Below are 461,373 nucleotides of genomic sequence, written 5' to 3' on the forward strand. Positions count from 1 at the left end.
TGGCATATACGTTTCGTATAAATCTTGTTTTGTAGGTACAGCATTAAAAGTATGTCTTACAGATTCTGGCCCAGAATGCACAGCATAATGCTTTGCACAAGCTGCACTTTTTAAATAATTTGGGTCATCACCTTGCAAACCTTTTACAAAAGCAATTCCTATTTTTGAGGTTAAAAACGGGTCTTCTCCATAGGTTTCTTGACCTCTACCCCATCTTGGATCTCTAAAAATATTTATGTTTGGTGTCCAAAAAGTTAAACCTGCATATTTACTGTGATTGCCATATTTTTGAGAAATGCTATATTTTGCTCTTGCTTCTGTAGATATTGCTGTTGCTACTCTTTCTGCTAAATCAGGATCGAAAGTTGCTCCCATACCAATTCCTTGAGGAAAAATTGTTGCTTTTCCATTTCTTGCAACTCCGTGTAAAGCTTCATTCCACCAATTATAATCGGGTACTTTTAGTCTTTCTATGGCTGGTGCACCGTTTTTTAATTGTGCAATTTTTTCATCCAAAGTCATTTGAGAAACTAAAATTTCTACTCTTTTATCTAAAGGCAAATTTTTGTCTTGAAAAGAGAAATCTACTTCTTGTGCAAATGAGCTTAGTGTTAAACCCACTATATATAAAAATGCGATACTTCTTTTTAATATCATACTTAATGTTTATTATTAATTTTCTAAATATTTAACGTAAGTGTAATACACGCCATATTTTTTATCGCCTTCAATAAAATCGTTAACCAAAAAAGTTTTTCCTTTTTCGAGATTTACCGTAAAAAGAACTTCATTTTCGGTTGGATAAATGTCTTTTTCTAAAATTTGATTGGCAATATGTATTCTTACTTTTTTAGGCGAAATTGTTTTGTAATTATATAAATTTTTTGGGTTTTCTTCAGGAATTCCTAAAATTGGTCCTGGGCATTCTTTTGGCCATCTTCTGCAGGAAATTTGATAAACACCCTCTTTTTCTACTTCTAAAGCGTGCGTATTATTTGTGTTTTTTACACCTACAGCAACTTGCTCTGGTTTGTAAATAGGTCTATCATCACCAATTGCGTGTTGTATGGTTAATTTAATTTCTTTTTGATTGGCATTACCAATAATAAAAGATGGAAATTCGTTGTATTCTTTACGTGTTTTTACTTCTTGCAAAAACGCATTATTTGCTGATAATAATTGCGTTACTTTCTCAGGATATTTATCTGCTACATTATTTTTTTGCTTACGATCTTTATCTATTTGGTATAATTCATTACCATTTACCAACCTCCAGTTATCTTTTATTAAACAGGTTTTTTCTACATCTAAAGGTTTTTTCCAATCTTGACGATTATGAACAAAAACAGTTCTTTCTTTTAATTTTGTAGTGGTTTTTTTAATTAAAGGCGATAAATCTAAACCATCTATTTGAGCATTATCTGGAATAGGAATATTACACAAGCTAGCTAAAGTTGGCAGCACATCTATATGCGCAGTAACTTCATTTATATCCCAACCTCCTTTTACATTTCCATCTTTCCATCTAATAAAAAATGGCACACGATGTCCACCTTCTATGTGCTGAGTTTTTCTACCTCTTAAACCCATATTGTAACCCATTTTGCCATCTCTACTTATACCTCCTGTTGCTCCATTATCTGTCATGAAAATGAGAATGGTATTGTCTGCAATATTATTTTGCTTTAAATATTCTTCTAGCTTTCCGAAGTTTTCATCAATATTAGCAATCATACCAAAAAAATTTGCATTTGGGTAAGCTATATTTTCTAAAGCTTTGTAAGGTGCTGCATATTTATCTGCAACATAATGAGGGCTGTGAGGTGCATTTGTAGGCAAATAAATAAAGAAAGGTTCTTCAGAATCTTTAACATTATCTATAAATTTTATTGCTTCTTTAAACCAAATATCTGTACAATAGCCTTTAAATTTTTTAGGTTGGTTGTTTACATAATAAGTATCATCAAAATAATTATTACCCCAATAATCTGACAGCTCACCAACACCACCTGCTAAATGATGAATGGCAACATCGAAACCCATATCTGTTGGTCGTGAAGGATAATTATCGCCCAAATGCCATTTACCAAACAAACCCGTTTTGTAACCATTTTGCTTAAACAAACTTGCAATTGAGATTGCATTTTTAGAAAGCGCATCTCTACCTTTAAACGTTGCCCAAGCTCCGTTGTTTATAGGATACTGACCTGTAATTAAAGCACCTCTTGTTGGTGTACAAACTGGACTTACATGATAGTCTATAAAACGAACAGACTCTTTGTAAAAAGTATCGATATTCGGTGTTTTTAACCACGGATTACCATGACAACCTAAATCTCCTATTCCTTGATCGTCTGTAAGAATTAAAATTACATTTGGTTTCTTTTGATGATTATTTTGTGCATTTAATCTACTAGAAAATAAAACTACAGAAAGAATGATTATAAATTTATTTAAAAACTTCATAGATAATTTTGTTTCTATTTAATAAAAAAGAACATCGAACTTTCGTCTAAACTCTCTTTACTTTTTTTATCCCAACTTGTTGAAAACATTTTAATCTGCACACGATAATTAATTGATTTTGAATAATTTTTGCTTAAATCTATAGCAACTTCCATATTTCCATAACCTGGTAAAACCTCAATAATTTTAGTTACTACTTTTCTGCCCCATTTTATTTTGGTTCTATCTGTAGTTTCATAAACCATAATTTCGATTTTTCTATTTTGATTGGCTTTATAGCTTAAAGGAATTTTTACTGCTTTGTTTTCTGAACCTACTAATTGCGTTTCTAAAGCCGGAAAATAAACACTTTCGTTATAAACTTTTAAGTTCGTTTCATACTCTTGATTTACTTTTTCATCATTCACTTCCACCAATTTATAACCTCTAACCCAATCGTAATACACCGTATTTTTTGTTGAATCTGCTAATTCTTCATCAGTTGGTAATTCTATCCAAGGAAAAGGATAAGTTTCAGAAACCAAACGCATTCTCATGGGTTGATCGAAAGGTTTATCTGCTATTTTATCGTAAAATTTAAGATGTTTTGGTGCTCTATTATCATAATAATAACTCGCAGATTTTTCGTCTTTCCACCAGCCACCATAAGTATGAAAATCTGCTGATGCTAATGCCGTATTTGTAAATTTTACACTAGAAGCAATTAAATTATGTTTAGTTTTTTCGCAATCTGTGTACCAAAAATGCCCATTAGAATTCATACCGTTTGCAAAAAAATTACCTTTAAAATCGCCTGTTCTACCAATACATTCTTGAATATCCCATTCTAAACCATACTTATCACAACCTTCTGAACCTTCGTAACTTTTATCAGTAGAAAACCAAAAAGTAGATGACATTGTAGTTGCAGCAGCTTTCATTCTACACTCATAATAACCTAAAAAAGCAGATGCTTTAGAAACCACTGCACCACCAGCAATATTAAAAACCAGCTCTCGACCATATGCCTTTACAATGGTGTCTTTTTTTAATTTTTCTCCTTTAATTTGTAAAAAACCATCTTTTACAGAAACTTGCGATGGTAAGAAAATACCTGGCTCTCTACCTTTCCATTTTGGGTGATAATCGAACCATTTTGTAGCATCTAATTGTGTACCATTAAATTCATCAGAAAAATCTGGATTCATCACCCATCTTTTACCCATTGGTGGTTCTGGAGGTCCATTTTGAGCATACAATTGAACACTAATTCCTAAACTTAAAATGAGTATTAAAAAAATATTTTTCATTGTATTATACTTAAATGTTTATGGTTTTTTTATTCTTTTTTACAGCCTCTACATCAAAGAAAAATTGTTTGTTTTTTCCTTCTCCAATTTCAATTGTATAAACGCCTAGTTGCATTACTTTTGGTTGATATTCTAAACCTTTTATCCTAAGAGAAGAAACCACTTCTTTTGTATAATTATTTCTAACAGTAACCACTTGATTTGGTTTCGAAAATTTTAAAGTAGGCAAATCAAAACCATCTTTAATTTTAAAATTATCTGTTTGATTAAAGGTGATTGGCCAACCCTCATATTGCTTACTTTTTGGATCTGTAATATCTACATTTCTTGCCCAACATTCGTAAGTAATTTGTCTTTTTGGTTTATTGAATTTTATAATTCCGTAACCAGCAGCTCTACCTTTTAATAAATCTATTTTAGGGCTGTTGTCTGTATGAGTTGGGTTTGCAACTGCGTGTACTGTAATTTTGTTATGAAAAGCGTCATCATACTCACCTGTATATTTTGGCGAATTTGGTTTTCTGTTATTACCAGGTTTATCTGGATTCCACCAACGCATCCAAAAATTAGCAGCTGCAGGTACAGCAAAAGAATAACCTGCATTATTATAATCTTCTACTCCATGATGTACTACCGAACCTAAATGTTGATCGCCAGCAATCATACAAGAAAAACTTTTTCTGATGACAGTTAAGGCTTTATTTCTGCCAGATTGTGGCCATCCATTAGAATCTACACTATACTTTTGTTTTTTATTGATCGTTGGTGAGTGTGTGGCTAAATTGGTGAAAATTGTTTGAGACAAAACCGCTTTCATTTCTGCATCTTTCCAGTTTGTGGTCCAATCTTCTAAAAAATTTAGTTGTCTATTTCCTAAAATTGTGGCTCCTAAAACATCCATTTCTCTAGTATCATTGTAAGATCTATTTTGAAGTATACTTTTAGGTCCTGATTTAAATTTTCTATCCTCTAAAATTGCAAAACTGATGCCTCCCCAAGTTAAATCTGTATAATAAACTCCAATACCTTGTTCTACTGGAGTTGGGTCATATGGGTCTGGCAAATGACTTGTTTGCGCTCTTTCTACCTCTTTAATATACGAAACTGGCATATAATAACCACCTTTATTACCATCTCTAGAATCGGTTTTTCTACCTCCATTTCCCCACAAATTTCCTTGACCAACATCGTGATCATCAGGAATACAAATGGTTGGGGTATTTTTTATAATATCTCCAAAAACCTCACCAAATAATAACCAGTTCCCAAAATGATCACTATGATTATAAACTTGATCTCCTGAGAAAAACAACACATCTGGTTTAATTTTTTTTAGATTATCTACAATGTCTTTCGCTCCAGAACCACCGTGTTTTAAATGTGTAGACCAACAAGAAAAAGCAGCCATAACAACATCTTCTTTGTTCTTTGGATTTTTTCTGATGACACCTTGATAAGATGTATCATTTTTATAAACCACTCTATATTCTTTTTCTTGAGTATCATTCCAGTTTTCTACTCTAAAATGAGCTGTATATCCTGGATATTCTATTTCAGATTCTTGCACTGTATTCCATTTATTCGCTTCTTTAATTTGTAACGTTGCTCTAAAAGGATTGTAACTTTTAACGGGATAAAGTTGAGCAGTTAGCTTTAAGGTATTTTCATGCACTGTATAAAGCGCAAAACAAACACCGTTTTTCTGCTTTAATTTTGTTGTATTTTGGCCATAACTTAAACCCACAAAAAAGGTTAAAATTATAAGTATAATGTTTTTCATAGGTTAAATTTTAATCTATTTCAATTTTATAAACAATTGCAGCATCAGCATATTTTGGAGCTACTTTTGGAGTTCTAACTAACAATCCTTCTACTGTTTTTTTCCATTTTATTTTTTCTTTACTCCCCAGTACTTTAACTGATTTAATTTTTAAATCTTTGGCTTTATCCGCAAAAACAGATAATGTAATTTCTTTTTTAGCACCTGCCCAACCTAATTGAATGGCGTAAACTATATTTCCTTTTTTTGTATATCGAATATCTTGCGCATTTAATTGGTTTAAGCCCGCTTTTATAGAGCCATAAGCATTCCAATCATCATTTGGATTTTTCACCAATTTTGTAGGTCCTTGTCCAAAAGTTAAAAAAGGTCTTGTTTTGTAAATTGCCTCTCCATATACACCCAACCAATTACCAATATTTTTCATTGCCAACAATTGCTCTTCAGGAATTATACCTTCTGCCATTGGTGCAGCAGCTAAAATCATAACTCCATTTTTACTTACAACCTCTGCCAAAATTCTAATTGCTTTATTGGCATCTATAGCAGTTCTTTTATCTTTATTATAGCCCCAAGAACTACCTATTTGAAAATCTGTTACCCAAACAAAAGGGGTAATATCTTCCATAGTTGCTCTTTCTATATTAACAACTGCCAAATCCGTAGGAAAAAAACTGCCTTTAGTATTTACAACAACTTCTTTATTTAAGGCTTTTGCTTTGTTAAAATAATTGGCTAAAAACTGTTTTCTATAATCTTCTTTTATAAATCCTTGTGCAAAATCCATCCAGATGTAATCTGGGCAATACTCATCTATAACTTCATTTAATTTACCCAACCAAAGATCATTTTCTTCTTGATAAGAAATATTACCATATAATAATTTATACTTATCATCTTGAGGGACTTCTACATTTTCATAAACCCAATTATGTCTGCTTAAAGGTCGTAAAAAGCTATTTTCTTTCTTCGGATAAAACACCATATGAAAGCCATGATGAAAAGTGGTCATAAACTTTAAATCTCTTTTTTTAACTTCTTGAGCAATTTGTTTAACAACATCTATTTTAGGCCCCATACTTTTAGAATTCCAAGGATTTACTTTGCTATTCCACAAAGAAAAACCATCATGATGTTCTGCAATTGTGCCTATAAATTTTGCTCCTAAATGTTCAAAAGCATCTACCCATTCTTTTGCATTGAATTGTTGCGCTTTCCAATCTGGAATAAAATCGTGATATTGCTTATCTCTACCATAGGTTTTGGTATGATATTCATAAATTTCTTTTCCCCATTTTTTTCTATCGTGAATGTACATCCAACGTCCATACCATTCATTTCCATTTGCAGGCACATTGTAAACGCCCCAATGAAAATAGACGCCCAATTTAGCATCTGCAAACCATTCTGGAGACGATTTATGTTTTTTTAAACTTTTCCATTCTGGATTAAAATTCTCTTGAGAAAAGAATGTTTGAACACTACAAAAAAGAATAATTAGGATTTTATATTTCATTTTTTTTTAAAAGCATTTTAACTTAATCTTTAAGCCAACTTTCTGTTGAATTATTTAAATAAGAAATAAACCAACCTGAACCCCAAGCAGCACTCCATAACACATTTTTGTTATATGGATCTGGTTTTACATCGACCATTTTATTAGGTTGCCCTAAACCTTTGTTAATTTTTGTCCAAGTTTTAGCACCATCTTGTGTAAGATAAATTCCTGGATTTTTAAATTGATTTAATGCAGCCCCAACTTGACCTGCTACACTTATCACAATTAAATTTTCATCTAAAGGCGATGCTTCTACTTGCCAAACATAAGGTGCCATAAAAATTTTATTCCAAGATTTGCCATTGTCTGTGCTTTTCCAAACTCCACCCTCTTCATAAGTTCCTATTTTTCTGCCTGTAGCTATATAAATGTTTGCACTATTTCTATCAATAAAAACATTGTTAACTGCTTTAATTACATCTGGAATTTTTAACTTCTCCCAAGATTCTCCTTTATTTATTGATTTGTATAAAGCACCATTATTATCATTAGTAGCTGCATAAATGATATTCGAATTTTTAGGATCTAACTTAATTCTCCTAACACTAAATCCATTATGAAATCCTTTATTACTTAATTGCCAAGTATAACCACCATCAAAAGAGCGGTAAAATCCAAGACCACCTTTTGTTAATTTTGCAGTACCATCACCAACTTCTGAAATAGGTTTTCTAATGGTACAGAAATACATATTGTTTGTATAAACAGGATCTATAGTTAAAGAATACTGAGGGACTAAACCTCGATAAGATGGGTTGTCGCCTTCTAAAATAGTAGAAATATTTTCCCAAGTTTTACCTCCATCTTTAGTTCTTCTTAACTTACCTCTATGTTCTTGTCTCCAAGCTAAAGAATAAATAATGTTAGGGTTTTTAGGATGCACTGCCATTGTAGATGTTGAGTGTTGCCCATGCATTTTATCATGATCATGCACTTGGCCATCAATCTGTTGGACTGCAATTGCCTGTTTATTGTGCCAACCCCCTAAATCTGTAGTTTGCCATAAACCATGCTCTCCACTAGCTAATAACCTTCTGCCTTTAATACCTGTTTCATGCAGCATAAACCTACCTGGTAAATCACTTCCTCCTCTACCAATCCATTTTTTACTTCCAGGTGAAGTTTCAAAATCATCTACTTGTTGCCAAGATTTTCCATTATCTGAAGATTTTAAAGTTTGTTGATCTATTCCTATAAATACTTCTCCTTTACTATTGATGGATAACATTCGGTTTCCTGAACGTGCAGGCTGATTATCCATATAAGTTTGCAAATGCGCAAACTCTACATTTGTACCTGTAGGATTGTTTCTGCTTGCCCAATACTCTTTGTCTTTATTACTTTTCCAATACATTCCTTGTCTAGCACAAACTGTCCAAGTTTTACCTCCGTTTTCAGTTTTCCAAACATCACCTGCACCAAAAGTTTTATCATGTTTTTTATTAAAACTTACATAAATTTCATTTTTATTTAACGGATTTATCACCAAACGATTAAAAACAGGTAAAGTTTCTTTTGGTAACTTAGGTAAAGTAGTTTTTACCTGTTTTTTAGACTCACTAAACCAATTTGCTATTGTATTGAAATATCTATCTCTTTCTGATTGAAAGTTAATTTTATTTAAATCGATGTATAAATTCCCGGTAATATTTACCCAAGTTTTTCCATTATCCGAACTTTTAAAAACGCCTCCTTTTGCTTTGGTTGTATTTCCTGTTTTTTCGTAAACCGTTTGTTCAATTAAATACAACTCTAACTTTTTTGTTTTTTTATTGTAAAATGAAGTTAAATCTCTAGGCAAATTATTTGGTAAACCTTTATTTGATGCTTCCCAGTTTTTACCCCCATTTTCACTTACAAACATTCCAAAATTTGTAGCAATAAATATGGTTTCTGAGTTTTTAGGATGATAAATGATTCTACAAACATCTAAATCATCTGAAATATCTGTGGCAATTTTTGTAAATGATTTACCACCATTTGTTGTTTTTAAAATGTAACCATAACTCGCTCTTTTATGAAACTTACCTCGGATGTTTTTTAAACTTCTATGGTTATTTTTTACATTCCAAAAATCGCCTGCGCCTATTAACCACTCATTATCATTTTTAGGGTTAATGGCAATTCTGGTATGTGCATTACTTAAGTGTTTACCTTTTACTCTTGGAATTTTATAAATTTCTTGCCAGTTTTTACCACGATTATAAGACGTATAAACACCTCCAGCTCTTTCTATAGCAACACCAAAATCTGGATTTTGTTTTGAGAAAACAATGTCTAAAACACGCTCCATATCTCTTCCATTACCATCAGAATCTTTAATAGTTTGCCAAGACTTACCTGCATCCCAAGAGCCATAACTTACGTGCATATCTGGCCCCATAAACATTACGTTTGGATCTGTTGGATGTGTCCAAAACTCTTCATTATAACCAGACATTCCTGGTCCAAAATTTTTCCATTCTATAGATGGATTAGAAATTACTTTCTCGTTTTTTAATTTATTAAAGTACTTTTTCTGACTTTTTGTGAGTTGTGCGTTTACACCAAAACTAATTAAAAAGGCAGCGACTATTAAAAGACTCTTATTCATCTTAATATTTTATATTATTTTAGATGTAACTTAAAATCATGAGCTCCTTGGGCAAAATTACTTCTGTATATTTTGGTACCTGTACCCCATTTTCCCCAATTAATTTCTACTCTATTATCACCCAAAACAATATTTAAAAGTTTCTCTTTCATTTGTTTGGCAATCTTCTGATATTCTTTTTGAAATGCTACGTTGTTTACTTCTCTTGGATCTTTATTAAGATCATACAAAGCAGGATCTAAATCTTGCCAAGAAGCAGACAATGCCCACTCCATATTTTCACCTTCTTTTTTATTGGGTCTGGTTTTTAAAGATAGTACATAATCTTTAGTTCTAATATAAGCTCTTGGCCCAGTAACTGCGTGGCTTTCGCCAATAATATAATCTCTTTTGGGTGCTTTTTTGGCAACTGTTTTTGCTAAATCTAAACCATCTAAATAGCTGTATTTATCTGCGTTTAAATCTGCACCAGCTGCACTTAATGCTGTTGGAGCAATATCAACAAACTCTGTAAATCTTTTAACAACTTTACCGGCTGGAAATTTCTTCTTATCCGAAGAAACTACAATCATTGGGTTGTGAGTATCCCATTTCCATGGTGTAAATTTAGAAACACCTCCATGTTCATTTAATTTCCAACCATGATCTCCACAAACGTAAATAATCATCCAAGGTTGGTTATGTTTTTCGCTGTAAGCCACAAAATCTTTTGTTGCTTTGCCCACTAATTGATCTCCATAAGCACAAAAAGCATAATAATCTTGAATCATTTTTTGTTTTTCTTTATCTGTAAAATGATAAGAGGGTTTACTGTTTACCTGTCTTTTCATTTGTTTTGCCATAGAAACAAATTCTTCGTCGCTAAACTCAGGTACATTGTACTTATGTTTCTGAAAACGTGCACGAAAATCGGCTGGTGGTAAAACTGGTGTGTGAGGAAAATCGAAACCAATGTGAGCAAATACTGGTTTTGAAGGATCTACACCTTGAAAATTTAATTTACCAGCACTAAATTGTTTTTTTTCGTTTACTAAATATTCATTTAAAAAATGTGCATAATATCCATCTCTAGTTTTACCAGCTTTTCTAGGGCTAACACCAGAAATTATCATCCCTTTGTACATCGACTTTTTTTGACCTTTTTTATAGTGTCTTATTAAATCGTATTTTTCTGTGGTTTCTTTGGCAACATTTTTATACTTGTCTGTTAACTCATTTAATTGCTTAGAAACGTACTCGAACTTACCTTCTGGAGTTACAAAAAAGCTCATGTCTTTGATAGGTTTATCATATTTAACGCCATCAACTTTGTTCCACCAGCCACCACCAGAATAATCTGTAAAACCTTCTTTACCTAAAGGTCTAAAATTGATATCTGTTTGAAATACTTTGTAATCTTTGGTTTTTCCATTTTCGCTTAATCCTTTTAAACGATATCCTAATTTACCAACATGAAAAGTCTGATATCCTAAATCTACCATTTGTTCTGGCAAAGAAGGTTTCATGTGCTCTGCTTTGTTATTATGATATTCAAATTCATAAACACCAGATCTAAAAGGATAACGACCTTGTAAAATTACTGCTCGAGAAGGAGCACAACCTGCTGCTTGCACATAGGTATTGATAAAAGTTGTGCCTTGTGCTGCTAATTTATCTACTTCTGGAGATTCTATATAACCTAACTCACTCATTTCTCTTCCATCAATTTCTTGATTAAAGGTTTTTACAGAATCGTATCTTTGATCGTCTGTTAAAATGTATAAAATATTCGGTTGTTGTTCTTGTGCATTTACCGTTTTTGATACCGTTAAAAACAGTATCATTAAACCGAAACTCTTTATTAAATTTTTCATTTTATTTTAATATTTGGTAATGTGTAATTGTTATATCTAATTATTTAAACTTTTACATTTTTTATGAGATGTAAAGCCAACTAAATTTTGGTTGGAATCAAAGTAAAAGAATCTATTATAAATTTAAGGGGTCAAATGTTCTGAATAGTAATACATACCATTTTAATGTAAAGATATTTACTGAAAGCATTAGGAAACAGACTTAGTTTTTTCTTAATAAAATAGTAACTAGTCTATGTTAAGTATAGTTTTTACTGACTTTCGTTTAAAAACTAAATACATAGTGCGCTTTTCTTTTGTTGATTTAATTTGAGTTAAAAAAAATAAAAAAGTTTGTTTTTACTAACCTAATTAAATCTAAAAAAGGTATTTTTCTCTATAAGAAAAAACCTCACTCCTCAAAATTTTATCAATTTGAGGAATAAGGTTTTATTTAAATTTTATTAAGATTGCTATTTTAAAAACAACAGTATTCTTATTTTTTTTGTGATAAAGGAGCAACTTTTATTTTCTTTTTAGGTGCATCATGTTCTGTTGCATGTAAATCGAATTTTGGTACAACTTTCATTAACTCATCACGCTCTTTTCTATGCGCTTCAGAAACTGTACTCCAATCTTTAATTTTAGGAAAACTAATTAAATCTGCTGGATATTCGCTAACATCATACCAAATATTATTACCATCTTTCATTACATAATCTCCACGAATTAAGGTTGTTTCTTTGTGATAACCGTAAATCCACTCACGATGTTTCTTTTTATTGGTTGTTATAAACGGAATTAAACTTTCTCCATTAATTTCATATGAATCAGGAATTTTTACATTTCCTAACTCAGCAATTGTTGGCACTAAATCTGCCATATTTGCCAAAACATCTTGTGCTCCTTTTTTGGTTAAGTTCATACCTGGAGCATAAATAATTAAAGGCACATGTGTTCCTTTTTGAGAAACAGGACTCGATTTACCATAACCACTTGTACCATTATCTGCACAAAAAATAAAAATGGTATTGTTTGCAATACCCAATTCTTTAAACTTATTCATATACTGCCAAACTTGATAATCTAAGTAGTTTACGTGATTATGAATACCACTTTCTGTTATAGTTCCGTAAGTATTATATTCTCCATGATCTCCTGTTACTTTAGGAGTTACACGAGTGTATTTTTTACCATCCCAAGAAATTTTTGGAGTTCCAGGCCATTTATTACCCGACAATGGATGTAGAAAATCCCAAGCATCATGACCTAAATGACTTGTATGATACACAAAAAACGGCTTGTCTTCTTTTACTTTTCTTTCTATAAAATCGAAGGTAAAATTAAGTTCAACATCTGGTCCAAAAGTGTGTAAACCAAACTCTTTTTTAGATGCTTTATCATTTGGCCACCATTCTAATTTTTCTTTGGCTTTTGGGTGATTTAATAATTGTACGTGAGGTTTCCAATACCAACCAGATTGTACATAGCTTTTTTTATGGATTTCTTTATTAGTATCTGCATTAAAAATCTTTTTCTTACCATTAATTTTTCTGGATTCTAACCTGAAATCTGTGGTATGAATTGCTTTGTTATAAGAACCTTCTCCAGGTGTAAAACAACCTTCATCAAAAGGAAAACCATCAATATTCATTTGTGTTTTACCTGCCCAATAAGTTGCATAACCACCTGCTTTTGCAATATGTGCAATTGTGTGAGGTGAGCTGTCGTACAAATTCCAACTTCCTTTTTTATTTGGTGCTTTACCTTTGTCTTTATTATGCCACCATTTGTGTAAATGTGCATATCTACCTGTCATCATCATTGCTCTACTTGGCCCACAAACTGTTGCTGCCCAAGCTGTTTTTATATACAAACCTTCTGCTGCTAATCTATCTAAAACAGGTGTTTTTGCTTTATATTTTTCGTTTGATGTTGTTCCTCCTTTTGGTGGACTCCAAGCAGTTGAATTATAAATTGGTAATTCTCTAGCACTAATATCATCAGCATAAAGTAACACTATATTGGGTTGTTTTTGTGCTTTTACAGAGAAATGATTAAAGAAAACTACGGTTAAAAAACTGATGATTATTTTTTTCATTAATATTTATTTTATGATGATTTCATCCAATTCCCAACTACCAGAATTAGTATTCACTGCTGGTTGTAATGCTATTTGCATTAGCCTACTATTGACTTCAGAAAACTCAGAAAGTTTAATCTTATACGTTTTAAAATCATTATCATTTTTAGTAATTGGTACAGTTATCCATTGCTGCTCTAACCAATTTATTGGTCTCGTATTCATACTCCAGAAGTTTTTTGTTTTCTCTTTTCTAGTATAAATTGCAAATTTTAGTTCTTTTGCATCACTATTGTTCTTAATTTTAATTTCTACTTCAGAACATATTTTGGTATCTGTATATAACCAGGGAGCACTTCTAATTATTGCATTTTTTTCTGATAGATTCCCAATTAACTTTCCTTCTTTAAAAGCTAGATTTGTACCACTTATGGCTTGCCAACCCATTGTACTATTTTTAAACTCGAAAGGCCTGCCAGGTTCTGGATACCATTTATCGTTTTTAGGTATTATAATGCTTCCATCATCGTTAAAATTAACTGGTTTTAAACTTGCACCCCTATAAAATGCACTGATATCATGATTTTCTTGCATTACGTATTTTTGACCTTTCCAATCAAAGAAACTGGTATGTCCTCCATTTAAAAAATTACCTTTAAAAGTATAAGGACCATATAAATTTTTAGACATTGCATATCGATTTCCATACACCAAATAATACCAATTTTTACGTTTAAATAAGGTAGATTTATCTGGTACATTTAATTTTTTACCATTTTTATCTAGTACTAAAACTGGTTTAGGTTCTGTGGTTAAAGATTTCATATCTTTAGCTAAGGTTGCCATATAATAAGTACCTGCACCAAAACAGATGGTATACACATTATCTTCTATAAAAATTTCTGGATCGTAAGGATGAACAGGCACAATACCTTTTGGCAATAAAGGTTTACCCAACAAATCTTTATACTCGCCAGTAACGGAATCTGCAACCATAACACCAGTATCTATATTTCTGTTAGAAAAAAACCAATAATATTTACCATCTCTTTCGCAAACATCGCCAGCCCAACAATTAGGTTTATCTCCAATATAAGTTTGCGAAGGATAAATATTTCGATGATGCTCCCAATTTTTTAAGTCTGCTGATGACCAAATTTCCCATCTATCCATAGGAAATGACGAAGTAGGATTCCAAGATTTATCGTGGCCACAAATAATATAAACTCTACCATTTTCTACCCAAGCATGCGGATCTGCCATTCCATGTTCTGGAACAATAACATCAACATTAATTGCTTGATGTTCTATTTCTTTTGATTGTTTATTTCTCGTTTGTTTTTTATCACAAGAAAATAGCAGCAAAGAAAAAACTGCAAAAAAAAGTAATTTAGAAACCTTCATAATTATTTAATCTTTATCAATTAACGGATCTCTTTTTTCATCCATTCTTTTCATTGCATTTACCTCATAAACACGTTTTAATTGCCAAAGAGGACGCTCTAATTCACTTTCCCAATTCCAAAGAACTTTAAAGAGTTCTCTTACTTTTTCTGGATGTTTGTAGGCTAAATTGTTACTTTCTGAAATGTCTTCTTTTATATTATATAATTCAGCAGGTCTATCTGGATAACGTAACATTTTCCAATCTCCTTTTCTAACAACACCTCTGTTTTCCTTTTTCCAGAACAAAACTTCGTGCGGACTTTCTTTTTTTACGCCTGTTAAATAAGGAATTAAATCTACACCATCTAAACCTTTAATTTTTGATGCATCTCCTTGCGCAACATTTACAAAAGTGGGCAACATATCTAACATACTAATTGGTTTATGATAAACCGAATTTGCTTTAATTACATTTGGAAACTTTATAATTGCAGGCACTCTAATTCCGCCTTCTAAATGATTCGATTTACAACCACTTAAAGGATAATTTGAAGTTTTACTACCATCTGGACCACCATTATCATTAGAAAAAACAATCATTGTATTTTCTTCTAATCCTAATTCTTTTAACTTGTCTAAAATTTGTCCACAAGCACGATCTAAAGCAATTGCCATAGCCGCTATTTTTTTTCTTTTTCCTTGTAAATGCTTAACTTTTTCTAAATCTTCTGGAGTTGCGTGTAAAGGTGTGTGCACAGCATTAAAGGAAACATACATAAAAAATGGATTGTTTTTGTTTCTCTCCATAAAATTACAAGCTTCATCTGCAATATGGTCTGTTACGTATTTTTTGGGCTCTTTAAAATAACCAAAACCTTCTTCCCATTTATCTTCTGGCTTGTTCACTGCTTCTTTTTCTGTTAACTCAAAAAAGCTTCTTGCACCACCTCTAAAGCCGTAAAACTCATCAAAACCTCTTTTTAAAGGATGATATTTATCTGCGCCACCTAAATGCCATTTTCCAAAAATTACGGACTTATAACCTAAAGGTTTTAAATGATCTGCGATTGTTTTTTGATCTAATGGAAGCCCCATTTCGTCTCCCAATAATTTAGAAGATTGGCTCATATAACCAGGCACATTATTTTCTTCGATACCAAATCTTTGTTGATATTTACCTGTTAATAATCCTGCTCTAGAAGGCCCACAAACTGCAGCTGTAGTATAGGCTTCTTTAAAAACCATTCCTTCTTTAGCCAGTTGATCTAAATTAGGCGTATCAAAATATTTACTACCTTGAAAACCAAAATCGTTATAGCCTGCATCATCAGCAAAAAGAAAAATAATATTCTTTTTTTGTGCTGATAAACCTTGAATACAAATACCCAAAAAGGCTAAAAAGAATAGTTTTGATAAGTATGATTTGTAAGTAATTTTCATTTTTTAAAGTATTTCATTTTCTGAAAAGAAAATTTGTCTTCCTTTTTCTAAAATTAAATTATCGCCTTTAAATTCTATAATGCCTTTTTGACGAATATCTGTGGAGGAAGCACCAATTTTAAACTCGTATTTACCAGATTCTACAATCCATTGATCTTTTTTATATTGCACCAATTGTTGTGGAGAAACTTTAAAAATTACTTTCTTTTTTTCACCCGCTTTTAAAGGGACTCTTTGAAAACCTTTTAACTGAATGGTTTTCATTGTGGAATTTTCATCAACTGGAGAAACATACAATTGCACAATTTCTGTACCCTCTACTTTACCTGTATTTTCCAAATCGAAAGAAACTGAAAATCTAGCATCTGTTACATTCGTTTCTGATGGCATTTCGAAATCTGAATATTTGTAATTTGTATAAGATAAACCGTAACCAAAAGGGTATAAAGGTTGGTTGGTTTTGTCATATCCGTTTTGATAATTTACCTCTTCTTTCTTTTGTGTATTTGGATAGGTAACACTCAATTTTGCAGATGGATTTACTTTACCTGTTAAAATATCTGCAATAGCATTACCACCTTCTTCACCTGGAAACCAAGCATTTATAATAGCTGCGCATCTGCCTTCAATTTTATCGATAACTTGTTGTCTACCACCAAATAAAACCAAAACTACAGGTTTACCAGTATCTAATAATTTTTCTACAAATGCTTCTTGTTGCCCAGGCAAACCAATTCCATTTCTCCATCTACCTTCACCATTTAAAGAAATATTTTCGCCAACAGCAGCAATAATTACATCGCTTTCACTGGCAATTTTTATAGCATTTTCTAAATTGGGTTGTGGTAAATCTTTAACAATTAGTAGTTTTAATTTTCCTAATCTATTATCACCAAAACCATTTTTATCAATTTTAGCTTCTAAAGCAGCACTCCAATCACAACCTCTTTCGTGTTTAATTTCTACGGATTTATCAACCGCATTTTCTAAACCTTCTTTAAGCGTAACTAACTTTGGGTTTAAAGGATCGTAATCTTTACTTTTCCAAAAAGCTCTCATAGCTTGGTAAGTATAATCACCCAACAAACCTTGTGTTGTAGCTGCATTTGGACCAACTAAAGCTATTTTTTTAACATCTTTTTTTAAAGGTAAAATTCCGTTGTTTTTTAATAAAACAATAGATTGTGAAGCAGCTTCATAAGCTAATTTTCTATTTTCTGGCGGATCAAATTCTAAAACACCATCTTTACCAATCTGCGGATTTTGGTCTAACAATCCTAATTTAGCTTTCATAATTAAAGATCTTTTTACAGAAGTATTAATCTCATTTTCTGTAACTAAACTTTTTTCGATTGCCTTTTTTAATAAAGGATATGTTGTTGGAGAAGACAACTCAATATCTACACCTGCATTTAAAGCCATTGCACCTGCTGTCATTTCATCTGGTGCTTGTTTGTATTTTTTGTACACCATATTTATGGCTCCATAATCGCTTACAACCAAACCATCAAAACCAATTTCTCTTCTTAACATTCTGTCTAACATACTCGGATTTACAGAAATTGGCAAAGATTTATAGGTACCATAAGAAGGCATAACGCTTTTTGCGCCTGCAATTTTTATACAAGCTTCGTGAGGCATTAAATACTCTTCGTACAAAGTTTTAGCATCGTTATTTTTTGTACCATAACCCGCAAAATGTTTTACGGTTGCTGCAACACCAGTTTTAAAATCATCGCCTTGTAAACCGTTTACAAACGCAACTCCCATTCTAGAAGTTAAATAAGCATCTTCTCCATAACTTTCTTGATGACGATTCCAATGTGCAGTTCTACTTAAATCTAACATTGGTGAAAGTGCAAAAGTTGCACCAGCAGCTCTCATATTTTTTCTGGTTGATGTAGTATTGTTTTTTACCAACTCAGGATTCCAAGAACAACTTACACCAATTTGCTGAGGAAACGTTGTTGCGCCTTGAGTTGCAAAACCAGTAATTGCTTCTTCGTGAAAAATTGCAGGAATTTTCAGTCTGGTTTCCGTTATTAAATAATCTTGAACTTCGCGAACTAAATCTCTTAATTCTTCTGGATTTAATGCTTGACCTGATGAAAACTGACAGAAATGACCAATTCCATTTGGGATGTGTTCTCTCATTTTTTCTCGAGATAATTTACCATCTACCATAATATCTCTAATACGAGTACCAGTAATTTGAGCTATTTTTTCATCCAAAGTCATTTTAGCCATTAATTCATTAACCTTAATGTCTATTTCTGGAGTAGAAAATTTTGGTGTTTCTACAATTACATCAACCTTATTTTTAGGCGCATTACAAGCTGATAAACAAATAAATATAACGTAAATAACTTTCTTAAAAATTTTCATTTATCCTATTAATTTTATTCAAAATTTTATCAACTTAAATAATTTGTAAAACCTTATTTTTATTTGATGTTAGAGTAGTCTTTGCCTCTAATTGCTTCGAATTCTGCTAATAACTCTTTTACTTTTTCTGGATTTTTTTCTGCCAAATTATTTGTTTGACCTGCATCATCCTTTAAATTATACAACTGAAATTTATCTAAAATACCAGATTCAACCATAGATTTCCAGCTCATAGGACTTCCTTTATATGGTGGAATTAAAACCCAATCTCCTGTTCTAAAAGCCGTTTTAGAATTGGCTTCTAAAACAATATTATCTCTACCTTTTTTGCTTTTTCCTAAAAATTCTGCCATCATATTTTGGCTATCTTTTTTATCTGCAGTTACATTTACTAAATCTGCTAAAGACGCTAATAAATCTACTTGACAAACCAAAGCATCAGAAACACCTGGCTGAATTGTTCCTTTCCAATACGTCATAAAAGGCACTCTTGTTCCTGCATCAAATAAGCTGTATTTACCACCTCTTAATTTACCTGCTGGCGTGTGTTTTCCTAATTTCTCTATAGCATCATCATAATAACCATCTTGTAAAACTGGGCCATTATCACTAGAAAAAATAATTAAAGTATTTTCTAAAATACCTTCTTCTTCTAGAGTTTTCATAAACTCGCCAATCATATAATCAGCTTCTAAAATAACATCGCCTCTTGGTCCCATTCCAGATTTACCTACAAAACGCGGATGTGGAGTTCTTGGAACGTGTGGTTGTTGTAATGCGTAGTATAAAAAGAAGGGCTTGTCTTTATGGCTTTTTACATAGTTTTTCGCTTTCTTTAAAAAGTGATCTGCCATATCTACATCAGACCATTTTGCAGCCTCACCACCTTTCATATATCCTATTCTAGGAATTCCGTTTACAATACTATTGTTATGACCATGGTGCCATTTCATTGTAGTTAATTCAGGGTTGTCTTTACCTGTTGGCTCTCCTTCAAAATTCTTTTTATAACTCACAGAAATTGGGTCTTTTGGGTCTAAACCATCTACATAACCATTGTCTATATACACAGTTGGCACACGATCTTGAGTGGCTGCTAAAATATAAGCATCATCGAAACCTAACTCATTTGGCCCTGGAGAAATATGTGCATTCCAATTTACATTACCAGCACCTAAACCTAAATGCCATTTCCCCACAATACTAGTTTGATAACCTGCTCTTTTAAACATTTTTGGCACAGTTTCTTGTTCTGTAGATATAATTAAAGGCGCAGAACCAGGTAATATTTTTGCTTTTGCATTTCGCCAAGGATAAACACCTGTTAATAACGCATATCTACTTGGTGTACACGTTGCTGATGTTGCATAACCGTTGGTAAATTTTATACCTTCGTTTGCTAAAAGATCCATATTTGGTGTACTAATTTCTGTTGCACCATATGCACTTAAATCTCCATAACCTAAATCATCTAAATAAATGACCACTACATTTGGCTTTTTATTTACTTCTTTTTTAGCGACTTTCTTTGCTTCTTTACAGGCCGTAAATACTATTGAAATTAGTAAAATATATTTTAGTATGCTTTTCATTATAATGTAATTATAGTTTTAGTTAATGAATTAAAGTTCTTAGTTTTTTAGTTTTAGATTTTTAACAATTCTGATAGCATCTGCTTCTAAATGCCAAGGTCTTTTTTTCCAAAAATTGTACGCTTTTTTATCGAAAGATTCTTCTTCTGTATATTCTCCTGTAAGCGTATTGAACCAAACTTCTTTGGCTTCAGAAAAATCGAATTTCTTTTTTAAGCCTTCTACAACACCAACCCAATTGTTCTCTTTTGGTACAAATAACATGACCACTCCGTCTTTTTCATTGGTTAAATTGTAGCCATTACCATTAAACCACTGAATGGGTTTAAAATTCTGAAAATTATAGTCTGTAAATAGCGTTTTTAGATGTTTAAAATACTCGAACTTTGGTTTTATAAAACCTTCTGGCTGCTCAAAAGGATTATGAATCACAACATTCCAAGAAGTACCTTGCCAATAATATGTTGTATAACCACCTGCAAACAAGCACATATAATTTCTTCTTAAACAAGCTTCTGCATCTGTGTAAGCTCCTGGAAAAACTACATATGGAGATTTTTCATAACCCCCATGTTCTATATTAAAAATTGGTTTTTTAGGAAACTGTTTTCTGGCATCAATCATATTTTTATACAGCATGTGTTGCCAGTTTTGCATCGAAATAAAATCTACTTTATCTGGATTTCTTTTACAAAAACCAAAATCGTGCACTGAAACCAAACGATTATAAGCATCTATTTTTCTAGTTCTTTCTATTCGTTCTGCAATATATTCTTCTGTTGCTCTACCATAAAACAAAGCTTCTTTAGAAACATCCCAAATGATATTTGGAAAAGCTTGATACCTTTTAACCACATAATCGTAATACAAATTGTCTGCATCAGACTGCATATCTGGCCAAGAAACCAACTTATTCCATACATAAATCATTAAATGACTTACTATTTCTTGGTCATGCATTTCTGCAATAACTTTATCAAAATGCTGAAAAAATTCAATATTTAAAGTACTAAAATCTGGCTTTGAATTTGATCCTAAAAACGGAAAAATGTCTTCTCTACCTCCATATTCGTGCTCTGGATGATTGGCTAATTTTTTGTCTTTTTGCCATTTAACATCGTGAGAATAAACATTCATAACAATCTGGTTAAAACCATTTTCTGTCACTTTAGATAATAAATGTTTGGTTTTAGGAATCTCTTTTTGCCCATAATCTAAGGCAAATAACCAATCGCATTCAAAGGCTAAATTAAAATAATGAGAACCATCTTGATAAAAGAAATGTTGAGGATTATCAGCCTTTAAAACAACACCTCCATGTCTGTTTTTCTTCTGATTTTCTGTTACTAAAATCTTACCTTTTTTACCATTTAATTCCTTAATTTTAGATTGTAATACATAGGTTCTTTCTCCTATTGTATTTCCTGAATAACGAAAAATCCATTTTTTATCGCCATTATAAAACACAGGTATTTTCTGTATGCCATCATTACCAGTAACAATTGCAAAAACTTCTTGATTTAAAGGATCATCAACAGATTTTTTAACCTTATAAATAATATCGTTTACTTGCCATTGAGTAGTTTCTATGGTTTTATTTTTCTTCGGATTTTCCCATTTTTTAATTTGAGAAAAACACGTAGTAATACACAATAATAGACTTAAAAAAATGGTTGATTTTATATTCATTTTTAATTTAATTTTTTCTAGTTAATTGAGTATTACTTCTTAAAACATAGCAATTACTTACTCTACAGTTATAGAAATTGAGTCTCCTTTTAAACCTTGACCTGTAAACTTAACTGTTACTTTACCTTTTTCTTTTAAAGATTGTAATAACAATAAAGCTTTACCATTATTGGTAATTACACTTTTTGCACTGTAATCTTGCACGCTAAATTTTGATCCATTGTCTATACCTAATACTCGAATATTACCATCAATAGAAAAAGAGATTTTAGCTTCATTATTACTTGTAATTTTATTACCATCTTTATCTATTAGTTGTGCAATTACGTGTGCAACATCATAACCATCTGCTGTTAATACTGTTTTATCTACAGATAATTTTATGGTAACTGGTTTTGTAGTAGTTTTTAAAATTACTTCTTGTTCTTGACCATCAAAACCACCTTTTGCAGTTAACACACCTTCTTGAAAAGGAACAGCCCAACGTAAAATACGATCAGGACTTTGGCTTAAAGATCTAAAACCTAAAGTTTTTCCGTTTAAAAACAATTCAACTTTGTGCAAGTTTGTTGGTATTTCTACCATAATCATTTCGCCCTTTTTATAGTTCCAGCTTTTTTGAGCTTGGCTGTTATTCCAGTTTAGTTGTTTTTTAGTTAAGTTTACTTGACCGCTTAAAGAGTCTATAATTGAAGTATCTTCTATTTTATAAGTACCAATTGCAAGATTTGGTTTGTTTACCCAAATACTTTTAAAGTGATCGAAACCTGCTTTTTTAAAGCCTGCAAAATCTAGAATATCTCCATCCCAACCTTTTTGTGGCCATTGTTTATTAGCTTCACCTAAATAATCTATACCTGTCCACATATACATACTGTAAATCATAGGGTCTTCGATTATTGAATTCCATTCTTGCCAAGCACCAGCGTTTTCATTCCCAGTAAAATGAAGTTCTGGGTAATATTTTTTACTCCAATTGTATTGATTAATTTGATAACTAAACCCAACAATATCTAAATTTTGAGCATAACCAGAAGCTAAACTTGCTACAGGAATAATTAAGTTTGCAGTTACAGGTCTTGATGTATCTAAATCTTTAACCCAACCTGCTAATCTCTTAGAAGTTTCTGCTAATTTGTATTTTCTATCTGGCAATTCTTGGTAACGTTTTTGCATTTCTTTTGCAGAAATATTCGGAATTCTATTCCAGTAATTAGGTGCTCCTTCATCCCATAAACCACTTACGTGTTTGTAATCTTTGTAAGTCCATTCTATTTCATTACCAATACTCCATTCAAAAATTGACGGGTGATTTCGATCTCTTAAAATAGAGCGTGTTAAATCGCTTTTTCCCCATTTTTGAAAATGCTCTGTATATCCTCTAGAAAAATAATCGTCGTGTTTTTCATTTAAGTTTTCTCTTTTATCCTTCGGATTATCGAATTCATCAAAAATTTCTGCTTGCACTAAAAAGCCCATTTCATCGCATAAATCATAAAATTCTTGCGAAAAAGGATTGTGAGAAGTACGAATTGCATTTACACCAGCATCACGTAAATTTTGTAAACGACGTCTCCAAACTCCTTTAGGAACTGCAGCACCCACTAAACCTCCATCATGATGTATACAAACCCCTTTTACAAAAACTGATTCTCCGTTTAAAAAGAAACCTTGTTCTTTATCGTGTTTAATGCTACGAATTCCGAATGGAGTTGTATAACTATCAACAATTTTTCCTTTTTTGCTGATGGTTGTAATTGCAGTGTACATATTGGGTTTTGCAATATGCCAAATCTTAGGATTTTTAACTTCTAATTTCTGATTGAAAACACCTTCTTTTCTTCCTTTTACTTTTTGATTTTCCGTAATTTCTGCAACAACATTTCCATTATTATCAACTATTTTGGTTTTTAAATCAAAAGAAGCAGCACCTCTATTTTGATTTGCAACCTGAACTTGAATATTTACTGCTGCTTTTTCTGATGTAATTTCTGGAGTAGTTACAAAAGTTCCCCAAATAGGAATGTGTAATTTATCTACAGTGATTAATTTGACGTTTCTGTAAATTCCACTTCCAGAATACCAACGACTATCTACATATCTTGAATGATCTACGTGAACCGTTAATACATTTTTAGAACCATCTGTTTTTAAATGCTTTGTTAAATCGAAATAAGTTGGAGAATATCCATAAGGATTTTCGCCTAACAATTTACCATTTAGCCAAAATGTAGCGTTGTTATACACACCATCAAACAAAACATAAATGCTTTTATTTTTTGTACTTGTAGGAGTAGCAAAATGCTTTTGATACAAACCAACTCCACCAGGTAAATAACCTGTTGCTCCTTCTAGTTTTTCATCAAACTGAGCTTCTATACTCCAATCGTGAGGCAAACGAATATCTCTCCAATTTTCATCATCTAAAGGTAATTTTGATGGCTTTTTTGTATCCTCAACTAAAGAGAATTTCCAGTTAAAATTAAAGTCGGTTTCTCTGTCTTGAGCTACTGAATTAAAAACTCCTAAAAGAAGTATAAAAATGGTTGCTAAAAAACTGAATCTTTTGTTCATTATAAATTGCATTTATTTAAGGTTAAAATTACTGTAAGCAAAAACACTTTGATGTAACATATGTTCTAAATTGTATCAATTAAGATTTATGAACAAGGTTTTCGCAAATACAATTATAAAAAAAAGCGTTGCAACTGAGTGCAACGCTTTCTACTAATATAAGCTTGTTTAGTTAAAATCCAGTTCCAGGATCAGAAGGTGCAGAAGCTGCTTGTGCTTTTTGCGGGTTTAAAATCATATAAGTTCCTAGAGCTGTTAGTGCAGCATACTTTCCGTAATTACCGATTTTTTTAATAGCGTCTTTTCTTGTTATTTCTTCTTGTTTATTTAATTTTTTTTCCATGACTTTGTGTAGTATTTTTTGGTTAACTAATTTCTTATTCTAAAGTTATTTTTTTGTTTAACATTCCGTTTTCTGTTGATAACTGAACTATGTAAATTCCGGTTGCTAAACTTGGTAAATTAACATCACTTACTCCATTAGAAGTAAAAGATGTATTTAAAACTTGTTTACCTAAAATATTGAATAATTTTAAGCTAGATTTTCCTTGAGTTAAACCTGTAATTCTTAAAGTTGAATTGTTTGTTTTATAAATACTAATTGTATCTAACTCTAGATTATCTGTACTTAATACACTAGCTCTTGTATGTAAGTAAAAACGACCAGTATCATTTAAAGCTGCTGTTAAAGTAACTTTATATGTACTATTTGCTTCATCTAACCTTGTAAAGGTATTTGTTTGTCTGTCTTCCAAATAAACATTTATGCCAGAAGGTAAGTTTAATACTGCTGCTGAAAAAGTAATTTCTTTATCTGCTGCTGCATTAATACCAACAGGAACAATCATAGATTCAAAATCTGAATTTGGTAAAGATTGAATTTGATATTTTTTACCAACATTGTTTGATAATAAGCTTGTATACACTGCAAAAGGCTGTGCAACACCACCAAACAATTTAGCATCTTTACTATTATCAAATTCTTTTGTAGCTCCAGTTACATAATTTAATTTTGCATATCTAGTTAAATCTCCATCAGTAATATTTAATTGAATTTCTGTAGTAGCTGTTTTTTGAAAAGTATCTGCAGTTTGTGTACTTAACATAGATGTATTTACTGTAAATGTACTAGCTGCTGCTGAAGCTTCTACAAAAAACCCTTGACCCGGTGCAATTTGAACACTACCAGTTGTTGCATTATAAGTTTTATTAGCAGAATCCCACATCCAAATTGTTGATTCAGTTAATAAATCATTACCTCCTGAATTATTTGCAGTCATTAAATCACTTAAAGAAAGATAAGCTATAAAAGGATTCCCAACTAAATTATAACCATTTGAACCATCTATAGTTAATGCAATATCTGTAATATTAGACGCTCTAAACGAACCCGTAAAAGAAACATCTCCTGTAGACGCTCTTTTCATTGAATATCCTATTCCTTCATTAAAACTATTACCACCTCCAGATTGCATATACGACCAAGTATCATCTGCTTGAACATAGGTAGAAATACCTCTATTATCTCCTGAACCGTAAGCTATATCATTATTAGTAACCCAAGTATCATCATAAGTTTCTCCAGAAACAGGTGAAGACACCAAATACCATCCAGCTGAATTATCAGCTGCAGAATCTCCTGTTAAATCTGGCGTAGATAAAGACCTATTATAAGTTAAAGCACCAGATAAAGAAGTAGCCGTTAAAGATGAACCTGAATTTAATGTTACTGAACCAGAAGCAGTAACAGCACCACTTACAGCTAAAGATGCTTCATCTTGCAAAGTAAGATCTATAGCAGTAACTGAACCAGAAGCTACTGGAAGATTAAACACATCTGGCACAACTGCTTTTAAAGAAGCTGTTGGCACTCCATTTGTCCAGTTTCCTGCAGTATCCCAGTCTGTGCCTGAAGAACCTGTCCATCTTGTAATATCATTAACAATTGAAACAGGCTCAGAAAGATCAGTTGTACCAGCATAATTAGAATTAATTGTACCTGTTGTACCTGCAACTAATTCTCCACCACCAAAATAACCCCATTCAATTTCTTGAGAGCCATCTGCTGTAGTTATAGCATAAGTTTTACCACCAACTTGTACTCCATTAGCATCTCTTAACTGATTATAGAGTGTAGAACCTGGAGTTACATTTGACCAAGTTACTATTGTTTTTACAGACCCTTTACCAACTCCTACACCACTTATTCCTGCTGCAATTTCTGTTGGAAGTGAAGTATATTTAATATTTGGACCTTCTATTACTGTTATTACTTGTTGTTTTTCTATTCTTACACCATCAGAATTTGTAATCCAACATACAATTCTATACTCTTTACCTGGATCTAAATCTGCGGAAGGAACTGTATTAAGCGCTTGTAAATTATTAGAATTAACAGTGCCAGCATGAACACCATTCTGACTTACGTTTCCTGCATTTTTCCATACTATCCCTTCAGGGTTAGTTGTTGTATCATATTCTCTTAATATCATTCCAACATTACCATCAACAGTATAATCTGTTCCTGCTCCATCATCACCAGCATCAAAGCTTACTGTTACAGCAATTGTACCACCAACCTCTACTGTTAAAGGCGCAGAATCAATGGTAATAGATGGCCCTGTTTGACCTTGTAAGGAAACCCCAACCAAGAGTAACCCAAAAAAAAGTAATTTTCTAAACATTTTAATTTTGATTTTAGTTAATTATTAATTGATTTAAAAATTTGTTAACAATAATTTTATATATATCATTATTTTTTAACAATAATTTAGCATCAAAACTAATTAAACAGTAATAGCTCAAGGAAAACATATGTTCTACAACACAAAACATATGTACTAACTTTAAAAATTAAAATAAATATAAGTTACTTATTTACAATCTTTTAACAATTACAGGTGAAAATTTATTTGTTATTGTGGTTAAAATAGAAACTAATAGAGTTAAAATAGGATATATTTTACAAGCTATTTTATTTTAACATTTGTAAGAGAATAATTTAAGAAAATACAATGCCAAAGCAGGCAAATTATAAATAATTTATAATTGCACAGATATATTATTAAATACAAAGAAAATCAAAAAAGAAAAATTTGGTATTTATTTATTGAAAAGGTATTTCAGTTAATTACTAGTATTTCGCAAAATAGTGATAGCACCACCTTCTTGAGTCCAAAGAGTATTAATTTTTTGTTTTCTTTTATCTGAGAAAATACTGGTATTGCTTCCTAATAAAAGGTCTACATCGCCATCATTATCGATATCTTTTGCTTTAATAAGCATAAAGCTATTATTTGTATTTGTTGGAAGTACATGAGTTTTAAAACTCCATTGATTGGTTTTAGTGCTTACATTTTCAAAATAGAAAAAAGCTTCGTCATCTTTGTTTTGTAGGGATGCATAATAACCAATAGAAGCAATATCTATATCTCCATCATTATCAAAATCTGCTGATGCTGTACCATAAGCACCTTCTTGTTTATGAAACCAAACCTGCTCATACTTATAATTTCCTTTGTTCTCAAAAATTCTTACGCCATGATACGGTTTTAAAGCACTTGCAAAATCATCACTATCTCCACTTGAACAAATAATATCATCATCTCCATCATTATCAAAATCTAAGAGCTCAAAATGTGTAGTTCCATAATAAGATGGTAATGTTAGCAATTGTTGTTTTTCGAACTTAAAATTACCTTTATTTATAAATAGATAAACACTTTCATCTTCTTGAGCTACCAGAGTAAAAAAATCTTTTAAACCATCATTATTAACATCTTTTACAACAAATTTTACAGCTCCTGGTTTGGGATGAACGTTTGTTTTCTTAATATTCTGTCTGCCAGAATAAATGTTTATGCCTCCTAGATATTTACCAAATTCAGCCACTAAAAAATCCATTATTCCATCATTATCAAAATCATCAATAACAAAATCAACAGGTCTTTCTAAATTACCGATTAAATTTATAGGCTCTGGTTTATCTGCTAAGACAGCAATACTTCCTGTAGGTTCATCCACATTAAACATACGCCCCATACTGAGTAGAAATTCTATTTTACCATTCTGAATTACATCAACCAAAGGATAAGTCATTTGATTTTTCTGTAGCAATTTTCCTGTTTTATCAAGCTTTATATAAAATGATTCATGATCAGTATTAAAACCCAAATGATACTCGTTATCCTGAAAATTTAAATAAGTCAATCCATTTCCACTTGATTGCCAAGGAAGAATTTCTTTTTTAAACAGTGCTAAATTTCTATTTAAAATAGGTTTTACATCTGGAATGTTTTCAAGAGAATTATCATCATAAAATTGAATTATCGCTTCCCATTCTTTATCTGTAATTAATCCTTTTTCTGGAAATAAATAAGATGCTTTTAATCGTTCTCTAGCAATAATATTATTATAATCTCCTAACATTTTGCCTTCAGGACGTTTTCCTAAAAATAATCCCATAATTGGTAATACTTCTTTCCAATAACGTTTTGGCATTACTTTAGGCTCTGGAAATGAATGACATCTAGCACAATGCATTTCTGCTAATGCTTTTCCTGTAAATTTAAGCTCAGACCCAACAGGTTCTAATTTTTCTTTTTTGTTTGATTTATTACAATTAAAAAAAACTAAAGTCATCAATAAAAAAAGTAAACCACGAATCATAGTATTTGATATTTTTTTCAATATAACTCTTAATAAAAAATTAAAAGCAGTTGTTTAGAATTATAGTCCTAAACAACTGCTTTTATAAATGATAAATATTTTTACTGATTAAAGTTGAAAAACCTTTTCCAATTCAATCCATTTTTCGCCATCTTTTGCCCAAGGTAATTCTTGTTGATAATCCCACATTAGGTTTTCCCATTCTTGCACTTTTGGATTATTAGCGTCCATTGCTGCTTTTTTTGCAGGATCGAAAGTTTCATCAACCTCCATAATCATAAACATTCTATTACCTGTTAAATAGATTTGCATATCTACAATACCAGCATCTTTTATGCTTTTGGTAATTTCTGGCCACGCATTTCCTGCTGCGTGGTATTCTTTGTATTCTGCAATTAATTTAGAATCGTCTTTTAAATCGCAAGAATAACAGTATCTTTTTGTGTTCATAAGTTTTTTTTAATTAAAACAGATTTATCAGCCACGAATTCACGAATTTTTCACCAATGAAAATGAATAATTATCACGAAAAATCTTTAAAAAGATTTTTTATTCGTGAATTCGTGGCAATTATTTATAGTTTGTACAACTCAATAATTTAAAATAATGTATTGAACAAAAGTTATAACTATGCTTTTGACTTTTTATATGTTGAATATCCATAAAAGGCTACAACTGCTAAACAAATTAATGGTAAAATAAAAGAGAAATTAACTTCTGGAATAAAGCCTAACACTTTTACATCAGCAAAACCAGAACCTCCCCAATCTAAAATTCCTCCTTGTAAAACTGGCATTAAAGCCCCACCTACAATCGCCATTACTAAACCTGCTGAACCAATTTTTGCTTCATCTCCCATATCTTTTAAAGCGATTCCGTAAATAGTTGGAAACATAATTGACATAAAAACTGAAACTGCTACTAAAGAAATTAAACCTGGCATACCTGATAATAAAATAGCACCTGCGCAACAAACTACACCTCCAATACCAAAAATCATTAGCATTTTTGATGGATTAATTGTTCTCATTAAAGCAGTTCCTATCCATCTACCAATTAAAAATGAAATCATTGCAGCTACATTAAAATAAGTTGCTGTTAACTCCATACCTAAAGTTTCATTAATATTATCTACATATTGAAAAATATATGTCCAACACATAATTTGCGCACCTACATAAAAAGCTTGTGCAACAACACCGAATTTATAATTGCTATTTGCAAATAATTTATTGAAAGATTCAGAAAGCGACATTTTATCTTCTTCTGCCGTTTTTGGCATTTTTGTAAAGATGATAATCGTCATTATGATTAAAACCAAAATACCTAAACCTATATAAGGTACACTAATTATTCCTAAATCATTTTCTCTAACTGCTGCTAATTCATCCGAAGAAAGTGCATTATAAGCTTCTACTGTATAATCATCTGATCGTAAAGCACTAATTACAAAAACCTGTGCAATAATCATTCCTGTTAAAGAACCAATTGGGTTAAATGCTTGCGCTAAATTTAAACGTTGTGTTGATGTTTCTTTATCACCCAAAGCTAAAATTAACGGATTTGATGTGGTTTCTAAAAACGCTAATCCACAAGTAATTACCCATAAAGAGATTAAAAAGAACGTAAATGTTTCCTTTGCTGCTGCAGGATAAAACAAAAATGCACCAATTGCATACAAACTTAACCCTAAAATAATTCCAGATTTATAACTGTATTTTCTGATAAATAAAGCTGCTGGTAAAGCCATAAAGAAATATCCAAAATAAAAGGCAAATTGCACTAATGATGCTTGCATATTAGACAATTCTGGCATCACTTTTTTAAATGCAGAAACCATAGGATTTGTTAAATCATTGGCAATTCCCCATAAAGCAAATAGCGATGTTATGATAATAAAAGGGAACAACAATTCCTTTTTTACTACTGGTATTTTTTTAAGCTGACTCATATTTTAGTTAATTTTAATAATATTAAAAGTCTTTTATCTTTTTAATTTTAACAATGAAACTTGAATTAGTTCTTGATTTAACTTTCTAAAACAAAATATCTCGAACTAATATTTTATACATTATTCTGTTAATAAAGATCTATCTAAATTTACATAACCACCATCTACAGCTATAAACTGACCTGTAGTGTGTGACGATCTTTCTGATATAGTAAACAAACACTGATCTGCAATTTCTGCTGGTGTTGTCATTCTATTTTCTAACGGGATTTTCTTAACAATAGATTTTAGTTTTTCTTCTCCATTTTCTAAAGTTTTAATCCAAGCATCGTAAGCTGGTGTCCAGCTTTCTGCTATAATTATTGCATTACAACGAATTTTATCTTTGATTAAATCTACTGCCCATTCTCTGGTTAAACCTAAAACTCCTCCTTTTGATGCTGCATAACCAGAAGTGCCTCCTTGACCTGTTAAACCAACTTTAGAACCAATATTTAAGATATTTCCTGTTGATGCTTTTAAGAATGGTAAAGCGTGTTTTACCACTAAAAAATAACTGACCATATTTAGTTTTAAAGACCACATAAAATCTTCGTAAGACGCGTCTAAACCAACACCATCATTAACACCAACATTATTAATTACAGCGTCTATTTTACCATATTTATCTGTAATTTTCTTTATAGATGCTTCTATTTGGCCTGGGTTTGTAACATCCGTTTTACAAAAAATAGCATCTATGCCTCTTGCTTGCAATTCTTCTACATATACAAAACCTCTATCGTTTCTATCTATAATGGCTGGTATTGCGCCTTCTGCAGCTAAATGTTGTACAATAGTTTCTCCTATACTTCCTTTAATTCCTGCTGCTCCAGTTATTAATACTACTTTATCTTTTAATCCTAAATCCATTACTTAATATTTTTATATAAATAGCCCATTCAGGTTTTAAAAGCCTGAATGGGCTTAAATTCATTTACAAATTGTAAAATTTAATTGCATTTTCACCCATTATTTTGGCTTTTTCATCATCAGAAAAATCTGCAATAAAATTGGTTACTATATTTTTTACTTGACCATAATTACCTGCCACTAAACAAACTGGCCAATCTGAACCATACATAATTCTATCTGTACCAAAAGCATTAAATACTAAATCCAAATACGGATTTAGTTCTACTTCTGTCCAAGTTTTGTAATTGGCTTCTGTAATCATTCCAGATACTTTACAAAACACATTTTCTAGTTTAGCAATGGCTTTCATTTGATTTGCCCATCCATCAAAAAAACCATCTTTTATATACGGTTTTGCAATATGATCTATTACAAATTTGATGTTTGGAAATCTCTTTACAAACTCTAAAGTTGCTCCTAATTGATGTGGAAACACCAAAATATCATACGTGAAATTGTGTTTTTCTAATGCTGAAATTCCGTTTAAAAAATTAGGCCTTAACAAAAAGTTATGATCTGCTTCTCCTTGCACAACGTGTCTAAAACCTTTTACAGCTTTATAATTGCTATATTTTTCTAAGACTTGCTCAATATCATTTCCTCTTAAATCAACCCAACCCACAATTCCTTTTATAAAATTGTTTTTTGATGCTAAATCAATTAAAAAATCAGTTTCTCCTAAAGTTTGGTCTGCTTGCACAGCAACACAACCATCCACACCATTTTCTTGATATACTTTTTGTAAATCTTCTGGCAAAAAATCACGTCGAATTACAGCCATTTCATCATCTATCCAGCTGTGTTTTACAGGTTCGTATTGCCAAAAATGTTGGTGTGAATCTATAATCATTTTTTACAATGCTTTTAATGCTGATTGCATTCCTTTTTCTGTAATTGCAGTTAAATGTTTTGTAACTGTTTCTTGTAAACCATTAAAAGAAGTTAAATCTACTCCCCAAAAACCTGTATTTTCTAAAGTAGCTTTTACAATAGATGGTATATCATTAGTTGCCCATTGATTTGTAAAGAAATCTAATGCTGATTGATCATCTTTTAAAGGAATTGCTTCACCATTTCTATCGCCTTTATAAAAAGCAATTAATGAAGCTAAAGAGAATAATAAACGATTTGGTAATGCGTCTTTTCTTTTGATGTACTCTAAAACTGATGGCAATACTCTTGTTTTGTATTTTGATGTTGAGTTTAAAGAAATACTAATTAAAGCGTGCTCTAAATACGGATTTCTAAATCTGTCTAGCACATCATTTGCAAACTGATTTAACTCTGCTTCTGGTAAATCTAAAGTTGGACAAATTTCTTCGAAAATGGCATCCTTTAGGAAACCACCAACAACATCATCTTCTAAAGATTCACGAACTTTATCAATTCCGTATAAATAACCAACTGGCACTAAACTAGTATGTGCACCATTTAAAATTCGCACTTTACGAGTTCTGTATGGTTCTTGATTGTCTGTAAAAACAATGTTTAATCCACAAGCCTCTGCTGGAATTTCTTCTTTTACAGTTGACGGCCCTTCAATTACCCATAAATGGAATTGCTCACCTTCTACCACCAAATTGTCTTTATAACCTAACTCTTTGGTGATTGCATCCATTTTATCTCTTGGATAACCGGGTACAATTCTATCTACCAAAGTGTTACAAAAAATATTATCTTCATTTATCCATTCTACAAAATCCCCTCCTAAATCCCAATCAGCTGCATATTGTAAAATGATTTTCTTTAGATTTTCTCCGTTTTTATCAATTAACTCACAAGGAATTACAATCATTCCTTTGTCTGAAGCACCTCCAAAAGTTTGGAATCTCTTGTATAATAATGCTGTTAATTTCCCTGGAAAACTGCTCTGTGGAGCATCATCTAATTTATCATCTGCATTATAAGCAATACCAGCTTCTGTGGTATTAGAAATTACAAAACGTAAATCTGGATTGTCTGCAATTGCTAAATAATCTGCATTGTTTTCATAAGGATTTATACCTCTTTGAATACAATCGATAATTTCGTGTTCGCTAATTGCTTCTCCGTTTTTAATTCCGTTTAAGTATAAAGTGTACAATCCATCTTGATCGTTTAACATCTTTATTAACCCTTGATTGATAGGTTGAACAACAACAACGCCAGCATCAAAATCGGCTTGTTTGTTCATTTCGTGAATCATCCAGTTTGCAAAGGCTCTTAAAAAATTACCTTCTCCAAATTGCACAATTCTTTCTGTATATGTTTTTACTTTAGCTGTACTTCTGTTTAAATTTTGCATTATTTTTTCTTTTAGCAATTAGCACTCTGCCTTTCGCTTTTAGTAATTAATTATAATGAAACTCCTCTTTTCCAAGGAATAAAATCGTTATTTCCGTGTAAAACTGCTTTTGATGGTGTTTCTCCACTGGCAACTCTAATAATATGATCTAAAATCTTTTCTCCCATAGTTGCAATAGTGTCTTCACCAGTAATTACAGTTCCTGCATTGATATCAATAATATCATTCATACGTTCGTATAAATTGGTATTACTAGACATCTTTAAAACAGGTGCAACAGGATTACCAGTTGGTGTTCCTAAACCTGTTGTAAACACCACAACATTACAACCAGAACCAACTAAACCTGTTGTAGATTCTACGTCATTTCCTGGTGTACATAATAAATTTAAACCCGGTTTTGTAACTTGTTCTGTATAATCTAACACTTTTACAACAGGAGATGTTCCTCCTTTTTTAGCTGCTCCTGCAGATTTCATTGCATCTGTGATTAATCCATCTTTGATGTTTCCTGGTGAAGGATTGTTCTCAAATCCAGAACCTACAGCCACTGCAGCTGCTGAATACGCTCTCATTAATCCGTAGAATTTTTTAGAATCTTCTTCAGTTTCACATCTATTGATTAATTCTTGCTCTACTCCATTTAATTCTGGAAATTCTGCTAAAACTGGGCTTCCTCCTAAAGCCACTAACAAATCTGAGGCGTAACCTAAAGCCGGATTTGCAGAAATTCCTGAAAAACCATCTGAACCACCACATTCTAAACCTAAAGTCAATTTACTTAATGGTGCAGGTTTACGCTCTAATTTATTGGCTTCAACTAAACCTAAAAAGGTATATTTTACAGCTTCTTCTATTAAATGTCTTTCGCTTACACTTCTTTGCTGTTCTAAAAAGTGAACTGGTTTTGTGTTATTTGGTGCTATTTTATCAATAGCTTCTTGCAACATTTCAATTTGTGCATTTTGGCATCCTAAGCTAAAAACGGTAGCGCCTGCAACATTTGGATTGGTAATATAACCTGCCAATAATTGACACAACATTTGAGAATCTTCACGTGTACCTCCACAACCACCATCGTGTTTTAAGAATTTAATTCCGTCTACATTTGGGAATATTCTGTTTTTAGACATTTCTTCTTTTGTAGTGATAATTGGTGTGTTAAAAATAGCATCATTAGATGCTCCTGATTTGTATTGTTGAATTAAAGCATCTGTATCTACAGCAAAATCTTTTTTGGTTTCATACCCTAATTTTTCTGATAAAGCACCTTCTAAAACATCAACATTTCTGTTTTCGCAAAACGTTAACGGAATTACCAACCAATAATTTGCAGTACCTACTTTACCATCTTCTCTATGAAAACCGTTAAAAGTTCTTCCTTCAAAATTAGATGCATCTGGTGCAGACCATGTAAATTTTTCTTTTTCTTCTTTAAATTCTGCGGATGCGTGTTTTACATTATCTATGGTAATGGCACATCCTTCAGGAATTTCTTGAACAGCTTTACCTATTAAAACACCATACATATAAATTTCATCTCCAACATTAAAATCGTTTAATGAGAATTTATGTTTTTGTTTAATGTTTTCTTTTAAAACAACTTCTTTACCTGCTACTTCTATAATTCTCCCTTTTTCTAAAGGATTTATTGCAACGATAATATTGTCTCTTGTATCTATTTGAACGTAGTCTTTAGACATTTGGTTCTTTCTTTTTTTTAATTAAAACTTACAGTCGCTTTGATTACGCCCGTTTTTGGATCTAACCAACTATCAAAATTTTCGATCATTTCTGTATAAGCTACAGAATGCGTAATAAATGATTCTGTTGGAAACTGATTTAACACACTAATTACGTGTTCAAAATCTTCTGTAGTTGCATTTCTACTACACATTAATGTCATTTCTTTAGCGTGTACTTTTGGATGTGTATACGTTAACTCTCCTTTAGATAAGCCTACCAAAACAAATCGACCTCCATGAGACATATAATCTGGACAAGATTCTAAAGCATACTTATTTCCTGATGCATCAAAAACTGCTGTGCATAAATCGCCATTGGTAATTTTTGAAACTTCTTCTACTGCTTCTGCTCCTGCTTTTACAATATAATCAACACCAATCTTTTCTTTGGCGTATGTTAAACGATCTTCGTTCATATCAATAGCAATTACTTTTGCACCTGCAATCTGAGCTAATTTCATAATTCCAATTCCTATGGGTCCTGCACCTACAACTGCAACAATTTCACCTTTTTGAATTGCTGCTCTTCTTACTGCATGTGCACCAATAGCCAAAGGCTCTACAATAGCCATTTCGTTATCTGACAGGTTATTTGCAGGTAATAAAATGTCTACAGGAACCGTAATTTGTTCTTGCATTCCTCCATCTCCATGTACACCTAAAACAGTAATATTTGTGCAACAGTTTGTTTTGCCATTTCTACAAGCAATACATTTACCACAACTTACATAAGGCATAACAACTACTTTATCTCCAGCTTTTATTCCTCTCGCATTTTCTCCTATTTCTAAAACTTCTGATGCCAATTCATGCCCTAAAATTCTTGGATAAGTAAAAAATGCTTGATTCCCTGCATAAGCGTGTAAATCTGTACCGCAAATACCCACTTTATTAATCTGTAATAAGGCTTCGCCTTCTTTTCTTATTGGAGCCTCTTTTTCTTTTAAGATAAATTCTCCGGGTTTTTCACAAACTATGTACTTCATTCGTTGTGTTTTAATACTATTCGATTAGTTCTAATTTAAATTACTTTATAAGCTTAAGTGTAAATGCAAAATCTCCTTTTTTAACTTTTGGCATTTGTACAGTTAAACCTTTGTCAGTTTGTTTCCAAGTTAATTTTTCGTCACTACCAAGCATTGTAACGTTTTTAATATTATCACTTGCTTTTATTGATGAAATAGTAACTTTATTATTTTCTGGCCACTCCATTAAAATTGCATAAATGTTACCATCTTTCTGCGTAAAACGCATATCTTGACCCGTAAACGCTTTATTACCACCTTCTGAATGATGACCTGTACCAACTTCTGTTGGTCCTTCACCAAAAGTTCTCCAGTATTTTGTATCGTAAATTGCCTCTCCGTTAACATCTAACCAAGCTCCAATTTGTAATAAAATTTTCTCTTGATCTTCAGGAATTGTTCCATCTGCTTTTGGTCCAACGTTTAATAATAAGTTTCCATTTTTAGAAACAATATCAATTAAATCATCAACCAAAGAATTTGCAGTTTTAGATTTCCAGTTGGTTACGTGAGACCATGAATTTTTACCAATAGAAGTATCTGTTTGCCAAGGCAGTTTACGAATGTCTGGTAATTTTCCTCTTTCTAAATCATAAATAACTGTACCTTCTGGAAAAGCTTGTTCGTAAAAGTTTTTGTCTTGTAGCACAACTTCTTTACCCCACTCAAGCCCTTTATTATAATAATAAGCTGCTAATTTTGGTCTGTATTCTCTAAACTCTGGAGTATCTAACATAAAATCGAACCAAAGAATATCTGGTTGATAGTTATCGATTAAATCTTTTGTTCTTAACCACCAACGTTTTTTAAATGCTTCTGAAACGGGTTCTCTTAAATTTTTTCCTTTTGATGAATATAAATCTGCATATGCTGGATCTGTGGTATCAAAATGATCTTTTTTATTGTAAAAAGACCAGTTGAATGCAAAGTGAGAAGAAGCTCCCATTATTAAACCTTGTTTTCTACCTTCTTTCATCAACTCACCTAAAACATCTCTTTTTGGCCCCATATCAAAAGAGTTCCAACGAGTTGTATTTGATTTATACATAGCAAAACCATCATGATGATCTGCAACAGGAACTACATATTTTGCACCCGCTTTTTTGAAAAGTGAAATCCACTCTGCTGGCTGAAATTTTTCCGCTTTAAACATCGGAATAAAATCTTTGTACCCAAACTTTTTATGATCTCCGAAGTTTTTTTGATGAAATAAAAACTCTCTAGAAGGACCATCTGCTTGATGTTTTAATTGAGCTGTATATCTAGCAGAGTCCATATACATATTTCTAGGATACCATTCTGAACCATAAGCAGGCACTGCATAAGCACCCCAATGAATAAAAATACCAAACTTCTTTTGATTAAACCATTCTGGGTCTTTATAATGTTTTTTTATTGACTCCCAATTTGCCTCGTAAACTTCTTTGTTTTCTGCAACCGCTTTTTTTTCTTCTGTTTTACAAGAAACAAGAACCACAATTGCAAATAAGATTAATGCTGATAATTTCCTACTCATTATAACTTAGGTTGATTAATATTTTTTCTTAATACAAATTAGGTCTATTTTTAGCTAATAGTAATATTCGTATGTTTTAATTTGTGCAACAAATAGTCATTTGTTCTAGTTTACTGATGTTTTACACATCTTTCTTAAGTTTTCTGAAAAACAAAAAAGACCCATAAAATTTCTCTTATAGGTCTTTGTAAATTAAATATTTATATGAATAACAACTTATTTACCCCATACTTTTTCCATTTCCTCTAAAGTTTTACCTTTGGTTTCTGGCACGTATTTCCATACAATAAATGTTGCAATTATTCCCATTAATCCGTAAATCCAATAGGCAAATCCGTGATTGAATTTTTCTAGTAAATAGGAGTTTTTATCCATCATAGGAAAAGTCCAAGAAACAATATAATTGGCAATCCATTGTGCTGCAACAGCAAGTGCCATTGCTTTGCCTCTAATTTTATTCGGGAAAATTTCTGATAACAACACCCATACTACTGGCCCCCAACTCATCGCAAAACTTGCAACATAAACCAACATACAAATCAATGCAAAAACACCCACAGATTCACTAAAAAATGCGCCTCCTAATGCAAACATGGCAACTGCCATACCTAAAGCTCCAATAATCATTAGAGGTTTTCTACCGAATTTATCTACTGTCATAATAGCTAAAACCGTAAATAATAAGTTTACAGCACCAACAATTATAGTTTGTAATAAAGCTGTATCTGTACCAGAACCCATACTTTTAAAGATTTCTGGTGCATAATATAAAACTACATTAATACCCACGAATTGCTGAAAAATAGACAATAACAAACCTATTATAATCACACCAATTCCGAAAGAAAACAATTTTCCTGAATGACTAACAACTGTATTTTGAATTTCGGCTAAAATTCTTTTTCCTTCTTCTAAACCATTAACCTTTATTAAAACATTTAATGCTTTTTCTGGATTGTTCTTTAAAACCAAAGATCTTGGTGTATCTGGTACAAAAAACAATAAAAATAAAAATAAACATGCAGGTATCATTTCTGATGCAAACATCCATCTCCAACCAATAGTATTCAACCAAGTATCATTTCCTTGTTTTGCTATATAGTAGTTTACAAAATACACCACTAACATACCAAAAATTATAGCAAACTGATTTAAAGAAACTAATTTACCTCTACTTTTTGCAGGTGCAATTTCTGCAATATACAAAGGCGATAACATAGAAGCTAAACCAACTCCTATACCACCAATAATTCTATAAACTATAAATACGTAAATTAAATTATGATCGCCTTCGCCAATTGGTTTTATAAATATTTCTGGCATTGATGAACCTAATGCTGAAAACAGAAACAGCAAAGCAGCTAGAATTAACCCTTTTTTTCTACCTAATTTTTTACTGACAACACCACCAAAAATTCCACCAATTATACAACCAATTAATGCACTAGAAACAACAAAACCTAAACGTGCATTTGCAGCATTTTCTCCTAACTTAAAAGGAAGTACAAAAAAACTTTCTAAAGAGCTTACTGTACCCGAAATCACTGCTGTATCGTAACCAAATAACAATCCACCTAAGGTGGCTACTAAAGTTAGTTTTAGCAGATAACCTGAACTCGTTGTTTTTTCCATAATGTTGTTTTTAGTAATTAGTTTTAGTCAAAAAACCCAACTAAATAAAATATTTAGTTGGGTTTTTGTTTTTTAGATATATTGATTAATAATGTTTTCGAACAATTCTTGTTTACCACTTTTTAAAGTTAACTCTCCATTTTCTTGTGCAATCTTGTATAAATCTTGCATTGTTAATTTTCCGTCTTCAAAAGATTTTCCATTACCAGCATCAAAAGAAGCGTAACGTTCTTCTCTTAATTTTTCGTAAGGTGAAGAAGTCATAATTTTATCAGCAATTAATAAAGCTCTTGCAAATGTGTCTGCACCACCAATATGAGCATAAAAAACATCCTCTAAATCTGTAGAATTTCTTCGGATTTTAGCATCAAAATTGATACCTCCACCTTGTAAACCACCAGCTTTTAAGAATACTAACATAGCTTCTGTAGTTTCTTGAATGTTATTTGGAAACTGATCTGTATCCCATCCGTTTTGATAATCTCCACGATTTGCATCTAAACTACCCAACATTCCTGCATTTGCAGCAACTTCTAATTCGTGTTGAAAAGTATGTTGTGCTAATGTTGCGTGATTTACTTCGATATTCATTTTAAAATCGTCTTGTAAACCATATTTATTTAAGAACCCAATTGCTGTTGCTGAATCAAAATCGTATTGATGTTTCATTGGCTCCATTGGCTTAGGCTCAATAAAGAAATTACCTTTAAAACCTTGGGCTCTTGCATAGTCTCTTGCCATTGTTAAAAACTGACCCATATGATCTAACTCACGACCCATATCTGTATTTAACAAAGACATATAACCTTCTCTACCACCCCAAAAAACATAATTCTCTCCACCTAAAGCAATAGTTGCATCTAAAGCCAATTTTATTTGACCACCTGCTCTTGCAACTACATTGAAATCTGGATTTGTAGCAGCACCATTCATATATCTTGGATTAGAAAAACAGTTTGCTGTACCCCATAATAATTTGATACCAGATTCAGCTTGTTTACCTTTTAAATACTCTGTAATTGTTGCTAATCTTTGTTCTGATTCTGCAAAAGTTGTGCCTTCTTGAATTAAATCGTAATCGTGAAAACAGAAATAATCAAAACCCATTTTACTAATAAATTCGAAAGCTGCATCTGCTTTATCTTTTGCTGCTTGTACTGGATCTGAAGATTGATCCCAAGCAAAATTTTGTGTTCCAGGACCAAAAGGATCTGAACCTTGACCACAGAATGTATGCCAATACGCAATTGCAAATTTAAAATGCTCACGCATTGTTTTACCTGCCACAACCTGGTCTGGATTGTAGTATTTAAACGCTAAAGGATTGTCTGATTCCTTACCTTCAAATTTAATTTCTCCAATACCTTTATAGTATTCTTTATTTCCTATAATTGCCATAATTTTTTTTTATTAATTTATTTACTTAATTTTTTTTCTAATTCGGTTTTCCAGTTTTGATAAGCTTCTTCGTAAGCCTTTTTATTTTTTAAAGGAACAAATGTCATTACATGATCATTATTAGTAATGTTTTCGCCAAAGGTTTTAAAATCGCCATTTCTTAAACCTACTGCTCTTGCAGCGCCAATTGCACCTGTTGTATTATAAATCTCTATTTCTTGCCCTATTAAAGTAGCCACTGTATTTGAGAATATTTCTGAACGGAATAAATTATCATTCCCTGCTCTAATTACATCAATTTTTGCGTTGTCGTTTTTTAAGATTTCCATTCCGTATACAAATGAAAAAGCAATACCTTCTAAAGCTGCTCTGTATAAATGTCCGTTATTATGAATATTGAAATTTACATTCACAAAATGAGCACCAATATTTGTGTTATTTAGCATACGTTCTGCTCCATTACCAAAAGGTAAAATGGAAACACCTTCTGAACCCACAGCAACTTGAGATGCTTTTTCGTTCATCTCTTCGTAAGAAATATCACCTAAATTATTTTTAAGCCATCTATACAAAATACCTGAACCATTAATACATAACAACTTACCTACATTTTTAAGATTTTTAGCATAATTAATGTGTGCAAAATTGTTAATTCTGATAGATTCTTTTGATTTTAATTGATCTGTAACTGCATAAATAACGCCAGATGTACCACCAGTTGCAGCAACTTCACCAGGATTAAACACATTTAAAGACAATGCATTATTAGGCTGATCTCCTGCTCTGTATACAATAGGAATTCCTTTTGGTAAGCCAGTAATTTCTGAAGCTTTTGCATGAACTTCGCCTTGATTTGTAAAATTATCGACAACTTCTGGAGTTAAGGATGGCGATATTCCATAATATTCTAATAACCAGTCTGCAACTTTATCTTCTTTATAATCCCAAAGAATACCTTCTGATAAACTATTTTTAGTTGTGCAGACTTTACCAGATAATTTCGCTGCGATAAAATCTCCAGGTAACATATATTTATGAATTTTATCATAAACTTCTGGTTCATTATCTTTTACCCATTTTAATTTAGAAGCTGTAAAATTTCCAGGAGAATTTAGTAAATGTTCTGTACACTTTTCTTCTAAATCGTTAAAGGCTTTGTTGCCAATTGCTACTGCTCTACTGTCGCACCAAATAATTGAATTTCGTAAAGATTTAAGATTTTCATCAACCACAACCAATCCATGCATTTGATAAGAAATGCCTATACCTGTAATTTTAGATGCATCTATTCCTGATTCTGCAATGGCTTTTTTTGTAGCAATACAAATATAATTCCACCACATTTCAGGGTCTTGTTCTGCCCAATCATTCTGAACTGCTAAAATTTCCATTTCAGCTTCTGGTTCATTTTTTGTGATGATATTTGCGCCCGATTTTGCATCAACCAAAGCAACTTTTATAGAAGAACTACCAATATCGTAACCTATGTAATACATAATTTATAATGATTCTCTTAGTGTTAATTTTGTAGGCACATAATGCTGCATTAATTTATCTTGCATTACAAATTCTGCTGCTTTTGTTCCTAATTCTTTAAAATCTGTAGAAATGACTGAAATACCTTTGTAAATAAATTTTTTCATAGGTGTTTCGTTATAAGAAAGAAAGCCTACGTCTTTACCAGGCTCGTAATTTTTCTCTTTAGATTGCTCTAAAAACCTACCCAACATTCTATCACTCGTACTTATATAAGCAGTGTTTTTATGAACTTTAAATGTTTTTGGGTCTGTAACAATTCTATAATTGAAATTATTTAAAGCACAATATTCTTTAAAATAATCTACTGTTTCTATAGGATGATAAGTAAAAGTTGGATACAAGAAAACCAATTCTTTATACTTACTAAACGCTTCTGTTGCACCTTTTAAAGCTTCGAAAAAAGATTGCCCAAAATCTTGAAAAACGTAATTATTGTTGCTAATAGAATGTACGCTCCAATCTATTAATAATAATTTATCATTATCAATATCAGCAATTACCTCAGGCACATCATTATGATTAAAAGGCATTACAACATACTTGTAATATTTACCTTTAGAATTGTTTAAAATGGTTTTAAAATTATCAATATTATAATGATGAAATTGTAAATCGACAATTATATTTTCTGATAAATTTTGCACAAAAGAATGATAAACCACTTCTTTATACGCCTTAAAAGTATCTAACACCAACAAAACTTTTTTAGTTTCATTGGCTATATAATACCCTTTATTAGGTACAGATTCTATAACTCCGTTTTCTTTTAAAATAGAATATGCTTTAAAAACAGTGTCTCTAGAAAGTTGAGTGGCTGCGCAAATTTTATTTACTGAAGGGATAGCATCTCCAATAACAAAAAGGTTTTCTGCGATAGCATCATTAATAGCATTTACAATCTGTTGATATTTTGGAATATCACTTTGATGATTAATTTTAAAATAAAAATTTGTTTTATCCATACTGTTCTGTTCCGTTCTGTAAATATATGAAAAAATGTGAATAAAACTTATTCTACCTATAAAAAATATTATATCAACAAAAAAAAGCAGATTTATAATTAAATCTGCTTTTTTTAATTTTATAGTTCTAACTATTAGTCATTCCAATGTTCATCAATCACTTTTTGAATATGAGGATATTTTTCGCCATCTTCTTCATTTAGTTCTTTACGCTTGGCAATTAACTGCTCTTTTAAATTGGCAATAATATCTTTGTATTCTGGATCATTGTATGCGTTATTCATTTCTTTAGGATCTTTTGTTAAGTCGTAAAACTCCCAAGCAGCTGGTGTGTGTAAGGTAAATCGATTACCCCAACTTTTTTTGTTCCAATCTGCATCTGGATTGTCTGTATCTACCCAATATTTACCATAAAAGAAAATTAGTTTGTGAGTTTTAGTTCTAATACCAAAATGTGCAGGATTTGCATGTGCATGTGCCATGTGCATCCAATATCTGTAATAAGTAGATTGTTGCCAACCTTCTGGTTCTTTACCAGTTTCTAAAATATGTTTAAAACTATGCCCTTGCATTTTTTCTGGTGGTGTACCACCTGCCATTTCTATTAAAGTTGGTGCAAAATCTGTATTATTTATAATTGCATCAGTTCTACTTCCTGCTTTTATAGACTCAGGATATCTTACAAAAAATGGCATACGTAAAGATTCTTCATACATCCATCTTTTATCAATGTAATCGTGCTCACCTAGCATAAAACCTTGATCACCAGTATAAACAATAATGGTATTATCATACAAACCTTCTTCTTTTAGGTATTTTATTAATCGTGCAACATTATCATCTACACCTTTTACACATCTTAAATATCTTTTTAAGTATTCTTGATAAGTAGCACTCATGTATTCTTTTTCGCTTAAACCATCAGCTTGATGAATATCAAAATCTGGATTGTTTCTTTTAGAATATTTATTGCTCCACATACGCATTCCCATATGTCTAATTGTATTTCTTTTTGATAAAGATGAACCAATTACATGAATTAAAGAGTCGTTTTTACCTCTTGTACCTTCAGAACCATTATTACCATTATCGTAATAACTTTCTGGTTCAGGAATAAAAGTGTCTGCTAAATAATCTTTGTATCTTGGTGCATACTCAAAATCGTCATGAGGTGCTTTGTATTGATGAAATAGTACAAACGGTTTATTCTTATCTCTCTTATTTTTTAACCAATCTAAAGTAATGTCTGCAACAATATCTGAACTGTGCCCTTTGTACATTTTACCTTCGTAAGCTGGGTCTTTTTCATTAGCGAAATTCATACCTGTTTCTGTTAGGTAAGGATCGAAATAAGAACCTTGCTGACCGTGTTTTGTAAATACGTTATAATAATCGAAATTTGGTTCTTCTTTTAAATGCCATTTACCAACTATTGCAGTTTGGTAACCTAATTTTTTCATTTCAATTGGCAAATATTGATGCTCTTTTGGTAAACTACCTTCTAAATCTAATACTCCATTTGCTTGTGAATGTTGCCCAGATAAAATGGCTGCTCTACTTGGTGTACAAATTGAATTGTTTACAAAACAGTTGTCAAAAATCATCCCTTCATTCGCAATCTTATCTAAAGTTGGTGTAGGATTTAATTTTGATAAACGACTGTTATAAATCCCAAAAGCTTGAGAAGTATGGTCGTCTGCCATAATGTAAATAATATTTGGTTGCTTTGCCGTTTTTTGACTTTCTGCTTGCTTACAAGAAAAAATACTTAGCACTAAAGTTAGAATTGCAATTCTTTTTAAAAATATCATTGAGTAACTATTTTATAATAATTAATTATCGACTATAACAAATAACTAATAATTTACATTAAAGCAGCTACACAAATGAGCTGAACAATAAAACAAATGTTCTTTTAAGCAAACATTTTACTGTATTTTATCTTAACTTTTTAATAAGTCTTGCTCCCAATATTTTACAATTTGCTCATCTGTAGCATTTTCTGGTAAACCTCTTTTTTTTATTCCTTTTAAATAATATTGATAAGAACCTGTTTTAGCTTTAAGAATTGCTGCTGCAGATTCTGGTTTTCTATTCTTTTCGATGTCTTTTAATTTGACTGATAAAACTTTAAATAGTGTATTTTTTATGGTTTGATATTCCTCTTTATCAGATAAATTATACAGCTCATTTTTATCATCTTGTAAATTATACAACTCTATTTCTGGGCGCGTTTTTGCCATAAACTGATTGTATGGATATTTTAATTCGCCTTTTTGATGTAACACATTATACAACGAAAAAGCTGGGTATTGTAATTTTTTATAGGATGATAATTGCATATAGGGTAAATGTGGCATTCTGTTCCAAATTAATTTAAATTTACCATCTGAAATTGAGCGAATATCATCTACAGCATCTCCACAACGATCTCTAAAGCCAAAAATATAATTTCTTTTTTTACCACCTAAAACATCTTTTCCATACATATTTTTAGGAACATCGATATTTGCTAATTTTAACGTACTTGAGGTAATATCAACCAAACTGATTAAATCATCTTTAACTGTACCTGCTTTTAATTTCTTTGGATAACGAACAATTAACGGAATTGCCAAACCACCTTCATACAACCATTGTTTATCTCTTAAATGCGGACGCCCATGATCGCCAAAAAGAATTACAATGGTATTATCTGCTAAACCTTCTTTTTCTAATCTTTCAAGAATTTGACCTACTTGTTTATCGCCAATTTGAACACTTTCTAAATATTTTGCCCAATCTGCTTTTAACAAAGGATGATTAGGATACGAACCAGGTAAGGTTACTTTTTTATAATCTATTGCGTTTTCTTTATCGTATTTAAAACTACGATGTGGTTCGTGAATTTGTACTTGTGCAAAAAATGGTTGCCCTTCTTTTCTTTGATTCCAGTCTGTGCCATCAAAAAAATTGTTACCTAAAAAATTATAATCTTCTTTTCCTTTTTTGTTCATATTATGTGCCCAACCATTGCTACAGAAATAACCATTTTTTTGAAAAATTTCCATAATTGTAGCAACCCCATCAGGTAAATTTTCTTTATCAATTGTTCTATGATTAAGCACATTTATAGCACTAGGATACATACCTGTAATCTGCGAAGAACGACTTGATGAACAAACTGGCGCATTAGAATAAGCGTTTGTATAACGTATACCTTCTTGTGCCAATTTATCCATATTTGGTGTTTTAACATCTGTGTTTCCATAACAACTTAACTCTCTTCCAAGATCGTCTAAATTAATCCAAAGAATGTTGGGTTGTTGAATTATAGTTGTTTGTGTACTTTTTTGACATCCTATGAAAAGAAGAAAAGTGATACTATAAAAAACAGACTTAATTTTAAAACTATTCATTTTCTTTTTGAATTCTATTCAGTTGTTTTTTACTTAATTTTCTAGAAAAATAAACTTCAGGATCTAAATATAATCGTGTATCTTTCATCTGAGGATCGTTTAAATCTAAACTTAAATCGCAATCAAAACGTGCTAAATAACTGTATTTTCTTCTATTACCAGTACTTGCACCTTGAGAACCCGTAAAATGAGATAATCCCCAAGTTATTCCACGTCCATTACCATTGCTGGTAAATGCATCTGGCACATATGCACCTGCAGCAAATGGCAATAGTGCTGTTACAGAAGCAATATCAAAAGTTACTCCATCAGGAGCATATTGAATGGTACTATTTTCGTTACCATCTCTAGTGATTATTGCTGCAATTCCTTCTTTAAAAGGAAACATTGCTGTTTCATGACCAGAGTTAAATAAAGGATTTAATGGATGTTTTTTAAATGGTCCTAAAGGATTATCTGCAATTGCCAAACCTGCTGCTACAATATACTCTGGGCGAACTCCATAGGCTGCTTTATAATAGATATAAATTTTTCCTTTATAAACCAATGGATAAGGATCGTGAATTGAGTACTGATCCCAAGTACCAGATTCTCCATTTGGTATAATTTCTTGGTCAACTATTGTCCAAGGTCCATCAGGTGAATCTGCATAAGCTGCTGCTACAGGACAATGATCTCCTTTTGTACCACTTGCTTCATTAAATGCCTGAAAATATAAATAGTATTTGCCTTTCCATTTTAAAATATCTGTAGTGGTTACAGAACGCCATCCTAAAGCAGGTTTTTCTGGTCTTTTTATTGCTGGACCTTGCTCTTGCCAAGTAATGCCATCTTTAGATGTTGCATACCAAATATCTGCCAAATCCCAATCTGTAGACGGAATTTTATCTGTAGATAAATGTGCACGCCCAAAGCCAACAGGTGGTTTTATGGTTTTTCTATAAGTATACCAAACATAGTATTTACCATTTTCTTTGATAATTTTTGATGGATCTCTTCTAGACTCAGTTCCATCACCATTACTATAATCAAATCCTTTTAACTTGGTATATTTAAATTGAGAAAACAATTCATTATCTTGTGGTCTAGGAGCCATATACCTATCATAAAGTCTTTCGTTTGCGGCACTTAAAGGCCTATCTGGTTTTGTCTGAGGAATATGCCAAGGATAGCCTTTTAAGTTTTCTAAAGAAACTTCTTTTTCTTGATCTTTTTTTGCTTCCTGATTACAAGAAATCAATAATAAAAAGTAAAAAATACTTATTATTAATTTTAAATTTTTCATTTTTCCTCCTATTTATTTTTTCTGATAATATTTAACGTAATCTACTTTCATACTTTTGCCATCTAAATCGTCTGTTAAAGTTCCATGCCATTTTATTAATGCCAAGCTCAACCAAATAGGAGTTTCGCTATGACAGAATTCATTTTTAGCTCTTCTAATTTCTTTTCCATCAAAATAAAAGATGAGTTCATCTTCATTCCATTCTAAACCATACGTATGGAATTCTTTAGAAAAATCGTATTGTTCTTCTGCATTTAACACAGTAATATCTCTCCAAACACCATCTTTAAAATATTGTATTTTGTATTCGTGAATTAAACTTCTCCAGTTTTTATTTTTAGCTCTCCAACCGTTTATAAACTGTATGCACCCTACTTTTATGGCTTTATCCCAAGTGAATTCTACCCATTTTTGTCCTTCTTTTTGAGTGCTCCAAGATGTAAAAGGATTACCATCTATCAATTTAGATTCTGAAGCATTTTTGTTAAAAGAACCACTAGAAGTTATGGTTACATTTTTAGCCTTGGCATAATTTACCAAACCTTCAATATCTGTGTCTGCTGTTTCTGACAATACTTTTGGGTATTCTCCAGATTCATTTACACCATAAACTCTGAACTCGCCAATATTAAATCTAGAACTATTATTAGAAATAAAACGTATTTTTTTTGTTTCTACAGGCAACTCTAATTGAATAGAATAATCTGGTTTTGCACCAAAATAAAACTGCTTGTTAAAACTTGGGTGCGTCTTTTTTCCATTTGGCATTACTGTAAAATCTGACCAATTGTGAATATTTGTACTTACCTCATTTGGGTAATGCCCTTCATTTATATCGATTTCAAAAATTTTACCTTCTTTTGGTTCTTTTCTTGGTTTGGTCATTAACCAAAAAGAGTTGTTGGTAGCCTCACCACCTGCATATTTGTATCTGCATTCAAAATACCCGTATTTAAATTTTTTCTTTGTCCAGATACTTCCTGCAGTCCAATCTTGGCCTCCTCTTTTTTCTTTTCTGATGTTTAAATGTAACACTCCATTTACAGGCTCAACATTTTCGCGCCAACGACTACAATACAAGTTTTTACTTGAATGATTTGCTGATTCCCATTCTTTGTCTAATTCTTCGTTTTTATAATTAAAATCATCTTGCCAAGTTAATTCCCAATTAGTATAATCGAATTTTTTAGTTTCTTGTGCCTTGCTATTTTGTGCTAAAACTACAATTGAAAAACTGAAAACTATTTTTTTTAAAACTTTTATCATCTTTATTTTTCTTTAGTAATAATTAACGGAATTTGTAAATTAAAAGAATGGCGAACATTATTTACATCTATAGAATCTGCTGCACATAAAAGTGCTATTGGTTTTCCATTTTCGATAAAAACTTGTGGGCGTTCTAAATGATCGAATTTATAAGATGAGCCATCTTGCCAAGTTACAGTTCTGTCTGAAATTTCGAAATATTTACCTTGACTCCAATGAATACCATCATTTGAATCATAATGTACCAAAGAGAAAAGACGTTTTTTATTTACGTGTTTTATCCTCTTAACAATGGCTCTATATTTACCATCTTGATACCAGATATAAGGATCTTCTGCAGGAAAAGTTTCACCATCAAAAGTAAAAACCGGATCTGGATATTTTTTAAAAGGACCTGTAGGCGAATCTGCAATAGCAACCATATGCACTACTGGACCACCAGCTGGTAATTTTCGTTTTTTGCCTACAGCTTTATAAACCATTAAAATTTTACCATCTGCCATTTGACAAACAGAAGGATTGGATGTCATTAAAGCATCGTGTGCCAAAGAATCATTTTTTGTGATGTCTAGAACTGGTTTATCAAAACGTTTCCAAGGGCCATTTGGGCTATCTGCAACTGCAACACCAATTCTTTGGTTATTTCTGTGTACCCAATTTATTTTTGCTTTTCCAGGAACACTTACTATTTTTTTATTGCCTGTATTACCCATATAATACAGATAATATTTACCATTAAATTTATGTACTGTTGGGTTATGAGTGGTAGAACCATCCCAAAATTGTGGTCCACGATCTGGAAGTGCATCATCTTTGTGTGTAAAAGGCCCAAAAGGAGAATCTGAAACTGCGTGCGAAATAATGGAATAATTAACCCATTCCCAACCTATATTTTTTGGCCATTTTGCGTAAAACATATGGTATAAATCATCTTCACCTTTTACCAAAGAACCTCCCCAAATGCTCATTGTATCGTTCTCGAAAATTGATTTTTTAGAAACTTTCCCCAATTCTATTTTATAGTTTTCTATTTTTTTTGTTGATTTTTCTGAAGTTTCTTTTTTTCCTGAACAAGCGCTTAAGAAAGCTAAAAACACGATTAGTACTGAATAATATTTCATTTTAATTAATTTGCTTTTTTGTTGATTTTACAATTTGAGACCAATTACTGTCCTTACTACTTAACCTTCTTTTTATTTTGAAATAAATTTCATCTTCGTTATTTAAATCAATAGACAACATTCCACGAACATTAGATGTAAATTCTTTGTTTAAATTCTCTTTTGATGTTCCATAATTCACACTGTAAATTCTATCATTAAAATCGCTAGAATAACCAATTACCAATTTATTATCCGTGATAAAAGCATCCCAAATAATTGGAGGTAATACTAAGTTATTGGGTGTTGCTTTTACCATTTCTGATGGATTGCTAACCCCTTTATCGTTTAAGGCAAACAATTTAAAATTGTAAGAATTATTGTTTTTTATGCCTACAATATCAATTAAAGGTTCTATTGTTTTTATGGATTTCATTTCAACTCCAACATCATTTATATAAGACACGTAATATTCTGTTGCATTTGGCACTTTATCAAACAAAATTCTAACACTTTTATCACCAGAAATTATTTTCGAAATTTTAGGTGTAATTGCTTTTTTAAAAGAAACAGTTTTTGTGAATCTTGAGTAATTTGTGGGTGTAATTAAGGCAACTGTTAAGTCTAAAATATCATCAGAAAAAGCATTCCAAGAAATAGCACCTTTCCAGAATTTATCTTCAGGATTTAATATTGGCAAATCTAAAGAGTTTTCAAGAACAACTTTGCCTTTTGTGTTTTTAAATTGATATTTCAATTTGTAATTTTTCATAGCATGACTTGGATAATCGCTTCTACTTTTTATCGGAATTTTTATATCCGCAGAATTTTTATCAAAATTAATATTCGAAATTTCGATATCTTTTATTGGTGCGTGTTCCTTTTTTATTCTGTTAAATAATCTTCTTTTTTGTCTCCAAGAACTGATAATTCCCCACACACGATTTTCTTCTGCTGTTGTTGCTGCATATCCACTTCTGTAGTCATTAAATGTCCACATAGAAGTACCTATTACAAACTCATTTTTATTTCTAAAATGGTTCATCCAATCTGAGAAAATTTCTTTATCAGCATTTAAAGCTGTTGATGGAAAAGGGTCGAAACCAAACTCAGAAATAAAGATGGGTTTATCTGGCCATTTTGTTCTTAAGGTATTTAAAATTTCTTGTGGTTTACCTTGCCAACGATACATATTGTGCATAATTAAATCTACAAATGTATTTGGATCTGTTTCTGGTGTATAGGCCTCTTTTTGCCCAGAATTACTTACGCAAGTTACCAATCTATAAGGGTCTAATTCGTTCTTAACATAATCGATTGCAGCCTTACCATACTCGAAATGATTGTTCAATTCGTTACCCACACTCCAACCAATTATACTAGGATGATTGAGGTCTCTTTCAATCATTCCTTTTAGCCAATATTTGGCTAATAAATAATTTTTTTCTCCTTCTGTAGATTTTGATATTTTTACATAAGGCTCATCTAAATTTAAGATTTCAGCATTTGGATTATTAAGGTAATCTTCCTTGTTTTCTAAAGTTGATAAAGGTTTATAGTTTGCTCTAAACTCATCATTATCTAGATCTCGAACATTAATTTCTTCGAAAAGTAAAATTCCTTTTTTATCACACAATTTGATGAGTTTTTCATTTTGAGTTCCGTGCATAATTCGCATAAAATTAGCACCAGCTTCTTTCATTAAATCCACATCTTTTTCTAAAACGGCTAAAGGTTCTGACGAGCCCCAAAAACGACTTTCACTAACTCTATTAAAACCTGCCAATCTTACTGGCTCTCCATTTAATAACATCTTAGAATTTGTCAATGCTACTTTTCGAATTCCGAAATTGTCTTGCTTTTTATTTAGAACAATAGCATCCTCAGAAATTGTGGTTTCTATTTGATATAATTTAGGATTATCAAAATGCCATAATTCTACATTTTCAGCTTTTAAAGACGTTTCTAATGTGATACTTTTTGATGAGTTTGGTTCAATTTTAATAATACCATTTAAAGCTCCAATAACTTTATCATCTAAAATTTTAGAATTTACTTGAATTGTTCTTTTTTTAGGGGAGTTATTTTCAATTTTCACTTTTAATTTTAAAGCTGCAGCACCTGTTTTTAAATCAGGATTTGCGTGTATGTATTGATAATCAATTCGTACATCTTTATTTTTTGTGATGGTTACGTCTCTAATAATTCCACCCCAATTCCAAGTGGCACCAACAATGGCAGAATTATCAGCTTGTACTGCAATTGTATTTTTACCATCAAAATTTAGAGCATCAGTAATATCAAACTCAAAAGGTGTAAAACCACCTCTATTATTCCCTATAAATTTACCATTTACATAAATTTTAGACAAATGATATACACCATCAAACTTTAGGTAAAATCTATTTTCTTTTGATTTTGTCCAGCTTTTTGGCAACTGAATTGTTTTACGATACCAAGCTTTTCCTGTATAATTCGAAAAATCATTAATCATTCCCCAATGACCAGGCACTTTTAAATTATGCCAATTTTCATCATCAAAATCACTTAAAAAAACACGTTTTGGTTCTTCTTTAGCTGTTAAATATTGCTCTTTAGAAATTGGTCTAAACATTACTGCATCTGCTGCTGTTGTTCCTGCTGCAATGGCTGTTAATTCAACATAATTTTTATCGGTATTTTTAAAATCATAAATTCCTAAGCTTATCCATTCACCACAAAAAGTTCGCTGACTTATGTATTTTGTAGTAATTCCATTTTTGTGTTTTATGTTGTATTGAGCTGTTAAATGAGAGGCAAAAGGAAACTTTGTAAACGCTTCATAATACCCAGAATTAGTAAAATTTGGATAAAAACGCACATAAGAATCATCATTTTTAGGATTGTTTGGAAAGTTATGCTGAATGTAATTTTCTTTATAAAACTTAGATGCTCTTGCTCCTTTTTTTAAGGTTTTCCATTTTCCTTTTACTTCAACATTTTTATCTGTATTATCAATAATGATATCAGATTCAGTTTCGTGAATGTTTAAATAATTAGAACCTTCGCCATAAATAGTATGGAATTTCCAATTGCCATTTAAGCTTAAAACATCTTCTTTACTATTAATTTCTGATGTTGTTTGATTAGCACAAGAAGTTAATAATAGCGCTATAAATAAATTAATAATTGTTCGCATATTGTTAGTTCTTATATATCTTTTTTATTTGTTGATATGCCTTTTTAGGCGCTCTTTTTTCGTTAACAACTCCCCATTCTCTAAATCCAGATGCTGGTGTGCCTTTATAATCGCTTCTATAATCGTTATAAGACCAAATTGATGATCCCACAACATATGGCAAGGTTTTTAAAATTTGTAATTGGTCTATTAATTGAGCTGATAATTCTCCTTCTGTAGCAGGACCAATCTGTTTTATTCCTATTTCTGATACAAAAATTGGCTTACCTGGAAATTTTTCGTGAGTTGATTTTGCAGCTTTCACTGCATCACCATAACTGTTAATACACAACAAATCTAATTTCTCAAAAGGTTCGTTTGTTTGGTCAGTATTTTTACCATAAGACGTTAAACTTACATAGGTTTTTAAACGTGTTTTATCTAAATCATCCACGTGATCTAACATAGAATTTATGTAATATAATTGCGATTTTGTAAGTGTTTTTTTACCCCAAGGTTTTATCGAATCTCGCAACTCATTACCCACACTCCAACCTACAACAGATGGGTGATTGTAATCTCTTTCTATCATTTCTGATAGCCATTTTTTTGTTAACGGATTGCCTTTAAAAGTTTGTGGATCATCATCTCCCCAAACAGGAATTTCTTCAATAATTAAATACCCAATTTTATCACAAAAGTCTAATAAATTTGGTGCTTGTGGTGAGTGCATCAATCTAGAAAAAACACCTCCTAAAGATTTAATATCTAACATATCTTTTTGCACCAATTCATCTGGTTCTGTGTTTCCATATTTTGGATGATCGTGAACTCTATTAAAACCATTCATTTTTACAGGTTTATTATTCAAAAACAATTGCTCTCCTTTGGCTTCAATTTTTCTTACTCCAAAATTATCTTTTTGTTCATCTTGTTCAATTTTATCAACTAAAAGTGCTGTTTTTAACTGATATAAATTTGGATGATTAAAATCCCATAATTTAAAATTAGATAACTTTTGTGTAAACGAAATATTAGAAACCTGAACTGAATTTGACTGTAAAACCACTTGATGTTCTTTTGATAAAACTGCTGTTTCTTGAAATAAAATTTCAGAATTTAAATCAACTTTCACAGTTCTATCATCATTATTTTCTAATTTATAGCTGATTGTAAAAGCTACAGTTTCATCATCAAAATTCGGAATTGCAGTGATGTGCTGACGAACCATTCTTACCTTCTGATTTTTTACCAAAGTAACAGATCTGCTAATGCCACCCCAAGCCCACCAAGCACCTCTGCTATAGGTATTATCTGCCAAAACCACCAAAATATTTTCTTTATTTTGGTTGATGTATGGTGTAATATTAAATTCAAAAGGCGTGTAACCACCAACGTGATTGCCAAGCAAAACACCATTTAACCAAACTTTACTGGTTTGATAAACGGCCCCAAATTGTATTCTTATTTGGCTTTCTTGCAAATCTTCTGGAATGCTAAATTTTCTTTGATAATAACCTTTTCCTTTAAATGTTGCGTATTTTTCTGTAGTATCCCAATTTCCTGGAACTGACAAAGTATCCCATTCTACAGCTTTATCTAGAATAATTTTTTCTTCGGATAAATTGTTAGCTGCTATAAAATTCCAAGTTCCATTTAAAGAAATTTGATTGTCTGAAACTTGTATAATAGCAGTTTGTTTTTTTGATTGACAAGCCATCAAAAAACAAATTAAAAACCCAAGTATAACTCCTTTTTGTATCATTTTTATGCGCAATAGATTTCAAAAATTGATGCTGGTACATTTTCTGAAGGATGATCGAATTCAAAAATCAATCCTTTTAATTTCGTTTTTTCATCAAACTTAAATTGATTTATAGTTTGATAATTACCTTGCTTGGTAAATAAAATTTCTCCTTCTAAATTTTTAATCACATAATTCTGAATCATAAATGGCACCACCTCTTCTGGATGCCCCATTAATGTAGATTCTAATGGATGATCGTAATCAGAATCTAAAAATAATTTGATTTCTGACAATTCTTTTTCTTTATCCCAAACCACTTTTACTGTTGGCTTTTCATCTTTTAAGTCTGCAACCCAAGCATTGGATTTTATGTAAGGTCTTACAAATCCGTTTCCTAAATTTTCGGAGCTAAAATCATCTATTGCTGGCGAAATTTCCATCGCAATATTTTGTCCTTTTGGTCTTCTATGAGGTGTCCAAAATTCAAAAGTATCTACACCAATATTTTCTGGTGGCGTTTGTTTTCCGTTGTTTGAAACGGCCTTATTTACTCCGTTAAAAACAGATAAAATTCCTGTAAATCTTTTATTGCTCGTTTTAATGCTTACATTTTCATTAGATAAAAAAGTAACAAAACCATATTGATTTTTTTCTAATCTTTTAGAAAATGAAACTTCTATGAATTGCTGTCCTTTTTGTAAATCAAATGCTTGAGTTTCTATGATAACTTCGGGTGTGTAATTTTCTGCTTTTTCTGATGTTCTTAGTTCAACTTTCAAAGTTGTAGCTTCAGTAGCTTTTACTTTCACTTTAAAACTATAGTTCTGATTTGCTTTTAATGGCAACATTTGAGCTGATGAAATTGATAATTGAAACCAATCTCCATCAAAAGGAATTTCTGATAAACTTAAACTCGACGACGCTTTTACATCAGCAGAATTAATTAAATTAGAAGCTTTTTGAATTGGTACATTAAGAATACTTTGCCCAATAATATTCAACTCATTTTGCAGTTCTTTGATTTTACCATTTTCTAAAATCTCTGCAGGATTTAGGTCATTTTCTATACAAATAGCAGCAGCCATACCCACAGCTTGTGCACAAAAACCAGTTGTAGCCATTACTCTTGTTGAGCCAAAAGCTACGTGAGTTGCACTGATTATTCTGCCAGCTAAGAATAGATTATCTATATCCTTGCTTACAAAAGAACGATAAGGAATATCGTAAACACCTTTAGAATGCCATTGCGTACAACCAGAAAGTTCGCTGTAAACTCCGTCTGCAGGATGTAAATCGATTGCCCAACCCCCAAATGCAATGGCGTCATCAAACTTTGTTTGTTCAATAACATCTTGTTGTTTCATCATATATAAACCCTCAAAACGCCTACTTTCTCTTTTTCCTGGTACAGTTGCAACCCATTCTAAAGTCATATTTTCTACACCCTCAAATTCACCTGAATTTTTGATGTAATCCCAAACTCCGTAAATTACTTTCCATAGTTCGTATTTTATTTCTTCTGTTTCGTGAATTGTATCGTGTCTTCCTCCATATTCAAACCACCAAAAACGGCAACCTTTATCGTCTTTACCAATGGATTTATATCTAGGAACTGTAGTAATATCTTTTAAAGCATACGCAGGCGGAATGTATTTTACAGGTTTGTCTGTTTCTTTGCTGTAGAAATACATAGAATGTCCCAACAATTCGCCATAAGATTTATCTGGTGCAAACAATTCGCCAAATTCTTCTTTAGACTCTGCTCCCATTCTAAAACTTGCGCCTGCTTTAAACGCCACAATTCCATCTCCAGAAGCATCGCAAAACAAAGGTGCTTTTATGTTATATTCTGTAGAATTTTGAGCGTTAAATGCTTTTACAGATTCAATTTTTGTGTCATTAGATTTATAAACGTCATATACAGCAGTATTTAAAAGTAAGGTAATATTTTCTTCATTTAGCACTTTCTCTAACAAAACAGTATCAAAAATAACCGCATTTCCTTCTTTGTTTCTGTAGAGGTTTTCAACTAAAATTTCATCCATAACTCCACCTTCTCTAGACCAACGATTGTTGTTACCCATATGAGAAGTTGCACCTAAAATCCAAAGACGAACTTCTGATGAAGCATTACCACCTAAAATGGGTCTATCTTGCACCAATGTTACTTTTATGCCTTTTCTGGCTGCTGTAATTGCTGCACAAACTCCTGCTGTTCCACCACCAATAACTACCAAATCTGTAGAAATAGTAATTTCTTTTGATTTTCTAACCTTTTTATTAAATGTTTCTTGAATCATTTATTTAATACTATTTCTTTGTTTTATATATGATATATGCTCCTAACATCAACACTAAAAACCCCATACTACCTACTAATATTTGAGCTTTATCGCCTATTAAGGCCAAGAGTACTATTAGAAATCCTGTAGATGCTACACCAATTCCTATAACTCGAGTCCCTTTTTTATTGCTACCATCAGATGGTTCTTCTGGTTGCAACTCTTTTAATTTTCTGTTGGTCTCATAAGTATCATAGGCAGTGGTTTTACTTTTCGAGTATTTTAAATCTATTTCGTAAAAAAGCAGTAATAAAATTGGTGTACACATACCCACCACCATTTCCATTGCTCTACCTAAAGTAAGGTCGATTAAACTTGGTGCTAAAAACTTAAAAAACGCATTAATTGCAAGCGATACAAATGTTACAATTAATACTGTTTTACCTGTTTGCCTTCTAGAAAACAAAGCCCATAAAGGTGGCAAAAACATTGCACCACCTGTTAAGGCTGCCAAACTCATTACCACTTCTACAATTCCGCCAAAAAGTGGGACTAGCAAAGCAATAATAATGGTAAGTAAGCCTAATAGAATTGTAGCTATTCTTGCAATTCTCACCAAACTTTTATCAGTAGTATTTGGGAAAAAGCTTTTGTATAAATCATTGGTTAACACACCTGCAGAAATGTTTAATGTTGTATTTACAGAACTTGATGTGGCAAAAACCATACCTCCTAACATTAAACCTAACATACCAACAGGCAACACTTCTTTACACATTAAAAGGTAAGCACCTTCGTCTGCTAATTCTCCCAATTCAGGATTTAAAACTCGGTAAATCATAGGTGGTAACATCCAAATTAAAGGACTAATTGTGTATAATGCACCAAACAACCAACCTACTTTTTTTGCATCTTTTGGAGTAGCAACACTTGTATAACGTTGTACATATGCCCAATTACCAGCTATAAAAAACAAGTTATATAAACCGAATGCAATCATAAAAACCCAAGAATATTCTGAATTTGTAAACTCAAAAAAACGTTCTGGAGCTTGTGAAATAAAATTATCTATGCCACCAATTTTATCAAAAGAAAGTGGCACAACAATTAAAACAGCGGCTGTTAAAACAATAAATTGAAGTACATCTGTTACAATTACTGCCCATAAACCACCAACAGCAGTGTAAATTAAAATAAGAACACCTAAAACAATTATACTTGTTGTTATAGGAATACCCGTTGAAACCTCAACTATTTTTGCTACTGGATATAAAAAAGCACCTGTTGTAAAAATGGAAATGAATAAAAATAAATAGGTATAAATTTTTTGGGTAGATTTACCTAAACGTTCAGAAATATATTCTGCAGCAGTTAAAGCTTTTGTTTTTTGCCATTTAGGTGCAATAAAAAAACCAATAATTACACCTGCAATACACATTGTCCATTGAATGGTTACTGCAACCCAACCAGTTGAGTACGCAATAGAACCCCAAACTACAAAAGTACCAGCAGAAAAGAAGCTCATAAATAAAGACAAACCACTCATCCACCAAGGTAAAGCTCCACCTGCAGCAAAGTACGATTTCATATTTTTACCAGCTTTAGAAAAACTCATTCCGCAGATAAAAACTAGCAGTGTAAAAATTAAAATAACTGAAAGATCTATAGTTCCCATTTAGGTTTTTTTGTGGATGTTTTTACCAAATTACATAATAAAACAATATGAAGGTTCAATTTTGTTTTCGGAAACGTTTCCGAAACTAAAATAATTAACGGAAACGTTTCCGAAAAATGTATCTTTGAAAAATTAAAGCCCAATTTTTATGGAATATATTACCATTAAAGACATTGCTAAAAAGCTAAATGTTTCTATTTCTACTGTGTCTAGAGCTTTTAATGATAAGTATGATATTAAGAAAGAAACTAGAGAATTGGTCTTAAAAACTGCCAATGAAATGGGTTATAGACCCAATCCAATTGCAAAAAAATTAATTCAAAAAAGGTCTTATAATATTGGTATTGTTGTACCTGAATTTGTAAACAGTTTTTTTCCTGAAGTAATTATTGGCGCGCAAGAAATTTTACATCAGAAAGGATATCAAGTACTTGTAATGCAGTCTAATGATTCTTGGGAAATTGAATTAAAAAATGTTGAAACTTTAGTAGATAATATGGTTGATGGCTTAATTGTTTCTCTTTCTTCTGAAGACCACAATAACAAATACTACAATTCCTTGATTAAAAGAGGAATTCCTATTGTATTTTTTAATCGAGTTGTAGATGAATTTGAAGCCTCTAAAGTTTTGTTTGATGATTTTAAATGGGCTTTATTTGCTACAGAACATCTGATTATACAAGGATATAAAAACATTACTCATATTGCAGGTAGTAAAAATTTGACTTTGACTAAAAACAGGATTAAAGGTTTTAAAGCTGCGCATCGTAAATACAAACAAGAATTAGGGAGTATCATTTATGCTGGTTTTACAATGGAAGATGGCGAACGAGTTGCTCTAGAAATGATTGAAAAAGAAAAAGTACCAAGAGCTATTTTTGCGGCTAATGATGCCACTGCAATTGGTGCAATGAAAATATTTAAAGAGCACGGTTTTTTAATACCAGATGATGTTGCTTTTGTTGGTTTTTCTGAATCTAGATTGGCTAAAAATGTATCGCCTCCTATTTCTTCTGTAGAGCAACCCACATATGATATTGGACAATCTACAGCAAAATTATTATTAGACCAAATAGAAAATAAGGGTTTACACATACCACAAACCCTTATTTTAAACGGACGATTAAATATTAGAGAATCATCTATAAACTTAAAAAAAGTTTAATTCTTATTCTTTAATAATTCTTTATTCTGCTTTTCTACTCTATCTTTTTGCGCCTTACTTAAACCGTGTTTATAATAAAACGCTGGCTTTCTATAATATTGCGATTTTTTCATTTGCTGATCATCAACATCTAAACTTAAATCGCAATCGAAACGTAATAAAATTGCGTGATTTTTACTCCATTCTGTTACGTTTGTTAAATGAGATACACCCCAAGTAATCCCTCTACCATCTTTTGTATCTGTAAACGCATCTGGTATAAATGGCCCACCAGCAACTGGCATTAACTCTGTGATTGATGCAATATCGAAATTTACACCATCTTCTGCATATTGCACTGTAAAATGCTCATTACCATCTTTAATTACTAAAGCTGCAATACCTTCTTTAAAAGGAAACATTGTAGTTTCATGACCTGAATTAATAATAGGATTTTGAGGATGTTTTGTGAAAGGTCCTAAAGGATTGTCTGCAGTAGCTAAACCTTGTAATCTTATTAAATCATCACCTTTACCTGAGTCTGATTTATAATACAAATAAATTTTTCCATTGTGTACTAAAGGATAAGGATCATGAATTGAAAATTGATCCCACTGACCCTCTCCTCCATTAGGAATTACAACTTCGCTATGAGGTGTCCAAGGTCCATCAGGAGAATCTGCATAAGAAACTGCCACTGGGCAATCATCACCTCTTAAACCACTAACTTCCATAAATCCTTGGTAATACAAATAGTATTTACCTTTCCATTTTAAAATATCTGTAGTTGTTACAGAACGCCAACCTACAGCTGGTTTTTCTGGTCTTTTTATAGCAACACCTTGCTCTTCCCAAGTAAAACCATCTTTACTGGTTGCATACCAAATATCGCATAAATCCCAATCACTAGAAGGAATTTCGTCTGTTGCTAAATGAGCGTTTTTACCACCAACTGGTGCTGTTTTTGTATTTCTATACGTATACCATATGTAATATTTTCCGTTTTCGAAAATAATTTTAGATGGATCTCTTCTTGTAATTGTACCATCGTGATTGTTGTAATCAAAACCTTTTAGTTCTGTATATTTAAATTGAGAATACAATTCATTGTATTTTGGTTGAATACCCATATAAGCATCGTAATTACGCTCCATAGCCTTACTTAATTTTATGGCTGGCTTTTCTTTAGGCATATAAAAAGGAAATCCTTTTTCTGGTAATTCTTGTGATTCTTCTTTCTGTTGGGTAGTACTGCAAGACATCATTAAGACCAAAACAGTTAAGACCAAATACTTCATATTCTATAATTTTAATTTGTATAATTAGTTAATATATTCTTTGTAAATTTTATTTACGTTTACAGTATCTCCTACTTTTAATTGCCAATTTTCGAATTTACTTAATAAACTTTTTATTACTGGCTTCGATTTCTTGTTGTCAAGTAAATTTCTAGTTTCCCAAGGGTCTTTTTCTAAATTGTAGTACTCTATTGCACCTGTTTTTGGATACATAATTAATTTTTTATTGTTTGATATAATTCCTCTTTGATCATCAAACATCGCTAAATAGATAGATTCTCTAGCTTTAGCTTTTTTATCGATTAAGGGTTTTAAACTTTGAAAATCGATATTCTCTACACCTTTAAAACCTAATAAATCGAATAACGTTGGGTTAATATCTTGTAAATAAACACGTTCTTTTATTTTGGTATTGGCTTTAATTTTTGGTGCTTTTATAATTAATGGAGCTGTTACACTTGGCTCGTACAAACAAACTTTACCAGCAACTCCGTTTTCGCCAAAATTAATTCCATGATCAGACATAAATACAATAATTGTGTTGTTGTAAATTCCTTTTTGTTTAAGGGCTTTTATGATGTCTCCAATTCTATCATCCATATGCGTAACCATAGCATTATTTTGCTGTACTCTATTTTGCATGGTTTTTGATCTTAAAGGATTGTTTGTATATTGATATTTTACATTTTTATTTAGAGGTATATTATCTACAACACTTGGTGGTAAAACAATTTCTTTAGCAGGATATAAATCGTAATAATTTTGCGTAGTTTGTCTTGGCACATGAGGTGCATTAAAAGCTACGTACATAAAAAATGGTTTATTATCCTTGTAATTTTCAATATATTCTACTGCTTCTTTACCTGTAATGTCTGTAATATGACCCGCTTTTGAATTATAAGTTTTTAACTGACCAGGTTGTATGCTACCTAACTTTTCGAAAATTTCATTTGGTTTTTTACCATAAGCGTGCCATTTACCTGTCATAAAAGTTGCAAAACCATTTTCTTTTAAAACTTCAGGAAAAGCTTTTGGTGCATTTTTTCTATTTATTTTTTGCGATTTCCATAAGGTTTTTCCGTAAAACAACATTGTTCTACTGGGCACACAAACTGCTGGAGACCAACAGCCCATATTGTATGCATTTGTAAAAGAAACTCCATCTTTTGCTAACGCATCTAAATTAGGTGTTACCATTGCTGTATTTCCATACGCACCCAAAGCTTGATTGCTTTGATCATCAGATTCGATAAAAACGATGTTGGTTTGTGCTTGTAAATTTGCATGTAAAGCAAAAGTTAGTAATATAAAAACTATTCTTATCATTCTCTAGTATTTCAATGTTTAACTTAATTATAATAATCCCAAAAATGATATTCTCTTTCTTTACTGCTTGTTACTTTAACATCACCTAATTCATCAGCTTTTGCTTTCATTTCTTTTCTCATTAGAGCAACCTTTTCTTTGTATTGTGGTAAAAACGATAAATCTGTGGTTTCCCAAAAATCATCTTTAATATTAAACAATTGCGTTACTCTAGCACCTGCAATAAAAGGTCCATTTTTCCAATGATTACCATTTGCTTTTACATATTCGATTAATTTAAAATCTCCTTTTCTGTATGCTCTTTGAAATTGTTTATAAGCATGATATGTTGATTGCCTAATTTGTTCGGTTTTATAATCTATTACAGGTTTTAAACTTTTACCATTCATCGATTTTGGCTTTTTTAAATTTGCAAGATCACAAATGGTTGGAAAAATATCTTGAATGTAACTTAACGCGTCAATTTTTCTACCTTTCTGTTTTATGTAATTTCCAGAAATGATAAAAGGTACGTGTAAACCATCTTCATCATATACATTTTGTTTTCCTATTAATCCGTGGTTACCTACTGCCAAACCACTATCGCCTGCTAAAACAATAATTGTATTTTTATACGCCCCACTATCTTTTAAAGCTTGTATTACTTTACCAATTTGCGCATCTAAATGCGTAATAATTGCATAATATTCTGCTAAGTGCTTTTTAGCGATTTCATTGGTTCTTGGCCAAGGTGCAAGAGCTTCATCTCTAACAGTCATTGCTCCATTATCAAAAGGATGTTGTGGTAAATAAGAGGGTGGTAACTTTATATTTTTTGTATTGTATTTATCTAAATATTCTTGAGGTGCTTGTCTTGGATCATGAGGTGCATGAAATGCCAAATACATAAAAAAAGGTTTTTCTTTTTTGCTTTTTTTGATGTAATTCGATGCATGTTCTGCAAACACTTCTGATGTATGTGGCCCTATTCTTTCTGTTCCTATAGGTCCTTTTTTATCTTCTTTTGTTAAGCTTCTTTTTATTCTTTTACCTTTTTTATCATATACTAACAAATAAGCTTCTTTACGAGTATAGTTGCTATTTTTGTTAAAATCCCAAAAAGGCATTCTAAAATGATCTGTTAAATATGCACTTCTACCCATAATTTTATCACCAGAATTAAAAGAGCGATTTAGTGATGCGTTATCTTGATGCCATTTACCTACAATATGTGTATCATAACCTTCTTTTTGAAAAGCTTCTGCTATGGTTGTATCGTTTTTCGGAATGTTTCTTCCAACACCATCTAGCGTAAATAAATTTTTACCTGTTAGCAACATTGCTCTACTAGGTATGCAAGTTGCTCCAGAAAAAGAACCCATTAAATACGTTTTGGTAAATGTAATGCCGTCTTTTGCAAGTTGATCTATGTTTGGTGTTTGCACTTGTAAACCTGCTAACGTGTGAATACCCGAAAATCGATGATCGTCTGTATAAATTAATAAAACATTGGGTTTTTTGTTAACATTGTTCTCTTGTCCAAAAGCTTTACCTATTGAAAAAACAAGACAAAAAGCAAAAATAATTTTCAATAAAAATGTGCTCATCCTTTTACTTATTTACAAATTGTTTTTTTGTTATTTTCTTTCTGTTTGAATATATATTTTCTATGTATCCATCTTTTACATCATCAAAAACAAGGGTTGGTCTTTTATCTTCAGTAATAGTATTTACCTGAAAATTATTTACAGTTAAACCCTCTATATGTCTTGCATACAAACCATAAGCAGGCAAAGTACCTACTTTACTAAATTCTGGCCACCAATTGCCTATCGTTTCTAAAGTATATTCTTTTATTTTGTTTGATGCATCTTGTTTTGTACCTCCACCAGCAACAGTAAACTGTATATTATTTAACTGAATATCTTGTATGTAATGATTTGGCATACCTGTTAAAAAGAAAGCTGAATTTTTATCTAGTTCTCTATTATCAACAATAAAATTGCTAAAAATAAAACTGTGCATTGCTTTGTAAGGCAACATTTCTTGTGGTGCATCTACACCTGCTCTTTGTTGGCAAAAAGTCATAAAAACTGGCCTCGGAACATTTTTCATTGTTAGATTTGTAAAGGTCATATTTTTCATTTCTCCACCTTCATTCATCTGAATTTTTAAACCTGAATCTTTGATATCAAAAAAAGTACAATTAGAAACTGTAACCGATTCAAAATTACCTCTCGATGCCAAACCTATTCGCATTCCTCCCCATTTTGTTTTAAAAATACAATTGGTTACTGTTACGTTTTTAATAGGATAATCTGGGTTTGATGTTTGTAAACAAATAGAATCATCGCTATTATCAAAAGAAGAATCACTAACTCTAACATTGGTACAACCATCAAAATCTAAACCATCTCCATTATGATTTATGTTACTTACAATTTTAATTCCTGAAACCACAATTTCATTACAATACAACCAAGCAGATGTCCATGCTGCAGGGTTTATTAAGTTTACATTTCTTATTTTAATGTCATTACATTTATAAAAACGCAATAACATTGGTCTTCCATTTCCTTTTTTTCTATTAAAATTTTTAGGAGATCCATTACCATTTATTGTTCCATAACCCTCTATTGCAAAAGATTTTGCATTGCGAGCAAAAATTAAGCAACGATCCATATGATGTTCGTTCTTGTACGTATTATAATGCGTATCTGTTGTGTAATCTTTATAATCTGGGCTACCTAATAAAATAGCTCCGTTTTCTATATGAAGCGTTACAAAATCTTTTAAATAGATCGTACCAATTACAACTGTTTTACCAGCAGGAATAATTACTTTACCTCCACCATTTTTGGTACAAGCATCTATAGCTGCTTGTACCGCTTTTGTGTCTTTGGTAATTCCGTCTGCTTTTGCACCATATTTTATCACATTAAAATCGGTTGCAAAAACTGAAAATTGCAAATAAAATATAAACAAAACTATTGCTTTTTTTATCATGATTTAATGCCCTCCATTTGGATGACTATCGTTTGTATATCTTAATACTTTTGGTTTTCCTACACCTCTTGCAGCTTTAATTTCTACTTGCCAAGCAGCTCTCATTTCTGCTAATTTTGCTTGATATTGTTTTTCATAAGCCAAGTTAGTTAGCTCATTAGCATCATTTTTTAAATGATATAATTCTTCATAAACAGGTTCTTCTCCTTCTAAAGAAGAGTCAGACAAGCTTCTGTAATAGGCTATATCTGGATCATGCACTGCATATAACATTTTGTTTACAGGCATACCTATACTTTTAGCAACTTCGATCTCTTTACTGGCAGAACGAGTTGTATTTTTATAATATCGAATGTATTTCCAATCTTTAGTTTGCACAGCTTCACATTTCGGATTTCCAAAATGTGTAGACCATAAATTTTCTGTAAACACATACTTTCTTATTTCTTTTGATGAATCTTCTGTTAAATGAGAAATATCTTTACCTTGAAATTCTTCAGGAACTTGAACACCAGCAAAGGTTAATATAGTTGGTGCTACATCTATAGATTGTACTAAAGCATCCGTTTTTAAGCCTTTGTGTTTTCTTTTTACCTTCGGATTCATAATAATTAGAGGTACGTGTGTAGTTTTTTCGTAACACAATGCTTTACCACCTAAACCTTGTTCGCCCATAAATAATCCATGATCTGAAGTAAAAATGATAATGGTATTTTTATCGATTTTTAATTCTTTTAATTTGGCTCTTAAATTACCAATCATTCTATCTATACCTGTCATGGCTTGCATTTGCCTTATATACCTTTCTTTAAATCCTTCTGGTGTATCTGAATGATTATAACCTGTTTGCCTATCTTCTGTTCTCAATAAATCTGCTGGTAATTTTGGCGTTTTTATATCTTTCTTAGCAATGTAATTTTTTGGCAATGGAATGTCTAAATCGCGATATAATGTTTTGTAAATATCATCATCATTCTTTTTTAATTGCATAGTACTTGTACCTGCTCCATGAGGTAAATTAAAGTTGATAGACAGTAAAAACGGTTTGTCTTTTGGCCTTACTTCTAAAAACTTAACAGCTCCTTTTAATTTTCTTGCATTCGGATCTAAAAAATCATCTACACTTTCGTTAATGATTTCTGGTTGTGTATGTGCAATAGCATCATTAAAAATTTCGTGTACTTGCTTCGGATAAAATCTAATATGTCCATGGCCTGCATACCAATAATCGAAACTTTTTTCCATTAAGCCACTTGTATAACCACCTTCGCCAATTGGCGCATGGTTTTTACCAATCCAACCTGTATAATAACCAGCGTTTCTCATAACAACTGGGTAAGATTTTTGCCAAGCTTCATCAGAAACAGATGTTCCTGAATTGAAATTTACGCCATGTTTTCTTTCATACTGACTTAATAAAATAGAAATTCTACTGGGTGTACAAATTGCACTTGTAATGTGTGTATTTGTAAACAAAGTACCTTCTTTAGCCAGTTGATCTATATTTGGTGTTTGTACAATATTATTACCTGTAGCACCCATCATTCCATAAGACTGATCATCAGTTAAAATAAAAACAATATTTGGTTTTTCTTGCGCAACGTAACTTATTGACAAACCAACAAGTAACAATTGTAACACATTTTTTTTAGATAAGAATTTCATATCAGTTTTTATATTATTTAGGTTTGTTTGTAGCTCTTTTTCTAATTGCTCTAAATTGTTTTTCTTCTTTAATTACATTCTCTGGATGAGGATCTACCCATTGAGGCGCAATATTATTAGCATCCCATGTTGTGTAAGCCTTTTCTAATTCAGCAATTTTTTTAGGATGTTCTTTTGCAATATCCTTTCTTTCAAAAGGATCTGTTTTTAAATTAAATAACAGTGTTTTTTCTTTGTAAGCACTTTTGTACAATTTAAAATCGCCAATTCTTACAGCATATTCAAAGCCACCTACTGAACGCCAAAATAACTTTTCATGTGGTTTTGATGTATTTTTCTTGTTGATGTAAGGCATTAAATTTACCCCATCTAATTGGGTTTCTTTTGCTGAGTTTGCACCTGCAGCTTCTATAAGTGTAGGAAATAAATCTAAAGAAATAATAGGATTCTCATACACCTGATTAGACTTAATTTTATTTTGCCAAGTAATAAAAAACGGCACTTTAATTCCGCCTTCAAAAAGCATTCCTTTATGACCTCTGTTTGGTCTATTATCTGCGTGATGTTTTCTACCTCCATTATCACTTAAAAAAGCAATAATTGTATTTTCTTTTATCCCTTTTGCTTTTAAAAGCGAATCGATTCTACCTACACCAATATCAACACCATTAACCATTGCTGCGTAAACACTTCTACCACCATATTCTATATGTTTTGTGTTTTTTAAGTATTTATCTGTTGCGTGATCTGGTGCATGAGGCGCATTATAAGCTAAGTAAATAAAGAAAGGTTTATCGTCTTTTTTGTTGATAAAATCTATAGCTTCGTCTGTAAAATCGTCTGTTAAATAACTCAGTTCTTCTTGCGCAACTTTTTTACCATTTCTAATGATGGTTTTTAGGGGGCCATCAGGTTTTCCCCAAAAATTCATAGCACCACCAGGAAAACCAAACCAATGATCGAAACCTTGGGCATTGGGCTGCAAATCTGTATGATCGCCCACGTGCCATTTGCCAATTGCTGCAGTTCTGTAACCTTGTTCTTTTAAAGCTTCAGAAATCATTTTTTCTGATAAAGGAGTTCCTACAGAAGCATCATTTTCACCTTCGTAAGGCATGTTACAATCGTGCCCAAAACGTGCTTGATATCTACCTGTTAATAAACCTGCTCTAGATGGACTACAGTAGGGATGTGAAACATATCCGTTAGAAAAAATTACACCTTCTTTTGCAATTCTATCTAAATTATCTGTTGGTATATCTGTTGCTCCGTTAAAACCAACATCTGCCCAACCTTGATCGTCTGTTAAAACAATAATAATATTGGGTTTTTTATTTTTATCTTTCTGAGCCTGAATACACAAGCTAAAAATAAAAACCAAAAGAAAACAGTAATTTCTAGATATTTTTTTCATTTATTTTTTAAAGTTTTATTTAAAATAGAAGTCAATATTAGATTGACCTCTATTTAACAAATTCAAATACACACAAATTTCTACTAATTTGTTTTTACAATAATTTTATCTGTCTTAAGCGATTTCGATTTTGCTGTTAATTCTATTTTACCAGATGTTTTTGATGATTTTAATATTGCCAAACACATACCACTAAAAGCTTTTCTTTGTGGTGCTTGAAAAGAAGTTAAACTCGTTTGATCTCCATTATCTACCGCAATTAAATTCCCTTCGCCTTTTACTGAAAACTTGACTAAGTTATCTGCATTCGGACAAAGATTTCCGTTTTTATCTTCTACTCTAATTGTTACATATGCTAGATCTGTACCATCTGCATCAATCTCTTTTCTGTCTACAGATAATTTAACTTGATAAGGTTTACCAGCAGTATTAATTGTTTTTTCATTTACAACTTTGCCATCTTTATAACCTACAACTTTTATGGTTCCTGGTTCATAAGGTACGTTCCAAGATAATCTGTATTTAGAATTAAAGATTTTTGGTTCGTATCGTAAAAAATCTACTTTAAGTTCTGTAAAATCTTTTCCTTTTACTCTTTTTCCCATTGATTTTCCGTTCACAAAAAGTTCGGCTTCATCAACATTTGTGTAACAATACACAGGTATTTCTTCACCTTCCATACCTTTCCAGTTCCAATGAGGTAATAGATGAATCATTGGTTTTGTGGTCCAGTGACTTTGGTACAAATAAAATCTATCCTTAGGAAAACCACATAAATCTACAGCTCCAAAATAAGAACTTCTAGAAGGCCAATCTGCATTCCAATATCCGTTTGTAGAATTATCTCTACCTCCATAAGGTGTTGGTTCTCCTAAGTAATCGAACCCTGTCCAAATAAATTCGCCCATAATATTAGGGTTTTGCTCTTGAAAATGGAATTCTACATCTGGTGGATAAGCCCAAGGTGGCCCAACTAAATCGTAACTTGTTACGTGATTTGATTCGTGTTTTTGATATTTTTCGATTGGTAAATGATACACACCTCTACTACTAGTACAACTTGAGGTTTCTGAGCCATACAAAGCCAACTGCGGATAAGTTTCGTGAATATAACCATACTTTGTTGGTTTATAATTGATACCTGCAATGTCTGATTGTGCAGCGAAATTCATTTTGTAAGGAGCTTCAAAATTGTTCATTCCTAAGGTTGTAGGACGAGTTGGATCGATTTCTTTACAGTATTCATGCAACATTTTAGCAACCTTCCATCCATTCTTTTTGTTATGTTGCTCGTGAATTTCGTTACCTGTACTCCACATAATTACAGAAGGATGGTTTCTATCTCTTTTTACCATATCTTTTATGTCTCTTTCTGCCCATTCTTCGAAAAATACGTTGTAGCCATTTTCTACTTTTTGTTCTTTCCAAACATCAAAAGCTTCATCTAAAACCATTAACCCTAATTCATCACACAGTTCTAAAAATTCTCTAGAAGGTGGGTTATGACTTGTACGAACTGCATTTACCCCCATACTTTTCATAATTTGCAACTTGCGCTCATCTGCTCTTCTATAAACAGCAGCACCTAAAGCTCCATTGTCATGATGTAAACAAACTCCGTTAAATCTTACTTTTTTTCCATTTAAGAAAAACCCTTCTGTAGTAAATGAAATCGATCTAAAGCCAAAAGTTGAATTGTAAGTATCGATTACTTTTCCGTTTTTAGAAACTGTAGTTACAGCTTTATAAATATTCGGATTTTCAGTATCCCAAATTTCTGGGTTCTTCACATTTACCCAAGTTCCTGAAACTTCTTTAGAATTTGCTTTTACTGTAATTTCATCATCAATTTTTGCAGCCAATTTACCATCTGGAGAAAAATACTCTTGTGTAACTTTAACTTTAGCATCTAAATTTGTGCTATTTACAATTGTAGTTTCATTTTGAATAACACCTAATTTCTTAGAAACAGTTGGTGTAGTAATATACGCACCCCATTGTTCTACGTGTACTGGGTTGTTAACTTTTAACCAAACAGAACGATATAAACCTGCTCCTGGATACCATCTTGATGATAAATCTTTTGGCGTTAAACGAACAGCAACAACATTTTCTGAACCATCGAATTTTAAGTGTTTACTAATTTCGAACTCAAAACCTATGTAACCATAAGGTCTGTTGCCTACAAAATTACCATTTACCCAAACATATGCATCGTACATGGCACCTTCGAATTCGATATGAACCAATTTGCCTTCTGCATTTTTATCCATTTTAAAATGCTTTCTGTACCAACCAGTTCCTTTAGAAGGCAAACCACCTGTTCTTGCATTATTGTTATTGCTAAATGGACCTTCTATTCCCCAATCATGAGGCAAACTTAATTTACGCCATTTAGCATCATTAAAATCTGGTTTTTCTGCACCTTCTGCAACATCATTATAGAAAAGCCAGGCATCATTAAAATTTAAATCTTGTGCTATTGTTTTTTCTGATGAAACAAGAAATGCAATCATCACAATAAGTAGAAAACTATTTTTATTCATTCTATCTTTATTAAATCGTGGTAATTTATTGAGTAAGCAATTAACAAAAAAAGACAAAATCTAAAGATTCCAAATGAGCAAATAGTTATAACAGATGTTCTTTTAGGAATTTTTAGTTTTTATTAAGCTTTTACTCAACGTTTACTGTGTATTATTTTACAAGCTAATGTACTGAAGTAGAAGCATTAGAATCTCTAGTTTTATTATAAGTAGCAAACAAATATTTTACTTTTTCTTGATGTTTAGTTGATGTAATAAAGTTATACTTTTCGTTTTCGCTAATATTTGTGTTTAAATCGAACAAAGCAACTGGAGTTCTGGTTTTATTAGACTTGTCTTTTTTATCAACTTTAATCACAAGTTTCCAACCATCTTCTATAATAATAACGTGATGTGCAGAACCCCCTTGAATCATTAAATGACTTCTTTGTTCTTTTTTCTCTTTGTTTAATAATACTGTATACAAATTGTAAGAATCTTGTGCTACATCATTACTTAATTTTTGATTCGCTATTGCAGCAATCGTAGCCATAATATCTTGTCCTAAAATTGGTTTTGCTGATTGTTGATTCTTTTTTACAACATTTGGCCAGGTAACAATAAAAGGAACTCTGTGCCCACCTTCGTGGAATTTATTTTTAGATCCTCTATAAATATCACTTACTTTATGACCTGATTTTATGGTATTTTTTTTCATTAAACCACCATTATCCGAAGTAAAAATAAAAACAGTATTTTCATAAACACCTTGTTTTTTAAGTTCAGCAACCAACATACCCATTTGTGTATCAAGCTCTTTAACCATATCTAAGTGTAAAGAAGGTGTTGTACCTTTTATTTTTTTACCATCTAATTTATCTATTGGAGCGTGAGGAACATGCACTGCTTGCGAACAATAATACATAAAGAATGGCTTTTCTTTATTCGCATTTTTTGCAATATAATTAACTGCTTTTGTTGCTAAAATTCCACCTACATTATGAGGATTCCAGTTAGAATCTCCATATCCAGGATTTTTATCTAATTTTAGGTTGATATTTTTCATAAAATCATTATCAATCATCTGAATTTTAGAATCTGATTTTAATTTCATCCACTCGTGGTTTTCGTAAAAAGCATAAGGAGGTCCTTGAATACCTGCTGGTAAAGACAAACTATAATCGAAACCTAATTGTTTAGGGCCAATGATAATTTTAGAAATATCTACATTATAATCTACTTTTCCATTCTTATCAAAATATAATTGATCTGGGTTGTCTTTGGTTTTAAAGGTGGTTCCTAAATGCCATTTTCCGAAAAATGCAGTGTTATAATTGGCTTGTTTCATCAACTTACCTAAAGTCATTTGATCTTTTCTAATAACAGATTTTGCGTAACCAGACCAAACACCCCAAGGTGCAGTACTTCTAAAATTGCTATTCCCTGTCATGATTGCGTAACGTGAAGTTGCACACAATGCTGCAGGTGAATGTGCATCTGTAAACATCATTCCGTCTTTGGCAAGATTGTCTATACTTGGTGTTTCTAGTATAATATTATTACTGTGTAATCTTCTGTATTTAGAGATGTCTCCAACACCAATATCATCAGCTAAAATAACAATTACATTAGGTCTTTTATCCTTTTTTTGAGCATCAATATTTACAACAAAGCATACTAAAATTAGAAAAGTTAAGATTTTTTTCATCTTTATATTTTATTTAAAAAAAGTACTCTATTATTTTAATTTCCAAGTACGTACCCAATCATAAGAAGTTGTTCTGTCTTCTTTAGAACCTGTCATTCCACCATCTGCTGGCACAGGATTCCAGTTATACGTTTCTACAACCATTCTTAAATGCATATCTAAATCGAAATCTGCTGGCGGTTTAACTTTAGAATGTAATTTGCCATCTAAAAAGAATAAGATTTCGTCTTTGCTTTTCCACCAAACTGCGTAAACGTGGTAATCATCATATACTTTACCACTTGCAAGATTTGCTTTTGCAGGAGATCGTCCTTCAGGAATATCGCAACCTTCTTTTACACCTCTACTGTGTGTATTAGAATTCATTCTTTGATCAAAACCAATGGTAAATTGTCTGTCTGATGTTATTTGACCAAAACATTCTTGTATGTCTAATTCTGTAACTCTGTTATCGCAACCTTTTGTGCCTTTTCTATCATTTATCAACCAAAAAGTAGAAGACATAAAAGTTTTATTGGCTTTCATTCTTGCTTCATAATAGCCATATTTCATAGACTCATAAGAACCAACATAACCACCTCCGTGTGTAAATGTATTACCGTTTTTTACAATTGGTTTTGCTAGTTTTTTTGTGGTGATTTGTAAGTTACCATCTGCAACTTTTATGTTTTCTGCTTGGAATAATCCTGGTGCACGACCAATCCAACCTTGGCCAGAAATTTGCCATTTGCCTTCATTTACGCTCTTGCCATTAAACTCATCAGACATTCCTTTTACTAATTTCCATTTTGTACCTTCTGGTTTAGGATCTTCACCTTTTTCAAAATAGGGAGATTTTTGAGCGTACAAAGAGTTTAAAGTTATTATAATTATTAGAGTAACTAACTTTTTTAATCTTGCCATTATTAATCTTTTTTCAAAATTGTTTATATGATGATAAAAATAAATATTGATATAAGAAATAATGTAAACAAATGACCAACTTTGTAGTTGATATGTTCTATTTACAGATTTTTAGAAAAAATGCCTTTATTTTAAAACTTCTTTGTTTTCTTTTGTAATTCTTTGCTGCTGTTTTTTACTTAAACTACGTTTAAAATAATCTTGTGGTGTATATTTTACGCGTGGTTCTTTCATTTCTGGGTCGTTTAGATCTTGACTTAAATCGCAATCGAAACGAGTTAAAATAGAATGAAAAGTACCCCAATTAGAATTATAATTGATAAAATGAGCCATTCCCCAAGTTACACCTCTACCATCTTTTGTATCTGTAAAAGCATCTGGCACAAATGGCGCAGCTGCATAAGGCATCATTTCTGTAATTGAAGCAATTTCGAAATTTACACCATCTTCTGCATATTGTACTGTATTATGCTCATTACCATCTTTATAAACCATTGCTGCAATACCTGTTTTAAAAGGGAAAAGAGAAGTTTCGTGTCCTGAAGAAATTACAGGGTTTAATGGATGTTTTGTAAAAGGACCTAAAGGATTATCCGCAGTTGCTAAACCTTGCATTCTTACCCAATCACCAGGCTCACCAAAATCTGATTTATAGTATAAATAAATTTTTCCTTTATACACTAAAGGATATGGATCGTGAATAGAAAACTGATCCCATTCACCTTCACCACCATTAGGAATTACAATTTTATTATAAGGTGTCCAAGGTCCATCAGGAGAATCTGCATACGAAACTGCAACTGGGCAATCATCACCACGTTTTCCACTGGCTTCCATAAACCCTTGATAATATAAATAGTATTTCCCTTTCCATTGTAAAATATCTGTTGTAGTTACAGAACGCCAACCAACAATTGGTTTTTTAGGTCTTTTTATAGCAACACCTTGCTCTTCCCAATGAAAACCATCTGTACTTGTTGCATACCAAATTTCGGCTAAATCCCAATCTGATGAAGGAATTACCTCTGTACTTTTCGCAGCTCCTTGAGGTGGAGTTGGCGTATTTCTGTAGGTGTACCAAACATAATATTTACCATTATGCTTTATTACTTTTGATGGATCTCTTCTACTTATTGTACCATCGTGATTGTTGTAATCAAAACCTTTTACATCTGTATATTTAAACTGTGAAAACAACTCATTGTCTTGTGGTTTTGGAGCCAAATAATTATCATACAAACGATTTAATGCACTACTTAAAGGCATATTTGGTTTTTCTTTTGGTAAATGATGTGGAAAAACTTTTACTTCTTTTTCTGCACTTACTGTTTCAGTTTTATTTTTACAAGCATTTAAAAAACTTACAAAGACTAAAAGTATGATGAATTGTTTCATTTTTTCTGATGTTAAAAGCTGTTGATTAGTGCTGTAAATTTAGTTACAGTACTAACCAAAGCCATTAACAAATATTCATCTTTAGGGCTTAAATGGCCTTTTTTGATGCAAAAACCACTTAGAAAAAACTTAATCTAACTCTAATTTAAAGACATTAGCTAGGTTATTTAACTCGGTATCTGGTATAGTTAAGAAAAAAGTAGATGTGCTGTGTTCGAATTTAGTGGCTGCATTAGAACCTAAATGAATAATCTTTTTAATTTTACCTGGAGGTATATTTCTATGATAACCTCCAATCGATTTCATTTGTATTCTTTTGCCTATTTCTGGTTTCCCTAAAAAGAAAATATACATTGCCTTTTTATCTTTTGCCACTGTAAAACGCACATCATCTGCTGTATATTGTACTGTAGAAGATTGCCCAGCATTATGGCCTTTACCTGTTTTCGCATTCCCAAATCCGAAGATATTATGGGGTCTTGTTCCATAAACAGCTTCTCCATGCACTTTCATCCAATCTCCAATTTCTTTTAAAATAGCTCTTTGTTCTTTATTAATAACTCCATCTGCTCTTGGCGAGACATTAAGTAAAACTACTCCGTTTTTACTCCAAACATCAATCATATTACGAACCACTAAATCTGCGGTTTTGTATGGATGTCCTTCTACATACATCCATCTATTTTTACCTAAAGTTACATCTGTCATCCATGGCGTTGGCCAAGAATCTTTACGACCTCCTTGTTCGTAATCTAAAACACTAAATTCTTTTGGTAAATCTTCTTGTTTATGAGCTAACATTACTTCTTTGTTTTCTTTTAATCCGTTATTAAAATGATGTGCAGCCATTTGCAAAATTTTATTTTCAGGAATTAAATTTAGCCAAGAGTCGTACCATAAAATATCTGGACTGTATTTGTCTATAACTTCATTTACTTGTTCTAACCAATATTGATTAAACTCTTCTATGGTTTCAAAATTCCCAAAAAGTTTTCTCAATTTTTCATCTGTAGTTGCTGTTGGTAAATCTGGATGATATACATAATGACTGTTGTATGCCTTTTTCCATAATTCTGGTTTATCTGCATTTCGTTGTCCATTTCTTGCATGATGAAAAGTTGCAATGGTTTTTAATCCTTCTTTTTTAAGCGATTTAAAAATATCGCCCAAAATATCTCTTTTTGGCCCCATATCTGCAGCATTCCAAGGGTTTACATCACTATTCCACATAGCAAAACCATCATGATGTTGTGCTACTGGACCAGCAAATTTTGCGCCAGTATCTTTAAATAATTTAGCCCAATCATCTGGATCAAACTTTTCTGCTTTAAACATTGGTATAAAATCTTCATAACCAAACTCATAAATACTACCATAAGTTTTTTCATGATGTTTACGAACACCATTATTATCTTTATACATATTATGAGGGTACCAAGCACTACCATAAGCAGGTACACTATATGGCCCCCAATGAAAATACATACCTAATTTAGCATCTGCAAACCATTCTGGTGCTGCACCATGTTTTTTAAGTGATGCTAATGTTGGTTGGTATTTCTCTATTTGTTTGTTTGTATTTACCTCAACTTGTTTACAAGCAACTAATAACAAGATAAATACAACAATAAATATTCTATTCTGATTCATTTTGTTTCAATTTTATATTATGATGTTGTATTCTTTTTTTCTGATTTTTATTCAAACCATGACTGTAATGAAATTCTGGTGAATAGTTATAATGATGCTGTTTCATAGCATCATCATGAATATCTTGACTTAAATCACAATCGAAACGTAATAAAATAGTGTGATTATTTTTCCAGTTACCACCAGCATTAATAATATGAGAAATTCCCCAAGTTATACCTCTACCATCTTTTGTATCTGTAAAAGCATCTGGTACAAAAGGGCCACCAGCAACAGGCATTAATTCTGTTATAGAAGCTATTTCAAAATTTACCCAATCTTTGGCATATTGTATGGTATTATGCTCTTGCCCATCTCTTTGTACAATTGCAGCAACACCTTCTCTAAAAGGAAACAATGTGGTTTCATGACCAGAATTGATCACCGGATTTAAAGGGTGTTTTTTAAAAGGCCCTAATGGGTCTTCTGCAATTGCCAAACCTTGCATTCTAATTTTAGAAGGTTTTAATTCTGGTCTTTTATCAAAATCACCTTTATAATACAAGTAAATTTTACCATCGTGTACTAAAGGATAAGGATCGTGAATTGAATATTGATCCCAAGAACCTTCTGGTCCATTTGGTAATACAACTTTACCTGTGTGGGTCCAAGGGCCATCAGGTGAATCTGCCCAAGCTACAGAAACAGGGCAAAAATCGCCACGTAAACCACTTGCTTCTTCAAAAGCTTGAAAGTATAAATAGTATTTTCCTTTAAATTTTAAAATATCTGTTGTTGTAACTGACCTCCAACCTGGCTGAGGTTTTGGCGGACGACGAACTGCAATTCCTTGCTCTTCCCATGTAAAACCATCTTCTGAAGTTGCGTACCAAATATCTGCTAAATCCCAATCTGCAGACGGAATTTGGTCTGTTGCTTCTTTAGCTTTTGCCATTCCTACCGCTTTTACTTTTGTTTTACGGCCTGTATACCAAACATAGTATTTGCCGTTTTCAAAAATTACTTTTGAAGGATCTCTACGTGTAATCGTTCCATCTCCTCCATTATAATCGAAACCTTTTAATTTGGTGTATTTAAATTGGCTATACAATTCGTTTTGCTCTGGTCTAATAGATTCGTAAGCATCATAATTACGTTCTACTGCTGCACTTAAAGGTCTATTTGGTTTTTGATCAGGAATAAAAAAAGGAAATTCTTTTTGAGTAGATTCATCAGTTGTTTCTTTTTCTCTTTGACAAGAAAAAAGTACTATTCCTATTGTGAAAATGTAAAAATATTTTTTCATTTTGGATAATTTTTTAAAATAAATTAAAATTCAAAGGTTAAATCGAGAACTATTGGCTCATCATCATTACCAAAATAATGTATCTCATTTCCATAAGGTCCCATTTTATTTGGTTCTTTAAATTTTGTGCCAATTGCAGGAATGTTTTTTACAAAAGAAATATCACCTTTAGGGAAATTCTTAACACTGGCTCCTTTTTCTGGATCTTCTGGTTGATCTGGTGTTAACATTCTTAAATACGTGTCTTTAGAATTGCAGTACACAGTAAAACCATTGTTGTGATTTCCTTTTACATTTAACCAATTTAAGCTCGAGAAAAAGCCTTTAAATTCTGGATAAACAAATTCTGTTTCGCCAGTTACAGTATTGTTATAATCGTTTTCCCAGACTTTAAACTGAGTTCCTTTCATTCTGTTTCGCCAAACTCTGTATGGGCCATCTCCTAACCATTTCATCCCTCTAACTTCTTTTTCAGGAAAAGAAAAAGTAATACCCATATATTCTTTTACCATTTTAATATTTCTGATTTCTACGTGTAAATCTAGAGTACCATTTGGCTTTATTGTCCATTTTAAGAAATCTTGAGTGGTTTCTTTATTCTCTTTCCAGTCCCAATATTTTCTTCTTTTTTCAAAAAGAGCAATAATTTCTACTTTATCTTCAGAGTCAATTACATTAACCATTTCTAGTTTAGATTTAGAGCCTAATAAAATTGGGCCATCTTTTAACGGAATTATTTTATCGCCTTTTTTAACTTCTTTTAATAAACCTGTTTTTTTAGAAAACACAAAACGATTGCCATTTGCATTTATCAAAATTTTATCGCCTGAAATGGTAGATTTTATAATTCCTATTTTATCATCAGAAATAAAATTATTGTTGATGTTCTTTGGATTTTTAACAAGATAAGACCAAGTAAAAATTGTATTTCCTGTAGCATCTGTTGCTGTTAAATATAAAGCATCTGCAGATTGCCAGTTTTTTGGTTTATTTATAGTAAAAGTACCTTTTAAACCTGGAGCCAAATCAGGAAGATTCACGTTACTTTCTGACATTACTTTAATATCTTTTGCTTTTTTTGGCCCATTAAAATTAACCCATTGTGCTGTAATTTTACATTCGTTTAAGTTTGTAAAATGATATCTATTTTCAACATCAAAAATTCCAGAAAAATCATCACGAATAAAACGTTCTGCTATATAAATTGGCGACCAAATTTCTTTAACTGTAAAATAACTGGCTTCTTTTTCTCCATAAGGACCTACAATTCCGTCTGCTGCGTGATTTCCATCAGAATCTAAAATGCCACCTTTGTCAGTTCTAATTACAGATTCATCAGCAAAATCCCAAAGAAAACCACCAGCTGCTAAAGGCATATTCCAGATTTGTTTCCAATAAGAATCTAAACTCGCTCCATGACCACCATCATATAAACCGTGCATAAATTCTGTAGGGAAATAGATTTTATCTTTTCGTGGCGAATCGTAAGCAAAAATGTGATATTCTGGATAATGCATCGTATTCATTTTGCCAAAAATTGCCCAAGGATGAATAACCTCACGTTTTTGAATATCGTGTTTATGATATTCATTATCTAACTTGTTATTCCAACCAGATTCGTTACCATTTGCCCACAAAATAATTGATGGATGATTTACATCTCTAACAATAGTTTCTTTGATAATTTTTTTACCAACTTTGGTGTCTAAATACGGTACGTGCCAAGTACAAACTTCATCAATCACAAATAAACCAATAGAATCGCAAGCTTCTAAAAAGTGTTTGTCTGGTGGATAATGAGACATACGAACAGCATTCATATTCATATCTTTCATCATTTTAATATGTTCTATACTTAACGCTTTTGATGTTGTTCTTCCAGAATTTGGATAAAAACTATGACGATTTACACCTTTGAATTTTATCTTTTGGTTGTTGACATAAATACCATCACTTTCTCTAATTTCTATGGTTCTAAAACCAATTTTTTTTGTTGTTTGATGTAAAGTATTTCCTTTTTTATCTAACAAATAAATTTGCAATTGATACATATTTGGTTTCTCAGGATTCCAAGTTTTAATGTTCAAAGCCTGAGCAGAAATTGATAATTTATCATCTTCTTTATTTAGATTTTTGATGGATACATCTTGAACTTTTTTTCCTAAATCTTCTTTTAAAACCAATTTTACAGCTGTTGCTTTTTTTGATTTAGTAAAAATATCTGCAACTATATTTCCATTCGCTTTAGCATCAATAGCAACTCTTTCTATGTTGTTTTTAGGTGATGCTTCTAAGTAAACAGGTCTGTAAATTCCTCCAAAAATCCAGAAATCTGCTCTACGTTCTGCGTGATTTATAGATTCGTTGCTAGATTCTTTATTTACTTTTACTTCAATTAAATTGTCTTTACCATATTTAAGAAGTTTAGAAACATCGTATTTAAATTCGTAAAATGCTCCTTGATGAATTTCACCAGCCAATTTGCCATTTATCTTTACTTCTGCATCTGTCATTACACCTTCGAAAACAATTTTTACGTTTTTGTTTTTCCAATCTTCAGATACTGAAAAGTTGTATTTATACAGACCATATTCTTTAAAATAAGACTTTTTGTCTTTATAATCTCGCCCGTAATTATAATTCCCAAAACCTTGTAACTCCCAACAAGAAGGCACAGCTATTTTATCCCATTTACCACTTTTCATTCCATCAGAACAGAAAAAATCCCATTCTAAGGTATTGTCTTTATCTGTACCTGTTAAATATTTTTTAATGGTTTTTGTTTCTTTTTGAGCGTAAATATTTCCTACCCAAAACACAATTTGAATTAAAAATAATAGTCTAATTATTGCTTGATTTTTCATAATAATTTAGGGCTTTTTAATTAAAATCGAATGTTAAATCAATAGTGATAGGATTGTCATCATTTCCAAAATAATGTTCAGGATTTCCATGAGGCCCTGTGCTTTCTGGTTTTTGGAATTTTGTACCAATTGCAGGAATATTCATTACAAAAGAAATATCACCTTTAGGAAATTTAGGATCTAGTCTTCCTTTTCTTGTATCAGGAGCATTTTCTGGAGTTAACATTCGTAAATACACCTGTGGCGAATTGCAATACACTGTAAATCCGTTGTTGTTATTTCCTTTTATTTTTGCCCAATATAAGTTTGAGAAAAAACCTTTAAATTCTGGATACACAAATCCTGAATGCCCAGTAATTGTGTTGTTATAATCGTTTTCCCAAACATTAAATTCGGTTCCTTTCATTCTGTTTCGCCAAACTCTATAAGGGCCATCTCCTAACCATTTCATTCCTGCAACTTGGGTTTCTGGAAAAGAAAAAGTAATTCCTCTAAAACCTTTTAAATTTCTATAACCTTTAAACTCTACTTTTACATCTAATAAACCATTTGCATTTACAGTCCATTTTATAATATCTGAACGATATTCTTTCAATGTAGACCAACCTGGAGACCATTTTCCTTCTTCAAAAACAACTAAAATTTCTACTTTTTCTTCGGATGAATTTACGGTTATCGACTTTATTTTATCCTTCTGATTTAAAATAATTGGTCCATCTTTTAACGGAATTGTTGTATTTCCTTTTTTAACTTCTTGTAATAATCCTGTTTTTTCTGAAAATAGATAGCTAATTCCATTAGCCTCAACTTTTATGAATTCGTTTTCAGTTTTTGTAGAAATTGAACCTTTCTCTGCAACATCAATTTGAGAGGAATTTGCTTTTTTGGGAATTGAAACTGGATAACTCCAAGTAAAAATTTCTTTTCCATATTGGTTTACAGCTGTTAAATATAAAGCGTCAGCTTCTTTCCAATTTTTTGGTTTATCAACTGTAAATTGTCCTTTTGTAATTGGAGCTAAATTTGGTAAATCAACTTTAGTTGTATTTAAAATTGTTGCATTTTTATTGTCTTTTGGACCATTGAATTTAATCCATTTCGCAGTCATTGTACACTTGTCTAAATTGGTATAATGATATCGATTTTCGATTCTGAAAATCCCATTAAAATCCTCTTTAATAAATCGATCTTCAATATAAATTGGCGACCAAACTTCTTTGATTGTAAAATAACTTCCTTCTTTTTCTCCATAAGGACCAACAATTCCATCTGGAGCGTGATTGCCATCCAAATCAATTTCATTGTTTTTGTCTGTACGTTCTATGCCTTCATCAGCAAAATCCCATAAAAATCCACCTGCACTTAAAGGCAAATTCCACATTATATTCCAATAATCGTCTAAGCCAGCTCCATGGCCACCATCATATAAACCGTGCAAAAACTCTGTTGGAAACAAAATCTTATCCTTAGAATACGCATCATTTATTAAAGAATGATAATGACTGTAATGAATGGTATTTGTTTTTTTGTAAATGCTCCAAGGATGAATTACTTCTCTCTTTTGGATGTCCCATTTTGCATAATCATCATCAACCTCTGTGTTCCAGCCTTGTTCGTTACCATTTGCCCACAATACAATTGATGGGTGATTTACATCTCGAACAACAGTTTCTTTTACAATTTTACGCGCCACTTTAGTATCTAAGGTTGGGTTGTGCCAAGTACAAATTTCATTGATAACAAAAAGCCCTAGTGAATCGCAAACCTGTAAAAAATGTTTGTCTGGAGGATAATGTGCCATTCTCACAGCATTCATATTCATATCCTTAATTTGCAGTGCTTGTTCAAGACTCCAAGATTTAGAAGTTGTTCTACCCGATTTTGGATGAAAAGAATGACGATTTACACCTTTAAATTTTATGCGTTTTCCGTTTACATAAATTCCATCTCCTTCTAAAACTTCTACTGTTCTAAAACCAATGGTTTCACTTATTTTATGAAGAATTTTATTTTGTTTATCTAGAATTTTAATATGTAAAACATATAAATTTGGGAACTCAGGATTCCAAGTTTTTACGTTATTTGCTTTGGTTGTAATATGCCATCTGCCTTCTTCTTTAAAAGATTTATCAATTTTTAAATTTTCTATTACTTGACCATTTACATTTGATAAAGTAGCTGCAATAGCATGCACTTTTTTTGATGTTGTAAAAATATCAGCATTAATAATTCCATTTGCTTTTGCATCTATTGCAACACGTTCTATATTTTCTTTTGGAAGGATTTCTAAATAAACAGGTCTGTAAATTCCACCAAAAATCCAGAAATCTGCATTTCTTTCTGCGTGATTTATAGATTCGTTTGCAGACACTTTATGCACTTTAACTTCTAAAATATTTTGCTTCCCATATTTTAGTAAATCTGTAATTGCATACTTGAATTCGTAAAAAGCCCCTTGATGAATTTCGCCAGCCAATTTGCCATTAATTTTTACCTCAGCATCTGTCATTACACCTTCAAAAACAATATTTATATTTTTGTTTTTCCAATTTTTTGGGGCATTAAAAGTATATTTATACAAACCATATTCTTGGGCACGATTATCTTCTTTATCTTGTCCATAATTATAAGCACCAAAACCTTGTTGTTCCCAACAAGAAGGCACACCAATTGTTGTCCACTTACCACTTTTTCTACCTTCAGAAATCCAGAAATCCCAATCAACTAAATTGTCTTTATCTGTACCTGAAAGGTATTGGATTTCAGTTTGAAGATCTGACTTTAAATTAGCATCAATTACTGCATTTTGGGCGTAAAAAGGCATACTCGAAGTAAAAACAAACGCAATTAATAGATTTTTAAATTTTTGCATAATAATTAAGAATAATTTAAATTTTAGAAGTTAAACTTAAGAATAATGATTAAATTTGATTGCTTTAACGTGACTTTAACTGTAGCTATAACCGTTAAAATGATTGAAAAAAACCAATGAAACTTAGCAATCAAAAGAAAGAAGAAGTCGTTGCTAGAATTACAAAAAGTAACACCTTTAAAAACGCACCTACAAGCATTGCTTTGTTACTTTATCTTTTTGAAGCGACACAAAAAAACACGCCTTTAAAAGAGAGTATTATTGATATTGATTTTTTTGGTGGTTTTGAAATATCAAACAAAAATAATCCAAGAGTTAGAGTAAATGTTTACAACTTAAGAAAGAAATTAGACGCTTTTTATACTGATGAAGGTAAAAACGAAGAATGGATTCTACAGATTTTAAAAGGGCAATACAATACAAGTTTTATTCAAAATGAAAACAAAAAAAATAAACTTAAAAAAATAAACTGGAAAATAGCTTTTCCTTATTTTGGTTTGGTTTGCATTTTGCTTTTTTTACTGATAAATTCATTGCCAAATAAATCTCCAGAACTCTGGAAACCATTTTTAGAAAACCATACAAAAACAAAACTTTTTATTGGTGATCATTTTGGAATATCAGGAAAAACAATTACAAACAAACCTGGTTGGACACGTGATTTTAATATCAATTCATCAGAAGATTTTTATACATATATTGATAAAAACCCGGAGTTAAAAAACAAAATTAAACCATCAACATATAGTTATAGCACAAGAATGAGTGCTTTGGCTACTCAAAAATTTCAATCGTTTTTTCAGTTTTATAAAAGCAGTTTCGATATTCGTTTTTCTACCCAAACTTCTATCCCAGAAATAAAAGAAGGTAATATTATTTATGTTGGTCCTACAAAAAACAAGAACTTATTTCTTAAATTTTTTAATGAAGGGAATCCGTATTGTAAAATTATAAATGATGATTTAATTATCTCTAAACCGATTTATAAAAAAGACAGTATAATTTCTATAAAATCGCCTAAAATTGCAGAAGAATATGCTGTAGTTTCTAGATATAAAAGTATTGGAAACACAGAGCATTTTGTGTTTTTCTCTCAACACGATATTGGCGTAAGTGCAACTGTTGATTATTTTCTAAACAAAGATAGTTTGCAAGTTTTTTCTGATAAATACCTAAAAGGCAAAAAGCATTTTACAGCTATTTTTAAAGTAAAAGGCGTTAATAGAACAGAAACTGATCTTAAGATTTTAGATGTTATTCCTTTTTAGTTGAATTTATCAACATTAATTAAAATAGTTTCTTCTCTTTTATCATTACTTCTAGTAGTAAAAACTACATTTTTTGTTACTAAATTTTTAATATGCCTTGCAAACAATCCGTAAGCAGGGGTTGCACCAAGTTTTGTAAATTCTGGATATTCAGTTTCGTTTTCTGGAACTGTAATTTTTCTGTCTTCTTTTGTTCCTCCACCAGGTACATCAATCTTAATATTTTCTAAGTTTATAGAACCTAATGAATGATTTGGAGTTCCTGAAAAATACAATCCTGTTGTTGGTTTCATTCTTAATTTTTCTAAATCAGAAACTTGAGCAGTAATGTTTCTAATTGTTACATTATTAATGCTTCCTGTAGATTTTCTATTGGCATTTCTATACACCAATCTTCTTTCGCACAAACGAATAAAAATTGGCATTTCTACATTTTCCATTTGTATATTTTCTATCAGAATATTATCAACATTAGCACCATCAGCAGAAATAATTTTAATCCCACCACCTTTTGTATTATATACTAAACAATCTCTAATAGTTATATTTTTCATATCTCCCATAGACTCTGTACCAAATTTTATGGCTCCCCAATGACTGCTAATTTTACAATCATAAACCTCAATGTTTGCAGTAGCTTCTGGACTTGTAGATTTAAAACAAATTGCATCATCTCCTGAATCTATAGTGCAGTTTTTAATAACACCATTTGTACTAGAATCGATATCTATAGCATCATTATTTCTGTTTGCGTGACTGTAAATATCTATTCCATCTACTTCAAAATTATCACATTGTAAAAAATGCAATGTCCAAGCTGCTGGTTGTCTTAAATGAATATACTTTAATTTTATTTTTTTAGAACGCACCATTCTTACTAAAAAAGGACGATTAGAAAGTCTAATATTATTATTTACATAATTGTTACTATCTGCTTCAAGCCCAGTTAAATCTGGTTTTACATCTTCTAAGCCTAATTTTTTTAATGTTTTCTTTACATTTTTGGGTGATAACATTTTTCCTTGACCATCAATAGTACCTCTACCAGTAATTGCAACATTTTCTGCATCTATTGCTGCAATAAAACATTGCCCTCTAAACTGACCTGTAGCATCTATAAATGGTTCTATAATAGGATAATCTAAAGGATTAATACTACCCAATAAAGTGGTTTTTTCTGTAATATTTAAGGTTACGTTGCTTTTTAAAAGAATAGTTCCTGATACAAAAACACCGCCATTAATTGTTACTGTTCCTCCACCAGCTTTGTGGCATTCATCAATTGCTTTTTGAATAAATTTGGTATTTACTGTTAAATTATCATCTTTTGCGCCATAATCTTTAACATCCCAAATGGTTTGTTTTTGGCATGATGCAACAACTAATAAAACAATAAATAATACTAAAGACTTATACATTATAATAAATTTTTTAATTCGTTTTTAACTTAGAATAAGCAATTATTAAGTTTCCTTTTTTTGTACTGCCTAACAATTTGCACACAAAATTATTCTCTGTAATTCCATTACCAATACCACTAAATTCTACAAGTAAACCTTTTCCTTTTTTCTTTGTTGAGAGCACTTTGCAACCTCTACCAAAATCTACCTCTTCTGTAGCTCCAAATCTTAACGAATTAACATTAATATCTGTTTGTGCATTGAATCCTTTTTCTGAATGAATAATAATAGTTATGTTTTTTGTTTCTTGATTTACCTTAGTTTTATTTAAAATCGAAATTCTCTTTTGAACTACTAGAGGAATAATAATATTTTTTGAATTATGATTATCATTTGCCAAATCATCAGCTTTTGGTACATCAATTACAGCCAAAGATAAATGAGTTGCTCTGCCATAATTATCTTGTAAAACGTGAGGTCTCTCTAATTTATACCAATGAGTTCTTGTTTTATCTGCATAAGAAGTAATGTCTGGAGTGTAAGCAGTTCCTAAATTAAATTTCCAATTTATACCATCTATCGATCTTAAATAAATAGCTCTATAATCTAAAAAAGCATTAATAATCATATGATATTGTACTTCATCTTTCCAAAGCACAGGATCTTCATAATTAGAATTTCTGTATTTAATTGGAATAATTTTATTCCCTCTTACTCCTGTTGTTAAAGGGGTATAAGGCCCTAAAGGATTTTTATCTTTGCTAATCATCATTCCTCCTCCTTTTGTAACAAACAAAAATCGGTCATCATCTAATTGAACTCCAGATAAATTTCTAAAATATCTATAATTTAAACTAGGTTTTTCTAAAGATTTAGATAAATCTACTTCCATAACTCCTAATCTTTGCCAAGGACCATTCATTGAAGCTGATTTGAATAAATTTGCTTCCCAATTAATTAGCGAATACATTAAATAAGTACCATCATTTAACAAAATAATATCAGGATTATGACCTAATCCATTTGCATAAGAATAGACTAAACTATCTTTAACTTTATAGGATCCTGTTGGTTTATTTGCAACCACATGAGCAACTGTAGAGTTAGGCCATTCCCAATGACCTTTTGTTGCATTTGCTGGCCAGCGAGTAATATTCATATGGTATTTATTGTCTGTATCTTTTACAGGTCTTCCTCCCCAATAAGACCAGTCTTTGGCTTCAATTCCATTATTTATATCTCTTGGAATTACAGTTTTTCCCCCCCAAACATTAGATGATAAATTTTGATGAATTGGCATAGGAAGAATTAAATCGCTAAAAGATGTACCTTGTACAGTTTTAACTTTTGCAATTAATTTATCTGATACTTTGCTTTTATTTCCGCTAAAATCATAAGCATAAACAACATAACTATTGTTTGTGTTTTTTAAAGGTGTAAAATCTAAATAATAATTTCTTTTTAAATTGTGAGCTATCTCTCTTAAATTATTTCCAGTTGCATCACCTCTATAAACAGCATAATGAGATACATCTTTATCTATGCTTTTTTTCCAAAAAATTTTAAGTTCAGTATCATAAATTTCTGCTTTAAGTTGAGTAGGTGGTTTGGGTTTAATTTTATCTTTTTTTACTGCTGATACTATATTAGAACCAGAAGATTCTTTATCATTTTGAATACGAGTAACCACATAATTATAGTTAACACCAGTAATAAAAGTACTGTCTATAAAAGCATTATAGTTTGTAGTACCTATTTTTTTATAATCTGTTTTATTTGCTGTACTTCTGTAAACATTATATAGGGCTTTTTTAAACTTATTCCATTTTAGTAAAATACCATTATCTACAACATCTACCAATAAATTAGGGCCTTGAGTTTCATTATTTTTTACACTAATATTTACGTAATGTAAATAAACTTTTACATCTTTTTCTGAATAAAAAGTTGCTCTTACAAAAGGTAAACCAGCTTTAGCATCTTGTTTTGTAATTACATATGTACCTTTAAAATGTTCAATCTTTTTGTCTGAACCGACAAGTTGCACTTTATTCGCTAAAATTTTTTCTATATCACCAAAAACAAGACTTAATGAAATTGTGCCATTACTAATGTACTCTAGATCTGCACCAAATTCCCAATTAATTATTTCTCCTTCTTTGTGCTTTTTGTAATTAGAATTGGTGTTTAAAAGTTTAGAATCTGCAATACCTTTTTTATTCATAGAAAATAAAGAACCATTATGCAGACCCATTTTTTCTTTACCAAATATTACTTTAGTTTTCCAAAAAGGAGATTGTTTAGCTTGCCTCCAATAACCACGAACTGCATTAAAATCACCATCATTAACATTGTCATAAGGTGCATTTTCTCTCAATAAAACTATTTGAGAATTCACCATATTAATGGCAAAAAAAGTACTTAAAAAAAACAAATAGATTTTTAAGTTCATTATTTAATGATGGGTTATAATGTTCATTATATTATTAATGTAAAGTCTAAAAAACTTTATTTACTCAAATAATCTAATCTTCTTAACACTTGTGGCTCGTCTAAAACTTTAGCTTTTATTTTAGATTTATCAACTGTAAATTTATATTGATGTTTACCGTCTTTCATTAAAACAATTGAGTTTAAAATGAGCAAGGCTTCTACACCATCATTAGATTCATATAGAGAATTTAACATTACTTCTTGTGGATTTTCGGCTTTTATCAAACCTAAAAATTCTGCAGCTCTTACTCTATTTACCAATTCTGAATCCGTTTTAGAAATTCTTTTTATTGTTGCTGATAATTCTTTGGCTTCATCACCAAAAGCACTAGCAGAAATTAAAGCCCAATAACGAACCCAAGGATCATTAGAATTTAAACTTTTAATAATTTTTGATTTTGCGTCCTTAAAAGACATCAACATTAAATTTGCTGTTTTAATATATCTTTTGATGTCTTTTTTATGCTTTTTACCAAACGCAACAGGATTATCGAAAGCATTATTAATTAAATAAAATTCTGGATAAAAAGATAAATCTGGTAGGCCACACATACGTTTGTTTAAGTTATTTCTTAAACTTTTTACAATTTCTTTATATTCAGGATTGTTTGCTAAATTGTTTAATTCATAAGGGTCTTCTTCTACATTATACAATTCCTCTGGTTGTTTTGGCTCAAAGAATTTAGATTGATCTTTATTTAATTTTCCTTCTTTGTAGAGTTTAATCCATTGTTGATATCCTAATTGTTTGTAGCGATAATTGTTCATTAAAGCATCAAAATTAAAAGGCTCAAAATTTCTAGTATATTTAAATTTTCCTTTTCTTACAGCTCTAACCATATCGTATTTTTCGTCCATACGATTTGTGTAACTAAAGGTTTCATCTCTCTTTTTTAAATCTTTTTCAGTAATATTTTTTCCTAAGAATGGTTTTCCATCCATTTTTTTAGGAATATCTACACCTGCAATATTTAAAACGGTTGCTCCAAAATCTACAAAACTTACAAAAGCATCATTTCTTGTACCTGCTTTTACAGAAACTAAATCTTTATATTTTGCTGGTATATGCACCACCAAAGGCACATGTACACCCATTTCGTTAATGTAACCTTTACTGCCAGGTAAAACACCTCCATGATCTCCATAATAGAAAATGAATGTTTCGTCTAATAATCCATCTTTTTCTAACTCATCTACAACTGCACCTAACTGCGCATCCATTTCTTGCATTTTATCATGATATCTGGCTACTGTATATCTAAATAAATCTGTTTGCGGATGATTGGGTTGCACAAACATTTTAGATTGATCTGTTTTAGTTCCTTTTTTTACATCTTCTTTTGTAAAATGCAATCTACTTTCGTGAGTTGTACCAATATTAAAAACGTGGAAAAAAGGTTGATCTTTTTTTCGATTTTTCCAAGTTGCTTTTTTAGATGATTCATCCCAAACATCATCTGCTTTAATAATATTATAATCTTCTTTTGAGTTATTTGTAGTATAATAACCAGCTTCTCTTAAATAAGCAGGAAACATTTGCTGACCATCTGGAATTGGAACTTGCTTTATTTTTCTGTGATAATGAGTAACCAATCTTGGTCCGTAAGAAGACGCAATTAAAGTTGATCTTGCTGCACTACAAACGGGTGTATTTGAAAAAGCATTATTAAAAACTACACCTGTTTCTGCCAGTTTTTCGATATTAGGAGTTGCTGCTCCTGTTTTATCATACAGCTTTAAATAATGTTTAGAATTGTCTTCAGAAACAATCCAAACAATATTGGGTTTTTTATCATTCTGAGCCTTAACTTTATTGATAAAGCCACATTGTATTACAGTTAAAAAAACTATAAGTCTTAATTTCATCACTTTAATTTTATTTATTTTAAAAAAGAAAAATCTTACTTAAAAAGTAAGATTTAGCAGTGTTTTAATCTACGTGAGCATCAACTGCGCCACCAATATTATTTTCTTTATAACCTTCTAAAGTAATTTTATAGCTATGTGCATATTTAGTTGGTAATGTTTTTGGTGTTTTAATTACCAAACCTCTAGCATCTCTAACCCATTCAATTTTGTCTGAACTACCTAACAATTCAATTTTTTCAATTTTAGAATTTAAAGCACCAATATCTGTACTTAAGGTTTTAAGAATTGTTTCTTCACCTGGTTTATCCATAACAGTTGCATACAATAATTTGTCTCCTTTTTTTACATAACGAATATCTGTATTTTTATATTCAATTTTTAATTTCTCTACTTTATGACCACCTTCTGGCAAACGTGTTGGTCCTTCTCCAAAAATAGCCCAAGGTCTTGTACCATAAACACTTTCTCCATTCACAGCTAACCAAGCACCCATTTCTTCTAATAAATAAGCCATATCTTCTGGAATAGATCCATCTGGATTTGGTGGTACATTCAATAACATACAACCGTTTTTTGACACAATATCTATTAAAATATCTATTAACTCATTTGGTGTTTTAAATTTTGCTCCTGGCCTGTAAAACCATTGTCCAGGAGAAGTGTCTGTTAACCAAACTTCTTTTTTTGGTTGATTAGGACGTCCTCTCTCGTAATCTTTGATGGCTGTTGAACTTGGAAAAGTGGTTTCTTTATAAGCAACTGCAACATCTTTACCCCATTCTTGACCTTTGTTATAGTAATACGCTAAAAATTTAGTACGCGATTCTTCTGTCATATTTTCTAACCACCAATCGAACCAAATTAAATCTGGTTGATACTCATCTATAAATTCCTTTAATTTTGCCCACCATTCTTTGTAGAAACGTTTATCTGGAGTTTCTGAATCTAATGCATGCGGACTTGTATATAAATCGTAATCTTTTGGGTTGATGTTGCCATGTGCATGTGCAGGTGCAAAATATTGCCAAGTGAACGCATGATGAAAAGACCCCATAAACTTCATTCCATTGGCTTCGATTTCTTTTTTTAATGCTGCAGACGGATCAATTCCTCCATAATTCATAGAATTCCAACGTGTAGATTTTGCATCCCACATAGCAAAATTATCATGATGCATAGCAACTGGTCCAGCAAATTTTGCTCCTGAAAGTTTAAATAATCTTGCCCATTCTTTGGCATTAAAACCTGTAGGTTTAAATTCTTCTATAATTTCTATATATCCTTTTTCTTTAGGGTCTCCATATTTTTTTAAATGATGTTTGTAATTGGTTGATGGTTTTCCATTTTTAGTAGGTACAACCTTACCATCAGTATACATTTTCATTCCGTGCCAACCTGCATACCACATCTCTGGATCTCCACCAACAAAAGCATTAGAAACTGGCCCCCAGTGTGCGTATATTCCGAATTTAGCATCCTGAAACCAATTGGGCTCTTCGTTAACTTTTGCTAGAGATTCCCAATTTGCTTTAAATTTCTTTTTTTGCGCCCTTGTTTCTGTTTGTAGAACACATTGAAAAATTACAAGAACAATTATAATTTTACTTAAGTTATTAAACCTCATACTTTTTGTGTTATTTTTTTATTATATCTTTTTATGTACATCTTTAGATCTGAAAAAAAGTTTTTTATCATCAAAAAAAATTCTTTTAAAATGCTTTAAGATTTTTATTCTTTTAATTTCTATCTGTCCTATTTTCTAAATATAACCTTCTACATCTAGCTAAGCTTTAATAAAATTTAAGTTAATAAAGTGTAAACTTCTTAAAAAAAGGAGTTCTTTGAGGCTATGGATGTCCTAAATAATATAATAAATTGACTTAAAATTAAAAATTTGCTGCTTTTAATCATTTTATTGTATTATCTTAATTTTAGATTAGAAAAGCATTTTTATATTTTTAAAACCAACTAAAATATAAGTTGTTTTTCATTAGTTTTGTATTCTAATCTTTATATTAAGATTTCGTTTTTTTAATAAATCCTCGTAATAACTTATTAATTATATGTCTGTTTTTTTTAAGAAAAATTATTTTGTTATCTCCTTTATACTATGCTTAACCATAACTCTATTTAATGCTCATTTATATGCACAAAAAGATATTTATTTCGAGCATATAACTACAAAAAATGGTTTATCGCAAAACGATGTAAATGCAATTTACCAAGATAACCAAGGCTTTATGTGGTTTGGTACCCATGATGGATTAAATAAATTTGATGGTTATAATTTTACCGTTTACAATTACAATCAACAAGATAAAAAGAGCATAAATAGTAATTTAATATTTACTATTGAAGGTGATGATAAAGGAAATTTGTGGGTGGGAACCTCTGGAAGTGGTCTTAATTTTTTTAATAGAGCCACAGAAGATTTTAAACCTTTTACTCATAACGAAAAAGACCCAAAGAGTATAATAAGCAACACCATAACCAACACTTTAAAAGATTCTAAGAACCGTTTATGGATTGGTACTTCTGATGGGTTAGATATGATAAATATAAATGACCCTATTAACAAAATTAAATTTAATCATATAAAAATTAAAGGCTTCCCTTTTAAAAATAAAAACGTTTACGTTATCAGTAGTATTTTTGAAGACAGTAATCAAACAATTTGGATAGGAACAGGATTTGGACTTTTTAAATTAGTAGAAGATAAAACAAATAACACGCTATACTTAGAAAAACAAGACGTAAATATTAAATATATAAATAGCATTAAAGAGCATAATAACAAACTAATTATTGGTTCTGGTAATGGTTTATATACCTTAAATCTAGACAGTGAAAAAGACTTGCAGGTAATTCGGAAAGCAAACTATACACATTCACTATCAGAGATAATTGTTTTTGATAATAAAATTTGGGGAGGTACTGCTAATGGTTTAATTGAATTCGATATTCTAAAAAAGAATGATGACCCCATATTTAAAAAAGCAATTACTTACGATGCTGATAAAAAAAATGGAATTAGCAAAAATATAATTACCTCTTTATTTAAAGACAACACAAACATTTTATGGGTTGGTACAAATGGCGGTGGTATTAACAAATACGATGCTCAAAGAAAACCATTTATACACATAAAAAACACTACAAACCCTAAAAGTTTAAGCTACGACAAAGTACGTTCTGTTTTCGAAGATAGTAATGGATTTTTATGGATAGGTACAGAAGGTGGTAGTTTAAATATGTTATCTAAAGAAGACAAACAAAACAAAAACTACAATTTTATTAAGTACCCTAAAATTAAAAACACCTTTGCAATAGAAGAAATTAAAAAAGGAAATCAAAAAATACTTTTAGTTGGTAGTTCTTCAAGTTCTAAATTGTCTCAATTCGATATTACAAATCCAAATAATATTAAAGAAATACACTTTAAAGAATTTAAAAAAAATAGCGCAAGAACTTTTTCCATTCTATCTGATAGCCATAATAACATATGGATTGGCTCTTACAACAATGGAATAACAAGAATACTTTTTGATAAAAAAACAAAAACCTATAAAAACGATTTCATAAAATTTGACATTAAAGATTCTTTAAGTATCTCAAGTGATATTATTAGAAATATTCTAGAAGACAAAAATGGTAATATTTGGTTTGCTACTGGTGATGGTTTATGCTTTTTATCAAAAAAAGAAATTACAAAAGAAAAACCAAGTTTTAAAGTTTATAAAAACAATCCTAATGATAGTACAAGTATCAGCTATAACTACATTTTAGAACTTTTTGAATCTAAAAAAGGAGATTTATGGATTGGTACTTTTGGTGGTGGATTAAGCAAATTTATACCTGCCACAAATAACAGCAAAGCACAATTTAAAACTTACAGAAAACAAGATGGTTTACCTAACAACGTTGTAAAAGGTATTTTAGAAGACAACCAAAATAATCTTTGGATTTCTACCAACAAAGGTCTTTCTAGATTTAACCCAGAAAAGGAAACCTTTATGAATTATGATGTAAATGACGGTTTACAAGATGATGAATTTCAAGAACTAGCAAGAACAAAACTTAAAAACGGAAACTTAGTATTTGGGGGGGTAAATGGTTTTAATATTTTTAACCCAAATGATGTTACTAACAATTCTTTTGAACCAGAAACAATTGTAACTAATTTTTCTATATCTAATAAACCCGTAAAAATTGGCGAAAATATAAACGGAAGAGTATTGCTAAAAAACTCGATTTCTAATAAATCTGAGCTTAATTTATTACACTACGAAAACAATTTATATTTCGAATTTGCAGCCCTACATTTTGCTGCACCAGAAAAAAATGAATTTGCATATATGCTAAAAGGTTTTGATAAAGATTGGATTTATACCAACTCTAAAAAAAGAAATGCTACTTATACCAATTTAACATCAGGTAATTATACTTTATTAGTAAAAGCATCTAATAATGATAAATTATGGGATTCTACTCCTTTTGAACTAAACATAAAAATAGAACCGCCTTTTTGGTTAACAAAACTGGCTTTCTTTTTCTATTTCTTATTGATGGTTTGCTTCTTACTTCTATTCAGAAGGTTTACCATAATTAAAACATCAAAAAAACATAGCTTAGAACTAGAACACGTAGCCAAAGAAAAAAATGAAGAATTACAACGTATTAAATTAGAATTCTTTACCAATATTACACATGAATTTACCACACCTCTAACGCTAATTCAAGGACCATTAAATTACTTGCAAAAAAAAGGAGATACCTTAGAAAAATCTGTAGTTTCTGAACAGTATAAATTAATGAAAAAAAATACAGATTACCTACTTAGACTTATCTCTCAGTTATTAGACTTTAGAAAATTAAGTCAAGGTAAAATGAGGTTGGTTATGAGAAAAAGCAACATTTATCAATTTATAAAAGAAGTAAGTGAACCTTTTCAGTTCTTAGCACAAAAAAACATTATCAATTTTACTGTAGATACAGCTGATAAAAATTTACAAACATGGTTCGATCATGAAACTTTAGAAAAAGTAATTAACAACCTACTATCTAATGCCTTTAAGTTTACACCTGATCATGGTGCTATAAGTATTCATATCTCTAGAGAAAATGAAACAGATATGATTTTTACCAATCCAACTAAAGTGTCAAAATTTGTTTATATACAAGTAAAAGATACTGGTAAAGGAATGGACGAATCTAAAGTAGAAAATATTTTCGATCGTTTTTTCTCAGAAAAAAATAAAGAAAAGAAAGACGCTAGAGGAATGGGTATTGGTTTGGCGTTTGTTAAAGATATTGTAGAATTACACCAAGGTGAAATTAGAGTAATTAGCAAACGTAATGAAGGTACTAACTTTATTGTTAGGCTACCAATTGAGAAGAAAGCTTATTTAAATGTTCCAGAAATTACAATTAAAGAAATTACAGAAAGTGATTTCTATATGCGTTCTTCAGAATCAGATTCTTTAGCCATTAGTATAAATGATGAAATTGTTGATGAAAAATTAAACGAAGCATCAAAATCTGATTTACCAACCTTATTAATCGTAGATGATAATGAAGATATTAGATCTTTTATAAAAATAGCACTTAAAAACACCTATAAAATTTATACTGCAGAAAACGGTCAAGAAGGTTTAGACTTGGCATTAGAAATTATACCAAAAGTTATAATTTCTGATATTATGATGCCAGTTATGGACGGAATAGAATTCTGTAATCAAATAAAATCTAGAAAAGAAACAAGTCATATTCCTATTGTTTTATTAACAGCTAAACTATCTAAAGAAAACGAAATTGAAGGTTTAAAAACTGGTGCAGATGCTTACATCAGAAAACCTTTTGATGTAGAAATTTTAGAATTAAAACTAAGCAATATTTTAAAATTCAGAGAAGAATTAAGAAGTAAATTTAATTTAGAAATCACTTTACAACCTAAAGAAGTAACTGTAACTTCTATGGATGAACGCTTTTTACAACAAGCTATGGAAGTTGTAGAAAAACACATGACAAACACCGATTTTAATGTAGAAATGCTAATTAAAGAAATGGGTTATAGTAGAACAAATCTATATACAAAGTTTAAAGAAATTACAGGGCTTTCTTCTAGTGAGTTTATCAGAAGCATCCGATTAAAAAGAGCTGTACAATTATTTGAGCAAAGCGATTTATCTGTAAAAGAAATTATGTATATGACAGGTTTTAACACAGCGTCTTACTTTGCAAAATGTTTTAAAAAGCAATTCGGAGTGATACCAAGCCAATATGTAAAGCAAAAAAATAAAAAATAATTATTTATTTAATTCTATGACTCTTTCTATATTTAGAAGGAGTTGTATTATTAAATTTATGAAATTGCCTGTGAAAAAATGCCAAAGATTCATAACCACAGGCAAAACAAATTTCTCTAACAGACCAATCTGTATCAATTAACATTTTGTTTGCAGTATGAATTCTATACTCATTTAAAAAAGTAAAAAAAGGTTTCCCCATAATTTTGCTAAAAAAACGAGAAAAAGACTGCTCAGACATACTTACAAGCGCTGCCAAATCTTTTAAATAAATTTTCTTTTGATAATTATGATCTATAAAATCGTGAATTTTTCGCATGCGCGATGTATATTCACTTGGTAAATCGTCTATAAAACTTCTATTAGAAAGCTGTTTATAAGGTAATTCTGATAATTTTACCAATATATTTTGAAGCTGTAAATACAAGGCTGTTTTTTCTAAACCAAGCGTTTTTTTTATTTCCGATTGAATAATATCTACATCTTTTTTATCAAAAATAATTCCTTTAGAAGCCGCTTTAAGCATAGTAAAAACACCTTCTAATTCATAAACTTTAGCAAAAATTCCTTTATTCCATTGAATTACTATAGATGCAGAAGAATCACTTGAATTTGAATCATTTTTCCAACAATGAGGCAAATTAGAGCGTAATAAAACCAATTCTCCTTTTTCAAAAGGGCCAACATAATCGCCTATAAATTTTGTACCATTACTTTTTTCTATCAATGTAAGTTCATGCTGTGGATGAAAATGCCAAGGAGCTTCAAAGTTTCTAGAAGAAAATCTAAAAGCCAAAATAGACTTTTTATCACCCAAAGGAACTTTCTCAAATTTTGGATTCATATACTTTATTTTAACACCTAAAATAACAAAATCAATATTAATCAAACAGAATAGTATACTTATTTGCAAAAAAAGACCATCTTTTAACAAACAAAACAATCAATATTTGCAAAGTTAGTATTAACACATTTAAAAAAATTATGAAGGTAAGTGAATTTCCAGATGCTTTTAAAAAAGAAAGAGAAGAAAAAGGATACGATTCTATAGAAGATCAAAACGATCCTGCAATGATGATTTTAGGACATAAAGATGTTCGAAAATGTGCTCATCAATGGCAAACTTTTCAATCGGGTGCAAAACCAGGTAGAATTGTAATTCCGTCAGAAGTAAACATCAGAGAAACTAGGCAAATTCCTTTTGAAGTAGATCCACCAGAACATAAATCGTATAGAAATCTTTTAGAAGCTTGGTTTAAAAGACCTTTAAATGAAGATTATAAAAACCAATTAACTACTCAAATAGAAAGTATTGTAGACGAGGTTTTAAATAAAGATGCTATAGAAGTTGTAGGCGATTTTTCTTTACCTCTACAATCTAGAGCTTTAACATTATTGTTAAACATCCCTTATTCAGAAGCAGATTTATGGATTTCATGGGGAACTCATGTTTTTAGAAGCGAAGACACAGCTTTAGATGCAGATAAAGCAAATATTTTATACAATTATATAGATCAAGAAATAGATAAAGCCATAGAAAACCCAAGCGAAAGTTTGTATTCTCAGCTTTTAAATTCTAAAGTAAATGGTAAAAAATTAACCAAAGAAGAAGTAAAAGGTGTAATGATTTTAACCTTTGCTGGTGGTAGAGACACTGTAATTAATGCAGTTACAAACTCAATTGCTTATTTTTCAGAACATCCTAATTCTTTAAAAGCTTTAAAAGAAAATCCTGCAATGATTAACAAAGCTGTAGAGGAATTGGTGCGTTATTTTACACCTCTTACACAAATGGGTAGAGTAGCTACCAAAGATGCAGAAGTTTGTGAACACGCTGTAAAAGCAGACAGTAGAATTGCCTTAAACTGGGCATCTGCTAACAGAGACGAACGTGTTTTTGAGAATCCTAATGAAGTAGTTTTAGATAGAAAAGTAAATCCGCATTTAAGCTTTGGTTTTGGTATACACAACTGTCTAGGCGCAACTCATGCCCGTCAAATTTTAAGAATTTTACTGGCAACTTTATCAAAAAAAGTAACATCTATAGATGTTTTAGAAGCAAAAGAAAATATAGAAGATTTGGGCAACTTTAAAAGAAAAGTTGGTTTCGATTCTTTAAAAGTACAATTTAATAAATAAGAAAAAATGGCAAAAATAACATTTATAACAAGCGATAACGAAACCATAACTTTAGAAGGAACATCTGGTTCTGTAATGGAATTAGCTGTAAATAACAACGTAAAAGGAATTGATGGCGATTGTGGTGGCGTTTGTTCTTGCGCAACTTGTCACGTTCACGTAGCTCCAGAAGATTTTGCAAAAACAGGTGGTCCAGAAGAATTAGAAAACGATATGTTAGAGTTCGATGATTTAACAAACGAATACAGTCGCCTTTCTTGTCAGCTACAAATTAGCGAAGCATTAGATGGAATTGTTTTAAAAGTGGCTAAATAATTTTTGTTGATGTTAGAAACTGCAAATCAAATTTGTGTTGTAATTGGAGCCAGTCATGCAGGTGTAAATTTTGCTTTTAATCTTAGAAAAGAAGGTTGGCAAGGTGCTATTATTTTGTATGATGTAGATCCAAATACACCTTATCACAGACCTCCATTATCAAAATCTTATATTGTAAATGGCGATTTAAATAGCAACCTTTTAAAGCCTCTAGAATCTTATCAAAAGGAAAATATCACCTTAGAGTTAGGTAAAAAAGTTACCTCTATCAATAGAGCTTTAAAAACCATTTCTATAGAAAATGAAACCGATCAAAAATATGATAAACTTGTAATTGCAACTGGTGCAATCGCTTTAATTCCGCAAATAAATGGCATTAAAGAAGCCACAAATTTGTTTGCAATGCGAACTGCTGCAGATGCTATTGCTATTAAAAATGCCATAGATACATCATCAGAAAAAAGAGTTGTGATTATTGGAGGTGGCTATATTGGTTTAGAAACGGCTGCTTCTCTTAAAAAAATTGGTGCAAAAGTAATTGTTTTAGAAAGGGAATCTAGAGTTTTAGAAAGAGTTACAGCTCCATTAATGTCTGAGTATTTTATGGATTTACATCAAGAAAATGGTGTGAAAATTTTAATCAAAAAAAATGTAATTTCTATAAAAAACGAAGGTAGTTTTAATACTGTTTTTTGTGATGATAACACTTATTTTGAAGCTGATATCGTAATTGTAGGGGTTGGAATTCGTGTAAACGCAGAATTGGCAAAAAATGCTGATTTAGAAATTGAAAACGGAATAAAAGTAAACCAGTTTGCACAAACCAATGATAAAAACATCTACGCAATTGGCGATTGCACTTTACACTACAACCCTCATTATGATAAGTTTATTCGTTTAGAATCTGTTCAAAATGCCGTAGATCAAAGCAAAGTTGCAGCTGCATCTATTTGTGGTAAAAACTTAATTTACGATACAATTCCTTGGTTTTGGTCAGATCAATATGATGTTAAATTGCAAATGGTTGGTTTATCTAATGGTTATAATGAAGTGTTGTTGAGAAAAGAAGCAACCGAAAACACCAGTTTTTCTGTGTGGTATTTTAAAAATGAAGAATTATTAGCTGTGGATGCCATTAACAACGGAAAAGCCTACGTTTTAGGAACACGTTTTATAAAAGGAAAACAAAAAATTAACAAATCGAAATTGGTTGATGTTTCAATACCCATGAAACCTACTAGTTTTTTATAGAATATATTATGAGTTTACAATCAAAATCTGCAATAGCAACTGGCGATGGAAAGTTTATTATTGATACCATAACAATAGCAAATCCGAAGGAAGATGAAATCGTTGTAAAGATAAAAGCAGCTGGTTTGTGCCATACAGATCACGATTCTTTAACTTGGGGTAAACCTATTATTTTAGGTCATGAAGGTGCAGGTATCATAGAAAAAATTGGCGCCAATATTACCGATTTTAAAGTTGGTGATAAAGTTATTTTAAACTGGGCCACGCCCTGTATGAAATGTTTTCAATGTCAAGAAGGTAACCAACATATTTGCGAAAATAACTCACCTGTAACTGCTGGTGGAAATGGTTACACTCCAGGTCACGCACATTTAGAAGGATCAAAATGGAATAACAAACCTATAGAACGTTCTTTTAATATTGGTACCATTGCAGAATATGCTTTGGTAAAAGAATCTGCTTGTGTAAAATTAGATTCAGAAATGCCAATGCCATCTGCAAGTATTATTAGTTGCGGAGTAATGACAGGTTATGGTTCTGCTGTAAATACAGCCAAAGTTACTGCAGGTAGTTCTGCTGTAATTCTTGGAACTGGTGGAGTTGGATTAAACGTAATTCAAGGTGCAAAAATATCTGGTGCAGCAAAAATTATTGCCATTGATATTAATCCTGAACGATTAAAAATGGCAAAACAATTTGGGGCAACTCATACCATTTTAGCAGACAAAAATGATGTTGGTTTGATGAATGCATCAGAAGAAGTTAAAAAAATGACAAATGGTAGAGGAGCAGATTTTGCTTTCGAATGTACTGCAATTCCGGCTTTAGGTGCTGCACCTTTAGCTATGATTCGTAATGCAGGAACTGCAGTTCAAGTAAGTGGAATTGAAGAAACCATATCTATAGATATGAATTTATTTGAATGGGATAAAATTTACATCAATCCATTGTATGGTAAATGCAGACCACATATCGATTTTCCGAAACTGGTAGATTTATATGATAAAGGCGATTTATTATTAGATGAAATGATAACCAAAACCTATCCAATAGAAAATTTACAACAAGCTTTTGACGATATGTTAGCAGGTAAAAATGCCAAAGGAGTTATTGTTTTTGATTAAAAACCAAATATGAGAACTAAAATACAAACCGTTTTAATTATTGGTTTCCTTTTTACGACGCTAATAAATGCTCAAATAGAAGCTCCAAAAGGAAAAAAATGGACAACAATTGAACATCTTTCTGATGAATTTAATGGCAATAAATTAAATAAGAACAAATGGATTGCAGACCCAGAAGGTCATCCAGATTTTGATTGGATTGGTAGACCTCCAGCACTATTTAAAGAAAGTTCGATCAACATAAATAAAGGTTTTCTAGAAATTGAAGTGGGTAAACTTAACAAAACATTTACCAGTAATAAATATAAAAAACCTGCTATTTACAATTATTATGGAGGTATAATAAGAGCTACAAAACCAATTTCTTATGGCCATTATTTCGAAGCAAAATTTAAAATGAGTAAAACAGAAATGGGTGGTGGTTTCTGGATCATGTCTCGTAATAAATGTGATTTTAAACACGAAATAGACATTACAGAATCTGTTGGCTCTATATCTGCTTTAACTGAAGAATGGGGTAAAAAATGGAACAAGATTATGCACTCAAACACCATTCACAGGCAAACATCTTGCAACGAAGCAAAACGTAGCCAAGGAGTTATGTTTCCAGAAGTAAAAAATTCTGAAAAATATTATACTTATGGTTGTTGGTGGAAAAGTCCTACAGAATTATTGTTCTATTTAGATGGTAAACACGTTTATACTGTAAATCCGCCAGTAGATTTTGATCAAGAATTATTTCTACATTTTTCTATAGAAAGCTATGATTGGAACCCAATTCCTGCAGATGGTGGTAAGGTTGCAAGTGCATCAAAAGAAGACAGAACTGCTTACATAGATTATATTAGAACTTATAAACAAGAAAATAAAAACTAATAAAATCACCATTTTAAAATGAAGTTAAAAACATCAATTTTAATTATTGTATTCAGTTGCTTTTGTAATTTTATTACTGGGCAAGAAGTTGACCTTTTAAAAAACTGGAAGTTTTCTAATTACGATTATGGAGATGCTTTTCAAGAAAATTTTGATGATACAAATTGGAATAAAGTTACTGTACCTCATGATTGGGCTGTAAAACAAGATTTTGATTTTGCACATGATGTACAGTTAACTATGGTTGTACAAGATGGTGAAACGCAACCTAGATATAGAACTGGTAGATCTGGAGCTTTACCTTATGTTGGTATTGGTTGGTATAGAACAAATTACAACATTACAGCATCAGTATTAAAAGAGAAAGTTCAGTTGCTTTTTGATGGTGCTATGAGCAATGCAAAAGTATATGTAAATGGTAATTATGTAGGTCAAAGACCTTTTGGTTACATTTCTTTTTATTTTGATATTACAAAATACCTAAAAGCTGGTCATAATTCAATTGCTGTTCGTTTAGAGAATTTTAATAGTCAATCTCGTTGGTATCCAGGAGCTGGTTTGTACCGAAAAGTTTCTGTAATTAAAACCAATAAAACCCACGTTAAAACTTGGGGAACATTTGTAACTACTCCAAAAATTAACAAAAAAAATGCTAAAGTTCATTTAGAAGTTGAAGTTTTAGGAACAGGAAGTTACACAATGCTTAATGAAATTATTTCTTCGGATGGAAAAGTAGTTTCAAAAACATCCAAAGAAATTACGTTAGACAAAAGCACTAAATTTTCTGAAGATTTTGAGGTTAAAAAACCAAAATTATGGAGTTTAGATACGCCAAATTTATATCAACTTAAAACATCAATTTTAAAAGATAATAAAGTTGTAAACACTTATAAAACCACTTTCGGAATTCGAAATATTCGTTTTGAGGTTGATGGATTTTATTTAAATGATAAAAAAGTAAAATTTAAAGGTGTAAATATGCATCACGATTTAGGACCTGTAGGTGCAACTTTTCATAAAGAATTGTTTGTGCGTCAAATGAAAAAAATGAAAGAAATGGGTGTAAATGCCATTCGTTTTTCTCATAATCCTCCTGCTCCAGAAGCTTTAGATATTTGTGATGAAATGGGTATTTTAGCTATTGATGAAGCTTTTGATGAATGGCAAATTGGTAAAGTAATGAATGGGTATTCGTTGCATTTTGATAAATGGTCTAAAAAAGATTTGTCTGATATGATTTTAAGAGATCGTAATCATCCATCCATAATTATGTGGAGTATTGGTAACGAAATTTTAGAGCAATACAGAAAAGATCCTAATGATATTACTGGTTATTTAAATAAAATTGTAAAATCTTTAGATACAACTCGTGCTACAACTGCTGGTTTTAATTCTTCTGCAGGTGCTTTAAGAAGCAAAATGGCGCATACTGTAGATGTTGCTGGTTTTAATTATAAACCCGGAATTTATCATCAAATAAGAAAAGAATATCCGAATTTAAAGTTTTATGCAAGCGAAACTGGTGGAGCTGTAAGCGTTAGAAATAGCTATAAATTTCCGGTTGTTTTTGATACTTTACACAATAAAAGAGGGAATTCTTTAAACACAAAAGTATACAAAGATGGTTATCCAGGAAACTACGAAACCACCAATGTGCCTTGGGGATATCCTGCTTATAAAGAGTTTGCTTCTTTAGAGAAAAACACTTCTGTTTATGGCGAATTTGTTTGGACAGGTTACGATTATTTAGGTGAACCTTCTCCTTATCACGATGCAAAATCTAGAAGCTCTTATTTTGCTCCTGTAGATTTTATTGGTTTAGAAAAAGACAAATTCTATTTATACCAAACGCAATGGAAAACGGATAAAGATGTATTGCACTTTTTTCCTCATTGGACTTTGCCTGATATGAAAGGAAAAGAAATACCTGTTGTTTGTTATACTTCTTACGAAAAAGCAGAACTTTTTGTAAACGGAAAAAGCTATGGTATACAAACCAAAAAACCAATAAATAATCATTCTTACGAAAATAATTCTATTGATAAACCTGCATCTGGAGGTGGTAATTGGGATTTATTTAAAGCATACGCAATTGTTTGGGATAATGTGGTTTATGAACCTGGTGAAGCAAAAATTGTAGCTTACAATAAAAAAGGAAAACAAGTTGCAGAAGTAAAAAGATTTACTGCTGGCAAACCTCATCATATTAAAATTAACCCTGAATTAAAATCCATTAAAAATGACGAAGTTGGTGTTTATATTGTTTCTGTATTAGATAAAGATGGCAATTTGTGTGTGAACTATAATAAAAATATGAACATTACGATTACTGGTGCTGCAACATTTTTAGCTGCAGGAAATGGAGATCCAACTAATATGCAAAACCTCTCTAAACCGAAAAGAAAATTCTTTAATGGGCAAGCTGCTGTTTTTGTAAAATCTCATAAAAAAGGAACTATTTCTGTGGATATAAAATCAGAAAGTTTACAAAAAGTAGATCAATCATTAATTGTAGAATAAGAAAATTATGCCATCAAGTTTTAGAACTATTGAACTTTCTGATCCTGTTTTTGAATCGCAAAACTTACGATTTTTAACGGTTAAAACATCTAACTTAAAAGGCAGAGGAGATATTTGTTTGTATGTACCACAAGTGGATGAAAACCTAGATGATTTACCAATTTACATACTTTTACACGGAGTTTATGGAAGTGCTTGGATTTGGGCAATGAAAGGCGGAGCTCATAAAACTACAGAAAGATTAATCAATAATAAAACCATAAAACCGGCCATTATTGCAATGCCTTCTGATGGCCTTTGGGGTGATGGTTCTGCGTACTTTGCTCATCATCAAAAAAACTTTGACAATTGGATTGTTAATGATGTAATTACGGCTGTAAAAGAAAATATTCCTGAAGCTAAAAACTCAATTTCAACTTGTATTGGTGGTTTGTCTATGGGAGGTTATGGAGCTTTATCTTTGGGAGGAAGATTTCCAGAGAAATTCAAAGCCATTTCTGGTCATAGTTCGATTACAAAATTAGAACAAATGACACTATTTGTTGAAGAGCCTTTGGAAGCCTATCAACAAGAAGCAAAATTTACTGATGTTATTGATATTTTAAAAGAGAACAAATTAAAATTACCTCCATTTCGTTTTGATTGTGGTGTAAGTGATGATTTATTTGAAGCTAACAAACTACTTCACAATCAACTTTTAAAAGCTAATATTCCTCACGAATATGAAGAGTTTAATGGTGGTCATGAATGGCCTTATTGGATTGAGCATTTGGAGAAAACATTGATTTTCTTTAATCAAAATAGTTAAAAAAACAACTTACTAAAAACAAAAAAGGTTCGATTTTAAACTAATAAAATCGAACCCAAACTATCAACAAATTTTTGGTTTTTATTGATTTGCTAAATTATATTGCACTTCTAAAGGCACACCAAAGTTACCTTCTAATTCCTTTTTAATTTGTTTAAAGAACTTGGTATCTGGTGGCATACTTAAATTTTTCCAAAATTCTGCGTTATAAGGTAAGTCTAAAGACCCCATATCTGTATCGCCTCCAAAAGCATTTACATCTATTTTTTTCTTATCTGTTTCTACTTTGTAAACAAAAGCTTCTAATCTGTAACTCATTTCTTCGGCATCTGTATTCCAATATTTTTGTGGTATTTGTTTTCTACCTAATCCCCATTCGTTAGCATAATAACTTAAATACAGTTTTCCATTTTCATGTCTTTTATACACCATAATAGCCTTGTTTCTTTCTATTCTAAAAACCCCATAGCTATCTACACCAATATATAATTTTACTTTATCCCATTTATTTTTTCCTGTACCTTCAAAAATTAAAACCTCTTCACCTTCGTAAGAAGTTTCTCCTGTAATTTCCCATTTGTATTTTTTTAGGTTTGGAGTTCTATCAGTTGGTCTTAAAGGGTTTGCAGTTATCATCCAATTAATATCATGTGTCCATTGTTTACGTTTCCAGATTCTATAATCTGCAGATTTTCTAGACTCTGTAACTTCAACTATTCCTAAAGGGCTTGCAGGTCCTCGATCTCTAATTTTAATATAATTTTCTACAAAAAATTTAGATTTACCACCTTCTGTAGCTGCTCTTCTGTATAATAATTCTATTTGATGCGGCTTGCTTAAAGTATTGTCTTTTAACTTTTTTAAGGCGTTTATAACATATGTTTTTGGTGCTACAATTGTAATTTCATCCATTTCAAAAACAGTTTCTTTTAAAACGATTTTCTTTTCAGCTTGTGCCAAATAATCTTTTATTTTTATTTTAAAAGGATTAAAACCTAAACTCGTAAAAGATAACATATCTTCTAGTTCGCTGCTTGTAATTTTTAAAGAAAACTCACCATCTTCTGTACTAGATGTACCTCTATTTTTTTTAAGAATACTTATGGCAGCAAACGGAATTGGATTATTAAATTCATCTAAAACAATACCTTTTACTTCAATACTTTTCTGAGCAAAACTGTTTTGCGAATTAAATCCGAAGAAAATTATGCTAAGAAATAAAATTATAAATCTGCTCTTCATTTTAAAAATTTAATCATTATTTGTTTACCAATTTATACTGTGTTTCTAATGGCACTCCAAAATTACTTTCTAATCCTGCTTTAATTTGTTTATAAAACTTAGTATCTGGTGGCATACTTAAATTTTGCCAAAAAACTGGGTCGTATGGTAATTCTAAATTCCCCATATCTTTATCTGCACCATATGCTCTTACTTTAATTTTTTTCTTATCAGTTTGTACATCATATACAAAAGCTTCAAGCTGATATCTTAAGGTTTCTGCGGGCGTGCCTAATAATTCTTTTGGTATATTCCATTTAGGAAAACTCCAATCATTTTTATAATAACTGATTACTAATTTTCCATTTTGATGTTTTTTATAGATATATAAAGATTTTCCTCTTTCAATTCGATACACTTTATAGCTATCTATACCAATGAATAAAACAATATTATCCCACTTCTTTTTAGGGTTTGTTCCTTTTAAAATTAATACTTCTTCACCATCATAAGAGGTTTCTCCATCTACAATCCATTTAAACTTTTTTAAATTTCTTTTATGCTGAGAAGAAATTGGTCTTAACGGATTTACTTCATGCATACCAATTATTGGATGTCTCCATTGTTCGCGTTTCCAATACCTATAATCCGCAGATTTTCTAGAATGTAAAACTTGAATAATTCCTGTGCCATAAGCAGGACCTCTATCTCTTACAGCAACGTAATTCTCTACAAAAAACTTAGATTTCCCTTCTTCTGTTCCTGCTCTTCTAAATAGCATTTCTAGCTTATGAGGTTCACTTAATGTATTTTCTTTTAAACTTTTAAGTGCTGATAAAACATAATGTTTTGGTGCTAAGATTGTAATCTCATCCATTTCCATTACACTTTCTTTTAACACAATTTTCTGCTCTTTTTGTGCTAAATAATCTTTTACTTTAACCTTTGTTGGTATAAAACCTAAAGATGAAAAAGACAAGGTGTCTTCTAATTCTGCTGATGTTAGAAAAAGAGAAAAACCACCATCTTCAGTACTAGAAGTTCCTTTAGTTTTACCCACTAAAGTAATTGCAGCAAATGGTATAGGATTATCAAATTCATCGATTACAATACCTTTTACAACTACCTTTTGCTGAGCTTGAATTGCATTGGTATTTAATCCTAAAAAAATAAAAAGTAAGAAAGTAATTGTTGTAAGTTGTTTCATTTTTTAAATAAATTACAGTTTAAGAATACTATTTTTTTACAAAAACAGTATTGTAAACTTTGTTTGCATTTTTAATCTTAATAAAATAAGTACCTGCTTGCAAAGCAGAAACATCAATTGAATTAAGAGTGTTTTTAGTTACTACTTGCTTCCCTAAAACAGAGAATATTTTTACATCAACCAAACCATTTATTTCATTTCTAAACTTTAAGTTTAAAGTTGTTGTTGTTGGGTTTGGATAAATCGTTAAATTATCATCTAAAAAAACATCGTTTACAGACAATGGTTCTCCTGAATCTTCTATTGCATTGATACCTGCTGTCCATGCAGTACCACCAAATTCGTAAGCTCCAATATCTGGCGCATTATTTTTATAGGGTTTTGTAAAATCAGAAATTACCCTTCCTTGATCTACAACAGCAGAATTTGCTAAAGGCATAAAATCTTGATTGTTTGGGTCTTTTAAAGTTGATAATGTTGTAATTACATTGTCTTTTATATCAAATTCACTAGTACCATTACCCGCAAACCAATCTGCAACATTAGAAAAGTTATTGTAAATCTTGTTGTTAGATTGACTACGACCATTTACCCATGAATCCATAGCTCTTTCTGCATCCCAAATTGTATTATGATAAAAGTTTAAATTCTCGTTATTCCAGTTTACTTGGTATGCACTCCAAGAAACATTCCAAACTACATTATGATGCACAACATAACCTTTACTATCGTTGTCTAAATAAATTCCTGCAGCTTTTGCAGGATCACCTTGTGAATGCGAATAAGAAGGAGCTATAGCATCGTGAAACCAATTATGATGAATTTCATTATTTTTTAAATTAGTATTACCCACAGTATAAAAAATACCAGAATCGCTATTAATTTTTTGAGAAGCAGAAACATCATTATACGCAACCTCGCAATTACTACCTGCAACATACATTCCGTCTCTACCTGCATTAAAAATAGTGTTTTTTAACACTTTTAAATTATTTGCTGATGTTCGAATTGGAGATGCATGAATACCAACATAATCGATATTAGAAATGGTATTTTGCTCTACAATACAATTATGAGCACCAGACCAATTTACAACTGTAATTCCGCTTGCAGAAGAATGATCTATAGTGTTTCCTCTTACAATTGTATTACCTCCAAGAATTTCTAAAGATGCTTCACCAACTTGAGCAGAAGTGTTTGTTAAACTATCATGACCTTCACTGCCATGTATTATATTACAGTTTAAAATGATATTATTATCTGCATTATTATGAATTTTTACACTTCCGCCAAAGAAATCTAATCCTTCAAATTTTATATAATCTCCTTTAATTTCTGCAATAAATTGAGCAGTTGCATATTCAACAGAATTATCAGCAGGTTTAGCACCATTATTTGTTTTTAAATACAGTGTAGTTGTTGTTGCATCATAATACCATTCTCTATAATAATCTAATGCTTCTAACTTATTAAACAAATAAAATTGCCCTCTTTCATTACCTACATTATTTCTCCAGGTTTCTGCATTATGAGTATTAAAAGGCCACTTGTTTATATCTACTTGTTCGTGGTTTATTCTAGAGGTTGTGTTAGATGTAATTGGTCTGGTCCAACTTGTGCCAGAATGTGCACCTAAATAATACATTAAACCACCATTTGCCCAATTAATATTTGGTATACCAGAAGCAGTTATATAATTCCCTGCACCTCCACCAGTTACAGGGTGGCAATCTACGGTCCATCTATTATTATCAATATTATTAGGCCAACGTGCTAAATCCATATATTCATCATTATGATATACAGCTCTAAATCTGCTTGCAATATTCATATTTACAGAGGTTTTGTAAATATCATTTTGGTAGAGTTGCCAATTATTTATTTTTTTTGTAGCTCTAATATCAACCTTTTCACCATCCATTGCTTTTATAGTAATGTAATTACTGCTCGTACCATTTTTAGAAATTACAAAAGGTTCTTCGTACACACCACCTCTAATTATACAAACATCGCCAGAAGTTAAAACTGAAATTGCTTTGCTTAAAGTTTTATAAGGGCTAGATAAAGTTCCGTTATTAGAATCATTACCATTTGTAGCAACATAAATAGTTTTACTGTACATAAAACTTGATGCGAATAAAATTGCAATTACTAAAATTTGTTTTATCCTTTTTAAAATCATTTTTTGATGTTTTACCATTCAGTCAATTTTTTATTACTCTTTTATTCAATAATTTTTAAATTTTTGCTAAATTTAGACTTCATTTTTTATCAGATTGATAACATTTAAAATCATTAAGCTTTTCCTAAAATTAACATTGTTGTAAATATCTTTACTTTATGGGTAGTTTATAGAAACAAATGTTCACTTTGAGATTACAAATGGACGATAACCACAAGAAATGATATGTATATGTAAAAACTTAGTTACTTAAAAGCTGTCTTTTCTCATATAATCAAAATTAAATATCCGTAATTTTGTATTTAAACTAAAGAACATTAGTTCTACCAACAATGCCAACAAAAAACAAATACTTAAAACAAATTTTATTGTGGAGATATAAAAATATCTCTGAACGTAGATTTGTTTATCTCTTAAGTATTTTAGTTGGTTTTTTAGCGGGTCTTGGTACAGTAACTTTAAAAAACTTTACGCACTACATTCAGTTGCTTTTATCTATAGATTTTTTAAAAAGTTATAAAAGTTCACTGTATTTTATTTTTCCAATTATTGGTTTATTTATAGTTGCTGTAATTAAAAAAACTTGGCTTAAAAAACATATTGGTCATGGAATTTCTACAACGCTCTATGCTATTTCTAAAAGAAAAGGAATTATACCAAAATATAATATTTTTGCTTCTTTAATAACAGCACCAATTACTGTTGGTTTTGGGGGTTCTGTAGGTTTACAAGGGCCTGCAGTTAGTGCTGGTACAGCATTAGCTTCTTATACTTCTAGGTTGTTTCATATGAACACCAAAACAAGAATGTTATTAATTGGTTGTGCTACAGCAGGTGCTATGTCTTCTATGTTTAAAGCTCCAATTGCAGGTATTGTTTTTGCTTTAGAGGTTTTTAGCTTAGATATAGCTTTTGTTTCTTTAGTCCCTTTGTTATTGGCATCTGTTTCTGCAATAGTTACTTCTTACCTTTTTTTAGGTTCTGATGTTTTATTGGGGTTTGAATTAAATGATGAATTCGCAATTGGAGAAATTGGTTTTTACGCCCTTTTCGGAATTTTTACAGGTATTATTTCTGTGTATTTTTCTAAAGTATATTTTCTGATTAGAAAGTTCTTTTATCAATTTGAAAATCGATTTACAAGGCTAATTATCGGGAGTGTAATTATCGGTTTTATTTTATTTCTGATGCCAGCTTTATATGGTGAAGGTTATGGATTAATCAATAATTTATTAAAAGGAAACCACATTGCAGCAATTGGCAATACTCCTTTTTCTTTTGATGAAAACAACATCTGGATTGTAATTATTCTCTTATTATTAATTACCTTTTTTAAGGCGATAGCTATGAGTACCACATTTGCAGCTGGTGGAGTTGGTGGTATTTTTATACCCACTTTAGTTATGGGAAGTGCGCTTGGTAATGCCTTTGCTAAAATCATAAATAATATGGGTTTAGGTTTTCAGGTTTCTGAGGCTAATTTTACCTTAATTGGTATGACAGGTTTAATGGCAGGAGTTCTACATGCGCCACTAACAGCCATTTTCTTAATTGCAGAAATTACTGGTGGTTATGATTTATTTGTACCTCTTATGTTAGTTGCAGCAATTTCTTTTGCCTTTACAAAATACTTTATATCGAATTCAATTTATACCTACAAATTAGCACAAAGAGGCGAGCTCATTACACACAACAAAGACAAAAATGTAATGATGATGATGCAGATTGATGATCTAATTGAAACCAATTTTAAAAAGATTTATCCAGATATGTTATTAGGTGATATGCTAAAAAAAGCAGTTGCTAAATCTGCACGAAATATTTTTCCGGTAATTAATAAAGAAAATCAGTTTTTAGGTATTGTTTTAATGGATGATATTAGACCCATAATGTTCGATAAAGAAATGTACGATTGTACTACTGTACAAACTTTTATGAAAGCTGCACCAGAAATTATACATCATACAGATTCTGTTGAAAAAATAATGAAAAAATTTAAAGTGAGTGGTGCTTGGAATTTACCTGTAATTAAAGGAAATACTTATGTTGGTTTTATTTCTAAATCTAAATTATTAACTGCTTATCGAAACAAATTGGTTGAGGTTACGTCTTAATTACACGTGCTGATCTATTAAAATAGCATTACCATCAGGATCTAAAACTACAAAATTAGCTGGACCAGAAGTTGTTTCATCTGCTTCTGATTCTAATTGTTCACCTTCGTTTTTTAAATGTTTTTGAATGGTTCTTACATCATCAAAATCATTCAACTTATTAGCACTTTCATCCCAACCAGGGTTAAAGGTCATAATGTTGTTTTCAAACATTCCTTGAAAAAGACCTATTAAAGCATTACCGTTTTTCATAATGAGATAATTCTTTTCAATTTCGCCTGCAAAAACTGAAAAACCTAATTTTTCGTAAAATGCTTTTGATTTATAAATGTCTTTTACTGCTAAACTATTAGAAAATGCACCTAATTTCATATTGGTAGTTTTTGATTGATGTTTTAAAGTTAAGAAAATCTTTTGTAATGTCTATTGCTTAGGAGAATGCAAATAGTTCACAAACAAGTTTAGCCCTGATTGAAATGGCATCCTTTTTTTGTTTTTCACAAAAAAAGATATAATGAAAAGCAGGAAATAGCTACTAAAACTCTAATTCTCCATAGACAACAAAACCATTCTTAACTCCATAAAAGTAAAAGATTTATCTACTTTTTCTTTAAGTTCAGTGAGGTTTTTAAACTCAACTTCTTCTATTTGATTTATAATTTCTTTGTACTTTTTTAGCGGAATTAATTCTAAAATATCAACATCGCCAGAAGGGATAAAACTTGCCAAATGACTCTCTATTGTACCTGCTGTTAAACTGCGCTCTTTGGCTATTTCTTTTATAGATAAGCCAGACTTAAAGAGCTCTAAACTAATTTGTTTTGTCGGTTTTTTATCTTCTTTTTTCTGCTCATTGAACTTGTTTATTCCGTTTTCTTTGCAATATTGTTCAATAACTTCTAAAATTTCTTCTCCGTATTTAGTTACACGAGTTTTACCCATTCCTTTAACTTTTAGCAACTCTTTTTCTGTTCTTGGCAAAGCATCGCACATTGCATACAAGGTTTCTTGGGTAAAAATTTGAAAAGCAGCTATGTTTTCATTTATTCGAATTTCATCACGCAATTCACGTAATTTTAAAGCCAACAACGGGTCTTTTCTAGTAGATAATTTTTTCTTTTTAGCTGTTGGTGCAGATTTTTGTAAAACAGCTTTTGCTCTAACTTTTAAATATTCTTGAACCTTAAATCCGTTTGTCATTTTATTTAAAGCAAACAACTTTTCGAGTAATTTTTCTTGTAAAGAATCAAACTGAGTGGTAAAATCTTTTTTTACAGCTTTATTATCCGAAGAAAATTCTATGGTATTTAATGGTTTTAATATGTTGTTTTTTGTCTGATTTAAAAAATAATCGACAGCTTTTGTAAATCGTTCTTGAATTTGAGAGCTATTTTCTGGGAGGATATTATCCTCAGAAATTTTATTTAATTGATTTTTAAATCCGTTAGAAACCTTCATTAAAGCTACAACTCCATCATCTTTTATGGTTTGTAAATGATCAATAACATCTCCTTTTATACTGGTTTGATTTTTATAAAAAATATCTATTAATCTAGTTGATGGATATAAAAATGGTTGAAAATCGAATAATTCTGCAATTAAATTGAGTTGAAAATCTTTTTCTGATGCGTTTAAAACAGTTTCATCTGGATGATTTTCTTCTACACTTTCATTAAAAACACTTACAGTTTGATCGTTAATTATTGCGTTGCTGGTAATTGGCGTTTTTAAAACTAAACCTTCTAAAGAAGTACATCTACTTAAAGCTACATAGGTTTGACCGTGAGCAAATGAAGCTTCTGCATCTATTATGGCTTTTTCGAAAGTTAAACCCTGACTTTTATGAATTGTAATTGCCCAAGCTAAACGTAATGGAATTTGTGAAAAAGAACCAATAACATCTTCTTTAATCTCTTTGGTTTCTTCGTTAATGGTATAATTTACATTGTCCCAATTTTCTCTTTCTGTAACAATTTCATCAATTTCGTTGGCACACTGTACAGTTACATTTTCTCTTGAAATGTCAGTTACAATTCCTATTTTACCATTAAAATATCTTTTTTCTGGTGATGAATCATTTTTGATAAACATTACTTGAGCACCAATTTTTAACTCTAATTTTTCATCATTAGGAAACGCGTTTTCATTGAATTTTCCAGAAACTTCAGCATCAAAAAAATGACTTTGGTATTTAATTTTATTCAGCTCAGAATTGTTAATTAAATTGGCTCTTTTATTGTGTGTTGTTAAGGTGATATAACCATCGTCTTTGGTTGACGAGAATTCTGGATTATACCTTTCATTTAAAATTTTAGCAGATTTTTCTGATAAATTACTATTTCTGACTTCATTTAAAATGGTAATAAAATCTTCGTTTTTCTGACGATAAATATGCTTTAATTCTATAGAAACTACATTGGCCTCTTGAAAAGCTTTAGAGCTGAAGAAATACATAGTATCATAGTAACTTCTTAGTAAACTCCATTCATTTGGCCTAACAACTGGAGCCAATTGTTGTAAATCTCCAATCATTAAAACTTGAGCGCCTCCAAATACTTTGTTTCTATTTTTATAACGTCTCATTACTTGATCTATGCCATCTAACAAATCTGCACGAACCATAGAAATTTCGTCTATAATTACTAAATCTAACGATTTTATAATATCAATTTTAGTTTTAGAAAACTTACGTTGCTGATTTGTATTTGCAATTTGATTTGGTAAAATAGGCCCAAAAGGCATTTGAAAAAACGAATGAATCGTAACACCTTTTGCATTAATTGCTGCTACTCCAGTAGGAGCAACAATAACCATTCTTTTTAAAGATTCGTTTTTAATTTTGTGTAAAAAAGTAGTTTTACCTGTACCTGCTTTACCTGTTATAAATAAGTTTCTATCTGTTTTATTGATAAAATTAAAGGCAAGTTCTAACTCAGGATTTTTTGGCATTGTAGCTTTTTATTGCAAGGTAAATAAAATCAAAAAAAGAAAAAAAGACCAAATGGTTAAGATCGTAAAATTTTTTCCATTTTACGGCCTTTTGCTAATTCATCTATTAGCTTTTCCATTTGTCTGCATTTTTTATAGATTTCAAATTCATCTTCAATTTCCTCAATTCTATAACCACAAACCACACCTTTAATCTTTTCTGCATTGGGATGCATTTTGGCTTTATCAAAAAATTCTCTAAAGGTTACTTTTTCTTGGATTAAAGATTGTAATTTATCTACATTAAAACCTGTTAACCATTCTAATACTTGATGAAATTCTTCTTTTGTTCTCCCATTTTTTTCTAATCTATTCCAATAAAGAGGATAAATAGAACCAAATATCATATTTGCTACTTTTTCATTTTTTTGGGCTGTAACTTTCATTTTTAAGAATTTAAAGTTGAGCTAAAGATAACACCTTTATTCTTTCTCGTAATCGTGTATAAAAGTGATGTGTGGACTACTGGCCATTAAGTTTGGGTTTGTGCCTTCTATGCCTTCAGGAATTGAATGATTACGTGTTTTATAATACTTTACCCAACTAGCCATTGGTTTTCCTGAACTGTCATTAAACGTCATTGGATGTGTAAGAAATGGAATAGCATTTTTAGACAAATCTTGAGTTGAAAACATTTTATAAACCAATTCTGAACAATAATAAGAACTGTTATCCCATAAAAAAATATCATCATAAGGTGTGTTTATTCTTTCAAGTCCGTATGCAATTGCTTTAGAAATATAAGGTTGATAAACGCTATCTAATCTTGCAACTGTAGTTTGCGATTTGTTTTGTTTATTCTTGTTTCTATTCAAAAATTCTTTTAAAGGAGTTTTACTAATTCCTATTTTTGGATAGGCTTCTACCACAAACCATTTTTCGTCTTCTTTCATTGCCATACCAACATGCGAATAGTTTTTAGCAATTGCAGTGGCAGTTACATTTTTAATTGCATTATCTATTTCGTCTGTTCCTGTATTTTGAAATAGTAAGTCTCCTTCTTTTAGTTTGAAAGTATCATTTTTGGAGTTGCTATTACAACTAAATAAAATAAAAGCGAATAATAGAATTACACATATTTGAATTAGATTTTTAATCATAATTTTTTAGTTTGATACTTACAAAGTTCGTGTTTTTTTGCTGATTACTAAATAAACTAGCAACCTGTGCTTAAAATAAAGAATAGAACAACAAATAGGCTTAGCCCTGATTGAGCCTTTCGTTAAACTCAAGACAAGCTAATTGTTTGAGCTCTCCCGATTTTAATCGGGAAGCGAGTAGCGAAAGCAGGAAATAGCTACAAATAAAAAAACTCCAGCTTTGCAGCTGGAGTTTCGTCGTTTAAAAATAATTCAAATATGAACTAGCTCTTTAAGTCTTTAATAATATTTAAAGCTTCTCTAGTTTTTTCTTCAATCTTTACTAAATCAAAATTACCATCAGCATCTTTTGCCATTAATTTAGATCCCATACCTACACAAGTAACTCCTGCAGCAAACCAAGCTGATAAGTTTTCTTTTGTTGGTGCAACACCACCTGTTGGCATAATAGAGGTCCATTGTTGTGGGCCTTTAATACCTTTTACAAATTGAGGACCATAAATATCACCAGGGAAAAGTTTTACGATTTCGCATCCTAATTCTTCTGCTCTTGTAATTTCTGTTAAAGTTCCACAACCAGGAGACCAAAGTACTTTTCTTCTGTTACAAACAATTGCAATATCTTCTCTTAAAACTGGAGTTACAATAAAGTTTGCGCCTAAAGCCATATATAATGATGCTTGACCTGCGTCTGTTACAGAACCAACACCCATTACCATTCCTGGTAATTCTGCAATTGCATATTTGGTTAATTCTCCAAAAACCTCGTGAGCGAAATCGCCACGTGCTGTAAATTCTAAAAGTCTTGCTCCACCATCGTAACAAGCTTTTAAAACTTTTTTACTTACTTCTATATCTTTATGAAAAAACAAAGGAACCATCCCTGTGTCTTTCATAACTTGTGCTACTTCTATTCTTGTAAATTGTGCCATAATCTTATCTTGCTACTCTACCAGAAGCATCACCTCCCATTAATTTTTCTACTTCTGCAACTGTTGCTAAGTTAGCATCACCTTTAATAGTGTGTTTTAAACAAGATGCAGCAACTGCAAAGTCTAATGCATTTTGGTCATCTTCTGGGTATTTTAATAATCCGTAGATTAAACCTCCCATAAATGAATCTCCACCACCAACTCTATCTACGATATCTGTAATTTGATATTGACGAGTTTGGTATAATGTAGAACCATCATATAAAACACCAGCCCAAGTATTATGAGATGCAGAAATTGAACCTCTTAAAGTTGTAATTACTTTTTTAGCTCTTGGAAATTTTTTCATCATTTGCTCACAAACTGATAAAAATGCTTCTGCTTTTACGTTATGACCTTCTGTTTGTACAGAGATTCCTTCTGGTTTAATACCAAAGTGCATTTCTGCATCTTCTTCGTTTCCTAAAACGATATCACAGTAAGAAGTTAATTCTGTCATTATTTTTTCTCTATGAGCATCGTCACAGAATTTCCAAAGTTTAGCTCTGTAGTTTAAATCTGTAGAAATAGTAATTCCTTTAGCACTTGCCGCTTTTAAAGCTTCTAAAGTTACATCTGCAGCTCCTTGAGAAATTGCAGGGATAATACCTGTCCAATGAAACCATTCACATCCTTCAAAAACAGCATCCCAATCAATCATACCAGATTCAATTTCAGCAATTGCAGAATGTGCTCTATCGTAAACTACTTTAGAACCACGAGATACAGCACCAGTTTCTAAGAAATAAATTCCTAATCTGTCTCCACCATAAACAATTTTATCAACTCCAACTCCACGTTTTCTCATTTCCATCATTGCACAAGCACCAATATCATTCTTTGGTAAACGTGTTACAAAATCTACATCTACTCCATAATTTGCTAATGAAACTGCTACGTTAGATTCTCCTCCACCATAAACTGCATCAAAATTATTTGCTTGTGAAAATCTTAAAAATCCTTGAGGAGCTAATCTTAACATGATCTCTCCGAATGTTACTACTTTACCCATTTCTTAGTATTAATTAATTATTAAATTTAATTGGTTAAACGTTTAAACAATATTTTAAAAATAAATCAAAACACATATATTGTTAATAGTTTTGATTGTATTAAATAAACTGTATCTTTGTTTAAACGATTAAGCAAAGATATAAAATTTTGGTAAAAAAAAACAAAACTACAATAAAAGATATTGCAAACGTGTTAAATATCTCTGCTGCTGCTGTTTCTAAAGCCCTACATAATGACTCCAGAATTAGCGAAAAAACTAAAAAAGCAGTAAGACAAGTTGCCAAAAACTTAAATTATCAGCCTAATCATTTGGCTAGTGCTTTAAGAAGTGGAAAAAGTAATTTAGTTGGTGTTATTGTACCAAAAACAAATAGTAATTTCTTTTCTGCTACCATACATAATATAGAAGAAGTATTAAATGAAAAAGGTTATAATATTATTATAACTCAATCTAACGAATCTTTTGAGAAAGAATGTAAAAATATAGACACTTTGCTATACACACAAGTTGATGGTATTATTGCTTCGATGGCTAACGAAACTGTTAATTTAGAATATTACGAAAAAATTAAAGCTGCTGGCATACCATTAATTACTTTTGATAGAGGTGAAAATGATTTAAATGTAGATTATATAGGTATTGATGATTACGAAAGTAGCCATACAATCGTTAATCATTTAGTTGCACAAGGTTGTAAAAGAATTGCGCATATTGGTGGTTATAAAAGAACCCGAATATTTAACAACAGAATTAGAGGTTATGTTGATGCTTTAAAAAAACACAACCTACCTTTAGATGAAGAGCTTTTATTAGAAAGTAGTTTAACTATAGAAGATGGTAGGGAAAAAATGAAGCAATTGTTAGCCTTAGAAAATAAACCTGACGCTGTTTATGTTGCAGGAGATTATGCCGCTTTAGGAGCTTTACAAATTTTAAAAGAAAACGACGTTAAAATACCTGAAGAAATTGCACTTGTTGGTTTTGGTGATGAGCCTTTTTCTGCAATGGTTACGCCATCAATAACGAGTATAAATCAGCATAGTTATAAAATTGGTAGAATTGCTGCTGAAACTTTTTTAGAATACATTAAAAAACCTAAAATAGAGCAATCATTAAATAAGATTATTCTTGAATCTGATTTAATAATTAGAGCATCTTCTTTAAAGAAGAAATAGTTTTATTCGATTTTATTAAATAAATTCTAATTTACTATAAGTTTTATTTCAATTCCAGGCTTCATTTACATTTAATATTTGTCTAGAATCTATACTGTAAATTAAGAGTTTAGTCAAAAACTTATTTAAAATAATTTTTAAAACACATATAATTAAAGAAATATCTTTTACTTTAATCTATAATCACCCCTAAAAAGATAGATTACAATTAAACATAAAATAATAGAAGAAAAAAAGGACTGATATTAAAATATCAGTCCTTTATTAGTTACAATTTATAAATCCCCCAACTTATAATTGTTATAATTATACTACAAATATAAAATTGATTCCTAATTAGGTATGTAAATTGTAGTTTAAATACAGATAAGTGTCGATGAATGGTGTAAAGGTTGCGTTAAGTTGAATTTTATAATAAATTTAACTTTTTCATTAGCTCACTTTTGTTAGATCTACTTACAGGAATAACATCTTTCTTTATTAAAACCGTATTATCCTCTATATCTATAATTTCAGAAATGTTTATTATAAATGATCTATGTACTTTAAAAAAAGAATCTGTAGGTAATTTATCTTCAATTTTCTTTAAAGTAGAATGTACTATATAGTTTTTTTGTTCCGTTTTTATATTGATGTAATCTCCCTTTGCCTCAATTAAATAAATACTTGGTATACTAACTTTAACCAATCTTCTATCTACATTTACATAAATAAAATCTGATTTTGCTTTCTCTTTTGTCTTTGGTTCTCCTACAATGGTAAAAGATTCTAGCTTTTCTAAAGATTTTTCAAAACGCTCTTTTGTAATTGGTTTTACCAAATAATCTACAACACTTTTATACTCAAAAGCTTCTAGCGCTAAATTTTTATCGCTAGTAGTTAGAATTATTTTTGGAGGGTTTTTAAGTGTTTGTATAAAATCGAAACCCGAAAAAGTTGGCATATGAATATCTAAATATACTAAATCTACACTTGCAGTATTTAAATATTTTATAGCATCTATTGCAGATGAAAACTCATCAACAACATTAATTTTTTCTGTTTTTAAGCAAAGTTGTTTTGTTATTAACCTTGCAGTAGCATCATCATCTATTATTATACAATTCATAATATAATGTCGGGAAACTTTTATTCGTATAAATATACGTGAATTTTGTCTAAAACTTCAAGAAAATCCTTGTGCAATTCTGTATTAGCTTTTTTTAAAGCCAATTCATAATCTGCTGCTGTTTGTAAGCCATTGTTTAAAGCTAATAAACTTATTTTATGCTTTATTTTATGAACATTGTTAGAAGCTTCTATATAGTTTTTAGAATTAAAATTTTGTTTAAATAAATCAACTTCTTCAGGAAATTCAGTTTTTATAATCTCTAAAATACTATTTTGAAACTCTATATCGTTTCCAGATATTTCTTTAATTACTGATAAATTAGGTAGTTCCATAAATATTCTTTTAAAGTTGAAGTATCAACTTATACAAAAATACGAATATTTATGAATTAGATAAGCTTGCTCTATTCCAATATTGCAACAATGAGGTTACTTTGTTTATGTAATCTGCATATTTTAAGGGTTTAGAAAAATAACCAGATATGCCCATTCCATAGCCTTTTTCTAAATCTATTTTACTTTCTGAGGTAGACATTATTACAACCGGTATTGGTTTAAGTCTAGAATCGCTTTTTAAAGCTTTTAAAAACTCAAATCCATCCATTTTTGGCATATTAATATCAGTTATAATTAAATCGAAAGAATTATTCTTATCACTTAATAAAGTAAAAGCTTCTTCACCATTAAATGCCTCTAAAACAGCACAATTAGAATTTACTTTTTGACACACTTTTTTAAACTTTAATCTTTCTATTTTATCATCATCTACTAAAAGTATTGTGAGGGATTTCATTTAAAGAAATTTTTGTGATAAACAAAGATGCCACAATAAATTACATTATAATTTATTATTTGACAAGTCGTTTGCAGACTTCCTTAAATGGTAAATTTTAATAGTTAAGTTGTTTTACTACTTAAATACTTATCTGTCTTTCAATCTGTTGATCTAAAGAAATAAAAGTTTCGGTTCTAGAAACACCTTTAATATTCTGAATGGTTTTATTTAAAAGAATCATTAAATCCTCATTATTTTTACATAATATTTTAATAAAAATAGCATAATTACCTGTTGTGTAATGGCTTTCTACTACTTCTGGTATTTCTTTTAATCTTTTAACAGCAGATGAATATAAACTAGCAGAATCTAAAAAAATACCTACAAAAGCTGTTGTAGTGTATCCTAAAGATTTCGGATTTATGATCATTCTATAACCATCAATCAATTTAGATTTTTCTAACTTTCTTAAACGTTGATGAATTGCTGCCCCAGAAATACCAACTTCTCTTGCAATGCTTAAAACAGGAGTTCTTGCATCTTTTACCAATCTTTTAATGATGATTTTATCAATTCCGTCAATTTTCATATTTTTCCTATTTTTAGCATAAATATAAAAAAAATAGAGAATACAAAGCTGTATTCTCTATTTAATATCAAATTAAAACGGTTTTAAGCCTTAGACTTTCATTTCAAAATCTTCCATAAACTTAGTAGTATAGTTACCAGCAACATAATCTGGGTGCTCCATTAACTGTCTATGAAAAGGTATTGTTGTTTTTACACCTTCTATTACAAATTCATCTAATGCTCTTTTCATTTTATTAATTGCTTCTTCTCTAGTTTGAGCAGTTACAATTAATTTAGCAATCATAGAATCGTAATTTGGCGGTATCATATAACCTGCATATACGTGTGTATCCATTCTAACTCCATGGCCACCAGGTGTATGTAAAGTTGTTATTTTACCAGGTGCTGGTCTAAAATTATTATAAGGATCTTCTGCATTAATTCTACACTCGATAGAATGTAACTGCGGATAATAGTTTTTACCAGAAATTGGCACTCCTGCAGCTACTAAAATCTGCTCGCGAATTAAATCGTAGTTTACAACCTCTTCTGTAATTGGATGTTCTACTTGAATTCTGGTATTCATTTCCATAAAATAGAAATTTCTATGTTTATCTACCAAAAATTCTACAGTTCCTGCACCTTCATATCCAATAAACTCTGCAGCTTTAACAGCAGCATTACCCATATTTTCTCTTAATTCATCTGTCATAAAAGGAGAAGGAGTTTCTTCTGTTAACTTTTGATGACGTCTTTGTACAGAACAATCTCTTTCTGATAAATGACATGCTTTACCATAAGAATCTCCAACAATTTGAATTTCGATATGTCTTGGCTCTTCAATAAGCTTTTCCATATACATATCGTCATTACCAAAGGCAGCTTTAGATTCTTGTCTTGCAGAATCCCAAGCTTCTTTTAAATCTTCTGATTTCCAAACTGCACGCATTCCTTTACCACCACCACCTGCAGAAGCTTTTAGCATTACTGGGTAACCTGTTTCAACTGCTAGTTTTTCGCATTCTTCAAAATCTTGAATTACACCTTCTGAACCAGGAACACAAGGCACACCTGCTGCAATCATTGTAGATTTAGCATTAGCTTTGTCTCCCATTTGATCTATCATTTTACCAGTAGCACCAATAAATTTAATATTATGCTCTTCGCATAAATTAGAAAACTTGGCATTTTCTGATAAAAAACCATAACCAGGATGAATAGCATCTGCATTAGTAATTTCTGCAGCAGCTATAATATTTGGCATTTTTAAATAAGACTCGCTACTTGGAGCTGGGCCAATACAAACTGCTTCATCTGCAAAACGAACGTGTAAACTTTCTTCATCTGCTTTAGAGTATACTGCAACAGTTTTTATACCCATTTCTTTACATGTTCTAATAACACGTAAAGCAATTTCGCCTCTATTGGCTATCAATATTTTTTTAAACATAGTATAAGAGTTTTAGGTTATGAGTTTTGAGTTATGAGTTAGAAAATCTACTATCTAAACCCCAAAATATAAACTCTTTCTATTATGATGGATCTACTAAAAATAAAGGTTGATCAAATTCTACTGGAGAAGAATCATCTACTAAAACTTTAACAATTTTACCTGATACTTCAGATTCAATTTCGTTGAATAATTTCATTGCTTCAATTACACAAACTGTATCACCTGAATTAATAGTTGTACCAACCTCTACAAAATTTGGTTTGTCTGGAGCAGGCTTTCTGTAAAAAGTACCAATTATTGGCGATTTTACAGTAATAAATTTAGAATCGTCATTAGCAGCTGCTGGTGCAGGTGTAACTGGATCTATTATTTGAGTTGTTATAGGAGCTGGAGCAGCTGGTTGCGCTATTGGAGCAGCTTGTACAATTGTAGTTTCTGTTTTTTCTGAACCAGTTCTAATTGTAATTTTTATATCTTCCATTTCTAACTTTACCTCGCTAGCGCCAGATTTTGCTACAAATTTTATAAGATTTTGAATTTCTTTAATATCCATTTTTCTTATTGTTTAGTTAATTAGTTTTAAGAATTATACGCCCATTTTAGATAAATAGCTCCCCAAGTGAAACCACCTCCAAATGCTGCAAAAATTAAATTATCGCCTTTTTTTAATTGACTTTCGTAATCTGCTAATAAAAGAGGTAAAGTACCTGATGTTGTATTACCATACTTTTGTATGTTCATCATTACTTTTTCTGGACCAACACCAACCCTATTGGCTGTTGCCTCAATAATTCTTTTATTTGCTTGATGTGGTACTAACCACTGAATATCTTTTTCTGAAAGATTGTTTCTAGTTAGCATTTTTTCTGAAACTTCTGCCATATTAGAAACTGCATACTTAAATACAGTTTTACCTTCTTGATAAACAAAATGTTTGTTTGCCTTAACTGTATCTATAGTTGTTGGCATTAAAGAACCTCCTGCTTCTATTCTTAAGAAATCTCTTCCTACACCATCACTTCTTAAGTACTCATCTTGTAATCCTAAACCTTCTTCATTAGGCTCAAATAAAGCTGCACCTGCACCATCACCAAAGATAATACAAGTTGCTCGGTCTTTATAATCGATAATTGATGACATTTTATCTGCACCAATTAAAAGTACTTTTTTGTATCTACCAGATTCTATATAACTAGCAGCTGTAGACATACCGTATAAAAAACTAGAACAAGCTGCCTGCAAATCGTATGCAAAAGCATTTACAGCTCCAATTTCTGAAGCTACATAAGCTGCTGTAGATGCTACTGGTAAATCTGGAGTTGCTGTACCCACAATTACCATGTCTATTTCTGCTGGGTTTATGTTTCCTTTTGCAATTAAATCTTCTGCAGATTTTATTGCTAAATAAGAAGTACCTAAACCTTCGCCTTTAAGAATCCTTCTTTCTTTTATTCCTGTTCTTGTAGTTATCCACTCATCATTGGTATCTACATAAGTTTCTAACTCTTTATTTGTTAGAATGTAATCTGGAACATATTTTCCTACTGCTGTAATTGCTGCAGAGATTTTTGTCATAATTAAAGTTTAAATTCTAAAGTTTTAGAATGGTCAAAAGTAATGAAAATTATTTCACTTTTTTAAGCGGACAACATCAAAAAGTATTCGTTTTAACTAAAAAACGAAAAAAAACTCTCAAAATTTGAGAGTTTTCGTAAAATTTAAAAAGCAAGTTACTAAGCTTCTGCTGCTGCAGATTCTAAAACAACTTGACCTCTATAATATAATTTACCTTCATGCCAGTGAGCTCTGTGATATAAGTGTGCTTCACCAGTTGTTGGGTCTGTAGCAATTTGCTGAGCAGATGCTTTATAATGTGTTCTCCTTTTATCTCTTCTAGTTTTAGATATTTTTCTTTTAGGATGTGCCATTTTATGTCTTTTTTTCTGTTATTAAATTCTTTAATTTATCCCACCTTGGGTCTGTGGTTTCCACAGTTTTTTCTTCTTTAATTTCTAATTCTTTTAACTTGTTTAAAGCTTCAGACTCCATTGTACCATCTATAACCTTCGGATGCACTCTTTTGTTAGGAACCGCCAAAACAATCATTTCATAAATAAATTGAGCTACATTAAACTCGTATGCTTCATGAGGTAAAATTAAAATTTCCTCATTATCATCATAATATTCTGGACCAAATTTTACTACTAAAGGTAATTCTGAATCTATTTCTTGGTCATATAACTCATTTGTTACATCACAAGGAACTTCTACAGTACCTTCTGTTATAAAATTAAGCTCAAATAATGTGCTTTTTTTTACAAAATTTAAAGAAACTTTAATCGATGAACTTACAAAATCATCATAATTAAAAGCTTCAAAGAACTTGTTATCAATTGAATAATTAAACTGGTGTTTTCCTTCTTTTAATCCTACAAACTGTATGTTGAATTGCTTTAAGTCTTTCATAGTCAAACATCAATTGAGCGTGCAAAGATACAAAAAAATGTATTTCTGCCATATTTTTATAAAAAAAAGATTATTTTTTAAATTTACCTTACTACCAAAGGTTTTTCAGTTAATTCATTATATTCTTTTCTACTTTTAAAAACCTGAATAGCAGTAAACAAAGCCTCTTTAAATGATGATGAATTTGCTACGTTTTTACCAGCAATATCATAACCTGTTCCATGATCTGGTGAGGTTCTTATTTTACTTAACCCTGCTGTAAAATTAACTCCTTTACCAAAAGACAGCGCTTTAAAAGGCGCTAAACCTTGATCATGATAGGTTGCCAAAACACCATCGAACTGCTTATAAGTTTCTGAACCAAAAAAACCATCTGCTGCATAAGGTCCAAAAACTAACTTACCTGTTGCTGCAATTTTATCTACAGTAGGTTTTATAACCTCATCATCTTCTTTACCAATTACTCCATGGTCTCCACAATGCGGATTTAATCCTAAAACAGCAATTTTTGGTTTACTAATGCCAAAATCTTGCTTTAAAGAAGTGTGCATAGTTTCTACTTTACTTTTTATCAATTCTGGTGTAATAGATTCAGCTACTTTAGATATTGGAATATGACCTGTAATTAAACCAATTCGTAATTCATCCGTCATTAAAATCATTAAACTTTTACCCTCTAAATTGGCTTCTAAATATTCTGTATGCCCAGGAAAATTAAATTCTTCTGATTGTATATTTTCTTTGTTGATGGGTGCAGTTAATAAAACATCAACTTTACCTTCTTTTAAATGTTTGGTTGCAGATGCTAAAGATCTTGCTGCATATTCTCCAGAAACCTTAGTTGCTGTACCCAATTCAATTTTTACATCTTCTTTCCAAATATTTAAAACATTTATTTTAGAATGATTTACTTGGTTTAAAGAATTGATTCCTTGAACAGGCACGTCAATACCTAAAACCTTTTTATGACTAGAAATGGCTTTTGTAGCTCCGAATAAAACAGGTGTACAAAAATCTAACATTCTCTTGTCTTGAAACGTCTTTAAAATTACCTCAATACCAATTCCGTTTAAATCTCCAATTGAAATTCCTACGATTATTTTATCAGTTTTATCCATAGTAAACCTTGTAATATGCTTATTTTTGTAAGTACAAAAGTAACCAATTTTTAACGATATGTTTACAGGAATCATAGAAACACTTGGCACAGTTACAAACGTAGTAAAAGAACAAGAAAATGTTCATTTAACTATTCAAAGTACAATTACTAATGAATTAAAAATAGACCAAAGTGTAGCTCATAATGGTGTTTGCTTAACTGTGGTTAATGTTAAAGGTAATGAATATACTGTAACTGCCATTAAAGAAACTTTAGACAAAACCAATATTGGTAAATTAAAAATTGCTGATATTGTAAATCTAGAACGTGCTATGAAATTAGGCGATAGACTTGATGGCCATATTGTACAAGGCCATGTAGATGAAACAGGAATTTGTACAAATATTAAAGACGAGAATGGAAGCACTGTTTATACTTTTGAATACAATTCTGATAAAAATAACATCACCATAGAAAAAGGTTCTATAACTGTAAATGGTGTGAGTTTAACTGTGGTTAATTCTACCAAAAACGGATTTTCAGTTGCTATAATTCCTTATACAAAAGAAAATACCACTTTTAAAACACTTAAAGTTGGTGATACTGTTAATTTAGAATTTGATGTGATTGGGAAGTATGTTGCTCGATTGACGAATTTGTAAGTTTTTGTTATTTATAAAAACTAGTTTTCTAACACATAAACAGTATCTAAAATTTTTCCGTTTTTATCTAATTTTATTTTTTGAATAAATTTATTTTCAAATGTGATTTCATTATTTTTTGGGTTTCCAGTTATAAATTTCACTTTATAATAAATATCTTTTTCAAAATTACCAGAGTAGTTTTTTGTTGTTTTTCCAAAAAAAACTTTTCCTTTATTTTTAAACCTGTATTTATATAATAAACCTGTATATCCTACTAACCTTATAGAAGTTACATCATAAACTACTCCATAAGCTTCAGATTTATTCGAAAAAAGTTCTGTTTTATTATTTAGATAAATATATAAGCCATAAGCCAAAATAATAAAGCCAAGAATCCAAGAATATTTTTGAAAGAAATTCACTAAACCTTAGCCTCTTTTTTATGCAAAAACCGCGTCAATTTCATAGAAAGATCTAGTAGAATAATTTTTGCATTTCCGTTTCTTTCTATGTGATACATGGCTTCACTAATTTCTTTTTCGATATCTAAAATGTTTCCAGAATGCACAAAAGGTGCAAATTTAGACAATTGAAAACCTGTTTTAGATTCCATAAAAACCAAATTATCTGACTTGTAATTGAGTAAAAGTGCTTGTCTAAAAAACTGCAAGCAATACTCTAAAAAACGTTTTTGAGTTTCTCTACCCGATTTTGCTATACTTTCTGACCAACCAATTAATTGCTGAACAACAGCGGTATTTCCTTTGGCTTTAAACGCAGTTCTAATCCAAGTTACAAACCATTCTTCAAAAACCAAATCAGAAGAATCGTTATGTAAAAGATGTAAAGCTTTATTGAAATTTCCTTCTGCTTGGTGTGCAATATTTGCAGCTTTGTTATCATCTACTTGATGATTAACAACCAGGGCATTTGCAATATCTTGTTCTGATAAAGCAGGAAAATGTAAAGCCTGACAACGCGATTTTATAGTATTTATAATCTGTTCTTCGTTTTCAGTTATCAACAGAAAAACAGTTTTTTCTGGTGGCTCTTCTATCAGTTTTAATAATTTATTGGCTGCAGCAATGTTCATTTTTTCTGCCATCCAAATAATCATCACTTTAAAACCACCTTCGTAACTTTTTAATTTTAGCTTTTTTACAACAGCCTCAGCTTCATCAACACCAATTAAACCTTGCTTATTTTCTACTCCAATATGTTGCAACCAATTAAACAAACTTCCATAGAGTTGGGTTTCTATAAATTCGCGCCAATCTTCTAAAAAGAGATTACTAACTGGGTGTTTTTTAACAGAATCATTGGTAGTTACTGGGAATGCAAAATGCAAATCTGGGTGCTGTAGTTTGTTACATTTTAGGTTACAAGCATCAACGTTATCAGAAAAATTACACAATAAAAATTGTGCATAAGCAATTGCCATTGGCAAAGTACCACAACCTTCTTTACCCACAAATAATTGTGCGTGCGGAATTCTGCCATTCTCAGCCGAAGTTTGCAAATGTTTTTTTATGTGTTCTTGACCTATAATTTGGTTGAAAAGCATAGGCAAATATAAAAATTAGTTCGCCACTAAATCATAATTTATAATTATAAATAGAACACAGTTTCTTAAAGTTTAAAATCGTGTTTTTAACACTGAATTCTAAACAAATAATTTACGCAAACGTTATCTTAACTTTTAAGTTATCAATTTTAGTAAACGTAAATAAAAAAGTATTTTTGTTAAAAATACTTTCAACAATGAAAACATTAAACGATTTTAATTTTAAGAATAAAAAAGCAATTATACGTGTAGATTTTAATGTGCCTTTAAATGATAAATTTGAAGTTACTGATGCTACTAGAATTCAGGCTGCAAAACCTACTATTATTAAGATTTTAGAAGATGGAGGAAGCTGTGTTTTAATGTCGCATTTAGGAAGACCAAAAGGCAAACAAGAAGAGTTTTCTTTAAAACACATTGTTGCTAAAGTAAAAGAAATTATTGGCGTAAATGTAAAGTTTGTTGATGATTCTATAGGTGAAAAAGTAGAAGAAGCTGTTGCCAATTTAGAAGATGGAGAAATTCTTTTATTAGAAAATTTACGTTTTTACGAAGAAGAGAAAAAAGGTGATGTTGCTTTTGCAGAAAAACTATCTAAATTAGGTGATATTTATGTAAATGATGCTTTTGGTACTGCACACAGAGCACACGCATCAACAACTATTATTGCTCAATTTTTTGAAGATAATAAATGTTTTGGAAGCTTATTAGCAAGAGAAATTGAAAGTATAGATAAAGTTTTAAATAACTCAGAAAAACCAGTTTTAGCAATTTTAGGTGGAGCAAAAGTATCATCAAAAATTACAGTTATCGAAAATATTTTAGATAAAGTAGATCATCTAATTATTGGTGGTGGTATGACTTTTACTTTTGTTAAAGCACAAGGTGGTTCTGTTGGAGATTCTATTTGCGAAGATGATAAAATGGAATTAGCGCTAGATATTTTAAAACAAGCCAAAGAAAAAGGTGTTGAAGTTCATATTCCTGTTGATGTTATTGCTGCTGATGATTTTAGTAATACTGCAAATACACAAGTTTTAGATGTTACTCAAATTCCTGATGGATGGCAAGGTTTAGATGCTGGACCAAAATCTTTAGCAATTTTTGATGAAGTAGTTAACAAATCGAAAACTATTTTATGGAATGGACCTTTAGGTGTTTTTGAAATGGAATCTTTTGCAAAAGGTACTATTGCTCTTGGGCATTCTATTGATAACTCTACCAAAAATGGAGCATTTTCTTTAGTTGGTGGTGGCGATTCTGTTGCTGCTGTTAAACAATTTGGTTTTGCAGATAAAGTAAGTTATGTTTCTACTGGTGGTGGAGCAATGTTAGAAATGTTAGAAGGTAAATCTTTACCTGGTATAGAAGCGATTTTAAAGTAAACGTTTATAACGTTTTTTGATTATAAATTTAAGCGTGTAATTTTTTAAAATTACACGCTTATTGTTTTATGATACTTTTAGTTATAATTTAGCTACTTCGTTTACAATTAATAAAAAAAGGCACGAATAAATATTAAATAATGAAATACACAACATTACCAAATACAGATGTAAAAGTTTCTAAAATATGTTTAGGAACAATGACTTGGGGTAAACAAAATACACAACAAGAAGGTTTTGAACAAATGGATTATGCCTTAGAACAAGGAGTTAATTTTTTTGATACTGCAGAATTATACGCTGTACCTGCAAGACCAGAAACGTATGGTGCTACAGAAGAAATTATAGGAAATTGGTTTAAAAAAACAGGTAATAGAGATAAAGTAATTTTAACTAGTAAAATTGCTGGTGCTGGTGCTTACACAGCTCACATTAGAGAAAATGGTTTTGCTAAAGAAGCTCTAATAGAAGCTGTTGATGGTAGCTTAAAAAGGTTACAAACAGATTATATAGATTTGTATCAATTGCATTGGCCAACAAGAGGTGTAAATACTTTTGGAGTTCGAGATTACCCATATAAAACTTCAGCAAAAGAAGCAGAAAATCATTTAGAGATTCTAGAAACTTTAAACGATTTTATAAAACAAGGAAAAATTAAACACATTGGTTTATCTAATGAAACCCCTTGGGGAACAATGAAATATTTACAAACTTCTGAAAACCATAATTTACCAAGACCTGTAACCATTCAGAATTCATATTCTCTAGTACATAGAGGTTATGAGGTGGGAATGAGCGAAGTTTCTTTAAGAGAAAATATTGGTTTATTAGCTTATTCTCCTTTAGCACAAGGTGTATTAACAGGTAAATATTTAAGAGGCAAAAAACCTGCTGATGCAAGAGGAATTTTATTCCCAAATTATATTTTAAGATACCAAACAGATTTAGTTGAATCTGCTGTTTTAAAATACGAAGATTTAGCAAAAAAACACGGTTTAACTTTAGCTGAACTATCTTTAGCTTATATAAATCAATTGCCATTTGTTACTGCAAACATTATTGGAGCAACAAAAATGAATCAATTAAAAGAAAATATAAATTCTATACATATTGATTTATCTGATGAAATTTTAGAAGAGATTGAAGCAATTCATAAATTAATACCTAATCCTGCACCATAAATCAGTTTGCAGTTTTTAGTATTCAGTTTTCAGCAAAAAAAAAAATCCGAAGTAATTATTTTACTTTGGATTTTTTTTAAGGAAATACTTTATAAATATCATTTCGCTTCAAGAAACGAGCGATTTCTATTTTTTTATCAGAATAGTAAAAACCTAATCTATAATCACCAATTCTAATTCTGTAGGCTTCTGGATGACCAGACATTTTTTTTACACTAGAAATTCCGAATAAATCATCTGTTTCTTCAAGATTTAAAAAAACTTTTGCCAAATTGTTTAATAACTTTTTGTCTTTTATTTTTTTTAAATCTTTAACTAAACTCTCTAGGTAAATTATCTCCATTTACTCTAATAATTTGAATACATCATCTCTACTAACTGTTTTAGCTCTATCAGCTTGTTGCATTAAAAGCAAAAGTCCAATGTCTTCCTTTTCTTCTTGAGATAAACTATCTAGTTGCTCTTTTTCTTTATTCTTAACAAATAATTCAATAGCTTTTTCCATTAGAGCTTTTACACTCAAACCTTCAAAAGCTGATAAAACTTTAAGTTTAGTAAGAATAGTATCATCTATTTCTACTAATTTTTTCATTTACAAGTATTTATATTTATTAAATATAATACAAATATATATTATATATACTTTATATACAATTTAATTCGATCTAAACTTAAAAACCCTTCCGTCTTTTAAACCGTAAACTTCTTTACTTTCTTTACAAGTTGCAAAACCATCCTCATCGAAAGTAAGTGTGTGCCCATATTCGCTAACCCAGCCAATTTGTTTAGATGGATTACCAACTACTAATGCATAAGGCAAAACTTCTTTTGTAACTACAGTTCCTGCACCAATAAAAGCATATTCGCCAATAGTATTACCACAAATAATTGTTGCATTTGCACCAATACTTGCTCCTTTTTTAACGATAGTTTTTAAATATCTATTCTTTCTATTAATGGCACTTCTTGGATTTATTACATTTGTAAAAACCATTGATGGGCCTAAAAAAACATCATCTTCGCAAGTAACACCAGAGTAAATAGAAACATTATTTTGCACCTTTACATTTTTACCTAAAACCACATTAGGAGAAACCACAATATTCTGACCAAGGTTACAATTCTCACCAATTTTACTGTTAGACATTATATGACTAAAATGCCAAATTTTAGTTCCTTTTCCTATTTTACAATTATTATCTACAACAGCCGTTTCGTGCGCAAAGTATTCCATTTCAAAAAATTAGGTTAGTTTTTAGTTCTGCAAATGTACTAAATATAAAAACCCAACTAAAAAGTTGGGTTTATTTTTTTAAATGTATTAATTTTTACTCTATTATAAAAGAAATTGGTAGGTTATACTTTACTTTTACAGGTCTGTTATTTTGTATTCCTGGAGAAAATTTTGGTAATTTGTTAATTAAACCTTTTGTTTCTAGCTTTAATTTAGCGTGTGGAGCTCTAATTTTAATATCAACTACATTGCCTTTATCATCAATAATAAATTGAGTACTAATTCTATATTTTCCAGAATTTAAGCCTAAATCATTTGCCAAACCAACATCAAAATTACGTTGTACAAATTTCTTCATTTTTTTATCGAAACAAATTCTGTTTTCTTCTTTTGACAAACCTTCACAACCCTTAAAAACTGGTGCATTTTGTACAAAGTCATAAGGTACATCTTCGATAATTGTTTCTGGTATATCTACTTCAATAATATCACCTTCATTTAATTCTACCTGCTTAACATCTGTAGGTTCAGGATCAATTAAGGTTTCTATAATTTCATTATCACCCTTTTCCACAGGTTCATCTTCTAAAAAAACAGAATTTTGAGCCACTTTAATCTTTGGTTGCTTTTTAGGTTCTCGTTTAAAAACGGGGACTTCATCTGGGTTTAGGTACACTGTTTCTGGCTGATGAAATTCTTTAGCCATAACAGATTTTTTCTCGGTTTTGTGCTCTAATGTTAGGTAGACAATAAAAAGCACTAATACAAGTCCTAACTGGGTAAAAATGGTTGAGAACTTTTCTAATTGTTTGGTTGGTAGTTTTTTTACGTTTTTCATAATTAGAAAGTTTTATATGTTAAGATTTTGTTAAACCAAATAGCGTGCCAAAATTTGATTAACTCTTTTTATTTAGTTACTTTTAAAAAATGAAAAAGAAAACAAGAATTTCTTTTATAATTATCTCTGCAGCTTTATTTTTCTTAAATCTGTTTACTTTGTTGTTTGAATATGATTTATATACAAAAAATATAATTCGTAATGTAGATATAAAAATTCATTTAATTTTTGGTGTATTATCCTTTTCTAGCGGCATCTTTAATTTAGTTAAAATACTACCTGAAAAGAAATTTAACATCAAATTACACAACCTATTTAGAATTGGTGATTTTGGTTTTGCTTCATTTTTATTAATTTTTTTTCTAATTGGTATTATTAAATTTATTAATAAAATTATAGCCAACACAGTTCTATTGAAAGACTTTTATATACTTATAATTGTGTATGTAGCTATTACATATTGTTTTTACCTGGTTACCGATAATCTAAAATTTCAAAAACAAATTGAAAAAAGAAAACAATTTCAAAAGCAACAATTGATAAATGAAATTGGTAAATAAAAAACAGCATCAAAATAAATTGATGCTGCTACACAATTAGGTAAAATTTACCTATATCTATCAATTGTGGTTTTCTCTTTTATCTAATAATTAATTTTTTTGATATTACTCCTTTTTCTGATTTTACTCTTATAAAATATATTCCTGATGCTAAATTAGCAACGTTAATATCTAATTCTAATTTATTTAATCCATTTTGAGTGATAATTTTATCGCCTAAAATAGTATAAACATCAACTTTTTGAAGTCTAGAATTATTAGTTAAAGAAACTGATACTTTTGATTTTGCTGGGTTTGGGTACACCAATAATTCTACATTTTGCTCTGTAAAATTATCTATTGATAAGACACTAGAATCATTTGCAGTTAAGGTAAAAGAACCTAAATCATTCTGATTACCTGAACTTTTACTAGAATTGGCTTCTAACCAAACTTTTAAATAAAATTTTGTGCCAACATTTAAATTCTGTAAAGAAATTGAAGTTCCACAAGCAATTGGAGCTAAACTTGCACAAGATTGATACACTGCAAATTTTAGTTGCCCACCAAAACCAGTACCTTCTATACTAAACTCACCTGTTTGGGGTACAATAACAGAAAACCAAACATCTGCTAACACAGTGCCAATTGCACAAGTTGGATTGTTGTTTGCATTACCATTATTTAAACTACCAGGAGTTTGTTGCCCAATTGTTAACGGAATTGCATTTGAACAATCGTCATTAAACGGAATACAATCTAAGCTAAACGAACTTGTAGCGTCTATGTGGATTAAGTTATCAGTAGCCCAAGTAACATCATCTACTTTAATGCAAGATAAATTTGGGTTATTTAAAGTGGTAAACAAACTTATTTTTGATGTATGATTGTTTTTTAAATTTAAGCCTGTTAATTCATTATCAGAAAGACTTAATTGTGTTAAATTTGGGTTATTTTGAATATCGAAATATTTTAATTTATTAGAAAAAGCATCGACGCTTGTTATAAGAGGATTAGAATACACATTTAAATTTTCTATTTGATTTGTGCTACAATTTAACACTTCTAATTTCGGGTTTTTACTTAGATCTAAACTTGTAAGTTGATTATTAAAACACCATAATTTAGTAAGTTCAGATAACCTAGAAACATCTAGATTTGTCAATTGATTAGTACCAATAAACAGTTCTTTTAGTTTAACATTATTATGTAAATCGATATTACTAATTGCGTTAGAAAATACATTTAAATTTTCTAAATCTAAATTGTTAGTTAAATCTAAGGTTGTTATATTATTATCGCTGGCATCTAAATCTACTAAAGCCACAAAATCTTCTATACCTGTAAAATCTGATATGTTTTTATTACTAACATCTAAAGTTGTTAAGGTTGCAATTTTTGATGTTTCTACATAACCATCATTATTTATACCATTTCCTAAGCCTAAAGATTCTATGTAAAGTTCAAAATTTAAATCAGGAATCTGAGTAAATTCTATACACTCTTCAACAAATAAACTTGTAGCGTCTTTATACCAAGAATTATCATTATAACTATAATTTTTATCATCTACTAAAATACAAGTTAAATTAGGATTGTTTATACTAGAAAACCTCTGAATTTCGGTATTATTTCCGTTTTTTAAATTTATTTGTACCAACTCATTATCATCGCAAGAAACTGTTTTTAAACTTGAATTTTTTGTGAAATCTAAGTTTAACAACTTGTTTTTATCAACTTCAAAATATTTAATTTTAATATTTTTAGAAAGGTCGAGTACTGTAATGGCATTTTCGTTAAATTCTAAGGATTCTAATTCTGTTAAAGAAGAAATATCTAGTAAAGAAATCTTGTTATCATTACAATTTACATCAACTAAATTAATGTTACTTAAAAGGTTTAAATCTGTAATTTGATTAGAGCTCAAATCTAAATAAGTTAAATTAACATTATTAGAAACATCTATACTAGTTAATTGAGCTTTTGTAATTGTTAAAGAATTTAAAGCTAAACTATTTGTTATGGAAATAGATGTTAACGGATTATTATAAGCGTAAACCTCTGTAAGTTTAGTGTTTTCTGATAAATCTAAACTTGAAACCAAAGTATTTGATAAAGAAAGTACTTCTAAATTTAAATTACTACTTAAATCTAAATTTGCTAAATCATTGTCTTGAAAGTACAAATGAGTTAGAGCAGTAAAACTTTTTATTCCTGTTAAATCTACTATATTATCTACAATACCAATATGTAATTGAGTAATATCTTTAACATCATCTTTTAATACTTTTCCGTTTACAATACCATCAGAATCTATACTTTTATCAATAAGAAATTGCTCAAAATTGGCATCTGGAATTATGGCATAAAGAGATGGTGTAGCAACGCAATTTGTATCTTTTCCTTCATCTATAATTGTCCAATTATTGGGTGCATCAGTTAAAGTGGTTCGTGCTGTTTCTGCTGTACAATAATATAAACCTTCTGCACCCAAAGTAACATTTTGTTGCAAATTTTGGTTAGCCCAACCAATTAATATTGAATCATAATTATTGGATGATATACCCGAGAATTTAAAAATTTCATTCATTTTTGTAACCTTACTTACATCCCAGCTACCAATATTTTGATTAAAGTCTGAAGCATTATTAAACATCTTTTCCATATTGATAACATTACCAACATTCCAGCCACTTATGTCTTGGTTAAAAGATCTAGAAACACCAAACATTAAGCTCATATCTGTAACTTTACTTACATCCCAATTACTTATATCTTGATTAAAAGAAATGGCATTATAAAACATAAAACTCATATCTGTAACCTTACTTACATCCCAACTACTAATGTTATTATTAAAGTTTCTTGTACCATAAAACATACTTCTCATATTTGTAACGTTACTTACATCCCAACCACTAACATCTGCATTTAATTGGGTAGCATTATAAAACATTTGCAACATATCACTAACATTGGTTAAGTTGGGCTTATCAGATGCGTTTATTGTTAAGAATTCACAACCGTGAAAAGCCCTTCTCATACTTTTCCAAGAATTGGTTCCCCAACTTTCTACTGTTTTAATATTTTTTTTATTATTATCAAAAGTTGGATTATAAATTTCGCGATAAAAATAAATTGCAGGAAAAGTGCCTGTAATACTTACAGTATAAGTTCCTTTTAGAGAATAAGTATGATTAGCGTCTCCTGTTTGGTTTGTAGAACTATTACCATCTCCCCAATCTACAGTATAATTATAAGTATAATCAGAATTGGTAGGAATAATAATATTTTGATTTGTTTTAGTGGTTTGCCAAGTTGTTACAAATTGGCTAAATGAAACCTGAACAAAAAATATAAGAATTAAAGTCTGTAATTGTGTTTTCATAATTTTCAATTTTTAAAATCCCATTTTTTTGTAATCGTTGGTATTGATATTTACTGATTTATCAGAAACACTTACAACTTGCATGGTAAATTCTTTGCCTTGATGGCTGCTATTCATTTCTAAAACAAAACCCGAGAAATACGGATTGTTCATTTTCATACCCAACATTGGCAATGCTTTATTTTGAATAGGAAAATCTTCTGAAACCCAAAAAGAAACACTTCCTTTTGAGTTGGTATAATCGTAATCTACCTTTACTTCTTCACATAAATAGCCGATAATTGTTTTGGTTTTTCCTGTCTTTTTATATTCAAAATCGCCTTCTTCTGGTAGTTTATCTTCCATATTAAATTGATTACCCATTTGCGCTAATGAAGTAGATTTTTTAATTTTCATACCAGCCATATTCATAAACATTGTAGATGATTTTGGTGTATTTACAACCAACATTTCTTGACCTTGCATTTCTTCTGCATTTATAGAAATTCCGTAAATATCTGGGTAACTACCAGTTAAAAAAACAATGTTTTGAGAGTCGCCTCTATCATCTGTCATTTTAAGTTCTATACTTTTATTAAAACTGAATGAAGAAGGAATGTTTACTGTGGGTACTGCTTTATTAAACATTGCCATTTTTTCATCTTTAGAGAGCGCATCAACAGCATCTTTTTCTTTTGTTTTTATTTCTTTAGTTATAGTATATTCTGGTTCTGTAGTATTAATCATACCATTTATAACAGCAGGTGTATTATTTACAAAATCTTCATTGTCTTTATGATTAACTAATTTTACATCACCAGAAAAATTTAAACTTACATTATTATCTTTGTTAAAAGTTATTGTTGATGTACCAGCAATTACCTCGAAATTTTGTGGCGCGTGTTCTTGCCCTCTTTCGTAAGTATATTTGCCTTTTACCAAAGCATTATAAGCTAATTTTAAAGTAGCTTCTTCAGGAATTTTAACTGTTTTGTTTTTTAAATCATCTATATTTTCAACATTCTTAATTGTTAAAATATAACCATCAAAAACATCTGCATCAGAGGTTCTCCAAAAACCTGTTATGGTAACTTTTTTACCTTGTTTATTTACTTTGGTTTTGCTTAAATCGTTTACACTAAAACTACCATAAAGGTTTGTGTGATTTATAGAAGCAGAACCATAAGATTTTAACCTTTCATCAGCAGTATTTGTTTTTGGTGCTTCTGTTTTACTTGTTTTCTTTTTTCCGTAAAGAATACTATCTACTTTTTTGTCAGCTTCTTTTTCAATTTTATTTTCAAGTTTTTGCTGTGCTTTCTTTTTTAGTTTTTTCCAAAGTTGAGCGTTAGCAGAAAATGTAAGCGCAAAAAATAAAAAACTGAATAATAATTTTTTAAAATTTTTCATAATCAATTTAAATTTTGGTTGATTTTATATTGTTACAAATATTCCTTTTCTATCGGCTTTAAAAAAGGAAACATGTATAAACTGCAACAATTACTGTATAGTTAGACATCTCATAAATAAAAGGTTATACTTACCAATTATCACCAAAACAATGCAAAAAACAATTAAAATCTTACCATTTGCACAGTTGTAAAATTTAATTAAGAAATATATTTTAACTTTGAGAAAATTGACTTCAATGATAAAAGCTGTAATAATAGATGATGAACCAAAAGCAATACAAGGTTTAAGTTGGGAGTTATGTAACTTTAGTAACGATCTAGAAGTTATTGCAACTTTTACAGAACCAGAAAAAGCAATACCATATTTAAAAAATTCTAAAATAGATTGCCTTTTTTTAGATATAGAAATGCCTACTATGGATGGTTTTCAATTTTTAGAAAAATTAGATAAAAAAGATTTTGCGGTAGTTATTACTACAGCTTATAATGAATATGCTATTACCGCTTTAAAAAAAGAAGCCATAGATTATTTACTAAAACCAATTGATACGGATGATTTGGCTGATACCATACAGAAAATAAAAAAATACAATTCTAAAAGCTTTAATGCAGATAAGTTCGAAGATATTTTATTGAAGTTTAACAACAAATTACATCACAAAAAAATAACTATAAATACAGATGGTAAATTGGTTTTTTTAGAACCAAAAGACATTTTTTATGTAGAGTCTGATGGTAATTATTCTACTTTATATTTATCTGATAACAAGAAAATTGTAGTTACCAAAAAACTAAAAGAAATTAACGAACTTTTACCTTCTGATCATTTTTTTAGAATACACAACTCTTACATTATTAACCTAAATAAAATAAAAGAGTTTCTAAAATCTGATGGTTATATTGTTTTAGAAAACAATGCTAAAATTCCGGTTTCTAGACAAAGAAAATCAGAATTTTTAGAAAAATTATAAGCTAATATATTATGCCAAAAATACTCCTATTTTTTATGTTCTGTTTCTTTATTTCTGTAACAACAGCTCAGAAGAAGAAAGCAGATTTTAATACGCAAATAGATAGTATTTTAAAGACAAGACCCACAACTTATAAAGGCATTAATTTGTATTTAAGACCTTTTAGAAGAGATACTGCTAAACTAAAAATATTAGCAGATAAGTTCGAAAAATCAAATTATTTAGATGGTAAAGCTTATGTAGAAAACCTTTTGGGCATACAATACAGAAATTATTCTTTATACCCAAAAGCAATCACTGCACACACTTTTGCTTTAGAAACTGCACAAAGAGCAAAAAGCATAGAATTTGAGGTTTTTAGCTTAAATATGTTGGGTGTAGATTATAGAAAAATGGATGCAAATAGAACGGCTTTAGACTATAATCACGAAGCATTAAAATTAGCAGAAACTGTTGCAGAACCTAACCTTGGTTTAAGAAGAAGTATTGCAGTTTCTTTAAATAGTATGGGTAATATTTACCTGCTTTTAAAACAGTATGATTTGGCCATTGAGCGTTTTAAAAAATCTCAAGAAATAGAAAAAAGTATCAATAACGAGCTTGGTTTGGCTATTAATTATCAAAACATTGGTTATGCAAAAGATGCTCAAGGTAAAACTGAAGAGGCTTTAAGTTATTTTCAAAAATCTTTAGCTATAAATAACAAGGTTAACAACACATTTGGGCAAATTATTTGTAAAAGTAGTATTGCAAATATGTACATAAAACAAGGCAACCCAAACAAAGCTATTGAGTTATTAAAAGTAAATCTAGTAACCGCAGAAAAACTAGGAAACAAGAAATATTTATCTTACGAATATTTAAATTTAGGATGGGCTCAATCCAAATTAGGGTTATATTCTAAGGCAGAAAAAAACTTAAATATAGGTTTAAATATTGCCAAAGAATATAACCTTTCTTCTTCTTTATCTTATGCTTACAGCCACCTTTCTGAACTTTATGAAAGTAAAAACGATTACGAAACTGCTTTAAAATTTTATAAACTATCAGACGAGTTTGAGAAAAAGATTTCTAACGAAAGAACCATTCAATACGTTAACGATTTAATTATAAAATACGACAGTGAAAGACAAGATAACGAAATTAAAAACCTTGCCAAACAAAATGAAATTGCACAATTACAACTAATAAAAAACAGAAATATTTGGGTTATTGTTTTGGGTAGTTTTATATCTGTAATTAGTATTCTATATTTTTTATACAGACAGCGCTTATTACAAAATCAAAAAAGGATTTTAACCTTAGAACAAGATGTTTTACGCACACAAATGAATCCACATTTTATCTTTAATGCTTTAAATTCTATTAAGCATTATATTATAAATAACGAACAAAAGAATGCTGTACGTTACTTAAATAAGTTTTCGAAATTGGTGCGTAAAATACTTGAATCATCAACCTTAAAAGAGGTTTCTTTACAAGAAGAATTAGAAACAATGGATTTGTATATGAACATAGAAAACATCCGTTTTTCTAATGAAATAGATTATACTATAAACGTTGATGAAAGTTTAAATTTATCAAAAATAAAAGTACCTCCTTTAGTTTTACAACCCTTTTTAGAAAATGCTTTATGGCATGGATTATCATCTAAAAAAGGAGATAAAAAAATAATTCTATCCGTTTTTAAACCTTCGGATGATTTTATTCAGATTGATATTGAAGATAATGGAATTGGTAGAACAGCTTCTGCCAAAATAAAATCTGAGAAAGTTATCAATAGAAAATCGATAGGAATTGATTTAACCAAAGAACGCTTACAAAACTTTATTAAAGATTTTCAAAACCCTTTTAGCCTTATTTTTGATGATTTATTCGATGATAAGAAAAACCCAAAAGGAACCAAAGTTGCTCTGAAAATACCAATAAGTTAAAATGTATGAGTCTATTTTTTCAAGATTTTTCCTCTTGGCTACAAGGGATGCTTTTTATTTTAATTATTTACCATACAACCTCTTACTTTTTTACAAAAGATAAGAGTTTTGCTATTTATGCAGCTTATTTATTATTGGTAACTATTTATTTAATTCCTAAAACAGCCAACGATACTTCGCTTTATTTAGCCGAAAAATTCAACTATTTTTTTAATGCTTTTAACTGGATTATTCAGATTTGGTATTGGATGTTATATAGTTGGTTTTGTATAAATTTCTTAAACCTAAAAGAAAAAGATATCCGTTTAGCTGTACAAATAATGCTTTATATTTTAGTAACAACTGTTTTTTGTACGCTATTTTTTATTGTTGATTATTTCTTGCTTCATCAACAATATATGACTCGTTTTTTCTTGTTTGTTTATACCCCTATTTCCTTAATCATTATTTCTTTTTTTATAAAAGCCATTTATAAATTTAAAGACAAAATCAATAAATTCTTTATAATTGGTTTAGTTTTCTTTTTAGGATTTTCGGTAATAGCACTATGTTTATCTTTCGTAGAAAATTATCCTTTTACAAACATAGATCCTATTGGTTTTTTTAAGATTGGTGTTTTATTAGAGGCTATTATCTTATCTATTGGTTTGGCTTATAAGTATCATAATTACAGAAAAGAAAGAGATAATTATAATGCTTTATTAATTGCCGAACTTCAAAAAAATGATGCTTTAAAAGATCAATTAAACGAAAAATTATCAGAAAAAGTAGAGAATCATAAATTAGCCGAAGTTCAAGCTTTGTACGAAAAACAGATTAATGAACTTAAATTAACCAGTTTACTGAGTCAAATGAATCCGCATTTTATATTTAATGCCTTAAACTCAATTAAACTTTATATAATTAATCATGAACCTAAAATAGCTGCTTATTATTTAAACAAATTTTCTAAACTAATTCGTAAAATTTTAGAAGCTTCTACCACCAAACAAGTTACACTACAAGAAGAATTAGAAACTATGGATTTATATATGACCATAGAAAATATTCGTTTTTCTAACGAAATAGATTTTAATATAAATGTAAACGAAATTATAGATCTTAAAGCAATACAAATACCGCCATTAGTTTTACAGCCTTTTTTAGAAAATGCGCTTTGGCACGGATTATCTTCTAAAAAAAAGAATAAAAAAATTTCAGTTTCTATAGTAAAGAAAACAAAAAAACATATTCAAATAATTATAGAAGATAATGGTATTGGACGAAAAGCATCTGCTAAAATTAAAGCAGAAAAATCGATAAATAGAAAATCGATTGGAATAAATTTAACTAAAGATCGTTTCACAAATTTTGTAAAAAACCTACAAAACGATTATACCATTATTTATGAAGATTTAAAAGATAAGAACAATAAACCACTAGGTACTAAAGTAATTATAGAACTGCCTTTACTTTAAATGTTTGGCAGCTACTTTTTCTAATTCATCGTACCAATTTTGCCCAAACTTTCTAATTAAAGCCTGTTTTACAAACTTATAAATTGGCACTTGTAATTCTTTACCTAAAGTACAAGCATCATCACAAATTTCCCATTTATGATAATTAACTGCAGAAAACTCGCTGTAATCTTTAACTCTTACTGGGTATAAATGACAAGAAACTGGCTTTTTCCAACCAATTTCTCCTTGATTATAGGCTTCTTCTATAGCACAAAGCGCTGTATTTTTTTCATCAAAAATAACATAAGCACAATCTGCACCATTAATTAAAGGTGTTTCTAATTCATCCCATTCACTGGTAGTCCAGGTTCCTTGTTTCTCAATTGCCTCTATACCTTCTTTTCTTAAAAAGGGTTTTACCTTCGGATAAATTTCGTCTAAAATTTGGGTTTCCTCCTTTTCTAAAGGAGCTCCAGCTTCTCCATCTACACAGCAAGCACCCTTACAGGCAGATAAGTTGCAGACAAAATCTTTTTCTATAATATCTTCTGAAACAATTGTTTTTCCTAGTTGAAACATATCAGCAAAAATAAGTATATTTTTTTCTGTTTTATTCTGATTTAATAAAATTTAGTTAACTAGTTTTGCAAAAAATTTAAAAATAAAATGGGTTTCGATTTTAAAGAGATTATAACTGCTTTTATGGTATTATTTGCAGTTATAGATATTATTGGAAACATACCAATAATCATAGATTTACGTAAAAAAGTTGGTCATATTCAATCTGAAAAAGCATCTATAATTGCTGGTTTTATTATGATTGTTTTTCTATTTGTAGGGCAAAGTTTATTAAGTTTAATAGGTATAGACGTAAACTCTTTTGCTGTTGCAGGTGCTTTTGTACTATTTTTTATTGCTTTAGAAATGGTTTTAGGAATTACCTTATATAAAGACGATGATAATAACCCTTCTTTAACAGCTACCGTTTTTCCGTTAGCATTTCCTTTAATTGCTGGACCAGGTAGTTTAACAACTTTATTATCTTTAAGAGCTGAATTTGCCATAGAAAATATTATTGTTGCTGTGGTTTTAAACATTATTTTTCTTTATATTGTCTTAAAAACTTCAACTAAAATAGAACGTTTGTTGGGTGCAGGTGGTATTCAAATAATTCGTAAAGTTTTTGGAGTAATTTTATTAGCAATTTCTGTAAAACTATTTGCTCAAAATATTAAAATGTTATTTATATAAGATGATTTTAGATTGTTTAATTATTGGTGGCGGTGTTTCTGGTATGCAATGTGCTTTGGTTTTAGGCTCTGCAAAAGACAAACCTTATACTACTAATAAAAAAATAAGTATTATTATGCATCAAAAAGCTTCTCATTTAGAGAATGCCCTTTTTAATAACGTTTTAGGTTTATCGCCCAAAACATTAGGTAAAGATATTTTGGTTGATGGTAAAGCACAACTAACATCATTATACCCACATATAAATCAACTAGAAAACGAAAAAGTAATTTCTATTGATAAAAATAACGACACCTATATTATAACTACAAACAAAGAGGTGCATTATGCTAAAATAGTAGTTTTAGCATTAAACTATTCTAAGCCATTTACTATTAAAGGTTTGGATGATTTTTTAATTCCGCATAAAAAAGCAAATCCTGAAAAAGACCGAATTCAGCTAAAAAACAAGGACCATTGTATTAAAGAAGGATTATATTGCTGTGGTACAATTGCTGGTCATAGAAGTCAATTTGCAATTGCTTCTGGTAGTGGTGCATCTGTTGCAACCGATATTCTTACAATCTGGAATAATGGCAATCACGCCAAAGTCCATGACAAAAGTATGATGTAAATCATATTTTAAACCTTGGTTTATTTATAATTTTACAATCAGAAATCAAATAACTGAGAATTTGATAATTTTCTGAAAATAAAATTTAATAAATTAAAAAAGGTTTAAGATGGAAATCAAAAAAAACCCACGTAAAGAGCTAGAAAATTTTAGTAAAATTTTCTTCCAAATAGGAATTGTACTTTCATTATTTATCATTTATGCTTTTATGGAGCATAAAACTTACGAGAAAAACTATGACGAATTAGGCCAAGTAGTTATGGTTGAAGAAATGAAGGAAGATATACCTATTGTACAAATTCAAAAACCAACACCTCCGCCAAAAAACATCCCGAAAGTTGTAGAAATTATTAAGATTGTAGAAGATGATGAAAAAATAGAGGAAACCATTATAGAATCTACAGAAACAGATGAATCTGAATCTGTTGTGGTAATTGATACTGATGATATAGAAGAGGTTCATGAAGCTGAAGAAGTTATAGAAGATATACCTTTTATGCTTATCGAAGATGTGCCTGTTTACCCTGGTTGTAAAGGAAATAACGAAAAGTTAAAAAAATGCTTTACAAAAGGAGTTACAAAACACTTTAGCAAAAAGTTTGATGTAAATTTAGCTACAGAGTTAGGTTTAAGTAAAGGTAAAAAACGTTTATATGTTCTTTTTACTATTGGTAAAAGTGGTAAAATTGTAAATGTAAAAACAAGAGGACCACACCCTGTTCTAGAATCTGAAGTAACAGAAATTATAGAAGGTTTACCAAAAATGATTCCTGGTAAGCAAAGAGGTGTACCTGTAAGAGTAAGTTTTAGTATACCAATAACCTTTGAAGTAAGATAATAATTAAAGAAAAGTGATAAGTCTAAAGTTAGATTTATCACTTTTTTTTTAAAATAGGGAAATTACCTATTGGGTAATTTTACCTTCTCAAATATATTTGTGATATAGATATTATTATATATTTCCCCTTACATATATGCAGAAAGCTAAACTCTCCCCCCAACGTTTAGCTTTTTTCTTGCTTTAAACTTTCGGGTATAAAAAACACTTTTTAACGTCTTTATTTAAAAATAAGAAAATCACCTATTAAATGTAACGTCTTAATTAAATATATTTGTAGTGTAAGATCTTAATAACTAAGATAATATTTTAACTTTAAATTCATCCCCCCATGAAAAAAGCACAAGACAATATCCAAACCCCTTTCAATAGAATCGACTCTATTACAACTACCTTTAGTTTAATCTTTTTTATAACCAGTATCGTTTTTTTTATAGAATCTTTTATCTAAGATTTTAAATTATAAAAAATTAATACTGTAAATCAGATTAAAGAATAGTTATTCTCATAATTAAACTTTTTTATTTAAAGACCCCGATCCCTATTTTAAATTAAAAAACCCTAAAAGTATAATTAGCAATAATATGAAGATTCCCTATTTAATAATTTCCGTTTCTTAAATATGTTTACAGTATTATATTAAGTTCCCCTAAACTTATTACTTAAAGCTAAACTTTTCCCCCAAGAGTTTAGCTTTTTTGCGTTAAAAAAGTTCGTTGTAAACAGAAAAATAGTGTAATAATTAATAAATTAATTTCTGGCAGAAATTAATGTTCAGCTCTAATAGTTTCAATTAAACTATCAAAATCATTCGCTTTATCAAAAAAAGCATAAGCTCCATATTTTAAACAAACTCCTTTTAAGTGTGTGTTTGTTGAAAAAACTAAAACTTTATTATTAGATTCTTTATCTCGAAGTATTTTTAATAACTCTAGTCCATTACCATCTGGCAAACTTAAATCTAGTATAATTAATTTAAATTCAGTTTCGTTTACTAAATTAATTGCTTCTTGCAAAGACGTTGCTAAATGAAGATTTTCTATACCAATTATTTGTTTTGTAGCATCGACAATACTTTTACCAATTAAGGTATTGTCTTCTACAATTAATAAATTTTTTAGTTTTGATTTCAAAATAAATTAGGCTAATAAAAAGGATAAATTAATTTACGAAAATAAGCAGATTGCAGAGATATTTTCCTAGGGGAGTTGCTTATTTTTTATAACACTAGACTTATAAAAATTAGTTTTTAGTTTTTATAGTTTCTATAAGTTTATCAAAATCATTTGCTTTATCAAAAAAAGCAAATGCACCATATTTTAAACAAATTCTTTTTAATTCTGTGCTCATAGAAAAAATAAAAACTTTTGTCTCTATATGTTTTTCTTTAAGTAGTTTTAATAATTCTAAACCATTACCATCTGGCAACTTTAAATCTAAAATTATAAATTCAAATTTATTCTCATTGATATAAGAAATGGCTTTCTGTAAAGTTTCTGTTAAAAAAATGTCTCCAATACAGCTAAATTCTCTAGTAGCATTAAATATCTTTTTTTTAATAAAAAAATTGTCTTCTACGATTAATAAGTTATTGAGTTCAGAATTCAAAAGCATAGTTTTGATAGTTTGGCTATTGCTAAATTAATCAATAATAATAGTAATTACCATAAGCAAGATGCTTAACATTACAACTATAGTTCTAAAGAAGTGAGTCCTTTTTGAATCGCATATTTAGTAAGTTCTGGTATGGTATAGAGATCTATTTTTTTCATAATATTATTTCTATGTACATCAACTGTTTTTGAGCTTAAAAACAATTTTTCGCCTATTATTTTAGATGATTTACCTTCTGCTATTAACTGCAAAACTTCTTTTTCTCTAGTGCTTAAAGGTTCTTTTTCTATGCCTTCTCCTTTTTTAAACAAGTTTAAAAAATCTTGATTTACACCTTTAGAAAGGTATCTTTTATGTTGCATTACTGTAGTTATCGCAGTAATTAACTCGTCAGAATCACCATCTTTTAATAAATAACCAAATGCACCCGCTTTAAACATTCCACGAATAAACTGTTTACTAGAATGCATAGAAAGCCCAATTATTTTAATTTCTGGAGAGCTTTTAAGAATTTGTCTTGCTGCCTCTACCCCATTTAAATCTGGCATAGAAACATCCATAATAATTACATCTGGAGTAATCTTAGTACATAATTTTACAACTTCTCTTCCGTTTGAAGCTTCTGCTATAATTTGCATATTAGATCTTTGCTCAATAATGTTTTTTAAGCCATCTCTTAGCAACTTATGATCATCAGCTAAAATTATTTTAATTTCTTTTAAATTACTCAATTTGATATGGGTATAAAAATTTTAACTGTAGTTCCTTTATTAATTATTGATGAAATATTAATTTCTCCTTTTATGTTTTTAATACGCTCTTGAACCGTAAACAAGCCAAAACCAGATCCTTTTTCATCTTTAGTATAATGATTATTTAGTTTTTCTGTATTAAAACCTATTCCATTATCTCTAATAATAATATCTACTCCTAATTCAGTTTTATTAAGATCTATGGTTATTAGTGTTGCTTGTGCGTACTTTATAATGTTATTAAGTAGCTCTTGTACACTTCTATAAAGTAATATAGATTGCACATCATCGAGTATAATTTTGTCTATATTCTCGTTAATTTGACCTTTTATTTTGTGCTTTGTTTCGATACTTTCTAATAACCAATAAAGTGCTTCTATAATACCTAGTTGATAAAGTATTGGTGGTGAAAGTTCTGATGTTATGTTACGGCTATTTACCAAAGCATCAGATATATGTTCATAAATAAAACCTAATTCTTCATCGATAGTTTGTAATTCTGGTAGTTTTCTTAACTCTTTAATTTTCATATTAGAAATTACCAAAGATTGACTTAAATGATCGTGAATGTTAGATGCTATTTCTTTCTTTTGTTTTTCTTCTATTAAAGTAATTTCTGTAGTTAATTTTTGTAATGATTCTTGATATCTTTCAATTTTTTGCTGAGCAAATATTTTTTCTGTTACGTCTCTAGAAGATGTTAAAATAAAATCTATTTTATTATCTAGATATATAACAGATATAGAACACTCTATCCAGATACTATACCCTTTTTTATGCATTGCTCTACAGAAAAAAGTGTCGTTTGGTGTTAATTTAAGAACTCTTTTTTCTATTGATTCTCTAAAATAGTTAACATCATCTTTATGAATTATGTTAAAACCAAGAGTTTCTATAAGTTCTGGTTCGTTATAACCTAATATACTTTTTATAGAAGGACTTATATATTTAAAAGTACTATCTAACTTATGTAGGCAAATAAGATCGTTAGAATTGTCTGTTAATAAACGATACATTTTTTCTGCTCTGGCTATGTTATCTCTAATTTTCTTTTGTTCTGTAACATCTTGGGCTGTACCATAACAACCTATAACATTGTAGTTTTTATCTTTAATTGGTTTACCTCTAGATATTATGTGCCTTAAATTACCTTTTGCTGTATAGATGTCTAATTCTAATTTATACGGCTTTTCATACTGTAAACAATTGGCAACACCTTCTTCCATTTTTAGAAAGCTTTCTGCTGTATAGAGTTTTTTATGTTGGTCATAATTAGGTGCTGCAGATCCAGCTGGCATTTCAAAAATATTTAGCAGTTCCTCAGACCATACTACCTTACCTGTAGCTGCAATATATTCCCAACTACCTAGATGCGCTAATGCTTGTGCTTCGTTTAAAACTTTATTTAATTTATTTAGTTTTTCATTTTGTTCATCTAGCTTAATCTGCCTTGTTTTTTGCTCTGTAATATCTTGAAATACACCTATTAAACTTGTAATCTCTCCTTCTTTATTAATTCTTGGATATCCAATAGAATGAACCCATAACAACTGATTTTTTTTATTTCTAAATCTTAAAACAAGATCAAATTTTTTCTTTTGTGCTATACTTTCTTGAATTGCTTTTGCTAACAATTTATCAGAACCATCAATATAAAAAGCGACACACTCTTCAAAAGGTGGAACCTTGCCAACAGGGAGTCCATGAATTGCAAAAACCTCATCAGACCAACGTATTTCTTGAGAAGGTAATTTTAACTCCCAACCACCTACTTTAGCTAATCTACCAGATTCATTTAAAAGAAATTCGTTTCTTTCTATTTCTTTTAGTGCTTTTTTAGTTTCTGCTTCGCTTTGTTTTAAATTATTTTCTATAAGTTTTTGTTTGGTAACATCGCTCATAACTACTAAAGCGCCTAATGTTTTACCCTTTGAATCTGAAAAAGAAGTTCCATTACAAACAACAGTTCTTGGTTCTTGATTTTTACTTTTAATTACTATTTCTCGATTATAAATTTTCTCTCCTTTAAAAGCTCGTATTAATGGTATTTCTTCTGTTTTTAACATACTTTTTCCATCAGTTTCATACAAACCATAATAAGATGCCCAGTTTTCTTGTGGCGTATTCATAACATCAATACCATGCCAATCTTTAGCTATTTTATTAAATAATACTAACTTACCTTCTGAATTACATGCAATTATACCTGCAGGCAAATTCTCTGTCATTGCTGTTATAAATTCATTCTTTTCTTGCAGTTCGTACTGAGCTTGTTTTATTTTTGTAATGTCTTCAATAATGCTTAACGCATATTTTTCATTACTAATTTTTATAATTTGTGATGATGTTTTCCAAACTCTTACTTCTCCTGATTTAGTAGTAAATTCACTCTCAAAATTATTTATTTTACCCTTTTCTTTTAATTTATCGAAGTATTTCTTTCGTTGATCTGGTGATTTCCAAATGTCATTAGGGCTAAAATTATTACCCAAAAACTCTTCTATTGAATAACCTGTTGCTTTTAATACAGTTTCGTTTGCATCTGTAATTTTATAATCTCTTAAGCGAGTTAGAATTATTAGGTTAGGGCTGCTTTTAAAGATATTATAAAACTTCTCTTCGTTTTCTATTAGCTTTAATTCTGTATGTTTTTTTTCAGTAATATCTTGCAACACACCTCTTTTTCCAATAATTTTGTTATCTAAATTATAAATAGGTTGTGCAACATTACGTATCCAAATTATTTTATTTTTTAAATTAACTAACTTGAGCTCTATATCATAAGATTCTCCATTAGTATTAAGGGCTAAATTGACTTTCTTTAATTTTTCTTGAGATTTTGCATCTAATTTACTTAATATATCTACTTTAGATGGTGTGGGTTCTTTTGGGTTAGAACCATAAATATGATGAATGTATTCTGACCAAGTGTATTCTTCTGAATCGTTAATATATTCCCAATAACCAATCTTAGCCAATTCACTTGCCTCATTTAAAGAATTTTCTTTTTCTTCTAAAAGTTTTAAAGATTCTTCAATTTTTTGCTTGTCAATTACTCTTTGAGATACCTCTCTAATAGAAGTAACAAAATAGTTAATTTCATCATCTTTATAAACCGGAGTTGACAAAAATTCTAACCAAATATAATGCCCTTCTTTATGAAGAAATCTAGAAGTTATAGGTAAACTCTTAATTGTACTTTGAACTAAATTTTGATCTTTAGCCTTTTTAAAATCATTTAAATCATCAGAATGTACAATATCAAAAAATGTATTCTCTGTAAAGTAAGATGAATCATAGCCCAAAATTCTATTTAAAGACGGACTTATGTACTTAATTGAGTAGTCAGTTTCTTGTAAACATATAATATCATTAGAATTATCTGCTAGTAAGCGATACATTTCTTCTGCCTTTTTTATCCCCACTGCAACAGATTCATACTTTTGTTTATATGTTAAAGGTTGAAAAACATCCTTTATTTTTACCCCTTTTATAGGTGATGATTTTAATTCAAAATATCTCAAATAAACGTAAAAAAGAACACTATAAAAAAGAGCGAAAACAGCTTTAGAAACTATACCAGATATTAATATTTGATTTAAACTCTCTGAATTCCAGAAAATAAGAAGAGTAAAACTAATGCTATCGAAACTTAATACAATTAACATTGTTATACTTATTTGTAAAAATAAAAAACGTATTTTTTTAGATATAAATTCGAAAATTGTAATAATTAACAAAGAGTCTATAAATAATAATATAGTACCAATAAATAAAGCCCAAGCATTGGTATCGAAAAAGGTGATGTTAACATTAGCTATATTGTTTTCTGTATCTCCAAGGCTCCATCCAAAAACTTGTAAGTAAACAGAAATTAAAACATTGGTAACCAACAAAGCGTAAATTATTTTCTTAGTTTCTGTAGTATCTTCTTTTATGTAAATTATTAATAGAGCAAAAAGAGTTGCCGTAAATAACACAGCAGAACCAGGAGATACTATTAAATTCTTTGTTATAGAAATATATACTGCACTAGATAAAATTACTTGTAAGAATTGTAATAATCCTAAACAAGCAAATAAAATACCAATACCTAACCTTTTTCTTAACCTAAATAACAATAGTATAATAAAAGCTATTAAACTAGCTTGAAAAAATAAGATACCTATTTGAGTATAATTCATCTTTGGGGGTAATAAAGAAAGTAAATCTTAAAAATTTACGATTAATAAAGGTGCAAAATAATAGAATTATCTTACTTATTGCTGTTTTTTACAAATAAATACCTCTATTTCTTTGAAATACAAATACTTATTTGTAAAAAATCTGTTTTTAAAGTAAAATACATCTGTTTCGCTTTATTTTTATCTAAGTGTTTTTGATCTGTAAATTAAGAAATAAAAAAACCAGCTTTTATAGCTGGTTTTTTATATCGAAAACAAAATAAAATTTACTCTACAGTAACCGATTTTGCTAAATTTCTTGGTTGATCTACATTTTTATTCAACATTACAGCGATATGATAAGATAATAACTGAAAAGGAATTGTAGTTAACAACGGTGTTAAGGCTTCTTGAGTATCTGGTATTTCTATGGTATGATCTGCAATTTCCTTTACTTGAGTATCTCCTACTGTAACAATTGCAATAATTTTACCAGCTCTAGATTTAATTTCCTGAATATTACTTACCACTTTTTCGTAATGTCCTTTATTTGTTGCAATTACAAAAATTGGCATATTTTCATCAATTAAAGCAATGGGACCGTGTTTCATTTCTGCTGCAGGATAACCTTCTGCATGAATATAAGATATCTCTTTTAACTTTAAAGCACCTTCTAGCGCAACAGGAAAATTAAAGCCTCTACCTAAATATAAACAGTTTTTAGCATCTTTATAAACAGCTGCAATACTTTTAACATGATCATCTATCTTTAAAAGCTCTTCTACCTGTTTAGGGATACGATTCATTTTTTGTATATAATCTTTAAATGCTTGATCTGATAACGAACCGTTTGCTTTACCTAATTTTAAAGCTATTAAAGTTAAAACTGTTATTTGAGTTGTAAATGCTTTTGTTGATGCTACTCCTATTTCAGGACCAGCATGCGTATAAGCACCAGAATGTGTTTCTCTGGCAATAGAAGAACCTACTACATTACAAACACCATAAACAAAAGCTCCTTTAGATTTTGCAAGCTTAATCGCAGCAAGTGTATCTGCAGTTTCACCAGATTGAGAGATAGCAATAACTACATCTTTTTCTGTTATAATTGGGTTTCTATATCTAAATTCTGAAGCATACTCAACCTCTACAGGAATTCTAGCCATATCTTCAAAAAGGTATTCGGCTACCAAACCTGCATGCCAAGAAGTACCACAAGCTACAATAATAATTCTGTTGGCGTTTAAAAATTTATCAAGATTAAGATCTACACTAGACATCTTAATCATATTTTTATCTGCTAACATTCTACCTCTAAAAGTATCAGTAATAGCTTTAGGCTGTTCATGAATTTCTTTTAACATAAAATGATCATAACCTCCTTTTTCAATTTGGTCTAAACTCATTTGAAGTTTTTGAATGGTAGGCTCTACAATAGAATCATCATTTATTTTATGAACCTTAACTTGTTTGCCTAACTTTATAATAGCCATTTCTTCATCTTCTAAATAAATAGCTTGTTTTGTATATTCTACAAAAGGTGACGCATCTGAGGCAACAAAAAACTCTTTTTTATCTTTACCAACACCAATTGCAATTGGGCTTCCTAAACGAGCTACAATTATTTCATCTGGGTTAGTTTTATCAAAAACAGTAATTGCATAAGCACCAACTACATTGGTTAAGGCTAATTGCACCGCTTTTCCTAATTTACAGCCTTCTGTAACTTTTACTTCTTCTATAAGGTTTAATAAAACTTCGGTATCTGTATCACTTTTAAAAGAGTAACCTCTAGAAATTAATTCCTTTTTTATGGTATCATAATTTTCAATGATTCCATTATGTACAATTACTAAATTTCCTGATTTTGATAAATGTGGATGAGAGTTTACATCATTAGGCACTCCATGTGTTGCCCATCTTGTATGGCCCATACCAATGGTACCTTTTTTTCTTTCTTCATCTTGACCAACAATTTCTTCTAAATCAGAAACTTTTCCTTTTGTTTTAGAAACATACATGGTTCCGTTATTGTAAACCATTACACCAGCACTATCATAACCTCTATATTCTAGTCTTTTTAATCCATTTATTACTATTGGATAAGCCTCTCTATGACCAATATAAGCTGATATTCCACACATAGATAATGATATTTAGGGGTTAATTAATTATTGTTTTTCTGTATACGAAATTTTTAAAACTGCTTTTTTACCATCGTCCACAGCAGTGTTATTAAAAAGTGTTACTGCTTTAGGATTCCAACTAAAATTATTAAAAATTGTATCTGTTGTGGTTGTAGGTAAATCTGTAGGGTTATAAACTTTTAACCTTAAATTTGGGTTATAATCGATATCTCCACTTAAAATATCAGACATATAATCTGTTATTCTAAACGTATACTTTTCTACTTTTCCACTAGCATCTCTTTGCAACTCACCTTGAATGCCTCCAAAAGACGATTCGCTAGTTGCATCTTTTATTTGACTAAAACTTGGGTTTGTTGCATCTTCATCTGTCTTATAAAGATATAATCTTTCTGGCACATTAAGCGTATCTGCAGATTGATTTATGTAAAAACTTAAAGAAGCATCATTAATTAACCAATTATTTTGTCTTAATTCATCAATCTTAGCTTGATCTATAATTGTAATCTTAGCTTCGCTACCAGCTGTACCCTGAATTTTAATTTCTTCGTTTGCAGGATATACTTTGTCTTCCATTTTAAAGGTATTAACTCTAAAACCAGTTAATGGATAACTATTGTTCTTGCTAATCGTATCTAAAATTGTACTACCAGATTTTAACACAGTATTGGTGTAATAAATCTCTAAAGAAGGGATTAAATTTGCAGTTGTTGCATTAAAATCAAAAGAAATTAATGAACCTTCTACACCTGTTGCCTCTAAAATTAATCCTCTAAAATAATCGTTAAAGGCTTCTTGAGTTTCAAATTCTGATGATTCATATTTATCTAAGAATAATTCTTTAATTCTATCTTCATCTAAAGGTATTCTTGCAAATGGTACAGGTAATGTACTTGCTGTAGAACTGTAAATTTTTACAGTATCTTGTGTTGCAACATTATCATTAAACAATCTTCTTTTAATCACTAACATAGTATCTACAGGTACTAATTCACCATCTACTGTTTCGTAATTTGGTTTAAATTGATAGTTTAACTCACTATTTAATGCTGTTCCAGATTTTTCAAAAACATCATTAGAATAAAAACTATTAATTTTTGTTGGATCTAAAGGGTTGTAAAGGTTCAAATAAGTATTAGATTGATAAACATTAAAAGTAAATGCTTCTGATTGATCTCCAATAATTGAATCTAAATCGTAAGTTAAATCATCACTATCAAGAACAACTTGATAAGGTAATTTTAAAAATACAGTATCAATTTTTGTAACAACGGTTGTATCTGCGCCATAAATATTTGCATCATCTACAACTTGAACACCTGTTGTAATAGTAAGTTGAGAAACTATTGAAGCTTCTAATTTTTCGTAATCTGTACTGTTATAAACACCTAACAAATATTGCCCAAGTTGTCTAGAAATATTATCTGATTGAATTCTTTCTAATGAACTATTTTCTGCAACAATATCTACTGTAACAGCGTTTGTGTTAAATTTTGTATTGGTAAGTACGTTAGAATTTATGTTGGTAAAATCTTCTTCACAAGATACAATAGCAACTGATAAGCACACTAATATGCTTACTATAACACTTCTTCTTATAATTTTTATCACTTTAAAAAACAATTAACTATACTGATAAAATATCAGTATAAAAATTCAAATAAGATTCTTTTAAATTCTCTGCTTGATATTTTAAAACAGGCTTTTCTTTATCTTCTATAAAAGAAGCTAATTCTTCATCAATAGTTTCACTACCGTGAATAATTGCATCAGAATTTTCGATGGCGCTTTTTAAAATATTTATATGATTTGGAGTTTCTATCGTTGCAATTTTATCTGAATCATCAAGGTCAAACCTAACCTTTTCTGCTAAATCTTCATTTAATTCCCCCTCAAAACCACTATTGTACAAAGAAGTAACAATTTTACTTTCGGTAAACAAAGGCTCTTCTTTATAAAACTCTCTTAAATAAAGTGGCAATAAAGAAGCCATCCAACCATGAATATGAATAATATCTGGCGCCCAGTTTAATTTTTTTACAGTTTCTACAACTCCTTTTGCAAAGAAAATTGCTCTTTCATCATTATCAGAAAACAATTTATCATCCTCGTCTGAAAACACTGCTTTTCTTTTAAAATACTCTTCATTATCTATAAAGTAAACTTGCATTCTTTCTTTAGGGATAGAAGCTACTTTTATAATTAATGGCATATCTAAGTCATTCACAACCAAATTCATACCAGATAAACGTATTACTTCATGTAATTGATGTCTTCTTTCATTTATTACTCCATATCTTGGCATAAATATACGGGTTTGTACACCCTTAGAATGTGCATTTTTAGCTGAGCTAAAAGCTGTCGAAGAAAGTTCTGTTTCTGGTAAATACGGAACAACTTCAGACGATACAAATAAAATTCTCTTGTCCTTCATTAAAATCAAACTCTTTTATAAGGTTGCAAAAATACGAATTATTATGCAAATATGGTGTTAAAATGGTAAGTTTGCATAGTTTATAACCTAATTAGAATGAACGTTTTTAAAGAAAAGCATGCCTTAAAAGTTTATTTATCAAAATTAAAAGCTCAAAATAAAACTGTTGGTTTTGTGCCAACAATGGGAGCATTACATGAAGGGCATTTATCATTAATTAAAAAAGCAAAGAAAAAAAACGACCTAGTTGTTGTTAGTATTTTTGTGAATCCAACTCAGTTTGATAACCCAGAAGATTTAATAAAATATCCCAAAACATTAAGCAATGATATAAAGCTTTTAGAAAGTGTTTCTTGCGATGTACTTTTTCATCCTTCAGTAAAAGAAATTTACGACCAAAACATTGTTTCTGATAAATTTGATTTTGACGGATTGGAGCACGAAATGGAAGGAAAATTTAGAGATGGCCATTTTAATGGCGTTGGTACTATTGTAAAAACACTCTTCGAAATTGTAGAACCAGACAAAGCTTATTTTGGTCAAAAAGATTTTCAGCAGTTACAGATCATCAAGAAAATGGTGAAAAAAAATCGCATCAATATTAAAATTAAAGGCTGTAAAATTTTTAGAGAAGAAGATGGTTTGGCTATGAGTTCTAGAAATACCAGACTTACTACAGAGCACAGAAATGCTGCCCCCTTTATTTACAAAACCTTAAAAAAAGCCAGAAAAAAGTTTGGCACAGAAAATGCTTTAAACATAACTGAATGGGTAGAAAATCAATTTAAAAATCATCCTTTGTTAACTTTAGAGTATTTTACAATTGCTGAAGAAAAAACGTTAAAAACCATAAAAAACAAAGAATCTGATAAAAAATATAGGGCTTTTATAGCAGTTTTTGCAGGTGATATTCGATTGATTGATAACATTCGTTTAAAAATTAATTAACCAAAAAAAGCTTATTTTTGCAGCATGTTAGTACAAGTAGTAAAATCTAAAATCCACCGTGTAAAAGTTACAGGTGCAGATTTAAATTATATAGGAAGCATTACCATTGATGAAGATTTAATGGATGCAGCAGGCATTATAGAAGGTGAACGCGTGCAGATTGTGAACAACAATAATGGTAATCGTTTAGAAACTTATGCCATTCCTGGACCTCGTAAAAGTGGAGAAATTACCTTAAATGGAGCAGCTTCTAGATTAGTAGCTGTTGGCGATGTTTTAATCTTAATTGTTTACGCATTTATGGAACTAGAACAAGCCAAAACTTTTAAACCTCAACTCGTTTTTCCTAACGAAAAAGACAATACACTTACTTAATTTTGGACATCAAAAAAATTTTAAAAATTATAATTCCTCTCATTTTGGGAGGTTTTTTAGTTTGGTACTCTCTCTCTAAAATATCTATAGACGTTTTACTTGGGTATTTTAAAGAAGCAAATTATAGCTGGATTTTTCTTGGCTTATTTTTCGGGATTTTAAGTCATTTATCTAGAGCTTATAGATGGAAGTTTATGCTAGAACCTTTAGGTTTTAAACCTAAATTCACTAATAGTGTTTTAGCAGTTCTAGTTGGCTATTTGGTAAATTTAGCCTTGCCAAGAGCAGGTGAAATTTCTAGAGCTACTGTAATGACAAATTACGAGGAAATACCTTTCGAAAAAGGTTTTGGAACCATTGTAGCAGAAAGAATAGCAGATTTAATAATGATGCTAAGCATTGTTGCAATTACCCTTTTTGTTCAGTTCGATTTTATTTACGAGCTATTAACCAAAAACTTTAACCCAACAAAAATTGCAATTGGTTTAGCTATTTTAATTATCGGTTTTTTCATTTTTTCTTCTTTTGTTAAAAAAGCAGAATCTGGTTTTTTACTAAAAATTAAAACCTTTATAACTGGTTTAATAGAAGGTGTAACAAGCATTTTTAAAATGAAAAATAAGTGGCCATTTATCTTCCATACCGTTTTTATTTGGGTAATGTATGTAGCCATGTTTTGGGCAACAATACCTGCAATAGATGGTTTAGAAGTACCTTTTGGCGGAATTTTAATAGGTTTTATTGCTGGCGGATTTTCTATTGCTGCCACAAATGGCGGAATTGGTTTGTACCCAATTGCTGTAGCTGGTGCACTAGCGCTTTTTAATATTCCAACAGAACCTGCAACCGCTTTTGGCTGGATTATGTGGACCGCTCAAACAGCTATGATTATTGTTTTTGGAGGTTTGGCTTTTTTACTTCTACCAATCGTAAATAAAAACAAATAGCTTCGAGTAATTTTTTAAAAAAGTTTTATCAAGAAGTTGGGCGTTCCCTAAAGGTCGCGCTTTCATTACTCGCTTTTTTTCTGAAAAAGAAAAAAGAGCTCAAACAAGCCATTCAATCGCTAACGCAACTGTTTGCTAACTTTTAGAAAACCGATTATTTTTTTAAAGTTAAATTTCATTATTACTTTGTAACTTTGAGACTTTCAAACTTTGCAACTCAAAAAAAATGGCCAAAACCAAAACAACTTTTTTCTGTCAGAATTGTGGAACTCAACACGCAAAATGGGTTGGGCAATGTGGCGCCTGTAAAGAATGGAACACCATTGTAGAAGAAGTAATTCAAAAAGAAGAAAAACGTGTTTGGAAACAATCTACAACAGCAAAACAAAATGTAAATAAACCTTTAAAAATTGCTGATATTCAACTAAACCCAGAAGAAAGAGTTGTTACCAACAACAACGAATTAGATACCGTTTTAGGTGGTGGCTTAGTAAAAGGTTCTGTAACACTTTTAGGCGGTGAACCTGGTATTGGAAAATCGACATTATTATTGCAAGTTGCTTTAAATATCAGTCAGAAAGTATTGTATGTTTCCGGTGAAGAAAGTCAGTCTCAAATTAAAATGCGAGCAGAACGTTTAGATGCGAATAACTCTAATTGCTTAATTTTAACTGAAACTAGCACACAACAAATTTTTAAAAATATAGAAGAAACTGAACCAGAAGTTTTAGTGATTGATTCTATACAAACTTTACACACCAATTCTATTGAAGCTTCTCCTGGAAGCATTTCTCAAATACGAGAAACGAGTGCAGAATTGATAAAATTTGCCAAAGAAACTGCAACTCCTGTTTTATTAATTGGGCACATTAACAAAGAAGGAAACATTGCTGGACCCAAAATTTTAGAACACATGGTAGATGTTGTTTTACAATTTGAAGGCGATAGAAATCACACCTATAGAATTTTAAGAAGTCAGAAAAACAGATTTGGTTCTACATCAGAATTAGGAATTTATGAAATGTTATCTAATGGTTTACGAGAAATTTCAAACCCATCAGAAATACTGATTTCTAAAAAGGATGCAGATTTAAGCGGAACTGCAATTGCAAGTACTTTAGAAGGTATTAGACCTTTAATGATAGAAATTCAAGCTTTAGTTTCTACAGCCGTTTATGGAACTCCACAAAGATCTACAACTGGATACAACTTAAAAAGATTAAATATGATTTTAGCAGTTCTCGAAAAAAGAGCTGGTTTTAAATTGGGTGCAAAAGATGTTTTTTTAAATATTACTGGAGGTATAAATGTAGATGACCCAGCAATTGATTTAGCTGTTGTAGCTGCTATTTTATCATCAAACCAAGATATTGCTATAAACCCAAATGTGTGTTTTGCTGCAGAAGTTGGTTTGGCTGGAGAAATAAGACCTGTTTCTAAAATAGATCAAAGAATTATTGAAGCAGAAAAATTAGGTTATAAAACAATAGTAACATCTAAATACAATAAAATATCATCTAAAAACCATTCTATAAAACTCATTTTGGTGGGTAAAATTGAAGAAGCTTTTGCAACTTTGTTTGCTTAAGTTCTTAGAGAATAATTAAGGTAAAAATTTTTATTGTTATCTATTTGCCAGCAAACAAGTATAGCCCTGATTGAACGGTTTGTTTGAGCTCTTTTTGTTTTTACAAAAAAGCGAGTAGTGAAAGCAGGAAATAGCTTCTAATAATTTATCTTTTTATTTTACCAGAAGTATCGCCTTTCATTAAACTTAAAACATTGTCTAAAGAAACCATATTTACATCACCTACAACTGTATGTTTAAGAGCACAAGCAGCAGTTGCAAAATTTAAGGCTTGTAAATCATCATCTTGATAATAGAGCAAACCAAAGATTATACCAGAAGCAAAAGCATCTCCTGTTCCTACACGATCTATAACGTGCGTTACATCTAATTTATCTGCTTTTATATATTTTTTCCCTGTCCACATTTTACCTTGTATTTGTTGATGTGAAGCACTAATGGATTTCCTTGTTTTACCAACAACTTTTTCAATTCTAGGGAAAGTGTTCATTAATTCTTTAGCAGCCTCACTAAACCCAACTCCTACTTCTCCAAGACCAAACATTTCTTTAATTCCACGGCTACTAGTAATTACAATGTCTGTATTTTTTACTAATTCAGGCATAACTTCTTGCATAGTTTTACCATATTTCCACATATTTTGTCTAGAATTAATATCGCCAGAAACCTTAATACCCATTTTATTTGCAGTTTTTATGGCTTCTAAACAGCACATTGCTGCACCTTCTGAAATGGCTGGTGTTATCCCTGTCCAATGAAACCAATCTGCACCTTTTAAGACTTCTTCCCAATTAATCATATCTGGTTTTATTAAAGAAAATGCAGAGCCTTCTCTTTCATAAATTACCTCACTAGATCTGTGCACAGCACCTTTTTGAAGAAAATATTTACCTAACATATTATCGCCATAAATAACATCTTTTGTCCCTAACCAATGTTTACGTAAAAATTGAGTAGCGGCTTTACCAAGAGCATTATCTGGAAAACGAGTTACATGAGCTGCTTTCATACCTAAATAACCACAAGAAATTGCAACGTTAGCTTCTCCTCCTCCATAAACAAGATCAAAAGAACTTGCTTGAGAAAACATTGTATATCCTGGAGGTGATAAACGCATCATTACTTCTCCAAATGTTATTAATTTTTTATCCATAATTGTTAAGAATTACAAAGTAATAGTTTATGGATGAAGATATTGAAAATATAAAGGAATTACAAGTGATAAAAAATTAATGTATTTGTAATATACTATGTAAAATTCAAAAAGCCGAACATTTCTGTTCGGCTTTCTATATTTTATATAATTTAAGAGTACTAAAATTATTTCTTATTAGCTTCTTTTATATACTTATCTAATGCCATTGTCATAGAAGGGTTTTCTGGTGAAGGTGCAACAATATCGCACTTTAAACCAGCTTCTGTAACTGCTTTTACTGTTGAGTTACCAAAGGCAGCAATTCTAGTTTCGTTTTGTTTAAAATTCGGGAAATTCTTGAATAATGATTCAATTCCTGAAGGACTAAAGAAAACTAAAACATCGTAAAATACATTCTCTAAATCAGACAAATCGCTAACTACGGTTCTATATAAATCTACTCTTTTCCATGTAATACCTAACTTATCTAATTCAGTAGGAATTAATGGCTTTAGTTTATCTGAAGATGGTAATAAAAACTTTTCAGTTTTATGCTTCTTAATTAATTTTATTAAATCTGGAAACGTTCTGTTACCTACATAAATTTTACGTTTTCTGTAAACTACATACTTCTGCAAATAATAAGCTACAGCTTCTGATTGACAGAAATACTTCATAGAATCTGGCACTTTAAAACGCATTTCTTCTGCAATTCTAAAAAAGTGATCTACTGCGTTTCTACTTGTTAAAATAATTGCACTAAAATTATGTAAATCTAACTTCTCTGCTCTTACTTCTTTTACAGATATGCCTTCTACGTGAATAAAAGATCTAAAATCTATTTTCACTTTTTGCTTATCAGACAAATCAAAGTAGGGAGATGTTTCTGTCTTTGGTGCTGGTTGTGAAACCAATATCGTTTTCACTTTCATATGCTTTCGATTTTGTATTTAAAACATCAATTTAAAAAGTACAAATAGCGGTGCTATTTCGAAGGCGCAAATGTACAAAATAAAATAAAACAACTGATTAAAAATCAGCTTTTTATTTCTTATTACTGAAAAGGTGAATCTTACAATAAATAAAATAGCTGCAAAATAGAAAACATAAGTTTCGTGAATGTTTGCATATTGGTACAAAATTAAAGCTATATATAATAGAAACGAAATGCTATTCAGAGAGTTAATTTTAGAAATCATAAAAAAACGAACACCTCTTTTTATCAGAAAAAGCAACGACAATGCATATTCTAAAGTTCTTTTTAGCAGTAAATAAACCAAGACATATGCAAAAATTGTTAAAAAAGCAGCAAAACTGTTTCCAGTTTCTGGCGTAATATATGCCTTAAAAGTAAAAGCTAATAAGGATAATACTGATGTAGAAAACAGAAAAATTGTAATTTGAAACGGGTTTAAAAAATTTATAGAATCAAATTCATCATCTATTAAGCTTAAGCTAAAAAAAGCTTTAAAATTATGATTTAACCTTTTGGAATTTAATAATTTTAACAAAACCACACTTACAAGTAACAGAAATAAAAGAATTGTTATCCAATTATTTGTATCTACTATATTTTCTATTGCTTGCAATTAACTTTCCTTTATGAATTATTGAAGCAAAATTAGTAATTAAAAAATGTATATTTGCTTTCTTACTACATGAAAATTAATTTATGTCAGACGCGTTAGTCATCATTCCTACTTACAACGAAAAAGAGAATATAGAAGCTATAATTAGAGCTACATTCAATCAAGAAAAATTATTTCATATTTTAATTGTTGATGATAACTCTCCTGATGGAACTGCAGCAATTGTTGAGCGATTAATTACCGAGTTTCCTAATCAACTTTTTATCGAAAAAAGAATAGGAAAAAGTGGTTTAGGTACTGCTTATATTCACGGTTTTAAATGGGCTTTATCAAAAAAATACGAATATATTATTGAAATGGATGCCGATTTTTCTCACAATCCAGAAGATTTAATTCGGTTATTTAATGCATGTTCTATTGATGGAAATGATGTTTCTGTTGGTTCTAGATATGTACATAACCAAGTAAATGTTGTAAATTGGGATATTAAGCGTTTGCTACTTTCTTACTTTGCATCAAGATACGTTCGTTTTATTACTAGAATACCTTTGTTCGATACCACTGCTGGTTTTGTATGTTGGAAACGTAAAGTTCTAGAAACTATAAACCTAGATAAAATTAAATTTGTTGGCTATGCTTTTCAAATTGAAATGAAATTTAAAGCTTGGAAACATAAATTTAAAATAAAAGAAGTATCTGTAATTTTTACTGATAGAAGTTTAGGGGCTTCTAAAATGAGTGGAGGAATTGTATATGAAGCTCTTTTTGGAGTTATAAAAATGAGGTTAAAAGGATTACCAAAATAAAAAAGAAACAAATGAGCTCTTTTCTAATAAAAAACGCAACAATAGTAAATGAAAACAAAACTTTTAAAGGCGATGTTCTTATTGAAAACGAAATTATAAAAGAAATTTCACCTGAAATTAAATCAACCGAAAACTTTGATGTAATTAATGCTGATGGCAAATATCTGATTCCTGGTTTTATAGACGATCAAGTGCATTTTAGAGAACCGGGTTTAACGCATAAAGCAAATATTGCCACAGAAAGTAGAGCTGCTGTTGCTGGCGGAATTACTACATTCATAGAAATGCCAAACACAGTACCACAGGCAACTACACAAGAATTATTAGAAGATAAATTTACAATTGCAGCTAACGATTCTTATGCAAACTATTCTTTTATGTTTGGTGGAACTAATGATAATTTAGAAGAATTATTAAAAACAGATCCTAAAAAAGTTGCCGGAATTAAATTATTCTTAGGTTCGTCTACAGGAAATATGTTGGTAGATAATGAAGCTGTTTTAGAAAAAATATTCTCATCAACAAAAATGATTATTTCTGTGCATTGTGAAGACGAAGCAACTATCAGAAAAAACACACAAGATTATAAAGATAAATATGGTGATGATATTCCTGTAAAATACCATCCAATTATTAGAAGCGAAGAGGCTTGCTATTTATCATCATCTAAAGCAATTGAATTGGCTAAAAAAACGGGTGCACGTTTGCATATTTTTCATTTATCAACAGAAAAAGAAACACACCTTTTTAGAAACGATATTCCTTTAGAAGAAAAACAAATTACAGCAGAAGTTTGTATTCATCATTTATGGTTTTCTGATAAAGATTATGCAGAAAAAGGAACTCATATAAAATGGAATCCTGCTGTAAAATCAGAAAAAGACAGACAAGGTTTATGGAAAGCGTTGTTAGATGACAGAATTGATGTTTTAGCAACAGACCATGCACCACATACTTTAGAAGAAAAAGATAATGTGTACACAAAAGCGCCAAGTGGAGGACCTTTAGTACAACATGCAGTTACTGCCATTTTAGAAAAAGTAAAAGAAGGTGTAATTCCTATTGAAAAGGCCGTTGAAAAAATGAGTCATAATCCTGCAAAATTATTTCAAATAGAAAAACGCGGATTTATAAAAGAAGGTTATTATGCAGATTTGGTTTTAATAGATACAAATAAGCCTCAAACCGTTGCTAAAGACAATATTTTATACAAATGTGGTTGGTCTCCTTTTGAGGGTACAACATTTTCATCTACCATAACACATACTTTTGTAAACGGAAACTTAATCTATAATGAAGGTGTTTTTAATGATGATATTAAAGGAAAACGTTTGACATTTATCCGTTAATAATGAAAAAATTAAGTTACTTTTTTGTACTGATGTTTTTGGTTTCTTGTACAAGTAATACCATTTTCGAAAAACCAGAAGACCTAATTCCTAGAGATACAATGAGTCTTTTAGTTCAAGAAATGATGATTGCTTCTTCGTCTAAATTTGTTAAAAATAAAAACTTAGAAAAGAACATAAATTATATGCCTTTGGTATATGAGCGATTTCGAATAGATAGCGCTCGTTACCAAACTAGTAATTTATACTATATGTCTAAAATAGATTTGTATAGAGAAATTTTTACTGATGCAAAAGCCAATTTAGACAAACAAGTTGCTTATTATAATGCTATTAAAAAAGAAAAAGACTCGCTTAGAAAAGACTCTATTTCTAAAGTAAAAAGCATAAAAATAAAAAAGGATTCAATTAAAAAACAGAAAATAATAGAAAAGGATAAAGATGCCAGCTTATTAAAAGGTTTAACCCCTAATTAAGATAATTTTTACAAACATTTTCTATCGTTTTTTCTATAGATTTAAACTTATAATTTAAGGTTTTTTCTATTTTTTCTGATGAATATTCTGAAACAGAATGTGCAGATTTTGCTGAATATTTACTCAACAAAGGTTCTTTACCCGTAAATTTAGAGATTAACCAAGCAATTCGCCAAGAAATAGCAGTTTGCCAAGGTTTTATTCTTATTGATGGTCGTTTTTTACCAAAAGCATCTGCAATGCCATCAAAGATTTCTTTATAAGTTTTGTTTTCTGCAACCAGAATAAAACGTTCGTTTTTAACATCAGCATTCATTAGTAAAATCATTGGTTTTACAACATCTTGTACAGAAACAAAACCTGTTTTACCTTCTGTATAATACTTAAACCCATTATAAACTTGACTAAATAATTTGCCTGAACCTGCATTAAAAAAACCACTTCCTAAAATTACACCTGGGTTTACAACTACAACTTTAATACCTTCTTGGCTAGCTCTCCAAACTTCCATTTCTGCACCAAATTTTGTAATAGAATACCCACTATTATCTTGTTCTTTATTCCATTCATTTTCTTCGTTAATTAATTCTCCATTTAAAGAATCACCAACTGCAGCAATAGAACTTACAAAACATAATTTATCAATTTTAGCAGCAATACAAAGGTTTACAAGATTTGCAGTTCCGTGAATATTTACCTTTCTCATTTTTCTATAATCCTTAGGATTAAAAGAAATAAAAGCTGCACAATGATAAACGTTTTTCACGTTTTCAAAGACAGGCAACATAGAAGGTATGTCTGTAATATCTGCTTTAAACCATTCTATTTTATCAAACAAAAAAAGATCAGCAGTGTAAAAAGAAAAGACTTTTTTTACTTTTTTTAAAGAAGATTCTGTTCTGTAAATTGCTTTAATTTTATCGTTCTCTAAACATAAATGATATAATAAATGCGAACCCACTAAACCTGTACCTCCAGTAACTAAAATCATAGAACGAATTTAGCATATTTTAGTTGATAAACTTATATTTGCCAACTGATAAATTGATTAGAATGACAAACTTTGTAGAAGAATTACGTTGGCGTGGATTATTACATGATTTAATGCCAGATACAGAAGAATATTTATTAAAAAATAAAACCGCTGGTTATATTGGCTTTGATCCTACTGCAGATTCTTTACATATTGGTAGTTTGGTTCAAATTTTAATTTTAAAACACTTTCAAAATGCAGGGCACAATCCTATTGCTTTAATTGGTGGTGCAACTGGTATGGTTGGTGATCCTTCTGGTAAATCTGCAGAAAGAAATTTACTAGACGAAGAAACTTTAGCTAAAAACATTGCAGGTGTTAGAGAAAATTTAGAACGTTTTTTAGATTTTGATGCAACTGCAGAAAATAAAGCAGAATTAGTAAACAATTACGATTGGATGAAAGATATTTCTTTAATCGATTTTGTTAGAGATACAGGTAAACACATTACTGTAAATTACATGATGGCTAAAGATTCTGTAAAAAAGCGTTTAAGCTCAGAATCTTCTGTAGGTATGAGTTTTACAGAATTTACATACCAACTTTTTCAGGGTTACGATTTTTATCATTTATATAAAGAGAAAAATTGTAGACTGCAAATGGGTGGTTCTGATCAGTGGGGAAATATTACTACAGGTACAGAATTAATTCGTAGAAAAGCCCAAGGTAAAGCGTATGCAATTACAGTGCCTTTGGTTACAAAAGCAGATGGTACAAAATTCGGAAAAACAGAAGGTGGTAATGTTTGGTTAAATGCAGACAGAACATCGCCTTACAAATTTTACCAATATTGGTTAAATTCTTCGGATGAAGATGCAGAAAACTTTATCAAAAAATTTACTTTTTTAGACAAAGAAACTATTGAGAGTTTAATTGCTGAGCATAAAGAAAATCCGCATTTACGTTTATTACAGAAAAAATTAGGTGAAGAAGTTACTATCATGACACATGGTAAAGAAGCTTATGAAAATGCTTTAAAAGCTTCATCTATTCTTTTTGGTAAATCTACTTCTGATGATTTAAAATCGTTAGACGAACAAACATTTTTAGATGTTTTTGATGGTGTACCACAAGCAACAGTTTCTACAGATGATGTTGCAGAAGGTTTAGATATGATTGGTGCTTTGGCTGCAAAAACAAACTTCTTAAAATCGAATGGAGATGCAAGAAGAGCGCTTAAAGAAAATGCCATTTCTGTAAATAAAGAAAAAGTAAACGATAGTTTTACAATTACCAAAAACGACTTAATTGCTAATAAATATGTGCTTTTACAAAGAGGTAAAAAGACCTATTTTTTATTAATTGTTGAATAACTGTTCCTTTTAAAAACAGTACTTTTATTAAAACATTCATTTGTCATATCGACTTTATGGAGAAATCTCATTTTTGATTGATGCATAAAAATTGGCTTTACATATTTTCCTTTTTTCTTTTGATGAATTGCTCGTCAAAAGAAGAGGAAATTTATGTTCCAATTCCTTATAGTTTAGAAATTCCTGAATTATTTGCAGACAAATTAATTGCACCAATAATACCCACAAACAACCCTCTAACAGAAGAAGGTGTTGCTTTGGGTAAAAAGCTTTTTTTTGATAAAATTCTTTCTGGTGATGAAACTCAGTCTTGTGCAAGTTGCCATAATCCGCAGAAAGCATTTACAGATGGTTTGCAATTTAGTGCAGGAATTGATGGTTTTCTAGGAACCAGAAATGCAATGCCATTATTTAATTTAGCTTGGAATTTCGATGAACTTTTTACTTGGGATGGACAAGAATTTGGTATCGAAAATCAAGCTTTAGAACCAGTTTCTAATCCTATAGAAATGCATTCTGATTGGAAAAATGTAGCTCAAAAATTACAAAATAGTTCAGAATATGTAACTCTTTTTAATCAAGCTTTTGGTACATCAAAAATAGATTCTACAATGGTTGTAAAAGCAATTGCACAATTCGAAAGAACTTTAATATCTGCAAATTCAAAATTCGATAGGTTTTTGTTAGGAGAAGCTACATTAACAGAAGAAGAACAAAATGGTTTTGATGTTTTTATGGATGAAGCAAGAGGAGATTGTTTTCATTGTCATGGAAGCAACAACAATCCTCTTTGGACAGATAATCAATTTCATAACAATGGTTTAGACGCTACTTTTTCTGATTTAGGCTTGGGAGTAGTAACTGGAGATCCTGCAGATAATGGAAAATTTAAAACGCCATCAATTCGAAATTTAACTTTTACAGCACCTTATATGCACGATGGCAGGTTTGCTACTTTAGAAGAAGTTATCAATCATTATTCAGAAGGATTGCAACCATCAGCAACAATAGATCCATTAATGAAAAAAGTAAATGAAGGTGGAGTACATTTAACAACACAAGATAAAACCAATTTAAAAGCATTTTTGCTTACATTAACCGATACTGAATTTATTACTAATCCTGCTTTTCTAAGATAAAAATTAATAGAGATACTTAAAAAGTAATGTTAAATCATTAAAATCAATAGCTTTATTTAACTTACTAATAACTTTAGGTGGTGTAATACATTAGTTAAATCGTATATTTGTGGGCAATTTAGATTAAATCTACTTAAAATTATGATAAAAGTTTCAGACACAGCAAAAAAGAAAGTCATTGAGCTAATGACAGATGATGGTTTTGACGCGCAAAAAGATTTTGTACGAGTTGGCGTTAAAAGTGGTGGTTGTTCAGGTTTATCTTACGATTTAACTTTTGATAAAAACCAATATGAAAATGATAAGGTTTTTGAAGAAAATAACGTAAAACTTATTGTTGACAAAAAAAGTTTTTTATACTTAGTAGGCACAACTTTAGAATATTCTGGAGGTTTAAACGGAAAAGGTTTTGTGTTTAACAACCCAAATGCAAATAGAACTTGTGGGTGTGGGGAGAGTTTTTCACTATAAACTAAGTTCAAAATTTAAAGTTTAAGATTTAAAATTATGCCAACTGTTAAAATGTTCGAAGATTTAGAAATTTGGAAACTTTCTAGAATTCATTTGTAATGACATTAATACAGTTGCAAATAATACAGAATTAAAAAAAGATTACAGATTATATAATCAAATAGATGGTTCTTCTGGTTCAATTATGGATAATATTGCAGAAGGATTTGAAAGAAATGGGAATAAAGAGTTTATTCAATTTTTATCAATAGCAAAAGCATCTTGTGGAGAAACAAGGTCTCAATTATATCGAGTTTTTGATAGAAATTATGTAAATGAAAAAGATTTTAATAAATTAAAAGAACAAGCACTTGTATTAAGTAAAATGATTGGTGGTTTTATCAGTTATTTGAAAAATAAGTGATTTCAAAGGAAGTAAATATAAAAGTTAACAAGCCAACTTTGAATTTTAAATAAAGAACTTTGAACAATGAAGTATACAGAAGACGATTTAGAACTAGAATTAAAAACCAAAGAGTACGAATATGGTTTTTATACTGATATAGAAAGTGAAACCTTTGCAAAAGGGTTAAATGAAGATGTTGTTCGTGCAATTTCTAAAAAGAAAAATGAGCAAGAATGGATGACAGAATGGCGACTTGAGGCTTTTAGAGTTTGGGAGAAAATGACTGAACCAGATTGGGCTAACGTGAAATATCCGAAGCCAAATTTTCAGGAAATTGCTTACTATTCTGCACCAAAAAAGAAACCTAAATTAAATTCTTTAGACGAAGTTGATCCAGATTTATTAGAGACTTTTAAGAAATTAGGTATCTCTATAGATGAGCAAAAGAAACTAGCAAACGTTGCAGTAGATATTGTAATGGATTCTGTTTCTGTAGCTACAACTTTTAAGAAAACATTGGGAGAAAAAGGAATAATTTTTATGCCAATTTCAGAAGCAATTCAAGAACATCCAGAATTGGTAAAAAAATATTTAGGAACAGTTGTACCTACTACAGACAATTTTTACGCAGCATTAAATTCGGCTGTTTTTTCTGATGGATCTTTTTGTTACATTCCAAAAGGCGTTAAATGCCCTATGGAATTATCAACTTATTTTAGAATAAATGAAGGTGGAACAGGTCAGTTTGAAAGAACTTTAGTAGTTGCAGATAAAGGTAGTTACGTTTCTTATTTAGAAGGATGTACTGCTCCTCAAAGAGATGAAAACCAATTACATGCTGCTGTTGTAGAATTAATTGCAATGGATGATGCAGAAATTAAATATTCTACTGTACAAAACTGGTTTCCTGGTGATGAAAACGGAAAAGGTGGAGTTTTTAACTTTGTAACCAAAAGAGGTTTATGCGAAACAAATGCAAAAATTTCTTGGACACAAGTAGAAACGGGTTCTGCTGTAACATGGAAATATCCTTCTTGTATTTTAAAAGGAAACAATTCTGTAGGTGAATTTTATTCGATTGCAGTGACTAATCACTTTCAACAAGCAGATACAGGAACTAAGATGATTCACTTAGGTAAAAACACAAAATCTACTATTATTTCTAAAGGTATTTCTGCTGGTCAATCTCAAAACTCATACAGAGGTTTAGTTCAGATAAATTCTAGAGCAGAAAACGCTCGTAATTTCTCTCAGTGCGATTCTTTATTGATGGGTAATGCTTGTGGTGCACACACTTTTCCTTATATAGAAGCCAAAAATAAATCGGCTCAAATAGAACACGAAGCCACTACAAGTAAAATTGGTGAAGACCAATTATTTTACTGTAATCAACGTGGTATAGATACAGAAAAAGCAATTGCTTTAATTGTAAACGGATTTAGTAAAGAGGTATTAAATAAATTACCAATGGAATTTGCTGTAGAAGCTCAAAAATTATTGGAAATTTCTTTAGAAGGTTCTGTAGGATAAAAAATTAAAAAAATATTAAATAAATAAGATATTGTTATTATGTTAAAAATTAACAATTTACACGCTTCAATCGAAGGGAAATCAATTTTAAAAGGATTGAATTTAGAAGTAAAAGCTGGTGAAGTTCACGCAATTATGGGGCCAAATGGTGCAGGTAAAAGTACTATGGCAAATGTAATTGCAGGTAAAGAAGAATATGAAGTAACAGATGGTATTATTGAGTTAAATGGTGAAGATATTAGTGAGTTAGCTCCAGAAGAAAGAGCACATAATGGCGTGTTTTTATCGTTTCAATATCCTGTAGAAATCCCTGGAGTTTCTGTAACCAACTTTATTAAAACTGCCATAAACGAAACAAGAAAAGCAAAAGGTTTAGAAGACATGCCTGCAAAAGACATGTTAAAAATGATCAGAGAAAAATCTGAATTGTTAGAAATAGATCGTAAATTTTTATCGCGTTCTTTAAACGAAGGTTTTTCTGGTGGAGAAAAGAAACGTAACGAAATTTTTCAAATGGCAATGTTAGAGCCTAAATTAGCCATTTTAGATGAAACTGATTCTGGTTTAGATATTGATGCTTTGCGTATTGTTGCAAATGGTGTAAACAAACTAAAATCTAAAGACAATGCTGTAGTTGTAATTACACACTACCAGCGCTTGTTAGATTATATAGTACCTGATTTTGTACACGTTTTATACGATGGTAAAATTGTAAAAACCGGTGATGCTTCTTTAGCACTAGAATTAGAGGCTAAAGGTTATGACTGGATTAAGCAGGAATTGGTGTAAATAAGTTTGCAGTAGCAGTATTCAGTTTACAAAACTGCCTACTGAAACTGAAAACTGAAAACTGAAAAGATGGAATTAAAAGATAAAATACTATCATCATATGTAGCTTTTGAGAATGATGTAAACATCGATTCTGATGTGCATGATATTAGAACAGAAGCACTAGAAAATTTTGAAAAATTAGGTTTCCCAACCAAAAAGTTGGAAGCTTGGAAATACACTTCTTTAAACGCAATTTTAAAAGAAGATTACAGTATTTTTCCTAACAAATGTACAGCTGTAGAATTAGCGGATGTAAAAAAGTATTTTATACACGATATAGACACTTATAAAGTTGTTTTTATTGATGGTAAATACAGTCCGTTTTTATCTGAAACAACACACGATACAATAGACGTTTGCTTAATGTCTGCCGCTTTTTCTAAACCAAAATACAAACCTGTAATAGAAAAGTATTTTAATAAAGTAGCAAAGCAAGACAATTTAACGTCTTTAAATACAGCTTTTGCAAAAGAAGGCGCTTACATTCACATTCCGAAAAATGTAGAAGTACAAAAGCCTATACAAATCATTAATTTTTCTACCTGTGCAGATATTACAACAATGGTGCAGCCAAGAAACTTAATTGTTGTAGAAGAAAATGCACATGTTCAAATTATAGAACGTCATCAAAGTTTAACCTCTAACGCAGTTTTATCTAACGTAGTTACAGAAATTTTTGTTGATAAAAGTGCTACTGTAGATGTTTATAAAATTCAAAATGATGATATAAACGCTTCTTTGATTGATAATACTTATGTAGATCAAAAATCGAATAGTGTTGCTTCTGTACATACGTTTTCTTTTGGTGGTAACATCACTAGAAACAATTTGAACTTTTATCAAAATGGAGAACACATCGATTCTATTTTAAAAGGAGTTACTATTATTGAGGGTAAACAACATGTAGATCATCATACTTTAGTGCATCATATAGAGCCAAATTGCGAATCTCATCAAGATTATAAAGGAATTTATGATGAGCGTTCTACAGGTGTTTTTAACGGAAAAGTTATCGTTAATAAAGAAGCTCAGAAAACCAATGCTTACCAACAAAATAACAATGTTTTAGTAAGTGATAAAGCTACAATTAATGCAAAGCCTCAACTAGAAATTTTTGCTGATGATGTAAAATGTTCTCATGGTTGTACCATAGGTCAATTAGATGATGATGCTTTGTTTTATATGCAACAAAGAGGAATTCCACAAAAAGAAGGTAAAGGATTATTGATGTTTGCTTTTGCGAATACAGTGTTAGAAAGTGTAAAAATTCCTGAGGTAAAATCTAGAATCACAAAACTAATTGCTAAGAAATTAGGTGTTAACATTGGTTTTGATTTATAAGCAAATCAGTTCAATTTTATTGTAAATGCGCTAAAATAAAGTTGCTTTCTATTATAATTTTGTAATGAATTAATTAAACCATTACATTATGAACAAATCAATAAAATTAATATTACTTATAATCGGAATTATTTTATGTGCTTATGGAGTTTACACCATAGTACAACCAGAAACACAAGTTTCTATTGGTGATTTAGACTTACTAGAAGCTCAAGATAACACAAACGCTTATGTAATTTTAGCACTTGGTGTTGTTGCTGTAGCTTTAAGTTTGATAAAAGGTAAGTAATAAAGTTATAGATATATTAAATAAAACCACTCATATTCTGAGTGGTTTTTTATTGTTTTAAATCATCAATAAAAACCCAGTAAATCTTTGCTTTTATTTCTTTTTTAATATTTTCTGAAAGCGAATTATACTCTTGCTGATATCCTTTTTGAGTATAATTATCTCTAAACTCATTAATAATATTTTTAGTTAAGGAGATAACTTCAAAATAAGCCTTAAAACTTGTATTGTTATTAAATGTTATTATAAATGGTGAAACACCTTCATGTTTTATTTTATCAACTATAATAGTTCTTAATTCTTGTTTAGAAATTGAATCGTTTTGGTAATAAAATTTACCATTATCTAAAATTTCAATTTTAATAGGTTTAGACTTAATTTCTTCTAGTTTGTAATCATTAAGTTTATTTTCAAAGAACTTTTTAGATCTAAAATAAAACGGTTTTTGCTCATCTTTTAAAGAGTAATAGATTTTTTGAACTCCTTGGTTTTGTAAAATTTGATGAATTTGTTTTACATCCTTCATTTTTAAATCTTTATCAATATGAAGAATATAATTAAAATAGGGCTTTAAAGCTTTTGGGTATCTACCTTTAAAAAATTCTATTATTTCAGATAAGGTCTCTGATTTTGAATCTGAATAATTAACATCAGCCTTAACAATTATTGTATTGTTAACCTCTTTAAAATAAAGGTTAAAATACAACGATCTGTCTCTAGGTGATTTATTATAATACCTAGAAGTAACCCTATCTATTTTATAATTATACAACCTATTATTTGATAAAATAGCTTTATTAATTGCATCATTATCAATAATTTCAATTTTAGAAAGGGTAAACGTTAACAGTAAAATAGAAGTTATAAAAACTAAAAATATTTTTAATTTCTGATGCTTTAAAAACGGCCTTAAAGACATCCACATTTGTCCTATAAATACGATAATAATTAGGTAAATTACATATTCAACTTCTGCCAATAAAAACTGTGATTCTAAACTAAATGCTAAAAGACCAAAAACAAAAGCTATTCTACAAAACCAGTTTAAAAAACCCCAATTGGTAACCCTTTGTAAACCTAGAATACTTCTTCTCTTAATACTATTTTTCTCAAAAAACTTCTTTGGTGTATTTGTAAAAAATTCAAAAATGATAGAAAAGGAAAAATTAACTGCAATAAAAGCAACAAAAAAACTGTAAAAATTCTTTTGACTTTCTGTTAGCAGTATTAATTCATAATTGTTTATCTGAGCATCTAAAACTGATAAAAGCTTGCTCATTAGTTTTAAAAAAGCATAAAAAAATAAAGAAATAAAAACGCCTAAAAACCCACCAATAAATATTTTCTTTTTAGAAATATGTATTGAAAAATTTCTTCTGTTGATATAACCTTTTTTTAGCATCATTTTTTATTTATAAATATAGTTTATTGGGTTGATTTTATTTTATTTATGTTAAAGTAGCTTATTTATTAGAGGTAAAAACCTACTGTTTGTTACAAGAAAGAAAAAACCACTCATATTCTGAGTGGTTTTTTGGTTTAGCTTAAATTATTTTCTTGATAACTAAACTCAAAGACTTTGTCTTACTCCATAAAGTTAATTTATCTTTTGTTTTATCGCTTAACTCAAAATCTTTAAAAGCTTGTTTTAATTCAAATAGAATATCAACTAATTTTTTAGTATTTCTTAAAGGCTTTTCATTCATATTTGCAATCATAGCATTCAATAAAACTAGCAAGTTTCTATTATGATTTTTCGAGATATTTAATAGATTTAAAGTTAATAAATCTGTAAAGCGCTTAAAAGAACCATATTCATTATACTGCAATTTACCTAAAACACGACCAAATAACTCAGTTTTAAAATTATTTTCTGACACAGCTTTAATCCAAATTTCTGCGGCTAATTCTCTAGAAACTTTATCACTACATAAAAAACTAGCTGCTAAAAATAAATATACACTTTCTTGATAATCTTTTCTACACCAGATATCAAATAAACCTTTTAAAATATTTACCATATTTTTTTTGTTGGTTTCACTTGTAAAAGTAGATTCACTCAAAACATATTTTACAACTTGTTGTAAAAACACTTCAGGATTATTAGGCGCTAAATTCAAAAATTTCACATCATCTTTTGGTGTGATTACTGTTTCATATTGTCTTTTGTTAAAGCGAATATAGCTGTACATACTTACAATACTGTTTTCTTTTTTAGGGTTTAAGTACGATTTTATTTGCTGTATAAAAGTCTCTTTTATTTTTTCTTTTGTAGTAAAAAAACGAATCTCTTTTTTCTGAATAGTTTTATATACATTTTTTCTTTTTTCATAATCGTATACATTATAAATATGATCTTGTAATTTACAATCCCATTTATAATCTGTAGTTTCTTTTTCTAACTTATATTCAAAAGTCTCTTTAAAGTAATTTATATCGTCTGAATTCTTCTTACATAATACTGCTTGCATCCAAACATCTTTTCTTAGAACATTAGCTTCTTTTAATGGTAAAAAATTATAAAAATACTTAAGTGTTTCTTGAATCTCTTTGTTTCTAATCTCATTTATTTTATGAAGTAAAGAATCATCAAATTCATTTAAAGGTAATCTTGCAATTGCAATTTGTATATCATAAGGGTTAATTTTTATAGTACTATTTTCATATTTTTTTATTCTATCAATCAAGATTTCTGGAGCAACCCAACAAGGATAATGAGTAGGTGTTGATAAAAATTCTAATGCCATTTTAGCTTGAATAAGCTTTTTTGATGCTATAAATAAAGATTGATGTATATGATAAACTCGATTATTGATAGATTGATATTCAATCTCTTTTAAATTCCCTTTATAATGCCTAAAAAAGTTCTCTTTTTTTAACTTTTGGATTTTATTGGTTTTGTAATTTTTAAAATTTTGAAGCTCATTAGCATACTTTTCCATCAAAATTTCTGAAAAATCATTCAAATAGTAAGCAGCTTTAAATTCAAGTTCTCCTATTTGACTATTCCTATTCTCAAAACTAAAAGTTAAATCTAATGCTCTTTTAAAAATAGGCTCTAGTTTAGATACATTTTCGCTATTGATTAATAAATTTAATCTTGGAGCATAAGATAAAAACAAATCAATATGATGTACACCATTATTATCTAATACTTGACTTACAAAAAACAATAACTCATCAAAAGTTGAGTATACTTCTACTCTATTTGATTCTGTTAGTATTTGGGTACTCAATTCTTCTTCTATAGCTAATTCATCTTCTTCAGAACCTTCAATAAAAACACTCAAAACTTTTTTAGAAGAATAAAATAATGATTCTTGATATAGATTTACTTCATCTTTTAACTCAACAGAATCGATATTGCCATATTTAGAAATTATTTTAGAGGCTCTTAATTGAATTTTATCATCAACATTTAATAAAGCTTCTGTAGTTTTCAAACAAATATCTTCAACTAGTTTATTGTTAGATTTTGCAATTTTATCTAATAAAATTAAAGTAGAATTTACTACAGATTTTGTTTCTGAATTTAATAAAATAGAACAATTTTCTATAAAATTTAGTTGCTGAAACTTTTTTAAATTACCTACTTTTTTAAAAAATCTTAAAACTGTGTTAACAACCTTTGAATGTGGCGAATTTAATGCAGAAAAAAGTTCGTTTTGTAAAGCTAAAACTTCATCATTTGTTGGAGCTAATTTTATAAATAGGTCAAAAAACCAACCAGTTAAATTTTGATTAAAATTTTTTGTTGATGTTAATATAGATGCTTCTAAAACTTTATTTCTATCCAATTTTTTAGCTTCTACTAAATCAATAAAAGTATCTATCCAGACATCATTTTTTTTATTATAATTATTTAATCTATAATTAATGTAATTATTATTTATGGATGAATCTTCTTCAAAAATTAACCAAATATGTTCATTTAAAGTTACTGAATAACTCTCTAAAACCTCTGGCGTATAACTATTTACATTAATACCATTTATAGTTTTACTATCTATAATTGCATTTGGTAATTTACTAACTATTAAATTGTTAGAAGGTTCTAACAAACCTTTACTCATTAAAAACATTGTTTTTAAATAATCTAAAGACCAGGAATTTTCTTCATTTATAAGGTTGCTATACCAATTAGGAACATACCAAGGAATTATATCATTTATATACTCATCACTTGTAATTATATTAACCGAGTTCCAAAATGCTTTCTTAAAATCAGTTTTGTTATAACAAACAAAACATACTTTTGTTATTAAATCTCTTTTTTCTATTGAATGTTTATCCTTACGAGAAAAAGATAAACCCCATTTCGATTTTTCTTCTACAGTATATGTTTCAAAAATTTGTTCTTTGTATTTTTTTAGAAAAGGAACTAATGCTTTTTTCTCTTTAAAAGTTATTTTTTTTAAAAAAGGAATTATTTCTTTTTCTTTCTCTTGATGAATAATCTGTTGTAACTCTTTTTTTAATTCATCAATCATACTTCACCTTTTTCTTAACTGCTAAAATATGTTTACAAACCCCTCTTTCTCCTTGATTCTTACTATACCAAATACATGTACATTTTTGAATATCACCTTTTAAAATAACATAATGTAAAACTCCTGAACCTTCCACTTTAGCCTCTATTTCATTATCATTGTGTAAGGTAATTTCTACTTTATTCTCTTGTAGTAATTTTTCAGCACCTTTTAATCTTGGGTTGAGGGATAAGATTCTTTCTAATTTAAATGGTAATCTTCTGTAGAAAAATCCATTTTTGGCCAAATCATAACCCAACAATCCCATTGCTGAAAGTTTTATTGATAAATTTTCGATTTTAGAAACATCTATATTTTCTTCAAAAGCCATTAAAGTAGGATTAAATTCTTGATTTGTAAATGAATAATTATCAAATGCTTTTACTAAAGAGTCGGGTAAATCTTCTATTAATGACTCTAATGCTGCCCCTTCTCCAGAAAAGCCACGCCAAAAATCTCTAGAAACTGAAAACACAAAATTCAATTCTTTAAAACCTAAAATAAAAGTTACAGACTGTGAATCTTTGTGAGGATAAATATCTAAACTATTTATTAAAGGAATTAAAGGTTGCAGCAATTTTAATCGGTGAATACCACCAATACAAATTGCAGTCTTTGATTTTAAAGGTGAAAACAAATATTTATTACCTCTTTTAATTAAAAAATAATCTGTTTTAACTTTACCAGAAGGAATTGTTTTAAATAATTGAATGGCTTGAATTCTATTCAATTTTAGACCATATTCAGATTCAGAAAAATAATGCTGAACCGTTGTTAAACCCTTTATCCATTTACTAGGCAAAGGTACTTTTCGTTCTATAAAACTTTCGCCTTCTTTATGAAAACCAACTTCTTTTTGACCAACAGAAAGTACTAAATCATCATTTTTTTTTATTTTTCCTAATTCAGAAATAAGCGGTGTGTTAAAATCGACATTTGTTGTTCCGTTTTCAATAAATTCTCCATCTTGACCATTTTCTAGAATATCAACTCTTGCATAAACACCTGCACAATGAGAAAACCCCTCAAAACGAATCTGATTATTACCTGCTGTTACAATTGGATCTTTTAGCAAAGCCATTTGAAATGGCGATAAATTAAAACTAGATTGTACAACGTTAGACAAGGTGATTAAACATCTTGATAATTCGTAAGGATTGTTTAATTTACCCCAAAAAAAGCAAGGTGAATTTCCTTTTTCAACTTCATTAAATTTAGATAAAAGTAAGTTCTCATTACCATTTTTATTCTCAATAGTCGATGCTGAATTGTATTTGTAACTTAAAGATTCTGTTGCCAATTTTTTTGTTAAATGTAATAAAATCTCTTTAAAATATTGTTTTATTGATTATAAAATTCTGATCTAATACTTATAAGAAGCTTATTTACATCCACTAAATTTGGTACCTCTTGTAGTTTTGAATCTTCATAAATAATATCCAAATCATTTTTTATTCTTTCAGCTTTTTCAACTAAATCTTCATATTCAAATTCTGCATTTTTTATAGATAGTAAGAAATCTCTATCATTTCTTTTAACCTTAATTAAGCTTTCTTCTCCAATTTCTTTTGCCATATGAAGCAACCTAAATGTATGCATCATATTTTTTGCATCGTAATTCTTATTGTGAGAAATATTACTTTTATAGCGTTCATTATTTCTTTTTTCTACCCAAGACCAATACTCCTTATACTTCTTACAATAAGAAGAATAACCGTCTAGATTAAAATATAGCAAAGCAATTGGTTCTTCTTCTTTTGGTATCGAACTCAAACAAACTTCATTTGCATTTTCTTTAGAAACACCTTTATAATTCAGCTTTTCGTTGTAAAATAAATTATAAAAATCTTTAATATGAGTAATTTTTGCCAAACCACAATACTCTTTATTCAAACTATTTTCTGATAAAAATTGATTTAAAGAAATAGATTTTTTTCTAACATTTACAACACAAAAATCATCAACGGATTTTCTTTTTTTATCAACAGGATTCGTGATTTTTTTGTTAAACCCCCTTGCTTTTTTTATTTGTGTAAATGCATAATTTGCAAAAGTATTTTTACATAGTTTTGATAAGAAAATTTCCTTTTTTATTTCATCAAATAACGGATGCTTATATAAAATACACTCGTCAGGCACATTCAACATTTCTAAAATATTAGGGTTATTCTTTGCACATAATTCTATGAATTTTCTCAGTTCATAAAAAGCAACATCATTCTTTTCATCATTTATTTGACCTACATAATCTAAACTATAAAAAGTTTCTTTTGGCAATATAAAAACACCTCTAATATCTGTATCAGAATTAAGAGTAGCAAGACCGTAAGCCTTGCTACCACTAATACATTCAAAAATTATACTTCCTGATTTTTTAAGTTCTTGAATTGTTATCATTAGTTAAATTTTTATACAAAAATGCATTTACACGTTCACTATCTGGTTTCCCAGAAGATAATGATTTTGCATATTTATTGTTATCAGCAATCAAATTAGAAACTAGTTTTATAACATTATCATTCTTAGGATGCATATAATTTTCTTCATTTTCACTTTTAACTTTCATTATATTTCTAATTTCACTTTCAAAATTTTTATCAACTAAATTTAGCATTTTTTCAAAAACGACTGGAGGTAAAGTGTTATGCTCTAAAATCCATTTTCCTGCCAAAGATGTTCTTAAAGCATAAAATAAATCTTTTAGTTTTATACTATCTTTTTGTAACTTCTCCTGATATTTTTTACTCATACTCAAATAATGAAACATTGATTTTATAGGCGAAAAACATTCTAAACCTATAGCTCTCATTTCATCAATAAAAAGTGTTTCTCCTGAATATATTATTGGAGAAAACAAGTGTTCTAAAGCTGGAATATTAGATTTCATCATTAGTTTTAGTTGTTTTTTCAATTCCCAACCGACACCGTCAAAATCTCCATCCATAATATCTATGGTATCTTTTTTTTCTGATACAGATAAATACCATTCTAATGGTTTCGTATATATGAAACGTACATCGTAATCTGAATCTGGTGAAGCAAAACCCCAAGCTCTACTTCCTGATTCACAAGCAAAAAGTATATTTATATTTTTGCTTTTTTCTATTTCTTTTAGTTTTTTATTCATTTTCTTTCCTGTCTTCTCCTATTTTTCCAAGGTGCATTTTTTTGCCAATTACCAGCCATAATACAACCATAAGGCATTACCTCATCTATAACTTCTCCTAAACCAAATTCTTCCATTTGCTCTCTTACAGTAGCTGCATTTTTATAAGCTGATGGTAACTCTGTAATATCAATTTCATTAGAGAAAAATCGGATATCTAAACCTTTGGTTTCTTCTCTAAAAATATCCTTTACAGTCCCCGTTTTACTTTTTCTATGTTGTGTTCTACTCACATTTCTACCTGCTCCATGAGGTGCAAAACCTAAATTGTTATCAGTTGTTTTTCCATCAACAATTAAAACAGGTTCTGCCATGTTTAAAGGTATTAATCTTGGACCAGTAATATCTGGCATAAACTTTTTATCTAAAGGAGTTGCTCCTTTAGCATGGTAAAACAAATCTCCATCTTTAAACACAAAATTATGCTCGTTCCAGAATCTATTTTCTTGCTGAATTCCTAATTTATGTAAGGTTGCATCGTGTAAAACTTCGTGATTTTTCTTTGTCCATTTTCTTACAATTTGCAAAGCCTCCCAATAGTTTTTACCTTCTTCTGTGTTAAAAGGAATCCACGCATTTTGTTTTAAGGTTTTAGGCGATAATTCTTGTCTAAATTTTTCTGCAATTTTCATTCCTCTACTATATAAATTTGCGCCAAAACCTCTAGATCCATGATGTGTAATTAACATCGTATTTCCTGTTTTTTTAGATGTACCAACAAACAAAAAATGATTGCCATCTCCTTGCGTACCTAAATGTGTTCTTGCAGCAGAAATACATTTTTGGTTATTTAAAAAAGGGTTTGCTTCAATTTCTGCTAATAAATCCGAAGGAAATCTGAATTGCGAATTTCTGTCTCTTCCTCCAGGCCCAAAATGAGTAACTGAATGTGCTGCGGCTAAAACATCTTTTGGATTTGCCTTACCAAAATCTGTTAACATTACAGAACAGCAAATATCTGCACTATGCATTCCTGGATGAATTGCGTTTTTTGCTACTACTACCCCACCTACAGGAATTATTCCTTCAGGTCCTGTTGGACAAGCATCTGGCATTACAGCTCCACCAACAATTGTTGGTGTTTTCATTAAGGTTTGCATTGATTTTACAACCGAATTTACATTAGTTGCTTCCAACTTATTTTCTGCTTTAATATTAATTTTTAAATCTGCAATTGTTTCTAATAAATCGATGGTTGGTGCTGGTTTAAATTGCTCTAAATAAGCAATAGTTTCAACTTCTGATAATTCATTTATATTGATATGTTCTATAGCTTCTGGAAACCATTTTCCTGGTTTAAAACCTAATGCTATAATTTCTTTTCCTGATATTAAATTTTTATTTTTCATTTTATTTTTAATTATGCTCCACAAACTCCTTGTTTTGTGGAGCGATTACAATTTAGAAAGAATTTCTTTCTTATAATTCCACTACAAACATCTTACCCTATTGCGCAATCTTTTTGCGTAGTTAAATTTATTTTCTATTTTTATCAAATTCTTGATATAATTTCTCTTACTTCGTTAGAAAAATCACTCGAACTGACAATCAAAACTATTACTTATGGCTTCCAACAAAAACGCTCTTATCAGATATAAAACCATTGATTATTGTTTACGCAACAACTTCAAAAAATGGACTTTAGATGATTTAATTGAAGCTTGTTCTGATGCTTTATACGAATATGAAGGCAAAGATGTAAACGTTAGCAAACGCACAATTCAGTTAGATATTCAATTAATGCGAAGTGATAAATTGGGTTACAATGCACCAATTGAAGTCTATGAAAGACGCTTTTATAAATATGCTGAACCTGATTATAGTATAACCAATATTCCTGTTACAGACAATGATGTTAAAGTGATGAATGAAGCCATACAATTATTACGCCAGTTTAAAGACTTCTCTTTATTTAAAGAAATGGATGGAGTTTTACAACGTCTGGAAGACTCTGTGTATTCATCACAAAAAAATAAAAAATCAATTATCCATTTAGATAAAAACGAACAATTAAAAGGATTGGAATTTATAGATCCTATTTATGCTGCCATACAACAAAAGAAAGTATTAAAAATTACATATCAATCTTTCAGTGCCCATCAACCAAATGATATGATTTTACATCCTCAGTTATTAAAAGAATTTAATAATCGTTGGTTTTTACTTTGTGGTAATAACACAAAATACGTGACTTTAGCTTTGGATAGAATATCTAAAATTTCGATTGAAGAAAATGTTTCATACATAGATTTAAATATTGATGGAGATACTTTTTATAAAGATGTAGTTGGTGTTACAGTTTCTAGATCTAGAGCAGAAAGAATTCAGTTTTGGATTGATAAAAAAAATGCACCTTATGTAATTACAAAGCCTTTTCATAAATCTCAAAGAACTATAAAACATACAGAAGATGGTGTAATTTTCAATATTTTTGTTCAAATAAATTATGAATTAGAACGAATGATTCTTGGCTTTGGAGACTCAATAGAAGTTATAAAACCAGATAAATTACGCAATCGTATTTTAGGTAAATTACATAGAGCAACTGCAAATTATAAATAAAAAGCATCAATATTTCTACTGATGCTTTATACTACTTATTTACTGAAAAAATTTCTTTTAATTGTTTTACCATATTTCCATTTCCTGAAACTGTAATCTCGCCAATTTTATCAGCAATTTTCTCTACATATTCCATCTCTTTTAACTTAAATAACATTTCGTTATCTTCCATTAACTTAGCTGTATTTAACAAACTTCTAGTAGAAGCTGTTTCTTCTCTTCTAGTAATTACATTTGCCTGAGCAGTTTTTTGTGCAATTAAAACTTGATTCATAATCTCTTTCATATCTCCAGTTAAAATTACATCTCTCATTCCGCAGTTTATAATTTTTACACCTAAAATATCTGTGTTTTTAGAAACTTTATCAAAAACTGCATTTGCAATATTTTCTTTATTTTCTAACAATTCATCTAAGGTATAATTACCAACATAAGCTCTTAAAGCCAATTGCATTAAAATATATAATTGCTTTTCATAGTCTTTGTTTTCTAACAAAGCTTTTTCAACATCCATAACTCTATATTGTGTATAAAAGTTAATTCTAATAGTTGCTTTATCTTTTGTTAACAATTCTTGACCCGCAATTTCTAATTGTAATTGCCTCATATCTAATTTTGCAATTTTGATTGAAGTATCATTTCTCCAAAATCTGTAAGTACCACCTGTTAAGGTTTTTGTATACACATCATCCACCAACAAAACTGCTTTTTCGTAAGCTGCAACTTCAAATAATCTGATGTATTTATTTACTTCAAAATTTGCAAACAAAGCTTTATCAATATTCTCTGTAATATAGATTTTACTTTTATCAATCACTTCAAAATTTCTATCAACAAAACCTTTCCAGAAGAAGTATCTACCAGATTCTAATACTCTTTTAAAGTTATTGTTTTCATATACAAAAACAATTTCATCATCTTTAACCTCAACAATTTCTAACATATCAGCTAAAACAATATCTTTTAATAAAACCTCTATTGCTACAGATGCGTAAAATTCTTGTGTTAAATCATATACTATTACATTTTGATTTAAAAATAACCAATGATTGCCTTGAGTAATTACTTTTTGGTAATCGCCATTTTTGAAGACCAATCCTACTTTTCCTACATTAATTCTTACTCTTTTCATTTCTTCTAATTTTTATTTCTGAAAACTTCTTTTTTATGGTTTCAGAATGATTCAACTTTATTTAATACTCTCTTTAGCCAAGAAATATTTTTTAGATTCCTGTTTTCACAGGAAAGACAATTTATATGTTACTTTAGTAAAGACTAAAGTGTCTGTTTTAATTAAAAACAATACGTTGCAATGCTCATCAACTAACGGAAATTCTAATTTGAAACTAAAGTTGATAAATCATTTTTAAAAATGGATTGAAATCATATCTAACTTCAATTGATTTATAAAAAGTCATTACTTTCTTAACTTTCTCCTAAAATTTCAAGTACGTTTTTGAGTGTTCGAAATGAACTCATTAAAACGTATTGTTTCTTTCTTTTGGTCATCATTTTTTTACAAGTTGATGAGGCTTGTTAAGGATGAATTTTAAGTTCATCAAAAAAACTAGAACCCAAATCTAGCGCGTCTACCAGTTTCGCCATTCCGAATTTTTCGGAAGTGGGACTCGAACCCACACTTTCTCTATTGCATTAACCAGGCTTTGCTATCACATAAAATTGTGAGAAGGATTCGAACCTTCGTACATAGAATGATAGATTCTTTTTTGGCAAAGAACCCAAAGAAACCTTCAAGACTAGTTGCATATAAATATCGAATACAAAACTGCACGAAATTATACAATAGTGCTATACAGAAACACCCAACAAGACTTGCTTGATGTGGAAGTAATAGGACTCGAACCTACACGTTCTTAATGAAACCAGATTTACAATCTGATGAGCCAACCAATTGCTCAATACTTCCTTTTCTTTCTTAAAACCTCACTTTACATCTTGTTAAAGTGAGGTGAACTTCTTTTCTTTTTCATTATATCACTGCAAATATTCTACATAATTGCGCAATCTATTTGCGTAGTAAAATTATTTTTTCTTTTTCTTCGAAATTTTTGATGATTTTACTTTCTTTTTCTTTGGAATTTTCCCTTTAATTCTATCTTTTATTTCATTTAAATTGAACATAAAATCATTATTAAATGCGTTTTCTTTTGCTAATTTTATAAATGATAATGCCTTTTTGTACTCTTTTAATTGCTCATTTAAAATGGCTTTCTTTAAATATAAAACTGCTTTATCAGATCCTTTCACTTTTAAAGCAAAGTCAATAAAATTATCAGCATCTTTATAATCTTCATTCCATAATAAAACTCTTATATAAGGTTCATAGACTTCAAAAGCATTGATATTTATGGCTAACACTTTTTTAAAATAACCAATAGCTTCATCGTATTTATATAACTTTTCTGCACACACTTTACCCATTAATGTTAAAGCCATTGTATTATTTTCATTATAAGACAAAGCATAATTTAAAGCCTCCATAACCTCATCTAATTCATAAGGATAATTTTCTAATGCTTTAAACAAGTAATTGTTAGTTAATGTTCCCATTTTTTATATTTGTTAATATGAACTGTCACTTCTAATGAAATCTTTTCTTGTTCTCTATAGTAATTTTCTCCATTTCATTTTGAAAAATCACTCGAACTGACAAAACTTTTTATTCTAATTGTTTTCGTAAATCATCTTTAAGTTGATTTCTTTTACTCTTAAATGATTTACTTTTTTTTATTTGTTTAAAATCACTCCCTGTAAACACTCTAACTGGGTTTCCTCTTTCTAATTTTTGATGATTTTCCCACTGATTTTTAAGCTGTTCATTTGCCTGATCTAAATTAAAACTAGCTACTTTTTCTTGTAATCTTTTAATAGCTATTTTTTTATTTTGATGTTGAGATCTACTATCCATTACCAAAACTTGTAAACCTGTTTGTATATGTTTTGCTCTAATTGCAGAACTTACTTTATTTACGTGTTGACCTCCTGCCCCTGAACTTCTAATGGCTTGAAATTGGATTTCGTTCCCTTTAATCTCTATTGATTTTAATCCTTTAACCTCAAAACAACCAATAAACCAGTTTTTACGTTTGTGAAACTTTCTAAATGTTGAGGTTCCTATCCATTGAATTGTACCCAACCAGTGTTGCAAAAACTCAGTAAGTTGATTACCTTTTAATTGAATACTTACAGATTGTATAGTACCATTTGCTATTCCTGTTTCTCTATTAAGAATTGTATAATCAATCTTGTTGTTTATCAATTCTAACAAGAATATTCTAAGCACTTTTGCAACTACGTATTCACATTCTACAGGTCCTTTTCCTGCAGATATTTGTATTGTTTTTGTTTCCATTTTTTTAATTAATTTTCTATTAAAGAGAAGATGATATTTATTGGAACCATCTTCTCTTTTATTTACTTTACAGTAATGCTTTTACGATGAAATATAGAATCCAAAAGACTACTTTTATTACAGTTACTGTATCATAATTTTTATCAGCAACATAAACCCCATTATCAACTCTAACATTATCATCAGGTAGAAAAGCTTCATAAACTTCCTCTTCCATTGGCTTAATTTTAGAGCTTTTAACCCATAAATCAATCAATTCCGAAGATTTTACACTTGGCTCATCATTATATTTTGCTTTTGCTTCAAAAATTTGTCTTTGTTTAAGACCAATTTCTATGGTTGCCAAACGAGTTATTGATTTACCTATAGTTTCTTTTTGTAAAGAAAATATGGCTATGCCATTATACTTACAATCCTCATCATACCCTGCAACACAGTAATGCATTACATTACCTTCATCAAACAGTGAAATAGAATTTAATAGTTCTACTGTTTTATAAACCACTGGTTTTCCATTTTCAAATTCTTCTAAATACAATGGTTTTATTCCAGAAGCTTGCCAATTTAAAACATTACCAATCTCATCTCTATAAACTCTTTTCTGCCACTCATTAGCCTGAAACAGCAAAGCTTTTTGTGTTCTACTTTTCATAGAAAAACTTTTGTTTTCTCTTAATTTATAAGCCAAATAATCTAACATTTGGTTTAATTCAGTAGCTTTTAAAGTTGTTTCTTTTGCAAAAAACTGAACCACTGTTACCCAGAACTTTTCTTCACTTTCATTGATATTAGATAACTTAGAAAAACCGATAACTTTAGCCGTTTTTAAAGAGGCTCCAAAACCTAAAGCTTGCGCAAAACACAATGCTTGATTGGGTTCAAAAACATTAGGAGCATTCTTAAATTCGTGAGCCATTTTACTAGTTAAACGAATTGGCATTTGAGTCAATTCTTTTACACTTTTACCTTTACCTAATTGTATAAACCAAAGCATAAATTTTTTATCAACTCCAAAAAAAGCGTTTTCTAAGAATATTGGTGTTTCATAAATAGCAAAACTGTGTTTGATTAAAGATCTTAATTGCTCTTCTTTATCAAAACCTTTACGCTCCCAATTTTCTATATTGTTAACCATTCGATTACCAAAAGTACTTATATGAAGTAGCACCTCAACACTATTGTAATCTCTAAGCAAACCATAACATTTTTGATTATATGTATGAATTAATAATCTTTTAAAAGTTGCTCTTTTCCAGATGTATTTCTTCTTACTTGTTTTTCCAAAAAACTCAAGAAGCATCGTTTCTATAGTTCCTTTATAACGTGTTGGCTTGTTATTTGATTTATCTATTTTCTCAACAAGTTTTAAAAAACTATTTTCACGGATATTTATATTTTTTGTGTTCCAATTCGTTTTCATTTTAAAGTTCTTTACGAGATGATTAACTCAGTAAAGCCACTTAATTTGGCAAATACTCTTTCTTTCAGAAAACTCATAACAATTTGTATTGCTAGAATATTCTGTTGATAAATGCAGCTTAATCAGCTTATTTATCTATTTTTTTGAGTTTCGAACTTTTGCTTAAACTTTTTGGTAAGGCATAAAAAAAGTCCGAAAATTTTACAACTTCGGACTTTTCATATATAATAGGTAATTTCTATTTGTATTTGTGAAAGTCGCGAAGTAAGCTATAAAAAGAACCTAGTTCTGTTTGTATGCTTTTGTTATGTAAATAATTAAACATTGTACTTCGTTTTTATTTGAAAGACCTTTCGACTGCGCTCAAGGTGACATTTCAATATTATTTTGTTGCTTTATTGCGATGCAAACTTAAAATGACTTTTTGAATTACACAAATAAAAATATAATTTAATTTATTGATTATCAGTTTTTTAAGTAAAGTTTAAGGAATAGAATTCTTGTCTGAATTTAATCAGAAATAATGAGTTTAGATAACTCATTGAAGTTGTGTTATGTAACTTGGACTTACACTTTTTATTAGCATCTAAATTAATTTCATAAAAAAAACGTCCAAAAAATGAATTTTGGACGTTTTTACAATATTATTTAAAATTTCTATCTAGAATATACCTTTAAATAGTCGCAAGAAGCGTCCGTTTTTATGTTGATTAAATATATTCATAGATTAAAATTTATCTGTTTTTATTCTTTTGTAGTGCAAATATGCAAAAAATATAGGAATTATTGTTTAATGCTTTCCAAAACCCCTTTTAAAAACTTATTTTCTTCCATCCAAGAAAGTGCCATTCTTACAATTACTAAATCTTGATCTGGTAAAACATACACTCTTTGTCCTTGATAACCATCAGCAAAATACATATTTTTAGGTACATCTTTCATTTGTCCTTCTGCATTTAGCCAAAACTGTGCACCGTAAATTCCGTTTGATGTTGGTGTAGGAGTTGCAACATAATTTGCCCAATCTTTATCAAAAATTTGCTCACCATTCCAATTACCTTTATGCAAATACAATAAACCGAATTTACCCCAATCTCTTGGAGTTGCCCAAGCATAAGAAGAAGCTACGTAATTACCAGCCAAATCAGTTTCTAAAACCATAGAATTCATCCCAATTTTATCAATTAAATTTGTGTACCAATAATCTAAATATTCTTGATGTGTTTTAAATTGTTTTCGGGCAATTCCAGACAATAAATTTGATGTACCTGAAGAATAGTTCCAAGAAGCATTAATTTTGCCTAAAAGTGGCTTATTTTCTTGCATTGCTGTCATATCTCGTTCTAAAAACAACATTTTTGTAACGTCTGATATTTTATCATAATTTTCATCCCATTCTAAACCAGAATTCATTTGTAATAAATTATGAATGCTTATGTTTTTACGTTCATCATTTTGCCAAGCATCAATTGGTGCTTTATCTGTTATCTTTAATTTATTTTGATGTTGCATCACACCAAAAACAGTACTCATTATACTTTTAGTCATAGACCAACCTAAAATTTTAGAATCTTTGGTAAAACCATCTGCATATTTTTCTGCTACAATTTGGTCTTTGTAAATGACTACAACTGCTCTAGATTGATTTTTACCAAAAACAGAAGCAACAGTTTCGTTTAATTTATCATAATTGATGTTTGCAAAAACAGTATCTTTCTGTTCAGCATTTCCATAAGGATAAGGAGTAATATTATCTGCTTTTGCTCTTTTAGGGACTAAATAAGTTGCTGTTTCATCTTCTTCTGTTAATGTTAGAACAGCTCCTAAACCCTCTCTGTAAATCGCTTTTCTAGTTAATAAATTAAATACAGACGATGTAGCTTCTTTTTTATCCTTTTTAACTAAATCAGTAGCTAAATTTATTGGCGAAAAATTATTGTCTGTTTTATCTGTAAACTCCAATGTACGCTTTGCTACAAATACTGATGAAGCCGTGTTTTTGGCTGAGTACCCTGCAATTATGTTCAATTTTGGATAATTAAAAAAAACTGCGATAATAACTACGATACATAATAAAAGTAGAATTCGTTTAAAAATTTTCATATTTAGAAGAGTTTAGTGATGTAAAAATAAGAAATTCATATTGCCTTTTTTAGAGGTTTAAAAAATAGAGGTTTATCTTTGTAACTTAAATTGATTTTTATGTTTAATGTTGATAAAATTAGAGAAGATTTTCCAATTCTAAAAAGAACGGTTCACGGAAAACCTTTGGTTTATTTTGATAATGCTGCTACCTCACAAACACCTCAAATAGTTATTGATACCATTGTAGATTATTATAGCAATTACAATTCTAATATTCACAGAGGAGTGCATACTTTAAGCCAAGAAGCAACAGACAAATATGAAGAAGCGCGTATTAAAATTCAAAAACATTTTAATGCCAAAGAAGCATATGAAATCATTTTAACATCTGGTACTACTCATAGTATAAATATGGTTGCCTCTGGTTTTGCATCACTTTTAAATAAGGGTGATGAAATTATTGTTTCTGCCTTAGAACATCATTCTAATATTGTGCCTTGGCAAATGTTATGCGAAAAAACTGGAGCTATTTTAAAGGTGATTCCTATGACTGATGAAGGTTCTTTAGATATGAAAACCTATCATAATTTATTGAATGATAAAACAAAATTGGTTTTCTCAAATCACGTTTCTAATGCTTTAGGAACCGTAAATCCTATAGAAGAAATTATTGCAGCTGCTCATAAAGTTGGTGCTGCTGTTTTAATTGATGGTGCTCAAGCAACACCACATATAAAACCAGATGTACAAGCTTTAAATGTAGATTTTTACGTGGCTTCTGCTCATAAATTATGTGGGCCAACTGGTGTTGGTTTGTTATATGGTAAACAAGAATGGTTAGAAAAATTACCTCCTTATCAAGGTGGAGGAGAAATGATTGCTACTGTTTCTTTTGAAAAAACAACTTATGCTGGTTTACCTCATAAGTTTGAAGCTGGTACACCAAATATTTGTGGCGGAATTGCTTTTGGAGCTGCAATAGATTATATGAACTCTGTTGGTTTTGATGCTATTGCAAATTATGAAAATGAGCTTTTAGAATATGGAACATCAGAATTATTAAAAATTGATGGTTTAAAAATCTACGGAACATCCGCAGAAAAAACTGCTGTTATTTCTTTTAACGTAAATGATATTCATCCTTATGATATTGGTGCAATTCTAGATAAATTAGGTATTGCTGTAAGAACAGGTCATCATTGTGCGCAACCTATTATGGATTTTTATAAAATACCAGGAACCATAAGAGCTTCTTTCTCTTTTTACAACACAAAAGAAGAAATTGATATTCTTGTACAAGGTGTTAAAAGAGCAACAATGATGCTTTCATAAAAACAGTTTTTGTAATAAATAAAAAAGGTTGAGATTTAAAATCTCAACCTTTTTTATTTTATATCTTTATTTTAAAACTTACCTTAATGCAGGTGAGTAATTTGTTGGATAATCGCCTCCAACAGCTAAACCTCCTGTTGCAGTTGTAAAATTAGAACCAAATTCAGCATCCATAGCAGCTAAAAATTTGTTAGCCATTAATGCATAACCTCTAGCTGTTAAATGTACACCATCTAAACTAATTAAACCTCCTGTTACAAGGTTTGTCGTTAATACATAATCATCAAAAGCAATACCTGTAGAAGCTTCTTCTAAAATAGCTTTAAAATCTACTAAAGCCAAGTTTGGATTTGCAGAAGCAATAGATGAAATGGTTGTATTGTAAGCATCTGTTGCTGTTTTAATTGCTGCTTGTTCTTCTGGTGTAATCACCCATTTATCTTCTAAAGGAAGCGAAATTCCTTCTGCAGAAAACTGACCTGCTAATGTTTGTGATAAACCTTGACTCATTAAATACTGCACAGTATCTGTATTAATAGTACCTATTACAGAACTACTTGATAAAACAAGTAAATCATTTGAAGTTGCAGGTCTTGCTTGTCCATAAAACTGGCCAAATAAACTAGCAACTAAAGGAGCTGCTTCTGCAGGAAGACCAAATTGCTGAACAAATGCAGGGAAAGTTGGACTAGCCATTAAACCTCCTGTAATTTGAGCTGATAAATCTGTTAAATCTTCATCTTTAATGATAACAGGGTTTGGTGTCTCTAAAGAAAATTGAATAATTCTATCTGTTTCACCTAAAGCCGTAAAAACTTGATTTATTCCACCATAAACAACATTTAATGTAGGAATTTGTGCAGCAAGTGCTACAGAAGAATCAGAACTACCAGTTGCATCTAAAGGATTATAAGGTACAGTTGTAAAATTAGCTAAACTTGTAATATATGGTAAATTTGCAACTACTCCTTTTGCACCTGTAGCTGTTAAAGCAGTAACCATACTACCAAATACTTGTCCAAAAATTGTAGGATCTGTAATATCTGATGAGCCATAACTTGTTACATCAAAATTACCTGTTTGATCTACTCCAGCACCACCTGCAAGTGCATAACCTAAAACATCATTACCTCCTATTTCAGACAAAGTAAAAAATGTTGGTGCTTGTGCCACTGCATCTCCTAAAACAGTTGCTGAAGCGCTAGAAGCAAAACGTGCGTAATAAGGATTTGCTAATTCTAAAGGAACTCCTTGTAAGTTTCCATAACCTGAAGCTACAAAATGAAAACTTTTTGCTCCTGGAATTCCATAATTGTTAAAACTTCCACTCAATACACTTGTTGTTTCTGTAGTTGGTGTTGCATCTAATGGTGCTGGTCCAGAACCATCAAAATAAAATCTTGGTCCTTGTATTTGAACGCCACCATATAATAAACCACCAATATTATCATTCATTAATGGTTGATTAAAAGTAGTACCAAATTTACTCGCTAAAATGTTTGGAAAAGAGTTTTCTTGAGCAGCTTTAAACAAACCATTATCTGTAAAACCTGCAGTAAAAGATGCTCCTACAGAAACGTAAGAAGAGAAATCTAATCCGTTAGTATTTAATGCAACCTCTGCTGCAACTTCTTCTGGTATGGCATCTAAATCATTATTAACATCACAAGAAGCAATGCTTAATGATAAAACGAACAAACCTATATATTTAAAATTTTTCATAAAGTATCTTAATTATTTTTTAGTTATTAATTGTCCAAGAAATGTAGTACTGTGAGCCTATAGCTCCAACACCTGGTGCACTAAAATATTCTTGCCCTGTTAAGTTAGCACCACCTAATTTTACTACTGATTTCCATTTTGGAATACTGTAGTTTACTTGAGCATCTATAACTGTTCTGTCTTCTATTACTGTATCATGAAAAGTAGATTCCCATAAATATTCATCTTGCCATCTTAAGTTTATATTAAAACCAAAGTTTTCGAACAAATCTCTTTTACCAAATTGTAATTTAAATTTATGTTCTGGTGTATTAAAACCTGCTTCGAAATCTGGATCTGTAGATTGATCAAAATCAAATTTAGCATAAGTATAATTTAAGCCTAAGTTAAATCCGTTTAAAACTTTAGTATTTAAACCTATGGAAGCACCATAAGAACTAATATCTGCTGTAGAGTTAGTATATGCAGAAAATACAGCTCTATCTCCATTTTGTAATGCTAATAAAGAAAGCGTATTATCACCAGCTTGACCATATAATGGAACAATAACATTTTTAGATGAAATAAAATCTTCGTAACTGTTATAATAAGCACTTAAATCTATTGTAATATTAGACTCTCCTGTATTTACTATACCTCTATACCCTACTTCGTAAGCGGTTACTTTTTCTGGTTTTACTAAATCTGTTTCTGCAACTTCAGGAGCTCCTGCTAAAACAGATGCTAAAGAAAATGCATTTTCATAAGCAGCTCTACCAACAATTGTAGCAGTTGTAGAACCTGTTGTTGCTTGTCCTACACCACTTAAAGTAATAGCTGGAGTAGAATAACGATCTAAATTATCTGGTGCAGAACCTACTAAATAAGCACTACCTGCATTTAAACCAATGTATTGATCTTGTGTTGTTGGGTTTCTAAAACCTGTTTGAAAAGAAGCTCTAAAATTTTGATTTTTATTTTCACCAGCTGCATATGCTAAGGAAATTCTTGGAGAAAAATTACCATCAAAATTTTGTGCTTTGTCATAACGTAATGAAGCTGTTAATTTTAAACGATCTTCTTCCAAAAATTTCTTCTGCATTTGAGAATATACACCATATTCATCATAATCAATTGGCCCATCGTAATCTGTAAAAATACTACCCATCGAGTTTAAAGAATATCTTCTATAAGAACCACCAACTTGCACTTCTGCCCAATCTACAACATCTTGAAAATTGTAGTTTGCATCTGTGTGGTATAATTTTGTTTGATCTTGAAACTTAGAACCCGTAACTAAATCTGGATCTGCGGTTACTTTATCGAAGGCAGCTTTAAATTCTGGAGTACCTGGTTCATACCTACCAGATTCTGCAGTTTGTCTTGCTACAGCATGTGCTTCATCAGAAGTTAAACCTCCTAAAGTACCTAATGCATAAGCTCCAACATATTCACCAAACCAAGTATTATCATCTTTCCATTCTCTGTTGATGTTAATCGCTGCAAAACGCGTATCAAAAGAATCTCCTGCATCTTCGCTTGTTAAATAACCTCTTACAAAAAAGTTTTTACCTCTTAATTCTAATTTATGTTGTTGCATTAAAAAATTGGTAATATTATATCTATTTAAACCTTGATAAATCGTGTTTCCAATTCCTAATTTAGAATTCCAAATAATCTCTAAACGATCATTACCAAAAGGTCTATAATTTAAAGATGCACCAACTTTAATACTCTCTGCATTATAGGTCATTAAATCTCTTTCATTATAACCAGTTCTACTAATATTTTCACTTGGCACTAATGCAGCAGCACCACTTGGTAAAATTCCTAAGCTTTCTAATGTTTGAGCCACACCATTTATGTTTGTAGAAACCTCATCTCCATAAACATTTAAACCATCGTAATTTCTGTCAGAATTTCTATCTCCAGCAATATATTTTCCATTCGATGTATTTCTATAATCTGTAGCATACCATTCTGTACCGTCTAAAGCCGAAAAAGTAACTTTTGCTGCAAATTTTTCTGAAAATGCATGTGCCATTCTTAAACTAAAATCGGTGTAAGAATTATCACCAGCTGCTTCTTGACTAGTTAATCCTGTTTTTAAAGAAATACTAATTCCTTGATCGTCGAAAGGACTTTTACTTGTCATAAACATAATACCATTAAAGGCATTTGCACCATAAAGTGCAGAAGATGCTCCAGGAAGTAATTCTACAGTATTTACATCTAACTCAGACATACCTAATAAATTACCTAAAGCAAAATTTAAGGCTGGTGATGAGTTATCCATACCATCTACCAACTGCATAAAACGCGTATTTGCAAATGTTGCAAAACCACGAGTATTTACAGATTTAAAAGTTAAACTATTTGTATTAACATCTACACCTTTTAAGTTTTCTAAACCATCGTAAAAAGAGGGTGCTGATGTGTTTTTAATAGCTCTACTATCCATTCTTTCTACAGTAACAGGAGACTCCATAATTCGTTCTGGAGTTCTAGATGCAGAAACCACAATTTCATCTAAAGAAGTTTCATTTTCTACTAGACTAACTTCTACTTTTTGGTTATTTTTTGTTATTTCTACCTTCACCATCTGGAACCCTAACATAGAAATTTCTAATGTAAACGGAGGGTTATCTGTAATATTAAGCACAAAATTACCATCAAAATCTGTAGTTGTACCTAGGGCTTTTCTATAAATTTTAATGTTTGCTCCAGGAAGTGTATCTCCTGTTTTTGCGTCTTTAACTGTCCCAGTAATAGTGGTTTGGCCCACCATTGCTAAACTACCAAAAGCTATAAACGCAATAAGTAAAATCTTTTTTATCATAATTTGAATTAATTTGTTAACTAAGATGCAAAATACGATTTTTTTTGAATTTCTGAATAAATCATCAAATATTTTGTGATTTTAACAAATTCACTCTATTTTAATTATCAAATAGTTACATTAAAACGGAATTTTTATTTTCTATTTTCACTTTTCAATATTGTACATTTGTAGTATAAATTTTTACGTTTTTGAAAGTAGTACAAGACATTTTAAACTTTTCTTCACCCTCCCAAACTTTTGTAACAATTGGTACTTTTGATGGTGTACATTATGGGCATCAAAAAATTATTGAAAAACTGGTTTTAGAAGCTAAAAAAGCAAATAAAAAATCGGTATTGCTTACCTTTTTTCCTCACCCAAGAATGGTATTACAAAAAGATGCTTCTATTGAGTTAATAAACACCATACAAGAGCGTGCTTTTTTATTAGAAAAAACAGGTTTAGATTATTTAATTATCCATCCTTTTAGCAAAGAATTTTCTAGAACTTCTGCTTTAGAGTTTGTAAGAGATATTTTAGTAAATCAACTCAATATTTCTAAATTAATTATTGGTTACGATCATCATTTTGGAAAAAATAGAGAAGGTAATATTACCCAACTAACAGAATATAGCCATTTATACGATTTTAAAGTAGAAGAAATTCCTGCACAAGACATAGATGATGTTTCTGTAAGTTCTACAAAAATTAGACGCGCTTTACACGAAGGCAATTTAAAAACTGCCAATAATTATTTAGGATATTACTTTATGCTAAATGGAAACGTGGTTAATGGCAAACAATTAGGAGGAAAAATTGGCTACCCAACAGCAAATATAGATGTTAAAGAAACTTATAAATTAATACCTAAAACTGGTGTTTATGTGGTTAAATCTTTAATTGATAATAAAACTGTTTTTGGGATGATGAATATTGGTAATAGACCAACTGTAGATGGTAATCATCAAACAATTGAAGTTCATTTCTTAGATTTTAATCAAGATTTGTATGATAAAAACTTAACCATAGAATTGATTTATTTTTTACGTGATGAACAAAAGTTTGATTCTATTGATTTGTTAATTGAGCAACTTAAAAAAGATGAAGAAACTGCCAGAAATTATATTAAAAATCATCTGTAATTATTAGATAACTTTTGTTTTGTAGTTTGCAATACGCGTTAAGGATTGAGCAATTGTTTGAGCTCTTTTTTGTTTTTTTACAAAAAAAGCGAGTGCGAAAGCCTGACCTTTAGGTAACGCCCAAAACAAGAAAATTTTACGCTTATTTTAATTTAAGAATTCGTGGCGAAACTATTTCACAAATTATATATTTGCAGTTCATAATTCTTACAGAAAATGTTACAAGTACACTTTATTAGAGAAAACAAAGCAACTGTTTTAGAAGGTTTAGCAAAACGTAATTTTGCTGATGCTGAAACAATAATTGAACAAGTTTTAACTGCGGATGAAAACAGAAGAGCAACTCAGGTTGAACTTGATAATACATTAGCAGAATCTAATAAAATATCCAAAGAGATTGGTAATTTATATAAAACTGGTAAAGCACAAGAAGCAAACGTTTTAAAAGAAAAAACGGGTCAGTTAAAAGAAAGTTCTAAAGAATTGTCTGAAAAACTAACAGTTTATGCAGATGAGTTACAGGCACTTTTATATCAAATTCCAAATATTCCTCATGCTTCTGTAAAAGCAGGGGCTTCTGAAGAAGATAATGAGAACATTTTTAGTGAAGGTATTATTCCTGATTTAGGAGATAATGCACTTCCTCATTGGGAATTGGCAAAAAAATATGACATAATCGATTTTGAATTGGGTACCAAAATTTCTGGTGCTGGTTTTCCTGTTTATAAAGGAAAAGGAGCAAGATTACAACGTGCTTTAATCAATTATTTTTTAGATAAAAATACGGCTGCTGGTTATACAGAAGTGCAAGTGCCACATTTGGTAAATACAGCTTCTGCAACTGCAACTGGACAATTGCCAGATAAAGATGGGCAAATGTATCATTCTACCATAGATGATTTGTATTTAATACCTACTGCAGAAGTGCCAATTACTAATATTTTTCGTGGAGATTTAGTGCAAGAATCAGATTTTCCTATCACTTTAACTGGTTATACACCTTGTTTTAGACGCGAAGCTGGTAGTTATGGTGCTCACGTTCGTGGTTTAAACAGATTACATCAATTTGATAAAGTAGAAATTGTAAGAATTGAGCATCCAGAAAATTCTTATAAAGCTTTAGATGGAATGGTTGAGCACATTAAAAATATTTTAAGAGAGCTTAAATTACCTTATAGAATTTTACGTTTATGTGGTGGAGATACAGGTTTTACATCTGCATTAACGTTCGATTTTGAATTGTTTTCTACAGCACAAAACAGATGGTTAGAAATTAGTTCTGCATCTAACTTCGAAACTTTTCAGGCAAATAGATTAAAATTACGTTTTAAAAATGCAGCAGGTAAAAGCGAATTAGCGCACACACTTAATGGAAGTTCTTTAGCTTTACCAAGGGTTTTGGCTGGTATTTTAGAAAACTATCAAACAGCAGATGGAATTAAAATTCCAGATGTTTTAGTGCCTTATTGTGGGTTTGATTATATAAAATAATTTCTATAGTTATTAACTACTATTTAAAAAAATTAAACAAAGAGCCACCATTAAAAAATGGTGGCTCTTTCTTATATTATAAATTAATTTAAAACCAGTTTTTTAGAGGTAGAACTATTACCTGAATTAAACTTTAAGATATATATACCACTTGGTATATTAGATAAATCTAATGTTCTATTATAAAAACCTGAGTTTGATTTTAATGATGTATTAAATATTTTTTTACCAGTTATTGTATAAATTGATACTTCATTTTTACTATCTGTTAATTTATTTATATCATAAACTAAATTTATTTGCTTATCTATTGAAGGGTTAGGGTAAACTCCAAAAGATACATTATCTGAAACATCATTTATACCCAAAGCAGCTGTTACATCTTTAAATTGAAAAGTTATGTTACCAGTAGCACTTCCTTCATAGTTTGTAAAATATAATCTATAAACTGTGTTATCTGGATATTTTACATAAAAAATTTCATAAGGATCAACATATCTTGTGTAAAGATCTTTAACTTTTGCCCATTTACGTCCAATAGCATTTATCTCTGTTGCATATGTTAAAGATGGGTTTGTAGCTGTTCCATCTGGTTCATCATTTATGGCAACTTCAAGATCTTCATTAAGTAATGAACCTCTAACTAAATAGTAAGATCCCCCAGCTTTAGCATCAAATCCAGACACATCATCAGCATTTGGAATTTCTGTAATATATCGTGTAAACTTCAAATCCCAGTCTGACATTGCAGGTTCTGCAATTACTTCTTCTCCATTTTTAATTGAATAGTAATTAAATCTGTTTTCAGGGTTATTTGTATTTGGTATTGTTACAGTTTTATCTTCTCCCCAAGTAGAAGAACCACTATTCCAAGTACTATATTTAAAAGTGTAACCTCCAAAATAATCTTCGTTAATAAACTTTACAAATCTACCATCATTAAATTTAATAACAAAAATAACAGTACCCTCTACATGATGATTACTTGGATTATATTCTCCCCAACCATATGTTGCAGATCCATTATCAAACGCACCTTTTGTCCAAGTTTCTAAACTATTATGTAATCGTGTCCAATTTGCTTCATTAGCAAGATCAATAGTATCCCAATCATTTAAATCATTAGATGCTTCAAATACATTATAAGCTTGGTTGTCATTAATCCTTATTCCAAATTGAGTTGCACTTGTTCTTAAAAAAGCAATATCCCAAGAAAAGTCACTAAAATTTACTTCGGTTTTTGTACTTAGTTTGTAATATGATGCGTTAGAATATCCACCACCCATACTCACATTTGCTGTTGTTTTTTGAGCAGAAACCGAATTTATGGTTAATAACATAATAATTAAAGCGTGTAGTTTTGTTTTCATTGTTTTCATTGTTTGTGTGAATTAAAAATTTATATATAATTATTGTATTCGTTTTTATTAAAATTAAGTACAACCCCTATAAACACTAGTATTAATTATAATTTACATTTTGTTTATTACTTACGTTTACCCATTTTTTTGTTAATAATATCCTTCCTTAATGACAAAGAATAATTCAAAAAAAAAGTGAAAATAAAAGGTTAAATATTTTTTATTTAGAACTATTCTTAATTAGATTTGCAGCAAATATATATATTATTTTAATTCAATCTAAATAAACATAGTGTTTTTTTAAAAATTAACATTTACTAAACACAAACCAATTAATATGAAACAATTAGCACATTTATGACAACTTTAAACAATAGCCTTATAATTTTATTTTTGCTAGTAACTTTAAATCTGTTTTGTCAAACTACAGATGATAAATGTATTGTTACAACTATTAATCCTGATTTTGAAACGCCTATAAATACTGGAACAAATCCAATATATCCAGATCAATCAGATGTACCTGGTTGGCAGACAACAGCAACAGATGGTGTTATAGAAATATGGTCAAACACTAGAATTCCTGCGTATTCTGGAAATCAATTTATAGAATTAAATGCGAATGAAGTATCAGGCTTATACCAAGACTATGACAGCCCAGAAGGAACTCTTTTTGATTATGCTTTTGCACACAGAGGAAGATTAGGAATAGATACGTGCCAACTGCTAGCAGGACCTCCAGGAGGGCCATATGTAAATGTTGGGGCACCAGTATCTACAGGACAAGTTTGGAGTTACAATACAGGAACATATCTTGTACCTGCTGGTCAGCCTAAAACACGATTTATATTTCAATCTGTTAGTAGTACTGGAAGAGAAACTGTTGGAAATTTTTTAGATAATATTAGCTTTACTGCAAATGTTGGAATATTAACTGCAGGGCCAATAGAAGTGTTTTGTGGTAACGAAGTAATAGTAGAAAGCATAGGAAATGGTACTTGGGAGGAAGATCCTACAAATCCATCAATAACCATTATAAGCGATATAACTAGTAACAATATAACAATTTCTGGTTTTGCAACCTCAGGAGAATATATCTATAAATGGGTTTCTCCTTTTTGTTCATCAACAATTAGTATAATTTATGATGAAGATTTAATACCTGCTCCAAATGTTAATGATATTTCTTATTGTGAAGGAGATATTCCCATTCCAATAGACATAAAACCCATAGAAGATTATAAAATAAATTGGTATTCAGACAATTTAGGTGTAAACAATTTATCAGAAATTCCCACTATAGATACCAGTATTGTTGGAGAAACTATTTATTACGTTTCTCAGCAAAGCATTAACGGATGTGAAAGCACTATAGTTCCTATAAAAATAATTATTAATACACTCCCTGTTTTTGATTTAGAAGAAAATTATACACTATGTATAGATGAAAGTGATGGCAAATTGCTGAATGAAGTAGTGTTAGATACAGGTCTAGATGTAGATAAGTATAATTTTACTTGGTTTTTAAACGGTATAGAAATAGCAGGAGCAACTCTAGAAAACTATACACCAATTAAAGGGGGAACTTATAGAGTTGATGTGGTAACTAAAACAACTTCAACAGGAGCAATATGTAAGACTAGTGATACCGTAGAAATTATTGAAAGCTCAAACGTAATACCAGAAATAATTAGTAAAGTAACTACAGAAGCATTTGCAGATACGCATATTATAGAAACACAAGTAAATGGTGAGTTTGAATATGAATATAGTTTAGATGATGGGCCGTGGCAAGAAGAAAATATTTTTAGAGATGTTTCTTTAGGAGAACATATTATAAAAGTAAGAGACACTATAGGCTGTGGAGAAGCAAGTAATAGTGTAATTGTTATAGATTATCCTGTTTTTTTTACACCAAATGGAGATGGAGTAAATGATTTTTGGAAAATAACAGGAATGGATAATCAACCCAATTCTAAGATTTACATTTTTGATCGTTATGGAAAATTACTAAAACGACTTGCTCCTACAGATAATGGTTGGGATGGAACCTACAATGGTAAACTAATGCCAGAAAATGACTATTGGTTTTCTATAGATTATATAGAACCCAATAGTTTTACATCAACCAATAAAAATTTTAAAGGTCATTTTTCCTTAAAAAGATAATTTAATAAAATAAATACTTAAAAATAATTAAACCATGAAAAACAACCTATTGCTTTGTATAATGATACTTTTTGCTTTTAAAGTTTCTGCACAACTAAAACCTAATTTCTTTGGAAATGCATATTCTTCAGGTGGCGATTGTTACGTTATTACAGATAATCAACAAACACAAGCAGGATCCGTTTGGTATGATAATTCGATAGACTTTACATCAGATTTTGAAATTATTTTTGAAGTTAATTTTGGTTCTAATGATAATGATGGTGCAGACGGAATAGCTTTAGTAATGAAAGATACGCCAGAAACAGAAATTGGTATAGTAGGTGCAGGATTAGGATACGAACGTATTTTTTCATCTATAGCAGTAGAATTTGACACTTTTGAGAATAGTGAACGTTCAGATATTCCAGAAGATCATATCGCCTTAATATCCAACGGTAGTACAATTCATGATGCAGCAACAAATTTAGCAGGCCCAATAAGTGCACTTTCAGCCTCAAGTAATATTGAGGATGGTCAATTTCATGAAGTTAAAATATCTTGGGTGGCAGCTACACAAACATTTAAAGTTATTTTTGATTGTGAAGAAAGAATATCTTATACAGGAGATCTTGTTAAGAATGTTTTTGATGGAGAATCACAAATATATTTTGGCTTTACAGGGTCTACAGGGCTGTATTACAACCTACACCAAGTTTGTTTTAAATATCTTTCATTTGTAAAAAATCAAGATTTACCAGACCAAGAAATTTGTTTAGGTGACACTATAGATACAGTAGATGTAACCTACAATGGAGCAGTATCTTACCAATGGAGTCCTTCAGCAGGTGTTAGTGATCCAACATTACCAAACCCTATATTTTCTCCAACAGAAGACGTTATCTATACTGTAGAAATTTTAGATAGCTGTAATGAAATAATAAGTGAAAGCTTTGAAGTAAAAGTTAATAAAGCTGTAGTTGAAAGTATAATTCCAGTAAAGTCTGCAATTTGTTTTAATGAAGATGCAGAATTTACAATTACAGGTTCTCCTAATGCAAAAATAACATTCAGTATTAATAATGAAGCAAACCAAACTATAGAATTAGATAACTTAGGAAGTGCTTCGATTGTAGTAAACGAAGCTACTACAGATCAAACAGTTACTATTTCTCTTGTAGAAGATACTTCTGGTTCTGGATGTAGTATGATTATAACAGAATCTGCAACTATTTCTGTAGGTGAACCTCTAAATGCTTCAATTTCATACATATTAACATGTGATGGTGGAATAGCAAATATAAACGGAGAAGAAGGAGGAGTTTTCACGTTTAACCCAATGCCACTAGACGAAGCTCTAATAAATAGTAATACAGGAGAAATTACTAATGGAACAATTGGTACCACTTACAACGTATCTTATATTATTACAAATGGAGGATGTTCTAAAGAAATAATAACAACAATTACCATAGAATCATGCGTTATTCCAGAAGTTATTACTCCTAATAATGATGGCTTAAATGATCGGTTTTATTTAAACGGTTTAAATGTTGAAGACTTAGAAATTTTTAACAGATATGGAACTACAGTTTTTCATAAAACTAATGGATATACTGATGAGTTTAATGGCATTTCTAAAGACGGAAAAGAGCTACCTACTGGAACATATTTTTACAAAATTATTTTTAAAAACAAACCACCAAAAACAGGTTGGGTATACATTAATAGAGAACAATAACTTAACAATCATTTCACAATCTAAAATAATGAATAAAATATATCTACCCTTTATAGCATTTCTTTTTGTATGGCAATCGTATGCACAACAAGACCCACAATATACACAGTATATGTATAATATGAATGTAATTAACCCAGCTTATGCTGGTTCTTCAGATTATCTTTCTATAAGAGCACTTTACAGAACACAATGGGTTGGTCTAACAGGAGGGCCAGAAACAGCAACTTTATCTATTCATTCTCCAGTAGGAAAACAAGTTGGATTAGGTTTATCTGTAATTAAAGATGAAATTGGCCCTGTTAGAGAAACAAATGCTTCAGCAGATTTTTCTTATACTATTTCTGTAGGAAGAGAAAATAGGTTAGCCTTTGGAATTAAAGCAGGTGCTACGTTTCTCGATATAGGTTTGGCAAATAGAAATGTTTTACATCAAGATGATCCTTTACTAAATACAATAAATGAAGTAACACCAAATGTTGGTGCTGGAGCTTATTTTTATAAACCAAGCAAATACTATGTTTCTGTTTCTATGCCTAATATTCTTAATTCTGTACATATAAATGCTCAAGATAAAAAAATAGGTTCTGAAGTCCAGCATTTATTTGCAGCAGCAGGCTATGTATTTAAACTATCAAAAGACTTTAAACTTAAACCTCACGGGCTATTAAAAATGGCAAAGAATAGTCCTGTTAGTTTCGATATTAATGCCAATTTATTTATGTACAATAAAGTAGAATTTGGTATTGGTTACAGGTTAAATGACTCTTTTAGTGGAGTGATTAACTTTTTAGTTTCTCAAAATCTAAGAATTGGTTATGCTTATGATAAGGTAACTTCCAATTTAAATATCACCTCAAATTCTTCACATGAAGTCTTTCTTAATTTCGACATTAATTTATCAAAAAAAGTATCACGCTCACCACGTTATTTTTAACGGTTTAATAAAATAAAATGAAATACTTAAAAATAATAACACTAGCTTTTTTAATGAGTAATTTAGTTTTAATTGCTCAAAATAAAAACACAAAATTAGCAGATAAATATTTTAATAATTTTGAATTTATAGATGCTATTAAAAACTACCAGAAAGTAGTTAAAGATGGTAAAGCAAACACATATGTTTATACACAATTAGCTAAAGCCAATTATAAGATATTTAATACTATAGAAGCAGAAAAATGGTATGCTAAAGCACTTGAAAAATCTAAAAATGCAGAAATAATATATAATTATGCAGAAATATTAAAGATTAATGGTAAATATGATTTATATGCTATTTGGATGCAGAAATTTGCAACACTTAGCCCAAAAGATTATAGAGCTATTGCATTTAAATCAAATCCAGATTATATATTTAAAATTTTAAATCAATACAAACAATATGAGTTAAGTTCTTTAGATTTTAATTCATCAGAGTCAGATTTTGGGGGAACTATTAAAGATGGAATTTTATATTTTTCTTCAGGAAGAAATATGAAAAGAAAAAAATATAGTTGGAATGAGGAACCTTTTTTAGATATCTATAAAGTTCAGATGACAGATAGCATAATTACAGAAGCTATAGAAATTGAAGGAGAAATAAACACAAAATACCACGAAGGATTAGTTTCTTTTAGTCCAGATGGCAATACTATGTACTTCTCTCGTGAGAGCTTTTACAATGGAGTTTATGAAAAAAAGGAAGGAAGTAATACTAAAATAAGTGTAATTCAATTATTTACAGCTAAAAAAAATGGAGAAAAATGGAGCAACATAAAAGGATTGCCATTTAATGGTAACAATTACTCTGTTAAAAATCCATCTGTTAGTGCTGATGGAAAAACGTTATATTTTTCATCTAATATGCCAGGAACTGTAGGTGATTTTGATATTTTTAAGGTAAGTATTAAAGAAAATGGTGCCTTTGGAAAACCTGTTAATCTTGGAAAAAAAATTAATACTAAAGAACAAGAAATGTTTCCTTTTATTAGTGATGATAATACACTGTACTTTTCTTCAACAGGACATTTAGGTCTTGGTGGATTGGATATATTCTATATTGATAAAGAAGATCAATCCATAAAAAATATTGGTACACCTGTAAATAGTAATTCAGATGATTTTGCTTTTAGCATTAACAATAAAACAAAAGAAGGTTTTGTTTCTTCTAATAGAAGTGACGGTAAAGGAAATGATGATATTTATGCTATTAAACAATTAAAACCATGCAACGTAGATCTTTCAATTTCAGTAATTGATAGTAAAACTTTTACCAAAATTATAGGAGCAACCGTAATACTTAATGATAAGTTTGGTAAAACGTTATCAACCCAAATAACAGATAAAAACGGAAAAATAAATTATACAATAGCGTGTAATAAACCTGTAGATGTTTATGGAAAAATTAAAGGATATGAGAATAATTCTATTGCGTTTTTGGGAAGTCAAAAAAACAAAGAATATATACAAGTATTTTTAACTCCAATTCAAGAAATTATTCAAGCGAATAAAGTTGTATTAAATCCTATTTTATTTGATTTTAATAAAGCAAATATTACAACACATAGTGCTTTAGAATTAGACAAACTTGTAGAGGTAATGACAAATTATCCTAAAATGGTAATAGTAGTAGAAGGACACACAGATAACAGTGGTTCTATAGAATATAATAAAAAATTGTCTGATAGACGAGCAAAGTCGATTGTACAATATGTTATATCAAAAGGTATTGATTCTAATAGAATTTCTGGCATTGGAAAAGGAGAAAGTGATCCAAAAATAGACTGTGGTTCTAAATGTACTGAAGTAGAAAAGCAAACCAATAGACGTTCAGAGTTTATTATTCTTAATGGTAGTTTCTAAAAGATAGAAAAGAACACTTTTAACATTTATTAGCCCATTGAATTTTATGCGTTAAAAAAAGGATAAGTAATATCCATTTTTAATAAAACACATAAAATACAATGGGTTTTAATTTGCTAAAACAGCCAACATTAACCTTTTGTATTTATTCATTTCTAAAAGCGCATTGAAATAAGCACTTATTTGTCCGTTTTTCATAAACTCAATAGAGTCTTGTTTAGCGTTTTCGTATTTGTTGGTTAGCTCGTTCATAATATTAGTTTTTTAATTGGTTGTATACCCTAAAGACAACTTTCGTGCCAAAACGTTACAAGAATTGTCAGAAATATGATGGGTTTAATATAAAATTAACATTTATGTTAATTATCTTTGAATTGTATGAAGCACGTTTTATTATCTATTTTCCTAGTAATTAGCTGTTTTTCTTTTGGTCAGCAGAAAGAAGATCAGAATAATTTTTTCTTGGCAGAAACTTATTTTAGACAAGGAGAATATGAAAAAGCGATACAGATTTATCAAAAATTATACGAGAAAAGTTCTTTTAACACCACTTATTTAAATCGATTAATTACTTGTTATCAAGAAACTGATAAATTTGAAGTTGCAGAAAACCTACTGAAAAACAAACTAAAAGAAAACCCAACTCAGAGTTATTTATATGTTTTTTTAGGATACAATTTCGAAAAACAACACCTTAAAGAAATTGCAAAAAATAACTACGAAAAAGCTATAAACTCTTTAGATGCTAATGGTGCTTATGGTGGCATTATTGGTCGTTTATTTAAAGATTACAATCTTTTAGATTATGCGATTCTCGCTTATGAAAAAGCTATGGAAAGCAACGAAAATTCGAATTATAATTTTCAAATAGCTCAGATTTATGGAGAAAAAGGCGATTTTAAGTTGATGTTTGAATCCTACATAAATTTAGTTGATAAAAACGAAAACTATTTAAACCTCATTCAGAGATATGCAAGCAAATACATAACTGATGATGCCGAAAATGAAACCAATATTCTATTCAGAAAAACCTTATTAAGAAAAGCTGTAACAAAACCTAAAGACGAATGGAATATGCTTTTAAGTTGGTTATTTGCTCAACAAAAAGATTATGGCAAAGCCTTAATTCAAGAAAAAGCATTGTATCAAAGAAGCGCATCAGATTTATCTGACATTTTTAGTTTAGGTAAACTGGCCTTTGACAATAAAGATTACGAAGCTTCTGAGAATTGTTTTAACTTTATTGATAAAAATTCGTTTTTAAAAGAAGAAAAAATTGAAGCAAATTTATACTTAGCAAAAATTGCTGTAGCCACAAAAAACCCAAATACAGAAAAGTTATTTCAAGAATTATTTAAACAATTTGGTAAAAACCAACAAACCATAGATTTACAAGTTGAATATGCCGATTTTTTAACTTTTCAGAAAAATCAACCAGAAAAAGCCACCACAATTTTAAAAGAAGCTTTAACCTTTTCTAAATCTAAATTTGATAAAGGCAGCATCAAACTAAAATTAGGTGATGTATTGGTTTTTAGAGGACAGTTTAATAAAGCTTTAATTTATTTTTCTCAAATTCAAACACAATTAAAAGGATCTGAATTGGCACAACAAGCACGTTTTAAAGTAGCACAAACAAGTTATTTTAAAGGCGATTTTGATTGGGCTAAAGCACAATTAAAAATCTTAAAAAGCTCTACAACACAATTAATTGCTAATGATGCTGTAGATTTATTTTTAAGAATTACAGACAACGAACCTGTAGATTCTATTCCTTCTGGTTTAAAACAATTAGCAAAAGCAGAACTACTTTCTTATCAGAATAAAAATAAAGAAGCTTTACAAGAGATAGATAACTTATTTTCATCCAAAGAAATATTAATTAATGGATTAGTTCCTGGAGAAATTATTTATGATGATGTACTTTTGCTACAAGCAAAATTATTGATTAAACAAGAAAAATATTTAGAAGCAATTGCGAGTTTAGAGAAAATTATTGCTGCAGACAATCAAGGTTTTTTAACAGATGATGTTTATTTTTTAATGGCAGAAACCTACAATAAAAAGCTAAATGATACAGAAAAAGCAAAAGAATATTATCAGAAAATAATTTTCGATCATCCTTCTAGTATTTATTTAGTTGATGCTCGAAAAAAATATCGTAAATTAAGAGGAGATGATATATAGTTTTTAATCTAACTTTTGTTTGATAAAAACTTTATACTAAAAACGAAAAGAAATGTACATATACAACGTAACTATAAATATTGATGATGCAATTCACAAAGAATGGCTAACTTGGATGGAAACCCATATTTTAGATGTACTAAACACAGGTAAATTTCAATCGGCTAAATTTACCCAAGTTTTGGTAGATGAAGAAATGGGAGGCAAAACCTATTCTGTGCAATACTCAGCAGAAACCAGAGAAGATTTAGAAGATTATTACAATGAAGATGCAGACAATTTACGCATAGAAATTGCAAAAAAATTCGGCGATAAAATGTTAGCTTTTAGAACAGAATTAAAATTGATAAAAGAATATTATCCAACAAACGTTAGTAATTAATGAAAATTGATTTTTACACCCATAGAAAAAAGTTTTTAGTTTTTGGAATATTATCTTTAATTAGTGGTGTTCTATTGGCTTTTCTAAAATGGGGAATTGAGCCAGAAGAAACAATTGCTGGTACTCTATGTGGTGTAGGTTTACCAATCATAATTATATCATTATCATCAAAAAAGTAATTAAGTTATGTCTGTAAAAGCAAAGAAACATTTAGGTCAGCATTTTTTAACAGATGAAACCATTGCAAAAGATATTGCAGATGCTTTAACTGAAAATGGTTATGATAACATCTTAGAAATTGGTCCAGGAATGGGTGTTTTAACCAAATATCTTTTACAGAAAAAAGTTAAAACAACAGTACTAGAATTAGATCGAGAATCTGTTGCATATTTAAAAGATGTTTTTCCTGTAGAACACCTCAACTTAAATACATCCAAAGAAAAATTTGCGATTATAGAAGGCGATTTTTTAAAACAAAATATCGAAGAAATTTTCAATAAAAAACAGGTAGCCATTATTGGTAATTTCCCATATAATATTTCTACACAAATTGTATTTAAAGCTATAGAGAACAGAGAATTTGTACCTGAATTTGCAGGTATGTTTCAAAAAGAAGTAGCAATGAGAATTGCAGAAAAAGAAGGCTCTAAAGTCTACGGAATTTTATCTGTTTTAACACAAGCTTTTTTTGATGTAGAATACCTTTTTACAGTGCCACCAACTGTATTTAATCCGCCACCAAAAGTAGATTCTGGTGTAATTCGTCTTATCAGAAAAAAAGATTACTCTTTACCTGTAGATGAAAAATTCTTCTTTAGAGTGGTTAAAACAGCATTTAATCAACGAAGAAAAATGTTACGTACCAGTTTAAAGTCCTTTAAACTTTCGGATACGTTAAAAGAAGACCCTATCTTTGCGCGAAGGCCAGAACAATTATCGGTTTTGGAGTTTATATCTCTCACGCAAAAACTCGCAGAAAATGGTATTTGAAATCACTAACGAATTTCTAGAAAACCTTACCTCTCTTATAAAAGCTAACAACGAAAAAGCAATTACCAAATTGTTTAAAGAAGTGCATTATGCAGATGTAGCAGAGGTTTTAGACGAGGTAAATTTCGAAGAAGCTATTTATATAATCAAGTTATTAGACAGCGAAAAAACATCAGAAATTCTTACAGAATTAGAAGATGATATTCGTGAGAAAATTCTTAAAAATTTATCTGCTCAAGAAATTGCTGATGAAGTTGGTGAAATGGATACTGATGATGCTGCAGATATTATTGGAGAACTTTCAGAAGAACGTCAAGAACGTGTAATAAAAGCCATAGATGATGATGAATTAGCAGCAGATATTAAAGAATTACTTTCTTATGGAGAAGATACTGCTGGTGCTTTAATGGCTAAAGAATTGGTAAAAGTTTATGAAACTTGGACAGTTGCTGGCTGTATGCGCAGAATTCGTGGTCAGGCAAAAGATGTTACAAGAGTGCATTCTATTTATGTTGTAGATAAGGAAGATAAATTAGTGGGTAGATTATCTTTAAAAGACTTAATAATTGCTAAATCAGAACAACATATTGCAGATATTTTAAAAGTAAAAGTAGATGCTGTAAACGTAAATGAAGATGATGAAGAAGTAGCCAAAATAATGGCAAAATACGATTTAGAAGCCATACCAGTTGTAGATGATAACAATGTACTTTTAGGTAGAATTACTATTGATGATATTGTTGATGTTTTAAAAGAAGAAGCAGACAAAGATTATCAAATGGCAGCAGGTTTAACACAAGATGTAGATTCTGATGATAGTATTCTAGACCTTACAAAAGCACGTTTACCTTGGCTTTTTTTAGGGTTAATTGGTGGTATTGGCGCTTTTATAATTATGGAAGGTTTTCAAGGAGTTTTCGAAAAATACGCATCATTATTCTTTTTTACACCTTTAATTGCAGCAATGGCTGGTAATGTTGGTGTACAATCATCAGCAATTATTGTGCAAGGTTTAGCCAACGACGATGTAAAAGGAAGCATCAACAGCAGGTTAATAAAAGAAATGTTATTAGCAGCTTTAAACGGAATTATTCTAGCAATTTTTCTTTTTCTTTTTGTTTGGATTTATGAAGGTAAAATAAACACAGCCTTAGCTATATCTAGCTCTTTAGTTATCGTAATTATTGTAGCTGGTTTAATTGGTACATTTGTGCCTCTATTCTTAGATAAAAGAGGTATAGATCCTGCAATTGCAACTGGGCCTTTTATTACAACATCCAACGATATTTTCGGGATTTTAATTTACTTTATGATTGCAAAAATGATTTTAGGAATTTAGGTTTTTTACAACAAATTCATTATTTTCTTTGAAGCTATTTCCAGCTTTCAGCACTCGCTTTTTTTGCCAAAAAAAGGCAAAAAAGAGCTCAAACAAATGCTTCAATCTGGGCTAGACTTGTTTGCTAAAAACAATATTTTTAGAGGTTATTATCAAGTTTTAAAACTCTAAAGGTTCTTTTCTAGAAGGTCTAATTCTTAGTATATAAACAAATTTTGTGTCTATTAAATAAGAAATTCTATAACTATGTTTTTCAAAAAATCGAATATTACCTTTATTGTTTTTCTTGAGTAAATCTAATTTATAAATTTCTGCATTTGTAGCTAAAATAGAAACTGAATTATAAATTTCAATAAAAATTCTTTTGGTAACATCTAAAGATTCACAGTGTTCTAAAAATTCAGAAAAACAAAAATTTAAGTCGGCTTCAGCATTATTTGTCCAGATTATTTCTCTGACCATTTCATAATTTGTTTGCCAACTTCACTATGAGATATTGTTTTACCTTCTTTAATTTGAGCAATAGAACTGTCTATTTCTGCATTATATTGAGTTGTAGAAATTCTACCCGAAGTTACATTTTTTCTATTCTCAATTATATTTTTAATAATTTGAATTAAAGAAACATCCTCTACTTCATCAAGTTCTTTATGTATCCATTTTAAATCTGCTTGTAAATCCATAAACATTAAACATTTATTTTTCAATCAAATATACAAATTATCAAATTTACATTTTCATCTTGGTAAACAAATCCCAAATAACAACGCCTGTAGTTACAGAAATATTTAAAGAATGTTTGGTGCCCAATTGCGGAATTTCAATACAAAAATCGCTAGCATTTACCACTTCTTGTTGTACACCTTTTACTTCATTACCCATTACAATTGCATATTTCTGATTCTTTTCAGGCAAAAAAGCATCTAATTTTGTAGAGTTTTCAGCTTGTTCAATTGCCAAAACTTTTACTTTATCTGCCTTTAATTTTTCGACTAAAGTCAATGTATCTTCTACATATTCCCAATTTACAGATTCTGTTGATCCTAAAGCAGTTTTATGAATGTCTTTGTTTGGTGGAGTTGCAGAAATACCACATAAATAAATTTTTTCAATCAAAAAAGCATCACTAGTTCTAAACACAGAACCAATATTATTTAAACTTCTAATGTTGTCTAAAACTACGATAATTGGTGTTTTTTGAACGGCTTTAAATTCATCAACCGAAATTCTACCTAACTCGTTATTCTTTAATTTCCTCATAAATTTAGCTGTTGGCTTATGACTTTTGGCTTTTAGTTAGTTTGGTGTGAAAACTAATAGCTAAGAGCTAAAGGCTAAAGTCTTTTTTTTATCTTCGCAAAACTAATTGAAAATTTCCAAAAACTTGGCAAAACAGAAAGCGAAAAAGGTAACTCCTTTAATGAAACAGTACAATGCTATCAAGAACAAATATCCTGATGCTATGTTGCTTTTTCGAGTTGGAGATTTTTACGAAACTTTTGGTGAAGATGCAAAAAAAGCAGCGCAAGTTTTAGGAATTACGCTCACAAAACGTGGTGCAGGTTCAGATTCTGAAACTGCTTTGGCTGGTTTTCCTCATCATTCTTTAAATACCTATTTACCAAAGTTGGTAAAAGCAGGAATGCGTGTTGCCATTTGCGATCAATTAGAAGACCCAAAAATGACCAAAACCATTGTAAAACGTGGTGTTACAGAATTGGTTACTCCTGGGGTTTCTTTAAATGATGAAGTTTTACAAAGCAAAAGCAACAACTTTTTAGCTGCTGTTCATTTTGATAAAAAACAACTCGGAATTTCGTTTCTTGATGTTTCAACAGGTGAATATTTAGTAGCTCAAGGAACAACTGAATACATAGATAAATTGTTGCAGAATTTTAATCCAAGTGAGGTTTTAGTTCAGAAACAAAACAAACAACAATTTTTAGAGCTTTTTGAGAATAGATACTACACCTTTTATTTAGATGATTGGGTATATCAAAAAGAATATGCAAACGAAACTTTACACAATCATTTTGAAGTAAAAACACTAAAAGGTTTTGGAGTTCAAGATTTAAAAAACGGAATTATTGCAGCTGGTGCTGTGTTGTATTATTTATCAGAAACACAACATAATCAGTTAAAACACATTCAAAATATCAGCAGAATTGCTGAAGATAATTATGTTTGGATGGATCGTTTTACAGTCAGAAATTTAGAATTGTACAACCCGAATTCTATTAATGCAGTTACACTTTTAGATGTTATAGATAAAACCATTTCACCTATGGGTGGAAGACTTTTAAAACGTTGGTTGGCTTTACCTTTAAAAAATATTGATGAAATTAAAAATCGTCACGAACTGGTAAAGTTTTTTATAGATTCAGATGAATTTTCTCAAACTGTAACGTATCAATTAAAACAAATTTCAGATTTAGAAAGACTGATTTCTAAAGTAGCTACAGGCAAATCTTCACCAAGAGAAATTGTATTGTTAAAAGATTCTTTGAAAGCAATTTTACCGATAAAAATTGAAGCAGAAAAGAGTAAAAATAAAGCAGTTCAGAATTTAGGAAAACAACTACACACTTGTGAAGATTTAATCACTAAAATTTCTGAAACTTTGTTTGATGATGCTCCTGTAAACATCAATAAAGGGAATGCAATTGCCAATAATGTACATCAAGAATTAGACGATTTACGTGCAATTTCTTCATCAGGAAAACAGTTTTTAGATGATATGTTAGCTCGCGAAACTGAAGCTACAGGTATTACAAGTTTAAAAATTGCTTTCAACAATGTTTTTGGTTATTACATTGAGGTTAGAAACACACATAAAGATAAAGTTCCTGAACAATGGATTAGAAAACAGACGTTAGTTTCTGCAGAAAGATACATTACTGAAGAGCTTAAAGAATACGAAACCAAAATTTTAGGTGCCGAAGAAAAAATCGCCAAATTAGAACAAGAAATTTTCTCAAAATTATTGCAATACATCATCCAGTTTGTAGATGTAGTTCAAGAAAATGCACAAATTATAGCAAAAATAGACTGTTTATTATCCTTTTCTGTTTTAGCTGTTGATAATAATTACGTGCGTCCAATTATGGATGAAAGCACAGATTTAGACATTAAAAACGGACGTCATCCTGTTATAGAAAAACAATTACCAATAGACCAAACCTATATTGCAAATGATGTTGTTTTAAACAGAACTCAACAACAAATTATTATGATTACTGGGCCAAATATGTCTGGTAAATCAGCTATTTTAAGACAAACTGCATTGATTGTTTTATTGGCACAAATGGGTTGTTATGTACCTGCTCAAAATGCAAAAATCGGAATTGTAGATAAAATTTTTACAAGAGTTGGTGCTAGTGATAATATTTCTATGGGCGAATCTACATTCATGGTAGAAATGAATGAAACTGCATCTATCTTAAATAACGTTTCTGAGCGCAGTTTAATTTTATTAGATGAAATTGGTAGAGGAACCTCTACTTATGATGGTATTTCTATTGCTTGGGCAATTTCTGAGTTCTTGCACGAACATCCATCAAAAGCAAAAACACTATTTGCCACTCATTATCACGAATTGAATGAAATGACCACCACTTTTGAGCGCATTAAAAACTTTAATGTGTCTGTAAAAGAATTGGAAGACAACATTATTTTCTTACGTAAATTGGTTTCTGGAGGTTCTAACCACAGTTTTGGAATTCACGTTGCAAAATTAGCTGGAATGCCAAATATGGTGATTCATAGAGCGAATAAAATTTTAGCACAATTAGAAAAAAATAATAAAAATGATGAAGTAAAGGATGTTTTAAAACAAACACAACACGAAGAAATGCAACTTAGCTTTTTTCAGTTAGATGATCCTTTATTAGAAAATTTAAGAGACGAAATTTTATCTACAAACATAGATACGTTAACACCTATTGAAGCTTTAATGAAGTTAAATGAGATTAAGCGAATGTTGGTTAAAAAGTGATAAGAAATATAAAAAATCTATTATCAATAAATTCAAAAACTAATTCGTCTTCAATAAAAAATGATAAATAATTTAGAGCAAGGATTTTTTGGAATAGGAATTCAGAATGGAAAAACACCTGAAAATTTAGGCGTTCTTTGGAGATCTGCCCAAAATATGGGGGCAAGTTTTATATTTACAATTGGCAATAGATATGCAAAACAAGCTTGTGATACGCATAAAGCAACTGGTGCAATGCCTTACTTTCACTATAAAAACTTTGATGATTTCTTTAATAATTTACCAAAAGGTGCAATGTTAGTTGGTGTAGAATTAGATGAAAAATCGGTTCAATTAGAGACGTTTAAACACCCCAGACGTTGTGTATATTTATTAGGCGCAGAAGATCACGGATTATCTAAATTAGCTATTGAAAAATCGCATCATTTAGTGAAATTTAAATCTGAATTAAGCTTAAATGTTTCTGTAGCTGGTAGTATTGTAATGTATGATAGACAAGCAAAAATAAACTTTAACTTATAAATAAAGTCTTTTCTCTTTTTTGCTATAATAAAATTGCAAATTTCATTTTGGAGTATTAAAATTTATAAAAAAATAAAACCTAAAAGCATATAGCCTTTAGGTTTTAGATTCTAGGGGTGTTTTAGGGGTAATCAAATATTTTCTAAATAGACCTCTTTAATCTTAATAATTCGTTAGTAGCATTGATGTAGCTGTTATAAATTGTTTCGTTTTTTATAAGCTCTTCAAAAGCATATTGTTGGTCATTTGAACTGCCAATAATTTTATCACCATTTTCTAAAATAGTGTTTTTAAAGTTATCTCCAGAAACAAGGCCTTCTATAGCAATTGCATCTTTGTATTTTTTAATCTGAATGTTTTCTTGAGAAAGTAAACTCGTTTTTCCAGTAGATTTCTCTGTAATATAAACTTTGGCGTTTATATTATTACCACCTCTAACTTTTTTAATAAGTTCAGTTTCTACATTAAACGTAAAATCACAATCTGGTCTGCATTCAAATTGTTTGCTTGAAAGCAGTTCGTCAATATTAATTTCATCTAAATTTAATGATGGTTTTACTTTGTTGGTCTCTTTGATGCTAAATGATAATATACCAATTAGAACCACAGCTAGCGCTGCGACTTTTTTTAGGGGTTTCATTGTAAGGGGTTTAAGGGTTACTGGGACAAAGTTACACTTTTTTATAACATGTGCAAATTATGTTAAAGTTAATAAAAGGTTATCAGAAAGCAAAAAAAAAGCACAACAACTCTTTAAACACCAGTGTTTTATGTATTTTTATCAAAAATTTTAAGAAAATAAAATAAAAATAAAAATAAAAAATAGACTGTAAAAATGCGAAATAGAGCCAATTTTAATATGGAATTTTTAAAAAAACTATAGTAATTACCATTATCTTTGCAATAGTTATGAACATACATTTTTTATTTATTGGTGCTCCAGAAGTTTTTATAATACTATTAATTGTAGTAATGGTTTTTGGTGCAGATAAAATTCCTGAAATTGCAAGAGGTTTAGGTAAAGGGATGCGTCAAGTAAAAGATGCTACTAACGATATTAAACAAGAAATTAACAACAGCTCTAAAGAGTTTGGTGTAAATACTGATATTGCTAAAGACATTAACAATGAAATTAAGGGTGTTAAAGAAAATATAGACGATTTAACTGGCCCAATAAAAAGAAATATGTAGGTTTACTTTACTCTACTTACGGTTAAACCATCTCTAATAGGTAATAAAACTGTTTCAATTCTATCATCATTATTTAGTAAGGAATTGTACTCTAAAAGTATTTTTGTATCTAAATCTTTAGGGTTTAAAGTTTCTACAACTTTACCACTCCAAAGTACATTATCAGATAAGATAATTCCTCCAGGATTCATTTTGTTGATAATTAAATTAAAGTAGTTTACATAATTAGACTTATCTGCATCAATAAAAACTAAATCGAAATTATCTTCTATTTCTGGTATTATTTTGGTGGCATCACCAACAATTTGTGTAATTTGATTTCTAAAACCTGATTTTTCGAAATATTTATTCTGTAAAGTTTCTAGTTCTTCATTTTTATCAATAGTTATTATTTTACCCTTTATTGATAAACCTTCTGCTAAACATAAAGCAGAATAACCTGTGTATGTACCTATCTCTAAAACAGTTTTTGGTTGAATTAATTTTGACAACATAGACAAAACTCGCCCTTGAAAAGCACCACTTAACATTCTAGGATTTAAAACTTTTTGCCAAGTTTCTTTACTTAATTCTTTTAAAATTTTAGGTTCTTGTTGTGAGTGATTTACAACGTATTCGTCTAATTTTTCGGGTAAAAAGTGCATAATAGTAAATGATTTTACAGGTAATAAATAAGCTTTCAAAAATACAAAAACGGAATCTATATCTCTATAAATTCCGTCAATCTAACAAAAAATCAAAAATACGGTTTTGAGAAAACCGAAAAAAACATCTTCTATACTTTAATATTTTTTAACTGCTCTTTTAGTGCTAATTTATCCTCTTCACTCATACAGTGTTTTAAGCTTTTACAACTTTTAGCATGACTTTTATAAATTTTAGTCAATTTCATATTCTGTTTTGTGTATTTAAAACAGATTTTACAACTTAAAAAGTGAAGGTTTAATTTAACTTTTTCTAAAAATGTTGCTTCACCATATTGGTTTTTATCACAAATGGTAGTTGCTTCATCGCAAGTTAAAATAAATTTTTTAAACATAACTTAATTATTAAACCAATTATCTTCCATACACTTCCTTAATTGTGTTCTGGCTCTGTGGATGATAACCCATAAATTTGACGCTGATATATCTAACTCCTTACAAATTTCTTCGGTTTCAAATTCTTGAATGGTTTTCATTCTAAAAACCATTCCATATTTTTCGGGTAAATTATCGATACAAACGTCTATTTGGCTTCTTAATTCTTCATTTTCAATTGCTTTTTCAGAAGCGTTGTCCCAATTTTGGGGTACACGTTCTTCTAGCCAGCTACCTTCATTTTCACCATCATTATAAAAATTCATTCTAACTTCGGCTTGTCCTTTTTTAGAGTTTATTTTTCTATAATGATCTATTACTTTTCTTTTTAAAATGGAAACTAACCAGGTTCTTTCTGTAGATTTCCCTTGAAAATTTTTAGCAGATTTAAGCCCAGCAAAAAAAGTTTCTTGTACTAAATCTTTTGCTAAATCACTATTATTAACACGCACAACAGCATAATTAAACAGGTAATCTGCATAATTATCTATCCATTTATTAGGCGCTAATGTGACTTCAGTTTGAGGCATTTTAAATTTTAAAAAATCAAAGATAATGCTATTTTTTATCTTTTAAGCCTTTACAACTTTCCGTTCTTCTCATATCAACCAAATAGATGATTTGCCAATTACCATTATTATTAAATAATTGAAAAGAATTGGCACCACAATGGCTAAATTTTTTGTTAAAATAAAACTCATAAGGCGTCCAAACAGATGCCAAATTACCATCAATTTTAATATCAAAAGAAAGTAATTTTACTAAATAAATATGTTCTGGTTTTTTATTAGCAATGGCTGTTAATAACTGTTTTTTAGTTTCAGTTTTTAAAATATTTTTCCCTTTTTTATTGGTAAAAGTTGTTTGAATTTTAATGTCCTTATGAATTGTTGTTTTAAGTAAAGTACTATCACCCTTATGCAAACCTTCAAAAAAAGTTTCTATTACTTTTTTAATTTTTATTGAATACTCTAGATTATCTTTTGAGGTAGATTTTTCTTGAGCAGTAATTTTAATTGAAAAAATAAGAATTACTAAATAAGTTATAATCTTTTGCATTTTAAATTTAATTTAAAAGCCTAAATTTAATTAAATAATTGATTTACAATAGTTAATAAAACTATATTAACGAAACATTAACGGGTTAAATATCTGCTTTTATTTCTTACTTTTACCAAAGTCTAAAAACCTAAAAAATATGTCGACAGCAAAAAAACAGTACAAAAGAATTACTGTAAAATCTTTGGTAGATATGAAAACAAATGGAGAAAAAATCTCTATGTTAACTGCTTACGATTATACAATGGCAAAGATCTTAGATAAAGCAGGTTTAGATGTTCTTTTAGTTGGCGATTCTGCTTCTAATGTTATGGCTGGTCATGAAACAACATTACCTATAACATTAGATCAAATGATTTATCATGCAAGTGCTGTAGTTAGAGCCATTGATCGATGTTTGGTTGTTGTAGATTTACCTTTTGGTAGTTATCAATCAGACCCAAAAGAAGCTTTACGTTCTGCAATTAGAATTATGAAAGAATCTGGTGCTCATTCTATTAAATTAGAAGGTGGTAAAGAAATAAAAGAGTCTATAAAACGTATTTTAAATGCCGGAATTCCGGTTATGGGGCATTTAGGATTAACACCACAATCTATCTATAAATTTGGAACGTATACTGTAAGAGCTAAAGAAGAACAAGAAGCAGAAAAATTAATAGAAGATGCTTTAATGCTAGAAAAAATAGGTTGTTTTGCAATTGTTTTAGAAAAAGTACCTGCAGCATTGGCTAAAAAAGTTGCAGAATCTATTTCTATACCAGTTATAGGAATTGGAGCAGGAAATGGTGTTGATGGCCAAGTTTTAGTTACCCATGATATGATTGGAATGACACACGAATTTAATCCTCGTTTTTTACGTAGGTATTTAGATTTATTTGCTGATATGACTGGTGCTTTTAAAAGTTATGTAGATGATGTAAAGTCTGGAGATTTTCCTAATGATAAAGAGCAGTATTAAAGCCCATTCCTAACCTTACCAAAGGGAAGGAATTAGCTTCGAAAAAATAAGTTGATGTTTGATTTTCTTCAAAAAAAACTATCTCATTCAGATTGTCAAAAAATCTTTTTAGAAATATCGTCAGAAGTTTTTGATAATTTATTTCTAGAAAATGGTTTTATCAAAATAAAAACTTTTACTAAATTAATTGAGTCTAAAATAATCTATCAAAAACAAGATAAGTTTATTGAAATAAGAAGTATTAACGAACTAGATCCAAGAGGAGAATCATATTTTGAAATTAATATAGGAGAAAAGTATAATTTCGAAATTGATGAATTTGAAGGATATTTTATTTCAATCAATAGGTACATAAATATTATCAAGAATAAAAAGAAAAATTCGTTTTATCCGTTTCCATATGGTAAAAAACAATGTTCAAGAATTCTTAAAAAAGCCAAAAATGATTTTGTAAAATATGCTGAATTTTATTTAAAACTTAATGATAATTTATTTGATAGAATATTAAGATTAAAAGGAATTAAAAAATAACTATGAGAGTTCTTCACCTAGACACAAACCACACACTTTTAATAAATCAATTAAATGATTTAGGTTTTACAAATGATGAAGATTATACTTCGTCTAAACAAGAAATCGAGGCTAAAATTCATTTGTATGATGGTTTTATCATCAGAAGTAGATTTAAAATTGATACATCATTTTTAGACAAAGCCACTAACTTAAAATTTATTGGTAGAGTTGGTGCTGGTTTAGAAAATATAGATTGCGATTATGCAACATCAAAAAACATTGCTTTAATTGCTGCTCCAGAAGGCAATAGAAATGCAGTTGGCGAGCATTCTTTAGGTATGTTATTATCACTTTTTAACAAGCTAAACAAAGCTGATAATGAAGTTAGAAATGGAAAATGGTTGCGTGAAGCAAACAGAGGAATTGAACTTGATGGAAGAACTGTAGGCTTAATTGGTTATGGAAATATGGGTAAATCGTTCGCAAAAAAATTACGTGGCTTTGATGTTGATGTAATTTGTTACGACATAAAACCTAATGTTGGTGATGAAAATTGCCAACAAGTTTCTTTATCAGAATTACAAGCTAATGCTGATGTTTTAAGTTTACACACACCACAAACTGAGCTTACTAAAAATATGATAAAGGCAGAATTTATCAATAATTTTAAAAAGAATTTTTGGTTGATAAATACTGCACGCGGAACATCTGTAGTTACCAAAGATTTAGTTAATGCTTTAAAAACAGGTAAAGTTTTAGGTGCTGGATTAGATGTTTTAGAATATGAAAAATCGTCTTTCGAAAACTTATTTTCTGATGATAAAATGCCTGATGCTTTTCAATATTTAATAGATTCAGAGAATGTGCTTTTATCTCCTCATGTTGCTGGCTGGACAATAGAAAGCAAAGAAAGATTAGCACAAACCATTGTAAATAAAATAAAAGCAGAATTTTGTTAACTTGCTAAAATGAAAAAAACAGTACTTGTTTTTAGCTTGTTAATTCTAGCAATTCTTCTTCTTTTTCAGTTTAGTAAATACGCTTTAATATCTAATGATTTACAACTCGAAATTATTATAGGATTAATTGCAATTGTGTTCTTTTTTATCGGAATATTTATCCATAAAAAAAGTCTTCAAAAACCAGTTGTTTCATCCTCAGTAATTAATCAGAAAAAAATTAAAGAGTTAGAAATTAGTAATCGAGAATATGAAGTTTTACAAAAAATAGCAGAAGGTTTATCTAACAAAGAAATTGCTAACGATTTATTTGTATCTGAAAGCACCATTAAAACACACGTTTCCAATATACTACTTAAATTAAATGCAAAGCGAAGAACACAAGCAATTCAGATAGCAAAAGCGTATAAAATCATTTAAATTTTTATATTTTTAACCTTTAAATGTATGTTTGGTACTTTAGTATGATTACCAAATAACATTCATTTTTTACTTTCGGTTGATTAATTTTAATTTTATTATCAGATGAAAAGTACAGTTTTAAAATTTGGCTCTTATGGGCTTTTAGTAGGGTTTATTATTTTCTCTCTACATCTCTTTTTTGGTGTAGAAAATCTACAAAATTCTACCAATGAAATATTAGGTTATATATCTATATTTCTCTCTCTTTCTTTTATATTTTTTGGGATAAAACATTACAGAGATAAAGAAAATGATGGACTTATTTCTTTAGGAAAAGCAATTAAAATAGGTCTTTTAATCTCTGTTTTAGTAGCAATAGGAGTTGCTTTTGCAGATTTTATTTACACTAAATTTATAAATCCGTCCTTTTTTACTGACTATGAACAAAAGTTAATAGCACAAGGTAGAGAAAAAGAAATTATAGAAATGACAAGTACAACAGCTGCTATTTTTATGCTAATTTTGGTAACTATTATTGGTTTTATAATTTCATTGATTTCTGGAATTATTTTACAACGTAAAAATTAAAAAGATGCAATACAAAGCAAATTCACCCGAAGATTATATTTCTCAGGTTCCAGAAGAACGAAAAGAAACTTTACATAAATTACGTAAAACTATAAAAGATAATTTACCTGAAGGCTTTGAAGAAGGTATGCAATACAACTTTATAAGCTATTTCGTGCCACATTCTGTATATCCAGATGGTTATCATTGCAACCCAAAAGAACCTTTACCTTTTATGAGTTTTGCATCGCAAAAAAATTCGGTTAATTTTTATCATTCTGGTATTTATGCAAACAAAGAAATTTACGATTGGTTTGTTGCTGAATACCCAAAGCATTGTAAACGTAAATTAGATATGGGTAAAAGTTGTGTGCGTTTTAAAAAGTTAGCCGAAATTCCTTATGAATTAATTGCAGAATTAGTACGTAAAATATCTGTTGATGAATGGATAAATACTTACGAAACTGCCTTAAAAAAGAAATAAAATATGAAAAATAGAGTTACAGGAATTGGAGGTTTATTTTTTAAATCTGATGATCCGAAAGCAGCGAAAGATTGGTACAAAAAGCACTTAGGTTTTAATACTGACGATTGGGGTTCTACTTTTTGGTGGAAAGATAAACAAGGTAATGACGCTTCTACGCAATGGAGTCCTTTTGCCAAGAAAACAGATTATTTTGAACCCTCAAAAAAAGACTTTATGTTTAATTATAGAGTCGAAAATTTAGTAGAATTGTTATCAGAATTAAAAAAAGAAGGTGTTACTATTGTTGGAGAAATGCAAGAATTTGAATATGGTAAATTCGGCTGGATTTTAGATAACGAAGGTAATAAAATAGAACTTTGGGAACCTGTAGATCAGGCTTTTAAATAAATTTAATAAATAATTAATTAACTATAAATCAGAATATTATGTTGTATAAAAAAGGTAATTTATATCACAGACCAACTCAAGAGAATGCACAAAATTTTAGTGAAAAATCAAAAGATAGTACCGCTAAAATTAAAGACGGAGCTAAAAATGTAATTGATGGTGCAAAAGAAAAAATCAATGAAACTTTTACTGATGAAAATATAGAAAAAGTAAAACAAAAGGCCACTGAATTTACAGATGATGCAAAAGAAGCTTTTGACATTATTTCTGAAAAAGGATCAGAATTTGCTCATGAAGCAGCAGAACACTTAGCCGATTTTGCGGAAGACGCTCAAGAAGAAATTAAGGAAGCTACAGCAAGAGTAAAAAACTTCTTAAAAAAGATTACTAGTAAATAATTAGATGAAGTTTTTATCCAACTATCCAACAGAGGTTTTAATACTCTTATTTTTAATAATAACTTTTATTCTATCTTCTGTTGAAAAGTTGTTAGATTGGAAAGGAAATGTTTCTTTTATAAAAGATCATTTTAAAAACTCGCCTTTAAAAAATAGTGTTCCCTTATTATTAACTATTCTTTTAGTAATAGAAATAATTGCATCTGTTTTAATGATAACAGGGGTTTTTCAAATTTATATTTCTGAAGCCAAAGAAATTGCTTTACTAGGTTTAGAGCTTTCTGCAATCAGTTTAATTTTTATGCTCATTGGGCAACGTCTCGCAAAAGATTATCCAGGAGCAATGAGCTTAGCTGTCTATTTTATCATTAACCTTTTAGGTGTTTATTTATTAAATAACTAAAATCTATTAATTATTAAAATAACTATAATTTATAACTATAATTTAACCCCTTAAAACTTGCGTTTTAAGGGGTTTTCTTTTTTTTGTAAGGTAAATCTATCAATTTACAAACAAAATAGATTATAACTTATTTAAAACTTAATTTTACTTCTTTTTAAGTACATAAATTAAAGAAGAATACTCTTTTGTTGTTTTTGCTTTTAAATTTGATTTGAATCCTTTTAAAAATGCAGAAATTGGTTTCATTGCACCTACTTTATATTTTTCACTTAATAGAGAAACGTAATAAGCATCAAACATCATTGGTAAAGTTTTTTCTACAAGCATATATTCTTTAGCAAATAATTTAGAAATTGAATTCTGAGAAAAATGCCATAAATGTCTTGGAACATCAAAAGCTGCCCAAAATTGCTGATAATAATTTGCATCGTAACTTTTATAATTTGGCACTGCAATTACCAACCTACCCTTTTCTGAAAGCAAATTATTTAAGGTTGTAATATATTCTTCTAAATTTTCTACATGTTCTAAAACGTGCCAAAGGGTAATTACATCAAACAGATTATTTTTAAATGTTGATAAATCTTCTTGTAAAGTAATTCCTTTTTTTAAAGCAATATTTCTGGCTCCAATATCTGGTTCTGTACCGTAAACGTTCCAAGAATTATTTGCACAAACTTTTAAAAAATCTCCTGTTCCTGCACCAACATCTAAAATATTTTTTGATGAAGTTGTAAAAGAATTCATCAGCTTTAGTTTTCTTTTTAAGGTGATGTTTTTTACAGATTGATATACTTTATCAAACAACGATTTTTTAGAATCGGTATGAGAAATATAATCTTCGCTTTTATAATAATCTCCTAAATTTTCAGGAATAGGAACTGTAACTAACATATCAAACTCCTCATTCTTTTTTACCTGATAAACTTCACCAGAAACCGTAAAATCTTTACACTCTAAAAAAGGTTTTAAATCTTTATAAAAATCGATTTTCTTATTCATTTCTAATCATCTTAAAATTGAAATTCCTGCCTAAGCAGGAATTAAATATTCAGTTTTTTTTTAGTAATTTATATTTTGTTCCACGAGGAACATCTATAAAATTACAGATAAATTATCTACCCATATAAACTAATAAAACAGAAATATCACTAGGTGAAACTCCGCTAATTCTACTTGCTTGAGAAATAGAAGTTGGTTGAATTTTACTTAATTTTTCTCTAGCTTCAAAAGACAAAGATTTTACTTTTTGATAATTAAAACTAGAAGGAATCATTACATTCTCTAAACGATTTAACTTATCTGCATTGTTCTTTTCTTTCGCAATATATCCAGAATATTTTAAGTGAATTTCAGCTTGTTCTATAACTTCTTTATCAATTGAATTCTCTTCTAAAAACGCACTTAGTTTTTTAACATTTTTAAAATCAGAAAAACTTAATTGTGGTCTTGCAGCGATTTTAAAAAGCTTCATGGATTGATTTACTAAAGCTAAATTTTTAGCTTCTAAAATAGGATTTATTTCCTCTTGCTTAACACTAGTTTTTTCTAAAAACTGAATTAATAAATCTGTTTTTCTTTGCTTTTCTAAAACACGATCCATTCTTTCTTTTGAAGCTAAACCAAGTTCAAAAGCTTTAGGCGTTAATCTTAAATCTGCATTATCTTGTCTTAATAATGTTCTATATTCTGCTCTAGAAGTAAACATTCTATAAGGTTCTTCTGTACCTTTTGTAATTAAATCATCAACCAAAACACCAATATACGCTTCGTTTCTTTTTAGAATAAAAGGTTCTTTTTCTTGCACTTTTAAAGCTGCGTTTACACCTGCCATTAATCCTTGAGCAGCTGCTTCTTCATAACCTGTTGTTCCATTAATCTGACCTGCAAAAAACAAGTTTTTAATTAACTTAGTTTCTAAAGAATGTTTTAATTGCGTTGGTGGAAAATAATCATATTCTATTGCATAACCATATCTTAAAAACTTCACGTTTTCGAAACCTTCAATAGCTCTTATTGCTTTGTCTTGTATATCTTCTGGTAAAGAAGTTGAAAACCCATTTACATACATTTCACAAGTTGTCCATCCTTCTGGTTCAACAAAAATTTGATGTCTTTCTTTAGTTGCAAAACGATTGATTTTATCTTCTACAGAAGGACAATATCTTGGCCCAGTTGATTTAATTCTACCATTAAACATTGGAGACCTATCAAAGCCTTCTTTTAATAATTCGTGTACTTTTAGATTAGTATACGTTAAGTAACAAGAACGTTGTTTCACCAAATTTTTAGTTACTGGTAAATAAGAAAACTTCTCAGTATTTTCATCTCCTGGTTGTTCTAACATTTTAGAATAATCTAAAGATCTACCATCTACTCTTGGAGGAGTTCCTGTTTTCATTCTACCAGACTCAAAACCTTTAGCAACTAAGTCTTCTGTTATTCCAGTTGATGCTCCTTCTCCTGCTCTACCTCCACCAAAAGTTTTCTCTCCAATATGGATTAATCCATTTAAGAAAGTACCAGCTGTTATAACGACTGTCTTTGCTTTTATTTCTAAACCTAAAGCTGTTTTAACACCTATAATTTTATCATCATCAAATAATAATCCGTTTACAGAATCTTGATAAAAATCTACGTTTTCAGTTTGCTCTAACATCGTTCTCCAAGCTTCTGCAAACTGCATTCTATCAGATTGCGCTCTTGGACTCCACATAGCAGGTCCTTTCGATTTATTTAGCATTTTAAACTGAATAGCTGTCTTGTCTGTAACAATAGCGCTATAACCTCCTAAAGCATCTATTTCTCTTACAATTTGTCCTTTTGCAATTCCACCCATAGCAGGATTACAACTCATCTGCGCAATGTTTTGCAAGTTCATTGTAATTAATAAAGTGTGTGCACCCATATTTGCAGCTGCAGCTGCAGCTTCACTTCCTGCATGACCTCCACCTACTACAATAACATCGTATGTTGTTGAAAATAAACTCATTTTTTTATAATAGTTCCACGTGAAACTTTTTACTTTTTTTCTAAATTAAATAATGATAAAGCTTTGTTTTCTTCACTTCTCATTTCTTCTTTTTCTTCTTCGGATTTATCTTTAAAACCCATATAATGCAAAACACCATGAATCATTACTCTGTGTAATTCATCATCAAAAGAAACCTTAAAATCATTGGCATTGTCTTCAACTCTTTCAACAGAAATATAAATATCTCCATTAATAAGTTTACCTAAAGAATTATCAAAACTAATAACATCTGTTAAAGTATCGTGTTCTAAAAACTCAACATTAAGTTTATGAAGATAAACATCATCACAAAAAATATAATTGATTTCTCCTAATTCAAAACCTTTATCAATAACAATTTTATTGATCCAGTTCTCTAAAGATTTTTCATCTTTTAATTTGAAGTCTGTTTCGTAATTAAACGTTATCATTATAATTTATTTGTTTGAATTGTAAACTGTTTTAATTTGATATCATAAGCTATAAAACGAAAACTTGACTTTAAAAAACAACTAGATTCGTATTTAAAATTACTAATATCATCTAACTTGTCTATGTATTCTTTTTTATCAATTTCTTTATAAAAAGAAGCTGGTAAATCTTCATCTAATAAATTACCATCAATATCAATTAATAACTCAAAGAATCGTTTATTTTTAAATATAGTAGCATTATCAAAGAAGCTTTCATCAACTACTCTAGGACCAAAACCTGAAGGTATACTTCTTTGAATACTTTGTTGAATATGCATTTGATGTTGTTGCATATGCCACATAAACTGTTGATGATGCCACCACCAATTATAATTATAGTTATAAGAAATATCTACATAATCAACTCGAATTCTAATTTTATTTGAATTCGTTTTATTAGCTGTAACAGTTGGATTGTATTTATTTTTACCTGCGTTTTTTAAAAAATTTTCTATTCCTTGAAACTCAGAGTTTCCTTTTATACTACTAGAAAGAGAATCATCAAAAACAATAGTATTTAAAGATTTACCTGTATTAATATCAGAAATATTTAAGAAACCAGATTTTTTAGAAACTGCTAATTGAAAAAGTTTTTCTTTAGTGAAAAAAGAAGTTGCTTTCTTAAATTTTTCTCCATTAGCATTCTCAAAAATAAAAAATGTAGGCTTTAATATAGGTTCATTTAAATTAAACTTTAATAACTGAGTAGTATTTGATTTTTTGTTATTTAATGAAATACCTACAAGATTTACATTAAAAGGTTCATCAGAATCTCTAGTAAAAAATAACGTATTGTTTTCGAAATATAATCTTACTTTATTTGTAGCTCCATTAGCAACAAACTCATCAGTTTTTATAGATGTAACAGATTCGTTTTCAAAAAAACTTTTTACTTCTAAGTTATCTTCTAAAACCAACTCTTTGGTTTCTGGTTTACTATTACCAATAAAAGAAGTAACCTTAAAAACATCATCAGTTTTATATATTAAAATTGATTTATCTTTAGTTCTTATAGAAGTAACAAAGTCATCATGAGAAAACACTTCTGATTCATTTTTCTCATTTGTATCAAGATTATATTCTACAGATTTAATAAATGATTTCTTTTTAATTGAATAGCTCAAAATAAGAGATAAGACATTATTCTTTTTATGAAAAGACACTAAACCAAAAGATTTTTCATTATTTAAACTTGGTAATTCAACAACTTCATTACCATCAAATAAATAAGAAAATACTTTAAAGTTCTTCATTTTTTTATTTTTAGTAAAAATTAAATGAAAAGAATCTGTGTCTGATAAATCTCCTGAAAACGTGTTTTCTGTTTTATATTCTTTTGGAATAACAATACTATTAAAAGTAATATTATTTGCATGTAAAACAGTTGTATAAACTAACACAATTAATAAGATAAACTTTCTATACATTTTAACCTTTTTTAGGATCAGAAAAATAGACTCTGACCTTATTTTTAAAATTTTGCTGCAAAGGTAGTGATTGTCTATTTAATATCTCTATTTGATTGTAAAACTGCTTTTTAAACTCTAAGGCTTTTACTTTATTACGATTGTTCTCTTTTTGATTAACATTCGATTGACGCTTTTTATCTTTACCTTGTTCTAAAGCAGCTTTATCTAGTTTTAATAATTCGTAATTCAGGTTTTGCATTTTTTGAAGTGTACCAGAATTGAAACCTTTTTCTAAGATTTCGTTTTCTAATTCCTCCATAGATTTTAATGCTTTTTTAGCATTTCCATTTCCACCTTCATTTCCGTTTTCGCTTTCTTTAATTGCATTTTGTAGTTCTTGTCTTAGTTGAGATTGTTGTTTAAAAATTTCATACAATTCTCCATCTAAATCATCATTAGAACCTTCACCTTCTCCATTCTTTTCTCCGTTTTTACCATCACCAGATTTACCACCTTTTCCACTGCTACCCTTCTCTCCTTTTTCTCCTGGTTTACCATTTGCTTCTGGTTTATTCCCTTCTTTACCTTTACCATTTTCATCACCTTTTTTCATTCCGTCTTTCATCTTCTTAGATAAACCTTCTTGCTTTTTAATTAAATCTGGTAAACTAAAACCTTGTCCTTTTCCTGGTTTTCCTTTGCCCATTTGCATTGACATATTATTCTGCATATTATTTAAAATATTGCTCAAATAATCTGCCAAATTATTAGTAGCTGTCATTACATAACGTTGATTAGAAATTCCGTTATTAAACCTATTTTCAGAAAAATTATATAAAGATTGATCTAAATTATAATGTGCAGCAGAAAGATCGTCTTGAATTTTAGTAGAAATTTTAGGAACACGCATTGCCAAAACATACAAACTATCATCTATATGTTCAAAGTATCTTTTTATTTCATTTTGCTTTTTTAAGTCTTTACCAAAGTCTGGATGTGTGGTAGAAGTTTCACTAAACTTATCCATTAATTGTTCTTGCTGAAAAGAAAATATAACCAAGTTTTCTAAAATCTTACGCAAATCTTCAATGTTTTCATCCATAGATTCAGCTTGCATATCCATCATAGATTTTTGCATTTTAGCACTCATCTCTTTCATCTTCTTAGAAGATTTTTTTTGACTTTGTTTTGCTTGTTTAGAATTTTGTTGTTCTAAATTTTCTTCGGATTTTTTAAGCTCATTATCTATATCCTTTTTTTCTTCCTCAACATCTGGCAATTCCATTGGATCTTTTAATTTCTCATTATCTTTATTGAGTTCTTCCAATTCTTTTTTAATGTCTTCAAATTCTTTTTTGATGTCTTTCTGAGCTTCTAAAGAATTGTCTTCCTGCTTTTCTAAATCAGATTGTTTTCTAGATAACTCTTCTACTTTATTTGCAATCTGCATTGTTTTTTGTTCAACATAAAAACGTTTTACCATTTCTAAAGTCTTCTCTAAACTACGCTGTTGTTGTTTGTTTTGTTGTGCTAATTCTTTGGCTTTTTTAACTAAATCTTCTTTGTTTAGTTTATCTGCCATTTTCTGAATTTCATCTAACAATTTTTGTTGCTTTTCTAACTTTTTAAGTTCTTCAATTCGCTCTTTTAAATCTTCCTTTTTTTCTTGTAAAGATTCGTCTTTTTCTTGCTTTTCATCTAAGTTTTCTTGAAGCTGATCTGTTTGTCTTTGCATCATTTTCTTGTATTGCTCTTGACGCTTAATAAAACTTTCTACCTTCTTTTTATCGTTCCAATTAATGTTTTTCTTATTCTGTAATTCTTGTTGAATATTTTCTAATTGTTCTTGTTGCTTTTTCTGTTTCTGAACAGAGTTTTCTAAATCGTTAATAGTATTTCTTTGTTCTTGTAAAAGTTGATCTTCTAATTCATCTTCTGTATGTTGTCTGTAATTAAAAATTTTACTTTTTGTTGATTTATTTCCGTTAACATAATCATTATCAGTTACTTGAAAATATAATTCATAATTAATTCCTTTAGATAAATTTAATCCGTCAGGAAATTGATAAAAAAAAGTTTGTATATTTTGATTGGTTATTTGAAGATTAAATAACTCTTTTTTATCAGGGTTATTTACATCATAATAAACCAAATGTAATTTTCGTAAACCATAATCATCAGAAATTTGACCAGCAAATTGAGCAACACCTCTAGTAATACTATCAATATTAGAAGTTACAGAAATCAATGGGAATTCATCTTTAATAACATCCACAGAAAATTGTAAATTCTCGTAATTTTTTAGGTTTTTATTTGATGATGATATTTGATAATTTAAAGCATTTCTAACTTGTTTTTTGTACTCAAAAATATCCGCAGAAATTTTAGAAAAAGAATCGCTTTTATTTTTACTGATAAACGCCAAACTATCTGTTTGATTCGTTTCTACTAACCAAGTAATATTTGTGCCTTCTGGAACAATTAAATTTCCAGAATTTTGAATGGTTTCATTTCTTCTTCCTAAATATTTTGGGTAACTTAAATCTAAAGAAATATTATGAATCGTTGGTGTACCTATTACTTGAATCTTATAATCTTGAGATTGAATTCCATTTGCTTCTACATAAAAATTAATGGGTTCTTGAACATCTGTAAACACATAAGAAAAAGATGAATTGCCATTATTTTGCAAATAATATTGTTGATTATTATAAATTATTTTTGCTTCATTTGGGCTTACATTACCTATTGTATTTACATTTATAGTAATTGATTTTCCTTGAATAACTTGTAAACTTTTATTTGCAATAGAAAATAAAAATGGTGCTGGAGGATTATAAGCAGTTCTATGATTTACAACTCGGTCTAAACTCTGAGTTAAAGAACCATTTGTAATGGTAAACAAACTTATTACGTAAATTAAAATAGGAATAATTGCATATTTCAAATATTTTGAATTCTGTTTAAAATCTATCGCTTTTACAAAAGGTATTGGATTTAGTTCTGCAGATTTCTGATTGATACTCGCTAAAATTAAATCAGATTGATTTACACTTTCTTTAAGTTGTAAAACATTTAAAAGCTTGTCCCCTACTTCTGGAAAATGAGCACCAATAATTCTTGATGATTCTTCTAAAGAAATTCCTTTTCTAAAACCTATCAATTTAAAAATAGGAATAGCAATAAATTTGATCAGCAAAAAAAGTTCAACAATTATAAATAACCAAAATAAAATAGTTCTTGCAGTGGGCTTTAACCACAAAAAATATTCTAAAAACAGCGTAAAAAAGAAATACAAAAATCCTAAGGAAAAAAATAGAATAGTTCCTTTTATCAATTCACTGGTGTAAAATTTTCGAGCAAACTGATTTAATTTGTGCTGTATGTTTTCGAAATTTGTCATAATCAACAAATAAAAGTACGTTATTTGCAACTATCATCCATAAAATAATTGTTAAATCAATTCTGTAAGAAAACTTAAGTTAATACAACTAACGTTTTATAAACACCTAAATAAATGAAACAATTAGCCCAATTACTATTTTTACTGATTACTATTTCTGCATTTTCACAAGGTCCATGGACACAAGAAAAAGGAAAATTTTACACTCAACTTTCTTTTACAACAATACCTAATTATGACAACTTTTTTGGTGATCCTGATTATTCTATAAATGGAGAAATATCTGATAATACTTTGCAATTCTATACAGAATATGGACTAACAAATAATACAACTCTAATTGTAAACGTACCTTTAAAATTAATTTCTATAAACGATTTAAAATATATAGATCCTGCAATTGATTGTTTTGGAGATTGTACAGAAACCATAAATGAAACAAAAACTGCTTTAGGAAATATTGAAATTAGCCTAAAACACAATTTTTATAAAAAAGATTGGTTGTTATCTGGGCAATTATCTCTAGAAACAAATACAAGTTCTTTTTATAAAAATTCTGGTATAAGAACTGGCTATGATGCATTTACGATTACTCCCCTGTTTTTAGCAGGTACAAGTTTTAATAATTCTTATTTACAATCTTTTATAGGTGCAAAAATTAGAACTAATAATTATTCTAATAACTTTAAATTTGGTGGAGAATATGGTAAAAAACTAGGAGATAAATTTTGGTTAATTGGTTTTCTAGATATTGAGAAATCTTTTAAAGATGGAGAAATTAATTTACCAGATAAAAATTTGTTAACTTCATTATATATAAACAATCAAGAATATGGAGTTGTAGGTATAAAAGCAATTGGAGAATTCACAAAAGATTTTGGAGTTACTGCAAGTTTACCAGCTGCATTTTTTGGTAACAATGTAGCTAAACAAGTTGCATTAAGTGTAGGTATTTATAAGAAATTTTAGGTTTTAAACTTTAAAAAATAATAAATTAAAAGCCTTTTGTTAAGGCTTTTTTTTATGCATATAGTAAAGTATCTTTGCTGTTTAAAATCAAAAGAGAATGGAATCTAATGTTCGTGTGCGTTTTGCACCAAGTCCTACTGGACCTTTACATATTGGAGGTGTAAGAACTGCCTTATATAATTATTTATTTGCCAAAAAACACAATGGTACTTTTATTTTAAGAATAGAAGACACAGACCAAACACGTTATGTTGCAAATGCAGAGCAATATATTATAGACGCTTTAAAATGGTGTAATATTCCTTTTGATGAAGGACCTGGAAAGAACGAAAAATTTGGACCATACAGACAATCTGAAAGAAAAGATCTTTACAAAAAATACGCTGATACTTTATTAGAAAAAGGTAGAGCTTACTATGCTTTTGATACTCCAGAAGAGTTAACTGCTCAAAGAGATTTTTATGCCTCTAAAGGAAAAATGTTTATCTATAACTGGCAAAATAGACAAGAAGGTAAACTAGTAAACTCTTTAGTATTATCTGAAGAAGAAGTACAAAAAAGAATTAATGCTGGTGAAAAATATGTAATTCGTTTTAAAATTCCTGAAAGTGAAATTTTGTATATGCAAGATGAAATTAGAGGAAGAATTAGTATTAAAACAAATACATTAGATGATAAAGTTTTATTTAAATCTGATGGAATGCCAACCTATCATTTAGCAAATATTGTTGATGATCATTTAATGGAAATTAGTCACGTAATTAGAGGTGAAGAATGGTTACCTTCTATGCCATTACACGTATTATTATACAGAGCTTTTGATTGGGAGGTTCCAAAATTTGCACATTTACCATTAATTTTAAAACCAGTTGGTAAAGGTAAATTAAGTAAAAGAGATGGAGATAAATTAGGTTTCCCTGTCTTTCCTTTAGAATACACCAATGAAGAAACAGGAGATGTTTCTAGAGGTTATAAAGAAGATGGTTATTTTGCTGATGCTTTTATAAATATGTTAGCTTTTTTAGGATGGAATCCTGGTACACAACAAGAAATTTTTTCTTTAGAAGAATTAACTCAAAAATTTGATTTTGAACGTGTTAATAAAGCTGGTGCAAAATTTAATCTTGATAAAACAAAGTGGTTTCAGCAACAATATATGCAAACCAAAGATGATGCAGAATTAGCAAATTTATTTATGCCTATTTTAGAAAAAAAAGGGATTAATAAAAATATAGAAGATGTTAAAAAAATAGTTTCTACTGTAAAAGAAAGAGCTGTTTTTGTTGATGATTTTTGGGGATTAGCTACTTTCTTTTTTGAAACACCACAAGAATATGATTCTAAATCTTTAAAGAGAAGTTGGAAAGAAGGTACTACAGACTTAATAAAAGAATTAATTCCTGTAATTTCTCAAATCGAAGATTTTTCATCTCAAAATACAGAAATAGAAATTAAAAAATGGATGACTAGTAAAGAGATTGGTTACAGCAAAGTAATGCAACCTTTACGTTTATGCTTAGTTGGTAAATTAGCAGGACCTCATTTATTCGATATTGTTGCAATGATTGGTAAAGAGGAAACTATTTTAAGATTAGAAAACGCAGTAGAAAATTTATAAAAATGAAAGGTTTTAGGTGTTTTCTTTTACTTTTAACTATAAGTGTATTTATTTCTTGTGGTAAAAAAGTATCAGAAAACACTTTAAAACTTCATAATAAAAAAGTGCTAATTTTAGGTAATAGCATTACTCAATATGGTAAATATGTCGATTTTTTAGAATACTATCTGCGTAAAAATTATCCTAAAGAAACTCTAGATATTATTAGCATTGGCTTGTCTAGCGAAACAGTTTCTGGCGATTCTGAAAAAGAACATCCTTTTAAAAGACCTCATTTACATTCTAGATTAAAAAGTGCATTATTAAAAGTACAACCAGATTTAGTTATTTCTTGTTATGGTATAAATGATGGTATCTATGCTCAAAAAGATAGCACACGTTTTAACAATTATAAAACGGGTATTATCAACTTAATAAAAGCAGTAGAAAATTCAGGATCAGAATTAATTTTGCTAACTCCTACTCCATTTGATAAAGACCCTATCAAAGCAAAATTGTCTAAAGAAAACGAATCTCAATCTTATAAAAATCCATATTATAATTACGATGCTGTTTTAAAAGATTATTCAGATTGGCTTAAATCTTTAAATGATATTAAGGTTATTGATCTTCATCAATATTTAAATAACGAACTTAACATCATTAAAAAAATTAAAACAGATAGTACTTTTATTCTTGATGGAATTCATCCAAACACAACAGGACATTTTTTTATGGCTAAGAAAATTATCAAAGAACTATATCCTAAAATTGTTTTAAAGGATGCTGTTTCTGAAATTCATCAACTAAAAAAAGACACGCTTTTTAAAGTAATAACAAAAAGAAGAAAAATACGTTCTAAAGGATGGTTAGATTATATTGGTTACACCAGAAAAATTAAGGTTAAAACTGATAATATTGAACAAACTAAAGAAAAAGTAAAAGAATTAAATAGTTATATTACAGCACTATTAAATAAATAATAATCAATAAAATGAAAAAATATATCATTGTAATTTTTGTTTTTACAAGTCTAGCAAGTTATAGTCAGTATAATAATGGAATGAGAAATCAGCGTCAAAATCAGATGATGCAAACACCAGATAGAGCTGCAAAACCAGATTTTAAAATTGAAAGATATTTAGGAATTGTTGTTTATGATATAGAAAAAGCGGCTAAAAAATCTGGCGTAAAATTATCTTCAGATCAAGGTAAAAAGTTTTCAAGTATTTTAACAACTTACAATAAGGAAATAAAAGATATTAGAAGAATAAATAGTTTTACTTTAAAAAGCACCAAAGAAATGATTGATAATTATCAGAAAAAAGTAGCTAGTTCTGGTGATTTTTCTGGTCAAACAAAAGTTAGATTAGAAATGGCAAATAATTTAAAACCAATTTCTGATACTTTAAGAAAAGAAGATAGAGCATTAGATACAACTATGAAGACTCTTTTATCAGAAAAACAATATAAAAAATGGATTAAATACAATAAAAAAATCTACAAAGTATTTCCAAAAGAGAAACAAGAAAGATAATCTTTACAATAAAACCTACAAACCCTGAAATTAATTGTTTCAGGGTTTTTTATTGATAATCAATATAAACTGTAACAATTTCTAAGAATAACGTCTAATAGGTACTTAATGAAATCAGTATCTTTACATTAAATTGATTATTAACTCTTAAACTTTTTAACTATGATATCTATATATCCTTTAATAATTGTATTAATTGCAGTTATAATTTTCGCTTCAGTTTTTACAGTTAAACAACAAACAGCTGCTATAGTAGAACGATTTGGTAAATTTAATGCCATCAGACAATCTGGTCTTAGATTTAAAATTCCTGTTTTTGACAGAATTGCAGGTAGATTGAGTTTAAAAATTCAGCAATTAGATGTAATTATAGAAACTAAAACTTTAGATGATGTATTTGTAAAACTTAAAGTATCAGTGCAATATAAAGTTATTTATGATAAGGTTTACGATGCTTTTTATAAGTTAGATTATCCTCATGATCAAATAACTTCTTATGTGTTTGATGTAGTTAGAGCAGAAGTACCAAAAATGAAATTAGATGATGTTTTTGTTAAAAAAGATGATATTGCCATTGCAGTTAAATCAGAATTAAATGATGCAATGTCTGATTATGGTTTTGATATTATTAAAACATTAGTTACAGATATAGATCCTGATGCGCAAGTAAAAGAATCTATGAACAGAATTAATGCTTCTGAACGTGAAAAAATTGCTGCACAATTTGAAGGTGATGCACAACGTATTTTAATTGTAGAACGTGCAAAAGCTGAGGCAGAAAGTAAACGTTTACAAGGACAAGGTATTGCAGACCAAAGACGTGAAATTGCACGTGGTTTAGAAGAGTCTGTAGAAGTTTTAAATAAAGTTGGTATTAATAGCCAGGAAGCTTCTGCATTAATCGTTGTAACGCAACATTATGATACTTTACAATCTATTGGTCAAGAAACGAATAGTAATTTAATCTTATTACCAAACTCGCCACAAGCTGGTAGCCAAATGTTAAATGATATGGTTGCAAGTTTTACAGCCAGTAATCAAATAGGTGAAGCTATGAAAAATGCAAAACCTAAAAAGATTGATTAAAAAAGACTTTTAATCAAAACTAAAAAAGCGCAAAATGATTATTTTGCGCTTTTTTTTAACTTAGTTTATCCATTTTAATTAAAAATTTACATCTTTGATTAAACCAATTATAAAATTATTTAAAAGAAAGCTTAATCTAGAAGCCTATATTACTAACAAACTTGCATTAACTGCATTGCATGGGGCATTTGTTTTTATCTTTTTAAACTTATTTAAACCTTTTAATTTAGATGTTTTAAAAGAAACCTTATTTGGTTATAGTTTAGTAATGGGTTCTTTAACTTTTATAGTACCTTATTTACTTTTATTAATTTTAGATAAAACAAATTATAAAAAATTATCTGTAGCATCTTTTCTAATTGTACTCTTTTGTTTTCTATGGATTTACAGTTATATTTTGTGGTTTTTTAGTGGAGTTTATAAAGATGAATTTAATTTATTAAAGTTAAGTTTTGTATTATTTTATAAGTATTCCTCTAGTCTTGCACTTATTTCTATCTTATTTTTTGTTATTGTAAACGAAAAAGTAATTCGATTTAAAAGAAAGATACGTGTTTTTACTAAAAAAGAAAAAAGCATAATTATATATTCTGAGAACAATAAAGAAAATATAAGCATTGCAATAGCAGATTTAATTTACATAACAATTGCCGGTAATTATGCTAGCTTTTTTGTAAATACAAGTAAAGGAATAAAAGAAATTGTTTTGAGAAATACTTTATCTAAAATATTGAATCAAATACAAGGCTATCCATATATCTTTAAATGTCATAAATCTTTTATAGTTAATACCAAACATATTAAATCTATTTCTGGTAATGCAAAAGGTTATTTTTTAATTTCTGATAAAATAGATATTAAAATTCCTGTTTCTAGAAGTATTAAGAAAAAAGAAATCGAAAAATTTATACTTTAAAAGCTTCCCATTTATCCCAAAACCCCATTATACAACCCTTTTAGAGCTTTTTTAAAAATTAGGTAAATATTTTTTTTACATTTGAAGTATGTAAAAATAATGGTAAGCGTTGGGGGACATTTATCATTAAAAAAAGTAAAGCTCAATTTGAAATATCAAATTGAGCTTTTATAATTTTATAAAGTAATGGTTTTAAAAATTACTTTTTTTCTTCTAATTTTTCTTCTTTTTCTTCGTCTTTAGAAGCCTTTTTAAACTCCTTAATTCCGCCACCTAAACCTTTCATTAACTCAGGAATTTTTTTACCACCAAACAATAATAAAATTGCAATTGCAATAATAATCCAAGAACCACCACTTGGCATTCCTAATAAATATATATTTAAAGTATTCATTTTTTCTAATTTTTAATATAACAAAGATACAAAAAGGATTCTATTAATCTCTTTTTTGTATAATACCTCCTACTACTTTTTTATCTTTTAACACCTCAGGATTCCCTTTATAAAAGATTGAACCTCCAAAACTTACTTTTGCATTTAAAGTTTCGCCAGCTAAAATTTCTGCTTTTGCACCTGTACCCGCTTTTACAGTAGAGTTTGCAGTTGCTTTTAAGTCAAAACCATTGTAAATACCGTATAAATCTACATCTACAGTTTGGTTTTTAGTAGTACCTGTTAATTTAATAATTCCTCCAGAAGTAGTTTTAACTTCTAAATGCTTCACTTTAACTACCAAATTGATAAATGCTCTTTCTTGAGATTTAACTTCTAAATGATTTTGTGTAATTTGTTTACCTGTAATAGTTGCACCTTCATTAGCATCTATAGTATCTATATCTTTAGAATAGTATAATTTTACTAAAACCTCTCCATTTGCGGCATTATTTTCTGGTTTTAAAGAAAATGGTAAAGAAATTTTTAAAGTGTTATTAACGTTCTTTATTTTAACTTTTTCAGATTTTTGTCCTGTAATTTCTATTTTTGATTCTTTAGATTTTATCAACTCTAATTCGATACCATTATAAACTTTTAGTGTAGAAAAATCTCCTAAATTTTTACTTACGGTAGATTGTGCTACAAATGATAAATTCATCATTAAAACACATATAAATATTATTTTTTTCATTTTATTTAAGGTTTGATTATTACACTTAAATCAATAAGCATACCACTATAAAGACATTTTGTTTTATTTATTGTGGTAAAGATTAAAAATTAACACGACACTATAAATAATTCTTGTTAATTTTTTAAGCTACTTTAACTGCTGTGCCTGTTATAGATACTAATAAAGTTGATGAATTTGCAAGTGGTTCTACATCTAATTGAATACCTACAACTGCATTTGCACCTAATTTAGTAGCATTATCTTTTAAATTTTGAAATGCTTTTTCTTTTATAGACTCTAAGCCTAAAGTATATTTTTCATAATACTTAGACATGCTAAACATATCTTTAAAAGACATTCTTGTACCATTAGAAGTATAACTAGAATCGTAAGCAGTACCTGTTACAATACCTAAATAATCTACTATTTTAAAATTTTCTATGTTATTTGTTGTGGTTAAAATCATCGTGTCTATTTATTAATCCTCTATTAAATAAAAATCTAAATGTTTACGTTCTAAATCTGTGTTTTTTACTTTTACTTTTACATCATCACCTAATTGATATAAATGTTTTGTAGACTGACCCACAATTGCATATTGGTCTTCATCAAAAATATAATAATCGCTTTTTATATCTCTAATTCTAACCATACCTTCGCATTTGTTTTTGGTAATTTCTACGTAAATTCCCCATTCAGTAACACCTGTAATTACACCTTCAAAAACTTCTTCTTTATGATCTTGCATGTATTTAACTTGCATGTATTTTATAGAAGATCTTTCTGCTTTAGATGCTAATTCTTCTCTTTTAGAAGAATGTTTACATTTTTCTTCGTAAAGTTCTGCTTTTGGCGTGTTTCCACCATCTAAATAATGTTGTAGCAATCTATGTGTCATTACATCTGGATAACGTCTTATAGGCGATGTAAAATGGCTATAATAATCAAAAGCCAAACCATAATGTCCAATATTTTGAGTAGTATACACTGCTTTAGACATCGATCTAATGGCTAACGTTTCTATCATATTAGATTCAGCTTTACCTTGCACATCATTTAATAACTGATTTAAAGATTCTGAAGTAGATTCTTTTGTATCTGTATTAATTTTATAACCAAATTTGCTAATAATGTTTTGTAATGATGCTAATTTTTCTACATCTGGTTCATCATGAACTCTATAAACAAATGTTTTGTTGGTTGGCTTCCCTCCTTTTCCTTTACCAATAAATTCTGCTACTTTTCTATTGGCCAATAACATAAATTCTTCAATCAATTTATTAGCGTCTTTAGCTTCTTTAAAATAAACACCAACAGGATTTGCTTCTTCATCTAAATTGAACTTTACCTCTACCCTATCAAAAGAAATTGCACCTTGCTTCATTCTTCTTTTTCTAAGGATTTTAGCCAATTCATCTAATTTTAAAGTAGCTTCTACAATGGGTTCTTCAACTGTATATTCTTGTCCAGTTATTGAAACATTTGATGGAATAATATTATTTTTATTTTCGATAATTACTTGAGCTTCTTCGTAAGCAAAACGTTTATCAGAATAAGTTACAGTTCTACCAAACCATTCATTTTTAATTTGTGCTTTATCATCTAACTCAAAAACAGCAGAAAAGGTTAATTTTTCTTCATTAGGTCTTAAAGAACAAACGCCATTACTTAACATTTCTGGTAACATTGGCACTACTCTATCTACCAAATAAACAGATGTTGCTCTTTCATAAGCTTCATCATCTAAAATAGTTTTAGGTTGTAAATAATGCGAAACATCTGCAATATGGATTCCTATTTCGTAATTACCATTTTCTAGTTTTGTAAACGATAATGCATCATCAAAATCTTTTGCATCCTTAGGATCTATAGTAAACGTTAAATCGCCTCTCATATCTCTACGTTTAGCAATTTCTTCTTTAGTAATTTCTATAGGTAAATTTTGTGCTTCTTTTTCTACTTCTGGTTCAAACTCATAAGGTAGATCGTATTCTAATAAAATGGAATGCATTTCTGTATCATGATCTCCTGGTTTACCTAAAACTTTAGTGATTTTACCAAACGGATTTTTAGATTTTTCTGGCCAATCTAAAATGGTAGCTTGCACTTTATCTCCATGTTCTGCACCATTCATTTTATTTTCTGATATAAAAATATCAGCGTACATTTTATTACTGTCTGGTAGTACAAAACCAAAGTTTTTACTCTTTTGTAAAACACCTACAAATTCAGTTTTTGCACGTTCTAAAACTTCTACAACGTCTGCTTCTAGTTTGTTAGATCTTCGTTTTTTATACACATAAACTCTAACAATATCGCCATGTAAACCTTTACCTAAATTAACATTAGGTACAAAAATATCATCTTCATAATCATCAGAAATAAAATAACCATTTCCATTAGATGTAATATCTAAAGTACCTAAAGAATATTTGCGGTCTTCGTTAATTTGATATTTACCTCTATCTATTTCCTTAATTTTTTTGGTAGCTGTTAATTCTGCTAATTTTTTTAATATTTGGGTTTTTCCATCAGTATCAGAAATCCCTAATTTGCCAGCAATTTGTTTATAATTATAAAATTTTGTGCTGTCTTCGTTTAAAATTTTAAAAATATTTCTAGTTAAGTCTTTAATTACTTTTCCTTTTTTCTTAAATATTTTTTTCTTCTTTCTTGTCATTAATTCTTACTTCTTTATTATTTGATACTAAAATACAATTTTTACAACGAATGTTTATTAAAAAAGAGTTATCAATTGATTATTGTATTTTGGTAGTTTATTTAATTTTATTTATGTCTCATTTAGAGAACTTTAATGCTAAAAACTCTTGGTTTATAATTGCAAATCCTACTTCTGGAAATCGGAAATTTTCTAAACAATGGAAGGAAATTCAGCAATTATTAAAACTTAAGAATTTAGACTATTCTTTTGCTTTTACACAGTATTCTTTTGCTTTTACACAGTATTCTAAACACGAAATTGAATTGGTAGAGTCTGCAATTCTAAAAGGTTTTAGAAATATTATTTCGATTGGTGGAGATGGAACACTACATCATGTAGTTAACGGAATAATGATGCAAAGATATATAAAAACTTCGGATATAACTATTGCAGTTATTCCTCTTGGTACAGGTAACGATTGGATAAAGACTTATAATATTCCGAATTCTATTAAAAAATCAATAGAAATTATAGCATCTAAAAAAACTATTTTACAAGATATTGGTGTTTTAAAAACCGAAAATAAAACTACTTATTTTAATAATGTTGCTGGTTTGGGTTATGATGGATATATTGTAAATAAATTAGAATCACTCAAAAAATTTGGTGCTGTTTCTTATTTGTTAGCAGGTATTTACGGATTGTTATTTTATAAAAAATCAATATTTAAAATTGTTTTAAATGATAAAATAATAGAAACCAATTGTTTAATGGTAATATTTGGAATCTGTAAATTTTCTGGTTAAATAGTAGATCATAAAAAAATTGAAAACTATAAAACTAAAGAAATTAGAGTAGTTCCTTTAAACTCAAAACCTTTTATTCAAGCAGATGGAGAATTGATAGAAACAGGTAAAGTAGTTGTTAAAGTTGTTGAAAAAGCTATTTATTTTGTAATTTCTTAAATTTTTCTTAAAAAATTGTAACGTTTTCTTAAATACTACGTCTATATAATAACAAGACCAAAGTATTAGAATGAAAAATCTACGTAAAATAATCGCTTTATTCGCACTTATATTCCTTACCGGAATTTATATTAGCGTACAGATTATTAACGGTTCTTTACAAAAAGAAATGCCTCCTAAAGAAACTGTAGAAATTCAAAAAGACACACTTTACCTTTTAGAAGCAGAAAAGAAAGCAGTTTAAATTTTCTTCGAAAACCAATTTTATATTTTTAGTATTCTTTCTTTTTAAAAAATTACATTTTCAATTTTTTAAAAGTTTCAACAGTTATTAACATTCTATATTATAATTACTTTTCTTTTTAAAAATTTTAAAAAACAATGATGTTTATAGTAGTGTGTTAATAGCTACTATAAAATATTCTCTTTTTATTTTTTAGTTTGAGTTATTAAAAATCATTGACAACTTATAAGTAACTTAAAAGCTTAAAAATCAATTTAAATTTAGAGTTATTAACAATAGTTATAAACAGTAATTAACCTAAAATTCTTAATAGTTAACATTAAAATCTATGTAAACAAATTGTAAATTTTATGTTGATAAACTTTTATCAAAAACTTAAAATAAAATTTGCATATGTCAATGAACTCCTTGTATTGTAATAAAATCTAATAATACCAAATAAAGTTTCTTATTTTTAATCATAAGTTCTTAACATTTGCTTAAACCAGTTAAAAGCTTTAAAAATAAGTAGTTATTAAAAAATGATAATTTTTAAATGTTTATAACTGTTGATAACTGCTATTTTCTATATTTTTGCGCTGTACAATACTATTAAAATCAATAAATTATGACAATTGCCATTGGTAATGATCACGCAGGAACTGAATATAAGTTCGAAATTATAAAACATTTAGAAAAAAAAGGATATACTGTTCTAAATTTTGGTACAGATACTAACGATTCTATGGATTATCCTGATGCTATTCACCCAACTGCAGATTGTGTTGAGTCTGGAAAAGCTGAATTAGGTATTATTTTATGTGGTTCTGGTAATGGAGCACAAATGACAGCTAATAAACATCAAGGTATTAGAGCTGCTTTATGTTGGAATAATGAATTGGTTGCTTTAACAAGGCAACATAATAATGCAAATGTATTAACAATTCCTGCACGTTTTGTGTCTTTACAACAGGCTTTAGGTTTTGTAGATATTTTTTTAAATACTGAATTTGAAGGAGGTAGACACGCAAATAGAGTTGGTAAAATTTCTTGTTAATTACCTTAAACTTCTAAATAAGAAATTTCACTCGAACTGACATTATGTTTATAAATACAAATAAATGAGCTGTCAGTTCGAGTGATTTCGTTTTTTTAACAAAATTGTATCGAGAACTTTTTAAAATTTAAAATAATGATTTTCCATACTAAAACCTTTTCAGAATTAACCACTACAGAATTGTATTCTATTTTACAATTACGATCAGAAGTTTTTGTGGTAGAACAAGATTGTGTGTACCAAGATGTAGATTTTAAAGATCAAAAAGCATTACATATTTTCGGTTTTAAAGAAGATAAAATTGTGGCTTATACTCGTATTTTTAAACCTGGTGATTATTTTGATAATGCTAGTATTGGTAGAGTAGTAGTAGCTAAAAATGAACGTAAATTTGGTTATGGACATCAAATTATGAAAGCATCTATTTTAGCCATTAAAGAGCATTTTAATGAAGATTTAATTACAATTTCTTCTCAAAAATATTTAAAGAAATTTTACGAATCGCATCAATTTAAACAAATAGGAGAGGAGTATTTAGAAGATGGTATTCCACATATTAGAATGGATAAATAATTTTCTTAAAATTGTATTCTAAAACTTAAATTTGGTGTAAAAGGCAATGAATAATTATTGATTCTTTTTACATTGTTTTCACTAGTTTCATCAACAATAAAATAAGAATCAATTATATTTTTACGATCGGTAATATTTGTAATTCCTAAACGAATTGTAGATTTAATGTCTTTTGTAAAATCAAAATTATAACTTCCAGAAAAATCCAATCTAAAAAAACTATCTAATCTTTCTTGGTTTGGATTGTTGTAATTTACAATAGTTCTGTTGCCATCTTGTATGGTTTCATTACCATCAATTGGTTTTGTAAATGGTTTTCCAGAACGTAAAACACTACCAAAAGAGAGTTTAAATTTTTTGGTAAAATCGTAATTAAAGGCAGCACTTACAGAGTGTCTAATATCTAAACTATTAGGAAAACTTTCTGGATTAAAAATATCGAAAGAATAATTATTTACGGCATAAGTATAACTTAACCAAGTACTTATATTTTTAGTTTGTTTATTTACTAAAAATTCTATGCCTTTAATATTATAATTACCTATAGAATTTAAAGTTTGTGTATTATTATAAAAACCCTGATTATCTGCAGTAATTCCATCAATTTTTTTATAAAAAGCAGTTACATCAACATACAATTTATTTAAGGTATATTCTACTCCAAAAGATGCTTGTTTACTTTTTACAATAGGTGTATTTATATTATCAGAAAGAATCCATCTTCGTTTTTCTATTCCTAAAAAATTTTCTTCAAAATCTATTTTCTGAGCAGTGGTTTGGTTTTTAAATTCACCCTCAAGTTTTAGAGAAAATTCGTTATTTATTTTCTGTCGGATGTTAATTCTAGGTTCAATTACAAATTTTTGAAATTCATAAAAATAGTTAGCTCTTAACCCAAAACGTGCATAAGTGTTGTTTTTCTGATATTCTAATTCTGAATAAAATGCACTTTTTAACAATACATTTTTTACTGTTGTAGAAAAAGTGGGTGCGTTTACTGTAGTTGTATTTCTGATGCCAATTTCGTTAAAAACTAGCCCATTTTTAAAATGAAAAATATCAGAAAATTCATATTTAGAATCTAGTTTTATTTCGGTTTCTAAAACGTTATTAAACTGTGTTTGTAATTGATCTGAATCTTTATTATAGTCTGATGAATTTATTTTATAATCAGAAAAAAATGCAGAAAAAGTGGTTGAAAATTTAGTGTTCCAATCTGCATTCCAATGAATATTTGCCCCTAAATTTTCTTGTTTTAAAGTGCTATTTTCTTCAATGGTAATGTTGTTAGTTGTATACTTTTCTAAATATTCTAAATTGTTTTTTATGTGTATAAAATTTGCTCTAATAGAATGATTATAATCAATATCATATAAAAATTTAAGAGAATAATCGTAAAAATAAAATTTTGATTCTGAATTATTTACAGTACTAGAAGCCACAGAATTATCTTGAAAACTTCTCGAAAAATAGTTGTTATAAGTGGGTGTATTTATTAAATCTGTAAAAGATCTTCTACCAGAAATATGCAGTTCCATATTTTCTTTAAGTGGCACTTGTACAAAAGCATCTGCACTTAATAAATTAAAACCTGCACCACCAGAAAACTCATTGGTAATTCTGTTAGCAGTTTCCATATTTATGGTTGATGAAACTCCGTCTGAAAAAGCAGTACTTGTTCCGTTTTTTGTAACAGCAACTTTTTTAGTTAAATACGGATTATAAGCAGAAATTAGGCCAAAAAAATGACCAGAATGATACATTTTTATCCCATCCCAAAGCATTAAATTTTGATCGTTTGTACCCCCTCTAACATTAATATTAGAAACACTTTCGTTTACACTTTCTACACCAGGTAAAATTTTAATGGTTTTTAAAATATCTGGTTCTATTAAGCCAGGTAATATTCCGAACTTTTCTGTGTTTAAAACTGTGCTACCATCTGCACTTTTTTGTAAACCAGATGTTAAAAACTTTGGCATTGTAATTTCTGACAATTGCTCTGTTTCTTCTTCTAAGAATATTTGTTTGCAATGGGTAGAAAACAATTCTTTTGCAGCAATTGTTTTTGTTTTAAAACTAATATATGAAAAACTTAAAGTTGCATTTACTGGTACATTTTGTAAATAAAATTCTCCTTTTTGGTTGGTGGTTGTACCTAATTTATAGCCATTTACTTTTACAGTTGCTAATAATAAAGGTTTTAAAAAGTTAGCGTCAATAATGGTTCCGCAAATAGAAATAGATTTGTTTAAAAAAGAAACAGTTACATATCTATTGTCTAAAGTTTTAAACTGTAAAAAGGTTTTTTTGTTTAAATAGGATAAGAGTTCATCAATAGAAATTCCTTTTTTTGGCGAATTTATAAAGACGTCTTTTACATCATTATCAGAATAAGAAAACTTAATTTCATAGGTTTTTTCGAGCTCAATTAATAGTGCTGAAAGTGCTACTTTATCAGAAGAATTCTGCGCAAAAGCAATACTTGTTATCAATAAAAAATTGATAAAAAAAAACTGAAATTTACTCACCATAATTGAATATAGTAATTGTTTTACCTTCAATTTTATAAGACAATTGCAGTGGAATTGTAACAGATTGTAAAGCCAAATTAACATCTGTGTGTGTAAAACCACCAGAATATAAAATATCTAAATTTACATCTTTGGTTTCTATTTTATAACCAAATTGATTTTCTAATTCTTCTAAGACAATTTGTAAAGGTGTGCTTTTAAAATTAGACTCTTTTTGTAGCCAAGATTTTTCCTCAATATCAAACGTAGTTTTTGTGTCAATTACACCGTTAACTACTTTAAAAATAGTTCCTTTTGGTAGTTTTACAAGTGTGTCTTTATAAGCTACACTTACTAAACCTTCGTAAGTTTTTACTTCAAAATAATGGGTTCTTTCTTTTACATTAAATTGTGTACCAAGCACAGTCACATCACCAATTTCTGTGTTTACCGTAAACTTTTTTCCTTTGTTTACTTTAAAAAATGCTTCGCCATCTAAAGCTAAATTTCTGTTTTCGTCCCAATTTTTTTTACCATAAGAAATCTCAGAATTTGAATTTAAAATTACTTCAGAATTATCTGGTAATTGAAATGTTTTTGTTTGTGCAAATTCGGTTTTAATATTGGCTTTTTTATTAAAAAATATAAAATAAGAAGTTGTTAATAATACAACAACAGCGGCTGCATATTTGTACAAATGTTTAAAGTTAAAGGTAACAACTTTCCCTTTTTTAGTTTTTGTTTGAGTTCTTAGTTTTAAGTCTGCTAAAGCTTTATTTACATCAACTTTTGGAGGTTCTATTTGTGAAGAATAATGGGCAATTTTTTCTAAAGTTTTAAAATCTTCAGTTTCTTGTAAGCGCAGCAATTCTTCTTCAGAAGATTCTCTGTTAAGCCATTTTAAGATGTCGTTTTTATTTTCCATTATTGTACTTCTATATATAGAACAACTAAAAAGTGTTTTACCCTACTTTATAGGTTATATTAAATTCCATCAATTTTTGTTCTTAATTTTTTTAATGCCAAAGACATCCTTTTTTCTACTGCTTTTTGAGATATAGCTAGTATTTCTGCAATTTCTCTGTATTTTTTTCCATCAATTCTATTCATCAAAAAAACCTCTCTTTCACCTTCTGTTAAATCTTCTATAGCTTTTTTAAGCTTTAATTTAAACTCTTCTTCTTCTAATAAATATTCAGGACTTTGGTTATTAACGTCTAAATAAGGGCTGCTTTTAGCATACTCAAAAACTACTTTTTCGTGCTTAACTTTGTTTAAAAAAAGATTGTTAACAACTGTAAATAAATAAGATTTTGCTTTGGTAAAATCTATTTTAGAACAGTTTTCCCAAATTTTTATAAAAGCTTCTTGTGCTAAATCTAAAGCTGTGTTTTTATCCCCAGATTTATAGTATGCAAAGTTACTAGCAGACTGTATATGAGTTGTATAAAACTCATTAAAATAAATTTCATCGCAAAGAGATTTATCAGTCATAAATAGAAATTAGGGAATAAAAATAAAAATTTTTAGAGTACAAAGGTAGGGTAAATAAATGTTTAGTTGTTTTACTCACAGAAGGACAAAAAATTAGTCTTTCAAAAAAAATAAAGTAGGGTAAAATAAAAAAACGTTGTTATACTCATAGAAACTAGAAACATTAATTATTAAAAACAATTAAAATGAAAACAATAAAAATAATTACAGCAGCAGCTTCAATAGCAATATTAGGTTTCACTTCTTGTCAATCTGACGATAATACAGAAATTGGTACAAATCCGAATGCAAATTACTCAACTTCTACAACAGCTTCTAATTACGAGAGAGCTGCAATGAACGATGGTTCTGATGATGATTTTTTAGATGGTAATGCGTGTACAGAATTACTATTCCCTTTAACAGCAACAGTGAATAATCAACAAATAACTTTATTAAGTAGTCTAGATTTTTCTTCAGTTATAAATATAATGAGCGAATTTAATGATGATTCAGATTCTGTAACTTTTAATTTTCCTATTAGAGTAAGAACTAGTAATTATACAGAAGTAACTGTTAATAATCAATCAGAATTAGATGCTTTAAATCAAGAATGTGAAAATGCAGAAGCACAAGGTAAAGATGCAATTTCTTGTGTAGATATTAATTTTCCGGTTACAATGTTAACTTATGATATTAGTCTAGAACAAACAGGATCTGTGGTTTTACAATCTGAACAACAATTGTATTCTTATATGACTGGTTTAGAATCTGATGAACTTTTTGCAGTAAACTATCCTATTAGTGCAACTTTAAGTAATGGTACAGAAATACAAATTACTAGTGATGCAGAATTTCAAAATGCAATTTCTGAATGTATGCAATATGAAGATGAAAAAGAAGATGCTGCAAACACAGCTGCAGAAGTAGAAGCAGTTTTAAGTGGTACAAAATTTAAAGTAGAAACTTTTATTAATGATGGTGTAGATACTGCAAACGATTATGCAGAATGGTCTCTAGAATTTACAAACGATCTAAAAATTGTGGCTACAAATGTTGTGAATTCAGCTTTAGGAGAAATAGAAGGAACTTATTCTGTTAGTTCAGAAACAGAAGCGTTTGTAAATGTAAACTTTGCAAGTAACACAGCTTTAAGTGCTTTGGGGAATAACTGGGTTATTAGCACTTACAGTACAACTTTAATTACTTTACAAAGTAAAACAGACGCTTCTGTAACTTTAGCTTTTAAAAAGCTATAAATAAAGCATATTGAAAAGGAATAGTTAGTTAGTTTTCTTTACAACTGCTATAAATAACCTTAGTGGTTGTAAAGATTTTTAAAATTTAAGTAGATGAAAAGTATTTTTGTAAGAGTAGTGTTAGTTTGTAGTATCCTTTTTTCTTGTTCATCAGCAACAGAAGAAATTATAGATAATGAAACAGGAGAAATTGTAAATGTAGCTTTAAACAGACAAGCAACAGGTTCTTCTGCAAACGACTTACTTTCTGCAGATTCTTTTAAAAAAATGGTGGTAGAAATTGCTTTTATAAAAGGTTATGAACCTACTATAACAGCAAAAAATAATTTTAAAAACTTTATAACAAACAGAACAAATAAACCAGAAGGAATAGAGTTTGTAACTAAAGAAATACCAACAACAGGTAAAACAGAATATTCTTTAAATGAAGTAGTTGATATAGAAAAAGAATACAGAACTAAATACAATTCTGGTGCTACAATAGCAGTTTGGGTTTTATTTATTGATGGCAAATCGTCTAATGATAAAAGTTCAAGCTCAATCTTAGGCTCAGCTTATTGGAACACATCTTTTGTTATTTATGAAGAAACGATTCACGGTTTAAGTGATGGAACTTTTGAACCCGACAGAAGTTTACTAGAATCATCTGTAATTAACCACGAATTTGGGCATATTTTAGGATTAACAAATTTAGGTACCAATTTACAAAGCGATCATGAAGACGCAGAACATCCCAAGCATTGTAACGAAGAAGATTGTTTAATGTATTGGGCAGCAGAAACTAGCCAAGGAATTGGAAATATGCTTTCTGGTGGATCTGTACCAACTTTAGACGCACAATGTTTGGCAGATTTAAAAGCCAATGGTGGCAAATAATTTAAAATGATAAAAATGAAAACAGTATATATAACAATAGTTTTAATTTTAACAAGTATAGTAGCATTAAACGCACAAGACAGAAAAAACAAATCAATTGCCGGTATTAAAGGAGGTTATAATTTATCTGCTGTTAGTTTTGATGGAACATCAGAAACCGAAAAATTACACGGCTTTCATTTGGGTGTTTTTGTAGAGTCTTACATAGGTAAACATCTTGCTATTCAGCCAGAAATTTTATACTCACAACAAGGTTATAAAATAGTGGATAACAATGCTACTTTTACACAAAAGTTAAATTATATTAATATGCCTTTAATGCTTAAAATGTATCCTGTAAAAAGCTTCTTTTTAGAGGTAGGACCGCAGATTGGTTTTTCAATATCGCATAAAGAAACTTATGATGCAGGTTTTATTTTGTACGATACATCAGAAGAATTTGAACCTAATAATTTTGATTGGGGTATAAATTTAGGAGCAGGTTTTAAAAGTGATGCTGGTGTTAGTTTAGGAGCAAGATATCATATAGGGCAAAGTGATATTTATGATGATGACAAACCAAAAAATAGAATTTTACAAGTCTATTTAGGCTTTGAGTTTTAGAAAGTATTAAGAGAGAAATTATTTATTTCTCTCTTTTTTTTTCGTCATTTTATAAATTAAATAGCCAAAAGCAATTATAAAGTGCAGAATTATAATTGCAACTACAATGTATAAAGTGGTGTTAGAATTATTCATAGCGCAAAATTAGATAGATGTTTATTCTTTTTCTGTAATAAATGTTACATAAGTTCATTTATTTCTAAAACTTTACCTACTTCTAAATTATCGATCTTAATTTCGCCAATTCTTACACGAATTAATCGCAAAGTAGGAAAACCAACAGCAGCTGTCATTTTACGTACTTGTCTAAATTTACCTTCTGTAATTATAATAGAAATCCAACTTGTGGGTCCATGTCTTTCGTCTCTAATTTTTTGACTTCTTAAAGGAAATTTAGGATCATCAATTAAAAAAGATTTACCAGGTTTTGTGGTGTATTTTTTACCTTCAAAACCAATTTCTACGCCATTTTTAAGTTGTTCTATTTCTTTTTGAGTGATAATTCCATCTACCTGAACATAATATTCTTTTTCGTATTTGTTGCTTCTAATTTCTGCGGATACTTTACCATCTGTTGTTAATAAAAGCAAACCTTCAGATGCAAAATCTAAACGACCAATTGCCATAGTTCCTTCAGGAAAATCGTGTAATTCTCCTAATAACTTTTTCTTCCTTTTGGTTTGGTTGTTTACAAATTGCGATAAATAACCATAAGGTTTATGCAGTATAAAATGTCGATGTTTTTCAACCAAATTATAATACTTTTATACTTATTGAAAAGTTATTTTTACCTTTAGATATAGTCATATTTTTTTCAGAAAATTTTTGATCTGTATACGAAGTATATTGTGTTATTGGTTCAATACAAAGCATATTATCAACTTCGGTCCAAAGCATAAAATTATTAAAACCTACAGTAGAAATTTCTACATCATTTTTATCACTATTTTTTAGAATTATTTTATCAGTACCTAAAACTGGAAATGCATTAGAACCTGCTTTGTAAATATCTGCTAAAGTTATTTTTTCATCACCAGCTTCTAAAGTTTCAGTACCAGTATCTGATAATAAAAAAGCAGGATGATAACCCAACATAAAAGGCATATTTTTATCCGAAGTAATTACAAAATCGATAGTTAAAATATCATTTTCTAATTTAAAGTTCTTTTCGAAAGTAAAATCGAAAGGCCATTTTAAAAGTTCTTCAGTAGATTTTTCTGGAAACTTACTGTTTGTAATTTCTGTACCTTTTTTATATTTTTTGATGAAATTTGCACTTGTTTTATCAGCAGAAATTAGTTCATAATCCATTTCTCTTAACAAACCATGCTGATCTTGAATAGCATTTCCTTTTTTAGTGTGTACTCTAAAATTATTTTTAGCAGTTGGCCCAATTACCGGAAACATTTCATCGTCAGATTTTCGCCAACCTTTATTTCCTTTTTGATGAATATACTCTTTATTATCTTTTTGATAACTAATTAATTCTCCTTTTTCTATACCAACAGAATTGTTAATATTACTTAAAAAAACTATAGAATCCATATATTTATTTTTTGTGTAAAAATACTATAAAATTGCTACTATTTTATTAGGAAAATAGAAGTTGTTTTTTGTAACTTGTGCAACTGAAAAATTAAAAAACGAAGCAAAATTTATGGCAGCAGATAAAGAAAAGGCAGCAAAACTAAAAGCCCTACAACTTACTCTAGATAAACTAGATAAAACGTATGGTAAAGGTTCTGTAATGAAATTAGGAGATGTAGTAACAGAAGATGTAGATGCAATTTCATCTGGTTCTTTAGGGTTAGATTTAGCTTTAGGAGTTGGTGGTTATCCAAGAGGTAGAGTTATTGAAATTTATGGACCAGAATCTTCTGGTAAAACAACTTTAACAATTCACGCAATTGCAGAAGCACAAAAAGCAGGTGGTATTGCAGCATTTATAGATGCAGAACATGCTTTCGATAAGTTTTATGCAGAAAATTTAGGTGTAGATATCGATAATTTAATTATCTCTCAGCCAGATCATGGTGAGCAAGCTCTAGAAATAGCAGACAATTTAATAAGATCTGGTGCAATAGATATTGTTGTTATTGATTCTGTTGCAGCGTTAACACCAAAATCTGAAATAGAAGGTGAAATGGGTGACTCTAAAATGGGTTTACATGCACGTTTAATGAGTCAGGCTTTACGTAAATTAACAGGTACTATTTCTAAAACAAATTGTACAGTTATTTTTATTAACCAATTAAGAGAAAAAATTGGGGTAATGTTTGGTAACCCAGAAACTACAACTGGTGGTAATGCATTAAAATTCTATGCTTCAGTACGTTTAGATATTAGAAGAAGAACACAAATTAAAGATGGTGATAGAGTTATTGGTAACAGTACAAAAGTAAAAGTTGTTAAAAATAAAGTAGCACCACCTTTTCAGATTGCAGAATTTGATATTATGTACGGACAAGGAATATCTAAAGTTGGAGAAATTTTAGATATTGGTGTAGAATTAGGTATTGTAAAGAAAAGCGGTTCTTGGTTTAGTTATGGAGAAACTAAATTAGGACAAGGAAGAGATTCTGTTAAAGGCTTAATAAAAGATAATCCAGAGTTAATGGAGGAGTTAGAAAATAAAATAAAAGATGCTATTGAAAACCAAGATTAAGTTTTAAAAGTTCTAACTATTATTAAACTGCTATTGGAGTAATCAACCAGTAGCAGTTTTTTATTTTTTTTAAAATGATTAAAATATCAGAAAATTTATTTTTAAGAGCAATTACTAGTAATGATGCAGAAATTCTTTTTAAGTTAATGAAAGAAGTATATCCTGCTGCTTATCATCATTTTTGGGAAGATTCTGGAAATTGGTATGTAAATACTCAATATACTAAAGAAAATGTTTTAAAAGAACTAAAGCAGCTAAATGCTGATTATTATTTTGTGATTTTTAATGATGAAATAATGGGTAACTTAAGAATTATTTGGGATGAGCAACTAACAGGTTTACAAAAAGAAAAACAGGTTAAATTACATCGAGTTTACTTACATAAAAAAATACAAGGAAAAGGAATTGGTAAACAATTATTCAATTGGTTAGAAACTGAAGTTTTAAAAAAGGGCTATAAAATTATTTGGTTAGAAACTATGAATGCCCAACCACAAGCTTTTGAGTTTTATAAAAAGCTAGGTTTTAAATACCATTCTCATAACTTTTTACCTTTTAATTTGATGTTTAAAGAAATGAGGAAAATAAGTCAAGTTTATAAAAACTTAGATAAAATTACTCTTTAGAAAGTATTTTTACTAACCAAAGAATTAAATACGCACCAATACCAAAACCAGCCAATAAAACTGTTAACACAAATAATATTCTAATATTTTTGGCTGAAAATTGTGTTTTTGTACTTAGCCATTCACATACACCTAAAATCATAATTTAAATTTATTTAGTTTCTATTTTATCTTTTAACAGGATGAGTTTCTCTAATTAATATTGCTATTTTATTCATTTTTAAACTCCTGTACTTCCAAAACCTCCAGAACCACGTTCAGTTTCGCTAAGAACTTCTACTTCTTGCCAAACTGCTCTTTCGTGTTTTGCAATAACTAATTGTGCAATTCTTTCGCCATCATTAATCACAAAATCTTCGTTTGATAAATTAACTAATATTACACCAATTTCTCCACGATAATCAGCATCTACAGTACCAGGACTATTTAAAACTGTAATTCCTTTTTTAGCAGCCAAACCACTTCTTGGTCTTACTTGCGCTTCAAAACCAACAGGTAAAGCAATAAATAAACCAGTTTTTACAATAGCTCTTTCTAAGGGTTTTAAAGTGATAGCTTCATCAATATTTGCTCTTAAATCCATACCAGCAGCACCTTCAGTTTCGTAATTAGGTGTTGCGTGTTTCGATTTATTTATAATTTGTACGTTCATTGTTATAAGTTGTATAAGTAAGTAATTGTATCTAAAAATTCTGCACTCCAAAAAGTCTCATTATGTTGTCCTTTTGCAACAATTTTAGTTTTTATATTTTCTCTAGAAAAACCTGTATTTAGCAATAGTTTTTCCATTTTTTCTGTGTCTGGTAACATTGTATTGCCTTCATCACCACCAATTAAAAGATAGAGTTTTGTGTTTTTCTCGTTTCCATTTTGCTTGGCAAAAGTACTTACCTTATTAGAAAACCAAAAAGAGGTAGAAAGAGCCCCAATTTTACCAAAAACGTCAGGATATTTTAAACCTCCGTAAAAAGAAATTAATCCACCTAAAGAGCTACCAATAATTGCTGTATGTTTTGCTTTAAATTTTGTTCTGTAATTTTTATCAATAAAAGGTTTTAACTCATTCACTAAAAAATCAACATAAATGGCTCCTTTTCCTCCTCCGTATTTTGGATGACTCCAAGGAGTGTATTCTTCAATTCTTTTATCACCACCATTTTCTATACCAACAACAATAAAACCTTTTCCTGTATTTTTATAGAGTTCATTTAGGGTTTCATCAACATTCCATTCTTTACCATAAGCTGCAGTTGTTTCATCAAATAAATTCTGAGCATCGTGCATATAAATTACTGGATATTTTTTAGAAGTAGCATCGTAGTTAGGAGGTAAGTAAATCCAAACCTTATGAGATTTATCATTTAAACCTTTAATAACAAATTCTTTATTTAAAATTGATACATTTTTTGCTCTTATAGATTTACTATTTACTATTTTGGGTTTAGTTTTTGGTTTTTTTATAGATTGCCCTTTACAACCAACCATTAGAAGTAAAAAACTGAATAAAAAAGAAACTATTGTTTTCACTTTAAACAAAAATTAGAGTTACACAAATATAATAATTAGCAAATGCATTCATCAATAGATAATACTTTTATTACTTTTGATATTAAAATGAAACATTAATGGATGAACATCAAAAAATAGCGGTTTTAGGAGGAGGAAGTTGGGCAACTGCAATTGTTAAAATGTTGATGGAAAATTTAGATAGTATTGGGTGGTATATGCGTAATGAGCAAACCATTAAGCACATCAAAGAAAATGAACACAATCCAAAATATTTAAGCTCTGCAGAATTACAAGCAGAAAAGCTAGATTTATCTAGCGATATTAATTATACAGTTAATAATTACGATATTTTAATATTTGCAATTCCGTCCGCTTTTTTAACCATAGAACTCAATAAATTAAGTGCCTCTTTAGATGGCAAAACCATTTTTTCTGCCATAAAAGGTATTGTACCAGAAACAGGTTTAATTGTTGGCGAGCACTTTAATCAACATTTTAATATTCCACTAGAGAATATAGGTGTAATTACAGGACCTTGTCATGCAGAAGAAGTAGCAATGGAGCGTTTATCGTACTTAACAATTGCTTGTATTGATGAAAACAAGGCAGAAAATATGGCAAAAGCCATACAAAGTTGGTATATAAAAGCTACAATTTCTGATGATATTATTGGTACAGAATATGCTGCTATGCTAAAAAATATTTATGCTATTGCAGCAGGTATTGCTCATGGTTTGGGTTATGGAGATAATTTTCAGGCTGTGTTAATGAGTAACGCAATTCGAGAAATGAAACGTTTTATAAAAAAAGTACATAAAATGAAACGTAACATTAATAACTCTGCTTATTTAGGCGATTTATTAGTAACTGGATACTCAACATTTAGTAGAAATAGAATGTTTGGTAATATGATTGGTAAAGGCTACACAGTAAGATCTGCACAACATGAAATGAGTATGATTGCAGAAGGTTATTATGCAACCAATAGTGCTTATAAAATTAAGGAAGAAAACAAAGCAAATACACCAATTATAGATACTGTTTACAAGATTTTATATACTAATAAAAACCCTAAAAAGGAGTTTATGAAGTTAACCAATAAGTTAGATTAATTTCTAGATTATTTAAATGTTGAGGTTTTATACAATTGTTTAAAATTAAACAATCCAAATATTTAAAGTGTATATTTTCATCTAATGATTAAGGGAAGTAAAAAATTGTTTATTTTTGAACAATTATTTATAATTTTAAACTTTTACTATGAAAACAATACAAGAAGTTGTTGAAAGTACAATTAGAAAAACACCATTTATAGAGGAAGCTTTAAATGAAAAGTTGATTAATGTTTCTTCTTTAGCAAGAATTATTTTACCAGAAGTATCAGAAACTTTAAAGAAAGATGTTAAAGTTGGTGCTGTAATGATGGCCATTAACAGACTTTCGCCAGCAAGTGAGTTACGCATTAGAAAAAATATAAAACGTTTGGCTTTAGATTTAGGTGATGTAATTGTACGTTCTGATTTGTGCGATTTTACTTTTAAAAATACACCTTCTTTATTAAAAGAAATTGCAAAAATATTAACCAAATCTGCAGAAAATTCTGATTATTTCTTAACAGTTTCTCAAGGTATTTTTGAAACTAATATTGTTACTAGTAAAAATTTAAGACCTTACGTAGAAGAAATTTTTGAAAATGAAACCCTAACACACAGTATGTTAGAGTTGGCTTCTATTACCATAAAATTACCAAAAGAAAATTTAGAACAATCTGGTATTTACTACTTTATCTTAAAGCAATTGGCTTGGGCAGATATTCCTTTACAAGAAATTATTTCTACTACAAACGAAATGACCATTGTTGTAAAAGATCAAGATATTAACCAAACTTTTGCCATTTTAATGGATATGAAATTAAGCTAACTATGGCTAAACAAGACCCTTATGCAGCACTTAGAATAAGAGAATTTAATATTTTTTTATTGGTAAGATTTCTTTTAGTTTTTGGCTGGTCTATGCAATTTATTGTTATAGAATGGCAAGTGTATTCTATAACTAAAGATCCGCTTTCTTTAGGTATAATTGGTTTAATGGAAATTATACCAGCTTTTTCTATGGCATTATTTGCTGGTCATATTGTAGATCAAAACGAAAAAAGAAATTTATTAGCCATTTGTACTGCAGCTTTTTCGTTGATAAGTTTAGGCTTGTTTTTATTAACTTCAGATCGTTTTGTGAATAACTGGTCTACAAATTCAATATTGTATTCTATTTATGGTTTAGTTTTTTTTGGCGGATTTTTAAGATCATTTTTCGGACCAACAATTTTTTCTTTAGTTGCACTTTTAGTACCTAAAAAAATATATCATAATGCTGCAACTTGGAGCACAAGTACCTGGAAAACAGCTTCGGTTTCTGGAGCACTTTTTGGTGGTTTTTTCATCAGTTGGATTGGTGTAGACAAAACACTGAGCTTAGTTTTTATACTTGTAATTTTATCCTTAATCATCCTTTTTCAAATAAAAAAGAAACCAATTTTAAATACTAAAATCGGTGAACCAATGATGCAAAGTTTAAAAGTTGGTGTAAAATTTGTGTTTCAAAATAAGGCAGTTTTAGGAGCCTTAAGTTTAGATATGATAGCTGTTTTATTTGGTGGAACTGTAGCAATTTTATCAGTATTTGCACAAGATATTTTAAAAGTTGGACCAGAAGGTTTTGGTCTTTTAAATGCATCTATTTCTATGGGTAGTATTGTAACAATGTTTATAACAACTTACATTCCTATTCATAAAAATACGGGTAAGAAAATGTTGATTTCTGTATTTATTTTCGGACTTAGTATTATTGCCTTTGGATTATCATCTATATTCTGGGTAAGTCTATTAGCATTGTTTATAAGTGGTGCTGCAGACGGAATATCTATGGTTATAAGACAAACTATTTTACAATTAAAAACTCCAGATGAAATGCGAGGCAGAGTATCTTCTGTAAATTCTATGTTTGTAGGTTCTTCTAACGAATTAGGAGCTTTTGAAAGTGGTTTGGCTGCTAAATTATTAGGGCCAGTTGTAGCTGTTGTTTTTGGTGGTTCAATGACTTTAATTACAGCTGTTACCACAGGAATTGTGAGTCCAACAATCAGAAATTTAGATTTAACAGAAGATATTGAAGAAAATGAAAGTGAGGCATAATTATTGTCGTTATATTCGAAATTAAAAACAACTATGAAATCTTTAGCTTTATTTATCTTTTTACTTTTTTCTCTTACAACTTTTTCTCAAAAAACTACTGTTAAAATTTTAGATTTCAATACAAAAAAACCTATTGAAAAGGCACATGTTTTTTTTATTCATGAAACTATTTATACAAACTTAAATGGCGAATTTACATTCGATTTAAAAGGTAAAGAAAGTATTGATTTTTCTGTATCTCATCTTAAATATAAAACGATAAGTGTTACTTACAAAGAAACAGATAAACATTTTGTAATTTACTTAAAAGAAAAATTAGAAACTTTAGATGGTTTTAATATCAATGCAAATAAAAAGTTACAAAATGTTATCAATTTTAAAAAGTTAGAAGATTTACCTAGAGGCGTATATTCTTTTGCATCTGTATTAAACAAAAATAAAATTTATGTTTTTGGGGGTGATATTACTTTTTTTCATGACCAAAATAGAGAAGCTTTAAGCGAGCTTTCTTCATCAAATGAAACTGAAATAATGAAGTTTTTAACGAAACCTAAATTTTCAAATTTCACCAAATATATTGGCGATTTACAAACTTATAATTTGACTGATGGTAAATGGAATATTGTAAAAGATAAGGTTATAAAAAGAGCTTATAATAATGCTATTTCTTATAAAGACACAGTATATTTAATTGGCGGTAAAAAATTATCAAAAAAGAAAACAAGAGAGTTTCTGGCAAATGATATTGAGTTGGTGGCTTTAAAAGATTTATCCATAACAAAAGACCAAACAAATCCGCACCAAGCCGTAGATTTTGGTGCCGTCTTGTTCGATGATAAAATATTAGTTTTTGGGGGTTCTACTAAACAACTTAAAAATGGAAAAGTTTATTTTTCTGATGATATTCATTTATATGATATAAAAACGGGTTATTGGTATTTATTAACTAAAATGCCAAAAGGTAAAGAAGTTACAGGTATTGTTTTTAAAGATAAATTGTATTTTTTTGGAGGCTATAACAAAAAGAATTTAACAGATATTGAGTCTTTTAATTTAAAAACAGGTAAATGGAAAAAAGAAGGAAATCTTTTTAAAGCAATGAAAAACCCTGCTATTACTAAAGATAAAGATTTTATTTATCTTAACGAAAATGGAAAATTAATAACCTTTGAGCCCAAAACTAGAGAACTAAAAGAATTTAATATTGATTTGAACTTGAACGATGCCAAAATGCATTTTTTTAATGAAAAATTATACCTTCTAGGTGGTTATCATTATATAAATGAGTATAGAAAATATCCTTCAAACGGATTTTTTATTATAGAAGTATCAGAATTTTTTAAAACGAAACCGATAAAAACTAAAGTGCTATAAAAAAAGAGAAACTATTACTTGGTTTCTCTTTTTTAATGTTCTTTTTTTCTTAATTACTGATCAGAAAGTGTGTTCATAAAATCAATAATTGCGGTTATTTCATCTTCTTTTAAATCTAAATTATCAAAAGGTAATGTTTGGTGAGGTACATTAAAACCTAAACCAGCTCCACCACCTTTGTTGTAAAAATCCATTACTTCATCTAAAGTTGAATAAATTCCGTTGTGCATATAAGGCGCCGTTTTTTCGATGTTTCTAACAGTTGGTGTTTTAAAAGAACCTTTTCTTTCTGGAGTATTAAAAAGGTAAAATCTCCCTAAATCATCATCTAATTTTTTATTATTTTTAGTTTCTGGTACTCCAATAATTTCTAGTTCAGTATCTACAAAATCAGGTGGTACAGTTCCGTTAAAAACAGGTGCAAAATGACAAGTTGCACAAGCTGCTTTACCCATAAACAGATTAAAACCCTTTTTTTCTGAAGCTGTTAAGTTATTTTCTTTATTGTTGATATTCTTATCAAACTTAGAATCAAACGTATTTAAAGTTCTAATATAAGATGCAATAGAATGTCTAATATTAAAATTATATTCATCATTTTTATACAAAGAATCTAATACAATTTTGTATTCTTTAATCTCAGTAATTTTAATTGCCATTTTATCTATTGGTAAATTAAATTCATCGTGATTATTAGCAACACCTACTATTTGCCCTTCTAAACTTCCTGTTTTAGCATCCATAAAATAACTTTGTTGATAAGCGCTGTACGTTAACGTGGGTGAATTTCTTTTTATTTTAGAATTAAAAGTAACCAAGCCATCTGTAAATGCTTTTTCTTTCATGTGGCAGCTTGCACAAGCCATATTATTTAATTTAGACAACCTTTTATCGTTGAATAATTTTTTACCTAATTGCTCCTTTTCTTTAATATGAGTAGTATCACTTTTATAATCAGTAAAAAAGTACACATTAAAAGCATCTTTGCTAAAAAGAGATTGCATATTATTAGACAAAGCCATTTCAAAAGGATAACTAATTGCCCAATCTTTTTGTAATTCTAATAATAATTTTAGTTGAACATCAGTATTATTTTTGATAAAAGAATATCTATCAAAAGTATCAAAAGGATGGTCTAAATTTTTTATTGATGTTTCTATAGAACTTACAATTTTTTGGTATAAATCTTCGGATGTAAAATTGCCTTTATAAAGTGCTAACAACTTTAATAAGGTTTTATATGTTAAGATACTTTCTTGCAGAGAAGCTGCTAAAACGGGAGAATCAAACCCAGTAATTCCTGTTGTTGCAATTCTAACAATTTGATTTCTTAACAACCAAACTAAATGATAATCTTTAAACTTTATGTAGGCGTTTTGCTTTAGTAATTTTAATCTACTAATTGTAATTGTGGCTATATTTTTAATAGTTAAAGTATCTATTTTATCTTCATGTAAAAGTTCTTCAATCACCTGAAAACCAAAAGGATTGTTTACTTTAATATCCGTAGGTACATCTTCATGAACTTGTAAAATATTCGGCGCATTTAACGATTTGTAATTGCTTTTATCTACAAAAGCCAAAATGGGTTCTAAAGTTTTAAAATGATGCCTTGCTTGTTTATAAAATTTAATTTTATCGATTGTTTTTTCTGAAACCAATAAAGAATCTAATGCAGAAATAGTGTGTTGTAATTCTGTTACATATAAGTGTTCTATTTGTTTGTTTTTTGATATTGGTTTTAATTGGGTTGTGCTTTTTTTACAAGCCACCATACTTAAAAGCAAAAGACATATACAAAAAGTATATGCCTTAGCTCTTATATTAAATAAGATTGTATTCATAGATTTTATTATCTTTCTAAACCAGTTATAATATGTAAAACTGAACCTTCTTCTCTAGAACCATTTACTACAGAGTTTGCTTTAGGATCTGTAAATGCAGAACCATCAGCAGGAACCCAACCATGGTTTTGAGTAATTAAAACAAAAGTATTTTCGCCATTATTTACAGTTTCTGTAACATCGATCATTCCAGTAATTTCCCACATGCTATTTGTAGTTCCATAACCTTGTGCAGCAGCAGTTGTTTGGTCGCACTCTAAAACAGTTTTTAACTCTCCAGTTGCTAAGTTGTATTGGTATAATTTTGCAAAACCAGTAATATCATCATTTATAGAAGCATAACCATTTGGGTCTTCTTGAATATAAGCGTAGTTTTCTGTAACTAAAATATTATCAGGTGAGTGGAAACCATCAGCTTTACCATCAACTTTATCACCATCTAAAAGACAAGTAATTTTTGCAGCCGCTGTTGGGTCTGTATCATTTAAAACTACTTTATAAATTCTACCTAATCTAGAACCTTTACCCACTAAATCTGCTTTATCACGACCAGTAACTGCAAAATAAACTTCTCTTTGGTTAGCAGCAGAACCTCTTCTCCAGTCTACATCTTCTAATCTAGAGAATCCCATAACACCTTTAGCTTTAGCTTCTGCATCTAATAAACCTATTTCAGTTTCTTCTAATTCTACAAATTCTGCTTCATATTCTGTACCTTCTATCATATCTACTTCGTTAGTAATACCAGCAGAAGTTACTTTTAAACCATATAATTTACCACTATCAAAATTTCCTCTAGGACCAACATACATACCTAATTGACCAGAAGGAACAGAGTTATCTGAATGATCATCTCCAATAAAAGTTACAGATAAGTTAGGGTAAGCATCTTTACCAATTACTACAGCATTTTCTGTAGACCATTGCCCTAATTTTGGTAACATAATTGCAGCATCTGCATTGTCTGCAGATTTATAAGGATTTGTTGCGAAAACTCCTTTAGAAGATCCACCCCATTCTCCACCAGATAAATATAATGGTCCAAAACCATGTTCTTCTGGCGTAATTAAAGAACCAGAACATTGTGCAGTATAAGCAGTAGAAAATGCATTTATAATGTATTCTCCATGCATTGGTTTTAAATCTGCATTTAATTTGATTCTTGCTATGGCATAATCTGCTTCAATATTATTGATTAAAGTAAAAGTTCCATCAGATTCTGCTAATAAACCAGCACCATCTGCCATAGAACCGTATACAAATTCTGGTGTACTTTCTAATTTATCTTCTGATGATAAAATAGGAGTAACAGTAATTGAAGAAAAAGCACCATCAACTTTTAAAAAGTTAGGTGTAATAGAGGCATCTAAAGGAATTAATTCTGCAGTAGTAAGGTCTTGCCCATCATTACCATCTATACCATCAGTTCCGTCAATTCCATCTACACCATCAACTCCGTCCATGCCATCTAAACCGTCTTTACAACTAAATGAAATAGATGTAAAAGCAATTAATAAAGTAAATAAAAATAATTTGTTAAATTGTTTCATAATGTTTGATTTGTTTTTATGCAGGCAAAACTATTATTATGACATTTTTAACATGTAAAAAAAATGAAGTGATATTATTAAAAAAACGTTAGAAAAAAGTTATTTATATTAATAATGCATTAACAATTAAATTGTGGTAAATCACCTTGCTTTTTTTAGTATTTTTCTTGATTTTTTAAAACAAAACGTCGAATTTTAAGAAAATACTAAACTTTAAAAAAGGTGCAAAAGAATAAATAACAACATAAAATGAAACCATTTTTAACAACTTTAAATAAGATTAAATTCATAGAAATAATAGTTTTATTTATTGTTATACCAATAGTATTATTGTTACCTATTTCTATCATTTTTAAAGTGATTTTTGTTGTATTAGGTGTGGTTTACATCAGCTTAATTTCCATTTTTAAAGAAAAATTTTCTAAAGTTAAAACGGATAAAAAATCAAACAAAAAAGCTATATTAGAAATTGCAATTCGGTTTATAATTATTGCGCTTTTAACGACGTTGGTTTTATATTATCAAGATAAAGAACAATTGTTTAATGTGATGCTTAACAAACCAGATTTATGGTTGAAGTTTAGTGGTATTTATATTCTGTTTTCTGTAATACCTCAAGAATTAATTTACAGAACATATTTTGTAAAACGATACCAAAAATTAATCGAAAAGAAAGGATTGTTTATTTTGATAAACGCTTTGCTATTTTCTTTTGCACATATTTGGTTTCAGAGTTTTACAGTATTGGCTTTTACTTTTGTGGGTAGTTTATTGTTTACAACTACTTATTTAAAAACAAAATCTACTTGGCTTGTTATTTTAGAGCATTCCATTTACGGAGTTTGGTTATATACAGTGGGTTTTGGAGAGTTATTTATGTTTCCTGTATAAATAAAAAAACCGCTTTTTGATTTTTTCAAAAAACGGTTAGTAATTATCTATTTTAATAACTTAAGCGCAGTTATTGTCTTAACTTTAATAGTTTTATCAGACTCTTCTTCCTCATCATTTGATTCATTTATTTCTTTCTCTACCCAAATTATCGCGAACTTTTTGTTTAGGTTTTCGTCATCTTCTAGGCTGATATCAATATCATCACTATAATCGTAAAATAAATATTCTTTTTTATCGGCATCAACAAATTTGTAATATTGATCTTCTGTTAAGCCTAAATAAGTAGCAGTTAATTTATTTGATTTTTCTTGAACTTTATTAGTAAAAGAGAAAGACGCAGTAATAAGTAGCACGAATGCTACCACATATAATTTTTTCATTAATTTATAATTTTTAAGTTGTTTCTAAATATAGTAGCCATCCTTTTTTCTTAAAAAGGAAATGCTTTTTTTTGAAGTAAACCGAACTATATTTTCATAGGCCTAAAAATTGATAAAATAACTATAGTAAATGTAATCTATTTTTTAATTGAATGTACACGCTAATGTTAAATTTTTATTTAATTCTTGTAATTTTTTTTCTGTTGTAATTTCATCCCAATTAAACTGATTTTTAAATAGTTGAACTACGTAATCTTTATGTAAATCTACACTTTTTGTGTCAAAAAATAAACGACCTGTTCTGCGCATAAAAAAGTCTGTTGGTGTGCAAGCCATTTCGTAATTTATAGCAAACCAAACTTCTGCATTTATCATTTTTTCTTGCATATTATCGTGCATTAAATCATCAAATTTTTGCAAAATAATATCTGTCTGTTTTCCATAATTATGGACTAGATATTCAGCATCTTTTCTGTTAAAATCTACTTCTGCAATTCTATTCTGTATAGCATCAGTATAACTTTTAACTTCATCGTAATTTTTAAAAGTACCACCAGAAAGTACAATATCTTTGGTTTTAATAGCTTCAAATTCTTTTTCGAATCTGCGTTTGTATTTTTTATCAACCAAACCTACAATACGTTCTGCCATTTTACGATAACCAGTTAATTTACCACCAGCAATAGAAATGAGTTCTGTATCAGACACAAAAATTTCATCTTTTCTAGACAATTCTGATGCCGATTTTCCTTCTTCATGAATTAAAGGACGCAAACCAGCCCAAGAAGATTCAATATCATCTAAGGATAAATTTATGTCAGGAAACATATTATTTACAGCAGAAATTAAGTAAGTAGCATCTACTAAATTGGTATTTACGTTTTCTTTATCTAGTTGATAATTGGTGTCTGTGGTTCCAAAATAAGTAACTTTTCCACGAGGAATGGCAAACATCATTCTACCATCAGGAATATCAAAATAAACAGATTGTTTTACGGGTAATTTTTCGTGAGCAACCACCAAATGAACGCCTTTTGTAAGATGTAAACGTTTGCCAGTTTTAGAGTGATTAATTTGTCTTAATTCATCTACCCAAGGTCCACAAGCATTTACTATATATTTTGCTTTTATAGCATAATTTTCATCAGTTAAAACATCTTTTACATTAGCACCAACCACTCTTTTATCTTCATAAATAAAATCGGTAGCTGCTGTATAATTAATAATTTTTGCATCGTAATTTAATGCTGTTTTTAAAACCTCAATTGTTAAACGAGCATCATCTGTTCTATATTCTGCGTAAAAACCAGCGCCATTTAAAATCTTTTTTGGCAGTAAAGGTTCTTTGGTTAAAGCCTCTTTTTTAGAGAGCATTTGCCTTTTATCTTCACCTTCTACAGAAGCCAAAATGTCGTAGACTTTTAAACCTACAGAAGTTAACCAAGAACCATAAGTTCCACCTTCTATTAAAGGTAAAATCATTTTTTCTGGCACCACTAAATGAGGTGCTAGTTTATGTACAATTGCACGTTCTGTACCCACTTCTTTAACCAACCAAAAATCGAATTGTTTTAAATAACGTAAACCACCGTGAATTAATTTTGTTGATTTACTAGAAGTTCCAGAAGCAAAATCTCCCTTTTCGATTAAGGCAACTTTCATTCCTCTAGAAGCTGCATCTAAAGCAATACCTGCACCTGTAATTCCACCACCAATTATTAAAATATCAAATTCATTTTCTTTTAAGTTTGATGTAATTTCTGCTCTATTAAAGTAAGAAAAGTTGTTCATATTTATTCTAAAATTTTAGTTGGCAAACCATCAATACTAGTTTGGTTTTTATTTTCCCAATAATTGGCAATACCTTCTTTGCCTTGTTCTGCAGCCCAATCATTTAAATCGTTTCTTTCGCCTTTATAATCAAAAAACGGAATAGACATTCCACAAGAAGTTTGGGCAGAATCTACAGTAATATCAAATATTTGACGCGTTCCAGGAATTTCTGGAAAAATCTGAATAAGATCATTCCAGTTTTCATCACCTTCTTTAATTTCTTTTCCTTTGCCATACAAACGCAAAATATTAGGTGCTTTATCAAACGAACAAAACATAATTGTTATGCGTTCGTTTTCTAATAAATGTGCTGCAGTTTCGTTTCCACTTCCTGTAACATTTAGCCATAAAACACGGTTTTCACTCATCACCCTAAAAGAATCCATACCTTTTGGTGATAAGTTAATTCTACCAGAATTTGGGGCAGTTGCTACAAAGAATATTTTTTGTGCTTCAATAAATTTTTGAAGCCTAGAGGTAATTTTGGTGTAAAATTTTGACATTTTATTTTAATTTAATCAATCCAATTTTTAGAACGTTCAATAGCTTTTAGCCATTTTTTATATAATCGATTTCTTTTTTCTTCTGTAATATTGGGTACAAATTCTTTATCTATTTTTTTATCGGTTTCAATATCACTTAATTGCCATAAACCTACGCAAATTCCTGCTAAATATGCAGCACCCATTACTGTTGTTTCTGTGTTTTTTGGTCTGTCTACAGCTGTATTTAAAATATCTGCTTGAAACTGCATTAACAAGTTATTTGCACTTGCACCACCATCTACTTTTAAAGCAGTTAAAGGTGTTTCTGCATCATTTTGCATCGCAATTAACAAGTCTTTTGTTTGGTAAGCCAAAGATTGCAAAGTGGCTTTTATTAAATGATTTTTACCTGTATCTCTTGTTAAACCAAAAATAGCACCTCTTGCATACATATCCCAATAAGGAGCACCTAAACCTGCAAATGCTGGCACAACAATAACAGGATTTTCTTCATCTACTTGTTGCGAAAAAAACTCACTTTCTTCTGCAGATTTTATAATTTCTAAGCCATCTCTTAACCACTGAATTGCAGCTCCTGCCACAAAAACACTGCCTTCTAAAGCATAATAGACTTTATTATTAATTCCCCAGGCAATTGTAGTTAATAAACCATTTTTTGAGTATTGAGGTTTTGTACCAGTATTCATCAATAAAAAACAACCTGTACCATAAGTGTTTTTGGCTTCGCCTTTTTTAAAGCAAGTTTGCCCAAATAAAGCAGCTTGTTGATCGCCAGCAATACCTGCAATCGGAATTTTACATCCATCTAAGATAAAATCGCCAAAATTAAAAGAAGAAGGTTTTACTTCTGGCAACATTTCTTTCGGAATTTTTAATGCTGATAAAATTGTTGCATCCCAACACAAATTGTTAATATCAAAAAGCATAGTTCTAGAAGCATTGCTGTAATCTGTAGCGTGGATTTTTTTATCGGATAAATTCCATAGAAGCCAAGAATCTATAGTACCAAAAAGTAAATTACCTTTGTTAGCTTCTTCTTTTGCGCCTTGTACATTTTCTAAAATCCAAAGAATTTTTGTACCAGAAAAATAAGCGTCAACTACTAAACCTGTAGTTTTTTTAATGTGTTTTTCTAATCCTTTTTTCTTTAAATCTTCACAAATATTTGCTGTTCTTTTATCTTGCCAAACAATGGCGTTGTAAATTGGTTTACCTGTTGTTTTGTTCCAAACCACAGTAGTTTCTCTTTGATTTGTAATACCTAAACCTACAATATTTTTAGCTTGAATATTGGCTTTTTTTATCACCTTTTTTATGGTTGATAGTTGTGTTTCTAAGATTTCTGAAGCATTATGTTCTACCCAACTTGTTTCCGGAAAAATTTGTTTAAACTCTTGTTGTTCAATAGCAATAATTTCTCCTTTTTCATCAACAATTACAGAGCGCGAACTTGTAGTTCCTTGATCTAAAGCTAGAATATATATTTTTGACATTTATTGCTTAGTTTTTATCAGAATCTATTAAAATAGAGAATTACAATTTACGAAATAACAACTATATAAATTGTTACCTTTAGCAAAATAAAAACGTCTTTTATGGAATATGGATTTTTATCAGTAATACCACCAATTGTTGCCATTATTTTAGCACTTAGAACCAAGCAAGTTTATATTGCTTTACTATTTGGTATTTGGTTTTCTTGGTTAATTGTAAAAGGTTGGAATCCTTTAGAAGGAACTTTAGCAATGATTGAAGGTATGGTTAACGTTTTTCAATCAAAAGGAAACACAAGAACTATTATGTTTAGTGCTTTAGTGGGGTCTTTGCTGGTGTTTATTCAATATTCTAGAGGTGTAGAAGGGTTCATTAATTTTATTAATAAAAAACTGGTAAAATTGGAAGCCAAGAAATCTGGTTATAGTAGAGTAATGGTGCAGCTTTTAGCCACGTTTACAGGTTTATTATTGTTTGTAGAAACCAGTATTTCTTCTTTAACAGTTGGTACTTTATACAGACCAATTTTTGATAAATTAAAAATCCCCAGAGAAAAATTAGCATACATAGCAGATTCTAGTTCTGCACCTTCATCCATCTTAATTCCCTTTAATGCTTGGGGTGCTTTTATTATGGGTTTGTTGTTAACACAAGGTATAGATAAACCATTTTCTGTAATGATGTCATCTATCAAATATAACTTTTATCCATTATTAGCAATCGGAATTTTATTCTTTATCATTTTATCAAAAAAAGATTTTGGATTGATGAAAAAAGCAGAAAAAAGAACCAAAGAAACAGGATTATTAATGAACGAGGGTTCTAAACCAATGATTTCTGATGAGGTAACTTCATTTCCGCCAAAAGAAGGAATTGAAGCAAAAGCCTACAATATGATTGTGCCACTTTTGGTGATGGTTTTAATGATGCCAATTAATTTAATTTACACAGGTTGGGATGCAGTAAAAGAATCTACATCATTTTTAAATCACGCTTCATTAGCTATTGGTGAAGGTTCAGGTTCATCATCTGTATTATATGCAGTAATTACAGCTATTTTAGTAGCAATTGTAATGTATTTTATACAAGGTATTTTAAAACCAAAAGAAGCTGTAAACTTAACTTTAAAAGGTATTAGTGAATTAATGCCTTTGGCTTTATTAATGTTATTAGCTTTTGCCATTGGCGATGCTTGTAAAGTTTTAGATACAGGTAATTATGTTGCAAATATTACAGAAAGTTGGTTGTCTCCAGAATTGTTACCTGCTGTAGTTTTTATAGTGAGTTCTTTTATTGCATTTTCTACAGGTACTTCTTGGGGAACTTTTGCAATTATGTTGGCAATTTCTGTGCCTATGGCTAATATGCATAGTGCAGATTTAACCATTGTTGTAGCTGCAACTTTAGGAGGAGGAATTTTCGGAGACCATTGTTCGCCAATTTCTGATACTTCAATCATATCTTCTATGGCTTCTGCAAGCGATCATATAGACCACGTAAAAACGCAATTGCCTTATGCTTTGTTTGGTGGTTTGGTAACTGTAATTATGTATTTAATTATTGGGTTTTTTGGGTGATGTTAAGAACCGCAAAAACGCAAAGTTCGCAAAGATTATTGCAAGTATTCCATTTGAGGTTCTTACGTTTAAATTTTAAAAAAATATGAAAGAAAAGAATATTATCAAAAAAACGGGTAAAACCATCACTGATGGAGCAGATCAAATTTTTGAGCAATTTAAAAATGGAGTTTCTAGAATAGGTGATTTAGGTACTAATACTAAAAACAAATTTATCGATTATGTAAAAGATGTTTTTAATGTATTGCCACTGTTAGAAAAAGCAGGATTTAGAACCAATAGATTAATAGTTGGTGTTTCAATTCCTCCTTCTGTAGAAATACATTTTAGTCGTTTTAAAGAAGTAGATAAGGAAGAAATTGATCTTTTATATGAGGAGTATAAAGACAAGAAAATGTTTAAAATGATATTGAAAGCATTATTAATGTCTAATGAATTTCAATCAAAATTATCTTCAGAAAGTTTAGTCTTTGCAGAAACTTGCATAGAGATTTCAATTCCGCCAAAAGTGAGTATTAAATATCTAAATAAAGAGGTTGCTAATATTCATAAAATAGAAGCTGATTTTGATTAAAAAATAGTAAATCAGTAAAATTTTAACGTGCTAAAATCCCACGTTTTTTAATTTCATCTATCATTCGTAAAGCACTTTCTTTTATGGTGTTTTCTTTAAAGATAAATGTTTTTTCGTACAACGTATTTCCTTCAAAAAAAGTAACTTGAAAACGGTTATTTAATTTGAATAATTCAGGTTGAATCAACTCAATCTTAGCAAATGAGTTTGCGGGTAGTTTGTCTAGTTTTTTACGCAATAAAGAAGTGGTTTTAGTGTCAGAAAAACCTTGAGAAACAATCACCAACATTTCTAAATCTACAGCTTTATTATTGATAATATATACATTCCAATCATCGGTTTTATAAATAGCATTGTATTCATAAACCACAGCCATTTCTACGCCGTCAACTTTAGGAATAATTATATCCTTCTTCATTTTAAACCTTTTTATTTATTCATTTTTATTATAATGAATACAATATTTACTAATGAAAGAATCATTAGTATTAATGAATTATTCTTTTGGTTTTCAAAAGGAATAAATTCAAAAAAAGTATTGAAACCAAAGATAATTAAACCAATGCTTGAAATTAATAAGATTAACTTTTCGTTTTTCATAAAATTATTATTTCACAACAGTTCCTTCCCTTTGGGAGGGTTAGGGTGGGCCTTATATAACCGATTTAAACTGCTCTAAGAAACGTTTATCATTCTCATAAAACATTCTAATATCTGGTATTTGATACAACAACATTGCAATACGTTCTATACCCATTCCAAATGCATAACCAGAATATTTTGTAGGATCTATGTTTGCATTTTTCAATACATTAGGATCTACCATTCCACAACCCATAATCTCTAACCAACCAGTACCTTTTGTAATTCTGTAATCCGTTTCAGTTTCTAATCCCCAATAAATATCTACTTCTGCACTTGGCTCAGTAAAAGGAAAATAAGAAGGACGTAATCTAATTTTAGATTTCCCAAACATCTCTTTTGTAAAGTATAAAAGCGTTTGTTTTAAATCTGCAAAAGAAACATCAGTATCTATATATAAACCTTCTACTTGATGAAAAATACAATGTGCACGAGCAGAAATATCTTCGTTTCTAAAAACTCTTCCTGGAGAAATAGTTCTAATTGGTGGCTCGTTATTTTCCATATAACGTACTTGTACAGAAGAGGTGTGTGTACGTAATAAAATATCTGGATCTTGTTCTATAAAGAACGTGTCTTGCATATCTCTTGCAGGATGATATTCTGGTAAATTTAAGGCAGTAAAGTTATGCCAATCATCTTCAATTTCTGGACCTTCAGAAACTGTAAAACCAATTCTATTAAAAACTTCAATAATTTGATTTTTTACCAATGAAATTGGATGACGTGAACCTAACTCAATGGGTTCAGAAGATCTGGTTAAATCACCATAAACCCCTTTTTCTTCTACAGCGCTTTCTAAAGATTCGTTTAATTCTGCAACTTTACCCTCTGCAGCATTTCTTAATCTATTTAAAGCTTGTCCTAAATCTTTTTTTAAAGCAGCATCAACATTTCTAAACTCAGAAAATAAACCTTTAAGTAAACCTTTGCTACCCAAATATTTAATTCTGAATGTTTCTACTTCATCTTTAGTTGTTGCTTTAAAAACTTCAACTTCACCAATTAATTCTTTTACTTTATCTAACATTTTAAAATAAAATTATGTTGCAAATTTAAACTTTTTTAGAGAGTTTAAGATTGCTTTTATTAATAAATGCCCCAACTCAAACGAAATCGATTGAAATAAGGTTAGTTAAATATATTTAAGAAAACTTTTGTATTTTATCATATTGAAAATTAACTATCTTTGCCGGATTAAATTTTATTAATATCATAATAAAGTATGGAAGAAAATATGAAATCCAAAATTGATGGCTTTATGGAGTTGGTAAAACAACGTAATGGCCATGAACCAGAATTTTTACAAGCTGTACAAGAAGTTGCAGAAACTGTAATTCCTTATATCATTGATAATGATATTTATTTTGGGAAAAACATTTTATTAAGAATGGTAGAACCTGAAAGATTAATTTCTTTTAGAGTTTCTTGGGTAGATGATGATGGAGAAATTCAAGTAAATAGAGGATATAGAGTACAAATGAATTCTGCAATTGGTCCTTATAAAGGTGGTTTGCGTTTTCATCCAACAGTAAATGCTAGTATTTTAAAGTTTTTAGCTTTTGAACAAGTGTTTAAAAACTCTTTAACAACTTTACCTATGGGTGGAGGAAAAGGAGGTTCTGATTTTGATCCGAAAGGAAAATCAGACAACGAAATTATGCGTTTTTGTCACGCTTTTATGAGCGAATTATTCAGACATATTGGCCCTAATACAGATGTGCCAGCAGGAGATATTGGAGTTGGTGCAAGAGAAATTGGTTTTATGTTTGGTATGTATAAAAAACTAAACAACGAATTTACAGGTGTTTTAACTGGTAAAGGGCAATCTTGGGGTGGTTCTTTAATTAGACCAGAAGCTACAGGTTATGGAAATGTATATTTTGCACAAAATATGCTAAAACGTAAAAATGATTCTTTTGAAGGAAAAACAGTTGTAATTTCTGGTTCTGGAAATGTAGCACAATTTGCTGCAGAAAAAGCGATAGAATTAGGTGCTAAAATTTTAACTTTATCAGATTCTGCTGGATATATTTACGATGAAGAAGGTATAGATACAGAAAAATTAAAACACGTAATGTTTATTAAAAACGAAAAACGTGGTAGAATTAGTGAGTATGTAGAAAAATACCCGAATGCAAAATATGTTGCTGGTAAAAGACCTTGGTCTGTAAAATGTGATATTGCTTTGCCATGTGCAACTCAGAATGAGTTAAATGGAGAAGAAGCTAAAATGTTAATCGAAAATGGTTGTATGTGTGTTTCTGAAGGAGCAAACATGCCTTCTACACCAGAAGCTATTCACGAGTTTAATAATGCCAAGATTTTATTTGCACCAGGAAAAGCTTCTAATGCTGGTGGTGTTGCAACTTCTGGTTTAGAAATGTCTCAGAACTCTTTAAGAATTTCTTGGTCTAGAGAAGAAGTAGATAATAGATTAAAAGATATTATGGAAGATATTCACGATTCTTGTGTACAATATGGAGCCAATGAAGATGGTTCTATAGATTATATTAGAGGCGCAAATATTGCTGGTTTTGTTAAAGTTGCAGATGCAATGTTAGCACAAGGTATTATTTAAGAAAATCTTTTTTGAGTTATTATATATTGTAAACGCATCAATTTATTGATGCGTTTCTTTGTTTCTTTGCCTTATAATAACAAAATATGAACTTTCTTATCTGCTTACTTTTAGGTTTTGTAATTGCTTCTTTAGGTAGTATTACACCTAGTTTTTTAAATTTAACGGTTGTAAAATATAGCCTAAGAAATGGCAAAAAATCTACTTTTTACTTAATAGCAGGGTATGCAACTGTATTGTTTTTTCAAGCAAATTTGGGTGCTTATTTGGCAAACATTTTAATGAAAAACTCAGAATACATTACCTTAATTCAACAAATTGGTACAGGTATTTTGTTTCTTTTATCTATTAATTTTTTTAGAGTACACTTTTCATCCAAAGAAAAAAAGAAAGAAAAAGAAATACCAAAATCTAAGTCTTATTTCTACGGAATTCTAATGTCGTTATTAAATATGATGGCAATTCCTTTTTACTTCACTTTTATATCGCTTTTAATTGGTTTTGAGTACTTTGAGCACAATTTATTAAATGCGTTTTATTTTTCAATTGGCTCTACAATTGGTTCGTTTACGCTGTATACACTTTATGCAATTGTTGCCAAAAACATAGAACATAAACTAACATTTATTGCTTCTAAAATGGATTTTATCTTAGGATGTTTAACAGGTGTTGTTGTCATAGGTAACCTAATTTACTTACTAAACAAATAAGTTTTTTACATAACAACTTAATTATTAGTTTGCTCATCTAATTTATAGATGATGAATGTTTGTTTTTTGTATCTTAACTTTAATTAATTTTGTCATATAATTTCTTCGGATGAAAATACTTAAAAATATAATAGTTGAGGGTACGCATCAAAAACCAATAGTTACAGATGTTTTTTATAAACCTACTAATCAGCCTAAAAAAGTGGTTATTTTTTGCCACGGATACAAAGGTTTTAAAGATTGGGGGCCTTGGAATTTACTAGCAGAAAAGTTCGCTAATGCAGGTTTTTTCTTTATAAAATTTAATTTTTCTCATAATGGAGGAACTGCAGAACAACCTATAGATTTTCCTGATTTAGAAGCATTTGGTAATAACAATTATACTAAAGAATTAGATGATTTAAAATCGGTTATAGATTGGATTTCTAACGCTATTAACTTTAGAGATGAAGCCAATATTAATGATATTTCAATTGTTGGTCATAGTAGAGGAGGAGGAATCGTTTTACTAAAAGCAAACGAAGATGCAAGAGTAAAAAAGGTAATTACATTAGCTTCAGTTTGCGATTTTGGTAAAAGAAGTTCTACTATTGGCGATTTAGAAAACTGGCAGAAAAACGGAGTAAAGTATGTTGTAAATGGTAGAACACACCAAAAAATGCCACATTTTATTCAGTTTTACAACGATTATAAATTAAATGAAAATAGATTAAATATTCCGAATGCAGTTAAAAATCTTAAGATTCCGCAATTAATTATCCACGGAAATAAAGACGATGCAGTTTTTATATCCGAAGGAGAAAATCTAAAAAAATGGAATCCAGCAGCACAATTTTCGGTTATAGAAAATGCAAATCACGTGTTTAATGCTTCTCATCCTTGGGAAAAAGAAACTTTATCAAAAGAGTTAGAAGAAGTTGTTCATCTTTGTGTAGATTTTATCAAAAAATAAAATTCAATGCTGTGATTTCTACCTAAGCAGAAATCTCATTTTAAAATGATAAAATTGAATTCGAGTAATTTGTGAAATTTGTGTCTAACTTTGTAAATTAGACCTATGGAATTACAACCTCCTTTTAGAAAAATTATTCACGTAGATATGGATGCATATTATGCATCTGTAGCGCAATTAGATAATCCTGAATTAAGAGGAAAAGCCATTGCAGTTGGTGGAGGAGGAGATAGAGGCGTTGTTTCTGCAGCAAGTTACGAGGCACGAAAATTTGGTGTAAAATCTGCAATGAGCAATGTTTTAGCCAAACAAAAATGCCCTCATTTAATTTTTGTAAAATCAGATTTTGCTCGTTATAAAGAATTATCTGCACAGATTAGAGAAATATTTTATAGCTACACAGATTTGGTAGAACCTTTGTCTTTAGATGAGGCTTATTTAGATGTTACCGAAAACAAAAAAGGAAATCCGTCTGCAAATGATATTGCCAGAGAAATTAGACAAAGAATTTTTGATGAAACTGGTTTACGAGCATCAGCAGGTATTTCTATCAATAAATTTATTGCAAAAGTTGCTTCGGATATTAACAAACCCAATGGACAAAAAACGGTTCATCCAGATGAGGTTATTCAGTTTTTAGCAGAATTGCCTGTTAATAAATTTTATGGCGTAGGTAAAGTTACTGCAGCAAAAATGTACAATTTGGGCATTTTTGTAGGTAATGATTTAAAACAGAAATCATTAGAAGAGCTTACAAATCTCTTTGGTAAATCTGGCAAACACTATTACAATATTGTAAGAGGTGTTCATAATAGTGCTGTAAAACCTAATAGAATCAGAAAATCTGTAGGTGCAGAACGTACTTTTTTTGAGAACATTTCATCAGAAATTTTTATGTTAGAAAAATTAGAAAATATTGCTGATGAGATTGAGAAACGAATGCTAAAATCAGAAACCAAAGGCAAAACCATTACTTTAAAAATTAAATACTCAGATTTTACACAGCAAACAAGAAGTAAAACTGTAGATCATTTTATGAGTAAAAAGAAAGAGTTTTTTCCTATTGTAAAAGAGTTGTTATATCAAGAAAAACTAAAAAATTCTGTACGTTTATTGGGTATTTCTTTTGGCAATTTAAACACGATTATTAAAGAACCTGTTTGGGTTCAATTAAAATTTGAATTTTAAGACACATTTTCTTGCAAGGTTTTCAAAACCTTGTCGGTTTAACTTTAAAAAGATGAAAATAATAAGAACAAATTCAGAAAATCAAGACTTTATAAATCTAGTAAAAAAGCTAGATGCTTATCTTAAAATTACTGATGGAGATGAGCACGATTTTTACAATCAATTTAATAATATTGATGTGCTAAAACATGTGGTTTTGGTTTATTTAGATGGTATTCCTGTGGGTTGTGGAGCCATAAAAAAGATGGATGAATCTGCTGCAGAAGTAAAACGAATGTTTGTTTCTTCGGATAAAAGAGGCAAAGGAATTGCTCAAAAAATACTTACTGAATTAGAAGTTTGGGCAAAAGAATTGAATTATAAAAAATGTGTTTTAGAAACCGGAAAAAGACAAGTTGAAGCCGTAAGTTTTTATCATAAATGTAAGTATAAAGTGATACCAAATTACGGACAATATGCAGTAATGGAAAACAGTATTTGTTTTGAAAAAGAGCTTTAAATTATAAACCTTCTAGACCTCACAGGTTTTAGAAACCTGTGAGGTCTAGAAGATAAAAAAACAATAATGAATTACAGTTATTGGGAATTGAAAGAGTGGTTTACAAACATCAATTTTACCATTGTTGGTAGTGGAATTGTAGGCTTAACTTGTGCTTTAGAACTCAGAAAAAAACATCCAAAAGCTAAGATTTTAGTATTAGAAAAAGGAATGTTACCTCAAGGAGCAAGTACTAAAAACGCGGGTTTTGCTTGTTTTGGCAGCTTATCAGAAATTATAGACGATTTAAATACACACACAGAAGAAGAAGTTTTTAATTTAGTGGATAAACGTTGGAAAGGTTTACAATTATTGCGTAATAATTTAGGTGATGCAACTATTGATTTTCAGCAAAATAAAGGTTTTGAACTGTTTAAAAATCAAACTTTATTTGAAACCTACTTATCAAAAAAAGATGAAATAAATAAGCTGTTAAAACCCATCTTTAAAGAGGATGTTTTTTCTGTTTCTGATAATATCTTCGGATTTCAAAAAGTACATCAAAAGTATATTGTTAATCATTTTGAAGGTCAGATTGATACTGGTAAAATGGCAAGTCAGTTGCTTTTAAAAGCACAAAAAAACGGAGTTAAAATCCTCAATAATATCACTCTAGAAAGTTTTGAAGAAAACAGTACTCAAGTAGCTTTAAAGACAGATAAAATCAACTTTAAAACCAACCAACTTTTTATTTGTACCAATGGTTTTGCAAGTCAATTATTAAACGAAAAAGTGAAACCTGCAAGAGCACAAGTTTTAATCACAAAACCAATTAAAAATTTACAGATTAAAGGTACTTTTCATTTAGATAAGGGTTATTATTATTTTAGAAATATAAATGATAGAATTTTATTTGGTGGAGGTAGAAATCTCGATTTTAAAACGGAAGAAACTACAGAATTTGGCCAGACAAAAATCATTCAAAACGAACTTGAAACGATTTTAAAAGAAACGATTTTACCAAATACAGCATTTGAAATAGATTATAGATGGAGTGGAATTATGGGTGTTGGAAATCAAAAAAAAGCAATTGTTAAACAATTAAGTAATAATGTATTTTGTGGAGTGCGTTTAGGAGGAATGGGAATAGCTATTGGAAATTTAATTGGGAAAGAATTGGCTTGTATTATAGATTAGTACTAATTTTTCTAAAATACACTTATAGATTAATGGTGTAAATTGTTTTTCTTTGAGTAAGAATTATACAAATGAATTTAAAACAAGAACTCTTTAAACAATGTGCTGGTTTTGTAAATAAACGTTTGCAAACTGTAGAAGAAATTATATTATCTAACCAAAAAGCATTGCATTCAGAAACTAAAAGTTCGGCTGGCGATAAGCACGAAACTGGAAGAGCAATGTTGCAATTAGAAATGGAAAAAGCGAGTCAGCAATTGGCTGGAATTTCTATAATGAACCAAATTTTAGCTAAAATTGATACTTCAAAATCATCAGAAATAGCACATTTAGGTAGTGTAATTATTACGGATAAAGCTAATTATTTTTTAAGCATTTCAGCTGGTAAATTAACAGCTTTTGGTAAAGACTATTTTGCAGTTTCTGTATCATCTCCTATAGGAAAAATCTTGTTAGGTAAAAAAGTCAATGATCAATTTTTGTTTAATAACGCTAAGAATAAAGTTATTTTGATAAAATAATTTGTAAATTTAGTGGCTATAAATTCCCCCAAAAAAATGCCAACAACTTCTTTATTAGTTAATTATGGTTTAAATTTTTCGATTTCTAACTTTAAAATAGTTAGACTTGAAGATTTGTTAGACTCAGAAATGGTAAATTCCATTACTCAAAACCATAAAGTAAATTCTTATATTTTAATTTTCATTACCGATAATAATGGTAAACACTCAGTAGACTATACCGATTATGAATATACAAAAGGTACAATTTTAGCAATTAGAAAAAATAATATTCACCATTTTTATAACAATAATAAGGTTAAAGGTTATTTTCTTATTTTTAAAGATGAGTTTTTAAATAGCTATTTAAATCAAATAGAGGTTTCTAAAACAATTCAAATGTTTAATGAACTTTTGGTATCGCCAAAAACACAATCCATAGAAGATGAGTTTGAGGAGGTTATTTTTCTATTAAAACAAATAGAAAAAGAGTTTACAGAAAGGTCAGACGAATATTCGTTAAAAATAATTAGAAGTTTGCTACATATCTTAATTACATTAATTCATAGAATAAAATCTAGAGGATATAATAAGGTACAGTTAAGTAATTATTTAAAAGAGTTTATTAAATTTCAAGGCCTATTAGAAACCCATTATAGCAAAAGTAAAAAAGTGAATTATTATGCTAATTTACTCGGTTTTTCAACTAAAAAGCTAAATACAATAGTACAATATATTGCAGACAAACCGGTAAAACCTTTTATAGATGATTTGGTTATTGTAAAAGCGAAAAGCTTTCTTTTACATACAAATTTATCAGTAAAAGAAGTAGCATTTAAACTTGGCTTTAAAGACCCAACGAACTTATACAAGTATTTTAGAAAACATACTAAATATACTCCAGAAGCATTTAGAAAGAAATATAAAGTGTAATTTTTCCCATTTTTACAGTTTAAAATCAAATAGTTACATTTTTTAAAAACAAAATTCTATTAAATTTGTGAAGCTGGTTTAATATAAAATTTTGCCTCCAACTTTCTTTCTTGAAATTAATTAGGGGTTATTTTAAGAAAGTATATAAGTGTTATCACCTAGATTATTTAGAATTTAGGTGATTTTTTATTGAAATATGAATAAGTTCTCCTTTTTTTAAAGAAGATGAATGTTTCAAAAATACAGTCTGATTATTAAAACTTACTTCAATTAACCAATAGTTACCTTTAAAATAAGAATTAACAATTTTTGCTGATAAATTAGAATTATCTGTAATTTTTATTTGATGAGGATATAATAATCTAACTTCGTTATTAATGATTATTTCATTTACATCATCAAACAAAGCAGCCACATATTTTTCTTTTGGGTTGTGGTAAATTTCTTTAGGATTATCATTAACTAAAATCTTATGATTTCTGATAACCAGTAATTTATCAGCAAAAGAAAGTGCATCATTTTTATCATGCGTAGCAACAATACAAGCAATATTGTTTTGCTTTAAATAGCCAAATAAATTTCTTCTAAGTGTATTTTTTTTAAAGTTATCTATTTGTCCAAAAGGTTCATCTAATAACAATAATTCTGGCTCTTTGGCTAAAGCTCTAGCAATAGCTACCCTTTGTTTTTGTCCTCCACTTAAATTTTTAACTTTAGTGTTTGCAAAAGCATTCATTTCAATAACATTTAATAACTCTTGTGTTCGTTTTTCACTTTCTTCTGGATAAAAACGAGATAAGAACTTTTTAATGTTTTCAGATACAGAAATGTAAGGCATTAAATCGAAATCTTGAGCTACATATTTAAATTTATCGAAACCAGGAACCAAATGATTTTTTGGACCTAAAACTTGTTCGTCATTCCAAAAAATATTACCTTTTTGTAGATCTAATAAACCATAAATTGTTTTTAATAAGGTCGATTTTCCACAACCACTTTCGCCCATAACACATAAATGTTCGCCTTTTTTTAAAGTGAAGTTGAAGTTTTCTAAAATGGTTTTGTTTTTAGAATATCCAAAAGAAATGTGATTAACTTTAAGCATAAAAATTTATAAAAAACGATTGTACCAACTATCTTCAATTGGTATTTCCCAGAAGTTTTTAAAATCGTGATTATTGGCAATTAAATTATCAAAAATGATAGTTTTACCAGTAAGAGCTTTGTTTTTAAGTAGTTTTTTAAAGTCTTTTAGTTCTTTATATTGTACAAATTCGCCTTGTTTAAAACAAACATTCATTTTATCTAGAAGCTCAATTTTATAAGTTTCTTGCAACTCTAAAATAAAGGCAACAGAAGCATCTATATCTGCATTTGTTAAGGGAGATTTTTCATCATCTGCAATTAAAACAATAAATCTATTGTGTAAAAATTGATATGAAGCTGTAAAGTTTTCATCATCTTTTTTCCAACTTTCTACAAACAATTTTACTTTATTTTCTACAGCTTCAATCTCTGTCTTGTAAAATTTTCTGCTAGATGGGTATACCCAAACTTTAGCATCATCAGAAATTGATTTATAATCTACAAACATAATCAGTTATTAATTGTGCAAATATACGCAAAGAAAAACCGCAAATCTGATTTTCAAATTTGCGGTTTTAAATGATTATTTATAGAAGTTTAAACTTCTTTTAAAGTAGATTTTTGAATCATTTTTACAAAATCTTCTTGCGTACTTTTTCCTTTGTCCTTGTTATACCAAACTTGTAAATCTTGTTTAAATTGTGCGTCTATTGCTCCGTTTTTAACTTTATAATCTGCTACCATTTTTGTAGCTAAAGTTGGTCTTGGCCCCCAAGTATCAATTACATTATTTTCATTATCTAAAGCAATTAATTTAGGAATAGATCTACCACCATTTGTTAAAAACAAATCCATTAGTTCTAAATTATCATCACGTAAAACTATTTTTAAGTCGATGTTTTTATTTAACTCAGCCATTTTGTGAATAACTGGTATATTCTGTGCAGCATCACCACACCAACCTTCTGCAATTAGCAACCAAGTTTGTGGTTCTCTTAATTCATTAATTTCGTTAGAGGTTTCTTCGTTAATTTTAATGGTTTTGTCTAAACGTTTCATTCTTCTATCATTTAACAAACTATAATTTGTTAAATCTTCAGATTGATTTGGTCCTGTAGCTTTACCATCAGAAAGTAAAGTACTCACTAAATCTCTATATTCTTGATAAGTGTAAGTATTTTCTAAACTTTGTTTTATAATTTCTTTCATAATTTTAATGCTAAATTCAAGAGGTTAGACGTAAATTTAGCACAAACTTACAGTTTCTGTATCTCTTTAATAATGACTTTTGTCATTGTTTCTAAATCGAAATTATGTTGCCAATTCCAGTCTTTTCTAGCCTCAGAATCATCTATAGAAGCAGGCCAACTATCTGCAATTTTCTGTCTGTAATCTGGGTTGTAGCTAATTTTAAAATCTGGAATGTATTTTTTAATTTCTGATGCAATTTCTTTAGGCGAAAAACTCATAGCTGCTAAATTATAACCATTTCTAATTTTAATAACTTCTGGTTTTGCCATCATTAATTGAATGGTTGCATTTACAGCATCATCCATATACATCATAGGTAAACTTGTATTTTCAGATAAAAAGCACTCGTATTTTTTATCTTTTATGGCCTTAAAAAAAATATCTACAGCATAATCAGTTGTACCTCCACCAGGTTTAGTTTTCCAAGAAATAATACCAGGATAGCGTAAACTTCTAATATCTACTCCGTATTTTTTATGATAATAATTACACCAAAACTCGCCAGAAACTTTGCTAATACCGTAAACTGTAGACGGTTCCATAACTGTTTTTTGAGGTGTATTTTCTTTTGGTGTAGTTGGTCCAAAAACAGCAATAGAACTTGGCCAATAAATTTGTTGAATATGTTTTTCTTTTGCCAAATCTAAAACTGCTAGTAAAGAGTTCATATTTAAATTCCAGGCTTTTTGAGGATGCTGTTCTGCAGTTGCAGACAACATTGCTGCCAATAAATAAACTTGCGTAACCTTATATTTTTGTATCACTTTAAGAATGGCTTCTTTGTTGGTGGCATCAATAATTTCGAAGGGACCAGATGTCATTATTTCTTCATTAGCAACTCTAATATCAGAAGCAATTACTTGATTGTTACCATAAACAAGACGTAACTTTTGGGTAAGTTCTGTGCCTATTTGTCCACTTGCTCCTAAAACTAAAATTATGTTTTCCATTCTTTAAAATTGTAGTATTAATAACAACAAAGGTAATTAATTTTATTATTCGTAATTATGTAACGTGAAAACATTTTTTTGTTGATGAATTCTAAATAATTATTTCTGTAAAATTAAGTTTTTACTAAGAGAGTAGCCTTTAAAAAATGTTTATTTTTACAAAAATCAATTTTTTGAATATTTTGAAATACTTCTACTTACTTTTAGTTTCTATTTTAATTCTTTCTTGCGATCCGAAACAAGAAAAAGAAAACCGAGAAGATAGGCCAAAACCACTTTTGAGTATCGTACACGAATATTCATCAGTAAAAAAAGTGAAACCAAATTTTAAACAAGATATTGAAGGTTGGAAAGAGCTTAGAACAATAGAAAATTTTTTAGGAAGGTTTAAAAAAGGTTCTTCGTACGAAATTTTAAGTAACGCAGAAGAACTTAAGAGTTTGGCTAAAAATTTAAAAGACAGTATAAAACCAACACTTTTTAATAAAAAACCTTCTTTTGATGCTAGAGTAAATATTTTTTATAATGAAACCTTAAGATTGGCAGATATGACTTCTATACCTGCAATTAAAGCAGAAGAAGTTAATAAGCAAACAGAAAAAACCCTCGATGCTTTTTCTGCTATAAATGCCAAAATAAACACCATTTTGTCTAAAAAACGCTTTGAAGAGGCTATAGATGTTGATGTAACTTTTATTGGCTTAGATTCTACAAAAATGGATAGCGTTTCTAGAAGGTCTGTTGATGAAAATATTAGAAATAGATTTGAAGAAAATGGTTTAAAAAATGATGTGAAAAAGAAAAGTCTACCTAAACTTGATAAAAATTTAAAAAAGAAAAGACAATGAGAAATTTTATAGCATTAACCCTTTTTACTTTTCTGATGGTTTCTTGTAAATCGACACAAAAAATAATTTCCGAGTCTGATAAAATATTAATAAAAACAGAGATTAATCAAGTTTTAAATGATTGGCATCTGGCAGCAACAGAAGCTAATTATGATAATTATTTTGGAAAAATGGACAGTATTTCTGTTTTTATAGGTACAGATGCTTCAGAAAACTGGACAAAAAAGCAATTTGCAGATTTTAGTAAACCTTATTTTGATAAAGGCAAAGCTTGGGATTTTAAAACTCTAGAAAGAAACGTTTATGTAAATAAACAAGGAAATTTTGTTTGGTTTGATGAATTGTTAAATACTTGGATGGGAACTTGTAGAGGTTCTGGTGTTTTAGAGAAAAAAGGAAATACCTGGGTAATTAAACATTATGTGCTTTCTGTAGCCATACCAAATGATGATGTACAAGCAGTAATTGCTGCAAAGAAAAAGAATGATGCCGTCTTTTTAAAGAAGTTTAATTAAGCAATTACTTCATTTACTACTTTATAAATCAGTTCTGATTCAAAACCTTTTCGCATTAAAAAATCAATGAGTTTTTTCTTTCTTTTATATGGATTAGGTTCTTTATTAACCTCGTTTCTATTTTCAGTAATTCTGTAAATAGTATTTAAGTATTCTTGTTCGTCAATTTCTTTTAGGGCAGTTTTTATGTTGTAAGCAGAGATATCTCTAAATTTTAATTCTCTTATAATTCGTTGTTTTCCCCAGTTTTTTATTCTGAATTTACCTCTTGCAAAGCTTTTTGCAAAACGCTCTTCGTTTAAAAAATTCTCTTGCATTAAAGATAATAAAATCATTTCTCGAGCTTCTGGAATTAAACTGAATTCCCTCATTTTTTGCTCAACTTCTTTATGACAACGATCTTGATAAACGCAATACTGCTCTAATTTTCTTTTTATTTCATCAACAGTAAAAACCTTTTTTATCATAAAACAAACTTACAAAAAAGGGTCGAAATCATTAAAATTTCAACCCTTTAGAACTACTAACTAAAAAATATTGTTTCTTCTTTTTTAAGAAGCGATTGCTTTAGGTGCCATTTTTCTTTTTAACCACATTTTAAATTGTGTAACTAAGAAGAATAAAATAGGTACTACTATTAAAGTTAAAAACGTAGCAATGAACAAACCATATATTACTGTCCAAGCTAAAGGACCCCAGAACACAACGTTATCACCTCCAAAATAAATATGAGGATTGTATTCTGTAAATAAAGTATAGAAGTTAATATTTAACCCAATTGCTAAAGGAATTAAACCTAAAATTGTTGTAATTGCAGTTAATAAAACAGGTCTTAAACGTGCTCTACCAGCTCTTACAATGCTTTCGAATAAATCTGTTTTTTCTAAATATTCACCATCGCCTAAGCCTAACTCAGCTTTCTTTCTATCAATTAATAATTGAGCATAATCTAATAATACAACACCGTTATTTACCACAATACCAGCAAGAGATATAATACCCATCATTGTCATCATAATAACAAAAGAACTACCAGAAAGTACGATACCACCAAATACACCAATAAAACTTAAGAAAATAGCAATCATTATAATTCCTGGTTTAGAAACCGAGTTAAATTGGAAAATTAAGATGAAGAAAATTAATGCCAAACCTGTAAAGAATGCACCAACCAAAAATGCCATTTGTTTGTTTTGTTCTTCAATTTGACCAGTATAATCTATTTTTACACCTTTTGGTAAACCTTTAAAGTTTTTCATTTCTGCTTGTATCTTACCAACTACAGCAGCAGCATCTGTTTCTCCAGGAGCTAAAGCAGAATATACAGTAACTACTCTTTTAATGTCTTTGTGTTTAATGGCACTAAAACTTGAGTTATTACTTTGTGTGGCAACAGTAGAAACCGGAATTTCTTTTATTTGCCCAGAAGCCATATCTCTAAAAATAATATTCTGATTAAAAAGTGCACTTGTATTATATCTGTTTTCTTTATTAAAACGAACATAAATATCGTAATCCTCGCCATTTTCTTTATAAACACCAGCTTTACTACCAAAGATTGATGATCTTAATTGTTGCCCAACTTGCCCAGTAGAAACGCCTAATTCACCTGCTTTTTTTCTATCAACTAAAACCTCCATACCTGGTTTGTCTTTGTTAACATCAATCTTTAATTCATCTATACCAGCAATGCTTTTTGTGTTGATAAAATCACGCATTCTTTGCGCAGTAAGAATTAATTCAGCATAATCATCACCTTCAATTTCTATATTAATTGGCGATCCAACAGGAGGTCCGTTTACATCTTTTTCAACAGAAATTAAAACCCCAGGATAAATACCAACCAAGCCTTTTTGTACCTTTTGGCGCATTAATTCACTGTCTAAGCCTCTTCTGTATTTATACTCTCTCATAGAAGCAGTAATTTTACCTTTATGAGGCATTTCTGCAGCAGAACCACCATCAGTTTGTGGGTTTCCTGCACCTTCACCAACTTGAGAAACTAAACTTTCTACCATAAAGTTATGGTCTCCATCCATATATTCATCACTATATAAAACGTCTTCTACTTTCTTTTCGATAAGCTTAGTGATTTCATTTGTTTTTTGAATATCTGTACCTTCTGGGTATTCTATATAAACAATAATTTGGTTGGGTTTGTTGTCTGGAAAAAATTCAACTTTAGTTCTTTGTGTGCTTAAAGACCAACCAAAAGCTATAAAGGAAGCAATTAGTAATCCAAAAGTTAATGCCACTAAAATGTAAGGTTTTTTACCAGATAAAGAGTTTCTTAATCTTGTTTCGTACCAACCTTCTAAAATTGGTAAAATTTTGTTTTGAAAGCTGTTAGACCATCCTCTTAAAACCAATCTGTAGACCCAAAGCATAATTGCTGTAAAAATCATTAAAGCACCAAGAGCGCTATATGCACCACCTGTTAAAAGTGTTATAAATCCGAAAGCAGTCATTACACCTGTTAAAATGGCTATTTTTTGAATTGGCATATCTACATCTTCTACACTCATGAATTGAGAAACCAAAACCGAGTTAAAGAAAATAGCTACTAATAAAGACGAGCCTAAAACAGTTGATAAAGTAATTGGTAATAATACCATAAAATCTCCCATAATTCCTGGCCAAAGACCTAAAGGAATAAAAGCTGCAACTGTGGTTGCTGTAGAAATGATAATAGGAAAAGCAATTTCGCTAATCCCTTTTTTGGCAGCTTCAACCCTGCTCATTCCCTCTTCATCCATTAAACGATATACGTTTTCTACAACTACAATTCCATTATCTACCAGCATTCCCAGTCCCATAATCAATCCGAAGAGAATCATGGTATTCATCGTATAACCAAGTAAATTTAGAATCATTAAAGACATAAACATAGACATTGGTATTGCAAAACCAACAAATACTGCGTTTTTAAAGCCTAAGAAAAACATTAAAACAGTTACTACTAAAACAACCCCAAAAATAATATTGTTTACTAAATCGTCTACTTGACCAATGGTTTTAGAAGATTGATCGTTAGTAATGGTAACTTTTAAATCTTTTGGAAAATAGTTTTCTAAGGCATCATTAACAATTACTTGTATTTGCTCTGATGCTGCTACCATATTTTCTCCAGCTCGTTTTTTAACATCTAGCATGACAACAGGCTCACCTCTTTCTCTGGCAAATGTTGTTTTATCTTTGTCTTTAAAAGAAATAGTAGCTACATCTTTTAGGTAAATAGGATTGTTAAATTCAGATTTTACTACAAAATTTTCTAAAGCTTCTGGTTCATCTATTTCACCAATAATTCTAACAGTTCTTCTTTGTTCGCTAGTAATAAAATTACCTGCAGACATAGTAACATTTCCATTACTAATTGCAGAAGTTATATCGTTAAAACTAACTTTTGCAGCCATCATTTTGTAGATATCTACAGCAACTTCTACCTCTTTTTCTTGCGCTCCACGAATGTCTGCTTGTTTAATTTCTGATAAATCTTCTATTTCATCTTGTAAATATTCTGCAAACTCCTTTAATTTATAAATAGGATAATCACCAGAGATATTAATGTTAGAAATTGGCATTTCTTCAGACATGCTTAAATCGAACACATTAGGTTCTATTTTTGCACCATTAAACGTAGGCCAGTCTTCGCTTGAAGTTTCTGTAGATATTTCGTCTTTAACCTTTTGTTTGGCAAGTTCTACAGAGATGTTTTCATCAAACTCAACAATAACAATAGAGTAATCTTCTTGCGATGTTGAGGTAACTTCTACAACATTGCTCACCGTTTTTACTTGATCTTCTATAGGATCTGTAATCAGTTTTTCTATATCTTCTGCTGTGTTACCTGGGTAAGCAGTACTTATGTATATTTTAGTTTCTTTTACCTCTGGAAAATTTTCTCTTGCCATGGTTAAATACGCAGAAATACCATAGAAAAATAATACAGCCATTATTACATAAATGGTTGTTTTATTATGAATTGCCCAAGACGATAATTTAAACTCTTTATCTACTTGTTTTTTTTGTTCTGTCATCATTAATTGTTTTATTTATTGATAACTTTTACGGTTTGCCCATTGTTTACACTACGTGCACCTTCATCAATAATTTCTGTACCAACAGATAAGTTTTCTAAAACCTCTATAAAATCGCCTTGTGTTTTACCAGTTTTTATAATAACTCTTTCTGCAACTGCTTCATTACTTGCGTTTTTACTTTTAATAGCATATACAAATTGTTCTCCATTTGCATTTTCTGATATAATACTTTGCGGAATTAAAATAGCTTTGTCTTGTGAATAATCGTTAATTTGAAGTTTAGCAGTTAAGTTTGGTTTTACATTTCCGCTTTTGTTATCTACAGGAACTTCTATTCTAAAAGATCTGTTATTTGGGTTGATAAAACTACCCACTTGTTTTACAGTACTTTCTATAGACTCGCCTAATACAGGAAAAGAAACTTTCACTTCTTTGTTTTTAGTGATGCTTGCAATGTATCTTTCTGGCACTTCTGCCTCTACATACATATTTTTTAAATTCACAATTCTAAAAATTTCAGAACCTTGACCACCAACTAAAACAGTTCCTGGTTCTTTAATAACATCATCAATTACACCAGAAAAAGGAGCTCTAACAGAGGCTTTAGATAATTGACTTTTAAGTTGTTTTAAAGTGTTTTCTTGCGCTTCGTAATTTGTTTTAGCCTGTAAAAACTGAATTTCTGAACCAATTTCTTGATCCCATAAACGTTTTTGACGCTCAAAAGTAGTTTTTGCTAATGCTGTTGTTGCTTCTAATTGCGCAACTTGATTACTCATTCCACCATCATCTATAGTTGCTAATAATTGTCCTTTAGCAACTCTTTGCCCTTCTTTTACTAAAATGGTTTTTAAAATACCAGGCATTTCTGGGTATATTAAAATATTTTGCTTTGTTTTTACATTTCCTTGAATTTCTAAATAGTGGTTAAAAACCTCAGATTTAGCTGTAATTGTTGTAATTAAAGGTAATTTTTTAACAGTATCCTTTTTAGAAATGGCAGCATTAATGGCTTCTAAATCATTGTTTATCTCTTCTAAACTTGCTGATATTTCTTTCTTTTTAGCAGTTAATTCTTGTAAAGTTCCAGAATCAACTAAATCTGCTACAGAGTTTGTTTTCTTTTCTCCACAAGAAATTAAAACAAGTGTTATTACTAGTAATGAATATATTTTTCTCATTGTGTTGTGATTATTTGATTGGTAAGTTTAATGCGTTTTCTAAGGTTGCTTTGGTTGCAATGATGTTTAGCATTGCTTGTACATAGTTGTTTTGTTGGGTGTATAATTGATTTTGAGCCTGAAGTAGATCAAAACTGGTAGTAATACCTTCATCAAACTTAATTTGTTGTTTCTTTTCTATTCTCTCAGCAAGGTTTAAGTTTTTCTTTGCAGTTTCGTAATTATCAATACTTAATTGATAATTGCTTTTTGCGCTTTGTGCAGCTAAACTTAGTCTTTGTTTGGTTTCTTCTAAACGAATATCTGCTGTTTCTAAGTTAATTTTGGTTTGTGCTATTTTTGCTTTTCTACCAAAACTACTAAAAATGGGTACATTTAAACTAACTCCTAATAATGAGGATTGAAACCATCTTTGCTCTCCTTTAAAAAACGAAAATTCTTCAGAAAAAGCTTGTGTACCATAATTTATAAAAGCACTTAAACTTGGTAAACTTTTACTTTTTTCTAGTTGCATTGTTAAACGTTTTGTTTCTCTATCATTTTCTGCAATTTTAAAATCGATATGATTGTTTAGTTTAAACTCTTCTACCAATAAATTTAAATTAGTATTTGCAAGAACTAAAGATTCTAAACTATCTGTTAAAATCAATTTTGTTTCAATTGGGTTACCTAAAGAAATGTTTAAAAGCTTGTAAGCAATATCTCTTAATCTTTCTGTTGCTCTAATATTATTTTCGATGTTACCTTTAATAATTTCGAATTGCTCTACATCTTCTTGTTCAGATAATCCGTTTTCATAACCCGCTTTTGCTTCTTTAAGAATTCTGTTGTTTACAACATTATTTCTTTTTAAAATATCGATACTTTTTTCTGCAACAAGAACATTACCATAAGCATTAATTATAGCTTCTCTAGTTACTAATTCTGTTTTTTCTTTGGCTTGTTTCGAAATTTTTAAATAGGTTTTAGAGGCTTGTAAGCCTACTAAATAAGAACCATCGAAAAGTAATTGACTTAGTGTAACAGTTGCATTTACATTTTGTTTTTGTACAAATACAAACTCTTCGTTTACACCATCATTATCAAAATCTAATAAAGTAATAGGTAGCTTTAAATATTTTTGATAATCTACAGCTCCGTTAATTTGTGGCAAACCAATAGTTGTTGTTTCCCAAACGGTTTCTTTAGCAACTTTAATATCGTTAGCAGCTGCTTTAGTGTTATAACTATTCTCAATAGCAAAATCTATTGCTTCTTTAAGAGATAGCTTTATTGTTTTTTCTTGAGCATTGGTTATCAAGAAAAAACAAGTACTTAAAAATACCAGAATTGTTTTTTTCATTGGGTTTATTTCTGTTTTAGTTGATTTTCTAATTGTTGTAATCCTTTTTCTGTGCATATACCTCTTATATGATATTCTAAATAATAATTCATTAAAGTATTCATAGAGTAATTTTGTAATGGAAATAGTTCTTTATCTTTTATAGAAATCATTCCATTAAAATAAATTCTAGAGATAAATTCTACATCTATTTCTTTTCTGTAAAGACCTTGCTGTATACCATCGTTTAAATTCTGAATTACACAAACCTGCATAATTTCGAATTGTTTTTGTCTTATTGATGCAAAAATTTTAGGGTAATATTTTTGTAATTGATATTGAGGTGATGATTTTTCGTCTTTTAAATTAGACATTATAAACCTTTTAATATCAAAAACTTCTTCAATAGGATTTTTATTTAAACTACAAATTTGATTAATTCCTGAACTAATATTATTAAAAATATACTCAGTAACAGAAGCTACAAGGTCTGTTTTATTCTTAAAATACTTATATATCGTCTTTTTAGATACACCAAGAGAACTGGCAATTTCATCCATAGTAACACTCTTAAATCCAAGGTTTAAGAAGAGTTCGTTCGATTTTTCTATTATCTTTTCTTTCATAAATTGGGTGCAAATATAGTTTAGGAAACTTTAGAAACAAAAAAAGTTTCCAAAGTTTTAATGATTTTTTAACATTCGAATTAAAAAGTGCTATTTCTTTACATTATTTTTACAAAAAAATACAGATTTGGACATTTTACATTATCAACAAGAATTTTTAGAATATTTAAAATCCAAAAATTGGATTCAAGAGCCTAAAAACCTTTATGAACCCGTAGATTATATTTTACAATTAGGAGGTAAAAGAATTCGACCAGTTTTAACTTTAATGGCTGCTGATATTTTTTCTTCGGACTATAAAAAGGCTTTGCCAGCAGCTTTGTCTATTGAGGTTTTTCATAATTTTACCTTAGTACATGATGATATTATGGATGATGCGCCTTTGCGAAGAGGTAAAGCAACTGTACATGAAAAATGGGATATAAATACAGGTATTCTTTCTGGTGATGCAATGTTGATATTAGCTTATCAATATTTCGAAAATTACGAACCTATCGTTTTTCAGAAATTGGCAAAACTATTTAGTAAAACAGCTTTAGAAGTTTGTGATGGCCAGCAATTAGATGTAGATTTCGAAACTAGAAATGATGTTACTATTGATGAATATATTAATATGATTCGTTTAAAAACATCGGTTTTGGTAGCTGCAGCTTTAAAAATGGGAGCAATAGTTGCAGAAACTGAAGATAAAAACGCAAATTTAATTTACGATTTTGGTTTAAATTTAGGTTTGGCTTTTCAGCTACAAGACGATTATTTAGATACTTTTGGTAATCCAGAAACTTTTGGAAAACAAATTGGTGGTGATATTATTGAAAATAAAAAAACCTTTCTTTATTTAAAAGCGTTAGAAGTTTCTAACGAGAGAGATCAGCAAAAACTAAAGTTTTTTTACAAACAGAAATTAGAAGAAAACTCAATAAAAATTACTGAAGTAACAAGAATTTTTGAGTTGAATGATATACCCGATTTAATAAAAGAACAGATAGAAAAATATACAGAAAGAGCTTTTGATACTTTATCTAAAATGGATATTTCTGAAGACGATAAACGAAACTTAAAAGATTTTGGTTTATGGTTAATGAATAGAACTGTATAATTATTTCATTTTTTTTGCAAATAATTTAAAATAAATAGTACATTTGCAAACCAAAATTATCGGTCCTATAGCTCAGTTGGTTAGAGCACCTGACTCATAATCAGGTGGTCCATGGTTCGAGTCCATGTGGGACCACAACAAAAAAGCCTTAAAGAATTTTCTTTAAGGCTTTTTTTATTAGACTTATTGTATTTTTTCTTAAAAGAAAAGAATAGTAAAAGACACTAAGTGTCTACCAAATTCTTACTCTTTCCTCTGGTTTTAAGTACATTTTATCACCTTCTTTAACTTCGAAAGCTTCGTAAAAAGCATCTACATTTTTAAGTGGCATATAAGCTCTATACATTCCAGGAGAGTGGGTGTTTGTCATAATTAAGTTTTTAAGCGCTTCATCTCTCATTTTAGTTCTCCAAATTGTTCCCCAAGAAAGAAAGAAACGTTGTTCTGGGGTATAACCATCAATTTTACCTGGTCTTCCACTTTTTTCTAAGAAAATTTGTAAACCTTCGTAAGCAGCTTGTACACCACCTAAATCACCAATATTTTCTCCTAAAGTATATTCTCCATTTAAATGTAAGCTATCAATAGCAACAATATCTGAGAATTGTTTTACTAGTTTACCACCAACTTCTTTAAACTTTTCTGAATCATCTTCTGTCCACCAGTTTTTTAAATTTCCATCACCATCAAAACGAGCTCCAGAATCATCGAAACTGTGCGAAATTTCGTGACCAATAACTGCACCAATTCCACCGTAATTTACAGCTTCATCTGCTCTATAATCATAAAAAGGAGGTTGTAAAATTGCAGCAGGAAAAACAATTTCATTGTTTACAGGATTAAAGTAAGCATTTACTGTTTGTGGAGACATTCCCCATTCAGTTCTATCAACTTCTTTACCTAATTTATCCATATTTTTATTGTAATTCCATTTGGTAACGTTTATTGCATTTTCAAAATAAGAACCACCTTCTTCTAAACCTTTAACTTGTAATTCTGAATAGTCTTTCCAAACATCAGGATAAGCAATTTTTACAGTTAATTTGTGTAATTTTTCTAAAGCTTTTTCTTTAGTAACTTCACTCATCCAAGGTAATTGTGCAATTCTCTTTTCGAAACCAAGCATTACATTATCTATCATTTCCTCAGCTTTTTTCTTAGCTTCTGGTGGAAACATTTTTTCTACATATAATTTACCTAAAGCTTCACCAATTGCGCCATTTAAACTACTTAAAGCTCTTTCGTCTCTTGCACGTTGTTTTTTTGCTCCACGCATTTCTTTACTATAAAACTCCCAATTTGCAGTTTCTAAATCCGTAGATAAAGAACCTAAAGAACTATTAATGGTGTTCCAACGTAATAATAATTTAATATCTTCTATAGAACGTTCTGTAAAAATAGTACTCATTGCTTTAAAATAACCTAAATCTGTAACAATAACAGTCTCTAAATCTGTAACCCCAATACCATCTAAATGAGCTTGCCAATTTATAGCTGGTGCTAATTTTTGTAGTTCTGCAACCGTTAATGGGTTGTAAAGTTTTCGAATATCTCTACTTTCTTCTTTGGTCATCATTGGTTCTGCCAAACTTTTTTCGAAAGCAACAATTGTAGCAGCATTCTTTTTAGCTGTGGCTTCATCATCACCAAATTCTTGCAACATTTTTGCAACAAATTCTTCGTATTTTTCTAGTTTGTCTTTTACTTTGTCATCTACATAATAATCTCTAGATAAACCTAAAGAACCACCACTCATATAACCTGCATATTGGCTACTGTTTTTTAAATCGTTAAAAACACCAAAACCATAAAAACCACCTCCACCATAAGGAGCCATATTTGTAAGGTAAGTTTCTACATCTTTCTTAGTTATAATTTCATCAACTTTATTTAAATAAGGCATTACAGGTGCTTTGCCTTGTTTATTTCTGGCAATAGTATCCATAATTGTTTGGTAGTAGTTTACTGCCTTTTCTTGGTCTGAATCTATCTCATTACCTTGTGCATCTTTTACTTTCGGAAAATCTTTTTCTTGAATTGCAACGCTTAAAATTTCTAATACATCTGCATCTGTTTTTTTACGTAGTTGATTAAAACCACCCCAAGAAGTTTGGTCATCTGGGATTTCGGTTTTGTCTAACCAAGTTCCATTTACGTGTCTAAAAAAATCATCAGTAGGTTTTACGGTTTTATCCATATTTTCTAATACAATACCTGCTACTTTTTCTTCAGGTTTGTCTTCATTACAAGAAACAAAAGCAAGTGATGCTATTGCAGTTGTAAAAAATACTTTTTTAAGTGTTTTCATGGTTTGTTTTGATTTATTTGAATTGGTAACAAAATACAAAAATTGTTACATATTTAGCTTTTAATTTTATTTTTTGGCGAATTTGGTAATTGCTCAAAACCCATATTAAATAAAGTAAAGCCAAAAATATCTGAATATTGTTCGATAGTTTTTGCAACAGGAGTTCCTGCTCCATGACCAGCATTGGTTTCTATTCTTATTAAAGTAGGATTGTTACCTGTTTGTTTTTCTTGTAATTCTGCTGCAAATTTAAAACTGTGTGCAGGCACAACTCTATCATCATGATCTCCTGTGGTTACTAATGTTGCAGGATATTGAACACCTTTTTTTACATTATGAACTGGTGAATATCCTTTTAAATAATCGAACATTTCTTTGCTATCTTCTGCTGTACCATAATCGTAAGCCCAACCAGCACCTGCAGTAAATGTGTGGTAACGTAACATATCTAAAACACCAACTGCTGGTAACGCAACTTTAATTAAATCTGGTCTTTGTGTCATAGTTGCACCAACTAATAACCCTCCATTAGAACCACCACGAATTGCTAAATATTCTGATGATGTATATTTATTTTCGATTAAATATTCTGCTGCTGCAATAAAATCATCAAAAACATTTTGTTTCTTTAATTGAGTTCCTGCATCGTGCCATTTTTTACCATATTCTCCACCACCTCTTAAATTAGGTACTGCATAAATACCACCTTGTTCCATCCAAACAGCGTTTGCAATACTAAAACTTGGTGTTAAACTGATGTTGAAACCTCCATAACCATATAAAATAGTAGGGTTTTTAGCATTCAATTCGACACCTTTTTTGTGAGTGATTATCATTGGTACTTTTGTTCCGTCTTTTGAAGTATAAAAAACTTGTTTGCTTGTATAAGCATCAGAATTAAAATCTACTGTAGGTTTCCAATAAGATTCATAGGTTCCGTCTTTTGGATTGAATTTATATAAAGAACCTGGAGTGCTATAATTTGTAAAAGAGAAATACAATTCTTTGGCATCTGTTTTTCCTCCAAAACCACTAGAAGAACCTACTCCTGGTAATTTTACTTCTCTAATTAACTTACCATTAAAATCGTATTGTAAAACTTTAGAAACAGCATCAACTATATAATTTGCGAAAATATAACCAGCACCTGTAGACGGACTTAAAACATTTTCGGTTTCTGGAATTACATTTATCCAGTTTTCTGGTCTAGGATTCGAAAAATCTACACACACTACTTTTTGATTAGCAGCTTCTAAATTGGTTTGTAAAAACAATTTACTTCCTTTATTATCTATTACATAAGTATCGCTATTTACATCATTTAAAATAGTAATTAATTGGCTGTTTGGTTTTGATAAATCTTTGATAAATAATTTATTTCCAGAGGTAGAAATAGATGCCGTAATTATTAAAAACCGATTGTCTTCTGTTAAATAACCACCTACATATCTATGTTTTTCTGATGCTTTTGCACCAAAAATAACCAAATCTTCTTTTTGCGAAGTTCCTAATTTATGATAGTATAATTTGTGTTGATCTGTTTTTGCTGATAACTCACTTCCTTTTGGTTTGTCGTAACTAGAGTAGTAAAAACCTTCGTTTTTGTACCAAGAAATTCCAGAAAATTTTACATCAATTAATGTATCTCCTTTTATCATTTTAGATTCAGCATCCATAACAATAATTTTTCTCCAATCAGAACCACCTTCAGAAATTGCATAAGCTGCAGTTTTACCATCTTTAGAAAAACTTAACGAACCTAAAGAAGTTGTTCCGTCTTCAGAAAAAGTATTTGGGTCTAAAAATACTTCAGCATCTCCTCCTCCTTTTTTTCTGTAGACTACATATTGGTTTTGTAAACCATCGTTTTTATAAAAATATGTGTAATCTCCTTCTTTAAAAGGAGTGCCAACTTTTTCGTAATTCCATAATTCTGATAAACGATTTTTTAGTTTTTTTCTGTAGGAAATTTGGTCTAAATACTTAAAAGTAACTTTATTTTGTGCTTTTACCCAAGTTTTAGTTTCTTCGCTTTCATCATCTTCTAACCAACGATAATTGTCTATAATTTCGGTTTCGAAATAAGAATCTATTACTGGTTTTTTATTTGTTTTTGGATACATATTTTACTTTTATCAACCTTAAAAATAAGATAACCTTTTATAAGGTTTTGGTTTTTTGTCTAATAATTAACAGTTTGTAATTTGAAGCATATTAAAACGACTACTTTTGTACAAAATAGTTTCCTGCTTGTGCAGGAATTACAGTTTAATGAAATTTTGACATTGTCGAAAAAAAATATTTTAAATTATGACAGAGAATTTAACAAAAGCAACTTTTTTAGAAAAGGTTTTTAATTTTGAAAAAAATGAAGAATGGAAATTTGAAGGAAACAAACCAGCTTTAATCGATTTTTATGCAGATTGGTGTGGACCTTGTAAAATGATAGCACCAATTTTAGAAGAATTATCTGAGGAATATGCAGATAAAATAAACATTTACAAAATAGACACTGAAGCAGAACAAGAATTGTCTGCTGCATTTGGAATTAGAAGTATTCCTTCTATGTTATTTTGCCCTACAGAAGGTCAGCCACAAATGGCAAATGGAGCTTTACCAAAAGCAGAATTAGAAAGAGTTATTGCTGATGTTTTAAAGGTGACAAAATAATTTTTTGTTGCGATTTTACAAAGCAATTTTTTAACAATTAGAATCCTAAGTTTTTTAAACTTGGGATTTTTTTTGATTAAAAAAATAACACATAAGAATCTAATGTATAAGAAAATTATGTATATTTGGTGAACAAGATTGAAAAGTTGTCAGTTCGAGTGATTTTAAATTGAAGTGAAAACAAAATTTAAAATTGTATCGAGAACAAAATGACTTTTTTTAAAAACTTCTCGATACAATTTCGATGGATAATCGAAATCACTCGAAGCGACAAAAACACATCAAAAAAATGGGAAATCAGAAATTATATAAAGGTTCTTTACAAACCATCATTTTAAAATTATTAGAAACTAATGATAAAATGTATGGTTACGAAATTACTCAAAAAGTAAAAGAACTAACTAAAGGTGAATTAAAAATTACAGAAGGTGCTTTGTACCCAGCTTTACACAAATTAGAAGCTGATGGTTTGCTAGATGTTGAGGTTGCAAAAGTGGGTAACAGATTGCGTAAATATTACAAACTTACAGAATCTGGCACCAAAGAAACTGCCAATAAGTTAAATGAAATGCAAGAGTTTTTAAGAACGATGCAACAATTGGTAAACCCTAAATTAAGTTTGGAGTAAATTTTAAAGCTATGGAATTAACAAAAGAGCAATTACAAAGAGTAGAGCATTATTTAAATGTAAAACGAATTGATTATATAGACATTCGATTAGAAATTTTTGACCATATTATTTCTGATATTGAAGTAAAAATGGAATCTAAAAAATTAGATTTTGAAACTTCTTTTTATGCTGTTACAGACAAATGGAATAAACATTTAAAAGACACATCAAGTTTTTATTTTGGAATAATGTTTTCTGCACCGAAAATGGTAATTAATAAAGCTAAGAAATCTTTTAGGAAATGGTTTTTTATACTTTTTATTGCTCTTATTATTCCTCAATTTTTACTGGAATCAATTACTTTTTCCCTTTCTGATAGTTTAATTAGTGTATTGAATTTATGTTTTCAAATAGTTTCGACTATTTGCTTTATTATACTTTTAACCTTAGTTATTCTAAAAAAGAGAATAAAAACAAAATCAACTTATAGCTTTATTTTAAAGACTCAAGGATGGAATTTAGTTTATTTTCCATTAACTATGTTTAATTCAGTTTTTTTAAAAAGTGAGGGTGGTTTAAACCCTTTTTCTGTAGGGCTGTTAACAGCTTTTATTTCGATTGTTTTTTGCTATTTCCATTTCTACAAAAAACACAAAGAAGCTATTAAAAAATATAAAATTTCATAAGTATGGAATTAACCAAAGAACAGCTTTTACAAATAGACAATTACATTTTTTCTTGCGGAATAAAATATTACGATGTTAGAACAGAAATTATAGATCATTTTGCCAATATTTTAGAAGAAAAGTTAGCTAAAAATTCTGATTTAAATTTTAAAGAAGAGATTATCAATATTCATAGAAATTTTTCTAATAGAGGTTTTAATAAGTTACTAGAAGAAAAAACAAAATCAGTTAATAAAAAGTTTTATAAAAACTCTTTAAAGCACTTAATTTCATTTTTTAACCTTCCTAAAATTATAATTACTATTTCGTTATTTTATGTGTTGTTTTTGATTATGAATCTTTTTGAAGACAAAGAAAATTTCTTTTTTTATATGTATACTTTTTTGTTACTTATTCTTGTCAGGATTTTCTACCAAAATAGAAAAACAAAAAAGCACAAAAAAGAACCTTTTTTAGTTTTAAACAAAAAAATAATTTTTTACAAATGTTAAATTTTATTTTCATTTGTTTTAATTCGATTACTAATTTTAGAAGTGAAGAAAGCTTTATAAATCCAACAGAAAATAATCTTCACTTAGGAGTTTTTGTGTTGTTATTATTATTCTATTGGTCTGGAGAATCTGTTTTTTATCAGAATAAAAAAATGGTAAAAGAGCAATACCCTAATGTAATTGTGTAACTATGAAACTAACCAAATCCCACATAGAGGAACTTTACAAATTTACCCGTAAACATTATGTATATCATTATGATGTACAAACAGAATTGGTAGATCATTTGGCAAATGATATAGAACAAATTTGGGTAGAAAACCCTAAAGTTACTTTTGAAGAAGCTAGAGATAAATCATTCAAAAAATTCGGAATTTTTGGTTTCATGGATGTAATTGAAGCCAAGCAAAAACAGATGAATAAACGTTATTGGAAAATTATACTTCGTTTTGCAAAAGAATGGTTCACTGTGCCAAAAATTATTATTACTTTTTTAGTTTTTTTATTGTTTTTTAGCTTTCTACAAATCCCATTTTCAGAATATATTTTCTTAGGAACAATCTTAGTTTTAATAACTTTAGAAATGATAATTGTTTTTAAAGTAAGAAAAAATCACAAGAAAAAAGAAGTAAAGAAAGAAAAGATTTTTTTGTTAGAAGCTATGATTGGTACAACGAAAAATGGCTTTACAGGTTTTACTTTTGTAAACCTGTTTAACATCGTTAATTTAACTAGATTCGATTTTAGTAATTTAAATATCTATTGGATTTTTGTGATATCCATAGTATTAACATTACTCTGTATTTTATTTTATGTATCCAATTATGTGATCCCAAAAAAAGCAGAAGAATTGTTGCAAGAAACCTATCCAGAATATAAAATGATAAAAAATTTGTAACAAATAGAGTAAACGAACTACTGATACACTAACTAATTAACCAAACCTTTATGATTTCACATTTTTTAAAACTAGAATGGAAACAGTATTTTAGATCTTCTCACTGGCAAAAAGGAATAGGTATTAAGATAATTATGGGCTTTTTTGTTCTATATTTTATTACTATTTTTTTAGGAATTGGTATAGGAGGTTACTTTTTTCTTAAAGAAAAATTTCCAGAGCAAGACCCACTTCAAATTGTAAACTCGTATTTATTATATGCTATTTTAGGCGATTTAATATTTAGGTATTTAATGCAAAAGTTGCCAATAATGAATATTAAACCTTTTTTAATATTACCCATTAAAAAAAGTAGATTGGTTCATTATGTTTTAGGTAAATCATCCTTTTCTGCTTTTAATATTTTAGGGTTGTTTTTTTACATACCTTTTTCTATTGTGTTAATTAAAGAGGGTTACAATACTGCAGGCGTTTTAGGTTGGTTATTTTTAATTATTATGATAATTCAATCTTCCAATTTTCTGAATTTTCTAATCAATAAAAACAATGTAGTTTTTGGGGTAATTGCCACAACTTTAGCAGCCTTAATCGCTTTACAGAAATTTAATATTTATGATGTAACTACAGCTGGAGGTAGAATTTTCGACTTTGTGTATGCAAATCCTACATTTGCTTTAATTGGCATTCTTGTATTGGTTACTTTGTATTATTTAAATTACAAACAACTTCGTAATCAAGTGTATTTAGATGAAGCTGTTTCTCAAAAAGTAACAGAAGCAAAATCTGTAGATTTATCTTTTACAGATAGATTAGGAGATGTTGCACCATTTATAAAAAACGATATCCGTTTAATTTGGCGAAACAAAAGAACAAGAACAGTGTTTTTAATGTCGTTTCCTTTTTTATTCTACGGATTAATTTTCTTTACACAAGAAACCTATCAAAAAATGCCAGCAATGTTAATGTTTGCTTCTTTGTTTGTAACTGGTGGTTTTGCGTTGAATTATGGTCAGTTTATTCCTGCTTGGGATAGTGCTCATTATAAAATGTTAATGAGTCAGAGTTTTAAATATCGTAAATTTTTAGAATCTAAATGGATTTTAATGGTAGTAATGACATCGATATTATACCTTTTAAGTATTCCTTATCTATATTTTGGTTTAGACATCTTTTTAATGATTACAGCAGGCGCTGTTTTTAATATTGGCTTTAACTCACTATTTCTAATTTATGCAGGTTCATATAACAGAAAAAGAATCGATTTAACAAAAGGAGGTTTTGGTAATACACAAGGTACAAGTGCAACACAGTTTATAATTATGATTCCTTTAATGTTATTCCCAATGTTATTATTTTGGATTTTCAACAAATTTGTTGGTGGTTTTTCTGGTTATATTGTTGTAGCTACTGTAGGTGTTTTAGCCTTCTTATTAAAAAACTACGCAATGAATTTTATAGAAAAAAAATACATTAAAGATAAATACGCTATGATTAATGCTTTTGGTAAAGAAGCCTAATTACATCAACCTAAAAAATATACAATGATTACAATAGATACAGTTTCAAAAAAATACGGAAAAACAGAGGTTTTAAATGTTGCATCAATAGAAATTCCTACTGGCCAAAGTTTTGGTTTAGTTGGTAATAATGGAGCAGGAAAAACTACTCTGTTTAATATTTTGTTAGATTTAATTAGACCAACTACTGGTGCAATTATTAATAATGATATTGTTGTAAACCAAAGCGAAGATTGGAAAAATTTTACAGGTTCTTTTATTGATGAATCTTTTTTAATAGGCTATTTAACACCAGAAGAATATTTCGATTTTATTGGCGATTTAAGAGGGATGAACAAAGCCGATGTTAAAAATTTTATAGCAAAGTTCGATGAGTTTTTTAATGATGAAATAATTGGAAAGAAAAAATACTTGAGAGATTTAAGTAAAGGAAACCAGAAAAAAGCAGGTATTGTAGCTGCAATGATGGGTAACCCACAAGTTGTAATTTTAGACGAACCTTTTGCTAATTTAGATCCTACAACACAGATTAGACTTAAAAAAATCATTAAAGAATTAACAGATAATAAAGAAGTTACAGTTTTAGTTTCTAGTCATGATTTAACACACGTAACAGAAGTTTGCGAAAGAATTGTGGTTTTAGAAAAAGGATCTGTGGTAAAAGACATAGAAACATCAACAGAAACTTTAAAAGAATTAGAGAGCTATTTTGCTGAATAAATATAGAATTCTTTATTTATTATTATTTTTATAGACTGTATTTATACTATTTTTGTCATAAATCAGTTGTAAATAAGAACTTTTGGCTCTTAAAAAATAATTCATTTAGATTTACAAGTGTGAAAAACACGCAGAAAACACTTATTTTAGTTATCATTTTTGCAACCATATATGCTTGTGGTACAAAAAAAGATACTTTTATAAGCAGAAATTACCAAGCTCTTACTACAAAATACAATGTACTTTTTAATGGTAAACAATACTTTCAAGAAGGTGTAAATGCTATTAATGAAGAGTATAAAGACGATTGGTTTCAGCAATTACCAATAGAACCTATTGTTTTTGATGAAGATGAATTTGTTATTCCTAAATATAACAATGGTCCAGGTACTGGTTTTGGTAATTCTAGAAAAAAAGAAGAAGTGCAAAAAGAGCTCACTACTTTCGAAAAAGCTGAAGAAAAAGCCATTAAAGCCATTCAAATACATGGAATGAATATAGATGGTTATGAACGTAATAGACAAATAGATGATGCTTATTTGTTGTTAGGTAAATCTCGTTATTATTCGCAACGTTTTGTGCCAGCTGTAGAAGCTTTTAATTATGTAATTGCAAATTATCCTCAGGCAAACCTTATTGCAGAAACTAAAATTTGGCGCGCAAAAACCAATATTAGAATGGATAATGAAGAAACTGCCATTGAAACGATGAAGCTTTTATTGGTGGTTAGAGATACTTTAGAAGCCCATTTACCAGACGAAATTAAAGAACAAGGCCACACAGCTTTAGCAATGGCTTATGTAAGAAGCGATAGTTTACAGAAAGCAAAACATCATTTACAATTAGCAACAAGAACTTTAAATAATAGAGCACAAGCAGCAAGAAATTTATTTGTTTTAGGACAAATGTATAGCCAAGAAGGTAAAAAGGATTCTGCAAGTTTGGTGTATCAAAAGTTAATCGATTTTAAAAAAGCGCCTTACAAATATAAAATTCACGCAAATATAGAATTGGCAAAAAATTCGCCTAACGATTCTACTGCAAATGTAGTTTTAGAAAAATTGCAAAAACTGATAAAAGATAGAGACAACAGACCTTATTTAGATGAGTTGTATTATCAAACAGGAGTTTTACATCAAAATAATGACAGCATTCAGTTAGCTTTAGATTATTATAATAAATCTTTAAGAGCTGAAAAAGGAGGTGATAAACAGAGAACATTTACCTACGAAAAATTAGGAAATATCTCTTTTAAACAAGATTTATATCAGCAGGCAAGTGCTTATTATGATAGCGTTTTACAAGTATCTAAAGACACTTTGAATTTAAGAATTAGACGCATCAAAAGAAAACATAAAAACTTAGCATCATTAATTAAGTTCGAAAATATTGTTGCTAAAAATGATAGCATTGTTAGAATTGCATCTTTATCCGAAGACGAACAGAAACAGTTTTTTGAAAACTATATCGAAAAACTTAAAACTGCTGATGAAGAAGCTGCACAAATAAGATTAAATCAATTGGATTTTGGTGATACAAATAATGGTTTACAATCTGCGGATAAAGGAAATTGGTATTTTTATAACAATCAATCTTTAAGTTTTGGTAAGTCTGAGTTTCAAAAAATTTGGGGAACCAGAAAATTAGAAGATAACTGGAGATGGTTAGAAAAATCGACTATTGGTGGTGGAACTAAAGATTCTGCACAAACAAAAAAAGTAAACTTAAAATATGATTTAGATACGTATTTAAGTACAATTCCTACAGAAATATCAGAAATTGATAGCTTAAAAATAGACAGAAATCAAGCTTTATACGAATTAGGTTTAATTTATAAAGAGCAGTTTAAAAATCAGAAATTAGCAAAAGAACGTTTAGTAAGAGTTGCTTCTTTGCAGCCAGCAAAAGAATTAATGCTACCAATAAACTGGCATTTATATGAAATTTATACCAATTTAGGTGATGTTTCTAGTGCTGAAAAATATAAAAATGTAATTCTAAATCAGTATCCAAATACCAAGTTTGCGCAAGTTATTCAGAACCCGAATACAAAATTCGAAGAAGAAGTTGCTGTAAATGAAATAGAAAATACATACAAAGAAATGTATTATTTATACAAAGAAAATAAGTTCGAAGAGGTAATTACTAAGGTTGATGAATTTTTACCTACAATTACTAATTCAGAATTATTGCCTAAATTTGAATTATTAAAAGCTTTTGCTATTGGTAAATTTAAAGACAAAGAAGCTTATAAAACAGCCTTAGAATTTGTAGCAGTTAGCTATGGAAATACTGAAGAAGGTAAAAGAGCAAAAGCCATTGTAGCACAATTAGAGAAGTAGCAATTTATTTTAAGAGTGGTTTCTCGTAAAAACAATCCGAAGAAAATGGAAAGAAACGTTATCGCAAAAAACACAACCATAAATGGTGAAATAATTTCTGATGGAGATTTTAGAATTGACGGAGTTTTAGAAGGTAGTTTAACTACAAAAGGTAGAGTAATTGTTGGTTCTGGAGGTTTTGTAAAAGGTAAAGTAAATGCTTTAAATGCAGATATAGAAGGTAAAATTTCTGGCGAATTAAATGTAGATAAAACACTAACAGTTAAAGCGATAGCAGATATTTCTGGAAATGTAATTGTTGGTAAACTTTCTGTAGAACCTGGTGCAACATTTAATGCTTCTTGTGCTATGAAAGTGTCTTCTAAAGTCTTAAAAATTGAGAATGGAAAAGAACAACAAGAACAACAAAACAAACAAAAAGCCATTAAATAAAGCGCTTCAACTTTCTGGTGCAGGTTTACAAATGGGTTTAACCATTTATTTGGGTTTTTTACTGGGCAAATGGCTAGATAAAACTTTCGAAACAAATTTTTTAAAAGAAACAATTACACTTCTTGCCATATTTTTAGCAATGTATTCTTTAATAAAACAAGCCAATAAAATTAATGATTAAGCAATTAATTATTTACAACGTTGTATTTATTGCTCTTTACATTTTAGGGTATAATATTCATCAATTTATACTCTTAAAACAAGAACTTTATCTCTCTTTTTCATTAGAGAAAGTTTACCTTTTTCATACTGCTTTTTCAGCATTAATTTGCATTAATTTCTTGTTACTTTCTACTGTTAATAAAATTTTTGAACAGCTAGGTTTCATCTATCTTGCCAGTATCGTTTTAAAACTTTTACTTTTTGGCATTATCTTCTATAAACCAATATTTTCGGAAGAAAATTTGTCTTTAGCATCTAGAATTTCTCTTTTTATACCAATGATTCTTTTTTTATTAACAGAGGCAATTTTTGTAGCTAAAATTTTAAAGAAAAGAGAATAATAAAAAATATCTTAAAAAAGGGTTTGTAGTTTTGATTTATTGAGTATTTTTGCGCAGAATTTACAAAGCGTATTTTTACTATGAAGATTGCAACAAAATCAATCAAATTTCTTACAATAGCATTAGTAGCTCTTTTTTCGGCTACAGTTTTTGCTTCTGGTTCAGACAGAAAACACAACGATCATAAAGATGGTGGTCAGGTAAATACGAAAGAAGAGGTAGAAGCTTATATTCTACATCACATTAAAGATTCTCACGATTTTTCTTTATTTTCATACACTTCGGATGAAGGAGAAAGAAAACATTTTGGTTTTCCATTACCAATCATTTTATGGACAAGTGAAGGTTTGGTAACTTTTATGTCTTCAGAATTTCATCATAATGATGATGGTCATGTAATTGTAGAAAAGAAAGGATTAAAATTTGCGAAAGTACACAGTAAAATATTAGAATTAGATAAAGGTGCTGCAACAGTTTCTTTTGATGAAACTCATCATGCAACTAATGCACACAAAGTGTTAGATTTTTCTATCACTAAAAGTGTAGTTGGTATTTTATTAATTGGTTTCTTATTGTTGTTTTGGTTTTCTAGATTGGCTAAACAATACAAGACAAAGCAAATTCCTACAGGTTTTGCTAGAGTTTTAGAGCCTTTAGTAATTTACGTAAGAGACGAAATTGCAAGACCAAATATTGGTGATAAGCACTACAGAAGATTTACAGGTTATTTGTTAACTGTATTTTTCTTTATTTGGGTTTTAAACTTAGTTGGTTTAACTCCATTAGGTTTTAATGTTACAGGTCAGTTAGCTGTAACAGCTTGTTTAGCAATTTTTACATTAGTAATTTATTCAGTAAGTGGTACAAAAGGATATTGGATGCATATGTTATGGATGCCAGGAGTTCCTGTATTAATTCGCCCAGTTTTAGCTATTATAGAATTAGCGGGTGCATTATTAATTAAACCATTTTCATTATTAGTTCGTTTATTTGCGAACATTTCAGCAGGTCATATTGTGGTAATGAGCTTAATTGCAATTATGTTTACACTTAAGGAGTCTTTAGGGACAGTAGGTGCAACAGGATTGTCTTTAGTATTATCATTTTTTATAACATTAATTGAGGTTTTGGTAGCTTTTTTACAAGCGTATATCTTTACAATGCTTTCAGCATTATTTATTGGTATGGCAGTAGAAGATCATGCTGAGGCGCATTAATACAAATTTGTTTAATTTAATAAAAATACATTTATTATGTACAATTTAATTGGAGCAGGATTAATCGTAATCGGAGCAGGTATTGGTTTAGGTCAAATTGGTGGAAAAGCAATGGAAGGTATTGCTCGTCAGCCAGAAGCAACTGGTAAAATCCAAACAGCAATGATTATTATCGCTGCATTATTAGAAGGTTTAGCATTTGGTGCATTATTCTTAGGAAAATAATCCAAACAAAAACAAAAAAGCACAATTCTGTAACGGTTGGTTACAGAATGTGTTTTTAAATTAAACAAGAAGAACAAAAAACATAATTAGTTTATAGAATGGAAACTTTACTAAACGATTTTTCACCAGGGTTATTTGTAGTATCTACAATTTTATTATTAGCTTTAATTGCTTTAATGGTAAAATTTGCTTGGAAACCAATTTTAAACTCTTTAGAAGAGAGAGAATCAGGTATAGAAGATGCATTAGCTGCAGCAGAAAATGCTCGTAAAGAAATGCAAAACTTAACTGCTGATAACGAAAGATTAGTAAAAGAAGCTAGAGCAGAAAGAGAAGCAATGATGAAGGACGCTAGAGCAATTAGCGATAAGATGATTGCAGATGCTAAAGAAGATGCAAAAGAGGTAACTAGTAAGTTAATCGAAAATGCACAAGCTTCTATTCAACAAGAAAAGCAAGCAGCTTTAGCTGAGTTAAAAAAGAATGTTGCAGAATTATCTATTGGTATTGCAGAATCTGTAATTAAAAAAGAATTATCTAATAAAGAAGATCAACTAGCTTTAGTTGAAGGGATCTTAAAAGATGTTACTTTAAACTAAGTTATTTATGAAAGACGCAAGAGCAGCATTACGTTATGCCAAAGCAATCTTAAATCTTGCTAAAGATTCAAAAGATGAATCTGCGGTTAATACAGATATGCATTTAATAGCATCGACTATTGCAGAAAACAAAGAATTTGGAGTAGTACTAGAAAGTCCGATTATTAAATCTTTGGACAAAATGAAGGTATTAAACGCAATGTTTTCTAGCAAAGTAAATAATATTACTTTAGGTCTTTTTAACTTATTAAAAGAAAATAAAAGAATAGGAATGTTAGGGTCAATTGCCAAACAATACACTATTATTTTCGATTACTATAAGCACATACAAGTAGCTAAAGTTACTACTGCAGTGCCCATTACTCCAGAAGTAGAAAAGCATATTTTATCAAAAATAGTTGCTTTAACTGGTGAAGAAGCAAATTTAGAAAATCACGTAAATCCTGATATTTTAGGTGGTTTTATATTACGTGTTGGAGATGTGCAATATGATGCAAGTATCTCTAATTATTTAAGCGAGTTAAAAAAGGAATTTGACAATAGTCATTATATTCCAAAAATTTAATAATACATCAAATTAGAAAAGATGGCAAGTATTAAACCAGCTGAAGTATCAGCAATTTTAAAAGAACAATTAACTAATTTTGAAGCTCAAGCTTCATTAAACGAAGTAGGTACTGTATTACAAGTAGGTGATGGTATTGCTCGTGTTTATGGATTGTCTAACGTACAATATGGTGAGTTAGTAGAATTCGATAACGGATTAGAAGGTATTGTTTTAAACTTAGAAGAAGATAATGCAGGTGTTGTATTATTAGGAGCTTCAACTTCTGTAAGAGAAGGTTCTACAGTTAAAAGAACTGAAAGAATTGCATCTTTAAGAGCAGGTGAAGGAATTGTAGGTAGAGTTGTAGATACTTTAGGAAGCCCTATAGATGGTAAAGGACCAATTACAGGTACTACTTACGAAATGCCTTTAGAAAGAAGAGCACCAGGAGTTATCTATAGAGAGCCAGTAACTGAGCCATTACAAACTGGTATTAAATCTATTGATGCAATGATTCCTGTTGGTAGAGGTCAGCGTGAGTTGATTATTGGAGATAGACAAACAGGTAAATCTACAGTAGCTTTAGATACCATTTTAAATCAAAAAGAATTTTACGATGCTGGTAACCCAGTATATTGTATATATGTAGCTATTGGTCAAAAAGCTTCTACTGTTGCAGCAATTGCAAATATGTTAGAAGAAAGAGGCGCATTAGCCTATACAACAATAGTAGCAGCAAATGCATCAGATCCTGCAGCAATGCAAGTGTATGCGCCTTTTGCTGGAGCAGCAATTGGAGAGTTTTTTAGAGATTCAGGAAGACCAGCTTTAATTGTTTTTGATGATTTATCAAAACAAGCAGTTGCTTACCGTGAAATTTCATTATTATTAAGAAGACCTCCAGGACGTGAGGCGTATCCTGGTGATGTATTTTACTTACACTCAAGATTATTAGAACGTGCTGCAAAAATAATCAATGATGATAAAATTGCTAGTGAAATGAACGATTTACCAGATTCTTTAAAAGGAATTGTAAAAGGTGGAGGTTCTTTAACTGCATTACCGATTATTGAAACACAAGCAGGTGATGTATCAGCATATATTCCTACAAACGTAATTTCGATTACTGATGGACAGATTTTCTTAGATGGAGATTTATTTAACTCAGGTGTAAGACCAGCAATTAACGTAGGTATTTCTGTATCTCGTGTTGGTGGTAATGCACAGATTAAATCTATGAAAAAAGTATCTGGTACTTTAAAATTAGATCAAGCTCAGTTTAGAGAATTAGAAGCATTTGCAAAGTTTGGTTCTGATTTAGATGCAGCTACAATGAATGTAATTTCTAAAGGACAAAGAAACGTTGAGATCTTAAAACAAGCACAGAACGATCCTTTTACTGTAGAAGACCAAGTAGCAATTATTTATGCTGGTTCTAAAAACTTATTAAAAGACGTACCTGTAAATCAAGTTAAAAAGTTCGAGAAAGATTATATCGATTATTTAAATGCAAAACATAGAGATGCATTAGATATTTTAAAATCTGGTAAGTTAACTCCAGAAGTTACTGCTACTTTAGAGGAAGCTGCAGCAGAAATATCAAAGCACTTTGCATAAATAGACGTGAGTTTCTAGTTTTTAGTTATCTAAATTAAAAACTAAAGACTAATAACTAATAACTATAGAATGGCAAACTTAAAAGAAATACGTAACAGAATTACCTCCATTAAATCTACAATGCAGATTACATCTGCAATGAAAATGGTTTCTGCTGCAAAATTGAAAAAGGCGCAAGATGCTATTACTGCAATGCGTCCTTATTCATCTAAATTAACTGAATTGTTGCAAAATTTAAGTGCAACTTTAGATAGTGATACAGGTGGAGTATATTCTACAGAAAGAGAGGTATCTAAAGTTTTATTAGTAGTTGTAACATCTAATAGAGGTTTGTGTGGTGGTTTTAATTCATCAATTACAAAAACTGTTATTAGAACTGTTGCAGAAAAGTATGCTGATAAACAAGTAGATATTTTTTCTATTGGTAAAAAAGGAGCAGATGTATTAACAAAAGAATACAATGTTGTTGCTACAAGAAACGATATTTTTGACGATTTAACTTTTGATAATGTTGCCTTAGTAGCAGAAAAGTTAATGGAAATGTTTGTTGATGGTAGTTATGATAAAATTGAATTGGTATATAATCAATTTAAAAATGCAGCTACTCAAATACCACAAGTAGAGCAATTTTTACCTATAAAACCAATTGAAGGTGGAGAAGCAATTACTAATTCTGATTATATTTTTGAACCATCAAAAGTAGAGATTATAGAAGCTTTAATACCTAAGTCTTTAAAAACACAATTGTACAAAGGTATTAGAGATAGTTTTGCATCAGAACATGGAGCACGTATGACAGCTATGCACAAAGCAACAGATAATGCATCAGAATTAAGAGATGAATTACTATTGACTTATAATAAAGCACGTCAAGCAGCAATTACAAACGAAATTTTAGAAATTGTTGGTGGTGCTGAGGCATTGAACAATTAGGTTTAGTTTGAGCTAAGTCTATATAAATGATTTATAAAAAAGAGCTTATCAATTTTGATAAGCTCTTTTTTTATGATATTTTGGTACAACTATTGAAATACATTCGTTAAAACTATATTTATGAAAGCACTTCAAATTTTATCAATCGTAATTATATTATTTGGTTTTTCTCAATGTGGTTCTATGCAGTTTGATAAAAATCCGCCATTTAAAATTATATCAGCTACATATCAAAATTGGGTTGGAGGACAACCAGGAGTTAAAGGTACAAATGTAAAAATCCAATTTACATCAACCAAAACAATTCAATTTGATAGTATTTATTTTGATAATAGAGTTGCCAAATTAGAAACTAAGAATTCAAACGATAACTTACTAATTGGTTACTTCAACACATCATCAATTAAAAGAGATATTATTTTAGATGCAAACCCAACTAAAGAGCTAAAAAACCCTGTACTAGAAATCAAAAAATTCCCTTTTGATTTAAAAGAAAATGAGGCGGTTATTAGCTATAAAATTAATGATGAAATAAAATATTATAAAATTAATGAGCTCATAAAAGTGAATTCTACAAACTTATTAAAATAATTTAAGAATCATAAAATCAAATAGTTAATCCATTCTAAAAAGAATGGATTATTTTTTGGCACACAATTTGAATATTCATAAGCATAACCACAAAACAGAAAGCTTATGAAGACGCTAAAACTACTTTTCACAATTATTATAACAGGAACATTATTGAGTTCTTGTTCTACAGTTTATTACGATGACTATGCACCTACTTTAGAAGAGGTAGTTTCTGGTTACGATTTATGGTATGTAGATTATCATAAAACTACTGGTTCAGGAGATGTACCTTATGTGTCTAGAGCATTTACACTTTCTTTTATCAACGGAATTTTATATGCAAATAACAATATTGCAGATATTGGTAGAACAGGAAATGGTTTAGGAATTGATGTTGGAACTTACGACTCCTTTAATGGCACCTTAGAAACCAATCACGACATAGATGGTATTAATGATTTTGATGTAACTATTTTATCGAATAACGAAATTAGAATTTACAATTACAGAGAAAATGTAAGTTATTATTTAGTAGGCTATAATACGAACAATTTCGATTATGATAAATTGTTTTATGAAAACATAGAATACTTATTACAAGAGTATGAAGCTTGGGCAAAAATTGATGCAGTTGGCGGAACAGAAAATGCTTTTGATGATGAAAATTTCCTTGCATTCAGACCAGATAATATAACAACATTTTATAGTTCACAAGATGAGTTTGGCACACAAGTTGCAAATATAAATTGGGATTACGTTGGTGGATATGAAGTGTATGACGTTAATGGTTTTGAAGCCCTTAAAATTTTAACATTGAATTATGACAATGGAGATATTGAAGAATTTGAATTAAGCGTTTTAGATGATGATAGAATAAGTCTATTTCATTACAATTCAGAAACCACTTATGAGTTTGCAGGACGTGGATTTGTACAGTATTTAAAAAGTGAAAAATCTGTTAAATCAGCAAAAGATGTTGTAAGGAATAACGACAGAAAACGTACTAAAATAGAAAGAAAGACAAAGAATAGAAGAAATTTAAAATAAAGTTTGGTTAGTTGATTTTTAATTGGTTATTTCTCGATAACCAATTGAAAGAGGAGTCACCCTGAGGAGGGTGACTTTTTCTTTGTTAATAATTGATGAAAATTTTACGAAGTATTCAACACAGCTAAAGGCTAGTTTTCATATTTTTAATGATAAATAAAAAAGAATGAAAACAGCATTTATTACAGGGGCAACTTCTGGAATAGGAAAAGCAACAGCAGTGATGTTTGCAAAAAATAATATCAGATTAATTCTTTGTGGTAGAAGAAAAGAACGTTTAGTAGCATTAGAAAAAGAACTTTCTAACTTAACCCAAGTTACCACTTTACAATTCGATGTTTCTAAGAGAGATCAAGTACAAAATGCAATACAATCTTTACCCGAAAATTTTCAAGAAATAGATATTCTAATTAATAATGCTGGTAATGCTCATGGGTTATCAACAATTCAAGATGGAGATATAGACGATTGGGACGCAATGCTAGATATCAACGTAAAAGGCTTGTTGTATGTATCAAAAACTATAATTCCTAAGATGATAGCAAACAACAATGGTTTTATTGTAAATATTGGCTCTATTGCAGGCAAAGAAGTTTACCCAAACGGAAATGTATATTGTGCATCTAAGTTTGCTGTAAACGCTTTAAATAAGTCTATGAGGCTAGATTTAAACGAACATAACATAAGAGTTTCTGCAATTCATCCTGGTTTAGTAGAAACCGAATTTTCCGATGTTCGTTTTAAAGGCGATATAGAAAGAGCAAAAACAGTTTATCAAGGTTTTAAAGCTTTGCAAGCAGAAGATATTGCAGACATTATTCACTTTGTGGTTACAAGACCTTATCATGTAAATATAGAAGATTTAGTAGTTTACCCAACAGCGCAAGCAAGTGCTACAATGCTTAATAAAAATTAATATGAAACCAACATCAAAAATAATAATTGGTTGCATGTCTTGGGGTAAATGGGGCAAACAATTCTCTACCCAAGAAGCTATAGATCTAATTCAGTTTTGTATAGAAAATGGAAATACCACTTTCGATCACGCAGATTTGTATGGAGATTACACAACTGAAACTGAATTTGGTAAAGCATTTAAAGAAAGTAAAATTGAAAGAGAATTGGTGCATTTAATTACAAAATGTGGAATTCAGAACCCGGGAGAAACAAGAAACAACAAAGTTAAACACTATAATTATTCTAAAGATTATATTATTTGGAGTGCAGAGCAATCTCTAAAAAACTTAAAAACAGATTATTTAGATACTTTTTTAATACACAGACCAAGCCCTTTAATGATTCCTGATGAAATTGCAGAAGCCATTTTAGAATTACAAGAATCTGGAAAAATCATCGATTTTGGTGTATCTAATTTTACACCTTTTCAGGTGGATTTAATTGCTGATAAAATTCCGGTAAAAGTAAATCAAATCGAATTTTCTTTAACCCAAAACTCAGCAATGTTAAATGGTACTTTAGACCAAATGCTGCAAAAAGAAATTCAGCCTATGAGTTGGAGCCCTTTAGGTAGTGTTTTTAGAGTAGAAACAGATCAAACAAAAAAAATAAAGGAAGTTTTAAAAACGCTTTCAGAAAAATACAATAGTACAGAAGATACATTGCTTTTATCTTGGCTTTTTAAACATCCTGCAAAAGTTTCGCCAGTTATTGGTACCACAAACAAACAACGAATTTTAAACGCAAATAAAGCTTTAGAAATTGATTTAGAACTAGAAGACTGGTTTTTGTTATTAGAAGCAAGTAAAGGACAAGAAGTAGATTAAAATGATAAACAAACGCTTATTGATCAAAAACTTACTTTCTCATAATGATGAGAATAGTTTTTATGATAAAAAGCAAAAATTATCATTAAACTCAAAAGAAGGAAAAGCCAAATTTTTAAAACATATTTGTGCTTTGTCTAACTCAAACCCAGAGAACAATTCTTACATTGTAATTGGTATTGAAGATGAAGAAAATAAAATAATTGGTGTCGATTTTTTTGATGATAGCAAAATCCAGAATTTGGTAAATGCGTATTTAAATAATCCACCAAAAATTGAATATGAAAATGTTCCTTTTCCGAGTTTACCACGTTATAAAGTAATTGGTTTGGTAACTATACATCCAAACAATCAAATTACATCCTTATTAAAAAATGCTTGGAAATATAAACGCGATACCATTTTTTACAGAAGAGGCAGCAATTCTATGCCTTTTTTAGGCACAACCTTTGAGCTAAGAAATACCAACAAAGATATTGTTGCTGCTATAGAAAAAAACGCCAGAAATAATATTGAACTCACGTTAAATGGTGTTTTCGATTTTATAAAAAATCACAAAAAAGAGTACAACCCACAATACAAAGTTTTTAATGAGCAATTTGTGTTGTGTTGGGCAGGGAAAAAGAAAATCATTAACAATAAAGAGTTTTTTACACGAGTAGATATTGAGTTGATTAACGAACAAGTTCGGATATTTTATTCCTCTTTAGATGATGTAAAAATCAGTTATAATAAACAATCTTTTTTAATTACAGAATATATTTCTTTGAGTATAGATGCCAGAGAAACCTATTATCCTTTAGAAAAAACCATTATCAATTTTAAATATAATGGCAAACACGCAATTGTTAGAGAATTTTTGTTTGATCCGCCAAAATACGATCCCATAATTGTAAATCATATTTACAATAATTGCAATTCTATCATTCAAAAAATAACGACTAAAACAAAGCTTTCAGTTTTAGAACACGAAGATGTTTTTAGATTGCCACATAATTATTTACTCTGCTATTTAAATGGATTTTTAGACGCGCCAGATTTACTTAGAAAAGCCAAAAACTACATTAAGAATTTAGAGGATAAAACTACCTATGTAAAATATAAAGAGGCAATGAGAGTAATTCGAAAAGTAAAATATAATTAAGGTTTTTACATTTTAATTACAATTTTTTTTCTTTTTTGAAACCTTTAAAAACTCGTGTCGTTTTTAAAATAGAACCAACCCACTAAAATGTCTAAAGAGATTCATCTTTTAGTTTTACAAAGCAAAAAAGGAAATCAAAAAGCACAAATAAAGCTTTATGATTTGCACTGTAAGGCAATGTTTATAATTTCTTGTAGATATTTAAAAAACGATGAAGAAGCTAAAGATGCAATGCAAGATGGCTTTATAAAAGCATTTTTAAATTTAGAGAATTATAAAGATGGCACCAATTTTAGTGCATGGTTAAAAACAATTGTAATTAATAATTGTATAGATCAATTAAAGAAGAAAAAATTAGAAACGATTGCTATCGAAAATTATCCTCTAGAAATTACTGATGATGAAGACTGGAATTTTGATACAAAAATTACTAAAGAAACCATCTTAAACGCCATAGAAACTTTGCAATTAAAATATCAATTGGTGATAAAATTATACTTGATAGAAGGTTATGATCATCAAGAAATATCAGAAATTTTGCAGATACCAGTTAAAACATCTAGAACAAATTTAAGAAGAGCAAAATTAGCATTAAGAAACCTTTTAAAAGACGAGAAATATGGAACGTGATATTAGAGATTTATTTCGAGAAAATGATGATTTTAAAAAGGATTTGCCAAAATCTCACAGAGAAGATTTTTTAAAAAAAATCAACAAAAACATTACACAAAAGCCAAAATGGAAATTTGGAATTCCATATAAAATTGCACTAGCTGTAACTGTAATTTTTAGTTTGATGTATTTTTTTAATCCTAAAACTGATGATGTTAATAATATCAATTCCTTTGAAAATCAGTTTTCTAAGATAGAAAATGATTATTTAAAAAACATTGATATAGAATGGAAACAGTTTAAAGAAAAAACTACAGACACTTTATTAATTAGAAAATATGAGGAGAAATTAAACGATTTTAATAATGATTATAAAAAGATAACCAACCAATTAAAAGAGTTTCCTAATAACATAAATTTATTAGAATCTTTAATAAATAATCTACAAAGACGTTTGCAATTGATTAAAGAAATTAATGAGCATATTAAAGAGTTGAATCAAAAAAACACAAGTAATGAAACCATATATATTTAGCATAATTTTATTTTTTTCGATAACATTTTCTTTTGCCCAAACTAAAGAAGTACTTCTAAAAAAGAGTTTTAAGGTTGATGAAAACACCATTTTAAATTTAGATTTAGACAATACAGATGTTCATCTTATAGCATCTAAAGACGATAAAATTCATTTTAATTATCAAATTACTTTTTACAATTATTCTCAAAGAAAAATTGACGATATTTTAGATGAATCGGTCATAAAAACTTCTAAAAAACAAAATCAACTTTTTTTAAAAGCCAAAAATTCGAAGTATTTAGGTATAAATTTAAGGTTTAAACCTAATATTGATTTTACAAACTTTAAAAACCCAATTAATAATGTTTATAAAGAATATCTTAAAAATTATTATAAAAAAATTAGAGATAGAAAATATGTACAAAAAACAAAAGATTCATTATTAAAAGAGATAGATTTTAGTATAGGAAGTGATTATGAAAATTATATTAAAAAAGACATTGATAATTTTCCGCAGAAAACACCTTTAAAAACAGATAAAAAAATTGAAAAAAAATTCATTATCCAAGTTCCAAAATATGTTCAATTGCGTATAAAATCAATCGAGTCTAATATTAATTGTGATTACGATATTAATACTGAATTTAAATTAGAAAGTTTTAAAGGTATTTTTAAATTTAAAAACTTATCTGGTAAATTGAATCAAATAATTTCTTCAAATGGTATTTTAGAAACCTATTCTATAGCAAATGGTAAAACAGATTTTAGAGATATGAGAAAAGTAATGATTGGTGCTACTTCAAATTCTAAAATTGTAACAGAAACCTCAAAAATACAAATTGGCGAAATAGGTAAAAACGTTTCAATAAAAGACTTTAATAGCAAACTATACCTCTATAATTTTAGCGAAAACTTCACAAAATTTAATCTAATAGGAGATTACTCAGAATTAAATTTTTATAAGATAAAAGAAAACAATTTTTCTATGGATGTTTCTGGGTTTAACACCACTTTAAATATGAATGGAGTAAAAACAACTTTTGGAATATCTAAAGAAGAAAAAATGACAAAAATTCTTCAGAAAAAAAGAAAAGAAAATATCCCTTTTTTAGGTAATATTGAAGTTGAATTAAAACACGGAATTATAAATTTAAAATAACTATTAAACCCAACTCTTTTGAGTTGGGTTTTAAATGAATTATAAAGTTTTAAAATAAGTTCAAAATATATTATAAATCAAATTTAATTCCTTGAGCTAAAGGTAAATCTGTTGTGTAGTTTATGGTGTTAGTTTGTCTTCTCATATACACTTTCCAAGCATCAGAACCAGATTCACGTCCACCACCAGTTTCTTTTTCGCCACCAAAAGCACCACCAATTTCTGCACCAGAAGTACCAATATTTACATTTGCAATTCCACAATCAGAACCAGCAACCGATAAAAAAGCTTCTGCTTCTCGTAAATTATTAGTCATAATTGCAGATGATAAACCTTGTGCAACTCCATTTTGAATTTCGAGTGCATTTGTAACATCACCAGAATATTTTAAAAGGTATAAAACAGGAGCAAAAGTTTCGTGTTGTACAATTTCAAATTCGTTTTTAGCTTCTGCAATTGCAGGTTTTACATAGCAACCAGATTCGTAACCTTTACCAGTTAAAACACCACCTTCAACAACAATATTTCCACCTTCTTCAACAACTTTTACCAAAGCATTTTGGTACATTTTAACAGCGTTAGTGTCAATTAAAGGGCCAACGTGATTGTTTTCGTCTAAAGGATTTCCAATACGCAATTGTTTGTACGCTTTTACAACAGCATCTTTTACTTTATCGTAAATAGATTCGTGAATAATTAATCTTCTTGTAGATGTACATCTTTGGCCTGCAGTACCAACAGCACCAAACACAGCACCAATCACAGTCATTTTTATATCTGCATCTGGTGTTACAATAATGGCATTATTACCACCCAGTTCTAGTAAAGATTTCCCTAATCGTCCTGCAACTTCTTTTGCGACAATTTTACCCATTCTTGTAGATCCTGTTGCAGAAACTAGAGGAATTCTGGTATCTTTTGTCATCATTTCACCAACATTATAATCGCCATTTATTAAGCAAGAAATACCTTCTGGTAAATTATTTTCAGCTAAAACTTCTGCAATTATATTTTGGCAAGCCACACCACACAAAGGTGTTTTTTCGCTTGGTTTCCACACGCAAACATCACCACAAATCCAAGCCAAAGCTGTGTTCCAAGCCCAAACTGCTACTGGAAAATTAAAAGCAGAAATTATACCCACAATTCCCAAAGGATGATATTGTTCGTACATTCTATGACCAGGTCTTTCTGAGTGCATGGTTAAACCATGCAATTGACGAGATAAACCCACAGCAAAATCGCAGATGTCAATCATTTCTTGTACTTCTCCTAAACCTTCTTGATAACTTTTACCCATTTCATAAGAAACTAATTTGCCTAAAGCTTCCTTTTTTTCGCGCAATTTTTCTCCAAACTGACGTACAATTTCTCCTCTTAATGGTGCAGGTTTTGTTCTCCAAGTTTTAAAAGCTTCTGTAGCTGCTTCCATCACTTTTGCGTAATCTTCTTTTGTTGTAGTTTTTACTTTTCCTATGATTTTACCATCAACAGGAGAATAACTTGTTATAATTTCTCCGCTAGAAAAGTTTGTGTTTCCAGTAGAAGTACCTTCATTTATATTTTGTAAACCTAAAGTTGATAATGCTTCTTGAATGCCAAAATCTGTCATTTTGTATATTGTTTTAAGTTATTTGACTAAAAAATCTTTATTTTAGAACTTCGAATTTACGAATAATTTCACACACATATAAATTAAACAATAACAATGGTTTTGTTTAATACTAAACATTGTAATATGAAAACACAATTTCTTTTTCTTGCTTTTTTAATGGTTTTATTCGGATGTAAAAATGAGTCCCAAACTTCATCCGAAGAAAAAAATATTACAACAAAACAAAATGAATTTGCAATTATTATTCATGGAGGAGCAGGAACAATTTTAAAGAAAAATATGTCTGATGAAAAGGAAGCTGCTTATAGAACAAAACTAGAAGAAGCTATAAAAGTAGGTCATGCTATTTTAAAAAATGGAGGAACAAGTCAAGAAGCAGTAGTTAAAACGATTCAAGTTATGGAAGAGTCTCCATTATTTAATGCGGGTAAAGGAGCAGTTTTCACCAATTCTGGTACTAACGAATTAGATGCCTCTTTTATGGATGGTAAAACATTAAATGCAGGAGCAGTTGCAGGTGTAAAAGATGTAAAAAGTCCTATTGAACTCGCAGTAAAAGTAATGACAGATTCTGATCATGTTATGCTTTCTGGAGATGGAGCGAGTATTTTTGCCAAAGAAAAAGGGTTAGAAATTGTAGATCCAAGTTATTTTTATACAGAAAGACGTTTTAAATCTTTACAAAGAATCAAAGAAAAAGAAAAAACAGAATTAGATCATGATGATAAAACAGCTGCTTTTTACGATGCTGATATTAAAAACAGCAAATTCGGAACTGTAGGTTGTGTGGCTTTAGATAAAAACGGAAATATTGCTGCAGGTACTTCTACAGGAGGAATGACCAACAAACGTTGGGGAAGAATTGGTGATGCACCTATAATTGGTTCTGGTACGTATGCAAACAATTTAACTTGCGGAGTTTCTTCTACAGGTTGGGGCGAATATTTTATTAGAAGCCAAGTTGCTTATGATATTTCTGCGCAAATGGAATATCAACAAAAAACGTTAAAAGAAGCTACAACAGATGTTATTCATAATAAGTTAACCAAATTAGGAGGAACAGGTGGAGTTGTAGCTCTTGATAAAAACGGAAATATGTCTTTTGAGTTTAATACAGCTGGTATGTATAGAGCCTCTATGAACGATAAAGGCGAACTAACTGTAAAAATTTACAAAGAATAATCTAACCATTCTTCTGGTAAAGCTTCTAAATCTAACTCAATAACTTTAGAATCTGTTTTCTTAGAAAACTTTGACAGAGAAATATTTCGAGTAGACAGGTTAACATTATTTTTTTTATTAATCATTTTTAAAACCTCATTCATAGTTCTTTTAGCACATAAAACCAAACTATTCATCATAGAATTAGATTCGTTAGATAAATCGTAAAGATCTACGTAATATTTAGGCTCATTATCTTTATAAATGATCCATTGTGAGGGTTTTCTATTGGGGATTTTTATAACTTTTTTGGTGCCCAATAGAGTTTTATAAGTAACTTCTATAAGTTTCATTTCTACATTTTTTAATTAAAAAATATTTCAAGCAATCATTTTTTAAAAACTCTAAACTCCAATTCAAAAAGCATACAAAATTAGTGGTTTTTTTAGTATTATGGCAATATGTTTCGATAAAATGTATATTCTAATAGATAATCAGTAAATTACATATGTGTTTTTTGCTAAATTGGTTTTAGAAGTTGTATTGTATACCTGTATAAAACCCTAAATTAAAGGGTGCAAAACCATTAGAATTTTTATTAAAAGTGTTTAGCTGCATTTTTAACATTGGGTTTATATTTAAAGACCAATTTTTATCAAATAAATAATTAAAATCTAGTCCTAAATTTCCACTGAAATTAATGTTATTTAAATTGTTTGCTTCTAGTGTTTTTGATATTGTTTCTGTGTTTAAGTTTACACTATTTTTATTCAAAAAAAGCGAACTAAATCCAGTTACTATTTGTGTTTCAAATTTGTCGTTTGTAGAAAGATTATATTTTACTTCTACTGGAATTTCTAAATAACCATAGTTTTGAGTAAGATTGCCAAAAGTAGTCTTTGAAGTCGTCGTAAAATCGCTACTTAAAAGTGCATTAAAATTATTACTACCATCAAAAGAAAAAGTTTCTCCATTTGTAAATTCGGTTGTAGTTGCACTACTTTGCTCAGAAACTGAAATGCTTATTCGATTGTTAGCATAACTCATTTCTTGTAAATGAATTCCAGATTGAATTGTCCATTTTTTATTGATTTTATAAGCGATTTGTACACCATAAGAATAGGTGTTTTTACCTTTAGTAGAGTTAGCTAAATTTTCGTTAATCGGAGATGTATTTGTAAAAGAATTCGATTGTAAAACCGCAAAAACAGGAGCAAGATACCAATTTTTGGTTTTTATTTTTTTAGTACTTAAATCTTTCTTTTCTACATTAAAATCTTGAATGTTTAACTTTTTAAAACGCTTTTTATTCGTATTTATATTTGATAAAAATAACGCACTATTTTTTTGTGATATTTTAAAATTATCATCAAAAGAATTATAAGAAAATTGTAGTGGTTTTACAGGTTTTCTATTATTTATTACATTTTTATTTTGCTTTATTTCAGCTAAATTTTGTGTGTTTTTATTGATATGAGTTCTTTTTTTAGTTTTAGAAATAAGTACATCATTTTTTAAGGTTTTATTTAAAATAAGTGTGTCTTTTTCTTTTAAAATTGTTGAATTTTCTTTGGGGATTGTTGTAATTGTTTCATTAAAAGAGTCATTTATATTTTGATTTTCATCCTTAGAAAACGGGTTAAAAAGTATGCCTAAAATTAATACAGAAGCTGCTGCACCAGAAAACCACCAAAAAGGAAAAACCTTGCGCTTCTTCTTTTTTAGTTTATTTTCAATATTGTTCCAAGTGCTTTTGTTTGGAGAAACCTCCAAATTTTTAAGCTGTTCTTGAAACAATTTATCTATATTTTTATGATCCATTAATTTAACTTTTTTTGATGGATTTCTAATTTTTCTTTCAAAATTTTTCTTGCTCTAGACAAGTTCGATTTAGAAGTGCCTTCAGAGATTTTTAGCAATTCTGCAATTTCTTTATGCGTATAATTATCTAATACATATAGGTTAAAAACCATACGATAACTGTCTGATAATTGCTGAATACAATCCAATAAAACATCAACATTAAAAACAGAATTTTCTAGTTCTATTTCTTCGTTTTCGACATCATCTTTAATTTCATTTACAATTTCTAAAGGTGCTTTTTGTCTATATTTTTGTAAAACTGTATGAATGGTTATTTTTTTTAACCAACCCTCAAAAGAACCTTTGTGTTTGTATTGTTTTATTTTATCGAAAATGGTTAAAAAACTGTCTTGTAGGTTGTCTTCTGCATCTTGATAATTTCTCGAATATTTTAAACAAACACCAAAAAGTTTATCAGCAAATAAGTGATAAACTTTAGATTGAGCATCCAAATCTTGCTCACAACATTTCTGTATTAATTCTTCTAGTTTGATGTTTCTAATTTACAGGAACTATGACTTCTTCAAAAATATTTTCGCCATTATTATCTTCTCCTTTCCAAAATTTAAAAACATAATCTTCTTGTTGCACTGCAGTAATTACCATATCAAACTCGTATTGAGTTGCTACTTCATTACAGTCTTTCTCTAAATCTACAATTGTTTGTATGGCTACAATTCTTGCTGTGTCTTCGTATTCGTAATACACATGGTCAAAACTATAGCAATCATTTTTTAAGGTGTATTTTACTTTAATGGTGTCTTTTTCACCATAGGTAAAAGAGTCAGGCACTGTATATTCATCAATAGGTAAAAGTTCATAACCATAATTTACATAATCATTGTTATCATCATTTAAACAAGAATTAAAGAGTAAAATAGAGGTAAATAGTAAAATAAATTTTTTCATAATTTTTAGGTTTAATAAGTTAAAGTTGGGTATCCATTTCTGCATTCTACTTGCTTGGGAGGGCTAATAATAGAACAATCAGAAATAATACCCCATTTAATATTAAAAGCTTTTTCAGCTTCAGTATAAGTTTTTATTTTTTGTAAAAAAGAAGCTACATCTATGTTTTTAGAATAAGGTAAATAACCTTGTGGTCCACCACAAGCTTTTGCTCCAAAAGCAGTAAATGCCCAGTTATTAGCATTAGAACAAGGCTCACTATAAGCTAAATTTGAAATTTCGCTAAACAAATCCATTAAAGCTCTATGTTCTATTTCTTGTTCTGTTAATTCTCTTTTAACCACTAAATTAGTTTCTGTTATTTCTACAATTTTCCATCCATAGAAAGAAGGATAACTTGTTGTAGAAATATTTATTACATCGTTTTCTAAAGTAAAAGAACCATCAACATTAAAATAGCTTAAAGGAGGCGTGCCACACCATCCTGAAGTTCTTTCTATAAATTCGCCTGTTTTTTTAAAGGTAATTCCATAACTTTCATCTGGTAAAACACTACTTCTTTTAAAAGTTGTGGTTTCGTTTTCGTACTCAGGATTTACCCAATTGCCAAGTAATAAATTGTCTGGATCTATTGTAATATTTTCATCATTTGTATTGCTTTCGCAAGAGAAAAGCATAGCAGTAAATAGTAAAATTATAAAGTTTTTATAATGCATAATTATAAGTTTTAAATTGGTAAATTTTCTGATGTTTTTTCGGTTTTAGACACAACTTCAATTAATGTGGTTTCTATAGATGAACCATCTTGTGGCGGATTTTCTATTCTCCTTTCTGAGACTTTAATTACATATTCAAAGCCTTCGTCATAGTTAAAACCAATTATAGAGCTATAAAAATATTGCCAGTTCTCTGTTTCAGTTTCTTTAATCAGCAAACACTTTTGATTATCTACACCTATACAATCTATTTTTTTAGATGCTACAATTAGTGTTTTTTCTGGTGTTATTAAGTTATTGTCTTCACAAGATAAAATGCAAATGCTTAGGCAAATTAAGTAGACTATTTTTTTCATATTAATTGTAATTTAGTTGTGCATTCCATCCTTCTAAATTTAAATTTATTTCAGAATAGTTTTCTTTTAATATTGAGATATCAAACATAAATTCTTGTTCAAAAACAGCTAAACATGCTTCATTGTTTTCTAAAGAAAGTTTTATATTTCGCTGTATAGGATACGATTCTAATATTTCTTTAGCATCGATTAAAACTGCTTTCCAAGAATTGCCATCACAACCACTACTACTTATTTTTATTGTTAAAAAATTATCATTTATAGTAGCTTCTGTAATTGTATAATTTTCAGTTATGGTTTCATTATAAAGTGTTTTGTTTATAATAACAGATTCATTTTCTAAATCAATATTATTGTTATTTTCATTGCAAGAGATCAATAAACAAATCATTATAATTAACGTTCCTATTTTTTTCATTTCGAGTTCTTTTTTATAAGATACCAAAAGAGCAAAAAGGTTGCGTTGAATAATAGTATTTTTGTGAAAAATAATTTTTGTTGATTAATTCTTTTTTAATTTCCCTTTTTAAAAGGATGAAAAAAAAAGAAAACCTGACAGTAAAAGTGTTATGGTAATTTTATAAAGTTTATGAAAGAAAGCATTTTTAATATAAATAACGAGCAAGATTTTACAAAAACAGCTTTAGCAGTTTTTAAACATCAGTTTAAGAACAATAAAGTGTATCGTTCTTTTTGTGATTTGCTTTATAAACATCCTTCAGATATTACTAAAATAGAAGACATTCCTTTTTTACCAATTCAGTTTTTTAAATCTAGAGAGATACTTTCATCCAAAGAAAAAATTGAAGAAATTTTTACAAGTTCTGGAACTACAGGTACAATTACGAGCAAACATTTTGTTACAGATATTAACCTTTATAAAGAAAGTTATTTAAAAGGATTTGCACATTTTTATGGCAATATAAAAGATTACGTGGTTTTGGCTTTATTGCCTAATTATTTAGAAAGAAAAGGGTCTTCTCTGGTTTTTATGGTTGATGATTTAATTCGTAAAACCAATAATATAGAAAGCGGATTTTACCTAAACAATTTAGATGAATTAGCCACAAAACTCATCCATTTAGATAAAAAAGGCCAAAAAGTTTTGCTTATTGGTGTTTCTTTTGCTTTATTAGATTTGATTGAGAAACATCAATTTAAACTTAAAAATACCATAATTATGGAAACTGGTGGTATGAAAGGTAGAAGAAAAGAATTGATAAGAAGTGAGTTGCATCAAATACTTTCTGATGGTTTTGGGGTTCGTGAAATTCATTCAGAATATGGAATGACAGAATTATTAAGTCAAGGGTATTCTAAAGGAAATGGAATTTTTGAAACGCCACCTTGGATGAAAATTTTAACCAGAGACACAGAAGATGCTTTAACCATTCAAGAAACTGGAAAAACTGGCGGAATTAATGTAATTGATTTAGCTAACTATAATTCTTGTTCATTTATTGCCACTCAAGATTTAGGAAAAGTATATAAAAACGAAACTTTCGAAATTATAGGACGCTTTGATAATTCTGATATTAGAGGTTGTAATTTGATGGTTTTATAAATTAAAAAAAGAAAAAAAATAATTATGAAATTTAAGTTATTACAAGAGTTTAAAGATTTTGCTGTAAAAGGTAATATGATAGATATTGCTATTGGTGTTATCATTGGTACAGCATTTAATAAAGTAGTTAATGTTTTAGTAAAAGAGGTTTTGATGCCACCCTTAACGTTAATGACAGATGGCGCAAATTGGGAGAATAAAAAGTTTGTTTTAAGAGAAGCTGTTTTGGCTGATGGTAAACCGAAAATTGAAGAAATTGCCATTGGTTATGGTAAATTAATTGAAGCTGGTGTAGATTTTTTAGTAATTGCACTTACCGTTTTTTTAGTGGTTAAGGTGATGAACAAAATGAAACAGAAAGCAGACGATCCTAAGAATAAAACAGTGGCTACACCTAAAAATATTGAGTTGATGAATAAAACCAATGAGCTTTTAGAAAAACAGAATACCTTTTTAATGAAGCTTTTAGATAAATAAAATCGTTTGTAATTATTATAATTTTTCATCGACAAAAAGCAAAACAAAACTCGATGAAACCTATAATTACCATTCTATTTTTAACGATTTCAATTTCAATTTTTAGTCAAGAATATAACCTAAAAAAAGGTTATGTTGCAGAAGGTTATGATGTGGTTGCATACTTTAGTAATAAGGCTGTAGAAGGCGATAAAAAGTTTACAACTGAGTTCGATGGTGTAAAATTTAAGTTTTCATCTAAAGAAAATTTAGAAATTTTTAAAAAAAATCAAAAAAAATATCTGCCTGCTTATGGAGGTTATTGTGCTTACGCTGTTGGAGTTAAGGCTAAGAAAGTAAGCATAGATCCAGAAACTTTTGAAATTAGAGATAAAAAATTGTACTTGTTCTACAATTCTTGGGGAACAAATACGTTAGAGTTATGGAAAAAGGAAGGAGCTGAAGATTTAAAGAAGAAAGCAGACGCCAATTGGCAAAAAATAAAAAGTAAATAATAACCAGCGCAAACTTAGGGGAGAATTTATGCCTGTGTTATTTGGAAAGAGGGTTGATTTAATCAACCCTCTGTTTATTTACAAAAGTTTTGTTTTAAATTATTGACTTACGTCACCCAGAGAAAAAACGGTTTTTCCATTGGCATTCATTAATTTTTGAGCATCAAAATTGGGCATTAAAACTGTGTTTAGCTCGTTTAAATTCCAGGTATTTGGATTTTTAAACCATTCAGAAATATCCATTTTAATTTCTATGGTAGCATTATTTGTAATTTCTATGTTGCCCAAATCTATTTCGAAAGCAGTGTCTTCGAACACTAAATTATCAGAATCAGACATATCTACAGCTCTAATTACGTGATAATTAAAACTAGCATCAGCATTATTTAGGTCTTTGTATTTACCATCAAATTGCATAAAATGATAACCACCACCCATCATTCCTGGTACATTAAAACTAACAGAATTTAAATCTTGATAAACGCCATCTATATTATCTTCATCAGTAAAACCAAAAGTAAATTTTAGTGATTTTGTACCTATTGTAACCTCATTAAATTCAATTTCAAAACCAGAATCTTCACCAATATTTATAAGTTGATAATCTTTAGAATCAGCATCTAAAATGATATTAGAAACCAAATATCTTAATCTTTCTATACTTACAGATTCTCCATTTTCGGTAGTAAATTTAAACTCATTAAAATCTTCGGATGTTACAGATGTTCCTGCCCAATGGTGTGTGAATTTTAGAGTAACATCAACCTTATTTATTTCTTGATCATTGTCTTCACTACAAGAAGTAAATAAAATTATTGATAAAAAAACTAAGTTTATATATTTTTTCATTTTTCTGTTTTTATAATTAACGCATCAGAAAAGCCTTTGTTTTCAGGAATATCGTTGTCTGAACTAGAACTCTCACCAACTGCAATTATAGATTGATTGTTTAACTCAATAGCATCAAAAAGGAAATCATTTTCTGTACCACCAAAAAACTTTTGCCAGATTAAATTACCAGAATTATCTACCTTTAAAAGCCAAGCATCACTTTGCCCAATATTTGTAAAATCGTTGTCTGAGCTTCTAGAATAGCCTGCAATTAAAAAGTGATTATCTTGTGTTTTAGAAATTGAACGAGCTACATCAAAGCTTGTGCCTCCAAATGTTTTTTCCCAGATTAGATTTCCATCTGTATCAATTTTAAGCATCCATAAATCTGCTGCACCATTGTTAAAACTAACATTTTGGTTTGAGCTTCTGGTATCACCAACAATTATAAAATTACCATCGTTTGTGGCTGTAATTCCTCTTGGTTCTTCAATTTCTGAACCTCCAAAATTTTTCTCCCAAATTAGAGTTCCTTCAGCAGAAATCTTTAAAATCCAAAAATCGTAAGTTCCCAAATTGTTAGAAACATTAAAATCGTCACTATCTGATGAAGCTGCAATTATGTAGTTATTATCTGAGGTTTCTACAATACCAAAAGGGGTGTCAGTAAAAGAACCTCCAAAATATTTACTCCATTCTAAATTACCAGAATTGTCTGTTTTAATGGCCCAAACATCTCCACCAGCGTGTTTTTGAGCGGTTTTTGCATTGCCTTCTCCATTTGATGCAGTAACATCTAAAACACCTGTAATTAAAAATCCATTATCTGATGTTTGTAATAAAGTTGTACCAGTATCAGCACCAATAAAACCAAAATTTTTTCCCCAAGAAATTGTTCCATCTGCAGTAATTTTTAAGAGCCAAAAATCTTGAGCACCTGCATTATTAGAAACATCAAAATCTGAGCTTTTGCTGTAACCAAAAAGTGCAAAACCACCATCGTTTGTAGTAATAATATCTGCACCTCTATCGTCATCAGAACCTCCAAAAGTTTGTTGCCAAAGTAAATTATCATCCGAAGAAAATTTCATTATCCAAAAATCGAAACCCTCGTCTGTTTTTGTTTCAATATCTAAATCGTTGCTTTGTGTGTAACCAAAAACGGCATAACCACCATCTGAAGTGGCTACAACAGAATTAAAAACATCGTTTTTAGTACCGCCAAAAGTTTTTACAAAGTTTGGGACACCTTCGTATAAAGTGGGTAGATTTTCAATTTGTTTTTTAGTACAGCAAACAAATAGCAACAGTATTGCAGCAAAACAAATTCTTCTCATTTTTTGAAAGTTGTTTTAATTAACGACCAATTTTGTGGTTTGATTATCATTAATTTTAATAAAGTAAATTCCTTTTTTAATATTGCCAATATTTAGTTGGAATTGAGTGTTATTGATGTTGTTTTCTTCCGCTATTTTTTGCCCAACTAAAGAGTAAACTTTAATGTTTTTAATAGATTCATTATTTAAAGATTTAATAGTCGTTTGGTTAGATGCTGGATTAGGAAACATAGAAAACCCCAATTCTAAATTCTGATTTTCTAAGCTTAATGTTCCACTTTTTCTGATGACAAAAAAGCCATTATCAATATCGCTAATAATGATGTTTCCACTAGGGAAATATGGGTATACATTCCAAGCTCCATTAAAAGCTGTGTTATTGTTATTTGGGTAAGTATCAAAATAACCAACCTCAGTCATATTTTTGTTTTTGATATCAGAAATATCTAACATTCTAAGACCTGCAGTATAACTTGCTTGGTAATAAATATTATCTTTTACATAACCATTATGATCGATTGCTGCTGTTCTACCAAAATAATCGAAATGATGTAAAGGATTGTCTAAATCTGTAAAATCGAAAACTACCGTTTTTGTGCCGTTTCCTATTCTTAATTCGTCTAGCTCATCACCTAAAATAAAATATTTTAAATCTTCTGTAAACCAACCTTGGTGTGCATATCTTACATCAGTATAACTTATTGTAGAAATTATAGTTGGGTTTGCTTTATTGGTAACATCTGCAATAACTACTTCACTTTCGTTACTACCAATTAAAATTTCTTTGCTTGTATAATCTGAATCTGGACCATTGTACGTAATTACTTGTGCATCATGAGCATAACCACCTTCGCTTAAACCACCTTCTATTATTGGGTTTATAGGGTTTTGTATATTGATGAAAATTGGGCCACCTTTGTAAGTAGAACTTCTACTTGCGCCAACTATATACGCATAACCACTTTCTTCGTTAATTACAATATTATGTGCTGTACCAAACTCTGTAAAATGTGTATCAGCAAGAAAAACCACTGGAGGATTTGTAATGTTTCTAAGTCTTGTTAAATCGAAAACCTGCATTCCGTGATTATTGGCTTCACTTACAATAAAAGCGTGATTGTTATATACTTTTACATCTCTCCAAGAACTATTTACAGTGCTAGTTTCTATAGTCCCTAAAATTATTGGCGCTAATGGATCTGTAATATTAATAAATGTGATGCCCTTATTTGTACCCATTAAAGCATATTCACTTTGTGTATCTGGGTCTGTCCATCCCCAACTATCATTTCCTTCTGCTCCAGAACCTGCAATTTCAGAAATTGAAAAATGAGAAAGTAAATCGTAATCCTTACAAGGATAAATACCTGAAAATCCGTTTGTACAAGGAGTTTGAGAACAGAGTACTTGTGTTAAAAAAAAGAGAATTAGAGAAGCTTTTTTCATATTGAAAATCAGTTTTATTCCAAAAATACATTATAAATTGAAATATTATCTCTTTTCTCTGTTAAACTAATTCTTTCCTTTTTTAGAATGTAACTATCTTTGCAAAATGTTAGAAGACAAAAATCAACAAAAAACATCTTTAGCGGAACTAGGTGAGTTTGGCTTAATTAATCATATTACAAAATATTTTAAAGTTGAAAATGCATCAACCTTAAAAGCAATTGGAGATGATGCAGCAGTTTTAGATGCTTCAGAAAAGCAAACTTTAGTAACCACAGATTTATTAATTGAAGGTGTACATTTCGATTTAAGTTATATGCCTTTAAAACATTTAGGTTATAAAGCTGTAATGGTAAATTTATCTGATGTGTATGCAATGAATGGAACTGCAGAACAAATTACAGTTTCTATTGCTGTTTCTAATCGTTTTCCTTTAGAAGCTATAGAAGAATTATATGCAGGTATTCAGTTGGCTTGTGATACGTATAAAGTTGATTTAATTGGTGGAGATACAACATCATCTACAAAAGGAATTTTAATTTCTGTAACTGCCATTGGTAAAGCAGAAAAAGAAGATGTTGTGTATAGAAATGGCGCAAAAGAAACAGACTTAATCGTTGTTTCTGGAGATTTAGGTGCTGCTTATTTAGGATTACAAGTTTTAGAAAGAGAAAAACAAGTTTTTAAAGTAGACCCAAATAATCAACCAGATTTAGACAATTATACGTATTTAATTGAACGTCAATTAAAGCCAGAAGCACGTAAAGATATTGCTGGTTTATTAAAAGAATTAGAAGTAAAACCAACTGCTATGATTGATATTTCTGATGGATTATCTTCAGAGCTTTTTCATATTTGTACGCAAAGTAAAGTGGGTTGTAAAATTTATGAAGATAAATTGCCTTTAGACCCTCAAGTTATTTCTACTTGCGAAGAATTTGAGTTAGATTCTACAATGGTGGCTTTAAGTGGAGGTGAAGATTACGAACTTTTATTTACAGTGCCAATTGCTGATTTTGATAAGGTAAAAGCAAATCCTAATTTTTCTATTATTGGTCACGTAACTGCAGAAAACCAAGGCTTACAATTAATTACAAGAGCAAATCAAGAAATTGAATTAAAAGCTCAGGGTTGGAATAGTTTAAAGAGTGAGTAAAAAACAGGTTATAATTTATAAAACAAAAAGTGCAGATTTTTAAATTTGCACTTTTTTTATAGAAAGATTTGTTTAGTTATAATGCTAAGGAGTGTTTTAATTCATTTAATTATAAGTTAACTAAATTAGTTTTTTTGTGCAAAGTCAATATTAACAGCTCTTTACAAAACCATTTAAAGCACTAATTAATTCCTCTCTATTTTCTATATGACTCATATGTCCATCAGGAAAAATAACAAAATCTGTATTGGTTTTTTCGGCTTCATCAATAGAAACTTTAAAATCTAAAACTGGATCTTTTTCACCAATTATCATCAACTTTTTAAAGGAGTTTTCTTTTAAAATATGGTTTCTGTTTGGGCGGTTTTTCATCCCTTCATTTGCAGCCATATAACCTTGAACAGTAGTTTTTAAAGCTTGTACTTTAATCTCTTCAATTTCGTTTTTATATTTTGATAAATTCTCTTGATGAAACAAATTTGAAACAGACATTTTCACCATAGATTCAAAACTATTTTGAACCATTTTATTTGCTCTTGTTCTTAAGTTTTTTCGTTCTTCAGAATCTTCGTTAGAAGTAGAATTCATTAAACATAAACCTTTTATTCTCTGCGGATTTTTATCAGCCAAAGCCAAAGCAACATAACCACCTAAAGAATGCCCAATTAAAAAATATTCATTAATTTTTAGATGCTCTAAAACAGCATCAATACTTTCTGCAAATAATTCCATAGAATGTATGTAACCAATAGCTTCTGAGTTTCCATGGCCTAACAAATCAACTGTAATTATTCTGTTATTTTTAGAAAGTTGAGGTGTAATATTATTCCACATTGTGGAATTCTCTAAAAATCCGTGAATTAGAACAATTGGGGTTCCTTTTCCTACATCAGAAAAAGAAATGTTTGCGTTTTTGAATGTGATTGATTTCTGCATCAAGCAAAAATATGTATATTTCAAGTATTAAAATAAACATTCTATGTTCAAATTAAAATACACTTTTATACTATTCATTTTAACGATATTTTCTTTTCAGATCAATGCTCAAATCAAAGAAAAAACGTTAGATAATTTAATACAAAAGACATTAACCACTTTTGATGTTCCAGGAATTTCTGTTGGTATTTTAAAGGACGGGAAAATGGTGTATTCCAAAGGTTTTGGTGTTCGTTCTTTAACCAATAAAAAAGAAATGAACGAAAATACTTTGGTTGGTGTAGCATCAAATAGTAAGGGTTTTACTTGTTTTGCATTAGCAATGATGGTGGATGCAGGTAAACTAAATTGGGACGATAAAGTAAGAAAACACATTCCAGAATTTCAATTGTATGATGCTTGGGTAACAGAGAATTTTACGGTTAGAGATTTGGTGACTCACAGAAGTGGAATGGGTTTAGGCGCAGGCGATTTAATGTTTTTCCCAGAAGGAAATGATTTTAAAGTAAAAGATGTTATTAATAATGTAAAATATTTAAAACCAGAAACTTCATTTAGAAGCACGTTTGCTTACAACAACAATATGTTTATTATTGCTGGCGAAGTTTTAAAACGTATAAGTGGTCTTTCTTGGGAAGAATTTATTGAAACAAAAATTATGAAACCTGTTGGGATGACAAACAGTAAAGCATCTTACAACAGAGTTACAGACAGATCTAATATTATTGATGCACATACTAGAACAGAAGGTAAAGTAATACAAATTCCTCATGATTGGAGCGAAACTGCAAATGCTGCTGGCGGAATTGTAAGCAACGTAAAAGACATGTTAACTTGGGCAAATTTTTTAATGAATGATGCTGTAACTGCATCAGGAAAAAGATTGCTAAGCACAAACCAATTTCACGAATTATGGCAACTGCAAACACCTTTAAAAGTAAATAAAGGAGATTGGTACAATTCTAATTTTAAAGGCTATGGTTTAGGTTGGTTTTTAACAGATGTAAAAGGTGGTTACAAACAAGTGTATCATACAGGAGGGTTGTTAGGTACAGTTACTCAGTTTACTATGATTCCAGATTTAGACTTGGGGATTATAGTTCTTACAAATCAAATGAATGGAAATGCTTTTAATACCATTACAAATACTATAAAAGACAGTTATTTAGGTTATAAAAATAGAAATTGGCTAAAAACGTATGGTGATAGAAATACGAAGTATTTACAATATAATGATAGTATAAAAGCGAGTATTTATAAAAAAGTTGAGATTGCAAAAAGTGATGAAAATTTACCAAAACCATCTCAAATTGTAGGTACATATACAGACAATTGGTTTGGTGATGTTATCATTTCTTTTGATGATAATAAGTACACTATAAAAAGTAAAAGATCTACAGATATTACAGGTCAATTATTGCCTTTTAACCAAACAACTTATGTGGCAAAATGGAACAATAGAAGTTTTGATGCAGATGTTTTTGTAAACTTTACGTTTGATGAAAATGGAAATGCAAAAAGTGCAACGATGAAATACATTGCACCAATTACAGATTTTAGTTTTGATTTTCACGATTTAAATCTTCAAAAAATAGATTAATTTATGAATAAAACAAAAGAAATTTGGATTGCAGGTTTTGCGTTATTTTCACTCTTTTTTGGAGCAGGGAATTTAATATTACCTCCAAGTTTGGGGGCAAAAGCAGGTTTAGATTGGTGGATTGTTGTCTTAGGTTTTGTACTTACAGGAGTAACCATTCCTATTTTGGCAATTTTTGCACACGCTAAACTACAAGGAACTTTATTTGATTTTGGTAAAAAAGTTTCGCCTGTTTTTAGTACCATTTTTTGCTTTTTAATCTACATTATTGCTGTTGCAATTCCATCTCCAAGAACTGCAGCAGTTACACACGAAATTGCAATTCAGCCATTTTTTGATTCTTCACCAATTTTAACCAGTATTATTTACTTTTTATTGGTTTTTATTTTTTCGGTAAATCGTTCAAGAATCATCAGTTTAATAGGTAAGTTTTTAACTCCTATTATTGTAATTATTTTATTACTAATTATTGCAATAGTAACTTTTACAGCTCAAGGAACTGTAAATCCATCAACTTTAAAAAAACCTTTTGTAGATGGTATTTTAGAAGGTTATCAAACATTTGATGCGATTGCAGGTGTAGTTGTAGGAGCCGTAATTATTATCTCTTTAAATTATAGTTCGCACACCACTTTCGATGCCAAAAGAAAACTAATTAGACAAGCAGGTTTTATAGCAGGTACAGGTTTATTATTAATTTATGGAGGTTTAATTTTAAGTGGTTCTTTATTGTCATCAACCTTCGCAGAAAACGCATCTAGAACCGAAATTTTAACCAGTTTAAGTACACAAACTTTAGGAGATTTAGGAGCTACTTTTTTAAGTGTTTTAGTTGCTTTGGCTTGTTTTACAACTGCTGTTGGTATTGTAACAGGTACAGCAGATTATATAAAAGGAATTTGTAATGATTCTAAAAATGCTTACATAATTACAGCTGCTGTTGCTTCAATTATCGGAGTTTTTGTGGGTAGTTATCAAGTAGATTTTATCATTACTATAGCAGTGCCAGCTTTAATGTTTTTGTATCCAATAACTATTATGCTAATTTTACTAAATATTGTGCCAGATAAATACGCATCTAAATTGGTGTTTAGAGGTGTTATTTTAGTAACCTTTATTTTTAGTATTCCAGATTTTTTAGGATTTATAATTCCAAGAGAAAACTTAACCGGAATTAAAAGTATTATTCCATTAGCAAACCACAGTTTAGGTTGGGTTTTACCAGCTTTGTTGGTTTTTGTATTGTTGAATTTGAAGAAATTTCGCTAACGGGGTTGTGTTTGATTTCGTTGCGTGTTTCAGCTTTAAGGTTAGTAAATAAATTATAGATAGGAAATCCGAGAGGATTTTCGTAAGTAGTTTATAACTAGTAATAAATTATATAAGGTGTTAGTGGTGGTTTTTATATTTGTCAAATAACAATGCCTTGATTTTCAGTTATTTTTATTAAAGGTTGTTTGTTTTTGTCAAATAACCATCAAATAAGAATTATGCCCAAAATGGTATATATTTTTTATATTTTCTTGAGTTACTTTCTGGGTCATCTTCTTTAATAACATTATCTTTTAATGCTTCTTTAATTATTCTTGAAGCAATTGCTGAATTCTTACTTTCTATTTTAAACCTCTCTCTTAATGATTGATTTGTCATTTTATCATTAGAGACATATTTTAAACAGCAATGTTGATAGCAAGCTCTTATTTTATCTTTTTTATCCATTTGATTTAATGTCTTGTAGGAATACATTATGACTTTTGTATGCTTTTCTTGAATAAGAATATCAGGTGCAGGTAATTGATATATCTCGTTGTAAAAAATCACTTTATCAATACCACTTCCTTTTTCTTCACAGATTCCTAATCTTCTCATTAAATCAGCAAGTATATCGTTTCTAGATTGATATTCGTCAATAAAACGTTCAGGTGTAATAAGTGGTGTTCCTGGGTTTGTAATTTCAATTCTATCAGAAAATATTTCTACCATAGGAAAACCTTTTTCTTCAAAGTCTTGGTGAATTATAGCGTTGGCTAATAGTTCTCTTACAGCAATTTCAGGATACATTCTTTTATCATCTCTAAATGCTTTTCCTATCTCTTCATTTGCAGGTAATTGACTATTTACCCAATCTATTAATCCTTGATAACCTGAAACATAGCCTTTTCTTCCAATTTGTTCTCGTACTGTTTCAATTTTATTATTGTGTCTATAAACAATAACTCTAATAGCTTTTCTTTTTAAATCAGGAAATTCTTCTAGGTCTTTGGCAAATAGAATCGCTCCTAAATTAGTGATTGCGTATTTAGTTGTTTTTTTTATTATTAAACTTTCTGAAATGAATTTTTCAATTACTCCTTGCCTGTTCGATGGGTATGGTAGTTTTAATAAGTCAAAATAGGTTTGTGTATCTAAAAGAGAAACAATTGAATCTCCATCCAAATTTTCTTTTGCTAATTGAAGCTCAAATTTTATACTATCTTTTCTATTCCAAATTTTTGATTCTTTATCAGGAAAATCTTTAAGTAATCTAGTATAGCTACCAATTCTAATATATGCTTGGTTAATAAATTTAACTGGTCTATTTATTGCAGCAGGAATGACATACATACTGATATTTATTCCTTTTGAATATTCAAATTCATATGTTTTAAAGTCTATCTTTGGGTCTAGTCTTTGAATTAACCAATTTTCTAATTCTTCATTCCCTTTCGTGGCTGTTTTTACTTTAAAAGTTGTTCCTTTTATATTGTGGGTTTTATCTTCAACACCAAAAATTAGAAAACCATATTGTTTTTTACTTAGACAAGCACCATTGGATAAAGCAGATATTCTTTCTCCAATTTCTTGATTAGAATGGAAATTAAGTTTGAATTCGAGCCATTCAGTTTCTTGTGAATGACTAACAAGGTCTTTTAGAAGTGATTTTAGTTCTGTTTCTATCATTTGTCAAATAAGTGTCAAATAAGAAGTGATTGACTGTAAGCGGTTTATGATTTTTATTGGTAAATATAATGTAATTTGTCAAATAAGAAATAGCTTGTTCACTTAAATTACGTACAATGTTAACACGAATACCTAACATTTTAATATTTTTTATTCGTAGTTAACGAAATTCGAGTTTAATTCTTTTAGAAACAAATTAATAAGCTAAGTTTCCATCATTTTTTACGACCAACATCAAACAAAACACAAAAATGGCAGTACAAAACATTACAAACTATTCTTTTAAAGATATTTTTTCGGTAAGTACAGTTGCTTTTGAAAAAGCCTGTACAATAGATCATTCAATAGAACAAAATAACTATTCCATTTATTGGATTCAAGAAGGCAATGGAACCTATAATATCGATTTTGAACAATATACTTTTACAGACAACGTGTTGTTTTTCTTATCACCAGGTCAAGTTTTTACAGTAGATTCAGAACAAATAAAAACGGCTTATAAATTAACATTTAAAAGAGATTTTTACTGCATACAAACACACGATGCAGAAGTAGCTTGTAACGGAATTTTGTTCAACAATATTTACGAAACTCCTTTTGTAAAACCTTGCGAAAAAGACACCCAAAAACTCAACTATATTCTAGAAAATCTGATAGAAGAATTTCAGCAAAATGAAACAGCACAGTATGATATGTTGCAATCGTATTTAAAGCAATTCATTATAAATTCTGTGCGTATTAAGAAAGAAAATCACGTAATAAAAGAAGACACAGAAACACGTCTTTTTAAAGATTTTAGTTTGTTGGTAGAGCAGAATTTTAAAAACATGCACACCGTAACAGACTACGCAAATAGATTAGGCCTTTCGCCAAAATCGATTACCAAACACTTTCAGAAATTGGGTGCAAAAACTCCATCAGAATTTATTAAAAACCGTATTTTATTAGAAGCAAAACGCTTGTTAATTTACACAGATAAAACCGTTAAAGAAATTGCTTTTGAGCTCGGTTTTAACGATCCTGCTTACTTTACACGCTTTTTTACCAAGGCCATTTTAAAATCTCCACTTCAGTTTAAAAAGGAATATTAAATCTATTTCTAGTATCATTTTAATAATAATTTGGGCGTGTCTTTTTACTGATTACCATCAGCAAAAAGTCAGGCTTTCTCAACTCGCTTTTTAAAGTTTTATCAAACTTTAAAAGAGCTCAAACAAATTGTTCAATCCTTCACGCGTGCATTTTTGCCAACTTTATTTCCTTGTCCAAACAGTAAGAACTTTTGTCCATTTTTAAAGGTTGATGTTGGTTGCATCTTTGCAGTATAATTAAAACAAATACAAAAATGGAAATACAATTAGAACAAACTCAAGCAAACGATATCATACAAAATAACTCTACTGTTCTATTAGATTTTTACGCAGATTGGTGTGGCCCTTGCCAAACATTATTGCCTACAATTCACAAATTAGCAGACGAGTTAAAAGACAATGTTACTATTAAAAAAGTAAACGTAGATAACAACCAAGAATTAGCAGCAAAATTCGGAATTAGAAACATACCAACTTTGGTTTTCTTTAAAGATGGTAAAGCTGTAGATAAACATACAGGTTTAATTACAGAAAGAAATTTAAGAAGCAAAATAGACAGATTAAGTAAATAAATTTTTACTGTCCAAACCAAAGGAACTTTTGTCCATTTTTAAAGGTTGATGATGGTTGCATCTTTGCAGTGTCAATTAATAATAACTAAAAAAAATCAACAAATATGAAAACAATAGAAAGCATACAATGCCCTAACTGTTGGGGTTACCAAACTTACGATGAGCAAAACTCAGAACAACAACTTTGTGAGTGTAAAAACTAAGAATATAAAATTAAAAACAATAATTAATTAAAATAATCGCTGAAAAATATCAGCAAAAAAAAATAGAAATTATGAGTGTATTTAACGTACCAACAAGAAATGAAGTATCAGAAAATAACCAAGCCATTTTTGGTCAACTAGAAAAAGGATTGGGTTTTGTACCAAATTTATATGCAGCATTTGCACATAGTGAAACTGCATTAGGTAACTTTTTAGCTTTCGGACAAGCTAAAACTAGTTTTTCTGCCAAAGAAAAAGAAGTAATCAATTTAGCTGTAAGTCAAGTAAACGAATGTGTGTATTGTTTATCTGCACATACAGCAATTGGTAAAATGAATGGTTTTACAGAAGATCAAATTTTAGAATTAAGAACAGGTAATGCTTCTTTTGATAATAAATTAGATGCTTTATCAAAATTTGCAAAATCAGTTGCAATTAATAGAGGAGCAGCAACACCAGAAGCTATAGAAAACTTTTATGAAGCTGGTTATACAAAAGGAAATTTAGCAGATGCAATTTTATTAATTGGTGAGATTACCATTACCAATTACTTTCATAAAACAACAGAAGTTCCTGTAGATTTTCCTGTTGCAGAACCATTAGAATCTTTATCAATATAAATAACAATTAATAAATTAAATAGTAGAAATTATGAGAAAATTAATAGCAGTAGTAGTAATCGTATTAGGTTTTGCATTTAACACAAATGCACAAGACAAAATGATGAAAGAAGCAGTAAAAACAGTTTCTTTAGAACAAACAAAAGGTGAGTTTACTCAAAAACAAATTACCTTATCAGAAGGAACGTATATTTTTGAAATTGCAAACACCAATGTTGGTCATAATGTAGGTTTTGTTTTAGCGCCAAAAGCAGATGTAAAAGCACACATTAAAAATGCTTATGTTACTGCACAAGTAAAAAACAATACCAAAGAAACCTCTAAAGAAGTTACGCTTAAAAAAGGGGAATATGTGTATTTCTGTCCTTTAAATCCAACTCCACAATATACTTTGATAGTAGAATAATTGTTCTTAATTCAAATGATGATTGGCGAGCAGAAATGCTCGCCTTTTTTTACATCATTTTTTATCTTAATTATTTAAATTAAAGTTTAAATAAATTGATAAAGATTGTTTGGGAGTAACATTACCACCAAACAAATTATGAGAAATTGGTAAGGTGTAATTTGCACCAATAATAAAATCTTTGGTGGTTATTTCTGCACCAAAAGTTCCGTTAAAAACATTACCATCTGTTTTCGGAATTTCTTCTTGGTATTGTTCAATTTTGTCATAAATATTACCAGAAAGTCCTACAAATGGCAAAAGCATATACTTTTCTTTAGAAATTGCATAAAAGAAATTAGAGGCATAACTAAACTGATTCCCGAACTTATATTCATTCTTGTTTTCATTTTTAAAATAATAAGTTAAACTCGTATTTACGCCAAATTTATCTGAACCATAACTATGTGCAAGCCCTAAAATACCGTCTAAACTACCAGTTCCTAATTGAAACCCTGGGTTTACTCTGTCTGTTAAAACTTGTTCAAATTTACCCGTTGGTAATTTTGCTCCCAAACCAATTTCTAAAGAATGCCCTGAAGGTTCTCTTTGTACATTTGTATACAATTTAGCTTTTTCTTCATCTACTTTTTTGTAAAATTTAAATTTGTACCAACTCATTATTGTTGCGTCTCCAAAACCATTAATATTTTCTTCTCTATCTGTGTAAGTTCTTTTTAAATCTTGATATGGTAAAATGGCACTCACATATAAATTCTCATTTATAGGCAATCTTCCCCAAAGTTGATAAGTATGAAAATTTTCTTCGCTTGTTGGCGAGTTTGAAAAAATACCATCTTTAGATTCAAATGTTTGATAAATGTAACGCACACCAACAAAGCTAGCGTTATTTAAAGTTCCTAAACCAAAAGAACCACTGCTTGTAGAGCATCCGCATAAATCGCAAAAGAAAAACTCAAAAGAATCTGGCTCGTGATTAGAACAATTTTTAAAATTATGATTTGCAAAACTTTGAAAAGTAAGCAATACAAATCCTAAAAATAGTATTGATTTTTTTATTTTAATATTCTGCAAAGCGTTCATCGTTTATAAATGTATTATCTGTTAATGTGTTTAAAAAAGCAATTAAAGCAGTTTTTTCATCCGAAGTTAAATCGATACCTAAACTGCCATCGTTTTTTACTAATAAAGGATCTACAATTCCTCCGTTTTCAGTCATTCCATTAGAATAAAAATTAAGAACATCTTCTAAAGTTCCAAATCTTCCATCATGCATATAAGGAAAAGATAAAGCTACGTTTCGCAAACTTGGTACTCTAAATTTGTAAAAATCAGATTCGTAACCAGAAACGCGTTTTCTGCCTTCTTCTTCTGGGAATTTTGTATTGTAAGGAACTCCGTTATTTCTGTAAGTTTTATCAGTAAATAAAGCACCAGAATGACAAGTGGCGCATTTATTATTAAAAATTTCTAAACCTTTACTTTCTACTGTTGTAAAAGTTGCATTTTCTTCGTTTCTAACTACTTTATCGTATTTAGAATTGCTAGAAATCATAGTTACCATAAATTGAGAAAGTGCTTTTAACATTCTTTCTGATGTAACTTCTGCATCACCAAAAGCATTGGTAAATAATTGTTCATATTCTGCATAAGAACTCAATTTTGCCAAAACAGAAGGTATGGTTTCATTCATCTCTACTTCGCTTGTAATGGGTATTATTGGCTGTAGATCTAAATGAATTGCTGCTCCATCCCAAGTAAATTCAGTAAAAAAAGCTAAATTCTGAATGGGTTGTGCATTTCTAAAACCAATTGCGCCATCAACTCCATGGCTTACTGTATGGCCGTGATGCGTAAAAGCAGAAGCTTGTTCATGACAAAATCCGCAAGCAATAATATTGTCGGATGCCAATCTGCCTTCGTAGAATAATTTTTTACCTAAAGCTACACCTTCATCAGTTAAAGGGTTTTTAGATAAATCATATTCCAAATCAGGAAAATTACTTGGTATTTGCAAGTCTATATAATTGGGTAAAGCAGTATAAACATCCTCTTTATCACAAGAAATTAACGTACAAATTGCTAAAAAAAATAGAATTATTTTTTTCATATTTAATATTAAAACGCAACCAGAAATTTTCTGGTTGCGTTATCTAAATAAGATTAATTATGTACGTGATCTACCACAAACATACCATTAACATTGGTTGCAATTTGTGGCGATTTTACAGCATCTACATGAATTTGAGCAGCATCGTCTAATAAAAAAGTTGTTGTACCAGATAAAATATTAGAAAGATCTGCAACTACATGAATTTCTGGAGTAGAAGTTGTTCTTACTCTTGCTGTGTTTGTTAAACTTAAAGTAACTTCTTTGTAATTGTCTACAGAAGAACCATGACTACCCATATGAAATGCAAAAGCAGTCTCTGTAGTGGTTTCGTCTGATGTATAAAGTCCTTCAAAAACAAAAAACTTGTAACCTGCTTGCCAAGACCACATCATACCAGCATCTTGTGCTAAGGTTAAAAAGTCTCCTTGACCAGTTGCACCTTCTAAATATTTTTCTTGATCTACCCCAATACCAAAAGTAATTTTTGTGTAATCTGCTGCTGGCACATTAGAAAGGCTTATAAATTGTGAGTCTGTATCTGATTCGCTTATAATAAAGTAAGAATCTTCTTTTGGATAGGTAAAAACTTCTCCTTCTGAATTTTCTAGACGGATGTTACTTACAATGTATTTTACATCAGAAATTGTAATTTCTTCAGATTCATTAGCTGAGTAAGAAGCTGTGCTTAATAATAAATCTGATGTTAAGTAAGAATTATCGAACTCTAAGGTAACTTTACCTTCTCCTGTAATTATTTCTTCGTCTTCTGATGAACAAGCTGTGATTGATATTGCAATAAAACATGCAACAATGTATTTTGTAATTTTCATTATTTTCTTTTTTAAATACGTGTTTATTTTAATCGTATTTTAGTTTTTAGTAAATAGATTGTAATTTGTTATAGCATAGCAACTTTATAGAAATAATTCTATAAAATTGTATGATAGTGTTTTGTAAAATAAGCGCTATTTAAGAAAGAAAATCTGGAGGTTGTTCTAATTTATTTAGATGAGCATAAGAATGCAAAGAGTTCTTATTTCTGATTGTTTTTTTATGAAAACGATCTAAATATTTTGCAGTGAATTCATCATTTTTTTGAAGAAAAACAGGGAAAAAAGCATCAGTAATAATGTTTAAACCTTTTACATCGTCGTCAGAAGTATTTATATCTGTAGAAATCTGTTTGGCTAAATGACATTTACCATTACACTGCAATTCTGGTTTGCTTTTGTTAACACAATAGGTTTCTATAATATAATCTATATTAAGCTGATAATACCCAATATATGCCAGGTGATATATGGGTCTAAAAGCAAAAGCTATAAATACTATTATGCAGATAATTTTTTTCAGGAAAACAAATTTTCGCAAATATAGGTTTAACTTAAGAGTTTAGTTTGCTTATTTAAGTTAATTTTTTGGTTTTAATTAGGATAAAATAAAAAAGACTATTTTTGTTTTTTTATTTTAGAAATATATTAAATATACTTGTTAAATTACTACTCATATCCTCATAAAACCGCTAAAGAATGGGTAACTTTTGTTCATGGAGCAGGAGGTAGCAGTTCTATTTGGTATAAACAAGTTCGCGATTTTAAGAAGCATTTTAATGTTTTAATTTTAGATTTAAGAGGTCATGGAAACAGTAAACCTAAACTAAAAGACACTTTTAACCCTAAATATACTTTCGATTCTATAACTGCAGATATTGTTGAGGTAATAGATCATTTAAAAATAGAAAAATCTCATTTTGTTGGTATTTCTTTGGGTACAATTCTAATAAGAAATTTAGCAGAAAAAAAGCCAGCATTAGTACAAAGTATGATAATGGGTGGTGCAATTATAAAAATGAATTTCCGCTCTCAAGTTTTAATGAAGGTTGGTAATATTTTTAAATCTGTGGTGCCTTATATGTTGTTGTATAAGCTTTTTGCTTTTATAATTATGCCTAAAAAAAATCATAAAAACTCAAGGTTGCTTTTTGTAAACGAAGCAAAAAAATTATATCAAAAAGAGTTTTTACGTTGGTTTAAGTTAACATCAGAAATAAACCCATTATTGCGTTTTTTTAGAGCAAAAGATATAAAAATACCTACTTTATATATTATGGGTGCAGAAGATCATTTGTTTTTACCTTCTATAGAAAATATTGTAAAACTACATAAAAAAGCATCGCTTTTTGTAATTGATAATTGTGGTCATGTGGTAAATGTTGAGCAACCAGACACTTTTAATAACCAAACAATTGGTTTTATAACTTCTTTAAAAGTATAGTTTTATTTAGAACTAAATTGGTTAACCAATTTCCGTATTTTTTATCTTTTTGTCTATTTTTCTTCGGATTTTTTTTTCTTCGAATGGAATTGTAATTCTATAAAACCCTTTATTATTAAGGTTTTTGAGTTGTTTTATCTGTAGGTTTTTTGCTAAATAATTACAAATAAAATAATCTTTTTATAGGTTTTTATGAAGTATCTTTGTCATGTAAAAGAATTTAATATGAATCAGATAATTACATTTGGAGAAGTATTAATGAGAATTTCTCCTCGTGGAAATAAAAAGTTTATTCAATCTAATAACGTTGAGTTTTATTTTGGAGGTACAGAAGTAAATGTTGGTATTTCTATTGCTAATTTTGGTGGAGATGTAAAACATATTTCTTGTATTTCTGATGATTTTATTGGAGACACTGCTATTTCTTATTTAAGAAAATTCGATGTAAGTACGTCTGCAATTGTACGCTCTAAAAGACCTTTAGGTGTTTACTTTTTAGAAGTTGGTGCAGTCATGAGACCAAGTTCTATTTCTTATAACAGATCTCATTCTTCTTTTTCTGAAATTCAACCAGAAATGGTAGATTGGGAAAATGCCTTAAAAAAAGGAAAATGGTTTCATTGGACAGGGATTACACCTGCTTTAAATAAAGGAAGTAAAGAGACTTTATTAGAAGGATTAAAATTAGCTAGAGCAAAAGGAATGCAAGTTTCTGCAGATCCTACTTATAGAAGCGGACTTTGGAAATATGGTGAAGATCCAAAAGAAGTTTTAACAGAATTGGTACATTATTCTACTATTTTTATTGGAGGTGTTAATGAAATTAATGAACTTTTAGGTACAAATTATTCGTTTTCTAACGAAGATTTTATTGAGGCAAGTAAACAATTAATGGAGAAATTTCCATCCATAGAAAAAGTTTTTGATAAAATTAGAACCTCTATAAATTCTTCTTGGCACAAAATTAGAGCAAGAATGTGGAATGGTAAAGAGTTTAAAGAAACTCAAGATTTAGATATTACACATATTATAGATAGAATTGGTACTGGTGATGCTTATGCTGCAGGTATTATTCATGGTTTACAAAAGTTCGATGATTATAAAGCTATGGAGTTTGGTAGTGCTGCTTGTGCCATTAAACACACTTATATGGGTGATGTAAATTACGCTACAGAAAGCGATGTAATTAATATTTTAGAAGGAGATACAACTGGTCGATTAAAAAGATAGGTTTTAAATAGAGAACTATAAAAAAAGGCTAGAAATTTTAATTTCTAGCCTTTTTTTATTTTAAGTAATTTGAGCTTAATTCATTAAATCCTCAATTTCATCAGCCTCAATAGGTATGTTTTGCATTAAATTAAAAGGAGCTCCATTTTCCTGAATTACAACATCATCTTCTAAACGAATGCCAAAACCTTCATCGGGAATGTAAATACCGGGTTCTACAGTAAAAACCATATTAGCTTGCATTGGTTCGTGTAAAAGTCCATAATCATGCGTGTCTAAACCTATATGATGACTGGTTCCGTGCATAAAATATTTTTTATAAGCTGGCCAATTTGGGTCTTCATTTTGCACATCAGCTTTGTCTAATAAATTTAATTTTAACAATTCAGACGTCATTACTTTACCAACTTCTACATGATATTCTTTCCATAAAACACCAGGAGTTAGCATTTTAGTAGCTTCTTTTTTAACGTGATTTACGGCATTATAAACAGCTTTTTGTCTTTTAGAAAATTTTCCAGAAACTGGTATTGTTCTTGTCAAGTCAGAAGAGTAATTTGCATATTCTGCTGCAACATCTAACAAAATTAAATCGCCACTTTTACACTGCTGATTGTTTTCTATATAATGTAAAACATTGGCATTATTACCGCTTGCAATAATTGGTGTATAGGCAAAGCCTTTAGATCTATTTCTTACAAATTCGTGTAATAATTCTGCTTCAATTTCATATTCCCAAACATCAGGTTTAACAAAACCTAATAACCTTCTAAAACCTTTTTCAGTAATATTACACGCTTGTTGCATTAAATCCAATTCTATTTGGTCTTTAACCGAACGCAACCTCTGTAAAATAGGGTTGCTTTTTGCAACAGAATGTGCTGGATATTTTGCCAATAACCATTTTGTAAACCTGTCTTCGCGAGTTTCTGTTTCTACAGTAGCTCTATAATGTTCGTTAGTATTAATGTAAAATGTATCTGCATAACTGCTCATTTCAAACAATACTTTTTTTAAATCTTGTAGCCAGTAAATTGTTTTTATTCCACTTGTTTTAGTGGCAGCTTCTTTGGTAAGTTTTTCCCCTTCCCAAACAGCAATATGTTCATTAGTTTCTCTTACAAATAAAACTTCTCTTAAACTTTCATTTGGGCAATCTGGAAATAAAAACAACACACTTTCTTCTTGGTCTACTCCACTTAAATAAAAGATATCTCTATGCTGTTCAAAAGGCATAGTGCTATCTGCACTTATAGGATAAATGTCATTAGAATTAAAAATAGCCATACTTTTAGGCTTCATTTGTGAAGCAAAATTTTGACGATTTTTAATAAATAATGCTGAGTTTATAGGATGATATTTCATATGAATTTAAATTTACCTTACAAATGTAATGATAAAATAAACAGAAAAAAATCAAGCTAAATTCGTTTCTTTTTAGGAGCTCCTGTTCTACCTCTTCCAGAAGAGTTGTTTGGTTTATTTCCTTTAAAATGAGGCTTTCTTTTTGGTTTTTTGGTTGATGAAGTATTAGAACTCGTTGAATTACTTTTCTTTTTAAAAGAACCTTTCTTTTGTGTAGCAGCTCTTTTGGGAGCAGCTGTATCTGTAGGTTCAAAACCTTCTACTACAGTAGAGTTTAATTCTTCTTTTAATAGTTTTTCTATTTCTTTTTGATATTCAGTTTCTTCGCTACAAACTAAAGAAATCGCTTCTCCTTTTGCGCCTGCTCTACCTGTTCTACCAATTCTATGTACATAATCTTCTGGTACATTTGGCAATTCGTAATTAATTACGTGTGGTAATAATGGAATGTCTAAACCACGAGCAGCAATATCAGTAGCCACTAAAACTCTAATGGAATTATCTTTAAAATCTCTTAATGCTTTTGTTCTTGCTCCTTGGCTTTTGTTACCATGAATGGCAGCTGCCGAAATCTTAGCTTTTACTAAGTTTTGAGTTAGTTTATTGGCACCGTGTTTTGTTCTGGTAAAAATTAAAACTTGATTCCAATTATTCTCTTTTATCAATTTAACAGTAAACTCTGTTTTTCTTTTTTTATCAACCTTAAAAACACTGTGAGTAACTTTTTTTGCAGTTGAATTTTGTGGTGCAGTTTCAACCTCAACAGGGTTTTTTAAAATACCATTGGCTAGCTTTTTTATATCTTTAGAAAAAGTTGCAGAAAACATTAAATTCTGACGCTTTGCAGGCATAAAACTGATAATTTTGTTAATGTCTCTAACAAAACCCATATCTAGCATTCTATCTGCTTCATCTAAAATTAAAACATCAATTCTTTTAAAAGAAACCGCTTTTTGATCGTGTAAATCTAATAATCTACCAGGTGTGGCTACTAAAATATCTACACCTCTCTTTAGTGTAGCAATTTGTGATGCTGGTTTTACACCACCAAAAACAACAGCAGATTTTATATTTACATATTTGCTGTATTCTCTTACATTATCATAAACTTGTGCAGCTAATTCTCTTGTTGGAGTTAACACTAAAGCACGTAAAGGTCTGTATTTTGGGTGTTTTGTTTCTGTTAAATATTGTAAAACGGGTAAGGTAAAACCTGCTGTTTTTCCTGTACCTGTTTGTGCAGATGCCAAAACATCTTTTCCTTGTAAAATTTGTGGTATTGCTTTTTGCTGAATAGGAGAAGGTTTTGTGTATCCTTTTTCTTCTACTGCTTTTATAAAGGCATCAGATAAGCCTAAAGATTTAAATGTCATAAATGGTATTTAAGAAACAACTTTTTCATTATTTCTAATAGAGTGCAAATGTAGGTTGATTCTTTTGCTTATGTATTGTTATTTGCTGTAAATAAAAAAAGATGCATTTAAGCACCTTTTTTTTTCTGTAATATTTTTTAATATTTATCTTCTTTTGGCACGAGTTCCTCTTAGAACACCCACTAAAAATAAAATTACAATGGCACCAGTTGCACCTACTATAATATCTTCTAACCAGTAAGGGTTTACGTTAATTTTTATGCCTAATTGCCCATAAAGCCAATCACCAACAAAACTACCAGCAATACCAATAATAATATTTACTAATAGTCCAAAACCATTATCTCTCATTAATACATCTGCTATATAACCACAAATAGCACCAATAATTATCGTGTACAATAATCCCATTTTTAAAAAATTTAATTGATTAATTAAACGCAAATTAATAAAAATTAACAGTAAATTCTAAAAGAAGTCCTTAAAAACTAATATTTTAGTCAAAAAATTACCCTTTTCGGGTTAAATAGTAACCAATCAATAACTAATACTTCCTTTTTTTATGAAAAAAGCATTACTCTTAAGTTTCGTTTTATTTTCAACAATTGTTTTTGGTCAACAAAAAACCACAAGCGCATCAGACGTAAATCAATCTTTAACCAAGAAATCTAAAATGATGAATTCTTCTTTGGTTAAAAACATCAACTTTACAAATATTGGACCCACTGTTATGAGTGGTAGAGTTGTAGATGTTGCTGTAAACCCTAATAATACAACAGAATTTTATGTTGGTTATGCTTCTGGTGGTTTATGGTATACCAATAATAACGGAACTACGTTTACACCTGTTTTAGACAATTCTCCAACACAAAATATTGGTGATATTGCTGTAGATTGGAACTCTGGAACAATTTGGGTAGGTACAGGAGAAAAAAACTCATCAAGATCTAGTTATGCTGGTATTGGAATGTTAAAGTCTACGGATAAAGGTAAAACTTGGTCTAATGTTGGTTTGTTAGATTCGCATCATATTAGTAGAATTGTTATCAACCCAAATAATGCTGATGAAGTTGTAGTTGGTGTTATTGGGCATTTATATTCATCAAACAAAGAAAGAGGAATCTTTAAAACTGTTGATGGTGGTAAAACTTGGTCTAATAAATTATTTATTAATGAAGATACAGGAATTATAGATGTTGCATTTGCACCAGAAAATTTTAATATTATGTATGCTGCCTCTTGGGAAAGAGAGCGTAAAGCTTGGAATTTTGATGGCGATGGAAAAAATTCTGCCATTTATAAAAGTACAGATGCAGGAAATACCTGGACAAAAATTGCTGATAAAAGTGGATTTCCTGTGGGTGATGGAGTTGGTAGAATTGGTTTAGCTGTTTTTAATGAAAACACAGTGTATGCTTTGCATGATAGCCAATTTAGAAGACCAAAAGATGCAGATAAAAAAGCTTCTGATGAGTTGTCTAAAGAAGATTTTAAAACAATGTCTACAGACGATTTATTAAAATTAGAGGATAAAAAATTAAATACTTATTTAAAAAACAACGGATTTCAAGAAAAATATAGAGCACAAAATGTGAAGCAAATGGTTAGAGTAGGTTCTGTAAAACCTGCAGATTTAGCGAGTTATTTAGAAGATGCCAACTCTATGTTATTCGATACTCCTGTTATTGGAGCAGAAGTTTTTAAAACTACAAATGGTGGTAAATCTTGGAAAAAAACACACAAAGATTTTTTAAACGGAGTCTATAGTTCTTACGGATATTATTTTGGTGAAATTAGAGTAGATTTACAAGATGAAAACGGAATTTACGTTTTAGGTGTACCTATCATAAAATCTAAAGATGGTGGAAAAACATTTACGTCTATTAGTAGAGAAAATGTACATTCAGATCATCAAGCATTGTGGGTAAATCCTAAAAAATCGGGTCATATTTTAAATGGTAATGATGGTGGTTTAAACCTTTCTTATGATGATGGAGAAAACTGGAGTAAATTAAACGATCCTGCTGTTGGGCAATTTTACTCAGTATATGCAGACAATCAAAAAAACTATAAAGTGTATGGTGGTTTGCAAGACAATGGAGTTTGGGTTGGCGCAAACAATGCAAGAATTAATAAAAGCTGGCAGCAATCTGGTCAAAATCCTTACGAATCGATTATGGGTGGAGATGGAATGCAAGTACAAGTTGATGACAGAAACCCAAACATTGTGTATACAGGTTATCAATTTGGAAATTATTATAGAATAGACAGAGAAGGACGAAATAATTACATTCAGCCAAAACACACTTTAGGCGAAACTCCTTATCGTTTTAATTGGCAAACTCCAATTTTATTGTCAAAACACAATCAAGATATTTTATATTTAGGAGGTAATAAATTACACAGATCTTTAAATCAAGGAGATGATTGGGAAACCATTTCTGGCGATTTAACAACTGGAGGCAAAAAAGGAAATGTTGCTTATGGTACGTTAACTACAATTTCAGAAAGTCCTTTTCAATTTGGTTTAATTTACGTGGGTTCTGATGATGGTTATATCAATTTAACAAAAAACGGAGGTGGAAGCTGGACAAGGATTTCTAATAATTTACCGCAAAATTTATGGGTAACTAGAGTTATTGCATCAGCACACAAAAAAGAAAGAGTGTATGCAACTTTAAACGGTTATAGATCAGACGATTTTACACCTTATGTATATATGTCTGATGATTATGGACAAACTTGGAAAAATATAGGTAAATCAATACCTACATCAGCAGTAAATGTAATTAAAGAAGATCCAGAAAACGAAAATGTGTTGTATTTAGGTACAGATAATGGTTTATATGTTTCTTTTGATAAAGGTACTTCTTGGAATGCCTTTAGTAAAAACTTGCCAAATGTTGCAGTACACGATTTGGTAATTCAACCAACTGCAAAACATTTAATTGTTGGTACGCACGGACGTAGTTTATATAAAGCAGATATTGCTCCTGTTCAAAAAATGACAAAAGAAATTTTATCAAAATCTACGCATATTTTTTCTATTTCTGATATTAGAAAAGGTAGAAATTGGGGGCGTTCTTGGAGTCAGTGGAGAGCAGCAAGTGAACCTGAATTAAGTATCCCTTTTTACTCAAGTTCTGCAAAAGAAACTACCGTAAATATTTATAAAGATGATGTAAAAGTAAACTCAATTTCTGTAAAAGCAGACAAAGGTTTTAACGAGTTTTCTTTTGATGTTTCTTTTTCAAAAAATGGTCTTAAAGCTTATAAGAAAGCAAATGAAAAAGCAAAAGTAAAAGCCGCTCAAAATGATGTTTTCTATTTACCAAAAGGTAAATACGTAGTAAAAATTGGCGATGCTAAAAGTAAATTTCAAATTAAGTAAACAATTTTTAAAATAGCTATTTTACAAACCTCACAGATTTTATTATTTGTGAGGTTTTATATATTTGAATTATGAAGACTTCTCTAATTTCTTTTTGTCTGTTTTTAGCTATTTCAATAAATGCACAATCTAATTTTAATAGGTTTTTAAAGCTTTCTAAACCTTTAAAGAGTTGGGTTGCATTACATCCTTTTAAAGCAAAAAAAGCCTTATTAATTTCAGAAGAAACCATAAGAATTTCAGATTCTATTGCTAAAACAGATTTATTAGATGGTGATGCTTCTGGTGGACAAGTAGATGCTTTTAGGCACGCATTTTGGATGGCAAGATTGCACCAAGAAATTGGTAAATCTGCAGCTAAAGCCTTAGGAAAAGCGCATGAAAAAGAAAACTACCTAACTTTTAAAAAGAATAAACTGGAAGATGGTTTTGTACCAGATAAAATATCTTCAGAAATGGACTTATGGAATAATGAACAAGGTCTAAAATTGATTGTAAAAGGAAGTGAAACCTCTAAAAATGGATTAATTTTTAGAGTGGTTAACGCAATTTTAGCGGGTAAAATGAAAATCATCAAAAAAGATAAAAAAGGTAATTTTTTAAGTTGTAAAGGTGATGTTATTTCTACAGAAGATTTAAAAGGAAAATGGAAGAATAATAAATGTTTGGTATTATCAAACAGTAAAAATTAAAAACATAATTAATCTTTTTTGTTAAACGTTTAAACAAGTTATTTAAAATTATTCTAAATACATATGAAAACGTTTTAATTTCTTTGCTATCCATTTGTTTAAGACGTATTTTTGTAGGCACAATTTTTAACTAACTACACAATGAGCGGATTTTTCAAATCTTCAATTGGAAGGAAAGTAGCAATGGCGCTTTCTGCTTTCTTCCTCATGTTTTTCTTAATAATGCATTTATCAGTAAATTTATTATCACTCTTTAGTGAAGATGCATTTAATACTGCTTCCCATTTTATGGGAACAAATCCTTTAGTGCAATTTGCATTACAGCCTGTTTTAATATTGGGTGTTGTTTTTCATTTTGTAATGGGTTTTATTTTAGAACTTAAAAATAGAAAAGCACAGGGTGTTGCTTATGCTAAAAACAACGGAGCAGCAAATTCTACTTGGATGAGTAGAAATATGATTTACAGCGGAATTGCAATTCTTGCTTTTATCATTTTACACTTCATCGATTTTTGGATTCCAGAATTAAACACAAAATATGTTGTGGGAGATATGTCTGGTTTACATGATGGTAGTTTTAGATATTACCATGAATTGGTAGAAAAATTCCATAATCCACTAAGAGTTGCGGCTTATGTAATTGCTTTTGTTTTCTTAGGCTTACATTTAGCGCACGGTTTTACTTCTGCTTTCCAATCTATGGGAGCAACAGCAGGACGTAAAAAAGCATTACAAAACTTTGGTAAAGCGTATTCAATTATTATTCCTTTAGGATTTATAATTATCGCTTTATATCATCATTTATTTAATAACCATTAATCTTAAATAACAATGGCTTTAGATTCAAGAGTACCTCAAGGTCCAATTAAAGATAAATGGACAGATTATAAAAACAAAATTAATTTAGTAAACCCAGCCAACAAACGTCATATAGACATTATAGTTGTAGGTACAGGTTTAGCAGGTGGTTCTGCTGCTGCAACTTTAGCAGAGTTAGGCTACAACGTAAAAGCATTTGCTTATCAAGATTCTCCAAGAAGAGCGCATTCAATTGCAGCCCAAGGAGGTATTAATGCAGCAAAAAACTATCAAGGAGATGGTGATTCTACTTACAGATTATTTTATGATACTGTAAAAGGAGGAGATTACAGATCTCGTGAAGCAAACGTATATCGTTTAGCAGAAGTTTCTGCAAATATTATAGATCAATGTGTGGCACAAGGTGTACCTTTTGCACGTGATTATGGTGGTTTATTAGACAACCGTTCTTTTGGTGGAGTTTTAGTTTCTAGAACTTTTTATGCAAAAGGGCAAACAGGTCAGCAATTATTATTAGGTGCATATTCTGCAATGAACAGACAAATTGCACGTGGTAAAATAGAAATGTTTAACAGACATGAAATGTTAGATGTTGTTTTGGTTGATGGTAAAGCAAGAGGAATTATAACTCGTAACTTAATTACAGGAGAAATTGAGCGCCATTCAGCACACGCAGTGGTTATTGCTTCTGGTGGTTATGGTAACGTATATTTCTTATCTACCAATGCAATGGGTTCTAATGTTACTGCTGGATGGAAAATCCACAAAAAAGGAGCATATTTTGCAAATCCTTGTTATACGCAAATTCATCCAACATGTATTCCACGTTCAGGAGATTATCAATCAAAATTAACGTTGATGTCAGAATCTTTACGTAACGATGGTCGTATTTGGGTTCCTAAAAATATGGAAGATGTTTTAGCCATAAGAGAAGGAAAGAAAAAACCTACAGATTTATCTGAAGACGAAAGAGATTATTATTTAGAAAGACGTTATCCAGCTTTTGGTAACTTAGTACCAAGAGATGTTGCTTCTAGAGCTGCAAAAGAAAGATGTGATGCTGGTTATGGAGTTAATGCAACAGGAGAAGCTGTTTATTTAGATTTTGCTGCTGCCATAGATCGTTATGGAAAAGAGCAAGCTAAAATACATAATATAGAAAATGCATCTGCTGCAAAAATTTACGAATTAGGGCAAGCAATTGTAGAAGCTAAATATGGTAACTTATTCCAGATGTACGAAAAAATCGTAGATCAAAACCCATACGAAACTCCAATGATGATTTATCCAGCAGTACACTATACAATGGGTGGTGTTTGGGTTGATTATAACCTAATGACAACTATTCCTGGATGCTATTGTATTGGTGAGGCTAACTTCTCAGATCATGGTGCAAATAGATTAGGAGCATCTGCATTAATGCAAGGTTTAGCAGATGGTTATTTTGTACTGCCTTATACTATTGGAGATTATTTAGCCGATGATATTAGAACAGGAAAAATATCAACAGAAACTCCAGAGTTTGAAGCTGCAGAAAAAGAAGTAAAAGAAAGAATAGAATTCTTTGTAAATAACGAAGGAACAAATTCTGTAGATTATTACCACAAAAAATTAGGAAAAATTATGTGGGATAAATGTGGAATGTCTAGAAACGAAAAAGGATTAAAAGAAGCCATAGAAGAAATTTCTCAATTAAGAAAAGACTTCTGGAAAAATGTTTCTGTTCCTGGTGGAAGTGAAGAATATAATGAAGAATTGGCAAAAGCAGGTAGAGTTGCAGATTTCTTAGAGTTAGGAGAGTTGTTTGCAAAAGATGCTTTGGTAAGAGAAGAATCTTGTGGAGGACACTTTAGAGAAGAGTCTGCAGAAGAATCTGGTCCACAAAAAGGAGAAGCAAAAAGAGATGACGAAAACTTTGCTTTTGTTTCTGCTTGGGAGTATAAAGGAGAGCCAAAAGAAGCTGTTTTGCATAAAGAAGAATTAGAGTTTAACGATATTGAATTGAAACAACGTTCATATAAATAAAAGACAAGATGAATTTAACACTTAAAATTTGGAGACAAAAAGACTCAAGTTCAAAGGGTCAAATGGTAGATTATAAAGTGACTGATATTTCAGAACATATGTCTTTTTTAGAAATGATAGATGTTTTAAATGAAGGTTTAGTTGCTAAAGGAGAAGAGCCAGTTGCTTTCGATCATGATTGTAGAGAAGGTATTTGTGGTATGTGTTCTATGTATATTAATGGAGAAGCTCATGGACCAGATAGAGGTATTACAACATGTCAATTACACATGCGTATGTTTAATGATGGTGATACAATTACAATAGAGCCATTTAGAGCAGCAGCATTTCCTGTAATTAAAGATTTAGTAGTAGACAGAACTTCTTTCGATAGAATTCAGCATGCAGGTGGTTATATCTCTGTAAATACTTCTGGTAATACACAAGATGCCAACTCAATTCCTATTTCTAAACACGCCGCAGACGAAGCTATGGATGCAGCAACTTGTATTGGTTGTGGTGCTTGTGTAGCAACTTGTAAAAACTCTTCTGCAATGTTATTTGTGGGTGCAAAAGTATCTCAATATGCATTATTACCACAAGGACAAGTAGAAGCTGCAGATCGTGTAAAAAATATGGTAGCTCAAATGGATTTAGAAGGTTTTGGAAACTGTACAAACACTGGTGCTTGTGAGGTAGAATGCCCTAAAGGAATTTCTTTAGACAACATTGCACGTATGAACAGAGAATTAATGAAAGCGTCGATTTAATTATTTTTTAAAGTTACTGTCTGTTCGAGTAATTTTGCTTTTTTGCAAAATTGTATAGAGAACATAAATAAAAAGAAACCCAAAACTAAAATTTAGTTTTGGGTTTCTTTTTATTTAAAATCTTTAAAAAAATCTTCAGCAGAAATTTCTAACTTTTCTAAGATTTCAAGTAAACGGATAGTATCTAATTTTGTTTTACCAGTTTCAACTTTAAAATATCCACTAGGTGATAAATTTAGCAATTCTCCTAGATCCCATTGACTTAAGCCTAATTCTTTTCGTCTTTTAACAACTCGTTTTAAAATAACTTTAGACTTCTTTTTTAGCCTTTCTTTTTCTCTCTCTTTTTCTCTCATTTCAATTTTTGAAATATAAAAATAAGCTAAAAAATTTACTTTTTTACTTTCCATTTTGGCATCCCCATTTATGGGGAGTTGGCTTTCTCCCCATAAATGGGGATGCCAAAACAGCCATTGAATTATTTTTTTTTATAAAAAAACTTTCTCAAATTTGAGCATAAGAAGTTGCTATGAAAAAGAAAAACTTTACAAAAATGTTAGTTATAGCGTTTTTACTTAATTTGTTTCAATAACCATTTAACAATTTCTTTTTACTGTCATTCCTGCGTAAACAGGAATCTAAAAAACCTCCGCTTGCGGAAATAAGAAATACAATAATGAAACGATTAGTTTTTTATTTTCAGATTTTTATTTGCTGTAGTATTTTTTCTCAAAGTGGAGAAATAATTTATTCAGCAGAAACAATACCTATAGACTACGAAAAAAAAATAAACAATGACTCAATTTCTGAAACACAAAAGACGTACTTAAGAACTGTTTTAAAGAAACAGCCAGCTGTATGGTATCAGTTAGTTTTTAATAAAAATGAATCTTTTTTTGAGCAACTAAAGCCAATGGAAATTGAGAGAAGAGGATTTAATTTAACAGTATCAAAAATGGGAAAAGGTGTTTTTTATACCAATACATCTCAAAATCGAATCTTACATCAAAAAGAATTTAATGGTCAAGAATTTTTGATAGCCATAACAACTTATAAATGGAAACTAACTCAAGAAAAAAAACAAATTGGCAAGTATACCTGTTATAAAGCAACTACTAGCAAATTTGTTGAGGGAAGAAATGGAAAAATGGAAAGAAAAGTAATTGCTTGGTACACAAATGAAATCCCTTTTAATTTTGGGCCAAAAGACTACAATGGTTTACCTGGTTTAATTTTAGAACTACAAGAAGATATTTTGCTGTTAAAAGCTTCTAAAATATCATTAAACCCAAAAAAGGAAAAGATTATAAACCAGCCAAGCCAAGGAGAAAAAGTAACATTAAAAGAATATAATGCTATTGTAAAAGAAATGTATTACAGTCGTCGTAAAAGAAACTAAAAAAACCTCCGCTTGCGGAAATAAGAAATATAAAAATCTTGCAAATAAATGTATCACTTAAAACAAATGCTTATGTAAATAAACAATAACAAACAGAGGAAGTGTTGCAAAAGTAATGCTTTTTCTACCAATTTTTTAGAGAATTTTAATTTGGTTTACTCAACTAAAAACTCAAATAATAATTAGTGAATTAACCTTTTAAAATAGGTTTTAAATTTTAGAAAAATGAAAAAATTAATATTAAGTTTAGTATTTGTATTAGTAACAGGAACAAGTTTTATGAATGCAATATCTACTAATGATGAAATTTTACCAACAACAAAAGAAGCTATTGAAGTAGTGGAAGAGTTTGGTTGTGCAAGTGATTGCACAAGATCAACAAGAGCTGAATTTCTTGAAGCAGCTGAAGTTTTAGGTGTAGATCCTAACGAACATATAGATCAATATATAGCAAATTATACAGCTTGTTACAACGATTGTATAGGATAAATTATAAATATATATAACCTTGCCAAATTTATTTGGTAAGGTTTAATAACATACAACACTAATGAAAAATTTCCTATTATCTTTAATTTTTATTTTATTTACCTTCTCTATTAAATGTCAAACCTTTTCTGGCAAAGTTACTTACGAAGTAAAATTAACATTTACAAAAGAAAATTTGAAACAAATGGAGTTAAATAATAATAAAGCTACAAATACTATGCGAAAAGTATTACAAAACTCTACAGATACAAATGTGCTTTTAAAATTTACTTCAAACCAATCACATTATGAAGTGATTAAAAAACTTGAAATTAATGATAGAAAGCCATTAAATATGACATACTCTATAGCTGGTGGAAGCAAACAATATATTACAGACTTAATTGTAAATAAAAATACAATGAAAGAGTGCGAATTATTAGAAGAATGTTTCTTAATAGAACAGCCAGTTTTAAAATGGGAACTCACTCAAGAAACAAAATTAATTGGTGGCTATTTATGTTACAAAGCAATCAATACAAGTTCTAAAAACAAGAAAAAAAAACCAATTGCTTGGTATTCACCAAAAATACCTGCAAGTTTTGGACCTAAACATTATTTTGGTTTACCTGGTTTAATTTTAGAACTAGAAGAAACTGCAGTAGTTTTTAAAGTAAAAGAAATTATTTTAAATCCTAAAGAAAAAGTAAAAGTTATTGTTAAAGAAGGCACTAAAATTTCACAAGAAGAATACAACAAGAAATTAAAAAAGGCATATACTCAATTCTATGAAAATTAAGAATTTTAAAAAATGAAACCCACCAAAGTTTAATTCGTTTTTAAAAGAAAATAATTATATAAAAAAAAACTTCTTTATCTTCCTATTAACCTTTTCAATAAACTCCTATACTCAAAATATTACAGGCAAAGTAACCTATACTGTTTCTATGGAAGCTTTTAGTGAAAAGAAATTAGATTCTGTTATTAAAACTACAACTAAAAACAAAAAAGCAAATAGTTTTATAAAAGAAATGTTCAAAAATACTGATGATGTAAATGCGAATTTAACTTTTACAAATAAAGAGTCACTTTATAGAATAAGATAATTTACAAAACGATGGGAAAATCAATAATAATAATTTTATTTCTACTTCTTTTTAAATTCAGTTTTAGTCAAAACGGCTCTGGGATTATAAAATACGACGTTAGCTTAAATTTTACATTACAAGACATTGAAAAAGAAGAAAAGAAACAAAATAAAAGGCTCACTACAATGAGAGAACTTATTTCTAATGCTAGAAGTTGTGAAGTTGTACTTACCTATTCTTCTACTTATGCTTCTTCATCTATTACTAAAAGAATGAAAATAAGAGAGCAAAATAATAAGTTGGATATTATTTATTCTAGAGCAGGAAGAGAGAAAAAGTTTTTTACAGAATTAATTACGAAATCTAGTATAATTCAAGAATGTAAATTATTAGAAAAATGTTTCCTAATAGAACAGCCAATTTTAAAATGGGATCTTACACAAGAAACAAAATTAGTTGGCGGTTATATTTGTTACAAAGCAATTAATATAAGTTCTAAAAACAAGAAAAAAAAGCCAGTTGCTTGGTATATGCCTCAAATACCTGCAAGTTTTGGACCTAAACACTATTTTGGTTTACCTGGTTTAATTTTAGAACTAGAAGAAACTGCAGTAGTTTTTAAAGTAAAAGAAATTATTTTAAATCCTAAAGAAGAAGTAAAAATTATTGTTAAAGAAGGCACTAAAATTTCACAAGAAGATTACAACAAGAAATTAAAAAAGGCATTTACTCAATTTTATGAGAATTAAGTGTTTTAAATAATGAAACCCACCAAAATGTAATTCGTTCTTAAAAGAAAACATCGAGATGAAAAATTACTTTTTTACTTTATTATTAGTTATTTCTTTAAATGGATTTTCTCAAAAAATCAGTGGAAAAGTAACGTATGTAGTTTCAATGGAATCTTACACAAAAGAGAAAATAGATTCTATAGCTAAAAACTTAAAAACTAAAAATGTAAAAATGGACAAATGGATGAGAGATATTTTGGAAAACACTCCAGATGTAAAAGCATTTTTAGAATTCAACAATACTGAATCTTTATATTTTGTAGAAGATAAAATGCAAAATGATGGCAAACCAACCTATAACGTAAACAGAACTTCTGCTGGTGGAAATGATAAGTATTACAAAAACACCAAAACAGGAGAATATTTTAAAGAAAATAGCACTTTTGGTGAATTATTACTCATAGAAATTGACACTAAAAAATGGGAAATAACACAAGAATCTAAAAAGATAGGAAACTACTTGTGTTATAAAGCCATAGATATTGCCTCTACAAATAGAAAAATGAAACCTGTAGTTTGGTTTACACCAGAAATACCTGTCAGTTTTGGACCTCTAAAATTTAATGGTTTGCCTGGCTTGGTTATTTTGGTAGAAATGTCAAAAAGAACAATTAGTGCATCAGAAATAATTTTAAATCCAAAAGATAAAATTATCATTAATAAACCAACAAAAGGCGATAAAATTACTGCTGAAGAAGCTAGACAAAGAGGAGCTGCTATGTGGAAAAAAATAGAAAAACAATAAGTTATCATTTATGAAAAAGAAACTCCTAATTATTTTTGTACTTACAATTTCGTGTTTTAGTTATTCCCAAAAAGTGACGTTAACAGGTTTTGTAAAAGACAGCTTACAAAATCCTTTACCTTATGCCAATGTAATTTCAAAACCTAAAGACGTTTCTAAAAATTTGCAATTTGCTATTACCGATAACGAAGGGTATTATAAACTCATTTTACAAAAAGGTGATACGATAACTATTAGTATTTCTTATTTGGGTTACAAACCTTTAGATTATGAGTTTGTTGCATTAAAAGACACTAAAAAAGATTTTATTTTACAACAAGCTTCAGAGCAATTAGATGAGGTAATAATTGAAATGCCAGTTACTGTAAGAGGAGATACCACTACTTACAAAACCAGTAAATTTATAGACGGTTCAGAGCGCAAATTAAAAAATGTGTTAAAAAAGCTACCAGGAGTTGAGGTAGATAAAAATGGCGGAGTTACAGTGCAAGGTAAAAAAGTAACCAAAATGTTAGTAGATGGCAAAAAATTTTTTGGTGGTAATTCTAAGTTAGCAGTAGAAAATATTCCAGCTGATGCTGTGGGTAATGTAGAGGTTATTGATAATTACAACGAAGTTTCCTTTTTAAAAGGTTTGTCAGATTCAGATGAAATGGCAATGAACATCAAACTAAAAGAAGATAAAAAACGCTTTATTTTTGGTGATATAGAAGCTGGTAAAGGCAATAAAGATTTTTACAAAGCAAGTGCCAATTTGTTTTATTATTCGCCCAAAACCAACGTTAATTTTATTGGTAACATCAATAACATTGGCGAAAAAACATTCACCTTCAGCGATTATCTAAGTTTTTCTGGAGGTGTAAATGCCATTTTTAATGGTAATTTTAGTAGGAAAGGTGGCGACTTTTCTCAGTTTATGCAAAGTAATGATATGTTGAGTAGTCAACATAAATTTGGAGCTTTAAACATAACCAAAGTAGCCACAAAAAAATTAGATGTTTCAGGTTATGCCATTTTTTCTAATTCAGAAACTGCAAGTTTAATTGAAAATTTAAATGAATACACTACGTTTTCAGAAAAAAGAACCAACACAACAAATGCAGATAACCTTTTAGGTATTGGTAATTTAAATTTAGAATACAACCCTAATTCTAAAGAAAAATGGTATGCTAGAAGTCAAGTAAAAAGAACCAATAATACCAATAACAATAGTTTAATTTCTTTAATTGATGGCAATACTAATACTATAAATACAGATAGAGATTTAACAGCAACTTACATCAACCAAAATATAGAATGGCATAAAAGGCAAAATGATAAACACACGTTTTCTTCTGTTTTTAATTATGTGTTTGATAAAAGTGATAAAACTACTTTTTGGGACACACAAGATCCTATTTTACAAGGTTTAATTCCTGCTGATAATAGCCAAGCATTATTAAGAATTCATCAATTAAAAAACACCCAAGAACAAAATATTGACGCTGTTTTTAAACATTTCTGGGAAATAAATAATAGCAATCACATTTACACAACCTTAGGAAATAAGTTTTTAAATGAAGATTTTTTTACTGAAGATGTTCAAATTTTAGATGATAACTCTGTAAATAATTTCGCCAATGGCGGATTTGGAAATGACATCAACTTTAAATTAAATGATTTATTTTTAGGTGTGCATTACAAATTTAGAACAGGTATTTTTACCTTAAAACAAGGAGTTTATGCCCATAATTATGCTTGGCAAACCAACCAAAGCCCTACAATTGATAAAAACAAATGGGTTGTTTTACCCGATTTTTTAGCAAAAATTGAGTTTAATAAATCAAAACAAATCACCATAAATTACAATTTAAAAACGTCTTTTTCTGATGCCAGTAAATTTGCCAATCGTTTTTATTTACAATCGTATAATTCAGTTTTTAGAGGAAATGAAAATATAGAAAACAACTTATATCATTCTGCAAGAATTTACTACAGCAGGTTTAGTTTGTATAGAGGCTTAATGTTATTTACTTCTTTAAATTATAACAAACAAATAAGAGGAGTTAGAAGCACAGTCGATTTTAATGATATTAACCAATTTTTAACCGTAAAAATGTTCGAGTTTCCATCAGAAGATTGGCGAGGAAATATCCATTTAGAAAAAAGTATTCATAAGTTTAAATATAAGTTCGATGTTGGTTTTAACAACTCAAAATACATTCAAGAAGTAAACAATAACATTCAAAACAATACAAATAACAATTACGATTATGAGTTGGGTATAGAAACGTTGTTTGATGATTTCCCTACCATAGAAATTGGTTTTAAACAAGCTATTGGTAATTTTACAGCGAGTACAAATACATCAAAATTTATAACTACTGAGCCTTTTGTAACAATCGATTATAATTTTTTAGAAAATTTTATTTTTAATTTCGATTATAGAAAAAGCAATTATCAAAACAAAACATTAGGGCAAAAAAACACTTACGAAATTGCAAATGCTACACTTTCTTATAAAAACGAAAACTCAGCTTGGTCTTATAAGATCATGGCTCAAAACCTATTAAATGCAAAGTTTAAACAAAGCAATAGTTTTTCAGATTATTTAATATCAGACACCAAAACTTTTATTTTACCAAGAATTGTAATGTTAAGTATTGGATATAATTTGTAGGGTTATCTTAGTGTTCAGTCTCAGTTTGCAGTCAGAAAGGAACTGAATACTGCTACTGCCAACTGCGTACTTTTTACTTCCTCCCAAAATCTGCAGGAATTTCTCCCCAAGCTTTGGTTTCCCATTTTAAAATAGGGTTTTTAAAAGAGTTGTTTTTAAGCCAATTTTCTGCTCTTTTTATCAGTTCTAATAAATCTTTGTTAGCAGCATCAAAATGAAGATTGGTTTTGCATTTTTTTTGACGAACCCAACTCATTGCAATTTTAGAATCAGAATAAATAGGAATATCTTCTTTATTTTTACTTTTTAAAAGTGCAATTCCGTGTACTAAAGCTAAAAACTCACCAATATTATTTGTTCCTTTTTGGTAAGGTCCTTTTCTAAAAATTTCTTTTTTACTATGTGTAAAAACACCTCTATATTCCATTTTACCAGGATTCCCAGCACAAGCAGCATCCACAGCAATACTTTCTAAAATTGGCGAACCAAACTTGGCTTTTTCAGAAGAAGATAAAGTCAGTTTTTTAGTGTTTTTACCTTTATAATCGTCATATTTTCCTTCGGATGCTTTTTCGGCTTCGTCTAAATCAGCAAAAGATTTGTATTGGGCCCCATCAAAACCATCAATTTGTGCTTTACAAACTTTCCAAGAAGTAAAAACGCCAGTTTTTCTTCCTTTCCAAACTACATAAAACTTTTTTTTAGGCATTTGTAGATAAAATAACTTCTTCTATTACTTTAGGAAAATACTTTTGCTCTAAAATATGGATCTTTTCTGCAATAGTTTCTGGAGTATCTGTATCATTTAAGGCTGTTTTTGCCTGAAAAATGATAGCACCTTCATCATAATTTGCATTTACATAATGAATTGTAATACCAGTTTCTGTTTCTTTATTTGCGGCAACAGCTTTATGAACATTCATTCCATACATCCCTTTTCCACCATAATTTGGCAATAATGCTGGGTGAATATTTATAATTTTCTCAGGAAAAGCATCGATAATTTTCTCAGGAATTTTCCATAAAAAACCAGCCAAAACAATAAAATCTGCTTCCTCTTTTAAAATATTAAGAATATAATCCGAAGAAAAGAATTCTTCCTTTTTAAAGTGTAAAGAATTAGTATTTAATATTTTACATCTTTCAAAAACCTTGGCACGCTCATTGTTACATAACACTTTAGTAACCTTAGCGGTTTTAGTATGATTAAAAAACTTTATAATGTTTTCTGCGTTCGTTCCAGAACCAGAAGCAAAAACAACAATACGCTTCATAACTACATTTCTAAGCTACAAAAAAAAGAATAAATATTAACAAATTGATTATTTTTAAGGGAGATTAATTTTTTTTCTTTACTTTTAGTAATCATTTTTCGGGCAAATATTAGTTATAAATATAAAGATTTGTATTTTTGCGCCGATTTAAATTTTAAAAAACAAAAAAATTATGTCAGACATTGCATCAAGAGTAAAAGCTATTATCGTAGACAAATTAGGAGTAGACGATAACGAAGTAACAACAGAAGCTAGCTTCACAAATGATTTAGGAGCAGATTCTTTAGATACTGTTGAGTTAATTATGGAATTCGAAAAAGAATTCGATATTCAAATTCCAGACGATCAAGCAGAAAACATTGGTACTGTAGGTCAAGCAGTTAGCTATATAGAAGAAGCAAAAAAGTAATATTTATATGCAATTAAAACGAGTTGTAGTAACTGGACTTGGCGCATTAACGCCAATTGGTAATAATATTGAAGAATATTGGAACGCTTTAATTAACGGAGTTAGTGGAGCAGCACCTATCACACACTTTGATGCTGCCAAGTTCAAGACTCGTTTTGCATGTGAATTAAAGGGTTTCAAGGTCAATGATTTTATTGATAGAAAAGAAGCTCGAAGAATGGATAAATTTACGCAGTATGCAGTTGTAGCGTCAGATGAAGCTATTTTGGATGCTGATTTAGATTTAGATAAAATTAACAAATTACGTGTTGGCGTAATTTGGGGAGCAGGAATTGGAGGTTTAGAAACTTTTCAAAATGAGGCAATGAATTTTGGAGCTGGAGATGGCACACCAAGATTTAATCCTTTCTTTATCCCAAAAATGATTGCAGATATTGCTCCAGGACATATTTCTATTAAAAATGGATTTATGGGGCCAAATTATACTACGGTTTCTGCATGTGCATCTTCTGCAAACGCAATGATAGATGCTTTAAACTACATTAGATTAGGACACTGTGATATTATTGTAACTGGTGGTTCAGAAGCTGCTGTTACACAAGCTGGTGTTGGTGGTTTTAATGCTATGAAAGCATTATCTGAAAGAAATGATGATTATAAAACTGCTTCTAGACCTTTCGATGCAGAACGAGATGGTTTTGTTTTAGGTGAAGGTGCAGGTGCTATTATTTTAGAAGAATACGAACACGCAAAAGCAAGAGGTGCCAAAATTTATGCAGAAGTAATAGGTGGTGGTATGTCTTCAGATGCTTATCATATGACAGCTCCTCATCCAGAAGGAATTGGTGTTATTGCAGTAATGAAAAACTGTTTAGAAAATGCTGGCATAAATCCAGAAGAAGTAGATCATATCAATACACACGGTACTTCTACTCCTTTAGGAGATGTTGCAGAATTAAAAGCAATTTCAGAAGTTTTTGGAGATCATGCCAAAAACATCAATATAAATTCTACAAAATCTATGACTGGGCACTTACTAGGTGCTGCAGGTGCAATAGAATCTATAGCTTCTATTTTAGCTATGGAAAACGGAGTTATACCTCCTACAATAAATCATGCTAATGTAGATGAGAATATTAATCCAGAATTAAATCTTACGCTAAATAAAGCTCAGAAAAGAGACATTAAAGTAGCAATGAGTAATACTTTTGGTTTTGGTGGTCATAATGCTTGTGTAGCTTTTAAGAAGTTGGTGGAATAAAAATGAAGATTAATTTAATTCGAAAAATAGTTAGAAGGCCTCCTAAATCTAAAGAAGATAGGGCTTTGTACTACGAATTAAAAGAATTGTTAAATTTTTCTCCAAGAAGTATAAATAAGTATAAAAAAGCATTTACACATAGGTCCGTTCAATTATCAGATGAAAAAGGCAATCCAATAAACTACGAACGATTAGAGTTTTTGGGTGATTCTATTTTAGGTTCTGTAATTGCAGCATATCTTTATAAAAAAGTACCAACAGGTTCAGAAGGTTATTTAACTCAAATGCGCTCTAAAATAGTAAGTAGAGAGCATTTAAATGAGTTGGGTAAAGATTTAGATTTAATCCGTTTTATAAACAGCAATGTAGATGAAGCCAATGTTGGCGAAAATATTCATGGAAATATTTTTGAAGCTTTGGTGGGTGCAATTTATTTAGATAAAGGATATAACTTTTCTCAAAGATTTATTTTTGAAAATGTAATTTTACCTTATGTAGACATCGAAAGATTAGAAGGTAAAATAACAAGTTATAAAGGATTAATTATAGAGTGGTGCCAAAAACAAAAGAAAAAGTATAAGTTTGATACTTACGAAGATACAGGTAACGACCCTATAAAACACTTTAGTGTTAGAGTTAGTATAGATGGAGAACAGATTGCAAAAGGTAGAGCTACATCTAAAAAAAAGGCAGAAGAACAAGCCTCAAAAAGAGTATATTACGCTTTCCAGAGCCAGATTTCAGAAGGCTAAATACGATAACGTTTTCGTTAAAATAACATTGAAACTCATAAACAATTAGTAAATTAGCGTTGTAAAAGAAGATAAAAACGTCAGTTTCTATTTATGCAAATTCATTCATTAGGTTCAGATTTATGCGAAGAAGAATATTCTTTAATAGGTATTCATACAGCATTAGAAGATTTTAAGCTTGCCTATTTATTGAATAATAAGCTTGGAACCCGTTTTTATAAATCTAAAGAAGAGTTAAATTTTGAAATAAATGAAAAAGAAACCTCTTTTTCGATATTTAATTTTTCAAATAAAAAATATGACTTTGAGTGGTTTTTAATAGCAAATAGCTCAAAAAGAGAAAATCAGAAAGAATCTAACGAACTTTTATTAACATCAGAAACAAAAACCTATTTAATTCCAGAAAAGAAAAAAGTAGATTTTTTCATTAAAGTTTCTGGTAGTTTACAATACAATTTTGTGGAAGAGATTATAAACAAAATTAAAACAATAGATCAAGTAATTACTTCTTACGCAATAGATAAGAACAAATTAAAATCAAAAGACTTTTTAATATTTTAGAAAATATGGCATACAATAATAAAACCAAAATAGTAGCAACTTTAGGACCCGCAATAGATACTAAAGAAAAAATGAAAGAATTAGCTATAGCTGGTGTAAACGTTTTTAGAATTAACTTTTCTCATGCTGATTATGAGGTTGTAAAACAAAATGTAAATAGAATTAGAGAAATTAATAAAGAAAATGATTTTAATATTGCCATTCTAGGAGATTTACAAGGGCCAAAATTAAGAGTTGGTGTTATGGAAGATGGTGTAGAATTAAAAGATGGAGACACTTTTACTTTTACTACGGATGAATGTATAGGTACTAAAGAAAAAGCTTTTATGACTTACCAACGTTTTCCAAAAGATGTAAAAGCAGGAGAACAAATTTTAGTAGATGATGGTAAATTACTTTTCGAAGTAATCTCTACAAATAAAGACAACGAAGTAGTTGTTAAAGTATTAGTTGGTGGGCCTTTAAAATCTAAAAAAGGGGTTAACTTACCAAATACAGACATTTCTTTGCCTGCTTTAACAGAAAAAGATATGGAAGATGCTGTTTTTGCAATTGGTTTAGAAGTAGATTGGATTGCTTTATCTTTTGTTAGAAATCCAGAAGATTTAAGAATGTTACGCGATTTAATTTCGCAACACTCAGAATATAGAATTCCTGTTATTGCAAAAATTGAAAAGCCAGAAGCCGTTAAAAACTTAGATGCTTTAATACCTTATTGCGATGGTTTAATGGTAGCTCGTGGAGATTTAGGTGTAGAAATACCAATGCAAGATGTACCACTAATTCAAAAGAAATTAGTAAGAAGAGCAAAAAGAGCAAGAATACCTGTAATTATTGCCACTCAAATGATGGAAACAATGATCGAAAATTCTGTACCAACAAGAGCAGAAGTAAACGATGTTGCCAATTCTATTATGGATGGTGCAGATGCAGTAATGCTTTCTGGAGAAACTTCTGTAGGGAAACATCCTTTAAGAGTTATTCAAAAAATGTCTGAAATTATTAGAGCTACAGAAAACTCTAGAATGATAAAAGTGCCACAAGAAGCACCACATATTAGAACTAATAGATTTATTACAAAATCGATTTGTCATCACGCAGCAATGATGGCTAATGATACAGATGCAGCAGCTATTTCTACTTTAACAAATAGTGGTTATACTGCATTTCAAATTTCTTCATGGAGACCTAGAACACACGTTTTAGCGTTTTCTACAGAAAAAAGAATTCTTGGTAAATTAAACTTACTTTGGGGTGTTAAAGCGTATTTTTACGATAAAAACTTAACTACAGATGATACTGTTGTAGATATTAATAACATAGCAAAAGAAAAAGGTTATGTAAAACCTGGCGATTTAATTATCAATTTGGCATCTATGCCAGCAGAAGCAAAAGGTATGGTAAATACACTTAGAGTTTCTGAAATTGAATAAGTTATTTTCAGTTATTTAGTAAAAAAAAGCGTTTTGAATTTTCAAAACGCTTTTTTTTTATGGATAAGAATTCAATCTAAATTTTTAATTTTTTACTAATGATAATCGCATCATTTGTAACAAAAGGCATAGGCATCATTTCTTCTGATCTTGGGTTTATAGAGAAATTAGGGTTAGTTAATAAATCATAAGAAATTTCATTTAAAACAATATCTAATTTTTGGCTTGCATCAATAGTAAATGAAATGGTTAAATCTTTATCAGAATTTGCAAAGTGATAAATTAAAAATGTTCCGCTTTTTTTAGTGTAGTTTTTACCTTTTAATACCAAAGCATCATTAACTTTAAATTGTTTTAAAGTAATTTTATTTTTGGTGATAAACTCTAACTTATTTACTTTTCTTTTGGGTGATATTTCTAGTTCTAAAAATCGATTATTACCAATTATAGTATCCATTTCAACACTAATATCCGAAGGTAAAATATTTCTATAATCTGTTTTTTTATGATATTTAAAATGGGTGTTGTATTTGCTTTTAGTCTCGGCATTTTTAATGCTTCCATTTGTGGAGGTTTCATCAAAAATTTGTTTTGTAAAGCTATCTAGAGTATTGTTATAAGTGCCAAAATATGCAGTTTTATCATCTGAATTTTGAATGTAAACAATGCTGTTTGGTTTTTTATTATCAATAGAAAATGTGCTGTTGTAAGAAGCTAATCCGAAGAAAACAATAGTAAGAATTCCACTAAATCTTAGCATCCATTTTGCTTTTCTATTGTAAAAACTAAGTACTATTAATCCGAAGATTAAAGCAATTAAAATACCACTAATAAATAGATTTTTTAAACCCAAACCAACAGGAAACATCTGTATCATAGGCGCAAAAATGTAAATTGTTGGTATAGATAAAATGGTAAAAAGTATGCGTTTAGAGCGTTCATCTAAATACATAAAAATAGATATACCTAAAATTAATAGAGCAATAAACACCGGAATTATAAAAAAACCAGCACCTTTTAAAGTAATGCTGATAAAAAGGTTTATAAGAAGCCACACAAATATTGGAGCAATAAGTAAGTCTGTTGTTTTTTCTTGCTTTTTATAGAATCTGTAAACAAATAACAGAATAGATAAATTAAGAAACACAAAAGCAAAAATGTATGTATAGCCATTGTAGGTAAATCCGTGTAAAATGTCTTTGTATTGAGGATGAATAATTTGGATTAATTGCCAAGCATAAAATGAAATTCCACCACATAAAACAACAGAAATTATAAAAGGTAGAAACCCTTTTAAACTTCCTTTTACAGTTAATCTTTTTGATGAAAAACCGTAAATTAATAGTAGAATAAAAATAACAATAGCAACAATTAACATTGGTAATACCCAAGCAAAAGGATATATTAACATTTTGATAAATGGAAAGTTAACATAGACAAAATCTTCATTAGAATTTAAGTTTTCTAAATCTGAATTGGCAAAATAATTAAGCGATTGCATTAAATAATCTGCTTGATGCAAGAGGGTTTCTCTGTCTAATCTTTCGTAAGAATCTTGAGCTGTGTGATAATCGAAATGATCATCAATAAAAGCAAAATTGAATCCGTTTATGTTTGCATCTTGCCTAAAAACAGTTAAATCGGTATCGTTAGGTAACTTTTTGTAAATGCTATACATTAAAGAGTTTGCCACAGGAAAATTAGGTTTAGCCGCTAAAAACTCAGTTAATAATTTACTGTTTTTTCCATTGGTTTCCATTAACATATAACTTGGGCCACCACTTCCTCGAGCTTCAAAATTTAGGACTAAACCAACATCTTTTGCCCATTTATGATAATCAACAAAAGCTTGTGCACCTAATAAACCTAGTTCTTCAGCATCAGAAATTAGAATAATGATATCGTTTTTGTGCGATTTATTATTGGCTAAAAAAGCTCTAATACCTTCTAAAATAGTTACAACTCCAGAGCCAGCATCGCTTGCTCCTAAAGAAGAATGTGGGCTAGAATCGTAATGTGTTAAAAGCATTAAAGCTTTTCCGTTTTCGGTACCTTTTATTCTAGCTAAGATGTTTTCTGTGGTTGTAGCTGCCATCCATTTTTTATTGATAGCAGTTTGGGTTTGTATTTCGGTTTCTAACCCCATTTTTTGTAGTGCACTTACAATGTACATCTGAACATTTTTATGTTCTGCTGTGCCTACAAAATGTGCATTTTGACTAATATTTTTTAGATGATGTAGGGCATTATCTTTAGAAAATTTGGTTACTAAACTTATTTTTTCTTTATCTAAAGATGGTTTTAAATCATAAAAACTCCAATAAATAATAGCTAAAATTATGAGCACAGATAAGACTGAGGATAATTTTTTCATTTGGTTGTTCAATTTTTATAAAAGTAGTAAATAAAAAAAACTTTGCCTAAATGTTAAAACAGAACATAAATTTCTGTAAATTTAAAAACAACTTAAAACTAACTTATTATGGGTATTAAAAGCTTTCAAGGAAAAAGAGATACAAGTCAAGGAAATGAAGAATCTCAGATTTTAGTGTCTGATTATATGACCAAAAAATTAGTAACTTTTAAAGCAGAAGATTCTTTAGATACTGTAATAAGCCAATTAATTAAATATAAAATTTCTGGAGGACCCGTAGTTAATGATAAAAATGAGTTAATTGGTATTATTTCTGAAACAGATTGTATTAAGCATATTTCTGAAAGTAAGTATTATAATATGCCTTCTGATACCAATAATACTGTGGGTAAATATATGGTTACAGATGTAGATACTATAGATAAGGATATGAATATTTTTGATGCTGCTTTTAAGTTTATTTCATCTCACAGAAGAAGATTTCCGGTTGTAGATAATGGTAAATTAATTGGGCAATTAAGTCAGAAAGATGTTTTAAAAGCTGCTATAAAAGTAAAAGGAAATACTTGGAAATAGATTAAAGTCTCTTTTTAGATTTTATATTTGGTAAGTCTGTTATAATTAATTTTTGGGTTTTAGAACTTTCTAATTCAGCAATTTTAGAATAATTGTAACCTTCTATAGGTTCTTTTAAACTTTTAAATTTTGCAATACCTGCAACAGTAATTTGCTCACCAATTTCTATAATTGCTTCTGTACATTTTAAAGTTTTATTAAGATTAAAAAGCCCTGTACTTTCAATATTATACTTTTTTAATAATTGATTGAATTCTTTTGTTGGGTTATTAAAAGTGCCAGAGTTTATGTTTTTATCAACAACTAAATGGCTTAAATAGTTTTTAGGATTTTGAGTAGGCCTAACAATTACAAAATCAGTATTCTTTTCAATAAAAAACTCCTGTACTTTTTCGTCTTTTGCTAAAGTTTCCCAAGATTTATTTTTTCCGCCTTTTTCTTGTTCTATTTTTAAGACATAAAAAACACATTTTCTTTTACTAAAAGGGGCAATTAATGGTTCTTTTACGTGTAATGCTTTGCCAGTAATTCGTGAAAATTCATTTGTTTTTAAACTAGATATTCTCTTTTCTGGTAGCTTAGAGAGTATCCTTTTTACTTTTTGTTTTGAACTAAAATAATATGCTGCAAATGCAACAGTTATAAAAATAACTGCAAAAAGAATTGGTATAGCAACATCTTTATGATCACTTAAATAAGTGTAAATCTGGTTAAAATCCATAAAAAAAGTTTAAGATTCTTTTTTAATTAACAAAAACAGTTCGTTTTCTAGTGCCAAATATCCTTGGTCGTAAATATAAAAATAGGTGTTACCTGTTTTTGTTTTATAGATTGATGTAAAGAAATTAAAATCGAAACCTTTATTGTATAATTTGGTTCTTGTAACTTTAGTTTTGCCAGTAACATTTAATTCTGATAAAATTTTATGGTTTTTACGAAGCCTATTATTAATATTTCTGATAAGATTTTTACTGTCTTTATTCACTTTATTATTGTAAGAATTTCTGCAATAATCAGAACAAAACTTTTTATCTATTCTCCCTTTTAAAGGTTCTTGACATTCTAAGCATTTTTTTGTTTCCATAAAGTAAAAATACAATAAACTTATTCGATTACAAACGTTTACAAATTACTGAAGGTTTTAAAATAGATCCATAAAAAAAGAGATTGCTATTAAAACAATCTCTTTTTACAAACCAATTCAAATATATTTAAGGCCTACTTGTTAATTTATAAAGCGCTAAATCATCCATATAAAATTTAAGTGTACCTGTGTTTCCTGTGTTAAATCCTCTAATCATATAAGAAACATCTCCATCTGCAGCAAAAGTTACTTTAGTTGTAGTTTCTATCCATTCACCAACTTTAAAATCGCTGGTAAAAGCAGGGTTAGCTGCAACTCCCCAATTTGTACCTGGTCTCCAATAAAATCTAACATCAGGAATGTTAACTCCATCTGGGCTACCTAAATCTTCTAAATAAATCCAAGCACCCATTTCGTAAGTATAACCAGCTTCTACAGGGAAAGTGATATTATCTCCATCTCCATCTACATTACCAATTATCATTCCTCCTCCAGGTCTAAATTCTATATACATACTTTTACTTCCAGAATGAGCTCTATCAAAAGATAAATTCATATCATATTCTGCCCATTGGCCACCCCACCAAAGATAAGGCCAGTTTTCTTCTATAGATGTTTCAAAAGAGGCATCAACATCAGAAAAAGCAGCATTATCAAATAAATTTTCTTTGATAAAATCTGTTAAAATTACGTCCGTGAATGCATCAGATGCAACAGCATCTAACGTAGTTAAACCACCAGGTGTGTAAGATACTTTTACAACATCATCATTATACATTATTTCGTTTGCTAATTCTATGATAAGAATATTACCTTCTGTTGCATCTACAGTTACATTTGTTAATTCAGGAGTTAAAGTAGCTCCGTTTGCAGTTTCTATAGTAACAGAAAAAGTACTTTTATTAACTGTTGCAGGATCCATTTCTCTACTAAATTCTAAACCGATTTTAGTTTGTTCTTCTTGTTCAAAAACACGGTCTAAAGTTACTGGATCTGTAGATGGTATTACTTTAATAAAATTCTTGATGTAAATAGTATCTGCATCTGTTGGTCTTGTTCTTGAGGCAATAAACTCTAAATCCCAAGTACCAAGTTTTGTGTATCTAACATCTACTTCTGGTGTATTTAAATCGTTAAGTACTTGCTCTGGTTTTGCACCTTTTAAATTCCAAGTAAAATTGGTTGGGCTACCTGTACTATTTTGAGTTAAACGTACAAATTTACTTGCTGTAACTTCGTTTTCTGCATTATCAGATAAATTTAATTCAGCACCAAGACTACCATCATCATTTATATGATTTATTTGAATATTAGCAGTAATATTATCAAGAACAGTTACCACGATTGTAGTGTCTAATTCTTTACCTTGTATAGGCTCTGTACTATCTTCATTCGGATAAACGTTACCTTTAAACACTTGGCTTAAAGTAACATCGTAAACACCGGCTTCGTTAAAAGTACCTTTTACTACATCTTTTGTTGATGTGTTACCTTCTTCTCCAGAAATTTCTGTTACGTTTTCTGGAAAGGTCCAAAGACGAGATGAAACACCTCTAGATAAATCTCCAAAATCTATATGTGCACCTACGTTTATTGTATTTTCAAAATCCATTTCTGATGTAACAATTGCTCTATGATTAGATTCAATTAAAACTACAGAATCGTCATCATTACAACTAAATAGCAGCAATGTAGTAATGAAAATAAATTGTAAAAATTTTATATTTTTCATAATTAATAATTTTATAAACTTTTATTTGTTTGAATTTCTGTATTCGGAATTGGAAAATAATTCTTGCTTACATCATAATTGTCTGCTGCAAAAAAGAAATCTGGTCTAATTCTTTCTACTATAAATAAAGGTGCTACACCTCCATCACCAACTTGTAATACATCAGTTTTATTTGCTTCTCGCCAAACTTCATCAGCTTTCAATTCATTAAACACTTCCTGTACAATTCCCCAACGTACTAAATCTTTCCATCTATGGCCTTCAAAACAAAGTTCTACAGCTCTTTCTACACGTTGTAAATGTGTTCTTACATTTTCTGTACTGGCAGCAACCATTGGTTGACTTCCATGAACTTGTTTACTAACATGTAATTGAGGAAACATACCTCCATTAGCATCCATATAACCCTGTAAAGTAATTACACCTGCTCTTGCTCTAACCATATCTATATATTGTATGGCAGTTGTGTAATCGTTATTTGCTTCTAAAACTGCTTCTGCATACATTAATAAAACATCTGCATATCTCATATGTCTAAAGTTAATTCCAGATCTTTCTAATGATGGTTCTGCTGATAAATGATACCAGTTAGAATGTTTTTTTACATAAGCACTCTGTCCAAAACCAAAACCTCTAACTTCTGTGGCATCAAAACCATAATAATCGCCTTCCATACCTCTAACAGCAATGGTTGCATTCATTCTTTTAGATTCTACATTACCATTGTTAATGTTGTTGTTCGGATCTACTTCGTCATTCACCAACATTTCATGCAAGTTATAAGACGCTAAAACTGTATTAAAAGCACCATAATTTAATTGACCAACAGCACCAGATAATGTACTAGATTCTGCACCAGTTGCATTTGTAGTATCATCTACAGCTGCACCAGGAGCACCAGGAGATAAATCGAAAGAATAATTTACTTCGAAAATAGACTCTGAGTTAAATTCGTTTTCGTGCCAAAAATTGTCTGTAATATCTGCCGTTAAACTGTAAACACCAGAATCTATTACTTGTTTAAATAATGTTGCAGCTTGTGTCCATTCTTTTTTGTATAAGCTAACTTTACCTAATAAAGTTGTTGCTGCTCCCCAAGTTGCACGTCCTGTATCATTAACATCGCTCCATACTTGTGGTAAATTATTGATGGCAAATTGTAGGTCTGGTTCTATAATTGCTGCATTTATTTCATCAATAGAAGAAAAAGGTTTCGAAAAATCTTCGTCTGTTTGTGGAACTGTTTCGTGTAAAACTCCACCACCATAAGTATGTGCTAATTGAAAATAAAAGAAAGCTCTTAAAAAACGTGCTTGTCCTTCTATTTCTGCTTTTGCGTTTCCTGTAAAAAGAGATTCATCAGCAGTTGTTATAAATTCAAGAACTTGATTTGCTCTAAAAATACCAATATAAAGTTCATGCCATTTATCTGTAATATGATACAATGTGTTGTTGTACGATAAATTTCTAAAAGCATTGGGTCTGTACCAAGATTCTGTACCAGCTATGTCTCCCATTACAAATTCATGTTGTAGTAAACCACCACTAATACTTTGAAACTGCAAAGCACCATAAACTGTAGTTAATGCACTATTAAATTGTGCTTCTGATTGCCAAAAAGTATCTGTTGTTATTGCATTTGGATTAATTTCTTCCAAAAAGCTATCTTCATCACATCCCATAAAAACCAAACAGCCTAGGAATGTTAACGTTAATATTTTGTTTTTAAATAATTTCATTGTTTTTTGTTTTAAAAGCTTAATTGAACACCTAACATAATTTGACGAGTAACAGGATAATTACCTCTATCTACACCTCTAGTAAAAATACCATCACCACCAACTTCTGGATCATAACCAGTATATTTAGTAAATGTAAAAGGGTTGTTAGATGTTACGTAAACTCTAGCTTTATCAATACCTACTTTATCTAAGTTTGGTACAGTATATCCTAAAGTTAATGTTCTAATTCTTAAATAAGTACCATCTTCTATAAAGTAGTCTGAGGCCGCTCTTACATTAGAATGAAATCCGTTTCTTCTAGATGTTGGTATATCTGAGGTTGGGTTTTGAGGTGTCCACATACTTAATAACTCTTTATGTCTACCTGCTTGATAAGCATAATATCTTGCTCCATTATAAATTTCTGCTCCATAAGAATAGAAACCTTGTACAAAAAAATCGAATCCTTTGTAATCTAGGTTTAAACCTAAACCAGCTTCAAATTCTGCTTGACCAGAACCAGAATATACTCTATCATTATCATCAATTTTACCATCTCCATTTGCATCTTTATAACGCATGTCTCCTAATTGTGGTGCACTTACGTTGCTAAGGTCTAATTGTTTGTAAGCATCTAATTCGTCTTGGTTTTTTATAACACCATCATTTTGATAAAGGAAAAAAGCTCCAGCTTCATAGCCTTCTGCTAAAAAAGTTGTGTATTCTACATTTGTACCTAAAGAAACTGTTGGTCTACCATTTGCGTAACCACGTTCTATACCTGCTAAATCTGTAACTTTATTTTTGTTTTTAGTAAAAGTACCAGAAATGCTGTATTTTAAATCGCTACCAATTCTGTCTTTATAGTTAATTGCAAATTCAATTCCTTTGTTGGTCATATCACCAGCATTTATGACTTTTACATCATAAACTCCTGTTGCTCTAGGTTGATAAACCCCTGCAGAAGGTGGTAAACGCTCTTGAAGTAGCATGTCTTTTTTATCATTTTGATAAAGGTCTGCAGTAATATTTAATTTGTTTCTTAACATAGATAAATCAATACCAATGTTTTTAGAAATTGTAGTTTCCCATTTAATATTAGGATCTACATATCGTCTTTGAATTTGACCAAAAGAAATGTTTTCATTTAGACCATAAGGATAGTTTACACCAGATTCTATTATTGGTGTAAATTGATAAGGAGCAATATTTTGATTACCAACTTCTGCCCAACTTCCTCTTAATTTAAAACTACTTATTGCAGGTACATTAAACCAGTTTTCTTCATGAACATTCCAACCAGCAGAAAAACCAAAGAAATCTCCATATCTGTTATTTTCTGAAAATTTTGAAGAACCATCTCTTCTGTAACTTGCAGATAAAAGATATTTTTCGTCGTAATTGTATTGAATTCTAGCCAATTTACCACTTAAAGTTGTGGTTTGATTGTAACTTGTTGGGTTTATGCCTTCTGCACCAGCTCCTAAAGTTTGGAGATCGTTACTGGCATCATCTGCAAAAATAACTCCTATACCTAAATTTCTTCGTTTAAATCTTTCGTAAGATAATACACCTAAAAGGTTTACTTTATGTTTACCAAAACTCTTAGAAAAATTAACTATGTTTTCTAAAGTTTCTCTGTTAGAAAAGATGTAATCTTCGTTTAATAATGCATTTGGTGTAGATGCAGTTGCGTTGTAAACACCTGTTCTACCAAAAGCTAAATATTGAGGTCTGTAAAATTTTCTGAAATAATTCCATTCATTTCTACCTAAATTTACTTTATAAGTTAGTCCTTCTAGAATCTCATATTGCATATTAAGAGCAATGTTATTAGATTTTGTTTCTCTCTCATCTATATTGTCTAATTGACGTGCTAAATACCCATAAAAAATTTCGTTATCTACATCTAATTGTACACTGTTCTGCCCTACAGAAGGGATATCGTTTATAGGTCTTGCCCAAGGAGCTTGCCCAATACTGTATTCGTAAAGTGCAAAAGGCTCTTGCGTTCTATTTTCAATTGTAAATCCAAAAGTTGCAAAAGCTTTAAATTTTCCTTTTGTAAACTGACCTGTAAGTCTGTTTGCTAATCGATCAAAACCAGAATTAATTAAAACTCCATCTTGTTTAAAATAAGATGTACTAAAGTTTAAAGTTAAGTTTTTAACACCACCAGATATGTTTAATCCTAAATTTTGAATGGTTGCATTATCATTTTGAACATCGCTTACAAAATCAGTATCAAAATCTAAAGCATCAGCATTAAAGAAAAACGTTAAAGGCTCATCACCTAATAATTCTGTAGTTGCTTCTAAATGATACAATTGTTCTACAGTATTCATTAAAGGAGTACCAGAAGTAATGTTTTGAATACCTGTGTACATATTTAAATCTACTTTCATTTTACCAACTTTACCCTTTTTTGTGGTAATTAAAATAACACCATTAGAAGCTCTTGTACCATAAACAGAGGCAGAAGCACCGTCTTTTAAAATATCTATGGTTTCAATTTGTTCTGGAGCAATGTTTGGGTTGCCTTCGTAAGCAATACCATCTACAACGTATAAAGGGCCTAAAGCACCAGAACTTACAGATCCTAAACCTCTAATTTGTACGTTAGAAGCTTCACCAGGTCTACCACTTGCTGCCTGAATGTTTACACCCGCCACTTTACCTTGTATGGCTGCTCCTAAATCTGCTACAGGAGAACGTGTAATTTCGCTTGAAGACACATTAACAACGGCACCAGTAACTTCTTTTTTCTTTTGGGTACCATAACCTACTACCACAATTTCATCTAAAACAGATGATTCTGCTTTTAAAACAACATTAACTGTTGTGGCTCCAGAAACAAGGATTTCTTTGTTTTTGTAGCCTAAATAACTAAATACAAGGATGTCTCCAATCTTAGCTTTTATGCTATAGGCGCCATCCATATCTGTACTTAATCCATTTTTGGATCCTTTAATAACTACACTAGCTCCGGGTAGAGTTTCTCCATCTGCACTAACAGATCCTTTTACAGTAACATCTTGTGCCTGTAAAAAACCGAAACTAAGTAGAAGTAATGCTGTGAACAGCATCTTTCTGTAATTGCAATTTTGCAAAGTAAAGTTCATTATTTTATCGAATTTTAAATTATCATAGTCAAATATTGTAAAATTCTTAATCTGCTCCAATTTATGTCACTTGACAAAAACTCAACAGGGGTTAATTTTGTATTTTTTGATGTTAATTTTCTTGCATATTTAAGTTTTTAGACTAAAAATATCTTCTGTTCAAAATCGATGTTTTTTTTCAAAAAGTTTTTGAGAAATAATTCAATAAGTAAGTTATGTTCGTGCTCTATGTCTTTTTTAAACTAGTAATAGATTGTAAAACAAGTGGCTATGAATTATAGGTGTTAGGTAAATTAAGTGCTATTTACAGTAATAGTTTTAGTGTCAAGTTTATGTCAAGTTGGTTTTTTAGGCTTTTTTGTGTGTATCAATTTACTTTTGATAGAATCTTTTTAAACGAAATGCCTTGAAAAAATCAATATTTTTATACTGTCTATTTACACTTTTTTGTTTCAAATTAACATCACAAACTTTAGTTTGGGACAATAAACCGAGTTCTCTAGATTTTGAATTGGGGAGTGCTTTATCTATGAATTTAACGTACAATACTAATGGAAATTCATTTAATTATATCTGGATAAAACTACAAAGAAGGAGTGTCACTAATTCTATTTTAGAAGAATTTGATGGTGTTTTTTATACTGGTAGTAACCCAGTTGCAAGCCAAGATACTGTTAATTTAACTTACAGTTTGCCTAATAATATACCTTTAAGTTCTGAATTAGTAAACGGAGAATATTATCAATTATTTACTGCAATGTGGTCTGGTACAAGTACTTGGACAGGTTTAGACCTTCTTTTAAATATAGTAGAAGAAAATGGGGTAGTAAATACTACAGGTAATACCAAAGTTGTAGCGACTTTAAATACAAAACATATTGTTGGGGAAATAGAAAGTTTTGATCGTTCTAAATTTATAACGATACATTCTAATCAAGCTGATAATGAATGGAATGGAGCCAACTCAATAGCAGATGTTAGAGACGATTTTTTAAATGGTTACGATGTTTTTATGGGTAGAGATACAGGAGGAATTACTTGGCATTTAAGTCAGTTAGAAGAAGATCCAACAAGAACAGGTTTTGCTAATCCGTCTGCAATTACAAGTAGAGCTCCTTATTGGAGAGGTGTTTATCAGAATAAAAACATACAGCAATATGAGGCTAGAAATAACTTAATTATTGCAGCTCAACATCACCCTTTTTGGACAGGAAATGGTCAAAAAAATACAGGTAAAGGTTGGCAATTTGCAAATGCTACAGCAGTTGGTGAGTATATGGGGCGTTATATAAATGAGTTTCATAAAGATAACGGAGAACCAAAGCCAAAATTTATTGAGGTAATGAATGAGCCTGCTTATGCAGATTATGGTGGCCCATCAGACTTTACAAACGATATACAAGACATTTCAGATTTTCATAACGATGTTGCAGATGCTATAAAAGTGCAAATTCCTGATGCAAAAGTTGGTGGTTATACTACTGCTTTTCCAAATTTTGAAAAAGGTGATTTTGAAAGATGGCACAAAAGGTGGAAATTATTTATGGATGTTGCAGGAGAAAAAATGGATTTTTGGTCTATTCATTTGTACGATTTTCCATCAATAGGAGGTAAAAAACAATTTAGATCTGGTAGTAATTTAGAAGCTACTTTTGATATGATGGAGCAGTATAGTATGATGAAATTTGGTAAAGTAAAACCTTTTGTAATTTCTGAATATGGAGCCCAAACACACGATTATAATAATCAAGAATGGAGTGCTTATAGAGATTGGCTGCACGTAAGATCTTCTAACTCTATGTTGCCATCTTTTATGGATAGGCCTAACTTAATTGCAAGTACTATTAACTTTATAATTGCAAAGGCAGAATGGGGTTATACATCTGTGCCTTATGTACATCGTTTATTAAGAAAAGAAAACGAGCCAAATTCTTATACTGGTGATTGGATTTATACAGATATGATTAAATTTTATCAGCTTTGGGCAGATGTAAAAGGTACTAGAATAGATACTTATTCTGATAATTTAGACATACAAGTAGATGGTTATTTAGATGGAGATAAGTTTTATTTAATGATGAATAATCTTACTTTTAATGATGAAATTATCGATTTATCTTTCTTAAATTCTGGTAATAGTACAATAACAGCTATCAATAAAAAGCATTCTTATGTAAATGGTTTAACACCAGTTTTAGAAGATGAATCTTTAGCTATTGATGTTTCTTCTGTAACTCTAAAATCTGAAGGAACAATGATTCTAGAGATTACTTTTAATAACCCTATTTCTGTTTCGCAAACCAATACAGAAAAAAAATATTATGCAACTACTTATTTAAAAGAAATAGCTCAAAATCAAGAAAATACTTTCCAAATTAATAATGTTACAACAGCTAATTATGGTGAAGTTGTTTTAAGAATTGGTGTTGGTAGATTGCATAATCTATCATTAAAACCAATAGTTAAAGTTAACAATAGATCAATTACAGTTCCTGATAATTGGAGAGGAGATGATCAAAAAGATAGAGAACGCTTTTTTGGAGTTTTAGAAATACCTGTTCCTTATGATTTATTACAAACTAATAATGCTATTAGCGTAGAATTTCCTGATTCAGGAGGTCATATCAGTACAGTTACAATGCAAGTTTATAATTTTAGTAGTGATATTAGAAATAGTACTTTAAGTGTTATTGAACATCCAACTAAAAATCTAATAAAAGTATATCCAAATCCTACAAAAGGAATCATCAAAATAGAAAATGGTTTAAGTTATAACCAACTTACAATTTATGATTTAAGAGGTGTAAAAGTAGCATCATTTGGTAAAGATCAGGTTATAGACATATCACAATTTACTGCAGGAGTTTATTATCTAAAAACTGATAATGGCGCTATATGTAAAATAGTTAAAGAGTAGATTTATAGTGTTTTAGTTAATTTTTTTGTTCAGGTCAAGTTTATGTCAAGTTACTTTTTAGTTTATAATTAATCTGATAAATTAAATTTACTGCACAGAATTAATTAAAAACATATACATTATGAAAAAAATTACTTTATTACTTGCATTATTTTTAACTGTAACAATAAGCTCAGCTCAAGATGTTGCTGCAGAATTAGATTGGACAAATCAGGCAGATTATATGATTAATGGCGAGCTTGTTGTAAAACCTGGAGATGTAATCAACTTTTCTATTGATTATAGTATAGGAGATTTTGGTGGTGTAGATAATACTTTTTGGTTTATCCTTTTTAAGCTTGATAGAGCTTTAGCAGGAACACAAGATGTAATAGATGGTACTTGGGAGAGTGTGCCAGACATCGCAATTACTTACCCAAGTGCAGGAACAGATGGCACAACTACAGGTAGTTTTACAGTTCCAAACGGAGTAGAATTATCTTCTACAGGAACATACGATTATAGAATTTTAACTTATTTAGCCTACTATGAAGCAGGAAATACAGATAATCCTAAATATGGTGGAGGTAATGCATCTGATAAAGTAGCTATTAAAATAATGACGCAAGCTGAAATTGATGCAACAGCATCAACCAAAGATTTTGAAAAAGAAACGAGTCTTAAAATGTATCCAAATCCTGTAGAAAATACGATTTATTTAAAAGGAGCTAACTTGCCAGAAAACTATAAAATTACCAATGTTTTAGGTAAAGTAATTCAACAAGGTAAATTCGAAAATAGTATAGATGCTTCTAGTTTAAGTAATGGTATGTATATTTTAATTTACGACAACAAAACTTTTACAAAATTCTTGAAAAAATAAGATCTTATCACATAAATTAATTTCAGCTGCATAGATTATGCAGCTGATTTTTTTTGGTAAATTTATCAAACTAAACAGAAATGTTATTATAAATCTATATTTATAAAATGAATAATTTAAATTCTTTTATTTATTAATTTCACAAAAATTGACTTTTAAACTTTATTTTTAACAAAATTTAGACTTGCTGTTTGCATAACATCAAGAAAAAGCATAAAAACTATAAATGAATATTCATAAAACATCAAATAATTTTAAGAATCTATTGTTAGCAATTTCTTTTTTGATATTTAACTTTAATGCTTTTATATCATTAGGACAAACTTCACAAAAAGCAGACCAATTTTTTAAAAAAGGACAAGAGCTAAAGCGAATTAAACCAGACAGTTCTGTGTTATATTTTAAAAAAAGTTTTGCTATTTATCTTAAGAATAAAGACACAGTTCTTGCAGTAAGAAGTTTATTAGAAAAAAGTTACATTTTTGAAAATAACGCACAATATACCAAATCTTATGACTGTTTATGGAAAACTTTATTGTTAATAGATAAAGTAGATAATCTAGGGTTAAAATCTCTTGTTTATTTAAGGTTAGGTCGTATTTATAGCTATTACAAAAGAGAAAAAGAATCTATAAAATACCTTAAAAAAGCCTTAGAAGTTCAAAAAGAATTGGCCAATACAAAAAATGGAACTAAATCTAATTTAGTACCTTATTACTATGCAATTACTGCCACTTATAGAGAATTAGATCATCCAGAAAAAGGAAAAAAATATTTAGATTCTTGTTATTATTTTTTCGATAAAAATAATGTTTTAACTAACAAAGCAAATTTAGATTTTGAGAAAGCAAATATTTTAAGCTCACAGAATAAGAATACAGAAGCTTTAGAAATAATGGAAGATATTTATCCGTGGTTTAAAGAAAATTCACCTTCTTATTTAGTGTTGTTTTATAAATATTGGGGAGATATTTATTTTGATATTAATGATTTAAATAAAAGTGAAGAATTGTATTTAAAATCATTAAAAACATCTTCTGACTTTAATAGTCATATCGATTTTTCTCCTTTGGTTTATGAACAATTAGCAGCTGTATATTTAAAAAAGAAAAACTATTTTAAAGCTTTTAAAAATATTGAAAAAGCAAAAGAATTAGATGCTAAGTTTTTTGATAGTAGAAGTTCAGAAAACTTAACTTTATTAGAAATTAAAGACGATTATAGAACAGAAAAAGAACGACAAGAAAAAATAATTCAAGACCAATATTTAAGACATTTAGAACAAGAAGAAAAAATTACAAATCTGCAGAACATCATCTTAATTGGTTCTATTATTTTCTTGTTGATATTAGGTTTTATATTCTTTAAAAATTTACGAGCTAAACACGCTGCAGAAAAAGAATTAATAAGAAAAACGAAAGAAATAGAAATACAGAAAACAAGAGAGCTTTTAGAACTTAAAAATAGAGAATTAGCAGCTTCTGCATTACAATTAATAGAAAAAGACGAATTTTTAAAAGACTTAAAAACTAAAGTTAGAGAAGGAGGCGAAAAAGTAAAAATACACGAGTTAAATAAAGTTTTAAGATCTGTTTCTGTAAATAATAATAAAAATTGGGAAGAATTTAGAGCGCGTTTTATAGAAGTAAATAAAGATTTTTACAATCAAATTTTTGAGAAATTCCCGAATTTAAGTCAAGGAGATCAAAAGATATGTGCTTTAATAAAATTAAATTTTTCGAGTAAAGAAATGGCTAGACTTTTAGGTATTTCTGTAGAATCTGTACACACAGTTAGGCATAGAATTAGAAAAAAAATGAAGTTACCAAGAAGTGTTAACTTAGAAGATTATATAAATTCTTTGTAGTTATTTTTCTGATTATAAATATTTTAACTTGATAAAAACTTGCTGTAAAGTTTTTGTCAAGTTTTTTTTATTTCTATACATTTCATTTCTACTATTTTTAAATTTCAACTTTTGGTGTAGTCATTAATTTAAACATATCGTATGTATTAAAGTCTATTTGTTATTTTAAAAATAGAATAATACATAGAACTTTGATAAGTTAATTATACCAATATTAAAACAAAGAAAAGCTTACCCAATGCGCATAGAAATAACAGACGAACAAAAAGATTTTTTAGGAATTACTAATAAAGATAAATTAAGTGCCGCAAGTAAAAGAGCTTTACAATGGCCCAAAGATTTAAGTAACGATTGGTTTTTTGATTACAAAGTAGAAGATTTAAAAGGCGATTTAACTTATGAAGAAGGTGTTGTAAGAAGAGATCCAAGTGCCTTAATTAAGTTCGATAATAAATATTTCGTCTGGTATTCTAGATCTACTGGTGCAACAGACGGTTTTGCTGGTAATATTTCTACGGATAAAGTTTTTCCTTGGGATAGATGCGATTTGTGGTTTGCCACTTCTAATGATGGAATTACTTGGAAAGAAGAAGGTTTAGCTGTAGCAAGAGGAGTAGAAGGTAGTTATGATGATAGATCTATTTTTACTCCAGAAATTATGGAATATGAAGGGGTATATTATTTGTCATATCAAACCATAAAAGGCGATTATACTGTAAGAGTAAAAAACGAAGTTGGTTTGGCTTGGTCTAATTCGCCTTATGGACCTTGGACAAAAAGCGAAGAACCTATCTTAAAACCAGCCAACAACGGGGTTTGGAAAGGCGATTCACAAAATAGATTTTTAGTAGAAAAAAAGGGCGATTTCGATAGTCATAAAGTGCATGATCCTTGTATAATTCCTTACAATAATAAATTCTATTTGTATTACAAAGGTGAGCAAATGGGCGAAGCGATTACGTTTGGAGGTAGGCAAATAAGACATGGAGTTGCTATTGCAAATCATCCAAAAGGCCCATATATAAAATCTGAATACAATCCAATTTCTAACAGTGGTCATGAAATTTGCGTTTGGCCATATAATGGAGGCGTTTCTTCTTTAATTACTACAGATGGCCCAGAAAAAAATACCTTACAATGGTCTCCAGACGGAATTAATTTTGACATAAAGAGTGTAGTAAAAGGTGCTCCGCATGCAATTGGTTTAAACAGAACTGTAGATGCAGATATACACCCAACTCATATTTTAAGATGGGGATTAACCCATGAATATATGAATGATGATTATCAATATATAAGAAGGTTTACTACCTGGAAAATGACACATCACGTGGCTAAAGGAGAAAGTGGAGAATAAGAAATTCCAGATTATTTTCAATAAAATTCCATTCACATTAAAATAATAGAAAATTAAAACAGAATACCAATGTCATCAAAAAAGAATTTAATAATACTTATTTTTTTATCAATATTTTTAACAAACTGTAGTAGTTCAGCAACAACAGCAGAAGAGGTTTTACCAATAGACGATGCACCTACAGCTGCAAACGATTCATTTTCTGTAGAAGAAAATAGTACTGCAGGTACATTAAACCAAATAGATGTTTCTACAAACGATAATTTAGGTGATGATGGTGGAGATACTGATAATTACAGTATAAAAACAACTACTACAGAAGGTTCACTTACAGAAATTAGTGATGGTATTTTTGAATATATTCCTAATGTAGATTTTTTTGGTACTGATGAATTTACTTATCAATTATCAGATTCAGATGGAGATACAGTAAATGCAACTGTATCAATTACTGTAAATGAATTTGTGCCATTAGCTTCATCTTTTGATAATATAGATCCAAATTATCCATCATTTACATCCATAGAAGACACAACACCAGATGATAAAAAATGGGTAAAATTAGAAGCAATGTCAGATGAATTTGATACCTGGGATGCTAATAAATGGTTTAAATCTACGTGGAATTATGGAGAGCCCGTTTTTATGTCTAAATCTGATGATAATTCTGGTGTAGCAGATGGTAACCTTTGGATAAAAGCCACTTTAAACGAAAGTAATGTTGATGGTAGATGGTTTCAAACAGCAAGAATTCACTCAAAAGCAGAAACAAAATACCCTATGTATACAGAGGCTAGAATAAGAACTGCACACATTTCTGCATATAATACCTATTGGTTAAATAATGGAAATAGTACAGATAGAGACGAAATAGATATTATAGAAAACAACTCAAATCCTTCTTGTACAGATTGCGAAGCAGAAATATATCCTGTACAAATGAACTCGCAATATTTTCATGCAGATTCAAATTTAAATCCTGTAGTAATTCGAAATTATGGTAAATCTTTGCGCTCAGATTTATCAGCAACAAACCCTTTAATTGATAAGGGTTGGAACGAAGCTTACCATACTTATGGAGTTTGGTGGAAAGACGAAAAGAACATTCAGTTTTATTTAAATGGAGAACCAGCAGGTAGTGTAGTTGTTGGCGAAGATAAATCTGGACAAACTTACGAGAGCAGAGTTTTTACAAGAGATTTAGAAATTATTTTTGATTTATGGACCAGCAAAGATGGTTGGTTAGGTGGTTTACCAGCAAAAAGCGATTTAGGTGATAATTCTATAAATACAATGCGTGTAGATTGGGTAAGAACTTGGAAGCTAGAAGATAAGTAAGTTGTTAGTTTTTATTTCTTTTGATATAATGTGTTTTTATAAAAAATACTGATATATAGTGTGTTAGTTGTTTTTGTAAAGTTTAAATACAGATTATTTCTGCTTTCTCTTAACATCACTTTTATCCTTTAGATATTATTTTTGAAAACAATCTAAAGGATAAATGAAAATGAACAAAACAAAACAATTTTTAGGGTTAATTCTATTTTTTATATCAGCATCAATTTTTAGTCAAGATTGGAATGGAGTTGCAATACCTGTTACACTTTCTGGTGGCGATACTTGGGTTTTGCAAACAGATGTTTCAGACGATTTTAATTATTCTGCTCCTGCAGCAAATAAAGGAACCACGTTTACTTCTAAATGGGACGATTTTTATCATAATGGATGGTCTGGACCAGGTTCTACAGTTTGGACTCGACAACATTCATCCGTAGAAAATGGCGAACTCAAATTAACAGCAACAAGATATCAATCTAATAAAATTAATTCAGGCGCAATACATTCTAATTCAACAGTGCAATATCCTATTTATATAGAAGCTAAAATAAAAGTAATGAATTCGGTTTTAGCAAACGGAGCTTGGTTATTAAGCCCAGATGATACACAAGAAATCGATTTTATGGAAGGTTATGGAGCAACTTATTCAGATAGTGCTAAAGAAGATCTTACTTGGTGGGCAAAAAGAATGCACGTTAGTCATCACGTATTTATAAGAAGTCCGTTTGCAGATTGGCAACCAAATGAATTGGCTAATGGAAATGGAAACCCTGCTCCAAATCCAACTTGGATTACGAATGGAAATACACTTTGGAAAGATGATTACCACACATATGGTCTTTACTGGAAAGATCCTTGGCATTTATATTATTTTATTGATGGAGTTCAGGTAACCAAAAGAGAAGGTAAAGATCAAATAGATCCATTATTTTACACCAATTCTGTAAATCAAGGTGATACAAATAATGATACAAGAACAGGTTTGTCGAAACCAATGGATATTTTATTTACAGTAGAAGAACAAGGTTGGAGAACTGCAAATGGTAAATCTGTAGTGCCTACAGATACAGAATTAGCAAATACAGATAATCATACGTTTAAAATAGATTGGATTAGAACTTACAAACCAAGTAGTAGTTTGTCTGTAAATGATGTAAAAAGTAATTTTAATATTGATGTTTATCCAAATCCATCAAAAGAATTTATCAAAATAAATGCAAGTAAATTAATTGCAAAAATAGACTGTTTTGATGTTAGTGGTAAATTAATTGCCTCTAAAAATTATGATGATGCTTCTATCAATTTTAACCTAGACAAATTTGTAAATGGTATTTATTTTTCTAAAAATACCTGCTAATGATGGATCAATTTCTCGTCAGAAGATTTTAAAGAATTAGATATAGTGTATCTAGCTTATTAAAAACCAAAAAGAAAATTTATTTTTATCAATTTTTTTTTTAATATAGTTGTTATCAACCTCTTATTAAGTTAATTAAAGAAATAAATCAATCAAATACAAACGACTACAAACATTTACAACCGAAAGTAATTGTTTTGTAACCGAATATAATTTGTGTTGCATTGCATCTTTGCAGTGTTGAATTGAACTAATGAAATTCAATATAATTTAAAACTTATCTTATGAATACGTTAAGAAACAAAGTACAGTTAATTGGTAGATTGGGTCAAGATCCAGAAATAATTAATTTAGAATCTGGTAAAAAATTAGCAAAGTTTTCTTTGGCTACAAATGAGAGTTATACAAATGCTTCAGGTCAGAAAGTTGATAAAGTTGAATGGCATAACCTAGTGGCTTGGAATAAAACTGCAGACATTGTAGAAAAATATATTACCAAAGGAAAAGAAATTGCTATTGATGGTAAACTAACAAATAGATCTTATGAAACGAAACAAGGTGAAAAAAGGTATATTACTGAAGTTGTAGTAAATGAGTTGCTTTTGTTGGGCAATAATTAATAGTATTTAAAAAGCCTTGATTTTAAAATCAAGGCTTTTTTTAATGTACTTTTTCTAACTCTAATTCGAGTTTTTCTACCATTAATATTTCAGATTCATCAAAATAAGTTACAGAATTTGCAATTTTTATAGCAGTCTTTAAAATTAAACTTTTAATGCCATCTGTAAATAATGAAGGGTGTTCTTTTTTAAAGTCCATAAACTCTTCATAACAAGTTTCAGAATCAGAAAAACCTTCGTTATTTAACCAATCAAAAACGGTTTCTATTCGATAAGCAGCATCAGAATGATAATCATCATTTACAGAATCTATTTTTGTCCATTTATTTTTTACAATTTTTTTTAAAGTCTTAAATTCAATCTCTTCTACCACATTATCTGCTGCTGCAATAGCATAAAATAACTTCCCTAAGTTTTCATAAAAAGAGATGATTGTATTTTTTGCTGGTTTCATAATAATAATCTTTAGAATAGCTTTAACTCTAAGTAAGCTATTATTTTAATTGCTTAAAATTAAAGTAAATATTCCGTTTTAAATCTGATAAAAGTCATAGTTAAACACTCCTTTTTCTTAGAGATAAAGTACACAGCTTATAAATAAATTGTTAAAAACATCATAATTTAAGTTCATTTAACCTCAGCATCATATACAAAAAGCATTTTTTTGTAACTTACAACATCAATTCTAAAATTTACTTCTATGCCAAGTTATACATTAAACATTAACGGAAAACAACGTTCTGTAACAGTTGATGAAGACACACCTTTACTTTGGGTTTTAAGAGATGAACTTAATTTAGTAGGTACAAAATTCGGTTGCGGAATTGGGCAATGTGGTGCTTGTACAGTACACGTAGATGGTTCAGCTACAAGAAGCTGCCAAATTCAGGTTTCTGTTTTAGAAGATTTAAAAGTAACTACTATAGAAGGCTTGTCTAAAGAAGGTAAACACCCAGTACAAGAAGCTTGGACAGAAACTGATGTGCCACAATGTGGTTATTGCCAAGCAGGCCAAATAATGACAGCGAGTGCTTTTTTAAGCGAGAATAAAAATCCGTCTACAGTAGAAATTAGAGAGGCTATGCACGGAAATATTTGTAGATGTGCTTCTTATAATAGAATTGAAAAAGCTGTAAAATTAGCTGCTGAAAAATTATCTTAATCAACCTAAATCTGAAAAAAAATGAAATTTCAAATCGATACAAATTTTAGTAGAAGAAATTTTTTAAAAACATCAGCTTTAGCAGGTGGTGGTTTATTAATTGGCTTTAATTTTTTAACAGCTTGTAAGCCAGAAGCAAAAATGCCGGTAGATATTGCTAGCTTAAACTTTAACGATTTTAATGCTTTTATTAAAATTTCTGATGAAGGTTATGTAACTATTTTTTCTCCAAATCCAGAAATTGGGCAAGGTGTAAAAACAGCAATGCCAATGATTATTGCAGAAGAATTAGATGCAGATTGGAGCAAAGTAAACGTAGCACAAGGTGCTTTAGATACTAAAAATTTTAGTAGACAAGTTGCAGGAGGTAGCCAATCGATTCGTTTTAGTTGGGATGCTTTAAGACAAACAGGTGCAACTGCAAAACAAATGCTAGTAAATGCAGCAGCGTTAAAATGGAATGTAGATGCAGCAACATTAACCACTTCTAAAGGTGTAATTACCAATGCAAATGGAGATGAGTTAGGTTATGGAGATGTAGTAAAAGAAGCTGCTTTATTAGAAGTGCCTGAAGATGTAAAACTAAAAGAAACTAAAGATTATACCATAGTTGGTAAAGATGCTTTAAATGTAGATATCTATAAAATAATTACAGGTAAACCCCTATTTGGCTTAGATTATAAAGCAGAAAATATGGTGATTGCTTCTGTATTAAGACCACCAGCTTTTGGTCAGAAATTGGTTTCTTTTAATGCAGAAAAAGCAAAACAAGTAAATGGAGTAATAGATGTAATTACTATAGGCGATAAGGTAAGAGAGTTTAATAGTTCTGGAAAAAGAAGCTGGACATTTCAAATGTCTGAATCTGATAAAGTAGTTGTAATTGCCAAAAATACTTGGGCAGCAATAAAAGGGAAAAAGGCGCTTTCTGCACAATGGGAAATAGATTCTAATGTAGAAAGTTCAGAATATCATGATAAAATTTTGACTAAAATTTTAGATGGAAATAAATTAGATACAAGAAGAGAAGATGGTAATATTAAAAGTGCTTTTGCAAAAGCAGATAAAATAGTTGAGAAAACTTACCATTCTCCATTTTTACCTCATAATTGTATGGAACCCATGAATTTTTATGCTGATGTTACATCAGAAAAGATTCATTTAGCTGGCCCAGTGCAAACTCCAGAAGCAGCAGAAAGTGTAATTGCAGATATGTTTGATGCAGATAAAGAAAACATTCACATAGAAATGACAAGAATGGGTGGTGGTTTTGGAAGACGTTTGTATGGTGATTTTGTTTACGAAGCAGCAGAAATATCTCATAAAATAAATAAACCTGTAAAATTAGTATCTACTAGAGAAGATGATATGACAACAGGAGTTTACAGACCAGCCATTAAATATAGAATTAAAGCAGCTGTTAAAGATGGTGTTGTAACTGGGTATCATTTAAAAGAAGCCGCGATTAATGGAAATATGTATGGATTAATTCCTAATTTTTTCCCTGCAGGCTGTATTCCAAATTTTAAAGTAGAAACTGCAAATTATAAGAGTAACATTACAACAGGTGCTTGGAGAGCACCATATACTAACTTCTTAGCTTATGCAGAGCAAAGCTTTTTTAATGAGTTAGCACAAGAAATGGGTAAAGACCATACAGAGTTGCTGATAGAATTATTACAAAATGTAAAAAATACTACAGATAAAAAGATTCAATATTCTGGTCAGAGAATGGAAGATGCTATTAAATTAGTAAAAGAAAAAGGTAATTGGGGTAAAACTTCAGAAGGAGTTTATCAAGGTTTTGCAGCATATTATAGTCATAATACTCATGTTGCAGAAATTGCAGAAATTGAACTAAAAGAGGGTTTACCTGTAATTAAAAAAGTAACTGCAGCAGTAGATTGCGGAATTTTAGTAAATCCAACAGGGGCTAAAAATCAGGTAGAAGGTGGGGTAATAGACGGAATTGGACATGCAATGTATTCTGATTTTTCTTTTAAAGAAGGTAGTCCAGAATACAAAAACTTTGATAGATATCGATTAATAAGAATGCAAGAAACACCACAAGTTGAGGTTCATTTTGTAGAAAACAATTTATCGCCAACAGGATTAGGAGAACCAGGTTTGCCTCCTGCAGGTGGTGCTGTTGCAAATGCAATTCATAATGCTTTGGGCAAAAGATTGTATAGTCAACCTTTTATAAAAGAGCTTAAAAAGAGCACTGTTTTAGGGTAAAAGTTAAATTTAGAGTAATAAAAAATGCCAAAATATATATATTTTGACATTTTCAAAGCACGAGCTTTGGGGAGGACTATCCTTGAGTATTTGTTAGGGCTACAAAAGTAATACCTAATCTTACCTTAAATTTTTGTTTTTCGTTAAGAAGGGTTCTAAACTCTTTTAGTTAAATGAGTTAGTCGTTAAAAGTAAATTTCTTGTGCTAATCGAAATGTATTAGGATGTGCATTAATAATTATATTAATGTCTTTAGAGTAACCACTTACCATAGAGTATGTTACAGGGGTTTTTGAATTGAAACAAGTTTGTAAAACAAAGCGATCTCTTTCTTTACAACCCTCAATTGTTAAGGGTAATTTGCCTAGTTTATCAGTTTCTATAACATCTACACAACCTTATTGACCATTTGCGAAATTCAACTTACCTCCAAAAAGCCCAAGCCTAGGGGCTATAACATTTATAGGAGACCACCTCAAGCAATATAGTCTAGAAAATGGTTATACTGCTTTTGAAATATCATTAGAATTAGATGTTTACAATTCTACCATTTATAAGTGGAAAAATAACCTCACAAAACCACAAGCAAAAAGCATACATAAAATAATTGAATTTATTGGGTATGACCCAAGAATTCACAAATCATTAAAAACAAAATATTATGAACTCACTTAGAAACAAAGTAAATTAATAGAAAATTTAGGTAACAATCCAGAGATTATAACATAGGACAGGAGTCTGGAAAAAAATTAGCAAAATTTTCTATTGCAACAAATGAAAGTTACAAAAATGCACAAGGAGAAAAAGCAACAGATACACAATTGCATAATATTGTTGCATGAAACAAAACTTCAGAAATTATAGAAAAATATTTAGAGAAAGGAAATGAAGTGGCAATAGAAGGGAAGCTAACTTCTAGATCTTATGAAACTAAAGATGGAGAAAAACGTTATGTAACAGAAATTATTTGTAATGAATTATTGATGTTGGGAAGTAAATAATGTGGGAGAATTTTATGTAAAAAAGAAAAAGCCGTTCTTTAGAACGGCTTTTTTATTGTAAGTCTAGTATTAAGACCTTATTCTAATTTCAGAGAAGGTTTCTTGTATAAGTAACTTCATTAGTGATAAATGGAATATCTCCTTCTTTTTTAATTAATTTTAAAGCCTTTTTGGCTGATCAGAAGTGTATCGTAAATGTTTATCTACATCAAAATTATTTACTTCAACACTATTTTTTGGGGTATTTTTGAAACCTACTAATAGTACAAATACTAGGAGTTTTATATGAACTTCATCCTAGTTTTCATTTTTATGTTTAACCTTAAAATGTGTAATTAATTATGCTTATACTTGATTTTATTGCCAACTGTTATTATTAAATGTAACGGAACCAGTTGCATAGAAATTTGTATTTGTTCCATTGCCTGTAGAAGTATTTGTAGATATATTGCCACTACTAACATTTCTAACTCTAAAACCAATTTGTCCATTGTTTTTAGTTTCGTTTTGAAATAAATCTACATTATTAATTATATAACCTGCTTCTCCTTCTACTCTTAGACCTCTAAAAAAATTGTTATTACATTTATTGTATTTCAAAATAACATCTTCTGATTGAGAGACATTAATTCCATTTGCAGTTGGAGAATTTGTCATTTCAGACTCTCTAAGATGAACTTTAAATACTCTTCTTAAATAGATGTTATGAAAATAAGTTTCTATTAAACCATTTTGGTGCAACTTAAGGTTTTTCATAAATATGTCTCGCATTCCTTTCAGGTGAATTCCCATAGAACAATTTCTTACCTCTACATCTTCAATATTTATATTCTTATTTTCTGCAGTAGCATATGTAGTTCCTTCACCAATTAATTTTATTCCAAAAATATCATCCCTAATGCTTGAGTTTGTATACGCTGTGCCAGAAGTATGATAGCTAGGTGGCAAATTTTGTTCTGATGAAATTAAGTTTCCTCTAATTTTAAAATTTCTTAAATTAATATTAACTATGGGAGATGAATTTGCTATCAAAGGTTCATTAAAACTTGTGGAATTTGGCATTATTATAACGTCATAATAATTTGCAGATGACACACCTTCTAAATTAACATTAGATTTTAATATAATTGAACTTGAAATTATATGATTTCCTGCTGCTAAATAAACTGTTCCTCCTCCTGAAGAACTCATCGAGTTAATTGCATTTTGAATATTTCCTCCAGGATAAACAGTGGTATTACTGGCTAAACTAGCTTGAGAATAATTTAAACTAATGGGTTCATTTATATCTTTTCCCTGTTTAATTTCGGATAAAATTTGTTCTGTAGTTTCATTGCAAGAATATATTAAAAAAAATAACTGAAGAATTGCTAAGAATTTAATGTTGTTTTTTAAATACGTCATAATTTAATTTTATTAATGATTAATATTCCTATAAAACTCATTAATAAAAATATAAAAACAAATAAATTATGATCTTAACTCTATAAATTATAGTACATTACACTAAAAAGATATTAAATTTAAATATAAACTAAAAATCTTAGTAAAATTAGTTTGACAAATTGTAATTGATTTTTAATAACATACTACCTAACAACAACATTAGTTTCTTCAGATTTTTTGTGATATTCTTGTAAAAATTAGTTTATTCTTTTTTATAAATGCTGACATTTAGTTTTATTTTTCTACTTTAAACCAATCAAAATCGGCATAACCACCCATTCTTACTTTATCTTCACTTACAGAAAATATGCCCATTTTTGCACTAATCCACAAATCTTTTTCGGCAATAAAACCTGTTCCGATTTCTTTAAAACGTTTTCCATCTTCACTATAATAAAATATACAACTTGCATTTGGAGCAGAAACTTCCATTCTTAAAAACACCGTATTTGACTTTAATTCTTTTTCTTCAATGATCTTTTCAGCGTTTCCATCAATAGCATTGTTACAAATTATGTGTTGCACCCAATATTTTTCATCATGATATGCTATTCCAACATATGCATATGACTGCCCCATCATAATTAACCCAGCTGTTTTACCGGGAGTATTCCATTCAGTATTTAAGGTAACCTTTGTTGTTGTTTTAAAATTTGGAGCGGGTACTTTTTGTAAAAGTAAACTAGGCATATCCCATAAATTAGGTAATTCCTTTTTACTCATAGCAAACAATCTTAAATAATCAGTTCCCGGAATTTGAGCACTCCATTTAACAGATGAATTTGCATACCATTGCCACTGCAGATCTGGTTTTCCATTATTAAAATCATCACTTTCTTTGGGTGAAGACAAAGGCATTCCTTGTACTGGTTTTCTATGTGTAATGATAGGCTCTCCTATTCCATTTCCGTCTATATCTTTCCCCATTTCTGGCCAATTATTTTCCCATAATATTGGAGTTACCCAAAGTACCCTACCATAAACTCCCTGATCTTGAAAATGTACAAACCAAGATTCTTTATCAGATGAAGTTACCCAAGCACCTTGATGCGGTCCATTAATAGTTGTACTCCCTTGCTCTAGAACAATTTTTTCTTGATATGGGCCATATATATTTTTAGACCGTAAAGCCAATTGCCATCCAGTTTCTACACCACCAGCAGGTGCTAAAATGTAGTAATAGTCATCTTTTTTATACAATTTTGGTCCTTCTACTGTATGATGATTTTTATGTCCATCAAATACATTTTTTCCTTCATCTAAAACTTGTGTTCCTTCTTTATTCATAGTTCGCATAGTTAAAACACTATTAATTCCTGCACGACTTCCTGCCCAAGCATGAACCAAATAGGTGTTTTCTCCATCCCAAAGTGGACAAGGATCTATAATTCCTTTCCCTTCTAAAACTAGTATCGGTTTAGACCATTTTCCATAAACATCATGAGTTTTAACCATATAAACTCCAAAATCTGGATCCCCCCAATAAATGTAAAATTCATTGTTATGATAGCGCAGAGAAGGAGCCCAAACCCCTTTACTGTGTTGAGGAATATTGAATACTTCCTCAGGAATTTGCTTTTCTAATGCGTAATTAACGATTTCCCAATTCACCAAATCTTTAGAATGTAATATTGGTAAACCAGGAGTGCAATTAAAACTACTGGCTGTCATATAAAAATCATCACCTACGCGAATAACATCAGGATCTGAATAGTCTGCATATAAAACTGGATTTGTAAATGTTCCATCTTCATTATCTGACTGCCAAACTTGAGATACATATTGCTGTGCAAAAGTTGACTGTATCGTTATTATTATTAAATAAAGAGCTTTCTTAATGATTGATTTATCTATTAATTTCATTTTTATTTTATTTTTCTATTGATAATATCAATGGATTTTTAACAATTAAACGTTGTCTCTCTAAGATGTCATCCCAATCCACTTTACTAACCACTTGTCCACTTTTTGTCCAAGCAAAACCTGCATAATAACTGAGCTTATTTCCTTTTGGATGAGTAACTATTAATACTTGACTTTGGTCTGGTGTTTTAGCATCATAATTTATTGATACTTTTACTAACTTTTCATCAATTACAATTCCTTCACCTACAAAAGCATCATCAATTGGCTCCCAATACCTAAACAAACCTTTTGCTTTATTTAATTTAACCTCTCCTTTTCCATCGTGTTTTGTAATTCCAATGGTATAATTAGGAACTTGTTTTTTAGAAACTAGTTTGATATCGAATTTTGAAAAATTACTTCCTAAGTCTAAGGATATTCTTTTGCTTTCTTTTACATTGTAGTCACTCCATGGTGCATAATCCAATTCAAAAACTGTTCTTAAAGGTCCTATTGCAATAGTTTTACAGGTCTTAAAGTTTTTAGAAACATATAAACTATCATTCTCCCAAATACCAATACCTCCAGTTCCTCTACTTTTTCCAACGTGATAAGGATCATACCCTTCACCATGATCTATATGATAATATCCTTCGGTTTCTACATTTTTAGCATACCATTTGTCAATAATAGAATAGTCTACTTTTTTTAACCAAAGATCTATTCCACTAGACAAGGTTCCTCCATATTCGTTTTCTTCAATTCTACGCTGTGCTTCAGGTCCATAGGTTCTAAAAGCAACTTTGTCATTTTCCCAAGTATAATCATCTGTTCTTTCTGGAACCAATCTAGAAAAAGTAACTGCTTTTGTTTCTTTAACAGTATTGATACTATCGATTACTACAACATAATTTACTGAAGCATTTGCTGGAGTTTCTGCCTGAAAAAGTAATTCATCCATTATTCCATCTAGGTTGTTATCTATCCACTGGGTAAGAAGAAAATCTTCTGTACCTTGTTTTTTTATTTTGATATGTTCTTTTTCAGTATTTTTTAATAACTCAAAAAGATTTTCAGTACCAACGGCTACAACTTCTTTACGCGAAAAATCCAAACTATTGGATACCTTTATTGTCAATTCTTTTTTTTCTGTATTGTTTTTACAACTTGAAAAAATTGCGAACACAACTATAAAATTTAAGAGTGTTAATGATTTTCTCATTTTTTAATATTTATATCATTTGTAAATTTTCCTATGGTAAAAAAAGTAGGATCTTGTGCTGAAATCACTTGACCATTAATTTTTAAGTTCTGAATCGTGACATCTTTAATTTGCTTGTCTGCACTATATCCTTGAATTAAGGATGGATTGGGAAGCGCTCCAGTATAACTAATGTTTTTAAGTACCAAACCTTCTATACCTCTACCTGGAGCAGCACTATATTTTTCATTAAAAAACACTCTAAAATTAAACAACTGTCCTTCTTGTATATTGTCTATTCTAATATCTTCATAACGGATATTCTTGATTAAATTTTTATCACTACCACTAATAGCCAAACAACCTTGATAGTTGCGATCATCTTCATCATGTTCTAAAATATCTATATTTGAAAAAGTAATATTTTGAATGGTATCTCCAACATGCTCAGCATTTCCATGTAAACCAATATTTGTAGGATGTGCAATATCTGCCCAAAGAATAGAATTCTTAATATTGTAGTTTTCTGCATTTCCGTAAAAATTCCAACGATGAGCATAAATAGCAATGCAATCATCTGAATTTCTCATAAATACATTATTTATTTCTACATCAGAACAAGACATTAAATCAATTCCATCACTCCATCCATTGCTACTAAAAGATTTGATGTTTTTTATGGTTAATCCTTTTGTTTCACCACCATATATGGTATAATGTTTTGGATTGATAAAAATTAAACCATCTATGGTTAGGTTTTTAGAATATCTAACCTCAACCCCTCTTTCTGGCTGCATTACAATTCCTCTACCTATAATTTTTACATCTTTAGCTTTATCTACTAAAAATTTAGCTTTGATAATAGCTCCACCATGCACATAAACGGTTTTTCCTGATGGAATATGATATACATCTCCTGGTTGATCTTTAGGTTGATGTACTCCAGGGCCAAAATAAATAACATTAGGATCTTCAGGATCTGGTCTATGTTTCTCCATAGGATTTGCAAAAACATGTAAATTATGGAGTTTGTCTCCATTAATTTCAACAGAAAGATTCATCGGTTTATCTAATACAAAAGTGATTTCGTTTCCATTTACATTTGATTTTACTCCAGATGATTTTGGTCTAATCTCAACATTGTTAATATTTCCATTATTCTTTCTAACCTTTACTTCTACTTTTTTATCAAAATCAAAATGAACCATTGATGCTTTTGATTTGGTATCCAAATCAACCTCAACATTATACTCAAAAAGATCTTTCCATGTTCCCTTTGGCTCTCTTACCAAAACCGTAAAATCATCATTATGTGCTGAATATTTATATCCTCCAGGAACTTCATAAATCACAAGATTTTCTTGAGCCGAAATTTGAAAGCAAATCAATGCAATAATAACTCCTATGAATTTTTTCATTGTATTTAATTCTTTAAAAAACATCTAATTATTTATCAAAATGAGATAATTTCATCATTAGTTTAACTCCATTTTAATCGCTTGAAAAGAAATAAATGGAAGATGAAAAATTACACTTTTAGATTTTCTATTGTACTTACCCACATATTCTTTACCTGAGGCATCAATCAATCTTGCTTTTTTAATTTTATGATTTACTTTTATTTTTAAATCCGTAGCCCCATCTGTTCCTAAAAACCACTGATTCTTTTCCTTTTTTAAAGAAGCAGATGCTGGTTGCCCCATCACCTCTAAAATATATTTTGAATTAGAAATTGATTTTCCTTTTCCTAAAAACAAAGTAAAATCATTATTCTTTGTAGTAATCACCCCATAAGTTCCTGTTACAGAAAACTGATTCTTAGCTAATACATCATCATTCTTTGTATTTGAAAACACAAAACTTTCTTTACCTGATTTTTCTACAATATGAATACCAACACTTTCTTCTGCTCCAAAATAATTTACTGATTTAATTTCAGTATTGCCATTTTCAGCAGGTTCGTAAATGGACACAAAAGGTCTGTTCCACGCTTCTCCATTTTGTTTTACAACCAAGGTAGGAATTGGATTGTTGTTAAATTCTTTAGGAAGTGGGCCATGACGAAATGCTGTTGATTTTGGAGACATTACAGAAAACACTTCTCTATCATCTTCTCCTTTAAACCATAAATTCATATTTACAGTACGATCTTCCATTTTTAAAGAAAATTGTCCTTTAAAATCTTCATTGGTTTTGATGGACTCCTTGTTCCACATATAATCATAGGCCATTAAATCTCCATCTCCAAAAGCTAAAGAAGAGGTTGGTTTTAATGCTAAAGGCTGATTATTTGTGTTGGATAAATTTAATTGTTGACCTAAATTATGATAAAAATACTCATGTTTATCGTCCTTATTTTCTTTTTGTTTAGATCTAAAAATATCTACATAAAAACCACCAATATCATTTTTAATAATCCCCATAACTCTACGTTGATTACTATTTGTTTCTGGTTCTAAAAATTCAACATCAGAAAAAGTATACCCCTCTAAATTCCCTTGCTTTTTTTGACTTTTTGGATACATTCCTAAAACCTTAAAAGCATGATTGCTTTTCATTTCAGGATATTTTGATTTTCCATTAACAATTACGGTATTGTGTGCAGGAAACTGTGTGTAATATTCGGCATATTCTATAGAAAAATAACTAGAACCATGTCCCATTTCTGGAGCCAATGGAAATCCCTTCCCATATAATTCCATTGCAATACCATTAGAATGCATGTGATTTCCCAAAGACCCTATCTGACTAATCATTAAAGCATCTTTTTCCTCCTCTCCCTGACGTTGTACTAACCAACTAGTATTAGGAGCATAAAATAAAGGAGAAGTAAAATCTGTTAATTTTGTTGCTTTAACATCTTCTTTGAACAGGAATGCTTCATGTGAAAATAAATCTGCTAGCTTTTTTCCAATAAACTCTTCATTGGTATCATCATTATAAATGGTTTTGTACATTTTTGTAAAGTAAATTTCGTCATCTACTTTATTATATTTTCTAGCATTCTCTATTAAATATTTAATTGGCTCTGATCTTAAATGTTTATAATGTCCATCGCCAAAAGCTACCATAAATTTATTGGGGGATAAATATTCTGCAGCCGATTTTACAGCTTGTTTTAAAACCGGAATTTCTTTTATCAAATCGATATTAAAATTACGGTCATAAAATTCTGCAAAATGAATAAAGTCGTTCAAGACATTCATAGAGTATCCTGGGCTCTCATTCCAAATTCCTGTTTTATTATCATAACCATAATCCATCAATTTTTTCATAGACCATTGTCTGGTTGATGTTTGGTTCATAATTTGATCTAAATAATAAGGACCACCTTTTCCGTTTTCATATTCGTCATTATCTTCTAAAACTAAAGCTATGTTAGATATATGAGCTGCTTGTAGCAAATTCCAGTTATTAAAACTTACGCCATTTTGAATAATTAAATCTGCCCATTTTTGTAGTGTAGCATCAAATAAATTAATTTTTTCTGAGTGCTTATTTTTAATATAATTATGTAAAAAATCGTAACAAATACTTATGTCTCCTAGAATATGTTCTTGTATAACTTCGAAGGATGAATAACCTACTAAAGTTTGATGATGTCCGTGACTAATATCAATAGGGATTTCTCTATAATAAATACCTGTTAAATATGTATTTAAAACGCCATAAGCGACATCTGCATACTCTTCTTTACCTGTATACCAATATAAAAAAGCGGCGTCTTTGGCAATGCTTAATATTTCTCGATTTATAGATTCAACAATTTTTCCTGTTTTAGAAATGCTTGTCCATTCCCAAGATTCTTTTCTGCTTTTATGCTGTAAATATAAACCTCTAAGATCGTCCATAAATGGCTTTATATCTTCTAATTTTGGTCTAATATAGTCTGTTGTATGGTTTCTTGTACCAGGATATTTAACTGTTGGTTCTGGCGCATTACCTTTTGCATGATCAAAAACACCTCCATTAATATAAACTTGTGTAGATTTTGCATTCCAATACATTTGTAATCGAGAACGAAGCCAGTCTTTATCTTTCTTGATGTTTTTTAAGATAGGTTTTAATCTATTCTCTGTTTTTGAAACTATTTTTTGTGCCCAATCTTTATTTTTTATCAAAGAATTTAAGTCTTCTTTTGTTGTATTTCTTGTTAATACTCTTGGGTGATTTTTACCTACAGATTGTGGTATTGGAAATGTTTGCGCATTGATATTAAATATCAAAACAAACAATAAAATAATATTAATAACAAAATTTCTCATACTATAGAACTCTCTTTCTTTATAAAATATTGATTGCAAAAAAAATTAAATTATTTTTTTAATGTGTATTGCGCTTCCTCCTGAAGCTTTCATTTTTATTGGCAAAACAGTTGAATTTTTAACCTTAGCTTTATTTACACCAACTTTTGTTCTTGTATTTACAGTATCATCATCATTATAAATAATTGCTTCATAATTAGAATTTTTATCTAAAAAGCTTAATGAAATATTAATTTCTCTGGCATCTGTATTCGTAATTGCACCAATAAACCAATCTTCCTTTGATTTTCTTGCTGTAACAATATATTTACCTGGTGTACCTTGTAAAACTTTAGTATCATCCCAAACTGTTGGTACTGCATCAAAAAAAGCAATTTCTGGCTCCCCTTGATAAGCACTTGGTTTATCGTACCAATACATAAACTGAATTGGACTATACATCACTACAGATAGTGCTAGTTGATGTGCATGTGTCGTTTTAATTCTATTATTATAATAACAAATGGTATAATCTCCTGCCCCAGCTAAAAAACGTGTAAAAGGCAAAATGGTATTATGAGTTGCATCTGGCATTTCTTCATTACCACGAATCCCTTCTTGTGTCATTAAATTTGGGTATGTTCTACTAAATCCTGTTGGACGATATTCGTCATGAACATCTATCATTAATTGGTATTCCGCTGCTTTTTTGACTGCATTATGCATCCAAGTAGACCATTTACTAGAACCTATTTGTACAAAACCAAACTTAATACCTTTTATACCCCAATTGCTACACTGTGTAAAAACTTCATCTAAGTTATTGGTTAAAGCTCTTTGATTAATGTAAAGAAAAATGCCAATTTCTTTTTTAGCTGCATAATTAACCAGCTCTTGCATTTTAATATCTTTGTCTTTAGAAACTGTAGTAGCATCTGAACTTACTTTCATTTCTGGACCATACCAACCAGCATCTAAATGCACATATTGTAAATTACGTTCTGCTGCAAAATCTACACACTCTTTTGCTTCTTTTGTGGTTAAATTAGACCTTATTACTTTTCCAGGCTTTATCCAAGAAGTGTTTTTTATTTGATTAGGCTGATTTAAGTTTAAAATAATATCGTTGTTCTCTAATAATTCACTTGCTTTTTCTGCCACCATAATTACACGCCATGGAGTAGAGTAGGGAGTAATTATATCTACTTTGTCGTACATTGATAAATTGATAGTATTAGGCTTTGCTTTACTTAACTTAAACTTACCTCTACTATAATCAATCATTTCTGCCTCTAAAAGTGATACATGAAGTCCGTTTTCTAAATCTAAAGTCAAAGGACGCTCTGATTCTCCTGGCCAGTTTTTTAATGGTAAATAGCTATAAGGTCCTTGTGCCCATCTTTCATAATAAGCCATTGTGTTTTTAGGTAAAGCGTAACTAGTTTGTTCTCCTTCTATATGTAAAAACAAACCATTTGAAGTTTCTGGAAAATGATAACGAAAAGCAACTCCTTCATCATAAACACGTACAATTACATCCATATTATAACTACGTCTTTTATTGTAATGTGTTCCGTTTTCTCCTTTTTCTATATGCGCTTTTTCTCCATATTTATTAAAATGTAGTATAATTTCATTATAGTTGTTTTTAACAATGTTTCTTTCTCCATAAATAGGCTTCCAAGTAGAATTTTCTGATTTATTATCAACAGATAATAACGTTAAATTTTCGCACCAAAATTTACTTGGGTCATTTTCTATAGCTAATGCAGATTCAAATAAATTATTCTGAATTAAAACACCTAACTCTGATTCTAAAACTACTTCTTGGTTGTTATAAAAAACATTATAATACATTTGAGAAGTTGTTTTACTAATTTTCTTTTGATAAAAATGAAAACTTAATTTACCATTTGGTGATGAGATTTTTTCTGATGAAATTACGTTATCTTTATAATTAGTTGAAACTTCATTTGCTTTTAAAGTTATTGTAGTTGATAAAAAAATAAGTATTAAAAAAGTTCTGAACATTGGTTTTTAATTATTTTCTATTGAGTTATTTAAACACAAAAAATTAATTCTTGTAAGTTATATCAATATTAAAAAAAAAGTATATTTTAGACTATAAACTATCAATCAATATATATCAATCAATGTTCATTAAAAAATAAAAAATTGATTTTCAATAGATTAAATGTTGCCTGTAAAACATAAAACTAGAATTAAATCTTTGAAATTTAATTCTAGTTTTTAGTGAATTATCTTAAAACCCTGTTCCAGGATCTGATGGAGCGCTTTGAGCTTGTGCCCTTTGTGGGTTTAAAATTATATAAGTCCCTAATGCTGTGAGGGCTGTATATTTACCATAATTACTAATTTTTTTTATAGCTTCTTTACGAGTAATATTCTCTGAATTTCTTTCTATTTTTTTCATTGTTTTAGTATTAATTTATAATTATTCTAAAATAATTTTCTTGTTTAATTTTCCTGATTCAAATTCTAGTTGTACAATATATATTCCTTTTGCTACTTTTGGTAAAGAAATAGTTTCAAGTCCTTTTGCATTAAAAGAGCTTTTGATTAGTTGTTTTCCTAAAACATTATAAAGTTTAATCGAAGTTTTACCATTTTTTAAACCAACTATCTTTAGTTCTGAATTATCTGTAGTATATATATTTATATTGTTCGATAGGTTTTCTGAATTTAAGTTTAAAGCATTTTGAGTAGTATGTAAAAAGAATCTACCTACACCATTTAAATCTGTATCTAAAGAAACTTTATATTGGTTACTTCTATTATTTATAAGTGTAAACGTATTTTTAACTCTATCTTCTAAATACACTTTTATATCATTTGGTAAATTAACAACATCTGCAGTAAAACTTAGTTCTTTGCCAGTTGAAGCGTTAATTCCTATTGGAACAATCATATTTTCAAAATCTGTATTTGGTAGGGATTGACGCATAAAATCTATTCCTTTATTTTCATTTACCAAATGAGAATAAATACTGAAAGTACTTGGTTCTCCTGTAAATGTTCCGATATCAAAACCTGGATCTAAACCTTTTGTTTTATCTTCTATGTAGTTAATTTCTGTTGATTTTACATTAGTCCCATCATTCATTAATAATGTAATTGTAGGTTGGCTAGCTGCTTTATATAAAGTAACACCTGTTTGTACACTTAATTTAGAAGCATCAATTGAAAAGTTATCAGCAGTAGAATTATCTGCGCTCACAAAAAATCCTTGACCTGGATGAATATAATCTGTGCTTGTTAAGGCAACATAATCCGTTCCATTCCAAACATAAACACTTTCATGTGTATCTGTTAAATTTGCTGCATTATCATTAATTAAGTCACTTACTAATATATAAGATGGGTAAGGGTTACCTAGTAAATTCCAATTATTAGTATTTTGGGTAATAGAACTTGTTAAATTATCTGTTTTTAGTGTACCCGTAAATGTTACATAGCTATTTGTTGTTGCGTCTTTTTTTATTGAAAATCCTTTTGCATTTGTAAATGATCCTGAATTTGAAGCATCAGTTGCATAGGTCCAAACTCCATTAGCATCAACTGTGTTTGTATACCAACCAATACCAATATTTGTGCCAGCACTTGAAGTATCATCTATATCATTATCCGTTATCCAAGTTCCGTTATAAGTAGCGCCAACAACTGGACTTGATAACAAATGCCAATTTGTATCATTAGCGTTTACTTGATAAGAAATGTTTCCTGTTGATGTACCTTTTACAATTAAAGACCCTCCGTTTTTTATTAAAAGAGAATTAGTGCTATTGTTTGTTAAACTAGATTCTATTTCTAATGCTTTATCTTCTTCTATGGTAACTGTTCCTGTATTATTTATTGTTAATCTTGGTATATCTAAATCTGTGGTATTTACTGTTAAAGTACCTGTACCATTAACTACAATACTGTTAACAATATCTGTAGTTAATGTTAAAGACTCACCTGAATCAATTATAACATCTTCATCTGTATCATCTACACCTAAATCATCGGCTATATCTTTTTCTGATGTAATATCTGCCAAATTAGTAAAAGTAGCAACCCAATCTATTTTATAAGCAGTAATAGAAACGTTATCTGCAATTACAAAATTAATTCTATCTATAGAAAAGTTTGAAGTACCTGTGTAACCTGAATCTTGATCTAGAATAAAGTAATATATATTATTACCTTGTTCTGTATTGCTTCCTAGAGCATTGTTACTATATTTAGATCCACCTCTATTAAACCAACCTCCATTTGCATCATGGAACTCCATTTTAAATGTTGCATCTGGTTTATCTCCAATAAATTTTACTGCTATATATTTTTCTTCTGCTGGATTAAAAGTATAAAACTTTTTTGCATCTCCACCTGCATCAAATTTTAAATCTGCACGATATTTAGTACCTGATAACCCCATATTTACATCTATATGACGATTATCTGTTATAGAATGTGATCCTGCACCATTATCTGAAACTGACCATCCATTATCTAGTTCAAAAAAAGTATTTACAAAGTCTGCTTTATCTGTAGAAGGTTCATCAGCGTCATTTGTAAGATCATCTGAAGTATTTTTATACGCTTGCAGGTCTGCAAGAGATTCAAATGAGGCAACCCAGTCTATAACATAAGTTGTAGGGTCATCAACATCTGCTATTTTAATATTTATTTTATCTACCTCTATATCTCCTGTAGAATAATTTGCATCTCCACTAAAATCAAAATAATAAATATTATTTCCTGCAGCAGTTTTAACAGGACCAGAAATAGTGTAGGCAACACCTCCATTGTTAATCCATAAATTATTGGTTGCATCGTGGATTTCTCCTTTTATGTTACCAGAATTTGGTTTATCTCCAATAAATTTTAAAGCCAATATTTTATCTGAAGTTTTATTAATGGTATAATTAGTACCTGCCAGAAATTTTAAATCTGCTCTATATTTACTGCCAGATAAGCCCATTACCACATTTAAATGGTTGTCTACAATAGTACTTGTACCTGAACCATTATTAGAAACAGACCAATCTCCAAAACTTGAAAATGGTTGATTTATACTTTCTTGTGCATAAATAAAATTTGAAATTATTAACAAAGAACACGTTAATAAAAAAAGTGATTTTTTTTTCATAAATAATAATTTAAGTTTATAGTTAGCTCAAAGTTATTATCTACACCTTATATTTTATTTAAACCATAATCTAAAATCGATAAATTATGATTCATAATGCTTTAATTTTAAGAAATTTGACTTAAATATACATATAAAAAACCCTAAATTTAAAAATAGTTTATACATTTTACATTTAGGGTTTGAAATATTAAAAATTTATTTAATTATTAATTTTTTTGCATTTTCACCAATTTTAATAATATAAATACCAGCGTTTAATTTGTGAAATATTTCTGTTTTATTTGTTTCTATCTTCTTATTTAAAACTTTAGCACCTAATAAATTATATACTTCAATTCTATTATTATAAGCACTTAAATTATTTAACTCTAAATTAAAAGAACTACTATTTACTGGATTTGGATAAACCTTAAACACATTATCTACCAAAGTGTTAGTATCTAAACCTAAAATACTACCTTCTGTATCTGAAACACCATCATCTTTAACATCCTTATAAGCTTCAAGAGCAGCTAAATCTACGAATGTTGCAACCCAGTCTATTGTATAATTTGTTGGGTCTACAACATCAGCAAGAGTAAATCCTATTCTAGAAATAGAAATATCTCCAGTTGTGTAATTAGCGTCTCCACTAAAATCAAAGTAATAAATTAAATTTCCTTCAGTAGTTGTTATGGAGCCAGTAGGAGTATATTTACCTCCGCCATTATTCATCCAAGCTGCAGCAGTTTCATTTCTTAGCTCTGCTTTAAAAGCTCCAGTAGCTGGTTTATCACCAATAAATTTAACCGCAATTATTTTATCTGTAGTAGAATTTATAGTATAAGTTGCATTATCATTTTTTAAATCAGCACGATATTTTCCATTACCTTGATCTCCCATTGTTACGATTAAATGACCTCCAGAAACCGAGCTAGTTCCATTAGGTTTATCATCTACAAACCAATCTCCTAATGAAGCGAAATTTTGATTTATTCCTCCTTGAGCTGAAATTAAGGATGTTGCACTTAGCATTAATGTTACTAATAAAAATTGTAATTGTGTTTTCATAATATTATGTTTTAAAATTAATAAAACATAAAACTAATTTATCCATATAAAAACTTACATAAATTATGGTTCAGATTAAATAAATTATAGTCCATTTTTTATTTTAATTTTTTTAGAAATAAAAAAAGTCTATTTAAAGAAAATTTTAAATAGACTTTTATAAGTGTAATTCAATTTATTTTATTCCTCTGTATATAATAAAGTACCAAAACCTAAAGAATCATAACCACCACTGTTAGGGCTATAATCACCACCACCACCTTCAGCAGGTAAATTGTCTATTGCAAATTTTAAATTTGGAGCGTTTAATCCCATTTTAATTACATAATGGTTATACAAACCAGCCCAAATTGGTCTAACATTACCTCTCCCGTCATCAGAAATCTCAGTATGAGTTTGTCCTCCAGCAGTACAGGTGTAATATTCTTGAAAAGGAACAGATTGATTTGCTACATTGTATTTTGCTGCATATTCTGCACCTTTTAAAATTCTATTATCTTGATAACTATACAAATCGTCTCCTTGGTTATACGCCATTCTTGCTATATCAGACATTAAACCAATACAAAGCAATGTATGTCCTTGGTCTCTACCACTTTCTTGTAATTGACCAAGTCCATCAGGATGTATATAATTTATAGCTAAATTTAAATTACCATTACTTAAACCATTTTTTAGATAATTTATTACAAACGCATACATTACATCATCTTCAATTAATACAGATATAGCTAAAATATTAGAAAGGTTAGCTAAATCCCAATTTGCCCAATAGTGAGATATACAAGTTCCATAATGCGTATCTATAAAATCTTTACTTACTTTATAAAAGACATCTACTATCCAAGTTTTAAAATCTTCAAAATCTTGAGAATTCCATCCATCATAATCTCTCATAATTTCTGCTGCGTTAGCAAATTGAGATCCGTAAATACCAGCAGCTAGGGCAATGTTACTATCGCCATTAATACTTTTATTTGTAGAAGCCCAAGCATTTAAAATTTGAATTGATTTTTCTGCATATGTAGCATCACCAGTAATTTTCCATCTAACTGCAGTTTGAAATGCTGCTGCAGCATCATTAAATGCTGTTGAATAGTTATCTGGTTCTGGTTCTTCTCTAGAATTTCCACCTCTTATTAACTTAACTACAGGACTTGGCGAATAACTTAATGAAGCATGGGGGTTTTGAATTAGTTTATTCCAACCAGAAGCCCATGGTTCTACACTTGCATTTACTTTAGGTATTATTCTATCAAAATCAGCTTGGGTAACTAAAAGACCTGGATGATTAAAATTTCTTAAACCAAGATCTCCTTCTGTAGTTACAACTCTAACTGCAGATTTTACTGTACTAATTCCGGTAGAAGAATCGCTAGATGTTACAGAAACAAAAATTCTATTATCTATATCTCTAACAATATCTAGTGTTGGGATTTCAATTGAAAATTCGTTATCAGAAAGTGTTGTGTTATAAGTTTGAGTATTAACAATAATCATAACATTATCTCCATCTGATGCATTACCATTTGTAGCTGTTCCGCTTACGGTTTGAGTTTCGTTTAAAAATTCTTCTGCATCTATAACATCATCTGTAGCTACTGGGTTTATTGTAACTATAACCTGAGATTTAGTCACTTCATCTTCTATGTTTTCGCAACTAAACAATAAAGTTATTAGTATTAATATTAAAAAATTCTTCATAATTATTTATATGTTTTCTATTTGTAATTTAAAATTAATGACTTTGTATATAAGCTTGTAATTCTTCTACATTCTTAAAGCTTTGAATCCAATCTAGCTCATAACCAGTTTCTTCTGTTGATGTAATATCAGCTATTTTAAAAGTAAAAGAAGGTAGGTCTTGAGATTCAGTAAAACCTCCGTCAATAGCACAATCATAGTAAATTACATTATCGGCAATAAAGTCTGTTAGATAGGCATTATTTTGAGCTCCGTTAAAACGGTCTAATTTTATATTACCTGTGCCTAAAGTTGGTAAACCTGTTCCTGTAAAGGCAATTTTAAGTGCTAAAATTGGGTATTCTTCGCTATAACGCCAAAGTCCATTTGGAGAATCAGCAGGAAACGTTGCTCCTTCAATATAGCTTAAATCAGCTCTTCTTTTTGATTGACCAGCTGCAAATGTAACTTTAAGCTTGCCATCTTCAATAATATTGTTTGCGCCTTGTTTACCTACCCAATATTCAGTTGGATTAGCATCATTAAAGTGATAACTAAACTTACCATTTGGTAGCTCTGTATATTCTTTTAAAGCATTTAAGCTTTCGAAAGATCTTACCCAATCTACAGAATACCCTGTTTCATCTGTAATGATATCAGCAATCTTAAATTGAAATGTACTAAATTCTGTATCTTCTGTTAATGATAAAGTATTACTAGCCCCAAACGTACTTGTTAAATCATAATAATATATATCACCATGAATTATACCTTCCCAATTATTTGATCCATTTTTATAGGATCCGAAATTTGTATCTAGAATAAAGTTACCACTTTGGGGTTTGTTTAATTTAATTGCTAGAATTGGAAAACTTCCCACATTTACTTTTGCATTATTTGTGAGTTTTAAATCTGCTCTTCTTTTTGCAGCATTCATATCAAAATTAACATTAAAACTTCCATTTGAAACTTCATAGGTAGAATTATTTCCTGCTTCCCAACCTTCATTATTTGCTGCTTCATCAAACATAAAATCTAGACCTACTAAAGGATAAGAAAATGCTTGTGTTACTAATTCTTGCACACCTATTTTAACAGATATAGGACCAGTAATCCCTTCTTCTGGAACTATTACTTTGATTTCAGTACTTGAAAATGAAACAATCTCTGCTGTTATATCACTTTTAAAAAGAACTGAAACTTGAGATTGATCATCGCCAAAATTTTCTCCATAAATCGTTAACTCATCTCCTGGTTTACCCTCTATTGGTTCAATTCTATCGTAAGTTGCAGATGGTAAAACTGTAAAATCACCTTCGGCAATTTTATTATATGTCCATACTTTAACTTCTACAGTACCAATACCTTCTGTAGTTTCTTGTGGTACTTTAACTACCATTTGATTATTTGTTACACTAACAAGATCATCTTCGGTTGTAGCTATTCCGTTAAAATAAACAGTTACTGCTTTACTATAATCACCAAAATCTGTACCTGTAATTGTAACTGAAGTTCCTGGTACACCACTTGTTGGACTAAAACCTTCTAAAAAAGGCTCTGGATATTGATAAGGCTTTATTTCTTCATTGTCTACACAGCTAATACTTATGGTAATTAAACCAATAAATAACAGTGTAAAGAGACTTGCTATTATTTTAGTTTTTTTCATTTTTTCATTTTTAAAATTATATTTTATATACTACCAATTAGGATTTTGTACCAATGAAGGATTTAATATTATTTGGCTTTGAGGTATTGGAAATAAATAGTTTTTTCTTGTAAAATTTCTATTTGATGATGGATCTGTAACTAAAGTTTGCTTAACTCCATTTACTGTTTCATAAGCTGTTGTGCCATGTACAAAATCTGACGGCACGTATAAATTTGTATTTCCTTCGTATTCTGTATCTTCAATGACAGCGCCATAAATAGTTTCATTTAAAACACTTTCTGCTATCCCCCATCTTTTTAAATCGTTAAACCTACTGTTCTCTGCAAATAGTTCTATGGCACGTTCACGACGTATTTCTTCCATAATATCTAAATTTGTTGATGAAGCTAATGCATTAGTTAATGGAGCTACACCTGCACGAGTTCTTACTTTATTAAGTGAATAATTTAAGTCTGCATCAGAAATACTACCATCTCTTTCTAAAATTGCTTCTGCATACATTAAATAAACTTCTGCCAATCTTAAGTGCGGATAATTAAAGGCTTCTTGTTGAGCTGCTCTATAACTACCATATTTATATGAAAAAAACTTCTTTAATGCTAAACCTAAACCCTCTCCAGGTCTTTTTGACCCAATTCCCACAGAACCATCTGTTGGAACACTTGAGTTAAAATAGGATGCCATTCTAAAATCTCTATTTAAAAATTCATCAGATGTTTTATTATACCCGCCAAACAAACCTGATTTATCAATTGGTAAACCGTCTGTACATAAAAACAGATCCATAAACTTTCTATTTGGGCGAAAACGCTCAAAAGCTAGACTTACATCTGTGTTTGCTTGTCTTAACTCAAAGTCGTAAATGCTTTGTATGATAAACTCATTATTGGTAGATTTATCTAAACCTGCTGGATTAGAACCAGAATCTTCTAAGTTAAATAAATAACGATTGCTATAATTATCTAATGAACTATTATTATTCCATAGAGAATAACCTCCATTATCTATAACATCTTTACATAATGTAGCTACTTGATTAAAGTATTCTGCTATATTTGCTGAAGAACCACCTGAACCTTGAAAATCTGTAGTCGTGCCAACATATTTTTCCCAAGTAGCTTCATATAGTAACACTTTTGCTTTAAATGCTTTAGCAGCATCACTACTTATTTTTCCTTTATCTCCACTTCCAATATTTTGTTCTTTAGGAAGTTTGTTTATTGCTTCATCTAAATCTAAAATAATTTGATCTACTACTTCATATCTGCTATTTCTAGCGCCAAAAAGTTCTGGAGAATCTAGGTCTAAGACAGTAGTAACTATTGGCACACCTCCAAAGCGTTGTAATAGAAAAAAGTGTTGCCAAGCTCTAAAAAAGTAAGCAGCTCCTACATACTCTGAAATATCTGATTCATCGCCATTAAACTCATTTGCTTTTTCTAATACAATATTAATATCTCTTAAGTAGTAATAAGTGTTTGTCCAATATTTATCTACATTTGAAATAACATTAGATCCTCTTCCTATTTCATTAGCAGTTAAGTCTAAATCACTTCCAAAATCTATAAAGTCATTAAATCTACTATTAAAATCATTAGGAAGTCCACTTGGTTTAGTAGGCCTCCAACTTACCATACCTTCATATAATTTATTTGATGCAAATAAAAAATGTTCTGGTTTATTAAAGTATACTGATTCTGTAACCTTATCTAATGGTTCTAAATTTAAATAATCTTTTTCGCAGCTCGTTAATGCTAGAAAAAGGAATACTATTGGTATTATTGTTTTTCTCATAATATGTTTTATTCTAATTAAAATGTAAGATTTAAGCCTAAAGCATATGTTCTAGTAAATGGATACACACTTTGTGTACTATCACCAAATTCTGGATCAAAACCATCTTTAACTTTGGTAAATTCAAACAAGTCGTTACCTGTAAAATATACCCTTACTTTATCCATTTTTAATTTTTCGATAATTGTTTTAGGTAAATTATAACCAACTACAAGATTTTTAAGTCTTATGTATCTATTATTTTGTAATAAAAAATCGTTGTTTGCCCAGTTATGAGCAGATCTGTTACTATTAAGTGTTAATCTTGGGTAAATGGCTTCTGTATTATTAGCCGTCCAAGTTTGCCCTAAATATGCAGATGATTGATTTGTCCAGATTCGCCAAAATGGATATTGCATATAACCGGTTCTTAAAACATTTTGATTTAAAACACCCTGAAACATTGCAGAAATATCAAAATTCTTATAGCTACCTCCTAAATTAATTCCAAAATTGTAATGAGCAGAAGAATCTCCCATATATTTAACATCACCTTGATCTATATATCCATTTCCATTTAAATCTACTTTTCTAGTGTCTCCAACTCGAATATTTTGAGTTGCATCAGATTGACTTGGTAGAATTCCTTGGTTTAATGCTGTATAAGTTGCATAATAATCGTCTACTTCTTCTTGTGTTTGAAACAAACCGTCTGTTTCAAATAAGAAATAAGAATTTATTGGATAACCTTCCCGAAACAAATCATCATCAGAAGATAATAAGCCTGGTTGTATTGGAGAGTTTCCGCCAACATTAACTACTTTATTTCTACTATCTCCTATATTTACAGAAAAATTGTATGAAAAATCTCCTTTTGTATCTTTCCAGCCAAGAGTTGCCTCCCATCCATTTGTTTTCATATTACCATCGTTTGTTGTAGGTACTTCACCACCTATTAAATCTGGGTAAACAACTTTAATTAACATACCAACATTTTCTTTTTCATACAAATCAAAGCTTCCTGTTAATCTATTATTTAAAAACCCAAAATCTAAACCAATATTTTTCATGATTACTTTTTCCCAAGTTCTAACATTGGTAGTTATACCATCAATTTTTACTGTACTTTGATTTCCTGGTGTAGTACCAAAAGGTAAGGTTCCAATAGAAAGTTGCGATAAATAATCATATAAACCAATACCACTTTGATTACCAGATGTACCATAACTTCCTCTTAATTTTAGATAATTTACAGCAGTATTTTCTAAGAATTTTTCTTTAGAAATTAACCAACCTGCTGTTACACTGCCAAAATTATTAAACTTATACCCTTCATCAAATCTTGAAGAACCATCTCTACGACCTATAAGCTCCAATAAATATTTTTCTTTATAATCATAATTAAATCTTGTTAAAAAAGCATATAAGCCAGAATGCCCAGCACCTCCTCTATTAGTTTGTACACCTGTAGCAACATTTAAATCATATACCCCAAAAGCATCTATACCTTGACGCTCTGCGTGTATTAACTGCTCTTCAAATAATTCTGCAGTTATCCCCCCCATAAAAGCAAAATTATGATCTTTATTTAATGATTTTTTATAGTTAAAAAAACCTCCATAATTTTGATAAGTTCTCTCTCTAGACTCTGCAATTATAAGTGATGTACCATTTATTTTTTCTGCAGAAATATCTCCATTCCATTGATATGGTTGTATTGTTAATCGTTGCTCATTATACAAATCCATTACTTTGGTATATGAACCTCTTATCGTAAAATCTAACCCTTCTAAAATTTTATAAGTAGCACTTAAATTTAATTTAGTAAGGCTTTGCTTTCTATCTTCTCTACCTCCATCTATTGTAGCAGCAGTGGCATTTCTATTACCTGCCACATTAAAGTTTGCATACCATTGCCCATATGGGTTTTGTGCAGGGAAAAATGGCGGGTCTGTAGATACTGCAGAAGCATCTAACCCAGATGAAGGACTAGAAATTAGACCTTGTTGATAGGTTATACCACTTTTTAAGCTTAGTTTTTCTGATATATCATAATCATAATTAAAACGAATATTATACTGTTTCTGTCCATCATACGCTGTTTTTAAAGCTCCTTTAGAATCTGAAACCATTGCAGAAAGACGATATTTTGTCTTTTCTGAAGAGCCTGAAATACCAATATTGTGCTGATAAGAGCTACTATCTCCAAATAATTCATCAAATCTATTTGCTTTGCCAATAAAAATATCTCCCCAAAAAGGTGTGGTATAAATACCTTCTTCTCCATTTTGAAGTCGAGTTAAATTTTCGACATTAGCCCATCCCCAGTAATAATTTTGACCATCTTCGTTTCCTGCATCTAAAAACATAGTTGCATATTCTTGCATACTTGATGCTGGTGGTCTTATACCAATAGTGTTATAGCGAAAATTTCCTGAATATTCTACTTTCATTTTCCCTTTACCTCGTTTGGTAGTTACCAAAATAACACCATTGGCTGCTCTAACACCATAAATAGATGCAGAACCGTCTTTTAGTACACTTACAGATTCAATATCATCTGGGTTCATTTGATAAAATTCACTACCAATAGCTTCAGATCCATCAATCATAATTAAAGGTGCTCCTCCGTTTATTGAGGTTGCTCCTCTTATCTGAAACTTAATATCTTCATTACCTGGCCTCGAAGAACTTCTAGTTACATTTAACCCTGGTGTTTGACCTTGTAAAGCTAGTGCAGCACTAGTTACAGCTCTTTCTTGAAATACTTCGCTTTTTACTTGATCTATAGAACCCGTTAATGATTCTTTCTTTTTAGCTCCATAACCAACGATTACTATTTCATCTAAAGAAGCAACATCATCCTCTAATGAAATATTAATAATCTTTTGGTTTCCAACTTTTATTTCTACAGTTTTAAAGCCTAAGTAATTAATAACTAATACTGATTCTTCTGACGGTACATCTATACTAAAGTTACCATTAAAATCAGATACTACTCCAATAGTTGTTTCTTTAACTAATATACTTACTCCAGGAAGTGGCATTTGATCTGAAGCTGAAACGATTTTACCTGTAATAGTTATTTTCTGAATTTTATTGATATTTACAACAGGTGAGAGGGTTGCATTGGCATATAATTTAGTTGAAAAGCCACAAAATAGAAATGCTATTGAGCATATGACCCTTAATAGGAGTTTCGGTTTTAATTGAAAGTTCTTTAATTCACTCATAAAAAATTAATTTACAAATATTTATATTTAGTTAATTGTTTTTACAGGCAATAAAAAAAGGGTTTAGTCATTTTTTATTATCTTTTTTTGTTGACAAAATATTATGTTCTATAGAGATAATTTGCAATATCTTTTTTAACATAATAAAATTGTTTAGTTATAATTTAATAAAAATTTAACCTTAAGAAAACCTTCTTAAAATTATACCACAATTTTATAACGAAATATGGAAAGTAAGTGTAAATTAAAATTCAATTTTGATTATTTATAGCTCATTTTCACTATAATCTAAATCATAAGTATTTGGAAATAAGGTTATTTTTGATGGTCTTTAAGTTTTTTCTCTAAATATTCTGTTGGTGTTAAACCAAATAATTCTCGGAAAGTTTTACTAAAATATGCTGTTGAGTTAAAGCCAGACATGTGTGTAATTTCCTTTATTGAATTCTCATTTTTAAGTAATAATTCAGAAGCATATTTTAAACGAATTGTTCTAATAAAACGACTCGGATTTTGTCCTGTGATAGAATTTATTTTTCTATAAAACTGAGATCTTCCAACTCCTATTTCTTTTAACAAATTATCTAATTTGTAATCTGGGTCTGATATGTTGTCAATAATTGCTTTAGTTGTTTTGTCTAAAAAAGCTTCATCTAAACTATTAGATGTAATTTCACTAGATGCAACAACTCCTCCAAAAGAAGCAAACCTATCTCTTAATCTTTTTTTAGCTTCTAATAAATTTTTAATTCTTGCTCTTAAAATATTAACGTTAAAAGGTTTAGATAAATATTCATCAGCACCTGTATTATAGCCTTCTATTTGATCTTCTTCAAGGCTTCTTGCCGTCAACAAAATAATTGGAATATGACAAATATCAATTTCAGTTTTTATTAAACGGCATAACTCAAATCCATCCATTTTTGGCATCATTACATCACTTATTACTAAATCTGGGTGGTATTTTTTTATTTTTTCTAATCCAACAACTCCATTTGCAGCTTCAATTATTTTAAAAGAATTACTAAATTCGTATACTAAATGTTTTCTTAATTCATTATTATCTTCTACAACTAAAATTACTTGTTTTTTCTTACCATCTGAGTTAGAATCAATATTTTTAATTTGTGTATCTATATTTTTTGTATTAACTCCTATTTCATATTCTGCTGATTGAACACTAGCAATATCAAATTCATTAATGTACTTATTTTTATCATCTATAAATTCGCTATTTTTATTTTTTAGATTTAGGGGTAATAAAACAGTAAAAATGCTTCCCTCTTTATATTTACTTTCTACAAATATTTCGCCTTGATGTAGGGTTACAAGTCCTTTGGTTATATTTAAACCAATTCCCATACCTGTTTTGGTATTTCCTGCATTTACAAATCTGCCAAAAACATTTTTAAGTTGTTCTTTTTTAAATCCAACACCTGTGTCTTTAATTTCTATTTGAATAAATTCCTCAAAATTTTTCTTTTTTGAAATTTTTGAATATAGTGTTTTACTCTTTTCACTTAGACTGGAAATTGAAAGCTTTACTGTACCACCTTTGTTAGTGTATTTTATAGCATTAGAAATTAAATTAGTAATAATTTTTTCAACTTTATCTGGATCAAAATTTATTTCCAATTCTGTAAAAGCACTTTTAAATTTATACTTAATACCTTTTGATTTTGCTAATCCTTTAAATAACTTAAAAACATCTTTACTATACTTAATTAAATCTCCATCTACGAGTTTAAGAGGAACTTTGCCTAAATCCATTTTTCTAAAATCTAATAACTGATTTACCAAATAGTATAGTCTCTTAGCACTTCTTTGCAACGTATAGGCATTTTCTTTAACTACTTCAGGTTTATTAAATGACGAAATAATTTTATCTACAGGATTTAAAATTAAAGTAAGAGGTGTTCTTAATTCATGCGAAACATTAATAAAAAATTTTAATTTCATTTGATCTAATTCATGCTCCTTCTCCTCATTTATATTTTTGGTATAATAGTAAAGACCCACAAAAAATAATAAAATAAAAATAATAAAATAAGAAACGTATGCCCACCAAGTTTTCCATAATGGGGGTGATATATGAATGTTAATTGAAGTTACTTCTGCATTATTCCAATTATTATCTAATGAAGCTTTAACTTGAAAAACATAATCTCCATTAGGAATACTAGAATAATTTGCTAACCTATCTTCTCCTGCTTTTATAAAATCATCATGAATACCTAGCATTCTATATTGATACTTTACATGTTTTTGGTTTTTATAATTAAAGGCAACAAATTCAAAAGTTAAAAAACCTTGATCATATCTTAACTCTAACAAATCTGTATTTGAAATAGAATTACTTAATACTACCTTATTATCAATTTCTTGTTCAACCCTTACAACCTTATTAAACATTTTAAGTTTAGTTATTATGGGTTTTAAGGGTTTTGATTTTATTACTATATCTTTTGGATTAAAAAAGTTAAATCCATTTATACCCCCAGCAATTATTCTACCATCACTAGCTTTATCTATGGATTTACTTTGAAATTCTATTCCTTGTACACCATCTTGAGTGTTGAAATTATAAAATTTATCTTCTTTAACTTGGTATTTTGACAAACCACTTTTAGTAGTAATCCATAAATTAAAATCATCATCTTCTTGTATGCCTAAAACTAAATTATTTGGTAATCCTTGTGAAGTGGTGTATGATTTTATAAGTTTTAGCTGAGCATTTAATTGATACATACCAATATCAGTTCCTAACCAAATATTACCTTTGTGGTCTTCCGTAATAAAATTTATACGAGTACCTAAAATTGGGTTTTCTTTTAATTCTGAAAAATTTATTTTATTTGGTATATAACCGTCCAAGCTATCTAGCATTACAATTGCTAAACCTTCAGATGTTCCTACTAATAGTCTGTTTTTAGAGTCTATAAAGATGGAAAAGACAAGGTCACTCATTAAGCTGTTGTTATTTCCCTGTTCGTTTTTAAATTTTTTAAACTTTTTTGTAAGAGGGTTAAATAAGTTTAATCCTTCTGTTTGTGTTCCAACCCAAAGTCTATGTTCTTTGTCTTCTACAGCACACCAAACAGTATTTTGGCCAATGGAATAAGGATTCTGTTGTTGGTATTTAAATTGTTCAAAACTCTCAGTTTTAGGGTTAAATTTATTCAATCCACCATCCCAAGTACAAACCCATAAAGTTTTATCAAAACTTTCGGTTAAGTATACTATTTTATCAGAACTCAATGAGTTTGGATTATTTGAATCTGCTCTATAATGTTTAAAGGTTCCTTTTTCTTCATCAAATAAATTAAGACCACCACCATCAATCCCTATCCAAACCCTATTATTACTATCTTGTAATACTGATTGTGCTATTTTAGAACTTAAGCCATTCTTTTTTCCAAATTCATAAAAATAATGTCCAAAATCTGATTTAGACAATACCAATTTACTTATTCCTTTATTATAAGATCCAAACCAAAAAACACCTTCTTTGTCTTCAAGTATACTTGCTGGTTGGTTATTTGGAAGAGAAAATTCATTGAAAGGGTTATAAACAATATGTTGTATTAATCCTTTGTTTTTATCAAAAAGGAATAATCCATCACCATCAGTTGCTATCCAAATAATTCCTTTTTTATCTTGATATATATCAAAGATTTGCGCATTACTTTCTTTTGAAAAAACTTGTTTAAATTTATTATTTTTTCTATCCCAAATAATTAATAAAGACATATCACTACCAAACCAAAAATCGCCATTATTATCTACAAGCAGTTGTTTTACTGTATGATTTAACAAAAAAGAATTTGGAATATTTATATGTACTCTATTAAAATTATCATTTTGAGAATTATATTTATTTAAAAATTCACCTTCGGTTATAGCCCAAATAATACCTGCATTATCTTTTACTATTTTAGTACTATTATTGTTATCTATTGAGTTTTGGTTGGTTTTATTATTTGAATAATGCTTAACAATAAAATCTTTTTTCCCGACATTTTTGTTATTACCCTTTAAACTTAATTTAAAGACACCTTTTTTAGTAGCAATCCACAGTAAATTTGTAGATTGGTCAAAATATAAATCATTAATAATATCTCCTTGATTTGCAAAATCTAACCCTTTTTTGTGTAGTGGAACGTAATGGAATACTTCTTTCTTTTTGTCAAAAACATTTAAGCCATTATTAGTTCCAATCCATAAATTTCCATAGCTATCTTCAGTTATTGTATTTATTCTGTTGTTACTAATTGAGTTTGAGTCATTCAATATCGGTCTATATATTTCAAATACATAGCCATCATATCTGTTTAAACCATCAATAGTTCCAAACCACATAAACCCTTCACTGTCCTCAAATATTTCTGTACTTGTACTACTAGATAATCCTTTGTTTGTATCTAAATTTTCAAACTTAAGATTAGCGTACTGAGAAAATACTTGCGCAGAAGATAAGAAGATTAGAAAAAAAATAAATCTTGTTCTTTTCATTCTAAAAATTAAATACTACTAAATATAAGTTTTGAATTGTAAAAAAAATGATGCTTACATATTAAGAATTATATTCTTATAGTAAGTGTAAAAATACAATTTAAAAGTTTTTACAATTAAATAACTACTTTTTTTTCAAAATATTTTCAAATTTCTTTTTTTTTATAATTTAAAGACAATCCTCTAATTAAATTTTTTGTTCAAACTCTTTAGCGAATATTAAAAATTTAATCTCAAGTATTTCAAATACTATTAGATTCAGTAATAATAAAAAGAATCCGCTTTATAATGGGTTTTAAGTAACCTATATTGAATTATAATTTATACAATTTAGTATGCATAATAAGTAATATTGAAAAATCAATTTTGCATTTTTATTTAATTGAGAGAAATTAAAACAAAAGCAGAATAGTTTCCAAAAAAAGAGTGTGCTTATGTAATCACTTTTTTTAATTGCAGGTTTATGTTAACTAATAATACTTGAGTTTTTACATTTATTAATGCTAAAAATAATTCTCTTGGATGAAAGTTTACAATCTATCTTACAATAAGAATTATAATTGAAAAACAGAAAATGAATAAAAATTATGAGATTAGATACGCTTCTAATCCAGAAGCAGTAAAAAAATACGATACAACATTTTTACGAAGTGAGTTTATTGTTAAAAGCGTAATAAAAGTAGATGAAATAAAGTGGGTTTATTCTCATTATGATAGATTTATGGTAGCAGGTGTAGCTCCAATTAAAAAATCAATAGAACTAGAATCAATAGAACCTTTAAAAACGGATTATTTTTTAAATAGAAGAGAATTAGGAATCATAAATATTGGTGAAACTGGAATCGTATCTGTAGATGGTACAGAATACACTCTTCATAATAAAGAAGCATTATATCTTGGCAAAGGAAATAAAAGTGTTGTATTTTCTAGTAAATCTCCCAAAACCCCGGCACAATTTTATTTAAACTCAACTCCTGCTCATAGAGCATTTCCTAATAAAAAAATTGGAATTAAAGATGTTGAAGTTGTTGAGTTAGGTACTCCAGAAACAGCAAATGCACGTACATTAAGAAAATATATTGTTAATGGCGTTGTAGAGGTTTGTCAGCTTCAAATGGGGATGACTACCTTAAAATCTGGTAGTGTTTGGAATACAATGCCAGCGCATGTGCATGATAGAAGAATGGAAGTTTATTTCTATTTCGAAATCCCCAAAGATCAAGCTGTATGTCATTTTATGGGAGAGCCAATCCAAACAAGGCATCTTTGGCTACAAAATAATGAAGCAGTTATATCTCCTCCTTGGTCTATTCATTCAGGATCAGGTACAAGTAATTATACATTTATTTGGGGAATGGCAGGTGAAAATCTTGACTATGGAGATATGGATGTATGTAAAATAAACGAATTAAAATAACTAAATTATTAAAAAATTATGTCAATTAACTTATTTGATTTAACAGGAAAAGTAGCTCTAATAACAGGAGCAGTTCATGGATTAGGAATGGCTATGGCTAAAGGACTTGGAAATGCAGGAGCCACTATTGTAGTTAATAATAACTCAACAGAAAAATTAGAAGAAGCTGTTAACATATATAAAAAAGCAGGACTAAATGCTTATGGATATGTTTTTGATGTTACTGATGAAGAATCTGTAATTGAAGCCATCACAAAAATAGAAGCAGAAGTTGGCTCTATTGATATTCTAGTAAATAATGCTGGAATTATTAAAAGAACACCAATTGTAGATATGGAAGTTATAGACTTTGAATCGGTTATAAAAGTTGATCTAATTGGTCCCTTTATTGTTTCTAAAAATATTGCTAAAGGAATGATTAAAAGAGGAGGTGGGAAAATCATAAATATTTGTTCTATGATGAGTGAATTAGGTAGAGATTCTGTAAGCGCTTATGCAGCTGCTAAAGGTGGCTTAAAAATGCTAACAAAAAATATGGCAACAGAATGGGCTAAGTTTAATATTCAAACAAACGGTATTGGTCCAGGTTATTTTGCTACAAGTCAAACAGCACCAATTAGAGTTGATGGTCATCCTTTTAATGATTTTATTATTAGTAGGACGCCTGCTGGTAGATGGGGAGAACCAGAAGATTTACAAGGAGCTGCAATCTTTTTAAGTTCAAAAGCGAGTGATTTTGTAAACGGACATGTAGTTTATGTTGATGGCGGAATTTTGGCCACAATAGGAAAACCTTTAGATGAAAACTAATATTTTATTATATATAAAGCCAAAATTAATAAAGCTTAGGCAAATAAATTGTAAAAGATAAATACCTCTTATTGTACTTTATGTAAATATTATGCTTATAAATACTAGTCGGAATAGGCTTAAGATGACATTTTTTGTTAGTTATAAGAGTTGTACCTATAATTTATATGGATTGAATCATAATTTATGTTGTTGTGAATTTATTCTCAATAATATTGCTACTATCTAATACTTATGAATTTTAATATGATAATTTATATAATATAGGTTTTATTAAAAAGGTTAAGAAAATTGAAGAGAATAATATGAATATTAAATTACAAATTTTAGGATTATTTTTTGGAGCATTCCTAATGGTTGGATGTGCTAATACTTCTAATAAAATTTTTAATGTAGATAAACAATTAGAATATTGTGTAGCACAATCTTCTAAAGCATTAAAGTTAATTCCAGCAGTAGGAGATATTCCAAGAAATATAGCACCAAATTCTAAAGAGTGGAGGTATGTAAATTATAAAGATTGGACAAGTGGATTTTGGCCTGGAGAACTTTGGTATTTATATGATTTTACCGGAGATAAAAAAATAGAAAAAGAAGCAGAAAAATTTACATCTTATTTAAAACCCTTATCTGTAACTCCAGCTTTAGATCATGATTTAGGTTTTCAGGTGTTTAATAGTTATGGAAATGGATATAAATTAACCAAAAAAGAAATATACAAAGAAGTAATTCTGAAAGCAGCAGATACCCTAGCAACACTTTTTAATCCAAAAGTAGGAACAATCCTTTCTTGGCCTAGGGAAGTTCCGAATATGGAATGGCCTCAGCACAATACTATTATGGACAATATGATCAATTTAGAATTGTTGTTTTGGGCATCAAAAAACGGAGGAGACAAATCATTGTATGATATGGCTGTAAGTCATGCTGATGTAACAATGAAAAATCATTTTAGACCCGATTATACTTCGTACCATGTGGTTGTTTACGATAAAGAAACAGGAGAGAAAATTAAAGGAGTAACACATCAAGGTTATAGTGATGATAGTATGTGGGCACGTGGTCAATCTTGGGCTATTTACGGTTATACTATGGTATATAGAGAAACAAAAGATCCAAAGTATTTAGACTTTGCACAAAATGTGACTCAAGTATATTTAGATCGATTGCCAAAAGATTTAATCCCTTATTGGGATTTTGATGATCCATTAATTCCAAATACATCAAGAGATGCATCTGCAGCTGCAGTTGTTGCATCAGCATTGTTGGAGTTATCAACATTTACTAAAGATGCTAAACTCTCTAAAGAATATTTACAAAAAGCAGAAAAAATGTTAATAGAACTTTCTTCAAGCTATCAAAGTCATGATGTGAATTCAGCTTGTTTATTATATTCCACAGGACACAAACCAGCAAAATCAGAAATAGATTATTCTATAATATATGCAGACTATTATTATGTAGAAGCATTATTGAAATATAAAAAGTTAAAAGAAGGAAAACCGTTATTATCTCCATTAGAATAGAAAAAACATGAATAATAAAATATTAATTTGGTCTATTACTGCCGCTCTGGCTGGTTTTTTATTTGGTTTTGATACGGTAGTAATTTCTGGAGCTGAAAAAAAACTTCAACTTTTATGGGGCTCAAGTGATGCTTTTCACGGAATGGTAGTGATTGGTATGGCTTTATGGGGAACTGTTATAGGGGCAATACTAGGTGGAATTCCAGCGAATAAATTAGGAAGAAAAAATACTTTGATTTGGATTGGTATATTCTATACCATTTCTGCAATTGGTTCTGGTTTGGCAAATGATGCCATTACTTTTGCGATATTTAGATTCATTGGTGGTTTAGGAGTAGGAGCTTCTACTATTGCTGCACCTGCTTATATTTCTGAAATTGCACCTGCAAAAGATAGAGGTAAATTGGTTGGTCTTTATCAGTTTAATATCGTTTTTGGTATTTTAATAGCTTTTGGTTCAAATTATTTATTAAACGATATTGGAGAGAATGATTGGAGGTGGATGGTTGGAATAGAAGCTGTTCCTGCTGCAATTTATACTTTGTTAGCATTTACATTACCAAAAAGTCCTAGATGGTTATTAACAAAATTAAAAACTGTTGAGGCAAAAGAAGTTCTAGAAAAAATAAATCCAAACAAAGATTCGGAAGAATTAATGGCTCAAATTAAAGTAGAGATGGATCGTACAGTACCCAATGAAAATATATTTATTAAAAAGTATAGGTTTCCAATGATACTGGCTTTTTTGATTTCATTCTTTAATCAATTATCTGGAATTAATGCTTTGTTATATTATTCCCCTAGAATCTTAACAGAGGCGGGGCTTGAAGAAAGTTCTGCTTTGTTAAGTAGTATAGGTGTAGGAGTAACTAATTTGATTTTTACTCTACTAGGGATTTACTTGATTGATAAATTAGGTAGAAAACAGTTGATGTATATCGGGTCAATAGGTTATATTATTTCTTTATCATTGGTTTCTTTAGCATTCTTTTTTGATTGGGAAGGTAGTTATATGCCCATATTTTTATTCGCTTTTATTGCTGCACATGCTATTGGTCAAGGAACAGTTATTTGGGTGTTTATTTCAGAAATTTTCCCCAATCATTTAAGAGGTTCTGGTCAATCTTTTGGTAGTTCAGTGCATTGGGTACTGGCTGCAATTGTGCCTTCGTTAGTACCAATGCTGTTTTCTACCATTGGAGCAGGAGCTGTATTTGCTTTTTTTGCTTTTATGATGGTATTTCAGTTATTGTTTGTTCTTTTTATGATGCCAGAAACCAAAGGAAAAACTTTAGAAGAGTTACAAAGTATGATTATAAAAAAGAATTAATTATATGTAGAGTGTATTTTTGTTAATTTATAGTTTGATTTAATCTTTAAGAAATATTTTACCCGTTTTACAAACGTTTACAAATAATTACAAACGAAAGTAATTGATTTGTAATGGAATAAAATTGTAATGACGTCTCAACTATACAAAGTCAAAACAAATTGACATAAACAAATTATAAACTAGCACTTAAATAAATAATGTTTAAAAACCTTATCTTATTAATAGGTTAATAAACAAAGTACAGTTAATTGGAAACTTAGATAACAACCCAGAAATCATAACTTTAAATAGTGGTAAAAAATTAGCACAATTTTCTAGCTGCTTTCTGATTTAAAGTTATGTTTAATAAATCAAAAAAATATTCAGGTTCGTGAACGGTAAAAAAGTGTTTATTGTTGGGTATTTTTGGTTCAAAGAAGTTTTCTGGTTGGCAAGTACCTTCGTATAATAATTGTTGAGGTAGCAAATCGTACTTTTCCATAGGAAAACGATGTCCTTCTTTTAATGGATGGTTGTAAATAGGATGATATGCTATTTTAATCATAAATTAATCTGTAAACTTTCTAAATGTAAGTTCTTTAGAAAAAGTATTGTAAATAGATTTAATAAAAAAATCTTTGTATTTAAAAACAGTACTTCCACTATTATTCGATTTGTAATCTTTCATTTTATCAAAAGCATTTTCTTTAATTTCACCTTTAATATGATTAAAGTTTTTATCTAACAGAGATTCAATAGTGGTTGTTTTGTTATTAGTAAAAGAATTATAAGCCATCATAGTTGGGTTAAAATATACTGTTGCAGCGCCAATACTTCCAATAGGAATTCCAGCCATTGGCATCATCATTCCCATACCTCCAGATCTTTGTACTATATAACCACCAATAGTTAAATGATAATTATTATCTAATTTTCTTACAGATAATCCTGTATTTCCTTTGGCAATTCGCCTTAAAAAACGGTTGGTTTTTAATAAATCTCTTTTAGCTTTATACATACCACCTTTTTGTATAATACCAGAATTTTTAAATGTAATTGAATCTTCTTTTTTTGCTGAATATTCTTTTAATAAATTTCCAGATTCAAAATCTAAAATTTCTATTACAAATTCATTTGTAGTAGTAGCCAATGTAAAAAGATGGTCTCCATTTAAATAAGAATTTGTTCTTTTTGATTTTTCGCCCAGCTTAGGTTTGTCAAATTGAAAAGAAATGGCAGTAAAATTATTTAAATCAATTTGTAGAACTTGAGTATACATTTTATGATGATCTAAAGTAATTAAAATGGTTTGGCCTCTAACAAACATTTTACTTGATTTAGATGTTAGCTCTATTGAGTTTGGAGTGTTTTCATCAAATTTATTTAACGCACCATTTTCTATTAAATAGGTTACGATTTTTAAATTTCTACCTTGAGAATTTATAAATCTTAGATTAGATAAATCAATATTATTTTTAGAAGGGTTTCCGTTTTCATCAAAAGTGTAAATAAATAATTGATTATTTTCTTTAGAGCCTGAAATTAAATAAAATTGATTATTAGCATCTACAGTTTGTATAAAAGTTTCATTATTACCAATGGAAAACTCTTTAAAAACTGTTGTTTTTTCATTAAAAGAAAATTGTACTGAAGCAAATTTATTTTTTTTCTTATTGGTTAAAAATACACGATAAGAATTATTGGTTGATGCACTAGAACCAATTAAAACTTTAAATTTTCTTCTTTTTTCTTCGGATGAAATTTTATCTGAAACTTTAAAATTAGCATCAATTTTATATCCATATACATTTTTAGCATCAGCTATAAAAAAAGCAATTTCATCAGTTTCTGTATTAACAACAGGTATAACGTCTTTAATTGCAGATGAACTTGTTTTTAAATCATTTTCAAAAATTACTAATTCCTCTTGAGATAAAAGAGAAAAACTAATGAACAAAACTAAAATTGTAAATAAATTCTTTATCATAAATATTTTTTTAACTAACAGCTTGTCCGTTTTTAACTGCTTTTTCTGGTTCTACAAAAGCTAATTTTCCATCTGGAGTATCTGTCATTAAAATCATTCCTTGGCTTTCTACACCTCTAATTTTTCTTGGTGCTAAGTTTACTAACACAGAAACTTGTTGGCCAATAATATCTTTTGGAGCAAAACTTTCTGCAATACCAGAAACAATAGTTCTTGTATCTATACCAACATCAACCTTAAGTTTTAATAGTTTTTTAGTTTTTGCCACTTTTTCAGCTTCTAAAATAGTACCAATTCTAATGTCTAATTTAGTAAAATCATCAAACTCAACAGTTTCTTTTTGAGGTTCTACCACTTTATTTTCTTGCTCATTAGCTAATTTTGTAGCTTGTAGTTTTTCTAATTGAGCATCTATGGTTTTATCTTCAATTTTAGAAAATAATAATTCTCCTTTATTTATCTGATGTTCTGCAGGCAATAAAACATCTTTTTCTGTTACGTCTTCCCAAGAAAGATTTTCATCAAGATTTAAAATCCCTTTTAATTTAGTTGATGTAAAAGGTAAAAATGGTTCAGAAACCACAGCCAAAGCAGCAGTAATTTGTAAGGCTACATACATAATTGTTTTTACGCGCTCTTCATCTAATTTTATAACTTTCCAAGGTTCTTCATCAGCTAAATACTTGTTTCCAAGTCTTGCTAAATTCATTAATTCTTGGCTAGCCTCTCTAAATCTATATCTTTCTATAGATTTACCAATTACGTTCGGAAACTCTTTAACAGCAGCTAAAACATCTTCGTCTACTTCTGAAAAATTCCCTGCAAGTGGTACTTGCCCTGTATAATATTTGTTAGTTAAAACGACAACTCTATTGATAAAATTACCAAAAATGGCAACCAACTCACTGTTGTTTTTTGTTTGAAAATCTTTCCAAGTAAAATCGTTGTCTTTACTTTCTGGAGCATTTGCAGTTAAGGTATAACGTAACACATCTTGCTGATTTGGAAAATCTTCTAAATACTCGTGTAACCAAACTGCCCAGTTTTTTGAGGTTGATAATTTATTGCCTTCTAAATTTAAAAACTCGTTGGCTGGTACATTATCAGGTAAAATATAATCTCCATGCGCTTTTAACATTGATGGAAAAATAATACAGTGAAACACAATATTATCTTTACCAATAAAATGAACCAATTTGGTGTCGTCTTTTTTCCAGTAATCTTCCCAATTTTTACCTTCTCTTGCTGCCCATTCTTTGGTTGATGAAATATATCCAATAGGTGCATCAAACCAAACGTATAACACTTTTCCTTCTGCACCTTCTACAGGTACTGGAATTCCCCAATCTAAATCACGAGTTACAGCTCTTGGTCTTAAACCATCTTCTACCCAACTTTTTACTTGTCCGTAAACATTTGGTTTCCAATCATTTTTATGACCTTCTAAAATCCATTTTCTTAAAAAATCTTCGTGTTTATCTAAAGGTAAAAACCAGTGTTTGGTTTCTTTTACAGTAGGTACATTGCCAGTAATTGCAGATTTTGGATTGATTAAATCTGTTGCATTATGGCTTGTTCCACAGTTTTCACATTGGTCTCCATAACTTTCTTCGAAACCACATTTAGGGCAAGTACCAATTACAAAACGATCTGCTAAAAATTGATTGGCTTCTGCATCGTACAATTGTGCAGTAACTTCTTCTACAAACTCACCATCATTATACATTTTTGTAAAAAAATCTGAAGCAGTTTCGTGATGAATTTTAGAAGAGGTTCTAGAATAATTATCAAAAGAAATACCAAAATCAGCAAACGATTTTTTAATTATTGTGTGGTATTTATCAATAATATCTTGTGGCGAAACCCCTTCTTTTTTAGCTCTCATTGGTATAGCAACACCATGCTCGTCAGAACCACAGATGTACGCAACATCTTTACCAGTTAAGCGCAAATAACGCGCATAAATATCTGCAGGCACGTACACACCTGCTAAATGACCAATATGAATTGGCCCATTTGTATAAGGTAAAGCTGCTGTAATTGTATATCTTTTTGGAGTATTCATCCTGTATTTCTTAATTTTATGTACTGATTTTCGAAGTGCAAAAGTACAAAAAAGCAATTTTAATCGGATTGAAATTAATACATTTACTTAAATTAAAAAATTACTTATTTTGAAAATGAAATCTCTTGTTTTTATAGTTCTTTTGATGATTTTCTCATCAATAAATTCACAAGAAAAACAAGACTCTTTAAAGGTGAAACAGAATCCTATTGTTTTTGGTGATTTTTTATTGGGTTACACAAACGGATCTATTAAAGGTCTTGGAGTTGGATTTGATATAAATTATCAAAATAAAAACAACTTATATACTTTTAGAGCAATTCATTCTATAAACATTAAAGAAGTAGATTTCTTTATATTTATACCAGTTTCATCTACCTATTCTGTAATAAATGAATATTCACTACTGTATGGTAAAAGGTATGTTAATGATGATTTTTCATATCATTTTTCTGGAGGACTGTCTTACGCTTCTCATGAAAATACCATTGAAAATAGTAGAACAAGTGTAGATTATGTTGGTTTTCCTATGGAAGTTGGTGTTAGTTGGTTTAAAAGCAAAAAGAAAAAATTTCGAGTTTTTTATGGATTAATTCCTATTGGTAAACCCACTGGTTTTGGACGCTCAATAGGTTTAAAATTATATGCAAATATTGCAAAAAAATCATACGTTGGTTTGGGGCTAAGTTTTGGTTTAGGTTGGCATAAAATTTATAATGAGAATGATAAATAAAATAACTGTATTTTTTTTGTTGATGATTATTTCATCAACAACAGCGCAAGAAAAATTAAAAACACCACCTTATTTAAAAACTGGTGATACTATTGCCATAGTTGCACCTGCAGGTATTTTAAAACCCAATAGAAAAGCTGTGGTTTTGCAAGCTAAAAAGTTAGCAGAAAGTTGGGGTTTACAAGTAGTTTTGGGTAAAAATATGTTTAACCAAAACAATCACTTTTCGGGTACAGATGATGAACGTTGTCAAGATTTTCAAGAGGCTTTAGATAATAAAAATATTAAAGCAATTTGGGCTGCAAGAGGTGGTTATGGCTCTGTAAGAATTTTAGATAAATTAGATTTTACAACCTTTAAACAATACCCAAAATGGATAATTGGGTATTCTGATATTACTGCTTTTCATAATCACATTCATAATTTAGATGTTGAGTCTTTACACGCAATGATGGCAACAAGTTTAGAAGAAAAACCAGAAGAAATTAAACAAACCATTGCCACTTTTAAAAAGGCAATTTTTGGTGATGAAATTGCTTATAATATTCCAACATCAAAAGCCAATAGACTCTTATCATCAAAAGAAATTGAAGGACAAATTATTGGAGGAAACTTGGCAATTTTAACTTCGATGTTAGGTTCTGAAAGTCAGTTAAACACAGAAAACAAAATCTTGTTTATCGAAGAAATTGGCGAGTATAAATACTCAATAGACAGAATGTTGCAAAGTTTAAAACGTGCGCGTTATTTTACCAAAGTAAATGCAGTTATTGTTGGTGATATGTCTTTAATTAAAAAGAATTCTACAAAATGGGGGAGTTCTATTGAGCAATTAATTTTAGATGCCATTCCAGAAGATATTCCTGTTATTTTTAATTTTCCAGCAGGACATAATGCAGACAATAGAGCTTTAATTTTTGGTAGAAAGGTTCAGTTGTCAGTTGGCAGTAACCAGTATTCAGTAAGGTTTACAGAATAGATTTTATGTTGAATAAAGAAGCATCTAAATCATGATAAAGTTTTAAAAATCGTTGTTTACGATTTTCTTGTTCCTTAAACTCTTTGCCCTGAAAACCTCCTATAAAGTTAAAAATTTTAAATTTTGAATGATTATGGTTTTCTTCATCTAAGTTAAAATCAATTTTAGATATTTCGAATTTTAATTTTTCAGAAAATTCATTTTCCTTTACTCTTTTGGTAAATCTCGTTATTTCAATTTCCAATTGATTTAATTCATCATCAGTAATAATTTTATCATTTTGATGCCTTAAACATTCAGTTTTTAGAAACTCTAAATATTTAATTAATGTTTCTTCGGTCATAGTTTTATAAAAGTAATCAATAATTTGTAAATTAACACGTTGGCAATTAGAGACTGATTTTTTGGAGTTTTATTGATGACTGAAAACTGCCAACTGAATACTGAAAACTAATAAATGGCAGAACATAATGAGCTTGGTAAAAAAGGAGAACAACTAGCTATCGATTTTTTAATTAAAAACGATTATAAAATCTTAGAAAAAAATTACAGATATTTAAAAGCAGAAGTAGATATTATTGCTCAAAAAGGCGAAGTATTAGCTGCTATTGAGGTAAAAACAAGAACATCTGCTTATTTTGGAAATCCAGAAGAGTTTGTAAATCCGAAGAAAATAAAACTATTAATTTCTGCAATCGATAATTATGTTGTAGAAAGGGATTTAGATGTAGAAGTTCGGTTTGATATTATTGCCATTATCACCAATAAAAAAGAAACAAAAATAGAGCATTTAGAAGACGCTTTTTTGCATTTCTAAATGCTCAATTTATATTATTTTGAGCTTAAAGTTACTGCATATAAAGCATCTGCAGGCACTTTTAAATTGATTTCTTTATCATTGTAAAATAACCTGATGAATTTTTCTTTTAACTCATCATTTTGTATTAATAACTTAATATTACCATTTGCATCTTTTACAGATATTATCTTTTCTTTGGCAATGTGTGCAATTCTAACATCATCTTTTCTAACAGTTTTAGAAGCTAAATAAATGGCATTATAATCTGGTGTATAAATTACCTCTTTGGTTTTTCTGTTAATTACCATTAACGAGTTCTGTTTCCAGTTCCAAGCACTTTTAGAAGTTTCGTTTAAGATGATATTCCAATAGCAATAATTTGTACTTCCAGAATTGATGTAACTTGCAATTTCTGCCAATCTTTTCTTTGCTTGTGCTTCAGAATTTGCACCATTATAACAAATACCTTCTGTATGCATAATTTTCATTTCTGGCGCTAAAAGTGAAGTTTCTCTAATAAAAGGCTCTTTTGCATACTGAAAACCAATACCTGCAAAATTATTTTTTGAGCTTTTGTTTAATAAAGTTTTATAATGATCTGCTCTATTTATGGTTCTAAATGTACCCAACCAAATTTCTGTAGCTAGTTTTTCTGCTCTAAATTTAGGAATTACATAGTTTACACCTAAATCTATATATTGATCCATAGGAATGTTACAACCAGGAAAAGGAGCATAGGTGTCTGGTTCATTTTGCAAGCAAAAACGATGAACTTCTACGCCTTCTTTTTTGTACGCTTTTATGTAATTCACCAAGTATTTAGCATACGCAGTATGAATTTCTGGAGTGTTTTTAAGTCCGCTTTTGCCTTCATAACTTTGGTTTTTATCAACAGCATTGTTAACTTTCATCCAAGCTGGAGGGCTCCAAGGAGAAGCTTGTAACAACATTTCAGAATTTACAGCCAAAGCTTCTTTTATAAAAGGCAACAAGTATTTTTTGTCTCTTTCTATACTAAAATGCTTCATTTCGTAATCATCTGGAGTCATACTATAATCGTAAGCATCAATAGAAAAATCACTTGGGCCAATAGGAGTTCTATTAAAAGTTAAATTCGATTTTTCTTTAGAAAACAGATTATTTAAAACTTCTTTTTGTGCTTTTTTTGATAAAGAAAACAAAGCTTCTCCACCATTTTCATTAAAAGCACCACCAAAACCTTCTATAGTTTGGAATTCTACTTCTGGTGTAATTACAATAAAATCGTTTTGCTTTACTTTGGCATCTGTGTTAATTACAGTTGTGTAATTTTTTACAGGGTTTGCTTCACCTTTATTCAGTTTTACATATTCAATTTTAATATCTACTTCTTGAGAAAAAGAAGTAAATGTTACCATTGATAAAAAGGCAATTGATAAAAATTTTCTAGATTTCATTTTTTATTTGTTTGATAATAATTCCGTTTAAACACATATTTTTAGCATCACCAGCATTGTTAAACTCAATAGTAACTGGGTTTTTACCATCAGCAACAAAACGTGTAATTACAGAAATAGGTTTTCTTTCTCCTGTTGATTTATGATCGTAATAACCTACACTTGGTTTGTAGGTAGTTTCCTTTTTCCCATTAGCATCTACTTTAGTAATATTAAAAGCGTTGATTAATTTTGCTTTTGCAATTCTGTTATGATGATAAGTTTCTATGCTATAATTTCCTTTTTTAAGGTTTTTAAAAGTGAGTTTAATTCCTTTTTTTTCGGTCATTACACCATCCGTAGAAACAAAACTTAAATCGCCTAAAATACCATTTGCTCCATCCCATTTTATTTCATCATTAGAAGAAATAGCAACTTCTGCATTATAATTTTTTAAGTTATAAGTTAAATTTTTGTTTGATGTTCCTTCCCAAGAATCCCAATCGAATTGTACCAATTGATTTTCTTTACCAATGTCAATTCTTTCGATAGGATAATTATAAATCGGTTTGCTGTTTTTAGCAATTTCATCAGTAATAAAAGGCACAGTATTTATAGTAATAGTTGCACTTTTTAAACCAGGAGAAGTAGCTGTTAATTGAATAGCACCAGCATTTTTTGTTCCTTTTACATAAATAGAAGCAATACCATTGTAAGACAAAGCAGGATTTATATAAGCGTTTTCTCTTTCTAAAAGTGCTCCATTTCCAGAAACAGAAAAAGTAACTTTATTGTCAGTAGTAGTAACAACTTCGCCATTATTATCTACAATACTTGCGTGTAATAATCGTAAATCAGAACCACCAGCGTAAAATGGTTTATCAGTAATATTAAAATGTAATTTTAACTGAGTTGGTTTGCCTTGTTTTGTTCTAGAATGTGTTGTAACTTTTTCTCCATTTGTATAACCAATAGCTGTAAGTTTACCATCAGAAAAATCATAATTAAAAGTAAAAGAAGGGTGATTTAAGAACTTTTTTTCATCGTTATTATCTGGTTTTTGTTTTGCAATTAGTTTGTTATTATGATATAAATGAACTTCTTGACAGTTGCTAAAAACGCGAACAACACCATTTTTTGATGCAGTTTCATCAGCAATATGAACAATCGATTTGTTTACCATTTCAGATTGATACCAATAATAAACTGGTTTTGGAATTCGATAAGGAGAAAACACACCATAAGTGGTCATTAAATCTCTTTTCCATTGCCAATCTACTAAATTGGGTTGTAAGTGATTGTAATCTGCACCCAACCAAGTGATGGCTGCAATGTTGTTTTCGTTGCTTTTATATCTTGAAATATGAAATTGATTAACCTCAGAATCTGGAGAACTACCATGTTCCATAACCATTGTAAAATCGTTTTCTGGCCATTCAGATCTTCTGTAATCCATTGTAGCATAAATATCTGTAACACCCGCATTTTTTACACCATTCCAAGGGCTAGAAGCAGAAGCTGTTAAACGAAAAGGATCTTCTTCTTTTACAGTTTCTTGCATACTTGGCACAGGACCTCTATGATTTATTCCTGCTCCCCAAAAGAAAATTGAAGGATGATTTCTGTGATTTCGAATCATATGTCTGCTGGCTAAATTTAATTTATCGAACCAAGTTTTATCACCCCAATCAATCCAAGTAGAAGCTTCTTCGTAAACGATAATTCCGAGTTCATCACAAGCTTTTATAAAAGAATCATCTTGTGTGTAATGAGATAAGCGAACTGCATTAAAACCTGCTTTTTTAAACTGTAAAGCTTCATTGTAATGAAAAGAATTTGGCACAGCATCACCAATATTAGGATAACTTTGATGTCTGTTTGCACCAATTAAAAAGATTGGTTTTCCGTTTAAAACCAAACCTTTGCCTTTTACTAATTTAAAAGTTCTAAATCCGAAGGTATTTTCAACCACATCAACAGCAACATTATCTTTATAAATTATAGAATATACTCTGTATAAATACGGATTGTTAGGCGACCATTGATTGTAATCGTCTTCTATAGTTGTTGTTTGATAAAAGGTATTAGAATTTTTTGCTGATATTTTTCTGTTTTGCACTAGTTTCTTTAAAACTTCCCCTTTATCATTGATAATTAAGGTTTCTATTTTACAATTTTCTGATGTTTTAAAATCGTTTTGAACCGTCGTTTTAATAGAAACTGTTCCGTTTTTGTCGTTTACAGTTGGTGTTGTAATATGCACACCAGCATTGTAGTTTTCCCAATTGTAATTAACATGTAATTTGTTGGTGGTTACCAGATAAACATCTCTATAAATTCCGCCAAATTTTACGTAATCTGTTTTATGCGGATCTGGAGCAATATCATCTCTATAAGTATTATCAGCTTTTACAGCAATAATATTTTTTTTACCAAATTTTACATATTTGCTGATATTAAAGTGAAATGGCACATAACCATTAACTTCAAAAGAACCTACTTTTTTACCATTTACCCAAAGTTCTGTGGCATTATGCACAGCTTCGAATTGTAAATACACATTTTTAGAAGCAGCATTTTTATCAATAAAAAGTTCTTTTCTATACCAAGAATTATTTCTTAGAAATTTCTCTTGAACCCAAGTTTCTTGAACGCTATCTAAAGTATACGAAACTAGTTTTGTGGTATGAGGTAGAGAAATGTTTTCCCAATTTTTATCATTAAAAGAAGCTTTAAAAGGTTCTCCTTTAGGATTGCCATTGTAAAATTTCCAGTTTAAATTGATGTTGGTTTTGGTTCTGTCTGTAGCAACATTTCCTTCTTTTAAAACCGATTCTTGAGAAAAGGTAGTTAACTGAAATGCAAGTAAAAATAAGATGAAGAAAAAACGATTCATAGTTATAGTTTTATTTCTTCAAAAGTATTTTAAAGCTAAAAACTATAGGAGCATAAATGTTTTTTAAAGTAGCACAAATTATAAAATTGTCCTAAAATCAAGAAAAGATTAAGTGTTTAATTTTTATCTAAAAATCCCTTTACATCGTTAATATCATTAGGTTTTGCAATGATTTTTTTGTTTTTGTCTAGCACAAAATAAGAAGGTGTAGAAAAAACTTGATAGGTTTGTGCAGTTTCATTTTGCCATTTATTTAGGCCTAAAACATTGTGCCAACCTCTTAAATTATTTTTCTGATAATTATCCCAAACAAAAGCATCTTTTTCTAAAGCAAAAGCAATAACTTTTGTGTTTGGTTGGGTTTTCATATAGGTGTATAATTCTGGAATTTCTCTTAAACAATGAGAGCAACTAGTGCTCCAAAAAACCAAAACATAAGATTCAGCATCGTTTAAAGTAGATAGTTTTAATTTTTTACCATTTTCTGTCCAAGAAAAATCTGGAGCAATTCTGCCAACTTCTGCAGCAAATAGAGCCTTTTTTTCTTCTTTAAATTTTGCGTTTTGCAAACTTGCAGATAGTTTGTTATAATGACTCTCGAACAAGTAATCTATAATTTCTAAGTTCTTTGCAGCTTCGAATTGTTCTATTAAAAACTCAATAATGTCTCTTTTATAAGGCTCGTTTTTAATTTTAGAAAGTACAGTTTCTATAGCGTTTTTGTGCAATATTTGTTGTTGCTGTAAATCTTCTGAATAATTGATGTAAAATACATAATCTAAAATTCTATTGGTTAAAAACGAAGAGTTTACTAAAGTTTTGTTAGAGAAATCTAACTTGTTAAAATAAGTGCTTTTTATATTGTCTAAATAGGCAGTTACAGAAGTTAAAATTTCTTTAGGATTAATTCTAGCGCTTGCATTTATAAAAGGAGCAACAAATTTGTTTTTAGACAACTCAGCGTATTTATTTTGAATGGAATCTAAATTTTTAAAAGCTGCTCTATAATCTTCTTTTAAGTCTAAAGAAGGATTTTGTAAAACGGCAACTTGTGTAGAATCTAGCTTCTGTTGGGCAGCAGAAATATCTTCTAAAAATTTTGCATAAAACATATTTTCTGATGATTCAGAAAATACAATAGATTGTTGAGGATATTCTGGATTAAAAATAAAAGAAACATTTTCTTTATTGTAAAAAAAGTCGACAAAACCTGCACCTTCTAATCTGTAAGTTGCTCTGTAAGCTCCTGGTTTTGCAGAAGAAGGTAATTTAATTTCGAAACTACTTACTGCTTCTTTTTTTCCTCCAATTAAAACGGTATCTGTTTTAATAGATGTGTTATTTACAAAAACTTGTTTAGTGCCTTCTAATTTGTATAAAATAAGCCAATCTGTTTTTATTTTCGGACTCATTGTACCTTTTACAATATGTTGCCCAAATGTAATTGAAGAAACTAAAAGTAACAGCGATAGTATTTTTTTTGTCATTTTATCCAATTTTTGTCTATAAACACTTTTTCAAGAAGTGTACCAAAAATACAGTTTCTCTATTAAATTGGGTATATTGTAACGTTAAATTAAGTGATTATGTCTTTTAATGATAAAATTATCTGGATAACTGGTGCTTCCTCAGGAATAGGAAAAGCATTAGCTATTCAACTATCGAACCAAAATGCAAAACTGATTTTATCATCTAGAAAAAAAGAAGGTTTAGAATTGGTGAAAAATCAATGTAAAAATAAAGATGATGTAAAAATCATTACTCTAGATTTAGAAGATTATTCTAATTTACAACACAAAGCTGATGAAGCCATTGCTGTTTTTGGTAAAGTTGATATTTTAATTAATAATGGAGGTATTAGTCAGCGTTCTTTTGCATCAGAAACAAATATTGAGGTTGATAAACGCATAATGGATATTAATTATTTAGGAACTGTGGCTTTAACAAAAGCTATTTTACCACATTTTATCAAAAATAAAAACGGACACTTTGTAGTAACTACAAGTATTGTTGGTAAAATAGGGACTCCTTTGCGCTCTAGTTATGCTGCTAGTAAACACGCTTTACACGGTTTTTTTGATAGTTTACGTGCAGAACAACATCAAAATAAAATTGCAGTAACTTTAGTTTGTCCAGGTTTTGTAAATACCAATGTTTCTAAAAATGCTTTAACTGGAGATGGAACTCCGCAAGAAAAAATGGATGTTGCAACAGAAAACGGAATTCAGCCAGAACGTTTTGCAAAGCTAATGGCAAAAGCCATTAAAAATAGAAAAGAGGAAGTTTATATTGCTGGAGTAAAAGAGAAATTAGGTGTTTATGTAAAACGATTTTTTCCTAAAATATTCTCTGTTATGGTTCGTAAATTGAGTGTTACTTGATTATCAGAAAATATTAAAAATTAATTTTTTATTTTAAAGTTTTTCTGAACGAATTTTTAACTCATTATTCATTTGTTCAAAATGCTTTTTTGTTTTCTCTAAATTTTTTGAAAATAATTTAACTAGTATTCCTGTAAAATTTTCGCTTTGCTCAAAAGTTGTAGTTCCGTTTTTATTTTCAGTTAGTTTGAATTTATGTTCACCATCAAAAAGTCCTTTAAACCAAAGTTTACCAAGCCATTTTAATTCAGAATTCTTATTATAAATTAACACAACAGGTTTAAAAGTCATTCCTTGTAGTTTTATTTTAATTTGTTCACCAACTTTTACTTTTCCTGTAACTGATTTAATAAATGAGTTCCATTCAGAATAATTTTCAAAATCTGTAAGTATTTTCCAGATTTTCTCTTTACTTGCGTTTATTGTTATTGATGTTTTTATTTGTTTTGCCATAAGATTTTATTTACTTGGCAAAGTTCGTTTCAAATTAAGTTATTGCTCTTGACAAAAATCAAGATTTTTTTTTATTTCTGATTCTACTGAATGTTTCAGGAGACATACCTAACATAGATGCGATATATTGCAATGGAACTTGATTAAAAAGCTCTCTATTACTCTCAAAAAGTTTATCATAACGTTCTTCTGAATTAAGCGCTAAATGGCTAAAAACTCTATCTTCTAACTGAACGAAGCAACTAGTAATAAATTGTTTTTCCATTTCTGCCCAATTAGGAACTAACTTATTTAAAAGTCTGTAATTTTCTTTTTCTATAGTGTAAAGTTTACAATCTGTTAGAGCTTGAATATTCCATTTTGCACGCTGTTTAAAACTAAAACTGTACAAATCTGTTATAAAATAACCTTTTGTAGAAATCCATTGTGTTATTTCTTTATTGTTTGCATTTGCAAAAACTCTAATAAAACCACTTTGTACAAAACTCAATTTTTCACAATATTGACCAGACTTTGTAAAATAATCTCCTTTTTTTAGTTCAGTTTCTTTGAATAATGATGTTATAGTATCAATATACTGATTTGTGATTCCAAAATAAGAAGTAATATATTTTTGTAATTCTGTCAATTTCTTAGATTTTTATTTTTTAACAAATATTATGCTGATGTATAACTAGCTAAAATAATTCAAAGCCTCAAAATAAGTAACAATAGCTTCTTTCATTAACACAGTTTGTTCGCCAGGTTTTAAATTGGGGAGTTCTGTAAGTGTTTTATAATGTGGCCAGCCATCATCATCAAAATAATCGAATTCATAATAACCATAAGGTTCTAGTAATTTACAAATGGCAATGTGCATTAGGTTCATTTTTTCGTCTTTCTTAAACGCTCTATGACCTTGCCCTAGTTCTTGAACACCAATTAAATAGATAATTCCATCTACATTTAACTCATCACCTTCAGAAAAATCTGCAGTTAATTTGTTTACCAAAAACGACCATTTTTCTTTTAAATTACTCTCTTTAGACATATAAACATTTAAAGTGTAAAGATACAATCTGCATTTTTAATTTGTAAAAATAAGATGTAGATTTACACAAATTATTTAGAATGAATGTAATAGACATCATAATTGCTGTAATATTAATTTTTGCTGCTGTAAGAGGTTTTATGACAGGTCTTTTTTCTTCAATTGCGTCTTTAGTAGCTATTGTAGCAGGTGTGTTTTGTGCCATACACTTTTCTTATTATGTAGAATATGAATTGAACGATTCTGTTTTAGAATGGTCTCATCAAACTAATAAAATAGTAGCGTTTGCAGTTACTTTTTTGTTTGTGGTTTTGGCTATAATTTTTGTGGGTAAATTGCTTACAAAGTTGGCAGATATTACTGCTTTAGGGTTATTGAATAAAATTTTAGGTGGAATTTTCGGAGCGCTAAAATGGTCTTTAATTTTAAGTGTAATTTTTTTATTGTTCGATAAGTTTAATAAAACAATACCTTTTGTAGATAAAGAAATGTTAGATAGTTCAGTATTGTATTATCCTGTAAAATCGATTATACCTACTTTGTTTCCTGCAATTATGGATGATGAAAATCCGTCTTTAAAGTTTATAAAATAAGTTTTATAACAAAAAAAGGCTTGCAATAACTGCAAGCCTTTTTTAATTTAAAATTAAATTTATAGTAAAGTAACTTTTCCACTACTTATGTGATAAACACCACCTATAATTTTAATTTCACCTTTTTCTTCCATTTCTTTTAGAATAGGGCTTTTCTCTCTAATTCTATCTATTGTTAAACTAACATTGTTTTCTATTGTTTTGTTAACAAAATCATTATTAGAAGAATTATGTTTTCCTTTTATTTGAGATTCTGAAAGCTTTACAGCTGGTTGAATATTGTCTAATAAAGAAGTTATATTACCTAGTTCTACATGATCGCAAGCCGCTTTTATAGCTCCACAACTTTCATGACCTAATACTAAAACTAATTTACTTCCTGCAACTTTACAAGAATATTCCATACTTCCTAAAATGTCTGTATTTTCGAAATTTCCTGCTACTCTTGCAACAAAAACATCTCCAATAGTTTGGTCGAAAATTAATTCTACAGGAACTCTAGAATCTATACATGAAAGTACAATTGCTTTTGGATGTTGACCTCCAGTTGTTTGAGATATTAATGCTTTATGGTCTATTGTATGAACTTCGTCTCTAATAAAACGAGCATTACCTTCTATAAAATCTTGTAACACTTTCATTGGTGTTAATTGATCTTGAATTTCTTTCGTTATTGCTTTATTTCTATGTGGCATAATGTGTTTTTTAATTTAATTAGTAATTACCTTCTAACTTAAACTGATATTAGACTTTGGTCTTTCGTTAAAAAATTTAAAGAAGCTTTCTGGGTTTTCTACAATCCCTCTTTTAGACACTAATTTAATATCAATATTTCTTTCTTTTGCTTTAAAAAGAAAATCTTCTAAAATTTCTATAATATCATTATCTAAGTATCTTGTACCTATTAAGTTAATTTCTAGATAGGTGTCTTTTGGTAAACTATCTAATTCTTTTAATATGGCCCCTTTGTTAAAAAAGGTAACTTCTTCTGCAAGAGTCATTTTAATTTTGTGCTTACCATTACTCTTATCTTCGATATGTAAAAAGTGAGAGTTTTGGTAACTTTTTATTAAGATTACAATGATACCTACTAATAAACCTAAACCAATTCCGTATAACAAATCAATAAATACAATACCTAATACAGTAATTGTAAATGGTATAAATTGTTTCCAACCAAGATCATACATCTTTTTAAACAATGCTGGTTTTGCTAATTTAAATCCTACAATAAATAGAATTGCCGCTAAAACAGAAAGAGGAATTTTATTTAAAAGTGTTGGAATTAAAATTACAGAAATCAATAATAAAAAACCGTGAATAATAGCGGATAATTTGGTTCTACCTCCAGATTGAATATTTGCAGAACTTCTAACAATTACTTGTGTTATTGGTAAACCACCAATAAGACCAGAAATTATATTACCTGTACCTTGAGCAAATAATTCTCTATTTGTTGGTGTTACGTTTTTATGCGGATCTAATTTGTCTGTAGCTTCTACACACAATAAAGTTTCTAAACTAGCAACTAGCGCAATTGTAAAGGCTGTAACCCAAATTGTAGGGTTTGCAATAGTTGTAAAGTCTGGGAAATTAAACTGACCTAAAAAGCTATTAAAATCATCTGGAACAGGAACTGCAACTAAATGATCTGAAGAAATGGTTAAACTACTGTCTTTTGTTAATACATAAAAAATAATACCAACAGCAACTGCCACTAAAGGACCTTGTACAATTTGGAAAATCTTTCCTTTTTTAGACAATACATTAGACCATAAAAGTAATATCACCATAGATATTAATGCAATAATTGTTGCACCCATACTAACATTACCACTAATTAATGCATTTATAGCTTTTAAAAGCTCTGTAAATGTGTTTTCTCCATCTATTTGTAAAAAGGAAAAATCTCCTTGAGGATCTTTATCCATACCAAAAAAGTGAGGTATTTGTTTTAAAATGATAATAATTCCAATACCTGTTAACATTCCTTTAATTACTGATGATGGAAAGTAATACCCAATAATACCTGCTTTTAAAAGGCCAAAAATTAATTGAATTACTCCACCTAAAACTACTGCAACTAAAAAACTTTCGTATCCTAAATTTTGTATTGCAGTAAATACGATTGCAGCTAAACCTGCTGCTGGACCACTAACTCCAATTTTAGAGCCAGAAAGTGCACCTACTATAGTACCACCAATAATTCCTGCAATTAAACCAGAAAATAATGGAGCTCCACTTGCTAATGCTATACCTAAACATAAAGGTAGTGCTACAAAAAACACTACAATACTTGCAGGTAAGTCATTTTTTAAATATTTAAACATTGTATAATATATTATTTCTAAATTTTATTATTTAGATAGATTTGTTAAAAAAAAAAGATAATGATGTAATTGTTTTGTAAAATTAAAACAATTGTTTTGGTGGTGGAGTATTTACTTCTAAATACTTTGAAGCATAATTATGAAAAGAAACATTCGTTTTTTTTCTTTTTAAGTATATTTTTTCTGAAAACGAAGGTTTGTTTTCAAGGGTATTTATTTTAATTTCAAAATCTTTTGTAGCTTCTTCTTTGTTTTCTTCTTCTTCATTTAAATCTATATAAATAGCAACTTCTTTACCATCATCAATTAAAGAGATAAGAGATGGTAGTATTAAATAGCCTAAAAGAACGGCTGTAAAAAAACTTACTATAAAAGATTTCAATGAAATAGCTTTATATTTTATTGCAAGATAATAAGAAAAATAAAATGTTTTGTTAAATAAAGAACAAAATTAATTTATCTCTTTTACTTCATCAGAAATTATCCAACCGAGTTTACCATCTGCTATTTTAATTTTTTTCCAATTATCAATAGCGTCTAAAACCACAACTTTTGTGCCTTCGTGTAAAGTGAAAACTTCTTCAGAGTTTAAAGTTGGCGCATTTCTTACTTCAGTTTTTTCAGCAAAAATAATACCTGCTTTATTGTTTTTTGCAAAAGTATATTGGTTGTAACTTATAAAAAAAGTAAAAATTAAGAAGATAAAACTTAATGAACTCGTTATAAAATAAAAACGTTTTTTTGATGGAGTTGATGCAAAATAAAAAAACAAAAAGAAAATACTACCTAAAAAAGAAAATACTACAGCAACTATTGCCCATTGATTGTAAGACAGTTTTTGCAAAATATTTATATTAATTTTCTGAAAAACGGTTTTAGGTAACTCTTCTATATTGTCTAAAGCCAAACGTTTTGCAAAAACTAAATTGTTTTGTACATCTTCATTTAAAGGATTTAAAAGCAAAGCTTTTTCGTAATAATAAATAGATGGACCAACTTTGTTAAGTTTATAATAAGCGTTACCTAAATTATAAAATAATTCAGATGACACTAAACCTTGGTTTTCTATTTTTTTATACAATTCAACAGCTTCTGCTAATTGTTCTTTTTTGTATAATTCATTTGCGCTTTTAAAAAGTTCTTCTGTGTTTTGAGCAACCACAGAATTGGCAATTATCAATAATAAAAAAAGGATTTTTTTCATCTTATAACTGTTTATCTAATTCAACGATTACTTGTTTAGCTCTTTCAAACTCTTGCTTCATTTCTGTATTTGTTACTGGTGTGTAACGTGCAAAATCTGATGCTTTTAAAACATCTATAAAATGTTTTATAGTAGTTTCATCTATATTTTTTTCTGCTAGTATTTTAGTGATGTTTTCTTTACTGATATCACTCGTTTCAATATTTAATTTTGCTTTTAAATAGTTATGTAAAGCACGTTCTAAAGCTTCATAAAACGCTTCTTTTTTACCTAATTGTTTTTGTGCTTCTGATAAATATTTTCTAGCTAATTTTTCTGCTTTTCTTAATTTTAGACCTACAACATCACTATTACGTTTTTCGTTGTTTTTTGCTATTAAAATACCAATAGGAATAATTAATAAAGGCAATAAAAGTAAGATGTAAAATAAGTAAGATTTGTAAAAATCTTTGGTTTCATTGGTTACAAAATCACTCTGTGTTTGTATGTATCTAAAGTTTTTACCTGTAGAAACTACTGCTTTTTTATTTACATTATTAGAATTGCTTGTTACTAATTCTTTACCTTCTGTAACATCAACATATAAATCGTCTGTATTTATAGTTTCGTATTTTTTTGTCTTAGTATTAAAGAAAGAAAAACCAACACTTGGTAATTTGTATTTACCCTTATATTGTGGAACAACAGTATAAGTATCAGTTACAGATCCAGATAAACCATCAGTAGTAATTCTAACATTTTCTTTTCTTTCTGGTTGATATTTTTCTAATTCTGCAGGCGTTTCTACAGTTGGTAATTCAAATAATTTTAGGTTTCCTTTACCAGAAACTGCTACTTTTATTTGTGATGATTCATTGGCTTTTAATACTTCTTTACTTAAAGAAACATCAAATTTAAATTGACCAACTGCACCTGTAAAGTTTTCTGGTTTGCCTTCTAAAGGTAAACTTTTAGGGCTTATAACTTTTTTAGCAGATGCAAATTCTTTTCTAATATTTTTGGTTATAACGTTTCCAAAAAAGTCTGCTCTACCTGTAGGAACTCCAATTACAATATCCATTTTCATTGGATCTAAAGTAAGTTTACCTGTTTTTGTAGGAATTAAAAGCGCCTTTTGAAGTACAATATATCTATAATCTTCGCCATTGTATTTTCCCATTTTTACAGGAAAACCATTTATTTTTATTTCTTGATTCCAAAAACCATTGTATTGAGGTGCTTCTGTTACAGAAGTGTCGTAAACACTTACATTTTCGCTTACATACAATCTGTATTCTACATAAATACCTTCACCTACATATGGTCTAGATTTAGAGATTTCTGCTACTAAATGTATGTTTTGTTGTGCAATGTAATCTGGGTCATTTGGGTTTTCTGGAATATCTATTGGGTCTAAAACAATAATTTTCATCATTTTAGAATTAATAGTAGCGCCATTATATTTTATACTTGCAGGCCCAATAATAAGTTCTCCTTTTCTTTTGGGCTTTAAGATATATGTGTACGATTTAGAAAAACTTACTTTACCATTTATCCAAGATTGGCTTATAGATTGGCTTGGCCCTTGAATAACTTTAAAATTGGTAAATTTTGGTGGTGTAAAATCGTCTGCACCTTGTTTATTTACAGAAAACTCTATTCTTAAGCGTTGGTTTAAACCTAGTTTATTTTTACTAACACTTACTTTTAATTCTGTATTTTGAGCATACAAAGAGATGGTTAGTAAGCTAAATATTAAGAGCATAAACCCTTTTCTCACTTCCCTAAAAGGAAAGAAAGTTTTATTTAAATTAAACATCTTAAAATAATTTCTAAAATTCATAACAGATTCTCAAAAGTATGATTTTTCTTCTCTTAAAGAAGAATTAAAATTGGCATTACCAATCTTTTTCTTGTTTTATTTTTTTGCCTTTTGCTTTTTTGGCATTCATTTTCTTTTGTGTCTTCTTTTCCTCGTTGTTTAAGCTTTCTAACAATTGCTTAATTTGCTGAGGAGACATTTTTCCTTGTTGTGGTTTAGGTTTATGCTTTTGATCTTTTTTATCATCTTTATTAGGATCCTGTTTTTTGTCTTTATCCTTATCACCTTTACCATCTTTGTCCTTATCGTCTTTGTCTTTTTTATCTTTGTCATCATCACCATCCTTCTTGTCTTTGTCCTTATTCTTGTCGTCTTTATCTTTGTTATCCTTGTCCTTTTTGTCTTTGTTGTCTTTATTTTTATTGTCTTTATTGTCCTTGTTGTCTTTATTTTGTTTGTCTAACAATTTTTGAGCAACTGCCAAATTATAACGAGTTTCATCGTCATTTGGGTTGTTTCTCAACGAGTTTTTATAGGCATCTACTGCAGCTTGATAATTTTTGGTTTCCATCATAGAATTCCCTAAATTATGGTAAGCTTCTGCTTTAGAAGATTTATCCTCAGCAGTTTTTGCAGAAAGTTCGTATTGTGGAGCAGCTTCTTTAAAGTTTTTATTTTGATATAAAGCGTTACCTAAATTGTAACTTGCTTTATCGTAACTGGCATTATTACCCAACGCTTTTTGATATGCAACAGAAGCATCTGTAAATTGTTTTTGTTCGTACAATTTATTGCCTTGTCTTACCATTTTTCTTGCCTTACGTTGCTGGGCAATAGAATCTTTTTGAGCTGTAATTTCTTTTGATGAAAACAGCATTAAGCAAATAACGAGTATGTTTAAAAATATTTTCATTTTAATTATTTTTTTGTTTTTTCATCATTAAATAAATCAACTTTTCTTACCCATTTTGTTTTTTTATCAAACAAGAAAACATCTAAGAGTAAAAATAGAATAGCAATGGCTAAAAACCATTGAAATTGATCTTTGTAATCAGAAAACTGTTTTGTTTCAAATTCACTTTTTTGAGCATTGGCAATAATTTCTGTAATTCTTTTTACAGGTTCTTCTGTAATATTACCATCAATATATCTTCCATTAGCAGCATCAGCAATATCTTCTAAAACTTCTGGTTTGCGTTTTGTAATTACGGTTTCGCCTTTATTGTCTTTTTTATAACCAATCATAGAACCATTTACACGCATAGGAATTGGACCTCCTTTTTCTGTACCTACACCAATTGTATAAATCTTTACACCTTCATTAGACAAATTTTGTGCCACTTGTTTTGTTTCTTCTTGATGATCTTCTCCATCAGAAATAATAATTAAAAAACGATTGGTTTGCTCATCATTATTATAATAAGTTTTTGCTAATTCTAAAGCTTCGTTTATGGCAGTTCCTTGACTAGAAACCATATCTGGATTTGCGTTTTGCAAAAACATATTTGCGGCTGCATGATCTGTTGTAATTGGTAAAAGCGGATAAGAATTACCTGCATAAATAATTACACCAACTCTATCTGAACCTAATTGATCTATAATTTTAGAGATAATTTGCTTCGCCTTTTCTAGTCTGTTAGGTGCAATATCTTCTGCTAACATACTTTTAGAAACATCTAAAGCAAAAACAACATCTACACCTTCTCTTTTAACGGTTTTTAGCTTCGATCCCATTTTTGGATTTACCAAAGAAATGACTAGAAAAGCGATACTTAAAATTAGCATTACTAATTTTAATGTGTTTTTAAATATTGATGAATTTGGTGCTATTTTCTTTAATAACTCAGGATTAGAAAATTTACGCTGTGTTCTTTTTTTCCACCAAAAAACCAACAAGTAAATAACAATCATAATAGGAATGATTGCTAAGGCATAAAAATAAATTGGTTCTTCTAATTTGTACATTTCTAATTGTTTTAAAGTTGAAAGTTTTAAAAGTTCAAGAAATTAGAACTTTACAACTTTTAACATTTAAACTTTATTTACTTGTTTTAAATAAAACTCTTAAATAACGTGTTTCTTAATAAGAATTCTAAGATTAATAAACCAAGTGCTAAAAAGACTAAATCTCTATACATTTCTTGATAATTATAATATTTAAATTCTTCTATTTTAGTTTTTTCGAGCTTATCAATTTCGTCATAAATTTCTGCTAATTTATCGTTATTGGTTGCTCTAAAATATTTTCCATTAGTTTCTGATGCGATTTCTTTTAACAGAGCTTCATCAATTTCTACTTGTTGTTTTCTAAAATTTAATTGACCAGTTCTTGGGTCTTTGCTCCAAGGAAAATCTGCCATTCCATTTGTACCAATTCCAATGGTATATACTTTTATACCTAATTCTTTGGCTAATTCTGTTGCAGTTCTTGGGTCTATATTTCCTGAATTGTTTACTCCATCAGTTAATAAAATAATAATTTTACTTTTTGCTTTACTTTCTTTTAGTCTGTTTACACCAGAACCTAAACCCATTCCTATTGCAGTTCCACCATCTAATTGGCCCCATTGTAAACGATCTATAGTTCTTTTTACAATACCTTTATCGCTTGTAATTGGTGTTTGTGTAAAACTTTCTCCTGCGTAAACTACAATTCCAATTCTGTCATTTGGTCTTTTATTTACAAAAGTAACTGCTACTTTTTTGAGCGCTTCTAATCTATTTGGTTTTAAATCTCTGGCTAACATACTTGCAGAAACATCAATTGCCATAACAATATCTATACCTTTATTGGTTTTTGTTCTTTTGCTTACAGAAACATTTCTAGGTCTTGCTAATGCTACTATGATTGCTGCTAAAGCAAGCAATCTTAAAACATATAAAATGGGTTTTAATTTAGATAAAAGCGATGATTTTGCTTTAAACCCTTTTATACTTGGTACTGTTAATATTGCTGCATCTTTTTTTCTGGCAAAAAAATACCAAATGGCTAAAAGTGGAATTAACACTAACAACCAAAGAAACTCCGGATTTAAAAATTCAAAATTATTCCAATTCCTCATCTTTGCTTATTGGTTTTGGTTTTAAATTATGTACAACTTCTTCTGCATCTTTTCTATCTTCCTCAATTTCTAAAGCCATTGGTTTAGATTTTGCAAACTTTACTAAATCTGCTTCCTTAAATAATTCTTTAAGCTTTTTAATGTTTTCTTTAGTGGTATTTATGGTATCTGCTTCAAGAAAATCGTTTAAGACTTCTATAATTTCATCCGAAGTTTTTTCTAAAGCGGGTACTTTTAACTCACGTTCTATATAACCACGTATAATGTCTGTTAATTCGCTATAATATTGTTTTACTTGGTTATTTTGCCACAATAATTTTTCATCTAACTCATTCAATTTATACATAGCTTCGTCATAAGGAGCCAATGCAACATAAGTTGGGTCTTCTTCTTCAACTTTTCTTTTTCTAATAACAAACCAATAAATCCAGAAACCAATAATTAATAAAGCTGCAATTAATAAATAGATGTACATTTTATAATCATCAAAAACCAAAGGTTCTTTTTTAATTGATTTTATTGGGTACTTTTTAACTACTGTAGTATCAACAGCAACTGTAGCAACATTTACTAATAATGAATCTGTTAAATACGCTTGATTTCTAACAAAAACTTGTTGTTGAGGTATGTAAAATGCACCACTATCAAAACCAGTTAAAACATACTTCTGAACTAACATATAGTTAAGTGTATCTACTTTTGCAGAGTCAATTACCTCTAAACCTTTTAATTGTAATTTTGGTAGAATTACGTTTTCTACGTCTTTAACCGTAATTCGATAATTAAACTGCTCCCCAATTCTAATATTAGATGTTTCTATTTGCGCTTTTACAATTGGGTCTTGCGAAAAGGCAACTGCTGAAATCAATAAAAAAATATGTAAAATGTATTTTCTCATTACCTTCCTTTATGTTTAAAATATCCTAATAATTTTTTCACGTAACTTTCGTCTACTCTTGTGTTTATTGTTCCTGCACCACTTCTTCTAAACGTATTAATGTAATAATCTGTTAATCGTAAAGCGTTGGCTTTGTAATTTGTTCTAATGGTTTTAGAAGATGTGTTTATTAATTGCACATCTCCAGTTTCTGCATCTAACATTGGTACTACGCCTAAATTCGGAATTTCCTCATCGTGTTTGTCATACACTCTAATTCCTGTTAAATCGTGTTTGCTACCTGCAATTTTTGCACTTTTTTCGTAATCATCATCCATAAAATCAGATAACATAAAAACGATGGCTCTTTTCTTTAAAACACTAGATAAAAACTTTAAAGCAGCATCAATATTTGTTTTTTTGCTTTTTGGTTTAAACTCAATTAATTCTCTAATAATTCGTAAAACATGACTTTTTCCTTTTTTTGGCGGAATAAAAAGTTCTACATCATCAGAAAATAAAACCAAACCTACTTTATCGTTATTTTGAGTTGCAGAAAAAGCAAGAGTTGCTGCAATTTCTGTAATAGTATCTTTTTTAAATTGGGTAGATGTACCAAATAATTCTGATCCAGAAATATCTACCATTAACATCATTGTTAATTCACGTTCTTCTTCAAAAACCTTAACATAAGGTTCATTGTAACGTGCTGTAACATTCCAATCTATAGTTCTAATATCATCACCAAATTGATATTGGCGTACTTCAGAAAAAGTCATACCTCGTCCTTTGAAAGATGAATGATATTCACCTCCAAAAATATCATTAGACAAACGTTTTGTCTTAATTTCTATTTTACGAACTTTTTTAAGTATTTCTTTAGTATCCATTTTTGTAAGTATGCAGTTTGCAGTCTTCAGTTTACAGTCATTTATTTGCAGTAGAGTAAGATTTTAGTAAGCAACTTATTTACTGCCAACTCCTTTTCTATGGTACTTCTACTTCGTTTATAATTAAGTTAATAATTTCTACGGATGTTACATTTTCTGCTTCAGCCTCGTAAGTAATACCAATTCTATGACGTAAAACATCAAAAACAACTGCTCTTACATCTTCAGGAATTACATAACCTCTTCTTTTGATGAATGCATAACATTTTGCGGCTTTTGCTAAGTTGATACTTCCCCTAGGTGAAGCTCCAAAACTAATTAAGTCTTTTAAATCTGCTAAATTATATTTCTCAGGATAACGAGTTGCGAAAATAATATCTAAGATATATTTTTCAATTTTTTCATCCATATAAACTTCATTAACCACTTCTCTAGCTCTAATGATTTCATCAACAGAAATCACAGGGTTTACTTTAGCAAAACCACCAGATAAATTCTGACGCATTATAATTTGCTCGTCTAATAATTTAGGATAATCAATAATTACCTTTAACATAAAACGATCTACCTGTGCTTCTGGTAATGGATAAGTACCTTCTTGCTCTACAGGATTTTGAGTTGCCATTACTAAAAATGGTTCGTCTAATTTAAACGTAGTATCACCAATTGTAGTTTGGCGTTCTTGCATTGCCTCTAAAAGTGCAGATTGTACTTTTGCAGGTGCTCTGTTAATCTCATCTGCTAAAACAAAGTTGGCGAAAATTGGCCCTTTTTTTATTTCGAAGCTATTTTTCTGCATGTTGTAGATCATTGTTCCAACAACGTCTGCAGGTAATAAATCTGGCGTAAATTGTACCCTACTAAAAGAACCTTGTACCGCTTTTGATAAAGTATTAATGGCTAAAGTTTTTGCTAAACCAGGCACACCTTCTAATAAAATATGTCCATTACCTAACAAACCAATTAACAAACTTTCTATCATTTGTTTTTGACCAACAATAACCTTATTCATTTCTAGAGTAAGAATATCTATAAAAGCACTTTCTCTCTCTATTTTCTCGTTAATAGCTCTAACATCTACATCCATTGTGTGTAATAATTTAATATTAAATTTTTTAGAAAAACAAAGCTACAATTTTAACAAAATTAATCTGTTAAAACAAGGTTAAAGATAATTCGTTAATTTTATTTACTTTAGAGAGATATTAATAGGCTTTATATGAAAAAATTAACTGATAAATATATTTGGAAATCCTTAAAAAAAGGAGATCTAAATGCATTTTCAGTTCTTTTTGAGAGCTATTATTCACAACTTTATAATTATGGCTTAAAAATCTCGAAAAACGAAGCGCTTACTGAAGATTCTTTACAAGATTTTTTCTTATATATTTACGAACATAGAGAGAATTTAAGCAATTTAGATACCATTGCACCTTACCTTTTTTTGTCTTACAAACGCTTTTTAATGCGAATGATGAAAAAAAAGTCTAAACTTAAATATTCTGATATTTCTGATGAAATTGCTGTGGATTTAGAATTTACAGCCGAAGAAATAATGACAGCACAAGAAACCGAAGAATTTAATAACACGCAATTATCAACGTTATTAAATGAGCTACCAAAAAGACAAAAAGAAGCCATTTACTTAAAGTATTATAGTGGGTTAAAAGCCAGAGAAATATCAGAAATAATGAATATAAATTACCAAAGTGTAGTAAATTTGTTGCACAAAGGAATTAAGAATTTAAAAGAGAATATTTCCATTTCTAAATTATTTAATTAAGCTTTATTAAAATTAAAGAGTATAAAAAAACAAATGAGGTCTTATTATAATTATATAGGATTTATAGTTATAAAGGATTGTTAGAACGATGACTAAGAGAAAATACGATGATGTTAATGAGTTTTTAGAAGATGAGTCTTTTAAAAATTGGGTACTTCAAACAAATGCAACAGACATTAATTTTTGGGAATATTGGATCGCTAATAATCCGAATAAAAAAGATTTAGTAAATACGGCTAAAGATTTAATTCTAGGAATTTCTTTTCGAAAAAATACCGTTTCTGAAGAAAAAGTGGCTTTAGAATGGCAAAAATTGCAAGCTAAAATTAAAGCTAAAGAAGCAAAACCTAAGAGAAAGGTTATATTATTAAGAAAACTGAGTATTGCTGCATCAATTCTTTTAATAGTAACAACCGGACTTTATTTCTTAAACCAAAATTCTAAAATAACGCACAAAACGCATTATGGCGAAATTTTAAAAGTAAAGCTACAAGATGGTAGTGATGTTACTTTAAATTCCAATTCTAGTCTGTCATACTATAAAAACGAAAGTAGAAAAGTATGGTTGTCTGGAGAAGCTTTTTTTAAGGTTGATAAAAAGAAAGCAACCAATGCAAAATTTTGGGTTGTTACTCAAGATTTATCAATACAAGTTTATGGTACCGCATTTAATGTAAATACAAAAAAGAAAAAAACAGATGTATTTTTAGAAGAAGGTGATATTTGGTTGTCACTCAAAAATGGCGAGACCAAAAAAATGCTGCCTGGTAATTATATTTCATATTCAGCTAAAGAAAACAGAATCTTAGAAGATAAAAATATTGATAATTCTTCACTAAAAACTTCTTGGAAAGATGGTACTTTACTTTTTGAAGCGTTATCTTTGGAAAAAGCTATGGAAAAAATTAAAGAATCTTATGGTTATGCTGTAGTTTTTAAAGATGATAAAGCTAAAAACACTTTAATTACAGGAGCAGTGCCTTTAACAAATATAGATATTTGTATTGAGGCTATAGAAAAATCGGTAGATGTAATAATTATTAAAAAAGACAATAGTTTAATTATCAGCAAAAAATAGGTGTAACTTTATCTTACGAGATGATTAGAAAAAATGTTCATAAAACTCTTTTATCATTTTTTTTAATTCTTTGTATTTGTCATAAAACTGTAGCGCAAACAGCAGAA

General features: G+C 29.6%; 391 protein-coding genes, 2 tRNA genes and 5 pseudogenes (2 of these 398 running past the window's edge). 176 read left to right on the plus strand and 222 right to left on the minus strand.

Annotated features, from left to right (window positions below; translation table 11 throughout):
• The 38 genes from BW723_RS04085 to BW723_RS04265 all read right to left on the minus strand — a co-directional run.
• Positions 1-657 carry the start of a glycoside hydrolase family 3 C-terminal domain-containing protein gene (locus tag BW723_RS04085; protein WP_139059120.1) on the minus strand. 1,539 nt of this gene lie to the left of the window's left edge, so 657 of the gene's 2,196 nt are visible here — the first part of the coding sequence; the start codon lies at positions 655-657; its stop codon lies beyond the left edge, outside the window.
• Positions 658-672: 15 nt separating this feature from the next.
• Positions 673-2,466 (minus strand): arylsulfatase, encoded by a 1,794-nt coding sequence (locus BW723_RS04090; protein ID WP_083139766.1) that lies wholly within the window; start codon positions 2,464-2,466, stop codon positions 673-675.
• 14 nt (positions 2,467-2,480) lie between these two features.
• Positions 2,481-3,755, minus strand: a complete 1,275-nt coding sequence (locus tag BW723_RS04095; RefSeq protein ID WP_068361917.1) for a family 16 glycosylhydrolase — start codon at positions 3,753-3,755, stop codon at positions 2,481-2,483.
• A 10-nt stretch (positions 3,756-3,765) separates the two neighbouring features.
• The gene (locus BW723_RS04100; protein ID WP_068361914.1) at positions 3,766-5,535 is read right to left on the minus strand and encodes a metallophosphoesterase family protein; all 1,770 of its coding nucleotides are present in this window, start codon (positions 5,533-5,535) and stop codon (positions 3,766-3,768) included.
• A gap of 10 nt (positions 5,536-5,545) precedes the next feature.
• Entirely contained in the window at positions 5,546-7,051 is a 1,506-nt protein-coding gene (locus tag BW723_RS04105) for an alpha-L-fucosidase (protein ID WP_068361911.1), read from the minus strand.
• A gap of 22 nt (positions 7,052-7,073) precedes the next feature.
• Positions 7,074-9,686, minus strand: coding sequence for a WD40/YVTN/BNR-like repeat-containing protein (locus BW723_RS04110; protein ID WP_068361907.1), 2,613 nt, complete (start codon positions 9,684-9,686; stop codon positions 7,074-7,076).
• Positions 9,687-9,700: 14 nt separating this feature from the next.
• Positions 9,701-11,539 (minus strand): sulfatase-like hydrolase/transferase, encoded by a 1,839-nt coding sequence (locus BW723_RS04115; RefSeq protein ID WP_068361903.1) that lies wholly within the window; start codon positions 11,537-11,539, stop codon positions 9,701-9,703.
• 475 nt (positions 11,540-12,014) lie between these two features.
• On the minus strand, positions 12,015-13,619 hold the full coding sequence (locus BW723_RS04120) for a sulfatase-like hydrolase/transferase (protein ID WP_068361900.1): 1,605 nt from the start codon (positions 13,617-13,619) through the stop codon (positions 12,015-12,017).
• A 6-nt stretch (positions 13,620-13,625) separates the two neighbouring features.
• Positions 13,626-15,005, minus strand: coding sequence for a family 43 glycosylhydrolase (locus BW723_RS04125; RefSeq protein WP_068361897.1), 1,380 nt, complete (start codon positions 15,003-15,005; stop codon positions 13,626-13,628).
• A gap of 6 nt (positions 15,006-15,011) precedes the next feature.
• Complete coding sequence (locus BW723_RS04130) at positions 15,012-16,427, minus strand: sulfatase (protein WP_068361895.1); 1,416 nt, start codon at positions 16,425-16,427, stop codon at positions 15,012-15,014.
• A gap of 3 nt (positions 16,428-16,430) precedes the next feature.
• Complete coding sequence (locus BW723_RS04135) at positions 16,431-18,812, minus strand: glycoside hydrolase family 3 N-terminal domain-containing protein (RefSeq protein WP_068361893.1); 2,382 nt, start codon at positions 18,810-18,812, stop codon at positions 16,431-16,433.
• Positions 18,813-18,871: 59 nt separating this feature from the next.
• Positions 18,872-20,404 carry a sulfatase family protein gene (locus tag BW723_RS04140; RefSeq protein WP_068361891.1) on the minus strand — a complete coding sequence of 511 codons (1,533 nt, stop codon included), beginning with the start codon at positions 20,402-20,404 and terminating at the stop codon, positions 18,872-18,874.
• Positions 20,405-20,443: 39 nt separating this feature from the next.
• On the minus strand, positions 20,444-22,093 hold the full coding sequence (locus BW723_RS04145; protein WP_068361888.1) for an apiosidase-like domain-containing protein: 1,650 nt from the start codon (positions 22,091-22,093) through the stop codon (positions 20,444-20,446).
• A gap of 57 nt (positions 22,094-22,150) precedes the next feature.
• Positions 22,151-24,667, minus strand: a complete 2,517-nt coding sequence (locus BW723_RS04150; RefSeq protein ID WP_068363513.1) for a glycoside hydrolase family 2 TIM barrel-domain containing protein — start codon at positions 24,665-24,667, stop codon at positions 22,151-22,153.
• 172 nt (positions 24,668-24,839) lie between these two features.
• The gene (locus BW723_RS17820; RefSeq protein ID WP_169835730.1) at positions 24,840-25,010 is read right to left on the minus strand and encodes a hypothetical protein; all 171 of its coding nucleotides are present in this window, start codon (positions 25,008-25,010) and stop codon (positions 24,840-24,842) included.
• Positions 25,011-25,044: 34 nt separating this feature from the next.
• The gene (locus BW723_RS04155) at positions 25,045-27,351 is read right to left on the minus strand and encodes a T9SS type A sorting domain-containing protein (RefSeq protein WP_068361885.1); all 2,307 of its coding nucleotides are present in this window, start codon (positions 27,349-27,351) and stop codon (positions 25,045-25,047) included.
• Between the two features lie 442 nt (positions 27,352-27,793).
• Entirely contained in the window at positions 27,794-29,356 is a 1,563-nt protein-coding gene (locus tag BW723_RS04160) for an FG-GAP repeat domain-containing protein (RefSeq protein ID WP_139059119.1), read from the minus strand.
• An 87-nt stretch (positions 29,357-29,443) separates the two neighbouring features.
• Positions 29,444-29,785, minus strand: a complete 342-nt coding sequence (locus BW723_RS04165; RefSeq protein ID WP_068361880.1) for an L-rhamnose mutarotase — start codon at positions 29,783-29,785, stop codon at positions 29,444-29,446.
• Between the two features lie 178 nt (positions 29,786-29,963).
• Complete coding sequence (fucP, locus tag BW723_RS04170) at positions 29,964-31,286, minus strand: L-fucose:H+ symporter permease (RefSeq protein ID WP_068361876.1); 1,323 nt, start codon at positions 31,284-31,286, stop codon at positions 29,964-29,966.
• 120 nt (positions 31,287-31,406) lie between these two features.
• Complete coding sequence (locus tag BW723_RS04175; protein WP_068361874.1) at positions 31,407-32,198, minus strand: SDR family oxidoreductase; 792 nt, start codon at positions 32,196-32,198, stop codon at positions 31,407-31,409.
• Between the two features lie 64 nt (positions 32,199-32,262).
• A complete protein-coding gene (locus BW723_RS04180) occupies positions 32,263-33,090 on the minus strand; it encodes an amidohydrolase family protein (protein WP_068361871.1) in 828 nt (275 codons plus the stop codon).
• 3 nt (positions 33,091-33,093) lie between these two features.
• Complete coding sequence (locus BW723_RS04185) at positions 33,094-34,524, minus strand: tagaturonate reductase (RefSeq protein WP_068361868.1); 1,431 nt, start codon at positions 34,522-34,524, stop codon at positions 33,094-33,096.
• A 50-nt stretch (positions 34,525-34,574) separates the two neighbouring features.
• Positions 34,575-36,227 (minus strand): UxaA family hydrolase, encoded by a 1,653-nt coding sequence (locus tag BW723_RS04190; protein ID WP_068361866.1) that lies wholly within the window; start codon positions 36,225-36,227, stop codon positions 34,575-34,577.
• Between the two features lie 17 nt (positions 36,228-36,244).
• Complete coding sequence (locus BW723_RS04195) at positions 36,245-37,255, minus strand: zinc-binding alcohol dehydrogenase family protein (protein ID WP_068361865.1); 1,011 nt, start codon at positions 37,253-37,255, stop codon at positions 36,245-36,247.
• Between the two features lie 40 nt (positions 37,256-37,295).
• The gene (locus tag BW723_RS04200) at positions 37,296-38,810 is read right to left on the minus strand and encodes an alpha-L-fucosidase (RefSeq protein WP_068361863.1); all 1,515 of its coding nucleotides are present in this window, start codon (positions 38,808-38,810) and stop codon (positions 37,296-37,298) included.
• A gap of 216 nt (positions 38,811-39,026) precedes the next feature.
• Positions 39,027-40,442, minus strand: a complete 1,416-nt coding sequence (xylE, locus tag BW723_RS04205; RefSeq protein ID WP_068361860.1) for a D-xylose transporter XylE — start codon at positions 40,440-40,442, stop codon at positions 39,027-39,029.
• A 72-nt stretch (positions 40,443-40,514) separates the two neighbouring features.
• Positions 40,515-41,840: a xylose isomerase gene (xylA, locus tag BW723_RS04210; protein ID WP_068361858.1), complete on the minus strand. Its 1,326-nt coding sequence runs from the start codon at positions 41,838-41,840 to the stop codon at positions 40,515-40,517.
• Between the two features lie 17 nt (positions 41,841-41,857).
• Entirely contained in the window at positions 41,858-43,336 is a 1,479-nt protein-coding gene (locus tag BW723_RS04215) for a xylulokinase (protein ID WP_068361857.1), read from the minus strand.
• 3 nt (positions 43,337-43,339) lie between these two features.
• On the minus strand, positions 43,340-44,341 hold the full coding sequence (locus BW723_RS04220) for a GntR family transcriptional regulator (protein ID WP_068361855.1): 1,002 nt from the start codon (positions 44,339-44,341) through the stop codon (positions 43,340-43,342).
• Positions 44,342-44,475: 134 nt separating this feature from the next.
• On the minus strand, positions 44,476-46,152 hold the full coding sequence (locus BW723_RS04225) for a sulfatase family protein (RefSeq protein ID WP_068361853.1): 1,677 nt from the start codon (positions 46,150-46,152) through the stop codon (positions 44,476-44,478).
• 132 nt (positions 46,153-46,284) lie between these two features.
• On the minus strand, positions 46,285-47,739 hold the full coding sequence (locus tag BW723_RS04230; protein ID WP_068361851.1) for a sulfatase family protein: 1,455 nt from the start codon (positions 47,737-47,739) through the stop codon (positions 46,285-46,287).
• Positions 47,732-49,024: a glycoside hydrolase family 117 protein gene (locus BW723_RS04235; protein WP_068361848.1), complete on the minus strand. Its 1,293-nt coding sequence runs from the start codon at positions 49,022-49,024 to the stop codon at positions 47,732-47,734. Before BW723_RS04235 ends, BW723_RS04230 begins: the two co-directional genes overlap by 8 nt.
• Before the next feature lie 12 nt (positions 49,025-49,036).
• The gene (locus tag BW723_RS04240; RefSeq protein ID WP_068361843.1) at positions 49,037-50,290 is read right to left on the minus strand and encodes a family 16 glycosylhydrolase; all 1,254 of its coding nucleotides are present in this window, start codon (positions 50,288-50,290) and stop codon (positions 49,037-49,039) included.
• Between the two features lie 2 nt (positions 50,291-50,292).
• Entirely contained in the window at positions 50,293-51,411 is a 1,119-nt protein-coding gene (locus BW723_RS04245; RefSeq protein WP_068361841.1) for a glycoside hydrolase family protein, read from the minus strand.
• A gap of 1 nt (position 51,412) precedes the next feature.
• A complete protein-coding gene (locus BW723_RS04250) occupies positions 51,413-54,568 on the minus strand; it encodes a glycoside hydrolase family 2 (protein ID WP_068361837.1) in 3,156 nt (1,051 codons plus the stop codon).
• A 4-nt stretch (positions 54,569-54,572) separates the two neighbouring features.
• On the minus strand, positions 54,573-56,267 hold the full coding sequence (locus BW723_RS04255; protein ID WP_139059118.1) for a glycoside hydrolase family 2 protein: 1,695 nt from the start codon (positions 56,265-56,267) through the stop codon (positions 54,573-54,575).
• A gap of 47 nt (positions 56,268-56,314) precedes the next feature.
• Positions 56,315-58,594, minus strand: coding sequence for an FAD-dependent oxidoreductase (locus tag BW723_RS04260; RefSeq protein WP_068361831.1), 2,280 nt, complete (start codon positions 58,592-58,594; stop codon positions 56,315-56,317).
• Between the two features lie 10 nt (positions 58,595-58,604).
• Complete coding sequence (locus BW723_RS04265; protein ID WP_068361827.1) at positions 58,605-60,251, minus strand: sodium:solute symporter family protein; 1,647 nt, start codon at positions 60,249-60,251, stop codon at positions 58,605-58,607.
• 148 nt (positions 60,252-60,399) lie between these two features.
• On the opposite strand from BW723_RS04265, the gene BW723_RS04270 reads away from it, so the two are divergent.
• Positions 60,400-61,416, plus strand: coding sequence for a LacI family DNA-binding transcriptional regulator (locus BW723_RS04270; RefSeq protein WP_068361824.1), 1,017 nt, complete (start codon positions 60,400-60,402; stop codon positions 61,414-61,416).
• On the opposite strand, the gene BW723_RS04275 is transcribed toward BW723_RS04270, so the two are convergent.
• From BW723_RS04275 to BW723_RS04340, 14 genes are all read right to left on the minus strand, one after another.
• Positions 61,413-62,693, minus strand: a complete 1,281-nt coding sequence (locus BW723_RS04275) for a glycoside hydrolase family 117 protein (protein ID WP_076686333.1) — start codon at positions 62,691-62,693, stop codon at positions 61,413-61,415. The two genes, BW723_RS04270 and BW723_RS04275, sit on opposite strands and share 4 nt — an antisense overlap.
• A 24-nt stretch (positions 62,694-62,717) precedes the next feature.
• Positions 62,718-64,019, minus strand: coding sequence for a sulfatase-like hydrolase/transferase (locus BW723_RS04280; protein ID WP_068361818.1), 1,302 nt, complete (start codon positions 64,017-64,019; stop codon positions 62,718-62,720).
• Between the two features lie 23 nt (positions 64,020-64,042).
• Entirely contained in the window at positions 64,043-65,605 is a 1,563-nt protein-coding gene (locus BW723_RS04285) for a sulfatase family protein (RefSeq protein WP_068361815.1), read from the minus strand.
• Between the two features lie 4 nt (positions 65,606-65,609).
• A complete protein-coding gene (locus BW723_RS04290) occupies positions 65,610-67,004 on the minus strand; it encodes a glycoside hydrolase family 28 protein (protein WP_068361812.1) in 1,395 nt (464 codons plus the stop codon).
• A gap of 3 nt (positions 67,005-67,007) precedes the next feature.
• Entirely contained in the window at positions 67,008-68,669 is a 1,662-nt protein-coding gene (locus BW723_RS04295; RefSeq protein WP_068361809.1) for a sulfatase-like hydrolase/transferase, read from the minus strand.
• Positions 68,670-68,682: 13 nt separating this feature from the next.
• Positions 68,683-70,083 (minus strand): sulfatase-like hydrolase/transferase, encoded by a 1,401-nt coding sequence (locus BW723_RS04300; RefSeq protein ID WP_068361806.1) that lies wholly within the window; start codon positions 70,081-70,083, stop codon positions 68,683-68,685.
• 83 nt (positions 70,084-70,166) lie between these two features.
• The gene (gene galB, locus BW723_RS04305) at positions 70,167-72,629 is read right to left on the minus strand and encodes a beta-galactosidase GalB (protein ID WP_068363510.1); all 2,463 of its coding nucleotides are present in this window, start codon (positions 72,627-72,629) and stop codon (positions 70,167-70,169) included.
• Positions 72,630-72,792: 163 nt separating this feature from the next.
• Positions 72,793-74,316, minus strand: a complete 1,524-nt coding sequence (locus BW723_RS04310) for a sulfatase family protein (RefSeq protein ID WP_068361803.1) — start codon at positions 74,314-74,316, stop codon at positions 72,793-72,795.
• 30 nt (positions 74,317-74,346) lie between these two features.
• Positions 74,347-75,219 carry a family 16 glycosylhydrolase gene (locus tag BW723_RS04315; protein WP_068361800.1) on the minus strand — a complete coding sequence of 291 codons (873 nt, stop codon included), beginning with the start codon at positions 75,217-75,219 and terminating at the stop codon, positions 74,347-74,349.
• 126 nt (positions 75,220-75,345) lie between these two features.
• Positions 75,346-76,614, minus strand: a complete 1,269-nt coding sequence (locus BW723_RS04320) for a glycoside hydrolase family 117 protein (RefSeq protein WP_068361797.1) — start codon at positions 76,612-76,614, stop codon at positions 75,346-75,348.
• A gap of 129 nt (positions 76,615-76,743) precedes the next feature.
• Entirely contained in the window at positions 76,744-78,264 is a 1,521-nt protein-coding gene (locus BW723_RS04325) for an alpha-L-fucosidase (protein ID WP_068361794.1), read from the minus strand.
• Positions 78,251-79,549 (minus strand): glycoside hydrolase family 117 protein, encoded by a 1,299-nt coding sequence (locus BW723_RS04330; RefSeq protein ID WP_068361791.1) that lies wholly within the window; start codon positions 79,547-79,549, stop codon positions 78,251-78,253. The genes BW723_RS04325 and BW723_RS04330 overlap by 14 nt, the downstream gene beginning before the upstream one ends.
• A 23-nt stretch (positions 79,550-79,572) precedes the next feature.
• Positions 79,573-82,413 (minus strand): glycoside hydrolase family 2 protein, encoded by a 2,841-nt coding sequence (locus tag BW723_RS04335; RefSeq protein ID WP_068361788.1) that lies wholly within the window; start codon positions 82,411-82,413, stop codon positions 79,573-79,575.
• 16 nt (positions 82,414-82,429) lie between these two features.
• Complete coding sequence (locus tag BW723_RS04340) at positions 82,430-85,285, minus strand: glycoside hydrolase family 2 protein (protein ID WP_068361785.1); 2,856 nt, start codon at positions 85,283-85,285, stop codon at positions 82,430-82,432.
• A 116-nt stretch (positions 85,286-85,401) separates the two neighbouring features.
• Between BW723_RS04340 and BW723_RS04345 the strand changes: the two genes are divergently transcribed.
• Positions 85,402-86,553 carry a hypothetical protein gene (locus tag BW723_RS04345; RefSeq protein WP_068361782.1) on the plus strand — a complete coding sequence of 384 codons (1,152 nt, stop codon included), beginning with the start codon at positions 85,402-85,404 and terminating at the stop codon, positions 86,551-86,553.
• On the opposite strand, the gene BW723_RS04350 is transcribed toward BW723_RS04345, so the two are convergent.
• The 4 genes from BW723_RS04350 to BW723_RS04365 form a co-directional block, all read right to left on the minus strand.
• Entirely contained in the window at positions 86,550-87,971 is a 1,422-nt protein-coding gene (locus BW723_RS04350; protein WP_068361779.1) for a glycoside hydrolase family 28 protein, read from the minus strand. The two genes, BW723_RS04345 and BW723_RS04350, sit on opposite strands and share 4 nt — an antisense overlap.
• 13 nt (positions 87,972-87,984) lie before the next feature.
• Positions 87,985-90,405, minus strand: coding sequence for a hypothetical protein (locus BW723_RS04355; RefSeq protein WP_139059117.1), 2,421 nt, complete (start codon positions 90,403-90,405; stop codon positions 87,985-87,987).
• Positions 90,406-90,461: 56 nt separating this feature from the next.
• Positions 90,462-92,312, minus strand: a complete 1,851-nt coding sequence (locus tag BW723_RS04360; RefSeq protein ID WP_068361771.1) for a sulfatase-like hydrolase/transferase — start codon at positions 92,310-92,312, stop codon at positions 90,462-90,464.
• Between the two features lie 64 nt (positions 92,313-92,376).
• A complete protein-coding gene (locus tag BW723_RS04365; protein WP_068361768.1) occupies positions 92,377-93,939 on the minus strand; it encodes an alpha-L-fucosidase in 1,563 nt (520 codons plus the stop codon).
• A gap of 439 nt (positions 93,940-94,378) precedes the next feature.
• Here BW723_RS04365 and BW723_RS04370 point away from each other — a divergent pair, with 439 nt between their 5' ends.
• On the plus strand, positions 94,379-98,620 hold the full coding sequence (locus tag BW723_RS04370; RefSeq protein ID WP_068361765.1) for a hybrid sensor histidine kinase/response regulator transcription factor: 4,242 nt from the start codon (positions 94,379-94,381) through the stop codon (positions 98,618-98,620).
• Between the two features lie 4 nt (positions 98,621-98,624).
• On the opposite strand, the gene BW723_RS04375 is transcribed toward BW723_RS04370, so the two are convergent.
• The gene (locus BW723_RS04375; protein ID WP_068363504.1) at positions 98,625-99,464 is read right to left on the minus strand and encodes an AraC family transcriptional regulator; all 840 of its coding nucleotides are present in this window, start codon (positions 99,462-99,464) and stop codon (positions 98,625-98,627) included.
• A 140-nt stretch (positions 99,465-99,604) separates the two neighbouring features.
• On the opposite strand from BW723_RS04375, the gene BW723_RS04380 reads away from it, so the two are divergent.
• The 7 genes from BW723_RS04380 to BW723_RS04410 are packed head-to-tail and all read left to right on the plus strand — an operon-like array spanning position 99,605 to position 107,653.
• On the plus strand, positions 99,605-100,759 hold the full coding sequence (locus BW723_RS04380; RefSeq protein ID WP_068361762.1) for a cytochrome P450: 1,155 nt from the start codon (positions 99,605-99,607) through the stop codon (positions 100,757-100,759).
• A gap of 6 nt (positions 100,760-100,765) precedes the next feature.
• Positions 100,766-101,074, plus strand: a complete 309-nt coding sequence (locus tag BW723_RS04385; RefSeq protein ID WP_068361759.1) for a 2Fe-2S iron-sulfur cluster-binding protein — start codon at positions 100,766-100,768, stop codon at positions 101,072-101,074.
• A 9-nt stretch (positions 101,075-101,083) separates the two neighbouring features.
• Positions 101,084-102,325 carry an NAD(P)/FAD-dependent oxidoreductase gene (locus BW723_RS04390; protein WP_068361756.1) on the plus strand — a complete coding sequence of 414 codons (1,242 nt, stop codon included), beginning with the start codon at positions 101,084-101,086 and terminating at the stop codon, positions 102,323-102,325.
• Between the two features lie 8 nt (positions 102,326-102,333).
• The gene (locus BW723_RS04395) at positions 102,334-103,449 is read left to right on the plus strand and encodes a Zn-dependent alcohol dehydrogenase (protein WP_068361753.1); all 1,116 of its coding nucleotides are present in this window, start codon (positions 102,334-102,336) and stop codon (positions 103,447-103,449) included.
• Between the two features lie 9 nt (positions 103,450-103,458).
• Positions 103,459-104,325, plus strand: coding sequence for a LamG domain-containing protein (locus BW723_RS04400; RefSeq protein ID WP_068361751.1), 867 nt, complete (start codon positions 103,459-103,461; stop codon positions 104,323-104,325).
• An 18-nt stretch (positions 104,326-104,343) separates the two neighbouring features.
• A complete protein-coding gene (locus tag BW723_RS04405) occupies positions 104,344-106,845 on the plus strand; it encodes a glycoside hydrolase family 2 TIM barrel-domain containing protein (RefSeq protein WP_068361748.1) in 2,502 nt (833 codons plus the stop codon).
• A gap of 7 nt (positions 106,846-106,852) precedes the next feature.
• Positions 106,853-107,653 carry an alpha/beta hydrolase gene (locus BW723_RS04410; RefSeq protein WP_068361745.1) on the plus strand — a complete coding sequence of 267 codons (801 nt, stop codon included), beginning with the start codon at positions 106,853-106,855 and terminating at the stop codon, positions 107,651-107,653.
• A gap of 81 nt (positions 107,654-107,734) precedes the next feature.
• Here the strand turns inward: BW723_RS04410 and BW723_RS04415 are convergent, their stop codons facing one another.
• The 3 genes from BW723_RS04415 to BW723_RS04425 are packed head-to-tail and all read right to left on the minus strand — an operon-like array spanning position 107,735 to position 112,281.
• Entirely contained in the window at positions 107,735-108,895 is a 1,161-nt protein-coding gene (locus BW723_RS04415; RefSeq protein ID WP_068361742.1) for a carboxypeptidase-like regulatory domain-containing protein, read from the minus strand.
• A gap of 16 nt (positions 108,896-108,911) precedes the next feature.
• Complete coding sequence (locus tag BW723_RS04420) at positions 108,912-110,081, minus strand: carboxypeptidase-like regulatory domain-containing protein (RefSeq protein ID WP_068361739.1); 1,170 nt, start codon at positions 110,079-110,081, stop codon at positions 108,912-108,914.
• A gap of 28 nt (positions 110,082-110,109) precedes the next feature.
• The gene (locus tag BW723_RS04425) at positions 110,110-112,281 is read right to left on the minus strand and encodes a T9SS type A sorting domain-containing protein (RefSeq protein WP_068361736.1); all 2,172 of its coding nucleotides are present in this window, start codon (positions 112,279-112,281) and stop codon (positions 110,110-110,112) included.
• Positions 112,282-112,595: 314 nt separating this feature from the next.
• Here BW723_RS04425 and BW723_RS04430 point away from each other — a divergent pair, with 314 nt between their 5' ends.
• Positions 112,596-114,377 carry a chloride channel protein gene (locus tag BW723_RS04430; protein ID WP_068361733.1) on the plus strand — a complete coding sequence of 594 codons (1,782 nt, stop codon included), beginning with the start codon at positions 112,596-112,598 and terminating at the stop codon, positions 114,375-114,377.
• Here the strand turns inward: BW723_RS04430 and BW723_RS04435 are convergent, their stop codons facing one another.
• From BW723_RS04435 to BW723_RS04460, 6 genes are all read right to left on the minus strand, one after another.
• Positions 114,378-114,749 (minus strand): VOC family protein, encoded by a 372-nt coding sequence (locus tag BW723_RS04435; RefSeq protein ID WP_068361730.1) that lies wholly within the window; start codon positions 114,747-114,749, stop codon positions 114,378-114,380.
• A gap of 171 nt (positions 114,750-114,920) precedes the next feature.
• Entirely contained in the window at positions 114,921-117,326 is a 2,406-nt protein-coding gene (locus BW723_RS04440; RefSeq protein ID WP_068361727.1) for a helix-turn-helix domain-containing protein, read from the minus strand.
• A gap of 56 nt (positions 117,327-117,382) precedes the next feature.
• Positions 117,383-117,751 (minus strand): DUF2200 family protein, encoded by a 369-nt coding sequence (locus tag BW723_RS04445; RefSeq protein ID WP_068361724.1) that lies wholly within the window; start codon positions 117,749-117,751, stop codon positions 117,383-117,385.
• 36 nt (positions 117,752-117,787) lie between these two features.
• Positions 117,788-118,465 carry a YiiX/YebB-like N1pC/P60 family cysteine hydrolase gene (locus BW723_RS04450; protein ID WP_068361721.1) on the minus strand — a complete coding sequence of 226 codons (678 nt, stop codon included), beginning with the start codon at positions 118,463-118,465 and terminating at the stop codon, positions 117,788-117,790.
• A gap of 263 nt (positions 118,466-118,728) precedes the next feature.
• Positions 118,729-119,397 (minus strand): bifunctional 4-hydroxy-2-oxoglutarate aldolase/2-dehydro-3-deoxy-phosphogluconate aldolase, encoded by a 669-nt coding sequence (locus tag BW723_RS04455; protein WP_068361718.1) that lies wholly within the window; start codon positions 119,395-119,397, stop codon positions 118,729-118,731.
• Positions 119,398-119,401: 4 nt separating this feature from the next.
• Complete coding sequence (locus BW723_RS04460) at positions 119,402-120,448, minus strand: sugar kinase (protein ID WP_068361715.1); 1,047 nt, start codon at positions 120,446-120,448, stop codon at positions 119,402-119,404.
• A gap of 149 nt (positions 120,449-120,597) precedes the next feature.
• Between BW723_RS04460 and BW723_RS04465 the strand changes: the two genes are divergently transcribed.
• The gene (locus BW723_RS04465; RefSeq protein ID WP_068361712.1) at positions 120,598-121,626 is read left to right on the plus strand and encodes a LacI family DNA-binding transcriptional regulator; all 1,029 of its coding nucleotides are present in this window, start codon (positions 120,598-120,600) and stop codon (positions 121,624-121,626) included.
• Between the two features lie 409 nt (positions 121,627-122,035).
• On the opposite strand, the gene BW723_RS04470 is transcribed toward BW723_RS04465, so the two are convergent.
• From BW723_RS04470 to pdxA, 10 genes are all read right to left on the minus strand, one after another.
• On the minus strand, positions 122,036-122,734 hold the full coding sequence (locus BW723_RS04470; RefSeq protein ID WP_068361709.1) for a LytR/AlgR family response regulator transcription factor: 699 nt from the start codon (positions 122,732-122,734) through the stop codon (positions 122,036-122,038).
• A gap of 20 nt (positions 122,735-122,754) precedes the next feature.
• The gene (locus tag BW723_RS04475; RefSeq protein WP_068361706.1) at positions 122,755-123,069 is read right to left on the minus strand and encodes a hypothetical protein; all 315 of its coding nucleotides are present in this window, start codon (positions 123,067-123,069) and stop codon (positions 122,755-122,757) included.
• Between the two features lie 49 nt (positions 123,070-123,118).
• Positions 123,119-123,529: a response regulator gene (locus tag BW723_RS04480; protein WP_068361703.1), complete on the minus strand. Its 411-nt coding sequence runs from the start codon at positions 123,527-123,529 to the stop codon at positions 123,119-123,121.
• Positions 123,530-123,650: 121 nt separating this feature from the next.
• Positions 123,651-124,100 carry an Lrp/AsnC ligand binding domain-containing protein gene (locus tag BW723_RS04485; protein WP_068361700.1) on the minus strand — a complete coding sequence of 150 codons (450 nt, stop codon included), beginning with the start codon at positions 124,098-124,100 and terminating at the stop codon, positions 123,651-123,653.
• A 90-nt stretch (positions 124,101-124,190) separates the two neighbouring features.
• Positions 124,191-125,531: an acetyl-CoA carboxylase biotin carboxylase subunit gene (gene accC, locus BW723_RS04490; RefSeq protein WP_068361697.1), complete on the minus strand. Its 1,341-nt coding sequence runs from the start codon at positions 125,529-125,531 to the stop codon at positions 124,191-124,193.
• Positions 125,532-125,613: 82 nt separating this feature from the next.
• On the minus strand, positions 125,614-126,087 hold the full coding sequence (gene accB / locus BW723_RS04495) for an acetyl-CoA carboxylase biotin carboxyl carrier protein (RefSeq protein ID WP_068361694.1): 474 nt from the start codon (positions 126,085-126,087) through the stop codon (positions 125,614-125,616).
• Positions 126,088-126,113: 26 nt separating this feature from the next.
• Positions 126,114-127,109: a beta-ketoacyl-ACP synthase III gene (locus BW723_RS04500; protein WP_068361691.1), complete on the minus strand. Its 996-nt coding sequence runs from the start codon at positions 127,107-127,109 to the stop codon at positions 126,114-126,116.
• 158 nt (positions 127,110-127,267) lie between these two features.
• A complete protein-coding gene (rpmF, locus tag BW723_RS04505; protein ID WP_068361688.1) occupies positions 127,268-127,462 on the minus strand; it encodes a 50S ribosomal protein L32 in 195 nt (64 codons plus the stop codon).
• A 1-nt stretch (position 127,463) separates the two neighbouring features.
• Positions 127,464-128,000, minus strand: coding sequence for a YceD family protein (locus BW723_RS04510; protein ID WP_068361685.1), 537 nt, complete (start codon positions 127,998-128,000; stop codon positions 127,464-127,466).
• 83 nt (positions 128,001-128,083) lie between these two features.
• The gene (gene pdxA, locus BW723_RS04515; RefSeq protein WP_068361682.1) at positions 128,084-129,118 is read right to left on the minus strand and encodes a 4-hydroxythreonine-4-phosphate dehydrogenase PdxA; all 1,035 of its coding nucleotides are present in this window, start codon (positions 129,116-129,118) and stop codon (positions 128,084-128,086) included.
• A 58-nt stretch (positions 129,119-129,176) separates the two neighbouring features.
• On the opposite strand from pdxA, the gene BW723_RS04520 reads away from it, so the two are divergent.
• Positions 129,177-129,761 (plus strand): riboflavin synthase, encoded by a 585-nt coding sequence (locus BW723_RS04520; RefSeq protein WP_068361679.1) that lies wholly within the window; start codon positions 129,177-129,179, stop codon positions 129,759-129,761.
• Between the two features lie 20 nt (positions 129,762-129,781).
• Here BW723_RS04520 and BW723_RS04525 read toward each other — a convergent pair whose 3' ends face one another.
• Entirely contained in the window at positions 129,782-130,165 is a 384-nt protein-coding gene (locus BW723_RS04525) for a hypothetical protein (RefSeq protein ID WP_068361676.1), read from the minus strand.
• Positions 130,165-131,307, minus strand: coding sequence for a DNA polymerase III subunit (locus BW723_RS04530; protein ID WP_068361673.1), 1,143 nt, complete (start codon positions 131,305-131,307; stop codon positions 130,165-130,167). The genes BW723_RS04525 and BW723_RS04530 overlap by 1 nt, the downstream gene beginning before the upstream one ends.
• 197 nt (positions 131,308-131,504) lie before the next feature.
• Here BW723_RS04530 and BW723_RS04535 point away from each other — a divergent pair, with 197 nt between their 5' ends.
• Together BW723_RS04535 and BW723_RS04540 are read left to right on the plus strand one after the other, a co-directional pair.
• Entirely contained in the window at positions 131,505-132,692 is a 1,188-nt protein-coding gene (locus BW723_RS04535; RefSeq protein WP_068361669.1) for a phosphoglycerate kinase, read from the plus strand.
• Positions 132,693-132,832: 140 nt separating this feature from the next.
• Complete coding sequence (locus tag BW723_RS04540; RefSeq protein WP_068361666.1) at positions 132,833-133,873, plus strand: aldo/keto reductase; 1,041 nt, start codon at positions 132,833-132,835, stop codon at positions 133,871-133,873.
• Between the two features lie 76 nt (positions 133,874-133,949).
• Here BW723_RS04540 and BW723_RS04545 read toward each other — a convergent pair whose 3' ends face one another.
• The 4 genes from BW723_RS04545 to BW723_RS04560 form a co-directional block, all read right to left on the minus strand.
• The gene (locus BW723_RS04545; protein ID WP_068361663.1) at positions 133,950-134,216 is read right to left on the minus strand and encodes a type II toxin-antitoxin system RelE family toxin; all 267 of its coding nucleotides are present in this window, start codon (positions 134,214-134,216) and stop codon (positions 133,950-133,952) included.
• Complete coding sequence (locus BW723_RS04550) at positions 134,217-134,465, minus strand: hypothetical protein (protein WP_068361660.1); 249 nt, start codon at positions 134,463-134,465, stop codon at positions 134,217-134,219.
• 63 nt (positions 134,466-134,528) lie between these two features.
• On the minus strand, positions 134,529-135,107 hold the full coding sequence (locus tag BW723_RS04555; protein ID WP_068361657.1) for an acyltransferase: 579 nt from the start codon (positions 135,105-135,107) through the stop codon (positions 134,529-134,531).
• A 94-nt stretch (positions 135,108-135,201) separates the two neighbouring features.
• Positions 135,202-135,945, minus strand: coding sequence for an energy transducer TonB (locus BW723_RS04560; protein ID WP_068361653.1), 744 nt, complete (start codon positions 135,943-135,945; stop codon positions 135,202-135,204).
• 89 nt (positions 135,946-136,034) lie between these two features.
• Here BW723_RS04560 and BW723_RS04565 point away from each other — a divergent pair, with 89 nt between their 5' ends.
• Positions 136,035-136,505, plus strand: coding sequence for a hypothetical protein (locus tag BW723_RS04565; RefSeq protein ID WP_068361651.1), 471 nt, complete (start codon positions 136,035-136,037; stop codon positions 136,503-136,505).
• A 79-nt stretch (positions 136,506-136,584) separates the two neighbouring features.
• Here BW723_RS04565 and BW723_RS04570 read toward each other — a convergent pair whose 3' ends face one another.
• Complete coding sequence (locus BW723_RS04570) at positions 136,585-139,872, minus strand: BspA family leucine-rich repeat surface protein (protein ID WP_068361648.1); 3,288 nt, start codon at positions 139,870-139,872, stop codon at positions 136,585-136,587.
• A 12-nt stretch (positions 139,873-139,884) separates the two neighbouring features.
• Positions 139,885-141,261, minus strand: coding sequence for a DUF4412 domain-containing protein (locus tag BW723_RS04575; protein WP_068361645.1), 1,377 nt, complete (start codon positions 141,259-141,261; stop codon positions 139,885-139,887).
• Positions 141,262-141,499: 238 nt separating this feature from the next.
• Here BW723_RS04575 and BW723_RS04580 point away from each other — a divergent pair, with 238 nt between their 5' ends.
• The 3 genes from BW723_RS04580 to BW723_RS04590 are packed head-to-tail and all read left to right on the plus strand — an operon-like array spanning position 141,500 to position 145,625.
• On the plus strand, positions 141,500-142,234 hold the full coding sequence (locus BW723_RS04580; protein ID WP_068361642.1) for a LytR/AlgR family response regulator transcription factor: 735 nt from the start codon (positions 141,500-141,502) through the stop codon (positions 142,232-142,234).
• A gap of 35 nt (positions 142,235-142,269) precedes the next feature.
• Positions 142,270-144,168, plus strand: coding sequence for a tetratricopeptide repeat protein (locus BW723_RS04585; protein WP_226789258.1), 1,899 nt, complete (start codon positions 142,270-142,272; stop codon positions 144,166-144,168).
• Between the two features lie 5 nt (positions 144,169-144,173).
• Positions 144,174-145,625 carry a sensor histidine kinase gene (locus BW723_RS04590; RefSeq protein WP_068361637.1) on the plus strand — a complete coding sequence of 484 codons (1,452 nt, stop codon included), beginning with the start codon at positions 144,174-144,176 and terminating at the stop codon, positions 145,623-145,625.
• On the opposite strand, the gene BW723_RS04595 is transcribed toward BW723_RS04590, so the two are convergent.
• The gene (locus BW723_RS04595) at positions 145,617-146,186 is read right to left on the minus strand and encodes a DUF3109 family protein (protein WP_068361634.1); all 570 of its coding nucleotides are present in this window, start codon (positions 146,184-146,186) and stop codon (positions 145,617-145,619) included. The genes BW723_RS04590 and BW723_RS04595 overlap by 9 nt on opposite strands.
• An 87-nt stretch (positions 146,187-146,273) precedes the next feature.
• On the opposite strand from BW723_RS04595, the gene BW723_RS04600 reads away from it, so the two are divergent.
• The 3 genes from BW723_RS04600 to BW723_RS04610 all read left to right on the plus strand — a co-directional run bounded on the left by BW723_RS04600 (position 146,274) and on the right by BW723_RS04610 (position 148,309).
• Positions 146,274-146,858, plus strand: coding sequence for a MarC family protein (locus BW723_RS04600; protein ID WP_068361631.1), 585 nt, complete (start codon positions 146,274-146,276; stop codon positions 146,856-146,858).
• Position 146,859: 1 nt separating this feature from the next.
• Positions 146,860-147,471, plus strand: a complete 612-nt coding sequence (locus BW723_RS04605; RefSeq protein ID WP_068361628.1) for an FAD-dependent oxidoreductase — start codon at positions 146,860-146,862, stop codon at positions 147,469-147,471.
• A 109-nt stretch (positions 147,472-147,580) separates the two neighbouring features.
• Positions 147,581-148,309 (plus strand): energy transducer TonB, encoded by a 729-nt coding sequence (locus tag BW723_RS04610; RefSeq protein WP_068361625.1) that lies wholly within the window; start codon positions 147,581-147,583, stop codon positions 148,307-148,309.
• Positions 148,310-149,076: 767 nt separating this feature from the next.
• Here the strand turns inward: BW723_RS04610 and BW723_RS04615 are convergent.
• From BW723_RS04615 to BW723_RS04645, 7 genes are all read right to left on the minus strand, one after another.
• Entirely contained in the window at positions 149,077-149,442 is a 366-nt protein-coding gene (locus BW723_RS04615) for a response regulator (protein WP_068361623.1), read from the minus strand.
• A gap of 109 nt (positions 149,443-149,551) precedes the next feature.
• A complete protein-coding gene (locus BW723_RS04620) occupies positions 149,552-149,923 on the minus strand; it encodes a response regulator (protein WP_068361620.1) in 372 nt (123 codons plus the stop codon).
• Positions 149,924-150,000: 77 nt separating this feature from the next.
• A complete protein-coding gene (locus BW723_RS04625; protein ID WP_068361617.1) occupies positions 150,001-150,654 on the minus strand; it encodes a response regulator in 654 nt (217 codons plus the stop codon).
• A complete protein-coding gene (locus BW723_RS04630) occupies positions 150,651-154,859 on the minus strand; it encodes a PAS domain S-box protein (RefSeq protein WP_068361614.1) in 4,209 nt (1,402 codons plus the stop codon). Before BW723_RS04630 ends, BW723_RS04625 begins: the two co-directional genes overlap by 4 nt.
• Before the next feature lie 266 nt (positions 154,860-155,125).
• The gene (glmS, locus tag BW723_RS04635) at positions 155,126-156,982 is read right to left on the minus strand and encodes a glutamine--fructose-6-phosphate transaminase (isomerizing) (RefSeq protein WP_068361611.1); all 1,857 of its coding nucleotides are present in this window, start codon (positions 156,980-156,982) and stop codon (positions 155,126-155,128) included.
• 27 nt (positions 156,983-157,009) lie between these two features.
• Positions 157,010-158,596, minus strand: a complete 1,587-nt coding sequence (locus BW723_RS04640) for a DUF4270 domain-containing protein (protein WP_068363501.1) — start codon at positions 158,594-158,596, stop codon at positions 157,010-157,012.
• A 16-nt stretch (positions 158,597-158,612) separates the two neighbouring features.
• Complete coding sequence (locus BW723_RS04645; RefSeq protein ID WP_068361608.1) at positions 158,613-159,419, minus strand: glycogen/starch synthase; 807 nt, start codon at positions 159,417-159,419, stop codon at positions 158,613-158,615.
• Between the two features lie 96 nt (positions 159,420-159,515).
• On the opposite strand from BW723_RS04645, the gene panC reads away from it, so the two are divergent.
• From panC to radA, 4 genes are all read left to right on the plus strand, one after another.
• Positions 159,516-160,367: a pantoate--beta-alanine ligase gene (panC, locus tag BW723_RS04650; protein WP_068361605.1), complete on the plus strand. Its 852-nt coding sequence runs from the start codon at positions 159,516-159,518 to the stop codon at positions 160,365-160,367.
• Between the two features lie 24 nt (positions 160,368-160,391).
• The gene (panD, locus tag BW723_RS04655) at positions 160,392-160,742 is read left to right on the plus strand and encodes an aspartate 1-decarboxylase (RefSeq protein ID WP_068361602.1); all 351 of its coding nucleotides are present in this window, start codon (positions 160,392-160,394) and stop codon (positions 160,740-160,742) included.
• Positions 160,743-160,744: 2 nt separating this feature from the next.
• On the plus strand, positions 160,745-161,689 hold the full coding sequence (locus tag BW723_RS04660; protein WP_068361600.1) for a lysylphosphatidylglycerol synthase transmembrane domain-containing protein: 945 nt from the start codon (positions 160,745-160,747) through the stop codon (positions 161,687-161,689).
• Positions 161,690-161,915: 226 nt separating this feature from the next.
• A complete protein-coding gene (gene radA, locus BW723_RS04665) occupies positions 161,916-163,277 on the plus strand; it encodes a DNA repair protein RadA (protein ID WP_068361597.1) in 1,362 nt (453 codons plus the stop codon).
• 145 nt (positions 163,278-163,422) lie between these two features.
• Here radA and BW723_RS04670 read toward each other — a convergent pair whose 3' ends face one another.
• The 3 genes from BW723_RS04670 to BW723_RS04680 form a co-directional block, all read right to left on the minus strand.
• Positions 163,423-164,430, minus strand: a complete 1,008-nt coding sequence (locus tag BW723_RS04670; RefSeq protein WP_068361594.1) for a sugar kinase — start codon at positions 164,428-164,430, stop codon at positions 163,423-163,425.
• Positions 164,431-164,597: 167 nt separating this feature from the next.
• Positions 164,598-165,344 (minus strand): uroporphyrinogen-III synthase, encoded by a 747-nt coding sequence (locus tag BW723_RS04675; RefSeq protein WP_068361591.1) that lies wholly within the window; start codon positions 165,342-165,344, stop codon positions 164,598-164,600.
• An 18-nt stretch (positions 165,345-165,362) separates the two neighbouring features.
• Complete coding sequence (locus BW723_RS04680) at positions 165,363-166,001, minus strand: DUF4271 domain-containing protein (RefSeq protein WP_068361588.1); 639 nt, start codon at positions 165,999-166,001, stop codon at positions 165,363-165,365.
• An 83-nt stretch (positions 166,002-166,084) separates the two neighbouring features.
• On the opposite strand from BW723_RS04680, the gene BW723_RS04685 reads away from it, so the two are divergent.
• Genes BW723_RS04685 through BW723_RS04695 form a run of 3 tightly spaced genes read left to right on the plus strand, consistent with a single transcriptional unit; the run spans position 166,085 to position 168,632 of the window.
• On the plus strand, positions 166,085-166,807 hold the full coding sequence (locus BW723_RS04685; RefSeq protein ID WP_068361585.1) for a polyprenol monophosphomannose synthase: 723 nt from the start codon (positions 166,085-166,087) through the stop codon (positions 166,805-166,807).
• A gap of 11 nt (positions 166,808-166,818) precedes the next feature.
• Positions 166,819-168,156, plus strand: coding sequence for a dihydroorotase (locus BW723_RS04690; protein ID WP_068361582.1), 1,338 nt, complete (start codon positions 166,819-166,821; stop codon positions 168,154-168,156).
• A 2-nt stretch (positions 168,157-168,158) separates the two neighbouring features.
• Positions 168,159-168,632 (plus strand): DUF4296 domain-containing protein, encoded by a 474-nt coding sequence (locus BW723_RS04695; protein WP_068361579.1) that lies wholly within the window; start codon positions 168,159-168,161, stop codon positions 168,630-168,632.
• Here BW723_RS04695 and BW723_RS04700 read toward each other — a convergent pair.
• Complete coding sequence (locus tag BW723_RS04700) at positions 168,625-169,623, minus strand: NAD-dependent epimerase/dehydratase family protein (RefSeq protein ID WP_068361576.1); 999 nt, start codon at positions 169,621-169,623, stop codon at positions 168,625-168,627. The genes BW723_RS04695 and BW723_RS04700 overlap by 8 nt on opposite strands.
• Positions 169,624-169,685: 62 nt before the next feature.
• On the opposite strand from BW723_RS04700, the gene tyrS reads away from it, so the two are divergent.
• The 8 genes and pseudogenes from tyrS to BW723_RS04740 all read left to right on the plus strand — a co-directional run bounded on the left by tyrS (position 169,686) and on the right by BW723_RS04740 (position 176,964).
• Complete coding sequence (gene tyrS / locus BW723_RS04705; protein ID WP_068361574.1) at positions 169,686-170,978, plus strand: tyrosine--tRNA ligase; 1,293 nt, start codon at positions 169,686-169,688, stop codon at positions 170,976-170,978.
• A 122-nt stretch (positions 170,979-171,100) separates the two neighbouring features.
• The gene (locus BW723_RS04710) at positions 171,101-172,117 is read left to right on the plus strand and encodes a cytochrome-c peroxidase (protein ID WP_068361571.1); all 1,017 of its coding nucleotides are present in this window, start codon (positions 171,101-171,103) and stop codon (positions 172,115-172,117) included.
• A 141-nt stretch (positions 172,118-172,258) separates the two neighbouring features.
• The gene (locus tag BW723_RS04715; protein ID WP_068361569.1) at positions 172,259-172,588 is read left to right on the plus strand and encodes a HesB/IscA family protein; all 330 of its coding nucleotides are present in this window, start codon (positions 172,259-172,261) and stop codon (positions 172,586-172,588) included.
• 36 nt (positions 172,589-172,624) lie between these two features.
• A pseudogene (locus BW723_RS04720) lies at positions 172,625-173,019 on the plus strand (four helix bundle protein).
• Positions 173,020-173,057: 38 nt separating this feature from the next.
• On the plus strand, positions 173,058-174,503 hold the full coding sequence (sufB, locus tag BW723_RS04725; RefSeq protein WP_068361566.1) for a Fe-S cluster assembly protein SufB: 1,446 nt from the start codon (positions 173,058-173,060) through the stop codon (positions 174,501-174,503).
• 39 nt (positions 174,504-174,542) lie between these two features.
• On the plus strand, positions 174,543-175,292 hold the full coding sequence (sufC, locus tag BW723_RS04730; protein WP_068361563.1) for a Fe-S cluster assembly ATPase SufC: 750 nt from the start codon (positions 174,543-174,545) through the stop codon (positions 175,290-175,292).
• A gap of 69 nt (positions 175,293-175,361) precedes the next feature.
• Positions 175,362-176,675: a Fe-S cluster assembly protein SufD gene (gene sufD, locus BW723_RS04735; protein WP_068361560.1), complete on the plus strand. Its 1,314-nt coding sequence runs from the start codon at positions 175,362-175,364 to the stop codon at positions 176,673-176,675.
• A gap of 88 nt (positions 176,676-176,763) precedes the next feature.
• Complete coding sequence (locus tag BW723_RS04740) at positions 176,764-176,964, plus strand: hypothetical protein (protein ID WP_068361557.1); 201 nt, start codon at positions 176,764-176,766, stop codon at positions 176,962-176,964.
• A gap of 49 nt (positions 176,965-177,013) precedes the next feature.
• On the opposite strand, the gene BW723_RS04745 is transcribed toward BW723_RS04740, so the two are convergent.
• The 6 genes from BW723_RS04745 to BW723_RS04770 all read right to left on the minus strand — a co-directional run bounded on the left by BW723_RS04745 (position 177,014) and on the right by BW723_RS04770 (position 186,008).
• Positions 177,014-178,369, minus strand: coding sequence for a hypothetical protein (locus BW723_RS04745; protein ID WP_076686336.1), 1,356 nt, complete (start codon positions 178,367-178,369; stop codon positions 177,014-177,016).
• Positions 178,370-178,508: 139 nt separating this feature from the next.
• Positions 178,509-181,454 (minus strand): DUF6493 family protein, encoded by a 2,946-nt coding sequence (locus tag BW723_RS04750; RefSeq protein WP_068361551.1) that lies wholly within the window; start codon positions 181,452-181,454, stop codon positions 178,509-178,511.
• Complete coding sequence (locus tag BW723_RS04755; RefSeq protein WP_068361548.1) at positions 181,447-182,793, minus strand: hypothetical protein; 1,347 nt, start codon at positions 182,791-182,793, stop codon at positions 181,447-181,449. Before BW723_RS04755 ends, BW723_RS04750 begins: the two co-directional genes overlap by 8 nt.
• A 41-nt stretch (positions 182,794-182,834) precedes the next feature.
• Positions 182,835-183,890 (minus strand): nucleotidyltransferase domain-containing protein, encoded by a 1,056-nt coding sequence (locus BW723_RS04760; protein WP_262904296.1) that lies wholly within the window; start codon positions 183,888-183,890, stop codon positions 182,835-182,837.
• Entirely contained in the window at positions 183,868-184,620 is a 753-nt protein-coding gene (locus BW723_RS04765) for a nucleotidyltransferase domain-containing protein (RefSeq protein ID WP_068361545.1), read from the minus strand. The genes BW723_RS04760 and BW723_RS04765 overlap by 23 nt, the downstream gene beginning before the upstream one ends.
• Positions 184,617-186,008, minus strand: coding sequence for an RtcB family protein (locus BW723_RS04770; protein ID WP_068361542.1), 1,392 nt, complete (start codon positions 186,006-186,008; stop codon positions 184,617-184,619). Before BW723_RS04770 ends, BW723_RS04765 begins: the two co-directional genes overlap by 4 nt.
• Positions 186,009-186,222: 214 nt before the next feature.
• Between BW723_RS04770 and BW723_RS04775 the strand changes: the two genes are divergently transcribed.
• The gene (locus BW723_RS04775) at positions 186,223-187,221 is read left to right on the plus strand and encodes a helix-turn-helix transcriptional regulator (RefSeq protein WP_068361539.1); all 999 of its coding nucleotides are present in this window, start codon (positions 186,223-186,225) and stop codon (positions 187,219-187,221) included.
• A 31-nt stretch (positions 187,222-187,252) separates the two neighbouring features.
• On the opposite strand, the gene BW723_RS04780 is transcribed toward BW723_RS04775, so the two are convergent.
• The 6 genes from BW723_RS04780 to BW723_RS04805 form a co-directional block, all read right to left on the minus strand.
• Positions 187,253-188,353 (minus strand): slipin family protein, encoded by a 1,101-nt coding sequence (locus tag BW723_RS04780; protein ID WP_068361536.1) that lies wholly within the window; start codon positions 188,351-188,353, stop codon positions 187,253-187,255.
• Positions 188,354-189,064: 711 nt separating this feature from the next.
• A tRNA-Tyr gene (locus tag BW723_RS04785) sits at positions 189,065-189,148 on the minus strand.
• A gap of 116 nt (positions 189,149-189,264) precedes the next feature.
• Complete coding sequence (locus BW723_RS04790; RefSeq protein ID WP_068361533.1) at positions 189,265-189,792, minus strand: tetratricopeptide repeat protein; 528 nt, start codon at positions 189,790-189,792, stop codon at positions 189,265-189,267.
• 109 nt (positions 189,793-189,901) lie between these two features.
• On the minus strand, positions 189,902-190,594 hold the full coding sequence (prfH, locus tag BW723_RS04795; protein WP_068361529.1) for a peptide chain release factor H: 693 nt from the start codon (positions 190,592-190,594) through the stop codon (positions 189,902-189,904).
• Positions 190,595-190,661: 67 nt separating this feature from the next.
• Positions 190,662-192,014, minus strand: a complete 1,353-nt coding sequence (locus BW723_RS04800; protein ID WP_068361526.1) for a PcfJ domain-containing protein — start codon at positions 192,012-192,014, stop codon at positions 190,662-190,664.
• 783 nt (positions 192,015-192,797) lie between these two features.
• Positions 192,798-194,117 carry a serine hydrolase domain-containing protein gene (locus tag BW723_RS04805; RefSeq protein ID WP_068361525.1) on the minus strand — a complete coding sequence of 440 codons (1,320 nt, stop codon included), beginning with the start codon at positions 194,115-194,117 and terminating at the stop codon, positions 192,798-192,800.
• Positions 194,118-194,216: 99 nt separating this feature from the next.
• On the opposite strand from BW723_RS04805, the gene BW723_RS04810 reads away from it, so the two are divergent.
• Complete coding sequence (locus BW723_RS04810) at positions 194,217-195,431, plus strand: aminotransferase class V-fold PLP-dependent enzyme (RefSeq protein ID WP_068361524.1); 1,215 nt, start codon at positions 194,217-194,219, stop codon at positions 195,429-195,431.
• 78 nt (positions 195,432-195,509) lie between these two features.
• Here BW723_RS04810 and BW723_RS04815 read toward each other — a convergent pair whose 3' ends face one another.
• Both BW723_RS04815 and BW723_RS04820 read right to left on the minus strand, forming a co-directional pair.
• On the minus strand, positions 195,510-197,153 hold the full coding sequence (locus tag BW723_RS04815) for an SGNH/GDSL hydrolase family protein (protein ID WP_068361523.1): 1,644 nt from the start codon (positions 197,151-197,153) through the stop codon (positions 195,510-195,512).
• A 19-nt stretch (positions 197,154-197,172) separates the two neighbouring features.
• Positions 197,173-199,971, minus strand: coding sequence for a TonB-dependent receptor (locus BW723_RS04820; protein ID WP_068361522.1), 2,799 nt, complete (start codon positions 199,969-199,971; stop codon positions 197,173-197,175).
• A gap of 191 nt (positions 199,972-200,162) precedes the next feature.
• Here BW723_RS04820 and BW723_RS04825 point away from each other — a divergent pair, with 191 nt between their 5' ends.
• Together BW723_RS04825 and serS are read left to right on the plus strand one after the other, a co-directional pair.
• On the plus strand, positions 200,163-201,095 hold the full coding sequence (locus BW723_RS04825) for a bifunctional riboflavin kinase/FAD synthetase (protein ID WP_068361520.1): 933 nt from the start codon (positions 200,163-200,165) through the stop codon (positions 201,093-201,095).
• 216 nt (positions 201,096-201,311) lie between these two features.
• On the plus strand, positions 201,312-202,586 hold the full coding sequence (gene serS, locus BW723_RS04830; protein WP_068361517.1) for a serine--tRNA ligase: 1,275 nt from the start codon (positions 201,312-201,314) through the stop codon (positions 202,584-202,586).
• An 83-nt stretch (positions 202,587-202,669) separates the two neighbouring features.
• Here the strand turns inward: serS and BW723_RS04835 are convergent, their stop codons facing one another.
• On the minus strand, positions 202,670-203,956 hold the full coding sequence (locus BW723_RS04835; RefSeq protein ID WP_162274031.1) for a T9SS type A sorting domain-containing protein: 1,287 nt from the start codon (positions 203,954-203,956) through the stop codon (positions 202,670-202,672).
• A gap of 348 nt (positions 203,957-204,304) precedes the next feature.
• Between BW723_RS04835 and BW723_RS04840 the strand changes: the two genes are divergently transcribed.
• Genes BW723_RS04840 through BW723_RS04855 form a run of 4 tightly spaced genes read left to right on the plus strand, consistent with a single transcriptional unit; the run spans position 204,305 to position 210,680 of the window.
• Entirely contained in the window at positions 204,305-206,116 is a 1,812-nt protein-coding gene (locus BW723_RS04840; RefSeq protein WP_068361512.1) for a T9SS type B sorting domain-containing protein, read from the plus strand.
• Positions 206,117-206,150: 34 nt separating this feature from the next.
• Positions 206,151-207,836, plus strand: coding sequence for a lectin-like domain-containing protein (locus BW723_RS04845; RefSeq protein WP_083139761.1), 1,686 nt, complete (start codon positions 206,151-206,153; stop codon positions 207,834-207,836).
• 28 nt (positions 207,837-207,864) lie between these two features.
• Positions 207,865-208,773, plus strand: coding sequence for a PorP/SprF family type IX secretion system membrane protein (locus BW723_RS04850; protein ID WP_068361506.1), 909 nt, complete (start codon positions 207,865-207,867; stop codon positions 208,771-208,773).
• Between the two features lie 53 nt (positions 208,774-208,826).
• Positions 208,827-210,680, plus strand: coding sequence for an OmpA family protein (locus BW723_RS04855; protein ID WP_227819766.1), 1,854 nt, complete (start codon positions 208,827-208,829; stop codon positions 210,678-210,680).
• Positions 210,681-210,788: 108 nt separating this feature from the next.
• On the opposite strand, the gene BW723_RS17825 is transcribed toward BW723_RS04855, so the two are convergent.
• A complete protein-coding gene (locus BW723_RS17825; protein WP_169835731.1) occupies positions 210,789-210,932 on the minus strand; it encodes a hypothetical protein in 144 nt (47 codons plus the stop codon).
• A 126-nt stretch (positions 210,933-211,058) separates the two neighbouring features.
• Between BW723_RS17825 and BW723_RS04860 the strand changes: the two genes are divergently transcribed.
• From BW723_RS04860 to mgtE, 5 genes are read left to right on the plus strand one after another with little or no spacing between them, the layout of a single operon-like run.
• Positions 211,059-212,867 carry a tetratricopeptide repeat protein gene (locus BW723_RS04860; protein WP_068361498.1) on the plus strand — a complete coding sequence of 603 codons (1,809 nt, stop codon included), beginning with the start codon at positions 211,059-211,061 and terminating at the stop codon, positions 212,865-212,867.
• A gap of 52 nt (positions 212,868-212,919) precedes the next feature.
• Positions 212,920-213,249 (plus strand): DUF4286 family protein, encoded by a 330-nt coding sequence (locus BW723_RS04865; RefSeq protein ID WP_068361495.1) that lies wholly within the window; start codon positions 212,920-212,922, stop codon positions 213,247-213,249.
• Positions 213,249-213,428, plus strand: coding sequence for a hypothetical protein (locus BW723_RS04870; RefSeq protein WP_068361492.1), 180 nt, complete (start codon positions 213,249-213,251; stop codon positions 213,426-213,428). Before BW723_RS04865 ends, BW723_RS04870 begins: the two co-directional genes overlap by 1 nt.
• Before the next feature lie 7 nt (positions 213,429-213,435).
• Complete coding sequence (gene rsmA / locus BW723_RS04875; RefSeq protein WP_068361485.1) at positions 213,436-214,239, plus strand: 16S rRNA (adenine(1518)-N(6)/adenine(1519)-N(6))-dimethyltransferase RsmA; 804 nt, start codon at positions 213,436-213,438, stop codon at positions 214,237-214,239.
• On the plus strand, positions 214,229-215,578 hold the full coding sequence (gene mgtE / locus BW723_RS04880; protein ID WP_068361482.1) for a magnesium transporter: 1,350 nt from the start codon (positions 214,229-214,231) through the stop codon (positions 215,576-215,578). Before rsmA ends, mgtE begins: the two co-directional genes overlap by 11 nt.
• A 159-nt stretch (positions 215,579-215,737) precedes the next feature.
• Here the strand turns inward: mgtE and BW723_RS04885 are convergent, their stop codons facing one another.
• The 3 genes from BW723_RS04885 to BW723_RS04895 are packed head-to-tail and all read right to left on the minus strand — an operon-like array spanning position 215,738 to position 216,838.
• Positions 215,738-216,040, minus strand: coding sequence for a type II toxin-antitoxin system RelE/ParE family toxin (locus BW723_RS04885; protein WP_068361479.1), 303 nt, complete (start codon positions 216,038-216,040; stop codon positions 215,738-215,740).
• The gene (locus tag BW723_RS04890) at positions 216,025-216,261 is read right to left on the minus strand and encodes a hypothetical protein (RefSeq protein WP_068361474.1); all 237 of its coding nucleotides are present in this window, start codon (positions 216,259-216,261) and stop codon (positions 216,025-216,027) included. Before BW723_RS04890 ends, BW723_RS04885 begins: the two co-directional genes overlap by 16 nt.
• A 46-nt stretch (positions 216,262-216,307) precedes the next feature.
• The gene (locus tag BW723_RS04895; protein ID WP_068361471.1) at positions 216,308-216,838 is read right to left on the minus strand and encodes an RNA methyltransferase; all 531 of its coding nucleotides are present in this window, start codon (positions 216,836-216,838) and stop codon (positions 216,308-216,310) included.
• Positions 216,839-216,998: 160 nt separating this feature from the next.
• Here BW723_RS04895 and mutS point away from each other — a divergent pair, with 160 nt between their 5' ends.
• A complete protein-coding gene (mutS, locus tag BW723_RS04900; RefSeq protein WP_254656002.1) occupies positions 216,999-219,572 on the plus strand; it encodes a DNA mismatch repair protein MutS in 2,574 nt (857 codons plus the stop codon).
• A gap of 60 nt (positions 219,573-219,632) precedes the next feature.
• Entirely contained in the window at positions 219,633-220,094 is a 462-nt protein-coding gene (locus BW723_RS04905; RefSeq protein WP_068361465.1) for an RNA methyltransferase, read from the plus strand.
• 142 nt (positions 220,095-220,236) lie between these two features.
• Here BW723_RS04905 and BW723_RS04910 read toward each other — a convergent pair whose 3' ends face one another.
• Entirely contained in the window at positions 220,237-220,734 is a 498-nt protein-coding gene (locus BW723_RS04910; RefSeq protein WP_068361462.1) for a hypothetical protein, read from the minus strand.
• Positions 220,735-221,003: 269 nt separating this feature from the next.
• On the opposite strand from BW723_RS04910, the gene BW723_RS04915 reads away from it, so the two are divergent.
• Positions 221,004-221,285 (plus strand): Sec-independent protein translocase subunit TatA/TatB, encoded by a 282-nt coding sequence (locus BW723_RS04915; protein ID WP_175335417.1) that lies wholly within the window; start codon positions 221,004-221,006, stop codon positions 221,283-221,285.
• Positions 221,286-221,287: 2 nt separating this feature from the next.
• Here the strand turns inward: BW723_RS04915 and BW723_RS04920 are convergent, their stop codons facing one another.
• The 4 genes from BW723_RS04920 to BW723_RS04935 form a co-directional block, all read right to left on the minus strand.
• Positions 221,288-221,929: an O-methyltransferase gene (locus BW723_RS04920; protein WP_068363494.1), complete on the minus strand. Its 642-nt coding sequence runs from the start codon at positions 221,927-221,929 to the stop codon at positions 221,288-221,290.
• Positions 221,930-222,060: 131 nt separating this feature from the next.
• Complete coding sequence (locus BW723_RS04925) at positions 222,061-222,324, minus strand: hypothetical protein (protein ID WP_068361459.1); 264 nt, start codon at positions 222,322-222,324, stop codon at positions 222,061-222,063.
• A 3-nt stretch (positions 222,325-222,327) separates the two neighbouring features.
• On the minus strand, positions 222,328-222,894 hold the full coding sequence (locus BW723_RS04930; protein WP_068361456.1) for a sigma-70 family RNA polymerase sigma factor: 567 nt from the start codon (positions 222,892-222,894) through the stop codon (positions 222,328-222,330).
• A 28-nt stretch (positions 222,895-222,922) separates the two neighbouring features.
• The gene (locus BW723_RS04935; protein ID WP_068361453.1) at positions 222,923-223,423 is read right to left on the minus strand and encodes a nuclear transport factor 2 family protein; all 501 of its coding nucleotides are present in this window, start codon (positions 223,421-223,423) and stop codon (positions 222,923-222,925) included.
• 139 nt (positions 223,424-223,562) lie between these two features.
• Between BW723_RS04935 and panB the strand changes: the two genes are divergently transcribed.
• The 9 genes from panB to BW723_RS04980 all read left to right on the plus strand — a co-directional run bounded on the left by panB (position 223,563) and on the right by BW723_RS04980 (position 228,497).
• Complete coding sequence (gene panB, locus BW723_RS04940; RefSeq protein WP_068361450.1) at positions 223,563-224,381, plus strand: 3-methyl-2-oxobutanoate hydroxymethyltransferase; 819 nt, start codon at positions 223,563-223,565, stop codon at positions 224,379-224,381.
• A 54-nt stretch (positions 224,382-224,435) separates the two neighbouring features.
• Positions 224,436-224,912 (plus strand): hypothetical protein, encoded by a 477-nt coding sequence (locus BW723_RS04945; RefSeq protein ID WP_068361446.1) that lies wholly within the window; start codon positions 224,436-224,438, stop codon positions 224,910-224,912.
• Between the two features lie 2 nt (positions 224,913-224,914).
• Complete coding sequence (locus BW723_RS04950) at positions 224,915-225,853, plus strand: 2-hydroxyacid dehydrogenase (protein WP_068361443.1); 939 nt, start codon at positions 224,915-224,917, stop codon at positions 225,851-225,853.
• Positions 225,854-225,862: 9 nt separating this feature from the next.
• A complete protein-coding gene (locus BW723_RS18090; RefSeq protein ID WP_068361440.1) occupies positions 225,863-226,273 on the plus strand; it encodes a response regulator transcription factor in 411 nt (136 codons plus the stop codon).
• 105 nt (positions 226,274-226,378) lie between these two features.
• Positions 226,379-226,843, plus strand: coding sequence for a DUF4199 domain-containing protein (locus tag BW723_RS04960; RefSeq protein ID WP_068361437.1), 465 nt, complete (start codon positions 226,379-226,381; stop codon positions 226,841-226,843).
• A gap of 4 nt (positions 226,844-226,847) precedes the next feature.
• Positions 226,848-227,306: a DUF1801 domain-containing protein gene (locus tag BW723_RS04965; protein WP_068361434.1), complete on the plus strand. Its 459-nt coding sequence runs from the start codon at positions 226,848-226,850 to the stop codon at positions 227,304-227,306.
• A gap of 3 nt (positions 227,307-227,309) precedes the next feature.
• Entirely contained in the window at positions 227,310-227,696 is a 387-nt protein-coding gene (locus tag BW723_RS04970; protein ID WP_068361430.1) for a VOC family protein, read from the plus strand.
• 38 nt (positions 227,697-227,734) lie between these two features.
• Positions 227,735-228,094 (plus strand): hypothetical protein, encoded by a 360-nt coding sequence (locus BW723_RS04975; protein WP_068361427.1) that lies wholly within the window; start codon positions 227,735-227,737, stop codon positions 228,092-228,094.
• A gap of 4 nt (positions 228,095-228,098) precedes the next feature.
• The gene (locus BW723_RS04980; RefSeq protein ID WP_068361424.1) at positions 228,099-228,497 is read left to right on the plus strand and encodes a DoxX family protein; all 399 of its coding nucleotides are present in this window, start codon (positions 228,099-228,101) and stop codon (positions 228,495-228,497) included.
• 144 nt (positions 228,498-228,641) lie between these two features.
• Here the strand turns inward: BW723_RS04980 and BW723_RS04985 are convergent, their stop codons facing one another.
• From BW723_RS04985 to BW723_RS05005, 5 genes are all read right to left on the minus strand, one after another.
• Positions 228,642-229,499, minus strand: coding sequence for a class I SAM-dependent methyltransferase (locus BW723_RS04985; RefSeq protein ID WP_068361421.1), 858 nt, complete (start codon positions 229,497-229,499; stop codon positions 228,642-228,644).
• 112 nt (positions 229,500-229,611) lie between these two features.
• Positions 229,612-231,489 (minus strand): tRNA uridine-5-carboxymethylaminomethyl(34) synthesis enzyme MnmG, encoded by a 1,878-nt coding sequence (mnmG, locus tag BW723_RS04990; protein WP_068361415.1) that lies wholly within the window; start codon positions 231,487-231,489, stop codon positions 229,612-229,614.
• Positions 231,490-231,518: 29 nt separating this feature from the next.
• Positions 231,519-231,941 (minus strand): rRNA maturation RNase YbeY, encoded by a 423-nt coding sequence (gene ybeY, locus BW723_RS04995; protein WP_068361412.1) that lies wholly within the window; start codon positions 231,939-231,941, stop codon positions 231,519-231,521.
• On the minus strand, positions 231,941-233,410 hold the full coding sequence (locus tag BW723_RS05000; protein ID WP_068361409.1) for a hypothetical protein: 1,470 nt from the start codon (positions 233,408-233,410) through the stop codon (positions 231,941-231,943). Before BW723_RS05000 ends, ybeY begins: the two co-directional genes overlap by 1 nt.
• A 1-nt stretch (position 233,411) precedes the next feature.
• A complete protein-coding gene (locus BW723_RS05005) occupies positions 233,412-236,591 on the minus strand; it encodes a DUF4175 family protein (RefSeq protein WP_227431567.1) in 3,180 nt (1,059 codons plus the stop codon).
• A 318-nt stretch (positions 236,592-236,909) separates the two neighbouring features.
• Here BW723_RS05005 and BW723_RS05010 point away from each other — a divergent pair, with 318 nt between their 5' ends.
• The 6 genes from BW723_RS05010 to BW723_RS05035 all read left to right on the plus strand — a co-directional run bounded on the left by BW723_RS05010 (position 236,910) and on the right by BW723_RS05035 (position 242,900).
• On the plus strand, positions 236,910-237,764 hold the full coding sequence (locus BW723_RS05010) for a hypothetical protein (protein WP_068361403.1): 855 nt from the start codon (positions 236,910-236,912) through the stop codon (positions 237,762-237,764).
• 97 nt (positions 237,765-237,861) lie between these two features.
• The gene (gene gltX, locus BW723_RS05015; protein WP_068361399.1) at positions 237,862-239,382 is read left to right on the plus strand and encodes a glutamate--tRNA ligase; all 1,521 of its coding nucleotides are present in this window, start codon (positions 237,862-237,864) and stop codon (positions 239,380-239,382) included.
• Positions 239,383-239,384: 2 nt separating this feature from the next.
• Entirely contained in the window at positions 239,385-240,344 is a 960-nt protein-coding gene (locus BW723_RS05020) for an SGNH/GDSL hydrolase family protein (protein ID WP_068361396.1), read from the plus strand.
• An 11-nt stretch (positions 240,345-240,355) separates the two neighbouring features.
• Positions 240,356-240,898: a hypothetical protein gene (locus tag BW723_RS05025; RefSeq protein WP_068361393.1), complete on the plus strand. Its 543-nt coding sequence runs from the start codon at positions 240,356-240,358 to the stop codon at positions 240,896-240,898.
• Positions 240,899-241,060: 162 nt separating this feature from the next.
• On the plus strand, positions 241,061-241,984 hold the full coding sequence (locus tag BW723_RS05030; RefSeq protein ID WP_068361391.1) for an SPFH domain-containing protein: 924 nt from the start codon (positions 241,061-241,063) through the stop codon (positions 241,982-241,984).
• Positions 241,985-242,078: 94 nt separating this feature from the next.
• Positions 242,079-242,900 carry a LytTR family DNA-binding domain-containing protein gene (locus BW723_RS05035; protein ID WP_068361388.1) on the plus strand — a complete coding sequence of 274 codons (822 nt, stop codon included), beginning with the start codon at positions 242,079-242,081 and terminating at the stop codon, positions 242,898-242,900.
• Positions 242,901-243,099: 199 nt separating this feature from the next.
• On the opposite strand, the gene BW723_RS05040 is transcribed toward BW723_RS05035, so the two are convergent.
• The 4 genes from BW723_RS05040 to rnr all read right to left on the minus strand — a co-directional run bounded on the left by BW723_RS05040 (position 243,100) and on the right by rnr (position 246,689).
• Complete coding sequence (locus BW723_RS05040) at positions 243,100-243,294, minus strand: Sec-independent protein translocase subunit TatA/TatB (protein ID WP_068361385.1); 195 nt, start codon at positions 243,292-243,294, stop codon at positions 243,100-243,102.
• Between the two features lie 43 nt (positions 243,295-243,337).
• The gene (locus tag BW723_RS05045; RefSeq protein WP_068361380.1) at positions 243,338-244,027 is read right to left on the minus strand and encodes a head GIN domain-containing protein; all 690 of its coding nucleotides are present in this window, start codon (positions 244,025-244,027) and stop codon (positions 243,338-243,340) included.
• A 124-nt stretch (positions 244,028-244,151) separates the two neighbouring features.
• Positions 244,152-244,475 carry a YbjQ family protein gene (locus tag BW723_RS05050; protein ID WP_068361377.1) on the minus strand — a complete coding sequence of 108 codons (324 nt, stop codon included), beginning with the start codon at positions 244,473-244,475 and terminating at the stop codon, positions 244,152-244,154.
• A gap of 12 nt (positions 244,476-244,487) precedes the next feature.
• Positions 244,488-246,689, minus strand: a complete 2,202-nt coding sequence (gene rnr / locus BW723_RS05055) for a ribonuclease R (protein WP_068361374.1) — start codon at positions 246,687-246,689, stop codon at positions 244,488-244,490.
• A gap of 50 nt (positions 246,690-246,739) precedes the next feature.
• Here rnr and BW723_RS05060 point away from each other — a divergent pair, with 50 nt between their 5' ends.
• The 4 genes from BW723_RS05060 (at position 246,740) to BW723_RS05070 (ending at position 249,489) form a co-directional block, all read left to right on the plus strand.
• Complete coding sequence (locus tag BW723_RS05060; protein ID WP_068361371.1) at positions 246,740-247,477, plus strand: diacylglycerol/lipid kinase family protein; 738 nt, start codon at positions 246,740-246,742, stop codon at positions 247,475-247,477.
• A gap of 229 nt (positions 247,478-247,706) precedes the next feature.
• Entirely contained in the window at positions 247,707-247,880 is a 174-nt protein-coding gene (locus BW723_RS17830) for a hypothetical protein (RefSeq protein WP_169835732.1), read from the plus strand.
• Positions 247,881-248,487: 607 nt separating this feature from the next.
• Positions 248,488-248,916 (plus strand): ribose 5-phosphate isomerase B, encoded by a 429-nt coding sequence (gene rpiB / locus BW723_RS05065; protein ID WP_068361368.1) that lies wholly within the window; start codon positions 248,488-248,490, stop codon positions 248,914-248,916.
• Positions 248,917-249,051: 135 nt separating this feature from the next.
• Entirely contained in the window at positions 249,052-249,489 is a 438-nt protein-coding gene (locus BW723_RS05070) for a GNAT family N-acetyltransferase (protein ID WP_068361365.1), read from the plus strand.
• Positions 249,490-249,494: 5 nt separating this feature from the next.
• Here the strand turns inward: BW723_RS05070 and BW723_RS05075 are convergent, their stop codons facing one another.
• The 3 genes from BW723_RS05075 to BW723_RS05085 are packed head-to-tail and all read right to left on the minus strand — an operon-like array spanning position 249,495 to position 253,496.
• Positions 249,495-251,984 carry a TonB-dependent receptor gene (locus BW723_RS05075; RefSeq protein ID WP_317197679.1) on the minus strand — a complete coding sequence of 830 codons (2,490 nt, stop codon included), beginning with the start codon at positions 251,982-251,984 and terminating at the stop codon, positions 249,495-249,497.
• A gap of 28 nt (positions 251,985-252,012) precedes the next feature.
• Entirely contained in the window at positions 252,013-252,927 is a 915-nt protein-coding gene (locus BW723_RS05080; RefSeq protein ID WP_068361363.1) for a FecR family protein, read from the minus strand.
• Positions 252,928-252,986: 59 nt separating this feature from the next.
• A complete protein-coding gene (locus tag BW723_RS05085) occupies positions 252,987-253,496 on the minus strand; it encodes an RNA polymerase sigma factor (RefSeq protein ID WP_068361360.1) in 510 nt (169 codons plus the stop codon).
• 185 nt (positions 253,497-253,681) lie between these two features.
• Between BW723_RS05085 and BW723_RS05090 the strand changes: the two genes are divergently transcribed.
• The 3 genes from BW723_RS05090 (at position 253,682) to BW723_RS05100 (ending at position 256,213) form a co-directional block, all read left to right on the plus strand.
• A complete protein-coding gene (locus BW723_RS05090; RefSeq protein WP_068361358.1) occupies positions 253,682-254,734 on the plus strand; it encodes a hypothetical protein in 1,053 nt (350 codons plus the stop codon).
• 93 nt (positions 254,735-254,827) lie between these two features.
• Entirely contained in the window at positions 254,828-255,610 is a 783-nt protein-coding gene (locus tag BW723_RS05095) for a membrane metalloprotease (protein WP_068361355.1), read from the plus strand.
• Between the two features lie 15 nt (positions 255,611-255,625).
• Positions 255,626-256,213: a porin family protein gene (locus tag BW723_RS05100; RefSeq protein WP_068363487.1), complete on the plus strand. Its 588-nt coding sequence runs from the start codon at positions 255,626-255,628 to the stop codon at positions 256,211-256,213.
• A gap of 179 nt (positions 256,214-256,392) precedes the next feature.
• Here BW723_RS05100 and BW723_RS05105 read toward each other — a convergent pair whose 3' ends face one another.
• The gene (locus BW723_RS05105; protein WP_226789259.1) at positions 256,393-256,965 is read right to left on the minus strand and encodes a pseudouridine synthase; all 573 of its coding nucleotides are present in this window, start codon (positions 256,963-256,965) and stop codon (positions 256,393-256,395) included.
• 1 nt (position 256,966) lies between these two features.
• Positions 256,967-257,758 carry an aldose 1-epimerase gene (locus BW723_RS05110; RefSeq protein ID WP_068361352.1) on the minus strand — a complete coding sequence of 264 codons (792 nt, stop codon included), beginning with the start codon at positions 257,756-257,758 and terminating at the stop codon, positions 256,967-256,969.
• 112 nt (positions 257,759-257,870) lie between these two features.
• Here BW723_RS05110 and recA point away from each other — a divergent pair, with 112 nt between their 5' ends.
• Complete coding sequence (gene recA / locus BW723_RS05115) at positions 257,871-258,878, plus strand: recombinase RecA (RefSeq protein ID WP_068363479.1); 1,008 nt, start codon at positions 257,871-257,873, stop codon at positions 258,876-258,878.
• 74 nt (positions 258,879-258,952) lie between these two features.
• On the plus strand, positions 258,953-259,504 hold the full coding sequence (locus BW723_RS05120; protein ID WP_068361349.1) for a GNAT family N-acetyltransferase: 552 nt from the start codon (positions 258,953-258,955) through the stop codon (positions 259,502-259,504).
• Here BW723_RS05120 and BW723_RS17675 read toward each other — a convergent pair.
• From BW723_RS17675 to BW723_RS05130, 3 genes are all read right to left on the minus strand, one after another.
• Entirely contained in the window at positions 259,494-259,646 is a 153-nt protein-coding gene (locus tag BW723_RS17675; protein ID WP_139059115.1) for a PspC domain-containing protein, read from the minus strand. The genes BW723_RS05120 and BW723_RS17675 overlap by 11 nt on opposite strands.
• A gap of 78 nt (positions 259,647-259,724) precedes the next feature.
• The gene (gene dut / locus BW723_RS05125; protein WP_068361346.1) at positions 259,725-260,156 is read right to left on the minus strand and encodes a dUTP diphosphatase; all 432 of its coding nucleotides are present in this window, start codon (positions 260,154-260,156) and stop codon (positions 259,725-259,727) included.
• Between the two features lie 2 nt (positions 260,157-260,158).
• Positions 260,159-261,031: an alpha/beta hydrolase gene (locus BW723_RS05130; RefSeq protein WP_226789260.1), complete on the minus strand. Its 873-nt coding sequence runs from the start codon at positions 261,029-261,031 to the stop codon at positions 260,159-260,161.
• Between the two features lie 98 nt (positions 261,032-261,129).
• Here BW723_RS05130 and BW723_RS05135 point away from each other — a divergent pair, with 98 nt between their 5' ends.
• From BW723_RS05135 to BW723_RS05150, 4 genes are all read left to right on the plus strand, one after another.
• Positions 261,130-262,125: an NAD(P)H-dependent glycerol-3-phosphate dehydrogenase gene (locus BW723_RS05135; RefSeq protein WP_068361341.1), complete on the plus strand. Its 996-nt coding sequence runs from the start codon at positions 261,130-261,132 to the stop codon at positions 262,123-262,125.
• Between the two features lie 148 nt (positions 262,126-262,273).
• Positions 262,274-262,933 carry a hypothetical protein gene (locus tag BW723_RS05140; RefSeq protein ID WP_068361338.1) on the plus strand — a complete coding sequence of 220 codons (660 nt, stop codon included), beginning with the start codon at positions 262,274-262,276 and terminating at the stop codon, positions 262,931-262,933.
• 2 nt (positions 262,934-262,935) lie between these two features.
• A complete protein-coding gene (locus BW723_RS05145) occupies positions 262,936-264,204 on the plus strand; it encodes an MFS transporter (protein ID WP_068361336.1) in 1,269 nt (422 codons plus the stop codon).
• A 33-nt stretch (positions 264,205-264,237) separates the two neighbouring features.
• Complete coding sequence (locus tag BW723_RS05150) at positions 264,238-265,578, plus strand: Kelch repeat-containing protein (RefSeq protein ID WP_068361334.1); 1,341 nt, start codon at positions 264,238-264,240, stop codon at positions 265,576-265,578.
• 53 nt (positions 265,579-265,631) lie between these two features.
• On the opposite strand, the gene BW723_RS05155 is transcribed toward BW723_RS05150, so the two are convergent.
• Complete coding sequence (locus BW723_RS05155; RefSeq protein ID WP_068361332.1) at positions 265,632-267,422, minus strand: cytochrome-c peroxidase; 1,791 nt, start codon at positions 267,420-267,422, stop codon at positions 265,632-265,634.
• Between the two features lie 8 nt (positions 267,423-267,430).
• Complete coding sequence (locus BW723_RS05160) at positions 267,431-268,972, minus strand: alkaline phosphatase PhoX (RefSeq protein ID WP_068361330.1); 1,542 nt, start codon at positions 268,970-268,972, stop codon at positions 267,431-267,433.
• Between the two features lie 249 nt (positions 268,973-269,221).
• Here BW723_RS05160 and BW723_RS05165 point away from each other — a divergent pair, with 249 nt between their 5' ends.
• The gene (locus BW723_RS05165; protein ID WP_068361327.1) at positions 269,222-269,863 is read left to right on the plus strand and encodes a CPBP family intramembrane glutamic endopeptidase; all 642 of its coding nucleotides are present in this window, start codon (positions 269,222-269,224) and stop codon (positions 269,861-269,863) included.
• Between the two features lie 47 nt (positions 269,864-269,910).
• Here the strand turns inward: BW723_RS05165 and BW723_RS05170 are convergent, their stop codons facing one another.
• From BW723_RS05170 to glpK, 4 genes are all read right to left on the minus strand, one after another.
• The gene (locus tag BW723_RS05170) at positions 269,911-270,246 is read right to left on the minus strand and encodes a hypothetical protein (RefSeq protein WP_068361324.1); all 336 of its coding nucleotides are present in this window, start codon (positions 270,244-270,246) and stop codon (positions 269,911-269,913) included.
• A 144-nt stretch (positions 270,247-270,390) separates the two neighbouring features.
• On the minus strand, positions 270,391-272,037 hold the full coding sequence (locus tag BW723_RS05175) for a glycerol-3-phosphate dehydrogenase/oxidase (protein ID WP_068361321.1): 1,647 nt from the start codon (positions 272,035-272,037) through the stop codon (positions 270,391-270,393).
• A gap of 2 nt (positions 272,038-272,039) precedes the next feature.
• On the minus strand, positions 272,040-272,582 hold the full coding sequence (locus BW723_RS05180) for a pyridoxamine 5'-phosphate oxidase family protein (protein ID WP_068361314.1): 543 nt from the start codon (positions 272,580-272,582) through the stop codon (positions 272,040-272,042).
• Between the two features lie 11 nt (positions 272,583-272,593).
• Positions 272,594-274,078, minus strand: a complete 1,485-nt coding sequence (gene glpK / locus BW723_RS05185) for a glycerol kinase GlpK (RefSeq protein ID WP_068361311.1) — start codon at positions 274,076-274,078, stop codon at positions 272,594-272,596.
• Positions 274,079-274,180: 102 nt separating this feature from the next.
• On the opposite strand from glpK, the gene BW723_RS05190 reads away from it, so the two are divergent.
• Positions 274,181-275,656, plus strand: coding sequence for a Na+/H+ antiporter NhaC family protein (locus BW723_RS05190; RefSeq protein WP_068361308.1), 1,476 nt, complete (start codon positions 274,181-274,183; stop codon positions 275,654-275,656).
• Between the two features lie 85 nt (positions 275,657-275,741).
• A complete protein-coding gene (locus tag BW723_RS05195) occupies positions 275,742-276,230 on the plus strand; it encodes a hypothetical protein (RefSeq protein ID WP_068361305.1) in 489 nt (162 codons plus the stop codon).
• A 22-nt stretch (positions 276,231-276,252) separates the two neighbouring features.
• Here the strand turns inward: BW723_RS05195 and BW723_RS05200 are convergent, their stop codons facing one another.
• Both BW723_RS05200 and pheS read right to left on the minus strand, forming a co-directional pair.
• Complete coding sequence (locus tag BW723_RS05200) at positions 276,253-276,648, minus strand: hypothetical protein (RefSeq protein WP_068361302.1); 396 nt, start codon at positions 276,646-276,648, stop codon at positions 276,253-276,255.
• 234 nt (positions 276,649-276,882) lie between these two features.
• Positions 276,883-277,902, minus strand: a complete 1,020-nt coding sequence (gene pheS / locus BW723_RS05205; protein WP_068361297.1) for a phenylalanine--tRNA ligase subunit alpha — start codon at positions 277,900-277,902, stop codon at positions 276,883-276,885.
• A gap of 207 nt (positions 277,903-278,109) precedes the next feature.
• On the opposite strand from pheS, the gene gdhA reads away from it, so the two are divergent.
• The 8 genes from gdhA (at position 278,110) to BW723_RS05245 (ending at position 285,411) form a co-directional block, all read left to right on the plus strand.
• The gene (gdhA, locus tag BW723_RS05210) at positions 278,110-279,453 is read left to right on the plus strand and encodes an NADP-specific glutamate dehydrogenase (protein ID WP_068363476.1); all 1,344 of its coding nucleotides are present in this window, start codon (positions 278,110-278,112) and stop codon (positions 279,451-279,453) included.
• An 86-nt stretch (positions 279,454-279,539) separates the two neighbouring features.
• Positions 279,540-280,163, plus strand: coding sequence for a LysE family transporter (locus BW723_RS05215; protein ID WP_068361295.1), 624 nt, complete (start codon positions 279,540-279,542; stop codon positions 280,161-280,163).
• A 109-nt stretch (positions 280,164-280,272) separates the two neighbouring features.
• A complete protein-coding gene (locus BW723_RS05220; protein WP_068361292.1) occupies positions 280,273-281,115 on the plus strand; it encodes an alpha/beta hydrolase family protein in 843 nt (280 codons plus the stop codon).
• A gap of 105 nt (positions 281,116-281,220) precedes the next feature.
• Positions 281,221-282,303 carry a DNA polymerase IV gene (gene dinB, locus BW723_RS05225; RefSeq protein ID WP_068361287.1) on the plus strand — a complete coding sequence of 361 codons (1,083 nt, stop codon included), beginning with the start codon at positions 281,221-281,223 and terminating at the stop codon, positions 282,301-282,303.
• A 52-nt stretch (positions 282,304-282,355) separates the two neighbouring features.
• Positions 282,356-282,802: a GNAT family N-acetyltransferase gene (locus tag BW723_RS05230; RefSeq protein ID WP_068363473.1), complete on the plus strand. Its 447-nt coding sequence runs from the start codon at positions 282,356-282,358 to the stop codon at positions 282,800-282,802.
• 66 nt (positions 282,803-282,868) lie between these two features.
• Positions 282,869-283,978, plus strand: coding sequence for an NAD(P)/FAD-dependent oxidoreductase (locus tag BW723_RS05235; protein WP_068361283.1), 1,110 nt, complete (start codon positions 282,869-282,871; stop codon positions 283,976-283,978).
• 71 nt (positions 283,979-284,049) lie between these two features.
• Positions 284,050-284,499 carry a 3-oxoacyl-ACP synthase gene (locus BW723_RS05240; protein ID WP_175335416.1) on the plus strand — a complete coding sequence of 150 codons (450 nt, stop codon included), beginning with the start codon at positions 284,050-284,052 and terminating at the stop codon, positions 284,497-284,499.
• A 36-nt stretch (positions 284,500-284,535) separates the two neighbouring features.
• Positions 284,536-285,411 carry an AraC family transcriptional regulator gene (locus tag BW723_RS05245; RefSeq protein ID WP_068361278.1) on the plus strand — a complete coding sequence of 292 codons (876 nt, stop codon included), beginning with the start codon at positions 284,536-284,538 and terminating at the stop codon, positions 285,409-285,411.
• Positions 285,412-285,574: 163 nt separating this feature from the next.
• Here BW723_RS05245 and BW723_RS05250 read toward each other — a convergent pair whose 3' ends face one another.
• The 4 genes from BW723_RS05250 to BW723_RS05265 all read right to left on the minus strand — a co-directional run bounded on the left by BW723_RS05250 (position 285,575) and on the right by BW723_RS05265 (position 288,698).
• Positions 285,575-286,516, minus strand: a complete 942-nt coding sequence (locus BW723_RS05250) for an ABC transporter ATP-binding protein (protein WP_068361275.1) — start codon at positions 286,514-286,516, stop codon at positions 285,575-285,577.
• A gap of 6 nt (positions 286,517-286,522) precedes the next feature.
• A complete protein-coding gene (locus BW723_RS05255; RefSeq protein ID WP_068361273.1) occupies positions 286,523-287,005 on the minus strand; it encodes an ABC transporter ATPase in 483 nt (160 codons plus the stop codon).
• Between the two features lie 89 nt (positions 287,006-287,094).
• Positions 287,095-287,706 carry a thioredoxin family protein gene (locus tag BW723_RS05260; RefSeq protein WP_068361271.1) on the minus strand — a complete coding sequence of 204 codons (612 nt, stop codon included), beginning with the start codon at positions 287,704-287,706 and terminating at the stop codon, positions 287,095-287,097.
• A 47-nt stretch (positions 287,707-287,753) separates the two neighbouring features.
• A complete protein-coding gene (locus BW723_RS05265; protein WP_068361270.1) occupies positions 287,754-288,698 on the minus strand; it encodes an NAD-dependent epimerase/dehydratase family protein in 945 nt (314 codons plus the stop codon).
• 182 nt (positions 288,699-288,880) lie between these two features.
• On the opposite strand from BW723_RS05265, the gene BW723_RS05270 reads away from it, so the two are divergent.
• Both BW723_RS05270 and BW723_RS05275 read left to right on the plus strand, forming a co-directional pair.
• Positions 288,881-289,546 carry a hypothetical protein gene (locus BW723_RS05270; protein WP_157578330.1) on the plus strand — a complete coding sequence of 222 codons (666 nt, stop codon included), beginning with the start codon at positions 288,881-288,883 and terminating at the stop codon, positions 289,544-289,546.
• Positions 289,543-290,061: a nuclear transport factor 2 family protein gene (locus BW723_RS05275; protein ID WP_083139758.1), complete on the plus strand. Its 519-nt coding sequence runs from the start codon at positions 289,543-289,545 to the stop codon at positions 290,059-290,061. The genes BW723_RS05270 and BW723_RS05275 overlap by 4 nt, the downstream gene beginning before the upstream one ends.
• Here BW723_RS05275 and BW723_RS05280 read toward each other — a convergent pair.
• The 5 genes from BW723_RS05280 to BW723_RS05300 form a co-directional block, all read right to left on the minus strand.
• The gene (locus tag BW723_RS05280; RefSeq protein WP_068361265.1) at positions 290,058-290,528 is read right to left on the minus strand and encodes a regulatory protein RecX; all 471 of its coding nucleotides are present in this window, start codon (positions 290,526-290,528) and stop codon (positions 290,058-290,060) included. The two genes, BW723_RS05275 and BW723_RS05280, sit on opposite strands and share 4 nt — an antisense overlap.
• A gap of 84 nt (positions 290,529-290,612) precedes the next feature.
• The gene (locus BW723_RS05285) at positions 290,613-294,098 is read right to left on the minus strand and encodes an efflux RND transporter permease subunit (RefSeq protein WP_068361262.1); all 3,486 of its coding nucleotides are present in this window, start codon (positions 294,096-294,098) and stop codon (positions 290,613-290,615) included.
• An 11-nt stretch (positions 294,099-294,109) separates the two neighbouring features.
• Positions 294,110-295,282: an efflux RND transporter periplasmic adaptor subunit gene (locus BW723_RS05290; protein ID WP_068361260.1), complete on the minus strand. Its 1,173-nt coding sequence runs from the start codon at positions 295,280-295,282 to the stop codon at positions 294,110-294,112.
• A 10-nt stretch (positions 295,283-295,292) separates the two neighbouring features.
• On the minus strand, positions 295,293-296,624 hold the full coding sequence (locus BW723_RS05295; RefSeq protein ID WP_068363471.1) for a TolC family protein: 1,332 nt from the start codon (positions 296,622-296,624) through the stop codon (positions 295,293-295,295).
• Positions 296,625-296,629: 5 nt separating this feature from the next.
• Positions 296,630-297,229, minus strand: a complete 600-nt coding sequence (locus tag BW723_RS05300; protein ID WP_068361257.1) for a TetR/AcrR family transcriptional regulator — start codon at positions 297,227-297,229, stop codon at positions 296,630-296,632.
• A 127-nt stretch (positions 297,230-297,356) separates the two neighbouring features.
• Here BW723_RS05300 and BW723_RS05305 point away from each other — a divergent pair, with 127 nt between their 5' ends.
• Both BW723_RS05305 and BW723_RS05310 read left to right on the plus strand, forming a co-directional pair.
• On the plus strand, positions 297,357-298,328 hold the full coding sequence (locus BW723_RS05305) for a polyprenyl synthetase family protein (RefSeq protein WP_175335415.1): 972 nt from the start codon (positions 297,357-297,359) through the stop codon (positions 298,326-298,328).
• A gap of 61 nt (positions 298,329-298,389) precedes the next feature.
• Positions 298,390-298,463 (plus strand) — tRNA-Ile (locus tag BW723_RS05310).
• 97 nt (positions 298,464-298,560) lie between these two features.
• Here the strand turns inward: BW723_RS05310 and BW723_RS05315 are convergent.
• Positions 298,561-300,636 (minus strand): M13 family metallopeptidase, encoded by a 2,076-nt coding sequence (locus BW723_RS05315; RefSeq protein WP_068361249.1) that lies wholly within the window; start codon positions 300,634-300,636, stop codon positions 298,561-298,563.
• 53 nt (positions 300,637-300,689) lie between these two features.
• Positions 300,690-302,759, minus strand: coding sequence for a prolyl oligopeptidase family serine peptidase (locus BW723_RS05320; RefSeq protein WP_068361246.1), 2,070 nt, complete (start codon positions 302,757-302,759; stop codon positions 300,690-300,692).
• A 187-nt stretch (positions 302,760-302,946) separates the two neighbouring features.
• Between BW723_RS05320 and trxA (BW723_RS05325) the strand changes: the two genes are divergently transcribed.
• The 26 genes from trxA (BW723_RS05325) to BW723_RS05445 all read left to right on the plus strand — a co-directional run bounded on the left by trxA (BW723_RS05325) (position 302,947) and on the right by BW723_RS05445 (position 323,539).
• Complete coding sequence (gene trxA, locus BW723_RS05325) at positions 302,947-303,306, plus strand: thioredoxin (protein ID WP_068361244.1); 360 nt, start codon at positions 302,947-302,949, stop codon at positions 303,304-303,306.
• 289 nt (positions 303,307-303,595) lie between these two features.
• A complete protein-coding gene (locus BW723_RS05330; protein ID WP_068363465.1) occupies positions 303,596-303,934 on the plus strand; it encodes a PadR family transcriptional regulator in 339 nt (112 codons plus the stop codon).
• Positions 303,935-304,065: 131 nt separating this feature from the next.
• Positions 304,066-304,602, plus strand: coding sequence for a hypothetical protein (locus tag BW723_RS05335; protein ID WP_226789148.1), 537 nt, complete (start codon positions 304,066-304,068; stop codon positions 304,600-304,602).
• Positions 304,603-304,604: 2 nt separating this feature from the next.
• On the plus strand, positions 304,605-305,093 hold the full coding sequence (locus tag BW723_RS05340) for a hypothetical protein (RefSeq protein ID WP_226789149.1): 489 nt from the start codon (positions 304,605-304,607) through the stop codon (positions 305,091-305,093).
• Entirely contained in the window at positions 305,087-305,281 is a 195-nt protein-coding gene (locus BW723_RS17945; RefSeq protein WP_226789150.1) for a hypothetical protein, read from the plus strand. Before BW723_RS05340 ends, BW723_RS17945 begins: the two co-directional genes overlap by 7 nt.
• Positions 305,282-305,283: 2 nt before the next feature.
• The gene (locus BW723_RS05345) at positions 305,284-305,991 is read left to right on the plus strand and encodes a hypothetical protein (protein ID WP_068361239.1); all 708 of its coding nucleotides are present in this window, start codon (positions 305,284-305,286) and stop codon (positions 305,989-305,991) included.
• Positions 305,992-306,041: 50 nt separating this feature from the next.
• Positions 306,042-307,508 (plus strand): DUF5687 family protein, encoded by a 1,467-nt coding sequence (locus tag BW723_RS05350; protein WP_068361236.1) that lies wholly within the window; start codon positions 306,042-306,044, stop codon positions 307,506-307,508.
• A gap of 24 nt (positions 307,509-307,532) precedes the next feature.
• On the plus strand, positions 307,533-308,228 hold the full coding sequence (locus tag BW723_RS05355; protein WP_068361233.1) for an ABC transporter ATP-binding protein: 696 nt from the start codon (positions 307,533-307,535) through the stop codon (positions 308,226-308,228).
• Positions 308,229-308,347: 119 nt separating this feature from the next.
• Positions 308,348-310,570, plus strand: coding sequence for a type IX secretion system periplasmic lipoprotein PorW/SprE (gene porW / locus BW723_RS05360; protein WP_068361230.1), 2,223 nt, complete (start codon positions 308,348-308,350; stop codon positions 310,568-310,570).
• Positions 310,571-310,615: 45 nt separating this feature from the next.
• Positions 310,616-311,002: a bactofilin family protein gene (locus BW723_RS05365; protein ID WP_068361226.1), complete on the plus strand. Its 387-nt coding sequence runs from the start codon at positions 310,616-310,618 to the stop codon at positions 311,000-311,002.
• A complete protein-coding gene (locus tag BW723_RS05370) occupies positions 310,953-311,183 on the plus strand; it encodes an AtpZ/AtpI family protein (protein ID WP_068361223.1) in 231 nt (76 codons plus the stop codon). The genes BW723_RS05365 and BW723_RS05370 overlap by 50 nt, the downstream gene beginning before the upstream one ends.
• Complete coding sequence (locus BW723_RS05375; protein WP_068361220.1) at positions 311,176-311,565, plus strand: DUF6168 family protein; 390 nt, start codon at positions 311,176-311,178, stop codon at positions 311,563-311,565. The genes BW723_RS05370 and BW723_RS05375 overlap by 8 nt, the downstream gene beginning before the upstream one ends.
• Before the next feature lie 80 nt (positions 311,566-311,645).
• Complete coding sequence (gene atpB / locus BW723_RS05380) at positions 311,646-312,782, plus strand: F0F1 ATP synthase subunit A (protein ID WP_068361217.1); 1,137 nt, start codon at positions 311,646-311,648, stop codon at positions 312,780-312,782.
• A 36-nt stretch (positions 312,783-312,818) separates the two neighbouring features.
• A complete protein-coding gene (gene atpE, locus BW723_RS05385) occupies positions 312,819-313,007 on the plus strand; it encodes an ATP synthase F0 subunit C (RefSeq protein ID WP_013993139.1) in 189 nt (62 codons plus the stop codon).
• A 98-nt stretch (positions 313,008-313,105) separates the two neighbouring features.
• A complete protein-coding gene (locus BW723_RS05390) occupies positions 313,106-313,606 on the plus strand; it encodes a F0F1 ATP synthase subunit B (RefSeq protein WP_068361214.1) in 501 nt (166 codons plus the stop codon).
• A 7-nt stretch (positions 313,607-313,613) separates the two neighbouring features.
• Positions 313,614-314,171: an ATP synthase F1 subunit delta gene (gene atpH, locus BW723_RS05395; protein ID WP_068361211.1), complete on the plus strand. Its 558-nt coding sequence runs from the start codon at positions 313,614-313,616 to the stop codon at positions 314,169-314,171.
• Positions 314,172-314,192: 21 nt separating this feature from the next.
• Positions 314,193-315,770: a F0F1 ATP synthase subunit alpha gene (gene atpA / locus BW723_RS05400; RefSeq protein ID WP_068361208.1), complete on the plus strand. Its 1,578-nt coding sequence runs from the start codon at positions 314,193-314,195 to the stop codon at positions 315,768-315,770.
• A gap of 69 nt (positions 315,771-315,839) precedes the next feature.
• Complete coding sequence (atpG, locus tag BW723_RS05405) at positions 315,840-316,703, plus strand: ATP synthase F1 subunit gamma (protein ID WP_068361206.1); 864 nt, start codon at positions 315,840-315,842, stop codon at positions 316,701-316,703.
• Between the two features lie 120 nt (positions 316,704-316,823).
• Entirely contained in the window at positions 316,824-317,294 is a 471-nt protein-coding gene (locus BW723_RS05410; protein ID WP_068361203.1) for a hypothetical protein, read from the plus strand.
• Between the two features lie 105 nt (positions 317,295-317,399).
• Positions 317,400-318,323, plus strand: coding sequence for a hypothetical protein (locus tag BW723_RS05415; RefSeq protein WP_068361200.1), 924 nt, complete (start codon positions 317,400-317,402; stop codon positions 318,321-318,323).
• Positions 318,324-318,489: 166 nt separating this feature from the next.
• Positions 318,490-319,239 carry an SDR family NAD(P)-dependent oxidoreductase gene (locus BW723_RS05420; RefSeq protein WP_068361197.1) on the plus strand — a complete coding sequence of 250 codons (750 nt, stop codon included), beginning with the start codon at positions 318,490-318,492 and terminating at the stop codon, positions 319,237-319,239.
• A 1-nt stretch (position 319,240) separates the two neighbouring features.
• The gene (locus BW723_RS05425; protein WP_068361195.1) at positions 319,241-320,107 is read left to right on the plus strand and encodes an aldo/keto reductase; all 867 of its coding nucleotides are present in this window, start codon (positions 319,241-319,243) and stop codon (positions 320,105-320,107) included.
• 1 nt (position 320,108) lies between these two features.
• Positions 320,109-321,251, plus strand: a complete 1,143-nt coding sequence (locus tag BW723_RS05430; RefSeq protein WP_068361192.1) for an ATP-binding protein — start codon at positions 320,109-320,111, stop codon at positions 321,249-321,251.
• An 87-nt stretch (positions 321,252-321,338) separates the two neighbouring features.
• Positions 321,339-321,881, plus strand: coding sequence for an RNA polymerase sigma factor (locus tag BW723_RS05435; protein ID WP_068361189.1), 543 nt, complete (start codon positions 321,339-321,341; stop codon positions 321,879-321,881).
• Positions 321,871-322,398, plus strand: a complete 528-nt coding sequence (locus tag BW723_RS05440) for a hypothetical protein (RefSeq protein WP_068361186.1) — start codon at positions 321,871-321,873, stop codon at positions 322,396-322,398. The genes BW723_RS05435 and BW723_RS05440 overlap by 11 nt, the downstream gene beginning before the upstream one ends.
• Complete coding sequence (locus BW723_RS05445; protein ID WP_068361183.1) at positions 322,379-323,539, plus strand: hypothetical protein; 1,161 nt, start codon at positions 322,379-322,381, stop codon at positions 323,537-323,539. Before BW723_RS05440 ends, BW723_RS05445 begins: the two co-directional genes overlap by 20 nt.
• A 70-nt stretch (positions 323,540-323,609) precedes the next feature.
• On the opposite strand, the gene amaB is transcribed toward BW723_RS05445, so the two are convergent.
• Positions 323,610-325,151 (minus strand): L-piperidine-6-carboxylate dehydrogenase, encoded by a 1,542-nt coding sequence (gene amaB / locus BW723_RS05450; protein ID WP_068361180.1) that lies wholly within the window; start codon positions 325,149-325,151, stop codon positions 323,610-323,612.
• 126 nt (positions 325,152-325,277) lie between these two features.
• On the opposite strand from amaB, the gene BW723_RS05455 reads away from it, so the two are divergent.
• Positions 325,278-326,336 (plus strand): isoaspartyl peptidase/L-asparaginase family protein, encoded by a 1,059-nt coding sequence (locus BW723_RS05455; protein ID WP_068361177.1) that lies wholly within the window; start codon positions 325,278-325,280, stop codon positions 326,334-326,336.
• On the opposite strand, the gene BW723_RS05460 is transcribed toward BW723_RS05455, so the two are convergent.
• The 7 genes from BW723_RS05460 to BW723_RS05490 all read right to left on the minus strand — a co-directional run bounded on the left by BW723_RS05460 (position 326,324) and on the right by BW723_RS05490 (position 330,577).
• Positions 326,324-326,668 (minus strand): hypothetical protein, encoded by a 345-nt coding sequence (locus BW723_RS05460; RefSeq protein WP_068361175.1) that lies wholly within the window; start codon positions 326,666-326,668, stop codon positions 326,324-326,326. The two genes, BW723_RS05455 and BW723_RS05460, sit on opposite strands and share 13 nt — an antisense overlap.
• 178 nt (positions 326,669-326,846) lie before the next feature.
• Entirely contained in the window at positions 326,847-328,136 is a 1,290-nt protein-coding gene (locus BW723_RS05465) for a hypothetical protein (RefSeq protein WP_068361172.1), read from the minus strand.
• Positions 328,136-328,672 (minus strand): RNA polymerase sigma factor, encoded by a 537-nt coding sequence (locus tag BW723_RS05470; protein WP_068361169.1) that lies wholly within the window; start codon positions 328,670-328,672, stop codon positions 328,136-328,138. Before BW723_RS05470 ends, BW723_RS05465 begins: the two co-directional genes overlap by 1 nt.
• Before the next feature lie 4 nt (positions 328,673-328,676).
• Positions 328,677-329,087, minus strand: coding sequence for a hypothetical protein (locus BW723_RS05475; protein WP_068361166.1), 411 nt, complete (start codon positions 329,085-329,087; stop codon positions 328,677-328,679).
• A gap of 11 nt (positions 329,088-329,098) precedes the next feature.
• Positions 329,099-329,803 carry a hypothetical protein gene (locus tag BW723_RS17610; RefSeq protein ID WP_083139757.1) on the minus strand — a complete coding sequence of 235 codons (705 nt, stop codon included), beginning with the start codon at positions 329,801-329,803 and terminating at the stop codon, positions 329,099-329,101.
• A gap of 11 nt (positions 329,804-329,814) precedes the next feature.
• Complete coding sequence (locus tag BW723_RS05485) at positions 329,815-330,159, minus strand: DUF4377 domain-containing protein (RefSeq protein WP_068361163.1); 345 nt, start codon at positions 330,157-330,159, stop codon at positions 329,815-329,817.
• 1 nt (position 330,160) lies between these two features.
• Positions 330,161-330,577, minus strand: coding sequence for a hypothetical protein (locus BW723_RS05490; protein WP_068361157.1), 417 nt, complete (start codon positions 330,575-330,577; stop codon positions 330,161-330,163).
• A gap of 171 nt (positions 330,578-330,748) precedes the next feature.
• On the opposite strand from BW723_RS05490, the gene BW723_RS05495 reads away from it, so the two are divergent.
• Genes BW723_RS05495 through BW723_RS05505 form a run of 3 tightly spaced genes read left to right on the plus strand, consistent with a single transcriptional unit; the run spans position 330,749 to position 332,694 of the window.
• Positions 330,749-331,723: a LuxE/PaaK family acyltransferase gene (locus tag BW723_RS05495; RefSeq protein WP_068361149.1), complete on the plus strand. Its 975-nt coding sequence runs from the start codon at positions 330,749-330,751 to the stop codon at positions 331,721-331,723.
• A gap of 24 nt (positions 331,724-331,747) precedes the next feature.
• Positions 331,748-332,200 carry a large conductance mechanosensitive channel protein MscL gene (mscL, locus tag BW723_RS05500; protein ID WP_068361147.1) on the plus strand — a complete coding sequence of 151 codons (453 nt, stop codon included), beginning with the start codon at positions 331,748-331,750 and terminating at the stop codon, positions 332,198-332,200.
• Between the two features lie 53 nt (positions 332,201-332,253).
• Positions 332,254-332,694 carry a YHS domain-containing (seleno)protein gene (locus BW723_RS05505; protein WP_068361143.1) on the plus strand — a complete coding sequence of 147 codons (441 nt, stop codon included), beginning with the start codon at positions 332,254-332,256 and terminating at the stop codon, positions 332,692-332,694.
• A gap of 99 nt (positions 332,695-332,793) precedes the next feature.
• Here BW723_RS05505 and BW723_RS05510 read toward each other — a convergent pair whose 3' ends face one another.
• From BW723_RS05510 to BW723_RS05520, 3 genes are read right to left on the minus strand one after another with little or no spacing between them, the layout of a single operon-like run.
• Complete coding sequence (locus BW723_RS05510; RefSeq protein WP_068361141.1) at positions 332,794-333,543, minus strand: MbnP family protein; 750 nt, start codon at positions 333,541-333,543, stop codon at positions 332,794-332,796.
• A complete protein-coding gene (locus BW723_RS05515; protein ID WP_068361137.1) occupies positions 333,540-334,862 on the minus strand; it encodes a hypothetical protein in 1,323 nt (440 codons plus the stop codon). The genes BW723_RS05510 and BW723_RS05515 overlap by 4 nt, the downstream gene beginning before the upstream one ends.
• A 15-nt stretch (positions 334,863-334,877) precedes the next feature.
• Positions 334,878-336,308, minus strand: coding sequence for a choice-of-anchor B family protein (locus BW723_RS05520; RefSeq protein ID WP_068361134.1), 1,431 nt, complete (start codon positions 336,306-336,308; stop codon positions 334,878-334,880).
• Between the two features lie 106 nt (positions 336,309-336,414).
• On the opposite strand from BW723_RS05520, the gene thiL reads away from it, so the two are divergent.
• On the plus strand, positions 336,415-337,464 hold the full coding sequence (gene thiL, locus BW723_RS05525) for a thiamine-phosphate kinase (protein ID WP_068361131.1): 1,050 nt from the start codon (positions 336,415-336,417) through the stop codon (positions 337,462-337,464).
• 150 nt (positions 337,465-337,614) lie between these two features.
• On the opposite strand, the gene BW723_RS05530 is transcribed toward thiL, so the two are convergent.
• Complete coding sequence (locus BW723_RS05530; protein WP_068361128.1) at positions 337,615-338,400, minus strand: alpha/beta fold hydrolase; 786 nt, start codon at positions 338,398-338,400, stop codon at positions 337,615-337,617.
• Between the two features lie 43 nt (positions 338,401-338,443).
• Here BW723_RS05530 and BW723_RS05535 point away from each other — a divergent pair, with 43 nt between their 5' ends.
• Both BW723_RS05535 and brnQ read left to right on the plus strand, forming a co-directional pair.
• Positions 338,444-340,000 carry a serine hydrolase gene (locus tag BW723_RS05535; RefSeq protein WP_068361125.1) on the plus strand — a complete coding sequence of 519 codons (1,557 nt, stop codon included), beginning with the start codon at positions 338,444-338,446 and terminating at the stop codon, positions 339,998-340,000.
• Between the two features lie 3 nt (positions 340,001-340,003).
• A complete protein-coding gene (gene brnQ, locus BW723_RS05540) occupies positions 340,004-341,269 on the plus strand; it encodes a branched-chain amino acid transport system II carrier protein (protein ID WP_068361122.1) in 1,266 nt (421 codons plus the stop codon).
• Positions 341,270-341,488: 219 nt separating this feature from the next.
• Here brnQ and BW723_RS05545 read toward each other — a convergent pair whose 3' ends face one another.
• Positions 341,489-342,940, minus strand: coding sequence for an ATP-binding protein (locus BW723_RS05545; protein WP_068361119.1), 1,452 nt, complete (start codon positions 342,938-342,940; stop codon positions 341,489-341,491).
• 251 nt (positions 342,941-343,191) lie between these two features.
• Here BW723_RS05545 and BW723_RS05550 point away from each other — a divergent pair, with 251 nt between their 5' ends.
• From BW723_RS05550 to BW723_RS05565, 4 genes are all read left to right on the plus strand, one after another.
• Positions 343,192-344,031, plus strand: a complete 840-nt coding sequence (locus BW723_RS05550) for a helix-turn-helix domain-containing protein (protein ID WP_068361116.1) — start codon at positions 343,192-343,194, stop codon at positions 344,029-344,031.
• Positions 344,032-344,285: 254 nt separating this feature from the next.
• Positions 344,286-344,603, plus strand: a complete 318-nt coding sequence (gene trxA, locus BW723_RS05555) for a thioredoxin (protein ID WP_068361111.1) — start codon at positions 344,286-344,288, stop codon at positions 344,601-344,603.
• A 274-nt stretch (positions 344,604-344,877) separates the two neighbouring features.
• Positions 344,878-345,426, plus strand: a complete 549-nt coding sequence (locus BW723_RS05560) for a carboxymuconolactone decarboxylase family protein (RefSeq protein ID WP_068361108.1) — start codon at positions 344,878-344,880, stop codon at positions 345,424-345,426.
• 31 nt (positions 345,427-345,457) lie between these two features.
• On the plus strand, positions 345,458-345,832 hold the full coding sequence (locus BW723_RS05565; RefSeq protein WP_068361102.1) for a plastocyanin/azurin family copper-binding protein: 375 nt from the start codon (positions 345,458-345,460) through the stop codon (positions 345,830-345,832).
• Positions 345,833-345,898: 66 nt separating this feature from the next.
• On the opposite strand, the gene BW723_RS05570 is transcribed toward BW723_RS05565, so the two are convergent.
• From BW723_RS05570 to BW723_RS05585, 4 genes are all read right to left on the minus strand, one after another.
• Positions 345,899-346,915: a hypothetical protein gene (locus BW723_RS05570; RefSeq protein WP_068361093.1), complete on the minus strand. Its 1,017-nt coding sequence runs from the start codon at positions 346,913-346,915 to the stop codon at positions 345,899-345,901.
• Positions 346,893-347,942, minus strand: coding sequence for a cytochrome-c peroxidase (locus BW723_RS05575; protein WP_068361090.1), 1,050 nt, complete (start codon positions 347,940-347,942; stop codon positions 346,893-346,895). Before BW723_RS05575 ends, BW723_RS05570 begins: the two co-directional genes overlap by 23 nt.
• A gap of 53 nt (positions 347,943-347,995) precedes the next feature.
• A complete protein-coding gene (locus tag BW723_RS05580; protein WP_068361087.1) occupies positions 347,996-348,775 on the minus strand; it encodes an MbnP family protein in 780 nt (259 codons plus the stop codon).
• 139 nt (positions 348,776-348,914) lie between these two features.
• Positions 348,915-349,160 carry a hypothetical protein gene (locus BW723_RS05585; protein WP_068361084.1) on the minus strand — a complete coding sequence of 82 codons (246 nt, stop codon included), beginning with the start codon at positions 349,158-349,160 and terminating at the stop codon, positions 348,915-348,917.
• A 273-nt stretch (positions 349,161-349,433) separates the two neighbouring features.
• Here BW723_RS05585 and BW723_RS05590 point away from each other — a divergent pair, with 273 nt between their 5' ends.
• Both BW723_RS05590 and BW723_RS05595 read left to right on the plus strand, forming a co-directional pair.
• The gene (locus tag BW723_RS05590; RefSeq protein WP_068361081.1) at positions 349,434-350,219 is read left to right on the plus strand and encodes an alpha/beta fold hydrolase; all 786 of its coding nucleotides are present in this window, start codon (positions 349,434-349,436) and stop codon (positions 350,217-350,219) included.
• A 225-nt stretch (positions 350,220-350,444) separates the two neighbouring features.
• Positions 350,445-351,449 carry a sugar kinase gene (locus BW723_RS05595; protein WP_068361078.1) on the plus strand — a complete coding sequence of 335 codons (1,005 nt, stop codon included), beginning with the start codon at positions 350,445-350,447 and terminating at the stop codon, positions 351,447-351,449.
• A 75-nt stretch (positions 351,450-351,524) separates the two neighbouring features.
• Here BW723_RS05595 and BW723_RS05600 read toward each other — a convergent pair whose 3' ends face one another.
• The 3 genes from BW723_RS05600 to BW723_RS05610 form a co-directional block, all read right to left on the minus strand.
• Complete coding sequence (locus BW723_RS05600) at positions 351,525-352,814, minus strand: aminopeptidase P family protein (RefSeq protein ID WP_068361075.1); 1,290 nt, start codon at positions 352,812-352,814, stop codon at positions 351,525-351,527.
• Between the two features lie 56 nt (positions 352,815-352,870).
• Entirely contained in the window at positions 352,871-354,187 is a 1,317-nt protein-coding gene (locus tag BW723_RS05605) for a DEAD/DEAH box helicase (protein ID WP_068361074.1), read from the minus strand.
• 144 nt (positions 354,188-354,331) lie between these two features.
• A complete protein-coding gene (locus BW723_RS05610) occupies positions 354,332-354,598 on the minus strand; it encodes a GlsB/YeaQ/YmgE family stress response membrane protein (RefSeq protein ID WP_068361073.1) in 267 nt (88 codons plus the stop codon).
• Positions 354,599-354,749: 151 nt separating this feature from the next.
• On the opposite strand from BW723_RS05610, the gene BW723_RS05615 reads away from it, so the two are divergent.
• The 5 genes from BW723_RS05615 (at position 354,750) to BW723_RS05635 (ending at position 361,863) form a co-directional block, all read left to right on the plus strand.
• Entirely contained in the window at positions 354,750-357,578 is a 2,829-nt protein-coding gene (locus tag BW723_RS05615; protein ID WP_083139756.1) for a VPS10 domain-containing protein, read from the plus strand.
• Between the two features lie 71 nt (positions 357,579-357,649).
• A complete protein-coding gene (locus BW723_RS05620; protein WP_068361070.1) occupies positions 357,650-358,270 on the plus strand; it encodes a DUF6973 domain-containing protein in 621 nt (206 codons plus the stop codon).
• 141 nt (positions 358,271-358,411) lie between these two features.
• Positions 358,412-359,089 (plus strand): succinate dehydrogenase cytochrome b subunit, encoded by a 678-nt coding sequence (locus tag BW723_RS05625; protein ID WP_068361067.1) that lies wholly within the window; start codon positions 358,412-358,414, stop codon positions 359,087-359,089.
• A 12-nt stretch (positions 359,090-359,101) separates the two neighbouring features.
• On the plus strand, positions 359,102-361,114 hold the full coding sequence (locus BW723_RS05630) for a fumarate reductase/succinate dehydrogenase flavoprotein subunit (RefSeq protein ID WP_068361064.1): 2,013 nt from the start codon (positions 359,102-359,104) through the stop codon (positions 361,112-361,114).
• Positions 361,115-361,122: 8 nt separating this feature from the next.
• Positions 361,123-361,863 (plus strand): succinate dehydrogenase/fumarate reductase iron-sulfur subunit, encoded by a 741-nt coding sequence (locus BW723_RS05635; protein WP_068361059.1) that lies wholly within the window; start codon positions 361,123-361,125, stop codon positions 361,861-361,863.
• 110 nt (positions 361,864-361,973) lie between these two features.
• Here BW723_RS05635 and BW723_RS05640 read toward each other — a convergent pair whose 3' ends face one another.
• The gene (locus BW723_RS05640; RefSeq protein WP_227431568.1) at positions 361,974-362,273 is read right to left on the minus strand and encodes a helix-turn-helix domain-containing protein; all 300 of its coding nucleotides are present in this window, start codon (positions 362,271-362,273) and stop codon (positions 361,974-361,976) included.
• 266 nt (positions 362,274-362,539) lie between these two features.
• On the opposite strand from BW723_RS05640, the gene BW723_RS05645 reads away from it, so the two are divergent.
• From BW723_RS05645 to BW723_RS05670, 7 genes are all read left to right on the plus strand, one after another.
• Positions 362,540-363,262: a GLPGLI family protein gene (locus BW723_RS05645; RefSeq protein WP_068361026.1), complete on the plus strand. Its 723-nt coding sequence runs from the start codon at positions 362,540-362,542 to the stop codon at positions 363,260-363,262.
• 225 nt (positions 363,263-363,487) lie between these two features.
• Positions 363,488-363,751 carry a hypothetical protein gene (locus BW723_RS05650; RefSeq protein ID WP_068361020.1) on the plus strand — a complete coding sequence of 88 codons (264 nt, stop codon included), beginning with the start codon at positions 363,488-363,490 and terminating at the stop codon, positions 363,749-363,751.
• A gap of 61 nt (positions 363,752-363,812) precedes the next feature.
• Complete coding sequence (locus tag BW723_RS05655; RefSeq protein ID WP_068361017.1) at positions 363,813-364,529, plus strand: GLPGLI family protein; 717 nt, start codon at positions 363,813-363,815, stop codon at positions 364,527-364,529.
• Positions 364,530-364,677: 148 nt separating this feature from the next.
• The gene (locus BW723_RS17680) at positions 364,678-364,836 is read left to right on the plus strand and encodes a hypothetical protein (protein WP_157578331.1); all 159 of its coding nucleotides are present in this window, start codon (positions 364,678-364,680) and stop codon (positions 364,834-364,836) included.
• An 11-nt stretch (positions 364,837-364,847) separates the two neighbouring features.
• Positions 364,848-365,567: a GLPGLI family protein gene (locus tag BW723_RS05660; RefSeq protein ID WP_068361014.1), complete on the plus strand. Its 720-nt coding sequence runs from the start codon at positions 364,848-364,850 to the stop codon at positions 365,565-365,567.
• Between the two features lie 58 nt (positions 365,568-365,625).
• A complete protein-coding gene (locus BW723_RS05665; protein ID WP_068361008.1) occupies positions 365,626-366,354 on the plus strand; it encodes a GLPGLI family protein in 729 nt (242 codons plus the stop codon).
• A 10-nt stretch (positions 366,355-366,364) separates the two neighbouring features.
• Positions 366,365-369,013, plus strand: a complete 2,649-nt coding sequence (locus tag BW723_RS05670; protein ID WP_068361005.1) for a carboxypeptidase-like regulatory domain-containing protein — start codon at positions 366,365-366,367, stop codon at positions 369,011-369,013.
• A 73-nt stretch (positions 369,014-369,086) separates the two neighbouring features.
• On the opposite strand, the gene BW723_RS05675 is transcribed toward BW723_RS05670, so the two are convergent.
• Positions 369,087-369,722, minus strand: a complete 636-nt coding sequence (locus tag BW723_RS05675; protein ID WP_068361002.1) for a ribonuclease H1 domain-containing protein — start codon at positions 369,720-369,722, stop codon at positions 369,087-369,089.
• A complete protein-coding gene (gene purN, locus BW723_RS05680; RefSeq protein WP_068360997.1) occupies positions 369,715-370,287 on the minus strand; it encodes a phosphoribosylglycinamide formyltransferase in 573 nt (190 codons plus the stop codon). The genes BW723_RS05675 and purN overlap by 8 nt, the downstream gene beginning before the upstream one ends.
• Before the next feature lie 172 nt (positions 370,288-370,459).
• Between purN and BW723_RS05685 the strand changes: the two genes are divergently transcribed.
• The 5 genes from BW723_RS05685 (at position 370,460) to pyk (ending at position 374,703) form a co-directional block, all read left to right on the plus strand.
• Positions 370,460-370,696 (plus strand): acyl carrier protein, encoded by a 237-nt coding sequence (locus tag BW723_RS05685; RefSeq protein ID WP_004569249.1) that lies wholly within the window; start codon positions 370,460-370,462, stop codon positions 370,694-370,696.
• A 7-nt stretch (positions 370,697-370,703) separates the two neighbouring features.
• The gene (gene fabF, locus BW723_RS05690; RefSeq protein WP_068360991.1) at positions 370,704-371,957 is read left to right on the plus strand and encodes a beta-ketoacyl-ACP synthase II; all 1,254 of its coding nucleotides are present in this window, start codon (positions 370,704-370,706) and stop codon (positions 371,955-371,957) included.
• Between the two features lie 8 nt (positions 371,958-371,965).
• Complete coding sequence (gene rnc, locus BW723_RS05695; protein ID WP_068361052.1) at positions 371,966-372,709, plus strand: ribonuclease III; 744 nt, start codon at positions 371,966-371,968, stop codon at positions 372,707-372,709.
• Between the two features lie 93 nt (positions 372,710-372,802).
• Complete coding sequence (locus BW723_RS05700; protein ID WP_068360988.1) at positions 372,803-373,270, plus strand: IPExxxVDY family protein; 468 nt, start codon at positions 372,803-372,805, stop codon at positions 373,268-373,270.
• Between the two features lie 5 nt (positions 373,271-373,275).
• On the plus strand, positions 373,276-374,703 hold the full coding sequence (gene pyk / locus BW723_RS05705; protein WP_068360984.1) for a pyruvate kinase: 1,428 nt from the start codon (positions 373,276-373,278) through the stop codon (positions 374,701-374,703).
• A gap of 76 nt (positions 374,704-374,779) precedes the next feature.
• On the opposite strand, the gene BW723_RS05710 is transcribed toward pyk, so the two are convergent.
• Positions 374,780-377,077, minus strand: a complete 2,298-nt coding sequence (locus BW723_RS05710; RefSeq protein ID WP_068360980.1) for a M28 family peptidase — start codon at positions 377,075-377,077, stop codon at positions 374,780-374,782.
• Between the two features lie 108 nt (positions 377,078-377,185).
• Between BW723_RS05710 and BW723_RS05715 the strand changes: the two genes are divergently transcribed.
• Positions 377,186-377,653 carry a CBS domain-containing protein gene (locus tag BW723_RS05715; protein WP_068360978.1) on the plus strand — a complete coding sequence of 156 codons (468 nt, stop codon included), beginning with the start codon at positions 377,186-377,188 and terminating at the stop codon, positions 377,651-377,653.
• Between the two features lies 1 nt (position 377,654).
• Here BW723_RS05715 and BW723_RS05720 read toward each other — a convergent pair whose 3' ends face one another.
• From BW723_RS05720 to BW723_RS05740, 5 genes are all read right to left on the minus strand, one after another.
• Positions 377,655-378,374, minus strand: coding sequence for a GIDE domain-containing protein (locus BW723_RS05720; RefSeq protein WP_068360976.1), 720 nt, complete (start codon positions 378,372-378,374; stop codon positions 377,655-377,657).
• Between the two features lie 9 nt (positions 378,375-378,383).
• Positions 378,384-378,737: a hypothetical protein gene (locus BW723_RS05725; RefSeq protein ID WP_068360974.1), complete on the minus strand. Its 354-nt coding sequence runs from the start codon at positions 378,735-378,737 to the stop codon at positions 378,384-378,386.
• A gap of 127 nt (positions 378,738-378,864) precedes the next feature.
• Positions 378,865-380,469 carry a hypothetical protein gene (locus tag BW723_RS05730; protein WP_068360969.1) on the minus strand — a complete coding sequence of 535 codons (1,605 nt, stop codon included), beginning with the start codon at positions 380,467-380,469 and terminating at the stop codon, positions 378,865-378,867.
• Positions 380,470-380,480: 11 nt separating this feature from the next.
• Positions 380,481-382,208, minus strand: a complete 1,728-nt coding sequence (locus BW723_RS05735) for a RagB/SusD family nutrient uptake outer membrane protein (protein WP_068360967.1) — start codon at positions 382,206-382,208, stop codon at positions 380,481-380,483.
• A gap of 11 nt (positions 382,209-382,219) precedes the next feature.
• Positions 382,220-385,276 (minus strand): SusC/RagA family TonB-linked outer membrane protein, encoded by a 3,057-nt coding sequence (locus tag BW723_RS05740; protein ID WP_226789152.1) that lies wholly within the window; start codon positions 385,274-385,276, stop codon positions 382,220-382,222.
• A 442-nt stretch (positions 385,277-385,718) separates the two neighbouring features.
• Here BW723_RS05740 and BW723_RS05745 point away from each other — a divergent pair, with 442 nt between their 5' ends.
• The 7 genes from BW723_RS05745 to BW723_RS05775 all read left to right on the plus strand — a co-directional run bounded on the left by BW723_RS05745 (position 385,719) and on the right by BW723_RS05775 (position 395,630).
• Complete coding sequence (locus tag BW723_RS05745; protein ID WP_139059112.1) at positions 385,719-388,229, plus strand: T9SS type A sorting domain-containing protein; 2,511 nt, start codon at positions 385,719-385,721, stop codon at positions 388,227-388,229.
• Positions 388,230-388,350: 121 nt separating this feature from the next.
• Positions 388,351-389,091: a T9SS type A sorting domain-containing protein gene (locus tag BW723_RS05750; protein ID WP_068360961.1), complete on the plus strand. Its 741-nt coding sequence runs from the start codon at positions 388,351-388,353 to the stop codon at positions 389,089-389,091.
• Positions 389,092-389,317: 226 nt separating this feature from the next.
• Positions 389,318-390,958, plus strand: coding sequence for a tetratricopeptide repeat protein (locus BW723_RS05755; RefSeq protein WP_068360960.1), 1,641 nt, complete (start codon positions 389,318-389,320; stop codon positions 390,956-390,958).
• Positions 390,959-391,196: 238 nt separating this feature from the next.
• Positions 391,197-392,315 (plus strand): glycoside hydrolase family 117 protein, encoded by a 1,119-nt coding sequence (locus BW723_RS05760; protein ID WP_139059111.1) that lies wholly within the window; start codon positions 391,197-391,199, stop codon positions 392,313-392,315.
• 69 nt (positions 392,316-392,384) lie between these two features.
• Positions 392,385-393,653: an Ig-like domain-containing protein gene (locus BW723_RS17800; protein ID WP_068360955.1), complete on the plus strand. Its 1,269-nt coding sequence runs from the start codon at positions 392,385-392,387 to the stop codon at positions 393,651-393,653.
• A gap of 169 nt (positions 393,654-393,822) precedes the next feature.
• Complete coding sequence (locus BW723_RS05770; protein ID WP_139059110.1) at positions 393,823-395,010, plus strand: T9SS type A sorting domain-containing protein; 1,188 nt, start codon at positions 393,823-393,825, stop codon at positions 395,008-395,010.
• A 284-nt stretch (positions 395,011-395,294) separates the two neighbouring features.
• Complete coding sequence (locus BW723_RS05775; RefSeq protein ID WP_068360950.1) at positions 395,295-395,630, plus strand: single-stranded DNA-binding protein; 336 nt, start codon at positions 395,295-395,297, stop codon at positions 395,628-395,630.
• Positions 395,631-395,670: 40 nt separating this feature from the next.
• Here BW723_RS05775 and BW723_RS05780 read toward each other — a convergent pair whose 3' ends face one another.
• Entirely contained in the window at positions 395,671-396,084 is a 414-nt protein-coding gene (locus tag BW723_RS05780) for a hypothetical protein (protein ID WP_068360947.1), read from the minus strand.
• A 246-nt stretch (positions 396,085-396,330) separates the two neighbouring features.
• On the opposite strand from BW723_RS05780, the gene BW723_RS05785 reads away from it, so the two are divergent.
• Both BW723_RS05785 and BW723_RS05790 read left to right on the plus strand, forming a co-directional pair.
• Positions 396,331-396,792, plus strand: a complete 462-nt coding sequence (locus BW723_RS05785) for a (2Fe-2S)-binding protein (RefSeq protein WP_068360944.1) — start codon at positions 396,331-396,333, stop codon at positions 396,790-396,792.
• A 21-nt stretch (positions 396,793-396,813) separates the two neighbouring features.
• Positions 396,814-399,030, plus strand: coding sequence for a molybdopterin cofactor-binding domain-containing protein (locus BW723_RS05790; RefSeq protein WP_068360941.1), 2,217 nt, complete (start codon positions 396,814-396,816; stop codon positions 399,028-399,030).
• A gap of 185 nt (positions 399,031-399,215) precedes the next feature.
• Here BW723_RS05790 and BW723_RS17950 read toward each other — a convergent pair.
• Positions 399,216-399,422: pseudogene (locus tag BW723_RS17950) on the minus strand (histone deacetylase); the annotation flags it as partial.
• Between the two features lie 269 nt (positions 399,423-399,691).
• On the opposite strand from BW723_RS17950, the pseudogene BW723_RS05800 reads away from it, so the two are divergent.
• Positions 399,692-400,031 (plus strand): annotated as a pseudogene (locus tag BW723_RS05800) (single-stranded DNA-binding protein).
• Between the two features lie 357 nt (positions 400,032-400,388).
• Here the strand turns inward: BW723_RS05800 and BW723_RS05805 are convergent.
• From BW723_RS05805 to BW723_RS05865, 14 genes are all read right to left on the minus strand, one after another.
• Positions 400,389-401,435, minus strand: coding sequence for a glycosyl hydrolase family 28-related protein (locus tag BW723_RS05805; RefSeq protein WP_068360938.1), 1,047 nt, complete (start codon positions 401,433-401,435; stop codon positions 400,389-400,391).
• Between the two features lie 276 nt (positions 401,436-401,711).
• Positions 401,712-403,340, minus strand: coding sequence for a glycoside hydrolase family 43 protein (locus BW723_RS05810; RefSeq protein WP_068360935.1), 1,629 nt, complete (start codon positions 403,338-403,340; stop codon positions 401,712-401,714).
• Between the two features lie 7 nt (positions 403,341-403,347).
• Entirely contained in the window at positions 403,348-404,544 is a 1,197-nt protein-coding gene (locus tag BW723_RS05815; protein WP_068360932.1) for a DUF4861 family protein, read from the minus strand.
• Positions 404,541-405,941 (minus strand): glycosyl hydrolase family 28 protein, encoded by a 1,401-nt coding sequence (locus BW723_RS05820; protein ID WP_068361049.1) that lies wholly within the window; start codon positions 405,939-405,941, stop codon positions 404,541-404,543. The genes BW723_RS05815 and BW723_RS05820 overlap by 4 nt, the downstream gene beginning before the upstream one ends.
• Positions 405,942-405,998: 57 nt before the next feature.
• A complete protein-coding gene (locus BW723_RS05825; RefSeq protein WP_068360929.1) occupies positions 405,999-408,788 on the minus strand; it encodes an endo-acting ulvan lysase-like protein in 2,790 nt (929 codons plus the stop codon).
• Positions 408,789-408,833: 45 nt separating this feature from the next.
• Positions 408,834-410,798 (minus strand): glycoside hydrolase family 97 protein, encoded by a 1,965-nt coding sequence (locus BW723_RS05830; RefSeq protein WP_068360926.1) that lies wholly within the window; start codon positions 410,796-410,798, stop codon positions 408,834-408,836.
• 232 nt (positions 410,799-411,030) lie between these two features.
• The gene (locus BW723_RS17835; protein WP_169835733.1) at positions 411,031-411,201 is read right to left on the minus strand and encodes a hypothetical protein; all 171 of its coding nucleotides are present in this window, start codon (positions 411,199-411,201) and stop codon (positions 411,031-411,033) included.
• A gap of 21 nt (positions 411,202-411,222) precedes the next feature.
• A complete protein-coding gene (locus BW723_RS05835) occupies positions 411,223-413,919 on the minus strand; it encodes a T9SS type A sorting domain-containing protein (protein WP_068360924.1) in 2,697 nt (898 codons plus the stop codon).
• A 198-nt stretch (positions 413,920-414,117) separates the two neighbouring features.
• Positions 414,118-414,972 carry a T9SS type A sorting domain-containing protein gene (locus BW723_RS05840; protein WP_068360921.1) on the minus strand — a complete coding sequence of 285 codons (855 nt, stop codon included), beginning with the start codon at positions 414,970-414,972 and terminating at the stop codon, positions 414,118-414,120.
• Between the two features lie 180 nt (positions 414,973-415,152).
• Entirely contained in the window at positions 415,153-416,676 is a 1,524-nt protein-coding gene (locus BW723_RS05845) for an alginate lyase family protein (RefSeq protein ID WP_139059109.1), read from the minus strand.
• 34 nt (positions 416,677-416,710) lie between these two features.
• Complete coding sequence (locus BW723_RS05850) at positions 416,711-418,324, minus strand: DUF4979 domain-containing protein (RefSeq protein ID WP_068360919.1); 1,614 nt, start codon at positions 418,322-418,324, stop codon at positions 416,711-416,713.
• Between the two features lie 30 nt (positions 418,325-418,354).
• Positions 418,355-420,121, minus strand: coding sequence for a RagB/SusD family nutrient uptake outer membrane protein (locus tag BW723_RS05855; RefSeq protein ID WP_068360916.1), 1,767 nt, complete (start codon positions 420,119-420,121; stop codon positions 418,355-418,357).
• Between the two features lie 17 nt (positions 420,122-420,138).
• Positions 420,139-423,333, minus strand: a complete 3,195-nt coding sequence (locus BW723_RS05860) for a SusC/RagA family TonB-linked outer membrane protein (RefSeq protein WP_068360914.1) — start codon at positions 423,331-423,333, stop codon at positions 420,139-420,141.
• A 315-nt stretch (positions 423,334-423,648) separates the two neighbouring features.
• Positions 423,649-427,845 carry a hybrid sensor histidine kinase/response regulator transcription factor gene (locus tag BW723_RS05865; RefSeq protein ID WP_068360911.1) on the minus strand — a complete coding sequence of 1,399 codons (4,197 nt, stop codon included), beginning with the start codon at positions 427,843-427,845 and terminating at the stop codon, positions 423,649-423,651.
• 574 nt (positions 427,846-428,419) lie between these two features.
• Between BW723_RS05865 and kduI the strand changes: the two genes are divergently transcribed.
• From kduI to BW723_RS17955, 5 genes and pseudogenes are all read left to right on the plus strand, one after another.
• On the plus strand, positions 428,420-429,262 hold the full coding sequence (gene kduI, locus BW723_RS05870; protein ID WP_068360908.1) for a 5-dehydro-4-deoxy-D-glucuronate isomerase: 843 nt from the start codon (positions 428,420-428,422) through the stop codon (positions 429,260-429,262).
• 18 nt (positions 429,263-429,280) lie between these two features.
• Positions 429,281-430,072 (plus strand): gluconate 5-dehydrogenase, encoded by a 792-nt coding sequence (locus BW723_RS05875; RefSeq protein ID WP_068360905.1) that lies wholly within the window; start codon positions 429,281-429,283, stop codon positions 430,070-430,072.
• A 305-nt stretch (positions 430,073-430,377) separates the two neighbouring features.
• Positions 430,378-431,598: a glycoside hydrolase family 88 protein gene (locus BW723_RS05880; RefSeq protein ID WP_068360904.1), complete on the plus strand. Its 1,221-nt coding sequence runs from the start codon at positions 430,378-430,380 to the stop codon at positions 431,596-431,598.
• A 7-nt stretch (positions 431,599-431,605) separates the two neighbouring features.
• Positions 431,606-432,928: a sugar porter family MFS transporter gene (locus BW723_RS05885; protein WP_068360903.1), complete on the plus strand. Its 1,323-nt coding sequence runs from the start codon at positions 431,606-431,608 to the stop codon at positions 432,926-432,928.
• A 220-nt stretch (positions 432,929-433,148) separates the two neighbouring features.
• A pseudogene (locus BW723_RS17955) lies at positions 433,149-433,247 on the plus strand (single-stranded DNA-binding protein); the annotation flags it as partial.
• Here BW723_RS17955 and BW723_RS05890 read toward each other — a convergent pair.
• From BW723_RS05890 to metG, 3 genes and pseudogenes are all read right to left on the minus strand, one after another.
• A pseudogene (locus tag BW723_RS05890) lies at positions 433,239-433,475 on the minus strand (histone deacetylase); the annotation flags it as partial. The pseudogenes BW723_RS17955 and BW723_RS05890 sit on opposite strands and share 9 nt — an antisense overlap.
• A 3-nt stretch (positions 433,476-433,478) precedes the next feature.
• A complete protein-coding gene (locus tag BW723_RS05895; protein WP_068360894.1) occupies positions 433,479-434,897 on the minus strand; it encodes a hypothetical protein in 1,419 nt (472 codons plus the stop codon).
• 10 nt (positions 434,898-434,907) lie between these two features.
• Positions 434,908-436,962, minus strand: a complete 2,055-nt coding sequence (metG, locus tag BW723_RS05900) for a methionine--tRNA ligase (protein ID WP_068360888.1) — start codon at positions 436,960-436,962, stop codon at positions 434,908-434,910.
• Positions 436,963-437,077: 115 nt separating this feature from the next.
• Between metG and BW723_RS05905 the strand changes: the two genes are divergently transcribed.
• Both BW723_RS05905 and BW723_RS05910 read left to right on the plus strand, forming a co-directional pair.
• Positions 437,078-437,695, plus strand: a complete 618-nt coding sequence (locus BW723_RS05905; protein ID WP_068360884.1) for a hypothetical protein — start codon at positions 437,078-437,080, stop codon at positions 437,693-437,695.
• Positions 437,685-438,674, plus strand: coding sequence for a S66 peptidase family protein (locus BW723_RS05910; RefSeq protein ID WP_139059108.1), 990 nt, complete (start codon positions 437,685-437,687; stop codon positions 438,672-438,674). Before BW723_RS05905 ends, BW723_RS05910 begins: the two co-directional genes overlap by 11 nt.
• On the opposite strand, the gene BW723_RS05915 is transcribed toward BW723_RS05910, so the two are convergent.
• On the minus strand, positions 438,664-439,017 hold the full coding sequence (locus BW723_RS05915) for a hypothetical protein (RefSeq protein WP_068360880.1): 354 nt from the start codon (positions 439,015-439,017) through the stop codon (positions 438,664-438,666). The two genes, BW723_RS05910 and BW723_RS05915, sit on opposite strands and share 11 nt — an antisense overlap.
• A gap of 114 nt (positions 439,018-439,131) precedes the next feature.
• On the opposite strand from BW723_RS05915, the gene BW723_RS05920 reads away from it, so the two are divergent.
• Positions 439,132-439,491 (plus strand): YraN family protein, encoded by a 360-nt coding sequence (locus tag BW723_RS05920; RefSeq protein ID WP_068360877.1) that lies wholly within the window; start codon positions 439,132-439,134, stop codon positions 439,489-439,491.
• A 14-nt stretch (positions 439,492-439,505) separates the two neighbouring features.
• Here BW723_RS05920 and BW723_RS05925 read toward each other — a convergent pair whose 3' ends face one another.
• The 3 genes from BW723_RS05925 to BW723_RS05935 all read right to left on the minus strand — a co-directional run bounded on the left by BW723_RS05925 (position 439,506) and on the right by BW723_RS05935 (position 445,271).
• Complete coding sequence (locus tag BW723_RS05925) at positions 439,506-440,909, minus strand: glycoside hydrolase family 30 protein (RefSeq protein WP_068360872.1); 1,404 nt, start codon at positions 440,907-440,909, stop codon at positions 439,506-439,508.
• The gene (locus BW723_RS05930) at positions 440,899-443,784 is read right to left on the minus strand and encodes a glycoside hydrolase family 2 protein (protein WP_068360869.1); all 2,886 of its coding nucleotides are present in this window, start codon (positions 443,782-443,784) and stop codon (positions 440,899-440,901) included. The genes BW723_RS05925 and BW723_RS05930 overlap by 11 nt, the downstream gene beginning before the upstream one ends.
• Before the next feature lie 116 nt (positions 443,785-443,900).
• Positions 443,901-445,271 (minus strand): TlpA family protein disulfide reductase, encoded by a 1,371-nt coding sequence (locus BW723_RS05935; protein ID WP_068360863.1) that lies wholly within the window; start codon positions 445,269-445,271, stop codon positions 443,901-443,903.
• Between the two features lie 99 nt (positions 445,272-445,370).
• Between BW723_RS05935 and BW723_RS05940 the strand changes: the two genes are divergently transcribed.
• Positions 445,371-446,165 carry an SDR family oxidoreductase gene (locus BW723_RS05940; RefSeq protein ID WP_068360860.1) on the plus strand — a complete coding sequence of 265 codons (795 nt, stop codon included), beginning with the start codon at positions 445,371-445,373 and terminating at the stop codon, positions 446,163-446,165.
• A gap of 33 nt (positions 446,166-446,198) precedes the next feature.
• Here the strand turns inward: BW723_RS05940 and BW723_RS05945 are convergent, their stop codons facing one another.
• From BW723_RS05945 to BW723_RS05955, 3 genes are read right to left on the minus strand one after another with little or no spacing between them, the layout of a single operon-like run.
• On the minus strand, positions 446,199-446,618 hold the full coding sequence (locus BW723_RS05945) for an SRPBCC domain-containing protein (protein ID WP_068360857.1): 420 nt from the start codon (positions 446,616-446,618) through the stop codon (positions 446,199-446,201).
• Between the two features lie 58 nt (positions 446,619-446,676).
• Positions 446,677-447,246 (minus strand): Crp/Fnr family transcriptional regulator, encoded by a 570-nt coding sequence (locus BW723_RS05950; protein ID WP_068360854.1) that lies wholly within the window; start codon positions 447,244-447,246, stop codon positions 446,677-446,679.
• Between the two features lie 45 nt (positions 447,247-447,291).
• Positions 447,292-447,648 (minus strand): hypothetical protein, encoded by a 357-nt coding sequence (locus BW723_RS05955; RefSeq protein WP_068360849.1) that lies wholly within the window; start codon positions 447,646-447,648, stop codon positions 447,292-447,294.
• Positions 447,649-447,728: 80 nt separating this feature from the next.
• On the opposite strand from BW723_RS05955, the gene BW723_RS05960 reads away from it, so the two are divergent.
• Positions 447,729-448,241, plus strand: coding sequence for a CvpA family protein (locus tag BW723_RS05960; RefSeq protein ID WP_068360846.1), 513 nt, complete (start codon positions 447,729-447,731; stop codon positions 448,239-448,241).
• Positions 448,242-448,300: 59 nt separating this feature from the next.
• Here the strand turns inward: BW723_RS05960 and BW723_RS05965 are convergent, their stop codons facing one another.
• The 11 genes from BW723_RS05965 to BW723_RS06015 all read right to left on the minus strand — a co-directional run bounded on the left by BW723_RS05965 (position 448,301) and on the right by BW723_RS06015 (position 459,492).
• Positions 448,301-448,936, minus strand: a complete 636-nt coding sequence (locus tag BW723_RS05965; RefSeq protein ID WP_068360842.1) for a carbonic anhydrase family protein — start codon at positions 448,934-448,936, stop codon at positions 448,301-448,303.
• 33 nt (positions 448,937-448,969) lie between these two features.
• The gene (locus tag BW723_RS05970) at positions 448,970-450,571 is read right to left on the minus strand and encodes a SulP family inorganic anion transporter (protein WP_068360839.1); all 1,602 of its coding nucleotides are present in this window, start codon (positions 450,569-450,571) and stop codon (positions 448,970-448,972) included.
• An 82-nt stretch (positions 450,572-450,653) separates the two neighbouring features.
• Positions 450,654-450,953, minus strand: coding sequence for a hypothetical protein (locus BW723_RS05975; RefSeq protein WP_068360837.1), 300 nt, complete (start codon positions 450,951-450,953; stop codon positions 450,654-450,656).
• Between the two features lie 69 nt (positions 450,954-451,022).
• Complete coding sequence (locus tag BW723_RS05980; protein ID WP_068360835.1) at positions 451,023-451,775, minus strand: SH3 domain-containing protein; 753 nt, start codon at positions 451,773-451,775, stop codon at positions 451,023-451,025.
• A gap of 1 nt (position 451,776) precedes the next feature.
• On the minus strand, positions 451,777-453,519 hold the full coding sequence (locus BW723_RS05985) for a BatD family protein (RefSeq protein ID WP_139059107.1): 1,743 nt from the start codon (positions 453,517-453,519) through the stop codon (positions 451,777-451,779).
• Between the two features lie 133 nt (positions 453,520-453,652).
• On the minus strand, positions 453,653-454,489 hold the full coding sequence (locus tag BW723_RS05990; RefSeq protein WP_068360827.1) for a tetratricopeptide repeat protein: 837 nt from the start codon (positions 454,487-454,489) through the stop codon (positions 453,653-453,655).
• 5 nt (positions 454,490-454,494) lie between these two features.
• Positions 454,495-455,541, minus strand: a complete 1,047-nt coding sequence (locus tag BW723_RS05995; protein ID WP_076686339.1) for a vWA domain-containing protein — start codon at positions 455,539-455,541, stop codon at positions 454,495-454,497.
• 86 nt (positions 455,542-455,627) lie between these two features.
• Positions 455,628-456,638 (minus strand): vWA domain-containing protein, encoded by a 1,011-nt coding sequence (locus BW723_RS06000; RefSeq protein ID WP_068360825.1) that lies wholly within the window; start codon positions 456,636-456,638, stop codon positions 455,628-455,630.
• Positions 456,622-457,536 (minus strand): hypothetical protein, encoded by a 915-nt coding sequence (locus BW723_RS06005; RefSeq protein WP_068360821.1) that lies wholly within the window; start codon positions 457,534-457,536, stop codon positions 456,622-456,624. Before BW723_RS06005 ends, BW723_RS06000 begins: the two co-directional genes overlap by 17 nt.
• Positions 457,536-458,405, minus strand: coding sequence for a DUF58 domain-containing protein (locus BW723_RS06010; RefSeq protein ID WP_068360819.1), 870 nt, complete (start codon positions 458,403-458,405; stop codon positions 457,536-457,538). The genes BW723_RS06005 and BW723_RS06010 overlap by 1 nt, the downstream gene beginning before the upstream one ends.
• A 97-nt stretch (positions 458,406-458,502) precedes the next feature.
• The gene (locus BW723_RS06015) at positions 458,503-459,492 is read right to left on the minus strand and encodes an AAA family ATPase (RefSeq protein WP_068360818.1); all 990 of its coding nucleotides are present in this window, start codon (positions 459,490-459,492) and stop codon (positions 458,503-458,505) included.
• Positions 459,493-459,624: 132 nt separating this feature from the next.
• Here BW723_RS06015 and BW723_RS06020 point away from each other — a divergent pair, with 132 nt between their 5' ends.
• The 3 genes from BW723_RS06020 to BW723_RS06030 all read left to right on the plus strand — a co-directional run.
• Positions 459,625-460,188, plus strand: coding sequence for an RNA polymerase sigma factor (locus tag BW723_RS06020; protein ID WP_068360817.1), 564 nt, complete (start codon positions 459,625-459,627; stop codon positions 460,186-460,188).
• Between the two features lie 88 nt (positions 460,189-460,276).
• Positions 460,277-461,266 (plus strand): FecR family protein, encoded by a 990-nt coding sequence (locus BW723_RS06025; RefSeq protein WP_068360815.1) that lies wholly within the window; start codon positions 460,277-460,279, stop codon positions 461,264-461,266.
• Between the two features lie 20 nt (positions 461,267-461,286).
• Positions 461,287-461,373, plus strand: partial view of a TonB-dependent receptor gene (locus tag BW723_RS06030; RefSeq protein WP_068360813.1) — the beginning only. 2,850 nt of this gene lie beyond the right edge of the window; only the first 87 of its 2,937 coding nucleotides appear in the window; it begins with the start codon at positions 461,287-461,289; the stop codon falls past the right edge of the window.

It is taken from the genome of Polaribacter reichenbachii, assembly GCF_001975665.1.
Classification (GTDB): Bacteria; Bacteroidota; Bacteroidia; order Flavobacteriales; family Flavobacteriaceae; genus Polaribacter; species Polaribacter reichenbachii.

Coding starts and splice junctions, on each gene's coding strand:
- BW723_RS04090 (WP_083139766.1), bottom strand. CDS start 2,466: ATGAAGTTTTTAAATAAATTTATAATCATTCTTTCTGTAGTTTTATTT.
- BW723_RS04095 (WP_068361917.1), bottom strand. CDS start 3,755: ATGAAAAATATTTTTTTAATACTCATTTTAAGTTTAGGAATTAGTGTT.
- BW723_RS04100 (WP_068361914.1), bottom strand. CDS start 5,535: ATGAAAAACATTATACTTATAATTTTAACCTTTTTTGTGGGTTTAAGT.
- BW723_RS04105 (WP_068361911.1), bottom strand. CDS start 7,051: ATGAAATATAAAATCCTAATTATTCTTTTTTGTAGTGTTCAAACATTC.
- BW723_RS04110 (WP_068361907.1), bottom strand. CDS start 9,686: ATGAATAAGAGTCTTTTAATAGTCGCTGCCTTTTTAATTAGTTTTGGT.
- BW723_RS04115 (WP_068361903.1), bottom strand. CDS start 11,539: ATGAAAAATTTAATAAAGAGTTTCGGTTTAATGATACTGTTTTTAACG.
- BW723_RS04120 (WP_068361900.1), bottom strand. CDS start 13,619: ATGAAAAAAATAATCATCAGTTTTTTAACCGTAGTTTTCTTTAATCAT.
- BW723_RS04125 (WP_068361897.1), bottom strand. CDS start 15,005: ATGAAGGTTTCTAAATTACTTTTTTTTGCAGTTTTTTCTTTGCTGCTA.
- BW723_RS04130 (WP_068361895.1), bottom strand. CDS start 16,427: ATGAAAATTACTTACAAATCATACTTATCAAAACTATTCTTTTTAGCC.
- BW723_RS04135 (WP_068361893.1), bottom strand. CDS start 18,812: ATGAAAATTTTTAAGAAAGTTATTTACGTTATATTTATTTGTTTATCA.
- BW723_RS04140 (WP_068361891.1), bottom strand. CDS start 20,404: ATGAAAAGCATACTAAAATATATTTTACTAATTTCAATAGTATTTACG.
- BW723_RS04145 (WP_068361888.1), bottom strand. CDS start 22,093: ATGAATATAAAATCAACCATTTTTTTAAGTCTATTATTGTGTATTACT.
- BW723_RS04150 (WP_068363513.1), bottom strand. CDS start 24,667: ATGAACAAAAGATTCAGTTTTTTAGCAACCATTTTTATACTTCTTTTA.
- BW723_RS17820 (WP_169835730.1), bottom strand. CDS start 25,010: ATGGAAAAAAAATTAAATAAACAAGAAGAAATAACAAGAAAAGACGCT.
- BW723_RS04155 (WP_068361885.1), bottom strand. CDS start 27,351: ATGTTTAGAAAATTACTTTTTTTTGGGTTACTCTTGGTTGGGGTTTCC.
- BW723_RS04165 (WP_068361880.1), bottom strand. CDS start 29,785: ATGAACACAAAAAGATACTGTTATTCTTGCGATTTAAAAGACGATTCT.
- fucP (WP_068361876.1), bottom strand. CDS start 31,286: ATGAGTCAGCTTAAAAAAATACCAGTAGTAAAAAAGGAATTGTTGTTC.
- BW723_RS04175 (WP_068361874.1), bottom strand. CDS start 32,198: ATGGATTTAGGATTAAAAGATAAAGTAGTATTAATAACTGGAGCAGCA.
- BW723_RS04180 (WP_068361871.1), bottom strand. CDS start 33,090: ATGATTATAGATTCACACCAACATTTTTGGCAATACGAACCTGTAAAA.
- BW723_RS04185 (WP_068361868.1), bottom strand. CDS start 34,524: ATGCAAAATTTAAACAGAAGTACAGCTAAAGTAAAAACATATACAGAA.
- BW723_RS04190 (WP_068361866.1), bottom strand. CDS start 36,227: ATGTCTAAAGACTACGTTCAAATAGATACAAGAGACAATATTATCGTT.
- BW723_RS04195 (WP_068361865.1), bottom strand. CDS start 37,255: ATGAAGTACATAGTTTGTGAAAAACCCGGAGAATTTATCTTAAAAGAA.
- BW723_RS04200 (WP_068361863.1), bottom strand. CDS start 38,810: ATGAGTAGGAAATTATCAGCATTAATCTTATTTGCAATTGTGGTTCTT.
- xylE (WP_068361860.1), bottom strand. CDS start 40,442: ATGGAAAAAACAACGAGTTCAGGTTATCTGCTAAAACTAACTTTAGTA.
- xylA (WP_068361858.1), bottom strand. CDS start 41,840: ATGGCAATTATAGGAAATAAAGAATACTATAAAGGTATTGGAGAAATT.
- BW723_RS04215 (WP_068361857.1), bottom strand. CDS start 43,336: ATGTATTACATAGGTTACGATATTGGTAGTTCTTCTATAAAAGTTGCT.
- BW723_RS04220 (WP_068361855.1), bottom strand. CDS start 44,341: ATGGATAAAACAAATTTTTATTTTAAAATTAATCATCAAAGTGATATT.
- BW723_RS04225 (WP_068361853.1), bottom strand. CDS start 46,152: ATGATATTTTTAAAAAGAATTGCAATTCTAACTTTAGTGCTAAGTATT.
- BW723_RS04230 (WP_068361851.1), bottom strand. CDS start 47,739: ATGAATAGTTTTAAAATTAAGTCTGTTTTTTATAGTATCACTTTTCTT.
- BW723_RS04235 (WP_068361848.1), bottom strand. CDS start 49,024: ATGAAAAATTTAAAATTAATAATAAGTATTTTTTACTTTTTATTATTG.
- BW723_RS04240 (WP_068361843.1), bottom strand. CDS start 50,290: ATGATAAAAGTTTTAAAAAAAATAGTTTTCAGTTTTTCAATTGTAGTT.
- BW723_RS04245 (WP_068361841.1), bottom strand. CDS start 51,411: ATGAAATATTATTCAGTACTAATCGTGTTTTTAGCTTTCTTAAGCGCT.
- BW723_RS04250 (WP_068361837.1), bottom strand. CDS start 54,568: ATGCGAACAATTATTAATTTATTTATAGCGCTATTATTAACTTCTTGT.
- BW723_RS04255 (WP_139059118.1), bottom strand. CDS start 56,267: ATGGCTTGTCAATCAAAAAAACAAACTGCTATTATACAAGTTTCAGAC.
- BW723_RS04260 (WP_068361831.1), bottom strand. CDS start 58,594: ATGATTCAAGAAACATTTAATAAAAAGGTTAGAAAATCAAAAGAAATT.
- BW723_RS04265 (WP_068361827.1), bottom strand. CDS start 60,251: ATGGGAACTATAGATCTTTCAGTTATTTTAATTTTTACACTGCTAGTT.
- BW723_RS04270 (WP_068361824.1), top strand. CDS start 60,400: ATGGAATATATTACCATTAAAGACATTGCTAAAAAGCTAAATGTTTCT.
- BW723_RS04275 (WP_076686333.1), bottom strand. CDS start 62,693: ATGAAGTATTTGGTCTTAACTGTTTTGGTCTTAATGATGTCTTGCAGT.
- BW723_RS04280 (WP_068361818.1), bottom strand. CDS start 64,019: ATGATAAGAATAGTTTTTATATTACTAACTTTTGCTTTACATGCAAAT.
- BW723_RS04285 (WP_068361815.1), bottom strand. CDS start 65,605: ATGAGCACATTTTTATTGAAAATTATTTTTGCTTTTTGTCTTGTTTTT.
- BW723_RS04290 (WP_068361812.1), bottom strand. CDS start 67,004: ATGATAAAAAAAGCAATAGTTTTGTTTATATTTTATTTGCAATTTTCA.
- BW723_RS04295 (WP_068361809.1), bottom strand. CDS start 68,669: ATGAAATTCTTATCTAAAAAAAATGTGTTACAATTGTTACTTGTTGGT.
- BW723_RS04300 (WP_068361806.1), bottom strand. CDS start 70,083: ATGAAAAAAATATCTAGAAATTACTGTTTTCTTTTGGTTTTTATTTTT.
- galB (WP_068363510.1), bottom strand. CDS start 72,629: ATGAATAAAAATAGTTTTCTACTTATTGTGATGATTGCATTTCTTGTT.
- BW723_RS04310 (WP_068361803.1), bottom strand. CDS start 74,316: ATGAAAAAAATCTTAACTTTTCTAATTTTAGTATGCTTTGTTGTAAAT.
- BW723_RS04315 (WP_068361800.1), bottom strand. CDS start 75,219: ATGGCAAGATTAAAAAAGTTAGTTACTCTAATAATTATAATAACTTTA.
- BW723_RS04320 (WP_068361797.1), bottom strand. CDS start 76,614: ATGAAACAATTCATCATACTTTTAGTCTTTGTAAGTTTTTTAAATGCT.
- BW723_RS04325 (WP_068361794.1), bottom strand. CDS start 78,264: ATGAATCAGAATAGAATATTTATTGTTGTATTTATCTTGTTATTAGTT.
- BW723_RS04330 (WP_068361791.1), bottom strand. CDS start 79,549: ATGAAAAAATATTTTTACATTTTCACAATAGGAATAGTACTTTTTTCT.
- BW723_RS04335 (WP_068361788.1), bottom strand. CDS start 82,413: ATGAAAAATCAAGCAATAATTAGACTATTATTTTTAATTCAAATTGTG.
- BW723_RS04340 (WP_068361785.1), bottom strand. CDS start 85,285: ATGCAAAAATTTAAAAATCTATTAATTGCGTTTGTTTTTACTTCGAGT.
- BW723_RS04345 (WP_068361782.1), top strand. CDS start 85,402: ATGAAACTTAGCAATCAAAAGAAAGAAGAAGTCGTTGCTAGAATTACA.
- BW723_RS04350 (WP_068361779.1), bottom strand. CDS start 87,971: ATGTATAAGTCTTTAGTATTATTTATTGTTTTATTAGTTGTTGCATCA.
- BW723_RS04355 (WP_139059117.1), bottom strand. CDS start 90,405: ATGAACTTAAAAATCTATTTGTTTTTTTTAAGTACTTTTTTTGCCATT.
- BW723_RS04360 (WP_068361771.1), bottom strand. CDS start 92,312: ATGAAATTAAGACTTATAGTTTTTTTAACTGTAATACAATGTGGCTTT.
- BW723_RS04365 (WP_068361768.1), bottom strand. CDS start 93,939: ATGAGGTTTAATAACTTAAGTAAAATTATAATTGTTCTTGTAATTTTT.
- BW723_RS04370 (WP_068361765.1), top strand. CDS start 94,379: ATGTCTGTTTTTTTTAAGAAAAATTATTTTGTTATCTCCTTTATACTA.
- BW723_RS04375 (WP_068363504.1), bottom strand. CDS start 99,464: ATGAATCCAAAATTTGAGAAAGTTCCTTTGGGTGATAAAAAGTCTATT.
- BW723_RS04380 (WP_068361762.1), top strand. CDS start 99,605: ATGAAGGTAAGTGAATTTCCAGATGCTTTTAAAAAAGAAAGAGAAGAA.
- BW723_RS04385 (WP_068361759.1), top strand. CDS start 100,766: ATGGCAAAAATAACATTTATAACAAGCGATAACGAAACCATAACTTTA.
- BW723_RS04390 (WP_068361756.1), top strand. CDS start 101,084: ATGTTAGAAACTGCAAATCAAATTTGTGTTGTAATTGGAGCCAGTCAT.
- BW723_RS04395 (WP_068361753.1), top strand. CDS start 102,334: ATGAGTTTACAATCAAAATCTGCAATAGCAACTGGCGATGGAAAGTTT.
- BW723_RS04400 (WP_068361751.1), top strand. CDS start 103,459: ATGAGAACTAAAATACAAACCGTTTTAATTATTGGTTTCCTTTTTACG.
- BW723_RS04405 (WP_068361748.1), top strand. CDS start 104,344: ATGAAGTTAAAAACATCAATTTTAATTATTGTATTCAGTTGCTTTTGT.
- BW723_RS04410 (WP_068361745.1), top strand. CDS start 106,853: ATGCCATCAAGTTTTAGAACTATTGAACTTTCTGATCCTGTTTTTGAA.
- BW723_RS04415 (WP_068361742.1), bottom strand. CDS start 108,895: ATGAAGAGCAGATTTATAATTTTATTTCTTAGCATAATTTTCTTCGGA.
- BW723_RS04420 (WP_068361739.1), bottom strand. CDS start 110,081: ATGAAACAACTTACAACAATTACTTTCTTACTTTTTATTTTTTTAGGA.
- BW723_RS04425 (WP_068361736.1), bottom strand. CDS start 112,281: ATGGTAAAACATCAAAAAATGATTTTAAAAAGGATAAAACAAATTTTA.
- BW723_RS04430 (WP_068361733.1), top strand. CDS start 112,596: ATGCCAACAAAAAACAAATACTTAAAACAAATTTTATTGTGGAGATAT.
- BW723_RS04435 (WP_068361730.1), bottom strand. CDS start 114,749: ATGAAATTAGGTGCATTTTCTAATAGTTTAGCAGTAAAAGACATTTAT.
- BW723_RS04440 (WP_068361727.1), bottom strand. CDS start 117,326: ATGCCAAAAAATCCTGAGTTAGAACTTGCCTTTAATTTTATCAATAAA.
- BW723_RS04445 (WP_068361724.1), bottom strand. CDS start 117,751: ATGAAAGTTACAGCCCAAAAAAATGAAAAAGTAGCAAATATGATATTT.
- BW723_RS04450 (WP_068361721.1), bottom strand. CDS start 118,465: ATGATTAAAAATCTAATTCAAATATGTGTAATTCTATTATTCGCTTTT.
- BW723_RS04455 (WP_068361718.1), bottom strand. CDS start 119,397: ATGGCACAATTTACAAGAATAGAAGTAGCACAAGTTATGAAAGACACA.
- BW723_RS04460 (WP_068361715.1), bottom strand. CDS start 120,448: ATGGGTAAAGTAGTAACATTCGGAGAGATCATGTTAAGATTAGCTCCT.
- BW723_RS04470 (WP_068361709.1), bottom strand. CDS start 122,734: ATGAATTGTATAATAATAGATGATGATGCTACTGCAAGGTTAATAACA.
- BW723_RS04475 (WP_068361706.1), bottom strand. CDS start 123,069: ATGGAACTACCTAATTTATCAGTAATTAAAGAAATATCTGGAAACGAT.
- BW723_RS04480 (WP_068361703.1), bottom strand. CDS start 123,529: ATGAAATCCCTCACAATACTTTTAGTAGATGATGATAAAATAGAAAGA.
- BW723_RS04485 (WP_068361700.1), bottom strand. CDS start 124,100: ATGAAAATTGACGGAATTGATAAAATCATCATTAAAAGATTGGTAAAA.
- accC (WP_068361697.1), bottom strand. CDS start 125,531: ATGTTTAAAAAAATATTGATAGCCAATAGAGGCGAAATTGCTTTACGT.
- accB (WP_068361694.1), bottom strand. CDS start 126,087: ATGGATATTAAAGAAATTCAAAATCTTATAAAATTTGTAGCAAAATCT.
- BW723_RS04500 (WP_068361691.1), bottom strand. CDS start 127,109: ATGACAAAAATCTCTGCAGCAATTACAGCAGTAGGAAAATATGTTCCA.
- rpmF (WP_068361688.1), bottom strand. CDS start 127,462: ATGGCACATCCTAAAAGAAAAATATCTAAAACTAGAAGAGATAAAAGG.
- BW723_RS04510 (WP_068361685.1), bottom strand. CDS start 128,000: ATGAAAGACTTAAAGCAATTCAACATACAGTTTGTAGGATTAAAAGAA.
- pdxA (WP_068361682.1), bottom strand. CDS start 129,118: ATGGATAAAACTGATAAAATAATCGTAGGAATTTCAATTGGAGATTTA.
- BW723_RS04520 (WP_068361679.1), top strand. CDS start 129,177: ATGTTTACAGGAATCATAGAAACACTTGGCACAGTTACAAACGTAGTA.
- BW723_RS04530 (WP_068361673.1), bottom strand. CDS start 131,307: ATGCTTTTCAACCAAATTATAGGTCAAGAACACATAAAAAAACATTTG.
- BW723_RS04535 (WP_068361669.1), top strand. CDS start 131,505: ATGAAAACATTAAACGATTTTAATTTTAAGAATAAAAAAGCAATTATA.
- BW723_RS04540 (WP_068361666.1), top strand. CDS start 132,833: ATGAAATACACAACATTACCAAATACAGATGTAAAAGTTTCTAAAATA.
- BW723_RS04545 (WP_068361663.1), bottom strand. CDS start 134,216: ATGGAGATAATTTACCTAGAGAGTTTAGTTAAAGATTTAAAAAAAATA.
- BW723_RS04550 (WP_068361660.1), bottom strand. CDS start 134,465: ATGAAAAAATTAGTAGAAATAGATGATACTATTCTTACTAAACTTAAA.
- BW723_RS04555 (WP_068361657.1), bottom strand. CDS start 135,107: ATGGAATACTTTGCGCACGAAACGGCTGTTGTAGATAATAATTGTAAA.
- BW723_RS04560 (WP_068361653.1), bottom strand. CDS start 135,945: ATGAAAAACGTAAAAAAACTACCAACCAAACAATTAGAAAAGTTCTCA.
- BW723_RS04565 (WP_068361651.1), top strand. CDS start 136,035: ATGAAAAAGAAAACAAGAATTTCTTTTATAATTATCTCTGCAGCTTTA.
- BW723_RS04570 (WP_068361648.1), bottom strand. CDS start 139,872: ATGAAAACACAATTACAGACTTTAATTCTTATATTTTTTGTTCAGGTT.
- BW723_RS04575 (WP_068361645.1), bottom strand. CDS start 141,261: ATGAAAAATTTTAAAAAATTATTATTCAGTTTTTTATTTTTTGCGCTT.
- BW723_RS04580 (WP_068361642.1), top strand. CDS start 141,500: ATGATAAAAGCTGTAATAATAGATGATGAACCAAAAGCAATACAAGGT.
- BW723_RS04585 (WP_226789258.1), top strand. CDS start 142,270: ATGTTCTGTTTCTTTATTTCTGTAACAACAGCTCAGAAGAAGAAAGCA.
- BW723_RS04590 (WP_068361637.1), top strand. CDS start 144,174: ATGAGTCTATTTTTTCAAGATTTTTCCTCTTGGCTACAAGGGATGCTT.
- BW723_RS04595 (WP_068361634.1), bottom strand. CDS start 146,186: ATGTTTCAACTAGGAAAAACAATTGTTTCAGAAGATATTATAGAAAAA.
- BW723_RS04600 (WP_068361631.1), top strand. CDS start 146,274: ATGGGTTTCGATTTTAAAGAGATTATAACTGCTTTTATGGTATTATTT.
- BW723_RS04605 (WP_068361628.1), top strand. CDS start 146,860: ATGATTTTAGATTGTTTAATTATTGGTGGCGGTGTTTCTGGTATGCAA.
- BW723_RS04610 (WP_068361625.1), top strand. CDS start 147,581: ATGGAAATCAAAAAAAACCCACGTAAAGAGCTAGAAAATTTTAGTAAA.
- BW723_RS04620 (WP_068361620.1), bottom strand. CDS start 149,923: ATGCTTTTGAATTCTGAACTCAATAACTTATTAATCGTAGAAGACAAT.
- BW723_RS04630 (WP_068361614.1), bottom strand. CDS start 154,859: ATGAATTATACTCAAATAGGTATCTTATTTTTTCAAGCTAGTTTAATA.
- glmS (WP_068361611.1), bottom strand. CDS start 156,982: ATGTGTGGAATATCAGCTTATATTGGTCATAGAGAGGCTTATCCAATA.
- BW723_RS04645 (WP_068361608.1), bottom strand. CDS start 159,419: ATGAAGGACAAGAGAATTTTATTTGTATCGTCTGAAGTTGTTCCGTAT.
- panC (WP_068361605.1), top strand. CDS start 159,516: ATGAACGTTTTTAAAGAAAAGCATGCCTTAAAAGTTTATTTATCAAAA.
- panD (WP_068361602.1), top strand. CDS start 160,392: ATGTTAGTACAAGTAGTAAAATCTAAAATCCACCGTGTAAAAGTTACA.
- radA (WP_068361597.1), top strand. CDS start 161,916: ATGGCCAAAACCAAAACAACTTTTTTCTGTCAGAATTGTGGAACTCAA.
- BW723_RS04670 (WP_068361594.1), bottom strand. CDS start 164,430: ATGGATAAAAAATTAATAACATTTGGAGAAGTAATGATGCGTTTATCA.
- BW723_RS04675 (WP_068361591.1), bottom strand. CDS start 165,344: ATGAAAGTGAAAACGATATTGGTTTCACAACCAGCACCAAAGACAGAA.
- BW723_RS04685 (WP_068361585.1), top strand. CDS start 166,085: ATGTCAGACGCGTTAGTCATCATTCCTACTTACAACGAAAAAGAGAAT.
- BW723_RS04690 (WP_068361582.1), top strand. CDS start 166,819: ATGAGCTCTTTTCTAATAAAAAACGCAACAATAGTAAATGAAAACAAA.
- BW723_RS04695 (WP_068361579.1), top strand. CDS start 168,159: ATGAAAAAATTAAGTTACTTTTTTGTACTGATGTTTTTGGTTTCTTGT.
- BW723_RS04700 (WP_068361576.1), bottom strand. CDS start 169,623: ATGATTTTAGTTACTGGAGGTACAGGTTTAGTGGGTTCGCATTTATTA.
- tyrS (WP_068361574.1), top strand. CDS start 169,686: ATGACAAACTTTGTAGAAGAATTACGTTGGCGTGGATTATTACATGAT.
- BW723_RS04710 (WP_068361571.1), top strand. CDS start 171,101: ATGAATTGCTCGTCAAAAGAAGAGGAAATTTATGTTCCAATTCCTTAT.
- BW723_RS04715 (WP_068361569.1), top strand. CDS start 172,259: ATGATAAAAGTTTCAGACACAGCAAAAAAGAAAGTCATTGAGCTAATG.
- sufB (WP_068361566.1), top strand. CDS start 173,058: ATGAAGTATACAGAAGACGATTTAGAACTAGAATTAAAAACCAAAGAG.
- sufC (WP_068361563.1), top strand. CDS start 174,543: ATGTTAAAAATTAACAATTTACACGCTTCAATCGAAGGGAAATCAATT.
- sufD (WP_068361560.1), top strand. CDS start 175,362: ATGGAATTAAAAGATAAAATACTATCATCATATGTAGCTTTTGAGAAT.
- BW723_RS04740 (WP_068361557.1), top strand. CDS start 176,764: ATGAACAAATCAATAAAATTAATATTACTTATAATCGGAATTATTTTA.
- BW723_RS04745 (WP_076686336.1), bottom strand. CDS start 178,369: ATGATGCTAAAAAAAGGTTATATCAACAGAAGAAATTTTTCAATACAT.
- BW723_RS04750 (WP_068361551.1), bottom strand. CDS start 181,454: ATGATTGATGAATTAAAAAAAGAGTTACAACAGATTATTCATCAAGAG.
- BW723_RS04760 (WP_262904296.1), bottom strand. CDS start 183,890: ATGATAACAATTCAAGAACTTAAAAAATCAGGAAGTATAATTTTTGAA.
- BW723_RS04765 (WP_068361545.1), bottom strand. CDS start 184,620: ATGAATAAAAAACTAAAAGAAATAGAAAAAAGCAAAAATATAAATATA.
- BW723_RS04770 (WP_068361542.1), bottom strand. CDS start 186,008: ATGAAAAATAAAAATTTAATATCAGGAAAAGAAATTATAGCATTAGGT.
- BW723_RS04775 (WP_068361539.1), top strand. CDS start 186,223: ATGGCTTCCAACAAAAACGCTCTTATCAGATATAAAACCATTGATTAT.
- BW723_RS04780 (WP_068361536.1), bottom strand. CDS start 188,353: ATGAAAAGAGTAAGAATTAATGTAGGAAAAGTAGGATTGGTCTTCAAA.
- BW723_RS04790 (WP_068361533.1), bottom strand. CDS start 189,792: ATGGGAACATTAACTAACAATTACTTGTTTAAAGCATTAGAAAATTAT.
- prfH (WP_068361529.1), bottom strand. CDS start 190,594: ATGGAAACAAAAACAATACAAATATCTGCAGGAAAAGGACCTGTAGAA.
- BW723_RS04800 (WP_068361526.1), bottom strand. CDS start 192,014: ATGAAAACGAATTGGAACACAAAAAATATAAATATCCGTGAAAATAGT.
- BW723_RS04805 (WP_068361525.1), bottom strand. CDS start 194,117: ATGAAAATTTTTAAACGAATTCTACTTTTATTATGTATCGTAGTTATT.
- BW723_RS04810 (WP_068361524.1), top strand. CDS start 194,217: ATGTTTAATGTTGATAAAATTAGAGAAGATTTTCCAATTCTAAAAAGA.
- BW723_RS04815 (WP_068361523.1), bottom strand. CDS start 197,153: ATGAAAAATTTTAAATATATAGGTTTGTTCGTTTTATCATTAAGCATT.
- BW723_RS04820 (WP_068361522.1), bottom strand. CDS start 199,971: ATGATAAAAAAGATTTTACTTATTGCGTTTATAGCTTTTGGTAGTTTA.
- serS (WP_068361517.1), top strand. CDS start 201,312: ATGTTACAAGTACACTTTATTAGAGAAAACAAAGCAACTGTTTTAGAA.
- BW723_RS04835 (WP_162274031.1), bottom strand. CDS start 203,956: ATGAAAACAAAACTACACGCTTTAATTATTATGTTATTAACCATAAAT.
- BW723_RS04840 (WP_068361512.1), top strand. CDS start 204,305: ATGACAACTTTAAACAATAGCCTTATAATTTTATTTTTGCTAGTAACT.
- BW723_RS04845 (WP_083139761.1), top strand. CDS start 206,151: ATGAAAAACAACCTATTGCTTTGTATAATGATACTTTTTGCTTTTAAA.
- BW723_RS04850 (WP_068361506.1), top strand. CDS start 207,865: ATGAATAAAATATATCTACCCTTTATAGCATTTCTTTTTGTATGGCAA.
- BW723_RS04855 (WP_227819766.1), top strand. CDS start 208,827: ATGAGTAATTTAGTTTTAATTGCTCAAAATAAAAACACAAAATTAGCA.
- BW723_RS17825 (WP_169835731.1), bottom strand. CDS start 210,932: ATGAACGAGCTAACCAACAAATACGAAAACGCTAAACAAGACTCTATT.
- BW723_RS04860 (WP_068361498.1), top strand. CDS start 211,059: ATGAAGCACGTTTTATTATCTATTTTCCTAGTAATTAGCTGTTTTTCT.
- BW723_RS04865 (WP_068361495.1), top strand. CDS start 212,920: ATGTACATATACAACGTAACTATAAATATTGATGATGCAATTCACAAA.
- BW723_RS04870 (WP_068361492.1), top strand. CDS start 213,249: ATGAAAATTGATTTTTACACCCATAGAAAAAAGTTTTTAGTTTTTGGA.
- rsmA (WP_068361485.1), top strand. CDS start 213,436: ATGTCTGTAAAAGCAAAGAAACATTTAGGTCAGCATTTTTTAACAGAT.
- mgtE (WP_068361482.1), top strand. CDS start 214,229: ATGGTATTTGAAATCACTAACGAATTTCTAGAAAACCTTACCTCTCTT.
- BW723_RS04885 (WP_068361479.1), bottom strand. CDS start 216,040: ATGGTCAGAGAAATAATCTGGACAAATAATGCTGAAGCCGACTTAAAT.
- BW723_RS04890 (WP_068361474.1), bottom strand. CDS start 216,261: ATGGATTTACAAGCAGATTTAAAATGGATACATAAAGAACTTGATGAA.
- BW723_RS04895 (WP_068361471.1), bottom strand. CDS start 216,838: ATGAGGAAATTAAAGAATAACGAGTTAGGTAGAATTTCGGTTGATGAA.
- mutS (WP_254656002.1), top strand. CDS start 216,999: ATGAAACAGTACAATGCTATCAAGAACAAATATCCTGATGCTATGTTG.
- BW723_RS04905 (WP_068361465.1), top strand. CDS start 219,633: ATGATAAATAATTTAGAGCAAGGATTTTTTGGAATAGGAATTCAGAAT.
- BW723_RS04910 (WP_068361462.1), bottom strand. CDS start 220,734: ATGAAACCCCTAAAAAAAGTCGCAGCGCTAGCTGTGGTTCTAATTGGT.
- BW723_RS04915 (WP_175335417.1), top strand. CDS start 221,004: ATGAACATACATTTTTTATTTATTGGTGCTCCAGAAGTTTTTATAATA.
- BW723_RS04920 (WP_068363494.1), bottom strand. CDS start 221,929: ATGCACTTTTTACCCGAAAAATTAGACGAATACGTTGTAAATCACTCA.
- BW723_RS04925 (WP_068361459.1), bottom strand. CDS start 222,324: ATGTTTAAAAAATTTATTTTAACTTGCGATGAAGCAACTACCATTTGT.
- BW723_RS04930 (WP_068361456.1), bottom strand. CDS start 222,894: ATGCCTCAAACTGAAGTCACATTAGCGCCTAATAAATGGATAGATAAT.
- BW723_RS04935 (WP_068361453.1), bottom strand. CDS start 223,423: ATGCAAAAGATTATAACTTATTTAGTAATTCTTATTTTTTCAATTAAA.
- panB (WP_068361450.1), top strand. CDS start 223,563: ATGTCGACAGCAAAAAAACAGTACAAAAGAATTACTGTAAAATCTTTG.
- BW723_RS04945 (WP_068361446.1), top strand. CDS start 224,436: ATGTTTGATTTTCTTCAAAAAAAACTATCTCATTCAGATTGTCAAAAA.
- BW723_RS04950 (WP_068361443.1), top strand. CDS start 224,915: ATGAGAGTTCTTCACCTAGACACAAACCACACACTTTTAATAAATCAA.
- BW723_RS18090 (WP_068361440.1), top strand. CDS start 225,863: ATGAAAAAAACAGTACTTGTTTTTAGCTTGTTAATTCTAGCAATTCTT.
- BW723_RS04960 (WP_068361437.1), top strand. CDS start 226,379: ATGAAAAGTACAGTTTTAAAATTTGGCTCTTATGGGCTTTTAGTAGGG.
- BW723_RS04965 (WP_068361434.1), top strand. CDS start 226,848: ATGCAATACAAAGCAAATTCACCCGAAGATTATATTTCTCAGGTTCCA.
- BW723_RS04970 (WP_068361430.1), top strand. CDS start 227,310: ATGAAAAATAGAGTTACAGGAATTGGAGGTTTATTTTTTAAATCTGAT.
- BW723_RS04975 (WP_068361427.1), top strand. CDS start 227,735: ATGTTGTATAAAAAAGGTAATTTATATCACAGACCAACTCAAGAGAAT.
- BW723_RS04980 (WP_068361424.1), top strand. CDS start 228,099: ATGAAGTTTTTATCCAACTATCCAACAGAGGTTTTAATACTCTTATTT.
- BW723_RS04985 (WP_068361421.1), bottom strand. CDS start 229,499: ATGAATAAGAAAATCGATTTTTATAAAGATTTAAAACCTTTTTTAGAG.
- mnmG (WP_068361415.1), bottom strand. CDS start 231,489: ATGAGTTTATTTTCAACAACATACGATGTTATTGTAGTAGGTGGAGGT.
- ybeY (WP_068361412.1), bottom strand. CDS start 231,941: ATGATAACGTTTAATTACGAAACAGACTTCAAATTAAAAGATGAAAAA.
- BW723_RS05000 (WP_068361409.1), bottom strand. CDS start 233,410: ATGTATAGAAAGTTTATCTTATTAATTGTGTTAGTTTATACAACTGTT.
- BW723_RS05010 (WP_068361403.1), top strand. CDS start 236,910: ATGAAACAATTAGCCCAATTACTATTTTTACTGATTACTATTTCTGCA.
- gltX (WP_068361399.1), top strand. CDS start 237,862: ATGGAATCTAATGTTCGTGTGCGTTTTGCACCAAGTCCTACTGGACCT.
- BW723_RS05020 (WP_068361396.1), top strand. CDS start 239,385: ATGAAAGGTTTTAGGTGTTTTCTTTTACTTTTAACTATAAGTGTATTT.
- BW723_RS05025 (WP_068361393.1), top strand. CDS start 240,356: ATGAAAAAATATATCATTGTAATTTTTGTTTTTACAAGTCTAGCAAGT.
- BW723_RS05030 (WP_068361391.1), top strand. CDS start 241,061: ATGATATCTATATATCCTTTAATAATTGTATTAATTGCAGTTATAATT.
- BW723_RS05040 (WP_068361385.1), bottom strand. CDS start 243,294: ATGAATACTTTAAATATATATTTATTAGGAATGCCAAGTGGTGGTTCT.
- BW723_RS05045 (WP_068361380.1), bottom strand. CDS start 244,027: ATGAAAAAAATAATATTTATATGTGTTTTAATGATGAATTTATCATTT.
- BW723_RS05050 (WP_068361377.1), bottom strand. CDS start 244,475: ATGATTTTAACCACAACAAATAACATAGAAAATTTTAAAATAGTAGAT.
- rnr (WP_068361374.1), bottom strand. CDS start 246,689: ATGACAAGAAAGAAGAAAAAAATATTTAAGAAAAAAGGAAAAGTAATT.
- BW723_RS05060 (WP_068361371.1), top strand. CDS start 246,740: ATGTTTATTAAAAAAGAGTTATCAATTGATTATTGTATTTTGGTAGTT.
- BW723_RS17830 (WP_169835732.1), top strand. CDS start 247,707: ATGAAAAATCTACGTAAAATAATCGCTTTATTCGCACTTATATTCCTT.
- rpiB (WP_068361368.1), top strand. CDS start 248,488: ATGACAATTGCCATTGGTAATGATCACGCAGGAACTGAATATAAGTTC.
- BW723_RS05070 (WP_068361365.1), top strand. CDS start 249,052: ATGATTTTCCATACTAAAACCTTTTCAGAATTAACCACTACAGAATTG.
- BW723_RS05080 (WP_068361363.1), bottom strand. CDS start 252,927: ATGGAAAATAAAAACGACATCTTAAAATGGCTTAACAGAGAATCTTCT.
- BW723_RS05085 (WP_068361360.1), bottom strand. CDS start 253,496: ATGACTGATAAATCTCTTTGCGATGAAATTTATTTTAATGAGTTTTAT.
- BW723_RS05090 (WP_068361358.1), top strand. CDS start 253,682: ATGAAAACAATAAAAATAATTACAGCAGCAGCTTCAATAGCAATATTA.
- BW723_RS05095 (WP_068361355.1), top strand. CDS start 254,828: ATGAAAAGTATTTTTGTAAGAGTAGTGTTAGTTTGTAGTATCCTTTTT.
- BW723_RS05100 (WP_068363487.1), top strand. CDS start 255,626: ATGAAAACAGTATATATAACAATAGTTTTAATTTTAACAAGTATAGTA.
- BW723_RS05110 (WP_068361352.1), bottom strand. CDS start 257,758: ATGGATTCTATAGTTTTTTTAAGTAATATTAACAATTCTGTTGGTATA.
- recA (WP_068363479.1), top strand. CDS start 257,871: ATGGCAGCAGATAAAGAAAAGGCAGCAAAACTAAAAGCCCTACAACTT.
- BW723_RS05120 (WP_068361349.1), top strand. CDS start 258,953: ATGATTAAAATATCAGAAAATTTATTTTTAAGAGCAATTACTAGTAAT.
- BW723_RS17675 (WP_139059115.1), bottom strand. CDS start 259,646: ATGATTTTAGGTGTATGTGAATGGCTAAGTACAAAAACACAATTTTCA.
- dut (WP_068361346.1), bottom strand. CDS start 260,156: ATGAACGTACAAATTATAAATAAATCGAAACACGCAACACCTAATTAC.
- BW723_RS05135 (WP_068361341.1), top strand. CDS start 261,130: ATGGATGAACATCAAAAAATAGCGGTTTTAGGAGGAGGAAGTTGGGCA.
- BW723_RS05140 (WP_068361338.1), top strand. CDS start 262,274: ATGAAAACAATACAAGAAGTTGTTGAAAGTACAATTAGAAAAACACCA.
- BW723_RS05145 (WP_068361336.1), top strand. CDS start 262,936: ATGGCTAAACAAGACCCTTATGCAGCACTTAGAATAAGAGAATTTAAT.
- BW723_RS05150 (WP_068361334.1), top strand. CDS start 264,238: ATGAAATCTTTAGCTTTATTTATCTTTTTACTTTTTTCTCTTACAACT.
- BW723_RS05155 (WP_068361332.1), bottom strand. CDS start 267,422: ATGAATACAATCTTATTTAATATAAGAGCTAAGGCATATACTTTTTGT.
- BW723_RS05160 (WP_068361330.1), bottom strand. CDS start 268,972: ATGAAACAATTTAACAAATTATTTTTATTTACTTTATTAATTGCTTTT.
- BW723_RS05165 (WP_068361327.1), top strand. CDS start 269,222: ATGAAACCATTTTTAACAACTTTAAATAAGATTAAATTCATAGAAATA.
- BW723_RS05170 (WP_068361324.1), bottom strand. CDS start 270,246: ATGAAAAAATTATATGTGGTAGCATTCGTGCTACTTATTACTGCGTCT.
- BW723_RS05175 (WP_068361321.1), bottom strand. CDS start 272,037: ATGAACAACTTTTCTTACTTTAATAGAGCAGAAATTACATCAAACTTA.
- BW723_RS05180 (WP_068361314.1), bottom strand. CDS start 272,582: ATGTCAAAATTTTACACCAAAATTACCTCTAGGCTTCAAAAATTTATT.
- glpK (WP_068361311.1), bottom strand. CDS start 274,078: ATGTCAAAAATATATATTCTAGCTTTAGATCAAGGAACTACAAGTTCG.
- BW723_RS05190 (WP_068361308.1), top strand. CDS start 274,181: ATGGAATATGGATTTTTATCAGTAATACCACCAATTGTTGCCATTATT.
- BW723_RS05195 (WP_068361305.1), top strand. CDS start 275,742: ATGAAAGAAAAGAATATTATCAAAAAAACGGGTAAAACCATCACTGAT.
- BW723_RS05200 (WP_068361302.1), bottom strand. CDS start 276,648: ATGAAGAAGGATATAATTATTCCTAAAGTTGACGGCGTAGAAATGGCT.
- pheS (WP_068361297.1), bottom strand. CDS start 277,902: ATGTTAGATAAAGTAAAAGAATTAATTGGTGAAGTTGAAGTTTTTAAA.
- gdhA (WP_068363476.1), top strand. CDS start 278,110: ATGAAATCCAAAATTGATGGCTTTATGGAGTTGGTAAAACAACGTAAT.
- BW723_RS05215 (WP_068361295.1), top strand. CDS start 279,540: ATGAACTTTCTTATCTGCTTACTTTTAGGTTTTGTAATTGCTTCTTTA.
- BW723_RS05220 (WP_068361292.1), top strand. CDS start 280,273: ATGAAAATACTTAAAAATATAATAGTTGAGGGTACGCATCAAAAACCA.
- dinB (WP_068361287.1), top strand. CDS start 281,221: ATGGAATTACAACCTCCTTTTAGAAAAATTATTCACGTAGATATGGAT.
- BW723_RS05230 (WP_068363473.1), top strand. CDS start 282,356: ATGAAAATAATAAGAACAAATTCAGAAAATCAAGACTTTATAAATCTA.
- BW723_RS05235 (WP_068361283.1), top strand. CDS start 282,869: ATGAATTACAGTTATTGGGAATTGAAAGAGTGGTTTACAAACATCAAT.
- BW723_RS05240 (WP_175335416.1), top strand. CDS start 284,050: ATGAATTTAAAACAAGAACTCTTTAAACAATGTGCTGGTTTTGTAAAT.
- BW723_RS05245 (WP_068361278.1), top strand. CDS start 284,536: ATGCCAACAACTTCTTTATTAGTTAATTATGGTTTAAATTTTTCGATT.
- BW723_RS05250 (WP_068361275.1), bottom strand. CDS start 286,516: ATGCTTAAAGTTAATCACATTTCTTTTGGATATTCTAAAAACAAAACC.
- BW723_RS05255 (WP_068361273.1), bottom strand. CDS start 287,005: ATGTTTGTAGATTATAAATCAATTTCTGATGATGCTAAAGTTTGGGTA.
- BW723_RS05260 (WP_068361271.1), bottom strand. CDS start 287,706: ATGAAAGAAATTATAAAACAAAGTTTAGAAAATACTTACACTTATCAA.
- BW723_RS05265 (WP_068361270.1), bottom strand. CDS start 288,698: ATGGAAAACATAATTTTAGTTTTAGGAGCAAGTGGACAAATAGGCACA.
- BW723_RS05275 (WP_083139758.1), top strand. CDS start 289,543: ATGAGAAATTTTATAGCATTAACCCTTTTTACTTTTCTGATGGTTTCT.
- BW723_RS05280 (WP_068361265.1), bottom strand. CDS start 290,528: ATGATAAAAAAGGTTTTTACTGTTGATGAAATAAAAAGAAAATTAGAG.
- BW723_RS05285 (WP_068361262.1), bottom strand. CDS start 294,098: ATGACAGAACAAAAAAAACAAGTAGATAAAGAGTTTAAATTATCGTCT.
- BW723_RS05290 (WP_068361260.1), bottom strand. CDS start 295,282: ATGAGAAAAATATATTCATTACTAGTAATAACACTTGTTTTAATTTCT.
- BW723_RS05295 (WP_068363471.1), bottom strand. CDS start 296,624: ATGAAAAAAACAATTCTGGTATTTTTAAGTACTTGTTTTTTCTTGATA.
- BW723_RS05300 (WP_068361257.1), bottom strand. CDS start 297,229: ATGAAAGAAAAGATAATAGAAAAATCGAACGAACTCTTCTTAAACCTT.
- BW723_RS05315 (WP_068361249.1), bottom strand. CDS start 300,636: ATGAAAACACTTAAAAAAGTATTTTTTACAACTGCAATAGCATCACTT.
- BW723_RS05320 (WP_068361246.1), bottom strand. CDS start 302,759: ATGTATCCAAAAACAAATAAAAAACCAGTAATAGATTCTTATTTCGAA.
- trxA (WP_068361244.1), top strand. CDS start 302,947: ATGACAGAGAATTTAACAAAAGCAACTTTTTTAGAAAAGGTTTTTAAT.
- BW723_RS05330 (WP_068363465.1), top strand. CDS start 303,596: ATGGGAAATCAGAAATTATATAAAGGTTCTTTACAAACCATCATTTTA.
- BW723_RS05335 (WP_226789148.1), top strand. CDS start 304,066: ATGGAATCTAAAAAATTAGATTTTGAAACTTCTTTTTATGCTGTTACA.
- BW723_RS05340 (WP_226789149.1), top strand. CDS start 304,605: ATGGAATTAACCAAAGAACAGCTTTTACAAATAGACAATTACATTTTT.
- BW723_RS17945 (WP_226789150.1), top strand. CDS start 305,087: ATGTTAAATTTTATTTTCATTTGTTTTAATTCGATTACTAATTTTAGA.
- BW723_RS05345 (WP_068361239.1), top strand. CDS start 305,284: ATGAAACTAACCAAATCCCACATAGAGGAACTTTACAAATTTACCCGT.
- BW723_RS05350 (WP_068361236.1), top strand. CDS start 306,042: ATGATTTCACATTTTTTAAAACTAGAATGGAAACAGTATTTTAGATCT.
- BW723_RS05355 (WP_068361233.1), top strand. CDS start 307,533: ATGATTACAATAGATACAGTTTCAAAAAAATACGGAAAAACAGAGGTT.
- BW723_RS05365 (WP_068361226.1), top strand. CDS start 310,616: ATGGAAAGAAACGTTATCGCAAAAAACACAACCATAAATGGTGAAATA.
- BW723_RS05370 (WP_068361223.1), top strand. CDS start 310,953: ATGGAAAAGAACAACAAGAACAACAAAACAAACAAAAAGCCATTAAAT.
- BW723_RS05375 (WP_068361220.1), top strand. CDS start 311,176: ATGATTAAGCAATTAATTATTTACAACGTTGTATTTATTGCTCTTTAC.
- atpB (WP_068361217.1), top strand. CDS start 311,646: ATGAAGATTGCAACAAAATCAATCAAATTTCTTACAATAGCATTAGTA.
- atpE (WP_013993139.1), top strand. CDS start 312,819: ATGTACAATTTAATTGGAGCAGGATTAATCGTAATCGGAGCAGGTATT.
- BW723_RS05390 (WP_068361214.1), top strand. CDS start 313,106: ATGGAAACTTTACTAAACGATTTTTCACCAGGGTTATTTGTAGTATCT.
- atpH (WP_068361211.1), top strand. CDS start 313,614: ATGAAAGACGCAAGAGCAGCATTACGTTATGCCAAAGCAATCTTAAAT.
- atpA (WP_068361208.1), top strand. CDS start 314,193: ATGGCAAGTATTAAACCAGCTGAAGTATCAGCAATTTTAAAAGAACAA.
- atpG (WP_068361206.1), top strand. CDS start 315,840: ATGGCAAACTTAAAAGAAATACGTAACAGAATTACCTCCATTAAATCT.
- BW723_RS05410 (WP_068361203.1), top strand. CDS start 316,824: ATGAAAGCACTTCAAATTTTATCAATCGTAATTATATTATTTGGTTTT.
- BW723_RS05415 (WP_068361200.1), top strand. CDS start 317,400: ATGAAGACGCTAAAACTACTTTTCACAATTATTATAACAGGAACATTA.
- BW723_RS05420 (WP_068361197.1), top strand. CDS start 318,490: ATGAAAACAGCATTTATTACAGGGGCAACTTCTGGAATAGGAAAAGCA.
- BW723_RS05425 (WP_068361195.1), top strand. CDS start 319,241: ATGAAACCAACATCAAAAATAATAATTGGTTGCATGTCTTGGGGTAAA.
- BW723_RS05430 (WP_068361192.1), top strand. CDS start 320,109: ATGATAAACAAACGCTTATTGATCAAAAACTTACTTTCTCATAATGAT.
- BW723_RS05435 (WP_068361189.1), top strand. CDS start 321,339: ATGTCTAAAGAGATTCATCTTTTAGTTTTACAAAGCAAAAAAGGAAAT.
- BW723_RS05440 (WP_068361186.1), top strand. CDS start 321,871: ATGGAACGTGATATTAGAGATTTATTTCGAGAAAATGATGATTTTAAA.
- BW723_RS05445 (WP_068361183.1), top strand. CDS start 322,379: ATGAAACCATATATATTTAGCATAATTTTATTTTTTTCGATAACATTT.
- amaB (WP_068361180.1), bottom strand. CDS start 325,151: ATGACAGATTTTGGCATTCAAGAAGCATTATCAACTTTAGGTTTACAA.
- BW723_RS05455 (WP_068361177.1), top strand. CDS start 325,278: ATGAAAACACAATTTCTTTTTCTTGCTTTTTTAATGGTTTTATTCGGA.
- BW723_RS05460 (WP_068361175.1), bottom strand. CDS start 326,668: ATGAAACTTATAGAAGTTACTTATAAAACTCTATTGGGCACCAAAAAA.
- BW723_RS05465 (WP_068361172.1), bottom strand. CDS start 328,136: ATGGATCATAAAAATATAGATAAATTGTTTCAAGAACAGCTTAAAAAT.
- BW723_RS05475 (WP_068361166.1), bottom strand. CDS start 329,087: ATGAAAAAATTTATTTTACTATTTACCTCTATTTTACTCTTTAATTCT.
- BW723_RS17610 (WP_083139757.1), bottom strand. CDS start 329,803: ATGCATTATAAAAACTTTATAATTTTACTATTTACTGCTATGCTTTTC.
- BW723_RS05485 (WP_068361163.1), bottom strand. CDS start 330,159: ATGAAAAAAATAGTCTACTTAATTTGCCTAAGCATTTGCATTTTATCT.
- BW723_RS05490 (WP_068361157.1), bottom strand. CDS start 330,577: ATGAAAAAAATAGGAACGTTAATTATAATGATTTGTTTATTGATCTCT.
- BW723_RS05495 (WP_068361149.1), top strand. CDS start 330,749: ATGAAAGAAAGCATTTTTAATATAAATAACGAGCAAGATTTTACAAAA.
- mscL (WP_068361147.1), top strand. CDS start 331,748: ATGAAATTTAAGTTATTACAAGAGTTTAAAGATTTTGCTGTAAAAGGT.
- BW723_RS05505 (WP_068361143.1), top strand. CDS start 332,254: ATGAAACCTATAATTACCATTCTATTTTTAACGATTTCAATTTCAATT.
- BW723_RS05510 (WP_068361141.1), bottom strand. CDS start 333,543: ATGAAAAAATATATAAACTTAGTTTTTTTATCAATAATTTTATTTACT.
- BW723_RS05515 (WP_068361137.1), bottom strand. CDS start 334,862: ATGAGAAGAATTTGTTTTGCTGCAATACTGTTGCTATTTGTTTGCTGT.
- BW723_RS05520 (WP_068361134.1), bottom strand. CDS start 336,308: ATGAAAAAAGCTTCTCTAATTCTCTTTTTTTTAACACAAGTACTCTGT.
- thiL (WP_068361131.1), top strand. CDS start 336,415: ATGTTAGAAGACAAAAATCAACAAAAAACATCTTTAGCGGAACTAGGT.
- BW723_RS05530 (WP_068361128.1), bottom strand. CDS start 338,400: ATGCAGAAATCAATCACATTCAAAAACGCAAACATTTCTTTTTCTGAT.
- BW723_RS05535 (WP_068361125.1), top strand. CDS start 338,444: ATGTTCAAATTAAAATACACTTTTATACTATTCATTTTAACGATATTT.
- brnQ (WP_068361122.1), top strand. CDS start 340,004: ATGAATAAAACAAAAGAAATTTGGATTGCAGGTTTTGCGTTATTTTCA.
- BW723_RS05545 (WP_068361119.1), bottom strand. CDS start 342,940: ATGATAGAAACAGAACTAAAATCACTTCTAAAAGACCTTGTTAGTCAT.
- BW723_RS05550 (WP_068361116.1), top strand. CDS start 343,192: ATGGCAGTACAAAACATTACAAACTATTCTTTTAAAGATATTTTTTCG.
- trxA (WP_068361111.1), top strand. CDS start 344,286: ATGGAAATACAATTAGAACAAACTCAAGCAAACGATATCATACAAAAT.
- BW723_RS05560 (WP_068361108.1), top strand. CDS start 344,878: ATGAGTGTATTTAACGTACCAACAAGAAATGAAGTATCAGAAAATAAC.
- BW723_RS05565 (WP_068361102.1), top strand. CDS start 345,458: ATGAGAAAATTAATAGCAGTAGTAGTAATCGTATTAGGTTTTGCATTT.
- BW723_RS05570 (WP_068361093.1), bottom strand. CDS start 346,915: ATGAACGCTTTGCAGAATATTAAAATAAAAAAATCAATACTATTTTTA.
- BW723_RS05575 (WP_068361090.1), bottom strand. CDS start 347,942: ATGAAAAAAATAATTCTATTTTTTTTAGCAATTTGTACGTTAATTTCT.
- BW723_RS05580 (WP_068361087.1), bottom strand. CDS start 348,775: ATGAAAATTACAAAATACATTGTTGCATGTTTTATTGCAATATCAATC.
- BW723_RS05595 (WP_068361078.1), top strand. CDS start 350,445: ATGAATCAGATAATTACATTTGGAGAAGTATTAATGAGAATTTCTCCT.
- BW723_RS05600 (WP_068361075.1), bottom strand. CDS start 352,814: ATGAAATATCATCCTATAAACTCAGCATTATTTATTAAAAATCGTCAA.
- BW723_RS05605 (WP_068361074.1), bottom strand. CDS start 354,187: ATGACATTTAAATCTTTAGGCTTATCTGATGCCTTTATAAAAGCAGTA.
- BW723_RS05610 (WP_068361073.1), bottom strand. CDS start 354,598: ATGGGATTATTGTACACGATAATTATTGGTGCTATTTGTGGTTATATA.
- BW723_RS05615 (WP_083139756.1), top strand. CDS start 354,750: ATGAAAAAAGCATTACTCTTAAGTTTCGTTTTATTTTCAACAATTGTT.
- BW723_RS05620 (WP_068361070.1), top strand. CDS start 357,650: ATGAAGACTTCTCTAATTTCTTTTTGTCTGTTTTTAGCTATTTCAATA.
- BW723_RS05625 (WP_068361067.1), top strand. CDS start 358,412: ATGAGCGGATTTTTCAAATCTTCAATTGGAAGGAAAGTAGCAATGGCG.
- BW723_RS05630 (WP_068361064.1), top strand. CDS start 359,102: ATGGCTTTAGATTCAAGAGTACCTCAAGGTCCAATTAAAGATAAATGG.
- BW723_RS05635 (WP_068361059.1), top strand. CDS start 361,123: ATGAATTTAACACTTAAAATTTGGAGACAAAAAGACTCAAGTTCAAAG.
- BW723_RS05640 (WP_227431568.1), bottom strand. CDS start 362,273: ATGGAAAGTAAAAAAGTAAATTTTTTAGCTTATTTTTATATTTCAAAA.
- BW723_RS05645 (WP_068361026.1), top strand. CDS start 362,540: ATGAAACGATTAGTTTTTTATTTTCAGATTTTTATTTGCTGTAGTATT.
- BW723_RS05650 (WP_068361020.1), top strand. CDS start 363,488: ATGAAAAAATTAATATTAAGTTTAGTATTTGTATTAGTAACAGGAACA.
- BW723_RS05655 (WP_068361017.1), top strand. CDS start 363,813: ATGAAAAATTTCCTATTATCTTTAATTTTTATTTTATTTACCTTCTCT.
- BW723_RS17680 (WP_157578331.1), top strand. CDS start 364,678: ATGGAAGCTTTTAGTGAAAAGAAATTAGATTCTGTTATTAAAACTACA.
- BW723_RS05660 (WP_068361014.1), top strand. CDS start 364,848: ATGGGAAAATCAATAATAATAATTTTATTTCTACTTCTTTTTAAATTC.
- BW723_RS05665 (WP_068361008.1), top strand. CDS start 365,626: ATGAAAAATTACTTTTTTACTTTATTATTAGTTATTTCTTTAAATGGA.
- BW723_RS05670 (WP_068361005.1), top strand. CDS start 366,365: ATGAAAAAGAAACTCCTAATTATTTTTGTACTTACAATTTCGTGTTTT.
- BW723_RS05675 (WP_068361002.1), bottom strand. CDS start 369,722: ATGCCTAAAAAAAAGTTTTATGTAGTTTGGAAAGGAAGAAAAACTGGC.
- purN (WP_068360997.1), bottom strand. CDS start 370,287: ATGAAGCGTATTGTTGTTTTTGCTTCTGGTTCTGGAACGAACGCAGAA.
- BW723_RS05685 (WP_004569249.1), top strand. CDS start 370,460: ATGTCAGACATTGCATCAAGAGTAAAAGCTATTATCGTAGACAAATTA.
- fabF (WP_068360991.1), top strand. CDS start 370,704: ATGCAATTAAAACGAGTTGTAGTAACTGGACTTGGCGCATTAACGCCA.
- BW723_RS05700 (WP_068360988.1), top strand. CDS start 372,803: ATGCAAATTCATTCATTAGGTTCAGATTTATGCGAAGAAGAATATTCT.
- pyk (WP_068360984.1), top strand. CDS start 373,276: ATGGCATACAATAATAAAACCAAAATAGTAGCAACTTTAGGACCCGCA.
- BW723_RS05710 (WP_068360980.1), bottom strand. CDS start 377,077: ATGAAAAAATTATCCTCAGTCTTATCTGTGCTCATAATTTTAGCTATT.
- BW723_RS05715 (WP_068360978.1), top strand. CDS start 377,186: ATGGGTATTAAAAGCTTTCAAGGAAAAAGAGATACAAGTCAAGGAAAT.
- BW723_RS05720 (WP_068360976.1), bottom strand. CDS start 378,374: ATGGATTTTAACCAGATTTACACTTATTTAAGTGATCATAAAGATGTT.
- BW723_RS05725 (WP_068360974.1), bottom strand. CDS start 378,737: ATGGAAACAAAAAAATGCTTAGAATGTCAAGAACCTTTAAAAGGGAGA.
- BW723_RS05730 (WP_068360969.1), bottom strand. CDS start 380,469: ATGAAAAATATAAAATTTTTACAATTTATTTTCATTACTACATTGCTG.
- BW723_RS05735 (WP_068360967.1), bottom strand. CDS start 382,208: ATGAAATTATTTAAAAACAAAATATTAACGTTAACATTCCTAGGCTGT.
- BW723_RS05740 (WP_226789152.1), bottom strand. CDS start 385,276: ATGCTGTTCACAGCATTACTTCTACTTAGTTTCGGTTTTTTACAGGCA.
- BW723_RS05750 (WP_068360961.1), top strand. CDS start 388,351: ATGAAAAAAATTACTTTATTACTTGCATTATTTTTAACTGTAACAATA.
- BW723_RS05755 (WP_068360960.1), top strand. CDS start 389,318: ATGAATATTCATAAAACATCAAATAATTTTAAGAATCTATTGTTAGCA.
- BW723_RS05760 (WP_139059111.1), top strand. CDS start 391,197: ATGCGCATAGAAATAACAGACGAACAAAAAGATTTTTTAGGAATTACT.
- BW723_RS17800 (WP_068360955.1), top strand. CDS start 392,385: ATGTCATCAAAAAAGAATTTAATAATACTTATTTTTTTATCAATATTT.
- BW723_RS05770 (WP_139059110.1), top strand. CDS start 393,823: ATGAACAAAACAAAACAATTTTTAGGGTTAATTCTATTTTTTATATCA.
- BW723_RS05775 (WP_068360950.1), top strand. CDS start 395,295: ATGAATACGTTAAGAAACAAAGTACAGTTAATTGGTAGATTGGGTCAA.
- BW723_RS05780 (WP_068360947.1), bottom strand. CDS start 396,084: ATGAAACCAGCAAAAAATACAATCATCTCTTTTTATGAAAACTTAGGG.
- BW723_RS05785 (WP_068360944.1), top strand. CDS start 396,331: ATGCCAAGTTATACATTAAACATTAACGGAAAACAACGTTCTGTAACA.
- BW723_RS05790 (WP_068360941.1), top strand. CDS start 396,814: ATGAAATTTCAAATCGATACAAATTTTAGTAGAAGAAATTTTTTAAAA.
- BW723_RS05805 (WP_068360938.1), bottom strand. CDS start 401,435: ATGACGTATTTAAAAAACAACATTAAATTCTTAGCAATTCTTCAGTTA.
- BW723_RS05810 (WP_068360935.1), bottom strand. CDS start 403,340: ATGAAATTAATAGATAAATCAATCATTAAGAAAGCTCTTTATTTAATA.
- BW723_RS05815 (WP_068360932.1), bottom strand. CDS start 404,544: ATGAGAAAATCATTAACACTCTTAAATTTTATAGTTGTGTTCGCAATT.
- BW723_RS05820 (WP_068361049.1), bottom strand. CDS start 405,941: ATGAAAAAATTCATAGGAGTTATTATTGCATTGATTTGCTTTCAAATT.
- BW723_RS05825 (WP_068360929.1), bottom strand. CDS start 408,788: ATGAGAAATTTTGTTATTAATATTATTTTATTGTTTGTTTTGATATTT.
- BW723_RS05830 (WP_068360926.1), bottom strand. CDS start 410,798: ATGTTCAGAACTTTTTTAATACTTATTTTTTTATCAACTACAATAACT.
- BW723_RS17835 (WP_169835733.1), bottom strand. CDS start 411,201: ATGAAAAAAATAGAAAGAAATTCAGAGAATATTACTCGTAAAGAAGCT.
- BW723_RS05835 (WP_068360924.1), bottom strand. CDS start 413,919: ATGAAAAAAAAATCACTTTTTTTATTAACGTGTTCTTTGTTAATAATT.
- BW723_RS05840 (WP_068360921.1), bottom strand. CDS start 414,972: ATGAAAACACAATTACAATTTTTATTAGTAACATTAATGCTAAGTGCA.
- BW723_RS05845 (WP_139059109.1), bottom strand. CDS start 416,676: ATGAAGAATTTTTTAATATTAATACTAATAACTTTATTGTTTAGTTGC.
- BW723_RS05850 (WP_068360919.1), bottom strand. CDS start 418,324: ATGAAAAAAACTAAAATAATAGCAAGTCTCTTTACACTGTTATTTATT.
- BW723_RS05855 (WP_068360916.1), bottom strand. CDS start 420,121: ATGAGAAAAACAATAATACCAATAGTATTCCTTTTTCTAGCATTAACG.
- BW723_RS05860 (WP_068360914.1), bottom strand. CDS start 423,333: ATGAGTGAATTAAAGAACTTTCAATTAAAACCGAAACTCCTATTAAGG.
- BW723_RS05865 (WP_068360911.1), bottom strand. CDS start 427,845: ATGAAAAGAACAAGATTTATTTTTTTTCTAATCTTCTTATCTTCTGCG.
- kduI (WP_068360908.1), top strand. CDS start 428,420: ATGAATAAAAATTATGAGATTAGATACGCTTCTAATCCAGAAGCAGTA.
- BW723_RS05875 (WP_068360905.1), top strand. CDS start 429,281: ATGTCAATTAACTTATTTGATTTAACAGGAAAAGTAGCTCTAATAACA.
- BW723_RS05880 (WP_068360904.1), top strand. CDS start 430,378: ATGAATATTAAATTACAAATTTTAGGATTATTTTTTGGAGCATTCCTA.
- BW723_RS05885 (WP_068360903.1), top strand. CDS start 431,606: ATGAATAATAAAATATTAATTTGGTCTATTACTGCCGCTCTGGCTGGT.
- BW723_RS05895 (WP_068360894.1), bottom strand. CDS start 434,897: ATGATAAAGAATTTATTTACAATTTTAGTTTTGTTCATTAGTTTTTCT.
- metG (WP_068360888.1), bottom strand. CDS start 436,962: ATGAATACTCCAAAAAGATATACAATTACAGCAGCTTTACCTTATACA.
- BW723_RS05905 (WP_068360884.1), top strand. CDS start 437,078: ATGAAATCTCTTGTTTTTATAGTTCTTTTGATGATTTTCTCATCAATA.
- BW723_RS05910 (WP_139059108.1), top strand. CDS start 437,685: ATGATAAATAAAATAACTGTATTTTTTTTGTTGATGATTATTTCATCA.
- BW723_RS05915 (WP_068360880.1), bottom strand. CDS start 439,017: ATGACCGAAGAAACATTAATTAAATATTTAGAGTTTCTAAAAACTGAA.
- BW723_RS05920 (WP_068360877.1), top strand. CDS start 439,132: ATGGCAGAACATAATGAGCTTGGTAAAAAAGGAGAACAACTAGCTATC.
- BW723_RS05925 (WP_068360872.1), bottom strand. CDS start 440,909: ATGAAATCTAGAAAATTTTTATCAATTGCCTTTTTATCAATGGTAACA.
- BW723_RS05930 (WP_068360869.1), bottom strand. CDS start 443,784: ATGAATCGTTTTTTCTTCATCTTATTTTTACTTGCATTTCAGTTAACT.
- BW723_RS05935 (WP_068360863.1), bottom strand. CDS start 445,271: ATGACAAAAAAAATACTATCGCTGTTACTTTTAGTTTCTTCAATTACA.
- BW723_RS05940 (WP_068360860.1), top strand. CDS start 445,371: ATGTCTTTTAATGATAAAATTATCTGGATAACTGGTGCTTCCTCAGGA.
- BW723_RS05945 (WP_068360857.1), bottom strand. CDS start 446,618: ATGGCAAAACAAATAAAAACATCAATAACAATAAACGCAAGTAAAGAG.
- BW723_RS05955 (WP_068360849.1), bottom strand. CDS start 447,648: ATGTCTAAAGAGAGTAATTTAAAAGAAAAATGGTCGTTTTTGGTAAAC.
- BW723_RS05960 (WP_068360846.1), top strand. CDS start 447,729: ATGAATGTAATAGACATCATAATTGCTGTAATATTAATTTTTGCTGCT.
- BW723_RS05965 (WP_068360842.1), bottom strand. CDS start 448,936: ATGCCACATAGAAATAAAGCAATAACGAAAGAAATTCAAGATCAATTA.
- BW723_RS05970 (WP_068360839.1), bottom strand. CDS start 450,571: ATGTTTAAATATTTAAAAAATGACTTACCTGCAAGTATTGTAGTGTTT.
- BW723_RS05980 (WP_068360835.1), bottom strand. CDS start 451,775: ATGAAAAAAATCCTTTTTTTATTATTGATAATTGCCAATTCTGTGGTT.
- BW723_RS05985 (WP_139059107.1), bottom strand. CDS start 453,519: ATGCTCTTAATATTTAGCTTACTAACCATCTCTTTGTATGCTCAAAAT.
- BW723_RS05990 (WP_068360827.1), bottom strand. CDS start 454,489: ATGAAAATATTTTTAAACATACTCGTTATTTGCTTAATGCTGTTTTCA.
- BW723_RS05995 (WP_076686339.1), bottom strand. CDS start 455,541: ATGTACAAATTAGAAGAACCAATTTATTTTTATGCCTTAGCAATCATT.
- BW723_RS06000 (WP_068360825.1), bottom strand. CDS start 456,638: ATGAGGAATTGGAATAATTTTGAATTTTTAAATCCGGAGTTTCTTTGG.
- BW723_RS06005 (WP_068360821.1), bottom strand. CDS start 457,536: ATGAGAAAATACATTTTACATATTTTTTTATTGATTTCAGCAGTTGCC.
- BW723_RS06010 (WP_068360819.1), bottom strand. CDS start 458,405: ATGGATACTAAAGAAATACTTAAAAAAGTTCGTAAAATAGAAATTAAG.
- BW723_RS06015 (WP_068360818.1), bottom strand. CDS start 459,492: ATGGATGTAGATGTTAGAGCTATTAACGAGAAAATAGAGAGAGAAAGT.
- BW723_RS06020 (WP_068360817.1), top strand. CDS start 459,625: ATGAAAAAATTAACTGATAAATATATTTGGAAATCCTTAAAAAAAGGA.
- BW723_RS06025 (WP_068360815.1), top strand. CDS start 460,277: ATGACTAAGAGAAAATACGATGATGTTAATGAGTTTTTAGAAGATGAG.